The organism is Stenotrophomonas sp. Ps181, from assembly GCF_025697425.1.
GTDB classification, from domain to species: Bacteria; Pseudomonadota; Gammaproteobacteria; order Xanthomonadales; family Xanthomonadaceae; genus Stenotrophomonas; species Stenotrophomonas sepilia.
Genome location: NZ_JAHWBI010000001.1, coordinates 1 through 455250, shown reverse-complemented (window position 1 = coordinate 455250; position 455250 = coordinate 1). Strand labels below are relative to the sequence as shown.

At 67.0% G+C, this 455250-nt stretch carries 413 protein-coding genes, 4 tRNA genes, 1 other RNA gene and 2 pseudogenes (1 of these 420 only partly in view); 216 read left to right on the top strand and 204 right to left on the bottom strand.

Annotation, left to right across the window (positions count from 1 at the left end; translation table 11 throughout):
* The 7 genes from asnB to map (KXV01_RS02070) form a co-directional block, all read right to left on the bottom strand.
* A protein-coding gene (gene asnB, locus KXV01_RS02100; RefSeq protein WP_111096472.1) for an asparagine synthase B crosses the window boundary here: on the bottom strand, positions 1-1373 show its 5' portion. 319 nt of this gene lie to the left of the window's left edge; the window shows 1373 of its 1692 coding nt (coding positions 1-1373); it begins with the start codon at positions 1371-1373; its stop codon lies beyond the left edge, outside the window.
* A gap of 537 nt (positions 1374-1910) precedes the next feature.
* Complete coding sequence (gene dapE, locus KXV01_RS02095) at positions 1911-3038, bottom strand: succinyl-diaminopimelate desuccinylase (RefSeq protein WP_111096471.1); 1128 nt, start codon at positions 3036-3038, stop codon at positions 1911-1913.
* Positions 3035-3406: an arsenate reductase gene (locus KXV01_RS02090; protein WP_181452403.1), complete on the bottom strand. Its 372-nt coding sequence runs from the start codon at positions 3404-3406 to the stop codon at positions 3035-3037. Before KXV01_RS02090 ends, dapE begins: the two co-directional genes overlap by 4 nt.
* A gap of 31 nt (positions 3407-3437) precedes the next feature.
* The gene (locus KXV01_RS02085) at positions 3438-4304 is read right to left on the bottom strand and encodes a hypothetical protein (RefSeq protein WP_111096470.1); all 867 of its coding nucleotides are present in this window, start codon (positions 4302-4304) and stop codon (positions 3438-3440) included.
* 2 nt (positions 4305-4306) lie between these two features.
* The gene (dapD, locus tag KXV01_RS02080; protein ID WP_111096469.1) at positions 4307-5386 is read right to left on the bottom strand and encodes a 2,3,4,5-tetrahydropyridine-2,6-dicarboxylate N-succinyltransferase; all 1080 of its coding nucleotides are present in this window, start codon (positions 5384-5386) and stop codon (positions 4307-4309) included.
* Positions 5386-8013, bottom strand: coding sequence for a [protein-PII] uridylyltransferase (locus KXV01_RS02075; RefSeq protein WP_111096468.1), 2628 nt, complete (start codon positions 8011-8013; stop codon positions 5386-5388). The genes dapD and KXV01_RS02075 overlap by 1 nt, the downstream gene beginning before the upstream one ends.
* A 2-nt stretch (positions 8014-8015) precedes the next feature.
* Positions 8016-8801, bottom strand: coding sequence for a type I methionyl aminopeptidase (gene map, locus KXV01_RS02070; protein WP_032955117.1), 786 nt, complete (start codon positions 8799-8801; stop codon positions 8016-8018).
* A 230-nt stretch (positions 8802-9031) separates the two neighbouring features.
* Between map (KXV01_RS02070) and KXV01_RS02065 the strand changes: the two genes are divergently transcribed.
* The 16 genes from KXV01_RS02065 (at position 9032) to bamA (ending at position 26827) form a co-directional block, all read left to right on the top strand.
* Positions 9032-9562 carry a spore coat U domain-containing protein gene (locus tag KXV01_RS02065; protein WP_049438435.1) on the top strand — a complete coding sequence of 177 codons (531 nt, stop codon included), beginning with the start codon at positions 9032-9034 and terminating at the stop codon, positions 9560-9562.
* A complete protein-coding gene (locus tag KXV01_RS02060) occupies positions 9562-10311 on the top strand; it encodes a molecular chaperone (protein ID WP_099488595.1) in 750 nt (249 codons plus the stop codon). The genes KXV01_RS02065 and KXV01_RS02060 overlap by 1 nt, the downstream gene beginning before the upstream one ends.
* Before the next feature lie 7 nt (positions 10312-10318).
* Positions 10319-12691: a fimbria/pilus outer membrane usher protein gene (locus tag KXV01_RS02055; RefSeq protein WP_111096467.1), complete on the top strand. Its 2373-nt coding sequence runs from the start codon at positions 10319-10321 to the stop codon at positions 12689-12691.
* Positions 12688-13725, top strand: a complete 1038-nt coding sequence (locus tag KXV01_RS02050; protein WP_100477807.1) for a spore coat U domain-containing protein — start codon at positions 12688-12690, stop codon at positions 13723-13725. Before KXV01_RS02055 ends, KXV01_RS02050 begins: the two co-directional genes overlap by 4 nt.
* A 152-nt stretch (positions 13726-13877) precedes the next feature.
* On the top strand, positions 13878-14096 hold the full coding sequence (locus KXV01_RS02045; RefSeq protein ID WP_099495069.1) for a hypothetical protein: 219 nt from the start codon (positions 13878-13880) through the stop codon (positions 14094-14096).
* A complete protein-coding gene (locus KXV01_RS02040; RefSeq protein ID WP_099495070.1) occupies positions 14096-14794 on the top strand; it encodes a molecular chaperone in 699 nt (232 codons plus the stop codon). Before KXV01_RS02045 ends, KXV01_RS02040 begins: the two co-directional genes overlap by 1 nt.
* Before the next feature lie 219 nt (positions 14795-15013).
* Positions 15014-15820: a 30S ribosomal protein S2 gene (rpsB, locus tag KXV01_RS02035; protein WP_005408748.1), complete on the top strand. Its 807-nt coding sequence runs from the start codon at positions 15014-15016 to the stop codon at positions 15818-15820.
* Positions 15821-15945: 125 nt separating this feature from the next.
* Complete coding sequence (gene tsf / locus KXV01_RS02030) at positions 15946-16821, top strand: translation elongation factor Ts (protein WP_005415856.1); 876 nt, start codon at positions 15946-15948, stop codon at positions 16819-16821.
* A 259-nt stretch (positions 16822-17080) separates the two neighbouring features.
* Positions 17081-18619: a GGDEF domain-containing protein gene (locus KXV01_RS02025; RefSeq protein ID WP_049412142.1), complete on the top strand. Its 1539-nt coding sequence runs from the start codon at positions 17081-17083 to the stop codon at positions 18617-18619.
* Positions 18620-18739: 120 nt separating this feature from the next.
* Positions 18740-19468 (top strand): UMP kinase, encoded by a 729-nt coding sequence (pyrH, locus tag KXV01_RS02020; RefSeq protein WP_014646500.1) that lies wholly within the window; start codon positions 18740-18742, stop codon positions 19466-19468.
* A 96-nt stretch (positions 19469-19564) separates the two neighbouring features.
* Positions 19565-20119, top strand: a complete 555-nt coding sequence (gene frr / locus KXV01_RS02015; protein ID WP_005415853.1) for a ribosome recycling factor — start codon at positions 19565-19567, stop codon at positions 20117-20119.
* Positions 20120-20124: 5 nt separating this feature from the next.
* Positions 20125-20892, top strand: coding sequence for a polyprenyl diphosphate synthase (uppS, locus tag KXV01_RS02010; protein ID WP_099495071.1), 768 nt, complete (start codon positions 20125-20127; stop codon positions 20890-20892).
* Positions 20889-21725 carry a phosphatidate cytidylyltransferase gene (locus tag KXV01_RS02005; protein WP_049412136.1) on the top strand — a complete coding sequence of 279 codons (837 nt, stop codon included), beginning with the start codon at positions 20889-20891 and terminating at the stop codon, positions 21723-21725. The genes uppS and KXV01_RS02005 overlap by 4 nt, the downstream gene beginning before the upstream one ends.
* Positions 21726-21727: 2 nt before the next feature.
* Complete coding sequence (locus KXV01_RS02000; RefSeq protein ID WP_099495072.1) at positions 21728-22918, top strand: 1-deoxy-D-xylulose-5-phosphate reductoisomerase; 1191 nt, start codon at positions 21728-21730, stop codon at positions 22916-22918.
* Between the two features lie 55 nt (positions 22919-22973).
* Positions 22974-24332: an RIP metalloprotease RseP gene (gene rseP / locus KXV01_RS01995; RefSeq protein WP_049438428.1), complete on the top strand. Its 1359-nt coding sequence runs from the start codon at positions 22974-22976 to the stop codon at positions 24330-24332.
* A gap of 74 nt (positions 24333-24406) precedes the next feature.
* Positions 24407-26827: an outer membrane protein assembly factor BamA gene (gene bamA / locus KXV01_RS01990; RefSeq protein WP_099495073.1), complete on the top strand. Its 2421-nt coding sequence runs from the start codon at positions 24407-24409 to the stop codon at positions 26825-26827.
* A gap of 174 nt (positions 26828-27001) precedes the next feature.
* Here the strand turns inward: bamA and KXV01_RS01985 are convergent, their stop codons facing one another.
* Both KXV01_RS01985 and KXV01_RS01980 read right to left on the bottom strand, forming a co-directional pair.
* On the bottom strand, positions 27002-27544 hold the full coding sequence (locus KXV01_RS01985) for a hypothetical protein (RefSeq protein ID WP_099495074.1): 543 nt from the start codon (positions 27542-27544) through the stop codon (positions 27002-27004).
* A gap of 238 nt (positions 27545-27782) precedes the next feature.
* Positions 27783-28097 (bottom strand): hypothetical protein, encoded by a 315-nt coding sequence (locus tag KXV01_RS01980; RefSeq protein WP_099495075.1) that lies wholly within the window; start codon positions 28095-28097, stop codon positions 27783-27785.
* Positions 28098-28528: 431 nt separating this feature from the next.
* On the opposite strand from KXV01_RS01980, the gene lpxD reads away from it, so the two are divergent.
* The 8 genes and pseudogenes from lpxD to KXV01_RS01940 all read left to right on the top strand — a co-directional run bounded on the left by lpxD (position 28529) and on the right by KXV01_RS01940 (position 38552).
* Positions 28529-29551 carry a UDP-3-O-(3-hydroxymyristoyl)glucosamine N-acyltransferase gene (gene lpxD, locus KXV01_RS01975; protein ID WP_099495076.1) on the top strand — a complete coding sequence of 341 codons (1023 nt, stop codon included), beginning with the start codon at positions 28529-28531 and terminating at the stop codon, positions 29549-29551.
* Positions 29548-30006, top strand: coding sequence for a 3-hydroxyacyl-ACP dehydratase FabZ (gene fabZ, locus KXV01_RS01970; RefSeq protein ID WP_005415845.1), 459 nt, complete (start codon positions 29548-29550; stop codon positions 30004-30006). The genes lpxD and fabZ overlap by 4 nt, the downstream gene beginning before the upstream one ends.
* Before the next feature lie 16 nt (positions 30007-30022).
* Entirely contained in the window at positions 30023-30814 is a 792-nt protein-coding gene (lpxA, locus tag KXV01_RS01965; protein WP_049416723.1) for an acyl-ACP--UDP-N-acetylglucosamine O-acyltransferase, read from the top strand.
* Between the two features lie 92 nt (positions 30815-30906).
* Positions 30907-32070 (top strand): annotated as a pseudogene (gene lpxB, locus KXV01_RS01960) (lipid-A-disaccharide synthase); the annotation flags it as partial.
* Positions 32067-32726 (top strand): ribonuclease HII, encoded by a 660-nt coding sequence (locus KXV01_RS01955; protein ID WP_049416727.1) that lies wholly within the window; start codon positions 32067-32069, stop codon positions 32724-32726. The pseudogene lpxB and the gene KXV01_RS01955, both read left to right, overlap by 4 nt.
* Before the next feature lie 237 nt (positions 32727-32963).
* Positions 32964-36554 carry a DNA polymerase III subunit alpha gene (gene dnaE, locus KXV01_RS01950; RefSeq protein WP_099495078.1) on the top strand — a complete coding sequence of 1197 codons (3591 nt, stop codon included), beginning with the start codon at positions 32964-32966 and terminating at the stop codon, positions 36552-36554.
* A gap of 55 nt (positions 36555-36609) precedes the next feature.
* Positions 36610-37479 carry a hypothetical protein gene (locus KXV01_RS01945; protein WP_099495079.1) on the top strand — a complete coding sequence of 290 codons (870 nt, stop codon included), beginning with the start codon at positions 36610-36612 and terminating at the stop codon, positions 37477-37479.
* 113 nt (positions 37480-37592) lie between these two features.
* Positions 37593-38552 (top strand): acetyl-CoA carboxylase carboxyltransferase subunit alpha, encoded by a 960-nt coding sequence (locus KXV01_RS01940; protein ID WP_049416733.1) that lies wholly within the window; start codon positions 37593-37595, stop codon positions 38550-38552.
* A 139-nt stretch (positions 38553-38691) separates the two neighbouring features.
* Here the strand turns inward: KXV01_RS01940 and KXV01_RS01935 are convergent, their stop codons facing one another.
* The gene (locus KXV01_RS01935) at positions 38692-39147 is read right to left on the bottom strand and encodes a CopD family protein (protein ID WP_049416734.1); all 456 of its coding nucleotides are present in this window, start codon (positions 39145-39147) and stop codon (positions 38692-38694) included.
* 187 nt (positions 39148-39334) lie between these two features.
* Here KXV01_RS01935 and KXV01_RS01930 point away from each other — a divergent pair, with 187 nt between their 5' ends.
* Both KXV01_RS01930 and phaZ read left to right on the top strand, forming a co-directional pair.
* Complete coding sequence (locus tag KXV01_RS01930; RefSeq protein ID WP_049440893.1) at positions 39335-39925, top strand: class I SAM-dependent methyltransferase; 591 nt, start codon at positions 39335-39337, stop codon at positions 39923-39925.
* A gap of 93 nt (positions 39926-40018) precedes the next feature.
* On the top strand, positions 40019-41326 hold the full coding sequence (gene phaZ / locus KXV01_RS01925; protein ID WP_049416738.1) for a polyhydroxyalkanoate depolymerase: 1308 nt from the start codon (positions 40019-40021) through the stop codon (positions 41324-41326).
* A 110-nt stretch (positions 41327-41436) separates the two neighbouring features.
* Here phaZ and KXV01_RS01920 read toward each other — a convergent pair whose 3' ends face one another.
* Together KXV01_RS01920 and KXV01_RS01915 are read right to left on the bottom strand one after the other, a co-directional pair.
* A complete protein-coding gene (locus tag KXV01_RS01920) occupies positions 41437-42426 on the bottom strand; it encodes a sensor domain-containing protein (RefSeq protein WP_099486699.1) in 990 nt (329 codons plus the stop codon).
* Positions 42423-42788, bottom strand: coding sequence for a PadR family transcriptional regulator (locus KXV01_RS01915; RefSeq protein WP_004150914.1), 366 nt, complete (start codon positions 42786-42788; stop codon positions 42423-42425). The genes KXV01_RS01920 and KXV01_RS01915 overlap by 4 nt, the downstream gene beginning before the upstream one ends.
* Before the next feature lie 136 nt (positions 42789-42924).
* Between KXV01_RS01915 and KXV01_RS01910 the strand changes: the two genes are divergently transcribed.
* On the top strand, positions 42925-43827 hold the full coding sequence (locus tag KXV01_RS01910) for a peptidylprolyl isomerase (RefSeq protein ID WP_263467483.1): 903 nt from the start codon (positions 42925-42927) through the stop codon (positions 43825-43827).
* A gap of 606 nt (positions 43828-44433) precedes the next feature.
* On the opposite strand, the gene KXV01_RS01905 is transcribed toward KXV01_RS01910, so the two are convergent.
* A complete protein-coding gene (locus KXV01_RS01905) occupies positions 44434-45306 on the bottom strand; it encodes a DMT family transporter (RefSeq protein ID WP_049417251.1) in 873 nt (290 codons plus the stop codon).
* A gap of 115 nt (positions 45307-45421) precedes the next feature.
* On the opposite strand from KXV01_RS01905, the gene KXV01_RS01900 reads away from it, so the two are divergent.
* Complete coding sequence (locus KXV01_RS01900; protein ID WP_099486702.1) at positions 45422-46366, top strand: LysR substrate-binding domain-containing protein; 945 nt, start codon at positions 45422-45424, stop codon at positions 46364-46366.
* A gap of 68 nt (positions 46367-46434) precedes the next feature.
* Positions 46435-46728: a hypothetical protein gene (locus tag KXV01_RS01895; protein ID WP_005415831.1), complete on the top strand. Its 294-nt coding sequence runs from the start codon at positions 46435-46437 to the stop codon at positions 46726-46728.
* Between the two features lie 31 nt (positions 46729-46759).
* On the opposite strand, the gene KXV01_RS01890 is transcribed toward KXV01_RS01895, so the two are convergent.
* Together KXV01_RS01890 and KXV01_RS01885 are read right to left on the bottom strand one after the other, a co-directional pair.
* A complete protein-coding gene (locus KXV01_RS01890; RefSeq protein ID WP_049417291.1) occupies positions 46760-47539 on the bottom strand; it encodes a DUF4349 domain-containing protein in 780 nt (259 codons plus the stop codon).
* A gap of 32 nt (positions 47540-47571) precedes the next feature.
* On the bottom strand, positions 47572-47928 hold the full coding sequence (locus KXV01_RS01885; protein WP_049417256.1) for a GFA family protein: 357 nt from the start codon (positions 47926-47928) through the stop codon (positions 47572-47574).
* A 112-nt stretch (positions 47929-48040) separates the two neighbouring features.
* Between KXV01_RS01885 and KXV01_RS01880 the strand changes: the two genes are divergently transcribed.
* Positions 48041-49849 (top strand): DUF885 domain-containing protein, encoded by a 1809-nt coding sequence (locus tag KXV01_RS01880; RefSeq protein WP_099486704.1) that lies wholly within the window; start codon positions 48041-48043, stop codon positions 49847-49849.
* Between the two features lie 86 nt (positions 49850-49935).
* Here KXV01_RS01880 and KXV01_RS01875 read toward each other — a convergent pair whose 3' ends face one another.
* The 4 genes from KXV01_RS01875 to KXV01_RS01860 all read right to left on the bottom strand — a co-directional run bounded on the left by KXV01_RS01875 (position 49936) and on the right by KXV01_RS01860 (position 55453).
* A complete protein-coding gene (locus KXV01_RS01875; protein ID WP_049441420.1) occupies positions 49936-50370 on the bottom strand; it encodes a hypothetical protein in 435 nt (144 codons plus the stop codon).
* Between the two features lie 152 nt (positions 50371-50522).
* Positions 50523-51782: a bifunctional glucose-1-phosphatase/inositol phosphatase gene (agp, locus tag KXV01_RS01870; protein WP_263467482.1), complete on the bottom strand. Its 1260-nt coding sequence runs from the start codon at positions 51780-51782 to the stop codon at positions 50523-50525.
* Positions 51783-51902: 120 nt separating this feature from the next.
* Positions 51903-53735, bottom strand: coding sequence for a multidrug efflux ABC transporter SmrA (smrA, locus tag KXV01_RS01865; RefSeq protein WP_111096461.1), 1833 nt, complete (start codon positions 53733-53735; stop codon positions 51903-51905).
* A gap of 155 nt (positions 53736-53890) precedes the next feature.
* The gene (locus tag KXV01_RS01860; protein ID WP_111096460.1) at positions 53891-55453 is read right to left on the bottom strand and encodes a serine hydrolase; all 1563 of its coding nucleotides are present in this window, start codon (positions 55451-55453) and stop codon (positions 53891-53893) included.
* 110 nt (positions 55454-55563) lie between these two features.
* Here KXV01_RS01860 and KXV01_RS01855 point away from each other — a divergent pair, with 110 nt between their 5' ends.
* Both KXV01_RS01855 and KXV01_RS01850 read left to right on the top strand, forming a co-directional pair.
* Entirely contained in the window at positions 55564-56007 is a 444-nt protein-coding gene (locus KXV01_RS01855) for a VOC family protein (protein ID WP_263467481.1), read from the top strand.
* Positions 56004-56876, top strand: coding sequence for a DUF72 domain-containing protein (locus KXV01_RS01850; RefSeq protein ID WP_049417275.1), 873 nt, complete (start codon positions 56004-56006; stop codon positions 56874-56876). The genes KXV01_RS01855 and KXV01_RS01850 overlap by 4 nt, the downstream gene beginning before the upstream one ends.
* Here KXV01_RS01850 and KXV01_RS01845 read toward each other — a convergent pair.
* Positions 56797-57411 carry a Pr6Pr family membrane protein gene (locus KXV01_RS01845; protein WP_049441404.1) on the bottom strand — a complete coding sequence of 205 codons (615 nt, stop codon included), beginning with the start codon at positions 57409-57411 and terminating at the stop codon, positions 56797-56799. The two genes, KXV01_RS01850 and KXV01_RS01845, sit on opposite strands and share 80 nt — an antisense overlap.
* 79 nt (positions 57412-57490) lie before the next feature.
* Between KXV01_RS01845 and KXV01_RS01840 the strand changes: the two genes are divergently transcribed.
* Positions 57491-58438: a DMT family transporter gene (locus KXV01_RS01840; protein WP_111096458.1), complete on the top strand. Its 948-nt coding sequence runs from the start codon at positions 57491-57493 to the stop codon at positions 58436-58438.
* Positions 58439-58468: 30 nt separating this feature from the next.
* Here KXV01_RS01840 and KXV01_RS01835 read toward each other — a convergent pair whose 3' ends face one another.
* The 6 genes from KXV01_RS01835 to KXV01_RS01810 all read right to left on the bottom strand — a co-directional run bounded on the left by KXV01_RS01835 (position 58469) and on the right by KXV01_RS01810 (position 68036).
* On the bottom strand, positions 58469-59629 hold the full coding sequence (locus KXV01_RS01835; protein ID WP_100477791.1) for an AAA family ATPase: 1161 nt from the start codon (positions 59627-59629) through the stop codon (positions 58469-58471).
* A gap of 117 nt (positions 59630-59746) precedes the next feature.
* The gene (locus tag KXV01_RS01830) at positions 59747-60817 is read right to left on the bottom strand and encodes a sensor domain-containing diguanylate cyclase (protein ID WP_263467480.1); all 1071 of its coding nucleotides are present in this window, start codon (positions 60815-60817) and stop codon (positions 59747-59749) included.
* Positions 60818-60951: 134 nt separating this feature from the next.
* Positions 60952-61674, bottom strand: a complete 723-nt coding sequence (locus KXV01_RS01825; RefSeq protein WP_019659152.1) for a pseudouridine synthase — start codon at positions 61672-61674, stop codon at positions 60952-60954.
* A 34-nt stretch (positions 61675-61708) separates the two neighbouring features.
* Positions 61709-63373 carry a GGDEF domain-containing protein gene (locus KXV01_RS01820; RefSeq protein WP_263467479.1) on the bottom strand — a complete coding sequence of 555 codons (1665 nt, stop codon included), beginning with the start codon at positions 63371-63373 and terminating at the stop codon, positions 61709-61711.
* 109 nt (positions 63374-63482) lie between these two features.
* Positions 63483-65906, bottom strand: a complete 2424-nt coding sequence (locus KXV01_RS01815) for an EAL domain-containing protein (protein ID WP_111096456.1) — start codon at positions 65904-65906, stop codon at positions 63483-63485.
* Between the two features lie 219 nt (positions 65907-66125).
* Positions 66126-68036, bottom strand: a complete 1911-nt coding sequence (locus tag KXV01_RS01810) for a DEAD/DEAH box helicase (RefSeq protein ID WP_099495089.1) — start codon at positions 68034-68036, stop codon at positions 66126-66128.
* 268 nt (positions 68037-68304) lie between these two features.
* On the opposite strand from KXV01_RS01810, the gene KXV01_RS01805 reads away from it, so the two are divergent.
* A complete protein-coding gene (locus tag KXV01_RS01805) occupies positions 68305-68526 on the top strand; it encodes an RNA-binding S4 domain-containing protein (protein WP_014036469.1) in 222 nt (73 codons plus the stop codon).
* 11 nt (positions 68527-68537) lie between these two features.
* Here KXV01_RS01805 and ubiM read toward each other — a convergent pair whose 3' ends face one another.
* The 4 genes from ubiM to KXV01_RS01785 all read right to left on the bottom strand — a co-directional run bounded on the left by ubiM (position 68538) and on the right by KXV01_RS01785 (position 71965).
* A complete protein-coding gene (gene ubiM / locus KXV01_RS01800) occupies positions 68538-69716 on the bottom strand; it encodes a 5-demethoxyubiquinol-8 5-hydroxylase UbiM (RefSeq protein WP_099495090.1) in 1179 nt (392 codons plus the stop codon).
* Between the two features lie 79 nt (positions 69717-69795).
* The gene (locus KXV01_RS01795; protein WP_049441386.1) at positions 69796-70185 is read right to left on the bottom strand and encodes an MAPEG family protein; all 390 of its coding nucleotides are present in this window, start codon (positions 70183-70185) and stop codon (positions 69796-69798) included.
* An 11-nt stretch (positions 70186-70196) separates the two neighbouring features.
* Positions 70197-70742 carry a DUF4019 domain-containing protein gene (locus KXV01_RS01790; protein WP_099495091.1) on the bottom strand — a complete coding sequence of 182 codons (546 nt, stop codon included), beginning with the start codon at positions 70740-70742 and terminating at the stop codon, positions 70197-70199.
* 59 nt (positions 70743-70801) lie between these two features.
* Complete coding sequence (locus KXV01_RS01785; RefSeq protein ID WP_049441382.1) at positions 70802-71965, bottom strand: hypothetical protein; 1164 nt, start codon at positions 71963-71965, stop codon at positions 70802-70804.
* A 403-nt stretch (positions 71966-72368) separates the two neighbouring features.
* On the opposite strand from KXV01_RS01785, the gene KXV01_RS01780 reads away from it, so the two are divergent.
* The 3 genes from KXV01_RS01780 to KXV01_RS01770 all read left to right on the top strand — a co-directional run bounded on the left by KXV01_RS01780 (position 72369) and on the right by KXV01_RS01770 (position 76011).
* A complete protein-coding gene (locus tag KXV01_RS01780; protein ID WP_099495092.1) occupies positions 72369-73847 on the top strand; it encodes a DNA-3-methyladenine glycosylase 2 in 1479 nt (492 codons plus the stop codon).
* Positions 73844-74335, top strand: coding sequence for a methylated-DNA--[protein]-cysteine S-methyltransferase (locus KXV01_RS01775; RefSeq protein ID WP_021202265.1), 492 nt, complete (start codon positions 73844-73846; stop codon positions 74333-74335). Before KXV01_RS01780 ends, KXV01_RS01775 begins: the two co-directional genes overlap by 4 nt.
* 425 nt (positions 74336-74760) lie before the next feature.
* On the top strand, positions 74761-76011 hold the full coding sequence (locus KXV01_RS01770; protein ID WP_099495093.1) for an ectonucleotide pyrophosphatase/phosphodiesterase: 1251 nt from the start codon (positions 74761-74763) through the stop codon (positions 76009-76011).
* A gap of 101 nt (positions 76012-76112) precedes the next feature.
* Here the strand turns inward: KXV01_RS01770 and KXV01_RS01765 are convergent, their stop codons facing one another.
* Together KXV01_RS01765 and KXV01_RS01760 are read right to left on the bottom strand one after the other, a co-directional pair.
* Positions 76113-76292 (bottom strand): 30S ribosomal protein THX, encoded by a 180-nt coding sequence (locus KXV01_RS01765; RefSeq protein ID WP_004150462.1) that lies wholly within the window; start codon positions 76290-76292, stop codon positions 76113-76115.
* A gap of 110 nt (positions 76293-76402) precedes the next feature.
* Positions 76403-76816 (bottom strand): MerC domain-containing protein, encoded by a 414-nt coding sequence (locus KXV01_RS01760; protein ID WP_005415804.1) that lies wholly within the window; start codon positions 76814-76816, stop codon positions 76403-76405.
* A 136-nt stretch (positions 76817-76952) separates the two neighbouring features.
* Between KXV01_RS01760 and KXV01_RS01755 the strand changes: the two genes are divergently transcribed.
* The 4 genes from KXV01_RS01755 to KXV01_RS01740 all read left to right on the top strand — a co-directional run bounded on the left by KXV01_RS01755 (position 76953) and on the right by KXV01_RS01740 (position 82819).
* Complete coding sequence (locus KXV01_RS01755; RefSeq protein ID WP_099495094.1) at positions 76953-79160, top strand: TonB-dependent receptor; 2208 nt, start codon at positions 76953-76955, stop codon at positions 79158-79160.
* A gap of 254 nt (positions 79161-79414) precedes the next feature.
* Positions 79415-79981, top strand: coding sequence for a TetR/AcrR family transcriptional regulator (locus tag KXV01_RS01750; protein WP_019659167.1), 567 nt, complete (start codon positions 79415-79417; stop codon positions 79979-79981).
* Positions 79981-81654 carry an MFS transporter gene (locus KXV01_RS01745; protein ID WP_049413555.1) on the top strand — a complete coding sequence of 558 codons (1674 nt, stop codon included), beginning with the start codon at positions 79981-79983 and terminating at the stop codon, positions 81652-81654. The genes KXV01_RS01750 and KXV01_RS01745 overlap by 1 nt, the downstream gene beginning before the upstream one ends.
* 10 nt (positions 81655-81664) lie before the next feature.
* A complete protein-coding gene (locus KXV01_RS01740; RefSeq protein ID WP_099495095.1) occupies positions 81665-82819 on the top strand; it encodes an HlyD family secretion protein in 1155 nt (384 codons plus the stop codon).
* A 95-nt stretch (positions 82820-82914) separates the two neighbouring features.
* Here the strand turns inward: KXV01_RS01740 and KXV01_RS01735 are convergent, their stop codons facing one another.
* The 7 genes from KXV01_RS01735 to creB all read right to left on the bottom strand — a co-directional run bounded on the left by KXV01_RS01735 (position 82915) and on the right by creB (position 90759).
* On the bottom strand, positions 82915-83406 hold the full coding sequence (locus KXV01_RS01735; RefSeq protein ID WP_005415799.1) for a Fur family transcriptional regulator: 492 nt from the start codon (positions 83404-83406) through the stop codon (positions 82915-82917).
* Positions 83407-83440: 34 nt separating this feature from the next.
* Positions 83441-84844 (bottom strand): glutamate--tRNA ligase, encoded by a 1404-nt coding sequence (gene gltX, locus KXV01_RS01730; protein ID WP_263467478.1) that lies wholly within the window; start codon positions 84842-84844, stop codon positions 83441-83443.
* A 154-nt stretch (positions 84845-84998) separates the two neighbouring features.
* Positions 84999-86591, bottom strand: coding sequence for a M20/M25/M40 family metallo-hydrolase (locus tag KXV01_RS01725; RefSeq protein ID WP_049413549.1), 1593 nt, complete (start codon positions 86589-86591; stop codon positions 84999-85001).
* Positions 86592-86747: 156 nt separating this feature from the next.
* A complete protein-coding gene (locus tag KXV01_RS01720) occupies positions 86748-87158 on the bottom strand; it encodes a hypothetical protein (protein ID WP_012479575.1) in 411 nt (136 codons plus the stop codon).
* 10 nt (positions 87159-87168) lie between these two features.
* The gene (creD, locus tag KXV01_RS01715; RefSeq protein ID WP_049413546.1) at positions 87169-88488 is read right to left on the bottom strand and encodes a cell envelope integrity protein CreD; all 1320 of its coding nucleotides are present in this window, start codon (positions 88486-88488) and stop codon (positions 87169-87171) included.
* A gap of 81 nt (positions 88489-88569) precedes the next feature.
* A complete protein-coding gene (gene creC, locus KXV01_RS01710; protein WP_099495097.1) occupies positions 88570-90030 on the bottom strand; it encodes a two-component system sensor histidine kinase CreC in 1461 nt (486 codons plus the stop codon).
* A 3-nt stretch (positions 90031-90033) separates the two neighbouring features.
* A complete protein-coding gene (gene creB, locus KXV01_RS01705; RefSeq protein WP_080352990.1) occupies positions 90034-90759 on the bottom strand; it encodes a two-component system response regulator CreB in 726 nt (241 codons plus the stop codon).
* A 35-nt stretch (positions 90760-90794) separates the two neighbouring features.
* Between creB and rlmJ the strand changes: the two genes are divergently transcribed.
* The 4 genes from rlmJ to KXV01_RS01685 all read left to right on the top strand — a co-directional run bounded on the left by rlmJ (position 90795) and on the right by KXV01_RS01685 (position 96569).
* Positions 90795-91652, top strand: a complete 858-nt coding sequence (gene rlmJ / locus KXV01_RS01700) for a 23S rRNA (adenine(2030)-N(6))-methyltransferase RlmJ (protein ID WP_049411136.1) — start codon at positions 90795-90797, stop codon at positions 91650-91652.
* A 95-nt stretch (positions 91653-91747) separates the two neighbouring features.
* A complete protein-coding gene (locus tag KXV01_RS01695; protein WP_004150340.1) occupies positions 91748-92293 on the top strand; it encodes a GNAT family N-acetyltransferase in 546 nt (181 codons plus the stop codon).
* Between the two features lie 149 nt (positions 92294-92442).
* On the top strand, positions 92443-95907 hold the full coding sequence (gene mfd, locus KXV01_RS01690; RefSeq protein WP_263467477.1) for a transcription-repair coupling factor: 3465 nt from the start codon (positions 92443-92445) through the stop codon (positions 95905-95907).
* 44 nt (positions 95908-95951) lie between these two features.
* On the top strand, positions 95952-96569 hold the full coding sequence (locus KXV01_RS01685; protein ID WP_049411129.1) for an HD domain-containing phosphohydrolase: 618 nt from the start codon (positions 95952-95954) through the stop codon (positions 96567-96569).
* A 68-nt stretch (positions 96570-96637) separates the two neighbouring features.
* Here the strand turns inward: KXV01_RS01685 and KXV01_RS01680 are convergent, their stop codons facing one another.
* Positions 96638-98731, bottom strand: a complete 2094-nt coding sequence (locus KXV01_RS01680) for a M13 family metallopeptidase (RefSeq protein ID WP_099494561.1) — start codon at positions 98729-98731, stop codon at positions 96638-96640.
* Between the two features lie 138 nt (positions 98732-98869).
* Between KXV01_RS01680 and KXV01_RS01675 the strand changes: the two genes are divergently transcribed.
* On the top strand, positions 98870-99331 hold the full coding sequence (locus KXV01_RS01675) for a hypothetical protein (protein WP_099494562.1): 462 nt from the start codon (positions 98870-98872) through the stop codon (positions 99329-99331).
* A gap of 110 nt (positions 99332-99441) precedes the next feature.
* On the opposite strand, the gene gpmA is transcribed toward KXV01_RS01675, so the two are convergent.
* On the bottom strand, positions 99442-100191 hold the full coding sequence (gene gpmA / locus KXV01_RS01670; protein ID WP_099494563.1) for a 2,3-diphosphoglycerate-dependent phosphoglycerate mutase: 750 nt from the start codon (positions 100189-100191) through the stop codon (positions 99442-99444).
* 93 nt (positions 100192-100284) lie between these two features.
* Between gpmA and nfi the strand changes: the two genes are divergently transcribed.
* Entirely contained in the window at positions 100285-100959 is a 675-nt protein-coding gene (gene nfi / locus KXV01_RS01665) for a deoxyribonuclease V (protein WP_014646440.1), read from the top strand.
* A 38-nt stretch (positions 100960-100997) separates the two neighbouring features.
* Here the strand turns inward: nfi and KXV01_RS01660 are convergent, their stop codons facing one another.
* Together KXV01_RS01660 and KXV01_RS01655 are read right to left on the bottom strand one after the other, a co-directional pair.
* Entirely contained in the window at positions 100998-101978 is a 981-nt protein-coding gene (locus tag KXV01_RS01660) for a cation diffusion facilitator family transporter (RefSeq protein ID WP_099494564.1), read from the bottom strand.
* Positions 101979-102118: 140 nt separating this feature from the next.
* Positions 102119-104368, bottom strand: coding sequence for a TonB-dependent siderophore receptor (locus KXV01_RS01655; protein ID WP_099591087.1), 2250 nt, complete (start codon positions 104366-104368; stop codon positions 102119-102121).
* A 285-nt stretch (positions 104369-104653) separates the two neighbouring features.
* Here KXV01_RS01655 and KXV01_RS01650 point away from each other — a divergent pair, with 285 nt between their 5' ends.
* On the top strand, positions 104654-106069 hold the full coding sequence (locus tag KXV01_RS01650) for a diguanylate cyclase (protein ID WP_099494565.1): 1416 nt from the start codon (positions 104654-104656) through the stop codon (positions 106067-106069).
* Positions 106070-106164: 95 nt separating this feature from the next.
* Here the strand turns inward: KXV01_RS01650 and KXV01_RS01645 are convergent, their stop codons facing one another.
* Entirely contained in the window at positions 106165-107445 is a 1281-nt protein-coding gene (locus tag KXV01_RS01645; protein WP_111096412.1) for an MFS transporter, read from the bottom strand.
* Positions 107446-107460: 15 nt separating this feature from the next.
* On the opposite strand from KXV01_RS01645, the gene KXV01_RS01640 reads away from it, so the two are divergent.
* The 15 genes from KXV01_RS01640 to map (KXV01_RS01570) all read left to right on the top strand — a co-directional run bounded on the left by KXV01_RS01640 (position 107461) and on the right by map (KXV01_RS01570) (position 120097).
* A complete protein-coding gene (locus tag KXV01_RS01640) occupies positions 107461-107910 on the top strand; it encodes a helix-turn-helix domain-containing protein (RefSeq protein WP_099494806.1) in 450 nt (149 codons plus the stop codon).
* 73 nt (positions 107911-107983) lie between these two features.
* The gene (locus KXV01_RS01635) at positions 107984-109111 is read left to right on the top strand and encodes a metallophosphoesterase (RefSeq protein ID WP_099494805.1); all 1128 of its coding nucleotides are present in this window, start codon (positions 107984-107986) and stop codon (positions 109109-109111) included.
* 133 nt (positions 109112-109244) lie between these two features.
* Positions 109245-109928 (top strand): response regulator, encoded by a 684-nt coding sequence (locus tag KXV01_RS01630; protein ID WP_008265770.1) that lies wholly within the window; start codon positions 109245-109247, stop codon positions 109926-109928.
* Positions 109925-111304: a sensor histidine kinase gene (locus KXV01_RS01625; protein ID WP_099494804.1), complete on the top strand. Its 1380-nt coding sequence runs from the start codon at positions 109925-109927 to the stop codon at positions 111302-111304. Before KXV01_RS01630 ends, KXV01_RS01625 begins: the two co-directional genes overlap by 4 nt.
* Before the next feature lie 80 nt (positions 111305-111384).
* The gene (locus KXV01_RS01620; protein WP_049414105.1) at positions 111385-112221 is read left to right on the top strand and encodes an alpha/beta fold hydrolase; all 837 of its coding nucleotides are present in this window, start codon (positions 111385-111387) and stop codon (positions 112219-112221) included.
* A gap of 1 nt (position 112222) precedes the next feature.
* A complete protein-coding gene (locus KXV01_RS01615) occupies positions 112223-112582 on the top strand; it encodes an EamA family transporter (RefSeq protein WP_049414108.1) in 360 nt (119 codons plus the stop codon).
* Positions 112579-112977: a DMT family transporter gene (locus KXV01_RS01610; RefSeq protein ID WP_049414110.1), complete on the top strand. Its 399-nt coding sequence runs from the start codon at positions 112579-112581 to the stop codon at positions 112975-112977. Before KXV01_RS01615 ends, KXV01_RS01610 begins: the two co-directional genes overlap by 4 nt.
* Positions 112978-112987: 10 nt before the next feature.
* Complete coding sequence (locus tag KXV01_RS01605; protein WP_099494803.1) at positions 112988-114190, top strand: DegT/DnrJ/EryC1/StrS family aminotransferase; 1203 nt, start codon at positions 112988-112990, stop codon at positions 114188-114190.
* Between the two features lie 173 nt (positions 114191-114363).
* Positions 114364-115080: an MtnX-like HAD-IB family phosphatase gene (locus KXV01_RS01600; protein ID WP_099494802.1), complete on the top strand. Its 717-nt coding sequence runs from the start codon at positions 114364-114366 to the stop codon at positions 115078-115080.
* A 64-nt stretch (positions 115081-115144) separates the two neighbouring features.
* A complete protein-coding gene (locus tag KXV01_RS01595; RefSeq protein WP_049414116.1) occupies positions 115145-116545 on the top strand; it encodes an aminotransferase class III-fold pyridoxal phosphate-dependent enzyme in 1401 nt (466 codons plus the stop codon).
* Between the two features lie 28 nt (positions 116546-116573).
* The gene (locus KXV01_RS01590; protein WP_099494801.1) at positions 116574-117638 is read left to right on the top strand and encodes a GNAT family N-acetyltransferase; all 1065 of its coding nucleotides are present in this window, start codon (positions 116574-116576) and stop codon (positions 117636-117638) included.
* Between the two features lie 3 nt (positions 117639-117641).
* The gene (locus KXV01_RS01585; protein WP_099494800.1) at positions 117642-118526 is read left to right on the top strand and encodes a hypothetical protein; all 885 of its coding nucleotides are present in this window, start codon (positions 117642-117644) and stop codon (positions 118524-118526) included.
* Between the two features lie 140 nt (positions 118527-118666).
* Entirely contained in the window at positions 118667-119026 is a 360-nt protein-coding gene (locus KXV01_RS01580) for a VOC family protein (RefSeq protein ID WP_099494799.1), read from the top strand.
* Between the two features lie 68 nt (positions 119027-119094).
* The gene (locus KXV01_RS01575; RefSeq protein ID WP_006425741.1) at positions 119095-119307 is read left to right on the top strand and encodes a ParD-like family protein; all 213 of its coding nucleotides are present in this window, start codon (positions 119095-119097) and stop codon (positions 119305-119307) included.
* 7 nt (positions 119308-119314) lie between these two features.
* Positions 119315-120097, top strand: a complete 783-nt coding sequence (map, locus tag KXV01_RS01570; RefSeq protein WP_049414149.1) for a type I methionyl aminopeptidase — start codon at positions 119315-119317, stop codon at positions 120095-120097.
* Here map (KXV01_RS01570) and KXV01_RS01565 read toward each other — a convergent pair.
* Positions 120094-120708, bottom strand: coding sequence for a LysE/ArgO family amino acid transporter (locus KXV01_RS01565; protein ID WP_099494798.1), 615 nt, complete (start codon positions 120706-120708; stop codon positions 120094-120096). The two genes, map (KXV01_RS01570) and KXV01_RS01565, sit on opposite strands and share 4 nt — an antisense overlap.
* A 106-nt stretch (positions 120709-120814) precedes the next feature.
* On the opposite strand from KXV01_RS01565, the gene KXV01_RS01560 reads away from it, so the two are divergent.
* The 5 genes from KXV01_RS01560 (at position 120815) to KXV01_RS01540 (ending at position 126495) form a co-directional block, all read left to right on the top strand.
* Complete coding sequence (locus KXV01_RS01560; protein ID WP_099494797.1) at positions 120815-121708, top strand: LysR family transcriptional regulator ArgP; 894 nt, start codon at positions 120815-120817, stop codon at positions 121706-121708.
* Positions 121709-121786: 78 nt separating this feature from the next.
* Positions 121787-123193, top strand: coding sequence for a TolC family protein (locus KXV01_RS01555; protein ID WP_111096413.1), 1407 nt, complete (start codon positions 121787-121789; stop codon positions 123191-123193).
* The gene (locus KXV01_RS01550; protein WP_099494795.1) at positions 123186-124199 is read left to right on the top strand and encodes an efflux RND transporter periplasmic adaptor subunit; all 1014 of its coding nucleotides are present in this window, start codon (positions 123186-123188) and stop codon (positions 124197-124199) included. Before KXV01_RS01555 ends, KXV01_RS01550 begins: the two co-directional genes overlap by 8 nt.
* On the top strand, positions 124184-125371 hold the full coding sequence (locus KXV01_RS01545; protein WP_099494794.1) for an ABC transporter permease: 1188 nt from the start codon (positions 124184-124186) through the stop codon (positions 125369-125371). Before KXV01_RS01550 ends, KXV01_RS01545 begins: the two co-directional genes overlap by 16 nt.
* A complete protein-coding gene (locus KXV01_RS01540) occupies positions 125368-126495 on the top strand; it encodes an ABC transporter permease (RefSeq protein ID WP_100477764.1) in 1128 nt (375 codons plus the stop codon). Before KXV01_RS01545 ends, KXV01_RS01540 begins: the two co-directional genes overlap by 4 nt.
* A gap of 44 nt (positions 126496-126539) precedes the next feature.
* Here the strand turns inward: KXV01_RS01540 and KXV01_RS01535 are convergent, their stop codons facing one another.
* The 11 genes from KXV01_RS01535 to KXV01_RS01485 form a co-directional block, all read right to left on the bottom strand.
* Positions 126540-128150, bottom strand: coding sequence for a hypothetical protein (locus KXV01_RS01535; protein WP_181452405.1), 1611 nt, complete (start codon positions 128148-128150; stop codon positions 126540-126542).
* Positions 128059-128427 (bottom strand): glycine zipper 2TM domain-containing protein, encoded by a 369-nt coding sequence (locus tag KXV01_RS01530; RefSeq protein ID WP_005415760.1) that lies wholly within the window; start codon positions 128425-128427, stop codon positions 128059-128061. Before KXV01_RS01530 ends, KXV01_RS01535 begins: the two co-directional genes overlap by 92 nt.
* 166 nt (positions 128428-128593) lie before the next feature.
* On the bottom strand, positions 128594-130816 hold the full coding sequence (locus tag KXV01_RS01525; RefSeq protein WP_099494793.1) for a methyl-accepting chemotaxis protein: 2223 nt from the start codon (positions 130814-130816) through the stop codon (positions 128594-128596).
* A gap of 71 nt (positions 130817-130887) precedes the next feature.
* Entirely contained in the window at positions 130888-131427 is a 540-nt protein-coding gene (locus KXV01_RS01520; protein ID WP_240458956.1) for a hypothetical protein, read from the bottom strand.
* Positions 131427-132134 (bottom strand): hypothetical protein, encoded by a 708-nt coding sequence (locus tag KXV01_RS01515; protein WP_240458955.1) that lies wholly within the window; start codon positions 132132-132134, stop codon positions 131427-131429. The genes KXV01_RS01520 and KXV01_RS01515 overlap by 1 nt, the downstream gene beginning before the upstream one ends.
* Positions 132135-132525: 391 nt before the next feature.
* On the bottom strand, positions 132526-132753 hold the full coding sequence (locus tag KXV01_RS01510; protein ID WP_143566454.1) for a hypothetical protein: 228 nt from the start codon (positions 132751-132753) through the stop codon (positions 132526-132528).
* Positions 132754-132756: 3 nt separating this feature from the next.
* A complete protein-coding gene (locus KXV01_RS01505) occupies positions 132757-133101 on the bottom strand; it encodes a hypothetical protein (protein WP_143566546.1) in 345 nt (114 codons plus the stop codon).
* 871 nt (positions 133102-133972) lie between these two features.
* The gene (locus KXV01_RS01500) at positions 133973-137953 is read right to left on the bottom strand and encodes a hemagglutinin repeat-containing protein (protein ID WP_258390895.1); all 3981 of its coding nucleotides are present in this window, start codon (positions 137951-137953) and stop codon (positions 133973-133975) included.
* An 89-nt stretch (positions 137954-138042) separates the two neighbouring features.
* Entirely contained in the window at positions 138043-138666 is a 624-nt protein-coding gene (locus KXV01_RS01495) for a hypothetical protein (RefSeq protein ID WP_146256728.1), read from the bottom strand.
* A 2-nt stretch (positions 138667-138668) separates the two neighbouring features.
* The gene (locus KXV01_RS01490; RefSeq protein WP_258390893.1) at positions 138669-150101 is read right to left on the bottom strand and encodes a hemagglutinin repeat-containing protein; all 11433 of its coding nucleotides are present in this window, start codon (positions 150099-150101) and stop codon (positions 138669-138671) included.
* A 21-nt stretch (positions 150102-150122) separates the two neighbouring features.
* Positions 150123-151877 (bottom strand): ShlB/FhaC/HecB family hemolysin secretion/activation protein, encoded by a 1755-nt coding sequence (locus KXV01_RS01485; RefSeq protein ID WP_111096415.1) that lies wholly within the window; start codon positions 151875-151877, stop codon positions 150123-150125.
* A 371-nt stretch (positions 151878-152248) separates the two neighbouring features.
* On the opposite strand from KXV01_RS01485, the gene KXV01_RS01480 reads away from it, so the two are divergent.
* The 4 genes from KXV01_RS01480 (at position 152249) to KXV01_RS01465 (ending at position 157910) form a co-directional block, all read left to right on the top strand.
* Entirely contained in the window at positions 152249-152641 is a 393-nt protein-coding gene (locus KXV01_RS01480; RefSeq protein ID WP_099487012.1) for a barstar family protein, read from the top strand.
* A 134-nt stretch (positions 152642-152775) separates the two neighbouring features.
* On the top strand, positions 152776-155367 hold the full coding sequence (gene mutS, locus KXV01_RS01475; protein ID WP_049438672.1) for a DNA mismatch repair protein MutS: 2592 nt from the start codon (positions 152776-152778) through the stop codon (positions 155365-155367).
* 324 nt (positions 155368-155691) lie between these two features.
* On the top strand, positions 155692-157203 hold the full coding sequence (locus KXV01_RS01470) for a catalase (RefSeq protein WP_162838148.1): 1512 nt from the start codon (positions 155692-155694) through the stop codon (positions 157201-157203).
* 104 nt (positions 157204-157307) lie between these two features.
* Entirely contained in the window at positions 157308-157910 is a 603-nt protein-coding gene (locus tag KXV01_RS01465) for a DUF937 domain-containing protein (protein ID WP_099494786.1), read from the top strand.
* Positions 157911-157948: 38 nt separating this feature from the next.
* Here the strand turns inward: KXV01_RS01465 and KXV01_RS01460 are convergent, their stop codons facing one another.
* Positions 157949-158356: an RNA-binding S4 domain-containing protein gene (locus tag KXV01_RS01460; protein ID WP_049417354.1), complete on the bottom strand. Its 408-nt coding sequence runs from the start codon at positions 158354-158356 to the stop codon at positions 157949-157951.
* Positions 158357-158365: 9 nt separating this feature from the next.
* Complete coding sequence (locus KXV01_RS01455) at positions 158366-158605, bottom strand: hypothetical protein (protein WP_005412658.1); 240 nt, start codon at positions 158603-158605, stop codon at positions 158366-158368.
* A 62-nt stretch (positions 158606-158667) separates the two neighbouring features.
* Between KXV01_RS01455 and KXV01_RS01450 the strand changes: the two genes are divergently transcribed.
* A complete protein-coding gene (locus tag KXV01_RS01450) occupies positions 158668-160128 on the top strand; it encodes an MATE family efflux transporter (RefSeq protein ID WP_099494785.1) in 1461 nt (486 codons plus the stop codon).
* 117 nt (positions 160129-160245) lie between these two features.
* On the opposite strand, the gene KXV01_RS01445 is transcribed toward KXV01_RS01450, so the two are convergent.
* The 11 genes from KXV01_RS01445 to ffh all read right to left on the bottom strand — a co-directional run bounded on the left by KXV01_RS01445 (position 160246) and on the right by ffh (position 168087).
* Positions 160246-160653: a DUF1801 domain-containing protein gene (locus KXV01_RS01445; protein ID WP_099494784.1), complete on the bottom strand. Its 408-nt coding sequence runs from the start codon at positions 160651-160653 to the stop codon at positions 160246-160248.
* A 38-nt stretch (positions 160654-160691) separates the two neighbouring features.
* Positions 160692-161126: a DUF1801 domain-containing protein gene (locus KXV01_RS01440; RefSeq protein WP_099494783.1), complete on the bottom strand. Its 435-nt coding sequence runs from the start codon at positions 161124-161126 to the stop codon at positions 160692-160694.
* A 78-nt stretch (positions 161127-161204) separates the two neighbouring features.
* A complete protein-coding gene (locus KXV01_RS01435) occupies positions 161205-161585 on the bottom strand; it encodes a DUF6404 family protein (protein WP_049417408.1) in 381 nt (126 codons plus the stop codon).
* Between the two features lie 82 nt (positions 161586-161667).
* Positions 161668-162069 carry a 50S ribosomal protein L19 gene (gene rplS, locus KXV01_RS01430; RefSeq protein WP_005415736.1) on the bottom strand — a complete coding sequence of 134 codons (402 nt, stop codon included), beginning with the start codon at positions 162067-162069 and terminating at the stop codon, positions 161668-161670.
* Between the two features lie 154 nt (positions 162070-162223).
* Positions 162224-162982, bottom strand: a complete 759-nt coding sequence (gene trmD, locus KXV01_RS01425) for a tRNA (guanosine(37)-N1)-methyltransferase TrmD (RefSeq protein ID WP_099494807.1) — start codon at positions 162980-162982, stop codon at positions 162224-162226.
* 8 nt (positions 162983-162990) lie between these two features.
* On the bottom strand, positions 162991-163503 hold the full coding sequence (gene rimM / locus KXV01_RS01420; RefSeq protein WP_099494782.1) for a ribosome maturation factor RimM: 513 nt from the start codon (positions 163501-163503) through the stop codon (positions 162991-162993).
* 44 nt (positions 163504-163547) lie between these two features.
* Entirely contained in the window at positions 163548-163808 is a 261-nt protein-coding gene (gene rpsP / locus KXV01_RS01415; protein ID WP_005415733.1) for a 30S ribosomal protein S16, read from the bottom strand.
* Between the two features lie 185 nt (positions 163809-163993).
* Positions 163994-164596 (bottom strand): suppressor of fused domain protein, encoded by a 603-nt coding sequence (locus KXV01_RS01410; RefSeq protein WP_099494781.1) that lies wholly within the window; start codon positions 164594-164596, stop codon positions 163994-163996.
* A gap of 127 nt (positions 164597-164723) precedes the next feature.
* A complete protein-coding gene (locus KXV01_RS01405; protein ID WP_099494780.1) occupies positions 164724-165506 on the bottom strand; it encodes an aminotransferase class IV family protein in 783 nt (260 codons plus the stop codon).
* The gene (locus KXV01_RS01400; protein ID WP_262223711.1) at positions 165503-166579 is read right to left on the bottom strand and encodes a nitronate monooxygenase; all 1077 of its coding nucleotides are present in this window, start codon (positions 166577-166579) and stop codon (positions 165503-165505) included. The genes KXV01_RS01405 and KXV01_RS01400 overlap by 4 nt, the downstream gene beginning before the upstream one ends.
* A 131-nt stretch (positions 166580-166710) precedes the next feature.
* Positions 166711-168087: a signal recognition particle protein gene (gene ffh / locus KXV01_RS01395; RefSeq protein ID WP_014036403.1), complete on the bottom strand. Its 1377-nt coding sequence runs from the start codon at positions 168085-168087 to the stop codon at positions 166711-166713.
* Positions 168088-168209: 122 nt separating this feature from the next.
* Here ffh and ccsA point away from each other — a divergent pair, with 122 nt between their 5' ends.
* Complete coding sequence (gene ccsA, locus KXV01_RS01390) at positions 168210-169004, top strand: cytochrome c biogenesis protein CcsA (RefSeq protein ID WP_049417340.1); 795 nt, start codon at positions 168210-168212, stop codon at positions 169002-169004.
* Positions 169005-169102: 98 nt separating this feature from the next.
* Here ccsA and KXV01_RS01385 read toward each other — a convergent pair whose 3' ends face one another.
* The 4 genes from KXV01_RS01385 to radA form a co-directional block, all read right to left on the bottom strand.
* On the bottom strand, positions 169103-169567 hold the full coding sequence (locus KXV01_RS01385) for a hypothetical protein (protein ID WP_099494778.1): 465 nt from the start codon (positions 169565-169567) through the stop codon (positions 169103-169105).
* Between the two features lie 92 nt (positions 169568-169659).
* Positions 169660-171966, bottom strand: a complete 2307-nt coding sequence (locus tag KXV01_RS01380; protein WP_049417337.1) for a tetratricopeptide repeat protein — start codon at positions 171964-171966, stop codon at positions 169660-169662.
* A 49-nt stretch (positions 171967-172015) separates the two neighbouring features.
* On the bottom strand, positions 172016-173872 hold the full coding sequence (locus tag KXV01_RS01375) for an ATP-binding protein (protein WP_099494777.1): 1857 nt from the start codon (positions 173870-173872) through the stop codon (positions 172016-172018).
* A gap of 112 nt (positions 173873-173984) precedes the next feature.
* Complete coding sequence (gene radA / locus KXV01_RS01370; RefSeq protein ID WP_049417334.1) at positions 173985-175361, bottom strand: DNA repair protein RadA; 1377 nt, start codon at positions 175359-175361, stop codon at positions 173985-173987.
* A gap of 150 nt (positions 175362-175511) precedes the next feature.
* On the opposite strand from radA, the gene KXV01_RS01365 reads away from it, so the two are divergent.
* Positions 175512-177569 (top strand): bifunctional diguanylate cyclase/phosphodiesterase, encoded by a 2058-nt coding sequence (locus KXV01_RS01365; RefSeq protein WP_099494776.1) that lies wholly within the window; start codon positions 175512-175514, stop codon positions 177567-177569.
* Between the two features lie 157 nt (positions 177570-177726).
* On the opposite strand, the gene cyoD is transcribed toward KXV01_RS01365, so the two are convergent.
* From cyoD to cyoA, 4 genes are read right to left on the bottom strand one after another with little or no spacing between them, the layout of a single operon-like run.
* Entirely contained in the window at positions 177727-178068 is a 342-nt protein-coding gene (gene cyoD, locus KXV01_RS01360) for a cytochrome o ubiquinol oxidase subunit IV (protein ID WP_099494775.1), read from the bottom strand.
* Complete coding sequence (cyoC, locus tag KXV01_RS01355; protein WP_005408583.1) at positions 178068-178706, bottom strand: cytochrome o ubiquinol oxidase subunit III; 639 nt, start codon at positions 178704-178706, stop codon at positions 178068-178070. Before cyoC ends, cyoD begins: the two co-directional genes overlap by 1 nt.
* The gene (cyoB, locus tag KXV01_RS01350) at positions 178703-180700 is read right to left on the bottom strand and encodes a cytochrome o ubiquinol oxidase subunit I (protein ID WP_099487037.1); all 1998 of its coding nucleotides are present in this window, start codon (positions 180698-180700) and stop codon (positions 178703-178705) included. The genes cyoC and cyoB overlap by 4 nt, the downstream gene beginning before the upstream one ends.
* Before the next feature lie 2 nt (positions 180701-180702).
* Positions 180703-181743, bottom strand: a complete 1041-nt coding sequence (gene cyoA, locus KXV01_RS01345) for a ubiquinol oxidase subunit II (protein ID WP_005415723.1) — start codon at positions 181741-181743, stop codon at positions 180703-180705.
* A 353-nt stretch (positions 181744-182096) separates the two neighbouring features.
* On the opposite strand from cyoA, the gene KXV01_RS01340 reads away from it, so the two are divergent.
* Positions 182097-182732, top strand: a complete 636-nt coding sequence (locus tag KXV01_RS01340) for a GyrI-like domain-containing protein (protein WP_111096418.1) — start codon at positions 182097-182099, stop codon at positions 182730-182732.
* Positions 182733-182745: 13 nt separating this feature from the next.
* Positions 182746-183078 carry a hypothetical protein gene (locus KXV01_RS01335; RefSeq protein ID WP_099494773.1) on the top strand — a complete coding sequence of 111 codons (333 nt, stop codon included), beginning with the start codon at positions 182746-182748 and terminating at the stop codon, positions 183076-183078.
* Positions 183079-183539: 461 nt separating this feature from the next.
* Here KXV01_RS01335 and KXV01_RS01330 read toward each other — a convergent pair whose 3' ends face one another.
* The 7 genes from KXV01_RS01330 to KXV01_RS01300 form a co-directional block, all read right to left on the bottom strand.
* Positions 183540-184385, bottom strand: a complete 846-nt coding sequence (locus KXV01_RS01330; protein WP_258390896.1) for an RHS repeat-associated core domain-containing protein — start codon at positions 184383-184385, stop codon at positions 183540-183542.
* 356 nt (positions 184386-184741) lie between these two features.
* Positions 184742-184817 (bottom strand) — tRNA-Thr (locus tag KXV01_RS01325).
* A 296-nt stretch (positions 184818-185113) separates the two neighbouring features.
* Positions 185114-185455, bottom strand: coding sequence for a hypothetical protein (locus KXV01_RS01320; protein ID WP_099494772.1), 342 nt, complete (start codon positions 185453-185455; stop codon positions 185114-185116).
* A 733-nt stretch (positions 185456-186188) separates the two neighbouring features.
* Positions 186189-186725, bottom strand: coding sequence for a hypothetical protein (locus KXV01_RS01315; RefSeq protein WP_143566367.1), 537 nt, complete (start codon positions 186723-186725; stop codon positions 186189-186191).
* Complete coding sequence (locus KXV01_RS01310; RefSeq protein WP_099487044.1) at positions 186726-187496, bottom strand: hypothetical protein; 771 nt, start codon at positions 187494-187496, stop codon at positions 186726-186728.
* Positions 187497-187702: 206 nt separating this feature from the next.
* A complete protein-coding gene (locus KXV01_RS01305) occupies positions 187703-188707 on the bottom strand; it encodes a 2-hydroxyacid dehydrogenase (RefSeq protein WP_263467476.1) in 1005 nt (334 codons plus the stop codon).
* 97 nt (positions 188708-188804) lie between these two features.
* Positions 188805-191678 (bottom strand): autotransporter domain-containing protein, encoded by a 2874-nt coding sequence (locus tag KXV01_RS01300; RefSeq protein WP_111096419.1) that lies wholly within the window; start codon positions 191676-191678, stop codon positions 188805-188807.
* 233 nt (positions 191679-191911) lie between these two features.
* Between KXV01_RS01300 and KXV01_RS01295 the strand changes: the two genes are divergently transcribed.
* Genes KXV01_RS01295 through KXV01_RS01275 form a run of 5 tightly spaced genes read left to right on the top strand, consistent with a single transcriptional unit; the run spans position 191912 to position 197919 of the window.
* A complete protein-coding gene (locus KXV01_RS01295; protein ID WP_080352916.1) occupies positions 191912-192439 on the top strand; it encodes a sigma-70 family RNA polymerase sigma factor in 528 nt (175 codons plus the stop codon).
* On the top strand, positions 192436-193404 hold the full coding sequence (locus KXV01_RS01290) for a FecR domain-containing protein (protein ID WP_263467475.1): 969 nt from the start codon (positions 192436-192438) through the stop codon (positions 193402-193404). Before KXV01_RS01295 ends, KXV01_RS01290 begins: the two co-directional genes overlap by 4 nt.
* A gap of 11 nt (positions 193405-193415) precedes the next feature.
* On the top strand, positions 193416-196214 hold the full coding sequence (locus KXV01_RS01285) for a TonB-dependent receptor (protein ID WP_111096421.1): 2799 nt from the start codon (positions 193416-193418) through the stop codon (positions 196212-196214).
* 44 nt (positions 196215-196258) lie between these two features.
* Positions 196259-197215: a hypothetical protein gene (locus tag KXV01_RS01280; RefSeq protein ID WP_053498523.1), complete on the top strand. Its 957-nt coding sequence runs from the start codon at positions 196259-196261 to the stop codon at positions 197213-197215.
* Entirely contained in the window at positions 197212-197919 is a 708-nt protein-coding gene (locus tag KXV01_RS01275; RefSeq protein WP_049439174.1) for a hypothetical protein, read from the top strand. Before KXV01_RS01280 ends, KXV01_RS01275 begins: the two co-directional genes overlap by 4 nt.
* A 91-nt stretch (positions 197920-198010) precedes the next feature.
* Here the strand turns inward: KXV01_RS01275 and KXV01_RS01270 are convergent.
* The 7 genes and pseudogenes from KXV01_RS01270 to murJ all read right to left on the bottom strand — a co-directional run.
* A pseudogene (locus KXV01_RS01270) lies at positions 198011-198253 on the bottom strand (lysoplasmalogenase family protein); the annotation flags it as partial.
* Entirely contained in the window at positions 198250-200133 is a 1884-nt protein-coding gene (locus tag KXV01_RS01265) for a M61 family metallopeptidase (protein WP_049413759.1), read from the bottom strand. The pseudogene KXV01_RS01270 and the gene KXV01_RS01265, both read right to left, overlap by 4 nt.
* A gap of 144 nt (positions 200134-200277) precedes the next feature.
* Positions 200278-201228, bottom strand: a complete 951-nt coding sequence (gene ispH / locus KXV01_RS01260; protein WP_049439172.1) for a 4-hydroxy-3-methylbut-2-enyl diphosphate reductase — start codon at positions 201226-201228, stop codon at positions 200278-200280.
* 27 nt (positions 201229-201255) lie between these two features.
* Positions 201256-201780 (bottom strand): signal peptidase II, encoded by a 525-nt coding sequence (gene lspA, locus KXV01_RS01255; RefSeq protein WP_049413756.1) that lies wholly within the window; start codon positions 201778-201780, stop codon positions 201256-201258.
* Complete coding sequence (ileS, locus tag KXV01_RS01250; protein WP_100477742.1) at positions 201780-204611, bottom strand: isoleucine--tRNA ligase; 2832 nt, start codon at positions 204609-204611, stop codon at positions 201780-201782. Before ileS ends, lspA begins: the two co-directional genes overlap by 1 nt.
* On the bottom strand, positions 204608-205555 hold the full coding sequence (locus KXV01_RS01245) for a bifunctional riboflavin kinase/FAD synthetase (RefSeq protein ID WP_100477741.1): 948 nt from the start codon (positions 205553-205555) through the stop codon (positions 204608-204610). Before KXV01_RS01245 ends, ileS begins: the two co-directional genes overlap by 4 nt.
* A gap of 75 nt (positions 205556-205630) precedes the next feature.
* A complete protein-coding gene (gene murJ, locus KXV01_RS01240) occupies positions 205631-207235 on the bottom strand; it encodes a murein biosynthesis integral membrane protein MurJ (protein WP_100477740.1) in 1605 nt (534 codons plus the stop codon).
* 117 nt (positions 207236-207352) lie between these two features.
* Between murJ and rpsT the strand changes: the two genes are divergently transcribed.
* Positions 207353-207622: a 30S ribosomal protein S20 gene (gene rpsT, locus KXV01_RS01235; protein ID WP_005408560.1), complete on the top strand. Its 270-nt coding sequence runs from the start codon at positions 207353-207355 to the stop codon at positions 207620-207622.
* Between the two features lie 199 nt (positions 207623-207821).
* On the opposite strand, the gene cgtA is transcribed toward rpsT, so the two are convergent.
* The 3 genes from cgtA to rplU form a co-directional block, all read right to left on the bottom strand.
* On the bottom strand, positions 207822-208865 hold the full coding sequence (gene cgtA / locus KXV01_RS01230) for an Obg family GTPase CgtA (protein WP_263467474.1): 1044 nt from the start codon (positions 208863-208865) through the stop codon (positions 207822-207824).
* A 177-nt stretch (positions 208866-209042) separates the two neighbouring features.
* Positions 209043-209306 carry a 50S ribosomal protein L27 gene (rpmA, locus tag KXV01_RS01225; RefSeq protein ID WP_005415704.1) on the bottom strand — a complete coding sequence of 88 codons (264 nt, stop codon included), beginning with the start codon at positions 209304-209306 and terminating at the stop codon, positions 209043-209045.
* Between the two features lie 18 nt (positions 209307-209324).
* Positions 209325-209633 (bottom strand): 50S ribosomal protein L21, encoded by a 309-nt coding sequence (gene rplU, locus KXV01_RS01220; protein ID WP_005408557.1) that lies wholly within the window; start codon positions 209631-209633, stop codon positions 209325-209327.
* 339 nt (positions 209634-209972) lie between these two features.
* Here rplU and uvrA point away from each other — a divergent pair, with 339 nt between their 5' ends.
* From uvrA to KXV01_RS01205, 3 genes are all read left to right on the top strand, one after another.
* Positions 209973-212966 carry an excinuclease ABC subunit UvrA gene (uvrA, locus tag KXV01_RS01215; protein ID WP_049413748.1) on the top strand — a complete coding sequence of 998 codons (2994 nt, stop codon included), beginning with the start codon at positions 209973-209975 and terminating at the stop codon, positions 212964-212966.
* Positions 212966-213373, top strand: coding sequence for a thioesterase family protein (locus tag KXV01_RS01210; RefSeq protein ID WP_111096423.1), 408 nt, complete (start codon positions 212966-212968; stop codon positions 213371-213373). The genes uvrA and KXV01_RS01210 overlap by 1 nt, the downstream gene beginning before the upstream one ends.
* A 90-nt stretch (positions 213374-213463) precedes the next feature.
* Positions 213464-214189 (top strand): enolase, encoded by a 726-nt coding sequence (locus tag KXV01_RS01205; RefSeq protein WP_111096424.1) that lies wholly within the window; start codon positions 213464-213466, stop codon positions 214187-214189.
* Between the two features lie 73 nt (positions 214190-214262).
* Here the strand turns inward: KXV01_RS01205 and KXV01_RS01200 are convergent, their stop codons facing one another.
* Complete coding sequence (locus KXV01_RS01200) at positions 214263-214715, bottom strand: copper chaperone PCu(A)C (protein ID WP_099494761.1); 453 nt, start codon at positions 214713-214715, stop codon at positions 214263-214265.
* A 34-nt stretch (positions 214716-214749) separates the two neighbouring features.
* Here KXV01_RS01200 and KXV01_RS01195 point away from each other — a divergent pair, with 34 nt between their 5' ends.
* The 4 genes from KXV01_RS01195 (at position 214750) to KXV01_RS01180 (ending at position 218499) form a co-directional block, all read left to right on the top strand.
* Positions 214750-215526, top strand: coding sequence for an enoyl-CoA hydratase/isomerase family protein (locus KXV01_RS01195; RefSeq protein ID WP_049439166.1), 777 nt, complete (start codon positions 214750-214752; stop codon positions 215524-215526).
* A 141-nt stretch (positions 215527-215667) separates the two neighbouring features.
* The gene (tesB, locus tag KXV01_RS01190; RefSeq protein ID WP_005412623.1) at positions 215668-216576 is read left to right on the top strand and encodes an acyl-CoA thioesterase II; all 909 of its coding nucleotides are present in this window, start codon (positions 215668-215670) and stop codon (positions 216574-216576) included.
* Positions 216577-216579: 3 nt separating this feature from the next.
* Positions 216580-217074 (top strand): pathogenicity-like protein, encoded by a 495-nt coding sequence (locus KXV01_RS01185; RefSeq protein ID WP_262256798.1) that lies wholly within the window; start codon positions 216580-216582, stop codon positions 217072-217074.
* Positions 217075-217281: 207 nt separating this feature from the next.
* Positions 217282-218499: an RNA polymerase sigma factor gene (locus KXV01_RS01180; protein ID WP_099495266.1), complete on the top strand. Its 1218-nt coding sequence runs from the start codon at positions 217282-217284 to the stop codon at positions 218497-218499.
* A gap of 51 nt (positions 218500-218550) precedes the next feature.
* Here KXV01_RS01180 and KXV01_RS01175 read toward each other — a convergent pair whose 3' ends face one another.
* Positions 218551-219111: an EF-hand domain-containing protein gene (locus KXV01_RS01175; RefSeq protein ID WP_049411750.1), complete on the bottom strand. Its 561-nt coding sequence runs from the start codon at positions 219109-219111 to the stop codon at positions 218551-218553.
* Positions 219112-219266: 155 nt separating this feature from the next.
* On the opposite strand from KXV01_RS01175, the gene KXV01_RS01170 reads away from it, so the two are divergent.
* Both KXV01_RS01170 and KXV01_RS01165 read left to right on the top strand, forming a co-directional pair.
* The gene (locus KXV01_RS01170; protein ID WP_049439048.1) at positions 219267-220022 is read left to right on the top strand and encodes an arginyltransferase; all 756 of its coding nucleotides are present in this window, start codon (positions 219267-219269) and stop codon (positions 220020-220022) included.
* 37 nt (positions 220023-220059) lie between these two features.
* Positions 220060-221268, top strand: coding sequence for an endonuclease/exonuclease/phosphatase family protein (locus tag KXV01_RS01165; RefSeq protein ID WP_263467473.1), 1209 nt, complete (start codon positions 220060-220062; stop codon positions 221266-221268).
* Positions 221269-221359: 91 nt separating this feature from the next.
* On the opposite strand, the gene KXV01_RS01160 is transcribed toward KXV01_RS01165, so the two are convergent.
* Entirely contained in the window at positions 221360-221770 is a 411-nt protein-coding gene (locus KXV01_RS01160; protein WP_263467472.1) for an antitoxin YezG family protein, read from the bottom strand.
* A 379-nt stretch (positions 221771-222149) separates the two neighbouring features.
* Entirely contained in the window at positions 222150-223337 is a 1188-nt protein-coding gene (gene purT, locus KXV01_RS01155; RefSeq protein WP_099495263.1) for a formate-dependent phosphoribosylglycinamide formyltransferase, read from the bottom strand.
* A gap of 137 nt (positions 223338-223474) precedes the next feature.
* On the opposite strand from purT, the gene KXV01_RS01150 reads away from it, so the two are divergent.
* From KXV01_RS01150 to KXV01_RS01130, 5 genes are read left to right on the top strand one after another with little or no spacing between them, the layout of a single operon-like run.
* The gene (locus KXV01_RS01150) at positions 223475-224356 is read left to right on the top strand and encodes an SPFH domain-containing protein (RefSeq protein WP_164282885.1); all 882 of its coding nucleotides are present in this window, start codon (positions 223475-223477) and stop codon (positions 224354-224356) included.
* 45 nt (positions 224357-224401) lie between these two features.
* Entirely contained in the window at positions 224402-224581 is a 180-nt protein-coding gene (locus KXV01_RS01145) for a hypothetical protein (protein ID WP_049414918.1), read from the top strand.
* Positions 224578-224757: a DUF4177 domain-containing protein gene (locus KXV01_RS01140; protein ID WP_049414924.1), complete on the top strand. Its 180-nt coding sequence runs from the start codon at positions 224578-224580 to the stop codon at positions 224755-224757. The genes KXV01_RS01145 and KXV01_RS01140 overlap by 4 nt, the downstream gene beginning before the upstream one ends.
* A gap of 3 nt (positions 224758-224760) precedes the next feature.
* The gene (locus KXV01_RS01135; RefSeq protein ID WP_164282886.1) at positions 224761-225354 is read left to right on the top strand and encodes a PH domain-containing protein; all 594 of its coding nucleotides are present in this window, start codon (positions 224761-224763) and stop codon (positions 225352-225354) included.
* Positions 225355-225363: 9 nt separating this feature from the next.
* Positions 225364-226173: a M15 family metallopeptidase gene (locus KXV01_RS01130; protein WP_164282888.1), complete on the top strand. Its 810-nt coding sequence runs from the start codon at positions 225364-225366 to the stop codon at positions 226171-226173.
* A 395-nt stretch (positions 226174-226568) separates the two neighbouring features.
* Here KXV01_RS01130 and KXV01_RS01125 read toward each other — a convergent pair whose 3' ends face one another.
* The 4 genes from KXV01_RS01125 to KXV01_RS01110 form a co-directional block, all read right to left on the bottom strand.
* Complete coding sequence (locus KXV01_RS01125; protein ID WP_019659313.1) at positions 226569-226940, bottom strand: DUF423 domain-containing protein; 372 nt, start codon at positions 226938-226940, stop codon at positions 226569-226571.
* 104 nt (positions 226941-227044) lie between these two features.
* Complete coding sequence (locus KXV01_RS01120; RefSeq protein ID WP_005415686.1) at positions 227045-228118, bottom strand: SRPBCC family protein; 1074 nt, start codon at positions 228116-228118, stop codon at positions 227045-227047.
* Between the two features lie 235 nt (positions 228119-228353).
* Positions 228354-228995: a response regulator transcription factor gene (locus tag KXV01_RS01115; protein WP_006424175.1), complete on the bottom strand. Its 642-nt coding sequence runs from the start codon at positions 228993-228995 to the stop codon at positions 228354-228356.
* The gene (locus tag KXV01_RS01110) at positions 228995-230191 is read right to left on the bottom strand and encodes a sensor histidine kinase (RefSeq protein ID WP_049413252.1); all 1197 of its coding nucleotides are present in this window, start codon (positions 230189-230191) and stop codon (positions 228995-228997) included. Before KXV01_RS01110 ends, KXV01_RS01115 begins: the two co-directional genes overlap by 1 nt.
* A 151-nt stretch (positions 230192-230342) precedes the next feature.
* Here KXV01_RS01110 and KXV01_RS01105 point away from each other — a divergent pair, with 151 nt between their 5' ends.
* From KXV01_RS01105 to KXV01_RS01085, 5 genes are read left to right on the top strand one after another with little or no spacing between them, the layout of a single operon-like run.
* Positions 230343-230939, top strand: a complete 597-nt coding sequence (locus tag KXV01_RS01105) for a GNAT family N-acetyltransferase (RefSeq protein WP_005415684.1) — start codon at positions 230343-230345, stop codon at positions 230937-230939.
* Positions 230885-231730, top strand: coding sequence for a septum site-determining protein MinC (gene minC, locus KXV01_RS01100; RefSeq protein WP_049413254.1), 846 nt, complete (start codon positions 230885-230887; stop codon positions 231728-231730). The genes KXV01_RS01105 and minC overlap by 55 nt, the downstream gene beginning before the upstream one ends.
* Positions 231731-231765: 35 nt before the next feature.
* Positions 231766-232575, top strand: a complete 810-nt coding sequence (gene minD / locus KXV01_RS01095; RefSeq protein ID WP_006424120.1) for a septum site-determining protein MinD — start codon at positions 231766-231768, stop codon at positions 232573-232575.
* A gap of 2 nt (positions 232576-232577) precedes the next feature.
* On the top strand, positions 232578-232838 hold the full coding sequence (gene minE, locus KXV01_RS01090; RefSeq protein ID WP_005408532.1) for a cell division topological specificity factor MinE: 261 nt from the start codon (positions 232578-232580) through the stop codon (positions 232836-232838).
* 46 nt (positions 232839-232884) lie between these two features.
* Positions 232885-233364, top strand: coding sequence for a hypothetical protein (locus tag KXV01_RS01085; protein ID WP_099495258.1), 480 nt, complete (start codon positions 232885-232887; stop codon positions 233362-233364).
* Between the two features lie 226 nt (positions 233365-233590).
* Here the strand turns inward: KXV01_RS01085 and KXV01_RS01080 are convergent, their stop codons facing one another.
* The 3 genes from KXV01_RS01080 to KXV01_RS01070 all read right to left on the bottom strand — a co-directional run bounded on the left by KXV01_RS01080 (position 233591) and on the right by KXV01_RS01070 (position 239227).
* Complete coding sequence (locus KXV01_RS01080; protein ID WP_099495269.1) at positions 233591-234835, bottom strand: DUF819 family protein; 1245 nt, start codon at positions 234833-234835, stop codon at positions 233591-233593.
* A gap of 140 nt (positions 234836-234975) precedes the next feature.
* Entirely contained in the window at positions 234976-237054 is a 2079-nt protein-coding gene (locus tag KXV01_RS01075) for a S9 family peptidase (RefSeq protein WP_099495257.1), read from the bottom strand.
* A 208-nt stretch (positions 237055-237262) separates the two neighbouring features.
* Positions 237263-239227 (bottom strand): oligopeptide transporter, OPT family, encoded by a 1965-nt coding sequence (locus KXV01_RS01070; RefSeq protein ID WP_069139069.1) that lies wholly within the window; start codon positions 239225-239227, stop codon positions 237263-237265.
* 199 nt (positions 239228-239426) lie between these two features.
* Here KXV01_RS01070 and KXV01_RS01065 point away from each other — a divergent pair, with 199 nt between their 5' ends.
* Entirely contained in the window at positions 239427-240575 is a 1149-nt protein-coding gene (locus KXV01_RS01065; RefSeq protein WP_099495256.1) for a heparan-alpha-glucosaminide N-acetyltransferase domain-containing protein, read from the top strand.
* A 79-nt stretch (positions 240576-240654) separates the two neighbouring features.
* Positions 240655-242409 (top strand): oligopeptide:H+ symporter, encoded by a 1755-nt coding sequence (locus tag KXV01_RS01060; protein ID WP_099495255.1) that lies wholly within the window; start codon positions 240655-240657, stop codon positions 242407-242409.
* A gap of 56 nt (positions 242410-242465) precedes the next feature.
* Here KXV01_RS01060 and KXV01_RS01055 read toward each other — a convergent pair whose 3' ends face one another.
* Both KXV01_RS01055 and KXV01_RS01050 read right to left on the bottom strand, forming a co-directional pair.
* Positions 242466-244454: a prolyl oligopeptidase family serine peptidase gene (locus tag KXV01_RS01055; protein ID WP_049438601.1), complete on the bottom strand. Its 1989-nt coding sequence runs from the start codon at positions 244452-244454 to the stop codon at positions 242466-242468.
* Between the two features lie 162 nt (positions 244455-244616).
* Positions 244617-245252, bottom strand: a complete 636-nt coding sequence (locus KXV01_RS01050; RefSeq protein WP_049438600.1) for a LysE family transporter — start codon at positions 245250-245252, stop codon at positions 244617-244619.
* A 138-nt stretch (positions 245253-245390) separates the two neighbouring features.
* On the opposite strand from KXV01_RS01050, the gene KXV01_RS01045 reads away from it, so the two are divergent.
* The 15 genes from KXV01_RS01045 to KXV01_RS00975 all read left to right on the top strand — a co-directional run bounded on the left by KXV01_RS01045 (position 245391) and on the right by KXV01_RS00975 (position 261195).
* The gene (locus KXV01_RS01045) at positions 245391-246296 is read left to right on the top strand and encodes a LysR family transcriptional regulator ArgP (RefSeq protein WP_049416399.1); all 906 of its coding nucleotides are present in this window, start codon (positions 245391-245393) and stop codon (positions 246294-246296) included.
* A gap of 158 nt (positions 246297-246454) precedes the next feature.
* Positions 246455-246889, top strand: coding sequence for a hypothetical protein (locus KXV01_RS01040; protein WP_099495254.1), 435 nt, complete (start codon positions 246455-246457; stop codon positions 246887-246889).
* 198 nt (positions 246890-247087) lie between these two features.
* The gene (locus KXV01_RS01035) at positions 247088-247672 is read left to right on the top strand and encodes a hypothetical protein (protein ID WP_049416396.1); all 585 of its coding nucleotides are present in this window, start codon (positions 247088-247090) and stop codon (positions 247670-247672) included.
* A gap of 184 nt (positions 247673-247856) precedes the next feature.
* Positions 247857-248303 (top strand): GNAT family N-acetyltransferase, encoded by a 447-nt coding sequence (locus KXV01_RS01030; protein ID WP_099495253.1) that lies wholly within the window; start codon positions 247857-247859, stop codon positions 248301-248303.
* Positions 248304-248494: 191 nt separating this feature from the next.
* Complete coding sequence (gene mqo / locus KXV01_RS01025) at positions 248495-250183, top strand: malate dehydrogenase (quinone) (protein ID WP_099495252.1); 1689 nt, start codon at positions 248495-248497, stop codon at positions 250181-250183.
* A 357-nt stretch (positions 250184-250540) separates the two neighbouring features.
* Positions 250541-252748 (top strand): TonB-dependent siderophore receptor, encoded by a 2208-nt coding sequence (locus KXV01_RS01020; protein WP_099495251.1) that lies wholly within the window; start codon positions 250541-250543, stop codon positions 252746-252748.
* 157 nt (positions 252749-252905) lie between these two features.
* The gene (gene mdcA / locus KXV01_RS01015; RefSeq protein WP_049414211.1) at positions 252906-254549 is read left to right on the top strand and encodes a malonate decarboxylase subunit alpha; all 1644 of its coding nucleotides are present in this window, start codon (positions 252906-252908) and stop codon (positions 254547-254549) included.
* 10 nt (positions 254550-254559) lie between these two features.
* The gene (gene mdcC / locus KXV01_RS01010) at positions 254560-254880 is read left to right on the top strand and encodes a malonate decarboxylase acyl carrier protein (RefSeq protein WP_049438596.1); all 321 of its coding nucleotides are present in this window, start codon (positions 254560-254562) and stop codon (positions 254878-254880) included.
* Positions 254877-255785, top strand: coding sequence for a biotin-independent malonate decarboxylase subunit beta (locus KXV01_RS01005; protein ID WP_111096430.1), 909 nt, complete (start codon positions 254877-254879; stop codon positions 255783-255785). The genes mdcC and KXV01_RS01005 overlap by 4 nt, the downstream gene beginning before the upstream one ends.
* A gap of 2 nt (positions 255786-255787) precedes the next feature.
* Positions 255788-256492 carry a biotin-independent malonate decarboxylase subunit gamma gene (gene mdcE, locus KXV01_RS01000; RefSeq protein WP_099486878.1) on the top strand — a complete coding sequence of 235 codons (705 nt, stop codon included), beginning with the start codon at positions 255788-255790 and terminating at the stop codon, positions 256490-256492.
* Positions 256485-257126: a malonate decarboxylase holo-[acyl-carrier-protein] synthase gene (mdcG, locus tag KXV01_RS00995; RefSeq protein ID WP_111096431.1), complete on the top strand. Its 642-nt coding sequence runs from the start codon at positions 256485-256487 to the stop codon at positions 257124-257126. Before mdcE ends, mdcG begins: the two co-directional genes overlap by 8 nt.
* Positions 257123-257980 (top strand): triphosphoribosyl-dephospho-CoA synthase MdcB, encoded by an 858-nt coding sequence (mdcB, locus tag KXV01_RS00990; RefSeq protein ID WP_049438592.1) that lies wholly within the window; start codon positions 257123-257125, stop codon positions 257978-257980. The genes mdcG and mdcB overlap by 4 nt, the downstream gene beginning before the upstream one ends.
* Entirely contained in the window at positions 257977-258897 is a 921-nt protein-coding gene (mdcH, locus tag KXV01_RS00985; protein WP_111096432.1) for a malonate decarboxylase subunit epsilon, read from the top strand. Before mdcB ends, mdcH begins: the two co-directional genes overlap by 4 nt.
* 105 nt (positions 258898-259002) lie before the next feature.
* Complete coding sequence (locus KXV01_RS00980; RefSeq protein ID WP_111096433.1) at positions 259003-260370, top strand: SLC13 family permease; 1368 nt, start codon at positions 259003-259005, stop codon at positions 260368-260370.
* Positions 260371-260475: 105 nt separating this feature from the next.
* Complete coding sequence (locus KXV01_RS00975) at positions 260476-261195, top strand: GntR family transcriptional regulator (RefSeq protein ID WP_049414197.1); 720 nt, start codon at positions 260476-260478, stop codon at positions 261193-261195.
* A gap of 92 nt (positions 261196-261287) precedes the next feature.
* Here KXV01_RS00975 and KXV01_RS00970 read toward each other — a convergent pair whose 3' ends face one another.
* On the bottom strand, positions 261288-261620 hold the full coding sequence (locus KXV01_RS00970) for a hypothetical protein (RefSeq protein ID WP_100477718.1): 333 nt from the start codon (positions 261618-261620) through the stop codon (positions 261288-261290).
* Positions 261621-261772: 152 nt separating this feature from the next.
* On the opposite strand from KXV01_RS00970, the gene KXV01_RS00965 reads away from it, so the two are divergent.
* Positions 261773-262720 (top strand): nucleoside hydrolase, encoded by a 948-nt coding sequence (locus KXV01_RS00965; protein WP_049414213.1) that lies wholly within the window; start codon positions 261773-261775, stop codon positions 262718-262720.
* Between the two features lie 4 nt (positions 262721-262724).
* Here KXV01_RS00965 and KXV01_RS00960 read toward each other — a convergent pair whose 3' ends face one another.
* From KXV01_RS00960 to KXV01_RS00940, 5 genes are all read right to left on the bottom strand, one after another.
* The gene (locus KXV01_RS00960) at positions 262725-263984 is read right to left on the bottom strand and encodes an MFS transporter (RefSeq protein WP_111096434.1); all 1260 of its coding nucleotides are present in this window, start codon (positions 263982-263984) and stop codon (positions 262725-262727) included.
* 184 nt (positions 263985-264168) lie between these two features.
* Complete coding sequence (locus KXV01_RS00955; protein ID WP_111096435.1) at positions 264169-265482, bottom strand: HAMP domain-containing sensor histidine kinase; 1314 nt, start codon at positions 265480-265482, stop codon at positions 264169-264171.
* A complete protein-coding gene (locus KXV01_RS00950) occupies positions 265479-266219 on the bottom strand; it encodes a response regulator (protein ID WP_005415664.1) in 741 nt (246 codons plus the stop codon). The genes KXV01_RS00955 and KXV01_RS00950 overlap by 4 nt, the downstream gene beginning before the upstream one ends.
* 57 nt (positions 266220-266276) lie before the next feature.
* Positions 266277-266822 (bottom strand): redoxin family protein, encoded by a 546-nt coding sequence (locus KXV01_RS00945; RefSeq protein WP_049438585.1) that lies wholly within the window; start codon positions 266820-266822, stop codon positions 266277-266279.
* A gap of 3 nt (positions 266823-266825) precedes the next feature.
* A complete protein-coding gene (locus KXV01_RS00940; RefSeq protein ID WP_049416535.1) occupies positions 266826-267620 on the bottom strand; it encodes an alpha/beta hydrolase in 795 nt (264 codons plus the stop codon).
* Positions 267621-267958: 338 nt separating this feature from the next.
* Here KXV01_RS00940 and KXV01_RS00935 point away from each other — a divergent pair, with 338 nt between their 5' ends.
* From KXV01_RS00935 to KXV01_RS00915, 5 genes are all read left to right on the top strand, one after another.
* Positions 267959-268603: a DoxX family protein gene (locus KXV01_RS00935; protein ID WP_049416534.1), complete on the top strand. Its 645-nt coding sequence runs from the start codon at positions 267959-267961 to the stop codon at positions 268601-268603.
* A 100-nt stretch (positions 268604-268703) separates the two neighbouring features.
* Entirely contained in the window at positions 268704-269180 is a 477-nt protein-coding gene (locus KXV01_RS00930; protein ID WP_263467471.1) for an EF-hand domain-containing protein, read from the top strand.
* 56 nt (positions 269181-269236) lie between these two features.
* The gene (locus KXV01_RS00925; RefSeq protein WP_099495241.1) at positions 269237-270082 is read left to right on the top strand and encodes a DUF692 domain-containing protein; all 846 of its coding nucleotides are present in this window, start codon (positions 269237-269239) and stop codon (positions 270080-270082) included.
* Positions 270075-270809 carry a putative DNA-binding domain-containing protein gene (locus KXV01_RS00920; RefSeq protein ID WP_099495240.1) on the top strand — a complete coding sequence of 245 codons (735 nt, stop codon included), beginning with the start codon at positions 270075-270077 and terminating at the stop codon, positions 270807-270809. Before KXV01_RS00925 ends, KXV01_RS00920 begins: the two co-directional genes overlap by 8 nt.
* A gap of 83 nt (positions 270810-270892) precedes the next feature.
* Positions 270893-271549 (top strand): ferric reductase-like transmembrane domain-containing protein, encoded by a 657-nt coding sequence (locus tag KXV01_RS00915; protein ID WP_099495239.1) that lies wholly within the window; start codon positions 270893-270895, stop codon positions 271547-271549.
* Between the two features lie 117 nt (positions 271550-271666).
* Here the strand turns inward: KXV01_RS00915 and KXV01_RS00910 are convergent, their stop codons facing one another.
* The 6 genes from KXV01_RS00910 to KXV01_RS00885 form a co-directional block, all read right to left on the bottom strand.
* Complete coding sequence (locus KXV01_RS00910; RefSeq protein ID WP_099486820.1) at positions 271667-272803, bottom strand: metallophosphoesterase; 1137 nt, start codon at positions 272801-272803, stop codon at positions 271667-271669.
* A gap of 120 nt (positions 272804-272923) precedes the next feature.
* The gene (locus KXV01_RS00905) at positions 272924-274465 is read right to left on the bottom strand and encodes a TerC family protein (RefSeq protein WP_099495238.1); all 1542 of its coding nucleotides are present in this window, start codon (positions 274463-274465) and stop codon (positions 272924-272926) included.
* Positions 274466-274508: 43 nt separating this feature from the next.
* Entirely contained in the window at positions 274509-274733 is a 225-nt protein-coding gene (locus KXV01_RS00900) for a helix-turn-helix transcriptional regulator (protein ID WP_049416521.1), read from the bottom strand.
* A complete protein-coding gene (locus KXV01_RS00895) occupies positions 274733-275200 on the bottom strand; it encodes a DUF2975 domain-containing protein (protein WP_099486882.1) in 468 nt (155 codons plus the stop codon). The genes KXV01_RS00900 and KXV01_RS00895 overlap by 1 nt, the downstream gene beginning before the upstream one ends.
* 203 nt (positions 275201-275403) lie before the next feature.
* Positions 275404-275985, bottom strand: a complete 582-nt coding sequence (locus tag KXV01_RS00890) for a hypothetical protein (RefSeq protein ID WP_099495237.1) — start codon at positions 275983-275985, stop codon at positions 275404-275406.
* Positions 275986-276080: 95 nt separating this feature from the next.
* A complete protein-coding gene (locus KXV01_RS00885; RefSeq protein ID WP_099495236.1) occupies positions 276081-276512 on the bottom strand; it encodes a pyridoxamine 5'-phosphate oxidase family protein in 432 nt (143 codons plus the stop codon).
* A 380-nt stretch (positions 276513-276892) separates the two neighbouring features.
* On the opposite strand from KXV01_RS00885, the gene KXV01_RS00880 reads away from it, so the two are divergent.
* Both KXV01_RS00880 and KXV01_RS00875 read left to right on the top strand, forming a co-directional pair.
* Positions 276893-277231 (top strand): hypothetical protein, encoded by a 339-nt coding sequence (locus KXV01_RS00880; protein ID WP_258390894.1) that lies wholly within the window; start codon positions 276893-276895, stop codon positions 277229-277231.
* 35 nt (positions 277232-277266) lie between these two features.
* The gene (locus KXV01_RS00875; RefSeq protein ID WP_049438577.1) at positions 277267-277773 is read left to right on the top strand and encodes a PaaI family thioesterase; all 507 of its coding nucleotides are present in this window, start codon (positions 277267-277269) and stop codon (positions 277771-277773) included.
* Between the two features lie 9 nt (positions 277774-277782).
* Here the strand turns inward: KXV01_RS00875 and KXV01_RS00870 are convergent, their stop codons facing one another.
* From KXV01_RS00870 to KXV01_RS00855, 4 genes are all read right to left on the bottom strand, one after another.
* A complete protein-coding gene (locus tag KXV01_RS00870) occupies positions 277783-279525 on the bottom strand; it encodes a GGDEF domain-containing protein (RefSeq protein WP_099486884.1) in 1743 nt (580 codons plus the stop codon).
* A 162-nt stretch (positions 279526-279687) separates the two neighbouring features.
* Positions 279688-280713, bottom strand: a complete 1026-nt coding sequence (locus KXV01_RS00865) for an AI-2E family transporter (RefSeq protein ID WP_072168658.1) — start codon at positions 280711-280713, stop codon at positions 279688-279690.
* Positions 280714-280829: 116 nt separating this feature from the next.
* Positions 280830-281882: a sensor domain-containing diguanylate cyclase gene (locus KXV01_RS00860; RefSeq protein ID WP_099495234.1), complete on the bottom strand. Its 1053-nt coding sequence runs from the start codon at positions 281880-281882 to the stop codon at positions 280830-280832.
* 148 nt (positions 281883-282030) lie between these two features.
* Positions 282031-283035, bottom strand: coding sequence for a LacI family DNA-binding transcriptional regulator (locus tag KXV01_RS00855; protein ID WP_049438606.1), 1005 nt, complete (start codon positions 283033-283035; stop codon positions 282031-282033).
* A gap of 95 nt (positions 283036-283130) precedes the next feature.
* Here KXV01_RS00855 and KXV01_RS00850 point away from each other — a divergent pair, with 95 nt between their 5' ends.
* From KXV01_RS00850 to KXV01_RS00830, 5 genes are read left to right on the top strand one after another with little or no spacing between them, the layout of a single operon-like run.
* On the top strand, positions 283131-284183 hold the full coding sequence (locus KXV01_RS00850) for a sugar phosphate isomerase/epimerase family protein (protein ID WP_099495233.1): 1053 nt from the start codon (positions 283131-283133) through the stop codon (positions 284181-284183).
* Between the two features lie 27 nt (positions 284184-284210).
* On the top strand, positions 284211-285428 hold the full coding sequence (locus KXV01_RS00845) for a nucleoside permease (RefSeq protein ID WP_049416508.1): 1218 nt from the start codon (positions 284211-284213) through the stop codon (positions 285426-285428).
* 12 nt (positions 285429-285440) lie between these two features.
* The gene (locus tag KXV01_RS00840; RefSeq protein WP_100477699.1) at positions 285441-286565 is read left to right on the top strand and encodes a Gfo/Idh/MocA family oxidoreductase; all 1125 of its coding nucleotides are present in this window, start codon (positions 285441-285443) and stop codon (positions 286563-286565) included.
* Positions 286566-286584: 19 nt separating this feature from the next.
* A complete protein-coding gene (locus tag KXV01_RS00835) occupies positions 286585-287451 on the top strand; it encodes a sugar phosphate isomerase/epimerase (RefSeq protein ID WP_049416503.1) in 867 nt (288 codons plus the stop codon).
* An 18-nt stretch (positions 287452-287469) separates the two neighbouring features.
* Positions 287470-287766 carry a cytochrome c gene (locus KXV01_RS00830; RefSeq protein WP_099486834.1) on the top strand — a complete coding sequence of 99 codons (297 nt, stop codon included), beginning with the start codon at positions 287470-287472 and terminating at the stop codon, positions 287764-287766.
* Between the two features lie 10 nt (positions 287767-287776).
* Here the strand turns inward: KXV01_RS00830 and KXV01_RS00825 are convergent, their stop codons facing one another.
* From KXV01_RS00825 to KXV01_RS00805, 5 genes are all read right to left on the bottom strand, one after another.
* Entirely contained in the window at positions 287777-288535 is a 759-nt protein-coding gene (locus tag KXV01_RS00825) for a DUF1080 domain-containing protein (RefSeq protein ID WP_263467470.1), read from the bottom strand.
* Positions 288535-289110 carry a gluconate 2-dehydrogenase subunit 3 family protein gene (locus tag KXV01_RS00820; RefSeq protein ID WP_049416500.1) on the bottom strand — a complete coding sequence of 192 codons (576 nt, stop codon included), beginning with the start codon at positions 289108-289110 and terminating at the stop codon, positions 288535-288537. Before KXV01_RS00820 ends, KXV01_RS00825 begins: the two co-directional genes overlap by 1 nt.
* A complete protein-coding gene (locus KXV01_RS00815) occupies positions 289110-290795 on the bottom strand; it encodes a GMC family oxidoreductase (protein WP_099495230.1) in 1686 nt (561 codons plus the stop codon). The genes KXV01_RS00820 and KXV01_RS00815 overlap by 1 nt, the downstream gene beginning before the upstream one ends.
* A 27-nt stretch (positions 290796-290822) precedes the next feature.
* The gene (locus tag KXV01_RS00810) at positions 290823-291725 is read right to left on the bottom strand and encodes a TIM barrel protein (RefSeq protein WP_263467469.1); all 903 of its coding nucleotides are present in this window, start codon (positions 291723-291725) and stop codon (positions 290823-290825) included.
* 201 nt (positions 291726-291926) lie between these two features.
* On the bottom strand, positions 291927-292511 hold the full coding sequence (locus KXV01_RS00805; protein WP_164282925.1) for a single-stranded DNA-binding protein: 585 nt from the start codon (positions 292509-292511) through the stop codon (positions 291927-291929).
* A 290-nt stretch (positions 292512-292801) separates the two neighbouring features.
* Here KXV01_RS00805 and KXV01_RS00800 point away from each other — a divergent pair, with 290 nt between their 5' ends.
* Positions 292802-293833, top strand: a complete 1032-nt coding sequence (locus tag KXV01_RS00800) for a LacI family DNA-binding transcriptional regulator (RefSeq protein ID WP_164282927.1) — start codon at positions 292802-292804, stop codon at positions 293831-293833.
* 111 nt (positions 293834-293944) lie between these two features.
* Here the strand turns inward: KXV01_RS00800 and KXV01_RS00795 are convergent, their stop codons facing one another.
* From KXV01_RS00795 to KXV01_RS00775, 5 genes are all read right to left on the bottom strand, one after another.
* The gene (locus KXV01_RS00795) at positions 293945-294262 is read right to left on the bottom strand and encodes a hypothetical protein (protein ID WP_164282929.1); all 318 of its coding nucleotides are present in this window, start codon (positions 294260-294262) and stop codon (positions 293945-293947) included.
* Between the two features lie 141 nt (positions 294263-294403).
* Positions 294404-294790, bottom strand: a complete 387-nt coding sequence (locus tag KXV01_RS00790) for an SseB family protein (protein WP_049440217.1) — start codon at positions 294788-294790, stop codon at positions 294404-294406.
* Positions 294791-294911: 121 nt separating this feature from the next.
* Positions 294912-296627, bottom strand: a complete 1716-nt coding sequence (locus tag KXV01_RS00785; protein ID WP_263467468.1) for an alpha-amylase family glycosyl hydrolase — start codon at positions 296625-296627, stop codon at positions 294912-294914.
* Complete coding sequence (locus KXV01_RS00780) at positions 296627-298114, bottom strand: MFS transporter (RefSeq protein WP_049440221.1); 1488 nt, start codon at positions 298112-298114, stop codon at positions 296627-296629. Before KXV01_RS00780 ends, KXV01_RS00785 begins: the two co-directional genes overlap by 1 nt.
* The gene (locus KXV01_RS00775) at positions 298111-300300 is read right to left on the bottom strand and encodes a Six-hairpin glycosidase-like protein (protein ID WP_099495224.1); all 2190 of its coding nucleotides are present in this window, start codon (positions 300298-300300) and stop codon (positions 298111-298113) included. The genes KXV01_RS00780 and KXV01_RS00775 overlap by 4 nt, the downstream gene beginning before the upstream one ends.
* A gap of 237 nt (positions 300301-300537) precedes the next feature.
* Here KXV01_RS00775 and KXV01_RS00770 point away from each other — a divergent pair, with 237 nt between their 5' ends.
* Both KXV01_RS00770 and KXV01_RS00765 read left to right on the top strand, forming a co-directional pair.
* Positions 300538-302589, top strand: a complete 2052-nt coding sequence (locus KXV01_RS00770) for a glycoside hydrolase family 97 protein (protein WP_049411632.1) — start codon at positions 300538-300540, stop codon at positions 302587-302589.
* A gap of 250 nt (positions 302590-302839) precedes the next feature.
* Entirely contained in the window at positions 302840-305596 is a 2757-nt protein-coding gene (locus KXV01_RS00765; RefSeq protein ID WP_049411634.1) for a TonB-dependent receptor, read from the top strand.
* Positions 305597-305833: 237 nt separating this feature from the next.
* Here KXV01_RS00765 and KXV01_RS00760 read toward each other — a convergent pair whose 3' ends face one another.
* Positions 305834-307447, bottom strand: coding sequence for an alpha-glucosidase family protein (locus KXV01_RS00760; RefSeq protein WP_099495223.1), 1614 nt, complete (start codon positions 307445-307447; stop codon positions 305834-305836).
* 214 nt (positions 307448-307661) lie between these two features.
* On the opposite strand from KXV01_RS00760, the gene KXV01_RS00755 reads away from it, so the two are divergent.
* A complete protein-coding gene (locus tag KXV01_RS00755) occupies positions 307662-308660 on the top strand; it encodes a polyprenyl synthetase family protein (protein ID WP_005408451.1) in 999 nt (332 codons plus the stop codon).
* Between the two features lie 209 nt (positions 308661-308869).
* Here the strand turns inward: KXV01_RS00755 and KXV01_RS00750 are convergent, their stop codons facing one another.
* Positions 308870-309661, bottom strand: a complete 792-nt coding sequence (locus KXV01_RS00750; protein ID WP_111096436.1) for a dienelactone hydrolase family protein — start codon at positions 309659-309661, stop codon at positions 308870-308872.
* Positions 309662-309794: 133 nt separating this feature from the next.
* Between KXV01_RS00750 and KXV01_RS00745 the strand changes: the two genes are divergently transcribed.
* Positions 309795-310388 (top strand): SMI1/KNR4 family protein, encoded by a 594-nt coding sequence (locus KXV01_RS00745; protein ID WP_049411643.1) that lies wholly within the window; start codon positions 309795-309797, stop codon positions 310386-310388.
* An 87-nt stretch (positions 310389-310475) separates the two neighbouring features.
* Here KXV01_RS00745 and KXV01_RS00740 read toward each other — a convergent pair whose 3' ends face one another.
* The 4 genes from KXV01_RS00740 to KXV01_RS00725 form a co-directional block, all read right to left on the bottom strand.
* The gene (locus KXV01_RS00740; RefSeq protein WP_111096437.1) at positions 310476-311009 is read right to left on the bottom strand and encodes a hypothetical protein; all 534 of its coding nucleotides are present in this window, start codon (positions 311007-311009) and stop codon (positions 310476-310478) included.
* 106 nt (positions 311010-311115) lie between these two features.
* Positions 311116-312525 (bottom strand): UDP-N-acetylmuramoyl-L-alanine--D-glutamate ligase, encoded by a 1410-nt coding sequence (gene murD, locus KXV01_RS00735; protein WP_263467467.1) that lies wholly within the window; start codon positions 312523-312525, stop codon positions 311116-311118.
* Positions 312506-313858: a UDP-N-acetyl-alpha-D-muramoyl-L-alanyl-L-glutamate epimerase gene (murL, locus tag KXV01_RS00730; protein ID WP_111096439.1), complete on the bottom strand. Its 1353-nt coding sequence runs from the start codon at positions 313856-313858 to the stop codon at positions 312506-312508. Before murL ends, murD begins: the two co-directional genes overlap by 20 nt.
* Before the next feature lie 76 nt (positions 313859-313934).
* Complete coding sequence (locus KXV01_RS00725; RefSeq protein ID WP_049440238.1) at positions 313935-316529, bottom strand: bifunctional aspartate kinase/diaminopimelate decarboxylase; 2595 nt, start codon at positions 316527-316529, stop codon at positions 313935-313937.
* A gap of 75 nt (positions 316530-316604) precedes the next feature.
* Here KXV01_RS00725 and KXV01_RS00720 point away from each other — a divergent pair, with 75 nt between their 5' ends.
* Together KXV01_RS00720 and KXV01_RS00715 are read left to right on the top strand one after the other, a co-directional pair.
* On the top strand, positions 316605-317480 hold the full coding sequence (locus tag KXV01_RS00720; RefSeq protein ID WP_099495217.1) for a PhzF family phenazine biosynthesis protein: 876 nt from the start codon (positions 316605-316607) through the stop codon (positions 317478-317480).
* Between the two features lie 108 nt (positions 317481-317588).
* Entirely contained in the window at positions 317589-318467 is an 879-nt protein-coding gene (locus KXV01_RS00715; RefSeq protein WP_100477684.1) for a PhzF family phenazine biosynthesis protein, read from the top strand.
* Positions 318468-318652: 185 nt separating this feature from the next.
* On the opposite strand, the gene KXV01_RS00710 is transcribed toward KXV01_RS00715, so the two are convergent.
* Positions 318653-319084, bottom strand: a complete 432-nt coding sequence (locus KXV01_RS00710) for an OsmC family protein (protein ID WP_100477683.1) — start codon at positions 319082-319084, stop codon at positions 318653-318655.
* A 373-nt stretch (positions 319085-319457) separates the two neighbouring features.
* Here KXV01_RS00710 and KXV01_RS00705 point away from each other — a divergent pair, with 373 nt between their 5' ends.
* From KXV01_RS00705 to KXV01_RS00690, 4 genes are all read left to right on the top strand, one after another.
* Positions 319458-319856 carry an HU family DNA-binding protein gene (locus tag KXV01_RS00705; RefSeq protein WP_005408442.1) on the top strand — a complete coding sequence of 133 codons (399 nt, stop codon included), beginning with the start codon at positions 319458-319460 and terminating at the stop codon, positions 319854-319856.
* Positions 319857-320150: 294 nt separating this feature from the next.
* Positions 320151-320459 carry a DUF3861 family protein gene (locus tag KXV01_RS00700; RefSeq protein ID WP_263467466.1) on the top strand — a complete coding sequence of 103 codons (309 nt, stop codon included), beginning with the start codon at positions 320151-320153 and terminating at the stop codon, positions 320457-320459.
* A gap of 56 nt (positions 320460-320515) precedes the next feature.
* A complete protein-coding gene (locus KXV01_RS00695) occupies positions 320516-321055 on the top strand; it encodes a hypothetical protein (protein ID WP_099495216.1) in 540 nt (179 codons plus the stop codon).
* 80 nt (positions 321056-321135) lie between these two features.
* On the top strand, positions 321136-321732 hold the full coding sequence (locus tag KXV01_RS00690) for a DUF1439 domain-containing protein (RefSeq protein ID WP_049440246.1): 597 nt from the start codon (positions 321136-321138) through the stop codon (positions 321730-321732).
* Between the two features lie 72 nt (positions 321733-321804).
* Here the strand turns inward: KXV01_RS00690 and KXV01_RS00685 are convergent, their stop codons facing one another.
* Complete coding sequence (locus tag KXV01_RS00685) at positions 321805-322347, bottom strand: type 1 glutamine amidotransferase domain-containing protein (protein WP_099495215.1); 543 nt, start codon at positions 322345-322347, stop codon at positions 321805-321807.
* Between the two features lie 121 nt (positions 322348-322468).
* On the bottom strand, positions 322469-322936 hold the full coding sequence (locus KXV01_RS00680) for an SET domain-containing protein-lysine N-methyltransferase (RefSeq protein ID WP_012479369.1): 468 nt from the start codon (positions 322934-322936) through the stop codon (positions 322469-322471).
* Positions 322937-323146: 210 nt separating this feature from the next.
* Here KXV01_RS00680 and KXV01_RS00675 point away from each other — a divergent pair, with 210 nt between their 5' ends.
* The 5 genes from KXV01_RS00675 to KXV01_RS00655 all read left to right on the top strand — a co-directional run bounded on the left by KXV01_RS00675 (position 323147) and on the right by KXV01_RS00655 (position 328449).
* Positions 323147-323602: an SUF system Fe-S cluster assembly regulator gene (locus tag KXV01_RS00675; RefSeq protein WP_049414161.1), complete on the top strand. Its 456-nt coding sequence runs from the start codon at positions 323147-323149 to the stop codon at positions 323600-323602.
* Positions 323603-323619: 17 nt separating this feature from the next.
* Positions 323620-325095, top strand: a complete 1476-nt coding sequence (gene sufB, locus KXV01_RS00670; RefSeq protein ID WP_263467449.1) for a Fe-S cluster assembly protein SufB — start codon at positions 323620-323622, stop codon at positions 325093-325095.
* A 74-nt stretch (positions 325096-325169) separates the two neighbouring features.
* A complete protein-coding gene (sufC, locus tag KXV01_RS00665; protein ID WP_263467447.1) occupies positions 325170-325934 on the top strand; it encodes a Fe-S cluster assembly ATPase SufC in 765 nt (254 codons plus the stop codon).
* Positions 325934-327196, top strand: a complete 1263-nt coding sequence (gene sufD, locus KXV01_RS00660) for a Fe-S cluster assembly protein SufD (protein WP_134708972.1) — start codon at positions 325934-325936, stop codon at positions 327194-327196. Before sufC ends, sufD begins: the two co-directional genes overlap by 1 nt.
* Positions 327193-328449, top strand: a complete 1257-nt coding sequence (locus KXV01_RS00655; protein ID WP_049414166.1) for a cysteine desulfurase — start codon at positions 327193-327195, stop codon at positions 328447-328449. The genes sufD and KXV01_RS00655 overlap by 4 nt, the downstream gene beginning before the upstream one ends.
* A gap of 63 nt (positions 328450-328512) precedes the next feature.
* On the opposite strand, the gene KXV01_RS00650 is transcribed toward KXV01_RS00655, so the two are convergent.
* Entirely contained in the window at positions 328513-328953 is a 441-nt protein-coding gene (locus tag KXV01_RS00650) for a hypothetical protein (RefSeq protein ID WP_143566445.1), read from the bottom strand.
* Positions 328954-329115: 162 nt separating this feature from the next.
* Here KXV01_RS00650 and KXV01_RS00645 point away from each other — a divergent pair, with 162 nt between their 5' ends.
* The 13 genes from KXV01_RS00645 to KXV01_RS00585 all read left to right on the top strand — a co-directional run bounded on the left by KXV01_RS00645 (position 329116) and on the right by KXV01_RS00585 (position 342482).
* Entirely contained in the window at positions 329116-329655 is a 540-nt protein-coding gene (locus KXV01_RS00645; protein WP_164282961.1) for a GNAT family N-acetyltransferase, read from the top strand.
* The gene (locus KXV01_RS00640; RefSeq protein ID WP_049413175.1) at positions 329652-329984 is read left to right on the top strand and encodes a non-heme iron oxygenase ferredoxin subunit; all 333 of its coding nucleotides are present in this window, start codon (positions 329652-329654) and stop codon (positions 329982-329984) included. Before KXV01_RS00645 ends, KXV01_RS00640 begins: the two co-directional genes overlap by 4 nt.
* A 174-nt stretch (positions 329985-330158) precedes the next feature.
* Positions 330159-330563 carry a hypothetical protein gene (locus KXV01_RS00635; RefSeq protein WP_049413176.1) on the top strand — a complete coding sequence of 135 codons (405 nt, stop codon included), beginning with the start codon at positions 330159-330161 and terminating at the stop codon, positions 330561-330563.
* Positions 330564-330711: 148 nt separating this feature from the next.
* Positions 330712-333003, top strand: coding sequence for a TonB-dependent receptor (locus KXV01_RS00630; protein ID WP_049413178.1), 2292 nt, complete (start codon positions 330712-330714; stop codon positions 333001-333003).
* 68 nt (positions 333004-333071) lie between these two features.
* A complete protein-coding gene (locus KXV01_RS00625; protein ID WP_111096446.1) occupies positions 333072-333791 on the top strand; it encodes a tetratricopeptide repeat protein in 720 nt (239 codons plus the stop codon).
* Positions 333792-333801: 10 nt separating this feature from the next.
* Positions 333802-334479: a Fe2+-dependent dioxygenase gene (locus tag KXV01_RS00620; protein WP_111096447.1), complete on the top strand. Its 678-nt coding sequence runs from the start codon at positions 333802-333804 to the stop codon at positions 334477-334479.
* A gap of 164 nt (positions 334480-334643) precedes the next feature.
* On the top strand, positions 334644-335045 hold the full coding sequence (locus tag KXV01_RS00615) for a hypothetical protein (RefSeq protein WP_099495210.1): 402 nt from the start codon (positions 334644-334646) through the stop codon (positions 335043-335045).
* Positions 335046-335190: 145 nt separating this feature from the next.
* A complete protein-coding gene (locus KXV01_RS00610; protein ID WP_263467437.1) occupies positions 335191-337611 on the top strand; it encodes a TonB-dependent receptor in 2421 nt (806 codons plus the stop codon).
* A gap of 166 nt (positions 337612-337777) precedes the next feature.
* Entirely contained in the window at positions 337778-338416 is a 639-nt protein-coding gene (locus KXV01_RS00605; RefSeq protein ID WP_099495208.1) for a PepSY-associated TM helix domain-containing protein, read from the top strand.
* Between the two features lie 40 nt (positions 338417-338456).
* The gene (locus tag KXV01_RS00600; RefSeq protein WP_263467435.1) at positions 338457-338975 is read left to right on the top strand and encodes a DUF2271 domain-containing protein; all 519 of its coding nucleotides are present in this window, start codon (positions 338457-338459) and stop codon (positions 338973-338975) included.
* A 75-nt stretch (positions 338976-339050) separates the two neighbouring features.
* A complete protein-coding gene (locus tag KXV01_RS00595; RefSeq protein ID WP_099486860.1) occupies positions 339051-339854 on the top strand; it encodes a DUF4198 domain-containing protein in 804 nt (267 codons plus the stop codon).
* A gap of 55 nt (positions 339855-339909) precedes the next feature.
* A complete protein-coding gene (locus tag KXV01_RS00590; protein WP_164282965.1) occupies positions 339910-340881 on the top strand; it encodes an FAD:protein FMN transferase in 972 nt (323 codons plus the stop codon).
* Positions 340878-342482, top strand: coding sequence for a sulfite reductase subunit alpha (locus tag KXV01_RS00585; protein ID WP_263467433.1), 1605 nt, complete (start codon positions 340878-340880; stop codon positions 342480-342482). The genes KXV01_RS00590 and KXV01_RS00585 overlap by 4 nt, the downstream gene beginning before the upstream one ends.
* Here KXV01_RS00585 and KXV01_RS00580 read toward each other — a convergent pair.
* The 4 genes from KXV01_RS00580 to KXV01_RS00565 form a co-directional block, all read right to left on the bottom strand.
* Entirely contained in the window at positions 342444-343085 is a 642-nt protein-coding gene (locus KXV01_RS00580) for a HutD family protein (RefSeq protein WP_263467431.1), read from the bottom strand. The two genes, KXV01_RS00585 and KXV01_RS00580, sit on opposite strands and share 39 nt — an antisense overlap.
* A 34-nt stretch (positions 343086-343119) precedes the next feature.
* The gene (locus KXV01_RS00575) at positions 343120-343845 is read right to left on the bottom strand and encodes a murein L,D-transpeptidase catalytic domain family protein (RefSeq protein WP_049440264.1); all 726 of its coding nucleotides are present in this window, start codon (positions 343843-343845) and stop codon (positions 343120-343122) included.
* 17 nt (positions 343846-343862) lie between these two features.
* Entirely contained in the window at positions 343863-344948 is a 1086-nt protein-coding gene (locus tag KXV01_RS00570; RefSeq protein ID WP_049413199.1) for a L,D-transpeptidase, read from the bottom strand.
* A 352-nt stretch (positions 344949-345300) separates the two neighbouring features.
* Positions 345301-345627, bottom strand: a complete 327-nt coding sequence (locus KXV01_RS00565) for a helix-hairpin-helix domain-containing protein (RefSeq protein ID WP_032953992.1) — start codon at positions 345625-345627, stop codon at positions 345301-345303.
* A 201-nt stretch (positions 345628-345828) separates the two neighbouring features.
* On the opposite strand from KXV01_RS00565, the gene KXV01_RS00560 reads away from it, so the two are divergent.
* The 4 genes from KXV01_RS00560 to murU all read left to right on the top strand — a co-directional run bounded on the left by KXV01_RS00560 (position 345829) and on the right by murU (position 349458).
* On the top strand, positions 345829-347322 hold the full coding sequence (locus KXV01_RS00560; protein WP_069139004.1) for a M20 family metallopeptidase: 1494 nt from the start codon (positions 345829-345831) through the stop codon (positions 347320-347322).
* Between the two features lie 69 nt (positions 347323-347391).
* Positions 347392-347661 carry a GlsB/YeaQ/YmgE family stress response membrane protein gene (locus tag KXV01_RS00555; protein WP_005415577.1) on the top strand — a complete coding sequence of 90 codons (270 nt, stop codon included), beginning with the start codon at positions 347392-347394 and terminating at the stop codon, positions 347659-347661.
* Positions 347662-347725: 64 nt separating this feature from the next.
* On the top strand, positions 347726-348751 hold the full coding sequence (locus tag KXV01_RS00550) for a phosphotransferase (RefSeq protein ID WP_111096453.1): 1026 nt from the start codon (positions 347726-347728) through the stop codon (positions 348749-348751).
* The gene (gene murU, locus KXV01_RS00545; protein ID WP_049413204.1) at positions 348748-349458 is read left to right on the top strand and encodes an N-acetylmuramate alpha-1-phosphate uridylyltransferase MurU; all 711 of its coding nucleotides are present in this window, start codon (positions 348748-348750) and stop codon (positions 349456-349458) included. Before KXV01_RS00550 ends, murU begins: the two co-directional genes overlap by 4 nt.
* A gap of 510 nt (positions 349459-349968) precedes the next feature.
* On the opposite strand, the gene hda is transcribed toward murU, so the two are convergent.
* Genes hda through KXV01_RS00530 form a run of 3 tightly spaced genes read right to left on the bottom strand, consistent with a single transcriptional unit; the run spans position 349969 to position 352981 of the window.
* On the bottom strand, positions 349969-350676 hold the full coding sequence (gene hda / locus KXV01_RS00540) for a DnaA regulatory inactivator Hda (RefSeq protein WP_049415140.1): 708 nt from the start codon (positions 350674-350676) through the stop codon (positions 349969-349971).
* Positions 350676-351845, bottom strand: a complete 1170-nt coding sequence (locus tag KXV01_RS00535; RefSeq protein ID WP_049415142.1) for an AI-2E family transporter — start codon at positions 351843-351845, stop codon at positions 350676-350678. The genes hda and KXV01_RS00535 overlap by 1 nt, the downstream gene beginning before the upstream one ends.
* On the bottom strand, positions 351842-352981 hold the full coding sequence (locus tag KXV01_RS00530; protein WP_263467409.1) for a DUF2066 domain-containing protein: 1140 nt from the start codon (positions 352979-352981) through the stop codon (positions 351842-351844). Before KXV01_RS00530 ends, KXV01_RS00535 begins: the two co-directional genes overlap by 4 nt.
* A 99-nt stretch (positions 352982-353080) precedes the next feature.
* On the opposite strand from KXV01_RS00530, the gene purM reads away from it, so the two are divergent.
* The 7 genes from purM to KXV01_RS00495 all read left to right on the top strand — a co-directional run bounded on the left by purM (position 353081) and on the right by KXV01_RS00495 (position 358001).
* Positions 353081-354139 carry a phosphoribosylformylglycinamidine cyclo-ligase gene (gene purM / locus KXV01_RS00525; RefSeq protein ID WP_049415145.1) on the top strand — a complete coding sequence of 353 codons (1059 nt, stop codon included), beginning with the start codon at positions 353081-353083 and terminating at the stop codon, positions 354137-354139.
* A gap of 21 nt (positions 354140-354160) precedes the next feature.
* On the top strand, positions 354161-354649 hold the full coding sequence (locus KXV01_RS00520) for a hypothetical protein (RefSeq protein WP_049415148.1): 489 nt from the start codon (positions 354161-354163) through the stop codon (positions 354647-354649).
* Positions 354646-355068 (top strand): hypothetical protein, encoded by a 423-nt coding sequence (locus KXV01_RS00515; protein ID WP_049415149.1) that lies wholly within the window; start codon positions 354646-354648, stop codon positions 355066-355068. The genes KXV01_RS00520 and KXV01_RS00515 overlap by 4 nt, the downstream gene beginning before the upstream one ends.
* A 38-nt stretch (positions 355069-355106) precedes the next feature.
* Positions 355107-355769, top strand: a complete 663-nt coding sequence (locus tag KXV01_RS00510) for a DUF2238 domain-containing protein (protein WP_049415152.1) — start codon at positions 355107-355109, stop codon at positions 355767-355769.
* Positions 355766-356425 carry a phosphoribosylglycinamide formyltransferase gene (gene purN / locus KXV01_RS00505; protein ID WP_049415155.1) on the top strand — a complete coding sequence of 220 codons (660 nt, stop codon included), beginning with the start codon at positions 355766-355768 and terminating at the stop codon, positions 356423-356425. Before KXV01_RS00510 ends, purN begins: the two co-directional genes overlap by 4 nt.
* Before the next feature lie 68 nt (positions 356426-356493).
* A complete protein-coding gene (locus tag KXV01_RS00500) occupies positions 356494-357315 on the top strand; it encodes a DUF3108 domain-containing protein (RefSeq protein ID WP_049415157.1) in 822 nt (273 codons plus the stop codon).
* A 2-nt stretch (positions 357316-357317) separates the two neighbouring features.
* On the top strand, positions 357318-358001 hold the full coding sequence (locus tag KXV01_RS00495) for a DUF3108 domain-containing protein (protein WP_099486876.1): 684 nt from the start codon (positions 357318-357320) through the stop codon (positions 357999-358001).
* A 122-nt stretch (positions 358002-358123) separates the two neighbouring features.
* Here KXV01_RS00495 and KXV01_RS00490 read toward each other — a convergent pair whose 3' ends face one another.
* From KXV01_RS00490 to KXV01_RS00480, 3 genes are read right to left on the bottom strand one after another with little or no spacing between them, the layout of a single operon-like run.
* Positions 358124-358441 (bottom strand): hypothetical protein, encoded by a 318-nt coding sequence (locus KXV01_RS00490; protein ID WP_032957609.1) that lies wholly within the window; start codon positions 358439-358441, stop codon positions 358124-358126.
* Positions 358438-359709 carry a UDP-N-acetylglucosamine 1-carboxyvinyltransferase gene (gene murA, locus KXV01_RS00485; protein WP_049415159.1) on the bottom strand — a complete coding sequence of 424 codons (1272 nt, stop codon included), beginning with the start codon at positions 359707-359709 and terminating at the stop codon, positions 358438-358440. The genes KXV01_RS00490 and murA overlap by 4 nt, the downstream gene beginning before the upstream one ends.
* 21 nt (positions 359710-359730) lie before the next feature.
* Positions 359731-359961: a BolA family protein gene (locus tag KXV01_RS00480; protein ID WP_005408396.1), complete on the bottom strand. Its 231-nt coding sequence runs from the start codon at positions 359959-359961 to the stop codon at positions 359731-359733.
* 54 nt (positions 359962-360015) lie between these two features.
* Here KXV01_RS00480 and KXV01_RS00475 point away from each other — a divergent pair, with 54 nt between their 5' ends.
* From KXV01_RS00475 to KXV01_RS00400, 16 genes are all read left to right on the top strand, one after another.
* Positions 360016-361017: a KpsF/GutQ family sugar-phosphate isomerase gene (locus KXV01_RS00475; protein ID WP_099495101.1), complete on the top strand. Its 1002-nt coding sequence runs from the start codon at positions 360016-360018 to the stop codon at positions 361015-361017.
* A 66-nt stretch (positions 361018-361083) separates the two neighbouring features.
* A complete protein-coding gene (locus KXV01_RS00470) occupies positions 361084-361632 on the top strand; it encodes an HAD hydrolase family protein (protein ID WP_049415164.1) in 549 nt (182 codons plus the stop codon).
* Positions 361629-362204, top strand: a complete 576-nt coding sequence (lptC, locus tag KXV01_RS00465; protein WP_111096978.1) for an LPS export ABC transporter periplasmic protein LptC — start codon at positions 361629-361631, stop codon at positions 362202-362204. The genes KXV01_RS00470 and lptC overlap by 4 nt, the downstream gene beginning before the upstream one ends.
* 101 nt (positions 362205-362305) lie before the next feature.
* Positions 362306-362872, top strand: coding sequence for a lipopolysaccharide transport periplasmic protein LptA (gene lptA / locus KXV01_RS00460; protein ID WP_049415168.1), 567 nt, complete (start codon positions 362306-362308; stop codon positions 362870-362872).
* On the top strand, positions 362872-363591 hold the full coding sequence (lptB, locus tag KXV01_RS00455) for an LPS export ABC transporter ATP-binding protein (RefSeq protein ID WP_005415558.1): 720 nt from the start codon (positions 362872-362874) through the stop codon (positions 363589-363591). Before lptA ends, lptB begins: the two co-directional genes overlap by 1 nt.
* A gap of 40 nt (positions 363592-363631) precedes the next feature.
* Positions 363632-365053, top strand: a complete 1422-nt coding sequence (locus tag KXV01_RS00450; protein WP_111096979.1) for an RNA polymerase factor sigma-54 — start codon at positions 363632-363634, stop codon at positions 365051-365053.
* Between the two features lie 58 nt (positions 365054-365111).
* Positions 365112-365429 carry a ribosome-associated translation inhibitor RaiA gene (raiA, locus tag KXV01_RS00445; protein WP_005415556.1) on the top strand — a complete coding sequence of 106 codons (318 nt, stop codon included), beginning with the start codon at positions 365112-365114 and terminating at the stop codon, positions 365427-365429.
* A 21-nt stretch (positions 365430-365450) separates the two neighbouring features.
* Complete coding sequence (locus KXV01_RS00440; RefSeq protein WP_061479789.1) at positions 365451-365903, top strand: PTS sugar transporter subunit IIA; 453 nt, start codon at positions 365451-365453, stop codon at positions 365901-365903.
* On the top strand, positions 365900-366850 hold the full coding sequence (gene hprK, locus KXV01_RS00435; RefSeq protein WP_005408388.1) for an HPr(Ser) kinase/phosphatase: 951 nt from the start codon (positions 365900-365902) through the stop codon (positions 366848-366850). The genes KXV01_RS00440 and hprK overlap by 4 nt, the downstream gene beginning before the upstream one ends.
* 27 nt (positions 366851-366877) lie before the next feature.
* Complete coding sequence (gene rapZ / locus KXV01_RS00430; RefSeq protein WP_049415178.1) at positions 366878-367762, top strand: RNase adapter RapZ; 885 nt, start codon at positions 366878-366880, stop codon at positions 367760-367762.
* A 412-nt stretch (positions 367763-368174) separates the two neighbouring features.
* Positions 368175-368567, top strand: a complete 393-nt coding sequence (locus KXV01_RS00425; RefSeq protein WP_263467360.1) for a PTS fructose IIA subunit family protein — start codon at positions 368175-368177, stop codon at positions 368565-368567.
* Complete coding sequence (locus KXV01_RS00420) at positions 368560-368829, top strand: HPr family phosphocarrier protein (RefSeq protein WP_111096556.1); 270 nt, start codon at positions 368560-368562, stop codon at positions 368827-368829. The genes KXV01_RS00425 and KXV01_RS00420 overlap by 8 nt, the downstream gene beginning before the upstream one ends.
* 2 nt (positions 368830-368831) lie before the next feature.
* Positions 368832-370601 carry a phosphoenolpyruvate--protein phosphotransferase gene (gene ptsP / locus KXV01_RS00415; RefSeq protein ID WP_049410628.1) on the top strand — a complete coding sequence of 590 codons (1770 nt, stop codon included), beginning with the start codon at positions 368832-368834 and terminating at the stop codon, positions 370599-370601.
* Positions 370602-370795: 194 nt separating this feature from the next.
* Positions 370796-372157 carry a magnesium transporter gene (mgtE, locus tag KXV01_RS00410; RefSeq protein ID WP_049410631.1) on the top strand — a complete coding sequence of 454 codons (1362 nt, stop codon included), beginning with the start codon at positions 370796-370798 and terminating at the stop codon, positions 372155-372157.
* Between the two features lie 105 nt (positions 372158-372262).
* Positions 372263-372529: a hypothetical protein gene (locus tag KXV01_RS00405; protein WP_049438626.1), complete on the top strand. Its 267-nt coding sequence runs from the start codon at positions 372263-372265 to the stop codon at positions 372527-372529.
* A 71-nt stretch (positions 372530-372600) separates the two neighbouring features.
* Entirely contained in the window at positions 372601-373398 is a 798-nt protein-coding gene (locus KXV01_RS00400; protein ID WP_164283030.1) for a prolyl oligopeptidase family serine peptidase, read from the top strand.
* Positions 373399-373622: 224 nt separating this feature from the next.
* Here the strand turns inward: KXV01_RS00400 and KXV01_RS00395 are convergent, their stop codons facing one another.
* From KXV01_RS00395 to KXV01_RS00385, 3 genes are read right to left on the bottom strand one after another with little or no spacing between them, the layout of a single operon-like run.
* Entirely contained in the window at positions 373623-374573 is a 951-nt protein-coding gene (locus KXV01_RS00395) for an aspartate carbamoyltransferase catalytic subunit (RefSeq protein WP_049410639.1), read from the bottom strand.
* 16 nt (positions 374574-374589) lie between these two features.
* Entirely contained in the window at positions 374590-375084 is a 495-nt protein-coding gene (ruvX, locus tag KXV01_RS00390; protein ID WP_049410643.1) for a Holliday junction resolvase RuvX, read from the bottom strand.
* On the bottom strand, positions 375077-375643 hold the full coding sequence (locus KXV01_RS00385) for a YqgE/AlgH family protein (protein WP_049410646.1): 567 nt from the start codon (positions 375641-375643) through the stop codon (positions 375077-375079). The genes ruvX and KXV01_RS00385 overlap by 8 nt, the downstream gene beginning before the upstream one ends.
* 92 nt (positions 375644-375735) lie before the next feature.
* Between KXV01_RS00385 and KXV01_RS00380 the strand changes: the two genes are divergently transcribed.
* Positions 375736-377547 (top strand): DUF4153 domain-containing protein, encoded by a 1812-nt coding sequence (locus KXV01_RS00380; protein ID WP_263467354.1) that lies wholly within the window; start codon positions 375736-375738, stop codon positions 377545-377547.
* Complete coding sequence (locus KXV01_RS00375) at positions 377544-378089, top strand: DNA-3-methyladenine glycosylase I (protein WP_049410652.1); 546 nt, start codon at positions 377544-377546, stop codon at positions 378087-378089. The genes KXV01_RS00380 and KXV01_RS00375 overlap by 4 nt, the downstream gene beginning before the upstream one ends.
* 60 nt (positions 378090-378149) lie before the next feature.
* On the opposite strand, the gene KXV01_RS00370 is transcribed toward KXV01_RS00375, so the two are convergent.
* Positions 378150-378857, bottom strand: a complete 708-nt coding sequence (locus KXV01_RS00370; protein ID WP_164283038.1) for a YitT family protein — start codon at positions 378855-378857, stop codon at positions 378150-378152.
* 111 nt (positions 378858-378968) lie between these two features.
* Positions 378969-379181 (bottom strand): DUF4287 domain-containing protein, encoded by a 213-nt coding sequence (locus KXV01_RS00365; RefSeq protein WP_014646220.1) that lies wholly within the window; start codon positions 379179-379181, stop codon positions 378969-378971.
* A gap of 484 nt (positions 379182-379665) precedes the next feature.
* Here KXV01_RS00365 and KXV01_RS00360 point away from each other — a divergent pair, with 484 nt between their 5' ends.
* Positions 379666-380562, top strand: coding sequence for a LysR family transcriptional regulator (locus tag KXV01_RS00360; RefSeq protein ID WP_049411042.1), 897 nt, complete (start codon positions 379666-379668; stop codon positions 380560-380562).
* A gap of 62 nt (positions 380563-380624) precedes the next feature.
* Here the strand turns inward: KXV01_RS00360 and KXV01_RS00355 are convergent, their stop codons facing one another.
* The 4 genes from KXV01_RS00355 to KXV01_RS00340 form a co-directional block, all read right to left on the bottom strand.
* Positions 380625-381608 (bottom strand): aldo/keto reductase, encoded by a 984-nt coding sequence (locus tag KXV01_RS00355; RefSeq protein ID WP_049411038.1) that lies wholly within the window; start codon positions 381606-381608, stop codon positions 380625-380627.
* Positions 381609-381719: 111 nt separating this feature from the next.
* Positions 381720-382448 (bottom strand): hypothetical protein, encoded by a 729-nt coding sequence (locus tag KXV01_RS00350; protein WP_049441132.1) that lies wholly within the window; start codon positions 382446-382448, stop codon positions 381720-381722.
* Between the two features lie 35 nt (positions 382449-382483).
* Complete coding sequence (locus tag KXV01_RS00345) at positions 382484-383626, bottom strand: PilT/PilU family type 4a pilus ATPase (RefSeq protein ID WP_005415539.1); 1143 nt, start codon at positions 383624-383626, stop codon at positions 382484-382486.
* 98 nt (positions 383627-383724) lie between these two features.
* Positions 383725-384762 carry a type IV pilus twitching motility protein PilT gene (locus KXV01_RS00340; protein ID WP_004147099.1) on the bottom strand — a complete coding sequence of 346 codons (1038 nt, stop codon included), beginning with the start codon at positions 384760-384762 and terminating at the stop codon, positions 383725-383727.
* Between the two features lie 87 nt (positions 384763-384849).
* Between KXV01_RS00340 and KXV01_RS00335 the strand changes: the two genes are divergently transcribed.
* Together KXV01_RS00335 and proC are read left to right on the top strand one after the other, a co-directional pair.
* Positions 384850-385527, top strand: a complete 678-nt coding sequence (locus tag KXV01_RS00335; RefSeq protein ID WP_049411034.1) for a YggS family pyridoxal phosphate-dependent enzyme — start codon at positions 384850-384852, stop codon at positions 385525-385527.
* A gap of 18 nt (positions 385528-385545) precedes the next feature.
* Positions 385546-386367: a pyrroline-5-carboxylate reductase gene (proC, locus tag KXV01_RS00330; protein WP_049441126.1), complete on the top strand. Its 822-nt coding sequence runs from the start codon at positions 385546-385548 to the stop codon at positions 386365-386367.
* 60 nt (positions 386368-386427) lie between these two features.
* On the opposite strand, the gene KXV01_RS00325 is transcribed toward proC, so the two are convergent.
* A complete protein-coding gene (locus tag KXV01_RS00325; RefSeq protein WP_049441123.1) occupies positions 386428-387303 on the bottom strand; it encodes a LysR family transcriptional regulator in 876 nt (291 codons plus the stop codon).
* Between the two features lie 98 nt (positions 387304-387401).
* On the opposite strand from KXV01_RS00325, the gene KXV01_RS00320 reads away from it, so the two are divergent.
* Positions 387402-388004, top strand: coding sequence for a short chain dehydrogenase (locus KXV01_RS00320; RefSeq protein WP_049411023.1), 603 nt, complete (start codon positions 387402-387404; stop codon positions 388002-388004).
* Positions 388005-388070: 66 nt separating this feature from the next.
* On the opposite strand, the gene soxR is transcribed toward KXV01_RS00320, so the two are convergent.
* Positions 388071-388505 (bottom strand): redox-sensitive transcriptional activator SoxR, encoded by a 435-nt coding sequence (gene soxR / locus KXV01_RS00315; RefSeq protein WP_005415534.1) that lies wholly within the window; start codon positions 388503-388505, stop codon positions 388071-388073.
* Between the two features lie 29 nt (positions 388506-388534).
* Here soxR and KXV01_RS00310 point away from each other — a divergent pair, with 29 nt between their 5' ends.
* On the top strand, positions 388535-389956 hold the full coding sequence (locus tag KXV01_RS00310; protein WP_099494696.1) for an MFS transporter: 1422 nt from the start codon (positions 388535-388537) through the stop codon (positions 389954-389956).
* A gap of 87 nt (positions 389957-390043) precedes the next feature.
* Here the strand turns inward: KXV01_RS00310 and KXV01_RS00305 are convergent, their stop codons facing one another.
* Positions 390044-392065: an alpha/beta hydrolase gene (locus tag KXV01_RS00305; RefSeq protein WP_049417092.1), complete on the bottom strand. Its 2022-nt coding sequence runs from the start codon at positions 392063-392065 to the stop codon at positions 390044-390046.
* Positions 392065-393039: a DUF4105 domain-containing protein gene (locus KXV01_RS00300; protein ID WP_080354765.1), complete on the bottom strand. Its 975-nt coding sequence runs from the start codon at positions 393037-393039 to the stop codon at positions 392065-392067. Before KXV01_RS00300 ends, KXV01_RS00305 begins: the two co-directional genes overlap by 1 nt.
* A gap of 170 nt (positions 393040-393209) precedes the next feature.
* Between KXV01_RS00300 and KXV01_RS00295 the strand changes: the two genes are divergently transcribed.
* Complete coding sequence (locus tag KXV01_RS00295; RefSeq protein WP_005415530.1) at positions 393210-393614, top strand: GFA family protein; 405 nt, start codon at positions 393210-393212, stop codon at positions 393612-393614.
* 280 nt (positions 393615-393894) lie between these two features.
* Here KXV01_RS00295 and KXV01_RS00290 read toward each other — a convergent pair whose 3' ends face one another.
* The gene (locus tag KXV01_RS00290) at positions 393895-395412 is read right to left on the bottom strand and encodes an MFS transporter (protein WP_099591100.1); all 1518 of its coding nucleotides are present in this window, start codon (positions 395410-395412) and stop codon (positions 393895-393897) included.
* 106 nt (positions 395413-395518) lie between these two features.
* Between KXV01_RS00290 and KXV01_RS00285 the strand changes: the two genes are divergently transcribed.
* Positions 395519-396442: a LysR substrate-binding domain-containing protein gene (locus KXV01_RS00285; protein ID WP_111096565.1), complete on the top strand. Its 924-nt coding sequence runs from the start codon at positions 395519-395521 to the stop codon at positions 396440-396442.
* 49 nt (positions 396443-396491) lie between these two features.
* Here the strand turns inward: KXV01_RS00285 and KXV01_RS00280 are convergent, their stop codons facing one another.
* Positions 396492-397355: a DMT family transporter gene (locus tag KXV01_RS00280; protein WP_099494694.1), complete on the bottom strand. Its 864-nt coding sequence runs from the start codon at positions 397353-397355 to the stop codon at positions 396492-396494.
* Positions 397356-397487: 132 nt separating this feature from the next.
* Between KXV01_RS00280 and KXV01_RS00275 the strand changes: the two genes are divergently transcribed.
* On the top strand, positions 397488-398867 hold the full coding sequence (locus tag KXV01_RS00275) for a PLP-dependent aminotransferase family protein (protein WP_099494693.1): 1380 nt from the start codon (positions 397488-397490) through the stop codon (positions 398865-398867).
* Here the strand turns inward: KXV01_RS00275 and KXV01_RS00270 are convergent.
* A complete protein-coding gene (locus tag KXV01_RS00270) occupies positions 398806-399750 on the bottom strand; it encodes a LysR substrate-binding domain-containing protein (RefSeq protein ID WP_049417088.1) in 945 nt (314 codons plus the stop codon). The genes KXV01_RS00275 and KXV01_RS00270 overlap by 62 nt on opposite strands.
* A 180-nt stretch (positions 399751-399930) precedes the next feature.
* On the opposite strand from KXV01_RS00270, the gene KXV01_RS00265 reads away from it, so the two are divergent.
* Positions 399931-400563 carry a glutathione S-transferase family protein gene (locus KXV01_RS00265; protein ID WP_263467320.1) on the top strand — a complete coding sequence of 211 codons (633 nt, stop codon included), beginning with the start codon at positions 399931-399933 and terminating at the stop codon, positions 400561-400563.
* 86 nt (positions 400564-400649) lie between these two features.
* Entirely contained in the window at positions 400650-401324 is a 675-nt protein-coding gene (locus KXV01_RS00260; RefSeq protein WP_099494691.1) for a class I SAM-dependent methyltransferase, read from the top strand.
* Between the two features lie 3 nt (positions 401325-401327).
* On the opposite strand, the gene smqnr is transcribed toward KXV01_RS00260, so the two are convergent.
* Positions 401328-401975, bottom strand: a complete 648-nt coding sequence (gene smqnr / locus KXV01_RS00255; protein WP_049417085.1) for a SmQnr family pentapeptide repeat protein — start codon at positions 401973-401975, stop codon at positions 401328-401330.
* Positions 401976-402133: 158 nt separating this feature from the next.
* Here smqnr and KXV01_RS00250 point away from each other — a divergent pair, with 158 nt between their 5' ends.
* On the top strand, positions 402134-402910 hold the full coding sequence (locus KXV01_RS00250; protein ID WP_099494690.1) for a DeoR/GlpR family DNA-binding transcription regulator: 777 nt from the start codon (positions 402134-402136) through the stop codon (positions 402908-402910).
* 11 nt (positions 402911-402921) lie between these two features.
* A complete protein-coding gene (locus KXV01_RS00245) occupies positions 402922-404055 on the top strand; it encodes an MFS transporter (protein WP_263467317.1) in 1134 nt (377 codons plus the stop codon).
* A 9-nt stretch (positions 404056-404064) separates the two neighbouring features.
* On the opposite strand, the gene KXV01_RS00240 is transcribed toward KXV01_RS00245, so the two are convergent.
* The 4 genes from KXV01_RS00240 to KXV01_RS00225 all read right to left on the bottom strand — a co-directional run bounded on the left by KXV01_RS00240 (position 404065) and on the right by KXV01_RS00225 (position 408817).
* Positions 404065-405570, bottom strand: a complete 1506-nt coding sequence (locus tag KXV01_RS00240; protein WP_099494688.1) for a PepSY domain-containing protein — start codon at positions 405568-405570, stop codon at positions 404065-404067.
* Between the two features lie 11 nt (positions 405571-405581).
* Entirely contained in the window at positions 405582-407720 is a 2139-nt protein-coding gene (locus KXV01_RS00235; RefSeq protein ID WP_099494687.1) for a TonB-dependent receptor, read from the bottom strand.
* 129 nt (positions 407721-407849) lie between these two features.
* Entirely contained in the window at positions 407850-408245 is a 396-nt protein-coding gene (locus KXV01_RS00230) for a DUF2946 family protein (protein ID WP_099494686.1), read from the bottom strand.
* 191 nt (positions 408246-408436) lie between these two features.
* Positions 408437-408817: a tautomerase family protein gene (locus KXV01_RS00225; RefSeq protein ID WP_019659488.1), complete on the bottom strand. Its 381-nt coding sequence runs from the start codon at positions 408815-408817 to the stop codon at positions 408437-408439.
* Between the two features lie 566 nt (positions 408818-409383).
* Here KXV01_RS00225 and KXV01_RS00220 point away from each other — a divergent pair.
* Positions 409384-409791 (top strand): hypothetical protein, encoded by a 408-nt coding sequence (locus KXV01_RS00220; RefSeq protein WP_099494685.1) that lies wholly within the window; start codon positions 409384-409386, stop codon positions 409789-409791.
* Between the two features lie 52 nt (positions 409792-409843).
* Positions 409844-410407, top strand: a complete 564-nt coding sequence (locus KXV01_RS00215) for a hypothetical protein (protein WP_005415515.1) — start codon at positions 409844-409846, stop codon at positions 410405-410407.
* A gap of 86 nt (positions 410408-410493) precedes the next feature.
* Here the strand turns inward: KXV01_RS00215 and KXV01_RS00210 are convergent.
* From KXV01_RS00210 to KXV01_RS00145, 14 genes are all read right to left on the bottom strand, one after another.
* Positions 410494-410568 (bottom strand) — tRNA-Val (locus KXV01_RS00210).
* A gap of 133 nt (positions 410569-410701) precedes the next feature.
* Positions 410702-411055 (bottom strand): PilZ domain-containing protein, encoded by a 354-nt coding sequence (locus KXV01_RS00205; RefSeq protein ID WP_005412452.1) that lies wholly within the window; start codon positions 411053-411055, stop codon positions 410702-410704.
* The gene (locus tag KXV01_RS00200) at positions 411052-412008 is read right to left on the bottom strand and encodes a DNA polymerase III subunit delta' (protein WP_099494684.1); all 957 of its coding nucleotides are present in this window, start codon (positions 412006-412008) and stop codon (positions 411052-411054) included. The genes KXV01_RS00205 and KXV01_RS00200 overlap by 4 nt, the downstream gene beginning before the upstream one ends.
* Positions 412005-412670, bottom strand: coding sequence for a dTMP kinase (tmk, locus tag KXV01_RS00195; RefSeq protein WP_263467310.1), 666 nt, complete (start codon positions 412668-412670; stop codon positions 412005-412007). Before tmk ends, KXV01_RS00200 begins: the two co-directional genes overlap by 4 nt.
* Positions 412667-413728, bottom strand: a complete 1062-nt coding sequence (gene mltG, locus KXV01_RS00190; RefSeq protein ID WP_049417073.1) for an endolytic transglycosylase MltG — start codon at positions 413726-413728, stop codon at positions 412667-412669. Before mltG ends, tmk begins: the two co-directional genes overlap by 4 nt.
* A 198-nt stretch (positions 413729-413926) precedes the next feature.
* On the bottom strand, positions 413927-415291 hold the full coding sequence (locus KXV01_RS00185) for an aminodeoxychorismate synthase component I (protein WP_111191836.1): 1365 nt from the start codon (positions 415289-415291) through the stop codon (positions 413927-413929).
* A gap of 92 nt (positions 415292-415383) precedes the next feature.
* On the bottom strand, positions 415384-416646 hold the full coding sequence (gene fabF / locus KXV01_RS00180; protein WP_263467309.1) for a beta-ketoacyl-ACP synthase II: 1263 nt from the start codon (positions 416644-416646) through the stop codon (positions 415384-415386).
* Between the two features lie 142 nt (positions 416647-416788).
* The gene (gene acpP, locus KXV01_RS00175; RefSeq protein WP_005415509.1) at positions 416789-417028 is read right to left on the bottom strand and encodes an acyl carrier protein; all 240 of its coding nucleotides are present in this window, start codon (positions 417026-417028) and stop codon (positions 416789-416791) included.
* 152 nt (positions 417029-417180) lie between these two features.
* Positions 417181-417924, bottom strand: coding sequence for a 3-oxoacyl-ACP reductase FabG (gene fabG / locus KXV01_RS00170; RefSeq protein WP_049440536.1), 744 nt, complete (start codon positions 417922-417924; stop codon positions 417181-417183).
* Positions 417925-418005: 81 nt separating this feature from the next.
* Complete coding sequence (gene fabD / locus KXV01_RS00165; protein ID WP_005415507.1) at positions 418006-418950, bottom strand: ACP S-malonyltransferase; 945 nt, start codon at positions 418948-418950, stop codon at positions 418006-418008.
* 147 nt (positions 418951-419097) lie between these two features.
* On the bottom strand, positions 419098-419880 hold the full coding sequence (locus tag KXV01_RS00160; RefSeq protein WP_049417070.1) for a hypothetical protein: 783 nt from the start codon (positions 419878-419880) through the stop codon (positions 419098-419100).
* 76 nt (positions 419881-419956) lie between these two features.
* Positions 419957-420934 carry a beta-ketoacyl-ACP synthase III gene (locus tag KXV01_RS00155; protein ID WP_005415505.1) on the bottom strand — a complete coding sequence of 326 codons (978 nt, stop codon included), beginning with the start codon at positions 420932-420934 and terminating at the stop codon, positions 419957-419959.
* 91 nt (positions 420935-421025) lie between these two features.
* Entirely contained in the window at positions 421026-421220 is a 195-nt protein-coding gene (gene rpmF, locus KXV01_RS00150; protein WP_005408308.1) for a 50S ribosomal protein L32, read from the bottom strand.
* A 107-nt stretch (positions 421221-421327) separates the two neighbouring features.
* On the bottom strand, positions 421328-421837 hold the full coding sequence (locus KXV01_RS00145; protein WP_049404889.1) for a YceD family protein: 510 nt from the start codon (positions 421835-421837) through the stop codon (positions 421328-421330).
* A gap of 113 nt (positions 421838-421950) precedes the next feature.
* Between KXV01_RS00145 and KXV01_RS00140 the strand changes: the two genes are divergently transcribed.
* The gene (locus KXV01_RS00140; protein ID WP_049440539.1) at positions 421951-422520 is read left to right on the top strand and encodes a Maf family nucleotide pyrophosphatase; all 570 of its coding nucleotides are present in this window, start codon (positions 421951-421953) and stop codon (positions 422518-422520) included.
* A gap of 102 nt (positions 422521-422622) precedes the next feature.
* Here KXV01_RS00140 and KXV01_RS00135 read toward each other — a convergent pair whose 3' ends face one another.
* Positions 422623-424458 (bottom strand): glycosyltransferase family 39 protein, encoded by a 1836-nt coding sequence (locus tag KXV01_RS00135; RefSeq protein ID WP_111191834.1) that lies wholly within the window; start codon positions 424456-424458, stop codon positions 422623-422625.
* A 42-nt stretch (positions 424459-424500) separates the two neighbouring features.
* Between KXV01_RS00135 and KXV01_RS00130 the strand changes: the two genes are divergently transcribed.
* The 4 genes from KXV01_RS00130 to KXV01_RS00115 are packed head-to-tail and all read left to right on the top strand — an operon-like array spanning position 424501 to position 428867.
* Positions 424501-425454, top strand: coding sequence for an AAA family ATPase (locus KXV01_RS00130; RefSeq protein ID WP_049417066.1), 954 nt, complete (start codon positions 424501-424503; stop codon positions 425452-425454).
* 23 nt (positions 425455-425477) lie between these two features.
* The gene (locus KXV01_RS00125; protein ID WP_049417065.1) at positions 425478-426401 is read left to right on the top strand and encodes a DUF58 domain-containing protein; all 924 of its coding nucleotides are present in this window, start codon (positions 425478-425480) and stop codon (positions 426399-426401) included.
* Entirely contained in the window at positions 426394-428343 is a 1950-nt protein-coding gene (locus KXV01_RS00120; RefSeq protein ID WP_263467270.1) for a DUF3488 and transglutaminase-like domain-containing protein, read from the top strand. The genes KXV01_RS00125 and KXV01_RS00120 overlap by 8 nt, the downstream gene beginning before the upstream one ends.
* Positions 428340-428867 carry a Slp family lipoprotein gene (locus KXV01_RS00115; RefSeq protein WP_049417063.1) on the top strand — a complete coding sequence of 176 codons (528 nt, stop codon included), beginning with the start codon at positions 428340-428342 and terminating at the stop codon, positions 428865-428867. Before KXV01_RS00120 ends, KXV01_RS00115 begins: the two co-directional genes overlap by 4 nt.
* A 76-nt stretch (positions 428868-428943) precedes the next feature.
* On the opposite strand, the gene KXV01_RS00110 is transcribed toward KXV01_RS00115, so the two are convergent.
* From KXV01_RS00110 to dnaX, 4 genes are all read right to left on the bottom strand, one after another.
* Positions 428944-429303 carry a histidine triad nucleotide-binding protein gene (locus tag KXV01_RS00110; protein WP_005415497.1) on the bottom strand — a complete coding sequence of 120 codons (360 nt, stop codon included), beginning with the start codon at positions 429301-429303 and terminating at the stop codon, positions 428944-428946.
* A gap of 67 nt (positions 429304-429370) precedes the next feature.
* Entirely contained in the window at positions 429371-429970 is a 600-nt protein-coding gene (gene recR, locus KXV01_RS00105; RefSeq protein ID WP_005415496.1) for a recombination mediator RecR, read from the bottom strand.
* A gap of 112 nt (positions 429971-430082) precedes the next feature.
* A complete protein-coding gene (locus KXV01_RS00100; protein ID WP_019659509.1) occupies positions 430083-430403 on the bottom strand; it encodes a YbaB/EbfC family nucleoid-associated protein in 321 nt (106 codons plus the stop codon).
* Between the two features lie 6 nt (positions 430404-430409).
* Entirely contained in the window at positions 430410-432431 is a 2022-nt protein-coding gene (gene dnaX, locus KXV01_RS00095; RefSeq protein ID WP_263467254.1) for a DNA polymerase III subunit gamma/tau, read from the bottom strand.
* A 143-nt stretch (positions 432432-432574) separates the two neighbouring features.
* Here dnaX and KXV01_RS00090 point away from each other — a divergent pair.
* A tRNA-Ser gene (locus KXV01_RS00090) sits at positions 432575-432667 on the top strand.
* A 331-nt stretch (positions 432668-432998) separates the two neighbouring features.
* Here the strand turns inward: KXV01_RS00090 and KXV01_RS00085 are convergent.
* Positions 432999-433409: a DUF3592 domain-containing protein gene (locus KXV01_RS00085; RefSeq protein ID WP_275043300.1), complete on the bottom strand. Its 411-nt coding sequence runs from the start codon at positions 433407-433409 to the stop codon at positions 432999-433001.
* A gap of 314 nt (positions 433410-433723) precedes the next feature.
* Between KXV01_RS00085 and KXV01_RS00080 the strand changes: the two genes are divergently transcribed.
* Positions 433724-434167 carry a GNAT family N-acetyltransferase gene (locus tag KXV01_RS00080; RefSeq protein WP_263467253.1) on the top strand — a complete coding sequence of 148 codons (444 nt, stop codon included), beginning with the start codon at positions 433724-433726 and terminating at the stop codon, positions 434165-434167.
* A gap of 55 nt (positions 434168-434222) precedes the next feature.
* Here the strand turns inward: KXV01_RS00080 and KXV01_RS00075 are convergent, their stop codons facing one another.
* The gene (locus KXV01_RS00075) at positions 434223-445112 is read right to left on the bottom strand and encodes an autotransporter-associated beta strand repeat-containing protein (protein WP_263467251.1); all 10890 of its coding nucleotides are present in this window, start codon (positions 445110-445112) and stop codon (positions 434223-434225) included.
* A 358-nt stretch (positions 445113-445470) separates the two neighbouring features.
* Positions 445471-445788: a quaternary ammonium compound efflux SMR transporter SugE gene (sugE, locus tag KXV01_RS00070; RefSeq protein WP_049415223.1), complete on the bottom strand. Its 318-nt coding sequence runs from the start codon at positions 445786-445788 to the stop codon at positions 445471-445473.
* Between the two features lie 300 nt (positions 445789-446088).
* On the opposite strand from sugE, the gene ffs reads away from it, so the two are divergent.
* An RNA gene (ffs, locus tag KXV01_RS00065) (signal recognition particle sRNA small type) lies at positions 446089-446185 on the top strand.
* Positions 446186-446335: 150 nt separating this feature from the next.
* Here ffs and KXV01_RS00060 read toward each other — a convergent pair.
* Positions 446336-447103, bottom strand: coding sequence for an MBL fold metallo-hydrolase (locus tag KXV01_RS00060; RefSeq protein WP_049415221.1), 768 nt, complete (start codon positions 447101-447103; stop codon positions 446336-446338).
* On the bottom strand, positions 447103-447852 hold the full coding sequence (locus KXV01_RS00055; RefSeq protein WP_111097286.1) for a 3-deoxy-D-manno-octulosonic acid kinase: 750 nt from the start codon (positions 447850-447852) through the stop codon (positions 447103-447105). Before KXV01_RS00055 ends, KXV01_RS00060 begins: the two co-directional genes overlap by 1 nt.
* Positions 447853-447872: 20 nt before the next feature.
* Here KXV01_RS00055 and KXV01_RS00050 point away from each other — a divergent pair, with 20 nt between their 5' ends.
* A complete protein-coding gene (locus tag KXV01_RS00050) occupies positions 447873-448919 on the top strand; it encodes a glycosyltransferase family 9 protein (protein ID WP_049415216.1) in 1047 nt (348 codons plus the stop codon).
* A gap of 18 nt (positions 448920-448937) precedes the next feature.
* Here the strand turns inward: KXV01_RS00050 and KXV01_RS00045 are convergent, their stop codons facing one another.
* Both KXV01_RS00045 and KXV01_RS00040 read right to left on the bottom strand, forming a co-directional pair.
* Positions 448938-449342: a DUF6165 family protein gene (locus KXV01_RS00045; RefSeq protein WP_049415212.1), complete on the bottom strand. Its 405-nt coding sequence runs from the start codon at positions 449340-449342 to the stop codon at positions 448938-448940.
* 508 nt (positions 449343-449850) lie between these two features.
* Positions 449851-449941, bottom strand: a tRNA-Ser gene (locus tag KXV01_RS00040).
* A gap of 165 nt (positions 449942-450106) precedes the next feature.
* Here KXV01_RS00040 and KXV01_RS00035 point away from each other — a divergent pair.
* A complete protein-coding gene (locus tag KXV01_RS00035; protein WP_049439538.1) occupies positions 450107-450811 on the top strand; it encodes a PP2C family serine/threonine-protein phosphatase in 705 nt (234 codons plus the stop codon).
* A gap of 69 nt (positions 450812-450880) precedes the next feature.
* Here the strand turns inward: KXV01_RS00035 and dnaQ are convergent, their stop codons facing one another.
* The 3 genes from dnaQ to KXV01_RS00020 are packed head-to-tail and all read right to left on the bottom strand — an operon-like array spanning position 450881 to position 452726.
* Positions 450881-451612, bottom strand: coding sequence for a DNA polymerase III subunit epsilon (gene dnaQ, locus KXV01_RS00030; RefSeq protein ID WP_049415209.1), 732 nt, complete (start codon positions 451610-451612; stop codon positions 450881-450883).
* A gap of 4 nt (positions 451613-451616) precedes the next feature.
* A complete protein-coding gene (gene rnhA / locus KXV01_RS00025; protein WP_005408275.1) occupies positions 451617-452069 on the bottom strand; it encodes a ribonuclease HI in 453 nt (150 codons plus the stop codon).
* 12 nt (positions 452070-452081) lie between these two features.
* Positions 452082-452726 carry a methyltransferase domain-containing protein gene (locus KXV01_RS00020; protein ID WP_111191730.1) on the bottom strand — a complete coding sequence of 215 codons (645 nt, stop codon included), beginning with the start codon at positions 452724-452726 and terminating at the stop codon, positions 452082-452084.
* Between the two features lie 11 nt (positions 452727-452737).
* Between KXV01_RS00020 and gloB the strand changes: the two genes are divergently transcribed.
* Together gloB and KXV01_RS00010 are read left to right on the top strand one after the other, a co-directional pair.
* Positions 452738-453502, top strand: a complete 765-nt coding sequence (gloB, locus tag KXV01_RS00015) for a hydroxyacylglutathione hydrolase (RefSeq protein ID WP_263467223.1) — start codon at positions 452738-452740, stop codon at positions 453500-453502.
* Positions 453499-454701 carry a lytic transglycosylase domain-containing protein gene (locus KXV01_RS00010; RefSeq protein ID WP_099494658.1) on the top strand — a complete coding sequence of 401 codons (1203 nt, stop codon included), beginning with the start codon at positions 453499-453501 and terminating at the stop codon, positions 454699-454701. The genes gloB and KXV01_RS00010 overlap by 4 nt, the downstream gene beginning before the upstream one ends.
* A gap of 46 nt (positions 454702-454747) precedes the next feature.
* Here the strand turns inward: KXV01_RS00010 and KXV01_RS00005 are convergent.
* Positions 454748-455250: transposase (locus KXV01_RS00005; RefSeq protein WP_263467220.1), on the bottom strand; the 503-nt coding region annotated here is incomplete at its 5' end.

Below are 455250 nucleotides of genomic sequence, written 5' to 3'. Positions count from 1 at the left end.
TTCTGCCGCCACAGGATGCTGTCCGGCAGGTAGCCTTCGAACGCCTCGCGCAGCACCGCCTTCTCGATGCGGCGGCCACCAACGCCCGCACCGACCATCTTGTGCGCGGCGTCGAAGCGCATCGCCACATCGAGGAATTCGCGATCCAGGAACGGCACCCGCGGCTCCACGCCCCAGGCCATCATCGACTTGTTGGCGCGCAGGCAGTCGTAGTTGTGCAGCGCGTCGAGCTTGCGTACCAGCTCGTCGTGGAATTCACGCGCATCCGGCGCCTTGTGGAAATACAGGTAGCCACCAAAGATCTCGTCGCTGCCCTCGCCGGAGAGCACCATTTTCACGCCCATCGCCTTGATCCGCCGCGCCAGCAGGAACATCGGCGTCGATGCGCGGATGGTGGTGACGTCGTAGGTCTCGATGTGGCGGATCACCTCCGGCAGCGCATCGAGGCCTTCCTCGAACGTGTACTCGAAGCCGTGATGCACGGTGCCCAGCGCTTCGGCGGCGATTGCAGCGGCGGCCAGATCGGGAGAGCCCTTCAAGCCGATCGCGAACGAGTGCAGGCGCGGCCACCAGGCTTCGGTCTGCCCCCCATCCTCGATGCGACGACGTGCATAGCGCGCGGCCACCGCCGCCACCAGCGACGAGTCCAGGCCACCGGACAGCAGCACGCCGTACGGCACATCGCTCATCAGCTGGCGTTCCACCGCATGCTCGAATGCCTGGCGCAGCTCGGCCAGATCGGCCTGGCGGCCGTGCACGTCCGCGTAGTCGCGCCACGGCTGCTGGTAGTAGCGCACCAGCTCACCACTGGCACTGTCGAAATAGTGGCCCGGCGGGAACTGCGCAACGTCGGCACAGGTATCGACCAGCGCCTTCATTTCCGAGGCCACTCGCAGACGCCCCTGGGCATCGTGGCCCCAGTACAGCGGCACCACGCCCACCGGGTCGCGCGCCACCAGGACACGACCGGCACCACGGTCCCACAGCGCGAACGCGAAGATGCCATTGAGCTGCTCCAGCCACTGCGCCGGCGAAGCGCCCTGGCGGTACAGCGCGTTGATCACTTCACAGTCCGAACCGGTCTGGAAGTCATAGGCGGTGGTCAGTGCGGCCTTCAGTTGCTGGTGGTTGTAGATCTCGCCGTTGACCGCCAGCGCCAGCTGGCCGTCGGCCGACAGCAGCGGTTGCGAGCCGCCGGCCGGGTCGACGATGGCCAGCCGCTCGTGGACCAGCAGCGCACCTTCGTCAAGATACACGCCGCTCCAGTCCGGGCCGCGGTGGCGCTGGCGCTGCGACAGTTCCAGCGCATGGCGGCGCAGGGCCGGGAGATCGTCACCGGCCTGCAGGCCGAAGATTCCGAAGATCGAACACATGGGGGAGCTCCTGTTGGGGGAATTTCACGGGTGGGAGGGTGTTCGACCGGCCATCCAGGCCCGGGTGGGGCTGCGCCCGGGCACAAAAAAACCCGCATCGACCGATGCGGGTTTTCTGGTGTCCGGGCGTGTGGTGCTGTCTATCTACCCAGGGCGCAGTCCCGCATCGGCCGCGCACGATTATTCGCGCGCAGATTATTGCGGTTGTTGTTATTGACGGCGGTGGCCAGGCGGATCGACATGGCATCGACCCTACCCCGGTTTCCGGCGCGGCGCAACAGTTGCGTCGGCAACCGAGGCACCGGGCACTGGTTGCCCTGCCCTGCCTGGGCCTGGCGGCCTACCAGACCCTCACCCGCCTTCGGCCCTGCCAGCGGCGGCCGGCTTGTTCGCCAGGCCCCCAGGCGCAGCGCTTCTACATGGCCGCGCCAAGCTACTGGGAAAAGGCGATCATGCCGCCGTTACTCATTTTTCGGACCAGGGCCCGGCTGCAGTCCTGCGGAAGGTGTGCCGACCGACGATCGGCATCCACCATCCTCACACCAGCAGCCGCTCCACCAGCCGCTGATACAGCCCGGGCAGCGCTTCCAGTTCGTCCACGCGCACGTTCTCGTCCACCTGGTGGATGCTGGCGTTGACCGGCCCCACTTCGATGCACTGCGCGCCCAATGGCGCGATGAAGCGGGCATCGGACGTGCCGCCGCCGGTGCTTTCCTCCGGTGCACGGCCGATGTGCTCGGCCAGCACCGCACGCGCAGTGGCGCGCAGCGTGCCTTCCGGGGTGTAGAACGGTTCGCCGCTGCGATGCCACTTCAGCGTGTACTGCAGGGCATGCCGATCCAGCAGCGCGGTGATCTCCGCTTCCAGTTTCGGCGAATCCCAGTGCGGGTTGTAGCGGATGTTGAAATCCACTTCGAGCTCGCCGGGAATCACATTGTTGGCGCCAGTACCGGCATGGATGTTGGAGACCTGCAGGCTGGTCGGCGGGAAACTCTCGTAGCCGTCATCCCAGCGCCGTGCGCTCAGCTCGGCCAGGGCGGGCGCCGCCTGGTGGATCGGGTTGCGTGCCTTCTCCGGGTACGCCACATGGCCCTGTACGCCCTGCACCCGCAACTTGGCCGACAGGCTGCCACGACGACCCACGCGCAGCAGGTCACCGAGCGTCGCGGTCGACGACGGCTCGCCGGTGATGCACCAGTCGATGCGTTGGCCGCGCTCGGCGAACAGCCGTGCGACGTGGCGCACGCCATCGATGGCATCGCCCTCCTCGTCGCTGGTCAGCAGCACCGCCAGCGTGCCGGGGTGATCGGGATGCGCGGCAACGAACTGCTCGGCCGCCACCACGAACGCCGCCACGCTGCCCTTCATGTCGGCGGTGCCGCGACCATACAGCACGCCATCACGGATCGTCGGCGTGAACGGATCGCTGGTCCAGGCCTCGCGCGGCCCCGTCGGCACCACGTCGGTATGGCCCAGCAGCACCAGTACCGGCGCGCCTTGGCCGTGAGTCGCCCACAGGTTGTCGACCTCGCCCAGCCGCAGGTGGTCACACTGGAACCCGGCCTGGTTCAGGCGTGCCGCCAGCAGTGCCTGGCAGCCGACATCGTCCGGCGTCACCGAGGGCCGTGCGATCAGCTCGCAGGTCAGGTCGAGGACCGCGCTCACGCGTCACCCATCCCGAAGCGGGCCTTGAAGCTGTTGTCACTGAAACCCTGGCTGACCGTGCCGTCGGCGGTGACCACCAGCGGGCGCTTGATCAGCTGCGGGTACTCGCGCAGCAGCAGCTTCCATTCGGCCTCGGAATCTGCGGCCTTGCGGTTGTCCGGCAGCTGCCGCCAGGTAGTGGAGGACCTGTTGACCATCGCGGCCAGGCCACCCAGCTGCTCAGCCCACGCCAGCAGTGTTTCCGGGCTCGGCTTGTTGTCGCGGTAGTCGACGAAGGTGTACGGCACGCCGAAGCGGTCCAGCCACCTGGTCGCCTTCTTGCAGGTATCGCAGTTCTTCAAACCGTAGACAGTGGTGCTCATGGCCATCTGTGATGCTGGAAAACAGAGGCCCAGAATCTCACAACAGGCGCTCGGACACGACCCGGAACGGCACCCTTGGCAGCCGGAAGGCCAGCCCCTCGTGCAGCGCCACGTCCATCGCCTGCAGGCGCTGGCACTGCAGCTCGCCTTCCAGCTGCAGCGGCTGCAGGCTGTCGACACCCACCGGCAGCGCGATGCGGGTGCTGGCCCAGCGCCGGTCACAGGTGCGCGCAATGGCCTCATCCTGGCAGGTCAGGAAGCGCAGCAGGGCCTGACGGCCACCGATGCCCTCCCGCCACGCCTCATCCTCCCAGCCCGCAGCGGCCCGCCACTGCAGGTGCAGGGCAGGCGCACTCCCCTGCCCGCCTTCGATCAGGGTGTACCCATCGCCATCGGCGCGCACCACGTGCTCGAAGCGCACGGACAGGTGGGGCTGCATGGCATCGCTGAAAGCGCGCGCGCCGGCGACGAAGGCCAGCTGGTCCATCACGTTGCGATCGAACAGCACCACCGGGGTTCCGCCCGGATCATCGTCACGGCGCAGGTACCAGCGCCAGTTGCTCTGCTGCGGCGACGGCATCAGTGCGCGCAGCGGCCCGGCCAGCGCCGGCCCAAAATGGCCGTGGCGATAGCTGAGGAGGGTGTACGGCGTGCGCCCGGCGTGCACCACGAAGTGATGGCCTGGTGGCGGCAGCGGGGCATGGCGCACATCGACCCACCAGCTCGCGTAGACCACGTCGCGCACGTCGCTGACCAGCACCGGCATCGGCCAGCGCCGCGACAGTGCCCGGCGCAACCGGGTCCAGCGCGGAGCGTGCAGCAGGCGCGGCAGCATCCGTCCGAACGCGTTGTCGGACGGATGCCGGTAGATCGCGGACTGCGCCAGGTCCTCCGGCGCACTCACCTTCAGTCGGCCAGGCCGCGCAGCAGGTCGTTGACGCTGGTCTTGCTGCGGGTCCTGGCATCAACCTGCTTGACGATCACCGCGCAGTACAGCGAGTGGGTGCCGTCCTTGCTCGGCAGCGAACCGGACACCACCACGCTGTACGGCGGGATATAGCCGTAGCTGATCTCGCCGGTGGCGCGGTTGTAGATGCGGGTGCTCTGGCTGAGGAACACGCCCATGCCGATCACGCTGTGGTGGCCGACCACCACGCCTTCCACCACTTCCGAACGCGCGCCGATGAAGCAGTGGTCCTCGATGATGGTCGGGCTGGCCTGCAGCGGCTCCAGCACGCCGCCGATGCCGGCGCCACCGGACAGGTGGCAGTGCTGGCCGATCTGCGCGCAGGAACCGACGGTGGCCCAGGTGTCGACCATGGTGCCTTCGCCGACGTAGGCGCCGATGTTGGTGAAGCTCGGCATCAGCACTACGTCCTTGCCGAAGTACGTGCCGCGGCGGGCGATCGCACCGGGCACCACGCGCACGCCGCCACGGCGGAACTTCGCTTCGTCATAGCCGGCGAAGCGCGATTCAACCTTGTCCCAGAACGGTGCCGGTCGTGCATCGACCACCGCCATGTCGTTGACGCGGAAATACAGCAGCACGGCCTTCTTCAGCCACTCGTTGACCTTCCAGCCGCCCTGGCCGTCCGGCTCGGCGACGCGGAATTCACCGCTCTCGAGACCGTCGATCACGCGGTTGACCAGCGGCCGGGTCGAGCCTTCCAGCTCATGCAGGGTCAACGTGGCGCGGCGCTCGAAGGCGCTCTCGATGCCGAACTTGAGTTCTTCCACGCCGGGTGCCGACGGCTTGCGCAGCGACTTGCGGGCGATGGTTTCGGCGCGGACGGCTTCGGCGCTCCTGGCCGGCGCCGGCTTCTTCACAGCACGCTTGACCGCAGCCGTTCTCTTCGCCGGGGCCTTCACCGCAGCGGCCTTCTTCGGCGCAGTGGCCTTCTTTGCGGCCGGTGCGGCTGCAGCAGGTTTCCGGGCCGCTGCGCTCTTGGGGGTCGCGGCGGTCTTCTTGGCGGGCTTGGTGGCCATCAGGCGGGGTCTCCGGCGTTTCGATCAGGGTCCAGGCAGGCCAGCATTGCGTCATGCAGCTGCTGCCGGGCAGGTTCAGTCAGGGGGAGGTCGTGTTCGTCACTGATCACGAAGGTGTCTTCGGCGCGCTCGCCGAACGTGGCAATGCGCGCATCATGCACGCGCAGGCCCTGGTTGCGCAGCACGAACGCCACATCGGCCAGCAGGCCGGGACGGTCGGGAGCGACCAGGGCAAAACGGGTTGCGCCCGGTTCATCGCGGAACTCGATGCGCGGGGCGAAGCGGAAGTGCCGCAGTTGCCGCGGTACCACACGGCGCGACGGCCGCAGGCGCGACAGGTCACCACTGAGTGCCTCGCGCAGCGCCGCCTCCAGGTTGGCACTGCTGCCATCGGCAAACGTGTCGGCCGGGTTCACTTCGAAGGTATCGAAGATGGTATCGGCCGGACCGTCCAGCACGCGTGCGCGGTGAATGCCATAGCCCTTGCGGTCAAGGGTCATCACGATCGCGGCGAACAGGCCGTCGCGGTCGGGCGAGTGCACGAACACTTCCAGCGCCGGGTCATCGACACTGATCCGGCGCACCTTCACCAGCGCCTGGCCCTGCTTCACCGGTACCAGCGCGGCTGCCTGCCAGGCCAGCTGCTCGGGGCGCAGACGAATGAAGCCCTCATCCGGCATCACCGCGAACTGGCGATCGATGGTGGCGTCGTCGTAACCCTGCTCGCGCACCAGTGCGCGCACGCTGTCACGTGCCTCGGCCACGCGTTCGGCGGCCGGTACCGGATGCTCCAGCCCCTCGCGCAGCGCGCGCCGGGTGGCGAAGTACAGGTCGGCCAGCAGGCGGTCCTTCCAGGCATTCCACAGCTTCGGGCTGGTGCCGGCGATGTCGGCACAGGTCAGCAGGTACAGGTAGTCCAGGCGGTCGCGGCTGCCGACCAGGGTGGCGAAGCGATGGATCACCACCGGATCGGCGATGTCTTGCTTCTGCGCGGTCACCGACATGCGCAGGTGCTGTTCGACCAGCCAGGCGACCAGCTCGGTATCGGTGCCACTGAGCGCATGCGCTTGGCAGAACGCACGCGCGTCCACCGCACCCAGCTCGGAGTGGTCACCGCCGCGGCCCTTGGCGATGTCATGGAACAGGCCGGCCAGCAGCAGCAGTTCCGGCTTGCGCAGGCGTGGCCAGACTTCGTGCGCGATCGAGAAGCGTTCGTCGGCACGGCTGCTGGCGAACTGGCCGATGTTGCGCAGGACCATCAGCGTGTGCTGGTCGACCGTATAGACATGGAACAGGTCGAACTGCATGCGCCCGCTGACCTGGGCAAACGCGGGGATCCACTGGCCAAGCACGCCCAGCCGCGCCATGCGCGAAAGCGTGTCGACCGGGCGCTGGCCACGCAGCAGGGCAAGGAAGTGCTCGCGTGCGTCGGCGTCGGCCTGGTCATAGGCCGGCAGCAGCGGCAGCGACTCGGCCAGTGCACGCGCGGTCAGCGAGTGCAGGCCGCGCACCTGCGGGTTGTTGGCCCAGCTGGAAAACAGCGCGAACACTTGGCCGATGTCGCCCTGCGGCCAGTCGGCCTCGTTGGCGGCCAGGTAGCCACGGCGCAGGGAGAAGCCCACGGTCAGCGGTTCCGGCTGGGCCTCGCCATCGAACTGTTCCTCGAAGCGCTGCAGCAGGCGGTCGCTGATCCGGCGCACCACCAGCGCGGCGCGGTAGAAGCCCTGCATCATTTTTTCGACACCGAGATTCTCGGCATCGTCTTCGAAGCCCAGGCGCGCGGCCAGGGTCTTCTGGTAATCGAAACGCAGGCGCTCTTCCGGGCGGCGCGCGACCAGGTGCAGGCCGAAGCGCAGCCGCGCCAGCACTGCACGCTCGCGCTTCAGCGCGGCCGCTTCGTCGGCACCAAGGTGGCCCAGGCCGACCAGCGCTTCCAGGTCGCGTACGCCGAAGGCGCGCAGCGCCATCCAACCCAGCGTGTTGAGATCGCGCAGGCCGCCGGGACCATCCTTGAGATCCGGCTCCAGGTTGTCGGCAGTGTCGCCGAAGCGCTGGTGACGGTTGCGCAGCTCTTCCAGCTTGGCCAGGAAGAAGGCACGCGCCGGCCACAGCTCACGGTCGTCGATGGCCTCGCGCAGCGCACGGCGCGCTGCATCATCAGCCAGGATCGGACGCGCCTCGATCAGCGCGGTCAGCACGGTCTGGTCAGCCGCCGCCTCGCGGCACTGCAATGCAGAACGCACCGCATGGCTGACCGCCAATCCGCAGTCCCACAGCAGCGCGAACAGGCGTGCCAATGCCGCTTCATGCGCCCGTTGTGCGGGCGGGTCGCCGAACACCAGCAGGTCGATGTCAGAACGCGGAAACAGTTCACCCCGGCCATAGCCACCGACCGCGAACAGCGACAGGTCGCTGTCGGCCGGCAGGCAACGCTGCCAGGCCAGGCGGATCAGATGGTCGGCCGCGCGCGCCCGCAGCGCCAGCAGGCGCTCGATGTTGTCGCCCTGGTCGAAGCGGCGATACAGGCGCGCGTCGGCCTGCTGCAGCGCCTGGCGCGCGGCAGCAGCCCAGTCCGGGTCGTTGAGCGACGCGGCCGGCGTGTCCAGCAGCGAACTCGCCGGCAGCATCGTCAGGAAACCTGCGACTCGCCCGGCGACAGGGTCAGCACGTCCACGCCGGTCTCGGTGACCGCGACCATGTGCTCCCACTGCGCCGACAGCTTGCGGTCCTTGGTCACCACGGTCCAGCCATCCGGCAGCACCTTGTTGTAGCGGGTGCCCTCGTTGATCATCGGTTCGATGGTGAAGGTCATGCCGGGCTGCAGCACCAGGCCCTGGCCCGGGCGGCCGTAATGCACCACCTGCGGCTCATCGTGGTAGACCTTGCCGATGCCATGGCCGCAGTACTCGCGCACCACGCTGAAACGCTCGCCTTCGGCATAGCTCTGGATGGCATGGCCGATGTCGCCCAGGGTGGCGCCCGGGCGCACCGCGCGGATGCCGCGCCACATGGCTTCGTACGTCGTTTCCACCAGGCGGCGGGCCATCACCGACGGGGTGCCGACGAAGTACATGCGGCTGGTGTCGCCGTGCCAGCCGTCCTTGATGACGGTGACGTCGATGTTGATGATGTCGCCATCCTTGAGCACCTTCCCTTCGCTGGGGATGCCGTGGCAGATGACGTTGTTGACCGAGGTGCACACGGTCTTGGGGAAGCCGCGGTAGCCGACGTTGGCCGGAATGGCGCCCTGCACGTTCACGATGTGGTCGTGGCAGATGCGGTCCAGTTCCTCGGTGGTGACACCGGGCTTGACGTGGGGGGTGACGATGTCGAGCACTTCGCTGGCCAGGCGGCCGGCGATGCGCATCATCTCGATTTCCTGCGGGGTTTTCAGATTCACGCTCATGGCACCCATTATCGCCGATCCGGCCGCAATCTGAACGAACGCCACCCAACTGCCGATCCGGGGCATGCACGGTTCCGGCAAGGAAAGTGAAAGCGTGATGGCCTCCACTCTTGCGCCTGCCTATTTATCACGGATTACAGACACTTACGCCTCCTAAGCTGGACCCACTGTCGTCAAAGCGGCGCCGAACGTGCCGTCTTCGCCTTGTTCAACGGACCTTCGGGTCAGGGAGGTTGTCCATGCGATCCCCAGTTCGATCACCGCTGGCATGGGCCGTGGCCGGGCTCCTGCTGTCCGGCCCGGCGCTGGCCGCCGACACCACCACCTTCAACGTCACCCTGGTGGTCACCAAGGCCTGCACCATAACGGCGGCGGCCGCCACCAACGTGGACTTCGGCACCGCGGCATCAACCACCACCACGCCCACCCTGGGCCAGGGCACGGTGACCGCCCAGTGCTCGGCACTGACCCCGTACACGATCTCGCTGAATGCGGGCGCCAATGCCAGCACCGCCAATGACGTCACCACCCGGCGGATGAAGAACACCAATGCGGCGGTGACCGCCAACAACTATGTCGGCTACCAGCTCTACCAGGATGCCGCACATACCCTGGTCTGGGGTGCCACGACCGGCACCAACACCCAGGCCGGCATCGGCACCGGCCTGGCCGTGCCCTACATCGTCTACGGCCAGATCCTGAACCTGAGCACCAACAACCCGGCCGCCGGTAACTACCTGGATACGGTTACCGCCACGATCACCTATTGATGGAGCACGCCCGCATGGCCGGATCCCGCCCGTGGCGCGCCACCGGCGTGGCGCTGCTCGCCCTGTACCTGCTCGCCATCGCGGCCGCCGGCGCCACCAGCCTGCAGGTGGCCCCGACCAGCCTGCAGCTGGAAGCCCGCCAGCGTGCCGGCGAATTGTGGCTGACCAACAGCGGCACCTCGCCGGTGAAGCTGCAGGTACGCGTGTTCCGCTGGGTGCAGCAGGACGGCCAGGAACAGCTGCTGCCCACCGATGCGTTGATGGCCACCCCGCCGATGCAGGAACTGGCCGCCGGACAGCAGCAGCTGGTGCGGGTCATGCGTCCGGACAAGGAACCGCCAGCGGCACAGCAACATTACCGCCTGATCGTTGACGAGGTGCCCGACCTGGCCATCCGCGCGGGTGGCATGCAGTTCGTCCTGCGCTATTCGATCCCGGTGTTCGTGCAGCCCTCGGCCGGCACGCTGGCGCCGCAGTTGCAGGCCCGGCTGGTAAAGCTGGCGGACGGCCGCAACGGCGTCGAAGTAGCCAATTCGGGCAACAGTTACGCTCAGATCGCCGATCTCGCGCTGGGCAGCGCCACGCGCCCACGCATCGTCCATCCCGGGCTGCTGGGCTACGTATTGCCCGGCCAGGTGATGCGCTGGCCGATCGAACGCACGGCGATCGACCGCGACAACGACCAGATCACGGCCAAGCTCAATGGCGAGTCGGAACAGACGCCACTGTCGCCCCCACCGGCTCGCTGAGGCGTTGATGGGCGCGCTGTTGGCGGCCCTGGCTCCCGCGGCGACCGAGGCCGCCGATGTGTCCGGCGTGGCCACGGCTGCTGATGTATCCGGCGTGTCGGCCGATGCGATCCTGCCACCCCCCACCCCACTGACCGCCAGCCAGACGCTGTACCTGGATGTGTCGCTCAACAGCACGCCGCGCGGCCTGCTGCCGTTCACCGAGAACCGGGGCCGGCTACAGGCCAGCCCCGAAGTGCTGCGCCAGCTCGGCTTCAACGCCAGCGGCGATGCACCGGTCTACCTGGACCAGATCAGCGGTGCGGTGGTGCGCTACGACGCCCACATGCAGACCCTGGCGCTGGACGTGCCGCTGGACCAGCTGACACTGCCGACCACGGTGCTAAGCCGGCCGCAGGTGCGCGCCCCCGCCGGCAGCGCCTCGCCCGGCGTGCTGCTGAACTACGACGTCTACGGCAGCCGGGTGGACACGCTCGGCAACCTCAGCCTGAGCTCGAAGCTGCGCGTATTCGGTATCGGCAATGGCACTTTCGAGAATACCGCCATCAGCCGCCGCTACCAGCAACCCGGCGACCGCCATTGGCGCGGCGAGAGCGTGCGCCTGGACACACGCTGGAGCCTGGATTTCCCCGATAGCGCAACGACCCTGGAGATCGGCGATTTCTACAGCGGGTTCGTCGACTGGACCCGCCCCGTGCGCCTGGGTGGCCTGCAGATCGGCCGCAACTATGGCCTGCAGCCCTACCGCGTGCTGACGCCCACGCCGAGCTTCCTCGGCCAGGCCGTGGTGCCTTCCACGGTCGAGTTGTATGTCGATGGCCTGCGCCAGTACAGCGGGCAGGTGCCGGTCGGTCCCTTCCAGCTCGCAGCACAGCCCGGCATCAGCGGCACCGGCAACGCGCAGGTGGTGGTGACCGACGCATTCGGCCGCATGCAGACGCTGGACTTCAGCTTCTACGGCACCCAGCAGCTGCTGGCCAAGGGCCTGTCGGACTGGTCGGTCGGCGTCGGCCACCTGCGACGGGATTTCGGCGAGCGCTCCTTCGCCTATGACGATCGTACGGTGGCCAGCGCCAGCTGGCGCGGCGGCGTCACCGACACGTTCACCGGCGAGGCGCATGCCGAAGGCGGCGGCGGCCTGGCCCAGGGCGGCATTGGCGGCTGGTGGCTGCTCGGCGCCGCCGGCGTGTTCAATGCCGCCTATGCGCACAGTGACTACCACGGCCTGCAGGGTGGGCAATGGGCGCTGGGCTACAGCTGGAACAACCGTCGCTTCAACGTCAATCTGCGCAGCGTGCGCAGCCACGGCGACTACCGCGACCTTGGCGCGCTGCAGGGCAACCTGCCACCAAGCATCAGCGAGCAGGCCACGGTCGGCCTGGACCTGCTGCGGCTGGGCACGCTCAGCGCCAGCTATCTGCGCCTGCGCTACCCCGACGGAGACGACAACCGCTATGCCAGCCTGTTCTGGTCGCGCACCTGGAGCCAACGCTGGTCGGCCTACCTGTCGGTGAACCAGAACCTGGACCGCAGCGATGACCGCGGCATCTACCTGTCGATGACTGCCAGCCTGGGCAACAATCGCCAGGCCAGCCTCTCCAGCCAGCGCAATGGCGACAGCCAGAGCTGGGTCGCGGACGTGACCCAGCCGGTGCCCGGCGATGGCAGTGCCGGCGGCGTCGGCTGGCGCGCGCAGCTGCGCCACGGCGAGGACGGCAACGGCGGCCTGGCCGAGGTCGGCATCCTCAACGATGTCGGCCGCTATTCATTCGGCGCCTCGCGCCAGGGCGGGCTCAACTATGCCTACGCCAGTGCCAGCGGCAGCCTGGTGTGGATGGGCGGGCACGCCTTCGCCACGCGCGAGGTATCCGATGCGTTCGCGGTGATCAGCACCAATGGCGTCGCCGGGGTCCCGGTGCGGCTGGAGAACCGGCTGATCGGTGTCACCGACGATCGCGGCCTGCTGCTGGTCAGTCCGCTGCTGTCCTGGCAGCGCAACCGGGTCTCGATCGACACCCTGGACCTGCCCGAAGACATGCGTGCCGACCGCATCGAGGACTGGGTCACGCCGCGCCAGCGCGCGGGTAGCCGCGTGACCTTCCTGTTGCGTTCGCGGTCGTCACTGAGCCTGACCCTGCTGGCGATGAACGGCCAGCCTCTGGAGGTGGGCAGCGAGGTGCAGCTGCCTGACGGTCGCCAGGCCACGGTCGGCTACGACGGCCTGCTCTATCTGGAAGATGTCGCCGCCGGCAGCGTGCTGTACGTCACCACCAGCCATGGCCCGTGCCGGGTGAAGGTACCGGACCTGCCCAAGGTGGTGGCGTCCGGCGCGCGGCCGAAGCCGGCGCCGCAGCAGTGCATCCCGGAGGTGGCGCCATGAGGGTGCTGCTGCTCATCCTGCTGCTGTGGGCCGGCCTGCTGGCAGCGGCGCCAGCCGGTGCCACAGCGGTCTGCACGGCGGTCGCCAATCCGACCCTGCCGTTCGGCAACATCAACAGCAATGCACCCGGCCCGAGCACGGCCAACCTCAACATCACGGTGACCTGCACCACCGCCGCGCTGAGCCTGCTGGCCACCACCGGCGTGCGCGTCTGCGTGGGCATCGGCGCAGGCAGTGGCGGCGGCAGCAGTTCCACGTTCCGCACGATGGCCACCTCCACCAGCGACACGATGAATTTCCAGCTGTACAACAACGCCAGCTTCGGCCAGGTCACTGGCCTGGTCCCGCGCGGCACGCCGCCAGCGCAGGAGCTGACCATGAGCTACAACGTACCGCTGCTGACCGGCGGCAGTGGTGCGCAGACTGTGCAGCTGTTCGGTCAGATTCCGGCCAACCAGGTCCTCGCCTCCGGCGCGTACAGCAGCACTTTCAGCGGTGCCAGCGTGGTGCTGACCTGGGCCTGGAACGAGGTGCTGGCCGGTAGCGCCACCGTCCCCGCCACCTGCAACGGCGGTGCCACCGGTACCAACAGCGCGAGTGCGGCCTTCAGTTTCACCGCTACCGCCAACGTGCTGCCGCAATGCGGCAGCTACGTCACCACCAACATGAATTTCGGCAACGTCACCGGCGGCATCCCGGCCAACATCGACCAGACCGCCACCCTGACCCTGACCTGCCTGAAGAACACCGCCTTCCAGGTCGGCCTGAACAACGGCCAGAACAATCCTGCCGCCACCACCACCCGGCGCATGGCCACCACCATCGGCAACAGCACCTACTACCTGCCCTACGAGCTGTACCGGGATCCGGCACGAAGCCAGCGCTGGGGCAACACCCTGGCGGTCGACACGGCCAGCAGCACCGGCACCGGCAGCGCGCAGCAGCTGACCATCTATGGCCGGGTGCCGCCGGTCACCGGCCAACCCCCGGCCGGCACCTACAACGACCTGGTGACGGTGACGATCACCTACTGACCAGCGTGCCGACCAACGGTCGGCACCCACCGGACGAAGGCCGTGCCGAGCGCCGGCTCGGCGCTACAGTTGCGGCGCATCCAGCCGATACCGCGCAGCAAGTCTTTCAGCACGGTGGATGGCAGGTGGTTCGCACATTCCTGATCGGGGCGATGCTGGTCGCCAGCGCGCCGGCCCGCGCCGAACCGCGCAGCAGCACGCTGCAGATCCGGCTGACCGTGGTCGAATCCTGCAGCGACGATGCCGGCGCTCCCCCTTGCGCGGCGCCACACCAGCGCAGTGACGCCCCCAAGGTGCCGCCCCAGATCCGCGACCTCGCACCTCCGGCGACAGACGACAGCGCAATGCCCTCCGTGACCCTCATCTACTGATGCGCGCGCTGCTGATCCTGCTTGGACTGCTGCTGGCGCAGCCGTCGGCGGCGCTGGAGCTGTTGCCGACCACCCTGCAGCTACCCGCCGAAGGCGGCCGCGCCGAACTGTGGCTGCGGAATCCGGGGCCCGGCCGCTGGCAGGGCCAGGTGCAGGTGCTGGCGTGGGATCAGCAGCTGGACGCCGAACGACTGCACCCCAGCGACCACATCCGGGTCAGCCCGGCGCGGCTGGACCTGGCCCCCGGCAGCACCCAGCGCGTCTGGCTGCTGCCAGGCGGTCCGGCAGCATCGGCGGGTGAACAGGCCTATCGGATCGTACTGGCGCCGGCCTTGCCGGGATTGCCGCGCTATTCGCTGCCGCTGTTCCGCGGCCCAGCGGCGCCAGCGCCGAATGCCCGGCTGCAGGGCTGCGTCGAGGCACATGGGCCTCGGGCCATGCTGCGACTCAGCAATTCCGGTACGCTGCATGGCCGTCTGCACGATCTGCGATTCATAGCGGCCGACGGCCAATCGTCGCTGCTGGTGGCCGGGCTGGCCGGCTATATCCTCGCAGGCCATGAACGCCGCTGGCCCCTGCCTGCCCGCCCCGATGATTATGTCGGCGGCCACTTCCAGGCCCGCCTGCAGGACGGCCGCGAGGTCGATCTGGCCGCATCTGACCCTGCCATTGCAGCGGACGCCCCCAGCGGGCTATAATCGACCGGATTCCTGCCGCCTGCGTGCGCGGGAGCCCGTTCACACCGGACGTCACCGGTGAATCCACACCTGCTGCCCCCATCCGTGCCGGGGTGCTCCGCAAGGAGTTCGGCCACGGAGGCAACAGGGAAGCCCAACCCCGGAACCGATCGCGCTTCCACGCGTCCCGCATACCTATCCCGCGGGCGGAATCGCTGGTTCCATATCAGGAGTATTGCAATGCCCCAGGTCACCATGCGTCAGATGCTGGAAGCCGGCGTCCACTTCGGCCACCAGACCCGCTACTGGAACCCGAAGATGGCTCCGTACATCTTCGGCGCCCGCGGCAAGATCCACATCATCAACCTGGAAAAGACCGTCCCGCTGTTCAACGATGCGATGAACTTCATCTCGTCGGTTGCCCAGAAGCGCGGCACCGTCCTGTTCCTGGGCACCAAGCGCAGCGCCCGCGAAACCATCAAGGAAGAAGCCGAGCGTTGCGGCATGCCGTTCATGAACCAGCGTTGGCTGGGCGGCACCCTGACCAACTTCCGTACCGTCAAGCAGTCGGTTGCCCGCCTGAAGGAACTGGAAGCCGGTGAAACCGACGGCACCTTCGAGAAGCTGGTCAAGCACGAAGTGCTGGGCCTGCGTCGCGAGCGCGACAAGCTGGAAGCCTCGCTGGGCGGTATCAAGGACATGAACCGTCTGCCGGACGCCATCTTCGTGATCGACATCGGCCACGAAGACATCGCGATCAAGGAAGCCAAGAAGCTGGGCATTCCGGTCATCGCCGTGGTCGACACCAACTACAACCCGGAACTGGTGGACTACGCCATCCCGGGCAACGACGACGCCATCCGCGCTGTGCAGCTGTACGCCCGCGCCGCTGCCGACGCCGTGCTGGAAGGCAAGGCGGCTGCCCCGCACGCCGCTTCGGTGCGCGAGGAAGAGTTCGCGGAAGCCGCTGCTGAAGGCGAAGAGAAGCCGGCCCGCCGCGCTCCGGCCAAGAAGGCTGCCAAGAAGGGCGACGACGCCCAGGCCTGATCCAGGCCCCGGGTGGACGCCCGGCGTCCACCCTCCCTGCACGCAGCCATCGGCGCGTGACAGGACCGTGTCACACGGGCCGGCCACCATGCCGGCCCAACCCCTTTCTTTCGTGAGGTAATCCCGTGGAAATCACTGCTTCCCTGGTCAAGGAACTGCGCGAGCGCACCGGCGCCGGCATGATGGAATGCAAGAAGGCGCTTACCGAAGCCAACGGCGACATCAACGCCGCTGCTGAAGCCATGCGCAAGTCCGGCGCTGCCAAGGCCGACAAGAAGGCTGACCGCGTGGCCGCCGAAGGCCGTCTGGGCCTGGCCCAGGACGGCGGCAAGGCCGTGCTTGTCGAAGTCAACTCGGAAACCGACTTCGTCGCCAACGATGACAACTTCAAGTCCTTCGTCAACGCCGTCGCCGCCGCTGCCCTGGCATCGGGCGCCACCGACGTCGAAGCCGTGAAGGCCGCCACGCTGGCCGACGGCCGCACCGTTGAAGAAGCCCGCGCCACCGCCGTGCAGACCCTGGGTGAGAACATCCAGATCCGCCGCATGGTCAAGGTCGACACCACCGGCAACATCGGTGCGTACGTCCACACCAACGGCAAGGTCGGCGTGCTGGTCGACCTGATCGGCGGCGACGTCGAGCTGGCCCGTGGCCTGGCGATGCACGTGGCCGCGCTGAAGCCGCCGCACAACAAGGCTGCGGACGTTCCGGCCGAGTTCGTCGAAAAGGAAAAGGAAATCGAGCTGGCCAAGATGACCGAGAAGGACAAGGCCAAGCCGGCCGACATCCTGGAAAAGATCATCAGCGGCAAGATCAACAAGATCGTCAGCGACGTGACCCTGTACGGCCAGACCTACGTGCTGGGCGACACCACCGTCGAGCAGGTGGTCAAGGCCGCTGGCGCGGACGTGGCAGGCTTCAAGCTGCTGATCGTCGGCGAAGGCATCGAGAAGGTGGTGGAAGACTACGCCGCCGAAGTTGCCAAGGCGATGCAGGTCTGATTCCAGCCTTCCGGCTGTGAAGCGACCAGAAGGAGCCGCGGGAAACCGCGGCTCTTTTTTTATGCATGGGCCCAGGGATTAACCCATGGCCCATCGGTGGGTGCGCACCGTTGGTGCGCACAACCGGCACCTTTGCGTTGCGCTCGAATCAAGCCGATACTCAGTCGCAGGGAATCCTCAGTCACCTAGCAGGAACGAAAATCGCGGACTGTGATGCATTCCTAGGTATTCTTGCCCCAATGGAATTGAACGACCCGACATGCCTCCCGAGCTGACAGCTGCCCTGGCGCTCTGCCGCAACCTGCCCTCGCCACCCGGTATTGCCCTGCGCATCATCGAACTGGCCCAGGACCCGGAAGCGGACATCGCCACCGCCGCCGACATCATCGCCATCGACATGGCGCTGAGCGCTCGCATGCTGCGCATCGCCAATTCACCGCTGTATGCCAGCCGCCGCCGCATCGAGAACCTCGGCCAGGCGCTGACCATGCTGGGCCTGAACGCCACGATCAGCCTCGCCCTCGGCTTCACCGTCACCCAGGGCCTGACCGGCGGCACCGGCGCCGACCACGACCTGCGCCAGCGCGCGTGGAAGCGCAGCATCCTCAGCGCCCTGGCTGCCAGCCAGCTGGGCCAGGCGCGCGGCCTGCGCCGGCTGGAGGAACTGATGCTGGCCGGCCTGCTGCAGGACCTGGGCGTACTGTGCCTGGCCCAGGCCGAGTCGGAGCGCTACCTGCCGCTGCTGCGCGAGGCACGCGACAACATCGACCTGGTCGCCCGCGAACGCGAGGAACTGGGCTGCAGCCATGCCGAGGTCGGCGCGTGGGTGGCCGAGCAATGGGGCCTGCCACGTTACCTGGTGGAGAGCATCAGCCACAGCGAGGACGAGGACGCCGCCGAATCGCCGTTCCAGGCCTGCGTGCAGCTGTCCGGCGCGGTGGCCGACATCTGGCTGGACAGCGACGCCGATGCCGCGCGCGAGCACGCCCTGCAGCAGGTGCACGACCGCCTGGAGCTGGACAGCGCGCGCTTCGACCAGGTGCTGGCGCGCATCAGCGAGGCCCTGCCCGACATCGCCAGCCTGTTTGATGCCGGCCTCAATTCTCCGGCGCGGGTGCGCGAGCTGATCGATCACGCGCAGGAACTGGCCACGCTGCGCAACCTGCGCGAACTGCAGGATGCCGACCAGGCGCGCCGCCGTGCCGACGAATTCGAGGCGCGCGCCAAGCGCCTGGCCGACCAGGCCCATCGTGATGCATTGACCGGCGTGCTCAACCGCCGCCAGCTGGAAGCGGTGCTGGAGCAGGAATTCCTGCGTGCCGGCCGCCAGGGCTGGCCACTGTCGGTGGCCTTCATCGACCTGGACGACTTCAAGAAGATCAACGACGCCCACGGTCACCTGACAGGCGACGAGGTGCTGCGCGCCTTCGCCGGCAAGCTGCAGGGCCAGCTGCGCAGCAGCGACACCGTGGCCCGCTTCGGCGGCGAGGAGTTTGTCGCACTGCTGCCCAACACCAGCGAAAGCGTGGCCCTGGACGTGATCCGCCGGGTGCTGGCCAACATCGTCGCCACGCCGATGGCCGAGCTGGAGGGTGGTCCGCTGTTCGTCACCTTCTCCGCCGGCGTGGCCACCCAGGGCGGCTACGAGCGCTTCGCCGACGTCCAGGACCTGCTGCGCGCCGCCGACGACGTGCTGTACCGCTCCAAGAACCTGGGCCGCAACCGGGTGATCGCCCGCTCGCCGGGGGCACTGGGCCATGACGAGCTGTCGGCCACGGCCAGCGCCGAACTGGGCTGAACGGGACGCCCCGGCCGACCGGGCGAACCACCGGATTCTGCGCCGCAGTGCACAAAACACTTTGGCACAACGCCGCATGCGCGTAGAATCGCCCGCGATTTCCACGCACCCGAGGTCCTCATGTCCAAGCTCGCCTATCGCCGCATCCTTCTGAAACTGTCCGGGGAGGCGCTGATGGGAGACGAGGACTACGGCATCGACCCGAAGGTCATCAATCGCCTGGCCCGCGAGGTCATCGAAGCCCAGCAGGCCGGCGCCGAAGTGGCGCTGGTGATCGGCGGTGGCAACATCTTCCGCGGCGCCGGCCTGGCCGCCGGCGGCATGGACCGCGTCACCGGCGACCAGATGGGCATGCTGGCCACGGTCATCAACGCCCTGGCCATGCAGGACGCCCTCGAGAAGCTGGGTGCCAAGGCCCGGGTGATGAGCGCGATCAAGATCAACGACGTGTGCGAGGACTACATCCGCCGCCGCGCCATCCGCCACCTGGAAAAGGGCCGTCTGGTGATCTTCGCTGCCGGCGTCGGCAGCCCGTTCTTCACCACCGACTCCGGCGCCGCCCTGCGCGCGATCGAGATCGGCGCCGACCTGCTGCTGAAGGCCACCAAGGTCGATGGCGTGTACGACAAGGACCCGAACAAGCACAGCGATGCGGTCCGCTTCGACAGCCTGAGCTACGACGAAGTGATCCGCCGCGGCCTGGAAGTGATGGACACGGCGGCCTTCGCTCTAGCCCGCGACAGCGACCTGCCGATGCGCGTGTTCGACATGGGCCAGCCGGGCGAACTGCTGAAGATCCTCAACGGCGCGAACATCGGCACCCTGGTCCAGGGCCGCGACCCGGCCTGAGCCTGAGCGCAAAGCGACAACCGGGCCGATTCAGGCCCGGCAGCGTCCCGTATTCGCCTATAATCGCCCGATTCCAGATACATCCAGGACCGGGCGATGCTCAACGACATCAAGAACAACGCGCAGACGCGCATGGCCAAGAGCATTGACGCTCTGAAGCACACCCTCACCTCCATCCGGACCGGCCGTGCCACCCCGGCCCTGCTGGACCGCGTGACGGTCAGCGCCTATGGCAACGCCAGCACCCCGCTGAACCAGGTCGCGTCGATCTCCAACGCCGACGCGCACTCGCTGCTGGTCACCCCGTTCGACAAAGGCATGATCAAGGAGATCGAAAAGGGTCTCTACAACGCCGAGTTCACTCCGAACACGCTGGGCACCGCGATCCGCATCAACATGCCGCCGCCGACCGAAGAGCGCCGCAAGGAGCTGGTCAAGCAGGTGCAGAAGGAAGGGGAAGGCGCCAAGATCGCGATCCGCAACATCCGTCAGGACGCGAACAAGGAAATCGCCAAGCTGGTCAAGGACAAGGCGATCAGCGAAGACGAGAAGAAGCGCGGCGAAGACGACATCCAGAAGCTGACCGACGCCAACATCAAGGACGTCGACAAGGTCGTTGCCGACAAGGAAAAAGAACTGCTGTCGGTCTGAAGTCGATGCCTTCAGTCCCGCCTCCGTTGCCTGCCTCCCTGCCCCGCCACATTGCCATCATCATGGATGGCAATGGGCGTTGGGCACAGCAGCGCCGTCGCCCCCGCGTGATCGGCCACCGTGCCGGCGCGCGCGCGGTCAACCGCACCATCGAGCGCTGCCTTGAACTGGGCATTCCGGCGCTGACCCTGTTCGCCTTCTCCAGCGAGAACTGGGGCCGGCCGCAGGAGGAAGTGGACGCGCTGATGAAGCTGTTCCTCGGTGCACTCGACCGCGAAGTGGACGAGCTGCACCGGCGTGGCGTGCGCGTGCGCTTCATCGGCGAACGCGAGCGCTTCGGCGCCGGGCTGGTCAGCCGCATGCAGCTGGCCGAGCAGCGCACCGCCGACAACACCACCCTGACCCTGTCGATCGCCGCCAGCTACGGTGGCCGCCAGGACATCGCCCGCGCCGCGCGCGCCCTGGCCGTCGAAGTGGCGGCCGGTCGCCTTCTGCCCGAGCAGATCGATGAATCGCTGCTGGGCAGCCGGGTGGCCCTGGCCGACCTGCCGCCGCCGGACCTGTTCATCCGCACCGGCGGCGACACCCGCATCAGCAACTTCCTGCTGTGGCAGCTCGCCTATACCGAACTGTGGTTCACCGAGGCCCTGTGGCCGGACTTCGACGCCGGGCAGCTGCAGCAGGCGCTCGACGCCTATGCCGGTCGCGAGCGTCGTTTCGGCCTGACCAGCGCCCAGATTGCCGCACTGGCCACCGAGACTTCCAGCCCATGACCAAGACCCGAGTCCTTGCCGCGCTGATCATGGCGCCGCTAGCCATTGCGGCGATCCTGCTGCTGCCCACGCAATGGCTGGCCGCCGCCGCCGCCGCCGTGCTGCTGATCGGCCTGTGGGAATGGCTGAAGCTGGCCGGTATCGAGGACACCCTGGCGCGCACCGTGCTGCTGGTGCTGAACCTGCTGCTGATGGTGCTGCTGGTCTGGGCCGATGGCAGCACCCTGGTCCTGTTCCAGATAACCACGCTGGCCGGCGTTGCCTGGTGGCTGGCCGCACTGGTCTGGTTGCGTTTCTTCACCTTCGGTGCTCAGCCGTCGGCACCCTCGCGGATCCTGAAGATGCTGGCAGGTACCCTGGCCATCGTGCCGGCGTGGGCCGCGCTGGTGCTGATCCATGCCGGCGGCGATCCGCCGGGCCAGCAGGGCCACCTGTGGCTGCTGGCTGCGCTGGCGCTGGTGTGGGCGGCCGACTCGGGCGCCTATTTCGCTGGCCGCCATTTCGGCAAGCACAAGCTGGCGCCGCGGATCAGCCCCAACAAGACCTGGGAAGGCCTGTTCGGCGGCCTGCTGGCCGGTGTCGCCGTGGCCCTCGGCCTGGGCTGGCTGGCTGGCATCGATGCCGCACACCTGCCCGGCCTGTTGATCACCGCAGTGGTGGCGGTGTTCGCCTCGGTCCTGGGCGACCTGTTCGAGAGCCTGATCAAGCGCCATGCCGGCGCCAAGGACTCGGGCCACCTGATCCCGGGCCACGGTGGCGTGCTCGACCGGGTCGACGGCGTCCTCGCCGCCGTGCCGGTGTTCGCGCTGGGCAAGGAAATCTTCGGGTTCTGACCATGAATGCTGCTGCAGACCTGCGCCGGGTCGCCGTGTTCGGCGCTACCGGCTCGATCGGCGCCTCCACACTGGACGTGATCGCCCGCCACCCGCACCGCTACCAGGCCACGGTGCTCGCTGCCGGTCGCCAGGTGCAGGCGCTGCTGGCGCTGTGCCGCCAGCACAAACCCGCGCACGCGGTGATCGCCGACGCATCGCTGTTCGCCGAGCTGCGTGACGGCCTGCGCGAGGCCGGACTGGCCACCGAGGCCCATGCCGGCCAGGCCGCGCTGGACCAGCTGGCCGCCAGCGATGCCTGCGATACCGTGGTCGCGGCCATCGTCGGCGCGGCCGGCCTGTCCTCGACCCTGGCTGCCGCCGCCGCCGGCAAGCGCATCCTGCTGGCCAACAAGGAATCGCTGGTGCTGGCCGGCGAACTGCTGACCCGGACGGCCGAACGTGCCGGTGCCGAAATCATCCCGATCGACAGCGAGCACAGCGCGATCTTCCAGTGCCTGCGCTCGCGCGATGCCAGTGTCGACGGCGCCGGCGTGCGCCGGATCCTGCTGACCGCCTCCGGCGGCCCGTTCCGTGGCCGCAGCCGCGCCGAGCTGGCCCAGGTCACCCCGGCCCAGGCCGTTGCCCACCCCAAGTGGTCGATGGGGCCGAAGATCTCGGTCGATTCGGCGACGTTGATGAACAAGGGCCTGGAGGTCATCGAGGCCCACCACCTGTTCGGCGTGCCCGGCCAGCGCATCGAGGTGCTGGTGCACCCGCAGAGCCTGGTCCATTCGCTGGTCGAGTTCGTCGACGGCTCGACCCTGGCCCAGATGGGCCTGCCGGACATGCGCACCACCCTGGCCGTCGGCCTCGGCTGGCCGCAGCGCATCGAATCGGGCGTGGCCGGGCTGGACCTGCTGGCCCAGGGCCGCCTGGATTTCGAGGCCCCGGATACCGACGCCTTCCCCTGCCTGGCCTTGGCCTGGCAGGCCATGCAGGCCGGCGGCACCGCGCCGGCGGTGCTTAACGCCGCCAACGAAGAGGCGGTTTCAGCGTTTCTTCAGGGCCGGATCGGTTTCCTGACGATCCCGGCGCTGGTTGCTAACGCTCTTTCAACACTGCCGTCCCAGCCAGCCGATACACTGGAGGTCCTGTTGTCCGCCGACCAGCGGGCACGCCAGCTCACCCTGAACGCCATCGACGCCGCCTGAACGACCGCCTCGCCCAGCATGACGCCGCCGCCCCTGCCCGCCACTGTGTGCCTGCATGACTGACTTCATCGGATCGGTCTGGTGGATGATCGTCAGCCTCGGGCTGCTGGTCACCTTCCACGAATTCGGGCATTACTGGGTCGGGCGCCTGTGCGGGGTCAAGATCCTGCGTTTCTCGGTCGGCTTCGGGCGGCCGCTGTGGTCGCGCCGCGACAGGCACGGCACCGAGTTCGCCATCGCCGCCATCCCGCTGGGCGGTTACGTGAAGTTCCTCGACGAACGCGAGGTCGAAGTGCACCCGCACGAGCGCGGCCAGGCTTTCAACCACAAGACGGTCTGGCAGCGCATCGCGATCGTTGCCGCCGGCCCGATCGCCAATCTGCTGCTGTGCATCCTGCTGCTGTGGGCGATGTTCGTGATCGGCAAGCAGGATTACTCGCCCACCATCGGCCGTGTCAGCGGCATCGCCGCCAGTGCCGGGCTGGCCAGCGGCGACCGCGTGCTGCGCGTGGACGACCGCCAGGTGGTCACCCTCGGCGAGGCCAGCATGGCGCTGACCGCAGCCGCGATGGACCGCCGCGACGTGAAGCTGGAAGTGCTGGATACGGCCGACCAGGTACGCACGCGCACCCTGCCGCTGTCGCAGCTGCCGGTGGGTTTCGATGAGCGGCGGGTGCCGATCCTGGCTGGCCTGCACTGGCAATCGTGGCTGCAGCCGGCGCAAGTCGAGTCGCTGACTGCGGACTCCGTGGTGGCAGGGCAACTGCAGCCAGGCGACCTGATCGTGGCCATCGATGGCCAGCGCATCGACAGCGTCGACCAGGTGATCGGCGAGATCCAGGCCCTGGGCCGTGCCGGCGGGCCGGGAATGATCGAGGTCCTGCGTGGCGGCGAGCGCCTGGCGCTGGAAGTCACCCCGCGCCAGGGCAAGGACGGCAAGGGCAATCCGGTCTGGCAGATCGGCGTCGGCTTCCCCACCAGCTACAGCCCCGCCTATGACACCCTGCTGCGCTATGGCCCGCTGGATGCGGTGACCGTGGCGGTGCGCGAGACCGGCCGCCTGGCCGCCGACTCGCTGGGCATGATGGGCCGCATCGTGACCGGCAAGGCCTCGCTGCAGAACGTTTCCGGGCCGGTCACCATCGCCCGCGTGGCCAATGTCTCGGCCAAGCGCGGCCTCGACTGGTTCCTGCAGTTCCTTGCCCTGCTGTCGCTCAGCCTGTGCATCATCAACCTGCTGCCGATCCCGATCTTGGACGGCGGCCACCTGCTGTATTACCTTATCGAGTTGGTCAAGGGCAGCCCGCTGAGCGAGCGTGCCATCGCCGCCGGCCAATACATCGGCCTGGCGTTGCTGGCCGGGCTGATGGGGTTGGCGTTCTACAACGACATCCTCGGCCTGGTCCCGCGATGAACTTTTCCACGTTGTTGCCGTCTACAGCGTCGGCATCCCGCACCAATGAAATCGACCTTCCTACCGGACGTGACATGACGCGACTCCCCAATCGCCGCCTGCTGGCCCTCGCCCTCGCCGCCGTCACCGGCGCTCCCGCCCTGGCCCAGGCAGCCGAGCCCTTCACTGTCAGCGACATCCGCGTCGATGGCCTGCAGCGCATCAGCTCGGGCACGGTGTTCACCTACCTGCCGGTGGAACGCGGCGAGACGATCACCGACAACAAGGTCGGCGAGACGATCCGCGCCCTGTACAAGACCGGCTTCTTCGAAGACGTGCAGCTGGACCGCCAGGGCACGATCCTGGTGGTGACCGTCAAGGAACGCCCGGCGATCAACAAGCTGACCGTGACCGGCAACAAGGACATCAAGTCCGACCAGCTGCTCAAGGGCCTGTCCGACATCGGCCTGACCGAGGGCGGCACCTTCGATCGCCTGAGCCTGGACCGCGTGACCCAGGAACTGCGCCGCCAGTACAACGACCGTGGCAAGTACAACGTCGACATCACCCCGACGGTGAGCCCGCTGGACCGCAACCGCGTGGACATCGCCATCGCCATCAAGGAAGGCAAGGCCGCCAAGATCCGCCACGTCAACCTGGTCGGCACCGAAAAGTTCGAGAGCAAGGACATCCTGGAGACCTGGGAGTCCAAGGAGCACAACTGGGCGTCGTGGTACCGCCGTGACGACCAGTACTCCAAGGAAAAGCTGTCCGGCGACCTGGAAAAGCTCAATTCCTGGTACCTGGATCGCGGCTACGTCGATTTCAGCATCGATTCCACCCAGGTCTCGATCAGCCCCGACAAGCGCGACATGTTCCTGACCGCGGGCGTGACCGAGGGCGCGCAGTACAAGATCTCCGAGATCAAGGTCAGCGGCGACACCATCCTCCCGCAGGAGGACGTCGAGCGCATGGTGATCCAGAAGTCCGGCGACACGTTCTCGCGTGCCCTGCTGGAATTCAGCTCGGACACCATCACCAATTCGCTGTCCAATATCGGCTACGCGTTCGCCAAGGTGAACCCGATCCCGACCACCAACCGCGCTGAACAGACCGTCGCCATCAACATGCAGGTCGTGCCCGGCCCGCGCGTGTCGGTGCGCCGCATCCTGTTCCGTGGCAATACCCGCACCTCCGATGAGGTGATGCGCCGCGAAATGCGCCAGTTCGAGAACAGCTGGTACTCGCAGGCCGCGATCGACCGCTCCAAGATCCGCCTGCAGCGCCTCGGCTACTTCGAATCGGTGGAAGTGGAAACCCCGGCCGTCAGCGGCAGCAACGACCAGGTCGACGTCGTCTACAACGTCAAGGAAACCACCTCGGGCAGCTTCGTGTTCGGCCTGGGCTACTCGCAGTCCTACGGCATGACCACGTCGGTGCAGCTGTCGCAGAACAACTTCCTCGGCGGCGGCAACCGCGTGTCGGTCGAAGCCTCGCGCAGCAGCTACCTGCAGCGTTACGGCTTCAGCTACACCAACCCGTACTTCACCGATGACGGCGTCTCGCTGGGCTACAACCTGTCCTGGCGCGAACTGGACTACTCCGACTTCAACACCGCGCAGTACAACAGCACCAACGGTGCCGCGCAGGTGGTGTTCGGCGTGCCGCTGACCGAGACCGATACCGTCTCGCTGATGTTCGGCATCGACAGCAACCAGATCACCACCTATCCGGGCTCCACGCCCGAGTCGATCATCGACTACATCAACGCCATCGGCACCAAGACGTTCCACGCGTGGCGCACCGAACTGGGCTGGGCCCGCGATTCGCGCAACGATTACTTCATGCCGACCCGGGGTACCTACCAGCGCATCGGCCTGGAAACCACCCTGCCTGGCTCGACCGTCGAGTACTTCAAGCTGAACTACCAGATCAGCAAGTATTGGCCGATCATGCCCTCGCTGGTGATCAACACCCGTGCGGAAATTGGCTACGGCGACAGCTACGGCAAGGATTACACCCGCGACCTCTGCTACACCGCGCCGACCGAGGCCAATCCGAACCCGACGCAGACTGTCGACTGCAACCCGAGCTCCTCGGATTACGTGAAGACGGTGACCGCCTCGGGCCTGCCGTTCTACGAGAACTTCTACGCCGGCGGCACCAACTCGGTGCGCGGCTTCGAAGACAACACCTTGGGCCCACGCGAGGCAACCCGCGGCTATCCGGATGGCCAGCCGCTGGGTGGCTCGCTGAAAACCGTCGGTTCGGTCGAAGCCTACTTCCCGCGCCTGTTCGACAGCCCGTCGGCGCGTGTCTCGGCCTTCGTCGACTTCGGCAACGTCTACACCGGCGTGGACAACTTCAAGGCCAACGAGCTGCGCGTGTCGACCGGTGTCGCCCTGCTGTGGCGCGCCCCGGTCGGCCCGATCTCGATCAGCTATGCCTTCCCGCTGAAGAAGGAAGACGGCGACAAGATCGAGCGGCTGCAATTCACGTTCGGTGGCCAGTTCTGAGGAACTCTGTTCCTCAGAACTGACCCACCTCCGGTGAATTGCCCGCGCATTTCACCTATCCCCGGCGCCGTTGGCGCGCCCCCCCTTAAAAGAAGGGGGGCTCTCCACCAGACGGATTACGAAAACGCCGGGCATTGCCCGGCGTTTTTTTGGATCTGCAAGGACAAATTTGCGCTACAGGAAAACGTAGCCAAGGACGCCCCCGGTCCCGCCGGCGCCTTCGCATGCCACATCGCGGCTATCGAAATGGCGGATTTTGCCCTGCCAAATGAGGCCGCATCGATACAGGGGAACAGAGCCGGGAACCTGGACCGTGGAGATGTATCCAATGTGCCAATCACCCGGCAACACCACGCCCCCCGTCGCCGCCTCACAGTCGGGATCCGCCGATGTGAAATAGTTCCAGGAATGGGGCCCGACGCAATTGCGGATCAGGACGCTGTTCTCAAACGGTGCGGCCGAAATGAAACCGAGCGTCCCCTCGTACTGGTAACCGATATCCTCCCAGTTATCAGGCCAGTAGAAATGCGTAACATGGGTATTCGTTTTCGGGCGATGAATGCGAAAAATCTCCCGCAGTACTACCCCTGGGGGTAGCGCCATCGCCGATACTTCGGGCGCCACATCTGCATCTTCGGCAGGCACTGCAAATGAAGGGTCCGCCGAAACCATTCCAGCACACAGCAGCAACGCAAGCCCCGTAACCTTTCTGCTCATACAGACTCCATCCAATGGTCGCAGGCACCTTTCCTGCCATTCGATGCTACCAACGCGATTTTGACGCGACGAATTTAACGGTCAATTTCGTGTTTTTCTCAATGTGAAAACGACAAGATGCTGCAACGTCCAAGTCCCGTGGTGCATTAGGGCTGTTCAGCACAGGGCTCGGGAAAGCGCCGGGCTATGCCCGGCTTTCTTGCTTCTATCCGTAGCGTCGAGCTTGCTGGACGGCTAATCAAAGCTTCTTTCGTGCGGCGACCGGGATGAGATCGGTGGTCGCCACGCGGGTCATCGACGCCATCGCCTCCAACAGCATGTCCGGGTCAGTGGACGTGATAAGGGTCAACAGGATGCCGCTCGGGGCGCCGGGCGCGTTCACGCCCCATGCTCGGGTGTGCGTGCCATCGCGGTTCGGCCCGGAGGCTTCCACCCCGTTGACCTGCAGCGGTGCAGGCACGCTCTTCAACAGGCGCTGGAACTCGGCCACGGACGCATCCAGCAGAGCCTCGCGGGCGAACACCGCGCGCAGGCCATCCCCGGCCTGCGCCACGCATGGTTACCACCGCCCAAGGGATGGCCCCGGCCTTTCCCATGAGGAGGCGCTTTGCGGTTTCGTCAGCCCGCGGTGCCAGGCCGTTGCCTTCCATGAACTGCTCGACCTTGCGCGCATCCCCAAAGGCGGCCAGGCAGTTGTTGGTCAACAAGCCACCGAAATCGGCGGCGGCGCCGGGAGGGGCGTCAGCGGCTCGGACAGGACCGGGCCGGGCCGCAAACAGCCAGCGCAGCCAGAACGGCTGCCGAACACAGTAGATCTCGCATGAAAAGTCCCTTTTCCGCGGCCCACGCAGGCTGCGCGGGTATCCAGGGGATGCAGCCACCCTAGCCCACGTGGCGCCGCATTGAGCAACTCCGGGGGCCCGTGCCGGTCGGCCGCAGATCCCCCCGCATGACCGGACTGGCTCCACACGTTAAACTCCCGCCGTGAATACTCCCACCTACACCGCCCAGCAACTCGCCGAGCAGTTCGGCCTGCAGGTCCATGGCGACCCCGCCACCGCCATCCATGGCGTGGCCACCCTCGCCCATGCCGGTCCTGGCCAGCTGACCTTCCTTGCCAACCCGCGCTACCGCGCCCAGCTGGCCGACAGCCAGGCCTCGCTGGTGGTGCTGCGTGCCGACGACGCCGAGTCCGCTCCCGGCGCCGCGCTCGTCGCCAAGGACCCGTACACCACCTTCGCCAAGATCGCCGCGCTGTTCGACATCGCGCCGACCCGCCCGCCGGGCATTCACCCCAGCGCGGTGATCGACCCCAGCGCCAAGGTTGCGGCCAGCGCCCATATCGGTCCGTTCGTCTCTGTCGGCGCGCGCAGCGTCGTCGGCGAGAACTGCATCATCGGCGCCGGCAGCGTGATCGGCGAGGACTGCAGCCTGGATTCCGGCTGTGAGCTGATCGCACGGGTCACCCTGGTCACCCGGGTCAGGCTGGGCAAGCGCGTGCGCGTGCATCCCGGTGCCGTGCTCGGCGCCGACGGCTTCGGCCTGGCGATGGACGCCGGCAAGTGGATCAAGGTGCCGCAGCTCGGCGGCGTCCGCATCGGCGATGACTGCGAGATCGGCGCCAACACCTGCGTCGACCGTGGTGCGCTGGAAGACACCGTGCTGGACGAAGACGTGCGCCTGGACAACCTGGTACAGATCGCGCACAACGTGCAGATCGGCGCGCACTCGGCCATTGCCGGCTGCACCGGCATCGCCGGCAGCGCCAAGATCGGCCGCTACTGCCTGCTCGGCGGCCACGTTGGCGTGGTCGGCCACCTCGAGATCTGCGACAAGGTCGTGATCACCGGCAAGTCGGTGGTCCGCAACTCCATCCATGAGCCGGGCGAGTATTCGTCCGGCACCCCATTGACCGACAACCGCACGTGGCGCAAGAACGCCGCGCGCTTCAAGCAGCTGGACGCATTGGCTCGCCGCGTTCTGGCTGCTGGCAAGGAGAAAGAATGAACGATTCGCTGCAGCTTCCGATCGACGTCTGCCAGATCCAGGAACTGCTTCCACATCGCTACCCGTTCCTGCTGGTGGATCGGGTGCTTGAACTCGACGTCGAGGCCAAGCGGATCCTGGCGCAGAAGAACGTCAGCATCAACGAGCCGTTCTTCCAGGGCCACTTCCCGGGCCGCCCGATCATGCCCGGCGTGCTGATCATCGAAGCGCTGGCGCAGGCCGGCGGCGTCATGACGCAGCTGACGCTCGGCCGCGACGCGCAGTCCAAGCTGTTCTACATGGTCAAGGTGGAAAACGCCCGCTTCAACAAGCAGGTCGTCCCCGGCGACGTGCTGATGCTGGACGTGCAGATGAAGCGCCTGATCCGCAACATGGGCTGGTACTACGGCGAAGCCAAGGTCAACGGCGAAGTCGTCGCGTCGGCCGAGGTCATGTGTGCCGGCGCCAAGGGCTGATCCACTGGAGGCAGCAATGACTGACAACGCACCGCGGATCCACCCCACCGCCGTCATCGACCCGGCTGCTCGCCTGGCCGACGATGTCCAGGTGGGCGCCTTCACCCTGATTGGCCCCGATGTTGAAATCGGTGCCGGCACCGTGGTGGGCCCCCATTGCAGCATCCACGGCCCGACCCGGATCGGCCGCGACAACCGCTTCGTCGGCCATGCCGCGATCGGTGGCGAGCCGCAGGACAAGAAGTTCGCCGGCGAGCGCACCGAACTGGTGATCGGCGACCGCAACGTGTTCCGCGAGTTCGTCACGCTCAACCGCGGCACCGGCGGCGGCGGTGGCATCACCACCATCGGCAACGACAACTGGATGCTGGCCTACACGCACGTGGCACACGACTGTCATGTCGGCAACTTCTGCGTGTTCTCCAACAACACCACCCTGGCCGGCCACGTGACCGTGGGCGACTACGTGATCATCAGCGGCTTCGCCGGTGCCCACCAGTTCTGCCGCATCGGCGCGCACGCCTTCCTCGGCATGGGCGCACTGACCAATGGCGACGTTCCGCCGTTCACCATGGTCGGCACCGATTCGCTGGGCCGCCCGCGCGGCATCAACAGCGAAGGCCTGAAGCGCCGCGGCTTCGACGCCGAGCGCATTTCGGCCATCAAGCGTGCCTACCGCACGCTGTACGTCGCGGGCCTGCCGCTGGCAGAGGCCAAGGTGCAGCTGACCGAACAGGCGCGTGACAGCGACGACGTGAAGGCGATGCTGGACTTCATCGAGCACGCCGAGAGGCCCCTGCTGCGATGAGCAGCTCGACCGGCCAGGCGCCGGCCGGCGCCGCGGTGATCCCGCTGGCCTCGATGGCCGGCAGTGTTCCCGCGCAGCGGGTGCTCAGCGAGCGCCCGTTGCGGATCGCGCTGGTGGCCGGCGAAGCCTCCGGCGACCTGCTCGGTGCGGGCCTGGTGCGTGAACTGAAGGCGCGCTTCCCGAATGCCGAGTTCGCCGGTATCGGTGGCGACGCCATGCGCAGCGCCGGCTGCCAGACCTGGCACGATGCCAGCGAGCTGGCGGTGATGGGCCTGACCGAAGTGCTGCGCCACCTGCCACGCCTGCTCAAGCTGCGCTCGGCGTTCCGCCAGCGTGCGCTGGAATGGCAGCCGGACGTATTCATCGGCATCGACGCCCCAGACTTCAACCTGGGCATCGAGCGCTGGCTGAAACAGCGTGGCGTGCGCACCGTGCATTACGTCAGCCCGTCGGTCTGGGCCTGGCGCGAAAAGCGCGCGGAGAAGATCGGCAGCAGCGCCGACCTGGTGCTGTGCCTGTTCCCGATGGAGCCGCCGATCTATGCCAGGCACGGCATCGACGCGCGCTTCGTCGGCCACCCGATGGCCGATGACATTCCGCTGCAGGGCAACCGCGAGGAAGCACGCGCCGCGCTCGGCCTGCCGGCCTCGGCCAAGGTGCTGGCGGTGTTGCCGGGCAGCCGCCTCGGCGAGATCTCGCGCCTGGGCGAACCGTTCTTCGAAGCCGCCTGGCAGGTCTCTGAACGCATTCCGGGCCTGCATGTGGTGGTGCCTGCCGCCAACCCGGCCTGCAGGCAGCTGATCGAGGAACAGCTGTCGCGCTCGGCGCTGCCGGTGGCCTACTCGCATGTGCTGGACGGCCAGGCGCGCAACGCGATGATCGCCGCCGACGTGGTGGTGCTGGCCTCCGGTACCGCGACCCTGGAGGCCATGCTGGTGAAGCGGCCGATGGTGGTCGGATACCGTGTCAACGAACTGACCTATCGACTGGTGAAGGCGCTTGGCCTGATCAAGGTCGACCGCTTCGCCCTGCCCAACATCCTGGCCGGGCAGGACCTGGCACCGGAACTGATGCAGCACGACTGCACGCCGGACAGGCTGGCCGCGGCCATCCAGCAGTGGTTCGACCACCCGCAGCGGGTGAGCGACCTGCAGGACACTTACGTGCGCCTGCACGAACGCCTGCGACGCAACGCCTCGGCGCGTGCCGCCGATGCCGTCGGCGAGCTGCTGATGCGCGACCAGGCCCAGGCATGAGCCGCCGTCACGCCGCCGCAGCCAGCCTGACCCTGTTCGACGGCGTGGCCGTGGTCGAGCCGGAGCGTCTTGTGGCCGGCGTCGACGAGGCCGGCCGCGGCCCGCTGGCCGGGCCGGTGGCGGTGGCGGCGGTGGTGTTCGACCCGGCGCGGCCACGGATCAACGGCCTGGACGACTCCAAGCAGCTCACCGCGGCCCGCCGCGAGCAGCTGCATGACCGCATCATCGAGCGCGCCCTGGCCTGGCACGTGGTGCTGGTGGACGTGGACACCATCGACCGCCTGAACATCTACCAGGCCACCCTGCAGGGCATGCGTGACGTCGTTGCAGCGGTCGCCCATGTGGCCGGCTTCGCCCGCATCGATGGCAATGTGGTGCCCAAGGGCCTGGTGCTGCCGGCGCAGGCGCTGGTCGGCGGCGATGGCATCGACCGCGCAATCATGGCCGCATCGATCCTGGCCAAGGTCTCGCGCGACCGCTACATGCAGGATGTGCATGCCCGCCACCCGCAATACGGCTTCGAGCAGCACAAGGGCTACGGCACTCCGGCCCACCTGGCCGCCCTGCGCGAGCACGGCCCCTGCGTGGAGCATCGGCGCAGCTTCGCACCGGTGCGTGAGTGCCTGGACCTGGCGCAGGCGGCGGCCATCGCCTGAGCCAGCTGGAGTTGTAGGGCCGAGCCCATGCTCGGCTGCTGTGGACAGCCGGGCATGGGCTCGGCGCTACAGAAGGCGGCCTCCCGCACGCCTGAATCCGGCGCCACGCCGTGCCCCTGTCAAGCCTTGTGGCAACCCCCTGCCCTCGCTACCCTGACCGGGCATTCCAGCGCTTCCCGACCCCGGCGACGAACCTCCGTCAGCACCCGGGGCCCGCGCGCTCCAACCTGGTCCGGCATGTCCAACTCCCGCTTCGTACATCTCCACGTCCACACCGAGTTCTCGCTGGCGGACTCCACCATCCGTGTGCCGGCCAAGCCGGACCAGGCGGACCCGAAGAAGGCCAAGCAGGCCAACCTGCTGTCGCGCTCGGTGGAGCTCGGCCTGCCCGCACTGGCGGTGACCGACCTCAACAACCTGTTCGCCCTGGTCAAGTTCTACAAGGCCGCCGAAGGCGTCGGCATCAAGCCGATCGCCGGTGCCGACGTGCTGATCGCAGAGGAAGGCCAGGACCCGTGGCGGATGACCCTGCTGTGCCGCGACCGCGAGGGCTACCTGAGCCTGTCGCGGCTGCTGACCCGCGCCTGGATGGAAGGCCATCGCCCGGAAGGTGGCGTGGCCATCCACCCGGACTGGCTGAAGGCCGGCAATGCCAACCTGTTCGCGCTGGCCGGCCGGCAGAGCCTGGCCGGGCGCCTGGCACTGGACGGCAAGCATGAACTGGCCGAGCAGCAGCTGGCCGACTGGCAGCGCGTATTCGGCGATGGCCTGCACCTGGAGCTGACCCGTACCGGCCGCGAGGGCGAGGAAACCTTCAACCAGTTCGCGCTGATGGCCGCTGGCCAGCGCGGCCTGCCGGTGGTCGCCAGCAATGACGTGCGCTTCCTGTCGCCGTCGGATTTCAGCGCGCACGAAGCGCGCGTGTGCATTTCCACCGGCCGCGTGCTGGACGATCCCAAGCGTCCGCGCGAGTACAGCGACCAGCAGTACCTGAAGTCGGCCGAGGAGATGTGCGCGCTGTTCGCCGACATCCCCGATGCGATCGACAACACGCTGGCGCTGGCCGAGCGCTGCAACATCGAGATGCGGCTGGGCACCTACTTCCTGCCCAACTACCCGGTGCCCGACGACGAGACCCTGGACACCTGGATCCAGAAGATGTCGCGCGCCGGCCTGGAAGAGCGCCTGGAGAAGAATCCGCTGGCGCCGGGCAAGACCCGTGAGGAGTACTTCGAGCGCCTGGAGTTCGAGCTCGACACCATCATCAAGATGGGCTTCCCCGGCTACTTCCTGATCGTGGCCGACTTCATCCAGTGGGGCAAGAACCAGGGCATCCCGATCGGTCCCGGCCGCGGCTCGGGTGCCGGCTCGCTGGTGGCGTGGGCGCTGAAGATCACCGATCTGGACCCGCTGCCGTACAACCTGCTGTTCGAGCGATTCCTGAACCCGGAACGCGTGTCGATGCCCGACTTCGACATCGACTTCTGCATGGACCGCCGCGACGAGGTGATCGACTACGTTGCGCGCAAGTACGGGCGCGAGCGCGTCAGCCAGATCATCACCTACGGCACCATGGCCGCCAAGGCGGTGGTGCGCGACTCCGGCCGCGTGCTCGGGTTCCCGTATGGCCTGGTCGACGGTGTTTCCAAGCTGATTCCCAACATCCTGGGCATCCACCTGAAGGATGCGCTGGGCAAGGGCAAGGAAGGCCCCAGCTCGGAAATGGCCTCGGCCGAACTGATCCAGCGCTATGAAACCGAGGACGATGTCCGCGACCTGATCGACCTGGCGCTGCAGCTGGAAGACCTGACCCGCAACGCCGGCAAGCACGCCGGTGGCGTGGTGATCGGGCCCGAACCGTTGAGCGAGTTCTGCCCGCTGTACGCCGAACACGACGAGAATGGCCTCGGCAAGAACCCGGTCACCCAGTTCGACAAGAACGACGTGGAAGAAGTCGGCCTGGTCAAGTTCGACTTCCTCGGCCTGCGCACGCTGACCATCATCGACTGGGCAGTGAAGGCGATCAACAAGCGCCACGAACGCGCGGGCATTCCGCCGGTCGACATTGCCGCGATCCCGCTCGACGATGCGCCCACCTACAAGGACATCTTCGCCAACGGCAACACCGGCGCAGTGTTCCAGTTCGAATCCTCGGGCATGCGCCGCCTGCTGAAGGACGCGCGCCCCGACCGTTTCGAAGACCTGATCGCGCTGGTGTCGCTGTACCGCCCCGGCCCGATGGACCTGATTCCCTCGTTCAACGCGCGCAAGCACGGCCAGGAAGAAATCATCTATCCCGATCCGCGCACCGAAGCGATCCTGAAGGACACCTACGGCATCATGGTGTACCAGGAGCAGGTGATGCAGATGGCGCAGATCGTCGGCGGCTACTCGCTGGGCGGCGCCGACCTGCTGCGCCGCGCGATGGGCAAGAAGGTGCCGGCGGAAATGGCCAAGCACCGCGAGATCTTCCGCGAAGGTGCAGCCAAGGGCGGCGTCGATGGCCCGAAGGCCGACGAAATCTTCGACCTGATGGAGAAGTTCGCCGGCTATGGCTTCAACAAGTCGCACGCCGCTGCGTATGCGCTGGTCAGCTACCAGACCGCGTGGCTGAAGCGGCATTACCCGGCCGAATTCATGGCGGCCACGCTGTCCTCGGACCTGGACAATACCGACAAGGTGGTCGGCTTCCTCGACGAGGTGCGCAACCTCGGCCTGACCGTGCTGCCGCCGAAGGTGAACCAGTCGGCCTTCATGTTCGAAGCGGTCACGCCGGACACGATCCAGTACGGCCTGGGCGCGATCAAGGGTGTCGGCCAGGGCGCCTGCGAAGCGGTGGTCGAGGAACGACTGAAGGGCGGGCCATTCAAGGATCTGCTGGACTTCTGCACCCGCGTCGGCTCGGCCAAGCTCAACCGGCGCACGCTGGAAGCGATGATCAACTGTGGCGCGCTCGATGAGCTCGGCCGCAACCGTGCTTCGCTGATGCTGCAGCTGCCGGAAGTGATCAAGGCCACCGACCAGATGGCACGCGAGCGTGCGTCCGGGCAGAATTCGCTGTTTGGCGGGCCCGATCCGAGCACCGTTTCGATCCAGCTGGACCTGCCCGAAGCCGAAGAATGGCCGCTGCTTCAGCGCCTCAACGGCGAGCGCGATACGCTGGGCTTCTATCTCAGCGGCCACCCATTCGATCCCTGGCGCGACGATGTGCGCGATCTGGTAGGCAACGACCTGGGTTCGGTGGAGAAAATCTGGAGCGCAAACAGCGGTGGCGGCGGTGGCGGCGAGAAGCGCTGGCGCCCGGAAGTGCAGACCGTGCTGGCCGGCCAGGTGGTCGGCGTGCGCCGCAAGGGCGAAAGCCAGATCTTCATCCAGCTGGAGGACGGTCGCGGCCGCGTGGAGTGCAGCGCGTTCTCCGATGCGATGGCCGAGTTCGGCCACCTGATGACCAAGGACCGCATCCTGGTGGTCAAGGGCGGCCTGCGCGAGGACGAATTCAACGGCGGCTACGCGCTGCGCATCCGCCAGTGCTGGGACTTCGACGAAGTCTGCGCCAACTACGCCACGCGGCTGTCATTGCGCCTGGACCTGCGCCAGCAGCGCCCGGTCTGGGAGCGCATCAACGCCCTGCTCGACCGCCATCGCCCGGGGCGCACGCCGCTGCGCCTGGACCTGCTGCTGAAGGGCCCGCACGGCGGTGTCGCCGGCATGCTGGATGTATCCGGGCAGAGCGCAGTACGCATCGATTCCAAGCTGATGGAGGCGCTGCGCGCCGACCCGGCCGTACGCACGCTGAAGGTGCGCTACAGCCCGCCGTGGGCCAGCTGAGGCTGGCTGCTTCGTGTTCCTGTTTTCCCGTTCCAGACATCAAGGACGATTGCCGATGAAGACCCTGCTGTTCCCGTTCGTTGCCGCACTGGCACTGGCCGCCTGCTCGCCGTCGAAGATCGAGTTCCAGATCGACAACCCGACCGACACGCCGCTGGCGCTGAGCATCGACGGCCAGGACCTGCCGGTGGCCGCGCACGGCTCGCGCCCGATCTCGCTTGCCGTTGGCGAGCATCGCCTGCATACCGACACGCTCGGTGACGTGCGCTTCATCGTCTACGTCGACGGTCGTGGCGGCCTGATCAACCCGACCCTGAGCGAATACGTGATCGCACGCGAGGTCTACGTCACCGACGAGAGCAAGCTGAAGAACTTCGGCACCGGCAAGGCCGGCATCGAGCTGGGCGGCGTCGACTTCGAGGGTCCCTTCGAGAAGCGCCATGACCTGTTCATCGACAAGACCTGGACCTACGGCGTGCGCGAACCGTTCCCGAAGGAAAAGGTGGTCGCCCACGTCGATTCCAGTGGTGGCCAGATCGTCGCCAAGGTGTTCACGGCACCGGATTTCATCGCCTACGTCGAGGAAGGCATGGGCGAGCCGGGCGCGTTCAAGCGCGAACAGCCGGCCGGCTACGTGGCCCCGGCATACAGGCTTGAACCGGCACCGGCCAGCCTGCCGGCGCTGGCGCCGGCGTTCGAGGCGCATACCGCGCCGCTGCGCGAGGTCTACGCGCAGTGGCTGAAGGCCACCACCGCCGATGAACAGAAGGCCCTGCGCAAGCAGGACTTCGCTGCGCAGATGGCCTTCACCTCGGCCACTGCCACCCTGGGCAGCGGCCTGGGCCGGGACGCCAACGAGGCCTACAACGACTTCGTTTCCCAGCGCAGCCAGTTGATGGGCCGCAGCGCCCTGGTGGTGCCCTGAGCTGACTGGCGCCGCCTGCCCGGCTGCGCTACCGTCGCCTTCCAGACGAAGGCGTACGGGTGGTTTGCACGCATTCGGCTAGAATTGCCCCCTTCTTTACACGACGGCTTCCGATGAATCCGAACTACCTCGACTTCGAGCAACCCATCGCCGACCTGGAAGCCAAGATCCAGGAACTGCGCAACGCCAGTGCCGGGCCGGCGGTCAATGTCGAGGCGGAAGTGCACGCGCTGCAGGACAAGCTGCGCATGCGCACCGCGCAGATCTTCCGCAACCTGACCTCGTGGCAGGTGCTGCAGCTGGCCCGCCACCCGTCGCGCCCGTACACCGCCGACTACATCCGCATCATCTGCGATGAGTTCCAGGAGCTGGCCGGTGACCGTGCCTTCGCCGACGACAAGGCGATCATGGGCGGCCTGGCCCGCATCAACGGCCGCGCGGTGATGGTGATCGGCCACCAGAAGGGCCGAGACACCAAGGAAAAGATCAAGCGCAACTTCGGCATGCCCAAGCCGGAGGGTTACCGCAAGGCGCTGCGGCTGATGAAGATGGCCGAGCGCTTCGGCCTGCCGGTGCTGACCCTGATCGACACCGCTGGTGCTTGGCCGGGTATCGACGCCGAATCGCGCGGCCAGTCCGAAGCGATCGCGCGCAACCTGATCGAGATGGCCGAGCTGAAGGTGCCGATCATCTGCACCGTGATCGGTGAAGGCGGCTCCGGCGGCGCGCTGGCGCTGGGCGTGGGCGACCGCACCGTAATGCTGGAATACGCGGTGTACTCGACCATCACCCCGGAAGGCTGCGCCTCGATCCTGTGGAAGGACGCGGGCAAGGCCAAGGAAGCGGCCGAACAACTGGGCCTGACCGCCCCGCGCCTGAAGAGCCTGGGCCTGGTCGACAAGGTCGTGCGCGAGCCGACCGGTGGCGCCCACCGCAACCCGACGCAGATGGCCAAGCGCCTGAAGGCCGTGCTGCTGAACGAGCTGGACGCGCTGGAGAAGCTCTCCACCGAACAGCTGCTGGAGCAGCGCTACGCGCGCCTGCGCAGTTACGGCACGTACGAAGCGGCGTGATCCGGTAGTGCCGGCCGCTGGCCGGCAACACGCAGGTGGTTGCAGAAATGAAAGAGCCGGGCATTTGCCCGGCTCTTTCGTTTCCGCCCTGGCCGCATCCACGCATGGCGTGGATCTACCGGGTGCAGATGACCCCGCCTCAGAACGGCTTGGCCAGCACCAGCCACACGATCGGGATGAACGCCAGCAGCGGGATCTCGTTGATCCACCGCAGCGCGCGCGACGACGGCAGCGCCCTGCCCTTGGCCACGCCCTTCAACAGACGGCCGATCCAGCTGAAATACACCAGCAGCACCACCACCAGGCCCAGCTTGGCGTGCAGCCAGCCAGCGCCGCCCGGCGCGACCATGGTCGGAAAATCCGGGATGATCTTGTAGCCCAGCCACAGCACCAGGCCCAGCACAAAGGCCAGGCCGAACATCGAGTGGCCGAAACGGTACAGGCGCAGGCCCATCAGCTGCAGGCGCTCGGTCACGGCCGGCTGGCCTGCGGTCTCGGCCAGGTTGACCAGGATGCGCGGCAGGTAGAACACCGTGGCCATCCACGCCACCACGAACACGATGTGGAAGGTCTTGACCCAGTAGTAGCTCTGCATGCGCTCGCTCCGGCGGCTGGCGTGGATGGGCGCCTATTGTCGCAGTAGAGCCACCCCATGGGTGGCTGCCGCGTCCAATCGCCGCATCAGGACAGCCACGCAAGGCGTGGCTCTACTGCGGGTCCGCCACACCCGGGGGCGCAACACCGTACGATAGGCGCCGTTTTCCCCGATCGCGCACCGCCCCATGGACAAGACCTACGACGCCGCCTACTTCCAACGCTGGTACCGCCGCGCCGACATCGGCGGCAGCGCCCGGCTGGCGCGCAAGGTGGCCCTGGCCGTGGCCAGCGCCGAGTACTACCTGGAACGACCGATCCGCAGTGTGCTGGACATCGGCTGCGGCGAAGGCGCCTGGCGCGCGCCGCTGCTGAAGCTGCGTCCGAAGGTCGAATACCTGGGCTTCGACAGCAGCGAGTACGCTGTGCGCCGCTACGGCCGCACCCGCAACCTGCACCTGGCCCGCTTCGGCGACTTCGCCTGGCTGCGGCCCTGCGCCCCGGTCGACCTGCTGGTGTGTTCGGACGTGATGCACTACGTGCCCGACCGCGAGCTGCGCGCCGGCCTGGCCGGCGTGGCCGAGCTGACCGGCGGCGTGGCCTTCCTGGAGACCTTCGCCGCCGAGGACGCGTTCGAGGGCGACCACGACGGCTTCCAGGCCCGCCCGGCACGCTGGTATCGGCGGACGTTGGCCCGGCACGGCCTGCAGCCCGTAGGGTCGCACTGCTGGCTCGGTCCCGCCCTGGCAGGCGATGCCGCCGCGCTGGAACGGATGTGAATCCGGATTCATTATTTTCAGCCAACTTAACCTGCGGGACACCCGGATGGGATATGCTGCGCGGCAACATATGACCATACATATTCGGTCGTCATGCTCTATCAACTGCACGAACTGACCCGCAACCTGCTCGCTCCCTGGGTGCACCAGGCCCAGGCCAACGCCAGATTCTTCGCCAACCCGGGCCACTGGTGGTCGCAGATGCCCGGCGCCGATCGCCTGGCGGCGGTCAATGAGCTGTTCCACCGCATCGGCAAGGATTACGAGAAGCCCGAGTGGGGCATCAACGAAATCGACGTCGACGGCGAGCGCGTGCCGATCGTCGTGCACGAGGAAGTGAACAAGCCGTTCTGCAAGCTGCTGCGCTTCAAGCGCCACAGCAATGAAGCCGACCAGCTGCACACCATGCTCAACCAGCCCTTCGTGCTGGTGGTGGCGCCGCTGTCCGGCCACCACGCCACGCTGCTGCGCGATACCGTGCGCACGCTGCTGCGCGACCACCGCGTGTACGTGACTGACTGGATCGACGCACGCATGGTGCCGGCCAGCGAAGGCGAGTTCGGCCTGGACGATTACATCGCCTACATCCAGGAGTTCATCCGCCATCTGGGCGTCGAACGCCTGCACGTGGTCAGCGTGTGCCAGCCGACGGTACCGGTGCTGGCCGCGGTTTCGCTGATGGCCAGCCGTGGCGAATCGACGCCCCGCACGCTGGTGATGATGGGCGGCCCGATCGATGCGCGCTGCAGCCCGACCGCAGTGAACAACCTGGCCACGCAGAACCCGCTGTCGTGGTTCGAGAACAACGTCATCCACACCGTGCCGGCCAGTTACCCCGGCGCCGGCCGCCGCGTGTATCCCGGCTTCCTGCAACACGCCGGCTTCCTGTCGATGAACCCGAGCCGCCACTTCAGCTCGCACTGGGATTTCTACACCGATCTGGTCAAGGGCGACCTGGAAGACGCCGACGCGCATCGTCGCTTCTACGACGAGTACAACGCGGTGCTGGACATGCCGGCCAAGTACTACCTCGATACCATCCGCGTGGTGTTCCAGGACTTCCTGCTGCCGCGTGGCGAGTGGGTGGTCAACGGCGAGAAGGTCGATCCGTCGGCGATCCGCGATACCGCGCTGCTGAGCATCGAAGGCGAGCTGGACGACATCGCCGGCCTCGGCCAGACCGAGGCGGCGCAGGCGCTGTGCACCGGCATTGCTGCTGACCGCCGCGAGCATTTCATCGTCGAAGGTGCGGGCCACTACGGCATCTTCAGTGGCCGTCGCTGGCGCGAGGTGGTGTATCCGAAGGTGCGCGACTTCTTCGCCGCGCATGCCGAAGCACCGGCGGCGAAGGCCACGAAGAAGAAGAGCAACGTCACCCCGTTGCGGCGCAAGGCGGGGTAACTCCCCGCCGTGGGGTCGGATCCCTTTCCAACGGAAAGGGCTCTGACCCAGCATGATGGGATCCGGGGTCAGAGCCCTGTTCTGCGAACAGGGATCCGACCCCTCGCCTGTTACAACCGCACCAGCAGGTTCTTGGCAATCAGCCCATGCAGCTTGCCGATGCCGCGTGCCAGGTGCATCGTCAGCACCAGCAGCAGTGCGCCCGCCGCAGCAACCGCGATCGCCACCAGCGGCGAGGCGGCCATCGGCAGCACGTTCACGCCATCGACGTAGACACCCGGAATGTCACCGCTGAACAGCGCGGCCACCGGCGCCCAGATCAACCCCAGTGACAGCGACAGCAGCGTCACCGCGATGGTGAAGTAGACCACGCCCAGCGGCAGCATCAGCACGAAGTACAGCAGGGTCAGCCAGGTACGGCCATCGGTGAACATGTCGCCGATGCGCTGCAGCCAGGTGCGGCTACGGTCGGTGTAGCGCGGACGGCGCGGCATGCGCTCGCCCAGCAACGCTTCCACCAGCCGCCCTTCCAGCAGCGCCAGCCCGCGCACCGAGCCGAAGAACAGCACGGTCAGCGGAATGCCGATGATCAGGATCAGCAGGCCCAGCGACAATGACAGGCCGGTCACCACCCAGGTGAAGAAGAAGATGCCGGTGGCCAGCGACAGCAGCATGTAGAACAGCGCACCGTAGGTGTGCGGATCGGCCACCACGCCGAAGAAGCGCGCCAGCAGCGAACGCGGCACCGGCACAGGCGGCGGCGAGGCCGGCTCGACGCCACTGGCTTCGGCCGCCGCACGCAGCACCGGCGCGGTATCCGCACGCGGCGTACGCAGCGCGCGGTTCACCGTTACCTCAGTCTCGCGGTAGATCTCGGCCACCTCGTCCGGCGCACCGTAGCTGCCGGCGACGTCGGCGATCACCTCGGCCTCGCTGCGGCCGGGCTGCGCCGCCAGCTCCGAGCGCAGGTATTCCTCGGCGTCGTACAGCGCGTCCTGCACCATCGCCGGATCGGCACCTTCCAGCGCCGCGCGCAGCTGCGCCAGGTACTGCGGGATGGTGGTGGGCAGGGCGCGGCCTGCCAGGCTCGGGTCGTTCATTGCGGTACCCCCTCCAACACGGAATCGACGGAATCGCGGGTGGCCTGCCAGGCCTGGCGCCACTGCGCCAACACCTCGCGGCCACGTTCATTGATGCGGTAGTAGCGTCGCGGCGGCCCGCTGCTGGACGGCTCCACATGGCTTTCCAGCAGCCCGGCGCCCTCCAGGTTGCGCAGCACCGGGTACAGCGCGCTCTGCTTGCCGCTCAGCACGCCCTCGCCCACCCGCTCCAGCTCCTTGGCAATGAGGTAGCCGTACAGCGGCTCCCCGGCCCGGGCCAGCACCGCCAGCAGGGCCAGCGACACCGTTCCGGCGCTGAGCTCCTTCTGGAACTTCTTCAGGTGGACGTCATCCTCGGACATGACCGGCCCTCCACTACGTTGAAGTCCACAGTAGTGCGAAGTTCGGTATAGCGAATGTGTCGTTAGTCACTCTGCCGGTTGGCGCGGCTGCGCGGCTCACGCAGAATCGAAGCCTTGTTCATGTTCCGGGGTTCCCATGCCGCACCGTCGTCGCCTTGCCCTGACCGCCCTCGCCCTGGCCTGCCTGCTGCCCGCCCTGGCCAGCGCAGCCACGCCCTACCGCAGCCCGCAGCAGATCCTCGACGCCTCGGCGGCCAGCGACTGGCGCACCCCGGACCCGGCCAACCTGCTGTACATGGACCTGCCAGCCGGGCGCGTGATCATCGAACTGGCGCCGCAGTTCGCCCCCCGCCATGTCGCCAACATCCAGACCTTCGCCCACGAGCACTTCTGGGACGGCACCAGCATCTACCGCTCGCAGGACAACTTCGTGGTGCAGTTCGGCGATGCCGACGCCGATGACGCGGCCAAGGCCAGGCCGTTCGGCAGCGCCGCGCGCAAGCTGCCGGCCGAGTTCGAACGCGCCAGCGCCGGCCTGAAGGTCAGCGTGCTGCCGGATCGCGATGGCTGGGCCGCGCAGACCGGTTTCGTCGACGGCTTCCCGGTCGGCCAGGACCCGCAGGCCGGCAAGGCCTGGCTGGCGCACTGCTACGGCATGCTCGGTGCCGGCCGCAGCAACGAGGAAGACAGCAGCATCGGCGCCGAACTGTACGTGGTGACCGGTCAGTCGCCGCGCCAGCTGGACCGCAACATCACTCTGGTCGGTCGCGTGTTGAAGGGCATGGAGATGCTCAGCGCAACGCCGCGCGGACCGGCGCCGATGGGCTTCTACACCGACCCGAAGCTGCGTACGCCGATCGTGTCGATCCGCCGTGCCAGCGACGTGCCGGTGGCCGAGCGCACGCCGATCCAGGTGCTGCGCACCGATTCGAAGACCTTCGCCGATACGGTGGAGGCGCGGCGCAATCGCGTGGATGATTTCTACAAGCGCCCGGCGGGGCATATCGACCTCTGCAATATTCCGGTGCCGGTGCGGTAGGAGCCTGGCTTCCTGCGCGTTGCGCGTGCTGAAGGTACTTCGCTGTTCATGGGCGTTACTTTTCTTTGTGCGCAAAGAAAAGTAACCAAAAGAAACGCTCCGCCGGTCGCGAGCCGGTGCTGCGCACCGGTACCCTCCGCTCCTCGGCCCGTCGAGGGACGGCGCGGGAACTCGCTGCGCTCAGACACCCGCGCCTCTTCGCCCTCGCCGGACCTGCGGTGCTCGGCTCGCTCAAGGCGGATCCAAGATCAAAGGCAGAAGCGCTCGCTTCGCTCGCCGGGCCCGGCCCGGCACTACCAAGCATCGTCGTGCAGCTGTGGCTCTTGACCTTGGGTCCGCCTTGAGCGAGCCGAGCATCGCAGGGGAATCAGGGGCGAAGAGGTGCCAATGTCTTGTAGAGCCGACTGTTAGTCGGCTGACCTCTGCACACCGTCCCCTGATTCACCGAGAAGCGCAGGGGACCGACGTGCGAAGCACGGCGGCTCGCGGCTCGGCGGCGTGTTTCTTTGGTTACTTTCTTTGCACGAGCAAAGAAAGTGACACCTCTCCGCAGGCGCGGAAAAGACCTGCCGGGCAGCGCCCGGCACTACCAGCGCTTCGGCACCCTCAGCCCTTCTGGCTTACCGCCACGCTACCCAGAATCAACACACCCGCAATCAACATCTGCACAGTCACCGCCTCACCCAGGAACAACCACGCGAAGGCCGCGCCGAACAGCGGAATCAGGTAGGTCACCGTCGACGCCCGCGACGGGCCGATACGACCGATCAGGCGATAGAACATCAGGAACGCCAGGCCGGTACAGGCCACGCCCAATGCGATCGCTGCGCCCCAGGCCTTCAGTGGAATCGCCGCCTGCGGCCAGTGGGTCACCGCCATCGGCAGCATCCACAGCGAGGCACACGACAGCGTTGCAGCAGCGGCCGCGGCCGACGGCAGGCCGGTCATGTGCCGCTTTACCAGGTTCACGCCCAGGCCGTACAGCAGCGAGGCCGCCGCACCGGCCAGCACTGCAGTGCCGATGCTCAGGCCCGACACCTTGGCGGTGGCCAGCACCACCACGCCGGCGAAGCCGACCAGCAGCGCCCCGGCGCGGCGCATGCCGATCTTCTCGCCGAAGAACAGGAACGCGATCAGCGCGGCGAACAGCACCGTCATCGCATTGCAGATCGCACCGATCGCGGCCGGCGCCTGCTCGGCGGCATAGGCAAACAGCACGAACGGCAGCGCCGAATTGATCAGGCCGATCGGCGCCAGCCACAGCCACCGGCGCGGCGGGAACTGCGCGCGGGCGTGCCACAGGAACGGCAGCAGCACCAGCGCGCCCAGCACCAGCCGCACCTCGACCAGCGCGAATGGGCCGAACGACGGCACCGCCACCCGCATGAACAGGAACGAGCAGCCCCAGATGGCGCCCAGCAGGGTCAATTCCAGCGGCGTGCGCCAGTCGCGCTCGGCCGCCTGTGGGATCGCATTCATGCCCTGCCTCCGTCCATCGTCTGTTCCTCGCCAAGGCAGACAGGATCAGACGCAGACGCCCGCCGCACAAGCGCGTAGTATCGCTGCCAGCCACAAATATGGTTTGAGGCTCGACATGCAGCTACGCCCTTCCCTGCTCCCCGCACTGGCGGTGTTCGCGGTCGCCGCACGGCACCAGAATTTCGCCCAGGCCGCGCAGGAGCTGCACCTGACCGCCAGCGCGGTCAGTCACCACGTGCGCCGCCTGGAAGAAGTGCTGGAAACCCGGCTGTTCCTGCGCCACGCCCGCGGCGTGCGCCTGACCGCCGAGGGCCGGCAACTGGCCGACGCCGCCAGCGCCGCCTTCACCGATGTCGCGGCGGTCGCCCATCACCTGCAACCGGATGCCGACAGCGTGCCGTTGCGGATCACCACGCTGCGCTCGCTCTCATACTGCTGGCTGCTGCCGCGACTGCCACGCTTCACCCAGGCCTATCCACACATCCGCATCGAGCTGCACACCGGCAGCGGCCTGGATCGCTACGACGACAACGGACCGGAAGTCGGCATCCGCTACGGGCTGGGCCAATGGCCGGGCCTGCGTGCACAGCACCTGATGGATGACTACCTGTTCCCGGTGGCCTCACCGGCGCTGGCCGGGGTCGAAGCACTGGTTGATCCGGCGCGCATCGCCGACCTGCCGCTGCTGACCGACCTGTCGCCGCAGGGCTGGCGTGACTGGTTCCGCCACGCCGGCGTGCGCCCGCCGTCGCCGCTGCCGCCGATGCACACCTTCGCCGACAGCACCGACGCGATGCGTGCAGCGGTGTATGGCATGGGCGCGGTGCTGGCGCGCACCCACATCGCCCAGCCCTACCTGCAGCGCTACGAGGTGGTGCGCCTGCCCGGCCCGGCATTGAAGGCACGCTATGCCTACCACGTGGTGCACGCAGAAGGGCAACCGCCGAGCCCGGCCGCGCGCCTGTTCATCGACTGGTTGCTGGAACAGGCGCAGGACGAACGCACGCCGATCCCGGCATTGCCGGAAAGCCTGCTCGGCCGCCCGGCCACGCTTGCCTGACTTCGCCCTCACCCGTTCTTTGCCCGATGCTGGCTAGGCTGCTTGCACCTCCACAACGTACCTACGCCATGGCCATGCTGCGACTGCGCATCACCGGAACCGAAGACGACGCCCGTGCCATCAGCGACCTGCTGCTCGGCCTGGACGGCATCGAACATGTCGAGGAAACCGACGACCTGATGCCGCACATGGACGACGACGATTCCAGTTCGGCCGGGCTGTCCGATGACATCGGCCCGGGCATCCACGAGCTGGAAGTGGAAGTCGGCAATGAAAGCACTGCGCAGAAGGTACGCGACGCCGTGCAGGAGCTGGCGCTGGAGCTGGATGTGTTCGTCGAGTACGAGACCGACGAGGGCTGACGCCGGCTCCCTGCCGGCATCAGCCGTCACCTCAGCGGGTGGGCGGCAGCGTGCGACGGCGGCGACGCCACCACGCCCGCACACCCCAGGCCACGACCAGAGCCAGCACGCCCACCGGCAGCAGGGCCGCCACCGCGCGGATCAGGAACGCGATGCTGCTGCCGAGGATGCCGCCCGATTCGCTCAGCGCCTCGCCAATCTCGCTCCGGCTGCGCTGGCCAGAGGTGGTCTCGAAGTGCAGCGTCACCAGCTGGGTATCGATGCGACGACGCTGCTGCGCGGCGTCCTTGTTGGCCTGCTCAACGCCGGCCTCGATCTCCGACAGGCGCGTGGTGATCGCCATCAGGTCTTCGATCTTCAGGTCCTTGCGGTCCTGGTAGGACAGCAGGCGGGCGTGCTCCTTCTCCAGCCGCGCCTTGGTCAGCGCCGTGTCTGCCACGGCCTGTGCCAGATCCTCGGCGCGGGTGGTGCGCGACTGCAGCGTTCCGCCCTCACCGGCCATCGCGATCAGCGGCTCGGCGCCCTTCGGCGCGATGCGCACCTTGACCTCACCGCTGGGTTGCTCGCCACTGCGCTGGTCGACCTGCAATACCGCGCAGTCGCCGAACTTCGCGCTCTGGCAGGCTTGGGCGATCTGCTGGATGCGCGGCGCGATCTTTGCCGCCTCCAGCTGCACCTGCACGTCATGTTCATAGGCGAGGAACGCACCTTCTGGCGACGCGACGGCCGCTTCGGCGGCCGGGGCGCCCGCATCGGCGGCCATGTCGCCCTGCTTGGCGCAGCCCGCCAATGCCAGCAGCACCACCGGCATCGCCAGGCTGCGCGTCCAGGCGCGCGCGCCGGTCACAGTGCGGCTCCGTTGTAAGACGTGACCGAAAGACCGGCCAGATCGACCTGCGGCACGCAGCGCACGTTCACCGCCACCATCGGTGTGCCGGTACGCGGGTCGACCGCTTCGCTGTAGGGGGCGACGCCACATTCGCGGCAGTGGTGATGGTCGATATGCGCCTTGTTGAAGTGGTAGGTGGCCACGTCAGCCGGATCGGTGGTCAGCTGGAACGCCGCACGCGGGGCGAACCACAGCAGGCTGCCGCGACGGCGGCACATCGAACAGTTGCAGTCGATGACGTCGCTGATCGGCGCCTCGGCCTGTACGGTGAATGCGATCCTGCCGCAATGGCAGCTTCCCTGGTATTCCATGTCCTGCGCTCCTTTGGAGGGTCCTTGAATCCGCCCATGGTAATCCTATGGCACGGGGACAAAGCAGCAACGGAGCCCTATGCTCAGGGTTTGACCCCGTACAGGAATGCCGATGCGCCCGCATCTTCTTGCCCTCGCCCTGGTCGCTGCGCTGGCCGGTTGCCAGCCTGCCGACGCCCCGACCAACGCTTCCACCCCGGCCGCCAGCCAGCAGGCCGGTGATGCGGCGGTCGATGCCGCCTTCGCCGATCTGTCCAAGCGCGCCCTGGACACCTGGATGCAGCTGTCGCCGGTCAGCGCCACCCAGATCGGTGACCACCGCTACGACAGCGAACTGGACGACCTGAGCGCCGCCGGCCAGCAGAAGACCGTGGCCGCCTACAAGGCGCTGCTGGGCGAACTGGACAAGATCGAGGTGGCCAAGCTGGGCCGCGAGAACCAGGTGGACGCGGCGATCCTGCGCAACCAGCTGCAGTCGGAAATCTGGAACGCCGAAGTGCTTCAGTCCGGCAAGTGGGACCCGCAGCTGTACAACGGCATCGCCGGCAGCGCGATCTATGGCCTGATGGCCCGCGAGTTCGCGCCGCTGCCGGAACGCCTGAAGTCGGCGACCGCGCGCATGGAAAAGCTGCCGGCGATCTTCGCCCAGGCACGCGAGAACCTGGATCCGGCGCGCGTTCCGAAGATCCATGCCGAGACGGTGGCCAAGCAGAACAAGGGCATCCTCAGCATCGTCGATACCTTCATCACCCCGCACATCGGCGAACTGCCGCAGGCCGACCAGCAGCGCCTGCAGGCGGCCATCGACGGCCTGAAGAAGGCGGTGGACGAGCAGCAGACCTGGCTGGACAAGACCCTGGTGCCGAACGCCAAGGGCGACTTCCGCATCGGTGCGGAAAAGTACGACCAGAAGCTGAAGTTCGCGCTCAGCTCCTCGCTGTCGCGCCAGGAGATCGGTGACCGTGCGCGCGCCGAACTCAAGCGTGTGCGCGAGGACATGTACGGCATCGCGCAGACCGTGCTGAAGGACAAGCCGGGTGCGCCGGAGATGCCGGCCCAGCCGACCGACGAGCAGCAGCAGAAGGCCATTGAAGCTGCGCTGGAGCTGGCCTACGCCGACAAGCCGGCACGCGACAAGGTGGTCGACGATGCCAAGGCCGCACTGGAGCAGTCCACCGCGTTCGTGCGCGAGCACGATCTGATGACCCTGCCCGACGCGCCGGTGGACATCATCCTGATGCCGGAATTCCAGCGTGGCGTGGCCGTGGCCTACTGCGATTCGCCGGGTCCGCTGGACAAGAACCTGAAGACCTTCTACGCCGTGTCGCCGATTCCGGACGACTGGAACGACAAGCAGGTCGACTCGTTCCTGCGTGAATACAACTCGCGCATGATCCACCTGCTGAGCATCCACGAAGGCACCCCGGGCCATTACCTGGAAGGCTGGCACTCGGCCAAGTTCCCCTCCACCCTGCGTGCGGTGCTGCGTTCAGGCCTGTTCGCCGAAGGCTGGGCGGTCTACACCGAGCGCATGATGCAGGAGCAGGGTTACCTCAACAACGACCCGCTGTTCCACCTGGTGCAGCTGAAGTTCTACCTGCGCACGATCTCCAACGCGATCCTCGACCAGGGCGTGCACGTGGACAACTGGGATCGCGAGAAGGCGATGCACCTGATGACCCACGACGCGTTCCAGCAGGAAAGCGAAGCGGCCGGCAAGTGGGTGCGCGCGCAGCTGACCTCGGCGCAGCTGCCGACCTACTTCGTCGGTGCGCAGGAACACTTCGACACCCGCAAGGCGGTGCAGGAGAAGCTGGGCGACAAGTTCAACCTGAAGGCGTACCACGACCAGGTACTGTCCTACGGCGCACCGCCGGTGCGTTTCGCACGCCAGCTGATGCTGGACCAGCCGATCGAGTGATCGGGACGGTGTAAGTTGGAAACGGAACGGCCCGGGCAAACCCGGGCCGTTTCTGCAGGCCGCCCCGAAATGACGAAACGGAGAACTCAGACGACCACTGCTGAGTAGACTCGAGCGGCGAGATCATGCGCGACGCCCATATTGACCAGTGCAAAATCAGACTCGTCTTCCCCACCGGTCTTTTTGACAATCTCCTGCAACTGGTACCTGCGCTCATACGAGGCCAGCACATCGCCAACGTCACCCTTCGAACGGGCAGCACAGACGATCACCTTGCATCCTGCCTGTGCAAGTTGGTCGATCAGACCATCCACGGTTCCGGAAACATCACCGCGGTTGAAAATTCCGATCTTGCATCCGTTGATCTGAACCATTGCACTGAAGTCGAGCTTGTGGCCAATAGCCTCAAACGAAATCAATCGCGTGGCAGAGTGCGCAGCCAGCAGTCGGTAAAACATGAGAAGCGTCGAGCTCTTTCCCGAGTTGCTGGCGCCACGAAGCGCGATCAGCTGTTTTTTCATTTTCCAAGTCCATTTTCAGGGTTGAAGTAATGCTGCCGGAACCTGGCAGCGAGCACACACATCATGCCGCCGAGTTGCACCGGATTCAGCGGCATTGAATGGCGGCAATCCAAGTGTCGGCACCCGTCTTGGTTCACGGGACTCTGCGGTCTTCAGACACCATCGACAGCCCTTTTGCCATCTCCGCTGAAAGCCCTCACTTTAGCTCCAAGTAGTTGCCTAAACTGCGCTTCAGTGCACCCAGTCTTCGCACACCCTTGCGGCACCAGCGTCGCCCGTACCGGCGGCTGCATTTCACTCAGTGGCACCGCGTCACGCAACTGCTCCTTGGTGGGATAGACATATACCAGCCGGTAGTGCGCCCTCCCGCTGTGCCCACGCCAGCGTTCGAACTGCAGCAGGCCACCGATCGGTGTCTTCTCGTACTGCCCCGGCAGGCTGTAGTCGCTGATTCCCAACGCCGCCAGCACGGAACCGATGTTGGAATCGTGACCGACCAGCAGGGTCACCTTCGGCGACGCCGGGTCGTCGAACAACGCATTCACTCTTGTCAGTAGCGGAGCGGCCACATCACGCGCCACCTCGGGCGTTCCGAACAGGATGTCCTGGTAGCGGTTGCGGATCTGCGCCAGCGCCTGCCATTGCGCCTCGGTGGTCAACCGGCCCCAGCCTTCGCGGGGGATGCCACTGCCCTGGTAGTGCTCCATCAACAAGGCATCGACCAGCCCGCTGGCCAGCGCCAGTGATCCGGACGCGCGTGGTTCCTTGCCCGGTTCCGTACTGAAGGTGGTATCGGCCAGCGCCAGATGGCAGTTGCCGTGCCCCTTGCATGCCGCCGACTGCGGATAGCGGGTGATCTCCTCCACCACGGACAAAGCCGGTGCCAGGTCCACCGCGGCCAGCGCTCGCTGCATTGACTCCAGCGCGCGCGTGCGGAATGCCGCGTCGTCGCGGCGGATCACCGGATCGAACAACGGATCCATCGAGCCCAGCGGCATGCGCTGTTCGACCGAAACATGGCAGCCCGGGAAAGCACCGGCAACGAAGAACTGCGCGGTAGCCTGGGTACGCTGCAGGCTGTTGGCATGGGCGTGGAAGTCAGCCTGCTGCGGGCAACCCGACGCCGGCAACAATTGCGCCTGGCGCAGCCACTGGCCGATGTAGCGCCCCATGTAGGCCTCCAGCACGCCGCCCTTGGTGGTCAGCTCGCCTGCGCCTACGTCCCAGCCTGGCCAGCGCTCCGGAGTGGCATTGGCCAGCGCGCCGGCGCCCACCACCGGCGCGCGCAGGTTGTGACGGCTGAGCAGGACGACCTGCTCGAGCTGGTCGTCCGCAACGGGTGCGGCCATCGCCGTCGCAGTGCTCATGCCCAGCACGAGCGCCAACAGCAGAGAGCGTAGGGGGCGGATCATGCAGGTCTCCAGAAGCACGTCGGGGTCAGAGCCCTTTCCTGCGGAAAGGAATCCGACCCCAAGGGATACTTGGCTGGGGGCGGACCCATCTCGCAGAGAGCGCTCTGCCCCCGAAAGCAATCATTGATCGGCAGCAACAAATCCCCCTGTCTGACGCGCCCACAAGCGCGCGTACAGACCACCGGCGGCGATCAGTTCGGCATGGCTGCCGGTCTCGACGATGCGGCCCTGGTCCATCACCACCAGCCGGTCCATGCGCGCGATGGTCGACAGCCGGTGCGCGATCGCGATCACCGTCTTGCCGCCCATCAGCTCATCCAGGCTGTCCTGGATCGCCGCTTCCACTTCCGAGTCCAGCGCCGAGGTCGCTTCGTCGAGCACCAGGATCGGCGCGTCCTTCAGCAGCACGCGGGCAATGGCGATGCGCTGGCGCTGGCCACCGGACAGCTTCACGCCGCGCTCGCCGACATGCGCGTCGTAGCCACGACGTCCCTGCCCGTCCACCAGCGTGTCGATGAAGGCCTCAGCACGCGCCTTGGCTACGGCAGCACGCAGCTGCTCCTCGGTCGCATCGGGGCGGCCGTACAGCAGGTTGTCGCGGATCGAGCGATGCAGCAGCGAGGTGTCCTGGGTGACCACGCCGATCTGCTGGCGCAGGCTTTCCTGGGTAACGTGGGCAATGTCCTGACCATCGATCAGGATGCGGCCGCTTTCCAGGTCGTACAGGCGCAGCAGCACGTTGACCAGGGTCGACTTGCCGGCGCCGGAGGGGCCGACCAGGCCGATCTTCTCACCCGGCTTCACCACCAGGTCGAGGCCTGCGATCACGCCACCCTTCTTGCCGTAGTGGAAGTGGATGTCCTGGAAATGCACGCCGCCACGGGTCACCTGCAACGGCACTGCATCCTCGCGGTCCTGCACGGTCAGCGGCTGGGCGATGGTGGTGATGCCATCCTGCACCGTGCCGATGTCCTCGAAGATGCCGTTGATGGTCCACATGATCCAGCCGGACATGTTGTGGATGCGGATCACCAGGCCGGTCGCCAGCGTTATCGCACCGACGGTGATGTGCCCGCCATTCCACAGCCACAGCGCCAGCCCACAGGTACCGGCGATCAGGAAACCGTTGACGATGGCGATGGTCAGGTCCATGCCGGTGGTCACCCGGGTCTGCGCGCGGTGCTTGACCGCCAGTTCCTGGATCGACTCGGCCACGTAGGCCTGCTCGCGCCCGCCATGGGCGAACAGCTTCAGCGTGGGAATGTTGGTGTAGCCGTCGACGATGCGGCCCATCGCCTTGGAGCGCGCTTCGGACGCAATCCAGGCCCGTTCCTTCGCGCGCGGCACGAAGTAGACCATGATCACCGCATAGGCCAGCAGCCACAGGACCAGTGGCACCATCAACCGCCAGTCCGCCTGCGCGAACAGGTACAGCGCCGTGCCGGTATAGACCACGATGTACCAGAGCGAATCGACCATCTGCACCGCTGACTCGCGCAGCGAGGTACCGGTCTGCATGACCCGGTTGGCGACGCTGCCGGCGAAGTCGTTCTGGAAGAAGCTCAGGCTCTGCCGCACCACGTAGTTGTGCATCAGCCAGCGCGAGCGGTTGCTCAGGCCGGGCACGATGGCCTGGTTGACCAGCAGGTTGTGCAGGCCCACCAGGATCGGCCGCGCGATGACCGTGATGAACAGCATCCAGCCCAGTTCATTGGCATGGCGCTTGAAGAAATCGGCACCGGGCTGCTCGGCGACCATGTCGACGATGCGGCCCAGGTAATCGAACATGGCCACTTCCACCAGCGCCAGCAGCAGGCCGGCGATCAGGGTCGCCAGCAGCACCGGCCAGACCGGGCGCAGGTAGTGCAGGTAGAACGGCAGCACCTTGCGCGGCGGCATGCGCCCGTCCACGGGCGGGAACACCGGGATCAGGGATTCAAACCAACGGAACATCGCATTCCCTCGCCTTCAATAGCGGGCGGAGTATCCCACGCCGGATGTGTACGCCGGCCGACGATGCCGCGGCGCCGGTAGTGCCGGCCGCTGGCCGGCAACCTCGCGACGTTTCCACGGATCATGAGGTTGCCGGCCAGCGGCCGGCACGACCCTCATTCTTTGACCGGGGTGAACAGCAGGTCCTGGAAATCGAAACTGAAATCGGTCAGGTCGGAAATCGGCTGCATGCGCACCTCGCGCACCTTGCCATCCGGGTCCAGGCTGAAGTTCACGAACGCATCGGCGTTGAGCGAACGGTCGTCCCAGCGCACGATGAAGGTGTCATGCTGCCAGTGCTCCAGGCGCCCGCTCAGCTGCGCGGTCTTCGCAAAGCGCAGGCGCAGGCCCTTGCCTTCGGCGCTGATCTGCATGTCGCCATACCAGCGGTCACGGAAGCTGCCGGTGTAGCCGGCCAGCGCCAGCGATGGCCGGCTGCCCTTGTCGCGTGCGCTCTGGTGCTTGGCCCAGGCCTCGTCGGCCTTGTCCTGGCCCTTGGCCACGGCCTTGGCATAGGCGTCCACCCAATCGTGCTTTTCTCCGCCCAGGTAAGCGTCAAGCACGCTCAGGGTGATCGCATTGAACGCGGCGCCCACTTCCTGGTTGGTCAGCACCACCACGCCCAGCTTCTCGCCCGGCACCAGGGTCAACCGCGAGACCATGCCCGGCCAGCCACCGGTATGCCAGACCAGCTTCTGACCACGGTAGTCGCTCAGGCTCCAGCCTTCGCCATAGCCGGCGAAGTTGGCCCGCGCCGGTGCCAGCTCCGGCACGCTCGGTGCCGGGATCGACTGCGGGGTGATCATCCGCCACATCTGCTGCTGGCTCTTCTCGCTGAACAACGGCGTGCCGTCGGCCAGCTTGCCTTCGGCCAGCTGCACCTGCATCCAGCGCGCCATGTCGTGCGCGCTGGAATAGATGCCGCCGGCGCCGGCATTGTTCGACCAGGTCAGTGGTGCGACGGTGCGCAGGTCCTTGAAATCGTACTTGGCGTGGCCGACCGCCGCCTTGTCACCTGGCTTCAGGTGGTCGGCGTTGTAGCGCGTGCCAGCCATCCCCACCTTGTCGAAGATGCGCGTCTGCAGGAACTGCTGGTAGCTCATGCCGGACACGCGCTCGATCACCTGTTGGGCGACCGCGTACAGGATGTTGTCGTACGCATAGCTCTCGCGGAAGCCGCCCTTCAGCGGCACCCTGCCCAGTCGCTCCACGACTTCGGCGTTGCTGTAGGAGGTGGCCGGCCAGAACAGCAGGTCACCGGCGCCCAGGCTCAGCCCGCTGCGATGCGACAGCAGGTCGCGGATCGTCATCTGCCCGGTCACAAACGGATCGGACATGCGGAACGACGGCAGGTGGTCGATCACCCTGTCATCCATCTTCAGCTTGCCGTCCTCGGCCAGCAGGTTCAGCGAGGTGGCGGTGAACGCCTTGGTATTGGAAGCGATGGCAAACAGGGTGTCGGCCTGCACCGGCTCCGGCTTGCCCTGCTCGCGCACGCCCCAGCCACGTTCCAGCACCACCTGGCCATCCTTGACCACGGCCACGGCGATGCCGGGCACGTCGAACTGCGTGCGCACGCGCTCGACGGTCGCATCCAGGTCCTGCAGCTGCTGCGGGGTCGCCGCATTGGCCATGGTCGTGCACGCCAGCAGCACGGCTCCTCCGATCCAGGTTTTCATCCAGCACCATCTCCGAACAGGGGTAGCGGCCATGTGCAGGCCGTCACCGGGGTTTCGCAGGATGGTAACGGTCGCCGATGCACCCTGCCCCGTGCCATAGGAGGGGTGTCATGGGCGGGAACGGCCAACCAAGCAACGGCTCCACCATCATTCCGTGCCTGCGCTACCGCGACGCGCTGGCCGCCATCGACTGGCTGCAGCGGGCCTTCGGCTTCCATGCCCAGGCCGTGTATGCCGATGGCGATACGGTCTTCCATGCGCAGCTGACCTTCGGCAACGGCATGATCATGCTCGGTTCGACCAACAACCAGAGCGCGTGGAGCGAACACGCGGTTCTGCCCGGAGAAGTCGGCGGCCGCCAGACCCAGAGTGCCTGCGTGATCGTCACCGATGTCGATGCGCACCATGCGCGGGCCAAGGCGGCTGGAGCGCGCATCGTCATCGACATTGCCGACCAGGACTACGGTGGCCGCGGCTACGCCTGTGCCGATCCTGAAGGCTACCTGTGGTGGTTCGGCAGCTACGACCCCTGGCGCGAGGACCACAGCCAGTGACCGCTGCCGGCCGGATGGCGATCCGCTGCGGTATCGGCGGCTGGGTGTTTCCCGAGTGGCGCGGCGGCATGTTCTATCCGGTGGGACTGCCGCAGCGCGAGGAACTGGCCCATGCCAGCCGCGCCCTGCGCTGCATCGAGATCAACGGCACCTTCTACCGCACGCCGACTGCGGCCCAGTGCGCGCAGTGGGCCGCGCAGACGCCGGAAGGCTTCCGTTTCTCGATGAAGGCGCCACGCTACCTGGTGCAGCGCCGCGACCTGTCCAGCACCGTGGAAGCGGCCACGCCGTTCCTGCAGGCGGGACTTGCACTCGGTGACCGGCTCGGCCCGCTGCTGTGGCAGTTCGATCCGCACCATCCGGCCGACGCCGATGCATTGGAAGCGCTGATGGCGCAGCTGCCGAAGCAGCTCGAGGGCGTGCCGTTGCAGCACGCTCTGGAAGTGCGCAACGCCAAGGCACATGGACCGGCTCTGGTCGCCGCCGCGCGCCGCCACGGCGTGGCACTGGTGATCGAGGACAGCGACGAGGCGCCATTGCATGGCGATGTCAGTGCTGGCTTCGTCTACGCGCGGATCAAGCGCAGCCAGGCCCGCTTGAACGAGGGCCTGCCTGCGTCCGTCCAGCAGCGCTGGGCCGAACGCGCACGACGCTGGTCACGCGGCGGGCCGGTGGACGACCTGCCCTGCCTGGCCGGGCCCGCCCCGGAGACCCCGCGCGAGGTCTACCTGCTGTGCATCGGTGCCGGCAAGGCCCGCAATCCGGCGGCAGCGATGGCCCTGCAGCGCCTCATCGACGGCGCCAGCGGTCCAGCCCCCACAGCAGGGTCCAGCCCACCACGAACACGCCCGCAACGCGCAGCACGTTGAGCAGGAAGGCCGCCAGGCCCAGGCGTTGCAGTTCGAGGAATGGATACGGCGCCTGTCCGGTCATTGCAGCGACCAGCATCGCCCAGCCGAGGTAGACCAGTGGTACCAGCAGCACGCCGCCCAGCGCGTGCCAGCGCAGCGCCCCATGCGGCAGCAGCCACCACCACCCGAGCAGGTACAGCGCCGGCACAGCGTAGTGCAGGCCGGCATCGACCCACCATTGCAGCCCGGTGGGCTGCCACAGCCCCTGCAACGCCAGCACGTAGATGCACGCGGTCACCCCGATGCACAACCCGATCACCGCGGCGACAGTGGTGTTCAGCACACCCGCACGGATCAGCCTGACGCATCCCAGGCACACCGCCAGGTTGCTGAGAATCGTGAAGTAACCAACGAAGCGCAGCGTCGCCATGCCGACCCCGGCAGCCGCCCCGGGGCCGCGTAGCAACAACAGGTATTGCAGCAGCAGCGAGGTGGCGGCCACCAGTGCAGTCAGGGCTGCCCATGCACGCAGGGCGGAGCGGTTGGCAGCCATTGCAGGGTTCCCTTGGGGGGTTTCCGCGAGCATGCCACAGTCATCGCCGACAGCCGCGCGATTGCCTCACAATAGGCCGATGAGCACACCCGATACCCGCAAAGCGCTTTGGCAGATCCATTTCTGTGTCCTGCTGTGGGGCATCACGGCCATCCTCGGCAAGCTGATCACCCTGCCCGCACTGCCGCTGGTGTGGTGGCGCATGCTGCTGGTGACGGCGATGCTGGCCCTGCTGCCGCGGGTCTGGCGCGGGTTGCGCACCCTGCCCCCTCGGCTGGTCGCCGGCTACGCCGGCATCGGCGGGCTGGTCGCCCTGCACTGGCTGACGTTCTACGGCGCGGTGAAGCTGGCCAATGCCTCGGTGGCTGCCACCTGCATCGCACTGGCACCGGTGTTCACCTCGATCATTGAGCCGTGGGTGGCCAAGCGGCCGTTCCAGCTGCGTGAGCTGGCGTTCGGCCTGGCGGTGCTGCCGGGTGTTGCGCTGGTGGTCGGTGGCGTGCCCGATGGCATGCGCCTGGGTGTGTTGATCGGCGCGATCTCGGCGCTGCTGGTGGCGGTGTTCGGTTCGCTCAACAAGCGCATGGTCAGCCATGCCGATCCGCTTACGGTCACCGCGCTGGAGTTGGGTGCCGGCGCACTCACCCTGACCCTGCTGGCGCCGCTGATGCCCTACCTGCTGCCGGCGCTGGCCAGCCCGCTGTGGGTGGTCCCGAATCTGCACGACGGGATCCTGCTGCTGGTGCTGGCCGGGTTCTGCACGCTGCTGCCGTTCGCCCTGGCCCTGGTCGCGCTGCGCCACCTGAGTGCCTACACGGTGCAGCTGGTGACCAACCTGGAGCCGGTCTATGCGGTGGTACTGGCGGTGGTGCTGCTGCGCGAGCAGCACGAGGTCACCCCGTGGTTCTACCTGGGCGTGGCGATCATCGTCGGCGCGGTGTTCCTGCATCCGCTGCTGAACCGCCGCAAGCCGGTGCAGCATCCGGAAATCCTTGGCACGGCCGAAGCGCGCAACATCGCCGATTGAGTGCATCCACGCATGGCGTGGATGGCCGCATCAACGCTGCGGCCAATGCCAGGCCGGCGCATCCAGCAGGCCCTGCCCGCTCAACAGCGTGCGGCCCTGTTCCTTGTACAGATGCAGCGAATGGCACCCTGGCGCCTGTTCCAGCGCCGCGATCAGCCGGCTGGCGTGCGACACCACCCATACCTGGCTGCGCGCACTGGCTGCGATGATCAGCCGCGCCAGCGCCGGCAGCAGGTCCGGATGCAGGCTGGTCTCCGGTTCGTTGAGCACCATCAGCGGCGGTGGGCGTGGCGTGTGCAGCGCCGCCGCCAGCAGCAGGAAGCGCAGCGTGCCGTCGGAGAGCTCGGCCATCGACAATGGCCGCAGCAGCCCGGGTTGGTGAAAGCGCAGCGCCAGGCGTCCATCCAGCTCCTCGAAACCGACCGTGGCACCCGGGAACGCGTCATCGACGCTGCGTGCCAACGCAACCGGGTCACCGATCTCGAGGATGGTCACCCAGGCCGCCGCCAGGTCCCGGCCATCGTGATGCAGCACCGGCGTGCGCGTGGCCATCGCCGGTTGCCGCGCCGGGGCATCGCCATCGCTGCGGAAATGGTCGTAGAAGCGCCAGCGACGGATGTACTCACGCAGCGTGATCGTTTCGGGCATGCGCTGCGGATCGCCGACCTGGGTGAACAGGCTGTCGAACAGCGACAACCGGTCATCCACCAGATCCCAACCGCGCGCATGGCGCTGCCGCACCATCGCCCCGCGACGATCGACCAGCAGGTTGGCGCTGCGCAGGAACGGCCCCGCCCAGATCGCCTCGGCCTTGATCTGCGGATCCAGCGCAAACGCCGAACGGCTCGGCGGCGGGTAGCCGAGATCGATGGCATAGCCCAATTCTTCGGTAGTGAAGCCCAGCTTCAGCCCCACCGACGCCTGCCGGAGCCCGCCCTGCAGCGGAATCCCGCCAGCCGCAACCCTGCGATCGATGGATTCGGGACCTGCCCACAGCGCCGAACCCAGCCCTCCTTCGCGGGCCAGCACCGCCGCGACGCCACCCTGAGCAGTCTCGGCCAGCAGGCGCAGCGCGCGATACAGACTGGACTTGCCACTGCCGTTGTCACCTGTCACCACATTCAACCGCTGCAGCGGCAGTACCAGCCCATGCAGCGAGCGATAGTGGGCGATGGCCAGGGTCTGCAACATGGTCGGCGTCCGGGAAAGCAGGGCGTCATGCTGCCCGCTTTTGATCGCAGGAGTTGCGACGCGATGTGAATCGGGAAGAGCATCCACGCATGGCGTGGATCTACCGGGCGGGGCGCTTCAGCCCGCCACTTCCACCCGGTTGCGGCCATTGCCCTTGGCCCGGTACAGCGCCTTGTCGGCACGTGCCAGCGTCTCATCCACGCTTTCACCGGGCTGGTGCTGGGCGATGCCGATACTGATCGTGACCGGGAAGCCCAGTGGCAGGTCGGCCACGGCCAGGCGCAGGAACTCGCACTGAAGTTCGGCGGTGCGCAGGTCGGTTGCGGGCATCACTGCCACGAACTCCTCGCCGCCATAACGCGCCGCCATGCCACGGCCGGCAAAGTGCGAACGCAGCAGTGCGCCCAGTTCGGCCAGCACGTGGTCGCCGGTAGCGTGGCCCTGGAAGTCGTTGATGTGCTTGAAATGATCGATGTCCAGCAGCGCGACGCAGGCCTCAGCGGGCTGATCCCCGGTCGCCGCCACGGCCTCGTCCAGCGCCGCTGCCATCGCGCGGCGGTTCGGCAGGCCGGTCAGCGCATCGGTGCGGCTCTGCTCGGCCAGGTCGGCGTTCTGCGCCAGCAGCACGTCGTGGTACTCCGACAGCAGGCGCTCGTAATCATCGCGTTCCAGCATGTGGTTCTGGATGTCCAGCGCGAAACGGCGCAATTCCATCACCAGCATCACCTGCCGCGACAGTGCGGCCAGCGCCTCGGCCTTGTCGCTGGCCAGGTGCTGCGGCTGTGCGTCGAACACGCACAGCGTACCCAGCGGCAAGCCGTCGGAGCTGATCAGCGGCGCGCCGGCATAGAAGCGGATGTGCGGATCGCCGACCACCACCGGATTGTCGTGGAAGCGCACATCCTGCAGCGCATCCTCGACCACCATGATCTGCTGCGGCTGCAGGATGGCATGGCCACACATCGATTCGCTGCGCAGGTTTTCCGCCGCATCGATGCCCTGGATCGACTTGAACCATTGCCGTTCGACATCGATCAGGGTCACCGCCGCCATCGAGGTGCCGCAGACCGCCTTGGCGATCACCCCCAGGTCGTCGAAGGATTTTTCACGCTCCGAATCGAGGATGCGGTAGCGATACAGCGCCTCGAGCCGAAGGGCTTCGTTGGCGGGCTTGTCGGGCTTGATCATGCAACGTCACGTTCCGGCAGGTCACCGCGAAGTCTAGCGGATGCCGGTGCGCAATCCGCATGGCGGGTCGTGCCGGCCGTTGGCCGGCATCCCGGATACATCGCGCGCCCAATGCAGCCGGCCAGCGGCCGGCACTACCAGTCCAGCTGCTTCGGCAGCAGGCCCTGCAGCTCCTGCTCGGTCAGGTTGCGCCACTGGCCCGGCTTCAGCGCGCCAATCTTGATGTTGTCGATGCGCACGCGGCGCAGCTGGGTCACGCGATAGCCGAACTCGGCGGCCATCAGGCGGATCTGCCGGTTCAGGCCCTGCTGCAGGGTGATGCGGAAACCGAACTTGGCGATGCGCGAGGTTTTGCACGGCAGCGTCATCTGGTCGTGGATGCGCACGCCCCGGGCCATGCCGCGCAGGAACTCATCGGTGACCGGCTTGTTGACCGCCACCAGATACTCCTTCTGGTGGCCGTTCTCGGCACGCAGGATCTGGTTGACGATGTCGCCGTTGCTGGTCATCAGGATCAGGCCTTCGGAGTCCTTGTCGAGGCGGCCGATCGGGAAGATGCGCTGTTCATGGCCGACGAAGTCGACGATGTTGCCCTTGACCGACGTCTCGGTGGTGCAGGTGACGCCGACCGGCTTGTTCAGCGCGATGTAGACGTGGCGGCGGGCGCCGGGCTTGCGGGCCACGCGCGCGCGCAGCGGCTGGCCGTCCACCAGCACCTGGTCTTCCTCGCCCACCACCGCGCCGGTGCCGGCCGGATGGCCGTTGACGGTGACCCGGCGGGCGGCGATCAGGCGATCGGCCTCGCGGCGGGAGCAGAAGCCGGTGTCGGCGATGTGTTTGTTGAGTCGGGTGGTCATCGCCCTATTATCCGGCATCGCCGCCCGCCGCGCTTCATGCCAGGCCGGGGGGATCGAGTTCTTCGCCGTCGAACACCCGGTTGCGGCCGGCACGCTTGGCCACGTACATGGCATGGTCGGCCCGGCGCAGCAGCGCGGCGAGATCGTCCTCGCCCGGCCGCCACTGCGCCAGGCCGATGCTGGCGGTGACCTCCAGGCCGGGCACCTGCAGCGCCCCGGCCGCTTCCGTGATGTGCTGGCGCAGGCGATCCAGGCGCGCCGACGCCGCCTCCCGCGGCATGCCCGGCATCAGCAGCAGGAACTCTTCGCCACCCATCCGCACCACCTGGTCCTGGCTGCGTACCGCGGCACGCAATGCGCGTGCCACCGCCACCAGCACCTGGTCCCCCACGGCGTGGCCATGGCGGTCATTGATGTCCTTGAACAGATCGATATCGAGGAAGCCGATCACCAGCGGGCCACGCTCGCGGTCAACCCGCTCAAGGTGGCGGGCCAGCTGCTGCAGGCCGGCACGGCGGTTGGGCAGGCCGGTCAGGCCATCGGTCTCGGCCAGCTGGCGCAGTTCATCGCGCTGCTGGCGCAGGCGGCCCAGCCGCTGGTTCAGTGCGTAGGCTGCCATCATCAGCAGCCAGGTCACCGCCAGCTGCAGGGCCTCCACGCGGTATTCCAGCAACCACGCCGCGCGGCAGGCGTCGGCCAGGATCAACACCAGCATCGGCGCCAGCGCCGCCAGCCCCGCCTGCGCCCAGCGGTCACCGCGCAGCCGCGCCCACACCCCGACCATCAACGCCAGGCCACAGCCCAGCAGATAGGACACCTGCAGGCCCTGCGCCACCCAGGCCAGGCTGTCCCATGGCAGCCAGGGCACCAGTGCAGCCAACACCAGCAATCCCCAAAGCGCCAGCAGCTGGAACGGACGCGAACGCGGCAACAGGCGATCACCGCCATTCAGCCGCCACAGCGCCGGCAGCACCAGGGCCTGCGTGGCCGCAGTCAACGCCAGCAGCCACCAGGCACCGCGCTCGCCCACCGGCAGCCAGGGTTCCGGATAGCCGCTGAGGCCACCGAGGATGGCCTGCCACAGCACCAGTACGGTGGTACCGGCGATGTAGACCAGGGAACTGCGGTCGCGGGTGGTGAGGAAGGCCATCAGTGCCGACAACGCCAGTGCGATCGCCACGGCGATGCAGGCCGCGCGCACCAGCAGGCGGGCGGTATCGTTCTGCTGCACGGGACTGGGCGCACCCAGCCGAAGGGTGGGTACCCAGCGCGCCTTCAACGGCGTCTGCCACGACACCAGGAAGGGATCGTGACTGCCCGCTGGCGGCACCGCCACCAGCCCGACGCCCGCGCGGAAGCGTGAGTCTCGGGTACGGGCATCGTGCATGTTGCCGCAGATCTCGCGATCGCCATACTGCACGCGGACTTCGCCAGCGAACACATTGAACACGTCCAGGGCCTGCGGTTGCCCCGACCAGCCGCCCGGCGGCGCAGGCACCTGCACCTGCTGCCGGTGACCGGCCAGCATGCCCGGCGTGCATGCGCGATGTGGAGTGGGTTCATCGGTGGCTGCGCCGACCAGCAGGTAATCGCGGCCGGCTTCGGCGGCGGCGGCCCACAGTGGCCACGGCGTTGCCAACCACACCAGCAGCACGACCAGCACCGCCCCTGTTCCGTACTGCCACTGCCTGCCGCCCACGCCACGTCCTGTTCCTGCTTACGCCCGCGCCCACTGCGCGTCGCCCCTGGCGCGCATTATCGCAGCCGCGGCTGCAACGCATGTGTAGACCAAAGTCGCCGCAGAGCATTCAGCCTGCGGCGGGAGGACCTTTCACGGCCACCAGGCGCACCGGCCGCAGGTCGGCCAGGGTCATCCGTTCCAGTGGCTGCGGTCGCTCGACCGCATAGCCCTGCAGGCCCTGCACCCCAAGCCGGGTCAGCGCGGCGGCGACTTCGGCGGTCTCCACCCATTCGGCCACCACCTCCATCTGCAGCTCGCGCCCCAGTTCACTGATCGCGCGCACGGTGGCGTGGCTGACCGGATCGGTATCCATGTCGCGCACGAAGGCCCCGTCGATCTTCAGGATGTCGGCCGGCAGCTGGCGCAGGTAGCCGAACGAGGACAGCCCGGAGCCGAAATCGTCCAGCGCCATCCGGCAGCCGCGCGCCTTCACCGCATCGATGAACGCGCGCGCCTGGCTGAGGTTGCTGATCGCGGCGGTCTCGGTGATCTCGAAGCACAGCTTGGAGGCCAGCGCGCGATTGCGCTCCAGCAGGTCGCAGACGAAGGCGAGGAAGCCGGGCTCGGCGATCGACTGCGCCGACACGTTGACGTTGCACAGTCCCAGCTGCCGCACATGCGCCGGGCATACCTGCAGGTGCCGGAACAGCAGGCCGAGCACGTGCCGGTCCAGCGCCACGGCCATGCCATAGCGCTCCACCGCCGGCATGAACTGGCCCGGCAGGTGCAGGCTGCCATCGCTGCCGCGCATGCGCACCAGCACCTCGTAGTGCAGGTAGCTGGGATCGCCGACGCGTGCGATACGCTGCGCGTACAGCACCATGCGGTTCTCGGCCATGGCCAGGCTGACGCCCTGCAGCCGCTCGGCTTCCCGGCGCCGTTCCTCCAGCGCCATGCGGTTCTCGTTGAAGCAGTGCACGCGGTTGCGCCCGGCCTGCTTGGCCGCATAGCAGGCACTGTCGGCGGCGCTCATCAACCAGTTCACATCCGGTGCATCGGCGCTGACCTCGACCACGCCGATGCTGCAGCTCAACTGCGGGCTGCCCTCGCTCACCGGGAACGTCGCCTGCCCCAGATTGCGGATCACCCGCTGCAGCACGCGCTTGGCCTCGTCCTGCCCGGCATGGGCGAGGAACACCGCGAACTCGTCCGCACCCAGCCGGCCCACCCAGTCACCATCGCGCACCGCCGCCACCAGGTAATCGGCGAAGCTGCGCAACATCTGGTCGCCGGCGGCATGGCCGAAGCTGTCATTGACCAGCTTGAAATGGTCCAGGTTGATGTAGCACAGCGCGTGCGTGCCACCTTCGCTGCGCACCTGCAGCAGCGCGCGTTCCAGCAGGCGTTCGATCTCGCGCCGGTTGATCAGGCCGGTCAGCGGGTCGTGGCTGGCGTGGTGCTCGATCTCGCGCGCCAGTGCATGGTTCTGGCTCACGTCTTCGATGATCGCGAACACCGACAGGCCGCCGCCGGCGCTGCGCACACCGGTGCCGCTCCAGCGGCCCCAGACCAGGCTGCCATCACGACGGCGGAAGCGCAGTTCGCTCGGGCGCAGCTGGCGGTCCCAATCGATGCGCCCCACCCCGTCAATGACCAGCTCGCCGTCCATCAGCAGGTCAGCCAGCGACAGCTGCAGCAGCACGTCGCGGCGATGATCGAGGATGTCGGCCATCGCCTGGTTGGCCTCGATCACCTTGCCTTCGGTATCGAGCTTGAGCATACCGACGTTGGCCTGGTAGAACGCTGCGCGGAAGCGGCTCTCGTGTTCGGTCAGGTCCTCGCCGACGCGGCGCGCCAGGGCCACCGCCATCAGGCTGATCGCCAGCACCGACAGGCCCGCGACCATCAACGTGGCCAGCCTCACCAGCGTCGCCATCCGCAGTAGCGCCTGCGAGAACGCCTGGCTCTGCACCTGCATCCGGCGGTCGAGATCACGCAGTTGCTGCAGGTACTGGTCACGCGTGGCCGCCGGCAAGGGGCCACCCTCGTGCCGCCGCTGCAACTCATCGACCAGGCGCTGCAGCGCCATCAGGTCCCCGTCGGTCTGCCGCCATAACGCGGTCGCTTCGCGGAAGGCACCGATATCGCGCGCGTAGCGGAACGAAAACACCAGGCGCGGAATGTCGGCGTGCGCGTTGCCCCCCTGCAGGAAGCCCTGCCGGGCCTTCTCTTCGTCAGGCTCCGCCTGTTCCAGCGCCAACCGCGCCTGCAGATCGCCCAACGGCACCTGCAGAGCCCGGCGTGCGTCGTCCAGATCCTGGCCATTGCCGCGCGCCAGGTAGCGGCTGAGCGCGGCGGTCGTATCCTGCTGACCACGCGACCAGTATCCCTGGCCGGCGATCCAGGCGGTGGAGGCCGCCTGCAGTTCCTGGATCAACGCCGACAGTGCGACCAGTCCGATCGCCATGCCGGTCAACAACGCGAATCGCAGTCCCAGCCCCCGGGTCATCGGCACCCGCCGGCTCTTTTGGTCCGTGCCACTCCTACCCATCCCGGATCCCCCCGAATGTGCCGCGGTGACAACCTCCTTTGGAACCGGCCCAGCCTATGACCGGCAATGTGTTGACCATGCGAAAAAGGGGACGGAGGGGATTAAGTCGTTTTCGGCATAAGCGCATGGCCTGCCATATACGACTTAATCCCCTCCGTCCCCTTTTTCCTGTACGCCAGCCCGGGGGCTGGCGTTGCTCTGGACGGCTGCGGGTGCGGCTTAGAAGCTGCGCGGGCCGCGCGGCTTGAAGCCATCACGACGTGGCGGGCGGCTGTCGCGGTCACCGCCGCGGTCGCCCCCATGGCCACCCGGACCACCCGGGCCGCCACGACGCGGGCCACCCGGGCCGCCCGGACCACGCTTGTCGAAGCGCGGCTTGAACGGGCGCGGGGCCGGGTTGGTGTCTTCACCCGGAGCCAGCGCACGCATCTGCAGCTGCTGGCCGGACACCCACACCTTCTGCAGGTGCGACAGCACGTCCGGCGGCATCTGTGCCGGCAGGTCCAGCAGCGAGAAGTCGTCGTGGATGTCGATGCGGCCGATGAAACGGCTTTCCAGGCCGGCTTCGTTGGCGATGGCGCCGACGATGTTGGCCGGCTTCACGCCATGCTGGTGACCGACCGAAATACGGTAGGTCTCCATGCCCTGCTCCGGTGCACCACGCGGCGGAACCTCACGGCGCGGACGCTGCTCGAAACCACCTTCGGCGTCGTCACGGCGCGGGCCACGCTCGAAGCGCGGACCCCGCTCGTTGCGGTCGAAGCGCTCGCGCGGCGCGCGCTCTTCACGCGGGGCACGCACCGGCGGCTGCAGCAGGAACGGGGTATCGCCCTGCAGCATCCTGGCCAGCGCGGCGGCGATCTCGATGGCCGGCACGTTCTGCTCGTTCTCGAAGCGCTCCAGCAGCTGGCGGTAGAAGTCCAGGCCGCCGGCGCCGAGGGTTTCGCTGATGCGCGAGGTGAACTTGTTGATGCGGGTGTCGTTGACCGCTTCCACGCTCGGCAGCTGCATCTCTTCGATCGGCTGGCGGGTGGCGCGCTCGATCTGGCGCAGCATACCCTTCTCGCGCGGGGTGGCGAACAGGATCGCCTCGCCGCTGCGGCCGGCACGACCGGTACGGCCGATGCGGTGCACGTAGCTTTCGGTGTCGTACGGGATGTCGTAGTTCAGCACGTGGCTGATGCGCTCCACGTCCAGGCCGCGCGCGGCCACGTCGGTGGCGACCAGGATGTCCAGCTTGCCTTCCTTCAGCATGGCGATGGTGCGCTCGCGCTGGGCCTGCTGCATGTCACCGTTGATGGCGGCAGCGGCCAGGCCACGCGCCTGCAGCTTGCTGGCCAGTTCTTCGGTGCCGGCCTTGGTGCGCGCGAAGATGATCATCGCGTCGAACGGCTCGACTTCCAGGATGCGGGTCAGCGCGTCCAGCTTGTGCATGCCGCTCACCCACCAGTAGCGCTGGCGGATGTTGGCCGAGGTGGTGGTCTTGGCCGCGATGGTCACTTCCACCGGGTCCTGCAGGTAGGTCTGAGCGATGCGGCGGATCTGCGGCGGCATGGTCGCCGAGAACAGGGCCACCTGGCGCTGCTCCGGCAGCTTCTTCAGCACGGCTTCGACATCGTCGATGAAGCCCATGCGCAGCATTTCATCGGCTTCGTCCAGCACCAGGGTCTTCAGCTCGGACAGGTCCAGGGTGCTGCGGTCCAGGTGATCGATCACGCGGCCGGGAGTACCGACCACGATGTGCACGCCACGGCGCAGGGCCGACAGCTGCTGGCCGTACGGCTGGCCGCCGTACACCGGCAGCACGCGGAAACCCGGGATCTTCGACGAATAGGACTGGAACGCCTCGGCAACCTGGATGGCCAGTTCGCGGGTCGGCGCCAGGATCAGGGCCTGGGGCTTGATCTGCTGCAGGTCGATGTTGGACAGTACCGGCAGTGCGAACGCAGCGGTCTTGCCGGTACCGGTCTGGGCCTGGCCCAGCACGTCGCGGCCTTCCAGCATCGCCGGGATGGTGGCGGCCTGGATCGGCGACGGGGTTTCGTAGCCGATGGCGGTGACCGCCTGCATCACGGGCTCGGACAGGCCGAGCTGCGCGAACTGCAGCGGCGCTTGGGAATCTTGGGACATGGGGAACTCCGAAGGCACTGCCGTCTTCCTGGCAGTGCGATAAAAAGGGTGATGGTCCGCGCTTTGGGCGCCCTTCTTATCGCGTGCCCTGGCGCTGCTCGGTCGGAGGAGATTTCACTCGCTCAGAGCGGAATGATACCGCATTGATCCTGAACGAGGCGTACAGCTTTCCATGCGCGTGCCGTCGTGCCCCGTGCTGGCGCACAATACGTGCCCGCTCCCCGGCCCGGCCGCTGGCCTGCGCCCTCTTTCCAGGACCCCTCGCTCCATGCAGATTCTCGAATTCGACCTCGACGGCGACTACGTCGAACTCAAGCAGCTGCTGAAGCTAGCCGACCTGGTCACCAGCGGCGGCGAGGCCAAGATGGTCATCAGCGAGGGCCAGGTGCGGGTCGACGGTGAGGTCGAACTGCGCAAGGCCTGCAAGATCCGCGCAGGCCAGGTGGTCGAGTTCGCCGACAGCCAGATCCGCGTGCTGGCCGCTGGCTGATCCGAGAATGTTCAGGCTACGCGCTGGGTCAGGTGCGAGGCAATCAGCTGCCTGAACGGTGCCACGGCCTGCGCCACGCGCAGGCCCGCGGCCCGCAGCAGGCGTGCCGGGCGACGATCGTCGGTGTACAGGCTGGCGATCGCGTTGGTGGCCTCGTACAGCGGCCGAGACGCAAACCGATGACCGCGTTGGTAGCTGGCCAGCATGCCGGCGGCGGCGATGTCGGCACCGCGCCGCTGCTGCGCGACGATGCCCTGTGCCAGCCGCTGCGCACTGGCCAGTCCCAGGTTGAAGCCATGCGCGGTGACCGGATGCATGCCCACCGCCGCATCGCCGATCAGCGCCGAACGCTCGCCGACGAAGCGGTGCGCGTACACCCCCACCAGCGGATACGCCTGCGGCGTGGCCACCGGCTGCATGCGGCCCAGGCGATGCTCGAAGCAGGCACTGATGGCCTCGCCGAAAGCCACCTCGTCCATCGCCAGCAATTCTTCGATCTGCCGCGGCGGCAGCGTGATCACCGCCGATGCCTGGCCCTCGTTGAGCGGCAGCAGCGCCATGGTGCGGCCGTAGCCGAACCATTCCCAGGCCGTGTGGCGATGGTCGCGCTCGACCTGCATGCGGCATACCAGCATCGACTTGCCGAAGTCGCGCATCTGCGCACCGATGCCGAGCATGCGGCGGGTGGCGGAGAAGCGGCTGTCAGCCGCGACCAGCAGGCGCGCGTGCAGTTGACTGCCGTCATCGAGTCTGACCACGTGGCCCTGCGCATCGGCCTGCACGCCCAGCACCTTGCGCCCATCGAACAGCTCCAGCCCATCCTGGCCCTGCACGGCATCCCAGGCGGCGCGGCGGATCAGATGGTTGGGCACCAGCCAGCCCAGCGGCTGACCATCGGCCTGGCTGCTGGCAAAGGTCAGCGCGAACGGCGAGCCGCCGTTCATCACCCTGGCATCGCGCAGCTCGGCGACTTCGGCCTGCGGCAGGCGCTGCCACAGCCCCAGTTGCTCCATGCTCTGCCGCGAGGCATGGGTCAACGCGATCTCGCGGCCATCAAAGGCGGCGTCGGCCAGGGCCTGGCGCGGCTGAACTTCGACCAGCCCGACCTGCAGGCCACTGCCGGCCAGCGCACGCGCGAAGCACAGGCCCGCCGGTCCGGCGCCGACCACCACCACGTCCATCCTGCGCATGCGCGCCTCCTGCCGTTGATTCAGTCCGGGCCAGCATAGCGCCGCGCGCATGACTGGCCTTGATCTGGATCAGGCCCGGCTACAGCAGTGCGAACACCAGCGCCAGGATCGACAGCAGCGATACGAGCCAGACCAGGCTGCGCACGTAGGGCACGCCTGCGGCATACAGCGGCAGGTAGACCACGCGCGCCCAGAAGTAGGCCTGCGCAGCCAGCGCCGTGGTGTCGTTGCTGCGCCCGGCCACGACCACTGCGATCGCGGCGGCGGCAAAGAACGGGAAGGTTTCCAGGAAGTTGGCCTGCGCACGCTGCAGGCGACCGGCCAGCGCGCTGAGCGGCTTTGCATCGCCATCCCGTGCCGAGGCATTCCACTTCATCCCGCGCTCGCGGGTGACCACGGTGGAGGTGGCGAAGATGTAGACGAAGCCCAGCACGATCGACCAGGCCAGCATTGTCAGCTCAGTTGCCATCGTTCATCTCCTCAGGGTGCCGACGCGCGCAGGCTGTAACCGGCCAGGCGCCAGACCTGGTCTTCGTCGAAGCGGAACGAGACCAGCTCGCGCACCGGCTGCGCGCTGTTGGCGAAACGGGTCGGGAAGCTGACGTTGATGTACAGCCCTTCCGGCACTGCGGCGCCAGGGCTGTACTTGACCCGGGTGATGGTCGGCTGGCCACGCCCGGCCAGCGCACCCAGGCGCGTACGCTCGGCGGCCAACTGGCTGACGAAGGTGGCCTTCGGCACCGCACGGCGCGCGACCGCCGAAGCGCCATCCCACAATTCTTCGGCGCGGTTGGCATCGACCAGCTGCGCCGCCTTCAACGCAGCCGCGCCCATTTCCGCGTCCTGTTTCTGCACCTGGGCCTGCTGTGCAGCGGTCAACGCCTGGATACCGGCAGTGGCGGGCTTCGCGGCCGCCGGCGATGCCGGGGCCGGGCGTGCCGGAGCCGGTGCAGGCGTGGCCGGCGCAGGCGCCTGCGCCAATGCAGTCAGGGGCAGCAGGGACAGCAGCAGGAGCACGCGCTTCATGGACACCGCCGGTTCTCGAGGAAAGGACCGCAGTCTACGCCAGCGCGGTGAGCGGTTCGTCAGCGCGCGGGGGCGTTGCCTTCCACCGCCGCCGCATCGGCCTGCGCGGCCGGGGTGCCGGTCTCTGCCGGCGCCTGTTCGGCCACCGGCGGCGGCTCCGGCGGCGCTGGTGGCAGCGTCGCCACATCGATCTCCGACAGCGGGCTTTCGTCGGGGCACACCGCGTCCGGGAAGCCGAAGCGCTGCTTCAACGCCTGGCCACAGCTGTTGATCGACTCCATGTCGGCGCCTTCGCGCTTGCACTGCTGGTCGAAGGCGACCAGGAAGGCGTCCTTGCGCTGCACGAAATCGTCGCCGCAGGCACGCATCTGCTTGATCCGTTCCAGATCGTCCTGCACCGCATTGGTGCCATCCAGGCCGTACTGGCGCAGTTCGTCCGGGGTCAGCAGGCGCAGGCTGCGGTTGGGCACGGTCATCATCAGATCGGCCACACCGACCGCCACGCCGTTGCGTTGCAGGTAGTCCTTCACATTGTCGTAGACCTCGTGCAGCTCGCGGTTGAGCTCGGCGCGCGAGGTGGCCTTGGAACTGATGCGCATCATGCGGTGGATGCCGACCTTGCCCGACAGCAGGCGGTTGTCGCCGGCGGCCAGCACGAACACGCAGGCGCTGTGGCAGATCGAGCCTTCGCGGACCCAGATGGTCCAGCCCGACTCACCGATGCTGTCGCCGGCCACGATCGCCGACTCCACCTGCCCGCCGCTGGAATCCAGGTCAAGGATGCGCTTGTGGATCTTCTGCTGGTCGGCCACCACCGCCAGACGCCACATCATCTCGGCGAAGCCCGGATTGATCTTGCCGGCGTAGCGCACGCGCATCAGGCCACGCTCGGCGCACGGCGCCAGGGCCTGGGTGATCTGCTCGCGCTGCAGGCCTTCCAGTTCGACACCGTCGCCGGCATCGCCCGCATATTCCGTGCTGCAGCTGACCCAGGCACGTCCGTTCTCCAGCTGCGCCTGCGGCCACGGCCGATCCTCCCGGCTGCGCGGCGGCGCCGGCGGCGGCGGTGCGTCAGCCGCATTGATCGACACCATGTTCTCGCCATCGCTGGACGGCGCCCGCGACGCCTTGTCGGCGGCAGTCACGTTGCCCGTATTTTCCAGCTGGCTGCAGCCCGCCAGGGCCAGGCACAACAGGGGCAACCAGCGGAATTTGGCGGACATCGGGCAACCGGATTTCAAGAGAACAAGGGCCACAGTCTACCCGTCCAGCGCGCGCATTCAGCGCGTGGCACTGAACCCCTTCTGACCCTTGGAAAAAGCGTGTCGACCAAGGTCGACACCCACCAACAGCAGCGCAGAACGCCCGCAAGACAGGTCGCAGGAACCTCTCGAAGGCGGGGTGGGTCCGGTTGCAGGGGCGTGAGCGCCATGGATGGCGCGACCGAGCTTACATGGACGTACTTGCAGCGTCCCCTGCAACCGGACCCACCCCGCCCTCCCCCAGGAAGCCCGCTGTTGTTGCTCTGGCCTCGGCGGGTGCAGGGCGCAGCCCTGCCCAACCCCCTTCAGTATCCATGTCCGAATGTGGCGAGTATCGCCGTCGCCAGAGGCCTAGACTGGCGCCATGGACTCCCCCCTCGCCCTCGACACCGCCGCCTGCGACCGCGCCCGCCTGGCCCGCGACGCACGCTTCGACGGCGTGTTCTTCACTGCCGTGCGCAGCACCGGCATCTATTGCCGCCCGGTGTGCCCGGCACCGCCGCCGAAGCCGCGCAACATCACCTACTTCCCGACTGCCGCGGCCGCCGCGGCGGCCGGTTACCGTCCCTGCCTGCGCTGCCGCCCGGAATTGGCACCGCAGGCGCAGCAGGCACTGGCCGGACAGACCGTGCAGCGCGCACTGGCGCTGATCCAGGGAGGCTTCCTGCAGGAGCAGCCGGTGGCCGATCTTGCAACGAAGCTCGGCCTCAGCGCGCGCCAACTGCAGCGCCTGTTCGTCGAACATCTCGGCGCGACGCCCGGGCAGATCCACGCAACCCATCGCCTGTTGCTGGCCAAACAGTTGCTGACCGAAACCACGCTGGCGGTGACCGACGTCGCGCTGGCTGCCGGCTACAACAGCCTGCGCCGCTTCAATACCGCGTTCCTGCAGGGCTGTGGGATGGCGCCGACCGCCCTGCGCCGCCAGCATCAACCGTTGGCTGCAGATGATGGCGGCCTGGTGCTGCGCCTGGGCTACCGTCCGCCACTGGACTTCCCACGCATGCTTGCGTTCCTGCGCAAACGCAGCCTGCCCGGCATCGAACTGATCGGCGAAGACAGCTACCAGCGCGTACTGGGCACGCCGGAGCGCCCCACCCTGCTGCGCGTCACCGCCGATTCGAAGCGGCCGGAACTGCGCCTGCAACTGGGCGCGGTGGATCCGCGCCTGATCCCCGACATCGTGCGCCGCGTGCGTCGGGTGTTTGATCTGGATGCCGACCTGCAACAGGTGCACGCCGCACTTGGTGAGGAACCCTTGCTGGCGCGCGGCATCGCCGAGCGCCCGGGGCTGCGCGTGCCCGGCGGCTGGGATGGTTTCGAAGTGGGCGTGCGCGCCGTGCTCGGCCAGCAGGTTACTGTTGCCGCCGCCACCACCTTCGCGCGGCGGCTGGTCGATGCCTATGGCGCACACCTGCCGGGCATGCCATCGGAATTCGATCGCCAGTTCCCCGCGCCCGAGGTACTGGCCGAGGCGCCGCTGGAATCGATCGGCCTGCCGCGCAGCCGCGCCGCTACCGTGCGCGCACTGGCCGCCGCCTGCGCCAGCGGCCAGCTCGACTTCGGGCCCGGCCAGGCCTTGGAGGAATTCGTTGCGCGCTGCGTGGCACTGCCCGGCATCGGCCCCTGGACCGCGCAGTACATCGCCCTGCGCGGGCTCGGCCAGCCCGATGCCTTCCCCGCCGGCGACCTGGTGCTGCAACAGGTGCTCGGCCACGCCCAGGGCCAGCGCCTGAGCGAACGTGCGACCGAAGCGCGCTCGCAACCATGGCGCCCCTGGCGCGCCTACGCCGTGCTGCACCTGTGGCACCTGTCCGGCACGTTCGTTGGAGAACCGACATGACCCTGTTGTTCGATCGTTTCGACAGCCCGATCGGCGTATTGACCATCGCCGGTGATGAGCGTGGCCTGTCACATGTGCTTTTCCCCGAGAACCGCCATCCGGCACGCGGGCGCGATGACTGGCACTACGCACCGGATGCGCTGCCGGAAGCGCGCGAACAGCTGCTGCAGTTCCTGCACGGCGAGCGCAGCAGCTTCGACCTTGTGCTGGCACCACGAGGCACGCCTTTCCAGCTGCGCGTGTGGCAGGCGCTGGCGTTGATTCCGTTCGGCCAGACCTGGAGCTATCTGCAGTTGGCGCAGCACCTGGGCCAGCCCAGCGCGACCCGCGCGGTGGGCGCGGCCAATGGCCGCAATCCATTGCCGATCATCCTGCCCTGCCACCGCGTGATCGGCAGCAACGGTGCGCTGACCGGCTTCGGTGGCGGCCTGGAAACCAAGGCGGCGCTGCTGCGGCTGGAACAACGCCAGGCCCCGCTGTTCGCCTGAGAGGGCCGGCCGGGCTGCGCCCGGCACCCGCAGAGGCAACCGCAACGGCCGAAGCAACAGCAGCATTCCGAAGCATGGCGTGGTGGGTCCGGCTGCGGGGGACGCCGTCAACCCGTCCTTGGGGGCTTGGCCGCGGCATCCATGCCGCGGACACCCCCGCAACCGGACCCACCCCGCCTTCGACAGATTCCTGAGATCTGTCGGGACGGCGCACTGCGCAACTGTTGGTAGGTGTCGACCTCGGTCGACACGGTAGACCCACGCCATGGGTGGATGGAAGCATCAGGAATTATGTCTGGAGAAAGCCCCCTTCCTGTTGAATGGGGCGCGCCGACTGGCGCGGGGATGAGGAAAAATGCGCGGACACGGCGCGCAATAGTGCGCCGTGTCTTGGGCCGGTAATTGCACCGGCTTATCATGCACGGATGACTTCCGTACGCCTGACCTGCGCGCTGGCGCTGCTGCTGCCATTGGCCGCCTGCACCACTGCGCCCGCCCCTTCCGCCTCCGTTCCCACACCCGTCGCTGCGGCTGCGCCGCCCAAGCTGCTGCTGATCTCCATCGACGGCCTGCGTGCCGACGCGCTGGACCGCGGCCTGACCCCGAACCTGCAGCGACTGATCGACGGCGGCGTGCGCGCACGCTGGATGACCCCGTCCTATCCGTCACTGACCTTCCCCAACCACTACACCCTCGTCACCGGCCTGCGTCCAGACCACCACGGCATCGTCAACAACAGCATGGACGATGAAGCCTTGGGCCGGTTCGAGCTGAGCAACCGCAAGGCGGTTACCACCAGCGGCTGGTGGGGTGGCGAACCGATCTGGGTCAGTGCCGAGAACGCTGGCGTACGTTCGGCCACCACGGCGTGGCCGGGCAGTGAGTCTGAAATCCGCGGCGTGCGCCCCAGCAAGTGGCGCGTGTACGACGGCAAGGAACCGCTGGAGCAGCGGGCCAGCATCGTGCTCGACTGGCTGGCGCAGACCGATGCTGATGCACCGCGCCTCACCACGCTGTACATGGAACACGTGGACAAGGCCGGCCACCACTACGGCCCCGGGTCGAAGCAGTACGCCGACGCCATCGTGCGCGCCGACCAGATCGTCGGCCAGGTGCTCGACGGGCTGCAGCAGCGCGATCTGGCCAAGACCACCAACGTGATCGTCGTGTCCGACCACGGCATGGCCAGCGTCGCCGACGGCAACGTGATCGCCACCGAGTCGATGGCCGACCCGGCCATTGCACGCAATATCAGCCAAGGCCAGTCGGTGGGTTTTGCGCCGGTCGCCGGCCGCGAAGCGGAAGCCGAACGCGCCCTGCTCGGACGCCACGCGCACTACGAATGCTGGAAGAAGGAGAACCTGCCGGCACGCTGGCACTACGGCACGCATCCGCGGGTTCCGGCCATCGTCTGTGTCATGGATGAAGGCTGGGATGCCCTGCACCAGGAGAAGATCGCCAAGCGTGCAAAGCAGGATCGAGGTTCGCATGGCTACGACAACGCACTGCCTTCCATGCGCGCAGTGTTCGTGGCCGGCGGCCCGTCGTTCCGCCAGGGCCTGGTGATCGATGGCTTCGACAACGTCGATGTCTATCCGCTGCTGGCCCACCTGCTGCAGGTACCGGCCGCGCCGAACGACGGCAATCCGGAAACGCTGAAGAAGACACTGCGCTGATGCGGTTGTAGAGCCGAACCCACGCTCGGCTCACCGGACAGGCATAAAAAAAACGCGGCGCCAGGCGCCGCGTTTTTCTTTGGACCGGTCGTTCGACCGGATCAGGCCTTGGCGACGGCCTTCTTCGCCACAGCCTTCTTCGCCGGAGCCTTGGCCACGGTCTTCTTGGCAACCGGGGCGGCGGCGCCTACGGCGACCTTGCTCGCGGTATGCGAACGGGCGTTGCCGTAGCTGGCGTTGTAGCGCTTGCCCTTGGCGGTCTTGCGGTCACCCTTACCCATGTCTTCAACTCCTCAAGTGTGAAATCTGGTTACCCCGTACTGACACGGGTTCGGCGGGGCCGCCTTGCTGGGCGCCCCCGCGCACGATCGAAAATCCTATCACGGAGCGCCTAGTGCGCGCAGCTGGCGTCGTGTACGTGGCCGTGGTTCAGGCGCAGGTTGACCAGATGGGCAACGCCCACCAGCAGGCCACCGATGGTCATCACCACCGCATGCGGCACGGCATTGTGATGCAGCGGCTCGTACAGCACGCCGGCCCACAGCGCGACCAGGCCGGGGATCAGGAAGCCCAGCGCACGCAGCGCGCCATGGCGGCGGTAACCCCAGACCAGGCTGAACAGCCCAAGCAGGGTCACGAACAGCACCAGCGCCTGTTCAACGCCGTCGCTCAGCCAGAACGACAGGCCCAGCGAGGGCGCTGCCGCCAGCAGCACCGGGATGACTGCGCAATGCACCGCGCACAGCATCGAACCGGTGGCACCAAAACGGTCGAGCAGGTGGCGCAGGCGTGAGGACAAGGACATGACTTCCAGCAGGGTCGGCGAATCGTTATGGAATAATATAACATCCCTTCCCGACCCGCACGCTTTCCCCTTCCCCCGTCCCATCGACGGGATTCGTGCGCCCAGCGATTGATACAGTGTAACAAAGGACCCATCCATGCCCGCCCACACCGCACGGCTCAAGCCGCATTCCCTGGCTCTGGCCCTCGCCGCCCTGCTGCCGTCCGTCGCCTTTGCAGCCGGTCAGGACACCGCCCATCGTGACCGCCACCTGACCGAACTGTCCTCGGTGCAGGTCACCGCGTCGCCGCTGCAGGGCGATGCCGAATCCCTTGCGCGCCCGGTGGAGGTGCTGGCCGGTGAGCGCCTGGACGAGCAGAAGGCCGGCACCCTCGGCGATACCGTGGCCAAGCTGCCCGGCGTGCAGAGCACCTTCTTCGGCCCCGGCGTCGGCCGCCCGATCATCCGTGGCCAGGAAGGCCCGCGCGTGGCCGTGCTGTCCAACGGCATGGGCAACATGGATGCCTCTACCGTCAGTGCCGACCACGCCACCAGCATCGAGCCGTTCCTGGCCGACCAGATCGAAGTACTGAAGGGCCCGGCCACGCTGCTGTTCGGCAGCGGTGCCATCGGTGGTGCGGTCAACGTGGTCGATGGCCGCATCGCGCGCGAACTGCCGGAGCGCCCGCTCAGCGGCCGCGCCGAACTGCGCGGCAATTCGGTGAACAACGAGCGCAGCGGCATGTTCCGCCTCGACGGCGTCAGCGGCAACGTCGTGCTCCATGTGGATGGCCTGGTGCGCAATGGCGACGACTACCGTATCCCCGGCTACGCGGTGATCGACAGCCTGGAAGACCACCACGACGACCATGACCACGACCACGCGGGCGAGGAAGGGGAAGAGCCGCGTCGCGGCCGCCTCGACAACAGTTCCATCCGCACCCGCGCCGGCGGCGTCGGCGCAACGTGGCTGGGCGACGGTGGTTACTTCGGTGTGTCGGCCAGCACTTACCGCACCAACTACGGCATCCCCAACGGCGCGCACGTGCACGCTGATGGCGACGATCACGGCCATGACCACGGCCACGACCATGGGGATGAAGAGGAAGGCGGCGACGAGCACGACGTGCGCATCGACATGGTGCAGAACCGCTTCGAGACCAAGGCCGGCATCTACAACCCGGCCTCGTTCCTGAAGAACATCAACGCACGCGTGGCCTACACCGACTACGAGCACGTGGAGCTGGAGGCCGGCACGCCCTCCACCCGCTTCACCAACCGTGGCATCGAAGCGCGCCTGGAAGCGGTGCAGCAGCAGATCGGTGGCTGGGACGGTGCCTTCGGCCTGCAGTTCGGCAACAGTGATTTCGGCGCCAAGGGTGAAGAGGCGTTCGTACCGGATACGGGTACGAAGAACATCGGCCTGTTCGTACTGCAGGAAAAGCAGTTCGGCCCGTTCAAGCTGGAACTGGGCGGCCGCCACGACCAGGTCAAGCTGGACCCCACCGGTGATTACCGTCGCCGCACGTTCGGCGCCACCAACCTGTCGGCTGCCGGCATCTGGAAGCTCAACGACGCGGTCGACCTGCGCATCGGCGTGGACAGCTCCGAGCGTGCACCGACCAACGAGGAGCTGTATGCCGCCGGCGCGCACATCGCCACCCGCTCGCTGGAAATCGGCGACGCCAACCTGAAGACCGAGCGCGGCCAGCGCGTGGAACTGGGCATCCACACCCACAGCGAGCGCCTGGACTTCTCCGCGTCCGTCTACCAGACCAAGTTCAAGGACTTCATCTACCTGGCCGACACCGGCGTTACCGAGGGCCTGCCAGTTCGTGCGTGGACCCAGCAGGACGCGGTGTTCCGCGGTGCCGAGGCCGAAGCGCTGGTGCACCTGTTCGAGGGCGGCGCCGGCGACTGGGACCTGCGCCTGTTCGGTGACTACGTGAAAGCCAAGCTGGATGGCAGCGGCAGCCGCAACCTCGACATCGCCGTGCCGCACGGCGACCACAACCACAATTACAGCGTGGAACTGGCCAACACCGGCTACCTGCCGCGCATCGCCCCGGCCCGCGTCGGCGCCGACCTGCGCTGGTCGAAGGACGGCTGGCGCGCCTCGGTCGGTGCGGTGCGCTACAGCCGCCAGAAGGACGTGGCGCAGAACGAGGAGCCGAGCGATGGCTACACCCTGGTCGACGCCCACCTGGCCTACCGTTGGGACCGCAACGCCAGCAACAGCTACGAGGTGTTCCTGGATGGCAGCAACCTGACCAACCGCGAAGTGCGTCCGCATACCTCGCTGCTGCGCGACTACTCGCCGCTGCCGGGCCGTGGCGTCGCATTCGGCATCCGCGCGTTCTTCTGATCGATGTAGGGGGCGGATCCCTTTCCGCGGGAAAGGGCTCTGCCCCCACTCGCCCTTCAACGCATGGCGGGACCGCACCACGAATACCATTCTCTCTCCCGGGGGGCCGTCTGGCCCCCCGTTCCTTTATGCGTGAGCGAGGTCGCGGCGCCCTCGCTCACACACCCGTCACAAAGATGTGCGTACCACAACAAGCGGACAATCCCGTCACCCAATGTCTCGCCAATCGGACACTTCTGTCCGAGAATAATTCCATGACTGCCCAACGTGCCGATGCCGCTGCCCGCCGTGCCCTCATCCTCGACGCCGCCGATCATGTCTTCGGCCAACATGGCGTCACCGCCCCACTGGACCTGGTGGTCGAACGCGCCCAGGTGGGCCGCGCCACCCTGTACCGCAACTTCCCCGACCGCACCGCGCTGATCCAGGCGCTGCTGCAGCGCACGGTCGACCGCATCCGGCGCCAGGTCGAACAGCTCGGCGACCGCGACGACGCCCTGTTCGAGGTGTTCGAGGGCATGGCCCAGCGCATCATCGATTCGCCGGCACTGGCCGACTACTGGCGTGCGGTTGATTCGGACGTGCCGTCCATGCGCGCCGCGCGCGAGACCGTGCGCGACCTGCTGGAGGAACCGATCGCGCGCGCCAAGGCGGCCGGGCTGTGCCGTGCCGACCTGGAAAAGACGGATATTTCACTGATCTCGGGCATGCTGGGTGCGGCCCTGCGCGGCAAGACCCGCGACGAGCGCGCCCAGTTGGCCGGCCGCGCCCTGCAGCTGCTGCGTGGGGGTCTCCAGGGAGCTGCCAGCGAGGCCCGTTGATGGTCCAGCCGTATCTGAAGCCGGTTCCGGATTGGGAGGAGCATGAGAAGCCGACCATGCCCGGCTCGGCGTCGATGCCCTGGCACCCGCCATACCGGCGCGCGGCCTATGCGCTGGTATCGCTGCTGGTGGCGATCACCGGCGGCCTCGGCAATGCGCTGGTTACCGCCAACCTGCCGTTCCTGCAGGGCCAGCTGGCGCTGACCCCGACCCAGGGCAGCTGGCTGGTAGCGGCCTATGCGATGGTGAATGTCACCGCCAACCTGCTGGCCTTCAAGTTCCGCCAGCAATACGGCATCCGCCTGTTCGCCGAAATCGGGCTGGGCCTGTACGCGGCGTTGGCGGTCCTGCACCTGTTCGTCGGCAGCTTCGAGACCACGATGCTGACTCGTGCCGCCAGCGGCTTCGCCGGCGCGGCCTGTTCGACCTTGGGCACGCTGTACATGCTGCAGGCCCTGCCCCGCCGCTTTACCGGCAACCTGCTGGTGGTCGGCGTCGGCCTTTCGCAGCTGGCGGTGCCGATCGCCTGGATCGTTTCACCAGGCCTGGTCGATACCGGCCAGTGGCACCAGCTGTATTCGTTCGAGGCCGGCCTGGCGTTGTGCGCCTTCGCCGCGGTGGTGGTGCTGAAACTGCCGCCCGGCATCCAGGTGAAGGCCTTCGAGCCGCTGGATTTCCTTACCTTCGCGTTGTTGGCGCCGGCGGTTGCGCTGCTGGTGATCGTACTGGCGCAGGGCTACACCCGTTGGTGGCTCAACACGCCGTGGCTGGGCTGGGCGCTGATCGCCTCGATCGTGCTGTCCACCACCGCCTTCATCATCGAACACTACCGGCGCAATCCGCTGCTGCAGATCCGCTGGCTGTCGACGCTGCCGGTATTGCATTTCATCGTCGGCGCCTTCCTGATCCGCTTCCTGACCACCGAGCAGTCCTACGGCGTGGTCAACCTGATGCGCACGCTGGGCATGGGGCCGGACCAGATGCGCCCGCTGTTCGTAGTGATCCTGGCCGGGGTGATCGTCGGCATCGCCGGCGCCTCGCTGACCTTCGGCCCGAAGCGCCTGATCGCCCAGCTGCTGATGGCGATCCTGCTGCTGGGCGCTGCCGCATTCTTCGACCAGCACCGCACCAGCCTGGACCGGCCGCACGACTTCTACGCCAGCCAGTTCCTGGCCTCGGTCGGTGCCGGCATGTTCATGGGGCCCCTGATCATGCTTGGCATCTCTGCTGCGCTGAAACAGGGCGTGGACCACATGATCACCTTCCTGGTGACGCTGTCGATCACGCAGACACTGGGTGGGCTGGCCGGCTCGGCGGTGCTGGGCACCTTCCAGCTGCATCGCGAGCAGCTGTATTCCAGCGCGCTGACCAGCCAGCTCGATCCGGCCGATCCGGTGGTCGCGCAACGGTTGCGCCTCCAGCAGCAGCTGTACGCTGCGCAGATCACCGACCCGGTGCTGCGCAGTGCGCAGGGCAGCGCGCAGCTGGCGCAGACCACGCGCCGCGAAGCCAATGTGCGCGGCTTCAATGATGTGTTCACCCTTAGCGGTTGGCTGGCGATCGGTTTCCTGTGCTGGTTGCTGCTGCTGTCGCTGCGCACCGCCGTGCTCAAGCAATGGCGCAAGCGCCACCCCACTTCACCCGTTGTGGCCACCCCGGCCGCGCATCGCTGAGTCCTCCACCATGCCCCCCGTTCCGCCCCGACCCGACGACGCCGACAACGTCACCCCGCCGCCGCCCACCGACGCGGCGCCCGCGTCCACGCCGGTAGAACCCGCGGTCGCGCCGAAGTACCTCAAGCCCAGCGCGCGCAGCGTGGTGGTGATGGTGGTGGTGGCCCTGCTGGGCATTGCGCTGATCCTGCGTGCCTGGCACCTGTGGCCGTTCACCAGCAGCGTGATGGTGACCGACAACGCCTATGTGCGCGGCCAGATCACCGTGATGGCGCCGCAGGTCAACGGCTATGTGACCGAGGTGCTGGTGAAGGACTTCCAGCACGTGAAGGAAGGCGAGCCGCTGCTGCGCATCGATGACCGCATCTATGCGCAGCGTGTCGCCCAGGCGCAGGCGACGCTGGACAGTGCGCGCGCGGCGCTGGCCAATTCCGACCAGTCGCAGGCACAGAACCGTGCGCAGATCGCCTCGGCGCGCGCCACGCTCTCGGCCGGCCAGGCCGAACTGCAGCGCGCGCGCAACGAGCTGAAGCGCTACGAGGAACTGGCCGCGCAGCAGTTGGTGTCGATCAATGACCGCGACAAGTTCCGCACCAGCCAAGCCTCGGCACAGGCCAGCGTGCAGCAGTCGCAGGCGCAGATCCGCATCGCCGAGGAAACACTGGTGTCGACCCAGGTCGCGCGCAAGAGCCTGGAGGCCCAGGTGGAAAGCGCACAGGCGCAGCTGGAGCTGGCCCGCATCGACCTGGCCAACACGGTGATCCACGCACCGCGCGACGGCCAGATCAGTGAGGCCAGCGTGCGCGTGGGCCAGTATGTCGCCGCCGGTTCGCAGCTGCTGTTCCTGGTTCCTGACACACTGTGGGTGGTGGCCAACTACAAGGAAGGCCAGACCTGGGGCATGGCGATCGGCCAGCCGGCGACGTTCTCGGTGGACGCGTTCCAGGGCCAGGTGCTGAGGGGCCGCGTACAGGAGATCGCGCCCGCCACCGGATCGGAGTTCAGCGTGTTGCGCCCGGACAATGCCAGCGGCAACTTCACCAAGGTGGTGCAGCGGCTGCCGGTGCGGATATCGATCGATGAAGGCCAGAAGCTGGCCGCGCAGCTGCGGCCCGGCATGTCGGTGATCGTGCGGGTGGATACCGCAGGCAAACCGAAGGACTAGCCCTTGTCATGAAACGGGGTCAGATCCCTTTTGCCAATGGCAAAGGGATCTGACCCCACTCAGGATGCCGGCCAGCGGCCGGCACTACCATTGCATTACCCCGCGCAGCGCGCGCAGAGACCGTGCACTTCCAGGGTCTGTGCCTGCGGCTGGAAGCCCAGTTCCTTGGCCCGCTTCTCCAGCTGGCTGACGATCTCGCGGTCTTCCAGCTCCACTGCGCTGTGGCAGCTGTTGCAGATCAGGAACGGCACCGAATGCGCAGCGCTGCTTGGATGATGGCAGGCCACGAAGGCATTCACCGACTCCAGCTTGTGCACGAAGCCATTGGCCATCAGGAAGTCCAGCGCGCGGTACACGGTGGGCGGGGCATCAGCGCCCACGCCCTTGCCGTTGCGCACCCATTCCAGCAGCTCGTAGGCCTTGACCGGCTTGCCGGCCTCGGCGATCAGCTTCAGCACGTTGGCGCGGATCGGGGTCAGGCGCAGCCCGCGTTCGCGCGAGACACGCTCGACCACCGCCACGAAATCCGATGCGTCGTGGACGTGGTGGTGCGGGGCGGTACAGGCAGTGGCGGTCTTGGCGGGCATGCGTGTTCTCCGGTTCGGGCCTGGCAAGGATGCCTCAGGCCGTTGCTACCTTGGTGATGGCCACATCAATGCGTTTCAAGGCCTGCTCGCGGCCGGCCAGGTAAACGGTATGGGAAATGTCAGGGCTGACCTGGGTGCCGGTGATGGCCACGCGCAGCGGCTGGGCGACCTTGCCCATGCCGATTTCCAGCGCTGCGGCCGTGTCGTGCAGGGCGACGCCCACCGACTCGGCGGTCCATTCCGGCAGCGCGGCCAGCAGCTCGCGGGCCTTGCCCAGCGCCACCTCGGCACCGGCCTTGAAGTGCTTGGCCACCGCCGCTTCATCGTATTCGGTCAGCGGCTGGTACCAGACCACGGCCTTCTCGGCCATTTCCTTCAGGGTCTGCACGCGTTCACGCAGGGCGATCACCACATCCTCCGGAGCCGGGCCGGCGGCCACGTCCAGCCCCAGCTTCTGCAGCTGGTAGACCAGGTGCGGCACGATCGAGGCCACCTCCTCGGTCTTCAGGAAGTGCTGGTTGACCCAGCCCAGCTTGGCCATGTCCAGGCGCGAGGCCTTGGAATTGCAGTCCTTCACGTCGAACAGATCGATCAGTTCCTGGCGGCTGAACAGCTCCTGGTCACCATGCGACCAGCCCAGGCGGGCCAGGTAGCTCAGCAGTGCGTCCGGCAGGTAGCCGGCGTCCTTGTACTGCATCACGTCAGCCGCACCGGTGCGCTTGGACAGCTTGGCGCCCTGCTCGTCCAGGATCATCGGCATGTGGCCGAACTTCGGCACCGGCGCGCCGATGCCTTCATACAGGTTGATCTGGCGCGGGGTGTTGTTGATGTGGTCGTCGCCGCGGATGACCTCGGTGATGCCCATGTCCCAGTCGTCCACCACCACCGCGAAGTTGTAGGTGGGGTAGCCGTCCGGGCGGAAGATGACCATGTCATCCAGCTCGCTGTTGGCGATCTCGATGCGGCCCTTGATCAGGTCATCGAACACCACCGTGCCTTCCAGCGGGTTCTTGAAGCGGATGACGCGGTTCGGGTCGTCCCGGTAGGGCAGGCCCAGATCGCGCGCAGCGCCGTTGTAGCGCGGCTTTTCCTGCCTGGCCATGGCGGCCTCGCGCATGGCATCCAGCTCCTCGCGGGTCTCGTAGGCGTAGTACGCCTTGCCCTCGGCGATCAGCTGCTCGGCCACTTCCTGGTAACGGGCGACGCGGTCGGTCTGGTAGATCGGGCCCTCGTCGTAGTCCAGGCCCAGCCACTCCATCGCCTCCAGGATGGCGTCGGTTGCGCCCTGGGTGCTGCGTTCGCGGTCGGTGTCCTCGATGCGCAGCACGAACTCGCCGCCGCGGTGACGGGCCTCCAGCCAGCAGTACAGCGCGGTGCGGGCACCACCGATGTGCAGGTAGCCAGTGGGACTGGGGGCGAAGCGGGTGCGGCAGGTCATGGACGGCTCGAGGAACGGGAATCCCCCGATTTTACCAGCCCACCGCCCCCGACGGAAAAAGGGGACGGAGGGGATTAAGTCGCGATTGCCCAGCCGTTGGGTGCTGCAACCGGGAAGCGGAGGGGAGATACGACTTAATCCCCTCCGTCCCCTTTTACGGTTCTACCTTTCGCGGGAAGGACGGCTCGCGCATTGCGGCGTTGTAGGCGAACGAAGCGACGATGGCGGCGGCCTGCTTCAGGTCTTCCGGTTCGGCGTGGTCCCAGGTGTCCAGGTGGCTGTGGTGGACGTTGGTGAAGTAGTCCAGCCGGTCCTGGATGAACTGGAAACCCGGCAGGCCGATGCGATCGAAGCTGATGTGGTCGGTACTGCCGGTGTTGCGGGTGGCCACGGTGGTGGCGCCCACGTCATGGAACGGCGCCAGCCAGGCTTCGAAGATCGGCATCGCCGCCAGGTTTTCCTGCGCGTAGATGCCACGGAAGCGGCCCGAGCCGTTGTCCATGTTGAAGTAGACCTGGAACTTGCTGTAGTCGCGGGTCTTCTGCAGTGCACCGGTCGGCTCGCGCAGCGACGCCGGCAGCGCTTTCTGGGCCGGATCGGTCGGCTCCGGGAACTTGCCGAAGTGCTTGGCCACATAGGCCTGCGAGCCGATCAGGCCCTGCTCCTCGCCGCTCCACAGCGCCACGCGGATGGTGCGCCTGGGCTTGGCGCCGGTAGCCTTGAGGATGCGCATCGCCTCCATCATCACCGCCACGCCGGCGGCGTTGTCGGCCGCACCGGTGCCGCTGTGCCACGAATCCAGGTGGGCACCGATCATCACCACTTCATCGGGCTTGCTGCTGCCGCGGATCTCGGCCAGCGTGTTGTAGCCGGGCTGGTCGGCCTCGTCGGTGAAGCGCGCCGCTACATCCACGCGCAGGCGCACCGTCTGCTTGGCCTGAAGCGCGCGCACCAGCGGATTGAAGTGTTCGCTGATCATCGCCAGTTCCGGGATGCCCACCGGCTCACCGGCCTTGCGCGAACCGCCGCCGGCAACGCGGATGATGCCGTTGTCCCAGCTGCTGATGCTGATCGAGGCCAGCGCGCCCTCTTCGACGAAGAACGCATTGACCTTGGCCGCCAGCTGCTGGCGCTCCTGGTACTCCTTGACCCGCTTGGCGCGCTCGGCGGTAGCGTCCTTGTCCTTGGGCAGGGTGAACTCCTGCAGGCCCTCGAGCGAGGTCGCGTCATGGCGGTGCGAATCGGGCTCGGTGCCCCGCTTGTATTCGCGTGCCTCGCCCAGCAGGAGGATCTTGCCACGCAGCTTGCCGCGGTACTTCTCGATGTCTTCGGGCTTCTTGATGTCAACCTGCACCAGCTCGCCTTCGACCGGGCCCTTCGTACCGGGGGTCCAGGCCTTGGGCAGCGCATGCAGCGGCTGCACGCGGTCACCCAGCATTTCCACGCTCGCCGAGGTGAATTCCCAGCCACGGCCGAAATCATCGAAGGCCTCGTCGTGGACGTTGTCCAGCTTCCATTCGTTGAACTTGCCGCGGGTCCACGCATTGGCGCGGCCCATCGCCGGCGAATTGCTCAGGCGCGGGCCGATGCGCTCGGTGAGATAGCTGAAGGTGTCCATCACCTGCGAACGGTGGAACGCCTCCTGACGGATGCGGCTGACCATGTCCAGGTCCACCGTCTCGCGCTGCTGTGCCGCTGCATTGCCACCCATCGCCAGCGCTACGGCCAGCACGCCCCACTTCAACACGTCGCACCCCTGCCCTTCGGCTCGATCATCAACCCATCGAGTCTAGCCAGCCGGGGCGCGGCGATACCGTCCCATCGGTCATGGACGGCGCGGAAGCGTGCGAACCAAGGGTTCGCACCTACAGGAGAAGGGTGGGGTCGTACCCGCAAAGCCGAATCACCCGCTCCATCCCAACCACAACTGCGCCCGCTCCGGCAGCAACAGCAACCAGTGCCGCCGGTCGATGCTGCTGCAGCCGTACACCGCCGCGTGTGCCGGCCAGTCATCCGGAAGGCCGCCGATGCCGATCTCGGCCAATGCCTCCGCGCCGGCCTTCCATGGCCGATAGCGCGGCACCCGGCCGGCCACCGCGCCGCGTCCCTGCCGCGCACCCTGCAGCCAACGCAATCCCTGCCCCTGCAATCCTTCGCAGGTCACCGCCGCCAGCTGGAAGCGGACCAGGCCGGGGGCGATCCGTGCCCCCGGCAGGGCCGCCAGCACGCCATGTGCCTGCAGCAGTGCGTCCACTTCCAGCAGGGCCGGAATGCCCTGCCGTGCCCGTTGCCGCAATCCCTGGCGCCAGCCCATGGCGTGCTCCTTACTTCAGGTCCGCGCCGAGCGCGTACCAGTCGACCCGGCGGGTTACCCACATCGCCAGCGCCAGGATCACGAACAGCAGCAGCGACCCCATCAGCAGTGCGTTGTTCTCCGACACCAGCAGGCCATACAGCGCGCCGTACAGCACGGTCAGCAGGGCCGCGAAGCCGAGGCCGCGCTTCCAATGGCCCAGCACGTTGGCCAGGTACACCGCCTGCAGGCCGATGCAGGCCACCGCCGAGACCAGGTAGGCCTTCCAGAACGCGATGTGTTCGGACAGGCTGATCAGCAGCAGGAAGAAGATCGCCAGCGCCAGGCCGACCATCAGGTACTGCAGCGGGTGGATGCGCAGCGACTTGATCAGCTCGAACAGGATGAAGCCGACGAAGGTCAGCAGCACGAACAGCACGCCGTACTTGGACGCACGGTCGGCCTGGGTGTAGGTATCGACCGGATCGACCAGCGACACCGTCACCGCCTGCGAGTCGACCGAACCTTCATTGCGCAGCTGTCGCTGTGCGTCGGAGGCCAGCGAGGACACCGCCCAGCGCGCGTCGAATCCCTGCGCATCAACGCGCCGCTCGTTGGGCAGGAACGCACCGCTGAACGACGGATGCGGCCAGCTCGAACGCAGCGCGATGTGGGTGTCATCGCCCACCGGCACCACCGACAGCATGCGGCTGCCATCCAGGCGCAGCTCCAGTTCAACGGTGCTGGCCGCCAGCGTGCCGCCCTGATCCGCAGCGAAACCGGCCACCGGCGCATGCAGGCCACGGCCGACTTCGCTTGCCACGCCGACGCCCGGCAGCAGGCGCAGCTGCTTGCCATCCACGCGCAGGTTCGGTGTACCGACCAGGCCGCGCACATCGGAAATTCCCACCGCCACATACGGCTGGCCATACGTGCGCCCTGCCTTCACCGGATAGTCGTCAGCGGCGAAGCTCGCCTTCATCTGGCCGTTCCAGCTGTACACCGGCACCTTGAACAGGCCGACTTCGCGCTGGCTCGGCAGCATCTCGCCGCCCACCTCCAGCGACGCTGGCATCTGCAGCCAGTGCCCCTCGGTGACCTGCACCTCGGTCTTCTTGACGCCCAGCGGGTCAACCAGTTCAACCTGCTTGCGTTCCACCCACGGCACCACCCGCACCGGGCCCACCAGCTGCTGCGTGCCGGCACGGCTGTCGGCCACCCGCGCAAAGGCCTCGTCGCGGTACTGGCTGCGTTCGGTGATCACCCCGCGGATCATCATCAGCGGCACCAGCAGCAACAGGATCAGCCCGCCGACAATGGCGAACCGCAGCAGCATCTTCAGGGATTTCATGGTCCATCCTCGTTGGAGAGGGCTGCAGGATGGACCGCTGCGGTGAGCAGGGTTTGTGGCGAATTTGAAGCGAGTGTGAAGTCAGCGGCGCGGCCGCTGGCCCGCTGCGCCCAACGGCAGCCACAGGCTGGCCACCGTGCCACCGCTATCGCGGGCGTCGAGGCTGGCGCGTCCGTCATGCAGGCGAGCCACTTCCTGCACGAACGGCAGGCCCAGGCCGGAACTGCGCCGGCCGCTGCCGGGACGCGCCAGTGAATAGAAGCGTTCGAACACCCGTTCGCGCGCGTAGTCGGGAATGCCGGCACCGCGATCCGCTACCTGCAGGCGCACGCCCTGCCCGTCCACCTCGGCCTGCAGTGCGATCTCCGCGCCGGACGGCGAAAAGGCAATGGCGTTGTCGATCAGGTTGTGCAACGCCTGCCGCAGCAGATAGGCATCACCCTGCACGCGGAGGTCGGGCACGCTGCCGATGCGCACCTCTACGCCGGCCGCCTGCGCACGCACCTGCGCCGCCGCCGCCGCATCGGCCAGCAAGGTTGGCAGCGCGATCGGATCGCGGGTCTGCAGCCAGCCGTGCTGTTCCACTTCGGCCAGCGCCAGCAGCTTGTCGATCGTCTCGGTCAGCCGCTCCTGTTGATCAACGATGCTGCGTGCAAAATGCACGCGGTCGGCCTCCGGCAGCGGCTCCTGCAGCAGCTCGGCGGCACCGCGGATCGCCGCCAACGGACTCTTCATTTCATGCGTCAGCGACTGCACGTACTGCTCGACGTAGGCCTTGCCCTCCAGCTTGCGGCGCATCGTTTCCAGTGCCTGCCCCAGGTCGCCGATCTCGTCGCGGCGCCGCCGCGGCGGTGGCACCGGTTCGCCGGCGCTGACCGCGCGTGCATAGCGGCTGAGCTGGCCAAGGCCCGTGGTGAGCCACATCGTCACCAGCACGCCGACCAGCGCCGACAATCCGATCAGCCAGGCACCGCGCTCGATGATGGCGCGCTGGCTGGCCGCAATGAACGGATCGATGCTGCGGTTGGGCTGGGCCAGGCTGAGCACGCCGATCAGGGTGCGGCCATCGGCCGGGTCGTATACCGGCGCCGCCACATGCATCACCGTATCGCCTTCTTCGCCTGGCACTTCCGGGCTGGAGCGGGCGCCGTACTCGCCACGCAGGGTGCGGTAGACATCGTTCCAGCGCGAATTGTCACGCCCCAGGTCGCGGCCCAGCGAGTCGTAGATGACGATGCCCTTGGCATCGGTGATGGTCACCCGGTAGTCCAGTGAGCGCTTGGGAAAGCGCCAGACCATCGCCTTCAGGTCACGCTGCCGCGCCTTGGCCAGGTTGCGGGTGAAGCTGCCGCTGCGGATGGTGCCGTCCTTGACATCGGCCGCCGCCATCTCGGCCAGCACGTTGGCGGCATCGACCAGGGTCGATTCCATCGCCTGGCGCACACCCGGCTTCACTTCATTGACGAACACGCGCATCACGAAGAACGCGGCGATGCCGGTGATCAGGAAGAAGCCGAGGAACAGCTTCAGGACCAGGCGCATCGGCTAGACCTCCAGCGCGTAGCCAAGGCCACGGTGGGTGCGGATCGGATCGTCGCTGGCACCGGCTGCGCGCAGCTTGGCGCGCAACGTCTTTACATGGGTGTCGACGGTACGGTCGGCACTGTCGGCGCTGCTGTCCCAGCCGCGATCCATCAACTGGGCGCGACTGAGAATGGCGCCCGGCCGCTGCAGCAGCGCTTCCAGCAACGCGTACTCGTAGCGGGTCAGGTCCAGCGCGTGGCCGCGGAAGCGGATGCGCCGGCCTTCGCGGTCGATGGCGAAGGCGCCATGTTCCTGCCAGCCCGCATCGGCGCCGGGGGCTGCCACGACCGGTGCCGCGCGACGCAGGCGCGCACGCACCCGCGCCACCAGCTCACGCGGCGAGAACGGCTTGGTCATGTAATCGTCGGCGCCCAGTTCCAGGCCCAGCACGCGGTCCACTTCATCGTTGCGGGCGGTCAGGAAGATCACCGGCAGCTGGGCCGCCGGCCCGGGCTGCGCGCGCAGCCGCCGGCACACCTCGAAACCGCCCAGGTCGGGCAGGCCCACGTCCAGCACCACCACGTCGATATCCCCGGCCTGCAGGCGTTGCAGGGCCTCGCCACCGAGCAGGCAGTGGCTGGCGGCATAGCCCTCGCTGCGAAGCGCATAAAGCACGGTTTCGGCGATGGCGGCTTCGTCCTCGACGACCAGGACATGGGCAACAGGAGCTGTCATGGCGCGCAGCATAGCCGCTGCGGCCGCCGCCCCGTACACTGCCGCCCATGAACTATCGCCACGCCTTCCATGCCGGCAACCACGCCGATGTGCTCAAGCACATCGTGCAGCTGGCCCTGATCGACAGCTTCAAGCGCAAGGACAGCCCGTTCTTCGTGCTCGATACCCACGGCGGTGCCGGCCGCTACCTGCTGGCCAGCGAAGAGAGCCGCAAGACCCTCGAGGCCGAGTCCGGGATCATGCGGCTGATGGCCCAGCCCAGGCTGCCGGAGGTGGTCGAGCGTTACCTGAAGGCAGTGCAGGCCGACAATCCGGTGGGCGCGCTGACCAACTACCCGGGCTCGCCGCTGCTGAGCGCACAGGCCATGCGCGCACAGGACCGCATGGCGGTCTGTGAGCTGCAGGAAGCCGAAGCGGCCGCGTTGAAGGCCCTGTTTGCCCATGACAGCCGCGTCGACGTGCGCCCCGGAGATGGCTACGCCCTGCTGCGCTCGCTGCTGCCACCCAGGTTCAACGGCAGCAAGATCGGCCGAGGCCTGGTGCTGATCGACCCGCCGTACGAGGCCCAGGACGCCGAATACCAGAACATCCTGGCCGCCCTGGCCGAGACCCTGGCACGCTGGCCGCAGGCCACCTGTGCGGTCTGGTTCCCGATCAAGCAGCGCCGCACCATCCTGCACTTCCTGCGCAAGGCCACCGCCCTGCCGGTGAAATCGGCGATGACGATCGAGTTCCTGGTGCGCCCGGACGACTCGCCGCTGCGCCTCAACGGCAGCGGCATGCTGCTGCTCAACCCGCCGTGGCAGTTCGACCGCGTGGTTGGTCCGGCCCTGCCGGCGCTGCGCCAGCACCTGGGCGAACCCGGGGCCAGCACCCGCCTGGACTGGCTCAAAGCCCCCGAATAACGGCCTTCACGAGGCTGTACCGCCGTGAGCCTTTCGTTCACGGAACGCAGCCCCGGTGATGCCACAATCGATGGACCACCAAGGAATCACCCGGTATGGCCACTCGCAACCGCATGCCGCCCTGGCATGAGATCTTCAAGGCTCCCAGCGGCCACGAGCTGCTGATCCGCCCCATCCGCCCGGAAGATGGCGCACCGCTGCAAGCGGCATTCAGCCTGTTCGGGCCGGAAGAAATCCGTGATCGTTTCCTGCAGGCGGTGACCGAGCTTTCGCCGGAAACCACCCAGCGCCTGACCCACCCGAATCCGAAGACCGAGATCACCCTGGTCGCAGCCGAATCGCTGCCCGCTGGCGAAGCGGTGGTCGGCGCGGTCGCCCGGGCGTCGATCATCCCCGGCACCCGTGAAGCCGAGTACGCGATCCTGATCAGCCGCTTCCTGATCGGCCAGGGCCTGGGACGGCAGCTGATGCGCAAGCTGGTGAAATGGGGCCGTGGCAAGTACCTGGACCGCCTGTACGGCGACGTTGCCGCCGAGAACGAACCGATGAAGCAGCTGGCCGCGTCGCTGGGCTTCAAGCCGGTGCCGCACCCGACCGGAGCCGAAGGCCTGGTGCGGATGGTGCTGGAGCTGGACAACTGACGGATGCGCCGGGCCCTGCCCGGCCACGTCTCCCGGTAGTGCCGGCCGCTGGCCGGCATTCCGCTCCCCCAACGGCGCCTGAGGCTGCCGGCAACCGGCCGGCACGACGCACCGGAGCCGGATCGGGCTTCTGCTAAAATCCGGGGTCCATGTCGCGTACCTCATACCCCGCCCCGCCGCTGCCGCGCGCCGGCCAGCTCCGCGCCTGGTGGCGCGCCCCCGCCTCGCCCACCGCACTGGCCTGGTACCTGGCCCAGGCAGCGCGCGTGCACGACGCACCGCTGCTGGTGATCGCCCGTGACAACCACGGCGCCAACCAGCTCGAAGCCGACCTGCAGACCCTGCTTGGCGGCGATCCAGGCCTGCCGGTGATCGCCTTCCCGGACTGGGAAACCCTGCCCTACGACCGCTTCAGCCCGCATCCGGACATCATCTCGCAGCGCCTGGCTGCCCTGCACCGCCTGCCGACGCTGAAGCGCGGCCTGGTGATCGTGCCGGTGCAGACGCTGCTGCAGCAGCTGGCCCCGCGCAGCTACGTGATCGGTGGCAGCTTCGACCTGAAGGTCGGCCAGCGCCTGGATCTGGAAGCCGAGAAGCGCCGCCTGGAAAGCGCCGGCTACCGCAACGTGCCGCAGGTGATGGACCCGGGTGACTTCGCCGTGCGCGGCGGCCTGCTCGACGTGTTCCCGATGGGCGCCGACGAGCCGCTGCGGGTGGAGCTGCTGGACGAGGACATCGATTCGATCCGTGCCTTCGATCCGGAAAGCCAGCGTTCGCTGGACAAGGTCGAGGCCGTGCACATGCTGCCGGGCCGCGAAGTGCCCATGGACGAGGCCAGCATCGCCCGCGTGCTGGCCACGCTGCGCGAGCGCTTCGATGTCGATACCCGGCGCAGTGCGCTGTACCAGGACCTGAAATCCGGGCTGGCCCCGGCCGGCGTCGAGTACTACCTGCCGCTGTTCTTCGAGCGCACCGCAACCCTGTTCGACTACCTGCCCGACGGCAGCCTGCCGGTGGTCTGCGCCGGTGCCGGCGAAGCCGCCGAGGCGTTCTGGGCGCAGACCGGCGAGCGTTATGAGCAGCGCCGCCACGATGTGGAACGGCCGCTGCTGCCGCCGTCGGCGCTGTACCTGTCACCGGAACTGCTGCGCGAGCGCCTGAACGATGCCCCGCGCATCGAGGTATGGGCCGCCGACCACGCACGCATCGCCGACGCGCACGCGCTGGGCGACCAGCCGCTGCCACCGCTGCCGGTGGCGGCGCGCGATGCGCCGGCCGGCGAGGCGCTGAAATCCTTCCTCGGCCATTACCCGGGCCGGGTGCTGATCGCGGCCGATTCGCCCGGCCGCCGCGAGGCGCTGCTGGAAGTGCTGCAGGCCGCCGAGCTGAAGCCGCCGGTGGTGGCCGACCTGCCCAGCTTCCTCGCCGACGATGCGCGCTTCGCGATCGCGGTGGCGCCGCTGGAGGATGGCTTCGCGCTGGACGATCCGCGCATCGCGGTGCTGACCGAGCGCCAGCTGTTCCCCGAGCGCGCCGGCAGCACCCGCCGCACGCGCCGTGCCGGCCGTGAGCCGGAAGCGATCATCCGCGACCTCGGTGAGCTAACCGAGGGCGCGCCGATCGTGCACGAGGATCATGGCGTCGGCCGCTACCGTGGCCTGATCGCGATGGACGTCGGCGGCATGCCCGGCGAGTTCCTCGACATCGAATATGCCAAGGGCGACCGCCTGTATGTACCGGTCGCCCAGCTGCACCTGATCAGCCGCTACTCCGGTGCATCGGCGGAAACCGCACCGCTGCATTCGCTCGGTGGCGAGCAGTGGAGCAAGGCCAAGCGCAAGGCCGCCGAGAAGGTGCGCGACGTGGCCGCCGAACTGCTGGAGATCCAGGCCCGCCGCCAGGCGCGTGCCGGCCTGGCACTGCAGGTCGACCGCGCGATGTACGAGCCGTTCGCCGCCGGTTTCCCGTTCGAGGAAACCCCCGACCAGCTGGCTGCGATCGATGCCACCCTGCGCGACCTGGCCAGCAGCCAGCCGATGGACCGCGTGGTCTGCGGCGACGTCGGCTTCGGCAAGACCGAGGTGGCGGTGCGCGCTGCATTTGCTGCGGCCAGTGCCGGCAAGCAGGTGGCGGTGCTGGTGCCGACCACGCTGCTGGCCGAGCAGCATTACCGCAATTTCCGCGACCGTTTCGCCGACTACCCGCTGAAGGTCGAAGTGCTGTCGCGCTTCAAGACCAGCAAGGAAATCAAGGCAGAACTGGAGAAGGTGGCCGCTGGCACCATCGACGTCATCGTCGGCACCCATCGCCTGCTGCAGCCGGACGTGAAGTTCAAGGACCTGGGCATGGTCATCGTCGACGAGGAGCAGCGATTCGGCGTGCGCCAGAAGGAGGCGCTGAAGGCGCTGCGCGCCAATGTGCACCTGCTGACCCTGACCGCCACGCCGATCCCGCGCACCTTGAACATGGCCATGGCCGGCCTGCGCGACCTGTCGATCATCGCCACGCCTCCGCCGAACCGGCTGGCGGTGCAGACCTTCATCACCCAGTGGGACGACGCGCTGCTGCGCGAAGCCTTCCAGCGCGAACTGGCGCGCGGTGGCCAGCTGTACTTCCTGCACAACGACGTGGAGAGCATCGGCCGCATGCAGCGCGAGCTGTCCGAGCTGGTGCCGGAGGCACGCATCGGCATCGCCCACGGGCAGATGCCCGAGCGCGAACTGGAAAAGGTGATGCTGGATTTCCAGAAGCAGCGCTTCAACGTGCTGCTGTCGACCACGATCATCGAATCGGGCATCGACATCCCCAACGCCAACACCATCATCATCAACCGTGCCGACCGTTTCGGCCTGGCCCAGCTGCACCAGCTGCGTGGCCGCGTGGGCCGTTCGCACCACCGTGCCTACGCCTACCTGATCACCCCCGACCGTCGCGCGATCACCCCCGACGCCGAGAAGCGCCTGGAAGCGATCGCCTCGATGGACGAGCTGGGCGCCGGCTTCACCCTGGCCACGCACGATCTGGAAATCCGCGGCGCCGGTGAACTGCTTGGCGAGGACCAGAGCGGGCAGATGGCCGAGGTCGGCTTCAGCCTGTATACCGAGCTGCTGGAACGCGCGGTACGCAGCATCAAGCAGGGCAAGCTGCCCGACCTGGATGCCGGTGAGGAAGTGCGCGGCGCCGAAGTCGAGCTGCATGTGCCGGCGCTGATCCCGGAAGACTACCTGCCGGACGTGCACACCCGCCTGACCCTGTACAAGCGCATCTCCAGCGCGCGCGACAGCGATGCACTGCGCGAACTGCAGGTGGAGATGATCGACCGCTTCGGCCTGCTGCCGGATGCAGCCAAGCACCTGTTCGCCATCGCCGAGCTGAAGCTGAAAGCCAATACGCTGGGCATCCGCAAGCTCGACCTGGGCGAGAACGGCGGCCGCATCGTGTTCGAGTCCAAGCCGAACATCGATCCGATGGCGGTGATCCAGCTGATCCAGAAACAACCGAACCTCTATGCCATGGAAGGGCCCGACAAGCTGCGCATCAAGCACCCGCTGCCGTTGCCGGAAGACCGCTTCAATGCGGCCCGCGCCCTTCTGACCACCCTCGCCCCGGGTTGATCGCCCCCGAACACCCCGCACCGGTCCCCACCCGGTGCGGGCGGATGACCATGTTTCCTGACGCCGTACCCGCCCCCGACCTGCTGCACGCGCAGGCCTGCCTGATCGATGCCCTCGCGATGTCGCTGCAGATGCGCGACGCCTACACCCGCCACCACTGCGACCGCGTTGGCCTGCTCGCGCAGCGCCTGGCCACGCACTGCGATCTTGATGACGATGCCCGTGCGCAGATCGGCCTGGCCGCGCGCTTCCATGACATCGGCAAGATCGGCATACCCGATGACGTGCTGCTGGCACCACGCCGGCATACCGATGAGGAGCGCGCGATCATGCGCGAGCATCCGGTACGCGGCGAACACATCTTCCTGGCCACCGGTCGCAGCGACGCCTCGCCGGTGGCGCGGCTGATCCGCGCCCATCACGAGGCCTTCGATGGCAGCGGCTACCCCGATGGGCTGCGCGGCGAATCCATCCCGCTGGGTGCGCGCATCGTCACCATCGCCGATGCCTACGATGCGATGACCAGCGTGCGCCCGTATCGCAATGCGATGGAGCACGAGGCCGCATTGCGGATCATCGACGAGCAGGCCGGCGGGCTGGTGGACCCGTACGTGCTGCAACGCTTCCATCGCATGCTGGAGCGGGAACCAGAACTGGCCTGAGATCGGCCGGGCAAACGAAAGGCCCGGCGTTCGCCGGGCCTTTCGCTTCACGCATCACGGGTGATCAATTACCAGATCACCACACGCTTGTCGTCGGCGCGCACCATCGCATCACCCGCCTTGCACTGGAATGCAGCGGCGAACGACGGCATGTTCGACGGCGCACCGTTGGCACGGAAGTTGGCCGGCGCGTGCGGATCGGTGTTCAGGCGCACGCGCAGCTCGCCATCGGTGAAGTTGCGGCGCCACACGGTGGCCCAGTTCATGAAGAAGCGCTGGTCCTGGCTGTGGCCATCGACGTCGACATTGGCCTTCGGGTCTTCCTTCAGCGCCATCTGCAGCGCGTCATAGGCCACGGTCAGCCCCCCCAGGTCGCCGATGTTCTCGCCCAGGGTCAACTTGCCCTTCACGTTCACGCCCGGCACCGCTTCATAGCCGTCGAACTGCGCGACCAGCTGGTCGGTACGCCCGGTGAAGGCCTTGCGGTCGGCGTCGGTCCACCAGTTGTCGAAGTTGCCGTTGGCGGCGAACTGGCTGCCGGAGTCGTCGTAGCCGTGCATCATCTCGTGGCCGATGACCGCGCCGATGCCGCCGTAGTTCAGCGCCGGATCGGCCTTGGCGTCGAAGAACGGCGCCTGCAGGATCGCCGCCGGGAACACGATCTCGTTCTTGGTGGCGTTGTAGTAGGCATTGACGGTCTGCGGGGTCATGCCCCACTCGGTCTTGTCCACCGGCTTGCCGATCTTGTCCAGCATGTAGCGGTAGTTGAACGCGCGTGCTGCCTGCATGTTGCCCAGGTAGCTGTCGCCGTTGGTCTGCAAGCCCGACCAGTCACGCCACTTGTCCGGGTAGCCGATCTTCGGGGTGAAGCTGGCCCACTTTTCCAGTGCCTTCTTCTTCGTTTCCTCGCCCATCCACGGCAGCTGCTCCAGGCGCGCCTTCAGTGCCTGCGACAGGTTCTCCACCAGGTGCTGCATGGCCACCTTCGACTCGGCCGGGAACACGGCGTCGACGTACAGCTGGCCCAGGGCTTCGCCCATGCCGCCGTTGACCGACTCCAGCACGCGCTTCCAGCGCGGCTGCATTTCCTTCTGGCCACGCAGGGTGGTGCCGTAGAAATCGAAGTTGGCCTTCTCGAACTGGCTGCTCAGGTACGGCGAGGCATCGTCGATGGTGTGGAAGCGCAGGTAGGCCTGCCAGGTGCTGGCCGGCACATCGGCGAGCATCTTGTCCATTTCACCGAAGAAGCCCGGCTGCGCCAGCGAGAACTTCTGTGCGGCCGGCACCTTCAGGGTGTCGAACAGCGCGGTCCAGCTGAAGTTCGGGGTCAGCTTGTCGGCATCTGCGGCGCTGAGCGGGTTGTAGCGCTTGGCCGGGTCACGCATTTCGATGCGCGACATCGAGGCCTTGGCCAGGCGGGTTTCGAAGGCCATCACGGCCTTGGCCTGCTCGGCGGCCTGCGCCGCGTCCACACCGGACAGGGTCAGCACCTGTGCAATGTAGGCCACGTAGGCGTCGCGGATCTTGGCCTGCGCGTCGTCGAAGTAGTAGCCCTTCTCCGGCAGGCCCAGGCCGCCCTGGCCGACGTAGGCGATGACGTTGGCCGAATCCTTGTAGTCGGCATTGGCGAACAGCGAGAACAGCACGCCCTTGCCCTCGGCCTGGCTGTCGCGCAGGTACTGGGTGATGGCAGCGGTGTCGTTCAGTGCAGTGATCTTGTCCAGCTGCGGCTGCAGCGGCGCCAGGCCGGCGGCTTCGATCTTGGCCTCGTCGTTGCCGGTCTTCCAGATGTCACCGATCTTGGCTTCCACTGAGCCGGCCTTGGCCTGGCTGGCGGCGGCCTGCTGCACCAGCGCGTGCTGCACTTCCAGCGAGCGCTCGCGCAGGATCTCGAAGCTGCCCCAGGTGGTCTGGTCGCCCGGCACCGGGTTGGCCTTCAGCCACTTGCTGTTGACGAAACCATTGAGGTCGGTACAGGCCGAAATGGCCGGATCCAGGTCGGCGCTGTTGAGCGAGATCAGCGGCGTCTTGATCTGCGACAGGTCGAAGGCCGGCTTGGCGTCGGCACTGGCCGCCGGCGCGGTTTCGTTCTTGCCACAGGCGGCCAGCGAGGCAGCGATGGCGATGGTCAGGCCCAGCGGGACCAGATTGCGGACGTTCATGAGGCTCTCCTGCGGGTAATTTCACAGGGTAGCCGGGCACGCCCACGGCAGGGACCGGCCAAAGGTCACGAGCCCGTGGAGTCGCCAACCAACTGCACGCCGGTATTCTTATCTTCCCGATCACCGGATATCGCGCCCATGGACGACGCTGCGCTGCTACTGGCCCTCGACAGCTGCGAGTATCTATTCCTGACGGGTATTGGCGAACCGGAGGCCAACTGTCTGCGGCTGGTCATCGAAGAGGGACAGGTGACAGGAGAGCCCCGCCCAGTGGACTTCGGCAATGGACGTTCGATCGAGGGCGTGCGCGCGATAGAGATAACTTCCCATTCGCAGCGGTTCGAGCTGGTTTGGAACGCCTACATCAGCTACGCCGTGCACAACGAGTCCTACCAGAGCTGGGACGACTCCGAAGCCTGGAGCGGCAACCTCTTCCGCCGTTACAGCCGTTCGAAGTTCCTCGATTATCTGGACCATGCCACCTTCGCCGATGTCAGTTACCCGGGCCCATTCACGCACTATCAGGTGATATGCCAGGACCACGTCATCGACATTGCCGCGTTGCAGCCGCCCAAGGTGCGCCGCATGGATCCCTCGTAGCTGGCTGATGCAGCCCCCATGGGTTGGCTCTACCGGGTTGCGACAGCGCCGGCCGAGCGTGGGCTCGGCTCTACAAAAGCGAAGGCCGGCTTGCGCCGGCCTTCTGCTTCTTATTTCGCCTTGCCCTGGTTGGCTACTGCTTCAGCGGCCTTGCGCGCCGCTTCCGGGTCGCCCAGGTAGCGGAACGACTGCACGGTCAGGTCATCGTTCAGTTCGAACAGCAGCGGGATGCCGGTCGGGATGTTCAGCTCGAGGATCTCCTCGCGCGAGACATTGTTGAGGTACTTGTACAGCGCGCGCAGCGAGTTGCCGTGGGCGGTGACCAGCACGGTCTTGCCGTCCTTCAGCTGCGGCGCGATGGCGTCGTGCCAGTACGGCAGCACGCGGTCCAGGGTGGTGGCCAGCGACTCGGTGCCCGGCAGCGCGTTGCGGTCCAGACCGGCGTAGCGGCGGTCATGGATCGGGTGGCCCGGATCTTCCAGGTCCATCGGCGGCGGCGGGATGTCGTACGAACGACGCCAGACCTTGACCTGCTCTTCGCCGTGCTTGGCCGCGGTCTCGGCCTTGTCCAGCCCCTGCAGGCCGCCGTAGTGGCGCTCGTTGAGGCGCCAGGACTTGGTCACCGGCAGCCAGTCCTGCTCCAGCTCGGCCAGCGCACCCTGCAGGGTGTGGATGGCACGCTTGAGCACGGAGGTGTGGGCGACGTCGAACTGCAGGCCTTCCTCGCGCATCAGGCGACCGGCGGCGGCCGCTTCCCGGCGCCCCTGCTCGGTCAGGTCGACATCGACCCAGCCGGTGAAGCGGTTGTCCAGGTTCCACTGGCTCTGGCCATGGCGCAACAGTACGAGTTTACGGGTCACTGCAGGGTCTCCAACGCGAGGAAAGGCAGGCCGCCATTGTAGCCCGGCCGCCGCTCACCGGGCCGTGGCGCCGCCCGTGCGATGCTGTGACCGATGAATACGGTGATCGATCCCGGATGTTGGGAAGGCAGCGTCTCCGCGGCACGCGCGCAGCAGCTCCAGCTGGCCGGCCGCGTGGAGCGCCAGGACCGCCTGCCACGCGACGTCCGTTGGCTGGCCGGGCTGGATGTTGGCTTTGAAGACGACGGCGCCATCACCCGCGCCGCGGCGGTACTGCTGGACGTGGAGACGCTGAAGCCCGTGGCGCAGGAGATCGCGCGCATCCCCACGGTGATGCCCTACATCCCCGGTCTGCTCAGCTTCCGCGAGCTGCCGGCACTGCTGGCCGCGCTGGCGCTGCTGCCGCGCACGCCGGACCTGGTGTTCGTCGATGGCCATGGCATCAGCCATCCGCGCCGGCTGGGCGTGGCCGCGCATCTGGGCGTGGTCACCGACCTGCCCAGCATCGGCGTGGCCAAGTCAAAGCTGGTGGGCCGGTTCGTCGAACCGGGCGCCGAGGCCGGTGCACATGCGCCGCTGCAGGATGGCGACGAACAACTGGGCTGGGTGCTGCGCAGCAAGGTGCGCTGCAAGCCGCTGTTCGTGGCCGGCGGCCATCGGGTCAGTGCCGATACCGCGCTGGACTGGGTGCAGCGCACGCTGCGCGGTTACCGGCTGCCGGAACCGACCCGGCTGGCGGATCGGCTGGCCTCGCGACGGGACGAATGACCGCACCGGGCATTCCCCGGTGCGGCTTTCATTTTCATTCAATGATGCACGTGGCCGCGATGGCCCTGCGCGTCCTCACCGTGGTCGTGGCCTTCATGGCCCTGCTGCGCGCCGCCCTTGGCCGACGCCGGTCCAGCGCAGGCTTCACCACAGTGGTCCGCTTCAATCTGCAGCGTCACGTGCTCGATGCCGAAGTCATCGTGCAGGCGCCCGCCCAGCTCACGGCGCAGCGCATCGGCGTCGGTGCCGTCGCGCATCACGATGTGCGCGGTCAGCGCCGGCGTGCTGGAGGCCAGCGCCCACACATGCAGGTCATGCACGTCCAGCACCGCAGCATGACCGGACAGGCTGTCGCGCACCCTGGCCACATCCATGCCCTTGGGCACGCCTTCCAGCAGCACGTTGATCGCCTCACGCATCAGCACGTAGGTACGCGGCAGCACCCACAGGCCGATCAGCACGGCCAGGATCGGGTCGATCGGTTTCCATCCGGTCCACTTGATCAACAATGCGCCCGCAATCACTGCCACCGAGCCGAGCATGTCGGCCCATACTTCCAGGTAGGCGCCCTTCACGTTGAGGCTCTCGCCACTGCCCGCCTGCAGCAGGCGCATCGAGATCAGGTTGATGACCAGGCCCGCAGCCGCGATCACCAGCATGCCGGAGGAGGCGATCTCCTGCGGCTGGCGGAAACGGCCGACCGCCTCCCACAGGATGTAGGCGGCGACCACGAACAGCATGGCACCGTTGATCATCGCGCCCAACGCTTCCAGCCGTGCATAGCCGTAGGTGCGGCGCGCATCCGGCGGGCGCCGGCTCAACCGTACCGCGACCAGCGCGATCATCAGCGCCAGCGCATCGGTGGCCATGTGTGCGGCGTCGGACAGCAGCGCCAGGCTGTTGGTCCAGAACGCGCCCACCACTTCGACGACGAGGAAGGTGGTGGTCAGGCCGAGTGCCCACCACAAGGGCTTCTCGTGGCGGATCTGGGACGGCAGGTGATCGTGGTCGTGGCCCATGGCAACAGCTCCTTTGCGATGCGGTGCAGGCTACGCGGTGCCGGCGGGGGAGACTATTACGCTGTTTATAACATTGCAGGCCACACGAGCCCTCGCCGGGCATGGCCCGGCGAGGGCCGCAGACCGACGACCGCCTGCGGTCAGAAGCCGAAGCGCAGGCTGGCCCAGTACGCGCGGCCCGGCTCGTTGTAGGTCGCCGCCCCGGCATCACTGCTGTTGGCCTCGCGGAACAGGCGCTTGTCGGCCAGGTTGTTCACGCCGAAGCCGAAGCTGACCGTCTCGGTCACCTTGTAGCGCGCGCTCACGCCCCAGATGTTGTACGCGCCACGATCCTGCAGCGCGATCGATGCATCGCAGCTGCCGGTGCAGCGCGGGTCGTTGTTGATGTTGGTCGTGGCCGGTTCCTGCTTGCCGTAGAAGGTGCCGGTCAGCAACACGGACAGCCTGTCGGTGGCCTGCCAGTCCAGCATGGTGTTGATCGTGTACTTCGGAATCACCGACAGCGGCTGGTGCGTGGTCTTGTTCTCGTTTTCCACCATGTAGGTGAAGTTGTTGCTCCACTTCAGGCGGTTGCCCTGCTCGCCCACCAGCGGGATCACCAGGTTGCCTTCCAGCCCCTGCACGATCGCCTTCGGCGCGTTCTCCCAGCGGAAGATGCGGCCCTTGGTGTCGGCGGTCAGCCCGATCTGGGTGTAGCCGGCCTGGATCTTGTCCTTGTAATCGTTGTGGAAGTAGGTCAACGACGCCTGCCAGCCGCTCTGCGGTGCCCACTCGATGCCCAGTTCCTTGTTCAGGCTGGTTTCCGCCTTCAGGTCCGCGTTGCCGCGCATGTAGCAACCGGCACCCAGGCTCGGCAGTGCATTCGGGCAGCCGTTGCCACGGGTGTAGTACAGATAGTCCGGATTGGACTGGTACAGGTTTGGCGCCTTGAACGCGCGGGCAATGCCGCCCTTCACCACCCAGTCGCTGCTGATGCGGAACTGCGCGTTGAGGCTGGGGCTGGTGTTGTTGCCGAACTGGCTGTGGTGGTCGAAGCGCAGGCCCGGGGTGACGATCCAGCGCTCGCCCAGGTAGATGTTGTCCTCCACGAACACCGCCGTGGTCTGCGCATCGGCCTTGCCGCGCGCACGATCGGCCGACAGCCCCGGGATGCCACCGCCGCTGCTGCTGGACTGGCTCATCGAGTACGGGTCGGTCAGGCGGCTGTCCAGGTATTCAAAGCCCAGCGTCCAGATGTTCTCGGCGCCGCCCAGCGTGGTCGGGAAGCTCACTTCGCCATCCAGCTGGTAGTTGCGCAGCCGCGAGGTCGACCAGTCGGTGCCGTTGAAGCTGCCTTCCGGGCCACCGGCCAGGCCTTCATTGATGCGCGAGTTGTTGACCGCTTCCACCGCGGCGGTCACCCGCGAGGTCACGTCGCCCCAGCGGCCGCGATGGGTGATCGCGCCGGTGTTGCGGTACATCCGGTTGGTTTCCGCTTCGCCTTCGGCCAGCGCCGCCAGGTCAACGCCGGTCGAGGTACCGGTAGTGCTGACCGCGCGGTCACCGGCGTAGATGTTGCCCTGGCGGCTGGTGCCGGCTTCGAACTCCACCACCTGGTCGGCGGTGATGTCCCAGCGCAGCAACGCGTTGACGTCGCGGTTCTTGACACCCTCGCGACCAGCCGGCGGCACCGCGTTCGGGTTGGTGGCGTACTGGCGGTTGAGGTCCAGTGAGTCGGCGTCGGTCCTGTTGAGGTTGCCGTACAGGCGGAACGACAGGGTATCGGTCATCGGCCCGCTCAGCTGCAGGCCGACGCGCTCGCTGCCGCCTTCGGCGCTGTGCTCGGGCACCAGGCCATACAGGTCGACCGCTCCGGTCAGGTCGCCGGTCGGGCGCTTGGTGATGATGTTGACCACGCCGCCGGAAGCACCGGAGCCATAGCGTGCCGCCGCAGGGCCGCGCAGCACTTCGATGCGCTCGATCATTTCCGCCGGCACCCAGTTGGTATCACCGCGGGTATTGCGCTCACCGCTGCGGCCCATGCGCACGGCATCGCGCGCACCGATGCGCTTGCCATCGACCAGGATCAGGGTGTTTTCCGGGCCCATGCCACGCAGGTCGATCTGGCGGTTGTTGCCGTACTGGCCCGAGGCGCTGTTGCCGGTGAGGTTGACGCCCGGCATGGTCCGCAGCAGTTCGGCGATGTCGTTGGCCGGTGGGCGCCTGGCGATGTCCTCGGCGGTGATGGTCGAGGTACCCAATGCCTGGCGGGCAATCTGCGAAGCGGTGACATGCACGGTATCGATATCGGTAGCGTCTGTTTCCGCATGGGCGGCCATGGCACTGCCGGCCAGCAGGGCGGCAACGGCGAGCGCCAGCGGGCGCGGCGAGAGGACAACGGCAGGAGACATGATCTGGACCTTCTGGCAGGGCAACGGGGCCTCTGGCAAAGGGCTTGAGGCAACGACGAGGGGAGGCGGAGCGTCGCTGCAGTCGCCTGCGGCCCGATCCGTGCGCGCATTCTCCCACCAATGCGAGTGATTCTCAAATGCGTTCGCTCATTGCTACCGCAGGCGTGATGTGCCCTGCGTGCCGAACGACCCTGCATCGCGCTTAAACTGGCCGGCTTACCCACCATCAACCGCACGCCACCGCGGCCGATACCCGTGGTTTGCCGTATGCAGTCAGAGATCGACGTGGAACCACCCCAACTGGACGATGCCAGCCAGCCGCTGGCCGAGGCCTGGCAGCACTGCCTGCAACAGGCCGGCCCTGCCGCCACCGCGCTGCTGCACGCCGCCGTAACCGATGCCCCGCCGGCGCTGGCCCGTCGCTTCTACGAAGTGCTGTTGCAGGACGGGCGTGCACGCCGCTTCCTGTCCCACGACCAGGTCAAGCAACGCCTGCAACCGGCCATGCAGCGCTGGCTGGTGCAGTTGCTGACCACCGATGCCGACGGCATTGCCGCCACCGTCGCCTCGCAACGGGTGATCGGCGATGTGCACGCCCGGGTCGGCATTCCGGTCGACCTGGTCACCCGCGGCGCGCGCGTACTCAAGCACGAGCTGTTCGTTCGCCTGCGCGACGACGCGCCCGACAGCGCCACCGCGTTCGCCGCCATCGATTGCCTCAGCGCGATCATGGACATCGCCATGGAAGGCATGACCCTGGCCTACACCCATGCACGCGAGCGCTCCACCCGTGCCGATGCTGCCTACCGGTTGTTCTCGCTGGTGCAGAATGTCGGTACTGAACGCGAGCGCCAGCGCGCCCTGCTGCTGGACTGGGAAAACGCGCTGCTGTACGCACTGGCCGGCCACGTGCAGGGCAGCGACAGTGCCAGCCTGGCCAGTTCCGAGTTCGGCCTGTGGTTCACCCACAAGGGCATCCCCAGCTTCGGCGAGAGCAGCGAGACCCAGCAGGTCGGGCAGTTGATGGCGCGTATCGATGATCGACTGCAACAGGCCGCCACCGACACCCCGGCGCAGCGACTGGCGGTGCTGCCGGCCATCCGCGAGGACCTGGCCGCCATCCGTACCCTGATGACGCTGCTGTTCGAGCGCATCGGCGAACTGGATGCCGGCAGCGATGCCCTGACCAACCTGCTCAACCGCCGCTTCCTGCCTACCGTGCTGCGCAGGGAGATCGAGCTGGCCACGCGCAACCGCACGCCGTTCTCGCTGCTGCTGCTCGACCTGGATCACTTCAAGGCGATCAACGATGGTCACGGCCACGACGCCGGCGACCGCGCGTTGCAGCACGTCGCCGGCCTGCTCGGCCAGCTGACCCGCGGCAGCGACTACCTGTTCCGCTACGGCGGCGAGGAGTTCGTGGTGGTGCTGGTTGCCGCCAGCGAGTCACAGGCCTCGGTGATTGCCGAGAGCCTGCGCCGGCAGATCGCGCAGTCGCCGGTTGTGCTGGCCAATGGCCAGGTGCTGGAACTGACTGCCAGCATCGGCGTGGCCGGCCATGATGGCCACCCGGACTACGAACGGTTGATGGCACGTGCCGACGCGGCGATGTACGAGGCCAAGCGCAGCGGCCGCAACCGCGTGGTAGTGGCCAGCGCGGACCTGCAGGAAGCCCCGGGACGGCGTGCACTGCAGCGATGACGACAGGACAGGTAGAGTCGACCGCTGGTCGACTATCGCGCGCAGCGCGGGATTTTTCGCACGCGGGGCGAAGAGCAGTCGACTGACAGTCGACTCTACCGACAGTCGACTCTACCGGTTCGCGGCCCAGCCGAGGCGTTGAACACCACCACCCGCCATGCTGCCCACCACAGCAGCGCCAGCAACGCGATGCCCGCCCCCAGCAGGCACACAGCGGGCCAGCCATGCCGGGCCTGCACCCAGGGCCCCGCTGCCGCACCCGCCCCACTGCCAACTGCATAGAACAGCATGTACAACGCCACCAGGCGCCCATGCTGCCCTTCCTGCGCACGCAGCAGCAGCGCCTGGTTCGATACGTGCAGTGCCTGCCCACCGAGGTCGAGCACGATCACGCCCAGCAGCAGCAACGACAGCGACTGCGGCAGGCCCAGCAGCGGCCACCACGCGACCAGCATCAGCAGCAGCGCGCCAAGACTGACCCGATCGGCAAGACCGCGGTCCATCCAGTGCCCGACCCGCGACGCCATCAATGCACCTGCCACCCCGGCCAGGCCGAGCGCACCGATGGCCGCAGTGGACCACTGCAGCGGTGGCGCCGACAGCGGCAAGGGGGCCGCCGCCCAGAACACGTTGAGTCCGGCAAACAGCAGCAACGCCAGCGGACCGCGCTCGCGCAGCGTTCGATCCCGGCGCAGCATGCCCAGCATCGAGCCCAGCAACTCGCGCCAGCGTGGAGGAACCGATGGCGCCGGCACTGCGGGCAGGCGCCGCCACAGCAGTACGGCCAGGACCGCCATCAGCGCTGCCGACAGCAGATAGACCGCTTGCCAGCCGGCAATGGCCGCCACCGTGCCGGACAGCACGCGCGCGAGCAGCAGCCCGATGAACACCCCACCCTGCACCACCCCCACCACGCGCCCGCGCTGCGCGGCCGGAGCCATCGCTGCCGTATAGGCGATCAAGCCCTGGGTCAGCGCGGTGCCCAACAGCCCGGCCAGCAGCATGCCAGACAACAGCCAACCGGCCGTGCGTGCCGCTGCCAGCCACAGCAGGGCCGCCACCAGTGCCGCCAACTGCAGCCGCAGCAGGCGCCGCCGGTCACCGCGATCGGCCAGCGGCAGCAACCCGAGCAATGCAAGCACGCTGCCGGCCTGGGTGGCAGCCAGCACCGCGCCGGCCATGGCCCGGTCCAGCGCAAAGGCGCGTGCAAGCTGATCCAGCAGCGGCTGCGCGTAGTAGACGTTGGCGACGCTGGCGCCGGCGGCAACCGCAAGCAGGACCAGCAGCGGGCGGGGAAGCGATGTGGCACCCATTATGTAGTTGCAATTTGAAACTTGATGCAGGCTATCGTCATTGGTTTTAAACTGCAACCGCATTAGGAGATAGCCAGCATGCACGCCGACAGTCCCTGTCCTGTAGCCCGCAGCGCCGACCTGCTCGGTGATCGCTGGGCACTGCTGGTGATCCGCGATGCCTTCGACGGCGTCAGCCGCTTCGGCGACTTCCAGCGCAGCCTTGGCGCCGCCCGCAACATCCTCAGCGATCGCCTGCGCAGGCTGGTCGAGGCCGGCGTCCTGCAACTGCAACCGGCCTCAGACGGCTCGGCCTATCAGGAATACGTGCTCACCGCCGCGGGACAGGCGCTGTTCCCGGTGCTGGTCGCGCTGCGCCAATGGGGTGAACGCCATCGCTTCGGTGCAGGCGAAGCTCATTCGCAGCTGATCGAATCCAGCACGCGGCGACCGCTGCCGTACATGCAGCCGCGCGGGCGCGACGGTCGGCCGCTGCAGGCCGCCGCCACCCGTGTGCGCAAGCTCAGGGACGACGGGCACAGCGCCTGACCCGCCCATTCGCGCACACCGCGCCCCGGGCGCGCCGGTTAGCATCGGATGTTTCCGCCGCCGGACACCGACGATGTCGCGCTATCGCCCTTCCCTGATGACCGCCCTGCTGCTGCCGTTGCTGGCCTGCAGCGCCGGAACCACGCAGGCCCGCGAGGCTGCCGCGCCCGCCGACCACGTGCAGGCCGATGGCCCCTATGTGTTCCGCCAGGGCGACCAGCTGCAGGCCCGATGGATCTGCGCCGACAAGGTCGAATCGCGCACGCTTGCCGCCGGGGCAACAGGGACCGATATCGCACCGCGCTGCGGCTACGAACACACCGTGCATGTGGCTGCGCCGAATGCAGCCTCGGTCTCGGTGCTGCCGGCCACACCCCGCATCGTCGCGCTGTCCGACATCCACGGCCAGTACGGGTTGCTGGTGCGCCTGCTGCGTGCCCACCACGTGATCGACGCGGAGGATCGCTGGGCGCTGGGCAAGGACACGCTGGTCATCGCCGGCGACGTGTTCGACCGCGGCCCGCAGGTGACCGAGGCGTTCTGGCTGCTCTACGGCCTGCAGCAGCAGGCGGCCGCCGCCGGTGGCGCCGTGCACTTCGTGCTCGGCAACCACGAAACCATGGTGCTGTACGACGACCTGCGCTACGTCAACCCCAAGTACCTGCGCAGCGCCCAGCTGCTGGGCCGCAGCTACCCGCAGCTGTATGGCGCCGACTCGGTGATCGGGCAGTGGCTGCGCACCCGCCCGGTGCTGCTGAAGATCGGCGATACCCTGTTCCTGCACGGCGGCATCTCGCCCGAGGCGGTGCAGCTGGCGCTGGACCCGGCACGCACCAATGCGGCCTATCAGGCCTCTCTGGGCCTGCCCAAGGCCGAAGTGAAGGCCGACCCGGCCACCGCACCGCTGTATGACGGCAAGACCAGCCCGATCTGGTACCGCGGCTATTTCGATGGCCGCCTCGACACCGCGGGTGTGCAGGCCGTGCTCGACCGCCTGCAGCTCAAGCGTATCGTGGTCGGCCATACCTCGATGCCACACGTCAGCAGCTTCCACGGCGACCGCGTGATCGCCATCGACAGCAGCATCAAGAACGGCGAGAACGGCGAACTGCTGTTCATCGAGGATGGCAAGCTCAGCCGTGGCCTGCTGGATGGCTCCCGGGTGCCGCTGGCGCTGGGTGAGCCGGGGCTGCAGGACTGAATGGAGGGACAGCGTGACGGCGCCGGGAGGTGCCGGCGCGCTCCACCTTCACCCGGTTTGCGGCTACCCTTCGGCAGCCGAGAGGCCCACCCCGCCCAGCCGGTGGGCCTGACCGTTACAGGAGCCCCCGCGCATGCGCGTTCTGATTGCTGAAGACGACCCGGACATCGCCTCGGGCCTGTGCGCCTCGCTGCGCCGGCAGGGGCACGTGGTCGACCACGTCGACAACGGTGCGCACGCCGATGCAGCACTGGGCTCGACACAGTACGCACTGCTGGTGCTGGACCTGGGGCTGCCGCAACTGGATGGCCGCGACGTGCTGCAACGACTGCGCCAGCGCGGCGATGGCCTGGCGGTGCTGGTGGTGACCGCGCGTGACGGCCTGGCCGAGCGGGTGCGCGTGCTCGACCTCGGTGCCGACGACTACCTGGTCAAGCCGTTCGCACTGGACGAATTCGAAGCCCGCGTGCGTGCACAGCTGCGGCGGGTCACCAGCAATGGCAATCCGGACCTGCGCATCGGCCGCTTGCGCCTGGACCTGGCCGGGCACCGCGTATGGATCGACGACCAATCACTTGAACTGACCGCACGCGAGTTCGGGCTGCTGTCGGCGCTGGCGGTGCGTGCAGAGCGCATCGTGTCACGCGCGCAGCTGGTGGAAGCGCTGTGCGACTGGGGCCAGGACCTGACCGACAACGGCCTGGACATCGCCCTGCACCGCCTGCGCCGCAAGCTGCAGCCGGGCGGCATGGGCATCCGCACCGTGCGTGGGCTGGGCTACATGCTGGAAGACGCACAGGACGACAGCGCCCCGTGATCAGCGGCCCCCCCAGCCTGCGACGGCGCCTGCTCGCCTTCCTGGCGTTGCCGATGCTTGGCCTGCTCACCTTCAATACGATCCTGGCCTATTACGTTGCGCTGGACTATTCCAACCGCATCCACGACCGCAACCTGATCGACGACACGCACTCGTTCGCACAGATGCTGAGCACCATGCCGGTGACCAGCGACCTGTCTCCGCAGGCGCGCTTCCTGATCGAGTACGAGCCCGACGGCCATCGCTATTTCAACGTGGACAGCAGCCGCCAGGGGACACTCAGCGGCAATGCGGATTTCAGTGCCTACGCGCCTTCGCAGGAATGCACCGGCGTGGACCCCACCCTGTACGATGGCATTCTCAACGGCCAGCCGGTGCGCATGGCCACCGTCTGCACGCGTGCGATGAACGATCCGCAGGACCAGCTGGCGGTGACGGTGGCCGAAAGCATGGCCGAACGACGCCAGCGCGCGCGCGAGATCCTGATGATCATCATCCCGCTGATGACCATGCTGGCGCTGGGCACCGCCGCGTTGGTCTGGTTCGGGGTGACCCATGGCCTGCGCATCCTGACCCCGCTGAGGACCCGCCTGGCGCAGCGCCGCGGCGAACTGGCACCGATCTCCGATGCCGACGTGCCCGAAGAGATCCAGCCGCTGATCAGCACCATCGACGATCTGTTCGCGCGCCAGGCGGAAATGATCACCCTGCAGAACCGTTTCATCGCCGACGCCGCGCACCAGCTGCGTTCGCCGTTGGCCGGCATGGCCCTGCACGTGGACCAGGCACTGGCGCATGGCGACCCGGACACGGTGCGCGAGGCACTGCAGCACATCCGCCGGCTCAACCAGCGCACCGCGCGGGTCAGCACCCAGCTGCTGGCGCTGAGCCGGGCCCAGACCGTGCCGGAGACGGTGGAGGCACTGGACCTGTGCGAACGGGTGCCGCAGTGGGTCGGTACACGCGTACCTGAAGCGATCCGCGATGGCATCGATCTGGGTTACTGCGGCAGCCCCCAGCCGCTGCGCGTGCTCGGCAACGGTGCCCAGCTGCAGGAAGCACTGGACAACCTGATCGACAATGCGCTGCGCTATGCCGGCCGCGATGCGACCGTCACCGTCGGCGTGCACGCGCTGGATGACAATGACGTCGAACTGTACGTGGAGGACAACGGGCCCGGCGTACCCGAGGACGTGATGCCGCGGCTGGGCGAGCGCTTCTTCCGCGCCCCCGGCACCATCGCCAGCGGCACCGGCCTGGGCCTGGCCATCGCCCACGAGGCGGTGGAGCACTTCGGCGGGCGCCTGAGCTTCCTCAACCGCCCCGGCGGCGGGCTCAAGGTCGCCATCACGCTGCCGCTGCTGAAGGGCCCCTGACCCGGACCGGGGCGCTGAAAGGCTGGCGAAAATCGCGGTTGCGATCCTGACCCTCCCCACTGCCGTCCCGGAGCCGCCAGGTGACCGAATCGCACGACTTCTTCCTCCCCGGTGGCCCGCAGGGCGTGCTGCTGGTCCACGGCCTGACCGGTACCCCGGCGGAAATGCGCATGCTCGGCAAGGGCCTGAACAACGCCGGCTTCACCGTACACGGCGTGCAGCTGCCCGGCCATTGCGGCACCGTCGATGACCTGCTGGCGACCACCTGGGAACAGTGGTACCAAGGCGTCGAAGATGCGGCGGCAAGCCTGCGCGGCAAGGTCGACCAGTTGTTCGCCGGGGGCCTGTCGATGGGCGCGGTGCTGGCGCTGGCGCTGGCCGCACGCCGCCCCGAGTGGGTATCCGGCGTCGGTGTGTATGGCGCCACCTTCCGCTACGACGGCTGGAACATTCCCGCCGTCGCCCGCCTGTCGTTCCTGCTGCCGTGGTTCAAGCGCTTCAACATCGGCCGCGACCGCATGTTCATGGAAGAACCGCCGTACGGCCTGCGCGACGAGCGCCTGCGTGCGCAGGTCAGCGCCGCCATGCTGTCCGGCGACAGCGCGGCGGCCGGCCTTCCGGGCAATCCCTGGCACGCGCTGGCCGAGATGCGTGCGCTGAGCAACTGGACCCGCCGCCACCTGCACCAGGTCACCGCCCCGTGCCTGGTGATGCACGCCCGCGAAGACGACGTGGCCAGCATGGGCAATGCCGAACTGGTGATGTCGCGGGTCAGTGGCCCGAAGGAACTGGTGGTACTGGAGGACAGCTACCACATGATCACGATCGACCGCGAACGCCGCGAGGTGATCCGCCGCAGCGCGCGCTTCTTCACCGGGATCGGTGAACGCAGCGGCGTCCTCAAGGCGGTGGCCTGAGATGGGGGCACTCGCCACGCTGCTGTGGCTGGCCAATGTCGTGCTCGATACCGGTGGCCAGCTCGCCTTCAAGGCCGCCGCCAGTGACCCGCAGGAGGGCGAGGGACTGCAGCGCTGGAAGCACATGCTCGGCCGCCCCTGGCTGTGGATCGGCATCGCCTGCTACGTGCTTGAGTTCGTCGCCTGGATCGCCTTCCTGTCACTGGTTCCGCTGTCCAAGGGCGTGCTGCTGGGCTCGATCAACATCGTGGCGCTGATGATCGCCGGCCGCATCCTGTTCCGCGAGAAGCTCACGCCATTGCGGGTGACCGGGATGCTGCTGGTCACAGCAGGCGTGGCGGTGGTGGGGGCCGGCTCGTGAGGCGCCTGTACGTGATCGGTTTTCCGCTGCTGATGGCCTTCGATACGCTGGCCCAGCTGTGCTTCAAGTACGCCGGCGATGCTGCGCTGCCGGTCGAGGCCAACACCGCCTGGCTGCTGCGCGTGCTGTCGCAACCCTGGGTGTACGGCGCCATCCTCGGCTACGTTGGTGCGTTCTTCACCTGGATGAGCCTGCTGCGGCATGCGCCGATCGGCCCGGCGTTCGCGGCCTCGCACCTGGAGGTCATCAGCGTACTGCTGCTCTCGGCGTGGCTGCTGAAAGAGCCTCTCACCCTGCACCACCTTGTCGGTGCGGTCCTGATCGTGGCCGGCATCGTCTGCCTCGGCCGCGCGGAAGCGGACGACCCGCACAGTCCCACCGAAAACGCCTCGTGAGCGCGTTGCGATGAGCCTGTTCGCGCGCGAACTGCCACCGACCGCCGGCCTGCCGATGCAGGCCAGCGACTTCCTTCCCGGTGGCGGTGACCTGCGCGGGATCCTGGCCAACCAGCTGGGCACACCGCCGCTGCAGCTGACCTGTTCCGGCACGCACGCGCTGCTGATCGCCCTGCGCACCCTGCGCAAGCGCGCGCCCAGGCGCGACACGGTGATCATGCCGGCCTACACCTGCCCGCTGGTGCCGATCGCGGTGCACAGCCTCGGCCTGCGCGTGCAGCTGTGCGATACCCGGCGCGGCCACTTCGACTTCGATCCCGGCCCGCTCAAACGGTTGGCCGATGCGCGTACGTTGGCCATCCTGCCGACCCACCTCGGCGGTCGCATCGCCGATGTCGAGCGGGCCTGCGACATCGCCCGCGGCGCCGGCGCCTGGGTCATCGAAGATGCCGCACAGGCGCTGGGCGCACGGGTGGGCAACAGCAGTGTCGGCCTGCGTGGCGATATCGGATTCTTCAGCCTCGCTGCCGGGAAGGGGCTGAGCCTGCACGAAGGCGGCCTGCTGGTCAGCCGCGATGACGAACTGCGCGCCGAACTGGCCGAGCATGCCGCCGAACATGTGCGCTTCAACCTGCGCTGGGAGCTGCTTCGCAGTGTGCAGCTGCTTGGCCTCGCCGCCTGCTATCGCCCCTCGCTGCTGTCGCTGGTGTACGGCAATCCGCTGCGCAGCGCACTGCAGCGTGGCGATCTGGAAGACGCGGTCGGTGACACTTTCCCGCTGGACATACCGCAGCACCGGGTCAGCCGATGGCGGCAGAACATCGGTGCCCATGCTGCACGGCGGCTGCCGGCGTTCCTGCAGGCCGGGCGCCTGCGCGCACTGCAGCTGCGCGTGCAGCTGGCACAACTGCCGGCGGTGGAGGTGGTCGATGGCCTGGCCGGTAGCGGCGGCACCTGGCCGATGCTGATGCTGCTGCTGCCCAGCCAGCGCGCGCGTGACGCCGCACTGGACACACTGTGGCCGCGCGGCCTCGGCGCCAGCCGCATGTTCATCCATGCCCTGCCCGACTACGCCTACCTGCGTGGCATCGTGCCGCAGGAGGACGTGCCCAATGCACGTGACTTCGCCGCACGCATGCTGACCCTTGGCAACAGCGCCTGGCAGACCCGTGAAGAGACGGCCGAAATACTGCAGGTCCTGGCCCGCGCCTGACCTGCACATGCATGCGTGGCCTGCGCTCCGCGCATTCATCCATGCACCTTCCTGAACGCTTTCCCAGCCCGTCAAAAGAGCCTTTCAACAGGAAAGGAACGAGAAAGGCGGCCTGCCTACATTGGGCCTACCCGGCAACGTGCCGGACGCCTTTCTCATCGACGGAACTGCCCATGCACTGGAGCATCCTGTGTGACTTCGACGGCACCATCAGCCTCGAAGATGTCATCGACTCGCTGCTGGAGAAGTACGGCCAGCCGGGCTGGCAGGACCTGGAAGACCAGTGGAAGGCAGGAAAGATCGGCTCGCGTGAATGCATGCAGGGCCAGGTGCGGCTGCTGGCACTGGATCCGGCCACGCTGGATGCGCACCTGGACCAGGTGCAGATCGATCCAGGCTTCGTCGCCTTCGTCGCTCGCGCCGAGCAGCTGGGCCTGCCACTGCGCATCGTCAGCGACGGCCTGGACTATGCGATCCATCGCATCCTCGCCAACCATGGCCTGTCGCAGCTGCCGGTGGTGGCCAACCACCTGCGCTGGTGCGGCGACCATTGGGAGCTGGAATCGCCCTACCAGGCCGAAGGCTGCCGCAGCGGCACCTGCAAGTGCACCTGCGCCGCGCAGGCACGTGCCAACGAAGCACCGCGCGTGCTGATGATCGGAGACGGCAGTTCGGATTTCTGCGTATCCGAAGACGCCGACTTCGTGTTCGCCAAGCGCCGCCTGATCACCCATTGCACCCATGCCGGCATCGACCATGCCGCCATCGACACCTTCCACGATGCAATCGCACTGCTGCCGCACTTGCTCGATGGCAGCCTGCTGCAGCCACGTCGCCTCGACGCCCGCCCGCAGCCCGCCGCACTGCCCCTGCTGCTGGCCACCGCCTGAGCACTCCCTTCCAGGCGCGCTCCCCTGTTACCCCTTTCGAACGTCCTTCACGGAACCGAACTGCATGAACATTTTTGACAAGAACGCCGACGCCGCTGCCTCCGATGCGCAGCTGCTGGCCGACGAAGCCCGCTATAGCTCCTTCGGCGACACCGTCCACTACGTCGACCCGCCGAAGATCTTCCAGCGCGGCGAAGGCAGCTACATGTTCGACGGCGCGGGCGTGCCCTACCTCGACCTGCAGATGTGGTACTCGGCCTGCAACTTCGGCTACAGCAACAAGCGCCTGAACGACGCCCTGAAAGACCAGATCGACACCCTGCCGCAGGTCGCCAGCCAGTACCTGCACCCGACCCGCGTGCAGCTGGCCAAGACCATTGCCGTGGACATGCACGAGAAGTTCGGCCTCGACGGCCGCGTGCACTTCAACGTCGGCGGCGCACAGGCCATCGAGGATTCGCTGAAGATCGTGCGCAACGCGCGCGGCGGCAAGAGCCTGATGTTCGCCTTCGAAGGCGGCTACCACGGGCGCACCCTGGGTGCCTCGTCGATCACCTCCAGCTACCGCTACCGCCGCCGCTACGGCCACTTCGGCGAGCGCGCGATGTTCATCCCGTTCCCGTACCCCTTCCGCCGCCCGAAGGGCATGACCCCGGACGAGTATTCCGACCACTGCGTGTGGCAGTTCGAACGCCTGTTCGAGAGCGAATACAACGGCGTGTGGGATCCCAAGGTCGGCCAGGCCGAGTACGCCGCGTTCTACGTCGAACCCATCCAGGGCACCGGTGGCTATGTCATCCCGCCGCGCAACTTCTTCACCGGCCTCAAGCGCGTGCTGGACAAGTACGGCATCCTGATGGTCGTCGATGAAATCCAGATGGGCTTCTGGCGCACCGGCAAGCTGTGGTCGATCGAGCACTTCGGCGTGACCCCGGACGTGCTGGTGTTCGGCAAGGCGCTGACCAACGGCCTGAACCCGCTGTCGGGCCTGTGGGCGCGCGAAGAGCTGATCAACCCGACCGTGTTCCCGCCGGGTTCCACCCACTCCACCTTCAATTCCAACCCACTGGGCACCCGCCTGGGCCTGGAAGTGCTGAAGCTGGGCAAGGAAATGGATTACGAGCGCACCGTGCCGGAAAAGGGCGCGTACTTCCTCGACGGCCTGCGCGGCCTGCAGAAGCGCCACCCGGAAATCGGCGACGTCGACGGCCTGGGCCTGGCGCTGCGTGCGGAAATCTGCCAGGCCGACGGCTACACCCCGAACAAGGAGCTGCTGGACCGCATGGTCGACATCGGCCTGGCCGGTGGCCTGCTGCACGACGGCAAGCGCATGGGGCTCGTGCTCGACGTGGGCGGCTGGTACAAGAACGTGATCACCTTCGCGCCGTCGCTGGACATCAGCTACGAAGAGATCGACCTGGCGATCACCCTGCTTGACCAGGCGCTGACCAAGGCCAAGGGCTGAGGTCGATGCGCAGCCGGTTCCCGTGCCGATGGAGATGACGTCACGTGCATCCAGCACCGCGCTGGAACCGGCCGCGCTGCTGGAGGGCTTCCTGGCCCACCCGCCGCTCGGTTTCGAGGCAGGCCGCCTTCCCAGCGGCCTGCCGACCTTCCGTGCACCACTCGACCTGACCACCACGATGGACGACGCGCTGCGCAGCAAGCTGCTCGGCCTGCCGCTGTCGCGCCTGTGGCGGCCGTGGATCACCTGGAAGACGCGCTTCGTCGGTGCCACCAGCACCGAGTACACCCCGCTGCCGGCACACGTCGCGCCGGAGGCGCTGGCCGAGGACGTGACGCGTCACGCGATCGGTGATACCCGGCTGCTGGTGGTGAAGGACCTGGCAATCGATTCACCGCTGCTGGACGACGCCGCCAACGCACACAGCGGCGCCTTCCTGCAGGGGCTGCTGGCACGCGGCTTCGTCGAACTGGAAGGCATGCCGCTGGCCTGGGTGGCGATCGATTTCGATTCGCTCGAGGACTATCTCGGCCGCCTTTCATCCTCGCGCCGCAAGAACATCCGTCGCAAGTTGCGTTCGCGCGATGACCTGCAGATCGACTGCATCGCCACCGGCAACCCGGCCCTGGCCGACCCGCAACTGCAGGCCGAACTGTACGCGCTGTACCTGGACGTATACGCGCAGAGCGCGGTGCATTTCGACCAGCTCGACCTGCCCTATTTCCAGTACCTGCTGGCCGACAGCCAGGGCCAGGGACGGATGTTCCTGTACCGCCACCAGGGCCGGCTGATCGGCTGGAACCTGTGCTACATCCACGCCGGAAAGCTGGTGGACAAGTACATCGGCCTGGCCTACCCGCAATCACGCGAGCACAACCTGTACGCGGTCAGCTGGATGCACAACCTCGAGTACGCGCTGCAGCACGGCCTGAGCCACTACGTGGCCGGCTGGACCGACTCGCGGATCAAGGCCGAGCTGGGCGCCCGCTTCACCTCCACCCGGCACGCGATCCACGCCCGCTCCCCGCTGCTGCGCGCTGCCCTGCGCAAGCTGGCCCCGTACCTGCAGGGCGAACCTGATGGAGGCGGTTGAACGATGCCATTGCGTTCCCCGCTGATCCTGGACCTGGACGGTGGCGTGCTGCCGCTGCCACAGGCGCAGACCCTGGCCCTGCCGCAGTGGCACGATCCGCTGCGCTTCGCCTGCAGCGATGCCACCCTCGACCGTTTCGCCGCTGAAGTGCTGGCACCGCTTCCGGCCCAGCTCGGAACGGTCATGCTCGGCAGTGGCGACTTCCACCACCTGAGCCTGCCACTGCTGCGCCGCATGCGCGGGCATGCCCCGTTCCAGCTGGTGGTGCTGGACAACCATCCGGACAACATGCGTTTCCCGCTCGGCATGCACTGCGGCTCGTGGGTGAACGCCGCCAGCAAGCTGCCGCAGATCTCGCACATCCATGTGCTCGGCATCACTTCCAGCGACATCGGCCTCGGTCATGCCTGGGAGAACCACTGGCGACCGCTGATGGGTGGACGCCTGACGTACTGGTGCATGGACGTGGACGTGGGCTGGGGCCATCGCGTCGGCATCGGCCACGCCTTTCGGCGATTCGAGCATCCCGAGGCGCTGGTCGCCGCGTTCGCCGCCGAGCAGGCCACGTCCCCGCAGCCGACCTACCTGTCGATCGACAAGGATGTATTCGCCGAGGACGTTGCGCGCAGCAACTGGGACCAGGGCCGCTTCCAGCTGGAACACGCACTGGTGGTTATCGAAGCACTGCGCGCCGGTGGCCTGGTCGGCAGTGACATCACCGGCGAAGTCTCGCTGGCCAACTACCAGAGCCGCTTCAAGCGCTGGCTGTCGTCGCTGGATGGCCAACCCGACATCAGCGCCGAGGACCTGCCGGTCTGGCAGGCACGGCACCAACAGGTGAACCGCGAGCTGCTGGCAGCCATGGCCGCCGTGCCGACGGCCGGTTGACTGCCTCGATCGTGCCGCCGCGGGCCGGCGTGGCTTCGGTAGTGCCGGCCGCTGGCCGGCAACCTCATCGTTCCCAGGCTCGCCGGGATGCCGGCCAGCGGCCGGCACTACACTGGGCTCCCGCCCCAGGAGCCCGCGCCATGCCCCAGACCGTCATCCCGCAACTGCGCATGCGCCACGCCGACACCACCCTGCCGTTCTACGTGCAGGGGCTGGGTTTCGTGGTCGACTGGGAACACCGCTTCGAGTCCGGCTTCCCGCTGTTCGCCCAGCTCACCCGCGATGGCCAGACGATCTTCCTCACCGAGCACAGCGGTGACTGCGAGGTCGGCGGCGCGGTGTACTTCATCGTCGACGACGTCGACAGCCTGTACCGCGCCTTCAGCGCCGCCAACGTGCCGATCGAGCAGCCACCGCATGACACCGACTGGGGCAGCCGCGAAATGCTGCTGCGCGACCCCGACGGCAACCGCCTGCGCTTTGCCACCCACGTGGACTGAACGATGCGGGCTTGAGGTGGATATACGGAACATATATGCTTCGTATATCCATTCCACCAGGACCGCCGATGGGCATCGTCAACATCGATGACACCCTGCACGACCAGCTGCGCCGTGCCTGCACCGTCTCCAGCCGTTCGATCAACGCCCAGGCCAATTTCTGGATCCGGGTTGGCATGCTGTGCGAAATGAACCCCACGCTGAGCTTCCAGGACATCGTCGCCAGCGAACTGCGCGCGGCTGGCGTGCAGCCACAGGCGCTGGCACCCGGGCGGGCCTGACGTGGCGGTGATCAAGCAGCCGCACGAAATCGCGCTGATGGCCGAATCCGGGCGCCTGCTGGCGCAGGTGTTCGCCGCGCTTGACCCGTTGCCGCTGCAGGGCCGCAGCACGATGGAGATCAACGACTTCGTCGAGCGCATGATCGTCGATGAGCTGCAGGCGCGGCCGGCCAGCAAGGGCCAGTACGGCTTCCCGTATGTGCTCAACACCTCGATCGACAACGTGGTCTGCCACGGCGTACCCAGCACCACCGACGTGCTGCGCAATGGCCAGATCGTCAACCTCGACATCACCCTGGAGAAGAACGGCTACATCGCCGACTCCAGCACCACCTACCTGGTCGGTGAGGTCGACTACGCCGCGCGCAGGCTGGTGCAGACCGCCTACCAGGCGATGTGGAAAGGCATCGCTGCGGTGCGCCCCGGCGCGCGCCTGGGCGATATCGGCCACGCCATCGCCCGCCACGCGCGCAGCCACGGCTACAGCGTGGTGAAGGAATACTGCGGCCATGGCATCGGCCAGGAAATGCACGAAGAACCGCAGATCCTGCACTACGGCCATCCCAACACCGGCAGGGTGCTGGAAGAAGGCATGGTGTTCACCATCGAGCCGATGCTCAACCAGGGCAAGCCGGCCATCCGCCAGCAGCCGGACGAATGGCCGGTCTACACCCGCGACGGCAAGCTGTCGGCGCAGTTCGAGCACACGGTGGCGGTCACCCGCAACGGTGTGCGCGTACTGACCCTGCGCCCCGGCGAAGCGCCACTGTGCGCGGTGGACGCGGCCTAGAGCGGACGCAACAGCAACAGTGTCGCCAGGCAGAACATGAAGACCGCCACGGCGGCATCCAGCACCCGCCAGGCACCTGGCCTGCGGAACACCGGCTGCAACAATCGCGCGCCATAGCCCAGCGTGCAGAACCAGGCCACGCTGGCCACGCAGGCCCCGGCGGCGAAGGCCCAGCGCAGATCGCCCGGGTAGCGCGTGGACAGGCTGCCCAGCAGCACCACGGTATCCAGGTAGACGTGCGGATTGAGCAGGGTGAAGGCCAGGCAGGTCAGCAGCACCTGGCGCGCACTGCCGGCCTGCGCCTCGGCGGCGGCCAGTACGCTACCACCGCGCCATGCGCGCAGCCCGGCCCGCAGGCCATACCAGAGCAGGAATGCCGCGCCACCGAAGCGCAGCACCTGCAGCAGCAGCGGCCACTGCAGCACCAGCGCGCCCATGCCACCGACGCCGGCCAGGATCAACGCGATGTCCGCGCCGGCGCAGGCCAGCACCACCCTGCCCACATGCCGCTGCTGCAGGCCCTGGCGCAGCACGAAGGCATTCTGCGCGCCGATGGCGATGATCAGGCCGGCACCTGCGAACAGGCCGGCGGCGGTAGCGGCGATCCACATCAGGACAGGCCAGGCAGCGAGGGGACGCGCAGGGTGCGGCCGCCGCGCCTGTTTAGACAATCTGATTTTTCTTTATCCTGTGCAGGAAAACTGAAGAGGCACCGGCATGGATCTGGTACATCCACAACTGGCCGCGTTTGCCGCGGTGCTGGAAGAAGGCAGCTTCGAGGCCGCGGCACGCCGCCTGTCGATCAGCCCATCAGCACTGTCGCAACGGATCAAGGCGCTGGAAGACCGGCTCGGGCAGGTCCTGGTGGTGCGCCAGGCACCCTGCCGACCAACCGCCGCGGGGGAAGCGCTGCTGCGCCGGGTACGCCCGATGCAGGCACTGGAAGCCGAGGCGCTGGCCGAGCTGCTACCCGAGCGTGGCGACGACGCTGCGCGTACGCCCATCCCTCTGGCGGTCAACGACGACTCGCTTGACACCTGGTTCGTCCCAGCCATCGCCGACCTGCACCAGCGCCATGGCTACCTGTTCGACCTGCGCATGGACGACCAGGACCACACCCTGCAGCTGCTGCGCGATGGCAGCGTGCTCGGCGCAGTGACCGCCGAAAGCCAGCCGGTGAAGGGCTGCAACGTGCACCCGCTCGGCGCCATGCGTTACCACGCGATCGCTTCGCCCGGCTTCGCCCGCCAGTACTTCAGCGATGGCATGCAGGCCGCAGCCCTGGCGCGCGCACCGATGCTGGTGTTCAACCGCAAGGATGAACTGCAATGGCGCTTCGTACGGCGCCTGACCCGCGCGCGCCTGCAGCCGCCGCTACACTACCTGCCCTCTTCCACCGGTTTCGTCGAAGCCGCCGCGTGCGGACTCGGTTGGGGCATGGCCCCGGAAACCCTGGTCGCGCCCGCCGTGCGCGCCGGCCGCGTGGTGGTACTGGAACCCCGCCGCTGGCTGGACGTGCCGCTGTACTGGCAACATGCCGCCGTGCGCTCAAGCACGTTGCAGCACATCACCCAGGCGCTGCGCACTGCGGCCAGCGGCACCCTTCGTTGAGGACGATCCGATGACCGCAGACCCGGGCTTCACGCCACGCGCACTACCGTTTGTGCACTTCTTTACCACTGGGACGGCATGGGCGTGATCGGCCGACGTACAAGGATGCACCGCGCGAAGGCCGCGCTGGCGCTGGTGCTGGCGACCTTCCTGCCAATCGCTGCGTCCGCGCAGAACAGCAACGACGCCCCCGCATTGGACTGGGAACAGGCACGCCAACGCCTGGAGCAGGTCTCCGATGCGCTGGCCGCCGCTGATGCAGCGGTACGCAACAAGCGGGACCTGCAGGACGCCACCCGACTGCTGCGCCTGCCGGAAATCACCGGCGAAGTACGCAGGCTGCAGTTCCAGAAGACCCTCACCCTGCCACTGGGTTCGCTGGCGCCTGTCGCCGAGGCCTTTGGCATCGACTCGCCGCTGTCGTTCACCGAACGCGACTGGCGCACCCGCCCAGTGGTCACCGCGGTGCTGCCGCTGTACACCGGCGGCGTGATTCCGGCCGCGCAACGTGCCGCCAGCGCCGCCCACGAACAGGCCAGCGCCGAGCGCGAGGTACAGCGCCAATCATTGACCGTGCAGCTGGCCCAGGCCTACTTCGGCCAGCGCCTGGCCGAGCAGGCGGTGGACGTGCGCCGCGACGTACGCGACGGCCTCAACCGCCACCTGTCCGACGCAGAGAAGCTGGAACGCGAGGGCTTCGCCACCCGCGCCCAGCGCCTGCAGGCCACCGTGGCCCGCGACAAGGCCGAGCGCGAATACCAGAAGACGGTGAATGATCTGGCTACGCTGAAGGCCGCACTGGCCACGCTGCTGCGCAGTGGCGGCGAGGTGCAGCCGGTGTCGCCGCTGTTCGTGCAGCGCGTGCCGCTGGAACCGGTGGCCAGCTTCGAGCGCACCGCGCAGGCACGGCAACCGCAGATCGCGCGCCTGCGGGCGATGGTGGCGCAGGCCGAACAGGGCGTGCGCGTGCAGCAGGCCAAGCTGAAGCCACAGATCTTCGCGTTCGGCCAGTATGACTTCCGCCGCCGCGACGAAATGCTGACCGATCCGGACTGGGCGTTCGGCATCGGCCTGAAGTACACCTTCCTGTCGCCGAACTCGCGGCCGGCGCAGATCAGCGCGGCACGTGCGCAGCAGGAGCAGGCCGAAGCCGGCCTGCGCGAGGCCGAGAACCAGGTCGCACTGGGCGTGCGCAAGGCCTGGAACGAACTGGAAACCGCGCGCCAGCAGTTCGTGCTGCTCGACAGCAGCATCGCCCAGGCACAGGAAAACCTGCGCCTGCAGGAACTGGCGTTCCGCGAAGGCCAGGCCACCTCGCTGGATGTGATCGACGCGCGGCTCGGCCTGGGCGGTGCCCGTGTCGAGCGCGCACAGGCCGCCTACCAATACGACATTGCGCTGGCACAGTTGCTGGAGATCAGTGGACAGATGGACCGTTTCGAAGAATTCCGGCGGCGTGCGGACGAGGTGATCGACCATGAGTGATGTGCTGCACGACGATGCGACGACGCCCCCCGGCAAGCGACGGCTGGGACCGATCCTGCTGGTGGTCCTGCTGGTCGCGGTGGTGCTGGGCCTGTGGCTGGCCTGGCGCAGCCCGGCCGACCAGATCCAGGGCATGGCCGATGCGGACACGATCAACGTGGCCGCCAAGATCACCGCGCGCGTGGCCGAGCTGAAGGTGCGCGAGGGCGATCGCGTGCAGCCCGGGCAGGTGCTGTTCCTGCTCGACAGCCCCGAAGTGGCTGCCAAGGAACAGCAGGCGCACGGCGCATTGGCGGCTGCGCAGGCGGTGGCCGACAAGGCCGACGAAGGCGCGCGCAGCGAAGACATCCGCGCCGCCGAAGCGAACTGGAAGCGGGCCGAAGCCGGCGCGACGCTGGCCGAAGCCACCTACCGGCGCGTGCAGAACCTGTTCAACGAAGGGGTGATGACCCGGCAGAAGCGCGATGAAGCGCACGCCCAGGCCACCAGTTCGCGCGAACTGGCCCGCGCCGCCCGCGCGCAGTACGACATGGCATTGGCCGGCGCCCGCGAGCAGGACAAGCGCGCCGCGCAGGGCCAGGTGCAGCAGGCGCAGGGCGCGGTGGCCGAAGTCAACGCGGCGCGTGCCGAAGTGGAGGGACGCGCGCCGGTGGCGGGCGAGATCAACAAGCGCATGGCCGACCCGGGCGAGCTGGTGCCAGCCGGCTATCCCGTGTTCACCCTGGTCGACATCGACCGCATGTGGGTGGCGATGAACCTGCGCGAATCGCAGATGCAGGGCCTGAAGGTCGGCAGCAGGCTGCAGGGCAGCGTGCCGGCGCTGGGCCTGGATGGCGAGTTCGAGGTCTACTTCATCAATCCGGCCGGTGACTATGCAACCTGGCGTACCACCCGCCAGTCGTCCGGCTATGACGTCCGCAGCTTCGAGGTGCGGGTGCGCCCAGTACGCCGCATCGAGGGCTTCCGCCCCGGCATGAGCGTGCTGTTCGCATGGCCCCAGCACTGAGCCCGGACCGCAACGGCTTCGCCGCTTCGTGGCGGCGCGAGCTGCAGTCGCTGCGCGGCACCCGTGCCGACCTGCTGCTGGTGACCCTGCTGCCACTGCTGATGCTGGTAGTGATGGCATGGATGTTCACGCCGTCAGTGATGCGCGACATCCCGATTGCTGTGGTCGACCTTGACCACAGCAGTGACAGCCGCCTGCTGCTGCGCATGCTCGACGCCAGTCCCGGCGTACGCGTCGCCAGCCAGCCAGCGGACCTGGAGGAGGCACGTTCGCAGCTGCGCAGCCTGGACGTGTTCGCCATCGTGCTGGTGCCGCGCGATGTCACCCGGCAGGCGTTGCGTGGACGCCAGGGCACGGTGTTCGCCTATTACAACGCCACCTACATGACCACCGGCCAGTCGGCGGCGCGCGACATCGGCGACGCGGTTTCCGCATGGAACGCGCGCCTGCTGCGCGAGCGCATCGGCCTGCAGGTCGGCCCGGGCAAGCTGCGCGCGGCGCCGATCGCGGTGCAGTCGGACATCCTCTACAACCCGGCGCGCAGCTACGAATTGTTCCTGCTGCCACTGATCTTCCCGGCGGTGCTGTCACTGGTACTGGCACTTGCCGTGGCCGGCAGCCTCGGCCGCGAGATCCGCGATGGCACCCTGCCCGCCTGGCTGGCTCGAACGCCGTGGTCGGCGATTGCCGGCAAGGTCGCGCCGTACCTCCTGCTGTTCTCGCTGTATGGCGCGCTCGGCATCGGCTATCTGGCCTGGCTGCGCGGAGATGGTGTGGCCGGCAGCGTGCTTCTGCTGCTGATCGCACAACCCCTGTTCTACCTGGCCACGGCCGCCTACGCGCTGTTCTTCGTCGGCGTCACCCGCGACATGGGCACCGCATTGTCGGCGGTCGGTCTGAGCATCGGCACCGCACTGGCGTTCTCCAGCGCTACCTTCCCAGTGCTGGACGGGCCGTTGTTTACCCGCGTCTGGCACCAGCTGCTGCCATTGAGCGCCTACATCAAGCTGCAGACCCAGCAGCAGTTCATCGGCTCGCCGCTGCAGGTTTCGGCATGGCCACTGGCTACGCTGCTATTGATGACGGTGGTGGCCGGTGGCATCGGCGGCCTGCGCCTGATCGCCTTTGCACGCACGCCTGCCGCCGCACAATCCGCAGGGGCTGACGCATGAGCGTACTCTGGCGCAGCCTGCGGCAGACCCTGATGGCGGTGCTGTGCGACCGCTACGCGATCGTGGTGATGGTCGGTGCGGTGATCCTGTACTCGTTCTTCTATCCAGCCGCCTACCGGCACCAGGTGGCCGGCAACCTGCCGGTGCTGGTGGTGGACGAAGACCACAGCGCGACCAGCCGCGAGCTGCTGCGCAAGCTCGACGCACTGCGCGTTGCGCGCGTGGTCGGGCAACCGGCGGACGTCGACAGCGCACGCCGGCAGTTGGAAGCCGGCCATGCCGAGGGGATCGTCGTGATCCCGGCCAACCTGGAGCGCGACATCCTGCGCGGCCATCCGGCCAGGCTGGTATTGCTTGGCAACGGTGCCTACCTGGGCCGCGCCAGCTGGGTGCTGGGCAGCGTAGCTGATGCGCTGGGTGCGTTCGGGCGTGATGCCGTGGTCGGCCAGGCCGCCTTCATGGGTGCGCCGCAGGCACCGCCGGTCACCCTGGTGCAGCGCCCGCTGTACAACACGCAGGAAGGCTATGGCAGCGCCATCGTGCCCGGCGTGGCCGAGCTGATCGTGCACCAGACGCTGTTGATGGGCATCGGTGTTCTGCTCGGCGGCCGCCGCCTCGCACTGGGCCGGCGCCTGCGCTTCGACCTGCCGACGCTGGCCGGCATGGCGTTGGGCTTCGGCCTGATCGGCCTGTTCGGCCTGTTCTGGTACGCCGGTTTCACTGCCTGGGTGCAGGACTATCCGCGCGGCGGCAACCCGATGGGCCAGCTGCTGGGCGGCACCTTGTTCATCGCCGCCACCGTGGCCTTCGGCCTGTTCGTCGGCAGCTTCTTCCGCACCCGCGAGCGCGCCTTCCAGTACATCATCGCCACCTCGATCCCGCTGTTCTTCCTGGCCAACCTGTCATGGCCGGCGGTGATGACGCCGCAACCGCTGGTCTGGCTGGCACAGCTGCTGCCGACCACCTCGGGCATCAACCTGATGGTGCGCCTGAACCAGATGGACGCCCGCCTGGCCGACGTCAGCCACGAACTGATCACCCTCACCGTCCTGCTGCTGCTCTACGGCAGCCTCGCCACCTGGCGCCTCCTCGCCAAAAAGGGGACGGAGGGAATCAAGTCGTAAGCGGCCGGTTCAAGCGGCGCGGCATGGCCGTTTTGATCCATCGTTCATGGATCCGGGGCATACCAGAACGGGATGCGGAACGCGCGCCGCCGTCCGGCCCCCCGCTCGCCGCCTGCAGCATTCCACACCAGTTCCAGGTCATGGCGTCCGGGTGCGAGCCCCCGGGTAGGCAGGTACCCCACCAGGCCGCGCATATCCAGGTCACGCCGCTCCATGGGCACGAAGCCCTGCAGGTCGACCGGGGTGCCGTCCAGCTTGACCTGCCAGAGCCGGGAAAGGCACTCCACTGCGGCATTGGCGGCCTGTTGCCCGGTGGCCTCATTGCGCGCGTCCGGAAGTGCGGTGCAATGCTGGCGCGCCAGCGGATTGTCGCGTTGCGGGCGATGCGGAATGAACAAACGAAGCTGCGCACCGCTGATCGTGTCCGACGGGATCATCGGGTACGGCAGCAGCTGGTCATGCGCCGAACGCATCGATTCGTAATGCGCACTCAGCATGCCGTGCTCAACCGCCGCTTCCGTGACGATCTGGTAACGGTTGAACAGCGAGAACTTCAACGACGCCATCACCTGCACGGCCGCCAGCAGCATCGCCACCAGCACCGCGAACAGGTAGGCCGCCATGAACGAGCGCGAGCGCAGGTTGCTCTGCATGGTCAGCTGCATGGTCTGCATCAGGCGCAACAGCGGAACCCGTTGCAGTGCCGCCAGCATGCCCTGCAGCAGTTGCTGCGGTCGCTCATGGGGCTGCCCGCGCGCCTGCCGCCGTGCCACGATCTTTTCCAGGATCCCGGGGGTAACAGCCAGCGCCAACATTGCGGCCAGCACGGTGCACAGGGCGAGCATGGCGACATGATCGGCGCCACCGGACAGCGCGCCGATCACCATCGACACACCGAGCGTCAGAACGGCCAGCACCAGCGTGCCCGCCAATGTCTGTACGGCAAGCAGGGTGGTCGAGAACAGCATCGTCGCCAGCCGGTCGGCACGTTCGATGCTGCCATCAAGGCCTCCGTCCCGGGCCTGCAGGAAGGCGCGCGTGACCGCCCCCATTCTTGGCAGGCGCCCCCAGTCAATGCCATCGGGGAAATGCGACCTGAGGCCGATCAGCCCGATCCAGTAGCCGCGCACCGTGAGGTGGATGATCAAGGCCACTGCCAGCACATAGCACATGCCGACACTGATGCTGAAACCGAACCAGAGCATCTGGAAGTACATGCCTTCGGTGTGCAGGCTGCTGCGCGCCCAGGCGTCGAACAGATAACCCGGCACGGCCAGCAGTGCGAACGCCAGCAGGCCCGAAATGAAGAGCTCGAGTTCATCGGTGCGATCACGCACCCGATGGGGATGGGCAATCGCTTCCGGTATCGGGTCATGCCTGGCGAGCGGTGCCGCTTGGGGAGCTGGAGCCGATTCGTTCACTGGACGTTCATCCGTTGAGTCGGCGCAGTATAGGCACGACGCCGGAGTCAGCGATACAGGTCCGGAACGATGAACGCCGGCGCGGGGCCGGCGTTCGAGTACTGCACTGTGGAAGGGCTGGACAGGGCGGGACGGCAACCGATCAACGATAGACACGCTCGCAACGGCGCTCGACCACGCGGTCGCCGTTCTTCTGCTGGCTGTTGCCCTGGATCTGGCGACCGGCCGCGCCACCGGCCACAGCACCGGCCACGGTAGCGAGCTTCTTGCCATTGCCGCCGCCCACCTGGTTGCCCAGTAGGCCGCCGATCACTGCGCCCGTGGCCGTACCCGCAATGCGGTTCGGATCGCGCGAGTTGCGCTGCACTTCCACGTTCTTGCAGACCACGCGGCTGCCGTCGTTGAACTTGCGTCCCTCATCGCGCGGGCCATACGTCTGCGCGCCGGCCACCGACGAAGCCGCCAGCAGGGTGCCCAGCACAAGCAATCGGGTCGAGGTCTTCATGGCCATCTCCTGAGTTCCGGTATGGCGCAAGTCTCCTCCTGCGGTCGGCAACCGGAAGTGAAATGCGCGTGTCCGCCACCTCATCGGCCATCGCGCGTTCAGGAAGAAAATCCGCGCCCATCACGATCAGCCATCGTGATGGGCGCCGTCTCCCTACTGGCGCGCCACGCCCCTAGAACTCTTCCCAACCACCGGCATTGGCGGCCAGCGTCGGCTCGATGCGCGGCGACAGTGCCGCCGGCCTGCGCACCGGAGTGACCGTCGCGGCCACCGCAGCCAGGGCCGGACGCACGGCTGCAGCCGCGGTTGCCGCACCGGTGCGGAACACCGAAACCGCCTCGGCCAGCAGGTTGGCCTGCTCCGCCATGGACCGTGCCGCCGCGCTGGCTTCTTCCACCAGCGCCGCATTCTGCTGCGTGGTTTCGTCCATCTGCACCACCGCCTGGTTGACCTGTTCGATGCCCGAGCTCTGCTCCTGCGACGCGGCAGAGATCTCGGCCATGATGTCGGTCACGCGCTGCACCGACGCCACGATCTCGCCCATCGTAGTGCCTGCCTGGCGGACCAGCGCCGATCCATCGGCGACCTTGCCGACCGAATCCTCGATCAGGCCCTTGATCTCCTTGGCCGCACCGGCCGAGCGCTGTGCCAGCGTGCGCACCTCACTGGCCACCACCGCAAAGCCCCTGCCCTGCTCGCCAGCACGCGCAGCCTCCACCGCCGCATTCAAGGCCAGGATGTTGGTCTGGAAGGCGATACCGTCGATGACGCTGATGATCTCGGCGATCTTCTTCGACGAGGCTTCGATGGCCGACATCGTGGTGACCACCTGTCCGACCACCTCGCCGCCCTCTGACGCGACACTGTGCGCGCCGATGGCGAGCTGGTTGGCCTGCCGTGCGTGCTCGGCGTTCTGCTTCACGGTGGAGGTCAGTTCCTCCATCGACGCAGCCGTCTCTTCCAGGTTCGCTGCCTGCTGCTCGGTGCGCCGCGACAGATCGGTGTTGCCCGAGGCGATCTCGCCTGCCGCCAGGTTGATGCTGGATGCGCTGGACTGGATGCGGCCGACAATCTGCTTGAGCTGATCGACGGTGGCATTGCAGTCATCGCGCATGCGGGCGAACACCCCGTGGAAGTCACCCTGCATGCGTACGGTGAGGTCACCGCGGGAGATCGCCTGCAGCAGGGTCGACACCTGTACCAGGTTCTGGTCGGTGGTCTGCATCAAGCGATTGAGCCCGGCCACCATGTCGCGGAAATCGTAGGCGAAGCGATCTTCATCGCCGCGCAGGCTGAAGTCGCCCGCCGCCGCGGCCGTCGCCAGCCGGCGGATCTCGCCGTTGATCGCCGAAAGGCTGGTCTTGGTCTCGTCCATTGCCTGGGTGATCGCCGCCTTCTCGCCCGGCAGCGGATCCATGTCCACCGACAGGTCGCCCTGGGCGTAGTGCTTCATCACTTCGATCAGCCGGTTCTGCACCTGCACATGCGAGCCGACCAGCGCATTCGTCTCGTGCACCATGCGCCCGTAGTCGCCGGGGAAGGCACTCTCGTCCATGCGATAGCTGAGGCTGCCTGCATCGTGCTGACGGGCCAACTCGCCCTGCGCCGCCATCACCGACTGCAACTGCGCCTGCATGCGCTGCATCGACCTGAGCAGCTGCGTCACCTCATCGTTGCCGGACGCGTCGATGCTGTTGTCCAGCCGCCCGTTGGCGATGCCGTCGGCCAGCTTCACCGCACCTTCCAGCGGGCGGGTCAGGCTGCGGGTGATGGCCCACGCGGCCAGCGAGCCCAGTATCAGGCTCAGCACACCGAACACGATCGACAGCGTGCCGGTCCAGGACTCGGTTGAACGGTATTCCTCGCGACTGCGCGCGGTCAGTGTCTCCTGATGCCGCAGCAGGGTCGAGATCGTCTCGTTCCACGCGGTAGCCAGGCCGTGCTCGGCGAGCAGTTCCTTGGCCGCACCGTCAAAATCCCCGGCCTTCATGCGCTCGTGCAGATGCTGGGTGGAGGCGTCGGTGGCCTTGCGTGCCGCGTCGATCTTCGCGACCAGGGTATCGCCGGTGGCGTCGCGCGGAATCTTGATGTAATTGGCCCAGATACCGTCGTAGGTCTGCGACAGTTCCTGCGCCTTCTGATAATCCTTGTCGAAATCCTCGCCGCGCTTGATCACCATCAGCCGGCGATGCATCAGCACCGCGTTGTTGGTATCCAGCATCTCGTTCAACAGCCGCATCTTCACCATGTTGACGTCCACCACTTTCGAGAACTGGGCGGACTTCAGATGGTTTCCGTACAGCGCCAGGCCGACGATGGCCACGATGAACAGCAGCAGCAGACCAAACCCGGCACCCAGCCGGGATCCCACTCGGAGGTTGCGTAAGGCGAGCATCTCAATTCCCTTGATCATGGCCGTACGATCGATGGCGGCGCGGGCAGGGGAAACTTTATGGGGCGATATTATTATATCGATCCAAAACTCTGGAACTGTGCAGACAGGTGTGAAATCAGACGACCCACGGACGTGTTATATCCATAAGGTATATCGCCACTGATAGTCAGAATGAGATCGGGCCGGGGCCTGCCGCTCCGGTATCCAGCATTACGGTGCAGCAGGCCCCGGAAGGACCAGATCCTTCCCGAGCCTTGCCGCATAGACGCTCTCGAACTGGAACGAGAGCACAAACCGGAACCCCACATCGCGGCGTAGCGCTTGATGAAGCGGCAGATTTCCTCCCAGGCACTTTCAAACCCGCTCGCGCGGAAATGAAACGAGCCCAGCAGCCCCACCTGCCACTCGGCTTCAATCCCTTCCGCTGCGAGTGCCTCCGGCGGGTCGACGATGCCGAACCCGAAGCCGGTGTTGGACGCTGGAAGATATCCACGCAAACCGTCAGTACAGTCAGTACCGTCGGAGTACTCGGCCTGGATCGAGTCCAGAGCGCGCAGCACGGCATCCAGATCGGCACCGGCTTCGACCTCGAGAAACAGCGAAATGCTCATTACCTGCGCAAGCCGATGAGGGTATGCCTGTTGAAGAACTGCATCTTTCCCTCGATCGTGAAGTCCGTGCGCCTGATCTCGCCCAGCATCATCTCGCGCTGCGCCTCGCTCAACGTGCACGGCTCCAGAACATTGGCCTCCAGCACTCGCCCCGGGGACGCCAGCCGCAGCTCGACAATGCAGGCATTGCCCTCAATGGGAACACCTGCTGGCCACGCCGTCATTGCGATCGCACGCATTTGCTCCTGGTACGCCACCCGCTCTGCTTCCTCTATTCGCGGGTCCGGCAGATCCGGCGGGTTCGCCGCCACGTGCACAGCAGACTGCGTGGGCGTTGGCTCTGATATCGAACCAACGATCAGTTTGATCAGGGTGTTCTGTGAGGCCGTTACCGCCAAGGCGATCACCAGAGCGGTGTAGCTGACACCACCAGCCTTCTGCAGCTCAAGGTGCCGCCGATGTGCCCCGCGATGCTCGGCATCAACCTTGCGGACAATCCTTCGGCAATGCGACAGGTACAGCGGATTCGCCAGGATTCCTGCAAGTACGCGAACACCACGAAAGAGAGCGAGGACAACCATGGCAGCCCCAGCAGCGCGAAGGTGGTCATCAGTAACGGCGAAAGGATGAACCAGATTGTGCCCCACGCATGCATGCGCCGGAAGAAGAACCAGAGTGACGAGAACAGGAACGCCGGCCAGTTCCATCGCCTTGGCGCCCTGCCGCTTGCTTCGTACAGCCTCCAGTGGTGGAGATAGGTGGAGAACCTGTCTCCTACCACGATCGCCAGTGCATCCTTCTCGCTCAGCCCATCGGAGGCTGTATCTGTGCGCTGTACTGCTTCACCGACAGTGCTGCCGAAGGCGGGTCAATCCTTACTCTCATTATCTTTTATCCGAACTCGCCACGAGATCACTCAAGACCGATTCCCACGTAGCATCCCGGCCATTGAGGTGCCGCTGTCTGCATTCAAGGGCGGCTTTTCACAGACTCAATGCAACGACCAGAAACACCCTCAAGCCACAACGCAGATTGCAGTCACGATCTGCTCCGGCTCATCCTCGAGCGGCAGGAACTGTCTCTGTAGCCCCGGAAGGTCTAGCGGACCGTTTTGCAGTTCGTAACGATTGATATAAAACGCATTTCTCCAGCCACTCGTACTGCAGTAAATCCACCAGCATATGCAGCAGTCGCGATGTTGACGACGGTTATAAATCGAGCATCAAATGCACCGAAACCGACTGCAAGCACCCCATCCACTCCGACATCACCGCGCGCATCATCAAAGCTCAAATAGCCTCCAATCAAAAACCGGAAGGAATTCACTCATCATCTCCGACAAATCCCCATACCCTCCAATGCGGCGGCCACCCTCTCGACATCACCATTAAAATGATCCCGATCATCACCCTGCAGCAACGCAGCGCCCGCCCTAACCCCACCCCCCGCATAGCAATCCATAAATCCAACTACGAACTCATCCGCATCTTTATATTTTGACAGAACCCCCCGCTCCATAATGACCGCAAGAACGGCAGTCACCGCAAACACAACCTCATCGGGATCATGTTGGAGCTTAAGCTCGAGAGAGCTATACGCAAAATACAATGACTGAAACACATCATACCCAAGCACCTCCAAGCCCTCAGCAACATCGGCCTTTATGGAATTCAAATAATCCAGGTAACCCCACCTTCTCACACTCATTTCCCAGTAGATATATTCAACTGAATTTCCGGATACCGCTCACCAAACCGCATTATCACACCTGAGCAGCTTGCGCACGCCTTTAACTCCGAAAACAAGTCAATTCGCTCTGTTGCCGCTCTTTTCTCACCCAAAGTCCGGGCAACGTCATCAAGGACCTTGAACTCACCATCGACGTCTCTCCGGACTTGCCACCTCACGCAGCCCGCTCGGACTCCATGAGTGCGATTTCCGGCCTGCCAAGCCAGTTGCTCTCAACAGAATTCTTGGCAATCCCCACATTCAACGCGACCCCAGCCAGACCCAGCCCTGAAGCACCCGATAATATTCTGGCGATGACACAGGCACAGCGAGCTCGCCAGCAATGCGTAAGCAGACGGCTCACCAGCGATGGCAACAGCGCCAGCCACGGCTCCCGCATTAACGATGCTGCCATCATCAGCAGGGCCGCAGTCTGGATTAGCCATTTCCCGGCTCATTCCGGCACAGCATTGAGCGAACGTACTCAGCCGATCCCGGAGCTCTTTCTATATACTTGAGACATGCCATACCCAGGTATCTACTAAACTCTTCATCACTAACAATTACAACGTCCGGGTCGTACTTGAGCCCATATGAAAATTCCACCCCAGAAAAATGATCATCCACGTCGAAGCTATTGTTATCCGGAAATCTACAATCAACATCATCGGTACCAAAACCCCAGCCCCTTGATAGACACTCGAGCATCTGAATAAACATTCCCGACGAATAAATCCAATCAAAGTAGGCAAAAACCACCCAATCAGAATCTCTCTTATCCATCCAAGATCCAAACAACTGATCACTCATAACAGCCTCACTTAGGGTGGAAATTTTTAACTACACCAGCATCATCGATGTACACAACGAAAGAGACGCCTCCCGCATTGGACTCATATATCCTCTTCCCCGCAGCAACAGCGTCCTTGTAACCCTTCGCAGCAGCCTCCTGGCCGAGCGCCAAAACCTTCCTATCTGACATTATAGCCGGATCATAAACCGTCTTCGTCTGGACTTTATTTTTATAGCCCACAATTACTTTCCCAGTAGGATCCAATGCCGGCACCTGATAGGAAATAACGGAAACACCCGGAACATCCGTGGAAACCTCGCTTACGATTTTCACGCCACGAGCCGCAGCCTCCGACCTGAATTCCACTGAATTGTGCGCCCCAGAAATTCCGTTCTTCTGAGAATAACCATCTGGACGAGAAATATGCGCATCAATATCGACCTTGAATGATATGCCGTCCGGATAATTAACACCCCCCAAGTGAGCAATACTTCCATCCCCAACAATGTTATCTGGCAGCAAATGCGGCGGCAACGAGCCATCCGGCTCCAATTTTACCGAGCGCGCCACTCGAGCTCGTTCGAGCGCCTCCGAGGCAGCGGCCTCCAATGCGGTGGTCTTAGCCCCCTTTGCAAGGAACGCCTCAGGCCCTAACAAAGAGGTTCCGATATCAACAGTGAGCTTTCCGCCAACGTTCGCTGCTTGGTCGACATCCTCAAAGTTCCACGAGTTTCGTCCACCAGCTAAGTAGTAGGCCAACCCCGCAGTCTTCTCCATGTACTCATTGATGGCCTGGCTTATCGCGTTGTTGCGTTTTTGGGAGAAGGCCTGCAAGCCAAGCTTGTCCATCTCCTTGTAATCCGAGACCAAACCCAGCAGAACACCGATCTGGTTCATGCTTGCAGCACCCGCTACCAGGTCTCTTCCCCCAGTCCAGAGCCCATTTACAAAGGCAGCACCAGCGACTGCTCGATTCGTCGACGACAGCCAGTCAGCTTCCGCACCGTAGCCTGCACCACGCAATAGATCGACAGTGTTCGAACCACACTCACCGACCAGCGAACAGTACACCTTCCTTTGCAGATCTTCGGTAGAAGAGTGAATGGCAATTTCTTCAAGGTTGACCCCAGAACCGGCATTCTTGCTCGCAGCGATGAGCTTATCGGCGTTCTCCGCCATCCACGCGTCGTACTCCCCCTTATATATAGGAGAGTTATGCGATTCCAACGCAATCTTCGCAAGTGATCGCTGCTCACTGCACGCGATAGACCCTGGCACTTGGCACGCCATCAACAACTTGTAATCGCGCTCCGCGGAGAGCCGCTCGAAGTTCTCTTTGATATCGCAATCCTTGCCAGAGTCGGAACACATCAGAGTCGCCTGAAGGTACTCCATCCGCTCGTCGTGATTCAGGTAGTTGTTCTCAACGGAATTTTTCGCGACAGCCATGCCCAATGTCGCGCCAGAAATTCCTGCACCGGAAAGTCCTCCCGCCATTGCGCCGACTGCTTGCCCGAGCACCCTTACCTGCTCCGCCTGCTCAGGTGACAATTCGCCCCCATTCTGTTTGGCGTAGTAGTCACCCAGGAACTTCGCCGCGAGCTCACCACCACCGGCCGCCAACGCCCCACTTCCCGCCTTGCCACCATTGGCCTCAGCCAGCAGCGCGCCCAGCAGCGCGTGCGACAGCATCTGCATGGCCTCGCTAGGCACAGCACTCTGCTTGTTCGGGTCAAACGTCTTGCCGATCAGTTCAGCCGCATACGGCGCCAGCGCATTGGAACCCAGCTGACCCAGTCCCTGTCCTCCAACACCACCGACCAACGCGCTGGTCACTGCGCCGAGCGCGCGACCATAGACACCATCAGGGGCCCACTTCTGCTGGGTCACCAGCGCATTCGGGTAGGATGCATCGAACGCGACCAGGCGCTTGAACTGCTCCTCGGGAAGAAGCGCATCGAACGCCCGTCTCTCTTCGGGACTCATCGGCTCCCGATACTTGTCCGTGATCTTTTTCGCATCCGCACTGCCAATATCCCAGGCAATCTGCTGGCTGGTGGCCATCACCGTCCCGGCCGCAGCCGCCATCGCCTGCTGGTCTGCCAGCAACTTGCTCGCATCCGGCAATGCATCCAGCGCACGATGCGCTCCACTGGCATCGGTGTTGATGCCCAGCTCAGCCGCCGACGTCTGCTTGCCACCGATGGTGATGTTGCCCTCGGTCAAGGTGGCAAGGGTGGAGCTGCTGTCGCTGCCCGTTTCCATCATCGGCAGGCCCGGACCACCTCGCGGTGCGGCCGTTCCCGGCTTGGGCGCCCAGCCATCCATCTGCCCGCCCGCACCACCACTGATGCTGCCGGAGCTGGCTGCGTAGTCCATGTGGTTCTGCAGGTCAGTGAACGTCAGCGAGTCCGCAGTCAGTTCACTGTTGCCCGCATTAGTGCTGGCAATCGCCCCGCCCACCAGGTTCACGTGGCCGGCATCGACGTGGTAGCCGCCATTGCCGGCAAACAGGCCGCTCTGCTGGCCGACACCCTGATAGCTGCCGCTGGCCTTGCCTGCGCTGGCATACCCGTCGGCATTCCACGCGGTACCGAACGACACCTGCACGCGGCCGCCCACCTGGCTGTTCCTGGACATGCTCTCGGCAATGTCCTGCAGCGATTCGATGGTCAGCGTGCCGCCGGTTTTGACGTCGATGCGGTCAGCCGTGGCGGTCGCGCCGCGCAACGTGGTGTCACCCTCGGCCTTCATCGAGATGTTCTTGCCGGTCAGCGTGGTGTTCTGCCACGTGCTGCTCTCGGCATTGGCCTTGCTGCTGCCAACGCTCGCTTCGGCGTACACATACACGCCGGTCTGCGCGCCTACAGAGACCCCCACGCCGACTTCGGCGCCGGCATTGCTGCTCTTGCTGCGGTCGGCCACATGCGCCTTGCCTGCTTCCAGCAGAATGTCGCCGGCCGAATCCAGGCTGAGGGTGTTGCCTGCACTCAGATTGCCCTGCACCACATGGATGTCGCCCTGGGTGCTGGTGAGGTTGACGTTGCCGCCGCCCTGGATGGTGGAACCACGCGACACGCTGCTGCTGCCATCGGCACTGCTGTTGGCGGTCTTGAAGCCGATGCCTGCTTCAGCACGGAACAGTTCGCCGCTACCGCCACGGCCGGACAGCGCCGAGATCGCACTGGCTGCCTGGTAGGCGTTGGCGCCCGCCGCCATGCCCTGCATCTTCTGCAGGCGATCATCGGACTGACGTGCCGCGTCCACGTTGTTGATCAGGTCGATCAACGGCGACTTCACCCGCGCGAACACGCCGATCTTCAGGTCCTTGTCGCTCTGCGAGTAGTGGCCGCTTTCGTCGGCGGTCAAAAGCTCGATCTCGGCGGCGGTGATGTTCACGTCCTTGGCCGCCACCACGTTGCTGGCCGTCTGCGTGTACTTGCCCCCGGCGGTCAGGTTCACGCTGCCACCCAGACTGCCGATGCTGCTGGCCACCTGTGACACCTGCGCGCTGTCGTCCTGGTGCTGTTCGCGGTGCCAGCCGGAGAACTTCTCGGTATCCGATATCTGTACCGAGCCGATCGCCTTGCTGTCCGACGTATTGGCGTTGCTGACCGTATCCTGCCCGCTGCGCACCAGCAGATCACCGGCGGCACGGATACTGACGTCCTTCTCGGCGGCGATGTTGGCCGCTGTCAGGCTGATGTTGCCTTCGGTGGTGGCCATGCGCACGCCGCCGCCGACCGACAGCTGCGTGCCAGTGATGGTGTCACTGCTACCGCTGCCCTGGCTCTGCGCGTTGTTGGTACCAAACGGTAGGCCGCTGGTGTTGTTGGCAAAGCCCCAGCCCTTGCCGCGGCTGCTGCTATCGCTGCGCTCGGTGTTGTGGGCCACGTCGAACACGATGTCCTGGGTGGCCAGCAGCACGGCGTTGCCCTCGGCAGACATCTGCGTGCCCTGGCTGAGGATTGAGCCGCTATCAGCGACCCATTCGGCGCGGTTGATCAGACCTTATGCCTGGGTTATGCCGCAGGCGCCCATTAGCACACTCTTGGGCTGCGAGCGTGCACCGAAATGAACACATGCACCACCACTTACTGATTAGAAACTAGAAACTGCGACTCAGTCAGTGCGCACCGCCCCCCCATGCGCCAGAATTCAAAGTATGGACCAAAATCCACATCCAACTTAAACAGAGAACTACCAATGTACCACGCCAGATAATAATCGGCAGCCAAGCCATAAAGCGCCTCGAGCAGCGCATACACCTGGTCGGATTCAGATATTCTACTCCCCCTAACAGAGTCACCAATTCCGTCAAACAGCCAATATTGAGGAATATCCATGCGAAGCACGGAATCCAGATGCCCCCCGGCAACAAAAACTACCTCCGCACGCCTGCAAATTTCTTCAATTTCGACCTCACCGATCCTCCTACATATTTCCTCCTGGCCTTTTAACCACTCACCCCCAAGCCTAACAATTTCCTCCCTAGACGCAGAGAAACGTGGAAGCAGGTACAACGAACCATCCAATCTACCGGAAGAAATAACCTTAACCGCGCGCTCATGCAAATCTGCCGACGACGAGAAATAGCTAAATATCTTTCGAAGATCACAATCGCCCGAATGCTCCTTCAACAAACCCAAAAAATGAGACTTATCGAACACAGCAAGCCCTTCACAAAACGCGCACCAATCAGACAAAAGCGTACTCACATCTACATCCCTCCAGATTTTGGAAGCGGCGGAAGCAGGTCAGGATCAATCTTCCACCGATCCCTCAGAATTATAATACTCGAATTGAATTCTTCGAGCGACCTACTTTCGTCAATTATCCGCCCCAGCTCATTATGGAAGGCTCCAGAACCGTTACCACCATGACCACCCAGCTTTCCATCAGCAGGATTGGTCCATTTCAGCTCCTCTGTTCTGGTTCTGAACCTCTTGATCTCCTCCATCGAAACACCCCATTTTTTGAAATCAGGGGCTCTACAGACCATGCACCATTCGTGCAGCCCGCCAGGTTGGCGTATGCGGGATTCTATAGCGTCTCGAACGCCCTTATTTCCCCAAAGGACTTCCAATTCCGTCGAAGAAAGCTGATCGAACCAACGATTGAATTCTCCATTTCGAACACTGGGAACTTTCCCATTGGGAAGCAGCTGCTCCAGCGATCGAGCAGGAGCCTCCGACGCTGCAGCGCCCCGTTTCAAGGCCTTGTCGGCAGCCGCAAAAATCTCATCCGATCGGCGCCCAGCCTCCCTCGTGACAGACCCTGCGATCTCCACGCCCACTTCGCTAACGATCTTCCCTCCAGGCATACGTACCGGAATCAAGAACGTTGCGGCGGTAATTGCAGCGCCGTTGCCATCTCCTCGGGATAGGCTGGCAATCAGGCTGCCTGCTGCCCCAACATCACCACTGAAATTTTCAAGCATCATCTGGCCGTCACGACCGCGCCCAACCGTACCTCTCAGGTTATTCAGATCAAAAAAGGTGTAGTTCAGATCATCTCTGGAGACACCAGCAGCGAGCAAGGAGTTAAAGACCTGCCGGTACAGCGCGTCGTCCTTGAGCAGCTCGTTCCCATAGAGATTGAAATTGTTGTACTCGACCTCCGTCGCGCCGAACCCGTACTTCCCCCCCATGGTGCTAAGGAACGCTGTGGCTGCGTCATCCACGTTCTCCTCACCAATCAATTTGTTGACTCTTGCATCAACGCGTGAGGCCCCCTCAACTATCAGCCTACGGCGAGCTTCTTCTTCACTTATTCCTTCCTGTTCGGCAAATTTTGCCGCGTGAGTGTTGATCCACACCACTTCATCAGGATGCAACTGACGGTTGAACCGATCTCCCAGCAACGCGACCGCTGCACCATCACTGCCACCTATCACGCCCCCCAAGGCAGCGCTGGCGATCTCAATCAAACTGTTGAACTCAACACTGCGCGGATCCAATCCCTGCCCCGTAAGGAACCTGATCATCGCGTCCTTGGCCAGCTCGGAACCGGCTGCGCCAGCTGCATCGCCACCAATATCTCCACCGCTCAATGCCGCCACCGCTGCGCCGGTCAGGCCGTGCAACAACACTTTGTTGCGTCCGCCCTCACCCCACTGCTCAATCCGCCGAAGCGCATCGGCCTCGGCCTCGGCATCGCCATTGGCACGGGCCACTTCGAGGTCTGCATTTGCCTGGGCAGTCTTATTTGCGGCCAGGTTGCCGATCACTTCAAAGCCGATGGCACCCAGCATCTGGGTCAGTTCCTGCCTCTCCTGCACCTTTCTCTCGTCAAAGATCGGCGCAAAGCCATTGGCGTTGTCCAATCCCGTCACGCCACGCTGCAAACCTGCTAGTACGGAATCGTCACCGTTGCGGATCTCGACTGTTCCATCTGCCAACCCACTGCGAGTTGTGGAACTCTTGCTGCCCCCTGTCGGCAGACCGGGCACCAGTGACGGATCGAACGAGAAGCCATCCGAGGGATTGCCACCGCCGCTTGTACCGCCACTGATGGACGCAGAGAGGAACTCGGCACGATTCTTCAGCTCCTCGAACGACAGGCTGCCCGTAGACAGCTGATTCTTGGACGGATCGGCAGTACTGCCGATCACAGCACCAGCGAGGTGGGTATTGCCGCCCACCTGCAGCGAGAATCCACCGCTACCCGCCGCGATTCCTGTCTGCTCGCGAACACTGCGATAGTCACTGTCGATCATGCTGGCACTACCGCTGGCGCTGCCCTCAAAGCCGTAGCCGATGGTCGCCTCGCCCTTCGCAGCCAGCTGTTCGGTCTTGTAGCGGTCTGTGTCCTGCTCGCTGCGCAAAGTCAGATCGCCAGTTACACGTCCGACCACCTGGTCGGCCAGGAGCTGTGCGCCTTGCAAGGTGGTATTGCCGCCACTGGTGAAGGTCAGCCTGTCGCCGGCCTGGATGATGCTCTCGTTGTGGAGGGTGCCCTCGCCGTCCGCCTTGCCGCGCGCAGCGTTCGCGCCCACGTAGACACCGATGGCGGCACCTCCACCACTGCTGCCACTGATGGCAACGCCCACCTCCCCGCCCAGCGACTGGTTTCGGCTCTCCTGAGAATAGCGATCTTCACTGCTACGGATGACCAGGTCATTCGCTGCGGCCAGATCGACATTGCCGCCGGAAATCTGGCTGCCGACAATCGTCAGGTCGCCGCCGGTCGCAGCAACAACAACGTCTCCCTCGCTCTTCAGCAGGCTGCCCCGGTGCGTTGCCTGCTCCATTACGGTCTCAGAGCGGGACCGCTGGCTGCCAACCGTCACTCTGACATTCAAGCCGGCACCGCCCTCACCGTTGCCCGAGTGCTGGCCAACCGCTTCAGCGACGGCTATCGCTCCTTGAGCGGCTTTGTACGCATAAAGTGCTTTCAGACGATCATCTTCGACTTCATCTGCTCTCTTGGCGGTCGCATAGACCGCCCTTGCGCTCTGCACCGTATCAACGCTGGCACCGCCCAACGCGACGTTCAGACCGGACTGGCGGAAGTAGCTGTTGTTGGTGTATGTCGTTTGTTGCTCGGCAGCATCAATGAGCACGTCTTTGCCAATCATCGTGATGCCCGTCTTGGACAGCACATCCGATCCCCCCAGGTGCAAGGTCTGCCCGGCAGAGAGCGTCACGCTCCCTAGCGCGCTGCCAATGAGACTTCCTTCGGCGAGTGTTTCAGTCAACGAGTTACTGTTCCCGTTGCTACGGCTCCCAAACGTCACGCCGAAGCTGCCGTTCATGCCGCCCAGAAGGCCAGATTTCTTGCGATCTCTGCTGTGTTGTTCGGAATGAATTGATTCAGCAGCCAGAATGCTGAGATTTCCCTTAGCTGCCATCAGAACGTCGGCGGTCGCCGCTACCTTGGCCCCCTCAACAGTAATGCCCCGGCCGGCTCCAATGATTACCTTCTCTCCCGAGAGCGTGGTACCCATTGCCAGGACGTCCTGCGTGGCGTCATGCGTTGCGGTCCGTGTACTTGATGTGAGCCCGCGCTTCTTGATCTGAGTGTCTTTCTCCCAGGTATGCGATTCCTGAGCGGCGAGGATATTGACATCACGCTCTGCGCCAATGCTGATCGCGCCTTGGTCACTTCGCACGCCTGCCGCAATCAACGTCACATCGCGACCAGCCGAGAACGCGATGTCATCCCCCGCCTGCAACTGGCTTCCACGAACTGTTTCATCGCTCTGACTGACCTGCAGCGAGCTGCGCTTGCCCGCGTTCGCAAAATCCCGGCTCTCGCTGTCCACCAGCGCCTGGCTGTTGATGTCCCCACCGGCCTGCAATGCCAGACCGCCCGCCGCTTTGATCTGCGCGGCGGCCAGGTTGATGTCCTTGCCAGCGGCCAGCACCACATCGCCAGCGCCCTGCACCGAGCTGGCAGCATGTGTTGTCCTGCTGCTGCGTTGGTGGTTGCGTTCATCGAAGGTGGCGTCGCGGCGCTCCTCCAGCGCAATCGCGCCAACATCCAGAGTGCCGCCTGCGGCCAGCTGGGTCAGGCCGTCGGCGCCGGCGTTGCGGATCTGTGCGGCCTGCAGGCTGATGTCACCGCCGGCTACCACCGACAGCATGCCGTCGCCACTGGGGTTGGTTACGTACAGGCCAGCAACCCGATCGATGCGGTTGGTCTCGTACTGGTAGGTGCCACCGCCCTGCGGTGTCTCCACCGTGGAGGCCACCGTGACATTGCCCGCAGCCTTGACCGACAGCGCATCGGTGGCCGTCACGGCGGCACCCACAACACGGATGTCCTTGTCCGACGACAGCCCGACGTACTGGCCGGAAATGCTGCCGCCCAGATGCTCGATGTTGCCGGCATCGATGGTCACCAGCTTGCGCCCGGCGATGTTGCCGGTGTTGACCAGGCCATTGCCCAGTTTGATATCGACATTGGCGCCGGCCAGCAGTGCACCGTTGCCGTCGAGGTCGCCCGGGCGCAGGCGCAGGTAGACCTGCGGCACCAGCGCGGTGGTGGTGCTGCCATCGGCCAGGGTGACGGTCTGCTCGACCAGCCAGACGATGTCACTGGTCAGCTGTGCCATCTGCGCTTCGGTCAGCGCCACGCCGGGGCGAAGGCCCCATTCGCTGGCGACCGTGGCACCGGCCTCCAGCAGCGCGCGGTACTGCGCCTCGTCACTGACGTAGCCGTCGAGGAAGCGGCGACCGGTCAGCTGGCCGATCTGCTCGCGCACCAGCTTCTGCTCGTAGTACCCATCACCCAGCCGCTTCTGCACGGTATCGGGCGAGTAGCCCATCTGGCCCAGCAGGTGGTCCGAGCTCAGCCAGGTCTTGTGGTCGGTGAAGCGCGGATCGGTCTCGACCAGATAGTGGCCGCCGTTGGGATTGACGTTGAACAGGCTGGCGCTCGGCGCGCGCGTGTCCGGTGCACCCATCGCGATGCGATCCGGCGATCCTCCACTGGCTGCGACCACGCGCGGCCCGAATGTACCGGTGTTGCCACTCACGCCGCCGACGCTGCTCCCTTGCTGGGTACTGGCACCATCGGCCGCCTGTGCCAGCGCGCGTTCGGCACCGGTGCCGGTGGATTGGCCCGGCCCCTGCGCACCGCCATGACCCGGCCGATCCGGCAGCGCCGTGGGCCCCTGCACGTTGAGGTTGGCCATGGCCGAACCGTTCTGCACGTTCGGCGCGTTTCGCCCCTGGTTGAGGTTGCTCAGGTCACCGACGTCGATGCTCAACGAGCCGCCGCTGACAATGCTGCCGCCAATCTTACCGGTCACCTCGGAAATAGCCGGAGCACTCCAGGTCATCACATCCCCGCCGAACGTGTGGCTGACGTTGGAGAACTGGTGCGTGCGATACAGCGTGGCCGCCAGGTTCTCCACCTTTGCCGCGCCGGTCAGGCCGATGATGTCCAGATCGCCGCCGGCGGCAATGCTGCCGTAGTGGTTGCGCAGGTCATCGCTGCGGATGCGCATCGCACCGCCTGACCGGATGACCGCATCGGCACCGACGTTCGGCTGCAACACATCTTCGGTCACGGTGCGCGTGGCCAGGCGATACTGCTCGTTGGCACTGGTGGAGTTGCCGCCCGCAAACTGTGGGCTGGTCAGAATGCGGTCGGGATCGTAGTCCTTGTAGGTCCACAACTGCACGCAGTTGGTCGTACAGGTGCCATACGCTGACGAGTAGGTGAGTTTGTCATCGACGTAGCGGAATGCCGGCGAATCGGGATGCAGGGTGGCCAGCTCGGCAAACGGATCGTCGGCACCAGCGGCAACCTGGTCCGGATTGACCTGGTTGTCCTGGCGGCCGACGTAGTAAATCACCACCGTGCCGTCCTGCACGTTCAGCCGCGCACGCTCACCCAGCGCGGCATACAGCCCACCGCGCCCGAAGAAGTAGGCACTGGTCTGCGCGGTCAGTCGTACCACCGCACGGTGCACGGTGAAGCCATCCGGCGTGATGTGCGGCGTGTCTTCCAGGATATCGGTCGGGTTGAGGTAGTACACCTCGTGCGCCGAATAGTGACTGGTGCTGCGAATGTCCTCGGTGCCATTCTTGCCGTTGCGCCACCAGGCGGGTCGATCCATGCGCACCGGAGCGTTCACGGTGGTGGTCTGTGTGATGACCACGTTCTCGCGGATGTTGTTGACCACCTGCGCATCGATGGACAGGTTGCCGGTGACATCGATGACCGAGCTGATGTTGTCGATCCGCCCGGCAATGCCGCTGGCGATGCGATCGGCACTCAGCGTGCCGCCGATGGCCGCATCACCGCCGCTGTAGATCAGGCCCTTGCCGGTGTTCTGCAGCTCGCGCACGCCCAGGTCCAGGCGCTCGCGTGCAGCCACGGTGCCGACGCGGGTGGCACCAGCGGCCTCTTCGGCGCGGTTCTTCAGCACGCCGGTGGAGATCGCCACGCGATCACCGTAGATGCGCCCGGTGCCAAGATTGTCGATTTCGCTGGCCTCCAGGTGGGTCAGCGCGCCATCGATCAGGCCGCGGTTGGTCAGCTGGCCACGGGCGTTGAGGTGGGTCGTGCCCTGGCTGGAGATCTCACCCGAGGCCGCATTGGTGATGTTCTGGGCGTTGAGGTCGAGGTTGCCACCGCGCACCACGCCCTGGTTGTCGAGGTCGCCGGACAGGTTCAGCGACAGCGTGCCGTTGGCGATCCATTCGCCACGATGGCGCATGCCCTGCTGCAGGGTGAGGCCGAGGTCCCGCTGCGCATGCACCTGGCCGTCTTCGCTAAGCGCACGTGCCACCAGCGTCTGGCTGCCATCGGCACGCAGCAGGCCACCGCTGTTGGCGACGTTGTCCGCCTGGCTGTCCAGGTTGCCGCCGGTGCTGATCACGCCGCCGGTGTTCTGCAGCTGGCCGTTGATCTGCAGCCGCGCACCGCCATCGGTGACGACCTGGCCCTGGCTGTTGTCCAGCCACTGTGCACCGAACTGCAGCTGGCCCGCCTGCAGGCCACGCGTGCCGTCGCCGCCACGGGTGTTGCGGTTGTCCACGCTGGCGGCCGTGAGGGTCAGCAGCTGGCCGGCCGCGATCGCGCCGGCGGCGTTGTCCAGGTGCCCGTCCAGGGTCAGGTCGAGGTTGCGCCCGGCCTGCACGCGACCACTGGCATTGGCCAGGCTCGCCGCCTGCAGCGACAGATTCGCGGCGCTGGCAAGTGTTCCACCGGAACTGTTGTCGACGCGGGCCAGCAGCAAGCGCGCATCGCCTTGTGCATTGACTGCGCCGCCACGGTTGTCCAGCACACCGCCTTCCAGCTGCAGCTTCCCGGCCGCCAGCAGCCCACCGCTGCCGGCCGTGAAACGGTTGTCGATGTCCTGCCCGGCCGTGTTGATGGTCAGGTCGGCCGCCGACTGCACGCGACCGCCCTGATTGTCCAGAGCGCCACTGCGCACACTCAGCGCGCCCTTCTGCGTACCCAGCGTGCCGGCGCGGTTGTCCAGCCGCTGGCCGCGGGTATCGATGTCCAGCTGGCCACCCAGCAGCGTGCCCCGCTGGTTGTCCAGGCCGTTACCCTGCAGCTGCAGCCGTTCGGCGGCCTGCATCGCGCCGTCACTGTTGTCCACGCCTGCCGCCGTGGTCACCGCCAGGTCCTGGCCAGCGACCAGGGTGCCGTGGCGGTTGTCGAGACTGCCGGCATCCAGGGTCAACGTGCCGGCGCTGGACAGCAGGCCCTGCTCGCCATTGTCGAGACGACCGTCAACGCCCAGCACCAGCGCGCTGCCGCCCGCGTGCACTGTGCCGCCCTGGTTACCAAGGCTGGCCGCGGTGACTGTGCCGGCACCGCCGAGCAGGATGCGGCCCTTCTGGTTGTCCAGCGCCTGGCCGATCGCCAGCGTGGAGTGACCCGCGCCTGCACCCTGCAGCGTGCCCTGTGCATTGATCAGCTGCTGCGCGGTGAGATCCAGCACGCCATTGCCCGCCAGCGTGCCACCACGATTGTCCAGCACACCCTGTACGCGCAGGCGCAGCGCGTCTTCACCGGTTGCGGTGAGCGTGCCACCGGCGGTGGTCAGGGTATCGGCGCTGATGTCGACGCGGCGCGCCGAGGTGGTTGCCGCGGTCAGATCGAGGTTGGCGCCATCCAGCGCGAAGCTGCCATTGCTGAGCACGCTGCCGCCGTTGCCCAGCAGGGTCTTCGCCGAGACCTGCAGCTGGCCGCTGCCCGCGTGCTGGATCCTGCCTGCACGGTTGTCCAGCGCCTGTGCCAGCAGGGCCAGGTCGCCATTGCTGGCCAGCGTGCCACCGGCATTGCCCAGCGTCGTGGCCTTGATGCGACTGGCGCCTTCGCCGCTGGCGATGATGCGGCCACCGGCGTTGTCGAGCGTAGTGGCCTCAAGGTCGAGGCGATCGGCGCCCAGTGTCGCGTCACGATGGTCCACGTCGCCAGCACGCAGGGTCAGCGTGGCCGAGGAGACCAGCGTGCCCTTGCTGCCGTCCAGGCGGCCGGTGGTGATGTCCAGGCCCTGGTTGCCGGCCTGGCGGATGCTGCCGCCACTGTTGTCCAGCCGTGCGGAAGTGACCGTCAGGCGGTTGGCATTGCTGGCGATCGTGCCTTCGTCATTGTCCAGCGCAGCGACGATCTGCAGCGTGCTGTCAGCCGTTCCGGCACCGCTGAGCATGCCCTTGCGGTTGATCAGTTCACCGGCCTGTACATCCAGTGCGCCGTTGCCGGCGATCGTGCCGCCGCTGTTGTCCAATGCCTGCGCCACACGCACTAGCAGCGCCTCGCTGCCAGTCGCACTGAGGCTGCCTCCGGCATTGTCCAGGCGCTGCGCATCGATGGCGATGCGCTCGGCCTGGGTAACGCTGCCGGCGCCGAGCACCAGCTCGCCCCCTTCCAGCGTCAGCGACGACTGGCTGAGGATCCGGCCCGCCGCGCCCTGCAGGCTGTCGGCCCGGATCTGCAAGGTGCCGCTGCCCGCGTGTTCGATCGCGCCGCCGCGGTTGTCCAGGCGCGCTGCCTGCAGCTGCACATCACCGGTACCGGCCAGGCGGCCGCCGTTGCTGTTGTCCAAGCGCTCTCGGGCCTGCACCTGCAGCGCGCCACTGCCTGCCGCCAGCACCTTGCCGCCCTGGTTGACCAGGCTGCCAACCTGCAGCTGCACCTGGCCATTGCCGGAGATGCCGCCGCCGCTGTTGTCCAGCGTGTCGCGCACCGCCAGGGACACGCCCTGCGTACCGGCCGACTGCAGCGTGCCCTTCTGGTTGTCGATGCGACCGGCGTCGATGCGCAGGCCGCCGTTGCCGACGATCTGGCCGCCCTGATTGTCGAGCGCATCGCGCACGTCCAGCGCCAGCGCCGAGACACCCTGCGAAACGATCTGGCCCTGGCGGTTGCGCAGTGCCCCGGCGTGGATCTGCACACTCTGCGCCGATGTCGTACCGCCACTCACGTCCAGCTCGCCGCCGGACAGCACCAGCGCGCCGTTGCTGAGCAGGCGCCCTTCGCTGCCACGCAACGTATCGGCCTGCACGCTCAGGGTGCCGGTGCCAGCCTGCTGAACCAGGCCGTTGCTGTTGTCCAGCGTGGTCGCGACCAGTGCCAGATCGCCGTTGCCGGCCAGCGTACCGCGGGCACGGTTGTCCAGCGTCGTGGCCTTCACCGAACTGGCCCCGCTACCCAGCGACAGCAGGCTGCCGCCCCGGTTGTCCAGCGTCGCGGCCAGGATGTCGAACCCGGCCGCACTGAGCGAACCGCTGCGCAGATCGGCGTTGCCGGCCGACCATTGCAGGCGGCCCAGGGTACTCAGTCGCCCGCCGCTGCCGGCCCAGTCGCCCGTAACCAACGCGAGACCATCGCCACCGGCATGTTCGATGCGGCCACCGGCATTGCCGACCTGGCCTGCGCGCAAGGCCAGCTGCGTGGCATTGGTGGCCAGCAGACCACCGTCGTTGTTGAACAGTCCCTGCACCGTCCACGACGATGCCGCTTTGCCGGCGTGCCGCAGTTCACCACCGCGGTTGTCGAGCGACTGCGCATCCAACCACAGGTCGCCGGCCACGCTCAGCGCACCCTTCTGGTTCGACAACAGGCCCACCTGCAACGCGGCATCGCCATGCACCTGCAGCATGCCGCCGTCATTGCGCAGCTCACCCCCGGCCTGCAGCGCGCTCACTCCCAGGCGACCGCCGCTGTTGTCGAGACCGTTGCGTGCGACCAGTGACACCGTGCCGCCGTTGCTGATGCTGCCGCCGTCGTTGTCCAGCGTACCGGCGATGGCGATCAGGCCCTCGGCCAAGGGCAGCTCCGGCGACGTCGGCGTACCCGCCGAGCCGCCATTGCCGCCTCCGGTTCCCGGCGTTCCCGGCGTGCCGGTTCCTGGTATTCCACCGCCATTGCCGGGCGACGCGCCGCTGCCAGCGCTGCTCCCGTTACCACCTGACGCCACGGCATCCAGTGCGCCCAACAGGCCATTGCTACGGTTGCTGGCTGCGTCGGCCTTGACCGCCAGCGCTTGTGCGCCGGTCTGTTCAATGGCGCCGCCATGGTTGCGCAACCCCTGCGCCTCCACCTGCAGGCGCTGTGCATTGAGCGTGCCGCCGCTGTTGTCCAGCGTGCCACCGGCGGTGATCGCAACTTCGCGCGTGGCCGCGATGGTGCCGCCATTGGCAAGGTCGCCACTGGCCTGCACGCGCACGTTCTGCCGCGACTGCAGGGCGCCGGTGTTTTCCAGGCGGCCATCCACCGTCACTACCAGCTCGCCGGCCTGCGCGCCGATGCTGCCGGCATTGCGCACGCCCACGCCGTGCTCGTTGCCCACCAGCCAGATCTTGTTGGCGAACATGCCGCCCAGTGCGCCAACGTCCAGCGCGAAGGTCGGTGCCTCGCCGCTGGCTGCGGTCGCACTGGCCTGGCTGTGGTCGGCACTGACCACGTTGTTGCCCAGCGTCGCCTGCAGCTGGTTGGCCCAGATGCCGGCGTTGACCTGCAACGAACGGGTGATCAGGTCGGTGTAATCGGCACGGCTGGTGTCCAGGCCATCGCCATCGATCTGGATCGCGCCGCCGGTGACGCGGTAGCCCTCCAGTGCGCCGCCCCCCGTGAACATCGGCGTGCCGGTGGTCAGGGTCACCCGGCTGGCATTGAGGAAGCCGCCGCCGTTGACCTGGATGCCGGCCGGGTTGGCAATGATCACTTCGGCGCGCTGCCCGGCCACTTCCACATAGCCGTTGAGCCGGCTGGCCGGACCATTCACTTCATTGAGGATCACCCGTGCACTGCCGGTGGCGAGCCACGGGTTGCCCTGCACCCAGCCGCCCAGCTGCGTCTGCACCTGGCCGCGGGCGTTGTTGAGGATGACGCCATCGCGGCCCACGTCGAACTGCGAATAGCGGTTGCGCGACACGCCCGCCGCCGACGGCGTGGTGATGTTCACCATCGGCACGCCATTGGGTGCCGTCACCATCGTCGGCCGTTCACGGCCCGGCGCATTCGGATCGGAAATGATGCGCGCGTCGGACTGCGCCAGTGCAGGTGTTACCAGGCTGACCCAGCCCAGTGAGCACATCAGCGCGAAACCCAGCGGCGACAGCGCAGCGCTCTGCCGGCCCGGCACATGGCCGACCAGGCCACCGCCGCCCTTCACCAGCTCCGACGCCACCTGCCAGACGCGCAGCGCGCGGTTGAAAACCAGACGATAGATAGTGTTCATGTCACGTGTCCTTGTGGCAGATCAGTAGCGCCAGGCCAGGCTGAAGCCGAATGTCGTGTAGTCGGTGGGGAAATGGGCGGGTTTGCGCAGCGCCGAACCGACGAAGCCATCCCAGGAAAGCTGCTGCCAGCCGCCGCGCAGGCCCAGTGCCATGCCGGCCAGGTCATGGCCGGACTGCCACTGCGCGGATGGGCCGCCGATGCGGCCGTAGTCGGCAGCCACGTAGAACTCCTGGCCGCCCCCGATACCGAGCGAAAGATCGTTGCGCAGCGACCAGCCACGCTCGCCGCTGAGCGAACTTTCACCGTCGAAACCGCGCACGGTATAGCGGCCACCGATGGCGAAGCGGTCCTGCGGCGAGAGTGGCGTGCGGTTCCACTGCGCCCGCCATGCGGCGGTGTAGCGCAGGCGTTGCCGGCCCAGCGGGAACGGCACGCTGAACTGCGCGTCGGCGGTGATCAGCTTCATCCGCGAGGTGCCTTCCAGCGGCAACGTCGGGTCCCACAATTGCGCCATCTCTTCCGGCGAACGCAGTGCGTGGAAGGCGCCCGTGCCACGCCGGTAGGCCACACTGGCATCGAGCGTGGCAGTGCCGATGAACTGCTTGTGGGTCAGGCCCAGTTCCCAGCCGGCGGTGCGGCGGCGCTGCACTTCGATCTCGGTATCGTCGATGTAGTTCTTCGACTCGCGCTGCCAGCCGCGTGCGTAGGCACTGAACTTGACCTTGGCATTGCGCAGCAGCAGCCGGTCCACCCGCGCCTCGGCGTTGCGGCTGCGGCCACTGTAGTCGTAGCGTTCAAAAGCACCGACCACGTTCTGGCTGTAGTCGTAGGCGCTGGCAGTAGCACCGAACAGCCAGTAGCCGTAGGGCACGTCGTAGTGCGCGGTCCAGCTGTCGGTGTCCTTGCCGCGGCCGTTGAACACGCCGCGGCCAGCACTGACGTAGAACAGCTCGTTCAGGCCCAGCGGATTGTCCAGCGACAGCGTCGCGTTGGCCTGCAGCTTCCCGGTCCCGCGGCTGCCGGCATCGTCCAGGGTGACGCTGGCGCGTACCGGTGAACGCTGCGTCCAGTCGATCTGCAGGTCGCTCTGGCCGGGCGCCGCGCCCTCGCCGTCGGCCGGCGCGATCTTGATGTCGGCGCTGACGGTGGGCACGCGCTGCAGGTTCTCCAGGCCCTGCTCGATGTCACGCAGGTTGAGCAGGCCGCCACTGCGGATCGGCAATGCATTGGCGAGGGCCGGATGCCGTCCCTGCGGATCGGAGAACACGGCCTCGCGGAACCGGCCCGGCACCACCGACAACGCCAGCGTGCCCTGGTTGAGGTCCTGCGGTGCCGACAGCACGCGCGTGGTGACATAGCCACGGGCGATGATCGCGTTCTGCACACGCTTCATCACCACGTTGATGCCCTCGGTTCCCAGGCAACGGCCAGTGGCCGGATCGTCCGCCGGGTCGGCCGCCGCCAGTGCCCAGCCGAAGCGCTGGCTGTCTTCGCCTTCCAGCACGATGCGATCGATGCGTACGCACGGGTGCTCCTGCGCCGGCAGGCGGTCGCCCTCCTTCTGCGCGTCCCGCTCCAGGCGGACGTCGGGGCGTTGTTCCTGCTGCTCGCGCAGCACGCGTTCGCGCTCCTGCTGCCGCAGCAGTTCCTGCGCGGCGGGATCACCGGCCTGCTGGGCGGTCGCCGGCCATGCGGCAACGGCGAGCATCAACGACCAACCACGATGGAGCCTCGGCCCCGGGTGCTTCTTCCCTGTTTCCACTCTACGTTCCATTCGAAATCGTCCTGCCAGCGCCCGCGGTGCCAGCCGCGGTGCTGCAGGAACGTGAACCGAGGCTGCGCCACCATGGACAGCCACGGCATCGCGCGACAGGCGCAATGCCGGAGTACAGATCGGCCGGCGCGGGAGTTTCTGAAGGATGAATTTCCGGAGGGCGCACGTCAGCCCTGTGCAAAGGCTCGCGGCAAAGCGCTGGCAGGTTGCGGAACGAGCGTTCGCCTCGTGCCTGCAAAGCGGCGCATGCTGCTGCACGACAGCCGTGCAGCGAAGTGCAGCCGCGAAGTATGCGGTGCACGGCCCACGCCCGCAAAGCGATTCCGTTCAGCCGCACACGCCCTGCGCGCGGGTCACGCTACAGTCGGCGCATGACCATCGTCCTACAGATTGAAGGCGCCGCCATCGATGACATCGCCAGCCTGTACGCGGAGATCAACCGCGTGTTCATGGCTGGCGAGGCGTGGCAGCTCGGGCCGAGCCTGGACGCGCTGGACGACCTGCTGCATGGCAGTTATGGCGCGTTGGCCGGGCAGGCGCAGGCCACGCTGATCTGGCGCGATATCGCCCACAGCCGCGCGGCCCTGGGCATGGACACCACCCGCCAATGGCTGCAGGCAAAGCTGGACACACCGGGCAGTTTCAATACGCAGGCCATTGCCCGCCAGCTGCAGGCCCTGCAACAGGGCGAGGGACCGACCTACTTCGAAATCGTCATGCACATCTTTGGCAGCCATCGGCAGATCACCCTGATCCCGGCCTGACCCCCTTTCCGTGCCGTACCGGCCTGCCATCGGTGGCCGCAACCCTGCGCCCCAGCAGTTACCATGGACGGCCCTGTACCCGCTCCGCTGCCGCCGCCCTCCGGCGCGGCCGGATGCCCTGATCCACGAGTCCCATGTCCAAAGACAAGTCCGCCGAACACACCCCGCTGATGAAGCAGTTCTTCGCAGCCAAGTCCGAGTACCCGGATCTGCTGCTGTTCTTCCGCATGGGCGATTTCTACGAGCTGTTCTACGACGATGCGCGCAAGGCCGCGCGCCTGCTCGACATCACCCTGACCCAGCGTGGCAGCTCCGGTGGCGCGCCGATCCCGATGGCCGGTGTCCCGGTGCACGCCTACGAGGGCTACCTGGCACGGCTGGTGGCGCTGGGCGAGTCGGTGGCGATCTGCGAGCAGATCGGCGATCCGGCGCTGGCCAAGGGCCTGGTCGAACGCAAGGTGGTGCGCATCGTCACCCCCGGCACCGTCACCGACGAAGCGCTGCTGGACGAGCGCCGTGACACCCTGCTGATGGCGCTGTCGCGCACGAAGCAGGGCTACGGCCTGGCCTGGGCCGACCTGGCCGGTGGCCGCTTCCTGGTCAACGAAGTGGAGACCGACGACGCACTGGAAGCCGAACTGGCCCGCCTGGAGCCGGCCGAGCTGCTGGTGCCCGACGAAGAGAACTGGCCGGAATTCCTGCGCCAGCGCACCGGCGTGCGCCGTCGCGCCCCCTGGCTGTTCGACGCCGACAGCGGCCGCCGCCAGCTGCTGGCCTTCTTCAAGCTGCACGACCTGAGCGGCTTCGGCATCGATGACAAGCCGCGCGCGACCGCTGCCGCAGGTGCCCTGCTTGGCTATGTCGAGGAGACCCAGAAGCAGCGCCTGCCGCACCTGACCTCGATCGCGATGGAAACCGCTGGCGAGGCGATCGCGATGAACGCCGCCACCCGTCGCCACCTGGAACTGGACACGCGCGTCGACGGCGATACCCGCAATACCCTGCTGGGCGTGCTCGACAGCACGGTGACGCCGATGGGCGGCCGCCTGCTGCGGCGCTGGCTGCACCGCCCGCTGCGCCTGCGCGAGGTCCTGGTACAGCGTCACCATGCGGTGGAAACCCTGATCGACCGCGGCAGCGACGCCGATATCCGCGAACAGTTCCGGCGCCTGGGCGACCTGGAACGCATCCTCACCCGCGTCGCGCTGCGCTCGGCGCGCCCGCGCGATTTCTCCACGCTGCGTGACGGCCTGGGCCTGCTGCCGGCCGTGCGCGAGGTGCTGGCGCCGCTGGATTCGCCGCGCCTGCAGGCCCTGCACGCCGCGCTGGGCGAACACGATGCGTGCGCGCAGCTGCTGGCCAGTGCCATCGCCGAGATGCCACCGCTGAAACTGAGCGACGGCGGCGTGCTGGCTGACGGCTTCGATGAAGAGCTGGACGAGCTGCGCCGCCTGTCCACCCATGCCGACCAGTTCCTGGTGGACCTGGAACAGCGCGAACGCGAAAGCAGCGGCATTCCCACCCTGAAGGTGGGCTACAACCGCGTGCACGGCTACTACATCGAGATCAGCAAGGGCCAGTCCGACCGTGCGCCGGTGCACTACACCCGCCGCCAGACACTGACCAATGCCGAGCGCTACATCACCGAAGAACTGAAGGCGTTCGAAGACAAGGTGCTGTCCGCGCGCGACCGTTCGCTGTCGCGCGAGAAGTACCTGTACGAGCAGCTGCTGGATACCCTCGGCGAACAGCTGGAACCGTTGAAGCAGTGCGCCGCTGCGCTGAGCGAACTGGACGTGCTGGCCGCCTTCGCCGAGCGCGCGCAGGCGCTGGACTGGTCGCGCCCGGAACTGGAAACGGCACCGTGCCTGAAGATCGAGCGCGGCCGCCACCCGGTGGTCGAGGCGGTGCGCGAGCAGCCGTTCGAACCGAATGACCTGGACCTGCATCCGGACCGTCGCATGCTGGTCATCACCGGCCCGAACATGGGCGGTAAATCGACCTACATGCGGCAGAACGCGCTGATCGTGCTGCTGGCCCACATCGGCAGCTTCGTGCCGGCCAGCCGTGCGGTGATCGGCCCGATCGACCGCATCCTGACCCGCATCGGCGCCGGTGACGACCTTGCGCGCGGGCAGTCGACCTTCATGGTCGAGATGGCCGAGACCAGCTACATCCTGCATCACGCCACCGCCCATTCGCTGGTGCTGATGGACGAGATCGGCCGCGGCACCTCCACCTACGATGGCCTGGCGCTGGCCGACGCGGTGGCTCGTCACCTTGCCTACCAGAACCGCTGCTACACGCTGTTCGCCACCCACTATTTCGAGCTGACCGCGCTGGCCGACGAACAACACGAGGGCGGCCGCAGCGGCATCGCCAACGTGCACCTGGATGCGGTCGAGCACGGCGAGGCGCTGGTGTTCATGCACGCGGTCAAGGATGGTCCGGCCAACCGCAGTTTCGGCCTGCAGGTGGCTGCACTGGCCGGCCTGCCGCGCGCCACCGTGGCACAGGCACGCCGTCGCCTGGCCGAGCTGGAGCAGCGCGGCGGTGAAAGCCATGCCGCCGAACTGGCGCCACAGGCACTGGATGCGCCGCAGCAGTTCGGGCTGTTCGCCGCGCCATCCAACAAGGCACAGGAAGCGCTGGCGGCCATCGACCCCGATGAGCTGACCCCGAAGCAGGCACTGGAAGCGTTGTACCGGCTGAAGGCGCTGCTCTAGCCCTGCCGCGCCCGGCCCCGGCCTCCCGCCACGGCGCGGGCGGCTGTCCGAAAGGCCCTGTAAATCCGATTCTTCGTTTCAATTGACAGAAACTATCAGCCTGAACGGATCATTCGATTATTCATTTCATCTGGCCGTAGCTAAAGTCGAGTGAAGATGTTCCACCCCCGTCTTCACCCGCAGGAGCCAGCCATGAGCCAGTCCGATAACAACAGTCCCAAGTGCCCGTATCACACCGCTCCGTCGCCGGCAGAAGGCGCCCAGCAGCAGCGTGAACTGAGCACCACGCCGAAGCAGAAGCACGGCGACGATCCGGTCACGCCGATGACCACGGCCTTCGGCGCACCGGTGGTGGACAACCAGAACAGCAGGACCGCTGGCCCGCGCGGCCCGCTGCTGATGGAAGACGTGTGGCTGCTGGAAAAGTTGGCCAACCTCAACCGCGAGATCATTCCCGAGCGCCGCATGCACGCCAAGGGCTCGGGCGCGTTCGGTACCTTCACCGTCACCCACGACATCACCCGGTACACGCGCGCCAAGCTGTTCGAGAAGGTCGGCAAGCAGACCGAGATGTTCGCCCGCTTCACCACGGTGGCCGGCGAGCGTGGCGCCGCCGACGCCGAGCGTGACATCCGCGGCTTCGCCCTGAAGTTCTACACCGAAGAAGGCAACTGGGACCTGGTCGGCAACAACACGCCGGTGTTCTTCCTGCGCGACCCGCGCAAGTTCGCCGACCTCAACAAGGCAGTCAAGCGCGACCCGCATACCAACCTGCGCAGCGCACGCAACAACTGGGACTTCTGGACGCTGCTGCCCGAAGCCCTGCTGCAGGTGACCGTGGTGATGAGCGACCGCGGCATTCCGCGCAGCTTCCGCCACATGCACGGTTTCGGCTCGCACACCTACAGCTTCACCAACGCCGACAGCGAGCGCTTCTGGGTGAAGTTCCACTTCGTCAGCCAGCAGGGCATCGAATCGCTGACCGACGCGCAGGCGCAGATCCTGGTCGGCCATGACCGCGAAAGCCACGGCCGCGACCTGTTCGCCGCGATCGAGAAGGGCGACTTCCCGAAGTGGAAGCTGTTCATCCAGGTCATGCCCGAGCTGGAGGCGGAAACCTACCGCATCCATCCGTTCGACCTGACCAAGGTATGGCCGAAGAGCGACTACCCGCTGATCGAAGTCGGCCAGTTCGAGCTGAACCGCAACCCGGTCAACTGGTACCAGGACGTGGAGCAGTCGGCGTTCGCACCGAGCAACCTGGTGCCGGGCATCGGCCCGTCGCCGGACAAGATGCTGCAGGCACGCCTGTTCGCCTATTCCGATGCGCAGCGTTATCGCCTGGGCGTGAACCACCACCAGATTCCGGTCAACGCCGCACGCTGCCCGGTGCATAGCAACCACCGCGATGGTGCGATGCGCGTGGATGGCAACTACGGCGGCCTGCCGCATTACGAACCGAACAGCTACGGCCAGTGGCAGGAACAGCCGCAGTACCGCGAACCGCCGATGAAGATCCGCGGCGACGCCGACTTCTGGAACTTCCGTGAGGACGACGCCGACTACTTCAGCCAGCCCGGCGCCCTGTTCCGCAGCTACAACCAGGCACAGAAGGACCGCCTGTTCGCCAACACCGCCCGCGCCCTGGGGGATGCACCGGACTTCATCAAGCAGCGCCACATCGACAACTGCAGCAAGGCCGACCCGGCCTACGGTGCCGGCGTCGCCGCGGCGCTGAAGGCGCTGGCCAGCCAGCCGTCGGATCCGTTCAAGGCGGCGCAGCCGGAGGCGGACTTCCCCACCGCGACCCCGGGCGCGGAAGACATCGAGCTCTGATCGCCCCCGTGTACGGCACGCCGCCTCCCTGTGAGGCGGCGTCGCCGTTTTAACGGTCCGCATCGTACCTTCGGCACGCCCCACCCCAACCAAGGATTCCGCAGATGAGCCTGACCGATGAACTTCTCGCCAAACTGCAGGGCGCTCCGCTGCAGCAGGTGTCGCAGCAGCTTGGCATCAGCGATACCCAGGCCTCCGGGGCAATCAGTGCCGCACTGCCGGTGCTGATGGGCGCGCTGGGCAACAACGCCTCGCAGCCACAGGGCGCACAGGCGCTGCTCGGCGCCCTGCAGAACAACCACAGCGGCCTGGACCTGGGCAGCGTGCTCGGCTCGGTACTGGGCGGCGGTGGCGGTGGTGCCGCCAGCGATGGCGCTGGCATCCTCGGCCACATCTTCGGCGGCAGCCAGCAGAAGGTCGAAACCGGGCTGGCCCAGGCGACCCAGCTGGACAGCAGCCGCACCAGCCAGCTGCTGCAGATCCTCGCACCGATCGTGATGGCCTTCCTCGCCCAGCGTCTCGGTGGCGGCCAGGCCGACGCCGGCTCGCTCAGCCAGGCGCTCGGCCAGGAAAAGCAGCAGGTGCAGCAGCAGGGCGGCATCGCCGGTGGCCTGCTCGGCAGCCTGCTGGACCAGGACGGTGACGGCCAGCTCGGCGTGGGCGATCTGCTGAAGATCGGCGGCAGCCTGCTCGGCGGCAAGCGCTGAGGTCTGCGGGCGCCGGACCCGGTCCGGCGCCGCATCATTTACAGCGCGTCGATATCGCCCAGCGCGCGGATCAACCGGCGTGCGCGCTTGTCCGGCTTGTGCTCCGGCGGCTGGAACCCATCGCGCGCGGCGATGCGCAGCGCACGCTGTTCGGCACGACGCGCCTTGGAGGCCTCGCTCTCGGCATACAGCTGCTGCGCCGTCGCTGCGGGCCCGCGCTGATCGCTCAGGCCGAGCACCTGGACCTCGAAATGCTCTTCACCACGGTCGACCTGAAGCTGCTCGCCCACGCGCACCGCGCGTGAGGATTTCGGACGCTGCCCGGCAACGCTGACCTTGCCGGTCTCGATCGCCTGCTTGGCCAGGCTGCGGGTCTTGAAGAAACGGGCCGCCCACAGCCAGATGTCCAGGCGGACACTGGGCGACAGCGGGGAAAGCTCGGTCATCGGCAGGGACTACTCCGTTCGCTTGTTCAGGGGACGCGGGTTGTCGGGGTCGGTGCGGCAGCCGCTGCCGCCGATCAACGTGGGTACGCCAGCAGACAGATCCTGGCGCTGGCTGCCGACCAGGCACTCGGGGCGGTCGGTCGGCCGCACCTGGGTATCGCCCAGCCGGTCACCCGTCGAACATGCGGCCAGCGCGGCGCCGATCAAGGCCAGCGCCAGCCTCCGCTTCACCTGCAGTCGTTGATGCATTGCCACATCCCGCAAACCGGCTTGGTGCTAGTGTGCGCCTCCCGGGATTGGATCACCACTCCATGGCCAAAGCGCCGCTTGACCTGACCTCCGGCCCGATCGGGCGCAATCTCCTGTTGTTCTCCCTGCCGATCCTGGCGGGCAACATCGCGCAGTCGCTGAACGGTTCGGTGAACGCGGTCTGGGTCGGGCGCTTCCTGGGCGAGGCGGCACTGACCGCCACCGCGAACGCCAACAACATCATGTTCTTCCTGATCGGCTCGGTGTTCGGTTTCGGCATGGCCTCCACCATCCTGATCGGCCAGGCGATCGGCGCGCGCGACATCGCGCAGGCGCGTCGCGTGGTCGGCACCAGTGCCACCTTCTTCATCGGCCTGTCGGTGATCATCGCCCTCGCCGGCTGGTTCATGGCCCATCCGCTGCTGGCGGCGATGGGCACGCCGGCCGCTTCGCTGCCATTGGCCGAGGCCTACCTGCAGATCATCTTCCTGGCGATGCCGACGCTTTACGCGTTCGCCTTCCTCACCGCCGCGCTGCGCGGCGCCGGTGATTCGCGCACGCCATTCCGTTTCCTGATGGTGTCGGTGGCACTGGACATCGTGCTGAACCCGGTACTGATCTTCGGCATGGGGCCGTTCCCCGCGCTGGGTATCGCCGGCTCGGCGTGGGCCACGCTGGTCGCACAGACGCTGTCGCTGGCCGGCCTGCTGCTGTACATGCGGCACAAGCGCCATACCCTGTGGCTGGGCCGCGCCGACATGCGCCTGTTCAAGCTCGACATGACCATCCTCAAGGCGCTGGTGGTCAAGGGCGTACCGATGGGCCTGCAGATGGTGCTGATCTCGCTGTCGGTGATCCTGCTGATGACCATGGTCAACCAGTACGGGACCGACACCGGCGCGGGCTACGGTGCCGCCCTGCAACTGTGGAACTACCTGCAGATGCCAGCGATGGCGATCGGTGCAGCGTGCTCTTCGATGGCCGCACAGAACGTGGGTGCGCAGCGCTGGGATCGCGTGCGCGGCACCGCGCGCCAGGGCGTGCTGTTCAACTTCCTGCTGACCGGCGCGTTGATCCTGCCGCTGGTGGTGTTCGATCGCCAGCTGCTGGCCCTGTTCCTGCCACCGGCGAGCCAGGCGCTGGAGATCGCGCGCCACCTCAACCACGTAGTGATCGGCTCGTTCCTGTTCTTCGGCGTCAGCTTCGTGATCTCCGGCGTGGTGCGCTCGACGGGTGCGGTGATTCCGCCGCTGCTGATCCTGGCCGGCTCGCTGTGGGGCGTGCGCGTGCCGTTCGCCGAACTGCTGCAGCCGTACTGGGGCGCCGATGCGATCTGGTGGAGCTTCCCGGTCAGCTCGCTGGTGTCGATGCTGCTGTCGCTGGCGTACTACCGCTGGGGTGGCTGGCGCAAGGCGAAGATGATGGGCAAGCCCTCGCATGCCGAAGAACTGGCGACGCCGTCGGAGATTCCGGCCTGTCCGCCGTCGCCGGTGGCCGACCCGGATGCCGCGCCGCTGCGGTAGTGCCGGCCGCTGGCCGGCAACCTCACGGACCAACCCATGACACGGTAGTGCCGGCCGCTGGCCGGCAACCTCACACCTCTCCAGCAGCATCGCGCAACAGCCGGCCAGCGGCCGGCTCTACCGCTTCTTCTTGCCCGCGTTGAACGTCGCCGCCGCGCGCAGCAGCGCCTTGAACGCAGCGGCATCCGGCATCGCGCCTTCGTGGATGTCGATCGCACGCCGCGTATTGCCCTCGAGGCTGGCGTTGAACAGGCCTTTGGGATCGGCCAGCGCCGCACCGTTGGCGAAGGTCAGTTTCACCGCCTGCTTGTAGGTCTCGCCGGTGCACAGGATGCCGTTGTGCTCCCACACCGGCGTACCCCGCCATTTCCAGGTTTCCTGCACGTCGGGCAGCGCTTCATGGATCAACGCACGCACGCGTGCCAGTGTTTCACCGCGCCAGTCTGCCAGCTCGGCGATGCGTGCATCGATCAGTTTGGCCGCCGGTGTTCCGGCATCGGCCGGGTTGGGGGCATGCGTGGCCATCAGGAGTTCTCGTCGGGAAAGGAATGAGAAGGTCGGGGTTACATGCGCTCGCCGGGCAACGCGGCGGCCTGGCGCACCCAGTCGAGGAACTGCGCCTCATCCCGCAGGCCGTCCTGCGGGATGTGCAGGTAACGCGTATCGGCGCTCCTGGACGGCTCGGGCGGCACTGGCACCAGTGCCGTGCCGCGGAAGAACGCCACCTTGATGTAGCGGGCGAAGCAATGGAAGCTGAGAAACCACCCTTCGCCCGGCGCAACCGCATACATCGGCGAGTTCCACTTCACCGCCTTGTGCACGCCAGGTACGGCCTGCTCGATCAATGCATCCAGTCGCGCGCCGATCGGACGTTTCCAGTCCGGCATGGCGGCGATGTATGCCTGCACCGGAGCATCGCCCTCGCCCTTGGCGATCTGCGGGTTGCCACCGGACAGCAGCGTGGGCGCAGTGGAAGGTGCGGTTCGCTCGGCAGGCATCGCACGATACGTCCATCGGGATGAAGCTGCAGCCTAGCGCAGGCCCGCCGGGTGGTCACGGCGCAGTGCGCCATCGGCTCAGTCCGCCTGCCGTGCGCGGAACCGGCGCCAGTCCGGCAGCTTGCGGTGGCGTCGCAGCGAGCGCATCAGCGCTGCCATCACGATGCCGAACAGCGCGCCAGCCAACAGACCGGCCACCAGCAACAGCGCCAGCGGGCGCTCGCTGCCCTGCCACAGCATCAGCCACATCAGCGCGGTCCAGAACAGCCCGAACAGCAGGCCCTGCACCAGCGCATTGGTACCAAAACCAGCCAGGATCGGTGGTGGCAGCGCGATGCCCGCGCGCCACAGCAGGCGGTGCAGCAACGGCGCCGACTGCACGCGCGCCAGCCCCTTGCCGTCGAGAAAGCGCAGCGCCGACTGGATCACGGCGGGATAGCGCGGGTTGATGTCGTTCATCAGCTGATCGTGGCCGATGCGATGCCGGAAACGCAAACGGCCACCCGAAGGTGGCCGTCGCGGCAACAACCGAAGTTGTTTATCAGGCCTTGTCGGCCAGACGGGCAGCCTTGGCGGCAGCAGCGGCAGCCAGGTCTTCCTTGATGCGGGCAGCCTTGCCTTCCAGGCCACGCAGGTAGTACAGCTTGCCGGCGCGGACCTTACCACGACGCTTCACTTCGACCGAGTCGATGATGGCGCTGTGGGTCTGGAAAACGCGCTCGACGCCATAGCCGTGCGAGATCTTGCGGACGGTGAACGAGGAGTTCAGGCCGGCGTTCTTGGTGGCGATGACGACGCCTTCGTAGGCCTGCACGCGCTCGCGGCTGCCTTCCTTCACCTTCACGTTGACGACAACGGTGTCGCCCTGGCTGAACTTCGGCAGTTCACGGGTGATCTGGGCGGATTCGAATTCCGCGACGATGGACTTGTTCAGCTTGCTCATGGGTTACACCGATTCTTGTTCGGGTGGGCGTGTCGTATCGACAACGTGGGCTCATGCAGTCACCGGACTGTGCTGCACGTTTGTTTTGGGTACTGCGCGCGCCAACCGGGGCTGGCGGGAATTGGCCATGATAGCCGATAAAGCCAGCCCTGCGCTAGGGGCTGGCCTTGGATTTCTGCGCCTGGCGGCCCTGCTCCAGCAGTTTGCGGTCGGCCTTGCCCAGTCCCTGTTCATCCAGCAGGTCCGGGCGCCGCTGGGCGGTCCGGAGCAGCGATTGCTGGCGGCGCCAGGCGGCGATGGCCGCGTGGTTGCCCGAGCGCAGCACCTCCGGCACGTCACCCAGCGGATGCTGGGCCGGCTGGCTGTAATGCGGGCAGTCGAGCAGGCCGAGGTCGCCCTCGAAGCTGTCCTGCGCCGCCGATTCGGCGTCGTTCAGGGCACCGTCCTGCAGGCGGGCCACAGCGTCGATGATCACCGCCGCGCCCAGTTCACCCCCGGACAGCACGTAGTCGCCGAGGGAGATCTCCTCGTCGACATTGGCCTCCAGGAAACGCTCGTCGATGCCCTCGTAGCGGCCGCAGAGCAGGACCACGCGCGGCAGCGCCGCCAGTTCCCGCACCTTGGCCTGGGTCAGCGGCGCCCCCTGCGGGCTGAGGTAGATCACCCGCGCTGGGGTCGGATCGGCCTCACGGATCGCCTGCAGGCAGGCCTGCAGCGGCTCGATCAGCATCACCATGCCCGGGCCACCACCGAACGGACGGTCGTCCACCCGGCGGTAGTTGCCTTCGGCGTAGTCACGGGGGTTCCAGCCATGCAGGCTGAACAGTCCCTTCTCCTGCGCACGCCCGACCACGCCCAGTCCAGCGGACTGGGCGAGGAACTCGGGAAACAGGGTGATGACGTCGAAACGCATGCTCACACTCAGAACTCGGGGTCCCAGTCGACCACGATCAGGTTGGCCTCGAAATCGACCGATTTGACGAAGTCCGGCTGCACGAACGGAATCATCCGCTCGCGGTCACCGTGGACCACCACCACATCGTTGGCGCCGGTGCTGAACAGATGCGAGACCTGGCCCAGGGCAACGCCCTCGGTGGTCTTCACGTCCAGGCCTTCCAGGTCCACCCAGTAGTATTCATCGGGCTTCGGCGGCGGCAACGCGCTGCGGGCCACGTAGATCTCGGTGCCGCGCATCGCTTCGACCACATCGCGATCCTCGACCCCGGGAAAACGGGCCACCAGGTGCTTGCCGCTGTCGCGGCCGCGTACACCTTCAACCGTGGTTTCCACGCCGGACGGGCTGCGCACGATCCACGGCTGGTAACGGAAAATGGCGGATCGTGGCTCGGTCCAGGACTCGAGCTTGATCTCGCCGCGCACACCAAAAGCGCCGACAACCCTGCCCAGCAGGATACGGCGCTCGATATCTTTCATCTGCTTCAACCAAGAGGGCCACGCCGAAGCGTGGCCCGTCAGGATCAGGCCGCAGCGGCCTGGGACTTGGTCGCTTCCTTGATCAGGTTGCGGACCTTGTCGGTCGGCTGGGCGCCGTTCTTGACCCAATGGTCAACGCGGGCCAGGTCCAGCTCGATGCGCTTCTCGGCGCCCTGGGCGACCGGGTTGTAGAAGCCAACGCGCTCGATGTTGCGGCCGTCGCGCGCGCTGCGCACGTCGGTGACGATGATGTGGTAGAACGGACGCTTCTTGGCGCCGCCGCGGGTCAGTCGAATCTTGACCATGGTGTTTTTCCTATTGCCCAGTCGCCAGGATGGCGAGGTAAGCGGGCGATTATAGCGGCAGATCGCGGCCGGGCCAACCCCGGCTTTATCCATCTTCACGGTAGCGCAGGGCTATGCCTCGCCACTTTCGTTCAGCAAAGTGATCGACCCCCGACCACCCCTCCAAGATTCCCGGGACGATAGCGTCAGAGCACTCCAGTTACCGGCGCCCGATTCATGTCCAGCACATCTACCTCGTGCCGCTGCAGCAGGTCGTCAAATGCGTCGCCGCCAATCCGCTCGACAAGTTGCCGCTCGGATTCGTGGATGGCGATGCACTGCAGCCAGTTGATGGCCACCGACGGGAACTGCAGCCCCGGGAACCTGCCGTCATTCCAGAAGAAGGGCGGCACCAGATAGACGTGCGGCATCCGGGTCGACGGGAAGTAGTCCTGCAGGATGTCGGGAATCACGCTACCAGGCTGCACCGCCGCACGATCGCGCATGATCGCGAAAGCCGTCGAGGCGACGACGTTGTCCCAATGCAGCGCGTCCTGTTCTGCACACGCACACAGCTCGACGCGCGTTTCCAGTTCGTGCCCCTCCGCATGACGTAACACAGAATCCGATAGGCCGATGGACGAGATGGACTTCAGCCCTGCTTCCGGAGAGCTGAACGTCGTGAGGATATCGACCGAACGTAGGCGATGATCATCGTGAAAGGCCTGGACCTTGGGCCGCCCCTCAGCGCCCATGACCTTGATTGCGTGCATCGCTACCGCGCGATGCTGCTCGGTGACCGTACCCATATCTGATTGGAACTCCTGAGTGTTGTTCGCTGCGGACGCATTCGCCGGGCATGGCCCGGCGCTACCGGCTGCAACGCTTCAAGGTAGCGTCCGGCTATGCCCAGCGATCGGCAACCACGCGCCTCGTTCAGGAAAGCGGCTGCCACGCCACCGCCGCCAGCACCGCCCTGCCGTGTTCAGCCAGCGCCTGCGAGCCGGGCAGGATATGCCCGTCAATGGCCTCCAGCGCCCACAGGCCGCTGGCGTTGCAGGCGAAAGCGGCCTTCACACTGCCCAGCTCAGCCAGCGCCAACGGCCGCGTCAACTGCGCATCGGGCCAATGCCGCTTCAGCAGCGCTTCGGCGGTACCGCGCAGGGCCGGCGCCTGTGGCCAGAGCAGCCGCTCACCATCGTGCACGGCCAGATTCCAGGTGCTGCCTTCACTCACGTCGCCATCGGCGGTGACGAACAGCACATCGTCGAATCCTTGCGCCATCGCCGCGCGACGCTCGGCGAACAGGCTGAAGGTGCCCACATGCTTGATCTGCGGCATCCCGCGCTGCCAGGCCACGCTGCGCACACGCTTGGAGGCGGTCAGCGTCACCGGCGCGGACACCGCCACCAGCACGTCCACCGGCACCGCCGCCAGCGGATTGCGGAAATCGAAGCGGCGCGAGTACACGGTCACCCGCAGCGAGGCATCGGCCTGCCCTGACTGCTGCAATGCCTGCGCCATCCATGCCTGCACCTGCACCGTGTCCAGTTCGCTGCCGAACAGTTCGCGCGTCGCCTGTGACAGCCGCGCCAGATGCAGGTCCAAGCCCTGCACGGCGTGATCGCGCACCTGCAGCGAAGTGAAGTGGCCATAGTTCACCAGCGCCGGCAGCAGGTCTTCCACCTGTGCCGGCAGGCCGTTGCAGGTCAGCGTCATCGCAGCAATGCCTGCGCCTGCTCCCACATGCCGCGCAGCACGTCGGCGGCCGGCTGCGCCGGCGCCATCCACGCCGACTGCCCGGCCCAGGCCTGCATCGCCGCCAGACGATTTTCCTGCGCCGCCTGCCTGCGCATCGGGGCTGTCAGGCCGCGCTGCACCGGGTACGGACGCGGCGCAGGCGCCCCATCTGCGGCGGCGGCGCGCACATACGCGGTGGCCAGGCCACGGCCCAGGCGACCACTGAAGGCGCGGGTCGGCCAGGTATCTTCCGGTTCGCTGGCGGCCAGCCCATCGGCCCACGCCGAAGCGATCGCCGCTTCCGGCGTGCGCAGGAAGGCGGTGCCGATCTGGACGGCGCTTGCCCCCAGGGTGAGTGCGGCAGCAATGCCACGACCATCGGCGATGCCACCGGCAGCGATCACCGGAATCTGCAGGTGATCGGCCAGGCGCGGCAACAGCGCGAACAGCCCGACCAGCTGGCGCTCGGCCATCGCCGGATCGAACGCGCCGCGGTGGCCACCGGCCTCGGCGCCCTGTGCCACCACCGCATCGGCACCAGCGTCCTGTGCCGCGCGCGCTTCGGACAAAGTGGTGGCACAGGCGATCCAGGCGATGCCGGCGTCCTTCAGCTGCTGCACGTGATGCGGCAACAGCACGCCCATGATGGTCGACGCCACCGCAGGACGCGCCGCCAGCAGCGCGGCGAACTGTTCTTCGAAGTCGGCGGGCGTGGCGTCGGCGGCGCTGGCCGGCACGTCCGGGCCCCACTGCGCGAGGAAAGCGCGGCTGGCGGCCTCGGCGGCCACATCACGGGTCGGCGCAGGATCGGGCACCCACAGGTTCACCTGGGCCGGGCCGGTCGAAGCGGCGCGGAATTCGTCCATCCAGCGACCGATATCGGCCGAAGAGGACAACACCGCGCCCATCGCGCCCATGCTGCCGGCGTTGGCCAGCGCGGCCGACAACGGCACCGGACAGGCACCGGCCATCGGTGCCAGCAGGATCGGAACGGATACGCCAAAGCGCCGGCAGAACGCCTCGGCGCGGGAAGTGACAGCGGAACTCTGCATGACGGCCCATCGTTTCGGACAGGCCCCCATGGTGCGCGCAGGACGGGGGTAGAGTCGAGCTTGCTCGACTGCACCGCGCTCGACGCTACGCAGGCCGCGCCGACCACAGCGCGCGCCCACGCATCAACGCATCAACGGAACGGCATGCCGCGGCCGCCCATGGCGCCCATCATGCCCTTCATGCTGCGCAACATGCCCTTCATGCCACCGCCGGCCATCTTGCTCATCATCTTTTCCATCTGCATGTACTGCTTCATCAGCTTGTTGACGTCGGCCGGCGTCACGCCCGAGCCCTTGGCGATGCGCGCGCGGCGCGAGCCGTTGAGCAGGTTCGGATTGCGCCGTTCCTTCTTGGTCATCGAGCCGATGATGGCGATCATGCGCGGCACTTCCTTGCCCTGGCTGACCTGCTGCTTCAGATGGTCGGGGATGTTGCCCAGGCCCGGCAGCTTGTCCATCAGGCCGCCGATGCCGCCCATGTTCTGCATCTGCTCGAGCTGGTCACGCATGTCGTTCAGGTCGAACTTCTTGCCCTTGGCGACCTTCTCGGCCAGCTTGGCGGCCTTGTCCTTGTCGACCTGCTGCTCGACCTGCTCGACCAGCGACAGCACGTCGCCCATGTCGAGGATGCGGCTGGCGATACGGTCCGGGTGGAACACGTCCAGGCCTTCCGGCTTTTCGCTGACGCCGACAAACTTGATCGGCTTGCCGGTGATGTAGCGCACGCTCAGTGCGGCACCGCCACGGGCGTCACCGTCGGTCTTGGTCAGCACCACGCCAGTCAGCGGCAGGGCGTCGCCGAAGGCCTTGGCGGTATTGGCCGCGTCCTGGCCGGTCATGGCGTCGACCACGAACAGGGTTTCGGCCGGGTTCACCGCCGCGTGCAGGGCCTTGATCTCGGCCATCATCGCTTCGTCGATGGCCAGGCGGCCGGCGGTATCGACCAGCAGCACGTCGACGAACGACTTGCGTGCATCGTCGATGGCGGCGCGGACGATGGCCTCCGGCTTCTGGTCGGCGCTGGACGGGAAGAACAGCACGCCCACCTGCTCGGCCAGGGTCTTCAGCTGCTCGATCGCGGCCGGACGGTAGACGTCGGCCGAGACCACCATCACCTTCTTCTTGCGTTTTTCCTTCAGGTGCTTGGCCAGCTTGCCCACCGTGGTGGTCTTGCCGGCGCCCTGCAGGCCCGCCATCAGGATGATGGCCGGAGCAGGCACATTGAGGTTCAGGTCGCTGGCCTCGGCACCCATCACCGCAGTCAGCTCGTCGCGCACGACCTTGATCAGCGCCTGGCCCGGGGTCAGCGACTTCAGCACTTCCTGGCCGACCGCGCGCACCTTGATGCGCTCGATCAGGGCCTGCACCACCGGCAGCGCGACGTCGGCTTCGAGCAGCGCGATGCGCACTTCGCGGGTCGCCTCGCGGATGTTCTCCTCGGTCAGGCGGCCGCGGCCACGCAGGCGCTCGATGGTGCCGGAAAGGCGCTGGGTCAGGGACTCGAACATGCGGCGCAACCTGTCTGAAAGCGGGGGACAATAAGGCACACAGTATAACGGGTCCGGCTGTCTCCCCGGACTGCGGCCACGGGGCCGTCGCCAGCATCACGGGGGTATGCGAAACTGCAACGATGACAATCGTTCTCATCGCCGTCCTGCTCTACCTGGCTGCCAGTGCCCTGCTGGTGCGCGCGCTTGGCCGCGATGAGACGACCGGCTCACCCATCTGGCTGTGGCCGGCCCTGCCCGCCATGCTGCTGCACGGCGGCTACCACGTGATGGTGGCGATGCGCACCGACGGCGGGCCGGACATGCACTTCTTCGCCGCACTGTCGCTGGTCGGCCTGGGCATGGCCTGGCTGACTTCGCTGGTCGGCGCGCGCGGGCGGATGTCGGCGCTGGGCGTGGTGGTGTTCCCGCTGGCCGCCGTGCTGCTGCTGGCCTACCACGGTTACGGCCACGAACCGAGCAAGGTGCTGGGCTGGCGCCTGGCCAGCCACGCCTGGCTGGCCCTGCTGGCGTACGCCACGCTGAGCATCGCCGCGCTGCTGGCGATCATGCTGTGGCTGCAGGAACGCGCACTGCGCCGCCGCGAGTTCCGCCCTTGGCTGCGCGCGCTGCCGCCGCTGGCCGACCTGGAATCACTGCTGTTCCGGGTGATCACGGTCGGCTTCGCGCTGCTGACCCTGACCCTGGTCACCGGCGTGCTGTTCGTCGACGACCTGCTGGCGCAGAAGCTGGTGCACAAGACCGTGCTGAGCGTGCTGTCGTGGATCGTGTTCGGCGTGCTGCTGATCGGCCGCCGGCGCTACGGCTGGCGCGGCATGAAGGCGGTGCACTGGACGCTGGCGGCGATGCTGTTGCTGCTGCTGGCCTTCTTCGGCAGCCAGTTCGTGATCGAACTGGTGTTCGGGCATTCGCGATAAAGGCGTGCCGACCAACGGTCGGCACCCACCGTAACGGCCCGGTAGTGCCGGCCGCTGGCCGGCAACTGAACCGCACCATGCGCGGACGCTGCCGCCGATCAGGGAATCGACTGCGCCAGGATCGTCCGCACCGAGCGACCGCTGTTGGTGAGGATGTCATCGACCTGCCAGCACCCCTGCCCCTGGCGCACCATCGGCAGGCGGGTCAGGTAGGCCTTCTTCCACACCGAATAGCGCATCTCGACCTGGCCGGCGGAGGCCGAAGCCTCCTTCCAGCTGTAGCGCACCGGGGTTTCGATGTCACCGTCCTGCGCATCCAGCCATGGGTCGGAATCGATCGTGCAAATGCCCTCTTCGCGCTGCTGGCACGCGCGCTCTCCACGCAGTGCCTTGCCGAAGGCAGGGCTGACCAGCGCCGGTGGTGGCTCCAGCAGATCGCCATCGCCCGTTGTTGCCTCGTAGAAGGCGCGGGCAATGGCCATGGGTTCTGCACAGGCCGGTGCGGCCTGCACGGTGGGGGCCAGCAGCACCCCGGCGATCACCAACATCCCTGTCTTTCGCACGTATTTTTCCCTGAGGTGGTGCCGGCCGCTGGCCGGCAATACAGGATATCCCGGTGCTGCCGGCCAGCGGCCGGCACTACCCGATATCCGGCCTACAACCCGTAACGCTCGATCACGTCCAGATGCGGCTGGCGATCCTGGTCACAGGCTTCAGCCAGGCGCAGCCAGCAATGCGGATGCGGCCACGTCGCGGTGTGCTGCTGCAGGAAGCGGTGCAGCGCCAGCGGCGCATGGTCCTGCGGCTGGGCGACGGTGAACAGCAGGCCGGGCAGCGTACCCTCTTCCACATCGGGGTCGGTGACGGTGTAGTCCGGGCGGCTGTGCGACCACACTTTCCAACCCTGTGCTTCGGCCGCCTCGACGAAGGCATTCCAGGCCTCTTCGCCCGGGTGCGCGCCATCGATCATCCAGCTGCGGGCGAAGCCGCCGCGCTCCAGCACATGCACCTGCGCATAGGTCGGGATGAAATGCTCGCGTGCTTCCTCCTCCTCGGGTGCCGGATGCACCAGCGCGGCATCGAACACCACCCAGTCGCCCACCTGCTGGGCGCGGTTGGACGGCGCGTTCTCGACGATGCGCGCGGTCACCGGACCGCTGCGACGGGCGTAGTACTCCATCGGCTCGCCGTTTTCTTCACTGCGGATGATCACCCAGCCCCACGGCTCTTCGACCACGCCGTCCTGGCTGGACAATTCCATGCCAAGCGCCGCCGCCGAGCGGCGCACGGCGTCCCAGTCGCGCGCCGCGCTGGCTGCACTCATGTGGTCCCAATGCGCGGCGTTGGGCTCCTCCAGCAGCTCCACCAGCTGTGCATAACAGGCCTGGGCCTCGCTGAAACGGCCGGTTTCCATGTACATGCGCGCCAGCGTGCCGCGCGCGCCGTGCGAACCCGGAGACAGCTCCAGAAGCGATCGGGCCGCCTGCTCCAGCGCAGGCCAGTCGGACACGCGGCGTGCACGCTGCACCTCGCACCAGTGCGCGAACACCGGCACGCTGCCGCGATAGAGATCGGCCAGCTGGCGCAGTCCGTCGTCGTCGCCCTGTTCGGCCAGCCAGCGCATCAGCGTGTAGGCCGCGGGGCCATCGTGCTGCGCATGGCCGCGTACGAACCGCCACAGCAGCGACCGCGCCTCGGCCTGCGCGCCGCAGGCATTCAGTGCCGAGGCGGCCATGTCGGCCAGCGCCTCGTCGTCGGGCAGCCCGGCATGCGCCTGCAGCAACCACTGCGCTTCGCGCTCGGGATCGCGCGACTGGTTCTGCTCGCCCTGCGCGTCCAGCCATGCCAGCAGCTCGCCCGCCGGCACCGGCAGTGGCGCGACGTCCGGCAATGCCTCGATGCGCGCGGCCAGGCCGGCCACCAAGGCCGCGGCACCACGGTCCTGGCGCAGTTGCGCCAGATGGGTACGCGCCAGCTCCAGCTGGCGCAGCGCCACCCAGCGCGCACCGCGCTGCAGGGCGAGTTCCAGGCTCAGCGCCGCGACTTCGATCAGCAGGCGGTGCGAACCGACCCGTGCGAAGTGCTCGATGATGGTGTTGAAGCGCGTGCCCAGATCCCACGTGTTTCGCGCGGGATCACGCTGGCACAGTGCTGCGGCGGTGTTTGCCCACAGCCGCCAGTAGTTCGGGGTCAGCTCGCTCCACGGCACCAGCTGCTGCAGCGCCTCTTCGTCGCGGCCCAGCTGGGCCAGCGCCCAGGCCTTGGACAAGCGACGCGGCACCGTGCAGTTGGCCGGTTCGTACTCCCCGGAGGCTGCCACCTCGGCCTCGCGCTTCTCGATCAGCGCCAGTGCCTCGTCGGCGCGGCCGACAGCGAGCAGGATCTTGATCTGCATCTCGGGGAAGCTGTCGAACACTTCCTTGCCACAGGCTTCCACGGCATCGGCCTGCACCTGCAGGTAATCCAGCGCCTCCTGGCCACGGCCATCATCGAGCAGTGCATCGGCCTTCTCGCAGCTCAGGCACTGGAAACAGGCCCAGCTCGGATCGATGCGGCCCAGCGTTTCGTCGCACACCTCGATGCGCTCGGGCACCCAGCCCGGGCCATCGATGTTGCCGTAGCAGGCCGCCAGGTCCTGGGTCACGCAGATCGACTGCGGGCACTCCAGCGTGTCCTCGCGATGTGCCCGTTCAAACAGCGCTACGGCTTCGCCGAGTGCGCTCTCGCCTTCCACGCGGTTGCCGACGCGGTTGCGCAGCGCCCAGTGGCCGACATAGACGTCGACCCACGGGTTGTCCAGCGCCTTGCCCAGCGCACGCGCCTCGGGCAGCAGCGCATCGACGCGGTCGATCTGCAGTTCACTGACCTCGTCGGCGAGACGGTTCAGCAGGTGCGCGTTCTGCGCCTGGCCGGCCTGGCGCAGGTCACCCTGCAGCTTTTCGACCCAGTTCCAGATGTCCATGGGGGTAATTGCTCCTGTCTAGCGAAGGCTGGATGAGAAGGTGCGGTGCTCAGCGCAGCATCTGCTGCAGGGCGCCGGCGATGTCGGTGAAGGCGCCGTTGAGATCCGGGCCGGGCGTAGCGTTCGTGCGTGCCAGCGGGCGGCCCTGCGCGGCGACGATGATTTTCAGCGAGCGCAGCAGGCGCGCCGCAGCCTCGGCCTGTGGGTGGCCCTCGCGCTGGGCGCGCAGCAGTGCCTGCACCGCCGGGTTGTCGAGATTGAGATACAGCCGCGACGGTGCGCGCGATTCGATGCGCGCGGTGAACTGGCGCGCCAGGCGCAGCGCGGCCATCGAGACGCGCTTGTCGTTCTCGTCGTCTTCCAGCCGCTGCTTCAGCTCGGCCTCGCGGTCGGGCACCACCACCACCGGCAGCGCCTCCGGGCTGAAACGCGCGGGCAGCAGCTGCTCGCCGTCGCCCAGTTGTTCGCGCAGCCACGCCAGCTGCGCCTCGTCGAGGCTGTCATCACTGCGGAACAGTGCGCGGTTGCCCTGTTCGGTACCCAGCTCGACCAGGCGCAGGCCCTTGGCCTGCGCCCAGCGCCGCAGGAACGGCACCACCGCATAGCGATGGCCATGCGCGACCGGTACGCCCATCGCGCGGAACAGCATCTCTTCAAAGCCACCGCCGTTGTCGAGGATGACATGCACGGCACCACGCGCCGGCAGCGCACTGGCCGGCAGGTCGCCCTGCGAAGTCGGCACGCGCACGTGCTCCAGCAACAGGTCGAACAGGCGCTCATCGCACAGCGACGCACCCAGCAGGGCCTCGTTGTGGCGGGTCAGCACGCGCCGCCAGGCTTCCGGTTGCTGCTTCGCAACGTCGGCCAGGCCGTCGATCAGCGCCTCCAGCAGTGCATGCTGCACCGCGCGGTACTGGTCATCGCGCTGCAGGTCTTCGCGGCTGGCGGTGGGCGTCAACCGCGAGGATTCGATCACCCCGCCGATGAAACCGGCCCACGGCGGCAGCAGGTCGCGCGCGTCGTCATCCAGCAGCATGCCGCGCACGAACACCGACAGGTTGCGGTTGTCGCTGGTGCCATAGGTGGCGCCGTCCTGGACCCACAACAGGCCGGTGGCATCGCTGTTGCCATCGGCACGCAACGGCACGGTGACGATCGGCTCGAAATCATGCTCGAACCGCGCCGCGAACTGCAGCGCCTGGCGGCGGGCCTGCACCGGATGCATGGCGACATCCCCCTGGCCGCGCCACGGTGGCGGCTCGGGATTGATCGCCTCGGTCGCAGCACCAATGAAGATCGGCTCGGACAGCAGCGCGCAGTAGCGGCCCAGCACCTCGTGCAGGCGCGCCTCGTTGGCCAGCGGCAGGAAATCAGGATGCAGCTCCAGCTCCACCTCGGTGCCGACCGCACGTGCCGGCACTTCGCTGACGGTGTACTGCTCGGCGTTGCTGGATACGTACAGATGGCCCAGGTCCGGGGTCTGGTACGAGGTGGTGCGCACGCTGACCCGGCGCGCCAGCACGAAGGCCGACAGGAAGCCGAGGCCGAACATGCCGATCAGGCCCTCATCGTCCTCGCCGCCCTGGCGCAGGCCACGGGTATAGCCGACGCCGACGGTGGCCAGGTAATCGTGGATCTCCTGGCGGGTCAGGCCGGCACCGGTATCGGTGATGCGCAGCACGCCGGCACCGGCATCAACCTGCACCGAAATGCGCGAAGGCACGTCAACGCCGGGCTGCTCGATGCGGCGGCGGATGATCGAGTCATGCGCGTTCTGCACCAGCTCACGCAGCGCCACCACCGGGGTGGAATACAGGTGCTTGCCCAGCACCGTCATCAGTCCATTGAGATCGACCCCGGCACGACGGATCTCGGCGTTGGGGGCGGTGAGTGCGGTGTCCTGCATGTAATCGTTTACTCCTGGGCACGGAAAGACGCCAGAGGGCGTCTTCGTCGAGCGGGAAAAACTAGCACAAGGAAGCTGACCGTTGCCGTGATTGACGTTTGTAGAGACGGCATCACGCCGCGTCGATGGCCTCGGACAGGCGCTCCACCGCGATCACCTCCATGCCTTTCACCGAACCGCTCTTGGGCGCATTGGCCTTGGGCACGATGGCGCGCTTGAAGCCATGGGTGGCGGCCTCGCGCAGGCGGTCCTCGCCGTTGGGCACCGGGCGGATCTCGCCGGACAGGCCCACCTCGCCGAAGGCGATGGTCTTCTCCGCCAGCGGCCGGTCCTGCAGCGACGACAGCACCGCCAGCAGCACCGGCAGATCGGCGGCGGTCTCCTGCACGCGGATGCCACCGACCACATTGACGAACACGTCCTGGTCGCCGACCAGTACGCCGCCATGGCGATGCAGCACCGCCAGCAGCATCGCCAGGCGGTTCTGCTCCAGGCCGACCGCGACACGGCGCGGGTTCGACAGCGGTGATGCATCGACCAGCGCCTGCACCTCCACCAGCAGCGGCCGCGTGCCCTCGCGGGTGACCATCACGCAGCTGCCCGGCTGATGGGTGCTGCCGCCGGAGAGGAAGATCGCCGAGGGGTTGGAGACTTCCTTCAGGCCCTTGTCGCCCATCGCGAACACGCCCAGCTCGTTGACCGCACCGAAGCGGTTCTTGAACGCGCGCAACAGGCGGAAGCGGCTGCCGCTCTCGCCCTCGAAGTACAGCACCGCGTCCACCATGTGTTCCAGCACGCGCGGGCCGGCGATGCCGCCCTCCTTGGTCACATGGCCGACCAGGAACACGGCAGTGCCGGTTTCCTTGGCAAAGCGCACCAGCCGCGCCGCGCTCTCGCGCACCTGGCTGACCGAACCGGGCGCGGCGGTCAGGCTCTCCGTCCACAGGGTCTGCACCGAGTCGGCCACGATCAGCCGCGGGCCGGCCCTGGACGCATGCTGCAGGATCGACTCGACCCCGGTCTCGGCCAGTGCATTGACCCCATCCAGCGGCAGTTCCAGGCGGTGCGCGCGGCCGGCGACCTGCGCCAGCGACTCTTCACCGGTGACGTAGAGCACCGGCAGTTCGGCCGCCATCTTCGCCACCGCCTGCAGCAGCAGCGTCGACTTGCCGATGCCCGGGTCGCCGCCCACCAGCACCACCGCGCCTTCGACCAGGCCACCACCCAGCACGCGGTCGAACTCGCCGATGCCGGTCGTGACCCGCCGGTGCTCGGTCTGCTCCACGTCTTTCAGCGCGGTGATCTTCGGCGGATCGATCTTGCCGGCCCAGCCCGCCCGCCGCGAAGCCGGTGCCTTGGCAGCCGCCGCGCTCTCCAGCACGATTTCCGACAGCGAGTTCCAGGCGTTGCACTCGGTGCACTGGCCCTGCCATTTGCTGAATTCGGCGCCGCATTCATTGCAGACGTAGGCGGTGCGGGCTTTGGCCATCGGATGATTTCCAGCAACGGGAACAGGCGTGGCAGGATAGCCGAGCCGGGTCGCAGCTGCTGCGACCGCTCAAGTCCTGCCCACCCGCGCCGATAGGGGTCGCGGGCGTGCGCCTTGCGGGCGCTCCCTTCCTCCCCCACTGGATTCAACATGACTGGCAGTTACAGTCAGAGCCTGGTCACCATCTCCCTGCTGGTGGCCATTCTTGCTTCGTACACGGCGCTGGACATGGCCGGCCGCCTGGCCACCGCCGAGGGCCGCGTGGCCCGCTGGTGGCTGGCCGGCGGCGCGGCGGCCATGGGCCTGGGCATCTGGTCGATGCACTTCATCGGCATGCTCGCCTTCGACCTGCCGATCCCGGTGGGCTATGACCTCGGCATCACCCTGTACTCGCTGGCGGTCTCGATCGGTGTGTCCGCCTATGCGCTGTGGCTGGTATCGCGCCCCAGCCTGCCATGGCGCCGGCTGCTGGCCGGGGCCGTGCTGATGGGCCTGGGCATCGCCACCATGCACTACCTGGGCATGGCTGCGATGCGCATGCAGCCCGGTATCGACTACCACCCGGGCTGGTTTGCCGCCTCCATCGCGGTGGCCATCGGCGCCGCTGGCGCCGCCCTGTGGATCGCCTTCCGCCTGCGCGCCGAGCAGCGCCACACCCTCCTCCTGCGCGCGCTCGCATCGCTGGTGATGGGCCTGGCCATCGTCGGCATGCATTACACCGGCATGGCCGCGGCGCGCTTCCCCGAAGGCAGCATCTGTGGCGCCGTTGGCAGTGGCGGCATCGACACGCGCTGGCTGGCGGTGCTGGTGATCGTCACCACCGTGGCCACGCTGGGCATCGCCCTGGTGGCCTCGCTGTTCGACCGGCAGATGCGCGTGCGCACCGGGCTGCTGGCCGATTCGCTGGCGCACGCCAACGACAAGCTGATCCAGGCGGCACTGCACGACCCGTTGACCCAGCTGCCCAACCGCATGCTGCTGCAGGACCGCATCGAGCAGGCCATCGAGAAGGCGCGGCGCCGCAATCATGCGGTGGCGGTGATGTTCTGCGACCTGGATGGCTTCAAGGCGGTCAATGATGCCTATGGCCACCAGCTTGGCGACCGGCTGCTGGTGGCGGTGGCGCAGCGCATCGGCGGCCTGCTGCGGCCGCAGGACACGTTCGCCCGCCTCGGCGGCGACGAGTTCGTGATCGTGCTGGCCATCGATATTCCCGACGATGCGGTGGTGGTAGCCGAGCGCATCATTGCCGCCGCCGGTGAGCCGTTCACGCTGGATGCGGCCGAACTGCAGGTCAGCGCCAGCCTGGGCATCGCCCTGTACCCGGACGACGCCAGCAATGAGCGCGAACTGATGGCGCACGCCGATGCGGCGATGTACCACACCAAGGAAACCGGGCGGAACGGCTATACCTTCTTCACTCCCTCGATGCAGCTCAGTGCCAATCGCCAGCTGCGCCTGCTGCAGGACCTGCGCAAGGCCATCGCCCGCAACGAACTGATCCTGCATTACCAGCCCAAATTTCCGGCCGCGGGCGCACCGGCCACCGGCGCCGAGGCGCTGCTGCGCTGGCAGCACCCGGAGCTGGGGCTGCTGGCGCCGGATGTGTTCATTCCGATCGCCGAACGCAGCGGCCTGATCCTGCCGATCGGTGACTGGGTACTGGACCAGGCCTGCGCGCAGCTGCGGGCATGGCACGATGCCGGGCACGCGGAATGGACAATGGCGGTGAACCTGTCGCCGCTGCAGTTCGCCTCGCCGGCACTGCTGCACAGCGTGCGCGAGGTGCTGGAGCGGCACCGGATCGAACCGGCACGGCTGACCCTGGAGATCACCGAGACCACGGCGATGAAGGACGTCGATGCCAGCTTGGCGATCCTCAGCGACCTGACCGCCATGGGCGTGCACATCGCCATCGATGATTTCGGTACCGGCTATTCCAGCCTGCTGTACCTCAAGCGGATGCCGGCCACCGAACTGAAGATCGACCGTGCGTTCGTGCACGACCTGGAGCGCAATGACGAGGACGCCGCCATCGTCTCGTCGATCATCGCGCTGGGCCGCACCCTGCAGCTGCAGGTGGTGGCCGAAGGCGTGGAGACCCAGGCGCAGCGCGAGTACCTGAGCGAGCTCGGCTGCGACCAGCTGCAGGGCTACCATCTGGGCCGGCCGATGGAGGCCGAAGAGTTCCTGCGCCGCGTAGGGTGAGGCGCGCGGCTCATCCACGCACGAGGTGGAACCACGGGTAGAGCCGGCCGCTGGCCGGCTTCCCGCGATTGCCGGCCAGCGGCCGGCACCACCGGACAACGGGAAACAGAAAGGCCGCCCGAGGGCGGCCTTTCTGCGTGGCAACGTCGCGAGGACGTCAGTGCATCATGTGCACGTTCATGTTGTGCATGACCCACAGGGTGCCGATCACGATGATGCCGATCACCACGACGGTGAAGGCCGCAGCGTTGACGTTCCAGCGGCTTTCCGAAGAGCGGTCCAGGTGCAGGAAGAACACCAGGTGGACCAGCATCTGCAGTACCGCGGCGACCGCGATCACCACACCGTTGACGGTGCGCGAGAAATCGCCCGACATCACCATCCAGAACGGGATGACGGTCAGCACCACCGCCAGCACGAAGCCGATCAGGTACGACTTCACGCTGCCGTGGCTTTCGCCGCCGGTGCCGTGGTCGTGTGCATGGTTGTCATGTGCCATTACAGCGCTCCATTGAGGTAGACGACGGAGAACACGCCGATCCAGATCAGGTCCAGGAAGTGCCAGAACAGGCTCAGGCACGCCATGCGGGTCTTGTTGGTCGGGGTCAGGCCGTACTTCTTCAGCTGCACGAACATCACCAGCAGCCACAACAGGCCGGCGCTGACGTGCAGGCCGTGGGTACCGACCAGGGCGAAGAACGCCGACAGGAAGGCACTGCGGTCCGGACCGTAGCCCTGATGGATCAGGTGCTGGAACTCCCACACTTCCATGCACATGAAGCCGAAGCCCAGCAGCCAGGTGATGCCCAGCCACAGGTACATCTGGCCCATCTGCTTGCGGTGCATGGCAATCATGCCCAGGCCGAAGGTCAGCGACGAGGTCAGCAGCAGCGCGGTTTCCCACGCCACGAACGGCAGCTCGAACAGGTCCTTCGCGGTAGGACCGCCATCGGTACCGCCTGCCAGCACCACGTAGGTGGCGAACAGCGAGGCGAAGATGAGGCAGTCGCTCATCAGGTACACCCAGAAACCGAAGACGGTGTTGCCGCCGGTGTCGTGGTGCTCGTGGTCGTCATGGCCATGGGCCGCCGCGTGTGCGGCGTGCCCGTGGCTCAGGGTCGAGGTATTGGTGCTCATGCCTTCAGCTCCGACTTCACCAGGCCCTGGGCTTCCAGGTGCTTGCGGTGTGCGTTCTCGATGCGTTCCACCTCGGCGGCCGGGACCCAGTAGTCCACGTCCTGGTCGAAGGTGCGGTAGATGAACGTGGCGATCATGCCGACGAAGCCGACGATGGCCAGCCACCAGATGTGCCAGATCATCGCGAAGCCGAACACCAGGCTGAAGGCACCGATGACAACGCCCGTGCCGGTGTTGCGCGGCATGTGGATGTCGGTGTACTTGGCCGGCTTCGGCCAGGCTTCACCCCGCTGCTTGCGCTCCCAGAAATCGTCCAGCTCGGTGACGTCCGGCAGCGTCGCGAAGTTGTAGAAGGCCGGCGGCGAGGAGGTTTCCCACTCCAGCGTACGGGCATCCCACGGGTCGCCGGTCAGGTCGACGGTCTTCTTGCGGTCGCGGATCGACACGGCCACCTGGATGATCTGGCACAGGATGCCGGCGCCGACGATGAACGCGCCGCAGGCGGCAACCAGCAGCAGCGGCTCGTAGGCCGGGTTGACGGTGCTCTGCAGGCGGCGGGTCATGCCCATGAAGCCCAGCACGTACATCGGCATGAAGGTCACGTAGAAGCCGATGAACCAGCACCAGAACGCGCACTTGCCCCAGAACTCGTTGAGGCGGAAGCCAAACATCTTCGGCCACCAGTAGGTGATGCCGGCGAACATGCCGAACACCACGCCGCCGATGATGACGTTGTGGAAGTGGGCGATCAGGAACAGGCTGTTGTGCAGCACGAAGTCGATGGCCGGGATCGCCAGCATCACGCCGGTCATGCCGCCGATGACGAAGGTGACCATGAAGCCGATCGTCCACAGCACCGGGGTGGTGAAGTGCACGCGACCGCGGAACATGGTGAACAACCAGTTGAAGATCTTCACGCCGGTCGGAATCGAGATGATCATCGTCGTGATGCCGAAGAAGGCATTGACGTTGGCACCCGAACCCATGGTGAAGAAGTGGTGCAGCCACACGATGAACGACAGCACGCCGATGCAGGCGGTGGCGTAGACCATGCCCTTGTAGCCGAACAGCGCCTTGCGCGAGAAGGTCGCGATGACTTCGGAGAACACACCGAACGCCGGCAGGACCAGGATGTACACCTCCGGGTGACCCCAGATCCAGATCAGGTTGATGTACAGCATGGCGTTGCCGCCACCGTCATTGGTGAAGAAGTGCGTACCCAGGTAACGGTCCAGGGTCAGCAGCACCAGGGTGATGGTCAGCACCGGGAAGGCCGCGACGATCAGCACGTTGGTCACCAGGGCGGTCCAGGTGAACACCGGCATCTGCATCAGCTTCATGCTCGGGGTGCGCATCTTGAGGATGGTGATGAAGAAGTTGATACCACTGAGCGTGGTACCCAAACCCGCCACCTGTAGGCCCCAGATGTAATAGTCCATGCCGACGCTTGGACTGTATTCGATGCCCGACAACGGCGGGAACGCCAGCCAGCCGGTGGCAGCGAACTCACCGATCCACAGCGACAGCATGATCAGCACCGCGCCCGCCACGAACAGCCAGAAGCTGAGCGAGTTGACGAACGGGAACGCAACGTCACGCGCACCGATCTGCAGCGGCACGGCCAGGTTCATCAGGCCGGTGATCAGCGGCATCGCCACGAAGAAGATCATGATCACGCCGTGGGCGGTGAAGATCTGGTCGTAGTGGTGCGGCGGCAGGTAACCCTCGGAACCACCGACGGCGATGGCCTGCTGGGTACGCATCATGATGGCGTCGGAGAAACCGCGCAGCAGCATGACGAAGGCGACGATGAGGTACATCACGCCGATCTTCTTGTGATCCACCGAAGTGAACCACTCCTTCCACAGATAGCCCCACAGCTTGAACTTGGTGATCAGGGCGACGACGCCCAGGCCACCAAGAACCGCGCCGACCAGGGTGGTCAGCACGATCGGATCGTGGGGGATCGACTCAAGAGAGAGTTTTCCCAACATGTTCATTCTCCCGAACCCGCGTGGCCGGCATGGCCTGCGTGTTCGTGTTCGGTGGCATCCAGGTTTTCACCCGATTCCTTGGAATCATGCGCGTCACTCGGGGCGTGGCCCTCGTGCGCTTCATGGGTGGCGGCATCGGCAGCGGCGGCACCGGCATGCGAGTGCTTCATGCCGTAATGCTTGTTGTCGCCCATGTGCTTGGCGATGACCCAGTCGAACAGGCCTTCTTCGGTCTTGCCGAAGTAAGTGACCGGATACCACTCGGCGTTGCGTGCTTCACCCAGGGCCTTGAACGAGGCCTTGTCCAGGGTCTGCTCGCCGGCGCGGACCTGGTCCAGCCACTGGCGGTATTCGGCATCGGTGACCGAGTAGGCGGTGAAGTGCATCTTGGCGAAGCCCGCGCCGCTGTAGTGCGAGGACATGCCCGGGAATTCACCGGTCTCGTTGGCGATCAGGTGGAGCTTGGTCTCCATCGCAGCCATCGAGTAGATCATGCTGCCCAGGTGCGGGATGAAGAATGCATTCATCACCGAATCGGACGTGATCTTGAAGTTCAGCGGCGTGTTGACCGGGAACTTGATTTCGTTGACGACCGCCACCTTCTCTTCCGGATAGATGAACAGCCACTTCCAGTCCAGCGAGATCGCCTCGATGGTGACCGGCTTGACGTCCGAATCCAGCGGACGGTACGGGTCCAGTGCGTGCGACGAGCGCCAGGTCAGGACCGCCAGCACCAGCACGATCATGCACGGGATCGACCACACCACCACCTCGATCGCCGTCGAGTGGGACCACTTCGGCTCGTAGCGGGCCTTGGTGTTGGAGGCGCGATACTTCCACGCGAACGTCAGGGTCATGATGATGACCGGGATGACGACCAGCAGCATGAGCACGGTGGCCGTGATCAGCAGGGTCTTCTCATCCTGGCCGATCTGGCCCTTCGGACTGAGGATGGCCACCGCATCGCAGCCGGTGAGCATCACCAGCAACGACAGCAGCAGGCCCGGGCGCAACCAGCGCCCAAGGGTTTTCAACGGAATCATCGGTCGATCCAATTGCGAGGGAATGCCGTTCCCCGTCCCTGCCTGTTCCGGCCAAAGCCGGTCCCACCGGTCCGGAAGACAGGCAGGGAGGTGGGGTCGAGTCAGCCTTTCAATTTTAGGCCGTCACCCACCATTTAAGAAAGACATTGACAATGATCGAGCGCAGGAAAGGCCCGATTCTGGCTGCGACACGTTGTCGCACCGCGCAGGCGCGGCGGGCAGAACAGCCGGGGGCGGCATCCTAGCATCGGGCGGTGGCCGGCGCTTCGCCCTCGTTCGGCAAAGTCATCTGAACCTGTTCAGGCGTGCTGGCGGGTGCCTGGCGTGGGATGCTCGGCGCAGGAGGAAGGCCCGTGGACAAGATCGACTTCAAGAAGCGCGACCGGGCGCTCTATCAACCACCCGCCGGCAAGTTCGTACGGGTCGATGTACCGCCCCTGCCCTACGTGATGGTCGATGGTCGCGGCGCCCCGAACACCGCCCCCGACTACCTGCAGGCCGTGCAGTGGCTGTATTCGGTGAGCTATGCACTGAAGTTCGCGCTGAAGGCCGAAGGGCGCGACTACGTGGTGCCACCGCTGGAAGCGCTTTGGAGCGCCGAGGACCCGGCCAGCTTCGTCGCACGGCGCAAGGATGAGTGGGCCTGGACCGTAATGATCCGCACACCCGAGGGCATCGGCCCTGCGCAGTGGCAAGCGGCGATCAGCAAGGCGCGCGCGAAGCTGGGAGAGGCTCCGCCCAGCCTTCGCCATGAACTCCTTGCCGAGGGCCCCAGCCTGCAGACCTTGCACGTGGGCGCCTACGACGACGAAGGCCCCATCCTGGCGCAGCTGCATGACGAAGTGATGCCCGCATTGGGATACACCTTTGCCGGGCCCCATCATGAGATCTACCTCAGCGACCCACGCAGGACCGAGGCGGCGCGGTTGAAGACCGTGCTGCGGCAGCCGGTGCGGCCGATCGGGCCTGATGAGGATTCCCGCAGATGACACAAGGAATGCCATGCGCCTGATCAACCGACTGCTGCACTGGACCACCCTGCCCGCCGGGCGCCGCCTGATGGCCGTGCTGGGTGCTGCGCTGGTGATCGTGCTGGCCTGCAATCCGGCGCTGTCGCCGTTGCTGCCGGTCGTGGATGCGCTGGGGCTGGATGTACTGATGCTGTTGTTGGGTGCACAGGTGGTGGCGGTACTGCCTTGGGTGCGGGAGCGGGCCGCGCGCGGGGCCAGAGTGCTTGCACGCCTGCTGATCGGTGCATTGGCGGGAGCTGCAGGTGGTTATCTCCGGCAGCTGGTGTGGTGGCTGGCGAAGGATGCGGGGATGGCGCGGCGTTGATAGCGTCGCGCGGCTAATCGGCCAAACAAAAAAGCCCCGACCAAAGGCCGGGGCTTTTTTACAACTGGTGCCGGAAACAGGAGTCGAACCTACATTTCATCTCAGTCCCGGGTCTGTCGGTCCAGCGATATTTCCGGTTCCGACCATCCTGTCCAGACTCTCCTCAAATACCTCACCATCTTCAATGTAGAGCTGGACTTCGTAGTCGGATGATAGCCGGATGTCCAGTACCCATACTTGCGGCGCGCCGGCAAGCGCATCGCACAGATCACCCGTAGACACCTCTAACGGCCTGTTCACCATCCGCTCTCGAAGATGACCCAAGGTCGCTTTTGACTCCGCTCCCGAAGGGACATCCAAATGCGATAGCAGCCAAATATCATTCGTGCTGAAGTTATCTCTTAACGCCTCAACTACCCTGTCTCCCGTGATTGGGAAGTCCCAAGCGTTTACCGTCATGACTATCCGCCTCCGTTAAGCGGCCGCGCGGGTCCGCGTGAAGGAGTGCCCCCGGTAGCACTCGGCTCATAAGGATGTTCGTGCGGGTTCGTATGACTGCCCGGCCGGCCGTGGTCAGTAAAATCAATAGTCTTTACCGGCCTCCCGTGACCGTCGAATTCTCTCGCCTGGTCGTACTTTCCATTTCTACCATCTCGCTGCCCCAGTTGCGTATGCGGGCCAGCCGCATCCGGTTCTGGCGCAGGCTCACCATTGGGCTTCGTGGGTAGTGGTCGGTCGGGGAAACGATTGGGTATTGGCTGCCCGTCTCGCCCCCGCCGAACTGTATCCCGACCTGCGGGACGTTCAGTGGGTCTCGAAGTTGGCCTTCCACTTGGCCCGCTCTCGCGATTCCCCCCGGATGTATCCTCACTGCGCTGGATGTTTCCACCAGGATTGGGAACCGGGATGGGAAGGAGGCAAGGAGCCGGCACCGGGATCGCTTGCCGCCCATCAGGATCAGTGAACTTGTACGGATTCCCGTTGGCATACCTGTACCGATTGAACTGCCCAACCGGTTTCAGATACGCCGTCACCGGATCCACTGACAGGAACACCCCCAACTGGGGATCCATATACAGCTGCCGCATGTAGCTCAGCCCGGTGGCCGAGTCGCTCACCTGCCCGGTATAGCCAGGCCCGTCCGTGACCTGTCCGCCAACGACAGGCCCATAAGGCTCGTAGTCATAGCGCTTGATCACGTTGCCATTGGCATCGCTCTCGGCAACAACCCAACCGAGGGCATCGGTATGGATGTACGTGACCGTCGTCTGGGCAATTGCGGCTGGCGACAAGCCAACGCCGATCATCGGAACGCAGCACAGCCAGGCGCCGAATGCCCCCAGCTTCCAAAATCGATCTTCCAATCCCTTGAAGCGGGTAAACACACCGCCTGCGGTTCCCCGAACCTGCGCATCCTTCCAATCCCTGAAAGAGCCTTGAAGCAAGGCTCGGTATTCATGGCACAGGAATGACCGGCTGCGGTTGCCAGGTCAGGAACAGGGCGCGGCGCTAAGCACCTGCGAAGCCGGCGGGCGAGTAGGCCGCGAGGCTCGGAAATTGGGGGCTGCCAGCCATGGGCTGGCACTACGGGTCGCCGGCCAGCGGCCGGCACTACCGGAGCACAAAAAAAGCCCCGACCAGGGCCGGGGCTTTCCATCAAACATGGTGCCGGAAACAGGAGTCGAACCTGCGACCTACGCATTACGAATGCGCCGCTCTACCAACTGAGCTATTCCGGCTTAGCTGGCTATTCTAGTGGCTGTCAGGCGCCAAGGTCAATTGCCTTGAGGGCACAGCCAAGACGATCTGCTACACCCTCGGGATTTCCGCTGCGAGCGGGTCGTCTGCCGCATCCTCCTCAATTCTTCAGCTGGCGCGGTGTCACATCGGGCGTGTTCCAGAAGTACCTGAGCATTGGCGCGACGGGAGTCTTCTAGGGCAGACAGCAGCCAGGCAGCACCATGCTCTTCCAACCCATCGCTCTACCTTTAACAGATCTTGGCCGCCCTCTCACATCCACTTGCTTTCCCCCCATCTACTGGATCCTGAACGCGCATCCATCCTTGCCCACGACAACGACCAATGTCTGACGAGCACCGGCAGCAACATAAACATCCCCGCCGCAATGGATCTCCTCCGACTGAGGTGATCGCCGATACACAACTTCCGCCGCCGAATCCGTGACAACGTCCAGACTGCCAGACGCCTTCTCACCCGCCGGCAACTGGTCGATGCCAAACATGCTTCCTCCGGCCTGCAATCTGACCTGATAGATCGCCTCACCAGATTCATTGCCCAAACTTACCCCGAGACCCGGTGGCGAACTGCAGCCAATGAGGGACAACAGCTCCGCCCCCAGCAAGATCGAACCTCTCATTTTCCCCACTCCTCTACGTCGGTGCTGAGCGACCCGTCTCCAACTCCTGCGCGCACGCCCGCCACCGCTGACCACGCTCCGCAACCGGCGACATTGCAGCGACGCACTGGTAGTCCCAGTGCCCCGGCCAGCGGCCGCGAGCAGGAATCGACCCGACGGGCTGCAGCGCAGATCCGGTTCAGCGATCAGCTGCTCCCGCCGGGCCAGCGCTCCCTTTTCATTGGTGGTTAACCCGGCGCGGCCCGCGCGCTCAGCGCGGCCGCCAACACCGACTAAGCTGCCGGAATCCGATTGGGCCTTGGAGCACCGCCCCCAGGCCGAATTGGAAGAAGCACTGGAGCTCATCGCCGAGCTTGTCGGCGCCGTACCCGACAAGGGGTACGGTGGGGCGCGGCGGCGAACTCTTACCCGTCGATTACCCACTTTGTTGGCGTGGGTGACAAGCCGGCTCTACGGTAAGTGCGCCCTCATGTCACCAAGAGGCCCCCTGATGGTGTACTCGCCCAAGGGAATCATTACCTTGGAAGGGCTCGAACCTGGTCATCAGCGCATGATCTATCTGGAGCGCTGCCCTCGGGTGACACGAAGAACCTTGAAGGACCGGGTCGTACTCCTGACTTGCACGATATCTGCTTGCCGACCAAGGCTATCCGGCAGGCTCGCTTAATAAGCTGTGCCAACCCACTAGCGGGTTATCAATTTACGCAGGGATAGGGGGCGCTGCTCCGACTCGCTATACGGCGTTCAATATTTCTGACAAGGCCAAGATCGTCTTCCTTCTCTTTTCTTCGATCGGAGATATCAACTTAGCATGCATATCATCTGTCTTTAGCACTTCAAAAATGGCCGCGATATTGGAGTGCCGTTCAATAAAGGGGATCAACCACTCGTCGCAAGCAGCCACTATTTCAGATGCGACCCGACCAACGTCGTCATGGGATGAAACGATCCATCGCCGTTGCCCTTCTTCAGTCAAATTGCCAAGCTCGCACCCGATGGTTGCAGAGTTCTTTCGATCTTTATCAGTTATCAATCTGTCGCTCTTATCTTGGATCATGTCTTGCACAGCATCGATTCGGATTGCCGCACTGACCACAACATCAAAGTCGACTTGCGCATGACGCACAAAAGCAAGATGAATAGATGCCCATCCGAAGGATCTAGCCAGACGGAACGACTGGCCTACCGGCCTTGAGCCGAAGCCGCGTTTATTGAGCAAGGATCCAACTTCAGCAAGAAGTTCCTTCTCAAGAGCAATGAGATTATTCATTTATTGGGATACCTCCGGGTCTTCGACCCGGCTTGCCATCAGCAACACCCGCACCATTCCGAAGCTCGAACCACCGAAGTCCATCGGCCCGACCCAACGCTCGATTCCCACGTCGAAGAAGTACCGGTTGCCCTCGCCATCCACCCCAAGAAATCCCTCACCTGGATAGCCGTTGGCGGTGGCTGGGAGGCAGGAGAAACGGAGATTACCCCGCGTTCCCCAGTTGTAGATGGCGCCATCGGTCGGCCGCGGATTGACCGTGCCGGCTGCGCCGATGTAGAGGAGCTCCTGGTCGGAACCACCGGGGATGTGTGCCTTGTTGCCGGTCCAAACCTCGTACAGATTCGCGATGGTCGGAACCTTCGGGTAGAAGGGCTGAGCACAGCGTTGCGTCGCCCCGTTGCCCCCGATGTTCCATTTGTTTGTGGCTTCGAACGTCCCGTCGATGAAGGGGACATCGATGTCCCAGCTACCGAATCCGCCCAGTGGCTGGCGGTCCTTGAATGAGCCTATCGACAAGCGGCGCTGCAGCCGCACCGGCAAGGCAGAGTTGCCAGGGAGTTCAACGTCGGTAACCACGAACTCGGTCGCACCGGAGCTTGGATTGATCTTCTCGCCGAACAGTTCCGATGTCAGCGGCGAGAGCATCTCACCTGTCCGGATCCGCTTGTTGTATTCGGTATGCGGGGTCAACGGGCTGCTAGCGACAGCCGACCAGGCCATACCCGCCAATACAGTCGCCAACATCCCCCGCAACGGCCAATTGCGCATGGAACATCCCTCTTTCCAGATGCGTCGGCAAACGGGCTACGCACGTCCGCCGACCTGTCCTGGCGTCATGTTCCGGCCAACCTGCAACTGCGCCGTCCATTGCGCCCCCCTACGATTCAGAGAGGCGCAAGCCCCCCTTCACCCCAGCTTCATATGATATTCATCCAAAGTAAAGGCCCTACCCGTCTACAAGTGCGCCGCGACGCCTACTCATCCCCCACCCGGTTCGTACACGCCCGCCCCTCGGCGAAATCCCGCAGGTTCCCCAGCGTGATCGCCGAGATCTCCTGCAGCGCCTCTACGGTGAAGAAGCCCTGGTGGCCGGTCACCAGCACGTTGGGGAAGGTCATCAGGCGCTGGAAGGCCTCGTCGTCGATCATCTCGCCGGACAGGTCCTGGAAGAACAGCGCGCTTTCCTGCTCGTAGACGTCGATGGCCAGATGACCCAGCCGCCGCGACTTCAGCGCGCGGATCACCGCATGGGTATCCACCAGCCCGCCGCGCGAGGTGTTGACCAGCATCGCGCCGGTCTTCATCCGCGCCAGCGATGCGTCGTTGATCAGGTGCTGGGTATCGGGCGTCAGCGGGCAATGCAGCGACACGATATCGGCGCGCGCCAGCAGCTCCTCCAGTCCAACCCCTTCGCCCACGGCGGCGAAGGCCGGCGATGGGTACGGGTCGTACCCCAGCACGGTGCAGCCCATGCCGTGGAAGACGCGCGCGGTGGCCAGGCCGATCTTGCCGGTGCCGACGATGCCGACCGTGCGCCCATGCAGGGTGCGCCCGAGCAGGCCATCGAGCATGAAGTTGCCCTCGCGCACGCGGTTGTAGGCGCGATGGGTCTGCCGGTTGAGCGTCATCACCAGCGCCAGCGCGTGCTCGGCCACGGCTTCGGGGGAATAGGCCGGCACCCGTGCGACGAACAGGTCCAGCGCTTTCGCGGCGGCCAGGTCCACATTGTTGAAGCCGGCGCAGCGCAGCAGGATGGCGCGTACGCCCAGCGCATGCAACGCGTGCAGTACCGGCGCGTCGAGGCGGTCATTGACGAACACGCATACCGCGGCGCAGTCCTGTGCCAACGCAGCGGTATGCACGTCCAGCGCGGCATCGAAGTACACGAATGCAAAGCCCTGCCCGGCTGCATCGCGCTGGTTGGCCTCGTCGAGGAAACGACGATCGTAGGGGCGGGCACTGAAAACGGCGATCTGCATGAACGGGCCTGGCGGGAGTTCCCTGCCGACCATACCGCAGCACCTGCCCTGATGGGATGGCCCCGGCGATACGGATATCGCCGGGGCCAGGTACCCCTTAGAACCGGTAGCCCAGGCCCAGCATCACGCCGTTGTGGATCTGGCCATCGCGGCGCTCGCCCACGTAGTCGGCCATGATCGACAGGCGTTCGCTGGCACGGCTGGTCACGCCCAGGTTCCAGGCCAGCACCTGCTCGCCCACGGCCTGGCTGCTGGCACCGAACAGCAGGTCCGGAGCTGCGGCGAAGCCGGTGCTGTAGCGGGCCTGGGTGTCACCCAGTTCCTTCTGCCAGACCACGCGCGCGCGCGGGGTGATGCGCTCGCCGTTGTTGCCTTCGAAGGTCTTGAACAGCTGCAGGCCGGCACCCACACGAACGCTCTCCAGGCTGCCGCTGCGGCCCACCAGCGCACCGGCGCCCTGCCCTTCATTGAAACGGGTGGCCGAGGTCCGTGCGTAGTCCACCACCGGCAACAGCGGCTGGATCACCAGACCCTTTCCAGTGGTGAAGGAGAACGCATGCTCCACCCGTGCCGAGATGGCATCGTTGCTGTACTTCGCGCGCAGAGGCTGCTGCAGCCCATCAATGCCGCCGACACTGCGGCGGGTGTCATGCCGCAGGTCGGTGTAGCGCACGGCTGCCGACAGGTAGCCCCGCGAATAGGTCGCGTCCAGATAGCCCCCCACGTCCAGCGCGCGCACGTCACCGCTGAAGCCGGAGCCATCGCTGGCCTTGGTCGACATGTCGGCCGCGGCCACGCTCACGCCGAGGGTCACGCGGTCATCGGCGACGCGGGTATCGGCACCGATCAGGATGCCGCCGACATTGTGGCTCAGGCCGGCCACGCCGCCGTCGGCATCGATGCGGCCATGGCTGGCGAAACCGCGCGCCCACAGGCCACGGCTGCCACTCGCCGTGCGGCTGTCGCCAGCACCCTCGCCGGCCGGCTCGACCAGATGCATGGCCAACTGGTTGAACAGGCTGCCGTGGCGCATGCCCGGCTGCGACGAGACCGACTGCGCAGCCTGCGAAGCCAACCCGTCTGCATCACCACCACTGCGCATCGCTGCCTGGTGCTGCTGCACGACGTTGCCGATGCTGCCGATCAGTGCATTGTCGGCCAGTCGCAGGCTGGCGTGCGCGTCACCGCGCAGGGCGCCGGCCTGCTGTGCGATCACATCACGGTCAGCGAACTGCAGCGCACCCAGCAGCGACTTCAGGCCGCTGTCCTGGCGGTCCGATGCAGCGGCCAGCGCGCGCCCCAGGCCGTCACCGGAGGTGCCGTTGGTGAACAGGCCCAGCTGGTCGAAGCCTGGATTGGCGGTCAGCCACAGGCCGTCGGCGGTCTGGTTGACGTTGAAGCTGAGCAGCGAATTGTGGCGCGGGCGGAACACTTCACCGGCAGCGATGCTGGCGCTGTAGCCGGTGTCGCCCAGTCGCACGGCATCCTGGAAGCCCCCCTGGTAGATCGGTCCTTCCACCAGGTCGCGACGGTAGGTGCCGGCATAGAAGCCCTGGGCGACGTTCAACGCCAGGTGTGCGCCCTGCGCGATCACCAGCGCGCCCTCCTCGGAGCCGCCATCGTAGAAGCTGCCGACGCGCAGGCGGCCACTGCCGGTACCACCCGTTTCGGTAACGTCGAACAGCACCTGCCCGCCGGGCATGATGTTGACGTAGCCGTGGGTCACCAGATCACCGCCACGCGGCATCAGCGTGCCGAACACACGCAGGCGGTTGAAGCCGTCTTCGCGGTAGGACGGGCCGGTGCCATCCAGCAACGCATCGCTGTCGGTGCCGACCGATGCGATGTCGCCATGGCCAACCACCACGCTGCCCGGCATCACCCGCAGCTCGGGGGTACGCAGCGCGCCGCCCTCCAGCGCGATGGTGCCGTTGTCGACCAGCATGAAATCGGCGCCGGTGGTTTCGGCGGTGCGCCAGGTGGCGCCGTTGCTGACACGGATCACGCCCGCCGAACTTGCCAGGGTGGACGCATCCAGATCGGCCAGCCGCAACTGGCCGCGCAGCTCATCCTGGAGGTCGGGATCGGCGAGCATCTGTTGCAGCGACGGCGTGCCGATGCCGTTCGGCCCCCGCGTGGAGACGTTGTACAGGCTCACCGCGTAGTTGATGTAGGTGCTGGCCCAGTCGGTGTTCCAGCGCGCGAAATCGTCGTCGACGAAGGCCTGCAGCTGGCGCGCGGTGCGCAGGTAGCCCGGGTTGATGTCGCCGCTGACGTTGCTGGTGACACGGAGGGTGTCGCCCGGATCGCGATAGCCTGCCGTGTTGATGATGTTGTTGCCGCGGATGTCCTGGCCCGGGAACGTCTCCAGCTTGCTGCCGCTGCCATCCGGGTCGAAGGTGACCGACGTACCCGTGGTGCGCGCCGGGTCGCGGAATACCAGCAGGCCATTGGGCTGCACCACCTCATACATGGCCTTGTGCAGCAGGCCCGCATCCATGCCGCCACCGTAATTGCCGGTGTAGATCTGGGTCATGCGCGGCGATGGCGCGTAGGTGATCCTGCCGCCGCTGCTGGCGGCATGGATCTGCACCGAATCGACCAGCGGCAGATCGCCGCCGAGGTAACGGTTGACGCCACCGGACTGCATGATCGAGCAGGACGAGATGCAGTGGCCGGACACGATGGTGTCCAGCCCCTGGGTGCGGATCACGGCCTGCAGCCACTCGCCGGCGATCAGCGCGCCGCCATTGGATGTGCGCAGCACGACTTCGCGGATCGGACGGCCTTCAGCCTGCGCCTTGGCCAGCAGTGCGGGCAGCGCCACCACGTCGGCGACGGTGACGCCGCCGCTGAGGAAGACGCGATCGTCCCGCACGTGATAATTCATTGCCATGACGTCATCAACCGCCGCCATGGCGGTGACGCCCATCAACCCGGCCAGGGCCAGGCTCAACTTCGAATGCTTCATGTGTTCTCTCTCCACCCGCAACACACGGGTCAGGAGTTCAACGTCCGGGCGGCGAAAACTCCCCCAGCGCACCAGCCCCCGAAACATGAATGCATTCACAATGGAATCAGGGGCCATGCGCACTCTTCCCCATCCGGTCATCGTCGCGTAAAACTCGAAGACGCACCCGCCACCGACGCCCGAGGCCAGCCCTGTCCACCCCCTCTCCGATCCATCGCGCGCCGGACCTGTCCGTGCCGACGGACGCGTTCATTGCGTTCGTGCGGGAGGAACGCGCGCCGTTGTGCGCTTTCCTGCGCACGCGCGGCGTTGGGCCGGAGGATGCCGAGGACATCGCGCAGGACTGCATGGAGCGGCTGATCCGCTATCGCGCGCACAGTGCCGACGAGCTGCGGTTGCTGCTGTATCGTATCGCCCGCAACCGCCTGGCAGACCGCGGCCGCTCGTCGCAGTCGCGGCCACACCTGTCCCTCGCCGAACACGATGGCGGCGACGAGCCCTCCAGCACGTCGCCCGATCCATTGCGCCAGGCCGAGTCCGGTCAGATGCTGTCCCTGCTGCGGCAGGCCCTGTTCAAGCTGCCCGAGCGCGCGCGCGAGGTGTACCTGCTCAACCGGATCACCGGCATGAGCTATACGCAGATCGCGCGGCACTGTGGAATCACCGCCAAGACCGTGGAAAAACATATCGCCCGCGCCCTGCAGGGCCTGCGCCAGGAACTCGGATCGGATCCGCTGCACAACGACAGGGACAACGGATGAGTCACGCCAGACCCAGGGAAGACACCCTGCTGTTTGAACGCGCCAGCGCCTGGGTGGCGCGGCTGGAGGCGCCGGACTGCACGCCGGGCGAGCGAGAGAGGTTCGAGGACTGGCTGGCCGAGGACCCGGCCCATGTCAGCGCCTGGATCCAGGCCGAGACCCTGTTCCAGCGGGGCGAAGAACTGGCCACCGACCCGTGGCTGCGCACCGCCGCGGCACGTGCGGCACGGCCGGCGCAGCGTCGCTGGCTGCCGGCCTTGGCCGCCGCCGCGGGCGTCTGCCTGGCCATCGGGATCGGCTGGATGGTCGCCGTAGACGGCAACCCCACGCCGCTGCGCTATGCCAACGATTCCCACCAGCCCCGGCAGCAGACGCTGGCCGATGGCAGCGTGGCCACGCTGGATGCGGGCACCACGCTGCACGCCCGATTCGGTTGGCGCCATCGCAACCTGGTGCTGGAACGTGGCCGCCTGCAGCTGCAGGTCGCACCGTCGAGCAAGGCGCTGCAGCTGCGCGCCGGCGACAGCACCATCCGCGACATCGGCACCACCTTCCAGGTGGAGCGCCTGAACGACGGCCTGGTCGAAGTCGCACTGCTGGAAGGTGCGGTGGAAGTCAGCAATGGGGGGACCCGGCACACCCTGGCACCCGGCCAGCAGCTGCAGGTGCTGCCCTCGGGCCGCTTCCAGCCCGGCCCGGCGCTGTCATCCAACGCCGCTGCCGAAGGCTGGCTGCAGGGACAGCTGGTGTTCGATGCCACGCCCCTGTCGATCGTGGTCGAGCGCATGAACCGCTACGGCCGCACGCCGCTGGTGATCGCCGATCCTGAGATCGCCAGCCTGGCCGTGAGCGGTACCTTCCGCGCCGGCGATGCGCAGGAACTGCTGTCGGCACTGCAACTGGGCTGGTCGGTGGCTGGCCAGACCCGACCGGATGGCGCGCTGGAACTGCGCCGCACGTACTGAGGAGGCCTGCAGTGAAGGCAGTACCGGGCGCGCTGCGGGAGGGGGTGCTCCGCACCCTGTTCTGCTTCGCGCTGAGCATCGCCGCGCAGCCCTCTGCCGATGCCGCCGAACAGGCCGGCACCCTGGAGGTCCATGTGGGTTCAGGCCCGCTCGCACCTGCCCTGCAGCAATGGGCGCGCCAGAGTGGCATCGCCCTGCTGTTCGATGCGCGTGAACTGGACGGCCTGCGCACGGCCGGCACCCATGGCCATAGCGATGCGGCCGCAGCCCTGAAGGAACTGGTCGCCGGCATGCCGGTGACCATCCTGCGCACGCCTGCCGGCGGATTCGTCGTCCGCCGCACCCGGCCGGCACCGCCATCGCCACCGCCGGTCGCGGCGCGCGCGATGCCCGCGGCACCGTCGCCGGGCAGGATGCCCGAGACGCCGCCGCAGGTGGAGCTGGCGCCGATCCATGTCACCGGCAGCCGGCTGCCGCGCACCTCTGTGCAGACCACGCTGCCGGTGACCATCATCGACCGCGATGACATCCTGCGCAGCGGCTACGGCAGCCTGTTCGACCTGCTGCGGCACTTGCCGGGCATGAACGGCCACCCGGCGATGAGCACCTCGCGCAGTGGCGATTCGCAGTACCTGCCGGTGGGTGCGGCCACCACCACCAGCCTGGACGGCATGGGCCCGCGTGCGACCTTGTTCCTGGTCAATGGCCGGCGCCTGCCACGCTATCCGATGGTGTCGCTGGAACAGGGCGGGCTGACCGACCTGGGGGGCATCCCGCTCAGCTTCGTCGAGCGCATCGAACTGGTGCGTGGCGGTGCGTCGGCCATCTATGGTGCCGACGCGATGTCCGGCGTGGTCAACATCATCCTGCGTGACCAGGCCGATGGCCCTGAAGCCATGCTGCAGACCGGCCTGAGCGGGCGCGGCGACGCCGGCCAGTATCGCCTGCAGGCGGCCACCGGCGGCGTGCGCGACGGAGGGGACCGCTGGTTCGCTGGCGTCGACCTGCACCGCATCGACCACGTGGCCGGCGATCGCCGCGAATGGCATGCGGAAACCTCGCAGTACCTGATCGGTGCGTTCCGCGATGGGCGCTACTGGCCGGCAAAGCGCTGCGAAGGGCCATTGAAACGGCGCGATGGTGCCTGCTGGTTCGACAGCGCACGCCCGCGTTCGCTGCAACCGGCCTCGGACACCGCCTCGGCCTACCTGCGCTATCGGCATGAGCGCGGCGAAGGTCGCTATGCCTACGCCGAGGCGCGAGCCAGCCACAACCGGCAGCGCTTCGACCTCGGCCCGACCGCCGTAGCCATCGGACTTTATGGGTTCACCTTCAACAGCGTGCTGCGCGAAGCCGGCAACGTGCGTCCGCATGTACGTGCCACCGATGCCGACGTCACCTTCGGCATCGGCCGCGACCAGGGCCGCCGCAGCTGGGATGCCGGCATCAGCGCGCAGCGCAGCGATGTCACCCTCACCACGTCGGGTACGGTGCGTGCCGAACCGCTGCTGCGCGCGGCGGAGACGCTGGATTTCCTGCCCGGCTTCACCTCGTTGCCGGCAGAGACCGCCGCGCAGTTGTTCCCGTCGATCCGCAACCGCGGGCGCACCGAGCAGTGGCAGGGCTGGTGGGGCATGCAGCGCGAGTTGATGCCATTGGCCGGCGGTGCTGCACAAGTGGCCACCGGCATCGACCTGCGCCAGGAACGCTGGACGTCGCATCCCGACGCGCTGCTGAGCCAGGGCGACCTGGCACTGGGCCTGCCGCAGGAACAACGCCACCTGTCACGCCGCAGTGGCGGTGCCTACGCCGAACTCGGCCTGCCATTGGCGCGCACGCTGCGCATGGACCTGGCGGCACGCTGGGACCGCGATGGCGATTACCAGGCTTTCTCGCCACGCGTAGGCGTACGCTGGAGCCCGACACCGCAGTGGTCATTCCTGCTTGCCACCGGGCGCGGCTACCGGGCCCCCAGCCTGTTCGAGCAACGGAGGCCGCCGGGCTATTTCGGCGCGATCGAACTGCCCGCCTCCAGCGCGCTGCCCGACTGCGCGCAGAGCAGCGGCAACGGACGCTGCAGCGTAACCGTGGACGTGGTGGAGAACGATGCGCTGAAAGCGGAGCGGTCGCGCAGCCATTCCCTGGGTGCGACCTGGACACCGACCGATGCGTTTTCGCTGTCGCTGACCCACAACATCGTCGAGCTGCGCAATGAAATCCTGGCCCTGCAACCGGCCGACGCAGTGTGGAACTCAAGCACGTGGGAGCTGGACGAGGATGGACGCCTGTACAACCTGCGCCTGTCGTTCGACAACATCGGGCGCACCACGTCGCGCAACCTTGTTCTGCGCGGGGAGTACCACATCGACACCCGCAGCACCGGCCAGTGGCTGTTCTCCGTCGATGCACTGAAACAGCAGGAACTGCGCCGCGAGCGTGGCCACGAAGCGACGGTGGACCTGCGTGGCCATGTCACGCCAGCGATGGCCGCCGTGCTCAATGTGCAGTGGCAGAACAGCAACTGGGACATCGCCCTGCGCGGCAACCAGGTGGGACGCACGCGTGCCTGGCTGCCCGGTGCGGAATGCCCGGAGGAACAGCGCGAGCAGAACCATTGCATGAATCCGCGGCAGCTGCGCTGGAACCTGCATCTGGCAAGGCGGCTGGGGCCGCGCGTGGTCGCCGCGCTGGACGTGCACAACGTGCTCGACACGCAACCGGTGAACTACCTGGTCGGCAATGGCGGCCAGATGCCGGGGCTGGACGATCCACTCGGCCGCTACTTCCTGCTGACCCTGCAGATCCGCTGAGCGTAGTACCCTACGCGCCCTGTTCCATCGGTCCCCACCACCCCATGAAGGCCTATCTCTGGTTCTGGGGCGCGTTCCTGCTGTTCTTCGCGTTGCCCTTCCCCTGCATCCTCTACTTCGGCACGTCGTGGCCGGTGCCACTGGCCGACCGCAGCGCGCCATGGCTGGCCCTGCTGCTGCTCGCGCTGTCGCTGATCCTGTGGCTGGCCCTGCTGCTCGCCTTCCTGCACTACCTGCTGCTTGGCCCGCCGCGTGCCCTGCACCGCGTGCGCTCGATCCTGGCCGACGGTGAAGCGCGCGACGCATTGATCGAACAGGCCGAGCAGACCGGCGTGCACGTGCGCGGCTTCGCGCAGTGGAAGCTGCAGCTGGGCTTCCAGAACCTGTCCGGCACGCCCATCAACGAACAGATGCTGGTGGTGGACAGCAAGCCGCAACTGCAGCGTTTCGTGGCCGGCAAGCGTATCGAGGTACGCCTGAGCCGCGAACCGGGCGCGTTCCCCAACGTGGTGCTGGAGGGCGCCCAGCCCGAACTGGATGTCGCCAGCCTCTGGCGCCGCGGCGCCGGCGCGGTCATCGGCATCGTCGTGGTTGCCAGCGCCTACGTGCTCGCCTATCGGCTGCAGAGCGAGGGCCTGGGCTGGACGTTCCTGTCCTTCGGCCACCCACTGCTGGTGTGCCCGCTGGTGTTGTGCGGCTACGCCCTGGGCCTGCGCGTCCTGGGGCGCCTGCTGCAGGCCGATGCACGCGGAGACGCGCTGAAGTACCGCGGCATCGGCGTGGATGCGAAGGTGCTGAAGCTGCGCCAGACCGGCACCTACCTCAACGAGCAGCCGCAGGTGGAGTTCCAGCTGGAGTACATCGACCGCGAAGGTGGCGTACAGCAGGTGAGCGTGCGTCGCTTCATCCCGTTGATCGAGCTGGCCAACCTTCCGCGCGAGCAGGTCACGCTGCTGTACGACCCGGAAGATCGCGGCAACGTTCGCCTGGAGGGTGTATGAAGCAGCCCCCCTCGACGCGACTGGTATTTTCGATGGTGCTGCTGTTGCTGGCCGGCGTCGCCGTTGCCGGCGGGGCACTGCAGACCCTTGCCGAAACGATGGGCCATTCGGTGCAGGATGACCGCGCAACCACGCCGAACACCGCGCCTCCACCGCGCGAGAGGCCTGCTTCGCTCGCACCGATTCCCGAACCGCGGTCGATGCCGGTTCCCGAACGCAGCAACCGCTTGTTCGATGCGGACTACCTGCTGGCCGCCCGCCAGGCACTGGAACAGATGCCAGCCCTGGCCGGGCACCGGTTGACGGTGTTCCACAGCATCCACTTCTACGACGACGGCCGCATCAATCTGGACCTGGTCGATCCGCAGCAGCCGACTCACGTCGACAGCTACCACTTCGAACGCGGCCAGTGGCGCAAGGGCGATCCGGTCGATCCGCAGCGCTTCGCGCCCACCATCACCCTGCGCCGCAGCAGCACGGCGCTGGCCAACATCGATTTCGAGGCGGTGCCACGCGTCGCCCAGGCGCTCCAGGCGCAGCGCAACGCGTTGATGGCCACGCCGGGTGACGTCGGCCACGTCTATGTGATCGTGCGCAAGGGCGGCAAGCTGGTGTGGCTGCCGGACGAGGTCGCCGGCGATCGCCAGTCCGCCCGCCTCTCGTTCGACGCACAGGGCCGTTCCGGCAAGGCGAACCGACGATAGTCAACGCAAAAAGGGGACGGAGGGGATTAAGTCGCAGACCGCACCAAGGCACATACGACTTAATCCCCTCCGTCCCCTTTTTCTATTTCAACGCGTCCATCGGCAGCATCAGCGCGATGTCACCCACGCACGACAGCAGCATGCCGGCCAGCACCGCGCGCCGGTAGGACGGCTGCGCAGGATCACGCACCCGCCAGGCAATGGCCGCGATCAGCAACGTGGTCGCCGGCTTCGCCAGCCAATGCAGCCAGCGCCCGTCACCGGGCAGGAACGCGCCGATGATGGCGAGGATTGCCATCGACAGGATCACACCGTCGCCGGCGCGCTGTTTCATCGCCGCTTCCACAGCTCCGCCAGGCGGTCAGGCTTGCCGGCAATGCGCTCCAGCACCGGATACTGCAGGCCACCGTGGTAGTCGATGTTCATCGTGTCGATCCGATCGAACTGCTTCACCAGCAGCACGATCGGCGCCTTGTCCTTGGCCGCCGTCGCCACCGCGTCCTTCAAGCGCTGGCTGCTGTACTCGCGGCCGCCGACCGCGATCACCCTCATGCCGGGCGCCAGGCCGGCGTTGAACGCCGGGCTGTCCCAGATCACGTCGCCAACCGTACCGTTGTCGAGCACCGTCGCACCCAGCGAGTACGCCAGCAATGCGGCCTTGGCGCGCTTCTCCTGCGCCTTGTAGGCGTCGTTCGGGGTATCGCGGTAGACCAGCTTCCAGCCCGCCAGCTCCAGCCCCCCGGTCAACGCGCCGTGGCCGTCCAGGCGCCCGCGCAGGAACGTCGCCCAGTCGTAGGGCGCGATGCCGTTCAAGGTCGCCACCACGTCCTCGAAGGTATAGGGATTGACGTCCCAGTCACCGTTGCCGACGCCGAAGAACGCACGCGCGAAGTCATCCAGGCTGCGCCGGTTGCCGCTCAGTTCGCGCAGCTTGCCTTCCACTTCCAGCCACAGCATCTGGCCGCCGGAGTAGTAGTCTTCGCTCATCTGGTAGTTGCGGTACGGCAACGTGCGGCGCTGGGCGATGGTCGGGTCGTTGGTGGTGTCCTGCAACGGCCGCCACGCCAGGCCTGGGCGACCACGGTCATAGGTCGCGGCCACGTTGGCCAGCATGTCGCGTGCCTGCGCGACCGACCACAGCCCCGAGCGCGCCGCCAGCACCTGCCCCCAGAACTGGGTCTGGCCTTCGTACACCCACAGCAGGCTGTCGCCCATCGGCGTGTTGAAGTTGGCGGTGGCAAGATCCGCGCCGCGACGGTACTTGCCGTTCCAGGAATGGGTGTACTCATGCGGCAGCAGATCGCGCATCCAAGCGTTGCTGTCCCACTCGGTGAAGTAACCCGGTTCGGCGCTGTTCTCGCTGGAACGGTGGTGCTCCAGGCCGATGCCACCAAGACGGTCGGTCAACGCCAGCAGGAATTCATAGTGGTTGTAGTGACGCGCACCGTAGAGCTTGTCGGCCTGCTGCACCAGCGCGCGGTGCAGGGTGATCTGTGCCTCGCTCGGCTTCAGCGACTTGGCTTCGTCGGCAAACACATTGAGGTGCACCGGCACCTTCGCGCCCGGATCGAGATCGATGCGCTGGTAATGCTCGCCGGCAAACAGCGGCGAATCGACCAGGTGGTCATAGGAGATCGGCTTGAACACCACGGTGTCGCCGTCGTGGCGTGCGGTTTCCAGCGCAGTGGCGAACGACCAGCCCTTGGGCAGGGTCACGCTGGCCTGCGTCTGCAGCTGCCGTGCATCGATGCCGGCCGGATACAGCGAGTTGGCATTCCACTGCAGGTTGAGCATCTCCGGGGTCATCACCACACGCCCCTGGCTGCCACCCTGCGAGGACAGGAAATCGAAGTGGGCGACGATCTCGCTGACGCCCTCGGGCACGTCCACCTTGAACGCATAGACGTTGTACTGGTCGCGCTGCCAGGCCAGCGGCTTGCCGTTGGCGGTGATACGCAGGCCGGCCAGTTTGTCGATCGGGCCAGTGGGTGAATGGTTGCCGGGAATCCACTGCGGGTACAGCAGGGTCATCGGGCCGGGCTTGGCCGGCACGGTGGCAGTCACCTTGAAGATGCGCCGGGCCAGGTCACGCGCGTCTACATCGATGCGCAGCAGTCCTGGGGCTGCGGCATCACCCGATGGCGAGGCCTGCGCCAGCGCGGGCGTGGCGGCCAGCGCGAACAGCAACGACATCGCCAGGGCTCGGGTCTTCATCGGCAACTTCCAGCAGCGGAGAATCCTCCGATGCTAGGCCTGTGCGGTGCCCTGCCCCATGGCCAAAGGTCATGGGCGGTGCGCCCAGCAGTGCATGCCAAAGGTGTGCGAACCAAGGTTCGCACCCACCAGCGCCAGGCCCGGTCAGTCAACCAACCGCAGACGCAGTTCCTTCGGCAGCGCGAACACCATCGATTCCGGTTCGCCTTCCAGCTCGCCCACGCCGGTGGCACCCAGCTCGGCCAGGCGCGCCAGCACGCCATCGACCAGTACCTGCGGTGCCGAGGCGCCGGCGGTCACGCCGATGTGCTGCTTGCCCGCCACCCAAGCCGGGTCGATCTCGTGCGCACCGTCGATCAGGTACGACTCCACGCCTTCGCGGCGGGCCAGTTCGCTCAGACGGTTGGAATTGGAGCTGTTCGGCGAGCCGACCACAAGCACCAAGTCGCAGCGCTTGGCCAGGTCGCGCACAGCGTCCTGGCGGTTCTGCGTGGCATAGCAGATGTCGTCGTTCTTCGGCCCCTGCATCGCCGGGAAACGCTCGCGCAGCGCATCGATGATGCCGCGCGTATCGTCCACCGACAGCGTGGTCTGGGTGGTGTAGGCGAAGTTTTCCGGCTGGTTGATCTGCAGCGTCGCGACCTGCTCGACATCCTCGACCAGGTAGATCTGGCCGGTACCGGCTTCGCGGTTCCACTGGCCCATGGTGCCTTCCACTTCCGGGTGACCGGCATGGCCGATCAGCACCACGTCACGGCCGGCACGGCAGTGGCGCGCGACTTCGAAGTGGACCTTGGTCACCAGCGGGCAGGTGGCATCGAACACCTTCAGGCCACGGCGCTCGGCTTCCTGGCGCACGGCCTGCGAGACGCCATGTGCGCTGAAGATCACCGTGTTGTTGTCCGGAACCTCGTCGAGTTCTTCGACGAAGATCGCGCCGCGCTGCTTCAGGTCGTCGACCACGAAGCGGTTGTGCACCACTTCATGGCGGACGTAGATGGGCGCGCCCAGCGTTTCGATCGCGCGCTTGACGATCTCGATCGCACGATCGACACCGGCACAGAAACCACGCGGGTTGGCGAGCAGCACATCCATCAGTTCAATCTCCCGGCAGCGGCCGGCTTACGGTTTCGGGTTGGCATTATCCGCCTTTTTGGCGGACTTGCCGTCGAACAGGCCAAACAGGGCGATGCCGATGGCACCCACCACGATGGCCGAATCGGCGATGTTGAACGAGGGCCAGGTGTAGCTGCCCACGTACCACTGGATGAAATCGACCACGTGGCCGTGCACCTGGCGGTCGATCACATTGCCGATGGCGCCACCGATGATCAGTGCATACGGCACCGCGGCCTTCCAGTTGCCACGGGCGGTGCCGCGCAGCCACCAGGCCATCAGCCCGCTGATGGCGATCGCCAGTGCAGTGAAGAAGTACTTCTGCCAGCCACCGGCGTCGCTCAGGAAACTGAATGCCGCGCCGGTGTTGTAGGTGCGGTACCAGTTCCAGAAGCCGTCGATGACCACCACCGGCTGGAACTCCGGCAGGCTCGACAGCACCCAGGCCTTGGACCACTGGTCCAGGCCGATGACGGCCGCCGACAGCAGCAGCCAGACCAGGGCGTTCGGATGCGGACGGGGCGCGGCCATCAGAACCAGCTCCGCACTTCGCCGGCGCCGGTCACGTTGCTCACGCAGCGGCCGCACAGTTCCGGGTGGTCGGCGTTGCTGCCGACGTCGGCGCGGTGGTGCCAGCAGCGCACGCACTTGGCCTTGCTGGTCGGCTGGGCGCTGACGAACACCTCGTCGGTGGTCGCCGGGCGCACCTGCACGTCGCCACTGATGAACAGGAAACGCAGTTCATCGGCCAGCGGCTGCCAGCGCGCGGCCTGCTCCTCGCTGGCGGCGATGGTGATCTCCGCTTCCAGCGCGGCACCGATCGCACCGTTGGCACGCATCGGTTCGAGCACCTTGGCCACCTGTTCGCGCACGGCCAGCAGCTGGTCGAAGTCGGCGGCGTTGAGCTGGGCATCAGCCGGCAGCGGCGCCAGGCCGTCGTACCAGGTGGTGAACAGCACGTGGCCGGCGCGTTCGCCCGGCAGGTAGCCCCACAGCTCGTCGGCAGTGAAGGTCAGGATCGGCGCCACCCAGCGGGTGAACGCCTCGGCAATGTGGTACATCGCGCTCTGCGCCGAACGGCGACCGTGTGAATCGGTCGGCATCGTGTACAGGCGGTCCTTGGTCACGTCCAGGTACAGCGAGCCCAGGTCCACGCTGCAGAAGTTCAGCAGCAGCTGCACGATCTCGGCCATGTTGTAGCCGTCGTAGGCTGCCTTGATCTTCTCCTGCAGCTCCCACGCGCGATGCACGATCCAGCGGTCCAGCGCGACCATCTGCTCGAGCGGCTGCAGGTGCAGCGCCGGGTCGAAACCGTCCAGGTTGCCGAGCAGGAAGCGCGCGGTGTTGCGCAGGCGGCGGTAGGCGTCGGCGTTGCGCTTGAGGATCTCCTGCGACAGCGACATCTCGTTGCTGTAGTCGGCCGAGGCGATCCACAGGCGCAGGATGTCCGCGCCCAGCTTGTTCATGATGTCCTGCGGCTCGATGCCGTTGCCCAGCGACTTGGACATCTTGCGGCCATGCTCGTCCACGGTGAAACCATGGGTGAGGCACTGCTTGTACGGGGCGCGCTTGTCGATCGCCACGCCGGTCAGCAGCGAGGACTGGAACCAGCCACGATGCTGGTCGGAGCCTTCCAGGTACAGGTCGGCCGGCTTGCCGAAACCACGCGCGGCGAGCACGCCTTCATGGGTCACCCCCGAGTCGAACCAGACGTCGAGGATGTCGGTGACCTTCTCGTAGTCGGCCGCTTCGGCGCCGAGCAGCTCGGCGGCGTCCAGCGAGTACCACACATCGATGCCCTCGGCTTCGACGCGGTCGGCAACCTGCTGCATCAGCTCCACCGAGCGCGGGTGGATCTCGCCGGTCTGGCGATGGGTGAACAGTGCGATCGGCACGCCCCAGGTGCGCTGGCGCGAGATGGTCCAGTCCGGGCGACCGTCGACCATGCTCTGGATGCGCGCCTTGCCCCAGGTCGGGAACCAGCCGACAGTGTCGATCGCGGCCAGCGCATCGCTGCGCAGGTTGGCCTTGTCCATCGAGATGAACCACTGCGGGGTGGCGCGGAACACCACTGGCGTCTTGTGGCGCCAGCAGTGCGGGTAGCTGTGGCGGATCGGGTGGAACGCCAGCAGCGAACCGTTGTCGCGCAGCACGCCGACGATGGCCTCCTGCGCCTTCCACAGGTGCTGGCCGGCCAGCACCACCTCGCCGGCCGGCGGGGTCGATTCCAGGTACACGCCACGGCCGTCGATCGGGGTCACCTGCCCGGCGTTGTACTTGTCCAGCAGGCCGTACTTCTGGCTGACCACGAAGTCTTCCTGGCCGTGACCAGGGGCGGTGTGCACCGCACCGGTACCGTCCTCATCGGAGACGTGGTCGCCGTTGAGCACCAGGATCTCGCGGTCCGGGTAGAACGGGTGCGCCAGCAGCTGGTTCTCCAGCGCCGCGCCGGTGGTTTCACCGTGCAGCACCACGTTCTCGACGCCATAGCGCTGCAGCGCGCGCTCTGCCAGCGCGGCGGCCAGTACCAGCCAACGGCGCTTGCCGTTGTGGGCCGGGCCCTCGGCCAGCACGTAGTTGATCTCCGCACCCAGCGACACCGCCAGCGAGGCCGGCAGCGTCCACGGCGTGGTGGTCCAGATCGGCACCGCCACTTCCACGTCGGCCGGCACGCTCACGCCGAACGCCTGGCCGATGGCCTGCGCGTCACGCGCGGCGTAGGCGACGTCGATCGCCGGCGATTCCTTTTCCTGGTACTCGATCTCGGCCTCGGCCAGCGCCGAGCCACAGTCGAAGCACCAGTACACCGGCTTGGCGCCACGCACCAGGTGTCCGTTGGCCACGACCTTGGACAGCGCACGGATCTCGTTGGCTTCGAAGTCGAAGCTCAGGGTCTTGTACGGGTTGTCCCAGTCACCGGTCACGCCCAGGCGCTTGAAGTCCACGCGCTGGATGTTGATCTGCTCTTCGGCGAACTCGCGGCACTTCTGGCGGAATTCGACGGCGTCGAGCTTGGTGCCGACCTTGCCCCACTTCTTCTCGACCGCGATCTCGATCGGCAGGCCATGGCAGTCCCAGCCCGGCACATAGGGCGCATCGAAGCCGGCCAGGTAGCGCGACTTGACGATGATGTCCTTCAGGATCTTGTTGACCGCGTGGCCCAGGTGGATGCGGCCGTTGGCGTATGGCGGGCCGTCATGCAGCACGAACAGCGGACGGCCGGCGGCGTTGTCGCGCAGCTGCTGGTAGAGCCCCTGCGCTTCCCACCGCGCCAGAATGCCCGGCTCGCGCTTGGGCAGGTCGCCGCGCATCGGGAATTCGGTGGCTGGCAGGTTCAGGGTGGTCTTGTAGTCCTGGCTCACGCAGTAGCTCGCAATCTATGTTCGGAAAGGATGGCGCGCGCCTGTTCGGCGTCGCGGTGCATCTGGTCGGTCAGCGCCGCCAGATCATTGAATTTCTCTTCGTCGCGCAGCTTGGTGACGAACTCCACGTCGATGTGGCGACCGTACAGATCGCCCTGGAAATCGAACAGGTGGGCTTCCAGCAGCGGCTCCACGCCCTCCACCGTCGGCCGGGTGCCGAAGCTGGACACCGACGGCCACGGCTGGTCGAACACACCATGCACCCAGGTTGCGTAGATGCCCGACAGCGCCGGGGTCTTCGGGAAGCGCAGGTTGGCGGTGGGGAAGCCCAGCGTACGGCCAAGCTGGCGACCGCGCACCACCCGGCCGCTGATCGCGTAGGGGCGGCCGAGCAGGTCGTTGGCGCGGGCAAAATCGCCGTCCTGCAGTAGCTGGCGGATGCGGGTGCTGGAAATGCGCTCGCCATGCAGGTCGACCGCTTCGATCTCGCCGGCGCTGAAGCCCAGCTCGGCGCCCATCTGCTGCAGAAGGGCCAGATCGCCGCGGCGGCGGTTGCCGAAGCAGAACTCCGGCCCGATCCACACCTCGCGCGCGCTCAGGCGCTGCACCAGCAACTGGTGCACGAAGGCCTCGGCCGGCATCGCCGCCATCGCCGCGTCGAAACGCAGCAGACCGATCGCATCGACGCCGAGCTCGCGCAGGATCTCGACCTTGCTGCGCGCCAGGGTCAGCCGCGGCGGCGGCGTGCCCTGGGAAAAGAATTCACGCGGCAGCGGCTCGAACGCCACGGCCACTGCGGCCACGCCCAAGGCGCGCGCGCGGGCGACCGCGTGGCGGACCAGCGCACGATGGCCCAGGTGGAGGCCGTCGAATGCACCGATACAGACCACGCTTCCGTTGGGGAACAGCTCCCCGCCCTCGACGCTTCTGAACAGCCTGCTCATCAACTCTCGTTCCGGCCCGACCGGGGCCGCCGCTTCAATGGTGTAACCCTGAAGTATAGCCGTCACTGGCCGCGATCAATGCCCACGCAGGTCGCGTGGGCGGAAGCCCATCGCCAGCATGGCCACTGCGTAGGTCGCGCCGCCGCCGCCGACCAGCAACGCCAGGGCACCGATCCGCTCCCACACGTTCATCGCCGGGAAGCCCGGCAGCCAGTGCAGCAGGGCCAGCAGCACGCCAACCATCGCCGCGCAGGCCAACAGCAGGCGCAGCAGATAGCCGCCCCAGCCCGGCCGGCGCTGGTAGACGTCGGTCTTGCCGAGCCAGTACCAGAGCAGGCCCAGGTTCAGGTAACTGGACAGCGCGCTGGCGATGCCCAGTGCCAGGTGCAGGCCCGGCTGCTTGCCGATGGCCGCCATCACGCCCTGCGCCTTCAGCTCGTCGGGCACCATCACCTGGTACAGCACGGCCAGCAGGGCGAAGTTGAACACCATGTTGGCCACCAGTGCCGCCACACCGGCGCGCACCGGGGTCTTGGTGTCCTGGCGGGCGTAGAAGGCCGGCAGCACCACCTTCAGCAGGGCGAATGCCGGAAGGCCGAAGCTCAGGCCGTACACCGACAGCGCGGTCATGCGGGTGTCGAAGGCGCTGAACTGGCCGTGCTGGAAGATGGTCGCGATCAGCGGCTCGGCCAGCAGCAGCAGGCCCAGCATGGCCGGCACCGAGATCAGCAGGGTCATGCGCAGGCCCCAGTCCAGCGAGCGCGAGAAGCCTTCGCGGTCGGTGCTGACGTGGTGACGGGCCAGCGCCGGCAGGATCACCGTGCCCAGCGCCACGCCGAACACGCCCAGCGGCAGCTCGAGGAAGCGGTCGGCCAGCGACAGCCAGGACTGCGAGCCATCGGTCAGCTTGGCCGCGATGACGGTGTCCAGCAGCAGGTTGATCTGCGCCACCGAGGAGCCGAACAGGGTCGGCACCATCAGCGTCATCACCTTGCGCACGCCCGGATGGCGCCAGCCCCAGCGCGGCAGGGTCAGCAGGTTGATGCCCTTCAGCGAGGGCAGCTGGAACAGCAGCTGCAGGATGCCGGCCGCCAGCACCGCCCAGCCCAGCGCCAGGATCTGCTTTTCCGGCGTGCCGCCCAGCCGCGGCGCCAGCCATAGCGCGCCGGCGATCATGCACAGGTTGAGAATGACCGGGGTCAGCGCTGGCATCGCGAAGCGCTGGAAGCTGTTCAGCGCACCGCCGGCCAGTGCGGTCAGCGAGACGAACAGCAGGAACGGGAAGGTCAGGCGGAACAGGTCGACCAGCAGGCCCTGCTTGACCGGGTCGGTATCAACGCCACTGGAGAAGACCGAGGCCAGCTGCGGCGCGAAGATCAGGGCCAGTGCGGTGACCAGCATCAGCACCCCGCCCAGGGTGCCGGCGGTGCGGGCCATCAGTTCGCGCAGCTCGGCATGGCTGCGGGTTTCCTTCACTTCCGTGAACACCGGCACGAAAGCGGTGGCAAAAGACCCTTCGGCGAACAACCGGCGCAGGAAATTGGGTACCCTGAAGGCGACCCAGAAAGCATCAGTGATGGCGTTGGTGCCGAACGTGGTGGTCACCACGAAGTCCCGGACAAGTCCGAGAACGCGCGAGACCATGGTCATGCTGCTGAACGACAGCAGGCCCCGCAACAACTTGGGTGAACTCACTCAGCGTCCCTCTTGACAATCGACTTGACGTGCATTTCTTACGCCATCATACTAGCTAGCTTGCTGTTCCCATAACACCGATTTTTTCAGGAAACCACCACCGTGGCCAATATCAAGTCCGCCAAGAAGCGCGCCAAGCAGACCGTCGTGCGCAACGCGCGCAACGTGGCTCAGCGCTCGATGCTGCGCACCGCTGTCAAGAAAGTGATCAAGGCGCTGGACGCCAACGATGCCGCCGGCGCCGAAGCCGCCTTCGCCGTTGCCCAGCCGATCCTGGATCGCTTCAGCGCGCGTGGCCTGATCCACAAGAACAAGGCTGCTCGCCACAAGAGCCGCCTGAACGACCGCATCAAGGCCCTCAAGGCCGCCTGATCCGGCGTTGCCGCCCTGCCCTCCGGGGTTGGGCTGCAGACAAAAGCCCGGCCTCGGCCGGGTTTTTTGTTGCCTGCGATCCGGTAGTGCCGGCCGCTGGCCGGCGGTTCACCGGATTGCCGGCCAGCGGCCGGCACTACCAAGCAAAAACCCGGCCGAAGCCGGGTTTTTATCAACGCCAGTCGACCAGCGGTCGACTCTACTGCGCGTCGCGGGCTTCCTGCTCTTCTTCCTTCTGGCGATCGAAGAAGGCCATGATCCGGCTCATGATCGGGAAGGTGCCCTCGCGACCCAGTGCGGAGACCAGGAACCACGGCTCCTTCCAGCCCAACTCGGCAACGATCTGCTCGGCCGCGGCCTGCGCCTCGTCTTCGAACATCAGGTCAGCCTTGTTCAGCACCAGCCAGCGCGGCTTTTTAAGCAGTTCCGGATCGTGCTTCTCCAGCTCGCGCTCGATCGCACGCACCTGCTCCACCGGCGAGATGCCGTCCACGCCACCTTCCATCGGCGAGATGTCCACCAGGTGCAGCAGCAGGCGGGTGCGCTGCAGGTGGCGCAGGAACTGCGCGCCCAGGCCGGCACCATCGGCCGCGCCTTCGATCAGGCCCGGAATGTCGGCGATCACGAAGCTGCGGTAGTTCTCCACCTTCACCACGCCCAGGTTCGGGTACAGCGTGGTGAACGGGTAATCAGCCACCTTCGGCGTCGCCGCCGAAACGGCGCGGATCAGGGTGCTCTTGCCGGCGTTGGGGAAGCCCAGCAGGCCGACATCGGCCAGCAGCTTCAGCTCCAGCTTCAGCGTGCGCTCCTCGCCCGGCAACGCCTGGCGCGGCGAGCGGTTGGTCGAGCTCTTGAAGTGCATGTTGCCCAGGCCGCCACGACCGCCCTTGGCCACCAGCAGGCGATCGCCGTGCTGGGTCAGGTCGCCGATGACTTCATCGGTGGCCACGTTGATCACCACGGTACCGACCGGCACGGTGATGGTCAGGTCTTCGCCACCCTTGCCATAGGCCTGGCGGCCCATGCCGTTCTCGCCGCGCTGCGCCTTGAAGATGCGGTCATGGCGGAAGTCGACCAGGGTGTTCAGGTTTTCATCGGCGCGGATATACACGCTGCCGCCCGCACCGCCGTCGCCGCCGTCCGGGCCGCCGAGCGGAATGAACTTCTCGCGACGGAAGCCAATGCAGCCGTTGCCGCCGTTGCCGGCGAACACTTCGATTTCTGCTTCGTCTACCAGTTTCATTGTTTCGATGCCTGCGATGGGCGTGGCCTGCCGGCCGCCGCCTTGAATGTTATGCCTGCCGATGGCCGGCAGCCCGGCCTGGCCGGTCTTGCGTCCACTCTAACGAAAAGCCCCGCCGAAGCGGGGCTCTTCATGCAGCACTCCCATGCCGGGGCACGGGTGCCGGCGATGCCTGGATCAGGCGTCGGCCGAGACGATGCTGACGGTGCGACGCTTCTTGGCGCCCTTGACCGAGAACTCCACCTTGCCGTCCACGAGGGCGAACAGGGTGTGGTCACGGCCCAGGCCAACGCCCGAACCCGGGTGGAACTGGGTGCCGCGCTGACGCACGATGATGTTGCCGGCTTCGATGGCCTGGCCGCCGAAGATCTTGACGCCCAGGTACTTCGGGTTGGAGTCGCGACCGTTGCGCGAGGAGCCTACGCCCTTTTTATGTGCCATGACTGCTTCTCCTGATGCTTAGCCGGCGATGCCGGTGATCTCGATTTCGGTGTAGTACTGACGGTGACCCTGACGCTTCATGTGGTGCTTGCGGCGACGGAACTTGATGATCCGGACCTTGTCAGCACGACCCTGGGACAGGACCTTGGCGGTGACGGCAGCGCCCTTCAGCGCATCGCCCAGCTTCACGCCGTCGCTGTCACCCAGCATCAGGATGTTGTCAAACTTGATCTCGCTGCCGACTTCGACTTCGAGCTTTTCAATGCGGAGCTTTTCGCCCTGCGCCACGCGGTATTGCTTACCGCCGGTGACCAGTACTGCGTACATGACCAGGCCTTCCTCTGTAGTTATTGTGGTCTGAGCTGCCGCCATCGAGGGCGGACAGGAGCGGGATTGTACGCAGATCATCGGGCGCGGGTCAAGTCAACCCCTGGACGGCCTGGAGGCCGGGCCCTGCCGGGCCGCGCCATGCCCGGCTGAACGGGCCGGGGTCCAGGCAGCCGAGCATGGCTCGGCTCTACACAAAGCTGTCGGCCTGTCTCACAAGGTGAGACACCGGGCTGGCATTGTGGCCCATTGCCCCCATCTGGTCACCTCGGTAGGCTGACCGATTGCCGTTCCCTGCTGGCCCGGCACCCAGCCAACGCCCCCACAACCGGATCCCCCATGGCGATGGATTTCATCCGCATCCGCGGCGCGCGGACGCACAACCTGAAGAACCTCGACCTCGACCTGCCCCGCGACAAGCTGATCGTGATCACCGGCCTGTCCGGCTCGGGCAAGTCCTCGCTGGCGTTCGACACCATCTATGCAGAAGGCCAGCGCCGCTACGTCGAGTCGCTGTCGGCCTATGCGCGCCAGTTCCTGAGCGTGATGGAAAAGCCGGACCTGGACCACATCGAAGGCCTGTCCCCGGCGATCTCGATCGAGCAGAAGTCGACCTCGCACAACCCGCGCTCGACGGTCGGCACGATCACCGAGATCTACGACTACCTGCGCCTGCTGTACGCCCGCGTCGGCACCCCGCGCTGCCCGGACCACGGCTATCCCCTGGAAGCGCAGACGGTCAGCCAGATGGTCGACCAGGTGCTGACCCTGGACCCGGAACAGCGCTACATGCTGTTGGCCCCGGTCATCCGCGACCGCAAGGGCGAGCATGCGCAGGTATTCGACCAGCTGCGTGCGCAGGGTTTCGTGCGCGTGCGCGTGGACGGCGAGCTGCATGAAATCGATGCGGTGCCGCCACTGGCGCTGCGCCAGAAGCACACCATCGAGGCGGTGATCGACCGCTTCCGCCCGCGCGAGGACATCAAGCAGCGCCTGGCCGAGAGCTTCGAGACCGCGCTGAAGCTGGGCGACGGCATGGCCTCGGTACAGAGCCTGGACAACACGGAATCCGCGCCGACCCTGTTCTCCTCCAAATACTCCTGCCCGGTCTGCGATTACTCGCTGCCGGAACTGGAGCCGCGCCTGTTCTCGTTCAACGCACCGATGGGCGCCTGCCCCGGCTGCGATGGCCTGGGCATGGCCGAGTTCTTCGATCCTTCGCGCGTGGTGGTGCACCCCGAGCTGTCGCTGGCCGCCGGCGCGGTGCGCGGCTGGGACCGCCGCAATGCCTACTACTTCCAGCTGATCGCCTCGCTGGCCAAGCACTACCGGTTCGACGTCGACGCGGCCTGGAACTCGCTGCCGGACAAGGTGCAGCAGGCCGTGCTGTACGGCAGCGGCGACGAAGCAATCACCTTCACCTACTTCACCGAAGCCGGTGGCCGCACCCAGCGCAAGCATCGCTTCGAGGGCATCATTCCCAACCTCGAGCGCCGCTACAAGGAAACCGAATCGCCGGCGGTGCGCGAAGAGCTGTCCAAGTACATCAGCGAACAGCCCTGCCCGGAATGCCATGGCGCGCGCCTGAACAAGGCCGCACGCAATGTGTTCGTGGCCGACCGCCCGCTGCCGGAGCTGGTGGTGCTGCCGATCGACGAGGCGCTGAAGTTCTTCAGCGAGCTGAGCCTGCCGGGCTGGCGTGGCGAGATTGCCGCGAAGATCGTCAAGGAAATCGGCGAACGCCTCGGCTTCCTCGTCGATGTCGGCCTGGATTACCTGACCCTGGAACGCAAGGCCGACACGCTGTCCGGTGGCGAGGCGCAGCGCATCCGCCTGGCCAGCCAGATCGGCGCCGGCCTGGTCGGCGTGATGTACGTGCTCGACGAACCGTCGATCGGCCTGCACCAGCGCGACAACGAACGCCTGCTGGGCACCCTCACCCGCCTGCGCGACCTCGGCAACACGGTGATCGTGGTCGAGCATGACGAGGACGCGATCCGCCTGGCCGACTACGTGCTGGACATCGGCCCGGGCGCGGGCGTGCATGGCGGCGAGATCGTCGGCCAGGGCACCCTGCAGGACATCCTGGAGGCACCGCGCTCGCTGACCGGCCAGTACCTGTCGGGCAAGCGCGCGATCGAGATCCCGGCGCGCCGGCACAAGCCGAACCCGAAGATGACCCTGCACCTGCGTGGGGCCAGCGGCAACAACCTCAAGGGCGTGGACCTGGCGATTCCGTCGGGCCTGCTGACCTGCGTGACCGGTGTGTCCGGCTCCGGCAAGTCGACCCTGATCAACGACACCCTGTTCTCGCTGGCCGCCAACGAGATCAACGGTTCCTCGCACCCGATCGCCCCGTACAGGGAGATCGATGGCCTGGACCTGTTCGACAAGGTGGTGGACATCGACCAGTCGCCGATCGGCCGCACCCCGCGTTCGAACCCGGCCACCTACACCGGCCTGTTCACTCCCCTGCGCGAACTGTTCGCACAGGTGCCGGAAGCGCGCGCGCGCGGCTACTCACCGGGCCGCTTCAGCTTCAACGTGCGCGGTGGCCGCTGCGAGGCCTGCCAGGGCGATGGCCTGATCAAGGTCGAGATGCACTTCCTGCCGGACGTATACGTGCCGTGCGATGTCTGTCACGGCAAGCGCTACAACCGCGAGACGCTGGAGATCCTGTACAAGGGCTTCAACATCAACGACGTGCTGGAAATGACCGTCGAGGATGCGCTGAAGCTGTTCGAGCCGGTGCCGTCGATCGCACGCAAGCTGGAAACACTGGTCGACGTCGGCCTGAGCTACATCAAGCTGGGCCAGAGCGCGACCACGCTGTCCGGTGGTGAAGCACAGCGCGTGAAGCTGTCCAAGGAGCTGTCGCGCCGCGATACCGGCCGCACCCTGTACATCCTCGACGAGCCGACCACCGGCCTGCACTTCCACGACATCGAAGCGCTGCTGGGCGTGCTGCACAAGCTGCGCGACGAAGGCAACACGGTGGTGGTGATCGAGCACAACCTGGACGTGATCAAGACCGCCGACTGGATCGTCGACCTGGGCCCGGAGGGTGGCCACCGCGGCGGCACCATCCTGGTCACCGGCACGCCGGAAGACGTGGCGGCCTGCCCGCAGTCGTACACCGGCCAGTTCCTGGCCCGCATGCTGCCGTCCACCAGCGCGCGCCCCGAGCAGCCGGCCGCCGTGGCCAACAAGCCCGATGCGCGTCCGCCGCGCAAGGTGAAGCCCGAGAAGCCGGCCAAGGTGGCGAAGAAGGCCGTGGCCGCCAAGAGCACCGGCAAGGCCAGCAAGAGCACGACGAAGAAGAAGGACGCCTGATGAGCAGCGAACCCAAGATCCTGGCCCGCATCCCGATCAGCGTGCGCTGGCGTGACATGGACAGCATGGGCCACGTCAACAACGCCAAGTACATTTCCTACCTGGAGGAAGCGCGCGTGCGCTGGATGCTGGGCGTGGACGGCGTGTCGATGACCGACCGCATCGCCCCGGTGGTGGCCGCGACCAACGTCAACTACCGGCTGCCGATCGTGTGGCCCAACGACATCGTGGTCGAATTGTTCGTCGAGCGCCTGGGCAACAGCAGCGTGACCATCGGCCACCGCATCGTCGACCAGCAGGACGACTCGAAGCTGTATTCCGACGGCAACGTGGTGGTGGTCTGGATGGATACGCAGACCGGCGGGAGCGCGCCGCTGCCGGAGGCGATCCGCAGCGCTTCCACCTGAAGGTAGTGCCGGCCGCTGGCCGGCAACCTCCAGACGCTTCGCGCATGCCGGCCAGCGGCCGGCACTACCGATCCGATTCAAAGGACTGAGATGATCCACCAGACTGAACTGAGCGACCTGCTGCCCGGCATGGTCCCCTTCCCCACCGACGTCTTCCCCGCCGACCAGACGTGGCTCGGCAAGCACCTGCTGCCGCTGCTGAAGATCGACCTCGGTGTGCTGCGCCCGGAACTGGCCGGCCAGGTGGCGACGATGCTGTGCCCGATCGAGCCGTACGAAGGCTGCATCGGCGAAACCACCGAAGTACACCACAACGATTTCACCGGCACCAACTGGATCGCCTTCGAGCTGACCACCGGCAACCAGATGCGCTTCCTCGGCAACGAGGGCTATTTCATCGGCGACGCAGTACAGGACAAGGACGCGCAGGAACACATTGCGCAGATGCGCGACAGCTACGCCAAGGCCCGCCACTACCACGCCACGCATGGCCGCCTCGCCTGCTACTCGCGCTACGGCAAGGGTGAGGCCAGCGAGCGCGATTATCTGGATACGCTGGGGGGACAGATTTCCTGTGGCAACTGGATCGAAACGGCCGATATTCCGGCCGCCTTCACCCTGGAATTCACCGACGCCGCCAACGACCGGCATGCTCCAGATGATGCCGAAATGGCGATCATCCGCCGCAATGGCCACAAGTTCTTCGCCGTCGCCGAAGTCGCTGGCTACAACTGGTGCGCCACCGGCGCCGACGCGATCGTGATGCTGTATGAGCCGGTGAGCCGCACGGTACTGTTCTCGTACGACTGGTCGTAAGACCCTGCGGCAGTGCCGGCCGCTGGCCGGCATTTCCTGTTTTTGCCGGCCAGCGGCCGGCACTACCATCCCGCTACGGCGCGGCCTTGCGCACGGTCAACGTCGCGCTCGCTTCGCCACCGCCTTCCAGCTGCAGCCGCAACGGCAGCGCCTGCCCTTCCTTCAGCGCGCCCTTGCCCTGCATCAGCATCAGGTGCAGGCCACCGGGCTTGAGCTCGGCGCGCGCGCCCGGCGCCAGCGGCATGCGCTCGATCGCACGCATGCGGCTGACCCCATCGACAATCGTGGTCTCGTGCAGCGACACGTCGCCGAAACTACTGCTGGTCGCGCCGGTGATCACCACCGCCCTGCTGCAGCCGTTGTGGATCACGCCATAGCCGGCAGTCATCGGCATCGCCGGATTCGGTGGCAGCCGCGCCCAGCCCTGCTCCACCGTGACGCAGCGTGATTCCGCAGCCGAAGCCGAAGCCGATGCTGCGGCCGCACACAGCACCCACAGTACGCCAACGAATGGTTTGGTTATCATCGCCCAGGTTCCTTCTTCGCAACGAGACCGCAGCATGACGACGCTCATCGAGGTGATCAACCACGGCCCCATCCGCGAACTGCGCCTGGCGCGGCCGCCGGTCAATGCACTGGACACCGACCTGTGCCGGCAGTTGATCCATGCCATCGAGCTGGCCATGGCCGAAGATGCGCACGGCATCGTGCTGTCGGGCAGCGAGCGCGTCTTCACCGGCGGCATGGACGTGCCGCACCTGCTCTCGCATGGCGATGACAAGCACAAGCTGCTGGATACCTGGAACGCCTTCTTTGGCGCCGTGCGCACGCTGGCCGAGAGCCGCATTCCGGTGGTCGCGGCGATCACCGGCCACGCCCCGGCCGGCGGTTGCGTGCTGGCGCTGTGCTGCGATTACCGGGTGATGGCGCGCAGCGCCGATCCGTCGCGGCCGTATGCCATCGGCCTGAACGAAGTCCAGGTCGGCCTGATCGCACCGGAGGGCATCCAGCGCCTGCTGCGCCGTGCGGTGGGCGTGCACCGTGCCGGCGTGCTGCTGACCACCGGCGCGCTGGTGCCGGCCGAACAGGCGCTGCAGATCGGCCTGGTCGATGAGCTGGCCGAGGGTGACCAGGTGGTGGCACGCGCCGTGGCCTGGCTGCAGAACCTGCTCAAGCAGCCTCGGCAGCCGATGCTGCTGACCCGCGCCATCGCCCGCGCCGACCTGCACGAAGCGCTTCACCCGGACCTGATCCAGCTCGACCGCTTCGTCGAAGCCTGGTTCGCCCCGGATGCGCAGAACGCCCTGCAGGCGCTGGTCGCCCGGCTGGGCAAGTAAACGGTAGTGCCGGCCGCTGGCCGGCATCCGCCCCCCCCAAGAGGATCATGAGGTTGCCGGCCAGCGGCCGGCACTACCGAAGATGGGGCAGCCGCCCTGACCGGTATAATCAGGCCCTCTTTCACTGCTGTGGCCGCCCCCTTGAACGACACGCCCGAACCCGTCGTCTCCGAGCTGATCGACCTGCTCACGCTGGAGCGGCTGGAGGACAACCTGTTCCGCGGGCAGAGCCGCGACATCGGCACCAAGTACGTGTTCGGTGGGCAGGTGCTGGGCCAGGCACTGGCTGCGGCGCAGGCCACGGTCGACAATGGCCGCCACGTGCACTCGCTGCACGCCTACTTCCTGCGCGCCGGCAACATCGACCACCCGATCGTCTACGACGTGGACCGCACCCGCGACGGCGGCAGCTTCTCGGTGCGACGGGTCACCGCGATCCAGCACGGCAAGGTGATCTTCTTCTGCGCGGCCTCGTTCCAGCAGGCCGAGACCGGCGCCGAGCACCAGCACAAGATGCCCGAAGTGCCGCAGCCGGAAGACATTGAACCGAACCGGCCGCTGCCGGCCGAAGTGCTGGAACGCCTGCCGATCAAGGTGCAGCGCTGGCTGTCGCGTGGCGGCCCGTTCGAGTTCCGCCATGTCTATCCACGCGACGAACTGAACCCGCCCAAGCGCCCGCCCTACCACCAGGTGTGGCTGCGCCTGAGCGAGCCGGTCGGCGATGCCCCGGAGCTGCACCAGGCGCTGCTGGCCTATGCCTCCGACTTCCACCTGCTGGGCACGGCAACCTTCCCGCACGGCATCAGCTATTACCACCCGCACGTACAGATGGCCTCGCTCGACCACGCAATCTGGTTCCATCGCCCGTTCCGCGCCGACGACTGGCTGCTGTACTCGCTGGACAGCCCCAGCGCGCAGGATTCGCGCGGCCTGGCCCGCGGCCAGTTCTTCACCCGCAACGGCGTGCTGGTGGCCAGCACCGCGCAGGAAGGCCTGATCCGCGTGGTTCCCGACCAGGCTGCGGCCGCCGCCGTGCCGGCCAAGGAGTAACCCATGCGCCAGATCTTCAGCAGCCAGCGCGTGGAAACCGTCGAAGGCGTGGCCGAGCTACTGCGCGGGCATGGCATCGACGTCAAGGTGACCAACGGGCGCTCGTACAAGACCCGCCGCCGCGGCCAGTTCAGTTATACCGACCTGGGCAATGCCAACGCCTACCCGGCGGTGTGGATCGTGCGTGCCGACGACCAGCCGCGCGCGCGCGAAATCCTGCGCGAGGCGCGCCTGCTCGACACCACCCGCCGCGACCACCCCACCGCCGAATTCGCCTTCCGCGACGCGCCGGAATCGGGCAGCGGCGGCCGCAGCTGGGCCTGGCGCATCCGCATCGCCCTGCTGGTGGTGATCGCTGGGGTGGCGCTGGTGATCGGCCTGCGCCATCGCGGCGCCCCGGCGCCCGCCCCGCAGGCCCAGCTGCAGCAGGCGCAACCGGCCCCGCAGGCAGCGCCGGAAGAGGAAGAAGTCCGGGTCCGCATCCAGCCATCGAAATAACCCACGGGTCGGCCGGCCGCTGCCCGGCAACCGCAAAAAGGGGACGGAGGGGATTAAGTCGTTTGTGGCACAAACGACTTAATCCCCTCCGTCCCCTTTTTTGTCATGAGGTTGCCGGCCGGGGGCCGGCACGACCGTGCAGAAAGCCGGTCACACTTCGCGCGCGGCCCCGTCATGGGACACAATCCCAGCAGGAGAGCCGCCGCCATGACGACGTTCGCCGCATCGATCGACCAGACCCTGGAACGCGAACTGCCCGCCGCCGCCAGCGGTTGCCAGCACGCCTACGGCCGCATCGTGCTGGCCTGCCAGAACACGGTCACCGCCATCGCGCTGGCCATCACCCGCGACCGCCAGGCCAGCGAGGACATTGCCCAGGAAGCCTTTGTGAAGGGCTGGCAGCAGCTGCACCAGCTGCGCAGCGCGACCAGCTTCCTGCCCTGGCTGCGGCAGATCACCCGCAACCTGGCCCGCGACTGGCTGCGCGCCCAGCGCGGGCGCCCGCTGACTGGCGAGGCGGCCGAGGTGGCGATGGGCATGGCCGCCGACCCCGCCCCGGGTGCTGCCGACCGCCTGCAGCGGGTGGAAGAGGAGATCGCCGCCGAGGAGATCATCTCTGCCCTGCCCGCAGACAGCCGCGAAGTGCTGCTGCTGTACTACCGAGAGGGCCAGCGCTCGCAACAGGTGGCCGACCTGCTCGGGCTCAGCGACGCGGCGGTGCGCAAGCGCCTGTCGCGCGCCCGCGCGCTGGTGCGCGACGGCCTGCTGCAGCGCTTCGGTGAGTTCGCGCGCAGCAGCGCACCCAGTGCCGCGTTCGCTACGGCGGTGGTTTCGATGGTACTGGTGGCCGCGCCCGGCACGGCCAGCGCAGCGATCCTGCTCGGCACCGGTGTCGGCGTGGGCGGCAGCAAGCTGGGCCTGGGCGGCGTCAGTGCCGCAGGCGGGGCAGCCATGGGTTCACTGACGGCCGCCGCCAGCCAGCTGCACCTGATTCCCGCCAGCGACTGGGCCACCGTTGCCGGTGGCGTCGTCGGCGGCATCATCGGCAGCTATCTGGGTGGCCGCTTCCTGCTGCGCTTCGCAGACACCCAGCAGGAACGAACAGCAGTGCGACGCTTCGTGCACCTCAATACGTTTACCGCGATGGTCGTCTGCACCAGCCTGCTGATCTCGCTGATGCTGCAGGTGCCAATCTGGCTGCAACTTGCGATTCTCGTCATCGGCCTGGGTACGGTGAACTACCAGTGCCTGGTGCCGCTGCAGCGCGTGATGGCACCCATGATCGCGCGCGATTCAGCGCGGCGCGGCCGCAGCGGAACCAACTGGAAATACGAATCCGTGTACGGGCGCACCGGCATCATCGGGGCGAACGTATTCGTGATCGGCCTGGTGGTATATGCGCTGATGCGCAACGGAAACGTGTAACGGACAACGCCGGCAGTCTGCCGGCGTTGTCGTCATTCACTGCATTGAACCTCAGCGCTGCGGCTTCGGCGCGCCGCCGTCGCGCGGACCGCCTTGGCGCGGGCCGCCGTGCATCGGGCCCTTGGCCGCGTCGAACTCGGCCTTGCTCAGCTGGCCATCCTTGTTGGTGTCGGCGGCAGCAAACCAGGCATCACGATGCTGCTTCATGCGCAGCTCGCGGTCGGCCTTGTCCAGGTAACCGTCCCTGTTGAGGTCGAGCTGGTCGAAGCGCGCAGCCAGGCGCGGATCGGCCTTGGCCTCGTCGCGGCTGATGCGGCCGTCCTTGTTCACGTCCAGCTTGGCCCAGCGCTCACCGCCGTGGCCACGGCGGCCATGCTGCCAGCGCGGCATCTCATCGCGCGAAAGCTTGCCGTCCTTGTTCCTGTCCAGTTCGTCGAACTTCGCGGCCAGGCGCGGGTTGGCGGCGGCCTCGCTGCGATCGATGACGCCGTCACCGTTGGTGTCCAGCTTGGCCGGGTGCTGTGCCGGCGCGGTCGGGGTGTCGGCCGCCAGCGCGATGCCGGAGGCGGAAGTGCCGAGCAGCAGGGCCAGCAGCAGGGGGGTACGGATCATGGGGTCACTCCTGGGAATGGGTTTGCGTCGGGGTGATCACTTCACCCTCGGGGGACAACAACGCCCGGGCGCGACATCGGTTGACGCTGCTGCCAGATCCGTTCATCCGGCGGACAGTCGCCGCCACTGCGACGGGCTGGGGCTATGCTGTGCCCATGGCACTACACGGCGATAGAGACGACGAACTGCGGCTTTTCCAGACCGGCGAGCACCCCTGCGGGTACTGGTCCGACCGGGTGGCGCGCGACCTGGTGCTGGACCCGAACGACCGCCGCCTCGGTGCGCTCTATCCGCTGGCACTGAGCTGGGGCTTCCGCCGCAGCGGCGACCTGGTCTACCGGCCCCATTGCGCGCACTGCCAGGCCTGCGTGGCGGTGCGCATCCCGGTGGCCCGCTTCGCTCCGGACCGCAGCCAGCGCCGCTGCGCCGCCCGCAATGCCGACCTGGAGGTACGGATCACCGCCGCCACCGCCCGCGACGACCTGTTCGCGCTGTATCACCGCTACCTCACCCACCGCCACGCCAATGGCGGCATGGACGACCACGGCCCGCACGAATTCGAGCAGTTCCTGATCGGCAGTTGGTCGCACACCCGCTTCATGGAGATGCGCCTGCCCGGCCACGACGGCCAGCCCAGCCAGTTGCTGGGGGTGGCGGTGACCGACGTCACCGAGCATGGCCTGTCGGCGGTCTACACGTTCTTCGACCCGGACCACGCCGCGCGCGGGCTGGGTACCTTCGCAATCCTCCAACAGATCGAGTGGGCGCGCCGCGAGGGGCTGCCGCACGTGTACCTGGGCTACTGGATCCGGGGGCACCAGAAGATGGACTACAAGCGCCGCTTCCATCCCCTTGAGGCCTACGACGGCCGCCGCTGGCACGATTTCGACAACGAACTGGACGGGCGCTGACAAACCGCTGACACCGGGCCGGGTGCAGAATAGGGGCATGAACGCCAAACCCTTGATCCTCGCCCTGGCCCTGCTCTGCGGCGCCACCGCCCCCGCCTTTGCCACGTCCCCCGCGATGACTGAGAAGCCGTCCACTGCGCTGCGCCTGGCCACCTACAACACCTCGCTGTACTCCGACGACACCGGTGGCCTGATCAAGGAACTGGAGGGCGACAGCGAGCACGCACGCAAGATCGCCGCCGTGCTGCAGCAGGTGCGCCCGGACCTGGTGCTGCTGAACGAATTTGATTTCGACGATGCCCATCGCGCCGCCGACCTGTTCCAGAAGCGCTACCTGGAAGTCGCCCAGCCCGGCGGCGGCAAGCCGCTGCACTTTGCCTACCGTTACCTGGCGCCGGTCAATACCGGTGTGCCCAGCGGCCTGGACCTGGACAACAACGGCGTGGTCGGCGGCGAAGGCCGCAGCCGTGGCAATGACGCGTGGGGCTACGGCCTGCACCCGGGCCAGTACGGCATGCTGGTGCTGTCGCGCTACCCGATCGATGAAACCAAGGTGCGCAGCTTCCAGCTGCTGAAGTGGAGTGCGATGCCCGGTGCCATTCGCCCGGTCGATCCGCGTACCGGCCAGAGCTTCTACAACGACCACGTGTGGTCTCAGCTGCGCCTGTCCTCGAAGTCGCATTGGGACGTGCCGGTGAAGACGCCGGGCGGCGTGGTCCACGCGCTGGTCTCGCATCCGACGCCGCCGGTGTTCGACGGTCCGGAAAAGCGCAACGCGGCGCGCAACCACGACGAACTGCGCCTGTGGCAGGAATATCTGTCCAAGGGTGAGAAGCCGTGGCTGTGCGACGACAAGGGCCAGTGCGGCGGCCTGGCACAGGACGCGCGCTTCGTGATCCTCGGCGATCTGAACAACGACCCGGTTGATGGCGATGGCCGCCATGAAGCAATCGTCGAGCTGATCGAGAACACGCGCGTGCTGCGCTACCCCACCCCGCGCAGCGTCGGCGGCGAGCAGACCAGCCTGGCCTATGCGGCCAAGGGCATCGAACGCAAGGGCGCACCGTTCCACGCCACCGGCGATTTCGGCCCGAAGTCCGGCACCATGCGCCTGGACTACGTGCTGCCCTCGACCGGTTTCGAGTACGTGGGCAGCGGCGTCTTCTGGCCAGCCAATGAGAGCCCGGAAGCGAAGATCGCCGACGGCAGCGACCACCACCTGGTGTGGGTGGACGTGAAGCCGTAACCGGCGCAGCCGCCGGGCATCGCCCGGCGCCACCGGTTGCTGAAGATGTTGTAGAGCCGAGCCCATGCTCGGCTACTGCAACCAACCAAGCTTAGTAGCTCTGCCAGTCAATCTGAGCGTCAGCCCCGAGATAGCGGTCCTGCCAAGCCTGCTCCCGACCCAGGGAATCGATGAACTCATCCTCGGAAAGCTGCTCATATCCGAGCTCGATTTCCATCTTGTTCTCTGGATCCAGATGAAACGTCAAACTCGTCCAGAGTGCATGGTGCCATTGCGCAAAGAGCTGATGCATCTCCAGAAGCGCTGCTTCCGCATCCTCTGGAATTTCTAGATAGCCGTATGAGCCTGACGGCCTGCGGTAGAACGCCCAACCCGACCAGGCATTCTTGATGATCTCGAAGTTCAGCCAGATCCCGCATTGGTCGGTAGGCACGGCATCAATCAGTGATTGGCCAATTCGGTGATACAAGGCAGGTAGCGTTGATGTAAGCCGCTCGTCCAAGCCTTCTCCTGAGGTGTCTTTGGCATTCATCCGTCAGAAGATAAAACACGCAGGATTTTGACGCTCAACCAGATGTCGCTTTCAGCTCGCAATTGCGGCCTAGCGCTCTACGTCTTTGCAGCAACCCTCTAAGGGCAGCATCTGGCGCTCAATAGCCCCAGTAGGCCGTCGCGCATGACTGAAGATGTGAATCCATTGTCGGGCTGAAAGCGTCACATGGAAAAGCAGCCGAGCGTGGGCTCGGCTCTACAGAAGACTTACACAGTTCATGGCAAGCCGTCGGGTGCAGCCTGGCGCTACCGCACAGAAATCTGTACCGACCAACGGTCGGTACCCACCGGGTTTCGGTAGGCGACGACCGTTGGTCGTCGCTCCTTTTTTACGGGCGCAGCTCGACGCCGATGACTTCGGCGGCATCACGCGCGATGGCGCGTGCTTCTTCGACGGTTTCCGCGCGCGCCAGGGTCACGCCGACGCGGCGGTGGCCATGCACGCTCGGCTTGCCGAACAGGCGCACGGCAGTATCCGGCACCTGCAGCGCGGCGGCGACATTGTTGAAGTACGGCACGCCCTCGCCGTGTGCCAACAGCGCACACGACGCCGACGGGCCGCTCTGGCGGATCACCGGAATCGGCAGGCCGAGGATCGCGCGCGCGTGCAGCGCGAACTCGCTCAGTTCCTGCGAAACCAGGGTCACCAGGCCGGTATCGTGCGGGCGCGGCGACACTTCGCTGAACCACACCTCGTCGCCCTTCACGAACAGCTCGACGCCGAACAGGCCCCAGCCGCCGAGGTCGTCGGTGATCGCGCGCGAAATCTCTTCGGCACGCGCCAGTGCCGCGCTCGACATCGGCTGCGGCTGCCAGCTTTCGCGGTAATCGCCATCCTTCTGCAGGTGGCCGATCGGCGCGCAGAACGAGGTGCCGCCGGCATGGCGCACGGTCAGCAGGGTGATCTCGTAATCGAAATCGATGAAGCCCTCGACGATGCAGCGACCGGCACCGGCGCGGCCACCGGTCTGCGCGTAGTCCCAGGCCGGGGCGATGTCCGCTTCGCTGCGCAGGGTGCTCTGGCCCTTGCCGGAGGACGACATCACCGGCTTGACTACGCACGGCAGGCCGATGGCGGCCACGGCAGCACGGTACTCGGCCTCGGTATCGACGAAGCGGTACGGCGAGGTCGGCAGGCCCAGGGTTTCGGCGGCCAGGCGGCGGATGCCTTCGCGATCCATGGTCAGGCGTGCGGCGCGCGCAGTCGGGATCACCCGCAGGCCCTGCTCCTGCTCCAGCTGGACCAGGGTCTCGGTGTGGATGGCCTCGATCTCCGGCACCACCAGGTGCGGCTGCTCCTGCGCGATCAGCGCGCGCAGCGCCATCGCATCGAGCATGTCGATCACGTGCGAGCGGTGCGCGACCTGCATGGCCGGGGCATCGGCATAGCGGTCGGCGGCAATCACCTCTACGCCCAGCCGCTGCAGCTCGATGGCCACCTCCTTGCCGAGTTCGCCCGAGCCCAGCAGCAGCACGCGGGTGGCGGAGGGGGACAGCGGGGTTCCAAGCTTGGCCATGGCGGTTCCAGCAGCGATGTGAAGGCGGGTGGGCATTCTAGCTGCCCGCGCACCCTGGCCATGGCATCCGACGAACGGTCGTCGAGAAGTGATATCACTTTGATATCTTAAATTCGAACCCTCAAGGACGTACCGCCATGAAAGAGAAGTCGCTCGCCTCCCTCAACGGCCTCGGCACGCTGGCCGGTGCCCTGCTCGTCGCCCTCGCCGGCGCTGCCCTGTTCGTACTGGGCGTGGCCGCCAAGGCCAGCACCGGCTCGCCCAACCTGCTGCTTATGCTGCTGGGTGCGCTGCTGGGGGGCCTGGGCGTGTTCATCCTGGCCGGCCTGTACACCATCCAGCCCAACCAGGCGGCGGTGCTGAGCCTGTTCGGCAAGTACGTCGGCACCGTCAAGGACAACGGCCTGCGCTGGAACAACCCCTTCTATGCCAAGCGCCGGGTCAGCCAGCGCGTGCGCAACTTCGAGAGCGGCAAGCTGAAGGTCAACGAGCTGGACGGCAGCCCGATCGAGATCGCCGCGGTCATCGTCTGGCAGGTGGTCGATGCCTCCGAGGCCGTCTACAACGTGGACGACTACGAGAGCTTCGTGCACATCCAGTCCGAATCGGCGTTGCGCGCGATGGCTACCAGCTATCCCTACGACCAGCACGAGGAGGGCCAGCTGGCCCTGCGCAGCCACGCCAGCGAGATTTCCCAGCACCTGAAGAACGAGCTGGCCGAGCGTCTGGCCGACGCCGGCGTGCAGGTGATCGATGCACGCATCAGCCACCTCGCCTACGCCGCCGAAATCGCCCAGGCGATGCTGCAGCGGCAGCAGGCCAACGCAGTGATCGCCGCACGTACGCGCATCGTGGCCGGTGCGGTCGGCATGGTTGAAATGGCCCTGGCCGAACTGCAGAAGAACGGCGTGGTGCAGCTGGATGAGGAACGCAAGGCGCACATGGTCAGCAACCTGCTGACCGTGCTGTGCTCGGACCGCGGCACCCAGCCGATCGTCAACGCCGGTTCGCTGTACTGAACCACCCTCGCGACGGGGCGCCCCACCGCCCCGCCAGGAGCTCGCATGAGTGAGAAGAAAGCCTACCCGCTGCGCATCAATGCCGACGTCCTGGCCGCCGCGCAGCGCTGGGCTGACGACGAGCTGCGCAGCCTCAACGCGCAGATCGAGTACGTGCTGCGCGACGCCCTGCGCAAGGCAGGCCGCCTGCCGAAACCTGCGCCATCGCCGGAGGACAAGGAATGAGCAAGCGTTGGAGCTACCAGACGATCGAGGTCAAGACGTCCATGATGGGCCTGCTCAAGGCCGAGGACATCCAGAGCGAACTGAGCCGCCAGGGCCAACTGGGCTGGGAGCTGGTCAACATCATCATCCCCGCACCGATGTGCCCGGCGATGCTGGTGTTCAAGAAGGAGGCCTGAGCCATGGGCGCCAGCGATCCGAAACAGTACAAGGTGACCGAGAGCTCGCCGTTGCGCGTGCTGTGGATCGTGCTGTCCCTGCTCGCCGCCTTCGTGGCCTGCCTGTATGCGCAGCTGTACAAGGCGCCGGCCAGTACCCCCTGGATCGAAGTAACGCTGTCGCCGCCCTGGTTCCGGATGGGCGGCAGCGCCGCCTGGAGCCTGCTGCTGATCGCCGCGCTCGGCGTCGGTCTGGGCGCGGCGTTCTTCCGCCGCCGGGTGGAACTGGCCGACGGCGTGCTGGACGTTCGCTCGACGATGTACCGCCGCCGCGTTCCGGTGGCGCAGTTGCGGCTGGACCAGGCCGAGGTGGTCGACCTGCAGCGTGACCCCCGCTATGGCATCCGCTTCAAGACCAACGGCTATGCAATGCCGGGCTTCTATTCCGGCCACTTTCGCCTGCAGGGCGGCGGCAGGGGTTTCGCCCTGGTCACCGACCGCATGCGCGTTCTCGCCCTGCCGGTCAACGACGGCAGCACCCTGCTGCTCAGCCTGGACCGGCCACAGGTGCTGCTGGACGCACTGCGCAAGGTGGCCGCGCCGGCGCCACGGCAGTAAGCTGCGCCGATGCAACGACGCCCGCCCCTGCTGATCAATACCGAAGCCATCGAGTTGTGGCCGGCCGGCCTGCTGCGTGCACGCAGCAACCTGGATGCACGCCTGTTGTCGCAGGCGCGCTGGGTGCTGCGGCGCAAGCACGATGGCCGCTACCTGGCCGCGGTGACATCGCATGGCGTGCATTCGCTGGTGCCGCACCTGCCGCGCGAGCCCGGGGTCGAGGACGCACTGGCGCTGCTGGATGCAACGACGGCACGTCCGTTCGGCGCTGCACTGCAGGAACAGTGGCTGCCGCTGGCCGGGCTGCAGCAGCGCCTGCGGCAGCTCGGCCTGGATGCGCAGCGCTATGCCGACGACAGTGGCCTGCCGCTGGAACCGGAACCGTGCCTGCTGCACTTCGCTGGCCGCGACCGCTTCGGCCGCCCGTTGTGGCTGCGCCGTGGCGCCGCGCAGGGCTGGCGACGGATGCGCCTGCACGCCGCGCAGGATGGCATCGCACTGGATGCAATCTCCGGCTTCCGCAGCCATGCCTACCAGTTGGGCATCTTCGAACGGAAGCTGGCACGCGGGCTGAGCGTGACGGAGATCCTGAAGGTGAATGCCGCGCCGGGGTTCAGTGAACACCACAGCGGCCACGCGCTGGACATCGGCACGCCGGGCGATGCCCCGGCCGAGGAATCATTTGAAGCCACCGACGCGTTCGCCTGGCTGCAGGCCCATGCCGCTGGGCACGGCTTCCGGTTGAGCTACCCGCGTGACAACCCGCACGGCATCGTCTACGAACCCTGGCACTGGTGCTGGAGACCGGCCAACGGCTGAGCCCCTCCGTGGCGGTTGGAAGGCGAAATCCATGGGGCTGTCCGGGCGGATTCCGCGCGCGCCCACCACGAGATGGAACAAGAAGGCAAAGACAGAAGCCGGTCGCTTCGCTCGAAGCCTCTATAAGGGATCAGCGCGCGGCTGTTGGGTCCGCCTTCAAGCGAGCCGAGCACCGCAGGTCCGGCGAGGGCGAAGAGGTGCGGGTGTCTGAGCGCAGCGAGTTCCCGCACCGCCCCTCGACGGGCCGAGGAGCGCAGGGGACCGGTGCACAGCACCGGCTCGCGGCCGGCGGCGCGTTTCTTTTGGTTACTTTTCTTTTCGCGCGAAAAGAAAAGTAACGCCCATGAACCATCACGATCGCATCGGCATGGATCGGAGCGACAGCCCTGCGACCGTCACCGCCTCAACGCATTGATCGCCAGCAATACCCACCCGGCCATCATGCTGGTGCCACCGATCGGCGCCATCCGCGTCGGCCACTGCCACAACGCCCCACCCACCAGGCTGCCGGAAAACAGCAGGACACCCAGCAGCAGTACGTACAGCGCCAGGTGTGCGATCGCCCCCTGCGCGCGCGGCCCAAGCGCCACCAGCACCGCGCCATGCGCGAACGCATACAGCGCCGCCATGTTCAGATGCTGCTGCGCCAACGGGTCGGCCACGCCATGCGATGCATAGGCAGACAGGCCGATCGAGGCGGCGGCCAACAGCGCTCCCAGGCAGGCCAGCAGGGATGGCTTACGTGCGCGACGTTCCAGATTGAACATGAGGGCTCCTTGCGCAGCGCCCCTTGCCGGGCGCCGGATGAAAAAAAACGCGCCGCAATGAGCGGCGCGTTTTCGTGTCCAACACTACATGGGTCAGCCGGGGATTACTTGACGGCCCAGTAGATGTCGTAGGTACCTTCCGGGGTGAACGACTTGTCGATGCCGTCCTTCCAGGTTTCGTACGGACGGTCGATGACTTCGTTGCCCGAGGTCACGGCCCAGGCACGCAGGCCGTTGCGCGCCACGTCCAGACCCGCCATGTGGCCGGTGTAGGCCGCATGCGCCGAACGGTGCGGAGCAACGTGCACGTACTTGACCGGAGCGCCGCCGTCGATCTTGACGGTCAGCTCGTCGGCAGCAGCACCTTCAGCACCCTTCTTCTTCACCGGCTGGGCGATGTCGAAGGCGTACTTCTCCTGGCCGAAGTCGGTGGTGATGATGCGGAACGGACCGGCAGCTTCAAGGCCATTGGCCTCCATCACGCGCTTGATCCACTCCTGGTTGTCCTTGATGGACTTGGTGATGGTGTCCTGACCGCGGTCCACGTTGCCGGCGTTGACCACCAGCAGGTTCTCGGCCGGCACTTCAACGATGGCCAGGTCGGTCAGCGGGGCTTCCGGCGTGCGGTAGTCCACGTTCGGCACGGTGGCGAGCATGTTGGCCATGCGCGACAGACCCATCTTGATGTCGTCGCCGATCTGGCGGCTGACATACAGGCCGGCGTAACGGCCGAACAGGTCGAAGCCGTACTTCACCGAGTAGTCCTGGGTGATCTTGACGTTGCGACCGCCCTTGCCGGTCGGCTCCAGGTTGAAGGTGGTGACCTTGTCGTGACCCTTGGTGGCGTCCTCGATGGCGATCACAACACGCTTGTTCTCTTCGGCTTCGGTGATCTTCCAGGAACCGGTACCCAGGTCCTTGGAGGTGAAGTCGAGGGTGGCACCGACACCCGAGGCCGGGCCGGACAGCTTCAGGTCAACGGCGGGATCGCGCAGTACCAGCGGGTTCCAGTCCTTGAAGCGGCGCAGGCTGCTGACCGTGTCGTACACGATCGTCATCTTGCGGTTGGTCTCGATGCTTTCGGTGATGTGACGCTCGCCCGGCAGACATACGCCAATGATGACGAACAGGCCAGCCACGATCCCCAAGGCGATCAGGAACTCGATAATACGGGTCATTCAGAGAGTCTCCGGGGCCGATCCCACGGCCGGGTTGATTGAAGCGAAGCGCCAATCCTAGCAGGCTTCGCGGGCATTGTTTATCGGGATTGGCGCACCGGTTTCCCTGCCGGCTGCGTATTTGTATGGACAAAGGATTCGAAGGGTAACGCATACCGCTACCCGGCAAGTAGGGGGCAACCTTGGCGAAACCCCCCGACTACGACCCAAGTCCTTGTACTTGAAAGATTTTTTCTCAGACCAGCTGGAGTTCGAACGCCTTCAATACGGCACGCGTACGGTCGCGCACACCCAGCTTGGAAAGGATGTTGGACACGTGGTTCTTGATGGTGCCCTCGGCGACGCCCAGCGAATTGGCGATCTCCTTGTTGGAGAAGCCACTGGCCATCAGCCGCAGGATCTCGGTCTCGCGGTCGGTCAGCGGGTCCGGGCGGTCGAGGCTGACGAATTCATTGCGCATGTGCTCCAGGCCGGACAGCAGGCGCTGGGTGACCGCCGGCTGCACCAGCGATCCCCCGTCGGCCACGGTGCGGATGGCACCGACCAGCTGTGCCAGGGTGACGTCCTTGAGCAGGTAGCCCTTGGCACCGGCCTTGAGCCCGGCCAGCACCAGCTGGTCGTCGTCGAAGGTGGTGAGGATGATGGTCGGCGGCAGCTGTTCCTGCCGCGACAGCACCTGCAGGGCCTCCAGCCCCGACATCACCGGCATGCGCATGTCCATCAGCACCACGTCGGGGCGTACCTGGGGAATCAGCTCGACCGCCTGCCGGCCGTCGCCGGCCTCGGCCACCACCTCGATGCCGTCGTCGAGCGCCAGCAGGGAGCGGATTCCCTGCCGCACCAGGGTTTGGTCGTCGACCAGGCAGACGCGAATCATCAACGCACTCCTTCAGGAACCTTGGTAAGGGCCGCCACCAGCACCGTTGCCGGCACCGTCGCCCGCAGCCGGAAACCCTCACCGGGGCGGGTTTCGATCTGCAGCTGGCCACCACATTGTTGCAGGCGCTCGCGCATGCCGCGCAAGCCATTGCCCACATTGACCATATCCGCACCGACGCCGTCGTCGCGGGCCTCGACCACCACCCGGTCGGGGGCTTCACGGTACACCTTGATCCACAGGTGGCGGGCACTGGCATGGCGCACCGCATTGGTGATGATCTCCTGGGTGCAGCGCAGCAGTACGTGGGCCCGCTGCGGGTCCTCCACGTTCAGCGGATCCTCGATCTCCAGCTGGATGTCCAGCGAGGGCACGTTCTCGGTCAGCGGGCGCAGCGCTGCGGCCAGATCGATCGCGCCGGTCTCGCGCAGCTGGCTCACCACCTCGCGCACGTTGCCCAGCAGCAGCTTGGCCAGCGCGTGCGAGCGCTTCACGTGATCCAGGGCCTGGCCCTCGGCCAGGTGCCCGGCGACCTCCAGGTTCAGGGTCAGCGCGGTCAGCTGGTGGCCCAGCAGGTCATGCAGTTCGCGTGAAATGCGGGTGCGCTCGTTGACCCGCGCGCTCTCGGCCAGCAGGGCGCGGGTGGCGCGCAGCTCTGAATTGAGCCGGCGCTGCTCGTCGCGGGCCTCGGTCTGCTGACGCGCAACCAGGCTGGTCACGAAGATGAACATGGAGAAGCCGCCGTACAGCAGCGACTGCATCACCGCTTCGAACAGCGGGAAGCGCAGCAGCAGGTAATAGACCGGAGCCACGGCCAGCTGGCTGACCAGCAGCCACAGCACCCCCAGCCGTACCGACAGCATCCACGGAATGACCCCCGCGGCCACCATCATCAGGATGCTGCCCAGGCCCGACCCGCTGAGGAAGCTGACCGCCAGCGCCGAGACCGTCAGCAACAGCAGCAGGCCGCGGTCCAGCCAGCTGGTGTGGCTGTCGCTGCGCAGGATGCGGGTCAACCAGTAGTAGGCCGTGCCGAAGGACAGGTAGGCGACGAACAGCAGGATCGCCCAGCCGCCCATGTCAGCACGGCTGTGCAGGTTCTCGAACTGCGAGTACGCCAGCGGCAGGCCGACCATGACCCAGGTGAACAGGCCGGCCAGGCGGAGGACGCGGGTATGGCTGAGGACTCCCAACATGCCAGCACTCTACGGGCCCGGCCTGCGTCGCGCACTCCCACGGAAGTCATGCCTCTGCGGTCGCCTGTTCATGCCGCAGCCCACCCCGGGCATGCAATAATCGTGCGCAGGGTCCCTTGATGGACCAACCGCGTTACCCCACGGAGTCACAATGTCGATTGTCATCCGCGACGTGCGCGAGCACGAGCTCGATTCCGTCCTGGCTTTGAACAACAATGCTGGCCTGGCCATCCTTCCCCTGGATGCGGCCCGCCTGCGCCTGTTCTATGAAACCGCTGAATACTTCCGCGTCGCCGAGCGCGACGGCAACCTGGCCGGCTTCCTGATCGGCTTTGGCAGCGACAGCCAGCACGACAGCAGCAATTTCGCCTGGTTCAAGCAGCAGCTGGACACCCCGTTCTTCTATATCGACCGCATCGTGGTCGCCAGCCGCCGTCGTGGCGGCGGCGTCGGCCGTGCGTTCTATGCCGACGCACAGAGCTTCGCCGAGCTGCGCTACCCGCAGATGACCTGCGAAGTCTTCCTCGACCATGGCGCCGATGCCGCCCTGCTCTTCCACGGCAGCTTCGGCTTCCGCGAGCTGGGCCAGAACACGATGCCGCAGGTCGATGTGCGCGCCAGCATGCTGGCCAAGGAACTGTGCAGCTACCCCTGGGTCAAGGAGACCTACGGCGGCAAGCTGCCGGATGTGGCATGGACACGCGCACGGCAGCTGCCGGCGCAGGCACAGCGGCCGACGGGGACCTGAGCGTGGCGGTGAATTTCGATTACGAACAGGCCGGTGAACTGAAGATCGGCCAGGTGGGCATCGCCAACCTGCGCATCCGTACCCTTGATGTCGAACGCCTCGTGCAGGAAATGCGCGAGCGCGTGACCCGCGCCCCGAAGCTGTTCGGCCGCGCCGCAGTGATCCTCGACTTCGGCGGCCTGAGCCAGGTGCCGGATGTGGCCACCGCGCAGGCGCTGGTCGATGGCCTGCGCAGCGCCGGCGTGCTGCCGGTGGCGCTGGCCTATGGCACCAGCGCGATCGACCTGCTCTCGCAGCAGCTCGGCCTGCCGTTGCTGGCCAAGTTCCGCGCGCAGTACGAGCGTGCCGAGGCCGAGCCGGCCCCGCCACCGCCCGCACCGGAGCCGCGCCGCGCAGCCCGTGCCGAACCGAAGCCGGCCCCGGCAACGCCGGTGGCCAAGGTGGCCGACGCGGCTGCACCAAAGCCGGGCCGCATGCAGCTGGGCAACGTCCGTTCGGGCCAGCAGCTGTACGCGGAAAACTGCGACCTGACCGTGATGGCCACCGTCGGCGCCGGCGCCGAGGTCATCGCCGATGGCAGCATCCATATCTACGGGACCCTGCGCGGCCGCGCGCTGGCAGGGGCCCAGGGCAACACTGCGGCACGTATTTTCTGCCGTGATTTCCATGCGGAACTGGTCGCCATTGCAGGCCACTACAAGGTACTGGACGATGTCCCGGACAACCTGCGCGGCAAGGCCGTGCAGGTGTGGCTGGAACAGGACCAGATCAAGATCGCTGCGCTGGACTGACGCAGCCCCCAAACAGAATCATCAGGAGAAGTCCTTTGGCTGAAATCATCGTAGTCACCTCCGGCAAGGGCGGCGTCGGCAAGACCACTTCCAGCGCGAGCCTGGCCTGCGGCCTGGCGCGGCGCGGCAAGAAGGTGGCGGTGATCGACTTCGACGTCGGCCTGCGCAACCTTGACCTGATCATGGGCTGCGAACGCCGCGTGGTGTATGACTTCGTCAACGTCGTGCACGGCGAAGCCACCCTCAAGCAGGCCCTGATCAAGGACAAGCGCTTCGACAACCTGTACGTGCTGGCCGCCTCGCAGACCCGCGACAAGGACGCGCTGACCCAGGAAGGCGTGGGCAAGGTCCTGAAGGACCTGGCTGCCGACGGCTTCGACTACATCATCTGCGACTCCCCGGCCGGCATCGAGAAGGGCGCCTTCCTGGCGATGTACTTCGCCGACCGCGCGGTGGTGGTGGTGAACCCGGAAGTGTCGTCGGTGCGCGACTCCGACCGCATCATCGGCCTGCTCGACTCGAAGACCCACAAGGCCGAGTCCGGGCAGGACGTGCCGGCCTTCCTGCTGCTGACCCGCTACACCCCGGTGCGCGTGGAAAGCGGCGAGATGCTGAGCATCGCCGACGTCGAGGAAGTGCTCGGCCTGAAGGCGATCGGCGTGATTCCGGAATCGGGCGACGTGCTCAACGCCTCCAACAAGGGCGAGCCGGTCATCCTGGATGTCGAATCCGCTGCCGGCCAGGCCTATGAAGACGCCGTCGCGCGCATCCTCGGCGAAGAACGCCCGATGCGCTTCACCAACGTCGAGAAGAAGGGCTTCTTCAGCAAGCTGTTCGGAGGGTAAGCATGGGCCTGTTTGATTTCCTCAAAGCGAAGAAGACCACCGCCGAAACCGCCAAGAACCGCCTGCAGATCATCATCGCGCAGGAACGCAGCCACCGTGGTGGCCCGGACTACCTGCCGCTGCTGCAGCGCGAGCTGCTGGAAGTGATCAAGAAGTACGTGAACATCGACGTCGATGCGGTGAAGGTCGACCTGGTAAAGGATGGCCAGCACGACGTGCTGGACATTTCCGTGGCGCTGCCCGAAGGCCCGGACAAACCCTGATCCCCTGCCCCGCCCGTGCCTGCATGGGCGGGGCTGCCTGACCCGCATGACCGATACGACAACCGCCGTGGACATCACCTGCGTGGGCGACATCGCCTTCGCCGACGCGCAGCGCCTGCTCGCCGCGCATGGCCTTCGGCTGCACCACGTGGCGCCCGGCGAACCGATTCCCGGCAGTTACTGGGGCGAGCCAGAGGCCGGCATCATCGCCAGCAACGTATACGTGCGCGATGACACGCCCGTGCACTCGATGCTGCATGAGGCCTGCCACCTGATCGTACTGCCGCCGGAGCGGCGTGCGCAGGTGCACACCGATGCCACCGACTCGGTGGCCGAGGAAGACGCGACCTGCTACCTGCAGATCGTGCTGGCCGGGCAGCTGCCCGGTGTCGGCAGCCAGCGGCTGATGGCCGACATGGATGCGTGGGGGTATACGTATCGGCTGGGATCTACGAAAGCGTGGTTCGAGCAGGATGCCGAAGACGCGAAGGCGTGGCTGGTCGAACGCGGCTTGCCGGTGGCGTAAAGCCGCGCGCGCGGTTGGCCACGGGCGCGTGGCGACGCGCCGGACCTTGCGGCGCCCCTCTTTTCACTCGGCGCGGTTTGAACAGGACGCCGAAGACGCGAAGGCGTGGTTGATCGAACGCGGATTGCCGGTCGCGTAACGCATCGGTAGTGCCGGCCGCTGGCCGGCAACCAGGTGATGCTTCACGGGTTCATGAGGTTGCCGGCCAGCAGCCGGCACTCCCCCATCAGCCCTGCCCGGCCAGCGTCCGCAAGGTGATGCCGACGATGTAGGCCAGGTACGTGCCGGTGGCATAGCCCATCGTCCCCAGCAGCACGCCGACCGGCGCCAGGGCAGGATGGAACGCCGCGGCCACCACCGGCGCCGAGGCTGGGCCACCGATGTTCGACTGCGAACCGATGGCGAAATAGAAGAACGGCACCTTCAGCAGCTTGCCCAGGCACCACAGCAGCACGATGTGCACGCTGATCCAGATGATGCCCAGCAGGAACAGCCACGGGCGATCCAGCAGCGCCAGCAGATCCATCTGCATGCCGATGCAGGCGATCAGGAAGTACAGCAGCAGCGAGCCCAGGCGCGATGCGCCCGCGCCTTCCAGGTTGCGCGCACGGGTGAAACTGAGGCTGAGGCCGAGCGTGGTCGACAGCACCACCACCCACACGAACGGCGCGTCCAGGCTGAACTGCGCAGCCCAGCTGACATTCGCCTTGAACCACGCCGCCAGCGGTGCGCCAATGGCGTGAGCCAGGCCGACACCGCCGAAGGCCACCGCCACGATCAGCATCAGGTCGGTGAGGCTGGGAATGCGCTCGTGTTCGGCCTGGAAGCGCGCGATGCGCTCCTTCAGCTCATCGATGGCCGAGGTATCGGCGCCACTGCGAGCGTCGATCTTCGCCGCGCGCCCGGCCAGGAAGATCAACGCGGCCATCCATACGTAGCCGACCCCCACGTCGACCACCGCGAACTGTCCGAAGGTGGTCGCATTGACGTCGAACACTTCACGCATCGCCAGCATGTTGGCGCCGCCACCGATCCAGCTGCCTGCCAGCGCGGCCATGCCGGCCCAGGTGTCGCCGGCCACGGTTTCCGGATGCACGGCACGCATCAGCAGGAACGCCACCACCGCACCGAGCATGATGCTGGCCGAGGCACCCAGGTACATCAGCACCAGCTTCGGGCCGAGCCGCAGGATGCCCTTGATGTCGACCGCAAGGGTCAGCAGGATCAGCGCCGCCGGCAGCAGGATGTCGCGCGCGATCGGGTTGTAGAGCCGGGTGTTCTGCCCGTCGATCAGGCCCACAGTGTTGTAGATGCCGGGAATCAGGTAACACAGCAGCAGTGCCGGCACGAAGGTGTAGAAGCGCTTCCACAGGCCGTGCTCCCGCGAGGCGGTCCAGAACACGGCGCCAAGGGTGGCGGCGATCAAACCGAAGACGACGATGTCGTTCTGGATCAGGGCAGTCGAAGGCATGCAGGCGCTCTGGTAGAGCCGGCCGCTGGCCGGCTGCTGTTGGCGGCAGATCAGGAAGGTGTGCCGACCAACGGTCGGCACCCACCGGTAAAGCAGATGGTGAAACAAAAGCGCCGCCCCGAAGGGCGGCGCTGCAATCATCAATTGCCGATGTGCTGCTTCAGCCAGGCATTGACGGTGTCATGCCACAGGATGCTGTTGTTCGGCTTCAGCACCCAGTGGTTTTCATCCGGGAAATACAGGAACTTCGATTCGATGCCCTGGCGCTGGGCGGCGGTGAACGCGGCCAGGCCCTGCTCGACCGGAATGCGGAAATCCTGCTGGCCGTGGATGACCAGGATCGGCTTCTTCCAGTCCGCCACGTGGTTGACCGGATTGAACTTCTCGTAGTTGGCGGCCTTCTGGTACGGCGTGCCGCCCTGCTCCCACTCAGTGAACCACAGTTCTTCGGTGGCGTAGCCCATCATGCGCTGGTCGAACACGCCGTCGTGGTTGACCAGGCACTTGAACGGGCCGTTCCAGTTGCCGGCGATCCAGTTGACCATGAAGCCGCCGTAGCTGGCGCCCAGCGCGCAGGCCTTGTCACCGTTGAGGAAGGCGTACTTCTTCAGCGCCGCATCCCAGCCCTTCTGCAGGTCTTCCAGCGGGCGGTCGCCCCAGTGCTGGCTGATCGCATCGGTGAATGCCTGGCCATAGCCGGTGGAGCCGTGGAAGTCGATCATCACCACCGCGTAGCCCTGGCCCGCGTAGGTCTGCGGGTTCCAGCGATAGCTCCAGCCATTGCCGAAGCTGCCCTGCGGGCCGCCGTGGATCAGGAACGCCACCGGGTAGGACTTGCCTTCCTGGTAGTTGTGCGGCTTGACCACGTAGCCGTGCACGGTGTCGTTGTTCCAGCCCTTGAACTCGAACTGCTCGTAGTCGCCGAAGGACACGTCCTTCAGCACCTCGCCTGCGGCCGGGGTCAGCGCGCGCAGTTCGCCGATGGCTTCGCCCGTGGCCGGCAGCAGGCCAACCAGCACCTGGTCGTTGCTCTTCAGGCTGTTGCGGGTGATCGCCACGCTGTTGCCGGCCACGTCGACTGCGGTCACGCTGCCGTCGCCGATCAGCTTGGTGGCCTTGCCGCTGGCCACGTCGATCTGGAACAGCGGGTGTTCGCCGAGGTCATCGGCAGTGGTGTAGATGCTGGCGCCGTCGGCGGACAGGGTGATGCCACCGGCCGAACGATCCCACTGCGGGGCAATCTCGCGGGTCTTGCCGCTGGCAACGTCCATCGCCATCAGGCCGAAGCGGTCGGCCTCGAAGCCCGGGCGCTTCATCGCGCGGTAGAACAGCGTCTTGCCGTCGGCACTGAACACCGGGCCGGCATCCCAGGCCGGGTTGGAGGCGGTCAGGTTGACCGGCGCCTGCTTGCCGGCAGCGTCGAAGCGGTACAGGTCGAAGTTGGTCGACCACGGCTCCTGCTTGCCGGCCACGCGGATGCTGGCCACCACGCTGGCGCCGTCCGGCGACCAAACGAAGTCGTCATTGCCGCCGAACGGCTTGGACGGCGCATCACCAACGATGGTCGCGCTCAGCGCCGAAGCGCCCTTGACCGCGCCGGCCTTGGCTGCCGGCAGCGGAGCGACGAACAGGGTGTTGCGGCGACCGTCGTTCCAGGTATCCCAATGGCGCACGAACAGCGAATCGAAGACCTTGCCGCTGGCCTTGGCGCCGGCCACGTCCTTGAGCTTCTTCTCGGTGCAGGCCAGGTCCGAGGCGCAGGCCTGGAACACGCCGGCGCTGAACAACACGCGGTCGTCCTGCGGCGACACACGGTAGCTGTCCACGTCGACCGGGAAGTCGGTCAGCTGGCGCGGGGTGCCGCCGCTGATCGGCTGCGCGTACAGCTGCTGGCTGCCGTTCCTGGCACTGAGGAAATACACGGTCTGGCCATCGGCCGACAGCGAAGCGGAATTGACGTTCCAGCCGGCCGGGGTGATCTGCTTCGGCGGCGCTGCGTCGCGGGTGCGCAGGTTGCGCGCGTACAGCGCGGTGGAGGCTTTCAGATTGGCATCCACGCTGCGCTTGGCGAACACCACGGTGCCGCCGTCTGCGGTCAGTACCGGCGCGGAGACGCGGTCCATGGCGACCATGTCGCGGACTTCCAGGCCACGGGCAGCGGCGACGCTGGGCAGGGCGGCCAGCAGGCTCAATGGCAGCAGGGCATGACGCAGTTTCATCGGGGTCTCCGCAGGACGGCAAAAAACCGATGGTAGGCCCGCATGGCCGGGGCTGCCAAGGCCATCGGTCATGGCTGCAGGCGGGCAATCGCCAGAAACAGCAAACCCCGCCGAAGCGGGGTTTTGCGGTAGTGCCGGCCGCTGGCCGGCAACCAGGGGTATCACGGGATTGCGGGATTGCCGGCCAGCGGCCGGCACTACCCGCCTTTTACGCCTTGGCGTACTTGCCGGTGCGGTAGATCAGCCAGCCGACCAAGAACAGCACGGCCAGGCCGATCCACTGTGCACCCGGCAGGTGGAACGGCACCGCCAGCACGTCGGCACGGCTGCTGACCACGATCGGAATCGCGATGGCGATGCCCATCAGTGCCTCACCGGTGATCAGGCCGGCGGCAAACAGCACGCCCGGCTTGTGCACGCGGTCGCGGCCTTCTTCGTCATCGGCGCGCACCTTGTGGAAGCGCTCGACCAGATGGGCGATCAGGCCGCCGAGGAAGATCGGCACCATCAGTTCCAGCGGCAGGTAGATGCCGATGGCGGCAGCCAGCACCGGCACGCGGAAGCGCGCGTTGCGCGACTTCAGCCAGCTGTCGAAGGCGATGATGACGGCACCGACCACAGCACCGATGCCGATGAAGGTCCACGGCAGTTCACCACCGAACAGGCCCTTGGCCACCGAGGCCATCAGGTTGGCCTGCGGCGCAGCCAGCGCGTTCGGGTGCAGCTCGGACTTCACGCCGATGCCGTAGGCAGTGGCCAGCAGGTTCAGTACCGGGGCCATGATCAGCGCGCACGAGAACGCACCGATGCCCAGCATCAGCTGCTGCTTCCACGGGGTGGCACCGACGATGTAACCGGCCTTGAGGTCCTGCAGGTTGTCACCACCGACCGCAGCGGCACAGCACACCACCGCACCGATCATGATCGCGGCCACCGCACCCAGCGGCGCACCGCCGGCACCGACCGGCTTGAGGCCGTCAGCGCCCAGCAGCACGACCAGCACGGCCGAGGCGAACAGGATGGTGGAGATGGTGATGCCCGAGACCGGGTTGTTGGACGAACCGATCAGGCCGGCCAGGTAGGCCGAGACCGAGACGAACAGGAAGCCGGCGACGATCATGATGAGGGTCATCGGGATCGACACGTGCCACTGGCCGACGATGGCCTGATACAGGGCCAGCAGCGGCAGCACGAACGCCACCAGGGCGACCAGCATCCACTTCATCGGCAGGTCGCGCTCGGTATGCGCCAGCACCGGGCCGCCACTCTTGCGGGCCGCGGCAAAGCCGCTCTTGACGCCGTTGAGCAGCGACTTGCGCAGCGAGATCAGGGTCCAGATGCCACCGATCAGCATCGCACCAACGCCCAAGTAGCGCATCTTCGCGCCCCAGATGGCGAACGCGGCCTCGGTGGAGGAAGCTGCGGCGACCGACGCGGCCAGCGCCGGATCGGTGTTCATGAAGAATGCCTGGTAGATCGGAATGGCGATGTGCCAGGTCAGGATCGAACCGGACACCACCACGATGCCGACGTTGAGGCCGACGATGTAGCCCACGCCCAGCAGCGCCGGCGACAGGTTGGTGCCGATGAAGGCGGTGACCTTGGAGCTGCCGACATAGGCCGAGGTGGCCCAGGCGTCCGGGATCAGGCGCATGCCGCTTTCCGCAGCCAGCTTGACGAAGGCGCCGATCACCGCCGACAGGCCGAGGATCTTCAGGCCCGGACCCGGGTTCTCACCGGCCTTGAGCACTTCCGCCGCCGCCTTGCCTTCCGGGAACGGCAGCGGGTCTTCAACGATCATCGAACGGCGCAGCGGCACCGAGAACAGCACGCCCAGCAGGCCGCCCAGGCCGGCGATGCCCAGCACCCACCAGTACTTGAAGTCCGGCCAGTAGCCCATGATCACCAGCGCCGGGATGGTGAAGATCACACCGGCGGCGATCGACGAGCCGGCCGAGGCGCCGGTCTGCACGATGTTGTTCTCGAGGATGGAACCACCGCCCAGCAGGCGCAGCACGCCCATGGAAATCACCGCGGCGGGAATGGCGGTGGCGATGGTCAGGCCTGCGAACAGGCCGAGGTAGGCGTTGGCGGCCGACAGCACCACCGCCAGCACGATGGCCAGGGCCACTGCGCGGAAGGTGAGCTGCTTGGGCGCAGCGTCGTGGTTCATGGAAGCCCCTGCTGGCAAAAAATCCCTGCCACGCTAGCGTTCAGGGCAGATCAAGTCCAGCGTGCCAAAGGATGGGGCAGCCGCCACAGCGCAATGAGGCTGTGCGTGAAGCCGGAATCGGCAGACACGGCAAAGTCCGGCTGGGATCACCTCAATTGATATGTTATATCTTAATACTACCCTGTAGCTTCCGCATCGCATGCCCCCTTCCCCCTCCTCTCGCCTGGCCTCCATCGACCAGCTGCGCGGCACCGTCATGCTGTTGATGCTGCTGGACCACGTGCGCGAGACCTTCTTCCTGCAGCATCAGGTGAGCGACCCGATGGACGCAGCGACGGTCTCCCCCGCCCTGTTCGCGTGCCGACTGCTGGCCCACCTGTGCGCGCCCGTGTTCGTCCTGTTGACCGGCCTGTCGGCCTGGCTGTACGGCCAGCGCCAGGCGGATCCGCGCCGGGCCACGGCCGCCTTCCTGCTCAAGCGCGGGCTGTTCCTGGTGGTGCTGGAACTGACCCTGGTGAACTTCGCCTGGACCTTCCAGCTGCCGCCGGACACGCTGTACCTGCAGGTGATCTGGGCCATCGGGCTGAGCATGATCGCGCTGGCCGGGCTGCTTTGGCTGCCACGCCCGGCGCTGCCGGTGCTGGCAATCGCGGTGGTGGCCGGGCACAACCTGTTCGACGGCGTGCGGGTGCAAGGCAATGGCCTGCTGGCGGTGCTGTGGAAAGTGCTGCACCAGCGCGACTGGATCGAGGCCGGCGCGCTGCGCCTGCGCACCTCCTATCCGGTGCTGCCGTGGATCGGGGTGATCGCACTGGGTTATCTGATGGGGTCCTGGTTCGCCCGCGAGCGCGCACCGGAGCAGCGCCAGCGCTGGCTGCTGTGGATAGGCTTCGGCGCGCTGGCCCTGTTCGCATTGCTGCGGTTCGCCAACCAGTATGGGGATGCTCCCTGGTCGTACCAGACCACTACGCTGCGCACGTGGCTGAGCATCTTCAACGTCACCAAATACCCGCCGTCGCTGCAGTTCCTGCTGCTGACCCTCGGCGCTGGCCTGGTGCTGCTGCGCCTTTACGAATGGCCACCACTTGCGCGCGCGCTACGCCCACTGGCCGATATCGGCGCCGCACCGATGTTCTTCTACCTGCTGCACCTGTATGTGCTGAAGGGGCTGTACCTGGCAGCGCTGGCGGCCTGGGGGCCGACCCATGGCGGGTTGTATGCCCTGGATTCGGTCAGCGGCCTGCTGCTGGTGGCCTGTGTACTGGCAGTGGTGCTGTATCCGCCGACGCGGGCCTTCGCGCGGTTCAAAGCGCGAAGGCGCGATCTTCCGTGGTTGCGATACCTGTGATCGCCCAGGCCAGTCCGGCAATCCACGCATGGCGTGGACCTACTGAAAGCGGATCAGGCCACAGGCCTATAATTCCGCGATGAATTCCACCGCTATCGCTTCCGACGACTTCCTGGGCCATCCCAAGGGCGTCTACGTCTGCTTCTTCACCGAAATGTGGGAGCGCTTCTCCTTCTACGGCATGAAGGCGCTGCTGCTGCTGTACCTGACCAAGTACCACCTGTTCGGCGACAAGGCCGGCCTGGACCTGCTCGGCGCCTACGGCGGCCTGGTGTACTGCATCCCGGTGTTCGGCGGCATGCTGGCCGACCGCTGGCTGGGCATGCGCCGGGCGGTGCTGTTCGGCGGCATCCTGCTGGTGCTGGGCCACCTCGGCATGGCCTTCGAGGGCCACGCCGCGTACCGGGTGAATGGCGAAGTGGTGCGCGACACCTCCGCACTCGCAGTGACCTACCTGTCGCTGGCGCTGATCATCATGGGTGTCGGCTTCCTGAAGCCGAACATCTCCACCATCGTCGGCAAGCTGTACGCCAAGGACGACCCGCGTCGCGACTCGGGCTTCTCGCTGTTCTACGCCGGCATCAACCTGGGCGCGCTGTTCTCGTCGCTGGTGTGCGGCTTCCTCGGCGAGGCCTACGGCTGGAAGTACGGGTTCGGCGCCGCCGGTATCGGCATGCTGGCCGGCCTGGCGATGTTCCTGTGGGGCCAGAAGTACCTGCAGGGCCACGCCGAACCACCGCAACCGGCCGCGCTGAAGCAGAAGGTGCTGGGCCTGCCACGCGAATGGCTCATCTATCTGTGCGCGGTGCTCGGTGTGCTGCCGGTGGCGTGGCTGATGTGGGCCGCGGGCAACGGCGCGTTCGCGCTGGGCGGTGAAATCAGCCTGGCGCTGATGCTGATGCTGGTGGTGCTGGGCGGCGTGCTGGTCTGGTTCGCCTGGTTCACCGGCACGAAATGCACGCCGGTGCAGCGCCAGCAGATGATCGCGCTGATGGTGCTGATCTTCATGGCACTGGTGTTCTTCACGATGTACGAGCAGTCCTACGGCTCGTGGGTGACCTTCACCGACCGCCTGCTGACCAAGGACATCGTGCCCTCGCTGGTGATCACCGGCGGCACGCCGCTGCCGTGGTCCATCCTCTCGCTGCTGCTGGCACCGCTGGGCTTCGTGGTCAGCGCGCGCCTGTCGGAACGGCGCCCGGGTTCGGCCGCACCGCGCGCGTTCTTCGCCGCCATTGTCGTGCTGATGCTGGTGCTGCTGGTGCGCGACTGCCTGGTGATCCCGCAGACCGCAGGTTCGCTCACCTACCTCGGCGGCCTGTTCCTGGTGCTGCTGGCACCGGCCTTCGCCGCGCTGTGGACCTGGTTGGACCGCCGCGGCTGGGAACCGGGCAAGCCGGTCAAGTCGGCCTGGGGCCTGGTGATCGGCGCGCTGTCGTTCGTGCCGCTGGCACTGGCGGCGCAGCAGGTGGGCGCCACCGGCGAGATGGCCAGCGTGTGGTGGCTGGTGCTGGCCTACTTCCTGCTGGCCAGCGGCGAGATGTGCCTGTCGCCGGTCGGCCTGTCGGCGGTGACCCAGCTGGCCGTGCCGCGGGTGATGAGCCTGATGATGGGCACCTGGTTCCTGGCCACCGCGTTCTCGGAAACGCTGGCGGCGCTGTTCGGCAAGCTGGCCGCGATCGAGGTGCCGGAAGGCGAATCGCTGGACATGGTGGCTGCCGCCGGCGCCTATGCGCACCTGTTCTGGCTGCTGATGTGGATCGGCCTTGGTTGCGCACTGGCGGCCTTCATCGCCGCACCGCTGCTGAAGAAGATGATGCACGGGGTGAAGTAAACCCCGCGCCTGCGGAAAACCAGGGCGGCGGAATGGTCATCCACCGCCCTGTCAGCTCAGGGCGCCTTGTCCTTGCCGGTCGCGGGCGCGGCCGTCGCGGTCTTGCCACCCAGGCTGCGCGCCAGGAAGGCCAGCAACTTGTCGTAGTACTCGCTGCGATGGGCCTCGGTGTAGAAGCCGTGGCCTTCAGTCTTGTAGTACAGGCTTTCCACCGGCGTGCCGGCGCGCTTGAGCGCCGCTTCCATGCGCTCGGTGTGCTGGATCGGCGCGCGCTTGTCTTCGCCACCGGCGGCCAGGAACACCGGCACCTTGATCCGTTCGGCCAGGTTCACCGGCGACACCGCGCCCAGCTTGGCCGGGTCACCCAGCCATTCGCGCAGGTAGGTGACGCCTGAGCCACGGTCCTGGATGTCGCCACGGGTGTACATCATCGGCAGATCGTAGACACCCACATAGCCGGCCGCGCACTGGTACAACCCCGGTTCGCGGGCGGCCCCCATCATCGCCGAGTAGGCCCCGTAGCTGGCGCCGTAAATACAGATGCGACGGCCGTCGGCGATGCCTTCGCTGATTGCCCAGCGGGTGGCATCGGTGACATCGTCCTGCATCGCTGCGCCCCACTGCTGCGCACCGGCCTGGGTGTGGGCCCGGCCGTAGTTGCCCGAACCACGGAAGTTGACCTGCAGCACGGCATAACCGGCTGCGGCCAGCATCTGCGTTTCGCGGTCGTACTGGCCGGAATCGAAGATGTCGAACGGGCCGCCATGCGGCATCACCACCATCGGCAGGTTGCGCCCGTCGCTGCCGGCCGGCAGGGTCAGGAAGCCATGCAGCGGCAGCCCGTCGCGCGCCTTCAGTGCAATCGGCTTCACGCTGGCACTACGGTCCACATCGATCCAGTCGCTGCGGCTGATCAGGTGATCGGCCTTGCGCGCCACCGTGTCGTACACGTAGAAATCGCCCGGGTTCGAGCCCGACCAGGTTTCCACCAGCACGACACGGCCATCGCGGGTGCTGGAGGTAATGTAGACGGGCCCTCCGAAGGCGGCTTCCAGGCTGCGGTACAGGCGCGCCTCCGGCGACTTCTCGTCGAAGAATCGGGTACGCGGCGTATCGCCCAGATACAGCGCGCCCACCGGCACGTGGGTGCCGGGCCGATGGATGATGCGATACGGATTGACCACCTCGTCGCGCAGCAGCGTGGCACGCTCGCCGGTCTGCGGATTCCAGCTGACGATCGCATCCGGACCCTGGGCCTGCTCGACGTTGAGGTAGGCCAGGCTGTCATCGGCCGAGAAGCCGAGGGCGGTTTCGATGCGCTTGCTGACCGCCTCGTCGTTGATCAGCTTCCAGGTGTCGCCGCTGCGTTCGCGGAAATACAGCTTGTTGATGTTGTCGCTGCCCGAGCCGTGCACGAAGCGGACCTCGCCGGCGCCATCGGTGGTGAATTCGCCGCGCCGTACCGGCGAAGATGCCACCCGCGCACGGCGGCCGGTGGTCACATCCATGCGATCGACGCGGGTGAACGGATCCTCGGCCAGCGGCCATACGGTCACCAGCACGTTGCGCTCGTCGCCCGGCAGGTCGTCGGCCAGGAAGGCGGCCACTGCTTCGACTTTCTTCGGCTGGATGCGGGTCCCCGGGCCCTTGCTTTCGACGCGATAGCCGACCAGCAGCTCGCCACGGTTGCCGTTGGCGTCGATGGCATAGAGTTCGCCGGTGGGGTTGGGTTGGTCGAGCGAGCCCCACTTCTGGGCCAGGCCGATCAACAGGCGCTCGTTGCTGACCCAGTCGAATTCCTGCGCGTGGTTGCGGCTGGGTGGCCAGAAACTGCCGACCAGCTGCTTGTCCTTCAACCGCAGGATCGCGATCGCGGTGCTGTCTTCCTTCGGCACCGTTGCCGCCACGTACTCGCCCCCCGGCGAGATCTTGATATCGGTGAAGGTCTCCCGGCGCAGGTACTGCGCCAGGTCCACCGCCCCCGCGCTGCCTGCGGCAACGCCCCCGATGACGGCCAGTGCGGCCGCCAGAATGGTCTTGTGCATCCTTCCCCTGCTCCTGTGGACACCTTGTCCTGGTGGCCGATTCTAGGCAGGCCCGAGCGTTTGACGCCAGAGCCGGAAAAGACGACGGCACCGTTGCCGGTGCCGTCGTTGCCACTACCTTGGAGAGAGAGTCAGGACGTGGGTTCGGGGGCGTGCGCCGGGTCAGTGGACCCCGCGCACCGCCAACGTGAGGGCCAGGATGCTGAGGATCACGGCGATGGTGCCGTCGAGCACGCGCCAGGTGCTGGGCTTGGTGAACAGCGGTGCCAGCATGCGTGCTCCCAGGCCCTGCGCGGTCAGCCACAGGCAGCTGGCCGTGACCACGCCAGCAGCGAAGGCCATGCGGGCGTTGCCGAAGTTCTCGGCGATCGAGCCGATCACCATCATGTCCAGCCAGAAGTGCGGATTGATCAGCGAGAAGCCGACCGCGGCCATCAGCACCGCGCGACGGCTGCCGTCGTCGCTGTCGGCCTCGCCCATGCCACCGCCCCCGGCGATTGCACGTCGTGCCGACTTCATCGCATACCAGGCCAGGAACGCGACACCGGTCCACAGCACGGCGCTGGTCAGCCACGGCAGCGCCGAGGTGAGCGTGCGCAGGCCGGCCACGCTGGCGAAGATGAAGATGGCATCGATGGCCGCGCAGGTGGCGACCACCGGCACGATGTGCTTGCGCAGGATGCCCTGGCGCAGAATGAAGGCGCTCTGGGCGCCGACCACGGCGAACAGGCCGATGCCGGTGGCTGCACCAGAGAACCAGGCACCGAGGCCGGTGCTGGCGGAGATGACCGAGAACATGGGATTCACTGCCTTGTATTGCTTGGGGGGACGGTGCCTCGCGAAGGCGGACAGCACCGGAACGGGCGCCATTGTCGCGCCGCAACATGGAAAAGACGAGCTAAACTTCCTAAACCAACATTAGCGGAGCTTAATTCGATGCGCATCGATCATGCCCAGCTGCGCGCCCTGGCCGCGGTGATCCGCGAAGGCAGCTTCGACCGCGCCGCACAGTCGCTGAATGTCACGCCCTCGGCCATCTCGCAGCGGGTCAAGGCACTGGAGGACCGGATCGGCCGCCTGCTGGTCAAGCGCGGCACCCCGGCCACCGCCACCGCCGAGGGGCAGCTGCTGGTGCAGCTGGCCGAGCAGACCGCCCTGCTCGAACACGATGCGCTGCACCGGATGGGCCTGGCCGATGAGGACCTGCCCCAGGCCAGCATCCCGGTGGCGGTGAACCACGACAGCCTGGAAACCTGGTTTCCGCAGGCCGCCTACCAGTTCGCGCAGACCACCGGCACCACCCTGGACCTGCGTGTGGAAGACCAGGACCACACCGTGGAGCTGCTGCGCCAGGGTACGGTGCTGGGCGCAGTGACCACGCTGGACGAGCCGGTGCAGGGCTGCCAGATCCATGCGCTGGGCAGCATCCGCTATGCAGCGACCTGCACGCCGGAGTTCCGCGAACGCCACTTTGCCAAGGGCGTGACCGCGCAGGCGCTGGCGCAGGCACCGGTGCTGGTGTTCAACCGCAAGGACGAAATGCAGTCGCGCTTCGCCCGGCGCATGGCCGGCGACGACCTGCCCAGCACCGCACCGACCTGGTGGATTCCCTCCACCCGGGCCTTCGTGCAGGCCAACCTCGGCGGCATGGGCTGGACCATGAATCCCCTGCCGCTGGTCAAGCGCCACCTGGACGCCGGGCGACTGGTCTACGTACGGCAGCGCGCGTGGGAAGACGTACCGCTGTACTGGCAGCACTGGAAGGGCGACGTGCAGACCATGGCCCTGCTGACCCGTGCGGTACTGGACGCGTCCTCGGCGCTGATCCGGCGCAAGCGCTGAGTTGGCTTCTCAGGGGCTGTAGATCTTGGTTGACAGGCGCTTTCGGCTCACGGGGTCAAAATCCGAGACGATCGCGACACCAGATAGCGCACTTGCCAGCCGACAGGTGCACTTTTTTTACGTAGGCTGGAAGGCTTGTCATCTGTGAGTCAAACCGAATGGAACTTCCTGACGAAATCTATGAGCAGGTCACTGACCTCTCAGAGCAGGGAAACGTCCTCATGGATGCCAATGACCATGCTGGCGCGACTCGGTGCTGGCTGCAGGCTTTAGAAGCGTTGCCAGCTCCTGCCAAGGATTGGGAGGCCTACACTTGGCTCTGTGCTTCACTTGGAGACGCGAGCTTTCTTTCCGGTGACGTAGTGGCCGCCCTGGAGTACTTCATGGATGCATTGAATGGTCCGGACGGGCATGCCAATCCCTTCATTCTGTATCGCGCTGGCCAATGCAACGAACTTCTGGGGCAGCGGGATCGGGCCCTTGAATACCTGCTCAGGGCGTATGCACTGGACGGCGAGGACATATTCGACGCTGACGATGAAGGCGGGAAGTATCTTGCCCTGCTGCGACAGCAGGGCCTCACTCCGCCCTGATACCACCAAGCCAGCCAAGCGCTGAGAATACCGCGCCTGGTCGCCAGGACGTGGCCAGTCCTCAGCCATGGACGAATCAGGACGAGAGCGACTTAATCCCCTCCGTCCCTTTTTTCTCCGCTCTTCTGTGCGTGACCGGGGTCCGTTCCTGGGCGCCCGGTTGTGCCAGCATCGCAGCACCCGACACGGAGCACCGCGATGCAGACCGATCCGCTGTTCCTGCACATCCGGGTGGTGATGGGCATCATCCTCGGCCTGTCGATCACCACCGTGCTCAAGGGCCTGGCGCAGATCATCGAGCATCCGCAGCGCCGCGGCTGCTCGGCCCTGCACCTGGGCTGGGTGGCGTGGACGCTGATATCGCTGGTGACCTTCTGGTGGTGGGAGTTCCGCCTCATCGAGGTGCACCGCTGGACGTTTGAAACCTACCTGTTCGTGATCGTGTACTGCGCGACCTGGTTCCTGCTGTGCGCGCTGCTGTTTCCCGACGACCTGCGTGAATACGGCAGCTACGGGAACTATCTCATGCAGCGCCGGCGCTGGATCTTCAGCGTGATGGCTGCACTGACCCTGCTCGACCTGGTCGATACCGCCATCAAGGGCAGCAGCCGCTGGAAGCTGCTGGGGGCCGCGTACCCGTTGCATGCCGTGTTGATGCTGGCGGTGGCGGTGCTCGGCTGGCGACTGCGCAGCCAACGCACACAGCTGCGCCTGGTGCTGGCAACGCTGGCTTACCAGATCGGCTACTTCGCCGTGGAGTACTTCACCGTCGGCAGTGACTGACCGGGGTGCAAGCACCTGCTGAAAGCCTTTCACTGCCACGCCGCCGGGCGACATCGGCATCAGCGGCACCGGTCCCCCCTATCCCTGCTGCTGCGGGGCCTCCATCCAATCTCCATCAACCCTACACATCGATTCCATGCGCCATGCAGATACTGAGCGGCCGATCACCGCAAGGATGCCCTGCATGCCTGTATTCGTCCGCGACGCCCGCCCCGAAGATGCCGCCGCCTGCATCGACCTGCGCGGGCGCACCCGCGAGAACGCCTTCAGCGCGGCCCAGCTTGCGGAACGGGGCATCACGGTGGACAGCTGGGCGGCCGGCATCGCCCAGGGCGATTCGATCGGCCGCGTCGCCTGGGACGGCGAGCGCATGGCCGGCTACTGCTTCGCCGACCGCGACAGCGGCGAGGTGCTGGTGCTGGCCCTGCTGCCGGACTACGAGGGCCGCGGCATCGGCCGCCAGCTGCTGCAGGACGTGGTCAGCCTGACCCGCGATGCCGGCCACCAGCGGCTGTTCCTGGCCTGCTCGGCCGACCCGCGTTCGCGCTCGCATGGCTTCTACCGCCGCCTGGGCTGGCGCCCGACCGGCGGGGTCGATGAGGCCGGCGACGAGATCCTTGAGCTGGTCTGATCCCACCGCCGCCGGACGTCGCCTGCCACCCATGTGACAGCGCCGCGAAACGTCGGATGCTGCGTTGCAGCAAAAAAGGACCGGATCCGGTTAGAATGGCGGATGGATGCTGCAAGGCGTTGTTTCTTCACGCCCTTTCCCTGCCCCACGCGCATCCTGACCCCTTCCCCTCCGCCAACGATCCCGCCCCCATGAAGAAATTTGGCAAGGCTCTTCTCGCCCTGCTCGTGCTGCTGTTGCTGGCCGCCGCGCTGTTCCTGTACTGGCCGCTGACCCAGCGCTCGGTGCCCGCCGCCAGCAACGACAAGCCCGTCGACGTTGTGCTGGTCGGCGCCGGCATCATGAGCATCACCCTGGCCACCTACCTGCAGGAACTGCAGCCGGACTGGAACATCCAGGTCTACGAACGCCTCGACGGCGTCGCCGGTGAAAGCTCCGACGGCTGGAACAACGCCGGCACCGGCCATTCGGCCTTCGCCGAACTGAACTACACCCCGGAACTGCCCGATGGCAGCATCGAGACCAAGCGCGCGGTCGGCATCGCCGAATCGTTCGAGGTCTCGCGCCAGTTCTGGTCGCACCAGGTCAAGGAAGGCCGCCTCAGCCGGCCCAGCGACTTCATCAACCCGACGCCGCACATGAGCTTCGTCTGGGGCGATGACAACATCGCCTACCTGCACAAGCGCCAGCAGGCGCTGGTGAAGAACCCGCTGTTCTACGGCATGCAGTACTCTGAAGATCCGGCGCAGATCAAGCAGTGGGCCCCGCTGCTGATGGAAGGCCGTGACCCGAAGCAGAAGGTTGCCGCGACCTGGATGCCGCTCGGTACCGACGTCAACTTCGGTGTGATCACCCGCCAGCTGACCGCCGGCCTGCAGCGCAACCCGAACTTCAGCCTGCACCTGAACCATGAAGTGACCGCGCTGCGGCAGAACGCCGACAAGAGCTGGAACGTCACGGTGAAGGATCTCAAGGCCGGCACCGAAACCACCACCCACACCCGCTTCGTCTTCATCGGTGCCGGTGGCGCCGCGCTGAAGCTGCTGCAGATGTCGGGCATTCCGGAATCGAAGGACTATGCCGGCTTCCCGGTCGGTGGCCAGTTCCTCGCCTTCCAGGGCCAGGACGTGACCTCGCGCCATGGCGTGAAAGCCTACGGCATGGCCGAGACCGGTTCGCCGCCGATGTCGGTGCCGCACCTGGATGCGCGCAAGCTGGACGGCAAGCCGGTGGTCCTGTTCGGGCCGTTTGCGCTGTACAGCACCAAGTTCCTCAAGCACGGCTCGTGGTGGGACCTGTATTCCTCGGTGACCCACAACAACGTTGGCCCGATGCTGGAAGTGGGCAAGGACAACCTGGACCTGGTGCAGTACCTGATGGGCCAGGCGCGCCTGAACGATGCCGACCGCCAGGCCGAGCTGGTCAAGTACTTCCCCAATGCCAAGCCGGGCGACTGGAAGCTGGTGACCGCCGGCCAGCGCGTGCAGATCATCAAGCGTGACCCGCTGAAGGGCCCGGTGCTGCAGTTCGGCACCGAGATCGTGACCGACAAGGACCACACCCTCGCCGCCCTGCTCGGCGCCTCGCCGGGTGCGTCGACCTCGCCGCCGATCATGCTGGACCTGATGGCCAAGGCCTTCCCGGAGCAGATGAAGGCCGGCTGGGAAACCCGCCTGCGCGAGATCGTGCCATCGTACGGGCGCAAGCTCAACGACAGCCCGGCGCTGGTGAACGAGATCCGTACGCTGACCAGCCAGACCCTGCAGTTGCCGTACCTGGAGGTGCCGGTGGATGCGAACGCGGCATCGCCCGCGGCGGCCACGGTGCCGGCACAGACCAAGGAAAAGCGCAACGCCAATGAGGAACTGCAGGCGCTGTAAGCCCGCACGTTCCTTTCGATGCAAACGGACGGCCACCTTCGGGTGGCCGTTCGCGTTTGTGCGGTGACAGGTCGGATCCCTCCCGCACGTGAGGGCTCTGACCTGCGCCTGGGCACCGGGGTGGAGCCAGGGCCCATTGCCTCCGTCAACGGGATCCGACCCCGGCCCAGCCGCTGCCATGCGCCTGGAAGCCCTTCCTCAGTGACACGAATTGTAATGTTGTTAAGAATTATTTACATTTGCACCCCGCGCAGTGACCGCGCGCCTTAGCAGCCGGACCTGACCGTGCCCGAAGCCGCCGCCCGGGTGCCGGACGACTGTTGCCGCCCTTCCCCGCCTCCACGCTCCGAGCCGCCCATGTCCCCGAATTTCCCCAATCGCCAGCCCCGCCGCGCGCTGCTGCCGGCCGCCCTGCTTTCGTCGCTGACCGTGCTGGGCGCGCCCAGCGCGTTCGCCGCCGCCGAAGGCGCCGCCGACGCCAAGACCCTTGATCGGGTCAGCGTGCGTGCCGAGCAGTCCGCTCCGCCGGCCAGCACTACGCGCCTGCCGATCACCCTGCAGGAAACCCCGCAGTCCGCCACCGCCATCAGCCTGCAGCGCCTGCAGGACGAATCACTGTTCAGCATCAACGATGTGATGCGCAACGTGACCGGCGTCAGCGTGTCCTTCTATGACACGCAGCGTCCGCTGTACTACGCGCGTGGCTTCGCCATCACCGACTTCCAGGTCGACGGCATCCCCACCTACAGCGGGTCCACCAACCAGGAATACGACACCGCCTTCTACGACCGCATCGAAGTGATCCGCGGCGCCAACGGCCTGCTCAGTGGCGCTGGCGTGCCGTCGGCCACGGTCAACCTGCTGCGCAAGCGCCCCGGCAAGGAATTCGACGCGTCATTCGCGGTCAGCGCCGGCAGCTGGGACTTCCGCCGCATGGAAGCCGACGTGACCGCGCCGCTGACCGATGATGGCCGTTTCCGCAGCCGCGTGGTCGCCGCCTACACCGACCGCGGGCTGTACTACGACCGTTACGACGAGAACAAGATGGCCGGCATGGCGGTGCTTGAAGGCGATGTCACCGACAGCACCACGGTCACCGTCGGCTACCAGACCCAGGACAACAACCCGACCGGTTCGACCTGGGGCACCGTGCCGTTCTTCGACAACCAGGGCAATTTCGCCCATCTGCCGCGCTCGACCAACCTGTCGCCGAAGTGGAGCTACTGGAAGCGCGAGAGCAACACCGCCTTCGCCAACCTGGAACAGCGTTTCGGCGACAACTGGCTGTTGAAGATCAACACGGCCTACACCCGCGGCAACGTGCAGAACGTGCGCCTGTACGGCACCGGCAACCCGGACCCGGTGACCGGATCGGGCATCTACCTGCGTGCCGCCGCCGGTGATTCGAAAGACACCCGCCGCAATGTCGATGCTTACCTGACCGGCAGCTTCCCGCTGTTCGGCCGCGACCACGACCTCACGGTCGGCGCCCAGTGGTCGGATCTGGAAGGGACCACGAACACCGTGGCGCTGAACTTCCCCGGCGACTGGGCAACGTGTGTCAGCGCCACGGGTGCACGCGAGCGCTGCTACTACATCCCCAACGTGTACTCCTGGAACGGCGACATTTCCGAGGTGACCTACACCCGCACCGGCGCACGCCGTGTAGCGAAGACCACGCAGAGCGGCGTCTATCTGGCCACCCGCCTGCACCTGGCCGATCCGCTGTCGCTGATCGCCGGTGCACGCCTGAGCCGGTGGGAAACCCTCACCCGCTCCTACAACGCCGCCGGCGCCTATACCGGCACCAGCGGTGCGTACAAGGTGAGCGATGAAGTCACTCCGTACGTGGGCCTGGTCTACGAGATCACCCCGAACGTGTCGGCCTATGCCAGCTACACCGAGATCTTCAATCCACAGAACTACAAGGACCGCAACGAAAACCTGCTGGCGCCGGTGCAGGGCTCGAACCTGGAAGCGGGCATCAAGACGCAGTGGTTCGATGGCCGCCTGACCGCAAATGCCGCTGTGTTCGAGGCCAAGCAGGACAACTATGCTGTGCGTGACATGGGTGTGCCGGAGGGTTCGCTCAGCGACGGCACCTCGGCCTACATCGGCGTCAACGGTACCAAGGCGCGTGGCTGGGAGATGGACATCAACGGCGAGATCCTGCCGGGCTGGACGGTCAATGCCGGCTACACCCACGTCAAGGTCACCCGCGCCGCCACCGACCTGCTGTACGCCAACCCGCCCAAGGATCTGCTGCAGCTCAACACCCAGCTGCAGCTGCGCGGTGCGCTGGAACGCCTGAGCGTTGGCGGTGGCCTGCAGTGGCAAAGCAAGGTGCAGGGCTACAACATCGCCTACCCGCTGGGCGGCACAGTGACGGTGAACCAGCCGGCGTACATGCTGGTGCAATTCAATGCCAACTACCGCATCAGCGACAGCTGGACCGCAACGCTGAGCGTGCGCAACGCGCTGGACAAGACTTACTGGGCCAACCTGGACTACAACAACTACGGCGAGCCGCGCTTCGTGTCCGCCAGCCTGCGCTGGAAGTTCTGAGGCACCTGCGAACCGGTGGGTGCCGACCGTTGGTCGGCACACCCCACACCCTGAATGGGCCCGCCTCCGCGCGGGCCCTTCTTTTTTGCTGCACTGCAGGTTGTACCCACTTCGTAATTATGCCGTAATTATCCCAACACCCGTCGGAAGCCGGTCAATGAACCCGAGCTGGGATACGTTGGAACGCAGTCGCCAGGCCCGCCTGGAACGTGCCGCGCCGTGGGCCCGGGGACGCGAGGTCGCCACCAGCGACGTCGGCAAGTTGCTGCACGCAGTGCTGGAGCCAGGCGACAAGGTCTGCCTGGAGGGCAACAACCAGAAGCAGGCCGATTTCCTCGCCCAGGCGCTGGCCGACCTCGACCCCGCCCGCGTGCATGATCTGCACATGGTGCAGTCGGTCCTCTCACTGCCCTCGCACCTGGACGTGTTCGAGCGTGGCATCGCCTCGAAACTGGATTTCTCGTTCTCCGGCCCGCAATCGGTGCGACTGGCCAACCTGGTAGCCGAAGGGCGCATCCAGATCGGTGCCATCCACACCTACCTGGAATTGTTTGGCCGCTACTTCATCGACCTGACCCCGCGCGTGGCCCTGGTGGCCGCACAGGCCGCAGATCGGCACGGCAACCTCTATACCGGCCCGAACACCGAAGACACGCCGGTGATCGTCGAGGCCACCGCCTTCGGTGGCGGCATCGTCATCGCCCAGGTCAACGAGATCGTCGACAGCCTCCCCCGCGTCGATATTCCTGCGGACTGGGTCAACTTCGTGGTGCAGGCGCCGAAGCCGAACCATATCGAGCCGCTGTTCACCCGCGACCCGGCGCAGATCTCCGAGATCCAGGTGCTGATGGCGATGATGGCCATCAAGGGCATCTACGCCGAGTACGGCGTGAATCGTTTGAATCACGGCATCGGCTTCGATACCGCCGCCATCGAACTGCTGCTCCCCACCTACGCCGAATCGCTCGGGCTGAAGGGAAAGATCTGCCAGCACTGGGCGTTGAACCCCCACCCGGCACTGATTCCGGCGATCGAATCGGGCTTCGTCAGATCGGTGCATTCGTTCGGTTCGGAACTGGGCATGGAGAAGTACATCGCCGCGCGAGGCGATGTGTTCTTCACCGGCGCCGATGGCTCGATGCGTTCCAACCGCGCGTTCTCGCAGACCGCCGGCCTGTATGCCTGCGACATGTTCATCGGTTCCACACTGCAGATCGACCTTCAGGGCAACAGCTCCACCGCCACCCGCGACCGCATCGCAGGCTTCGGTGGCGCGCCGAACATGGGTTCCGATGCACGTGGCCGGCGCCATGCCAGCGACGCCTGGATCAAGGCCGGCCAACAGGCCGCGCGCCCGGGCGAGATGCCGCGCGGGCGCAAGCTGGTGGTGCAGATGGTGGAAACCTTCCGCGAGCACATGGCGCCGGCCTTCGTCGATCGCCTTGATGCCTGGGACCTGGCCGAACGCGCGAACATGCCGCTGCCGCCGGTAATGATCTACGGCGACGACGTCAGCCATGTGCTGACCGAGGAAGGCATTGCCAACCTACTGCTGTGCCGCACCCCTGAGGAGCGCGAACAGGCGATCCGTGGCGTGGCCGGCTATACCGCCGTGGGCCTGGGCCGCGACCGCGCGATGGTGGAAAACCTGCGCGACCGCGGCGTGATCCGCCGTCCCGATGACCTTGGCATCTCCGTGCGCGATGCCAGCCGTGACCTGCTGGCGGCGCGTTCGGTGAAGGACCTGGTGCGCTGGTCCGGCGGTCTGTACGACCCGCCCAAGCGCTTCCGCAACTGGTAAGGGGCTGAGCATGGAAACCCTCGACTATCGATTCGAAGGACACACTGCGGTGCAGTTCCCGCGCGAAGCGGTGCTGGTCGGCGTGCTGGCCTCGGGCAACCTGGAGATCCTGCTGGAACCCGCTGCGCTGGAAGGCGCGATGACGGTGCGCATCATCACCGCCGCGAAGGGCTTCGGCAGCGTGTGGCAAGCGGTGATCAACGACTTCGCACAGCGTCATCCGCTGCGCGATGTGCGCGTCTCGATCAACGACGCCGGTGCGACCCCGGCCGTGGTCAGCCTGCGCCTGGACCAGGCCGTGGAAACCCTGCTGGCCGGAGGCGCGCCATGAACCACGTACAGCGCCACAGCTACTACGAGGCCGATGCGCGCGAGCGCATCGCCGGGCTGGTCGACGCCGGCTCGTTCCACGAGTTCCTCGGCCCGGCGCGACGGATGATGAGTCCGCACCTGGCCCAGCTCGACCAGCCGGCCGCGTTCGACGATGGCATCGTCGTCGGCGAGGCCAGGCTGCAGGGCAAACACGTGCTGCTGGCCGCACAACAGGGTGAATTCATGGGCGGAGGCGTGGGCGAAGTACATGGCGCCAAGCTGACCGGGCTGCTGCGCCGTGCGGCGCACACCCGCCCTGACGGCGTGCTGCTCCTGCTCGATACCGGCGGTGTGCGGCTGCACGAAGCCAATGCTGGGCTCATCGCCATTTCCGAGATCATGCGCGCCACTCTGGACGCGCGTGCAGCGGGCGTGCCGGTGATCGCGCTGATCGGCAGCGGCAACGGCGCCTTCGGTGGCATGGGCATCGTTGCTCGTTGCTGCGGCATGGTGATCATGTCCGAGGAAGGCCGGCTGTCGCTGTCCGGGCCAGAGGTGATCGAAACCGTACGCGGCGTGGAAGAGTTCGATTCCCGCGACCGCGCACTGGTCTGGCGCGTAACGGGAGGCAAGCACCGCTACCTGATCGACCAGGCACAGGTGCTGGTGCCCGATGCCATCGACGCGTTCGCGCAAGCGGCATTCAATGCGCTGCAGCCGGATACCAGCAGTACCGATCCGGATACTGCACTGGCCGCGCTGCAGCAACGCCATCTGGCATTGAAGGCGCGCGTGCAGGCCTGGAGCGATTGCCGCGATGGCCTGGAAATCTGGGCGCGGCTGGGCATTTCCCACCCCGAACGCCTGCCACTGCTCGACACCGATGAATTCCTCATCGCCACCGCCGACCGGAGCCTGCCATGAGCATGCCGTTGCAGACACTGCTCGATGCCCTGTTTCCGCATGGGCATGCCGTTGCGGTGAACGATTCGGTGCTGACCGGCAGCGCCACCACCGACGACGGCGACGTGACCGTGATCGGCACCGCCGACAAGCTCGAGGTGGGCGTGGACCATGCACTGGCACTGGCCGAAACGGTGCTGGCCAGCACCGCCGCGCATCCGCAGCAACCGATCGTGATGCTGGTCGACACCGCCGGCCAGCGCCTGGCACGCCGCGACGAACTGCTCGGCATCAACGGCTGTTTCGCGCACCTGGCGCAGACGCTGGATCTCGCGCGTCGACGTGGCGCGCGACTGGTCACGCTGGTCTACGGTGAATCCGTCAGTGGCGGCTTCCTCTCGTTCGGGCTGATGGCCGACCACATCCACGCCCTGCCGGATGCGCAGGTGCGGGTGATGGACCTGCGCGCGATGGCCCGGGTGACCAAGCAGCCGCTGGATAGACTGCAGGCGCTGAGCCAGACCTCACCGGTGTTCGCACCGGGCGTGGAGAACTACGTGGCGATGGGTGCGGTGGAATCGCTGTGGGAGGGCGATCTTGCCCAGCACCTTCTGCAGGCCCTGCGCACGCCCGCCGATGGCGACCGCCGCGCCCTGCGCGGAGCCGAACGTGGCGGGCGCATGCTGGCCGCACGCGTGGCTGAAGCGGTGAGCCAGGGCGATGCCTGAGCGGCTGCCCCGCCATACGCTGGTCTGGCTGTCAGCGCACGCCGGCTGGCAGGCGGACATCGCCGCGCATGAGTCGCGCCTGGCCGACTGGTTTGCGCAGGGCCGCCCGGCCATCGTCGCGCGGCGTTCCGCCGACGATGCCGATCCACGCCTGCGTCTCGGCGTGCCGCTGCCGCCCGCCGAGGGCAAACTGCGCCTGGCCCTGCGCGTGCCAGCACGCGATGTGCTGCGCACCACGCCGCCGCCGGCACTTCAGACGGTGCTGAAAGGCGACATTCCACAGGACTGGCGGCGGCCCCTTGAAGTGCTGCAGAACATCGCTGAGGCGCGCGTATTCGGTGCCTTCGCGTGGCAGCACCTTACTGGCCTGCGCTATGTGCACGCGCGCTCGGACGTCGATCTGCTGTGGCCGATCGACACCACCGCGCAGGCCGATGCCCTGGCTGCACGGCTACAGGCATGGGAAGCCGAACACGACCGGCGGGTCGATGGCGAGCTGTGCCTGGGCCGCGACGCCGCCGTGAACTGGCGGGAGTACGCCGGACGCAGCCGCGAGGTACTGGTCAAGCGCCTCGATGGTGCCGCACTGGAACTCCGCGATGCGTTGTTCGCCTCCGCCGGGGTGAGCGCATGAACGCCGTCGTGCGATCGGCAGTCAGGCCGGCAGCTGCCGTGGACAGCGCGCGTCTGGGGCGCCTCGCCGTCGCCAGCCTGCATGCGGAGCTGGCGCTGGCACCCAAGCCCGGACTGGTCACACCATTCGACAGCGGCAGCCATCACGACATGGACGCCGGCACGTTCCTGCGCAGCCTGTTCGCACTGCGCCACTACTTCACCGCCGTGGCCCGCCTCGGTGCAGCCGGGACGGACTTCGACGCCTTGCGCCGGTGTGGCATCGCCGCCGAGATCGCGATGCTGCGCGCGACCGCCGGCGTCAATACCCATCGTGGCGCGGTCTTCAGTCTCGGCCTCCTGGTGGCGGCCGCCGCGGCCTGTCGCTCCCGCTTGGGCCATGCCGCCACGGGCGAGCAGGTCTGCCAGGAAGTGTGCCGCTGGTCTGCCGAGCTCGCCGACGCACCCCTGGATGCCAACAGCCCTGGCCAGCGCGCGCGTGCACGGCACGGCGTGCAGGGTGTGCGCGAACAAGCGGCCGCCGGCTATCCGCTGCTGCGCGAAGTGGGACTGCCTGCCCTGCGCCACGCAGTGGCCAACGGACTGCCGCGCGAGGCCGCGATGTGCCAGGCCCTGATGCAGCTGGTCGCATGCGTGGATGACCTCAACCTGCTGCACCGTGGCGGCGCCGACGGCTTGCGCTGGGCACAGCGACAGGCGCATGGTTTCCTCGACGGCGGCGGTGCGTTCGTGCCCGGCTGGCAGGCACGCCTGCACGGCATCGGTGAGCGCTTCGTCGCGCGCCGCCTGAGTCCCGGTGGCAGTGCCGACCTGTTGGCCTGTGCCTGGTTCCTGCTACAGCAGGAGGACGCATGAGCCTTGCCCTGCTCTGCTCCGGCCAAGGTGCGCAGCATGCGGCGATGTTCGACCGCGTGCGCGATCTTCCGGCCGCACGCCATACCCTTGATGTTGCCAGCACGGTACTCGGCCGCGATGTGTTTTCCGCCGCTGCGGCCGACGACCGTTTCGACAATGCGCAGGCGCAACCACTGCTGTGCGCGGCCACTCTGGCGCAGTGGCAGGGGCTGCGCGACAACGTGCCAACGCCGACGCTGGTCGCCGGCTACAGCATCGGCGAGTTGGCCGCGCATGCCATCGCCGGCAGCTTCGATGCGACCACCTGCCTTGCCCTGGCTGCGCAGCGCGCGCAGTTGATGGACGGCGCCAGCCCCGCCGATGCAGGCCTGCAGGCCGTGCTCGGCCTGGAACGCCATGTACTGCAGCCGCTGTGCGATCTGCACGGTGCGCACATGGCCATCGCCAACGGGCAGGACCATTTCATCGTGGGCGGCACGCACGCCTCGTTGCTGCGGCTGGCCGATGCAGCGCAGGCGCAGGGTGCGGACATCCGTCCGCTGCCGGTGCACGTGCCTGCACACACACCGTTGCTGGCGGCAGCGGTAGCACCGTTTGCTGCCGCACTCGATGCCTCGCCACTGCAGGCCCCACGCCTGCCGCTGCTGGCCGGCATCGATGCGCGACCGGTGCGGGATCGCGCAATGGCGGTCCACACGCTGTCGGCGCAGCTGGCGCAGACCATCGAATGGGCGCAGGTGATGCGCCAGGCCTTCGAGCGCGGCGCGCGGGCTTTCCTGCAGCTGGGCCCGGGCAACGCGCTGGCGCGCATGGTCGCACCGGCCTATCCGTGCTGCGAAGTGCGCGCGGTGGAAGAGTTCCAGAGCCTGGAAGGCGCCGCGGCGTGGGTCCGCAGTGCGCTGGAGCGGCTGCAGTAACGGGTTCGAGCAGTACGTATCACGCATCACGCAGTACGTCGCCTTACCCCGGGGATGGCGGGTCTCCATCCGCGCTGTACGTGAGTCACGTGTCTGGGAGGGCGCATGAGTCCACAAATCGCAACGATCATCGGTCTGGTGATCATGTTCATCGTCGCCACGGCGATGCCGATCAACATGGGCGCGGTCGCCTTCGCGTTGGCCTTCATCATCGGTGGGCTGTGGGTCGACATGGGCGGCAAGGAGGTCCTGGCAGGCTTTCCCGGCGATCTGTTCCTGACCCTGGTCGGCATCACCTACCTGTTCGCCATCGCGCAGAAGAACGGCACCATCGACCTGCTGGTGCACTGGGCTGTAAAAGCCGTGCGCGGCCATATCGTGGCCATCCCGTGGGTGATGTTCGTGATCACCGCGGTGCTGACCGCCTTCGGCGCGCTGGGCCCGGCGGCGGTCGCGATCATCGGCCCGGTCGCGCTGCGCTTTGCCAAGCAGTACAACATCAACCCACTGATGATGGGCCTGCTGGTCATCCATGGCGCACAGGCGGGCGGCTTCTCGCCGATCAGCGTGTACGGCAGCATCACCAATGGCGTAGTGCAGAAGGCCGGGCTGGAAGTGACCGAGATGGCGGTGTTCCTGACCAGCCTGGGCTTCAACTTCATGATGGCGACGATCTGCTTCTTCGCCTTCGGTGGCATCGCCCTGCTGCGTCGCGGCTCGATCACCGCGGCAGGAACGATCGGCAATGCCGAACCGGCGATGGCCGGTGGCCCGCAGGCGTCGTCGCGCCAATTCGCGATCGAAGGCCATGGCGCGCTGGTCGCAGCAGGTGGCGGCACGCTCAGCAATGATCCGGCGGCACTGGATGCGGTGGGCCTGACCCGCGAGCGCCTGTTCACCCTGATCGGCCTGCTCGGCCTGGGCGTGGCCGCGCTGATCTACAACCTCAACGTCGGTCTGGTCTCGATCACCGTGGCTGTCGCGCTGGCACTGCTGTCGCCACAAAGCCAGAAGGGTGCGGTCGATGGCATCAGCTGGTCCACCGTGCTGCTGATCTGTGGCGTGGTGACCTACATCGGCGTACTGGAACATGCCGGCGCGGTGGACTTCATCGGCAATGGTGTGTCCGACATCGGCATCCCGCTGCTGGGTGCACTGCTGGTCTGCTACGTGGGTGGCATCGTCTCTGCATTCGCCTCGTCGGCCGCAGTGCTGGGCGCCACGATTCCGCTGGCGGTACCGTTCCTGATGCAGGGTCACCTCAGCGCCGCCGGCGTGATCTGCGCGCTGGCGGTGTCGTCCACCATCGTCGATGTCAGCCCGTTCTCCACCAATGGCGCACTGGTGGTGGCCTCGGCAGCGAAGGAAGAGCGCGAAACCCTGTTCCGCCGCTTTCTGGTCTACAGCGGTCTTGTGGTGGCGCTTGGACCGCTGCTGGCCTGGCTGGTATTCGTGGTGCCCGGCTGGATGTAACCACCCAGCGGTAGTGCCGGCCGCTGGACGGCAATCTCATGAAGCCATCCAGCGATCACGGGTTGCCGGCCAGCGGCCGGCACTACCTGGCGGTACACTTCCTCCATGGCCATTGCCCCTGCCCCGCGATCACCGAAGAAGCGCGCGCCTCTGTATGAAGAGGTGGCCGACCACGTGCGCGAGCGCATCTACGACTACCGGCTGCCGCCGGGCGAGTGGATCGACGAGCCCGCGCTGTGCGAAGAACTGGGCATCAGCCGCACGCCGCTGCGCGAGGCGTTGAAGCTGCTGGCCGCCGAAGGCCTGGTACAGATCGACGCAGGTCGTGGCAGCCGGGTCACCCGGTTGACGCTGGAAGACCTCAACCAGCTGTTCCCGGTAATGGCCATGTTGGAAGGCCGTTGCGCACACGAGGCGGTCAGGCACATCGATGATGCCGGCGTGCAGCAGCTGGAAGACCTGCATGCGGCGATGGAAACCGCGGCGGCCGAGGGCAACATTGCCGAGTACTACCGCAACAACTACCTGATCCACGAAACCGTGCAGCATTACGCGGGCAATCCGTGGCTGATCCGCATCACCCACGACCTGCACCGCATCCTGAAGATGCATCGCGGCCGCCAGCTGCTGACTCCAGGCCGCACCGCGCAGTCGCTGGCCGAACACCGCGAGTTGATGGAGTGCTTCCGCCGCCGCGACGCGCAGGCTGCCGAACGCACCATGGAACGCCATCTGCTCAGCCAGGGCCAGGCCCTGGCCGCCTATGTGGCAGCGGGCGGGCTGTTGAACGTGCCGGCGCCCTTGCCGACCGAAGGCGGCGGTTGAGCGGATGAGGGTGTCGGCCAGCGGCCGGCACTACCCAGCCGAGGTCACGCCCTGGTAGTGCCGACCGCCGGCCGGCATCCTGGAACATCTCGTCAATCGCCACCACCGCAGCTGCCACCGTCACCGCTGCCACCGTCGCTGCTGCAGTCGGAGCTGCTGTGGCTGTGATGGCTGTAGCTGTCGCCGGAATGGCCGCCCGGATGGTCGTAGCCACCGCCGAAACTGTTGTCGCCCCGGATCCCGGAGCCATCGGCCGTGGCCACCGCCATGCACAGGATGGCGCCGACCAGCGGCAGCAGCCAGACCAGCAGCAACTGCACCGTCCGGCCACCCGCCGACAGCCCATCACGCCTGACGATCACCACGGTGGCCACCACGTTCAGGCCCAGCACCAGCAGGACCAGCAGAAGGGCAACGATCAGCATTCGGCGACTCCATGCCTGGACTGGGGGCATTATGGCCTGCCACCCCGGCAATGGCCCTGCCTGTCATGAAGATGGGACAATGTGGGGGCGCGCCGGCCTGCCCCGTGGCCGCCGGCGCCCCCCGCACCACACGGAAGAAGAAGAACAACAACATGCTGAAAGTCATTTTCGATACCGACCCGGGCGTCGACGACGCCCTGGCCCTGCTGTACCTGCACAAGCACGCCCAGATCGACCTGATCGGTGTCACCACCACCTTCGGCAATGCCTCGGTGGAGTCGACCACGCACAATGCGCTGTACCTGAAGCAGGCCTGGGGCTTTGCCGCCCCGGTCGCGCGCGGCGCCGGTGGCCCGCTGCAGCCGGAAGCCACCCCCGAAGCCTGGCCGGTCCACATCCATGGCCACAACGGCCTGGGCAACCACCCGGTGCCGGCCGAACTGGACGTGGCCGCCGACACGCGCCCCGCCCACCAGCTGATCATCGACCTGGTCCGCGCCCATCCGGGCGAAGTGACCCTGGTCGCGGTCGGCCGCATGACCAACCTGGCTCTTGCCCTGCAGCAGGCCCCGGACATCGCCGGCCTGGTGCGCGGCGTGGTGATCATGGGCGGCGCCTTCCACGTCAACGGCAACATCACCCCGGCCGCCGAGGCCAATATCTGGGGCGATGCCGAAGCGGCCGACGTGGTGTTCACCGCCAGCTGGCCGGTCACCGCGATCGGCCTGGACGTGACCACCCGCGTGGAAATGGACCGTGACGGCCTGGATAAGCTGGCCGCCATCGGCGGTGCCGACGCCGAGCTGGTCCGTGCGCTGTCGCAGGATTACGTGGACTTCTACCTGCAGGCCGGCCACAAGGGCATGGTCGTGCACGACTGCTGCGCGTGCATCGCGCTGACCCGCCCTGAGCTGTTCCAGTTCGAGCGCGCCAGCGTGCGCGTGGCCACCGACGGCGTTGCCCGCGGCATGACCATTCCCAAGCCGGAAGGCCTGGCCTTCGGCCCGAGCGTGTGGGACGGCCACGTGGTGCAGTCGATTGCCATCGGCGTGGATGCGGCTGCGGTACTGGCCGACATCGAGCAGACCCTGAAGGTCTGACCGGCTAGCGCCTGGCCCTGCCCGGGACCGTCTCGGGCAGGGTCCACAGCACCGGCAGCACCAGCACCGCCACCAGCGCGATCATCGCGCCCGGCGCCGCCGCCCAGCCGCTGCGTTCCACCCACCATTGCGCCAGCCACGGCGTCGCACCGCCGAACACCGCCGTGGCCATGGTTACCCCCAGTGCGAGCCCGCTGACCCGGCCTTCGCCGGGGAACTGCTCTGCCGTGGCCGGCGCCGCCACCGCGCTTACACCGCCGGCCACGCAAGCCAGCAGCACCGCAGCCAGCACGATGCCCAGCGCCGTCGCCTGTGCCATCCACGCAAACAGGGACAGCGGCAACAGCGCTGCCAGCACGGTCAGGCCCAACAACACCGGCCGTCGTCCAACGCGGTCCGACAATGCGCCACACAGGGGCGTGATCGCGATCACTGCCACCGCCGCGATCGTCGACAGCCACAGTGCGTCACCCTCATTGTGGCCCTGCGCGTGCAGGAATGCAGGCACATAGGTGATGCCCACGTAGTAGGTGATCGATCCCAGCGCCGAGATCGCGAAGGTGCGTGCCACCGCCAACGGATGCCGCTGCAGCACATGCCGCAGCGGTGTGGCGGGAATGCTGCCTTCGCGGCGCTGGCGCTCGAACTCCGGCGACTCGTGCATGCCCGAACGCGCAATCAGGATCACCAGCGCAAGCGCAGCGCCGACGAGGAACGGAATCCGCCAGCCCCAGCTGTCCAGCTCCGCGGTGGGCAGCAGCGCGACGGTAAGTGCAGAGATCGCCACCGCCAGCAGTGCGCCCACCTCACTGGCGGCCGAGGCCAGCGAGGTCACCAGGCCGCGTCGCCGCGCCGGTGCGCTTTCCAGCAGGTACGCCACCACACCGGTGTATTCACCGCCCACCGAGAACGCCATCACGCAGCGCAGTACCAGCAGCAGTACGCCCGCCGTGGTGCCTGCCGAGGCCGCAGTCGGCAGCAGCGCAGTGGCCAGCATCGCCGCTGCCATCAACGCCATCGACGCCAGCAGCATCCAGCGCCGGCCCAGGCGGTCGCCCAGGTGGCCGAAGCACAGCGCGCCCAGCGGACGCATCAGGTAGGACACCGCGAAACCGGCCAAGGTGACCAGCAACGCCTGCTCGCCACCGCCGAAGAACACCCGCGACAGCACCGTGGCGAAGTACAGGTACAGGGTGAAGTCGTACCACTCCACCACCGTGGACAGGCCCGCCACCCACATCGAGCGCTGCCGCGCCGCGGTCATTGCGTATTCGCCTTCAACAGCCTCTATCCCGGTTGGGCAGGTTCCGCGCAGCGTGGCATGGACCGGGTGAAATGCCGGTCATCGGCTGTCGGCTGCCTGCATGCACTGGGTTTCAAGACCGGCGAAGCGCTCACCGCCAAGGCCGAAGCAGAAGCATCCTTGCTGGAACACAAGGCCGGGCAACTCAGCCCGGCAGCTGCAGTTCCGCCCGCAGCCCGCCACCCTCGCGGTTGTGCAACCTCAGCGAACCACCCAGCGACTGCGCCAGCTGCACCGCGATGGCCAATCCCAGGCCGGTGCCCCCGGTATCACGATTGCGCGAGCTTTCCAGCCGGTGGAACGGCGCCAGCACTGCCTGCAGCTGGTTCTCGGGAATGCCGGGGCCACGGTCGGAAATGCTGATCCACACCCTTCCGGCCTTATCGCGGCCCGCCTCGATCTCGGCGGCGCCGGCGTAGCGCAATGCGTTGTCGACAAGATTGCCGACCACGCGGCGCAGCGGCTGCGGCCAGGTCTGCACGACCAGTCCAGCGGGCGCACCGCCAGTGACCGGCTTGCCCATGTCCTCGTAGTCGCCGACCACACTGGCGAGGAACGCGCCCAGGTCCATCGACACCGGCGCGCCAGCGGCAACGTGGCTGCTGCGCGCATAGGCCACGCCCTCACGCACCAGGTGCCCAAGGTGATCGAGGTCGGCCAGCAGGCGCTGCTGGGTGCTGTCTTCGGGCAGGGTCTCCACCCGCAGCTTCATGCGCGTGATGGGGGTCTGCAGGTCATGGGAGATCGCGGCCAGGATCTGCAGGCGTTCACTGACATGGCCACGAATGCGTGCCTGCAGTGCATTGAGTGCGGCCGCCGCGCCGCCCACTTCGGCGGGGCCATCTTCAGGCAGTGCGGGCCCGTCCTTGCCCGGCTGCAGATGCTCCACCGCATGCGACAGCTGTTGCAGCGGGCGCAGGGCCAGACGCACCGCCAGCCACGCGCACACCAGCAGCAGCGCCAGCTGCACCAGCAGCACGGCGGGCAGCCAACGTGCCAGCGGCAGGCCCGACGGAGTGACTTCAATGGTCAAGGGTGTGCCGTCGTGCAGGCGCAGTTCTACCTCGAACCGCTCCGGCAGGCGAGCCACCTGGCGCGCCTGCAACGGATAGCGGTGCTGCAGGCTGTCGTCGATGATCGCCGTGACCTGGCGTGCACGATCGGTCTGCAGCCCTGGTCCGGCCGCGGCCGGGCGCAGCAGATAACGGTAGGTGCGCCGCTCCAGCCGCGGCACCCAGGCCTCACGCTGCTCCGCAGGCAGGTGTTCCAGCAGCGCGACACTCACCGCCACATCCTCGTCGAGGTTGCGCAGCATCATGCTGCGGGTGGACTGGTAGCGTTCGAAAAAGAGCAGGCCGAAGGACAGTGCGTGGGCCAGGGCCAGTCCGCCCAGCAGCACCAGCAGCAGACGCGCCGACAGCGTGCGCGGCCAGCGTGGACGGCGTGCGGCGGTGTTCATTCGTCCGGCCCCAGCAACTGCACCGGTACGCTGAACACATACCCTTCGCTGCGCACGGTCTTGATGTAGGTCGGCTCGCGCGCGTCGTCACCCAGGCGCTGGCGCACGCGGCTCACCAGCAGGTCGATAGAGCGATCGAACAGTTCGGCATCGCGGCCCTGGGTGAGGCTGAGCAGCTGGTCGCGGCTGAGCACCCGATTGGCGTGGTCGAGGAACACGCGCAACAGGCGGAACTCGGCGCCGCTGAGCGGATATGCGGTGTCCTGTGCGTCCAGCAGGTGGCGGGCGGTGGTATCCAGGCGCCACTCGCCGAAGGCCAACTGGCGGCCAGCTTCGCTTACCTGCAGATTCGGCGGCAGCATCTGCGTGCGACGGATCACCGCATTGATGCGTGCCAGCAGCTCGCGCGAAGAAAAGGGCTTGGTCACGTAGTCGTCGGCGCCCATTTCCAGGCCGATGATGCGGTCGGTCTCGTCGTCGCGCGCGGTCAGCAGCACCACCGGTACCGCCCGATGCTTGCCGGCGCGCAGGTTGCGGCACAGGCTCAGGCCGTCCTCGCCCGGCATCATCACGTCCAGCACCACCAGATCCACGGCATGGGTATCCATCAGCGCGCGCATCGCGCGGCCACCGTCGGCCTGGCTCACGCGCAGGCCGTTGCGCTGCAGGTAGTCGGCCAGCATCTGGCGGATCTCGCTGTCATCGTCGACGACCAGGATGTGCGGTACATGGTTCATTGCGTTCTCGATGAAGACGGAGCTCAGGGCCGCGCGGCGCGGCCATGGTAGCGCGGCTCAGGGGCTGGCCAGCAGGCGCTGGATCTCGCTTTCGGTACGTGCGTAGTCGCCCTCGCCGTAATGGCGGTAGACCACCCGCCCCTGCCGGTCCAGCAGGTACAGTGCGGGCCAGAAGCGGTTGCCCCAGGCGTTCCAGATCCGGTACTGGTTGTCCTGCACCACCGGCCAGGTGATGTCCAACCGTGCGATGGCCTTGCGCACGTTGCCGGGCAGCCCTTCATGGGCGAACTCCGGCGTATGCACGCCGATCACCCTCAGGCCCTGCGGCGCGTAGCGTGCATGCCACTGGTGGACATACGGCGCCACGTTGAGGCAGTTGCTGCAGGTATAGGTCCAGAACTCGACCAGCACGACCTGCCCCCGCAACTGCTTCAGTGTGAGCGGCGAGCTGTTGTGCCAGGGCCCGCCACCGTCGAACCCGGCGGCGGGAAGGGCCTGTGCCGACTGCGCACCGGCCTCCGGGCTGGACCAGGCCAGCAACAACGCTGCTCCGCCCAGCAGGCCCAGCAGCAACGGCAGTGCGTACCCTCGCAGGGCGGCCATCGTTCAGCCCCCCTGCTCGGCCAGCGGCAGTTCCGCCGGCTTCACCCCCGCCGCTTCCAGGATGCTGTCGGCCACCTGCGCCGGATGCGAAAGCAGCGACACATGGCTGCTGCCGATCGATTGCAGCTGTGCACCGATGCGACGTGCGGTCGCGGCCTGCAGCTGTGGCGACAGCATGCGGTCATCACGACTGAGCACGTACCAGCTCGGCTTGCTGCGCCACGCCGCAACGTTCACCACCTCGCCCAGCGCGCTGGCCTTCAACGGGACCTGCGTGCTGTACAGCAGTGCGGCCGACTTTTTCATCACGTCCGGCGCGAAGTCCTGGGCGATGGCATCGGCCGGCAACGTCAGGTAGCCATCCCTCTCCTGCAGCCGGGCCAGGCCCGGCCCGACCGGGAAGCCTTCGCCCTGTTGCGCTGAAGACTGCCCTGCATCCGGTGCGAAGGCCGCCACGTACACCAGCGCCTGCACCTTCGGGTCATTGCCCGCTTCAGTGATGACCGTGCCACCCCAGCTGTGGCCGACCAGCACCACCTTGCCGGGCGCGGCGGCAATCGCGCGGCGGGTGGCGGCCACATCGTCGGCCAACGAGGTGAGCGGGTTCTGCACCGCCACCGCCGGCACCTTCCAGTCTTGCAGCGTGGTGATGACCTTGCTCCAGCTGGAGCCATCGGCAAACGCGCCGTGCACCAGGATGACGGTGGGCGGTGCAGCGATATCGGCCTGGGCAGCGAAGGCGGGGGCGGCAGCGCTGGCCAGGGCGAGAGCGGCGGCAAGCAAGGAGATACGGATCATGGGTGGCACTCCGGTGTTGGGAGTGGCCATTTCCGCCTGCCGGTGTATCGGCGCTGTTTCTCCGTAGCGCGGAGTTGTACCGGACTGTAGGGCGCAGGCGGGTTTCTACAGTGGGATACATTCGCGCGCCGGGCCAGGCCGGCCGCTACCGGCTGGATATCGTTCCCCGCGCGCGCGCAACGCCCCGATGTGCATCCACGCATCGTCTTTGTATCCGACTGTACGAAACCCCGGTCGCGGCCACAGTCGCTGACAAAACCCCGGGCAACGGCACACGTTGCCGATACCTGCACCGCCTGGAATGGCCTCCATCGACCACTGGCCCGCAGGACACCACCATGATCAGCACCGCCTCTTCCGTGTATACCCCCCGCCTGGACGCCGTCGGCCGCTGGCTCTCGCCACTGGCGCTGCGCACGCTGCTGGCCTGGGAGTTCTTTGAGTCCGGCCGCGAGAAGCTGGGCGGCCAGAACTGGTTCGCCGACCTGGAAGGCCGCTTCCCGTTCCCGTTCTCCACCCTGCCCGCATCGTTGAACTGGCAGCTGGCCACCTGGCTGGAACTGGTGGGTGCGGTGATGCTGCTGCTCGGCCTGGCCACGCGCTCGGTGGCCTACGTCTTCTGGGTGTTGACGGTGGTCGCCATCGCCGCCGTGCACTGGCCCGACCAGTGGAACGGCCTGGGTGAACTCTGGCAGGGCTATGCGATCACCGACCAGGGCTACGGCAACTTCAAGCTGCCGCTGCTGTTCCTGGCCATGCTGCTGCCATTGATCCTCAACGGCGGTGGCGCGCTCAGCGTGGACCGGCTGCTGGCCGGCCCACAGCATGCCCCCGTCGGCAGTGACGGCCTGGGCTGGGGCGTCAGCCTGATCGCCCTGTTGCTGCCGGTTGCCGCGCTGTTGCCCGGCATCGGCTTCGGCGGCGCCCTGCTTGGTGGCGTGCTGCTGCTGGGCTACGTGCTGCGCCGTCGTCGCACCGCCTGACCTGCTTCGCCCCATCCCGCGCTTCTTCCTTTCGTTTCCGTCGCCTTCAGGCGGCGTCCATCCCGCACGCCTGGCGTGCCATTCCCAAGGAGTCACCACCATGTCCGCCTCGACCAAGAACACCCCCTCCTCCCGCCTGCCGCGCATGGGTGCCATCGGCATCGCCCTGGCCGGTGGCCTGCTGCTGGCCGGCCAGGCCGCAGCGATCCAACCGCTGGCGATCAGCGCCGTAGCCATGAGCGCCGCCGCCGAAGGCAAGTGCGGCGAAGGCAAGTGCGGGGCCAACAAGGCCACCGCCGGCAAGCCCGCCGGCAAGGCCAAGGTGGCCGAAGGCCAGTGTGGTGAAGGCAAGTGCGGCGACGCCTCGTTTGCCCGCACCGACCGTGACCACGACGGCAAGGTCTCGCGTGCCGAGTTCAACGCCGTGGCCGCCAAGCGTGCTGCCGAGTTCGACCGCATCGACACCGACCACGACGGTTACATCAGCGAGCAGGAAGCGCACGACTACCTGCGCAGCGTCTACACCGCCAACGGCAAGCCGATGCCGAAGGGCCTGTTCTCCCGCGTTACCGATTGATCGACGTCCAACCGGCGCCGCCTTCAAGGCGGCGCCCTTTCTCTGGAGCATCCGCCATGTCCCTGCCCCTGCCCTTCAATGCCGCCGGCCTTGGCCTGCGCCGTGGCCTGATCGACGAACTGCTGGCAATGCCGGCCGGTGCCATCGACTTCCTCGAAGTCTCCCCTGACAACTGGATCGGCGTCGGCGGTGCACACGGCGCCGCACTGCGCCAGCTCAGCGAGCGCCATCCCCTGACCTGCCACGGCCTGTCGCTGTCGCTGGGAGGTCCTGATCCGCTGGACCGCACCCTGCTGGCACAGACCCGTGCCTTCCTCGACCTGCACCAGGTGCAGCTGTACAGCGAACACCTGAGCTACTGCGCTGCCGGCGGCCATGTCTACGACCTGCTGCCGCTGCCGTTCACCACCGAGGCTGTACACCATGTCGCCGGTCGCATCGCCCGGGCACAGGACATGCTGGGCCGACGCATCGCCGTGGAGAACATCTCCTACTACGCCGTTGCCGGCGCGGACATGAGCGAGATCGACTTCATCAACGCCGTGCTCGCCGAAGCCGACTGCGACCTGCTTCTGGACGTCAACAACGTTTTCGTCAACGCCTGCAACAACGGTTACGACGCCTTCGAATTCCTGGCCCGCGTGCCGTCCCACCGTGTCGCCTCGCTGCATGTGGCCGGCCATTTCGATGAAGACGATGGCTTCAAGATCGATACCCACGGTGCCCCGGTGAAAGGCGTGGTCTGGGCGCTGTTGCGCGAGGCCTATGCGCGGGTCGGCGTGCGCCCCACGCTGCTCGAACGCGACTTCAACTTCCCGCCGCTGGCGGAGTTGCTGACCGAGGTTGCGCAGATCCGCCAAGCGCAGGTCGAGGCACGTTCACCCGAGGTGGCCCATGGCTGAGTCGCTGGCTACGCTGCAACGGCGCTGGGCCGATCATGTGCGCGACCCAGCAATGGCCGCACCCGACGGCGTCGAGGCGGCCAGGCTGGCGGTTTACCGCCGCCTGTGCATCGACAGCCTGGACACTCTGCTGGCCGGCAGCCTGCCGCGCCTGCAACAGCAGTTGGGCACGCCACGCTGGCGTGACACAGTGGAGCACTACTACGCCCGCCACGCCTGCCAGACCCCGTTGTTCCCACAGATCGCCGGCGAGTTCGCGGCCTGGCTGGCAGTGCAGGACACGCTGGCACTCCCGGCCTGGGCAGCGGAACTGGCGCACTACGAGAGCACGCAGCAGTCGCTGCACATTGAAGCGCGTGACGCCGGGCGGTCGCTGCACCGCGTTCCCGGGGGCAGCGATGTGCTGGCGGTTTCGCCGCTGGTGCGGGTGCTGGGCTACCAGTGGCCGGTGCACGAGGACGAGGCCCTGGAGCCGGTGCTGAGCGCAGCTCCCACGCTGCTGGTGATCCGGCGCCGCGCCGATTTCAGCCTGCAGGTCGAGCAACCGTCACCGCTGGCCTACGCGCTGCTATCGGTCTTCGGTGACGACGGCGCGCCGGTGGATGAGGCACTGCTGGTGCTGTCCGAAACACATGGCATGGCAACGGACGCATTGCGCGTGGCCTGCGTGCCCGTTCTGGGCGAGCTGTGCGCGGCGGGCGTGCTGGTTGCATTGCCTGCTTTCTGAGGTTGCCGGCCAGCGGCCGGCACTACCCGTTCCTTGACCGGCCAGCGGCCGGTGCTACCCATCCCCTACTTCGAGGTCTGATCATGGCCGTTTCCAATCCCCCTCTGCTGCACGGCTGGCGCCTGTTCGTGGCCATCGCCGTGGTCCTGATCGCATTCGCGCTGGCGGCCTTCGCCCTGTATCCCGATGCAGCCGAAGGCAGCCGTGCGGCGATCCGGGTCACTGCACGCACATCGTTCCTGCTGTTCCTGGCGGCGTTCACCGCATCGTCGTTCGCCAGCCTTCTGCCCGGCCCGTTCACCCGGTTCCTGCTGCGCGAACGGCGCACCGTCGGTTTGTCCTTCGCGTTCTCGCACCTGCTGCATGCCATCGCCATCATCAGTTTCGGCATCCTCAACCCGGCGTTCTGGCCAGCACGATCCGCGCTGGCCAACCTTCCGGGCACGGTGGGCTACATCGCCATCCTGGCGCTGGCCATCACCTCGCATCGGGGGATCGCCCGGCGCATGGGCCCCACCGCCTGGCGTCGCCTGCACCTGACCGGCATGTGGATCATCGCGGCGGTGTTCACCTACTCGTACTTCAAGCGCGTGCCGGGCAACTTCTGGTATGCGGTGCCGTCGGCACTGCTGTTCACCGCCTTCGTGGTGCGCTGGATCGCCAAGCGGGCGCAGGCGCTGCGCCGAAGTGCGCATGCGCGGCCACCGCTGCGGAGTTCTCAAGGAGGCGGTTACTTGTAGAGCCGAGCCCATGCTCGGCTGCCTCTGGTTCAGCCGAGCATGGGCTCGGCTCTACAGAGGGATCCCAGCACGATAGGCAGCCAATTCTCGGCGGAAAGGGATCTGCCCCACTTCAGGTCACGGCGCGCGGCGCAATGTTACCAGGGTGATCTCCGAAGGCACGCCGATGCGTGCCGGGAAACCGGCCCAGAGGCCCGCACCATTGCTCACGTACAGCGTCATCCCATCCACGTCGTAGCGGCCGGACACGAAGCCACCATTGGCCCGCTTCACCAGTTGGTCCATGCCGATGATCTGCCCGCCGTGGGTATGGCCGGACAGCTGCAGTTTGACGCCGCGCGCCGCTGCCGCACGTGCATTGCGCGGGCGGTGATCGAGCAGGATCACGGGCGCAGCGGGATCGGCGCCGGCCAAGGCGGCGTCCAGATCCGGCAGCGGCAGGCCGTAGCGTGCGGCCACCGGATCGGTGACCCCGGCAATGGTCAGCGCCGCGTCGCCACGGCGTACCTGCATGTGGCTGTTCTCCAGCACCTGCATGTGCAGCGCGCGGAACGCCTGCATCCACGCTTGGTACTGCGCGTAGTACTCGTGGTTGCCGGTGATGGCGACGACGCCGTCCGGCGCCCGCAGGTCCGCGAGTGGACGCGCGTCGTCACGGCGGGCCTCGACACTGCCGTCGATCAGGTCGCCGGTGATCACGATCAGGTCCGGCGTCAGTGCGTTGCTCTCATCCACCACCTTGCGCACCCAGTCGCCGGTCAGCAGGCGACTGGCATGGATGTCGGTCAGCTGCAGCACGCGATAGCCGTCGAACGCAGCGGGCAGCCCGGCGATGCTCACCTCGATCTGCCGGGGCTTGGGCACCGCCATGCCCTGGCTGACGCCATACCCACTGACCAGCAGGGCCAGCACGCCGGCCGCCGGCCGCAAGCGCCGCGTGCGCAATGCGGCTACCGCACGTGGCCAGCGCAGCAGGCGGGACGCGAGCAGGCCCACATCCATCGCCAGCATCAGCAACGCCAACAGCAACACCGCCGTGGAGCCGGTGGCCAGCGTGGCGATGGCCAGTTTCGGAATTTCCGGCGACGCCATGGTGCCCCAGAAGGCGGCGACGATACGCAGCTGCACGGCTACGCCCACCAGCAGCAGCGACAGCACGACCTTCAGCCAAGTGGGCATGCGCTGTGGCCAGAACAGGCGCCAGGCCACATACAGGCCCATCAACAAACCGATCGTACTCAGCACTGCAACCATCCTGGAAAGAAAGCGGGCCGCCATGGTGACCGCTGCGGGCGGTGTTGTGTAGCGCCGAGCCCATGCTTGGCATTTCAACCTGCAGCCGAGCATGGGCTCGGCGCTACAACAACAGGTGCGTCAAGCCATTCCGTCGAGGCGCTGCACCCGCAGGCGGGCGATACGGCGTTTTTCCATCGCCAGCACGGTGATCCGGAAACCGGCCACTTCCACGCTGTCGCCCACGTCGGGCAGGCGCCCCAGCTGGTCCAGCACCAGGCCGGAAATGGTCATGTAATCGGCGCTGCGCGGCAGATCCACGCCAGTCATCCGCTGCAGGTCATCGAGAGTCAGCGCGCCATCGGCCTCCCATTCGTCCTCGCCCTGCGCCACCGCGCCGTAGCGTTCGTCCTGGGTGTCGGCCAGGTCGCCGGCAATGGCCGCCAGCAGGTCATTGGCGGTCACCAGGCCTTCCACGCTGCCGTACTCGTCCACGGCCACCGCCAGCGGCACCGGATGCTGGCGGATCAGCTCCAGCGCCTGCAGCGCACTGGCACTGGACAGTACGTACTGCGGCGCGCGCAGGTTGCCTTCCAGCTGTAGTGGCTTGCCCTGCAGCAGGTCGGCCAGCAGGTCGCGGCTCTGCACCACGCCACGCAGGCTGTCCAGGTCACCCTCACCCACCAGCAGGCGGGTATGCGGCGATGCCACCAGGCGCGCCACCACATCCTCGTGGCCACGGGCCAGGTCGATCCACTGCACGTCGGCGCGCACGGTCATCACGCTGGACACCGGGCGATCGGCCAGGCCCAGCACGCTGCGGATCATCTCGTGCTCGGCCGGCTGCAGCCGCTCCTCGTCTGCATGTTCTTCCTCGCCGTGGCCATCGACGTGGCCGTTGGCCGGGCGTGCCCCCAGCATGCGCAGAACGGCGTCGGCGGTGCGCTGGCGGAACGGCTGGCGGCGCTCGTTGCGCTCACGGTTGAAACGCACCCACTGGTTGAAGGCTTCCACCAGGATCGAGAACGCGATGGCCGCGTACAGATAGCCCTTCGGGATCTTGTAGCCCAGGCCTTCGGCCACCAGGCTGAAGCCGATCATCAGCAGGAAGCCCAGGCACAGCACCACCACTGTCGGGTGCTTGTTGACGAAGCGGGTGAGCGGCTTGCTGGCCAGCAGCATCAGCGCCATGGCGATGGTCACCGCGGCGTACATCACGCCCAGGTTGTCGACCATGCCGACGGCGGTGATCACCGAATCCAGCGAGAACACCGCGTCGAGCACCACGATCTGCGCCACGACCATGGCGAAACTGGCGTAGACCTTCTTGCCATCGTCGTGGTGCTCGCGGCCTTCCAGCCGTTCGTGCAGCTCCATGGTGCCCTTGAACAGCAGGAACAGGCCACCGCCCAGCAGGATCAGGTCACGCCCGGAAAAGCTGTGCTCGAACAGCGTAAGCAGCGGCTCGGTCAGTTTCATGATCCAGGCCAGCGCCGCCAGCAGCACCAGCCGCATCAGCAGCGCCAGTGCCAGGCCGATCACCCGCGCGCGGTCGCGCTGGTGTGGGGGAAGCTTGTCGGCCAGGATCGCGATGAACACCAGGTTGTCGATGCCGAGCACGATCTCAAGCACGACCAGGGTTGCAAGGCCCATCCATATCGAGGGGTCAGCCAACCATTCCATTTCAGGTCCGTTTCGTCAGTAGGTAAGGGAGAAGAACAAACACTCAGTCTGCGTCCTGCGCGCGCGACGGGTCGTGCCCGAGCAGGTCGCCAGGCGTGCACTGCAGCTCGCGGCAGATCGCATCGAGCGTGGAAAAGCGGATGGCGCGCGCCTTGCCGGTCTTCAGGATCGACAGGTTGGCCAGGGTGATGTCGATGCGCCCGGCCAGCTCGGACAGGGTCATGCCCCGTTCCTGCAGCACGCGGTCCAGGGTGATGATGATTGCCATCAGATGACACCGTCGAGGTCATCGCGCATCGCCGCCCCCACGGCGAAGACGCGTGCCAGCACGAACAGCATCAGCACCGCCACCAGCCCGGTGATCGACATGCCGCCGCCCACCTCCATCCAGGTGAAGTCGGGGCCCATCCAGGCCGCGTAGGCGCCGATCAGGATAGACAGCAGCTCCATCGCCAGCATCAGCCACGCCATCCGTTGCAGGCGCTGCGCATTGGCGTGGGTGAACGGCCTTTCGCGCGCCGCCGATTTCAGCAACCGCAGCAGATGGCGCAGGAACAGCAGGCACAGCACCAGCAGCGCGACGATCGCAGCCAGCCCCAGGCAGAAGTGCAGGAACAGAGCGTTGCCGTGTGCAGCAGCGGCAGCGGCATCGTGGACGTTGTCGAGCAGCCAGCGGCGGTCGTGGGCGACCAGCGGCACCGCCAGCAGTGCGGCCAGGATGCCCAGCCAGCACATCGCCCGGACGGCCTGGACGGCGGCCTGGGCCAGGGTGAACAAGCCTCGCGCGGGCCTGGCGCGGGCGGGACGAGCGGTCAAGCGGCCTCCGGCATTGGGGCGGCCTCGCCGCCCCGGGTGGGTTTATCGATAAACGATATATCACAACCTGCGTGAAAGGCTGAATCGCAGGCAGGGGCGGTCTGCGCGGCGCGGGGCCAGCGTTACCGGCTGGGTGCAGCCTGCTCCAGCATCGCTTCGCCCGGCGTCACCGAGGCCATCGCCTGCACGCCGGCCTCGGCTGCCTGCCGCGTGACCAGCCGGAAACGCACCTGCAGCTTGGCCTGCCCCGGCGTGGCCCAGCCGTACTGGATCGCCACCTGGTCCGCCGACAGCGGCCCACGGCCTGGCAGCGAGCGCGCCTGCAACGGCTTCGGCGCCGCCTGCACCAACCGGGCAAAGCCCTTCTGCACGACCGCCGCGTCGGCCTTTTCGGCGTAGACCGTGCACGTGCCATCGTCAGCCCAGCTGACCGCATAGCGGCCGCTGGCCAGCGGCACCATCCAGGCCACGCCCGACTGCCCCTGCAGCAACGTTGCCGCCTCGGCAGGCTGCAGCGGTGACAGCCCGTTTGATTCCATCAACGACTGCAACCGCGCCGGCGCGCCGATGTGCTGCATGCAGGCGGTATCGAACAACTCACTGAAAGGGTCCTGCGCCTGTGCGCTGGCCTTGGGTGCACGCGCAGGCTGCGCCGCCGCCAGGGCAGGCAGCAGGGCCAGGATCAGCCAGGAGGCAGGGCGCATTGGAACTCCACGGTACGGAACGCAGCGGGGAGGATGGCAAAGCCCGGGCGTGGCGTGCAACGGCCGCGTTGCCGCCGGCCCCCCCCGCGCCGGGATCAGGCTGTGATTTCGCCCTCGTCCTCGCCATCCCAGTAGTGGATGCGGCTGGCGCGCACATGGATCAGTACCAGTCCCGGTGTATCCACTCCCTGTTCGAACCACCGTTCCAGGTCCTTCACCCAGTGCTCGCGCATCGTGGCCCGATCGCGCACCAGCGCCGCCCTTCCCTGCACGTGCACGAACAGCGGCGGCTTGCCCAGCAGCGACTTGCTGCCGGAGAAACCCAGCGCGACGCTGGGGTCAGCCTCGATCTCGCGCACCATGTCGGTGTCTTCCATGGTGAAGAACCAGCTGTCACCGTCATAGTCCACGTCACCGTTGTTGCTCATCGGGCGACCGGCAATTTCTCCACCGGCGTGGGTCTGAAGCATCGTGAAATCGATGTCGGCCATTTTCTTGGCAAGTTCTGGGAGGGTGAGCTGGGTCACGGCGCGGTCCTTGATCGGAGGGACGCCCAGCGTCTGCGCAGAGCGGTGACCGGAAAGTGGATGAGCGCTTGCGGCCTCTTCACGGGAAACGAGATAGGGCGCGTGGTCTGTGTGTGACGTACTCCACACCACCACACCCACGTTAAAAGCAGATGGAGGAACGCCCCTGCGAAGCACCACAGCCGGCTAACAGGGGGGTGTCCGAGAATCGCGCAACCCCGTGGCATGACCGGCATGGCAGGCGGCGTGCACGCGGCGACTCCTCTGCAACCGCATGGCCTCCACATGGATCTGTTCGCCTGGCTCGCGTTCGGCTGCTACCTGTTGGCGTTCTTCATTGTCTCCCTGTTTGCTGGGCCTATCTGAAACGTTCCGACTTCATGCCCTACCACGCGCAGGCCGTGGGCATGTCGTGGGCGGAGATCGAACCGCGCATGCAGGTGCTGCTGATGGCACTCATCCGCGTAGTCGGCGCTGGGTGGATCGCACTGGCCGGCGCCGGCGTGATGCTGGCCTGGCTGATCTTCTTCGGCGGACACTTCGCGCTGCCGCAACTGCTGGCCTTCCAGTTGTTCTGCCTGGTCGCCACCGTGCCGCCGGTACTGGTCGCTTCCGGCGTGCGGCGACGCACCGGTGCACGCACACCCGTCCCCGCTGGCGCCATGGTGGCGCTGCTGTCGGTCATCGGATTCGTGCTGGCCCTGTTGGCACTGTCCTGATGCGTGCTCCCTCCTCTCCCTCCATCGAGGCTCCCATGAATCCCGAATCGATCTTCTACAGCGTGGTCAACGGTGATCTGCCGCCCTCCCAGGCGGGCACCCTGCTCGGCTGGCGATTCGTCGACTACGACGATGCGCTGCGCCGCATCCATGTCGAGTTCGACGCCGGGCCGATGCTGACCAACCCGATGGGCAACGTGCAGGGAGGCTTCCTGTCGGCGATGCTGGATGACTGCATGGGGCCGGCGATCTACGCCACACTGCCCGCCAACCGCATCGCGGTCACGGTGGAATCCAAGACCAGTTTCGTCAGTCCGGCGCGGCCCGGGCGGATCATCGGCTGGGGCGAGGTCGAGCACAGCAAGGGCAGCATCGCCTTCACCCGTGGCTGGCTGACCGACCCGGGCGGCAAGGTACTGGCTACCGCCAGCGCTACCTTCCGGGTGGGTGCGCTGCGCTGGCGCGGGCTCTCGGTGCCGCGTCCCATCGCGCGCCGGATGATCGCGCGCACGCTGCGGCGCGTGCATGCGCGCGTCGGCTGATGCGTGTGCTCAACGTGCGTTGCGGCCGCCGCCGGCCACCCGCACGCGGTCGCGGCCCTGCGCCTTGGCCTGGTACATCGCCGCGTCGGCGGCACGCAGCAGGGTGCGCCAGCCCAGCGCATCGGTGCCCCCCTCGGCGACGCCGAAGCTGGCAGTGACCCGCAGCACGTTGCCTCCGGCCAGTGCGATGTCCAGCTGCCGCATGGCCACGCGCAGCGACTCGGCCAACTGGCGGCCGCCGGCCAGATCGCCGTCTGCCAGCAGCACCAGGAATTCCTCGCCACCGTAGCGGGCGATGCTGTCGCTGCGGCGCAGGTGGCGCTGCAGCAGCTGTGCCACCTGCACCAGCACCTGGTCGCCAGCAGCATGCCCATGGCCGTCGTTGATGGCCTTGAAGCGATCGACGTCAAGCAGGATCACCACCGCGCTGTTGCCACCGTCGGCATGGCGCTGCTGCACCCTCTGGTCCAGCGCGCGCCGGTTCAACAACCCGGTCAGTTCATCGGTGCCGGCCAGCTGGCGCAGCTCGCTGGTCAATGCCGAGCGCTCGCGCGACTTCTCGCGCAGCACTTCGATGGCATCGAACAGGCGCTGCATCTCGGCCAGCGGGTGGGTCACATGCTGCTCCGGGCCGGGGGCTTCCGAGGCGATCTGGATGACCTGCTTCTGCGCCTGCAGCAGCGGCCGCAGGATCTGCAGATGGGCAATGCGCAGCGCCACGCCCAGCACCACCAGCGTGCCCAGCACTGTCGCCACCAGCACCACCAGGCGCGTCGCTTCGCGGTTGCGGGTGCGCTCGAAACGGGCGATGGACACGCTCAGGTAACCATCACGCAGCGCTTCCAGCGACCGCAGGGTCGGTACGTAGCGCGTGGTGAACTCGGCGGCGGTCCACGGCGGCGGCACGCCACGCCGTCCATCTTCGATCAGCTGTTCGATCATCGGTAGCGATTCGCCGAAGAACTGGCGGCGTGCCATGTCCCAATGCCAGGACAGCGTCGGATCGCTGCGGAACACGGCTTCATGGCTGCCTGCCAGCCGCCACAGTTCCAGCAGGCGTCCTTCGGTCTGCAATGCAGCCCGCACCTGTTCGTCACGCCAGGCCCCCGGTACCGCCACCGGCGCCATCACGTTCGAGGCCAGGCGGCCGCCATGCTCGCGCAGGTCGATCAGCACCTGGCCCTGCATCGCCGGGATCGCCGCTTCGCGGTCGGCACTGACCAGCACGCTGATCTGCGCCGAGGTCAACACGTGCAGGCGATCGACCACGGCGAACATGCTGCTGATCGCGCGCTCCACGTCTTCCACCCGGCGCGCGTCGTGCGGCTGTGCCGCCACCTGGTCCACCGCGGCCCGCGCCAACTGCAGGCGACGTTGCACGTCGGCCAGCAGCCCATGCTCGTCGACCACGCCCGGATCGGCCTTGAACACGGCGTCCAGTTGCAGCAGGGCAGTGTCGACCCGCTTGCGCGCAACCGCCAGCTGCGCGGCCAGCCGGGCCTGTTCGGCCGCATCGGCCGTATTGGCTCCCAGCAGGCTGTTGGCGGGGCCGCGCTCGGCCGACACCCGGTTGGCCAGGTCGAAGGTCTGCCGCAGCTGGCGCAGGCTGGCCAGGTTGTCCTCGGCGGCGGTGAAGCGCAGCGTGCCCTGCACCAGTGCGATGGCCATCAGCGGCAGCGTACAGAGTACGAACAGCCCGGCCAGGATCCAGACCCAGGTCCGCAATCCGATGGGCGACGCCTTGCGGGCCATGCACATTTCCCCTGTCGTGCGGAACACTGTAGCGGCCGCCTGCACAGGCGCCAAGCCGCTAATGGGCCAGCCGTGGCCGTGGGTATATCGTGCCCGCCGCGAACGCACCGGCAAGGTCGTGCGAACGCTGGAACCGGGGCGAACACATCATGCCCCGCCGCGTCAGATCCAGCGCTGGTCGACCAGTTCGCGCTTCACGTAGGCATAGAACACCGGCGCGGCGACCAGGCCCGGCAGGCCGAAGGCCGCCTCCATCACCAGCATTGCCAGCAGCAGCTCCCAGGCCCGCGCCTGGATTTCACCACCGACGATGCGTGCGTTGAGGAAGTACTCCAGCTTGTGGATCACGATCAGGTAAAGCAGCGCCGCCACCGCCACGTAGAACGAGACCGACAGTGCGACGATGGTGATGATCGTGTTGGAGATGATGTTGCCCACCACCGGCAGCAGGCCGGCCAGGAAAGTGATCAGCACCAGGGTCTTGGACAGCGGCAGGTGCACGCCGAACAACGGCAGCACGCCCAGCAGGAAGATCGCGGTGAACACGGTGTTGAGCAGCGAGATCTTCACCTGCGCGAACACCACCTGGCGGAACGCGGTGGCCAGGCGGCTGGTGCGCCCGATCAGCTCCTGCGCCAGCGGGCCCATCTTCGGCAGCGGCAGTTCGTCATACAGCGCGATCATGGCGCCGAGCACCATGCCGATCAGCACGCGCACACCGACCTGTACCACCGAGGTACCGGCCACGCCCAGCTGGCGCTGATGCTCGGCGGCCCAGTCGTTCAGCGCCGCGCGCAGTGCCGGCATGTCCTCGGGAATGTAGGGTTGCAGCAGCGCCGGCACCTGGTGCCGCGAGGTGTTGAGAATCTCCATCAGGCGCGCCAGCAATGCATCCGGGCCGCCGGTCTCGTTGCGGAAGAACGAGGCCACGCCGATCCCGGCCAGTACCAGCGCGCTGATGATGATCGCCGACAGCACGATCACTGCGATCGCCCGTGCGCGTCCCGGCGGCAGCCTGCCTTCCACGGTGGAGGCCAGCAGGTGGGTCAGCTGGAACACCAGCAGGCCGGACAGAAGGGTGACCACCAGGCCTAGTTTCAGCGCCAGCCACATGCCCAGCAGCATCATCAGCCACGCCGCGATCCTTGGAATGGGGGGCTTGGGCTGGGCAACGAGAGCGTCTTGCATGGGAGCGCGTCCGGGCGGGGTGGCCCATGGTAGAGGATTGGCGTGCTGATTCCGCGTGCAGGATGAATGGGCATTTCATCCTCGGCCGGCAGCAGCCGTGCCGTCCCCACGCGCGCTCACTCGCCGTAGCTGGCGGTGTTCTTGCCCTGGCGCTTGGCGTGGTACAGCGCGCGGTCGGCCAGTGCCAACCAGTCCTCGACACTGCCGCCACGCGGCGTGGCCGCAATGCCGATACTGACGCTGAATTCCACACCCGGCGTGGCCTGCCGCGCGGCCTCGAGCAGGTGCAGGCGCACCCGCTCGGCCACGTGCATCGCATCCACAGGCGCGCAGTCGCGCAGCAGCACCACGAACTCATCGCCCCCCAGCCGCGCGGGCGTATCACCGGGCCGGGCAACGGTGCGCAATGTCGCCGCGATATGCCGCAGCACCTCGTCACCGGCGCGGTGGCCATGCGAGTCATTGATGCGCTTGAAGTCGTCCACATCGAGCATCAGCAGGCAGGCAAGGCCGCCCTGGCCCTGGGCCCGGTCCAGCGCCTGCTGCGCACGCAGGATCAGGAAACCACGGTTGGCCAGCTCGACCAGCGGATCCATCCGGCTGAGCCGCTGCAGCTGGCGGTTCTGCGATTTGACCCGGCGCGCCAGCTGCCAGCTGAGAATGCTCAGGCCGATGCCATACACGAACAGGAACGGGACACTCAGCACGATCGTGCGCTGCGAAGTGACCGGCTGGTAAGGGAAGCCGAGCGTCCACCAGGTCAGAGCGAAGCCCAGCAGCAGGGCCAGCGTGGCACGCATCGCCAGGCGAACGCCACCGGCAGCGATCTTGTCGGCCACCAGCAGTGCGGTGAACAGTGCACTGGGCACCGCGCTCAACGCCATGAAGGCGATCCAGCCACCGCCGAAAAAGGAGTCGGCCACCATGCAGCGGAACTGGACGAGCGCGGGCTGGGCGGAGCGCTGGGTCAGCATCAATGCCAGCGCAGGCCACGCCAACGCGTTGAGCAGCAGCAGGGCCCATGCCAGCGGCCCATCGTGGCGTTCGAGGATGATCGAAGCGATGGGGATTGCCCCCAGTCCATTGCCGACGAAACGCATCCAGCCGATGCGACGTGCCGCGCCAATGCCTTCGACCGCGCCTTCCGCCGAATCGGTGAAGAATGGCATTGCCCCCCCCTGCGCGATCGCACCTGCTGCTACGGCCCTTGCCGGGCTGCCTGCGATGAGTCTGACAGCTTTGCGTCAATTCGGGATCAAGGTCGTGGCACGGCGCGCGGGCCGGCCGCCCTGCTCCGGCTGCCCTGCCTCGCCTCCGCTACCGCCTGGGCACCGCCGTCGAACCGCGCAGCATGAAGCTGAACTCCAGCGTCTGCTGAAGCGGTACATCGACCTGTTCGATGATGGCGAGCAGCAGGTTGACCGCGCGCTCGCCGATTTCACGCATCGGCTGCCGGACGGTCGTCAGCGGCGGGGTGAGGTAACGCGAAGAGGCCAGGTCGTCGAAGCCGACGATGGAGAGCTCGTCCGGAATGCGGATACCCCGGTCGCGGCAGGCCGCCAGTGCCCCCAGTGCCATCTGGTCGCTGAAGCAGAACACCGCGGTCGGCACGGGCGTGCCGTCCAGCAGCGCAATCACCGCCGCATGCCCGGACTCAACGGAAAAGTCCCCCGGCACGATGCTCAGCTGGCGCAGGCGACCCCGCGCCTTGCCGGCGGCCCGGACCCCTTCCAACCGCTGCTGGTGCAGGGGGTTGTCAGGTGGCCCGCCGACCACGGCGATCCGTTCGTGCCCCAGGCCGTACAGGTGCTCCATCACCGCGCGTGCGGCGGCCGCGTTGTCGATGTGGACGCTGGGGATGCCCAGTGCGGGGTCGAACTCGCATCCATTGACCACCGGCGCAGCTGCGCCGCGCTGCTCGACGATCTCGCGCGCGGTCGGTGGCAGGCGATGGCCCAGCACGATCATGCCGTCCGCCTCGTTGCGCCGGAGCATCTGTGCGTAGCGCTCCTCACGATCGGGTTGATGCTGGGTATCGCCCAGCAGAACCGCGTAGCCGACCGCCTGCGCGGCCTCCTCCGCACCCTGCAGGATCTGTGCGAAGAACGGATTGGCGATGTCCGGGACGGTGACCAGGATCTTGCCGCTGCGCTGGGTCTTGAGCGTGCGCGCCACCGTGTTGGGCACATAGCCCAATGCGGCGGCGGCCTGCTCGATGCGCGCACGGGTGGCCGGCAGCACCTTGTCCGGCCGGGAAAGCGCCCGTGACACCGTGCCTGCGGAGACGCCGACGTGCCTGGCGATGTCGTAGATGGTGGCGATGGCGTTAGTTCTCCTGTCCGCTGTGCAGTGCACAACAGGTCCTGCGTGCGCCCCTGCTAGGATAATGCAATCGATTGCATCGAGGGCGAATCACGTTGAAGACGCTCAAGGGTCCAGCGCTGTTCCTGGCGCAGTTCATCGGCGACACGGCTCCTTTTGATCGGCTGGACACGCTGGCCGGATGGGCCGCGGGTCTGGGCTATTCTGGCGTACAAGTCCCCACCTCCGCGCCCCACCTGTTCGACCTGGCCGAGGCGGCACGCAGCCAGGCGTACTGCGACGATGTTGCCGGCATGCTGGCCGGGCACGGCCTGCAGATCACCGAACTGTCAACCCACCTGCAGGGGCAGCTGGTCGCGGTCCATCCCGCCTACGACAGCCTGTTCGACGGATTCGCACCCATAGACGTGCGCGGCAACCCGCCGGCGCGCCAGGCCTGGGCCGTGGAGCAGCTGCGGCTCGCTGCGCAGGCCAGCCAGCGCCTGGGGCTGACCGCGCACGCCACGTTCTCCGGTGCGCTGGCCTGGCCCTACTTCTATCCGTGGCCGCAGCGCCCGCCGGGACTGGTGGAAGAAGCCTTCGCCGAACTCGGCCGTCGCTGGCGCCCGATCCTGGATGCGTTCGATGCCTGCGGCGTGGACCTGTGCTTCGAACTCCACCCCGGCGAGGACCTGCACGACGGCGCGACCTTCGAACGCTTCCTCGATGTGGTGGATCACCACCCGCGCGCGAAAATCCTGTACGACCCCAGCCACCTGCTGCTGCAGCAGATGGACTACCTCGGTTTCATCGACCGCTACCACGCCCGCATCGGCATCTTCCACGTCAAGGACGCGGAGTATCGCTCCAGCGCGCGCAGTGGCGTGTACGCGGGCTACCAGGACTGGATCGATCGTCCGGGCCGTTTCCGTTCACTGGGCGACGGCCAGATCGACTTCAAGGCGATCTTCTCGAAGTTCGCCCAGTACGACTTCCCGGGCTGGGCGGTACTGGAATGGGAGTGCTGCCTGAAGCACCCCGAGGACGGCGCGCGCGAGGGTGCCGCCTTCATCCGCGATCACATCATCCATGTGACCGAACGCGCCTTCGACGACTTTGCCGGGAGCGACACGGACGCTGGATCACTGCGCCGCATGCTGGGAATCTGAGCCAAGACCGCCCCGGGAGGGCAAGCCATGACGCACGCCATGTCGCGCCTGGGCGCGATGATGTTTCTGCAGTTCTTCATCTGGGGGGCGTGGTTCGTCACCCTGGGCACCTACCTGGTACAGGGCCCGCTGCAGGCCAGCGCAAGCCAGGTGGCAACGGCGTTTCTCAGCCAGTCCATCGGTGCCATCGTGGCGCCGTTCCTGGTCGGCCTGATCGCAGACCGCTATTTCGCGGCACAGCGCATCCTGGCGGTACTGCACCTGGCCGGCGCGGTGCTGATGTGGCTGGCGTCCACCGCCACCAGCTTCAGCGTGTTTTCCGCGTGCGTCATGGGCTACATGCTGCTGTTCATGCCGACGCTGGCACTGGCCAACAGCGTCGCCATGCGGCACATGCAATCGCCGGAGAAGCAGTTCCCGCTGGTGCGCGTGGCCGGCAGCGTCGGCTGGATCGTCGCAGGGGTGCTGATCGGCTGGCTGGGCTGGGAACAGGCGCATCGGCTTGAACTGACCTTCCGGATGGCGGCGGCGGCATCGCTGGTGCTGGGCCTGTATGCGTTCACCCTGCCGCACACGCCGCCACTGGCACAGCAGCGCGATGCCGGGCTGGGGCAGATCCTGGGGCTGGATTCGTTGCGGCTGCTGAAGTCGCGTGCCTACCTGGTGTTCTTCCTGGCCTCCATCGCCATCTGCATCCCGTTGTCGTTCTACTACAACTTCACCAATCCGTATCTCAACGACCTGGGCGTGCAGGGCGCCGCCGGCCTGCAGTCGCTGGGCCAGGTGTCCGAAGTGCTGCTGATGCTCGCCATGCCATTCCTGTTCGTGCGGCTGGGGGTGAAGACCATGCTGGCGGTCGGCATGGCCGCCTGGGTGGTGCGCTACGCCCTGTTCGCCTTCGGTGATGCGGGCAGCGGCTTCCCGCTGCTGGTGATCGGCATCGTGCTGCACGGCATCTGCTACGACTTCTTCTTCGTCACCGGCCAGATCTACACCGATGCACATGCCGGCCCTGCCGCGCGCAGCAGCGCACAGGGGTTCATCACCCTGGCCACCTATGGCGTGGGCATGTTGATCGGCACCTTCCTGTCCGGTGCGGTGGTGGAGCACTTCACCACTGCAGCGGGCCCGGACTGGCAGCAGATCTGGTTGTTCCCTGCCGGCGTCGCACTGGTGGTGCTGATCGCCTTCCTGCTGCTGTTCCGCGACCGCCCGGTAGCGGCGGCGGCGTCGTCCACACCCTGAGGAGACCAGCCGATGCCCCCGCTTGGAATCGCCATCGTTGGTACCGGCATGATCGGCGCGGTGCATCGCCGCGCAGCACTGCTGGCTGGCGCCGAGGTGCGCGGCGTGGCCGCCTCGTCGCCGCAGCGCGCGCGCGAGGTGGCGCACGTGTGGAATGTCCCGCGCGCCTATCGCGATATCGAGGACGTCGTCGCTGATCCCCAGGTACAGGTCGTGCACATCTGCACGCCCAACCACCTGCACCGCGCGATGGCGCAGGCCGCACTGGAAGCCGGCAAGCACGTGATCTGCGAGAAACCGTTGGCGACGACGCTGGACGACGCGCAGGCGCTGGCGGCGCTGGCCGCCTCGACCGGATTGGTCGCCACCGTCCCCTTCGTCTACCGCTACCACCCGGTGGTCCGCGAGGCGCGTGCGCGCATCGCGCAGGGCGACCTGGGGCCGCTGCACCTGATCCATGGCAGCTACCTGCAGGACTGGCTGCTGGACCCGGCCAGCAACAACTGGCGGGTTGACCCGGCACTGGGCGGCACATCGCGCGTGTTCGCCGACATCGGGTCGCACTGGTGCGACCTGGTTGAATGGGTCAGCGGCGAGTGCTTCGCCGAAGTGAACGCGGCGTTTGCCACGGTGATCGCCGAGCGCAGCGCAACCACTTCCCAGAGTTTCAGCACGCCGGCGACAGACGGCGCAAAGCAAGCGGTCGAGAGCGAGGACGTAGCCGCAGCGATGTTCAGGACCGGCGCGGGCACGCTGGCGTCATTGACGGTCAGCCAGGTCTCGGCCGGACGCCACAACCGGCTCTGGTTCGAGATCGACGGCGCCAACGCCAGCGTGGCGTTCAACCAGGAGGATGCCGAGCGGCTGTGGATCGGCCTGCCCGAGCAGCGCGAGGAAATCTTCGTGCGCGGCCCGGGCGCCGGCAGTGCCGAACAACGCCGGTTGTCGCCGCTGCCAGCGGGACACGCGCAAGGCTACGGCCAATGCTTCGAAGCGTTCGTGGCCGACACCTATCGCGCCATTGACGGCGAGCGGCCGCAGGGCCTGCCCACCTTCGAAGACGGCCTGCGCTCGGCGCAGATCGTTGATCGTGTCATTGCATCGGCCAGGTCACGCACCTGGACCGCCATCGGTTGAATCCCGGGAGGATCTGTTGATGAACATCCCTGTCCGTAGAACTGCAACCCTCGTCCTGCTGCTGCTCGCAGTCCTGCCCGCCTTCGCAGGAAACACAGCCGGTGCGCAGAAGCCCATCGCCGTGCAGATGTACACGCTGCGCAACGCCGGCCCGCTCGACCAACAGCTGAAGATCGTCCACGACGCGGGCGTGCGTGCGGTGGAGACTGTCGGTACGCAGAATGCAAGCGCTGCGGAACTGAAACAGTTGCTGGACCGTTACTCGATCAAAGCGGTTTCGTCGCACGTTCAGCTGGCCGAGCTGCGCGACAACCTGGATGCCGTGGTGGCCTTCAACCGCTCGATTGGCAACAGCACGCTGGTGGTGCCCTACCTGGACCAGAAGGATCGTCCGCGCGATGCCGCCGGCTGGACCGCATTGGGCCGGGAGCTGGGCCGGATTGCCAGGCAGGTGCGCGGCAAGGGCATGCAGCTGGCCTACCACAACCACGACTTCGAGCTGGTCGACTTCAATGGCAGGACCGGACTGGAGCTGCTGTTCGCCGCCGCCGGCCCCGAACTGCAGACCGAACTGGACCTGGCCTGGGTCGCGCGCGCGGGACTGGACCCGGTAGTGATGCTGGGTAAGTTCCGCGGCCACGTATTTGCGGTACACGCCAAGGACAATGCGCCCAAGGGCCAGGCCGAAGACGAAGGTGGATTCGCTGCAGTCGGCCAGGGCGTGCTGGACTGGAACGCGATCCTGCCGGCCGCCGCCACCGCTGGCGTGCAGTGGTACATCGTGGAACACGACCAGCCACGCGACCCGGCCAAGGTCATCCAGGCCGGCGCGGACTACCTGCGTGGGCACCTGACCACCAACCTGCCCACCCGTGCCCACCGCTGACGCATCAAGGAGCCCCACATGAAAATGATCCTGGCAGTGGCCGTGGCCCTGGGCGGCATGAACGTTGCGACGGCAGCGTGGGCCAAGGACGACCCGGCCGCCGGCGCGAAACTCTACGCCCAGCACTGCACCGCCTGCCACGGTGCTGAACGCACCGGTGTACCGCCGACGTTCCCGGCGCTCACCGATGTCGGCAAGCGGCTGCAGCCCGCCCAGGTCAAGGACAAGATCAGGAAGGGCGGCGGCCTGATGCCGCCCTTCCCGCAGCTGTCACAGCAGGAGATCGATGACATCGCCAGCTACCTGGCAAAGTAGCGGGTGGGCGCTACAGCTCGCGCACCCAGATATTGCGGTAGCTGACCTTGGAGTCATGTTCCTGCAGATACAGCGGCGCGCACCCATGCGGTGCGTACGAAGGCGCACCGATGTATTCGGTCTTGCCTGCCAGCACGGTATCGTCCTGTACCAGCACGCCGTTATGCAGCACGGTGATCCGCGCGGGCGACGTCAGGCCGCCGCCCGGCGAGAAGCGCGGGGCCTTCCAGATGATGTCGTAGGCCTGCCACTGGCCCGGTGCGCGCGAGGCGTTCACCCGTGGCATGGCCTGCTTGTAGATCGAACCCGCCTGGCCATTGGCGTAGGTCGGGTTGTTGTAGCTGTCGAGTACCTGCAACTCATAGAGTCCCTGCAGGAAGATCCCGCTGTTGCCCCGGTTCTGGCCGTCGAAGCCCTTCGTTTCGGTGGGCGTACGCCATTCGACATGCAGCTGGACATCGCAGAAGGGTTGCCGGGTACGGATGCCCTTGCTGCCCGGAACGACCGTCATGGCGCCTCCGGCAACCTTCCAGGGCACGCGGCCACCCCGCTCCGACTCCCACGCGGAGACATCCTTGCCATCGAACAGCACGATCGCATCGGACGGTGCCTTGCCGGGCGGCGTTGCCACGGTCGCGGGCACAGGGGCCCACACTTCGGTCTTCTTCGGGTCAAGCACAGCGTCGGCACTGTCCTGTGCGAACGCCGATGCAGCGGCCAGCAGGCCGGCGGTGATCAACGCAGGGCGGATCATCAGGGTGGTGTCCATCAGCTGGTCCCCCACGCGGGCGTACCGGGGACATAGGCGAGGTCACCGTCGTAGCGCCCCGGCACGGCGACGTACTGCAGCACCCCGGTCGCACCGACCCTGGAGGTGAAGAAGCCGAAGATGGCCAGCTGCTTGATCATCGTGAAGTAATGCGGCATGGCTTCGCCCTCTTCGGGCGTTCCGGTCTCGGTCACGTCCGCATTGCGCGCCTTGGCCTCGGCATCCAGTGTACGCAGCAACCCGGTGCGCGCCTCCGGCGTGAGCGACACGAAGCGGCCACCGGCGCGCTTGTCGATGTCCGCCAGCCCGGCGCGGAACACCGCCTGCTGCCTGGCGGTGTAGCAGTCGCTGACGAAGGTTGCCATGAACAGACCGGCGCCCGCGTCTTTCGCCCCGGGTGTCCGGGTCCGCGGCAGGATGGTCTCGGCGATCTCGTCCAGCGTGCCGATATCGGCATCGGAGAACGCGGCCATCGCCCCGGCCGCTGGCGCTTTGCCATGCACCAGCGCAGGCAGGCCGACCATGGCCGCACCGGTGGCGGCGACGATCATCTTCAGCAGTTCGCGGCGATCCATCACAGGTTCCCCGCTTTCAGTTCGCGTACCGCGTGGTCGGCCGCGCGCGCGGTCAGCGCCATGTAGGTCAGCGACGGATTCACGCAGGCGCTGGAGGTCATGCAGGCACCGTCGGTGACGTACACATTGGGGGCATCCCAGACCTGGTTGTGTGCGTTCAATACCGAGCTCTTCCGGTCACGTCCCATACGCGCAGTCCCCATCTCATGGATGCCCTTGCCCGGGGCGTAGTCGTTGTCGTGCATCTTCACGTCCTTGACCCCGGCCGCCTCCAGCATCTCGGCGGCGTCAGCAGCCATGTCCTTGCGCATCGCCAGTTCGTTGGCACGCATGGACACGTCCATCGCCAGCACCGGCAGCCCCCACTTGTCCTTGCGCGCCCGGTCCAGACGGATCGCGTTGTCGTGGTGCGGCAGCATTTCGCCGAACCCGGTCATGCCGATGCGCCAGTCACCCGGCACGGTCAGGGCCTCCTTCAGATCCGCACCGATGTTCAGCTCGGCGATCTCGCGCGACCAGCCGGTGCGGCTGGCACCGCCCTGGTAGCCGAACCCGCGCAGGTAGCCGCGCTTGTCGGCGGCCACGTTGCGGAACCGCGGAATGTAGAAGCCGCAGGGACGACGACCGAAGTAGTACTTGTCTTCGTAGCCCTCGACCCGGCCCGAAGCGCCCGCACCGAAATGGTGGTCCATCACGTTGTGCCCGAGCTCACCCGACGAAGAGCCCAGCCCCCCGTCCCAGACGTCGGTCGCCGAATTCATCAGCAGCCAGGTCGAGTTGAAGGACGATGCATTGAGGAAGATGACCTTGGCCGTGTACTGGTAGGTCTGGCCGGTTTCGGCGTCGATGACCTCCACGCCGCGCGCACGCTTGCGGTCCTTGTCGTAGAGCACTTCCTTGACGATCGAGAACGGCCGCAAGGTCAGGTTGCCGGTCTTCATCGCCGCCGGCAGCGTCGCCGACTGGGTCGAGAAGTAGGCACCGAAGGGACAACCCAGAATGCACTTGTTGCGATACTGGCAGTTGACGCGCCCCTGCTCGGGCATCGGCTGGGTGATGTTGGCGGTGCGCGAGTGGATCATGTGGCGGGTGCCGCCAAAGGCCTTCTTGATCCGCGCGGCCACATCCTTCTCGACGATGTTCAACGGGATCGGCGGCAGGAACTCGCCGTCCGGCAACACGTCCAGTCCCTCGCGCGTGCCGGCGATGCCGGCGAACTTCTCCACGTGGTCGTACCATGGCGCGATGTCGGCGTAGCGGATCGGCCAGTCGGTGGCGATGCCGTCCTTGAGATTCGCCTCGAAGTCCAGGTCGGAGAAGCGATAGCTCTGCCGGCCCCACAACAACGAGCGGCCACCGACGTGGTAGCCGCGGAACCAGTCGAAACGCTTGGTTTCGATGTAGGGTGAGTCCTGCTCGTTGGCCCACATTCCTTCCAGGTTCTCGGCCAGGCCGTAGTCGCGCATCAGCACCGGAAAAGCGGCCTTCATCGCCTGCGTCGGACGGTTGCGATGCGGGAAGTCCCACGCTTCCTTCATCGCATTGACATAGTCCTTGACGTGCTCGATGTTGCGCCCGCGTTCCAGCATCAGGACCTTCAGGCCCTTCTCGGTCAGCTCCTTCGCTGCCCAGCCGCCACTGATTCCCGAGCCAACAACAATGGCGTCGTAGTGATTATCTGCCATGGGTCTCTCACCTGGGTGGATATCGTTTCAGACGTCGCAGAGGCGGATCGCCTCGCGCAATGAAGCAACGGGATCGGGCGCGGCAGGCATGAACTCCTGCGCCAGATACCCCTTGAAACCGGTGTCGCGGATCGCGCGGCAGATGGCCGGATAGTTCAGCTCCTGCCGGTCTCCGATCTCGTTCCGGCCGGGCACGCCTGCGGTGTGGTAATGCTTGAAGCAGGCGTGGTGTTTGCCGATGGTGGCGATGATGTCGCCTTCCATGATCTGCATGTGATAGATGTCGTAGAGCAGGCCGAAATTGTCCGAGCCCAGCCGCTGGCACAGCTCTACGCCCCAGGCCGAGTGGTCGCACAGGTAGTCGCGATGATCGACCCTGGAGTTGAGCAGCTCCATCACCAGCACCACGCTGCGCTTCTCGGCATGCCCGAGGATGCGCTTGAGGCCGGCTTCGGCATTGGCCAAGCCGTCGTGGGGGTCCATGCCATTGCGGTTGCCGGAGAAGCAGATGAGATTTCGGTAACCGGCATCGGCCACCAGATCGATGTGCCGCGTGTAGCGCTCTACCAGCTGGTCGTGGAACTCGCGGCCGGCAAAGCCCTTGGTCAGGCCCAGCTCCGCGCCATTGCACATCGAGCTGTACACGCCATGGGCCTTCAGCGTGGGCCAGTCTTCCGGGCCGACCAGGTCGATGGCGGCGAAGCCGATGTCCTTCACCGTCGTGCAGAGCTGGGCGACCGACAGCTGCGGGAAGGTCCAACGGGCGACGGAGTGCTTCAGGTTTCCTTTGAGTGGCGCAGCGGCGAACGCAGGCAACGCTTCCGCGGTCGTCACGGCCCCCAGGCCAATGCTGCCGGCAACTGCGAGGCGCAGCGCATCGCGCCGCGTGATCCCCGTCGCCGGGGCCGGTCTGATCGAATGGATGGACATCCATCTGCCGGCCTCCCAACCGGTATCAAACGCAACGATTCACAGCAATGCAATCGATTGCACCATAGGGGAGGAAATTGGATGCTTGCAAGTTGCGGTGCACGAAAATTGATGCTGCGGGGCACAACTCCGCAGGAATCGCGGACAAAGAAAAGCCCCGCATGTGCGGGGCTTTCTTTTCTGCTGCAGGCGAGCGTCCGATCAGAACGGAATATCGTCGTCAGCGAAGTCGTCCATCGGCGGCGCCTGCTGCGGCTGCGGGCGCTGGTTGCCGCCCTGGTTGCCGTAGCCGCCACCCTGGTTGCCGCCCTGGTTGCCGCCCTGGTTGCCATAGCCACCGCCCTGGCCACCACGCTGGCCGCCGCCACCGCCGCCGTACTCCTGGCGCGGTGCCTGCTGGCGCTGCGGACGATCGCCGCCGTAGTTGCCGCCACCACCGCCGCCGCCTTCACCGCGGCCGCCCAGCATCTGCATTTCATCGGCGATGATGTCGGTGGAGTACTTCTCCACCCCGTCCTGGCCGGTGTACTTGTCGTAGCGCAGGCTGCCTTCGACGTAGACCGAGCTGCCCTTGCGCAGGTACTCGCCGGCGATCTCGCCGAGCTTGCCGAAGAACACCACGCGGTGCCATTCGGTGCGCTCCTGCTGGTTGCCATCCTTGTCCTTGCGGACGCTGGTGGTGGCCAGGCTGATGCGGGTGATCGCCATGCCGCCCTGGGTGTACTTCACGTCCGGGTCGTTGCCGAGATTGCCGACCAGGATGACTTTATTGATGCCGCGCGCCATAGGTACCTTCGTCCGTTGTCCAGGGGCAGACCGCCAGTGATAGCACAGCCCCGGGCGGGGTGCAGTACGCTGGGCCGCCCCTGGTGAAATTTGGGGGAATGCGAGAACGACGCATCTTACCATTGCCGCCGCCATCCGCCCGGTCAGGAGACCCCGACCGCACCGAAGGATCAGGCTGATTTCCTTGTCCGGCAATGACTTACCTGCGCCCCGACCGACGTTCAGAGGGGCATTCGCGTCTGCGCATGGCATCATGCCCGGCACCTTCCACCTGCCCGCTCCGCCCGCACATGACGATCAAAGGCAAAGCCACCTCCCTCGACATCGCCCACCTGGCCGGGGTCTCCCAGCCGACCGTGTCGCGGGCCCTGCGTGGCAGTCCGATGGTCAACGCCGAGACCCGCGAGCGCATCCTGCGCATCGCCCGCGAGCTGAACTACAAGGTCGACAAGAACGCCTCCAGCCTGCGCCTGCGCAATGCCGGCACGCTGGCCCTGCTGTTCTTCGAGGACCCGACCAACGACGATTCGCTGATCAACCCGTTCTTCCATTCGATGCTGGGCTCGATCACCCGCGCCTGCGCCCTGCACGGGCAGGACCTGCTGGTGTCGTTCCAGCAGCTGTCCACCGACTGGCAGGCGGATTACGAAGACAGCAACAAGGCCGACGGCATCATCCTGCTCGGTTATGGCGACTACCACGAATCGCGCGACCGCCTGCAGCGGCTGGTTGAACAGGGCACGCACTTCGTGCGTTGGGGCGCCGCACTGCCCGGCCAGCCCGGTGTCTCGATCGGCAGCGACAACTTCCAGGGCGGGCATGACATCACCGCCCACCTGTTGCAGCAGGGCTGCCGCCGCATCGCCTTCCTCGGCCATGCCTCCAGCCATTACCCCGAATTCCAGGAGCGCTACCGCGGCCATGTCGCGGCGCTGCAGGACCACGGTCTGGCCGCCGAACCGGTGCTGCAGCACGATGCGATCACCACTGAGGCCTCCGGCCAGGAAGCCTGCCAGGCGCTGCTGGCGCGCGGTGAACCGATCGATGCGATCTGCGCCGCCAGCGACCTGATCGCCATCGGTGCGATGCGCGCCCTGCGCGAGGCCGGGCTGCGCGTACCGCAGGACGTGGCGGTCACCGGCTTCGACGACATCCCGCTGGCGGCTTCGGTGTCCCCGGCGCTGACCACCGTACAGCAGGACACCAAGCAGGCCGGGCAGCTGCTGGTGGAACGCCTGCTGGCGCTGATCGGCCGGCAGCCGGTGGACAGCCAGAGCATCCCGGTGAAGCTGGTGGTGCGGGAATCGTCGCTGCGCGGGTAGGCGCCGCTGGGCCGGCATCGCTCTTGGCCTCGCCCGCGTTGTTTGGCTTGGTCGTACCCTGGTGCCAGTGCCGAGCCGTGCTCGGCAAACTACCGCGACAGCCGCGAAGGTTCAGCGTGCCCCGGCCTTCGGCCCCAGCAATGCCAACAGCACATAGACCACGATCGAAGCGACGGTACCGAGCGCCGCCGGCAACCCGAATGCCCACGCCGAACGGAGCTGCTGGCGCGCCCACTGGGCCAGATGCCAAGCCGCGCCCAGGTTGATCAGCCAGGCAATGACGAATGCCGGCCACTGCACCATGCCCACCGCGCGCAGCAGGGGCACGGACACCAGCGCGGCGACGATGGCTGCGATCAGGAAGATCAGTGCGGAGCAGGAATGGCGTGATCGTGCCGGTGAGCCGGCAGGTAATTCCCTCAATTCCATGGCAGAGCCTCGATCCTGGTGTCATCCAAAGGGGATCACGTACGGCACCCGAAGGGAAGCGTTCTGTAGCTTCGAGCCGTGCTCGACCGATCCGGCATTGCGCGAACGGCAGCCGAGCATGGGCTCGGCTCTACAGGACAATCAGCCCTGCGCGAAGTCCTTCAGGATCTCGCCGACGCCGCTGGACGAGATCTCGAAGCCCAGCGCGGTGCCCGGATTGATCACCACGCCGTAGCCACCGGGCACGCGGCGCAGCACGTCCAGCATCCGCCAGCGGATCTGGTGTTCGGCCTGCTGGCTGTAGATACCCACGCGCGATGGATCGGTGAACACGGCCACGTGCAGGGTGCCCTGCTTGTCGAACAGCAGCGGGTCGAAGCCGCTGCCGTCGGGGGTCACCAGGCTGCCGGTCAGCAGGACCACGTCGGAGGCGACGAAGGCCTCCATGAAGGCGCGGATCGGCACCGCCCCGTCCATCGCCGCCTTCAGCAGGGTTTCGATCGGGGTCTGCGGGGCGAGGTCGGTCATGGCGATACGGCGGGGCGTGAGGGGTGCCTATTGTGCCGGATGTGGTCCCCCCGGTAGTGCCGGCCGCTGGCCGGCACCTGAAGGGACCATGGATTCACGAGTTGCCGGCCAGCGGCCGGCACTACCGCCCCAGACGCACGTCCCGCGCCTTCTGGTCGGCCATCGCCTTGTCCAGTTCGGCCTGCAGTGCCGGCTGCTGCACGGGCGCATCCAGTACGTAGACCTTCACCCCATGCGCTGGCACGTCAGCCTTCAGCTGGCGCTTGACCTGCACCGTGCCGCCACCCAGCGCGTCACGCCAGGTGCCGGCTTGCAGGTAGCGATCCACCTCGAAGGTGCGCGCCACATCGCCCTTGTTCAGCAGCACCAGCACGGTCTGCGCCACCTCGCCCTGTTGCAGCACGCGGAAGAACACCGCCTCGTCGCCCTGCAGGCGCTCGTTCACCTGCAGGCCGCGCTGCAGCGCCGGGGTGGCTGCGCGCAGCCTGGCGATGCGCTGCAGCGGCGCGAAGATCGGGCTCTGCGGCGCAGCGTCCACACGCGGCTGGCCGAAGTAGGCACGATTGCCGGCATGCTCGGCGCGACCACGCATGAAGCCGGTTTCCGAGCCGTAGTAGATCACCGGAATGCCGCGCGCGGTGAACAGCCAGTTGTGCGCGTCGATGAAGCCGTTGTCGCTGGCCTGCAGACGCGGCATGTCGTGGTTGTCGTAGAAGCTCATCAGCTCGTACGGATTGGCATACGGGCCACCGCTCAGGTGCAGCGGCTCGGCCAGGGTCTCGAAGCCCTTGCCGGCGGTGCCGAAGGTCTGTTCCAGTGCACCGCGCAGCGGGAAATCGAGCACGCTGACATTGGCATTGGCCGGCCAGGTATGCTCGGCGATGGTCGCCGCGTTGTAGTCGAAGGCTTCGCCGAACATGAACATGTCCGGGTGCTCGGCGCGGATGCGCTTGACGAATTCATGCCACCACGGGTGCGGCAGCCAGCCGATGGTGTCGATGCGCAGCGCGTCCACGCCCTGCGCGGTCCACTGCAGGTAGGCGCCGACCAGGTAATCCATCACCGCCGGATTGTCCTGGTTGAAGTCGGACAGTTCGGCCAGGTTGCCGTCGAAGATCGAACCGTCCTTGCTGTCGACCGGACCGATGTTGTTGTAGAACGCGTGCAGCGGATTGTGCTTCGGATCCAGCTTCTGCGGCGGTAGGTTCTGGTGGTCGGCAATCAGCGTTCCGTCCTTGTCGAAGATCTGGCCGAACTGCGGCTGCCGCGTCGGCATGGTCCAGGCCGGCGAGCCGTGGTTGCCGACGATATCCAGCACCACCTTCAAGCCGGCGCCGTGCAGGCCCTTGGTCAGCCCGGCGAAGTCCAGGTCCCTGCTGGGCAGGTGCTCATCGAGCTTGTAGAAATTGATGCCCCAGTAGCCGTGGTAGCCGGTCTTGCCGCGATCGGTCAGCGTGCTGGTGCAGCTGATCGGCTTGCTGCCGGTAAAGGCCTGGTCCGGGTTGTCGACGATCGGCGTGATCCACACCGCGCCGAAACCCAGGTTGCGGATGTACTGCGCATTGTCGAGCACGCCGCGGAAGTCGCCGCCGAGGTAGCCGATGTTGCCGTCCACCCTGTCCGGGCACGGCACCGGAATATCGAAGGTGCGATGCGTGCCGCCCTGGTCGCGGTGATCGTTGGACGGATCGCCGTTGACGAAGCGGTCGGTGACCACGAAGTACACCGCATCGCTGGCGAATGGCTCGGTGGTGCCGACGTAGTCCGGGCGCGGCGTGGCCACGGCCTGGCCGGCGAACAGGGCAAGGGAAACAGCAACAGCCAGGACACCACGCATCACACCACCTCCGGACGGGACGGAACCCGCAGCACGCACAGGCCGGCGACGAACAGGCTGCAGCCGCCCAGCACCAGCACCTGCATCGGCTGGCCACCCAGCCATGCGCGCAGGGCAAAGCCGAGCGCACTGGCCGCCACCAGCTGCGGGATCACGATGAAGAAATTGAAGATGCCCATGTACACGCCCATCTTCGACGCCGGCACGCTGTCGGACAGCAGTGCATACGGCAGCGAGAGAATCGATGCCCAGGCGAAGCCGACGCCGACCATCGACAGCAGCAGCCAGTGCGGGTCGCGGATGAACATCAGCGAGACCAGGCCGGCAGCGCCCAGCCACAGGTTGACCAGGTGGCTCCAGCGCAGGCCGATCGCACGCACCATCGGCGGAATCAGCACCGCCGCCAGCGCAGCGAAGCCGTTGTAGGCGCCAAACAGCACGCCCACCCAGTTGGCACCTTCGTTGTAGGCCGCCGACTGTGGATCGGTCGAACCGAAGTGGGCACCGGCGACCGCAGCAGTGGTGTAGATCCACATGGCGAAAAGCGCGAACCACGAGAAGAACTGCACCCACGCCAGGCGGCGCATGGTCACCGGCATCGCGCGCAGGTCGCCGACGATGGCGGCCAGCATGTGCGTGGCCGGCAACGCGCGCGCGGCCGCCAGCAGCAGGCCGTAGCCGGCGCACAGGCCTGCCAGCACGTACAGCATCCTGTCGCCTTGTCGCCAAGTGATCAGCAGCGCCAACAGCACACCCAGCCCTAGCCACAGGGTGACCCGCGTCCATGGAGCCGGGCCGTTGATCACCGCTCCCGCATGATGCGCCGGCGGCTCGGCATCATCGAAGGCAGCCAGTTCTGCTGGTGAATATTCTCGGGTGCTGAGCACCGTCCAGGTGATCGCCGCCAGCAGCACCACCGCGCCGAAGTAGAACGCATAGCGCACGGTGTCCGGCACCTCACCTGCGGCGGCCGTATTGGCGACCCCGAAGTGGGCCAGGATGAACGGCAGGAAGCTGGCGACGATGGCGCCCACGCCGATGAAGAAGCTCTGCATCGCGTAGCCGGCCGGACGCTGGCGTGGCGCCAGCTGATCGCCGACAAAGGCACGGAAAGGCTCCATCGATACGTTGATCGAGGCATCGAGCACCCACAGCGTGCCGGCCGCGATCCACAGCGTCGGCGAATTCGGCATCACCAGCAGGGCCAGCGTGGTCAGCACCGCACCGATCATGAAGAACGGACGGCGCCGCCCCCAGCGCGTCCAGGTGCGATCGGACAGGTAACCGATCACCGGCTGCACCAGCAGGCCGGTCAGCGGCGCGGCGATCCACAGCCCCGGTACCGCGTCGATGTCCGCGCCCAGCGTCTCGAAAATGCGGCTGGCGTTGGCATTCTGCAGGGCGAAGCCGAACTGGATCCCGAGAAAACCGAAACACATGTTCCAGATCTGCCAGAACGACAGCTGGGGTTTGGCGGGGCGATTCATCGTGCGCCCTCTACGGCCACGGGCGCCACCGTCAGCGCCTGCACCTGCGCCTGGTTGAGCACGCCGTCGCGCCCGCCCTTGCCCCCGGTGTAGTGCGCGAAGTGCCGCAGCGCGCTCATGTTGAAGCCTTCCTCAAGCGCGACCGTGCATCGGCCCTTGGGCACCGTAAATGCCGCCGAGGTCGAGTGCTGCACGGTCACGCTGTGCGGCAGGGTGACCGCATGCCGCTGCAACGGCTGGCCCGGACACTGCAGCACCAGCTGCTTCACCGCGGCGGTCACGCCCGTGTTGATCGGCCCATTCGGGTTGCTGTACTGCAGGCGCAGGCGCACCTGCCCCGCCTTGGCCGAGGTGAACTGCCAGCGCTCGGCACCCTTCAGTCGCTGCTGCGGACCGACGCAGACCATCGGGCTGTGCAGCGATTCCAATGCACCATCGCGCCGGGTCAGGCTGAGGCAATGCTGCAGGCCGTCATCGACGATGCGTGCCACGCCCTGGGTGATCGCGGTCACCGCCCGGCCGTCCTGCCACAGCACCTGGCCTTCAGCCACCGGTACCGACCAACCTCTGCCGCTGCGTCGCGCCTGCGGCGCGGGCGGGGTTGCCGGCGCGCGCGCATTGGCATCGACCGTGCTGGCGGGCGACGTGCGCGACGGCGCGGCCACCAGCTGCACGGTGGTGGCGGTACCACGCGTCTTTACCTCGCCCGCCACCAGCAGGCCATCACCCACCTGCTTCGGCCGCTCCAGCACATAGCGCTTGCCATCGGCCTCCAGGGAGATGCGGCGCCGCTTGCCGAACAGTTCGGGGACCAGCGCCGCTGGCAGCTTGGGCTGCACGCGGCCATCATCCTGCAGGCCGAACACGCCCTCGACCACCATCGACAGATACCCAGCCACCGACCACAGCTGGCGCTCCGAATTGACCACCGGCCCGCTGAGCGCGCCTTCCTCGACATGCACGGCCTGGCTGACCAGCTCGTAGTTCTCCATGTTGGAGCCGGCCAGCGCGGCACCCTGCATCAGCGAGCGGATCTCGGCGGCAATGCGCGGCGCATCGTCCAGCTGCCGCGCCGCACGCAGCGAGTAGGCACTGACGAACGGCCAGATTGCCCGGTTGTGATAGATCGGCTGTTGTGCTTCCTGCGGCCAGGCCACCGGGCTGCCGGCCGGGCCCATCGGATACGCCGCCAGCGCACGCCGCGCGCGCTCGGGCGGCAGCACCTCGGCGAGGATGCCCAGCGAGAGGCCGAGCAGATCGACCTTGGCGTACGGCACCGGGTGCGCGGCTTCGCCGATGTAGCTCATGTACTGGCCGATATCCTCGCGCCAGAAGCGCGCATCGATCTGCTGCGCCAATGCATCGGCCCAGGCCTTGTAGTCGGTCGCGCGGGCATCGCCGTGCTGCCCGGCCAGGCGTTCGGCCAGGCGCAGTGCCTGGTAGTGCAGCACGTTGGTGGACAGTGCGTAGGAATCACCGATGAAACGCACATCCTCGCGGGTCCAGTCTGGATAGGTCTGCTCGCGCCAGTCCAGGAAGGAGGTCTCGCCGCGGTACAGGCCCATCTGCGCGTCGAACACCATCGCGCGGTCCTGCGCCAGCGTGCCCTGCAGCGCCTGCCAGACCTGGTCGGCAAACGCGCGATCCTCCAGCAGGTGACGTGCTGCCAGGAACCACACCACGCGGTCGCTGCTGATCGGCCAGCTGCCGCCGGAACCGGTGTCCTGCGCAACGAACAGGCCGGACGTATGGCCATCGCGGGCCGCCGACAGCTTGAACTGCAGCGACTGCCGGGTGCGCTGCGGATCCAGCCGCGCCAGCGCCAGATCGGCGGCGAAGCTGACATCGCGCGTCCACACGTAAGGCCAGCGCGCACCGGTCTGGAAGCACTCGCAGGGCACCGGCCGGCCTTCGTCGAAGGCGGGATCACGGATGGCATCCACGCGGTCCTGGTCCATTTCCTGCTGGGCCAGCGCGAACAGGGCGTCGAACATCACGCTGCCGGTCTGGCTGCGCATCGGCATCGGCGCGATGCGCACCTCACCTTTCGGCGCATGCAGCACGAAGCTGCCCTCGGCAGCGGCTTCGGCGCGCGCATGGCGGCCGTCGAATTGCAGGTCGGCCGCCTGCGCGGTCGTCCCCAGCGCTGCCCCCAGGGCAGCGGTCAGGCAAATGATCTTCAGCATCGAAGCGGCGGACCGGCTTGCGCCCGTCGACCTCCCTCCCTCTCTGCACGCGTTGTAGGTCCGCACCGTCGTTGCCGGCGGGCGGGCGCGGCCCCTCCCTCAAGGTGCCCTGGCCCCATGGTAGACGCGGGGCTGTCGGCTGCGTCCAGTTGCATACGTATTCATGGCATCGCGCGGTAGCGCACCCGCCGCGCTGGCTTATGGTCCGGGTCTGCCAACGGCGCCTTGGGAGGGGAATTGCCGATGTCACCCACTGCTGTACGCGCGCTATTCGCGCACATGCTCGGTCTGGCCCTGATCGGATGGGCCACGCTGGTACAGGCCGCGCCTCAGGTGGCCAGCGTCGAATCGCCGGGCAAGGTATTGAAGGTCAGTCTGCTGCTGGATGGCGGCACGGCCCGCTACCGGGTCGAGCGCCTGGGCGACACCGTGGTGGAGGATTCGAAGCTCGGCTTCGCCCTGCGCGACGGTCGCCTGGACCGCGATTTCACCCTGCTGGGCCAGCAGCGGCACAGCGTGGATGACACCTGGGAGCAGCCTTGGGGAGAGCGCCGGCTCACCCGCAACCACTTCAACGAGCTGACCGTGCAGCTGGCCGAAACCACCGGCAGCAAGCGGCGGCTGGATGTGGTGTTCCGCGTCTACGATGATGGCCTTGGCTTCCGCTATGTGTTCCCTGAACAACCGAACCTGCGCGAGGCCATCATCGATGACGAACTGACCGAGTTCGCCATCGCGCCCGAATCAACCGCCTGGTGGATTCCCGCCGGCGAGCCGATCCACTACGAATACCTGTACCAGCGCACGCCGCTGCGCGAAGTGCCGCTGGTGCATACGCCGATGACCCTGCGCAGCCGCGACGGCCTGCACGTGGCGATCCACGAAGCGGCGCTGGTGGACTATGCCGGCATGTGGCTGCGCCGGACCGAGGGACAACGCCTGCGCGCGCAGCTTTCGCCCTCGGCCGAAGGCTGGAAGGTACGCCGCACCCTGCCCTTCGCCACGCCCTGGCGCACGCTGCAGATTGCCGACCGCGCCGGTGGCCTGGTCGAATCGGACCTGATCCTCAATCTCAACGAACCCAATGCGCTGGGTGATGTGAGCTGGGTGAAGCCGGCCAAGTACCTGGGCGTGTGGTGGTCGATGCACCTGGACAACGAGAGCTGGGCGACCGGGCCGAAGCACGCGGCCACCACCGCCAAGACGAAAAAAGTCATCGACTTCGCCGCCGCGCACGGCTTCCGTGGCGTGCTGGTGGAAGGCTGGAACCCGGGCTGGGACGGCATGTGGGTGGGCAATGGCTACGACTTCGATTTCACCCGTGCCACGCCCGATTTCGACATTGAGGCGCTGTCCGCGTACGGCCTGAAAAAGGGCGTGCACCTGATCGGCCATCATGAAACCGGCTGCGCCATCGAGCACTACGAGGACCAGCTGGGTGCCGCGCTGGACCTGTATGCACGGCTGGGCGTGGACCAGTTCAAGACCGGCTATGTGTGCGACGACGGCCAGGTCGATCGTCGCAATCCGGCAGGGGGACCGCTGTGGCGCGAGTGGCACGACGGGCAGTTCATGGCACGCCACCATCTGAAGGTGGTGCAGGAGGCCGCGCGCCGGCACCTGTCGGTCAACCCGCATGAGCCGATCAAGGACACCGGCCTGCGCCGCACCTATCCCAACTGGATCTCGCGCGAAGGCGCACGCGGCATGGAGTACAACGCCTGGGGCCAGCCGCCGAACCCGCCGGAGCATGAGGTCAACCTGGTGTTCACCCGCATGCTGGCCGGGCCGATGGACTACACCCCCGGCATCCTCAGCCTGAAGGGCCGCCACGGCCAGGCCATCCCCAGCACGCTGGCGCGGCAGCTGGCGCTGTATGTGGTGCTCTACAGCCCGATCCAGATGGCCGCCGACCTGCCCGAGCACTACCTGCAGCATCGCGAGGCGTTCCGCTTCATCGAGGACGTGGCGGTGGACTGGGAGCAGAGCCGCGTGCTCGATGGCGAAGTGGGCGACTACGTGACGATCGTGCGCCGCGACCGCAACAGCCGCGACTGGTTCCTCGGCAGCATCACCGATGAACACGGACGTGTGCTGCCGGTCTCGCTGGGCTTCCTGGAGCCGGGCGTGCGCTATCGCGCCGAGATCTACCGTGATGGTGAAGGCGCTGATTTCCGCAGCAACCCGTTCGGGTTCGTTCGCGAAACCCGCGAAGTGACCAGCGCCGATGCACTGACGCTGGTGCTGGCACCAGGCGGTGGCCAGGCCATTCGCTTCACACCGCTTTGAACGCACGGGTAGTGCCGGCCGCTGGCCGGCAACCCGCAGATCGTGATGCCGGCCAGCGGCCGGCACTACCGCAAGCAGTACCTGAAAGCGATTACATCCCTGTAGACGCCATTGAATACGTATGCAGGGTGATTCCCGCGAAGAATGCGCTGCCTACCATAGCGGCGACGACAGCGGCCACCGCGTCGCACGTTCACGGCCCCGCCGGAACGCTCACAAATCGATCTGCAACATTGCCTGGGAGGGGAAAATGTTGAACCACAAGCGCAGCGCGCTGAGCATCGCGCTGGCCGTTGTCCTGGCGCCGACACTGGCGTCGGCACAGTCCACGCAGAACACCACCACACCGGCCGGCACCGCCGCCACCAACCTCGATACGGTGCAGGTCACCGGCATCCGCCGCGGCATCGAGAGCGCGATCGCGGTCAAGCAGGACGCCACCTCGGTGGTGGAAGCAATCTCCGCCGAAGACATCGGCAAGCTGCCCGACGTCAGCATCGCCGAGTCCATCTCGCGCCTGCCTGGCCTTGCCGCACAGCGCGTCGCCGGACGTGCGCAGGTGATCAGCGTGCGCGGCCTGTCGCCGGACTTCGCCACTACACTGCTCAATGGCCGCGAAGTGGTCAGCACCGGCGACAACCGCGGCGTCGAGTTCGACCAGTACCCGTCCGAGCTGGTCAACGGCGTGACCGTGTACAAGACCCCGGATGCGGCGCTGGTCGGCCAGGGCCTGTCGGGCACCATCGACATGCAGACCGCGCGCCCGCTCAGCTTCGGCGAGCGCGTGATCGCGGTCAGTGGCCGCTACCAGAAGAGCTCGCTGGGCCGCGCCGCCAACACCGATCCGTACGGCAACCGCTTCAGCGCCAGCTACATCGACCAGTTCCTGGACAAGACCCTGGGCATCGCCATCGGCTATGCGCACAGCGACATGCCGATCCAGGAGAACCAGGTCGGCCTGTACGAGCCGTGGACCACCGAGCACACCGACAAGGGCGACCGCCCGGGCGTGGGCGCCGGCACCTACTTCTCCGATGGCATCAAGGCGCTGCGCCGCACCGGCAACAACAAGCGCGACGGCGTGATGGCCACGATCCAGTTCCGGCCCAACAACAGCTGGACCAGCACCTTCGATGCGTTCCACACCGAAGCCGAGCAGATCGATACCGCCAACCAGTTCGAGCTGAACCTCAGCAACTACAACGGCAACTACACCCCGGGCCTGCTGGTCAGCAACCCGCAGGTCAACGCCAATGGCTCGTTCACCGGCGGCACCGCCAGCGGCGTGTATCCGCTGGTGCGCGGCATGTACAACAAGCGCAAGGACAAGATCGACGCGTTCGGCTGGAACAACGAGTTCAACTTCAGCGGCGTCAAGCTGGTCGCCGACCTGAACTACTCCAAGGCCACGCGCGATGAGCTGAACCTGGAAAACAACCTGCAGCTGACCCCGATGCCGCAGCTGGATACGGTCGGCGTGTCGATCCGCCAGGACGGCTTCTCGCAGATCAGCCCGGGGCTGAACTACTCCAACCCCGACGCTCTGTTCCTGACCAACACCATCTACGGTTCCGGCTACGGCAAGGTGCCGCAGGTGGAAGACCGCCTGAAGGGTGGCAAGCTGGCAGCCACCATCGCCCTGCCCGATGCCGTCGCGTCGTGGGCGCCGGACATCGACATCGGCGTGAACTATGCCGACCGCCGCAAGGTGAAGACCCAGTCCGAAGGCAACATCCTGCTGGGTGCGCAGGGCGACGCCAACATCGCCTCGGACCTGCAGTACCGCCCGGTCAACCTGGGCTTCGCCGGCCTCGGCACCATCCCGGCCTGGAACGTGCCCGCCGCGGTGGGGCGCTACATGACCTTCAACCCGGTCGACAACCTGGACTACCTGATCCCCAAGTCGTGGACGGTACAGGAGAAGATCACCACCGCCTGGGCGCGCCTGAACATCAACGCCGACATCGGTGAAGTCGGCGTGCGCGGCAACATCGGCGTGCAGATGCAGCACACCGACCAGAGCTCGGATTCGCGGTACTGGGACAGCTCGCAGTCGGCCGGCAACAACGTGCAGCCGTACTCCAATGGCCGCACCTACAATGACTGGCTGCCGAGCCTGAACCTGGCCTTCCTGTTCCCGCATCAGCAGACGCTGCGTTTTGCCGCCGCCAAGCAGGTTGCGCGGCCGCGCGTGGACCAGATGCGTGCCGGCCTGGAGTTCGGCGTGGACACCGGCACCGGGCGCCCCGGCGGCAGCGGCGGCAATCCGCTGCTGGACCCGTGGCGTGCCACCGCGCTGGACCTGTCCTACGAGAAGTACTTCGGCGAGAAGGCCTACGTGGCCGCCGCGATCTTCTACAAGGACCTGAAGAGCTACGTCTACACCCAGTCGGTCGACAACTACGACTTCACCGCGCTGCTGGGCAGCTACGTGCCGCCGCCGGGAATGACGGCACCGGTGCTGACCACCGGCACCTTCTCCGCCCCGCAGAACGGCAAGGGCGGCACGCTGAAGGGCCTGGAACTGACCGCCTCGTTCCCGCTGGAGATGCTGACCGACAGCCTGCGTGGCTTCGGCGTGCAGGCCAGCGCGACCTTCAACAAGAGCGACATCACCATCCTGGACCCGGAAAGCGCGTCCAGCGTGGGCAGCGACCCGATCAGCCTGCCCGGCCTGTCCAAGCGCGTGTACAACTTCACGGCCTATTACGAGCGCAGCGGCTTTGAAGCACGCGTCAGCCAGCGCCGGCGTTCGGACTTCATCGGCGAGATCGGCAACTTCAACGGCAACCGCAGCCTGCGCTACGTTGTCGGCGAGAACGTGACCGACGCGCAGATCAGCTACACCTTCAGCGACAGCAGCACCCTGCGCGGTCTCACCCTGCTGCTGCAGGGCAGCAACCTGACCAACGAGCCGTACCGCACCTACGCCGGCAGCAAGGACCGCCCGCTGGAGTACATCGAGTGGGGCCGCACCTACATGCTGGGCGTGAACTACAAGTTCTGAGGTAGCGCCGGGTCCTGCCCGGCAGCCCGGACCCGGTAGCGCCGGCCGCTGGCCGGCAACACAAAGGGAGCAGGACCGGAAACCCGCTGCGCAGGCAGCGGGTTTTCTTTTGCGCGGATGCCGGCACGTCCGTAGATCCGCGCCATGCGTGGATGCCGTTCTCTGGAATCCCGCCCACAAAAAAGGGACGGGGCGCTTCGGCCCCGTCCCCGCAAGTACCGCCACCGGAGAAAACGGTCAGCTGCGTCGGGCGCAATACACCGCGCGCGGCGGCAGCTGGAGTTCGTTGCCCTGCACCGTGCCCGCATCCGGGCCCGGTACCGCCACCTGCTGCCAGTTGCCCAGCGGCAGCGGATGGGTCACCGCCTCGGCCGACAGGTTGAAGGCCAGCAGGAGGGTTTCATCTGCAAGCATACGCTCGAACAGCAGCACAGGCTCGGCGCTTTCAAGGAATCTGATGCTGCCATGCAGAAGCGCCGGCTGGGTATGCCGCCAGGCCAGGAACGCGCGGAACGCCGCCAGCACCGAGTGCGGGTCGCGTTCCTGCACGGCCACCGCCGCCGCGCGGTGCTCGGCCGGGATCGGCAGCCAGGGCTGGCCGGTGGTGAAGCCGGCCAGCGGTGCATCGGTCCATGGCAGCGGCGTACGGCAGCCGTCGCGGCCCTTGAAGTTCGGCCAGAAGGTGATGCCATACGGGTCCTGCAGGGCCTCGAACGGCACCTCGGCCTCGGCCAGGCCCAGCTCCTCGCCCTGGTACAGGCAGACCGAGCCGCGCAGCGAGCACAGCATCGCCACCAGCATCCGCGCCAGGCGCGGATCGGCCGGGTGACCGCCCCAGCGGCTGACCGCCCGCTCCACGTCGTGATTGGACACCGCCCAGCACGGCCAGCCTTCGGTCATCGCCGCTTCCAGCCGCGAGACCGTGTCGCGGATGTAGGCCGCGCTGTAGTCATCCACCAGCAGCTCGAAGCTGTAACCCATGTGCAGGCGGCCATCGCGGGTGTACTCGGCGGTGGTCGCCAGCGAATCCTCCGAAGAGATCTCGCCCAGGCTGACCGCCCCCGGATACTCATCCAGCAGCGCGCGCAGGCGCTCCAGGAACGGCAGGTTCTCTGGCTGGGTGTTGTTGTAGTAGTGGTACTGGTAAGCGTACGGGTTGTCCGGGCTGAAGCCGCGCCCCACCCGCTTCTCCGCCGGCTTGGGCGGGTTGTCGCGCAGCTGTGCGTCGTGGAAGCAGAAGTTGATCGCATCCAGGCGGAAGCCATCCACGCCGCGATCGAGCCAGAAGCGCACATTGTCCAGGGTGGCCTGCTGCACGTCCGGGTGATGGAAGTTCAGGTCCGGCTGGTCGACCAGGAAGTTGTGCAGGTAGTACTGCTCGCGGCGCGGCTCCCACTGCCAGGCACAGCCGCCGAACAGCGACAGCCAGTTGTTGGGCGGGGTGCCGTCCTCGCGCGGGTCGGCCCAGACGTACCAGTCCGCCTTCGGATTGCTGCGGTCCTGGCGGCTCTCACGGAACCAGGCGTGCTCGATCGAGGTATGGCTCAGCACCTGGTCGATCATCACCTTCAGGCCCAGGCCGTGGGCCTTGGCCAACAGGCGGTCGAAGTCGTCCAGGCTGCCGAACAGCGGGTCGACGTCGCGGTAGTCGGCGATGTCGTAGCCGAAGTCGGCCATGGGGGACTTGAAGAACGGCGAGATCCAGATCGCATCCACGCCCAGTGCAGCGATGTGGTCCAGGCGCTCGATGATGCCCGGCAGGTCGCCCACGCCATCGCCGTTGGCATCGAGGAAACTGCGCGGGTAGATCTGGTAGATGACGGCTCCGCGCCACCATGGATAGTGCGACATCGACAGCCCCCCTCCGGGCATGCGGGACCCGCCGGCAGCGGGCCGAAATCCTGTTCCGGCAAGCTTAGCGGTGGCCTCGCGGGCATGGCGCAACCTGCATACGTATTCACGCGAAGGGCCGCGCAGGCCGGGCCGGAATTGCCGCTCGGGCCCGTTTGCGCCCGAATTCACGGCCAGCGCCTATAATCGGTGGTGAGCCTGAAAGCCTGATCGCATGACCATCACCGAAGACACCCGTCCCGCCCTGGGCCTGCCCCAGATCCAGTCGCTTGCCGCGGCCGACATGGCCGCCGTCGACGCCCTGATCCGGCGCCGGCTGTCCTCGGACGTCGTGCTGATCAACCAGATCGCCGACCACATCATTTCCGCCGGCGGCAAGCGCCTGCGTCCGATGCTGGTGATGCTGGCCGGCCATGCGGTCGGCCAGGCCGGCCCGGAGCACCACCAGCTGGCGGCGATCATCGAGTTCATCCACACCTCTACCCTGCTGCACGACGACGTGGTGGACGAGTCCAGCCTGCGACGTGGCCGCAGCACCGCCAACGCGCTGTGGGGCAACGCGCCCAGCGTGCTGGTGGGCGACTTCCTGTACTCGCGCAGCTTCCAGCTGATGGTCGAGCTGGAGCGCATGCCGGTGATGCAGATCCTGGCCGATGCCACCAACCGCATCGCCGAGGGCGAAGTGCTGCAGCTGCTGCACGTGCACAATCCGGATACCGACGAAGCCGCCTACCTGCGCGTGATCGAGCGCAAGACTGCGGTGCTGTTCGCCGCCGGCACCCGCCTGGGCGCGCTGGCCAGCGGCGTGGATGAAGCGACCCAGCAGGCCCTGTTCGACTACGGCATGCACCTGGGCTACGCATTCCAGATCGCCGACGACGTGCTGGACTACTCGGCCAACGCCGAGGAGCTGGGCAAGAACCTGGGCGACGACCTCGCCGAGGGCAAGGCCACGCTGCCGCTGATCCACGCGATGGCCCACTCCGACGACGCGACCCGCGAACGCCTGCGCACCATCGTGCAGGACGGCGACGCCTCGGCGATGCCGGAAGTGCTGGCCGCGATCCGGGCTACCGGCGGCCTGGAGTACAGCCGCGCGCGTGCGGAAGAATATGCCGAAGCCGCCGAGCGCGCGCTCGATGGCCTGGGCGACAACGATGCCGTGGCCGCCCTGCGTGGTCTGGCGCGTTACGCGGTGCAGCGCTCGCATTGACCGGTAGTGCCGACCGTTGGTCGGCACTGAAACGGTCGCATTGACCGCATCTGGTAGTGCCGGCCGCTGGCCGGCATTGAAGCATCGGTAGGTGCCGACCGTTGGTCGGCACTGAAGCATCGGTAGTGCCGGCCGCTGTCCGGCATTCCCGATGACATCCGCAGCATCATGAGGTTGCCGGCCAGCGGCCGGCACTACCACTGCACGAATCAACGTTTCTCGAAGCGCTCCTCGAAGAACTCATCCAGTGCCTTCCACGCGCGCTTGGCCGCCCGCTCGTTGTACTGGCACCCCGGCGGGCTGCTGGCGTCGCGCTCGGCAAAGCAGTGCACCGCCCCGCTGTAGTTGGTGAACTCCCAATCGACCTTGGCCGCATCCATTTCCTTCTGGAACGCGGCGATGTCCTCGGCGGTCACGCTCTTGTCATCGGCCCCGTTGAGCACCAGCACGGACGGATGGGCGCCACCGGCCTGCGCCGGCAGCGGCGAACCCAACCCACCATGCAGGCTGACCACACCCGCCAACGGCGCGCCCGCGCGGGCCAGTTCCAGCACCGTGGTACCACCGAAGCAGAAGCCCACCGCACCGATCCGGCCGGCATCCAGCGGCACCTTCCCGGCCTGCGCCTTGAGCACGTTCACCGCTTCCAGCGCACGCGCGCGCAGCAGCGGCCGATCGTTGCGCAGCTTGGTCGCCACCGGCCCGGCCTCGGCATCGGTCTTCGGCCGCACACCCTTTCCGTAGACATCGGCCACCAGCACCACGTAATCATCGCCGGCCAGCTGTTTGGCCTTCTCGATGGCCGACTCGTTCACGCCTTTCCAGTTGGGCACCATCACCAGGCCAGGTCGCTGGTCATGCTCGCCATCGTCATAGACCAGCACGCCACTGAAGGTCGTGCCCTGGTGTTTCCACTCCACCGGCTGCGTCTTCATCGCCGCCCACGCTGGCATCGCCGCCAGCCCCAGCATCATCGCCACACCGCATCGCCAACGATTCATGCGCCTGCTCCGCAAGAAAAAGGGGACGGAGGGGATTAAGCCGTATTCGCCCCTCCCGCGTCGCATTCTGCATTGGCGGCGTGACGCAGGTGTGGTTGGATACGACTTAATCCCCTCCGTCCCCTTTTTTCGCATGAATCTTGTTGATCGCTTTCTGTCTGGCCTGATCCCGCGTTTGCCTGCCGAGGATGCCCCGCAGTGGGTCCACGTGCAGGGCGCCAGCGCTGAAGACCTGCAGCGCCTGCGTGTGCAGTGGCCGCAGGTGCCGGACAGCCTGGTGGAACTCCTATCGCGCGTGGATGGCACCCACTACCGGGAGTACCCCGGCGGCAAGGTCTGCGTACTGATGCTCGGCTCGGACGTGGAGGGCGGTGGCTACCCGTACTACCTGCGATCGGTCGCGCAGATCTTCGAGGACCAGCAGCGGTGGGACGACAGCATCCGTTCCATCTACGAAGAGTGGCTGGATGAGGAACCGGAGATTCTCGGCGAGGGCATCGACGCGGATCTGCCGATGAACCGCCGGCTGTGTTTCTCGCACTGCATGAACAACGGTGGCACGTCGATGCTGTACCTGGATTTCGATCCCGCGCCAGGCGGCACCGTCGGCCAGGTGGTGCGCTACCTGCACGATCCGGACAGCTATGCGGTCATTGCGCGGAGCTTCGATGTGTATCTGCAGCAGCTGATCGATGGCGATTACGCGTTCATCGATGAAGACGAATGAAGGCAGCCGAGCGTGGGCTCGGCTCTACAGTAGAGCCACGCCATGCGTGGATGAATTTCTCCGCAGGTTGCCGGCCAGCGGCCGGCACTACCCGCGCTCGATCCAATGCAACGTGCCCGGCATGAGCGCCAGCAGGTCCGCTGCGGCCAGCTGATTCCGCGGCCAGTGGCGTTCCGGCGGCTTCGGCTGCCGGGCACCTACCGAACCGTCGTAGTCGCGCACCAGCAGGCCGATGCGCGCGGCTCCGGCCTGCAACAGCGCGTCGATACGCTGCAACCACTGGCCGGCATCGTCCAGCGCTTCATCGCGGCGTGCCTGCTGATCCTGTTCATGCCGCGCCTGCTGCTCGGCCAGCGCGCGGGCGATCTTGGCTTCGCTCCAACCCTTCTTCCGCCAGCGCCCGGCATCGCCCTTCCACTCCCGCTCGGCCCGCGACGAGGCCAGCGCGGTACCGCAATCGCAGTGCGCGGCGCTCAGCCACGGCTGCCAGCCGGGCCCGACGGCCGCCTGCAGGCTGGGCGAATCCTGCGCGAACAGGCTCCGGCCGCTGCGCTGCATGATCGCGGCGGCATCGACCTGCGCAAACGACGCAGGAAGGAACAAGGTGATGAAGGTGCACATGCGGCTATCCGGGTCCGTCCGGGGGATGCGCCCCATGGTAACTCGCCGGGATCAGAGCCCTTTCCTGAGGAAAGGGATCCGACCCCGATCCGGCGGATCAGGCGGATCAGGCGATGCCCAACCCCGGAATCGCGCTGATGCTGTCCGGATCGAATCCGGCCAGTTCGGCGAAATGGCGGCCACGCGCCACGTAATCGCGGTAGGCCCCGAAGCTTGGCGCACCCGGCGACAGCAGCACCACCCCGCCCTGCGCGCCCAGCGCCGTGCGCGCCAGTGCCATCGCCTCGGGCAGATCAGCGGCGGCGTGCAGGCCGAAGCGACCGGCGTCGGCCAGCGGCTGCAGCATCGTGTGGATGCGCGGGCCGTTGCTGCCCATGGTCACGATCTCCACCGGCGGCACATCGTGCGCCATGTGCTGCATGAAATCGCTCCAGTCCAGGCCACGGTCGTGCCCGCCTACCAGCAGCGCAATGCGCTGGCCAGCGAAGCACTCCAGCGCTGCCAGGCTGGCGTGCGGCGTGGTGCTGATCGAATCGTTGATGTAGGTCAGGCCATCGGCCAGGCCAATCCGCTGCAGGCGGTTCGGCAGCGGGCGGAACTCCTGCACCGCCGGTGCCAGCGCCACGGCGTCAAGGCCCAGTGCTTCCAGTGCGGCCAGCACCGCGCACAGGTTGCCGCGGTTGTGGCGGCCCGGCAGCGGCGTGTTGCGGGTATCGAACACGGCCTGCTCACCGCGGTGCACGACATCGCCGCGCATGTGCCAGCCCTGCGGCTGGTTGAACCAGACCACCTCACTCTCGGGCAGCGACAGCGCGGCCAGGTGCGGATCGGCGGCATTGAGCACGGCAATGCGCGGCGCGGCTTCCGTCACCAGCCGCAGCTTGTCCTCGATGTAACGCTGTCCGCTGCCGTGCCAGTCCAGGTGTTCCGGGAACAGGTTCAGCACCACTGCCACCTGCGGGCGGGCGCCACTGCGCGCCACTTCACCGGTCTGGTAGCTGGACAGCTCGACGGCCCAGTACTCGGGCGCCGGCTGCGGGTCCAGCACTTCCAGCAGCGGCAGGCCGATGTTGCCGACCAGTCCGGTGCAATGCCCGGCGGCCCGCAGCAGGTGCGCGACCAGCGCGGTGGTGGTGCTCTTGCCCTTGGTGCCGGTCACGCACACGGTGTCGTGCACGATGCCATCAGCACCTGCATGCTCGGCAAACCACAGCGCAGTGCCACCGATGAAGGTGGTGCCCTGCTCCACTGCTTGCAGCGCGATCGGCTGGTAGGGACTGATGCCGGGCGATTTGATCACCACGTCGAACGCCGCCAGCGCCTCGGCCGACGGCTCACCACGAACGTCCAGCGCGCCCTGCGTTTCCGCACGCGCGGCCTCGACTTCGGCCGCCGGGCAGAACAGGCTCAGCGGCAGCGTGGGCAGTCGCTCACGCAGCACCGCAAACGCGGCGCGGCCCTCACGGCCCCAGCCCCACAGCGCGACGCGCTTTCCTTCAAGCTTCGAAATCTTCACGCACCCGTTCCCACAGCGCAGCCGGAACGCGGTGCTCGCCCTGCAGCTGCAGCAGCGGTGCCAGTTCCAGTTCGGCGGCATCCAGCTGCGGCTGGATCTCGTTGCAGAAGCGCTTCACCAGCACGTCTTCCTTCCATTCCGGGCGCTGCGCCAGGGTCGCCATCGCCGCACGCGATTCGCGGCCTTCGCCCACGCACTCGAACGGCTTGTGGTCCTGGAATTCCAGCAGCGCGTCGAAGCCAGCAGCCTGTTCGGCATCGTCCAGCAGGTTGCGGCCGAAGATGCGCACAAGGCGCGTCTTGGGCATGAACGGGGCCAGCGCCAGGAACACGAAATGGCACTTCGGGCAGACGCCGCACCAGCGGTTCACCGGGCGCTCGCCAAGAATGTGAAAATTGCGGTTGCAGCTGGAGAAGTGCGCGTCGTAGAAATCGGTCTTGGCGAACTGGCGGGCCACCGCCAGCTCGGACATCGGGCGCAGCAGCGAGTAGTACTGCAGGTCCGCCGCCACGTACTTCTGCACATGGCTGCCGAACGCCTGCTCGCAGGCCCAGCCCTTGGACCACTGGTGATTCACTTCGCCGGTGCCCGGAATCTGGCTGCCGTAGCTGGCCGAACGCTCGTTGGAGAACACGACCTGGTCCACGCCGTGCAGCAATGCGGCCAGCACCATGATTGCCGAGTTCACCACCGTCACCGGGATATGCCCGTTCCAGGCGCCCTGGCGGTTCAGCTCGAACAGTTCCGGTGCCAGCGTGCGGCCCAGGTTCAAGGTCGGCAGGCCAGTGCGCTCGGCGCACGCACGGATCAGCTGCGAGCCGCCGATCCAGGTCACCGTCTCGTCCACGCCGGCACGGCGCAGCGCTTCGATGCTGACCAGCGAATCCTTGCCGCCGCCGATGGCCACCAGCGCGTGCGGCTGCAGGCCCAGCGCCGGCGCCTGCACGGCCTCGCCCTGCACCGGCAACCGGAAGCGGCCACGCAGGTTCAGGCCGTTGCGGTAGGCGAATTCGCCCAGGCCGTTGAGGTAAATGGTCTCCACCAGCGCGGCGGTATCGGCATCGATGCTGTAGCTGTCGATGCTGACCGTATCCGGTACGCCGGCCTTGTAGTAGCTGACGCCGGCGATCAGGTGCAGCAGCTGCAGCGCGCGCTGCACCGCTGCCGCACGCGCCGGGTCCAGCACGAACGGGGCACCGGGCACGGTGATGGTTTCCACCATCTCCGGGCCGTCGTCGAAGGCGTAGACCAGCCGGGCCACGCCGGTATCCGCTGCGAAGTCGCAGCGGACGAAGCGGAAGCGGGAAACCTGGTGTTTGTCGAAAGCAGTCATGGTGTATCCGGTCAGGCACGGGCCCGCGTGAGGGCGCGGGGCGTGTCGGTGGGCGGGTGCAGGGCGCGCGCGGTGGTCATTCGATCACGTCTTCGCGCGGCAGCATCCGCTGGTTGTAGGTGTTGGCCATCACATAGCCGTAGGCACCGGCATCTGCGATCAGCATCACGTCGTCCGGCGCGGTCGACACCGGCAGCTTGCGGCGCTTGCCGAACACATCGCTGGATTCGCAGATCGGGCCGACCACATCGAACGCCGCTTCGGCATAACCGCCCTGGCGGCTGAGGTTCTCGATGTCATGCCAGGCGTCGTACAGCGCCGGGCGCATCAGTGCGTTCATGCCGGCGTCCAGGCCGACACGGCGCACGCCGTCCTTTTCCACCACCTGGGTGGCATGGGTCAGCAGCACGCCCGATTCGGCCACCAGGTAGCGGCCCGGCTCGATCGCCAGGCGGAATGCCGGGTGCAGTGCCTTTACCTCGGCCAGGCCCTCGGCCCAGGCGTCCAGGTCGAAGGGTTCGTCTTCGTCGCTGTACGGAATCGGCAGGCCGCCACCGATATCGATGGTCTGCACGCTGCCGATGCGGCGGGCGAAACCGGCCAGCTCATCGCACATCAGGCGCCAGTGCTGCGCGGTTTCCACGCCGCTGCCCAGGTGCGCATGCAGGCCCACCACGCGGCTGCCCAGTTCGGTGGCCGCGCGCACGAACTCGTCGACGCGGGCGATCGGCAGGCCGAACTTGGACTCCTTGCCACCAGTACGGACCTTGGCGTGGTGGCCCTCACCCCGGCCCAGATCGACACGCAGCCACAGCTCGCGGTTGCGGAACAGGTCCGGCCAGCGCTGCAGCGCTTCCACGTTGTCGACGGTCACGGTCACGCCCAGCGCGAACGCCGCCTCGTACTCGCTGCGCGGGCAGAAGCTGGGGGTGAACAGCACGCGCTTGGGCGACAGTTCCGGCAGGTGCTGGAACACATGCCTCAGCTCGCCATGCGACACGCACTCCAGGCCGAAGCCCTCCGCTTCCAGCAGCTGCAGGATGGCCGGGTGGCTGTTGGCCTTGATCGCGTAGTAGCGCTGGTCGATCGGCTTGATTGCGGCCAGTGCACGGGCGCGGGCGCGCACCGTCGGCAGGTGGTAGACGTAGCGCGGCGTACCGGCATCGGCCAGCTGCAGCAGGTGCGCACGCTGGCCGCGCCACCACGGCGTGCCGCGCGGGCGCACGGTGCCGGCAATCTCGCGCCAGCGCGGGCCGAACACTTCGGTCTCTTCCACCGGCATCGCGCCGCTGTCGATCAGCTCGGCGTGCAGGATCGGCAGCAGGCCATCGGCATCGGCCTCGTCGATGACGAAGGTCAGGTTCAGGTCGTTGGACGACTGCGAGATCATGTGCACGCGCTCACGGCCGAAGGTGGCCCACACGTCCGACAGCTTGTGCAGCAGCGACCGCATGCCACGGCCCACCAGGGTGATCGCCGCGCACGGCACGATCACCTTCACCTTGCAGATCTGCGACAGGTCGGCCGACAGCGCGGCCAGCACATCGGTGTTGACCAGGTTCTCGGACGGGTCCAGCGACACCGTGACGTTGGTCTCGGCCGAACCGATCAGGTCCACCGACAGGCCGTGCTTCTTGAACAGGTTGAACACATCGGCCAGGAAGCCGACCTGCTGCCACATCCCGATGCCTTCCATCGACACCAGCACGATGCCATTGCGGCGGCTGATCGCCTTCACCCCCGGCACCGGTGCGGCGCTGCCATCGATGCTGGTGCCCGGCAGTTCCGGGCGCTCTGTATCGAGGATGGCCATCGGCACGCCGGCATCGCGGCACGGCTTGATCGAGCGCGGGTGAAGCACCTTGGCGCCGGTGGTGGCGATTTCCTGGGCTTCGTAATAGTCCAGGCGGGTCAGCAGGCGCGCGTCCGGCACGTCCTTCGGATTGGCGCTGAACATGCCCGGCACATCGGTCCAGATCTCCACCCGGCTGGCGCCGAGCAGCGCACCGAAGTACGCCGCCGAGGTATCCGAGCCACCACGGCCGAGGATGGCGGTACCGCCATCGGCATGCCGCGAAATGAAGCCCTGGGTGATCAACAGGCGGGTCGGCTGCGCGCGGAAGCGCTGCATCCACTCCGCGTCGGCGCGCCACTGGCAGTTCACCGACAGCCGCTGCGACCAGTCGCTCTGGTTCGGCTGCGGCGGCATCGCGTCCAGCCACTGGCGGGCATCCATCCAGCCCATGTCCAGGCCCGAGGCGCGCAGATAGGCCGCACCCAACGTGGAGGACAACAGCTCGCCCTGGCCCAGCACTTCGGCCTGCCAATCCAGCGGACGGGTGGCCGCCCGCGCATCGTCGAGCAGGCCCTGCAGCGCCGCCAGCCGTTCGGCCAGCACCTCGCGGCCCAGGCCGAGTTCGGCCAGGAAGCCCTCATGGCGCTCGACAAGCGCTGCCACGCGATCACCGCTGTCCGGCGCGCCGTCGGCAATCGCGGTCAGTTCGTTGGTGACCCCGGACAGCGCCGATACCACCACCAGCACGCGCGATCCGGTCTCTTCCGCGCGTTTTTTCGCCAGCTTCCCGATCGTGTCCCAGCGGTGACGACGCGACACCGAGGTGCCGCCGAACTTCAGTACGATCCAACGATCGACAAGGGGGGAAGCTGACATGGATTGGCTATGTAGAATGTGGGGAGGCCGCCCTCGGGGGCGGAACCTTTGATTCTAAGCGCAATATCCCCGTAGATGGCCCTCCTTCGTTACCTGCAGCTCGATGTCTTCGCCCCCCGCCCCGGAACCGGCAATCCACTGGGCGCCATCCTGGACGCCGACGCGCTCTCCAGCAGCCAGATGCAGGCCCTGGCTGCCTGGCTGAACCTGTCCGAGACGGTGTTCTTCCTGCGCCCCACCGCGCCCGGCGCCGATTACCACATCCGCATCTTCACCCCGACCCGCGAGCTGGCGTTTGCCGGCCACCCCAGCGTCGGCGCCGCCTGGGCGGCGGTGACCTGCGGCCTGGCCCAACCGCGCGACGGCGCCCTGCTGCAGCAATGCGCGGCAGGGTTGCTGCCAGTACGGGTGAGCGGCCCGGCCGGGGCACTGGAGATCCAGCTGGCCAGCCCGCCGGCACGGCAACTGGACACGGAGGCAGGCGGAGCGCCCGCCGCGCTGTTGGCGCTCGCTGCCGACGGGCAGGTGCCGGAACTCTGGGACAACGGCGCACGCTGGTGGCTGCTGCCACTGCGCGATGCCGACGCCGTGCGCAGCCTGCTGCCGGACATGGCCGCGCTGGCCGACTGGAGCCTTGCCACCGATGCCACCGGCGTGGCGGTGTTCGCCGACGAAGCCGGCGCCGGCCATGCCCGCGTGGTGCGCGCGTTCTGCCCCGCCGATGCCCCCAGCGTGCCCGAGGACCCGGTCACCGGCAGCGCCAATGCGTTGATCGGCGCCTGGCTGACGCAGCACGGCGCCCTGTCCGGCGGCGGGGGCCGCTTTGTGGCCAGCCAGGGCCGCGAAGTCGGTCGCGATGGTCGCGTGCAGGTACAGGTCGATGCGCAGGGCACGGTGTGGATCGGCGGCCAGGTGCAGCCGGTCATCGACGGCCATATCCGTTGGCTGTAGAGCCGAGCCCACGCTCGGCTGCGGCCCACCACACGGCAGCCGAGCGTAGGCTCGGCGCTACAGCGGCGGGTTAAGCTGCGCGCCACCCGATCCTGGAGTTTCGCCCCGATGACCACCCGCCGCTTCCTGCAGCTGGATGTGTTCTCCCCGCGCGCCGGCGCTGGCAACCCGCTGGCCGTGGTACTCGATGCCGACGGCCTGGACACCGCCAGCATGCAGGCCATCGCACGCTGGACGCGCCTGCCCGAGACCACCTTCGTGTTCCCGCCCCAGGCCGCCGGTGCCAGCTACCGGCTGCGCATGTTCAGCCCGCAGAAGGAAGTGCCGTTCGCCGGCCACCCCAGCGTCGGCACGGCGCATGCGGTGCTGCAGGCAGGCCTGGCCACACCGATCGACGGCGTGCTGGTGCAGGACGGCATTGCCGGTGTCCTGCCGCTGCGCGTCAGCGGTGAGGGCGCGCAGCGGCGCATCGCCATCCGCACACCGCGCGCGCAGTTGGCGGAGACCGCTGAAGCCACCGATCCGCGCCTGCTGGCAGCACTGAAGGACTGGCCACTGGGCTCGCTGCCGCCGGCGCGCATGCAGGGCGGACGCAGCTGGTGGGTGGTACAGGTGGCCGATGAAGCAGCACTGCGCACCCTGCGCCCGGACTGGGACGCGGTGGCTGCGCTGGCCGAGTCCACCGACAGCATGGGCGTGTTCGCCTATGCCTTCAGCGATGGCAGTGAGGGATTCGATCTGGCCGTGCGCGCTTTCGTCGGCAATGGTCGGCGCTTCGAAGACGCCGCCTCGGGGGCCGCCAATGCAGTGCTGGCCGCGTGGCTGGACCTGCGCGACGCGCTGCCACGTGGCCGTGCACCGTTCGAAGTCAGCCAGGGCCGCGAAGTCGGCCACGATGCGCGCCTGACCCTGCGGGTCGACGAGGACGGCGAGGTCTGGTCGGGCGGCCAGGTGCAGACCGTCATCACCGGCACCCTTGATTGGTGATCGCGCTGGCGGGTGGTAGAGCCGAAGGCAGCGGCAGGAGCCGCTGCCAACGTCGGACGCGACGGCCCGGAGGGTGGCGGCCAGGAAGGCCGCCATAATGCTGGCCGGCTGCTGCATGGACCTCGGCATGCTGCATGGACCTCGGCATCATGCGGTTGCCGGCCAGCGGCCGGCACTACCTTGGCTCAGCCCAGCTCGGCTTCCAGGCTGATCGGCACCGCGCTCAGCGCCTTGGATACCGGGCAGTTCTGCTTGGCGTCATCGGCAATGGCGCGGAACTGCGCCGCGTCGATGCCAGGCACCACCGCCTTCACCTTCAGGCGGATCTGCGACAGCTGCGGACCGCCTTCCAGCGACAGGTCGACCTTGGCTTCGGTGTCCAGCGAGGTCGGGGTGAAGCCCGCTTCGCCGAGCTTGGCCGACAGCGCCATGGTGAAACAACCCGCGTGCGCGGCGGCAATCAGCTCTTCCGGATTGGTCCCCTTTTCGTCGCCGAAGCGGCTGTTGAAACCGTAGCGGGTCTTGTCCAGCAGCCCACTCTGCGGCGTGTTCAACTGCCCCTTGCCCGTCTTCAGATCGCCTTCCCAGTGCGCGGTGGCGTGTCGCGAGATTCCCATTGTGCTGCTCCTGCGTGGCGGTGATGAATGGCTACCCTCGCACGCCACGCGTTAGCCCTGCGTCGCTCCGCCGCACGCCGGACGTCGCCCCCCGAGCCCGGCGCGTGGACACTTCCTCGCCAGCCCGGAACGCATTTTCCTCTTGTTTTCAGTGGTTTCGCGCATTCCACCAATCGGCGGGCGCCGGCGATCGAACACGCTGGCGTGCCCCCATCCCCCATTGCCGACCATGTACTGAATCGGCCTGGATATGAAAAAACATGCACTTTCCGCGCTTCGGGCTATTGGCGGCGCCCAAGAGTTGCCCTACATTGCGCTTGCCGACGGGGTTCGGCGCCGACCAAACAACCAACCGTTCACGGAACAGGAAACCATGGCAAAGACCGCTAAGAAGGCTGCCCCGAAGAAGGCAGTGAAGAAAGTCGCGACGAAGGCAGCCGCCAAGCCGGCCGCTCCGAAGCCGATCAAGGAAGTGCTGACCAAGTCCGGCCTGGTTGCACACATCGCTGAAGCCTCCGGCGTCGTCGCCAAGGACGTCCGCGCTGTGCTGGCCTCGCTGGAAAGCGCCGTCGCCTCCTCGGTGCACAAGAAGGGCGCTGGCTCCTTCACCCTGCCGGGCCTGCTGAAGATCACCACCGTCAATGTGCCGGCCAAGCCGAAGCGCAAGGGCATCAACCCGTTCACCAAGGAAGAGCAGTGGTTCGCCGCCAAGCCGGCCACCACCAAGCTGAAGGTGCGTCCGCTGAAGAAGCTGAAGGACGCTGCGCTGTAAGCGCGCGCCCCAACGTGGATTCCGACGGGACGGCTCTGGCCGTCCCGTTTTTTTTTGCGTGCCCGGCGGTGGATCCACGCCATGCGTGGATGCGTCGCGCTGCGGCAATCCGCAACACAGCGTTGCCGCCTCCCCGGGAATGCCCGTACAGGCCCGTCACCACGGGCCGAGCGCGGCCTGGGCAGGTGCTGGAACGTACCGGGTGGAACACTGCGTGCAGCGCCGGCCGTCGCCTCAGGCCGTGGCCTTGCCTATGGTGGGCACATCCTCCACAGCTACGGCGAGCACACCCTCATGGCCAGCCCCTCCACCCGCTACCGGATCTCGGTGACCCCCATCGAAAAGGACGGGCTGCAGTGCACAGGGCGCTGCACCATCGAACTGGAGCATCGCGCCAGCCGCGACCTGATGCGCCTGCTGGAGGCGGCCCCGCGTACCGCCGGTATCAGCGGCGACGAGCGTGCGACCCTGGTGATCGCCACCCAGCTGCTGCGCGATATCGTGCAGCGCCATGCCGAGACCGGCGGCCACGCACTGGCGGCCATCGCCGGCCAGGTCCTGCCAGCGCTGGACGCTCTGGATCAGCTGCGCTCCTCCCGCTGATCCCGGCGCAATCGCTACACTGCCGCCCTCCAGGTTGCCTCGGGGAGGAGGCAGACATGCGCAGGATCCTGTTGCTGATCGCACCCCTGGTGCTGCTGGGCTGTTCACGCCCGGCAGCACAGACGACCGGCGACATCGCGGCAGCGTCCGCCCCCGTCGCTGCCACCGCAGCGGCGGACACCCGCACCGGCCCCGATCCCGCAGCAGTGCAGGCAAGTGAAATGCCGGTGCTGTCTGCTGTCGCCGACGATGCCGAGCCGCCATCGACGATGCTCAACCGCTACGTAGCGGCGTTGCTCAACCGCGACCGCGCCGCCAGCGATGCCGCCTGGACGATCCCGCCCAGCGACCCGCGGCATGCGGACGACGCCGCGCTGCGGCAGCTGCAGGACCTGCGTACCCTGCGCCTGCAAAGCGATCCCCCGGTCGCCCGCGATGATCGGCAGCCACCGCAGCTGCTTGAAGTGCCGGTGCAGATCCGCGCAGTCACCGCCAACGGTACGTTCCGCTTCGGTGGCTGGTACCGCGTGCAACCCAGCAGCGACGGCAGCGCCTGGCAGATCCAGTCGGCGCAACTGCGTCCAATGCTGGACTGAACGTTACAGCCGCATGCACGCGCGATTCAGCCTGCACCGCTACTCTTTGATCCATCCATTCCCTGCCATCGGTCACCGCCATGCGCCTGCGTTCCCTGATGACCCGCCTCGCTGCCTCCACCGTACTGATCGCCGCTGCGATCGGCGCGCAGGCGGCTCCCTCCATTTCCGGCCGCGAACTGTCGGTGGGTGCCAGCGACGTCCAGCAGTACCTCGATGGCAGCTTCCCGCGCACCCAGGACGCCCTTGGCGGCCTGATCTCCCTGACCATGAGCCATCCTCAGCTGAGCCTTCCGGCCGGCGAGCGCTTGAACCTGGGCATGGACGTGGCATTGGCCACCGCCGGCGGCAACCCGGCCAGGCTGGGTACGGTGAAGCTCAGCAGCGGCCTGCGCTACGACGCGCAGACCCAGGGCTTCCACCTGCAGCAGCCCAGCGTGGACGACTTCACCCCGGCCAACGAGGGCGGCCGCCTCGACTCACGCACCCGTGGCCTGCTCAATGCCTGGCTGAGCGACTACGCCCAGCGCGAACCGATCTACAAGCTGGACCCGGCCGTGGCCGGGGTGCTCGGCGCGCTGCAGGTGCAGGCGGCACAGGTGAAGAACGGCAAGCTGGTGGTCACCTTCAACCAGAACCTGGGCAACCTGGTGCCGGCAGGCCTGCTGGGCAAATAAGGGAGTGCCGGCCAGCGGCCGGCACGCTTGTCACTTGTGTGCCGGCCAGCGGCCGGCACTACCGGCAAGGCATCACGCGGCAAGTGCCTTGACCACCGCCTCGCTGAAGGCGGGAATGTCATCCGGCTTGCGGCTAGTGATTACGTTGCCGTCGACCACGACCTCGGCATCGCGCCAGTTCGCACCTGCGTTGGCCAGGTCCTGCTGAAGGGAGGGCCAGGAGGTCAGCTGGCGGCCATCTGCCAGCCCGCTGTTGATCAGCAGCCATGGGCCATGGCAGATCGCCGCGACGGGCTTGCCGGCTTCATCCACTGAGCGGATGAAGCTGAGTACCGCGTCGTCGGTGCGCAGTGTGTCCGGATTGATGACGCCTCCGGGCAGCACCAGGGCATCAAAGCCCGCCGGATCCGCCTCGTCCAGCGGAATGTCGACCGCGACGGCGTCGCCCCAGTTCTTCTCCTTCCAGCCCTTGATGGTCGCTTCCTTTGCGGGCGACACCACGCTGACGCGCGCGCCTTCCGCTTCCAGCAGCCGTTTGGGCTCGGTCAATTCGGACTGTTCAAAGCCGTGGGTCGCGAGGATTGCGATCTGCTTGCCCTTCAATCGCTCTGCCATGGGTGCACTCCAGTTGGGGAGTGCACAGCGTGGACGAACGGCCCTTGCACGGCGGTGACCCTGCCGTGCACGGCAGGTGGAGAGGACCCCTGCCGGCCAGCGGCCGGCACTACCGGAAGGATCAGCGCTTGGGCTGCAGCATGGTGCCGGTGCACTTGGGCGAGCCGCAGCGGCATTCCCAGATCTTCTTCAACTTGGCGGTGTGACGCTCGGCCAGGGTGATGCCGTAGTTGTAGGTCAGCTCCTCGCCAGCCTTGATATCGCGCAGCGCCTCGATGAACACCTTGTCGCCGCGGCTGTCGCCGTCCTCATCTTCCTCGATCACCGCCTCGCAGTTCGGGTCGCAGCTGTGGTTGATCCAGCGCGCGTCGTTGCCCTTGTAGTTGGCATCGATCACCCAGTCGTCATTGAGGGTGAACAGGAAGGTATGGCCGCTTTCGACATCGCCGCTGTCATCGGCATCAACGTCGCCGTGGCTGCGCAGCAGGCCCTTGTACTGGATCACGCGCTCGCCCTGCTTGATCGGGGCGACGGCGAACACGCCATTGCCATGGATGGCGGACTTGCGGGCTTGGATCTTCTTCGGCATCGGCACGGGCTGTTTGCAGCGAATGGAACAGGGATTCTCGCCCATTCCGGGTGATTGCGAAAATCACCCGGTTGGCGCAGCATGGCGCCCCGGCAGCGCCCGCCGGCAGAGCCTGCCAGCCCGGCCCCAGCGCCGGCTGAATGCCCGGGTTGGATGGTGGCGAATAAAAGCGTACAATTTCAGTCCGCTTTAAGAACCACTCGCATCCCCATGTTGCGCGTCACCAAGCTCACCGATTACGCCACTGTCGTGCTGACCGTGCTCGCCGCCCGTCCGGGCGAGGTGCTCAGTGCCACCGAACTGGCCGAATTCACCGGCCTGGAGCCGCCCACCGTCAGCAAGGTACTCAAGCCGCTGGCCCAGGCCGGCCTGGTCGAAGGCCTGCGCGGCGTCCGTGGCGGCTACCGGCTGACCCGCCCGGCCATCGAGATCTCGCTGTTCGAAGTGGTCGAAGCGATGGAAGGGCCGCTGGCCCTGACCGAATGCAGCCACGACCACCACCAGTGCGGCATGGCCCCCAAGTGCGGCGCGCGCAGCAGCTGGCGGTTGATCAACGACGTGGTCTCCGAGGCCCTGCGCGACGTCAGTCTTGCGCAGATCCTGCCCCCCCTTCCCCTTGCCGATGACGAACAGCGGCGCACCATCGCTGTCGACGTCGTCTCCTGATCCACAGGCAGCCCCCCATGGCCACCGAAACCATCGAAAACGTCGCCCACGGCGACACCCCCAACCGCGAGATCCACGAGCAGCTCGGCCGCAAGTATTCGGCTGGCTTCATCACCGAGATCGAGTCGGACTCCCTGCCGCCGGGCCTGGACGAGGACACCATCCGTGCCCTGTCGGCCAAGAAGGACGAGCCGGAGTGGATGACGCAGTGGCGCCTGGACGCCTACCGCCACTTCCTGACCATGCCGATGCCGGACTGGGCCAAGCTGGAGATCGCCCCGATCGACCTGCAGGCGCTCAGCTACTACTCCGCGCCGAAGGGCCCGAAGTACGCCTCGCTGGACGACGTGCCGAAGGAACTGCTCGACACCTACGACAAGCTGGGCGTGCCGTTGCACGAGCGCGCCAAGCTGGCCGGCGTGGCGGTGGACGCGGTGTTCGACTCGGTCTCCGTCGGTACCACCTTCCGCAAGGAACTGGCCGAGAAGGGCATCATCTTCTGCTCGATGTCCGAGGCCATCAAGGAACACCCGGAGCTGGTGCGCCAGTACCTGGGCACCGTGGTGCCGGTGGGTGACAACTACTTCGCCGCGCTCAACTCGGCGGTGTTCTCCGATGGCAGCTTCGTGTTCATTCCCAGGGGCGTGCGCTGCCCGATGGAACTGAGCACCTACTTCCGCATCAACGCCGGCCACACCGGCCAGTTCGAGCGCACCCTGATCGTGTGCGAGGACAAGGCCTACGTCTCCTACCTGGAAGGCTGCACCGCGCCGATGCGCGATGAGAACCAGCTGCACGCTGCGGTGGTCGAACTGGTGGCACTGGAAGACGCGGAGATCAAGTACTCCACGGTGCAGAACTGGTACCCGGGCGACGAGAACGGCGTCGGCGGCATCTACAACTTCGTCACCAAGCGTGCCGAATGCCGCGGCGCGCGCAGCAAGGTCACCTGGACCCAGGTCGAGACCGGCTCGGCGATCACCTGGAAGTACCCCTCGTGCGTGCTGCTGGGCGACGATTCGGTCGGTGAGTTCCACTCGGTCGCGCTGACCCATCACCGCCAGCAGGCCGACACCGGCACCAAGATGATCCACGTCGGCAAGCGCACCAAGAGCAAGATCGTCAGCAAGGGCATCAGCGCCGGCCGCGGCCAGAACACCTATCGCGGCCTGGTGCGTGTGGACCGCAACGCCGACGGCGCGCGCAACTACACCCAGTGCGATTCGCTGCTGATCGGCAAGCAGTGCGGCGCCCACACCTTCCCCTACATCGAGGTGAAGAACCCGGGCGCCACCGTCGAGCACGAGGCCACCACCTCGAAGATTTCCGACGACCAGCTGTTCTACTGTCGCGCCCGTGGCATCAGCCAGGAAGACGCGGTGTCGATGATCGTCGACGGCTTCTGCAAGCAGGTGTTCCGCGAACTGCCGATGGAGTTCGCAGTGGAAGCCAAGAAGCTGCTGGAAGTCTCGCTGGAAGGTTCGGTGGGCTGACCGCCCGCCCCTGCCCCTCGCAAACGCATTCTCTTTACCGGCGGGCCCTGGCCCGCCCCACGGAAACCCCCACCATGCTGAAGATCGACAATCTCCACGCCCGCATCGGCGACAAGGAAATCCTCAAGGGCCTCTCGCTGGACGTGAAGCCCGGCCAGGTGCACGCCATCATGGGCCCGAACGGCGCCGGCAAGTCCACCCTGGGCAATGTCCTGGCCGGCCGCGACGGCTACGAAGTGACCGAAGGCAGCGTGCAGTTCGACGGCGTCGACCTGCTGGAGCAGGACCCGGAAGCACGTGCCGCCGCCGGCCTGTTCCTGGCGTTCCAGTACCCGGTGGAGATCCCGGGCGTGAACAACACCTACTTCCTGCGCGCGGCACTGAACGCCCAGCACAAGGCGCGCGGCGAGGACGAACTCGACTCCATGCAGTTCCTCAAGCTGGTGCGCCAGAAGCTGGCCGTGCTGCACCTGAAGGACGAACTGCTGCATCGTGGCGTCAACGAAGGCTTCTCCGGTGGCGAGAAGAAGCGCAACGAGATCTTCCAGCTGGCCGTGCTGGAACCGAAGCTGGCGATCCTCGACGAGACCGATTCGGGCCTGGACATCGACGCGCTGAAGAGCGTGGCCGACGGTGTCAATGCGCTGCGCGCCGCCGACCGTTCGTTCCTGGTCATCACCCATTACCAGCGCCTGCTGGACTACATCAAGCCGGACGTGGTGCACGTGCTGGCCGATGGCCGCATCGTCAAGAGCGGCGGCCCCGAACTGGCGCTGGAACTGGAAGCGCACGGCTATGATTTCCTGAAGGACCGGGTCGTGCCCGAGGCGGCGGTCTGATGAGCGCCCTGCTCGACTCCATGGCCCAGGCCTTCTGCGGCAGCGATGCGCGCCGCGAAGTGCTGGATGCGGCCCTGCGCGACGGCCTGCCGGCCGCCCGCAATGAAGCCTGGAAGTACACCTCGCTGCGCCAGCTGGAACGCCGTGCGTTCGCTGCGGCACCGCTGCAGGGCCCGGCGCTGGACGCCGCGCTGCTGGACGACATCCCGGCACCGCGCCTGGTGTTCGTCAACGGCCGCCTGGATGCCGCGCTGAGCGACGTGCAGGCCCTGCCGGCCGGCGTGCAGCTGCAGCCGCTGTCGGCCGCACTGGCCTCCGGCGAAGACGCCGTGCGTTTCCTTGGCCGCCGCTACGAGCGCAGCGAGGAGATCTTCGCCCGCCTCAACGCCGCGCTGGCCGATGAAGGCGTGGTGCTGCGCGTGGATGAAGGCGTGCAGATCGAAGCGCCGCTGCAGCTGGTGTTCGCCAGTGTGGCCGGCGAGACCGACCTGGCCTGGCATCACCGCCACCTGATCGAACTGCGTGCCGGCGCCAGCCTCGGCGTGGTCGAGCACCGCTTCAGCGTGGGTGACTCCGCCCACCTGGACAACACCGTGCTGCATGCCCACGTCGCCCGCGATGCCGTGCTCAAGCACGCCCGCGTGCAGGCCGGCAGCGCGCGCCAGACCAGCTTCCTGCGCACCGACGCCGTGCTGGCCCGCGACGCGCAGTACCACCGCGTCGACCTGGAACTGGGCGCCGCGCTCAGCCGCCATGAACTGAACGTGCGACTGGAAGGCGACAACGCCCAGCTGACCGCCAACGGCGTGCTGCTCGGCAATGGCCGCCGCCACGTCGAAACCCGCCTCGGCATCGACCACATCGCCCGCGATACCGCCTGCGAACTGCTGTGGCGCGGCGTTGCCGCCAACCGCAGCCGCGTGGTGTTCCATGGTGGCATCCAGATCCGCGAAGGTGCCGATGGCACCGACGCGAACCTGTCCAACAAGAACCTGCTGCTGTCGGCCGACGCCGAGATCGACACCCAGCCGACGCTGGTGATCGACGCCGATGAAGTGAAGGCGGCGCACGGCGCGACCGTTGGCCAGCTCGATGCCAATGCGCTGTTCTACCTGCGCTCGCGCGGCCTGCCGCAGGCCCAGGCGCAGGCGCTGCTGAGCGCTGCGTTCTGCCATGAACCGCTGAAGATCCTGCCGGACGCGCTGCGTGCGCAGCTGGCACGCCGCCTGGACAAGGCCTTGGCCGAGGCGGGTGTGGCATGAACCTGTCCACGCCGCGCCCGATCGAAGAACGCACCGGCGCCCCCGACTGGGACCGCGTCCGCCTCGACTTCCCGCTGCTGATGCGCGAAGTACACGGCAAGCCGCTGGTCTATTTCGACAATGCCAACACCGGCCAGAAGCCGGTGCAGGTGATCGGCGCGGTGGACGAGTTCTACCGCCGTTACAACGCCAACGTCAGCCGCGCGGTGCATGCACTGGGCAGCGAAGCCACCGATGCCTACGAAGGTGCGCGCAACACACTGGCGCGCTTCCTCAACGTGCGCCCCAGCGACCTGGTGCTGTGCAGCGGCACCACCTTCGCCATCAACCTGGTGGCGTATTCGTGGGCGCTGCCGCGGCTGAAGGCCGGCGACGTGATCCTGGTGTCACGCATGGAGCACCACGCCAACATCGTGCCGTGGCAGCTGGTCGCGCAGCGTACCGGTGCCACCATCCGCGTGGCCGAGATCACGCCTGACGGCGCGCTGGACCTGGATGCGCTGCGCGCGGCGATGACCCCCGAGGTCAAGCTGCTGGCGGTCACCCACGTTTCCAATGTGCTCGGCACGGTCAACCCGGTGCGCGAGATCTGCCGTGAAGCGCGCAAGCGCGGCATCATCACCGTGGTCGATGGCTCGCAGGCGGTGCCGCACCGCAAGGTCGACGTGGCCGCGATCGGCTGCGACTTCTACGCCATCACCGGCCACAAGATGTGTGGCCCGACCGGTACCGGCGCGCTGTGGGCCCGTCGCGAGCACCTGGACGCGATGCCACCGTTCCTCGGCGGCGGCGAGATGATCAAGGAAGTCAGCTTCGACGGCACCGTGTTCAACGACGCCCCGCACAAGTTCGAAGCCGGCACCCCGAACATCGCCGGTTTCATCGGCCTGGGCGTGGCCGCCGACTACCTGCAGCAGCTTGGCCAGGACAACGTGGAAGCGCGCGAAGCCGAACTGCTGGCGCACTTCACCGAAGAGCTGCGCCGCGTCGATGGCCTGCGCATCATCGGCCAGGCACCGGAGAAGGCCGCCGTGGTCTCGTTCCTGATCGATGGCGCGCATGCCCACGACCTGGCCACCCTGCTCGACCTGGAAGGCGTGGCCGTGCGATCGGGCCAGCACTGCGCACACCCGCTGCTGCAGTACTTCGGCGTCGCCGCCACCTGCCGTGCCTCGCTGGCGTTCTACAACACGCATGCCGAGATCGAGCGCTTCATGGCCGCGCTTACCAAGGTGCGCAAACTGTTGGGGTAACCCCGGAAGACCGGGGTCAGATCCCTTTCGCGATGCGAAAGGGCTCTGACCCCAACTACCCGATCACTCCTGCAGCCGCCGCACCGACGACACACATAGTTCGGCAGGCCACTGGCCAAGATGCCCCTTGCCGCTCACCGCATCCGGTCGCGCCGCCGACACGATCCCGGTCATTTCAAAAGCCTGCTCCGTCGGCAACGTCACCGGCGCGATTCCCTCCACCCAGATGCCGTCTGCCGCCCACGGGCCACGTACCGGGGGTCCCGGATGCAGCGCCGACATTTCCCAGCCTTCGACGTAGGCACCCCGCACCCTGACCAGGCGGCCCTGGTAGCGGACAGGGTGCGCACGCAGTTCCTCCAGGGCGACAGGAAGCGCACGTGCCGGGTTGAACCCGGGGCAGGCAAAACTGTTGAAGGAAACGTTCCTGCCCACGACGGAGGCATCCGTGCACGCGAGCAGGATCGACATCACCACGATCATGCCGAGCGTAGCGACCTTCATGGCGCCCCCGTCTCCGCCTTGCCAATCCATTCCTGCCTCCTGCGGGAAAGCGATGAACGCCGAGCATAGCCGGTGCTCCGGGGCAGAACTCCTCCGCGTTGCGAAAGGGATCTGCCTCCTCCCCCCATTTGCGCCCGCCCACACCCCACCTAGAATGGGCCCATGAGCACCCTGACCTTCCGCGCCGCCACGCCGGCCGACATCCCCGCCCTGATCGCCCTCGTCACCTCGGCCTACCGGGGCGACGCCAGCCGCGTGGGCTGGACCACCGAAGCCGACCTGCTGGATGGCGCCCGCATCGACGCCGAAGGCATCCAGTCCGACCTGGACCGCCCGCGCTCCACCATCCTGCTGGCCGAGCGCGATGGCCTTCTTGTCGCCTGCGCCCACGTTGCCGATGTCGACGGCAAGGGCTACTTCGGCATGTTCTCGGTCGATCCGGCGCAGCAGGGCGGCGGCGTCGGCAAGCAGCTGATGGACGCCGCCGAAGCCCACGCCGCACGCGAATGGAACGTGCCGGTGATGCAGATGACGGTGATCGACGTACGCGACGAACTGATCGCCTTCTACGAGCGTCGTGGCTACCAGCGGACCGGCATCAAGAAACCCTTCCCGTATGGCGACAAACGCTTCGGCATCCCCAAGCGCGACGACCTGCGCTTCGAGATCCTGGAAAAACCGCTGGCCGGAGCGGCCGCGTGAGCGATACCTGGACCTTCGTGTGCGCCAGCAACGAGCTGCTGCCCGGTGAAATGAAGAGCGTGTTCGACGAGGTGACCGGCACCCCGATCGTGGTGTTCAACCTCGACGGCGAGCTGTACGCGCTGGAAGACCAGTGCACGCACGAGGAATTCGAGCTGTCCTCTGGCGAATTCAACACCGCCGAAGGCAGCGTGGAGTGCGTACTGCACGGTGCGCGCTTCGACGTGCGCGATGGCCGCGCCCTGTGCGCCCCGGCCTACACGCCGGTACCCAGGTTCCCGGTGAAGCGCGAACACGACGCCGTCTGGACGCGCGACGACCGCGATTGAGGCTGCGCCCCGACCTGGGGTATCCACCCATGGGCTGGATCTGCGGGAGGCCGGCAAGGGCCTTCCGAGGGCGTTCCCCGGCAGCCCCGACGTCCCGCAACATCTCGTACATGCGAATCATTATCGTTGATGTTATTCTACGTAACATCTTCGTAACGACTCCGCCCTCGCGCCATGGCTTCGCCCGCGCCCACTGCCACGTTGTGCCAGCTCGCCCGCCAGGGGTGGCCGCTGGCCGTGGCCGTGCTGCTGACGCTGCTGCTGGGCTGGTCGGCGCTGCACGAAGGACGCAGCAACGACCCGACTGCCCAAGGGTGGCAGGCACATGCCGAAGGGTTGCGTCAGGTCATGCCATTGCCGGCGCCGTCGGCAGACGAATGCCCGCAACATGCTGCACCTGCACCGGAGCCGCCGCTTGAGGGTGAGGGCAACACGCCCTGCACCGGACTGGCACCCCTGCGCGCGCCCCTGGTCGCACATGTTCCGCTATGGCGCTCCGACGCCCTGCGCCGGCAACTGCACGATCCCGCACTGCGATTGAACCCCGGCCACGCGCCGCCCGCACCGCACGCCGGCTGAGGCGCCCTGCGGCCGTTGCCGTGCGCCTGAAGTCGTTCACCGCATCGCCGGGCATCGGCCCGGTTCTACAGAAAAGCTCTCTACGTGTCGTCGCGCTGTCTGCGCTTCGGCCTTCGCCGTTTCCCGATCCACGCCACTACCCATAGCCATGACCCACATCACGTCCCGCAAACACGCCCCGCGCGTATCCCTGCTCGCCACCGCCACCCTGGCCGCTGGCTTCGCGCCGCTGGCCGCGCAGGCTGCCGACAGCGCCGATGCCGCATCCAGCAAGGCCACCGACCTGGACAAGGTGCAGGTGCGCGGCAGCTGGTTCAATCCGTCCTCGCCGAAGTTCACCGCCGAACTGCTGGACACCCCCAAGTCGGTGTCGATCGTCTCGGAGAAGCTGATCGCCGAAACCGGTGCGACCAACCTGCAGGATGCGCTGCGCATGGTGCCGGGCATCACCTTCGGTGCCGGCGAAGGCGGCAACCCGACCGGCGACCGCCCCTTCATCCGTGGCTTCGATTCGCAGAGCAACGTCTTCGTCGACGGCCTGCGCGACGTCGGCTCGCAGACCCGCGAAATCTTCGACCTGGAGCAGGTGGAAGTGGTCAAGGGCCCGAGCTCGGCCTACGGTGGCCGTGATTCCGGTGGTGGCAGCCTGAACCTGGTGAGCAAGACGCCGAAGCTGAAGAACGAGACCAGCGCCAGCATGGGCATCGGTACCGACAGCTACGCACGCGGCACCGTGGACGCCAACTACGTGCTGGGCGATGGCATCGCCGCGCGCCTGAACCTGATGAAGCACGAATCGGACATCGCTGGCCGCGACGCCGCCAATGTCAGCCGCTGGGGCATCGCACCGTCGATCGCATTCGGCCTGAACGGCCCGGCGCAGCTGATCGCCAGCCACTACCACATGCAGAGCGATGACCTGCCGGACGCCGGCGGCTTCCCCTATGGCAACCCGAACGGTGCGCCGGCCTCGAAGTGGGTCGATGGCCGCCCGATGGTGCCGGACCGCAACAACTACTACGGCCTGGTCGACCGTGACTTCCAGCGCACCCGCGCCGACATCAGCACCCTCGATGCCAGCTACGATTTCGGCGGTCACAAGCTGCGCAACATCGCGCGCCTGGGCAACACCAGCAACGATTACCTGTGGACCCAGCCGGACGACAGCCAGGGCAACCCGAACAACTACGGCACCCTGTGGCGCCGTACCAACAGTCGTGCCGTCGACGTCAAGAGCTTCGCCGACCAGCTGGGCCTGACCGGTGCCTTCCAGACCGGCGCGCTCAAGCACAGCTACAGCGCTGGCGTGGAATACAGCGACGAGAAGATGACCCGCGGCAGCTACCTGATGACGCCGGGCACCAGCAACCCGCTCACCGGCAACAGCAAGTGCCCGACCACCGGCGCGGCCACCGGTTACAACTGCACCGATTTCGCCCATCCGGATCCGCGCGATCCGTGGGCGGCCACGCATTCGGTGTACCGCAGCGACAAGGCACTGGACGTCGAGCAGCGCACCAGGACCACCTCGGCCTACGTGTTCGACACCATCGAGCTCAATGAGCAGTGGATGATCAACCTCGGCCTGCGCTACGACGACTTCCGCACCACCCTGACCACTCCGGTGGCGGGCAAGGCACCGACCCGCGTGCGCAACAGCAACGACTTCCTGAACTACCAGGCCGGTGTGGTGTTCAAGCCGGCCGCCAACGGCAGCATCTACCTGTCGTGGGGCACCTCCTCGACCCCGCCCGGCATGGACGGTGGTGACGGTTCGGACGGCCTGAGCGCCGCCGTGGCCGACCTCAAGCCGCAGGACACGAAGAACCTCGAACTGGGCACCAAGTGGGACCTGTTCGACCAGCGCCTGAACCTGACCGCAGCGATCTTCCACACCGTGATGAACAACGCACGCGTGACGGTCGACAACGGCACCAGCCAGAACGCCGGCAAGAAGGAAATCAACGGCTTCGAACTGGGCTTCACCGGCCAGCTGACCGACGCCTGGAGCCTGTACGGCGGCTACACCTACCTGGACTCGGAACTGAAGGACAACGGCTTCGTCTGTGGCGCACCGGTGGGCCGCACCTGCCCGTCCAACGTGTACGTGCCGTCGCCTTACAACGGCAACGTGTTCCCGAACACTGCCAAGCACAGCGCCAACCTGTGGACCACCTACCGCTTCCCGATCGGCCTGACCCTCGGCGCCGGCGCGTTCTACTCGGACAAGCAGTACGGTGATGTCGCCAACACCAAGTGGATCCCGAGCTACACCCGCTTCGACGCGATGGCCAGCTACGCGATCCAGGACAACATCAGCCTGCAGCTCAACGTGCAGAACCTGACCGACAAGACCTACTTCACCAAGGCCTATGCCTCGCACTACGCGAGCATCGCCCCGGGTCGCTCGGCCACCCTGGCACTGAACGTGAAGTTCTGATGTAGCTTCGCTCCACCACGGCGGCAGGCGCTCCTGCCGCCGTTTTTGTTTCCGGCGATACTCACCCCATGGTTACCCGCACTCCCATCGACAGCGACGCCCTGGCCGAGCTGCTGCAGCACGATCCGCAGGCCGCGTTCGCACGCGTGCGCGACGCCGCGCAGGCCGGACAGGTCGAGGCACAACTGCTGCTCGCGCAGATGCTCATGGAAGGCAAAGGCACCGCACAGGACGCCTCGGCCGCGCTGCTCTGGTACGAAACCGCCGCCAACAACGGCGCGCCGATGGCGATGAACATGCTCGGCCGCTGCCATGAGCTGGGCCAGGGCACCACGGCCAACCCGGCACTGGCGGCGGTGTGGTACCGGCGTGCGGCCGACACCGGGCTGGACTGGGGCCTGTACAACCTGGCCAACCTGCTGGCCACCGGCCGCGGCGTGACCCAGGACCGCGCGCAGGCACTGGCCCTGTACACCCGTGCCGCGCACCTGGGCCATGCCAAATCGATGAACCTGCTGGCCCGCCACCTCGAGGACGGGCTGGATACCGCACCCGATCCGCAGGCGGCGCTGGCCTGGTACCAGCGCGCGGCCGAGGCCGGTGATTTCCGCGGCCAGGCCAACTATGCCTCGATCCTGCTGCAGGCCGGCCAGGTCGAGCAGGCCGTGCACTGGCTGCAGCTTGCACTGGCGCACGGCAGCCCGGCGTTCATGGCGCACATCGTGCCGGAGCTGGCCGCATCGCCGCATCCACAGGTGCGCGCCCTGGTCGCGCCACCGTCGCTCTGAGGAGTTCCGCATGCTGCTGCACATCCCCGATGTTCTCAGCGCCGACCAGGTGGCCGACTTCCGCCGCCGCCTCGATGCTGCCGACTGGACCGATGGCCGCGAAACCGTCGGCCATCTGGGCGCGCAGGCCAAGCACAACCAGCAGCTGCCCGAGGCGTCGCCGCTGCGCCGCGAGCTGGGCGAGATCATCCTCGTCGCGCTGGCCCGGCATCCGCTGTTCTTCAGCGCCGCGCTGCCACTGAAGTACCTGCCACCGCGCTTCAACCGCTACAGCGGCGGCGGCACCTACGGCTTCCATGTCGATGGCGCCGTGATGAACCTGGCCAACGGCGAACAGCTGCGTTCGGACATCTCCTGCACCCTGTTCCTGTCGGCACCGGATGAGTACGAGGGCGGCGAACTGATCATCAGCGACACCTACGGCGAGCACGAAGTGAAGCTGCCGGCCGGCGACCTGATCGTCTACCCGTCCAGCAGCCTGCATCAAGTGCGCCCCGTCACCCGCGGCGCGCGCGTGGCGTCGTTCTTCTGGGTGCAGAGCATGGTCCGCGACGATGTGCAGCGCCGCCTGCTGTGGGAAATGGATGGCTCGATCGAGCGCCTGCGGCAGACCGGCGGCGACGCCGAGGCGATCCTGCAGCTGACCGGCGTGTACCACAACCTGCTGCGGCGCTGGAGCGAAGTCTGAGCCCCATTCGGCAAGCCTGAGTCGGTTTGGCAATCATTCTCATTTGCAACAGCTAACAGCTCTCATTACAATCACGCCCCGTTGATGCCGGCCGCTGCCGGCAGACCCCTGGGGACCTCTGCTTGCTGCGCCCGTTTCGCCCTCGCCCACTCATCCATCGCAAGATGGGCGCCGCCATGCGCGGCCAGCGTCCTGCGCTGGCCAGCCTGCTGGCGTGGGTGGCGATGCTGGCCTTGCTGCTGGGCACCCTGCCACTGCTGCCACACGGGCAGGCAGGAATGGCCGTGCAGATGCCGCTGGAAGAGCGCGGTGGCGAAGCCCCCCTGCAGGAAGAGGCGCCGGCCAAGCTGCGCCGCGGTGCCTCCACTCCGGTGAAAGCGACTGAGAACGCACACCCGCCGCTGCTGCTGGCCAGCCAATGGCTGCGCACTGAACTCGACCTCGTACCCGCCACGCCGGCCATGACCGGCGTGCGCCCGGACTGGCCGCTGGCCACTCCAGACACGCCCTGGGCCGATGCGCCCGGGCGTCGCCAGCAACGCGGCCAGGCGCCGCCGCTCGCCTGATCCACGGCCCGACGTGACCGCCTGCGTGGTCACGCCTGTACGCCGCTGCCTGCTTCATCCCTGCCGCCCCTGACCGGGCCTTCCGCGCCTGCCGCGCCCTTCGCGCACGGCATCGCGCCACCCTGCATCCTTCGAGGTAACTGCCATGGCCCAGCGCCATCGTGTCCGTTCGTCCCTGTCCCGTACCCTGCTGACCAGCGCCGTGCTGGCCGCCATGACCGCCCCTGCCTTCGCCCACGGTGACGCTTCCGGCGCGCCACAGACGCTGGACAAGGTGGTGGTCACCGCCTCCGGCTTCGAGCAGAAGGTGGTCGATGCACCGGCCAGCATCAGCGTGGTCAGCCGCGAGGAACTCAGCAAGCGCCCCTACACCAACCTGGTCGACGCGCTGCGCGACGTCGAAGGCATCGACGTCGGCCTGGAGGCCACCGACAAGAACGGTCGCGCCACCATCTCCATGCGCGGCCTGCCGTCCGAATACACCCTGGTACTGATCGATGGCCGTCGCCAGAGCAATGTCGGCCAGCTGTACCCGAACAACTTCGGTGGCGGCCAGTTCGCCTACCTGCCGCCGCTGGATGCAATCGAACGCATCGAAGTCGTGCGCGGCCCGATGTCCACCCTGTACGGCTCGGATGCAATGGGCGGCGTCATCAACATCATCACCCGCCGCAACCAGGACCGCTGGCAGGGTGCGCTCACCCAGGGCTTCAGCGTGCAGCAGGACGATCAGTTCGGCGATGCACGCACCACCGACCTGTACCTCAGCGGCCCGCTGCTGAAGGACCGCCTCAGCCTGGCGGTGCGCGGCAGCTACTACGATGCCAAGGCATCGAACCCGGAGTGGGACGCACTGACCCTGCCCGACGGCAGCCTGTGGGAGCGCAGCATCGGCTTCGGCGGTGGTGGCAAGTCGGTGGCCAATACCAACTGGAACACCGGCGTACGCCTGGACTTCCGCGTCAACGACGATCACGAACTGTGGCTGGACTACGACGTGTCGCGGCAGAAGTACGACAACCGCGAAGGCCAGACCGGCACGCTGGACAGCCTGGCCAGCCTCTGGCGCGTCGGCAATGCGGTCATCCCCAACCCGAACGGCAGCGGCATCGTCACCCGCCGCGTGGTGCAGCCGCGCGTGGGCTACACCGCCTACCAGCGCTATGAGCGCGACCAGCTGTCGCTGACCCACCAGGGCCGCTACAGCTTCGGCACCTGGCAGACCTCGCTGACCCACAGCAAGAGCAGCAACCTGGGCCGTTCGCTGCCGCTGACCCTGGAAGAGCGCGCCAACCTGCAGACGCTGTGGAATGACGTCTGCCGCCGCACCGGTGCTGCCAACCATTGTGCGGCCGGCCGAGGCAACGCCCTGGCCGCCCTCAACCCGAGCGAGATCGCACGCCTGCAGGCGTTCCTGCCGCGCCCGCTGCGCACCATGGAACTGGAAGGCTACGTGCTGGACACGATGCTCGACCTGGACTTCGGCGCGCACACGCTGACCGTGGGTGGCCAGTACAACGACACCGACATGATCGACGGCGTGTTCGGCATGGATGGCGCCGGTTATCGCAGCAACACCAGGCAGAAACACCGCATGTGGGCCCTGTTCGCCGAAGACAACTGGGCGCTGACTGACACCCTCACCGCCACCTTCGGCCTGCGCTACGACGACCACAACGTGTTCGGCAGCCACGTCAGCCCGCGTGGCTACCTGGTGTGGAACGCCAGCGATGCCTGGACCTTCAAGGGCGGCGTCAGCACCGGCTACAAGACCCCGCGACCGGACCAGCTGTTCCCGGGCATCACCGGCTTCGGTGGTCAGGGCGTGCTGCCACTGGTCGGTTCGCCGAATCTCAAGCCTGAAACCAGCACCAACTACGAGCTGGCCGCCTACTACGAAGGCCAACGCTGGGGCTTCAACGTCACCGGCTTCTTCAATAAGTTCGAAGACAAGATCGCCAGCGGTGGCACCTTCCCGAACTGCGAAGTGGCCCGCGCCGGCAGCGGCTACTGCGTGGACATCGGCCCGGGCTGGGCCGCACTGGGCTACAGCACCTTCACCCAGAGCGTGAACATCGACAAGGCTGAAACGCGGGGTGCCGAACTGGCCGCCCACGTCGACCTGCTCGATACCCTGCAGCTGCGCGGCAACTACACCTGGACCAGGAGCGAGCAGACCAGTGGCGCACAGAAGGGGCTGCCGATCAGCGGCACCATGCCGGCAAAACACATGGCCAACGCCAGCCTCAACTGGCAGGTCAACGAAGCGGTCAGCCTGTCGCTGATCGGCGAGGGCCGCTACGACCGCTACCGCGACACGCTGCTGGACGCCAACGGCGCCAGCCACACCCGCTACTACGAGGACTACACGATCTTCCATCTCGGTGGCAGCTGGAAGGCCACGCCCTGGCTGACGGTGAACGCACGGGTCAACAACCTGTTCGACAAGGATTTCGTCTCGCAGTCGTGCCTGTTGATCAGCCAGAGCGAGTTCAACTGCGTGGACGACTATGCGACCAAGGACCAGCGCCGCAGCTACTGGATTTCGCTGAACGCGAAGTTCTGACCGCCGCGTCCTGCTCCTGCTTCACGCATGGCGTGGATCCACCGATCGGTAGTGCCGGCCGCTGGCCGGCAACCCGAAACAACTCCGGGATACAGAACGACACGCAATTGCGAGCTATTCTCATCAATGATGTAATGGGCAGTCCCCGTCCGCCTCGAACCGTGCCGTGAGCCGTCCTGCCTCTTCCACCGTGGCGCAGCAACAGAACCGTGGCTTCTGGCTGCGGACGCTGCACCAGTGGCACTGGATCAGCTCGGCGGTGTGCCTGATCGGCATGCTGCTGTTCGCGGTGACCGGCCTGACTCTCAACCATGCCGCGAAGATCGAGGCCAAACCCCAGGTGCAGAACCAGCATCTGGAACTGCCGGCCGATCTGCTTGGACAGCTCGGCACGCGCGAAGACGGCAACGCGCCGATTCCGCGCCCGGCCCGGCAATGGCTGGACACGCAGTTGGGCATCGCCATCGGTGGACGTCCGGCCGAGTGGTCGGCCGAGGAGATCTACCTGTCGCTGCCACGCCCCGGTGGCGACGCCTGGCTGAGCATCGACCGCGAGACCGGCGCGGTGGAGTACGAATCGACTTCGCGCGGCGTGGTCTCCTACCTCAACGACCTGCACAAGGGCCGCAACGCAGGCCCGGCATGGGGCTGGTTCCTGGACCTGTTCGCCGTGGCCTGCCTGGTGTTCTGCATCACCGGCCTGTTCCTGCTGCACCTGCATGCGCGGCAGCGGCGCATGACCTGGCCGCTGGTCGGCCTCGGCCTGATGATCCCGCTGTTGATCGCCCTGCTGCTGATCCACTGACTTCCACCGTGAATTCCATCCGTTCCTCCGGAGCCGCCCCATGCGCGTCACCCTGACCATCGCCCTCAGCGGCCTGCTGGCCACCTCGCCGGCCTATGCCGCCACCCTCGACATCAACGTCGAAGTGCCCAAGCTCAACGTGGCCGAATACCACCGCCCGTATGTGGCGGTGTGGCTGGAAGGCGCCGACCAGAAGGTCGCGGCCAACCTGTCGGTCTGGTACCAGCAGACCAGCAACAGCGAAGGCCACGGCACCAAGTGGCTGCCCGACCTGCGCCAGTGGTGGCGCAAGAGCGGCCGCACCCTGCAGGTGCCGGTGGACGGCGTGACCGGCCCGACCCGCCCGGCCGGCAAGCAGGCGCTGTCGTTCAACGACAGGCAGCCGGCACTGAAGCAGCTGGCCCCCGGCAACTACACCCTGGTGGTCGAAGCAGTGCGCGAAGTCGGCGGCCGTGAACTGCTGAAGATCCCCTTTACCTGGCCGGCCACCGCCGCGCAGAACGGCAAGGCGCAGGGCGCCACCGAACTGGGCCAGGTCACCCTGTCCGTCAAACCCTGAAAAGGGGACGGAGGGGATTAAGTCGTAATCCCCTTCTCCTTGCCGCATCACCCCGCATCCACTGGAGTCCTCCGCATGAAGCGCACGCTCGTCCTCGCCGCCGCCCTGGCCGCTGCCCTTCCCTTCTCCGCCCTGGCCCACAAGGCCTGGCTGCTGCCCTCGCAGACCGTGATCGCCGGCAATGCACCGTGGATCACCGTCGACGGTGCGGTCTCCAACGACCTGTTCTACTTCAACCACGTGCCGCTGCGCCTGGAATCGCTGGTGATCACCGCGCCGGACGGCAGCACCGTGCAGCCGCAGAACGCAGCGACCGGCAAGTACCGCAGCGTGTTCGACATCGAACTGAAGCAGCCCGGCACCTACCGCATCGCCTCGGTCAATGACGGCCTGTTCGCCACCTACGAGCAGAACGGCGAGCGCAAGCGCTGGCGTGGCAGCGTGGCAACCCTCGGCGAACTGCCCAAGGACGCGAAGAAGCTCGAACTGAGCCAGTCGGTGGGCCGCGTGGAGACCTTCGTCACCAACGGTGCGCCGAACGACACCGCGCTGAAGCCGACCAACCGCGGCATCGAGCTGATCGCCGTCGGCCACCCGAACGACCTGTTCGCCGGCGAGGAATCGACCTTCCGCGTGCTGGTCGATGGCAAGCCGACCGCCGGCCTGGAGTTCGAGATCGTGCGTGGCGCCACCCGCTACCGCAACGCACAGGACGAGCTGAAGGTCACCAGCGATGCCAAGGGCGAGATCAAGGTGACCTGGCCGGAAGCCGGCATGTACTGGCTGGAAACCGGCACCGAAGACAACAGGACCTCGGTGAAGCAGGCCGCCAAGCGCCGCCTGAGCTACGTCGCCACGCTGGAAGTGCTGCCGCAGTAATAGACGTGGACCGCGATGCCGGGCACGTCCCGGCATCGCGCCCGCAACACCCGCCATGACCGATTCCCTGTACGACATCGCCCGCCTCGGTGGCACCACCATGGGCACCACCTGGAGCGTGTCGCTGGTTGCGCCGCGCCAGCGCGACCTGCATCCGCTGCATGCCGGCATCCAGGCGCGCCTGGACGAGGTGGTCGCGCAGATGAGTACCTGGGAGCGCGGTTCGGATCTGAGCCGCTACAACCGCGCCGACACTGGCCAATGGTGTGTACTGCCCGCCGAAACGCGCCACGTTCTGGCCTGCGCACAGGCCATCGCTGCCGCCAGTGACGGCGCCTTTGATCCCACCCTCGGTCCGCTGGTTGCGCTGTGGGGCTTCGGTGCACACGCCGGCGAGCGCCGCCAACCCGATGCCACCACCGTACAGGCCACGCGCGAGCGCTGCGGTTGGCAGCGCTTGCAGTGGCAGGGCGATGCGCTGCTGCAACCGGGTGGGCTGGAACTGGATCTCTCTGCGATCGCCAAGGGCTTCGGCGTCGATCACGTCGCCGCGTGGCTGCGCGGACAAGGCATCGCTGCCGCGCTGATCGAGGTCGGTGGCGAACTGGCCGGCTATGGCCGGAAACCGGATGGCCAGCCGTGGCGCGTGCTGGTGGAATCGGCGCCGGAAGAGGATGCGCAGACCGATACTCCGCCACGGGTGCTGGTACTGGAGGGCAAGGCGGTGGCCACCTCCGGCGATCGCTGGCACCAGTACCGGGTCGATGGCGAGGCCTACAGCCACAGTCTCGATCCACGTACCGGCACGCCGGTGCGCCAGGTCGCCGCAGCGGTCACCGTGGTGGCCGGCGATGCGATGCACGCCGATGCCTGGGCCACCGCGCTGACCGTCCTCGGTCGCGAACAGGGCATGGCACTGGCCGAGCGCGAAGGCCTGGCGGCGCGCTACCTGCAGCGCGCTGCAGGCGGCCCGCACGAGTTCCTCAGCAGCGCCTTCCAGCGTCTTCTCGACGAGCAGGGCGCATGAGCGGACGCCGGTCACGCGCATGGCTCGGCAACGGCTTGGTCCTGCTTCTGCTGGCGTTGATCGGTTGGGCGTTGCTGCGCCTGCATCTCGGCGAAGCGTGGTGGCACGGCGCGCCGCCAGCGCGGCAGTCGCAGATCGCCATCATCGCCACCGCGCTGTACGCGCTGACCTGCGCAGCCCTGTGGTGGCGCACTCGTCCGCGCGATGATGCGGCGTCCGCCGATACCGCACCGCTCCTGCTGGTCTGGTCCAGCCAGACCGGCTTTGCCCGCGAACTGGCCGAACGCAGTGCCGAGGCCCTGCGTGGTGCCGGCGTGCCGGTGCGTGTGCGCGGACTGCACGAGGTAGATGCAGCGTTGCTGGCCGACAGCCAGCGCGCGCTGTTCATTGCCAGCACCACCGGCGAAGGCGATCCGCCCGACCACGCCCTACCGTTCCTGCGCGGGGTGATGGCCACGCCGCCTCCGTTGCAGCACCTGCACTACGGCGTGCTCGCACTGGGCGACCGCAGCTACGGCCACTTCTGCGGATTCGGCCACCAGCTTGACCAATGGCTGCGCCAGCACGGCGCGCATCCGCTGTTCGATGCGATCGAGGTCGACAACGCCGATCCGGCAGCGCTTCGTCATTGGCAACAGCTGCTGGGACAACTCGGCGGCGGCGCCAGTGAACTGCCCGACTGGAGCCCGGCCGAACACCAGCCGTGGACGCTGCTGCAGCGCGAACATCTGAACCCGGGCAGCCCTGGCGGTCCAGTGTATTGGTTGCGCCTGCGGCCACCGGCCGGCGCAGATGTGCAGTGGCAGGCCGGCGACATCGCCGAGATCGGCCCGCAGCATGCGTCGCACACCGTGCGTGCCTGGCTGGACGCACAGCGCTTCGATGCGGACAGGGTGCTGGACGACGGGCAGACGTTGCTGGCACGCGTCGCGCGCTCGCACCTGCCTTCATTGGTTCCCCCGGGTGATCTGCCCGCGCTGCTGGCAACCCTGCAGCCGCTGCCGCATCGCGAGTACTCCATCGCCTCAGTGATGGCCGACGGCGCGGTGGAGCTGCTGCTGCGTCGCCAGCTTCGCGCCGATGGAACACCCGGCATCGGCAGCGGCTGGCTGTGCGACCACGCCGCACTTGGCGAACCGGTGCAGCTGCGCCTGCGCCGCAACGACAATTTCCACGGCGTCGCCGCCGAGGTACCGCTGCTGCTGATCGGCAACGGTACCGGCATCGCCGGCCTGCGCGCACACCTGCACGAACGCGTACGCAGTGGCGCGCGCCGTACCTGGCTGCTGTTCGGTGAGCGCACCGCCGCGCATGACTTCCATTTCGGCGAAGAGCTGCAGGCAATGCTGGCCGACGGCACGCTGGCGCGGCTGGATGCAGTGTTCAGCCGCGATGGCGGTGTGCATCGCTATGTGCAGGACCGCCTGATGGCCGAAGCAGCAACACTGCGGCAGTGGGTCGATGAAGGCGCGACGATCCTGGTTTGCGGCAGCCTGCAGGGCATGGCCCCGGCGGTGGATGCGGTGATCGAGCAGGTGCTGGGGACTGCGGACAAGGAAGCGCTACTGCTGGCCGGTCGTTACCGGCGCGATGTGTATTGAGGTCGCCGCACTGACCCGTATCACCAACAACTCGCCCCCGCCCTGCAAAGCGTGCCGCTGCCGTTCACCCGCTGACAACCACGCGGTATCGCCGGCCTGCAGCGGCGGCAGGCCACTGTCGGCACCGAACGCCGCCTGACCGGCCAACAGATGCAACGCCCAGGCCACGCCCGGCTCGCAGAAGAAGAACATCGAGCCCACCAGCGGCCGATGCAGCAGTTCGGCCTGCAGCAGATCGCGCTTCCACATCAGGTTGAAATCGTGGGTGGTGCCATCCACCAGTTCGCCGTGCAGCCTTTCCTCACCCGCAAAGCGCACCCGCCCATGCGGTGGCAACACTTCCGCCGCGCGGCCACCCTCGAATCGCAGGCGCACGCCATTGCCCTGCAGCAGCACCAGCTCGCGTTCCACGCCGGGGAACGCGGAAAACGCGGCGTCCTGTTCGATCTCGGCCACCGACAGGCGCAATGCCCAGTCATCGCCTTGTGCCGGCAGGCGCAGGATCTCGCGCGTCCAGCCCAGGCCGTTGCGCCAGCGTTCGCGGCGGTAGTCCAGGCAGGAGATGACCTGGCTCGGAGTGTGCAGCAGGGAGTCGACGTTCATCGGCGCATTGCATCACGCCGCGCGCCATCGTGCATCACCGCGTGGCCAGCGTACCCTGGCCGCCGCACCCGCCGGCCAGCAGCTGCGAGTGTTTCAACCAGTCCTGGTCGGGGTAATAGGCGAACACCATCGTGCCGCCACGCAACGCATCGATCAGTGGCTTGGCCACCGACAGGCGCACCGCCGGACAGCCCAGGCTGCGGCCCAGCCGCCCCTGCAGCTGCGCGGTGGCCGGGTTCACATACGGCGCGCCGTGGATGACGATCGCGCGTTCGCGCGCGCGGTCATTGAAGCCCGGTTCCAGCCCGGCCAGGCGCAGCGAATACCCGTTGCCGCCCATGTAGGTCTCCTGTGCGGTGAACGCGCCGAGGCTGGACATGAAACTGCCATCGCGGTTGGAGAAGTGCTCGGTGCGGTTCTCGCCGCTGTTGCGGCCATGCGCCACCCATTCCTCGAACAGCAGGCGCTGGTGGGCCAGGTCGAACACCCACAGGCGCGGCTCGGTGGATGGCCGCGAGTAGTCGATCACGCTGAGCCGTTCACCGTTGACGCCCAGCTCCGGCCGCTGCAGCGCGCAACGCATGGCGCGCGCCGCCAGCTGCAACACGTGGCGGTCGGCCTTGGGCGCACTGCGCGACAGCAGGGCAGCCAGATCATCGGCGCTGGTGGCAAGGGCGGGCGTCTGTGCCAGCGCCGGGGCGCTGGCCGAGGTCGCCAGCAGGCCGAACGCGGCCAGCCGGCACAGGCGGGATTCAGTCATGGGCACAACGAGGGGACTCAGTTGCCCTTGAGGGTGGACCCTGGCGGCTCGGATTCCAAGACCGGCTGCATTCCGGATTCAGCCGGGCTTGGGCGGACCGCCGGCAGCGAGGTCACCAGCAGGGTCGTGCCCGGCACCAGCACCTGGTACAGCTGGCGGGCGAAATCGGCCGGCAGCGCCATCGGCAGCGAGGGCGTGGCCAGCAGGTCCGGCGTGGCCTGGGCGCGGTCCTGGCCCAGCAACGGGTAGGCCGTCCACCGGTGCAGGCGCTGGTTCGCGTCCAGCGGGCTGGGCGTATCGCTGAAACCCTGCCCCATCACGAACAGGGTAGTGCCCTGGAAGGCCGGCAGCGCGTCCGCCTTCAGCGGCGACTCGCCGATCATCACGCCATCGCGCAGCACGTACAGGCGCTGGTCGTGCAGGCTGACCAGGATGCCGACCTGCCCGGCCGGCGCCGCGCTGTCGTTCCACCAGGCCTGTGCCGGCGCCCCCCCCTCCGTCTCCGGCAGGGCCTGGCCGCGTGCGTTGACCGGTGCCAGCACCGACGGATAGGCCAGGGTCATCGGCGAGCTCTTGGCATCGGCCACCACGACGGTATCGCCGCGCTGGGTTTCGCTGAACAGCTTCTGCGCGAAGGCCTGCGGCAGGCGTACGCAGCCGTGCGAGGCCGGGTGCCCGGGCAGACTGCCGCCATGCAGGGCGATGCCGTCCCAGGTCAGGCGCTGCATGTACGGCATCGGCGCGCTGTTGTAGAGGTTGGACTTGTGGTCCTTGTCCTTCTGCAGGATGGTGAACACGCCGGTCGGTGTCTCGTGCCCGGCCTTGCCCGAGCTGATCGTGGTCAGGCCGATGGCAATGCCGTTGCGGTACACGTAGGCCCGCTGCTCATCGAGGCTGACCACCAGCACGATCGGGCCGGTCGGCGAGATTTCCGGATGCCACAGGTATTCGCCCGGTTTCAGGTCGGTCGGCCCGCGCACCTCGGCGGTGCCGGCAGTGGCAGCTGCGGGCTTGGCAGCCGGTGTCGGCGCAGCGGCATGGGCCAGCAGCGGCAGGGCCAGTGCAAGGGCGAGCATCAGGGTCGTGGGGCGGTGCGGAAGCATCCAGCGGGGGTCCTTTCCATGCGGAGCCGCCACCGTACACCATCGGCCCGTGGTGGCCGCGGCAAAACCTGGCGCCGGAAATGAAACTGCCCGGCGACACAGCCATGTGTCGTACCGGGCAATCGTTACGTCCTTGTCGGCCTGCTGCCGCCCCCTCGCATCCTGCGCTGTGGGGGAAGCGTTGCGTCCTGCACGCGGCCGCGTCTGTCCTGTTTGTATCTCAGCCCCTTCCACAGGTCTGTGATGCCACCATCCTGGTGATTGGTGCCGCATCCTGCGGCGGTCGGTGGTCACGGCCTTCCTGTCCGCGACCGGTGAACCAGCCTCCTGCCGGTTCCGACGATTCCTGCTGTCAGCGCCTGGGTACGGTCCGCACCGGTACCGATCCGGGTACCGGATCCGCCGGCAACAACCTGTTGCCTACGGTGATCCGCTGTCGATTCCGTTCGACGATTGCTTTCCCTATCCCCTTCACCTGCGCCAGGTCCTCGACGCGATGAAACGGGCCGTGTCTGCGCCGGTGCTCGACGATCGCCTCGGCCTTGGCGGCTCCGACCATCGTCAATCCCTGCTGCAGCGCCTGGGCATCGGCGCGGTTGATGTCGATCGGTTCGGCGGCATGCGCCCCAGCGATCCCCACTACCAGCACCAGTGCCCTCAACACGACACTCCAAGGCACGACGTCTATCTCCCTGTGATTCTGGCCGCCCCGACCGGCAATCCCGTCGGCAGGAACAGTGTCCGTCACCACATGTGCACAGCCTATCGGTTTCCCGGATTTCCGTAAGCCAGCCAAATACCCGACGTGATGTAGGAAAAACCCTACCCGCGGCACAGGCGTAGAATGGCGCGATCACAGCCCATGCAACCGGAGTATCAGATGGACAGCGCCAAGCTCGGCCAATTCGTCAATGACAAGTGGGACAGCGAAATCGTCCCGCAGTTGGTCGACTACATCCGCATTCCCAACAAGTCGCCGATGTTCGACGCCAATTGGGTGCAGAACGGCTACATGGAACAGGCGGTCACGCTGATGGAGAACTGGGCCAGGGCCCAGCAGCTGCCCGGCCTGAAGGTTGAAGTGGTGCGCCTGGAAGGCCGTACCCCGCTGATCTTCCTGGAAATTCCGGCTACCGGCGCCGAAACCGGCGACGACACCATCCTGCTCTACGGCCACCTGGACAAGCAGCCGGAAATGACCGGCTGGGACGACGACCTCGGCCCGTGGACCCCGGTCCTGCGCGGCGACAAGCTGTATGGCCGCGGCGGTGCGGACGACGGCTACGCCATCTTCGGCTCGCTGGCCGCGGTGCTGGCGCTGCAGGCCCAGGGCCTGCCGCACGCCCGCTGCGTGGTGCTGATCGAGGCCTGCGAAGAGTCCGGCAGCTACGACCTGCCGGCGTACGTCGACCACCTAGCCGAGCGCATCGGCAAGCCGTCGCTGGTGGTCTGCCTGGATTCGGGCTGCGCCAACTACGACCAGCTGTGGTGCACCACCTCGCTGCGCGGCCTGACCGGCGGCAACTTCACCGTGAAGGTGCTCAACGAAGGCGTGCATTCCGGCGATGCCTCCGGCGTTGTGCCGTCCAGCTTCCGCCTGCTGCGCCAGCTGCTGTCGCGCATCGAGGACCAGGACACCGGCCGTATCCTGATCGACGGCATGAACGTCGAAATCCCGGCCGAACGCCTGGAACAGGCCAAGCGCGCGGCCGAAGTGGTCGATACCGAGATCTTCGAGAAGTTCCCGATGGTCGACGGCCTGCGTCCGATGAACGAGGACCTGACCGAACTGGTGCTCAACCGCACCTGGCGCCCGGCCCTGTCGGTCACCGGCGTGGGCGGCATGCCGCCGCTGGAATCGGCCGGCAACGTGCTGCGCCCGCAGACCTCGGTGAAGCTGTCGCTGCGCCTGCCGCCGACTGCCGATGGCAAGACCTGCGGCGAACTGCTGAAGGAAGCGCTGCTGCGCGATCCGCCGAACGGCGCGCAGGTCACCCTGGACCTGGAAAAAGCCTCCACCGGCTGGAACGCCCCGGCGATGGCGCCGTGGCTGACCCAGGCCATCGACGACGCCAGCCAGGCCTTCTTCGGCAAGCCGGCGATGTACATGGGCGAAGGCGGCTCGATCCCGTTCATGGGCATGCTGGGCGAGAAGTTCCCGGGCGCGCAGTTCATGATCACCGGCGTGCTCGGCCCGCACTCCAATGCGCATGGCCCGAACGAATTCCTGCACATCCCGATGGGCAAGAAGGTCACCGCCTGTGTGTCCAAGGTGATCAGCGAGCACTACGCCGCCAGCCTGCGCGGCGAGACCAGCGGCTCGCCGGTGGCTGCCGACAGCGGCACCCGCCACGGCGACCACGGCTGCTGCTGATCCGGCACTCGTGACGGACGCAGCCTGGCCTTGCTAGGCTGCGTCCACACTCAAGCGGAATCCGCGCGCATGAATGGTCTGTTCGGCAGCAGCAGCTGGCTGTACATCCTGCTGGTCGGCTTCTTCGTCGGCCTGCTCGGGCGTTTCTTCATGCCCGGCAACAACCGCATGGGCTGCCTGCTGACCATCGTGCTGGGCATCCTTGGTGCCCTGCTGGCCGGTTGGTTCGGCCAGTACATGGGCTGGTACGCCCCCGGCGAACCGGCCGGTTTTCTCGGCGCGGTGGTGGGCGCGGTGGCCGTGCTGGCCGTCCTGCGCCTGTTCAGCGGTCGCCGCTGACGCCGTTCCCCCTTCCCTTCCTGTTGCCGACGTTGGCGCGCCCGGCGCGCCCGGATATGCCCGCATGACCGAACCCGCCTCCGATCCCCAGCGCAGCGCGCAGCGCCTGCAGTGGGCCCGTACCCAGCTCGATGATGCCAACGCGGTGGTCGAACGCGCTTCGGTTGACGCCGGCATGCGCAGCTACTGGCGCACCACCAGCACGCGCGGCAGCCACATCGTGATGGACGCCCCGCCGGGGCTGGAAGATCCGCGGCCGTGGCTGCGCATGCGCGGCCTGCTGCACGACAACGGCCTGCGCGTGCCCGCACTGTTGGCGCAGGACCTGGAGGCCGGCTTCCTGCTGCTGGAAGATCTCGGCGGCCCGACCCTGGCCAGGATCCTCGATGAGCGCAATGCCGATGAATGGTTTGGCCGCTCGATCGAACAGCTGCTGCGCCTGCAGGCGATTGCGGTGCCAGCCGACTTCGGCCAGTTCGGCGAGGCGCTGCTGCAACGCGATGCCGGGCTGTTCGACGATTGGTTCCTGCAGCGGCACCTGAACCTGGAACTTGACTGCGGTGAGCTCGAGGGGCTGCAGCGGGTGCATCGCCGGTTGATGGACAACGCGCTGGGCCAGGCCCAGCTGATGACCCATCGCGATTACATGCCGCGCAACCTGATGCCGGTCGACGACGGCCCCGCGGTGCTGGATTTCCAGGACCTGGTGCGTGGCCCGATCGCCTACGACGCGGTGAGCCTGTTCAAGGACGCGTTCCTGAGTTGGCCGCTGCAGCGCGTTGACGAGTGGCTGACGCAGTACCACGAACGCGCGCGCGCCGCCGGCCTGCCGGTGCCCGACCGCGCCACCTTCCTGCGCGATGCCGACTGGATGGGCATCCAGCGCCACGTCAAGATCCTCGGCCTGTTCTGCCGCCTGCGCTACCGCGACAACAAGGGCCATTACCTGGACGACGCACCGCGCTTCATCGGCTATCTGGATGAAGTGCTGCCTCGCTATCGCGAGCTGGCCCCCCTGCAGCAGCTGCTGGAAAACCGCATCAAGCCGGCGCTGGCCGAACTGGGCGCACCGATGCGCGTGGCCCGATGAAGGCGCTGGTCTTTGCCGCCGGGCTTGGCGAGCGCATGCGCCCGCTGACCCTGCACACACCCAAGCCGCTGCTGGAAGTGGCCGGCAAGCCACTGATTGTCTGGCACCTGGAACGCCTGGCGGCGCTCGGCGTGCGCGAGGTAGTGGTCAACACCGCGTGGCTGGCCGAGCAGTTCCCGGCGACCCTGGGTGATGGCAGCCAGTGGGGCCTGCGCCTGCATTTCCTTTACGAAGGGCAGACCCCGCTGGAAACCGGCGGCGGCATCCTCAACGCACTGCCGGTGCTGGGCGATGCCCCGTTCCTGGTGGTGAACGGCGATATCTGGACCGATTTCGATTTCGCCACACTGCCGCGCGAGCCGCAGGGCCAGGCACACCTGGTGCTGGTCGACAATCCGGTTCAGCATCCGAACGGTGACTATCGGCTGGACGCACAGGGCCTGCTGCACCACGACCGCGCGGGGCCGTGCCTGACCTATGCCGGCATCGGCGTGTACCGTCCTTCGATCGTGGCCGACTGGCGCGCGGTGATCGGCGATGCGCCGGGCAGCGAGCGGCTGCCGCCGAGGTTCTCGGTGGTGCCGCTGCAGAAGCACTTCATGGCGCAGGGGTTGATGACCGGGCAGCACCATCGTGGGCGTTGGACCGATGTAGGGACCGTGGATCGCCTGCGCGCGCTGGATGCGGAGTTGGCGGCGAACGGCTGAGCCCCTCGTGGCTGGTCGCTCAAATCAAAAGCCGTGCTTGGCCGGGCGGGGTGGATTCGCGGGGGACGCCGTGAACCCGTCCCTGGGGGCTTGGCCGCGGCATCCATGCCGCGGACACCCCCGCGAACCCACCCCGCCCGGCCTCTGACAGTTTCCGTGCGCGTCCAGCCACGGAAGAAAGAAAGAAAAGCAAAAGCGGGTCGCTTCGCTGCGCTTGCTCTGGTGTCGACCAAGGTCGACACCCACCAACAGCAGTCAGCAGTCAGCAGTGCAGTACGCAGTCCCGGCAGATCGCGGGAACCTGTCGAAGGCGGGTGGATCCGGTTGCGGGGGCGTGAGCGCCATGGATGGCGCGATCGGGCTACATGGACGTACTTGCGCCGTCTCCCGCAACCTGAGCCACCGCGCCTCCCCTCAGGAAGCCAGCTTTTGACGTTGCTGTTGAAGTTGCCGGCCAGCGGCCGGCACTACCGCGGGTGCAGGGCGCAGCCCTGCAAACAAACCCCACTCTCAGTAACGAGGCCGGCCTTCTTCCAGCACCTGGCGCAGGAATGGCACGGTGATCCGCCGCTTCGCCGCCAGCGACTCCCGGTCCAGCCAGTCCAGCAGGGTGATCAATCCACCCAGCTCACGGCCGGTATGCGACAGCAGCCATTCGATGGCCGCTTCGTCGATGGCCAGGCCACGTCGCAGTGCACGCTCGCGCAGCACCGCAGCACGACCCTCCTCATCCAGCGGCTGCAGCAGCACGCGCACGCACTGGCCCAGGCGCGAACGCAGGTCCGGCAGCACCAGGCCCAGCGCTTCCGGCGCCTTCTGCGCCGTGTACAGCACGGTCACGCCTGCGGCGCGCGCGCGGTTGTGGAAATCGAACAGCGCGATCTCGTCCTCGCGGTTGCCGGCAACCTCGTCCAGGCCGTCCAGCGCCACCAGTTCGCGCGCCTCCAGCCCATCCAGCGCCGCACGCACGCGGCCGGCCGCGCTGGCCAGCGGCACATAGGTCGGCAGGCGCCCGGCCTGCTCGGCGCTGGAGCACATCGCCAGCGCCTGGTGGGTCTTGCCGGTGCCCGCCGCACCTTCCAGGTAGACCCAGTCGTGGCTGGCGCCAACCGCGATCGCGCGCAGCTGCGCCAGCGCGCCATCCGGCGCGCCGATGAAGGTCTCCAGGCGCTGGTCCCGCGGGTAATGCAGGGCCAGCGGCAGTTGCGGCACACCCATCACTTCAGGTCGGGGCCCTTGTCGTTCGGAACGATGATATGGGGGGCGTCCACTACGCCATCAAGCACGATCGCCGGCTTCTCGCCCACGTACAGCTCGCTCTGGCGGTAGCGCTGATGCGCATAGCGCAGCAGAACATTGGTCACCGCCGCCACCGGCAGCGCCAGCAGCATGCCGAGGAAGCCGAACAGCTGGCCGCCGGCCATCACCGCAAAGATCACTGCCACCGGGTGCAGGCCGATCTTGTCGCCGACGATACGCGGGGTCAGTACGTAGCTTTCCAGCAGCTGGCCCACGGTGAACACCACGCCGACCAGGATCAGCAGCTTCAGGTCGAAGCCCTGCGCCTGCACCAGCGCGGCGATCACCGCCATCAGCACGCCGGTGGTCGCGCCCAGGTACGGGATGAAGCTGATCAGGCCGGCAATCAGGCCGATCAGCAGGCCCAGCTTGAGGCCGACCAGCGACAGGCCGCCGGCATAGATCACGCCCAATGCCAGCATCACCAGGAACTGTCCGCGGATGAACGCGCCCAGCACCTCGTTGGACTCACGCGCCAACGCGCTGATGGTGCCGATCTGGTTGCGCGGAATCACCGACGCCACCCGCTCGACCAGCTTGTCCCAGTCGCGCAGGAAGTAGAACGCCAGGATCGGCAGCAGCAGGATGTTGACCACCCAGGTCACCATCGCAAAGCCCGAACGCGAGACGTAGCCCATGAAGGTGGTGGCGACGCCGCCGGCCTGCTGCCAGTGGCTGCGCACCCATTCGATCAGGCGGTCCGGATCCAGCCACTGCATCACTTCCAGGCCGGTCTTCTGCTCGAACCAGGGGATCCCCTTCTCCATCAGCCACGCCTGTGCCTGCGGCGCGACCGCAATCAGGGTGGTGATCTGGCGCTCGATCATCGGCACCAGCACCAGCAGCAGCGCCACGATCACCAGCACCATCGCCGCGAACACCAGCACCACGCCGGTCATGCGCGAACGGCCGGTGGCCTCGATGCGGTCCACCAGCGGATCGCCCAGCCACGCCAGCGCCAGCGCCAGCACGAACGGGGTCAGGATCGGCGCCAGCAGCCACACCACCCAGCCGACCAGGCCGGCGAACAGGATGTACTTCAGGCGGCGCAGGAACTGCGCGATTTCGGCTTCCGGGGTCAGGGTCATCGCAAGCGGTACTCGTTGCTGACCGGCGCGGCCACCGGGGCACCGGTAGTGTCATCGATCGGGGCCGGCAGGGCCGGCAGCGTCGCGCTGGGCACCAGCACGCCGTTGTCGCCCAGCATGCGGTTGAAGCCGGCCAGGCCGGTGGTCATCTCCAGGCTCAGCTCCAGCTGGCCGGCCGAAGCGTGCAGCGGGGTGACGTTGCGCACCACCGGCACCTCGCGCAGGCCGGCGGCAAGGCGCAGGTAGTCGTCGGCACTGTTGATGCCGGTGACCACCACGCGGTAGGTCCCGGCCTGGCCGACGGCGGCACCCGCCTTGGCATAGCGCTTGACCAGCGCGTCGGCGGCGCCATCGGCACCGGCGGCGATCGCGCGCATGGCGTTGGCGTCCTTGCTGGTCCACTTGTTCAGCTCACGGCCGTTGTCGACGAACACCCAGTCCGCCTGCCAGCCGCCGTTGGCGCGGTAGAGCTTGCCGATCAGCTGCATCGGCGGCGAGTAGCGCGAAGACGCACGGGCCACGGCGGCGCTGTCCTGGCGCCAGATGGCACCGGCCAATGCCTGTTCGGCGGCACCGCCGCTGGGCAGTCCGAGCTTGTAACCCCGCTCGATGGCGCGGTTCAGCAGCGGGCGGGCGGCGTTGGCCTGCTGCACGCTGACCAGGCGCGGGCCACTGCCGTCGTCGACGGCCAACCACACAACCGGCTTCGGCCGCGGCTGCGGCCACAGCGGCAGGCCCAGCGCCGAGACCAGCGAGTCGACATCATCCTCGCGGAAGCGGGCCACCAGCAGGGTCCTGAAGCTCGGCGCGCCACTGGCGCCCACGCTCTGGTCCTGCTTGTAGTCGTAGCTGGCCACGTAGTCCTTGGCGTTGCGCAGCGCCTGCACCACGCCGGGGCGGGACATCACGTTGCGGTCGCCGGACAGTTTGCCCAGCACCACGCTCAGGGCACGGGCCAGGGCGCCGTTGCGATCGGCTTCGGCCTGGCTGTTGACGGGCACTTCGGCCTCGTACGCACCCGAGGCAGTGGCAACATCTCCCTCGGTGCGCAGGCCGCTCTGGGCCATCGTGGCCACCGGCAGGCTCAGTGCAAGGAGCAGGGTCAGAATCAGGCTGCGGCGCATCAGGACATCCATTGGCTCGACGAATCCGGGGGAATTGTTGCCCGAATACGGCCTTTGCGCCAATGCGGCCTGTTAAAATCGCCCGTTCAACCCCTGCCAGCGCCGACGCCCGTGACCAACACCCCGTCTTCCGCCCCCTCCCCCCTTACCTACCGTGACGCGGGTGTCGACATCGACGCCGGCAACGCGCTGGTCGAGCGGATCAAGCCCCTGGTCAAGCGCAGCTTCCGCCCGGAAGTGATGGGCGGCCTGGGCGGCTTCGGCGCCCTGTTCGACCTGTCCAACAAGTACCGCGAGCCGGTGCTGGTGTCGGGTACCGACGGCGTGGGCACCAAGCTGAAGCTGGCCCACCAGCTGAACCGCCACGATACGATCGGCATCGACCTGGTCGCGATGTGCGTGAACGACGTGCTGGTGCAGGGCGCCGAGCCGCTGTTCTTCCTGGACTACTTCGCCACCGGCAAGCTGGACATCGACACCGCCGCGGCGGTGGTGGGCGGCATCGCCAACGGCTGCACCGAGGCCGGCTGCGCGCTGATCGGCGGTGAAACCGCTGAAATGCCCGACATGTATGCCCCGGGCGAGTACGACCTGGCCGGCTTCACGGTCGCTGCGGTCGAGAAGAGCGAGCTGAAGGACGGCGCCAGCGTGGCCGCCGGCGACGTGCTGATCGGCATCGCCTCGTCCGGCCCGCACTCCAACGGCTACTCGCTGGTACGCCGCATCTACGACCGCGCCGGCCGCCCGGCCGACCTGGAGCTGGAAGGCGGGGTGAAGCTGGTCGATGCGCTGATGGCACCGACCCGCCTGTACGTGAAGCCGATCCTCTCGCTGCTGAAGTCGCACGGCGACGCCGTCCACGGCATGGCCCACATCACCGGTGGCGGCCTGACCGAGAACATCATCCGCGTGGTGCCCGACGGCCTCGGCCTGGACATCCAGGCCTCGTCCTGGACCCTGCCGCCGGTGTTCCAGTGGCTGCAGAAGGAAGGCGCGGTGGCCGACAGCGAGATGTGGCGCACCTTCAACTGCGGCATCGGCTTCGTGCTGATCGTGGCAGCGGACCAGGTCGCTGCCGTGTCCGAGGCGGTCCAGGCCCAGGGCCTGGACCACTGGACCATCGGCCAGGTGGTCACCGCCGAAGGCGACGAGCGCGTCCGCATCGGCTGAACCCGACCCCGAGGAGCCCGTATGGACGCAACGCCCCCGTTGGCACCGGCCCCGGTACCGCCGCCGTTGGCGGCCGTGCCGGTCTTCAGCAAGCAGGACGCTGACCACCTGCGCGCACTGTCCATCGCGCACTACGTGTTCGGCGGCCTGATCGCGCTGCTCTCGCTGTTTTTCATTCTGTACATCGTGCTCGGCATCAGTGCGCTGAGCGGCCATCTGCCGATGAACTCCGGGGGCCAGCCCTCGTCGCCGGCCGAACAGCGCCTGTTCGGCTGGGTGTTCACGGTCCTGGGGACCGTGTTCGTCGCCGGTGGCCTGGGCATGGCCGCATTCGTCATCCAGGCCGGACGCTGCCTGGCCCAGCGTCGTCGCCACCTGCTGTGCCTGATCGTGGCCGGCCTGCTCTGCCTGTGCGCGCCGCTGGGCACCGTTCTGGGGGTATTCACCCTGGTTACGCTGCTGCGCCCGCAGGTCAAGGCCGCCTTCGATGCAAGTGGTGCAACGACATGACGACACCCGGCGCACCACCGCCGCTACCGCAGCAGACCTTGGCGCAGCTGCAGCTGGCCAGCCACCTGCAGACGCTGAAGGTGCTGTTCTACGCGCTGGCGGTTTTCCACTGGATGGCCGCGCTGGCGTTCCTCGGTTTCATCGGCCTGGTCGCCAGCTCGCGCGGGCTGGGCGATGGCGCAGTACTGGCCACGGTCTACGGGGTCGTTTCGCTGTTGGCGGCCGCGCTTGGCGTCGTACAGCTGCACACCGCACGCCTGCTGTCGCGCCGCACCGGGCTGGCCTGGTGCCAGCGCGCGGCCTGGCTGGCGGTACTGGCTGGCCCGCTGGGCATGGCCCTGACCGCCTATGCCTGGGTGTTCCTGTCCAAGCCTGACATGGCCGCACTGTTCGACCGCGGCGACCATCTCAGCGTCTGAGCTTGCCGGCAGACGCCCCCTTCCCTGATCGACTCCCCATGTCCGCGCCTGCCCACTGCACGACCACCTCGCCTACCGCTTCCCGTTTCACGGGCCCCAAGAAGCTGGCCTTCGCCGCCGTGCTGGCGGTGTTTGCGATCAGCTGGATCCACCCGCTGTGGCCCACCGAGCAGGCCCTGCACAGCACCCTGACCGTGATCGGGCTGGCCGCACTGCTATGGGTCGACCGCCGGGGTGGCTGGCTGGGCAATGGCGCCTTCATCGCGATCTGTGGATTCATCGCACTGCATTGCGTGGGCGCGCGCTGGCTGTACTCCAACGTGCCCTACGACGCCTGGGCACAGGCGCTGACCGGCTGGTCGCCGAATGCGGCGTTTGGCTGGCAGCGTAATCATTTCGACCGGCTTATCCACTTCCTGTTCGGCGTCTGCTTCACGCCTGCGCTGCTGCAGCTGGCACGCCATGCCTGGCCGGCGCTGCGCCGCGGCCAGGCTTTCACCCTGGCGGTGATGGCAGTGATGTGCGCCAGCCTGGTCTACGAGTGGTTCGAGTGGGCCATCGCGCTGGCCCTTTCGCCGGACGCCGCCGAGGCCTACAACGGGCAGCAGGGCGACATGTGGGACGCGCATGCCGACATGCTGCTGGCGACCGTGGGCAGTCTGCTGAGCTGGCCGTTGATCCGCCGGCGTGCCCCGCAATGACCGCGCCCAGCCGCATCGCCGTGCTCGCCTCTGGGCGCGGCAGCAACCTGCAGGCCATCCTCGATGCCATCGCGGCCGGGCGCCTGCGCGCCGAGGTCGTCGGCGTGTTCTCCGACCGCCCAGCCGCCGCCGCGCTGCAACGGGTCGGCGCCAGCCTGCGCTGGGCACATGCGCCGAAGGAATTCGAGGACCGTGCCGCCTACGAGCAGGCCCTGGGCGATGCACTGGCTGCGGTCGCGCCGGATTTGATCGTCTGCGCCGGCTACATGCGCATTCTCGGCGCCGCCTTCGTGCAGCGCTTCAATGGCCGCCTGGTCAACATCCACCCCTCCCTGCTGCCACTGCACAAGGGGTTGGATACGCATGCGCGGGCTTTGGACGCCGGCGATGTCGAGCACGGGGCCAGCGTGCATCTGGTCGTGCCCGAACTGGATGCAGGCGCCGTGCTGGCCCAGGCGCGGGTGCCGGTCATGCCCGGCGATGACGCCGACAGCCTGGCCGCGCGTGTGCTGGAGGTGGAGCATCCCCTGCTGATCGCCACCCTCCAGCTGCTGTGCGGCGGCCGCCTGACTGAACGGGAGGGGCAGCCGCACCTGGACGGTCACCCCCTGTTTAGCCCACTGGCCCTAGATTCCGCCGGGAACCTGAACCGGTAACGCCCACGCACACGCCCCGCTGACTGCGGGGCTGGCATCCTGCCCCCCTCCTGCAGCTCCTGCCCTCCATGAAGACCACGACCCTGCTGTCCACTTCATTGCTGCTGTCGCTTGTCGTGCTTCCCGGTGTGGGTTGGGGCCAGGTGCAAGCGCCTGCGGCCCCTGCGCAGCCGGCGCCCATAGTACAGCCGCCTGCGGAACCGGCCGTGCCGATGCCCCCGGCGCTGGCCTGGGAGCCGCCGCCGCTGCAGCCGTTCACCGCGACTTACCAGGCCTTCTACAAAGGCAAGGAGGCCGGCGACGCCAGCATGCAGGTCACCCACAGCGGCGGCAACCAGTGGCGGGTGGACATGCAGGTGGTCGGCCGCCGCGGCTTTGCCAGCGTGCTGGGCCTGAACATCGAACAGAGCACGGTGTTCGAAGAGCGCAGCGGGGTCTACGCGCCGCTCAGCCAGAGCACGGTGCGCAAGGGCCTGTTCCTGGGCAAGAAAGCGGTCGGCACGTACAACTGGCAGGCCGGCACCGCGCAGTGGAGCGGCGACGTCAAGAAGGAACGTGCGCAACCGATCCCGCTGCAGCCGGGCGACCAGAGCGCGCTGCTGATCAATCTGGCGATCATGCGTGATGCCCGCCCGGGCGCCACCATGCACTATCGCTACGTGGACATGGGCAAGGTCCGCCAGCACGACTACCAGGCCGCGCCGCAGACCGAGAATGTCGAGGTCGGAGACCTGTCCTACAACGCGCTGCGGGTGTACCGGACCAACGGCGGCAACAATGAAACCATCCTCTGGATCGCCAACGGTGTCCCCACCCCGGTGCGCATCCTGCAACGCGAAGACGGCGAAGACCGCGTCGATCTGCGCCTGATCGAATACCAAGGAGTCTGAGCATGAGCACCCTGACCCGCCCCCTCACCTGGATCGCTGCAGCCGCACTGTCGGTGGCCAGCCTGCCGGCCATGGCCCTGCAGCCATTCAAGGCCGATTACCTGGCCAGCTACATGGGCATGCAGGCCAATGGCAGCATGACGCTGAGCAGCGAGGGAGCCAACAAGTGGCGCTACACGCTGCAGGTGAAGAACCAGCTGGCCGACCTGAGCCAGAGCACCGTGTTCGAAGAGGTGCGCGGCCAGCTGCGCCCGCTCAGCAGCCAGGACCGTTCGGCACTGCTGGTGAAGAAGCGCAATGTGCAGGCCAACTACAACTGGAGCAGCAACCAGGCCACCTGGACCGGCGACATCAAGCCGGACCGTGCGGGCCCCATCGCGTTGAAGACGGGCGACATGGACGCGCTGCTGATCAACCTGGCAATCGCCCGCGACCTGGCCGCCGGCAAGCCGCTGACCTATCGCATGGTCGACGAAGGCCGCATCAAGAACATGACCTACCGTGTGGTCGGCAAGGAATCGATCACCGTGGGCGGCAAGAGCTACGAGGCCACCAAGGTCTCGCGTGCCGACGGCAACAAGGAGCTGATCGCGTGGATCGTGCCGGAATTCCCGGTGCCGGCGCGCATGCTGCAGCGTGAGAGCGGCCGCGATGCGCTGGACCTGACCATCAAGGCGATGAACTGACGGGCAAACCGGTAGTGCCGGCCGCTGGCCGGCATCTGTGCGGTGCTCCACGAGGTTGACGGGGTTGCCGGCCAGCGGCCGGCACTACCAAAAGAAAACGCCCGCTTCCGCGGGCGTTGTTCTTACTTCTTTTCCTCGGCCGCGGCCGGCTTGAACTCGGTGCGGCAGTCCACGCGGATCTGCTCGCCGGTGCTGCGCCAGACGAAGGTGCGGCAATGGCGGTTGCCGTCCTGGCTGTCGTTCACCGCGACCGCGTAGAACGATTCGATGATCTCGTCACGCGAGACCGTGCCGTCGCCGTTCCAGTCCATGTCCTTCTGCTCGATGCCCTGGGTGATGGCGATGTTGGCGTACCAGGCATAGCCCAGCCACGCCAGCACGATCAGCACCAGGGCCAGCAGCGCCTTGCGGCGCGGGCTGAACTTGCCGCGCAGGATCATGGCACGCGCCGGATGGTGGCGCCGAGCGAAGACAGCTTCTCTTCGATGTTCTCGTAGCCACGATCAAGGTGATAGATGCGGTCGATGGTGGTCTCGCCGCTGGCCATCAGGCCGGCCAGGATCAGCGAGGCCGAGGCACGCAGGTCGGTGGCCATTACCGGCGCACCGCTCAAGGTCTCGCTGCCACGCACGATGGCGGTGTGGCCTTCGACCTGGATGTCCGCGCCCAGGCGCAGCAGTTCGTTGACGTGCATGAAACGGTTCTCGAAGATCGTTTCGTTGATCACGCCGACGCCGTCGGCCACGCAGTTGAGCGCCATGAACTGCGCCTGCATGTCGGTCGGAAATGCGGGGTACGGCGCGGTGGTCAGGTTGACCGCCTTCGGTCGCTTGCCCTGCATGTCCAGGGTGATGGTGTCTTCGGTGGTCTCGATCTTCGCGCCGGCCTCGACCAGCTTGGACAGCACCGCGTCCATGGTGTTCGGGCGCGCACGGTTGACCGTGACCTTGCCGCCGGTCATCGCCGCAGCGACCAGGAAGGTACCGGTCTCGATGCGGTCGGGCAGCACTTCGTGGCGGCCGCCGGACAGACGCTCGACGCCTTCGATGACCAGGCGGGCAGTGCCCAGGCCTTCGATCTTCGCGCCCAGCGCGATCAGGCAATGCGCCAGATCGGTCACTTCCGGTTCCATCGCGCAGTTGTCGAGGACGGTGGTGCCTTCGGCCAGCACCGCGCCCATCAGCACGTTCTCGGTGCCGGTGACACTGACCATGTCGAAGGTGAAATGGCCGCCCTTAAGCCGCTTGGCGCTGGCCTTGATGAAGCCGTTCTCGACCACGATCTCGGCACCCAGCGCCTGCAGGCCCTTGATGTGCTGGTCGACCGGACGCGAACCGATCGCGCAGCCGCCGGGCAGCGACACTTCCGCCGCGCCGAAGCGGGCCAGCAGCGGGCCCAGCACCAGGATCGAGGCGCGCATGGTCTTGACCAGCTCGTACGGCGCAACGTGCTGGTTGACCGAACGCGGGTCGACCACGATCGCACTGCCACGCGACAGCGTGCCCTGGTCGATGGTGACCTTGGCACCCAGCTCGCCCAGCAGCTTCACCGTGGTGACCACGTCGTGCAGGTGCGGCACATTGGTGATCTCCACCGGCTCATCGGCCAGCAGGGTCGCGCAGAGGATGGGGAGGACGGCGTTCTTGGCGCCGGAGATGCTCACTTCACCGTGCAGCGCAGCGCCGCCGGTCACAACGATCTTGGCCATGTATTCGGGATCTTCTGCGGTTCAGCCGGCTTCGGCCGGGGTCACGGTTTTCAGCGCCAGCGCGTGGATCGCGCCGCCCATCAGGTCGCCCAGCGTGGCATAGACCATGCGGTGGCGGGCCAGCGGCATCTTGCCGGCGAAGGCCTCGCAGACCACGGTCGCTTCGAAATGCACGCCATCATCGCCCTGCACATCGGCGCGGGCGCCAGGCAGGCCGGTTTCGATCAGATTGCGGATGGTGTCGGCGTCCAACGGGCTTTCCTAATAAAATGTGCCTCCATTCTACTTCCGCTGCGTGGCGTCCGCATGGCCGAATCCCTGTTGCCCCCCCGTTCCGTCGCCCCTGCCGGCCTGGTCGCCAGTGGCCGCCGCGTGTTCGAGATCGAGCGGCAGGCGCTGGATGCCGTGGCCGACCGCCTGGGCGAGGCCTTCCAGCAGGCCTGCGAGGCGATCCTGGCCAGCCGCGGCCGGGTGGTCGCCACCGGCATGGGCAAGTCCGGCCACATTGCCCGCAAGATCGCCGCCACCCTGGCCTCCACCGGCACACCGGCGTTCTACGTGCATCCCGGCGAAGCCGGCCACGGCGACCTGGGCATGATCACCGAGGCCGACGTGGTGCTGGCCCTGTCCTATTCGGGCGAGTCCGATGAGGTGCTGATGCTGTTGCCGGTGCTCAAGCGCCAGGGCAACCTGCTGATCTCCATGACCGGCCGCCCGCAGTCGAGCCTGGCCACCGCCGCCGACATCCACCTGGATGTGAGCGTGCCGGCCGAGGCCTGCCCGCTGGCGCTGGCGCCGACCTCCAGCACCACCGCCTCGCTGGCGATGGGCGATGCGCTGGCCGTAGCCTTGCTTGACGCACGCGGCTTCACCGCCGACGACTTTGCCCGCTCGCACCCGGCCGGCAGCCTCGGCCGTCGCTTGCTGCTGCACATCACCGATGTCATGCATACCGGCGAGGACCTGCCCAGCGTGAACGCCGATGCCAGCCTCAGCGAGGCGCTGGTGGAAATGAGCCGCAAGCGGCTCGGCATGACCGCCGTGGTCGACGCCGATGGCGTGCTGATCGGCCTGTTCACCGACGGCGACCTGCGCCGGGCGCTGGACAGCGCGCTGGACGTGCGCACCGCGAAGATCGCCGACGTGATGACCCGCAACCCGCGCACCATCGGTGCCGACCAGCTGGCCGTAGAGGCGGCGCGGCAGATGGAGACCCAGAAAATCAACGGCCTGATCGTGGTCGATGGCCAGGGCCGTGCGGTCGGCGCCCTGAACATTCATGACCTGTTGCGGGCCCGGGTGGTTTAACCGACAGTCCGTAGACCCCATTCAGTCTGTAATGCCCCACCCGCCCCCACCGAGCCTGATCGCCTGATGCCCTGGTCCCCGCTGCCCGCGTTCCCCGCCCACCTGCACGCCGCTGCGGCCCGCGTCCGCCTGGCCTGCTTCGACGTGGACGGTACCCTCACCGACGGTCGGCTGTACTACGACAAGGACGGCAACGAGAGCAAGGCGTACTTCGTGCAGGACGGTCTGGGCCTGAAACTGCTGCAGCAGCACGGCATCCACCCCGTGCTGATCACCGCGCGCAACAGCCAGTCCGCGCTCAAGCGCGGCGCCGACCTCGGCATCGACACCCAGATCGCCGTGGGCGACAAGCTGGCCAGCGTGCAGGCGCTGTGCGCACAGCATGGCATCGGCCTGGAGCAGGTGGCCTTCATGGGCGACGACCTGCCGGACCTGGCACCGCTGGGCGCGGTCGGCCTGGCGGTGGCGCCAGCCAACGCCCACCCGTGGATCGCCGAGCGCGTGCACTGGCAGACCCGCGCCGATGGCGGGCGTGGCGCCGCCCGTGAACTGTGCGACATCCTGCTGGCCGCCCAGGGCCATGTGGACGCGGTCCTGGCGAGGTTCGGCGCATGAACCTGCCCACCCTGAACTGGCGCACCGTGCTCGGCATCGGCCTGCTGCTGGCGGCCCTGCTCAGCAGCTGGGCGGCCCTGCGCAACCGCGACAAGGGCACGGCCACTGCCGGCCAGGACGCCGGCGTGGACTACATCCTGCACGACTTCCAGATCGTCGCGCTGGATGAGCAGGGCAAGGAATCGACCACCCTGCGCGCACCGCGGCTGGAACGCCAGCGCGGCGACCAGACCATCAACATCGCCACCCCGCTGTTCGAGATGCCGGACAAGGATGGCAAGCACTGGACCCTGCACGCCGAGACCGGCTGGCTCAGTGCCAAGGGCGACGAGATGAAGCTGCGCGGCAATGTCGCCGGCGACAGTCCGGCCGATCCGGGCGTGGTGCCGACCACTTTCCGCACCGACCACCTGGACGTGTTCCCGAAGGAGAACCGCGCCCGCACCGATGCGCGGGTCACCATGACCCGCCCCGGCATGGAACAGTCCGGCGTCGGCTTCGAGGTGGATTCGAAGAACAACACGTATCATTTCCTCAGCCAGTCCAAGGGCCGTTACACGCCCCGACGCTGATTCCGCCACCCTCCTGCGACGTCCCCGGACCGGCGCAAGGAAGGCGGCCCACCCACCCGCCGCCGGTTTCCCGGACGGCCCCACCGGTAGAACGGACCCCGATGAAGATCCCCTTTGCAGCCGTACTCGCGCTCGGTCTCCTGGTTCCCAGCGCCGCCTTTGCCAAGTCCACCGATCGCAACGAGAACATGAACATCGAGTCCGGCGCCCAGTCGGGCGTGCTTACCGGCGATGGCAAGACCGTGCTCTCGCAGGGTGTGACCGTCACCCAGGGCACGCTGGACATCCGCGCGTCCGAAGCGGAGATCTACCTGAAGGACGGCGAGGCCGTGCGTGCGGTGTTCTCCGGCAAGCAGGCCACGATGAAGCAGCAGCTTGACGACGGCACCTGGATGGACGCGGTGGCTGATCGCATCGACTACGACATCAAGACCGAGATCATCACCCTGACCGGCAACTACAAGGTCACCAGCGCGCGCGGCACCAATGCCGGCCAGCGCATGGTCTACAACACCCGCAGTGGCGAGATGAATTCCGGTGGCGATGGCAGCCGCGTGCGCACCGTCATTCCGCCGAAGAACAAGAACGCGGCGGCGCAGCCGGCCGCCGCACCCAAGGCAGCGGCTCCGGCCAGCACACCGGCCAAGCCGGCGGGGAGCAAGAAGTAATGCTCGTCGCCAAGGGCCTGCGCAAGCGCTACAAGCAGCGCGAAGTCGTCAAGGATTTCGGGCTGACCCTCGACGCCGGTGAAGTGGTCGGCCTGCTCGGCCCCAACGGTGCCGGCAAGACCACCTGCTTCTACATGATCGTCGGCCTGGTCGCCGCCGATGCAGGCAGCATCGTGCTCGACGGCAAGGACATCACCAGCGACCCGATGTACACCCGTGCCAAGCAGGGCGTGGGCTACCTGCCGCAGGAACCGTCGGTGTTCCGCAAGCTGACCGTGGCCGACAACCTCCGCCTGGTGCTTGAACTGCGCGAAGACCTGGATTCGGCCGGCCGCGAGCGCGAATTGAACAGCCTGCTCGACGAGCTGCAGCTGGGCCATGTCGCCGACCAGCTCGGTGCCAGCCTGTCCGGTGGCGAACGTCGTCGCTGCGAGATCGCCCGCGCACTGGCCGCGCAGCCGCGACTGATCCTGCTCGACGAACCGTTTGCCGGTGTCGACCCGATCTCGGTGGGCGAAATCCAGCGCATCGTCACCCATCTCAAGCAGCGTGGCATCGGCGTGCTGATCACCGACCACAACGTGCGCGAGACCTTGGGAATCTGCGACCGCGCGTATATCCTCGCCGAGGGCACCGTGCTGGCCCAGGGCTCGCCGGAGGCGATCCTGGACAACGCTGACGTACGTCGCGTCTACCTTGGGGATTCCTTCAAGCTGTGACCGCAGGTGCTGGGTCCCTTTCCTTCCGTTCGGCACAGGCATGAAGACTCGGCTGCAGACATCGTTGGGACAGCAGCTGGTGCTCACCCCCCAGCTTCAGCAGGCGATCAAGCTGCTGCAGATGTCCACGACCGAGCTGGAGCTTGAAATCGCCCAGGCCGTGGAAAGCAATCCGCTGCTGGACTGGGCCGACGGCAACGACAGCAGTGTCGCCAATGAAGGCGGCGACAACACGGACGCCGAGACGGCGGCCGAACGCACCGACAATGGCGACGACTGGGCACCGGCCGAGCTCGACTGGAGCGCCGCCGGCAGTGGCGGCAGCTTCGACGATGATGATGACGCCGGCAGCGCCGCCGAGCGCGTGGCCGAAACCGAGACGCTGGCCGACCACCTGCTGTGGCAGCTGCACCTGTCGCATCTTTCCATGCATGACCGCAGCATCGGCGCTGCGCTGATCGATGCGTTGGACGACGACGGTTACCTGCGCGAACCGCTGGCCACCATCGCCGAAACCCTGCTGCCGTCGGTCCATGCCGATGAGGATGAAATCCTTGCGGTGCTGCATCGCATCCAGCGCTTCGACCCGGTCGGCGTTGCCGCGCGCACGCTCGGCGAATGCCTGCAGCTGCAGCTGGATGTGTTGCCTGGTGACACCGCGGGCCTGGCGCTGGCGCGGCAGATTGCCGCAGGCCCGCTGGAACGGCTGCCACGCAGTGGTGTCGCCGGTCTGGCCCATGAACTGAAACAGCCGCTGGACGAGGTCGAGACAGCGGTCGCCCTGCTGCGCTCGCTGGACCCGCGTCCAGGGACTCAGATCGCGCCGCTTTCGCAGGATACCTATGTGGTACCCGACGTGGTGGTGTGGCGGCAGAACGGCATCTGGCGCGCGGCGCTGGCCGCCCATGCCGGGCCGAAGGTGGTGATCCACCGTGGCTACGAACAGCTGATCCGCCGCTGTGGCGAGGCCGACGCCGGCTACCTGCGTGGCCAGCTGCAGGAGGCGCGCTGGCTGCTGAAGGGCCTGCAGCAGCGCGGTGAAACCCTGCTGCGGGTGGTGCGCAGCCTGATCCATCAGCAGGCCGGTTTCCTCGAGTTCGGCGAACAGGCGCTGCGTCCGCTGACCCTGCGCGAGATCGCCGCCGAACTGGGCCTGCACGAGTCGACGGTGTCGCGCGCGATCGCCCGCAAGCATGTGCGCACGCCGCGCGGCACGCTGCCGCTGCGTGCCTTCTTCGCCTCGGGCATCGATACCGAAGGCGGTGGCGAGGCGTCCAGCACCGCCATCCAGGCGATGATCCGGCGCCTGATCGACGACGAAAACCCGCGCAAGCCGCTTTCTGACGCCAAGCTGGCTGACCTGCTCAAATCGTCGGGAATTCCAGTAGCGCGACGCACCGTGGCGAAGTATCGTGAAGCCATGAACATCTCCGCCTCGCACGAAAGGGTCAGAATCGCTTGACGCGCCGCCGCGCCCGGCGGAGAGGTTCATTGGCACATCCGAACACAGGAGAAACCCGATGCGCATCGAAACGTTTGGCAAAGACGTCGAAGTCACCCCGGCCCTGCAGTCCTATGTGGAGGAGAAGCTGGCCCGGATCGGAAAGCACTTCGACCAGCACTGCGAAGCGCGGGTGACCCTCAAGCTGCAGAAGACCGAACACCACGTCGACGCCAGCCTCAACATCCCCGGGCAGACCCTGCACGCCGAGGCCGGCGGCCAGACCATGTATGCCGCGATCGACCTGCTTGCGGACAAGCTTGACCGCCTGGTCATCAAGCACAAGGAGAAAAAACAGCAGCACGCACCGCTGCCGGTGGGCGACAATGGTGGCTGATCGCCACCGTTCCCCGCAGACATGCCCCTGACTGACCTCCTGGCGGCCGTGCAGACCCAGCTCTGCGCGGCCACCGACCGTGACAGCGTCCTGCAGGCCGCCGCCGGGTTGCTGGCCTGCCGCCAGGCCAATGCCGAACAGATCTATCTGAACCTGTGCCAGCGCGAAGCCCTGGGCAGCACCGCGATCGGCCACGGTATCGCTATCCCCCACGGCCGCGCGCCGACCCTGGACCGCCCCCGTGGCGCCCTGCTGCGTCTGGCGGCCCCGGTCGACTTCGGCGGCGATGAGCCGGTGGACCTGGTGTTCGCGATGGCCGTCCCGGCCCACTACACCCACCAGCACCTGATGCTGCTGTCCGAGCTGGCCGAGCTGTTTTCCGCGCCGGATATCCGCCAGGCCCTGCGTGAGGCCGGCGATGCCCGGGCCCTGCGCGAGGCGCTGGACATGACCCCACCTGCGAGCGCCGCATGAATACCAGCATCACCGCCCGTGAACTGTTCGAACAGCAGCGCGAGCGGCTGGGGCTGCGCTGGGCCGCAGGCAAATCCGGTGAGAAGCGCGAGCTGGAGGCCGGCAATACCGTTTCGCGGCGCCCCTCGCTGGCCGGCTACCTCAACGCCATCTATCCCAACAAGGTGCAGATCCTGGGCACCGAGGAACTGTCCTGGCTGGATGCGCTGGAACCGCGCCAGCGTTGGGAGACCATCGAAAAGATCATGCAGTCGCACCCGCTTGCACTGGTGTTGACCCGCAACCAGGCCTGCCCGGAAGACCTGCGCGCCGCCGCCGATGAATCCGGCACGCCGCTGTGGCTGTCGCCCAAGCGCGGCCACGAACTGCTCAACCACCTGTCCTACCATCTGGCGCGCACGCTTGCGCCGAGGGTGATCCTGCACGGCGTGTTCATGGAGATCTATTCCATTGGCGTGCTGATCACCGGCGAGGCCGGGTCGGGCAAGAGCGAGCTGGCACTGGAACTGCTCAGCCGTGGTCACCGCCTGGTCGCCGACGACGCCCCCGAGTTCACCCAGATCGCCCCGGATGTGCTCGACGGCACCTGCCCCGAACTGCTGCAGGACCTGCTGGAAGTGCGCGGTCTGGGCGTGCTGAACGTGCGCGAGATGTTCGGCGACACGGCTGTAAAGAAGAACAAGTACCTTCGGCTGATCGTCCACCTGACCAAGCCGATGACCGAGCCCACGCCGCATGGCTACGAGCGCCTGACCGGCGACTCGGGCACCCGCCATGTGCTGGACCTGGACGTTCCGCTGATCACCCTGCCGGTGATGCCTGGCCGCAACCTGGCCGTGCTGACCGAAGCCGCCACCCGCCTGCACATCCTGCGCACCAAGGGCATTGACCCGGCGGCCATGTTCATTGCCCGCCACAGCAATCTGCTGGAACGGCGAACACCCTGATCCCACTGCCCCTCGAAGAGCCTGTCCATGAGCACCGCAATCCCCACCGCCCCGACCCTGATCATCGTCAGCGGCCTGTCCGGCTCGGGTAAATCCGTCGCCCTGAAGACCTTCGAGGACCAGGACTACTACTGCTCGGACAACCTGCCGATCCACCTGCTGCCGGACTTCGTGCGCAGCCTGCTGGCCAACCACGACGGCAGCGCACCGCGCCGCTTGGCCGTAGGCATCGATGTCCGCGGCCAGGCCGACCTGAGCCAGCTGGGCGACTGGCGGCAGCTGGCCACCGACGCCGGCGTGGAAGTGAAGGTACTGTTCTTCGAGGCCAGCGACGAAACGGTGCTCAAGCGCTACGCCGACACCCGTCGTCGCCATCCGCTGAGCCAGCTGGGCCTGTCGCTGCCCGAAGCGATCGCCCGCGAGCGCGAGCTGACCGCGCCGCTGCGGCGTGAGGCCGACGCGGTGATCGATACCAGCACCCTCAACGTGCACCAGCTGCGGCGGCGGATCATCACCGAGTTCGCGATGGACCATGCCACCGGCCTGTCGCTGCTGTTCGAATCATTCGCCTACAAGCGCGGCGTACCGGCCGAGGCGGACTTCGTGTTCGATGCGCGGGTGCTGCCCAATCCACACTGGGACCCGGACCTGCGCGCGCTGAGCGGCCGCGAGCCGGGCGTGCGCGACTATCTGGAAGCACAGCCGGACGTGCAGCGTTACCTGGCCCAGCTGATGGATTTCCTCGATACGTGGCTGCCGAAACTGGGGGATGGCACCCGCAGCTACGTGACCGTGGCGTTCGGCTGCACCGGCGGCAAGCACCGCTCGGTGTTCCTGGCCGAGCGCATGGCCCGGCACACCCGCGAGAGGGGCTGGCAGGACGTGGCCACCTACCACCGCGAACAGGATTGAGGGGGGTCGGCCGGGCTGCGCCCGGCACCCGCCGGTAGTGCCGGCCGCTGGCCGGCAACAGCAACAGCAAAAGCGGCAGTCCGTGGGATGGCGGGGCGGTGTGGGCAGGCAGGACACGCCGTGAACCCCTCCTTGGGGGCTCGATGGCGCCATCCATGGCGCCAACGGTCCTGCCTGCCCACACCGCCCCGCCTCTGACAGATTCCGTGTGCTGTTGGTGGGTGTCGACCTTGGTCGACACGGTAGATCCACGCCATGCGTGGATGAATCGCTTTCAGGCATCGAAAAACGGATGGCGTAGGATCTCTTTTTCAACGAAAAAGGGCTCGCCAGCGAGCAACACTGAATACGGGACACAGTACCCCTCATCTGCTGCTATCGCCGATTCACCTTGACCTGTTAACGTGCGGTAATGACCTGTGGCATTCTCCTCGTAACACATCCCGGGGTCGGGACCGCCCTGCTTGACGTGGCGACCCGGCTCCTGCGGCAGTTGCCGCTGAAAACCGAAGCTTTCGAAGTACCGTTCGACGCAGACCTGGACGCCCTGCTCCCGCTCGCCTCGACCGCTTTGCGGCGGGTCGACGGAGGTCACGGCGTGCTGATCCTGACCGACCTGTACGGCGCCAGCCCCGCCAACCTTGCCGGGCAGCTGGCCCGGCTGGGGACCCCGGTTCGCCGGGTATCGGCGCTGAGCCTGCCGATGTTGCTGCGGGTGATGAATTATCCGGAACAGGGACTGGATCAACTGCCCGCCACAGCCGCGGCGGGTACCCGTAATGGAGCGATAGTCGACGATGCTTGAACGAGAACTCACCGTCAGCAACCGCCTGGGCCTGCATGCCCGGGCCACCGCCAAGCTGGTGCAGACCCTGGCGCCGTTCCGCTGCAACGTGACCATGGCCGCCAAGGGCCGTGAGATCAACGCCAAGAGCATCATGGGCGTGATGCTGCTGGCCGCCGGCCAGGGCACCCCGGTCACCGTGCGCATCAACGGCGAGGACGAAGCCGCCGCGATGGAAGCGGTGGTCGCACTGTTCGAACGCCGCTTCGACGAGGACAGCTGAGCGTGCCGCGCGCACGCGCCGGCCAGGTCCCTTCCGGCCAACGGCCGGTACAGCTGCTGGCCGGCCACGGCGCCGCGCGTGGAACGGCGATGGGCCGGGCACGCGTGCGACTGCCGCATGCGCTGGAGGTGGCCGAGCAGCGCGTGGCCGCCCACCAGGTCGAGGCCGAACTGGCGCGCCTGCACCGGGCGCTGGATGCCGCGCGTACGGAAATGCACGAACTGCGCCAGCGCCTGCATGGCGCCCTGAACCAGGAAGTGGGCGAGTTCCTCGACCTGCACGCGCTGCTGCTGGACGACCCCGAGCTGCTGTACGGCCTGGACGAGCTGATCCGCAGCGGCCCGTACAGCGCCGGCTATGCCTTGCGCCTGCAGCGCGACCGCCTGGCCAAGGTCTTCGATGGCATGGACGATGCCTACCTGAAGAGCCGCATGGACGATCTCGACCATGTGATCGGGCGCATCCACGCCTTCCTGCAACCCGAACGGCCGTCGGCGGTGAAAGGCCTGGCCGGCGAGATCCTGGTCTGCGACAACATCGCGCCCTCCGAGTTGGCGCAGCTGCAGGCACAGGGCGTGGTCGGCATCGTCACGGCCGCCGGCAGCGCGCTGTCGCACAGCGCGATCCTGGCGCGCAGCCTGCACCTGCCCCTGATCGTCAACGTGCCGCAGCTGCTCAGCCGCATCGCCGATGGCGACGTGCTGATCATCGATGGCGCCGACGGCAGCATCACCGTCAACCCGCAGGCCGACAACCTGCGGGACTACCGCGTCCGGCTGAAGGAGCACGCGCGCGAGCAGCGCGAGCTCGGCCGCCTGCGCAGCAAGCCCAGCCGTACCCGCGACCAGGTCGACATTGCCCTGCTGGCCAATGCCGAATCGCTGGAAGACGTGACCCAGGCGCATGCACTGGGCGCGCAGGGGCTCGGCCTGTACCGCACCGAATTCCTGTTCCTGCAGCGCAATGAGCTGCCGGACGAAGAAGAGCAGTTCCAGACCTACCGCGATGCCGCGCTGGGCATGAGCGGGCGGCCGGTCACCATACGCACGCTGGACCTGGGCGCGGACAAGGCCGACCGTACCGGCCTGACCCTGAGCAACGAAGAGAACCCTGCACTCGGCCTGCGCGGAGTGCGCCTTTCGCTGGCACGGCCGAAGGTGGCCGACACCCAGCTGCGCGCGATCCTGCGCGCGTCTGCGTACGGCAAGCTGCGCGTACTGGTGCCGATGGTCAGCACCCGCGAGGAGCTGCTGGCCGTGCGCCGGCGCATGCTCAAACTGACCGAACAGCTGCGCGGCGAAGGCCACATGGTGTCCGACCACGTACCGCTGGGCGCGATGATCGAAGTCCCCGCCGCTGCGCTGGCGCTGGAGAGCTTCATCGACCTGGTCGATTTCCTGTCGATCGGCACCAACGATCTGGTGCAGTACCTGCTGGCTGCCGACCGCAACAACGAGGCGCTGGGCGAACTGTATTCGCCACTGCATCCCGCCGTGCTGCGGCTGCTGCAGATGGTGATCGAGACCGGCGCGCGCCACCGCGTCCCGGTGGCGGTCTGCGGCGAGATGGCCGGTGATGCCCGGATGACCCCGCTGCTGCTGGCGCTGGGCCTGAGCGAGTTCAGCCTGCACCCCGGTACGTTGCTGGAGGTACGCCGCGCGATACGCGACGCTGACCTGGGCGCACTGCGCGCCCGTGCACCGAAACTGCTGGCCGCGCGCGACCGCCGCGCCATCGAGCGCTGGCTGGCGCTGGTGGCCGAAACGGCCTGACAGCCGAGGGTAGTGCGGGTCGCTGGCCGGCAATCTCATGGACTTCGATGGGGACGATTGCCGGCCGGTGGCCGGCGCTACCACCGCCCCTCGGCTATGCGTTGAAACATCCCCTTGCGATAATGACGCGCTGAACACCCCTGTTGCCGCATCCTTGCCGGGATCGCGGCTTTTCTTATCCCGCGGGAGCTGCGATGGCTGAAGCTGTACGCCACGACAAGACTGCGCGCCAACTGCGGATGCTGTCCGATGCACTGGACAGCGGCCGGCTGGGCCCGGTACGTCGCCTGGTCAACACCCTGGCCCCGGCCGAGATCGGCAACCTGCTTGAATCGCTGCCGCCGGGCAAGCGCGAGGTGGTGTGGGGCCTGGTCGATCCTGAAGACGACGGCGAGGTGCTGGTCCACGTCGGCGAGGACGTGCGCGAGAGCCTGCTCGCGGACATGGACCCGGACGAGATCATCGCCGCGGTCGAAGACCTGGACATCGACGATCTGGCCGACCTGGTCGAAGACCTGCCGGATACGGTCATCGATGAAGTCCTCAAGTCGATGGACCGCGAGAACCGCGAGCGGCTGGAACAGGTGCTGTCCTATCCCGAGGACAGCGCCGGCCGCCTGATGAACCCGGACGTGGTGACCGTGCGCGCCGACGTCAACGTCGACGTGGTGCTGCGCTACCTGCGCCTGCGCGGCGAACTGCCGGACCACACCGACCACCTGTTCGTGGTCAGCCGGCGGCACCAGTATCTCGGCCGGGTGTCGCTGGCGGCGCTGGTGACCCACGAGGACACCACCCCGATCAACCGCCTGATCGACGACGAGCAGCCGGCCATCGACGTCGGCGAGAGCGACCAGGAAGTGGCACGGCAGTTCTCCGACCATGACTGGATCTCCGCACCGGTGGTGGACGAGAACAACATCCTCGTTGGCCGCATCACCATCGATGACGTGGTCGACATCATCCGCGGCCAGGCCGAGCACCAGGCGCTGGGCGCCGCCGGCCTGGACGAGGACGAGGACCTGTTCAGCCCGGTCTGGCGCGCCATGCGCCGCCGCCTGATGTGGCTGTCGATCAACCTGTGCACGGCCTTCCTGGCCTCCAGCGTGGTCGGCCACTTCGAGGGCACGATCGACAAGCTGGTGGCGCTGGCGGTGCTGATGCCGATCGTGGCCGGCCTGGGCGGCAATGCCGGTACCCAGGTGCTGGCGCTGATGGTGCGCGGCCTGGCGTTGGGCCAGGTGGGCGCTTCCAACGCGCGCACGCTGCTGTGGAAGGAAGTGCGGGTGGCCGCGCTCAACGGCCTGCTGCTCGGCTCGATACTGGGGCTGATCGTGCTGGTCTGGTTCCACTCGCCCGGGCTGTCGGCGGTGATCGCCATCGCGCTGACCTGCAACCTGCTGTTCGCTGCACTGGCCGGCGTACTGGTGCCGCTGACCCTGAAACGCTTCGGCTTCGACCCGGCGCTGGCCAGCGGCATCTTCCTGACTGCCGTGACCGACTCGATGGGCTTCTTCACCTTCCTCGGCCTGGCCACGCTGGTGCTGCTGCACTGATCCCTGCCGGGCCGGATCCCCGCAACGCGGAGCTCCGACCCACGCCAAAACCCAGGGTCGGATCCCCGCTGCGCGGGACTCTGGCCCGATTCCAACTGGACCCTCATGGCCACCACGATCGAAGACTATTTCCAACCCGGCTGGCGCGACCAGCAGCACACCTGCCCGGCCTGCGAATGGAAGGGCAGTTCGCGCGCCATGGAGATGGAACTGGACGAGGACGCGACCGAGTACGCCTGCCCGGTCTGCGAAAACCCGTTGCTGGTGGTGCTGCACCCGGACATGGCGCAGGTGCAGGCTGCGGCGGCGGCAGGCAATGCCGAAGCGCAGGAACAACTGGACATCATTGCCAGCTTCCCGCGCACGCAGTGATGCGGCGCAAGATGCCGCGTTGACCTGCGGCGGACTAGGATGCGGCTGAACCCACCGCTCCTGGAACGTCGATGGTCCGTACGATGATGCGCTGGCTGCCAGTGCTGGCGATCCTGATGATGGCCGGGTGTGCCTCGCACCCGGACAGCGCACGTGGCCGCTTCGAATCGCGTGCGGTGAAAGTGGATGGCCGTACCGCCTATTACCAGGTGTTCATTCCGGCAACCGCGGCGCGCACGCCTGGCGCGCTGCCGGTGGTGCTGTTCCTGCATGGATCCGGCGAGCGTGGCGGCGACGGCGTCAAGCAGACCCATGCGGGGCTGGGGCCGCACCTGCGCAGGCACGCGGCCGACTTCCCCGCGTTGGCCGTATTCCCGCAGGTGCCGGGCCGCCAGGAATGGAGCGGGCGCAACAACCGCGTTGCGCTGGCCGCCCTGGACGCCACCATCGCCGAGTTCGGTGCCGATCCCTCGCGGCAGTACCTGACCGGGATGTCGATGGGCGGTTATGGCAGCTGGAACATCGCGCTGGATGACCCCGGGCGCTTCGCCGCGATCGTGCCGGTATGCGGCGCGGTGCTGGCGCCGCGCGCGGTGCGCCCGACCCTGTTCGTCGAACGGGTGGCCCACGAAGCCGATCCGTATGCGGCCATCGCCCAGCGCCTGAGAGGCACGCCGATCTGGATCTTCCACGGTGCGCTGGATGACGTGGTGCCGCCGGATGACGACCGCCGGCTGCACGCCGCATTCCAAAGCGCCGCTGCACGCGACGTGCGCTACACCGAATACCCGGAAGGCAACCACAATGCCTGGGATGCCACCTACGCGGACCCTGCAATGTGGGCGTGGCTGTTCGCGCAGAAGCGATGAACCGCAGCTTCTGCTGGGAAGGATGCAGGATTGCCCGATCCGGGAATGGCGGCCAAGGCGTAGGCGTGCGCGGTTCATGGGCCCAAGCGTGCGCCTGCCGGTATCGCTCTTCTATCGGGCAACCACGTCAGTACAGGTAGGCCCGGAACCATTCAATGGCCAGGCCCCCACTTCACCGCACTGATGGTTCAGTGCCGACCAACGGTCGGCACCCACCAAAGTGGTCAGCCCAGCAAGGTTTCCAGCACGGCCATGCGCACGGCGACGCCGTTGGCGACCTGGCGCAGCACCCACGATTGCGGGCCATCGGCCACGTCGTCGGTCACTTCCACGCCGCGGTTGATCGGGCCCGGGTGCAGTACCGCAGCGTCCTTGCCGGCACGCGCCAGGCGCTCGCGGGTCAGGCCGTACTGCGCGTGGTACTGCTCCAGCGACGGCACCAGGCCTTCTTCCATGCGCTCGCGCTGCAGGCGCAGCATCATCAGCGCGTCGACGCCTTCCAGCATCGCGTCGAAATCATCGCCGACCACGCAGCCCTTCAGGGTCTCGTCATCCGGCAGCAGCGACTGCGGGCCGCACACGCGGATCTCGCCCACGCCCAGCGTGCGCAGCGCATGCAGGTCGGTGCGGGCCACGCGCGAGTGCTTCACGTCGCCGACGATCACCACTTTGAGCTTCGAGAAATCCGGGCCCTTGGCCTGGCGCAGGGTCAGCATGTCGAGCAGGCCCTGGGTCGGGTGCGAGCTGCGGCCGTCGCCGGCATTGATCAGCGCGGTGCCCTCGCCCGCGGCGTCGGCCAGCGCGGCCACGGCGCCGTCATCGGGGTGGCGCACCACGAAGCCGCGCACGCCCATCGCTTCCAGGTTGCGCAGCGTGTCGCAGGCGGTTTCGCCCTTGCGCGTGGACGAGGTCGAGGCATCGAAGTTCAGCACATCGGCCCCGAGGCGCTGCGCGGCCAGCTGGAACGAGCTGCGGGTGCGCGTGGACGGCTCGAAGAACAGCGTGCACACCGCCGAACCGGCCAGCACGTGGCGCTTGTTGCCAACTCGGCCGACCGCGGCATCGCGGATCTGCCCTGCGCGGTCGAGCAACTGCAGCAGGGTTTCGCGCGGCAGGCCCTCCAGGGTCAGCAGGTGGCGCAGGCGTCCGGAGGCATCGATTTGCTGGGCAGTCATGGCGGGAGTCGTGCAGTCAGGGGATGGGGGTGGCGTCGTCGGGGGACGACAGCCAGCGGTCGATGATCACCGCCGCGGCGACGGCATCGAGCGCGGCCGCATCACGGCGGCGCTTGCGCCCTTCGGCGCGCTCGACGGCGAAACGGCGGGCCGCCTCGACCGAGCTGGAACGCTCGTCGATCATCACCACCGGCAGCTTGAAGCGTTCCCGCAGCTGGCGGGCAAAGCCCTGCGCACGCTTGCGGTTGGGCTGGTCCTGGCCATCCAGGGTCAGCGGGTCGCCGACCACCAGGCCGTCGGGCTTCCATTCCTTGAGCAGGCGTTCGATCGCGGTCCAGTCCGGGCCGTTGCCGTGCACATCGACCACGGCCACCGCGCGCGCGTGCGCGGCGAAGGCACTACCGATGGCCACGCCGATCCGTCGCGAGCCGACATCAAAACCCAGCACCGTGCCGTCGCGACGGATGGCCGGGGCAGCAGGAACCGGGGCGGGCGTGATGGGCTCAGACATGGCCGCTGTAGTCGGTCAGCCGGAACAGGTCCACGCCGATGCGCGAAGCCGCCCCCTGCCAGCGCTGCTCCAGCGGCAGCTGGAACACCAGCTCGGCATCGGCCGGCACGGTCAGCCAGCTGTTCTCGGACAGCTCGCTTTCCAGCTGCCCTGCGCCCCAACCGGCACAGCCGAGGGTGACCACGGCATTGGCCGGGCCTTCGCCACGCGCCATCGCTTCGAGGATGTCGCGCGAGGTGGTCAGGTACAGGCCGTGGCCCACGGTCAGGCTGGAATCCCACGCGCGCGCGTCGTCATGGATGACGAAGCCGCGCTCGGGATGCACCGGGCCGCCATTGAGCACCATGCGCGCCTGCAGGTCGCCATCACCGGTGGTGATGTCCATCTGCGCGAGCACTTCACCCAGCGTGTATTCGGAGGGCTGGTTGACCAGCACGCCCATCGCCCCGTTCTCGTCGTGCTGGCAGATCAGCGCGACGCTGCGGGCAAAGGTCGCGTCGAGCAGCGACGGCAGCGCGACGAGCAGGTGATCGGCAAGGGAGGTCGGCATTACAGGCATGGGCCCATTCTACCTGCTGGGGGCGGGATGGTCGCGCGATGGCGCCGAACCGCGATGGGCTAGGATGGTGCTTTGCCACGGAAGGTCATTAGATGCAGTCTTCATCGCCCCTGACCCTGCCGGCACGCAGCGCCATCGTCCTGCTTGCCCTGCTGCAGGGCCTGATGCTGTATGCCGCGCAGGAGCTGTCCGACGCGTGGCCGTTCCGCGATATCGGCTGGCGCTATTGCTGGTACGCCTGGGTGCTGGCCGTTCCGAGCGCGGTGGCGCTGAGCCTGGTCGAGCTGGGCCAGCGCCGACTGTGGCTGCAGGCCGTGCTCGGCTCGGCGGTGGTGCTGGCGCTGGCCGCCTGGATCGGCTGGAACCTCAATGGCGAGACCGCACTGGAGTCGGGCACGCTGCAGTTTCCGTTGACCCTGGGCATGGCCGTGGCGGTGTTCGTGGCCCTGCCCTGGTGGCAGTTCCAGCTGCAGCATGGGCACTGGCGCGCCAGCTACCCCGAGTTGTTCGAGCGCGCCTGGCAGAACGGTTTGACCCTGGCCCTGGCGGCGCTGTTCACCGGGCTGACCTGGCTGCTGCTGTGGCTGTGGGCAGCGCTGTTCCAACTGCTGGACGTGAATGTCTTCCGCGACCTGTTCCGGCAGGACGCTTTCATCGCACTGGCCACTGGCAGCCTGGCCGGGTTCGGCGTGCTGATCGGGCGCACCCAGCACCGCGCGATCCAGATCACCCGCCAGGTGCTGTTCGCGATCTGCCGTGGGCTGCTGCCGCTGCTGTCGTTCATCGCCGTATTGTTCGTGCTGAGCCTGCCGCTTACCGGGCTGGAACCGCTGTGGAAGACCCGTTCCGCCGCCAGCCTGCTGGTGGTGGTGTCACTGCTGCTGGTGACGTTTACCAATGCGGTCTACCAGCAGGAGGAAGACAGTGTTCCCTACCCTCTGGTGCTGCGCAGGCTGGTCGAAGCCAGCCTGCTGACGCTGCCGGTTTACGCCGTGCTGGCACTGTATGCATTGGGCCTGCGCGTGGCGCAGTACGGCTGGACCCTGGATCGCTTCTGGGCGGTACTCGTCGCATTGGCCACGGTCGGCTATGCCGTGGGCTACGCGCTGGCCGTGCTGCGCCGGCAGCGCCGCTGGCTGCAGATGCTGGAGCCGGTCAACCGCTGGATGTGCTGGGTGGTGCTGGCACTGGCACTGCTGGGCAACTCGCCCCTGCTGGACCCGGTGCGGCTGACCCTGTCCAGCCAACTGGCGCGGCTGCGCGCGGACCCGCCGGCGATCACCAGCAGCGACGTCAACGTGCTGCGCTTCGATCTGGGGCGCCGTGGCGTGCAGGCGCTGCGCGAACTGCAGCGCGATCCGGCCATCACCGCCGATGCCAACGCGCCACAGGTGATCGCTGCAGCCCTGGCACGTACCTCACGCTGGGACGACGGCCACCGCCTCGACAAGGGGCCGCAGGACGTCGCCGCCCTGCAGCGCGCGCTGAAGCTGGCCAAGGGATCCAGTTCGCCACCGGACGACTGGTGGAAAGCTCTGGCCACCCGATCGATCAATGGCGAATCCTGCGCCCAGAGCGAGCGCGACTGCCTGATCGTGCATCGCGACCTGGACGGCGATGGTACCGGCGAGGTGCTGCTGTGCGAGCTGAACACCCACCGTGGACCGGACTGCGTGCTGTACGCACGTGGCAAGGATTCCCAGTGGCGCCGCGCCGGTGCGCTGTTCGGCACCGTCAGCGGCCAGGCCGAGACGATCAACCACGCCCTGCGTGACGGCAAACTCACTCTCGTGCCGCCCCGCTGGCCGATGCTGTCCATCGGCGGGCACCCTGCGGTGGCCATCGATCCCGAATCCGAATCCGAATCAGAATCCGAATCCGAATCCAGCGAGCCTTCCCCATGAGCGGCTACTGCCTCATCGCCCCGGGCCATCCGGTGCACGACTACTACCACGCCAACGAGTACGGCTTCCCGCAGCGTGACGAGCGCGAGCTGTTCGAGCGGCTGGTACTGGAAATCAACCAGGCCGGGCTGAGCTGGGAAACGATCCTGAAGAAGCGCGACGGCTTCCGCGCAGCCTATGACGGCTTCGATGTGGACCGCGTGGCCGCGTATGCCGAGCAGGACATCGAGCGCCTGCTGTCGGACGCGGGCATCATCCGCAACCGGCTGAAGGTGCTGGCGGCGATCCACAACGCGCAGGTGATCCAGCAGCTGCGGGCCAGCCATGGCAGCTTCGCGGCGTGGCTGGATGCACACCACCCGCGCAGCAAGGCCGACTGGGTGAAGCTGTTCAAGAAGACGTTCCGCTTCACCGGCGGCGAGATCACCGGCGAATTCCTGATGAGCCTGGGCTACCTGCCCGGTGCGCACGCCGAGGATTGCCCGGTGCATGCGCGGCTGCTGACGCTGTCGCCGCCGTGGTTGCAGGCCGCCGCCCGCTGATGGATCTCCGCGCGTGGGTGCCGGTAGTGCCGGCCGCTGGCCGGCAACCCCGTTGAACGGTCACACGCCCATGTAGCGGCCAGGGCGGTGGTTGAACATCAGCACGAGGCTGAGCACCACCGCGCCGATGGCCGAGTACAGCACCTTCGACGGCGACAACACGAAGAACGCGGCCACCATCAGGCAGGCATCGTAGGACATCTGCACCTTGCCCGCGCTCCAGCCACGGGTGCGCTGCAGGTACACCGCCAGGATGCCGATGCCGCCGAGACTGGCACGATGGCGGATGAAGAACAGGATGCCCAGGCCGGACAACGCGCCACCGACGATCGCCGAATACAGCGGGTTGATGTGCGAGAAGTCGATCCAGCGCGGCAGCAGGTCGGTCAGCACGCCACAGGCGGTAACCGCGGCGAAGGTCTTCAGGGTGAATTCCCAGCCCATGCGCCGCAGCGCCACCCAGTAGAACGGCAGGTTGACCAGCACGAACACCAGGCCGAAGTTCCAGCCCATCGCGTAGTGCAGCAGGAAGGCCATGCCCGCCATGCCGCCGATCATCAGCCCGCCCTTGGCGAAGATGGCCAGGCCCAGCGAGGCCACCATCGTGGCCAGCACCATGCCCTGCACGTCCTCGGCGATCGAGTGACGCAGCGCTTGGTCGTCGGCGGTGGTGCCGGCGCTGTCGGGCGGCGGGGTCAGCGGACCGGCGGTGACCAGGTGGCCGTCAGCGTCGTCGCACGGCGCGGGGCCATGGGAGGGAAGGGACATACGGGTGGGGAACAGCAGGTGGGGAGCGGTATTAGACACGATCTGCATGACAGTTGCAGATGAAATCGTTCAGCTGAATTCGCCCGCCCCATGCCCCCTGCCCGCCGCTGCTCAGCCCTTGCCGGCCAGATGGTGCGCCACCAGCGCGTTGGCATGGCCATGGCCCAGCCCATGCTCACTTTTCAGGAAGCTGACCAGTTCCATGTGCTTGAGGCCCTTCTTTCCCGCCAGCAGCCCGAACCAGTGGGCCACCGGCTGCCCGTAGGTCTTTTCGATGGAGGGGAAATACGAGGCCGGGCCTTTGGGCTTGGTGTCAGTGCTCATGTGCAGCTCCCGTTGAAGTCATCATTCGACGAACCACAGACGCAGAAATCGACACACCCACACGTCCGACCCAGTGCCGACCAACGGTCGGCACTCACCAGAGCAGAATGCCGTTCCAACAGCTCGCGGGAAACTGTCGAAGGCGGGGTGGGTCCGGTTGAAGGGGCGTGAGCGTCATGGGCCCAAGGCATGCCTCGGGCGGGTTGGGCAGGACGCCCAACCCCGGTCCTGCCGTGTGCCCAGGACAGCGCACACGAACAAGCGCGACCGAGCTTCATGGGTGAGGGCGCTTTGCTTGCGAAGCACTGCTTCGCAACCGCCCGAACGCACAGCCGCCAGCGGCTGGACCGGGCCCCGGAGGGGGACTGGCGGCGTCCCCCTCAACCGGATCCACCCCGCCCTCCCACGGAATGCACGCATTTGACGTTGACGTTGCCTTGGCTTGAAGCAGGTGCCGGGCGCAGCCCGGCCGTATCATCCCCTCATGCCCCGCGAAAACCTCAACGACCTGCAGGCCTTCGTCCACGTTGCCCGCGAAGGCAGCTTCACCAAGGCTGCCGCCCAGCTGGGCGTTTCCCAGTCCGCGCTGAGCCATGCCATGCGCGGCCTGGAGCAGCGCCTGGGCGTGCGCCTGCTGACCCGCACCACCCGCAGCGTCTCGACCACCGAAGCCGGTGCCCGCCTGCTCGATACCCTGGGCCCGCGCCTGGCCGAGATCGAGGACGGGCTGGCCGCGCTGGCCGAGTACCGTGAACGCCCGGCCGGCACCATCCGCATCAATGCCACCGGCCACGCCGCCGAGTACATCGCCTGGCCCAGGCTGGCGCCGCTGCTGCAGCGGTACCCGGATTTGAAGGTGGAACTGGCGGCCGACTACGGGTTGGCCGACATCGTGGCCGAGCGCTACGACATCGGCATCCGCCTGGGCGAGCGGCTGGCGCGCGACATGATCGCCGTACCGATCAGCCCGCCGCTGCGCATGCGCGTGGTCGGGGCGCCCAGCTACTTCCGCCAGCACCTGGTGCCGCGGCACCCGGACGACCTGGCCGGGCACAACTGCGTGACCCTGCGCCTGCCCACGCATGGTGGGCTGATGCCGTGGGATTTCGGCCAGGACGGCAATGAACTGAGCGTGCGCGTGAGCGGCCAGTGGACGTTCAACACCATGGGCATGACCCGCGCCGCTGCGCTGGCAGGCAGCGGATTGGCCTGGCTGCCGGAAGACCAGGTACAGCCGATGCTGGACGATGGCCGGCTGCAATCAGTGCTGGACGACTGGTGCCCGCACTTCGATGGCTACTACGCGTACTACCCTTCGCGCCGCCACGTGACCGTGGCGATGCGAACGGTGCTTGATGCGCTGCGCGGGCCGATGGGGTGAGGGTCAAGGCGTGCGGACCAGCGGTCCGCACCCACCACCAGCGGTCCGCACTCACCGGCCGGTCAGCCCTTGGCCTGTGCCGCACGCTGCGGGTTGTAGCGCTCGCCAACGATCGACACTTCGTCCAGCGCCTGCGCGATGCGTTGCAGTTCTTCCGGCGCCAGCTGCAGGTCGGCCGCGCCCAGGTTTTCTTCCAGGCGATGAACCTTGGTGGTGCCCGGAATCGGCACGATCCACGGTGCCTGCGCGAGCAGCCAGGCCAGTGCGACCTGCGCAGGCGTCGCACCGCGCGCTGCCGCAATCGTGCTGATGCGATCCACCAGCGCCTGGTTGGCGCGGCGCGCCTCCACTTCGAAACGCGGCACGCTGTTGCGGAAGTCGTTGGCGTCGAAGGTGGTATCGGCGTTGATCGCACCGGTCAGGAAGCCGCGGCCCAGCGGGCTGAACGGCACGAAGCCGATGCCCAGCTCCTGCAGCGTCGGCAGCAGTTCACGCTCCGGTTCGCGCCACCACAGCGAGTACTCGCTCTGCACGGCGGTGACCGGCTGCACCGCATGCGCGCGACGCACGGTGGCAGCACTGGCCTCGGACAGGCCGAAGTGGCCGACCTTGCCCTCGGCGATCAGGTCGCGCACGGTGCCGGCCACATCCTCGATCGGCACGTTCGGGTCGACGCGGTGCTGGTAGAACAGATCGATATGGTCGGTACGCAGGCGCTTGAGGCTGGCTTCGGCCACGGCACGGATGTTCTCCGGGCGGCTGTCCAGGCCGGCATCGGTGCGCGCGTCCTTGAAACCAAACTTGGTGGCGATCACCAGCCTATCGCGGTAGGGCGCCAAGGCCTGGCCGAGCAGGTCTTCGTTGGTGTACGGGCCGTACACTTCGGCGGTATCGAAGAAGGTCACGCCGCGCTCGACGGCAGCGTGCAGCAGGGCGATGCCCTGGCTCGGTTCGACCGGCTGGCCGTAGGCATGGGTCAGGCCCATGCAACCCAGGCCCAGGGCGGAAACCTTCAGGCCGCTGCGGCCGAGTTCACGTGTCTGCATCGTCGTACTCCAGAGGGGGAGTGCTGACGATACGCCTGCAGCGGCGATGGATTGAGCCGGTTGGACGGCAGTCGGTCATGACTGGAATTCATCAATCGCCTGTGGTGCCCGTCACTCCATGCCCTGCAGGGTGTCAGTGCAACCCGCCAGTTCCACCATCATCCTGCCGGTGTTGCGGAACGCCGGATCCCGCGGCACCCATCGTGCGAACCAACGTTGCTCGCCGTCCACCACGGACTCGAACATCCACGATGAGCCGTCAAGCCCAGCGCTCGAATCTTCGCCCTGCAACAGCGCAAACGCGGCGGCGATGGCGTTCCATTCCTGCGCACTCAGCGCGCGCGGTGGAGCGCACGTGCCACCCTTGATGACGGTGGCTGGGCTTCCGGGTAACGATCCGGAAATCTCGAAATCGCGCGCACTGCGCCCGACGATCCACGCGTGGCCCGCTGCATTGCGCTGCGCGCGAATGAGCACGCCCGGGAAGAATGCAGGATCCCAGACGAAGCGATATGCCTGTGCCGGTACGCTGCCACAGCGGAACGACGGCTCCGGCAAGCCATCGAGATCCCGCAACCGGGCATCATAGATCGTCCTCGCTGACCCGGTGAAATCGATGAACGGCGGCAGGTCGCCGCCGTGCTTCGTCGCAGGCGGTGGCAGCAGATACCAGGCATGCGCCTGTGGATCGTCGCAGCCCGCGGCCGCGGCTGCCGGTTCGGGGGTACGGGCACAACCGGCCTGCAGCAGCACGGCGATGGCCAGTATCACGCTCGTAGTCACACGCATGCAGGCCTCCCTGGCAGGTTCACGCGGGCGTGCATCCGGCGCCGCGGCCATCCCGGAGCAGCGGGCGCCCGCAGGCGCCCGTCCGGTCAACGGATCTCCGAGATCTCCACGCCATCCAGTCCCTGCGACAGGGTGCGCGCGTCGCCGCCCTGGCTGAGCTTGATGCGCAGGCGCACCTCGTTCTGCGAATCGGCGTAGCGCAGCGCGTCCTCGTAGCTGATCTCGCCGGCCTGGTAGAGCTCGAACAGGCTCTGGTCGAAGGTCTTCATGCCCAGCTGGACCGAGTCCTTCATCACTTCCTTCAGCTTGTGGATCTCGCCGTCGCGGATGTAGTCCTGCACCAGCGGCGTGCCCAGCAGGATCTCCATCGCCACCTTGCGCGAGCGGCCATCGGGCGACGGCACCAGCTGCTGCGCGACCACCCCCTTGAGGTTCAGCGACAGGTCCATCAACAGCTGGTTGCGGCGGTCTTCCGGGAAGAAGTTGACGATGCGGTCCATCGCCTGGTTGGCATTGTTGGCATGCAGCGTGGCCAGCACCAGGTGGCCGGTTTCGGCGAACGCGATGGCGTGGTCCATGCCTTCGCGGGTACGCACCTCGCCGATCATGATCACGTCCGGCGCCTGGCGCAGGGTGTTCTTCAGCGCGGCTTCCCAGCTGTCGGTATCGATGCCGACCTCGCGCTGGGTGATGATGCAGCCCTCGTGCTTGTGCACGAATTCGATCGGGTCTTCGATGGTGATGATGTGCCCGGTCGAGTTCTGGTTGCGGTAACCGATCATCGCCGCCAGCGAAGTCGATTTACCGGTACCGGTGGCACCGACGAACAGGATGATGCCGCGCTTGGTCATCGCCAGCGTCTTGATGATCGGCGGCAGGCTCAGCTCTTCCACGGTCGGAATGCGCGTCTCGATGCGACGCAGCACCATGCCGACCTGGTTGCGCTGGTAGAAGCAGCTCACGCGGAAACGGCCGACACCGGACAGGCCGATGGCGAAGTTGCATTCGTGGGTCTTTTCGAATTCCTCGCGCTGTGCCGGGGTCATCACGTTGAGGACCAGGTCGCGGCTCTGCTGCGGCGTCAGTGGCGTCTGCGTGATCGGCGAGATCTTGCCGTTGACCTTCATCGCCGGTGGCATACCCGCAGTGATGAACAGGTCCGAGGCGCGCTGGTGCGCCATCAGCTTGAGGAACGAAGTGAAATCGATGGTGGTCGCGGTGGTGTTCACGGCGGGCTCCCGGAAAGCGGTTTACCAGGTAACGGTCGGTGGAGGAAACAACACGGAGCGGCCGCGCCATTGCGCGCGCCGCCCGTCGCTGTCCCGCCTTACTCGAACAGGCGCTTGTCCTTGGCGTACTCGCGGGCCTGGTTGCGGGTGATCAGGCTGCGCTTGACCAGGTCCTGCAGGTGCTGGTCCAGGGTCATCATGCCGTACTGCTGGCCGGTCTGGATGGCCGAGTACATCTGCGCCACCTTGTCCTCGCGGATCAGGTTGCGGATGGCCGGGGTGCCGACCATGATTTCCCACGCCGCGGTACGGCCGCCGCCGACCTTCTTCAGCAGTGCCTGCGAGATCACCGCACGCAGGGACTCGGACAGCATCGAACGCACCATCGGCTTTTCGCCCGCCGGGAACACGTCGATGATGCGGTCGATGGTCTTGGCCGCCGAACTGGTGTGCAGGGTGCCGAACACCAGGTGGCCGGTTTCCGCGGCGGTCAGTGCCAGGCGGATGGTTTCCAGGTCGCGGAGTTCGCCCACCAGGATGATGTCCGGGTCCTCACGCAGTGCCGAGCGCAGTGCTTCGTTGAAGCCATGCGTGTCACGGTGCACTTCGCGCTGGTTGATCAGGCACTTCTGCGAGGTGTGCACGAATTCGATCGGATCCTCGACGGTGAGGATGTGGCCGTATTCGTTCTTGTTGATGTAGTCGATCATCGCCGCCAGCGTGGTCGACTTGCCCGAGCCGGTCGGGCCGGTCACCAGGATCAGGCCCTGCGGTTGCTGGATCACCTCGCGGAACAGCGGCGGGCAGGCCAGGTCTTCGAGGGTGAGCACCTCGGACGGAATGGTACGGAACACCGCACCGGCGCCGCGGTTCTGGTTGAACGCGTTCACACGGAAGCGCGCCAGCGACGGGATCTCGAAGGAGAAGTCCACTTCGAGGAATTCCTCGTAATCGCGGCGCTGCTTGTCGGACATGATGTCGTACACCAGCGCGTGGACCTGCTTGTGGTCCAGGGCCGGGATGTTGATCCGGCGAACGTCGCCGTCCACGCGGATCATCGGCGGCAGGCCTGCGGACAGGTGCAGGTCGGACGCTTTGTTCTTTACGGAAAACGCCAGCAGTTCGGCGATATCCATGAGCGGCTACTCCCCAATAACGGCTTCGACTGGAAGGATCTTTCCCCGGGCGGCAGTATAGCCTCCTGATTCAACGGAACGCGTTACGTGGCCACTCCCCTGCCCCAGATCCTGAGCAACCTGCATGCCGCCGCCGAGGCGGCCGGCCGGCCCGATCCGCGCCTGCTGGCGGTTTCCAAGACCCAACCGGCCGAGGCCGTGGCCGCGCTGGCCGCACAGGGCCAGCAGGCCTTCGGCGAAAACTATGTGCAGGAAGCGCTGGCCAAGATGCAGGCGCTGCAGCACCTGGCGCTGGAGTGGCACCTGATCGGCCACCTGCAGTCGAACAAGGCCGATGCCGTGGCCACCCACTTCGACTGGGTGCAGAGCGTGGACCGGCCCAAGCTGGTAACGGCGCTGGCGCGCCATCGCCCGGCCGCGCGCGGCCCGCTGAATGTGCTGATCCAGGTCAACATCGACGATGAATCCAGCAAGCACGGCTGTGCACCGGAGGATGTCGAGGGGCTGGCCGCTGCGATTGCCGCCGAGCCCTCGCTGTGCCTGCGTGGCCTGATGGCGATTCCTGCGCCGTGGCCCGAGGTGGAGCGCCGTCGGGATGCGTTCGTGCGCATGCGCACGCTTTTTCAGTCGCTGGCCGCCCAGCACGCGCAGGTCGACACGCTGTCGATGGGCATGAGCAGCGACTACGCCGACGCCATCGCCGAGGGCGCCACCCTGGTGCGCATCGGCACCGCCCTGTTCGGCGCGCGTGCGCGCCCAGCCTGATTTTCCAAGGAGACGTCCATGGCAGCTGATTCCATCACCTTCATCGGCGGCGGCAACATGGCGCGCAGCCTGATCGCCGGCCTGATCCGCCAGGGCGTGCCGGCCGCGCATATCCATGTGGCCGAACCGGTTGCAGCGCTGCGCGAGTCGCTGGCTGCCGACTTCGGCGTGCAGGTGCACGACAACGCCACCGATGCCGCCGCACAGGGCAGCACCTGGCTGCTGGCGGTGAAGCCGCAGGTGCTGCGTGAGGTCTGCCAGTCGCTGCAGGCACTGGCCCAGGCAAACCGGCCGCTGGTGGTGTCGATCGCTGCCGGCATCACCAGCGCACAACTGGAGCGCTGGCTGGGTGGCAACCTGCCGGTGGTGCGTGCGATGCCCAATACCCCCGCCCTGCTCGGCGCCGGCGTGACCGGCCTGTATGCCACGCCCTCGGTGGATCCACAGCAGCACGCGCAGGCCGAACAGGTGCTGGCCAGTGCCGGGCGCACGGTGTGGATCGAACGCGAGGCGCTGATGGATTCGGTCACTGCCGTGTCCGGCAGCGGGCCGGCCTACGTGTTCCTGCTGGCCGAAGCGATGGAAGCGGCGGGTATCGCCCAGGGCCTGCCGGCCGACGCCGCGCGCACGCTGGTGGTGCAGACCCTGCTGGGCGCCTCGCGCATGCTGGATGAGGCCGGTGAGAGCCCGACCGAGCTTCGCCGTCGCGTGACGTCACCCAATGGCACTACCCAGGCCGCGATCGAGAGCTTCCAGGCCGGAGGTTTCGAAGCGCTGGTGGACACCGCACTGCGCGCCGCGCAGGTGCGTGGACAGGAATTGTCTGCGGCGAATGATTGATCCCGATGTGTGCCGACCAACGGTCGGCACCTGCCGATCATCCACGCATGGCGCGGATGCTCATTGCCCCAACGTGGTCATGACGAAATCCACGAAGCACTGCAACCGCGGGCGCGGGCGGCGGTCGGGCAGGTAGATCAGGTGCATCGGCCGCGGTTCGGGCAGGTAGTCGCGCAGCAGCGGCTTCAACCGCCCCGCTGCGATCTCCGCCGCCAGCAGTGCGGTGGGCTGCAGTACCACCCCGGCCCCGGCCACCGCGGCTTCACGCAATGCGAAGCCATCATTGCTGCTCAGCCGTGCCTCCCAGTCGACGTGTTCGCCGTTGGCCAACTGCCAGCCATGCCCGCCGCGCCAGGCCAGGTGGCTCAGGCAGTCGTGCCCTTGCAGGTCATCCGGTGTTCGCGGCGTGCCGCGCCTGCGCAGGTAAGACGGCGCCGCGCACAGGCTCATCGCATACGGCGGCAGCGGTCGCGCCACCACCTCCTGCGATGGCAACGGCCCGACCCGGATCGCCGCGTCGAAACCATCCTCGATCAGGTCCACGCGGCGGTTGCTCAGGTCCAGTTCGATATTCAACTGCGGCTGCGCGCGCAGCAGGCCGGCCAGCTGCGGCGCCAGCACACAGCTGCCCCAGGTGGTGGGCGCGCTGACCCGCAACAGGCCACGCGGCTGTACCTGCAGGCCGGCCACATCGGCCTCGGCCTGCTGCACCTGCTCCAGCACCTGCCGGCACCCGGCCAGGTAGGCGCTGCCGGCTTCGGTCAAGCGCTGGCGGCGGGTGTTCCGTTGCAGCAAGGCGGTACCCAGATGTGCTTCCAACTGCTGGATGTACTTGCCCACCATCACCGCCGACACCTGCAGCTGTTCGGCGGCGCCGGCGAAGCTGCCGCGCTCGGCTACCGCCACGAAGGCCCGCATGCAGCGAAGGGTATCCATTACTAATCCAGGGTTAGGAATCTGCGAATCATACGCCGCTTACCTAACTCCACTGTGACGGCGCAGACTGCGCTCACTCCCACACGCAAGGAACGGCCATGAAGATCCTCCTCGTCGGTGCCAGCGGCACGCTCGGCCAGGCAGTCGCCCGCCAGCTCGGCCAACAGCATCGGATTCTCGCCGCCGGCCGCAGCAGCGGCGAACTGCGCGTGGACCTGACCGATGACGCCAGCGTCGCCGAACTGTTTGCGCGTACAGGCCCGGTAGATGCGGTGATCTCGACTGCAGGCAAACTGCATTTCGGCCCGCTGCAGGACATGACGCCCGAACAGTTCACTATCGGCCTGCAGGACAAACTGCTTGGCCAGGTGCGCTTGGCCTTGGCCGCGCAGCACCACCTCAGTGCGGGCGGCTCGATCACCCTGACCAGCGGCATCGTCAGCGCGCAGCCGATCCGCGACGGCGTCAACGCCACCGCAGTGAATGCCGCACTGGAAGGCTTCGTGCGCGCCGCCGCCCTGGAGCTGCTCCCGCGCGGCCTGCGCATCAACGTGGTCAGCCCGAACGTACTGATCGAATCGATGGCGGCCTACGGCCCCTACTTCCCGGGCTTCGAAGCGGTAAGCGCACAACGCGCCGCACTGGCGTTCCAGCGTGCAGTGGAAGGCATCCAGAGCGGCGAGACGATCACGGTCTGGTAAGAAAAAGGGGACGGAGGGGATTAAGTCGTTTGTGCACTTGCGACTTAATCCCCTCCGTCCCCTTTTTCATTCCCAGCGCATCGGACCGTCGCCGCGTTCGCCGAGAACGTCGCCAGGATTGGCCAGGCGGCAATGCTGCAGTGACAGGCAGCCACAGCCGATGCAGCCGGTCAGTTCATCGCGCAGCAGCTGCAACATGTGGATGCGCTCTTCCAGCTCGGTGCGCCAGCGCGCAGACAGCTTGGCCCAGTCAGCCTTGGTCGGTGCACGGCCTTCAGGCAGGCTCTCGAAGGCGCGGCCGACCGCTTCCAGTGGCATGCCCACCCGCTGCGCAACGCGGATCACTGCCAGCCGGCGCAGCACGTCGCGGCTGTAACGGCGTTGGTTGCCCGAGGTGCGCAGGCTGCTGATCAGGCCCTTGCGCTCGTAGAAATGCAGTGCGGAAACGGCCACGCCACTGCGCTGGGAGACCTCGCCAACGCTGAGTTCCTGGGATGCCATTGCTTGACCTCAACTACAGTTGAGGTGGCATGCTGCTATCTTCGCCGCCCGTTGACAAGCGCGGCCCGCCCCTGACCGGTATGACCCCGACCCTCTCTCCCGCCGACACCCGCCTGCCGGCTGACACATCGATCCTGTCCGCGCGCTACCGCGCCACCACCCTCGGCATGGTTGCGCTGGTCGCGCTGCACGCCTTCGAAGCATTGGCCGTCGCGGCCGCGATGCCCACGGTGGCCGAAGCACTCAGTGGCCTGCGCCTGTATGCGCTTGCGTTCGGCGGCACACTGGCCACCAGCGTGATCGGCATGACCCTGGCCGGACGCTGGGCCGACCGCCAGGGCCCGGCACGGCCGCTGTGGTACGGCCTGGCCTGCTTCGTGCTGGGCCTGCTGCTGGCCGGCTTCGCCGTGCGCATGGGCATGCTGGTGGCCGGGCGCCTGCTGCAGGGCCTGGGTGCGGGCGCGATTTCGGTCTCGCTGTACGTGATGGTCGGCCGCAGCTACCCCGAGCACCTGCGGCCGAAGGTGTTCGCGGCATTCTCGGCGGGCTGGGTGGTGCCCTCGATGGTCGGCCCGGCGCTGAGCGGCCTGATCGTCCAGCATCCCGGCTGGCGCTGGGTGTTCCTGGCGGTGCCGCTGCTGGCAGTCCCTGCTGCCCTGTTGCTGCGGCCTGCGCTGGCGCGCATGCAGCCCTCCGCCGACAGCAGCAACGACGAGGGGCGCGGCAACGTCGTGCGCTGGGCCAGTGGTGCATCGCTGGCGGCGCTGCTGCTGTACTTCGGCGGGCAGCAGCACGGTCCGACCGCCCTGCTCTGCATCGGCGTGGCGATGCTGGCGCTGCTGCTATGCGTGCATCGCCTGCTGCCGGCCGGGACGCTGATCCTGCGCAGGGGCCTGCCCAGCGTGATCGCACTGCGCGGCATCGCCGCTGCCGCATTCTTCGCCTGCGAAGCCTACCTGCCGCTGCTGCTGCAGCGCGAACGCGGGCTCCCGCCCAGCTGGGCCGGCGCGGTGCTCAGCCTCGGCGCACTCGGTTGGTTCGCCGGCTCCTGGCTGCAGGGTCACCAGCAGCGCGGCTGGTCACGCCAGCAGCTGCTGCGCGTCGGCACGGCGATGATGACGGTCGGCATCGCCGCAACGCTTGCGGTGTTGTTCAATGCAGTGCCATTGCCGGTGGCTCTGGTGGGCTGGACGGTCACCGGTTTCGGCATGGGCATGATCTACGCCAGCCTCTCGGTACTCACGCTTTCGCTGTCAGCAGCGCATGAGCAGGGTGCCAACACGTCGGCCCTGCAGCTGAGCGAGGCCCTGTCGGTGACCACCGCATTGGCGGTCTCCGGTGCGTTGTTCGCGCTGTTCGTGGAAAGCGCGCCGCACACCGGCTACCTGCTGTGCCTGGCGATCACCTTCGGCCTGGCGATGCTGGCCGCGGTGATCGCGCGACGGGTGTAGCGCCGCCGAATTTCGGTAGTGCCGGCCGCTGGCCGGCACCATCACGGGATTCCCGCGTGCGCGGAGAGTGCCGGCCAGCGACCAGGACTACCGGGTCCCCGTGCCCACGTCATCGATATCCCGGTGCAGGATGCGCCGCACTTCCAGCACCGCCTGCGGGGTCTCCTGCACGCTGTGGCCGGAAATGATGACCTTCTCCGACTGTGCACCCGGCAGGTGCGCACTCCAGTACGGCACCAGTCCGTCATCGGACTTTTCCACCGGCAGCTCCGGCTTGCGCTGGGCGATGATCGAGTGGTACTTCAGGCCCGCTTCGATCGGCAGCTGCGCTGCGGCCTTCACGAACGGATCGCTGGCCTTGAGGTTGTCGATGCTGTTGGGAATCTTCGGCTTGGCGGTGCCGTCGACCTGCTGCTCGGCCTGCGCCAGCGCCATGAACACGTCCTCGAACTTGCCGAGGATGGTCAGCGGCAGGCGCACCAGCCGGCCCAGCAGGCGCCCGACCTTGTTGCCGGCGATGTCCGTGCCCTGGTGCGGCGCGGCGATGAAGATCGCACGCTCCACGTTCGGCTGTGCCTTGAAATGCAGCAACGGCCCCAGCTTGTTCTGGACGCGCTTCAGACGCTCGCCCTTCAGGTCATAGTTGGCCAGCAGGTCGTTCCACAGCACGTCACCGGAATCGCTCACCAGCAGCCGCGCGAGCACGCCGCCCATGCTGTGGCCGATGTAGACCATGTCCTTCGATGCACGCGTGCTGCCATTGGGATCGAAGTGCTTGAGGGTGTCGTTGAACGCGTTGGCGATCTCGTAGCGGTTCAGCGCGATCGGTGCGTTGGTCGGGTAATAGACCTGCCACACCTGGAACTGCTGGCGCAGTTCGGGGTCGCCCATGATCTCGTTGGCCAGGTTCACCCAGGCTTCCGGGCTGCTGGCCAGGCCGTGCAGCATGAAGATGATGCGGCGGTTCGGGTCCCACGGCTGCATCAGGTAGATGTGTGGCTCGCCGATGCCCTCGCTCATGCCGAACAGGGTGCGCAGTGACTGCCGGGCGAAGCCGCTCTGGGCAAGCCACAGGCCGTAGGCCGCGGTGAAATTGCCGGCCAGCGGCACCTGCTCGCCGTGCAGGGTGATGCGCTCGGTGGCTTCCGGCGAATAGGCATCCAGTTCAACCCGGCGCGTCCGCATCACATCGTCCAGGCTGCTGCCTTCGAAACGCAGCAACGCGGTGACGTTGATCGAGGACATCTCGCTGAACTCGGGCACCGAATCGTCATGACGGTGGCGACGGCCGCGGCGCTCGTCACCGCCATCATCCGCTGCCGTTTCGGCCTTCGGGCCATCCGCTGCGATCACCGGTGCGACCAGCTTCGGCGGGTCCATCACCATCACCAGCTCGGCACCGAAGCCATCGCGGCGATAGGTACTGCGCAGGCCGACGAAGCTGACCGTGCCGGCCGGCACCAGCTGCGCGGGAATGCTCTTCAGGTTCAGCTGCTGGTAGTTGGAAGCCAGCGACCAGCTGCCGACCGAGATCGGCTTCGTGTAGTCCTCGCCCGCCAACGCAGCGGCGCGCGCGCGGACGAACAGCACCACCGCCGCCTTCTCGGCCGCGTAGTTGTAGTAGTCACGCACCTGCGTCTGCCGGTCTTCGAAGGCGCGATCCGATGGTGAGCGGCCGCTGTAGAACAGGTAGGCATAGGCGTAGCGCGCGGCTTCCAGCCAGGCGTCCAGCGCTGCGTCGCTCATCGGCGGATCACCGGCTGCGGTCTTCTTCGGCGTCAGCGCCAGCGCGGCCTTCACCCACAGTTCGGACAGCGCCGACAGCCGCTGCTCGACATTGAGATCGTCGGTCATCAGCAGCGTGCTGCGGCAGACCAGGAAGTCCTTCTCGCACTGCGATTCGTCCAGGCCTGCCGCGCTGAGCGTCTCTCGCGCGGCGGGGCTGAGCTTGCCGGTATTGAGCACGTCGGCACGCTTGTTGACCAGCGAATCGCTGGACTTGACCTGCTTGACGGTGACCATCGCGCAGCCACTGCTGCCCAGCAGCAGGAAGGCGGCGAACAACACCGGCAGCGCACGCTGCCAGCGGATCAGGAGGAGTCGAGTCATTACTGCGGGTCCTGCTCGGTGCCAGGTACGCCCTGGCGGATCACGGTGGAGAAGTGTTCGCCGCTGCCCAGGTCCAACGCACGCTGGGTGATGCGGCCCTTGTCGTGCAGCTCGGCGTACGGCACACCCGGGGTCAACGCACCCACCTCCTGTGCGTACTCGGCCAGGTAGCCGGACAGCAGCAGGCGGTAGTCCAGCGGCAGGCGCGGCGCGATGTGGCGGGCCAGGTCGAAGACGATGGTGGTGCAGTTGCTGGTGAGCGTGTTGTAGAAGCCCGGCTTCGCATCCAGTTCGCGTGCCTGTGCGATGTACGCGGCAAACAGCTCCTTCAGCTGCGCACGGTCCATGCCATGCAGGCGGTACAGGTAGACGTCCTCACCGCGCGCATTGGTGCGGGTGCGGATGATGTCGGTCTCCTCCGCGGCCACCAGGGTCATCTCGAACTTGCGGAAGAAGCCGCCCAGTGCCGAGAACGATTCGCCGCGTTCCTTGCGGATCTCGAGCGAGAACACCACGTGGCGCCCATCCTCGAAGCCAAACGAGATGAGGGTGTGGGCGATCGCCGGGCCCATCCAGTACGACAGCACCAGGTCGGCCGAGCGCAACTGGTCCAGGTCGTACGCGCGGCGCACCCAGTGCGCGTCGTAGTCGGTTTCGCTGCGCCAGGTGAAATCACGCACGTTGTCGAGCACCACGTGGCGGCCGTCGAAGGACACCACATGCAGGCGCTGGGCCACGTCATCGGCCCATACGCGGTCCTGGCGCGGGGTCAGCAGCAGCCACCACAAGCCAGCCAGCGCCAGTGAAGCGCCGAACGCCAGGCCCAGGCGACGGCTGCTGCGGCCACGCGCGACCCGCCACGACGCCCACAGCGCAACCAGCAGCCACAGCGCCGCAACGCCATTGGCCAGCCAGCCCGGCCCCGGCACCTGATAGGCCAGCAGCCCGGTCACCCACAACGCCGCCAGCGCCATGGCACTTCCTGTCATCCAACGTCCTGCGGCTCTCACTGGCATCCTGTCGCGGTCCCGAAGCCGCATAGTTAGCCACAAGCGGGTTCACCGTGGCATCTACGGCCCGTTCAGGCACGCCGGCGCACCGTCTCCGGCGGCCGCACGGCCAGATGAATCACACAGGAGCAATGATGGGCATCACTTCCGTGGCCGGCGTTCCGGTCCAACCCCGGCACCGCGCAACCTGCCACTGCGGCACGGTCGAGCTGCTGCTGGACCTGCCGGACGGCATCGTCGATCCCCGCCGCTGCGACTGCTCGATGTGCCGGCGCCGGGGTGCCATCGCCGCCAGTGTCCCCCGCCAGGGCCTGCAGGTGGTGCGCGGGCAGCATCACCTGCAGAAGTACCAGTTCAACACCCATGTGGCCGAGCACTACTTCTGCGGCGTGTGCGGCATCTACACCCATCACCGGCGCCGCTCCAACCCCGACCAGTACGGCTACAACGTGGCCTGCCTGGAGGGCATTGATCCGTTCGCGCTGGGGGTCATTCCGGTCAGCGACGGGGTCAACCATCCGTCAGACCGCACCGGCTAGTGGCGCGTGCGCCGCGGCGGCGTGGCGACCTTCTGCCAGGGCGCCATGCCGCTGCGCCCCGCCCGCGCGGGTCGTTTCAGCCATGGCCGGCGCGGCGGTGCCTGCGGCGCATCCGCGGCCGGGGGAGGAAGCGGTCGACGGCCAGGCCAGAGATGATCGAGCAGCCACATGGCGGGTCTCCGTGGGGGGACGGGGACGATCAACATTAGACCCGGGTGGGCATGGGCGGCGTGAGCGGAAGACGACAACGGGATGACGGCGAAGGCGGGCGATGAGCCTGCTACGCAGTACGCCCGACCAACGCGTCTTTATGTTGCCGCAGCAACAGGCGCAACACGGCGGCACAGGCGGCGGTCAGCAGCGCCAGTACCCGCAGCAGTGTTGCCAGCGCCTCACCACTGGCGTGCTGCAGCTGCATGCGGCTCATCGCCGGTAGCAGTGCCTGCGCCTGTTCCCGCGCCCCCGTGGCCAGATAGGCACCGGCACGCGCCAGCGATGCCGGCGACGCGCCCTGCAGCTGATGGCCGATCAGCAGCGCAAGCAAGGCAGTGACTGCGGCCAATGCGATGCCTTCACCGGCCACCCGCACGGTTCCGAAGATGCCAGCGGCCATGCCCGCACGCTGTACCGGCACCACGCTGACCGACAGCCCATCCATCAAGCCCCACGGCAAGGCCGTTCCTGCGCCGATCAGCATCAGCAACGGCACCCACTGCGACGGCGACGGATGCGATGCGTGGCGCGACAACAGGTACAGACCAGAGGCACAGGCCAGCAGGCCCAGCGTGCACAGCCGCGCACTTCCAACGCGCTCCGCCCAGCGCGCGGCCAGCATCGGCAGCACCAGCATCGGCGCGGACAGGGCCAGCATCTGCAGCCCCACCAGGGTCGCGCTCTGTCCGTGCACACCCAGCAGCTGCAGAGGCAGTACCACCAGCAGCACCACATAGCCGAAGCAGGTTGCGACCGGCAGCAGCTGGACACCGAGGAACGCCGGTTGCGAGAACAGCGAGAGGTCCAGCAACGGTGAGCGGTGCAGCCGTTCGATGCAGACGAATACCCCGCCCAGCATCAGCGTCGCCAACAGCGCCAGTTGCACGCGCACGGTATGCAGGCCGAACTCGCCCAGCCACAGCAGGGCCAGGGTCAACGCTGCCAGCATCAGGCTGAAGCCCAGCATGCCGCCGACATCCAGCCGCCCGCGTTCACCATGGCTTTCGGGCAACACACGCGCGCTCAGTACGAAGGCGGCCAATGTCAGCACGCCGCCGACGGCGAACACACTGCGCCATCCCAATGCCTGCAGCAGCAGACCCGCAAGCAGCGGCCCCAGCGCCAACCCTGCACCGAATGTGGCGCCCAGCAGAGCGAAGACACGGCCACGCATCGGCCCCTGCCAGGCATGCGCGAGCGCAGCCGTGCCCGATGCCAACGCCGCTGCGGCGGCAACGCCCTGCAACCCACGCGCCAGATCCAGCGAGGGCAGCGTGGGAGCAAGGCAGACGGCGGTCGTGGCAATGGTGAAGCCTGCTGTGCCCAGCAGGAACAACCGCCGCCGGCCATAGCGGTCGGCCAGGCCACCGGCAGCGAGCAGCAGGCTGCCGAAGGTGAGCATGAAGGCGTTGGTCACCCAGGCCAGCACGCTCGGCGACGACGCTACGGAACTGGCCAGCGCGGGCACCGCGACCGCACCGGCCGAGAAGGACAACGGCAACGCCAGTGCGGCCAGGCAGACGGCAAGCAGGGTCCAGCGCTGCTGCGTCTTAACAGGTACAGGGAGCATCGAAACCGGGGCCATACGGGCCTCCATCCATCAGGGGCATTGATGATGGACACGCCGCTATTCCTGAAAAACAGGCTCGATGGACGTTGATTACGGCCAGATGTTCCGCAATCATCCCCACATGGACTCCATTTCTGCCCTGCTCGCCTTCGTCCGCACCGCGGAGGCCGGCAGCATCGTGGGTGCTGCGCGTGTACTTGGCCTGTCCGCGTCGGCGGTCGGCAAGCGCATCGCCCGTCTTGAACAGGACCTGGGCACCCGGTTGTTCCAACGCACCACCCGCCGCGTGCATCTCACCGACGAAGGCGAACTACTGCTGCAGCGCTGCCGGCGTGCACTGGACGAGCTTTCCGAAGCACAGGCGGACCTGGCGCAGCGACAGCACGCCCCCAGCGGGCTGCTGCGCATCGGCCTGCCCACCATCGGCTACCGCTTCCTGTTGCCGGTGCTGCCCGGCTTCCAGCAACGCTATCCGCAGGTGCAGCTGGAACTGGACTTCAACGACCGCATCGTCGATGTGGTCAGCGAAGGCCTGGATGCAGTGATACGCAGTGGCGAACTGGCCGATTCCAGCCTGACCGCACGGCGGCTGGGTGGTTTTCGTTTCATTCTCTGTGCGGCGCCGGGCTATCTGCAGATGCATGGAACGCCCGGCGATGTGGGCGACCTGCGCATGCATACCGCGCTGCGCTTCCGTTACCCCACCACGGGAAAGCTGCATCCCTGGCAGCTGCCGGGCATCGAAGGCGATGCCGGAGCGCGCCTTCCCACGGCGATGACCTGCAACAACATGGAGGCCGTGCTGGCCGCTGCGATCGGTTGCATGGGCCTGGCCTGGATGCCTGACTTCCTCGCAGACGACGCGCTGGCCGATGGCCGCCTGCAACGGGTACTGCCCGCGCTGCCGACGCACCAGGGGCAGTTCTCGCTGCTATGGCCCGGTGGGCGCCATCCCAGCGCACGCCTGCGGGTGTTCATCGACTATGCCGTTGCGCATCTTTTCCGCGGCTCCCCAGAAAAGGGGACGGAGGGGATTAAGTCGTAATCGGGTCTGCCATGCCTGAAACGACTTAATCCCCTCCGTCCCCTTTTTCCTAGCGGCTGAAGCGGCGCGCGCCGGCGACGCAGATCACCGCGACCAGAGTCACCAGCACCATGCTGAGGCTGACCGATTCGTGCAGCAGCAGCGCGGCCAGGGCCAGGCCGAAGAACGGCTGCAGCAGCTGCAGCTGGCCGACGGCAGCGATGCCGCCCTGCGCCAGCCCGCGGTACCAGAACAGGAAGCCGATCAGCATGCTGAACACCGCCACGTAGCCCAGCGCCCACCACGCCGAGGCACCGACCGCCGTGAACGAGGCCGGGCGCATCAGCACCGTCAGTGGCAGCATCACCGGCAACGCCAGCAGCAGTGCCCAGCTGATCACCTGCCAGCCGCCCAGATGACGGGCGAGCCGGCCGCCTTCCGCGTAGCCCAGCCCGCACACCACGATGGCCGCCAGCATCAGCAGGTCGGCCTGCAAGGACGCCTCGATGCCGTTGCGCACTGCATAGCCGACCACGCAGGCGCTGCCCAGCAACGAAAACAACCAGAACGCCGGGCGCGGCCGATCACCACCGCGCAGCACGCCGAACACGGCGGTGCTCAGCGGCAGCAAGCCGAGGAACACGATGGTGTGTGCCGATGACGCATGGCGCAGGGCGAGCGCGGTCAGCAACGGGAAGCCGACCACCACGCCAAGGCTGACCACCGCCAAGCCGGGCACGTCGCTGCGCCGCGGCCACGGTTGGCGCAACAGCAGCAACAGGCCGAGGCCGAGTACGGCGGCGATGGTGGCGCGCGCGGCGGTGACGAACCCGGCATCCAGCTGCAGCACCGCCAGGCGAGTAGCCGGCAACGAGCCCGCGAAAATCACTACGCCAATGAAGCCATTGATCCAACCACTCGCCGACCGTTCCACGCCTGTACTCCTGGGGTGCCGGACGGTGCCCGGCGGGATTTCCATGGAAGCACCTGCGCCCCCATCGCCCCAGCTACAATCCAGTACAGTCGCAAAGAACTGTACTGCCTACACTTCCAACACACTTTCACCGTGTCACGCCCGCTTACCCGCATCGAATCGGTGATCCAGGCCGTCCGCAACCGCATCACCGCGCGGGTGGATGGCCCCGGCTCCCGCCTGCCTTCGGTGCGCGCGCAGGCGGCAGCGATGGGCGTGTCGGTCTCCACCGTGGTCGAGGCCTACGAACGCCTCGCTGCCGAAGGGTTGATCAGCGCGCGGGCCGGTTCCGGCTTTTACGTCAATGGGCCGGCCGCACCGCTGGCACTGGCCGAGATGGAACCCCGGCTTGACCGCGCGGTGGACCCGCTGTGGGTGTCGCGGCAGTCGCTGGAAACCCCGCCGGGCCACCTCAAGCCGGGGTGCGGCTGGTTGCCCAGTGACTGGCTGTATCACGATGGCATGCGCCGCGGCCTGCGTCGGCTGGCGCGTGCCGATGCAGTGCACCTGGTCGACTACGCCGGCCCACTCGGGCTGCCCGCATTGCGCCAGCTGCTGCAACGGCGCAGCGCCACGCTGGGCATCGATGCACCGATGGAGCAGATCCTGCTAACCGAATCCGGGACACACGCGGTCGACCTGATCTGCCGTTTCCTACTCAAGCCCGGTGACTGCGTGCTGGTCGATGACCCGAGCTACTTCAATTACCACGCGCTGCTCAAGGCACACCAGGTGCAGGCAGTGGGCGTGCCGTACACGCCCAACGGCCCGGACCTTGAGGCGTTCGAACGCGCATTGCAGGACCATTCGCCGCGGCTGTACATCACCAATTCCGGATTGCACAACCCGACCGGCGCGGTGCTTTCCGCGAGCACCGCACATCGCCTGCTGGGCCTGGCCGAACGCAGCGAACTGATCATCATCGAGGATGACATCTTCGCCGACTTCGAACTGCAGCCGGCACCGCGGCTGGCCGCGCTCGATGGACTGTCACGGGTGATCCACGTCGGCAGTTTCTCCAAGACGCTGTCGGCAGCCTCGCGCTGCGGCTACATCGCTGCACGCCATGACTGGATCGAAGCGCTGACCGACCTGAAGCTGGCGACCAGCTTCGGCGGTGGCCATCTGGCTGCGCAGCTGATGCACGTCGCGCTGACCGACAGCGGCTACCGACGCCACATGCACTCGGTGCGTTCGCGTTTGGCCGATGCGCGCCGGCACACGCTGCGCAGGCTGCACACGCTGGGCATCACGCCGTGGCTGCAACCGGAAGCGGGCCTGTTCCTGTGGTGCCAGCTGCCCGATGGCCGCGACGCCGCCGCGCTGGCGCGGCAGTGCCTGCGCGAGGGCATCGTGCTGGCACCGGGCAACGCGTTCAGCCAGTCGCAGCGCGCGGCCGACTATCTGCGCTTCAACGTTTCGCAGTGCCAGGACCCGAGGATCTGGCAGGTGCTGGCACGCGCGCTGCGTTGAGCTGGTAATGCGCGACCAGCGCATCCACCACCACGCGCACGCCCGGCAACTGTCCACGACGATGCGGCAGCAGCACGCTGGTGGTCACTTCGCCGGCATGCCACGCCGGCAGGACCTGCTGCAGGCGGCCGGCCGCAATCGCTGCGGCACACAGGCTGTGCGGCAACACAGTGATGCCAAGGCCCGCTTCGGCCGCCGCGACCAGAAGCTGCGACTCATTGCCGACCAGCGCCACCTGCGGTTCCACCTGCACGGTGCGCGCATCGGTGCCGTGCAGTGTCCAGCGCGTTGCGTGGCGCGCCGTCAGCAGGCCGGCATGCGCGCGTAGCTGCTCGGGCGTATCCACTGCTGGCGCGGCTGCCAGATAGCCAGGGGACGCCACCAGCACGATACGTTCGCTACCGAGCATGCGTTGCACCAAACCGGAATCCGGCAGCGGACCGAAGTGGCTGCGCAAGGCGATGTCGATGCCCTCCTGCGCCAGATCGATGAAACGATCACTCACTTCAACTTCGATGCGCAGCCGCGGATAGCGGCGGGCCAACGCGGGCAGGCACGCGGCGAGCTCGCCCTGCACCACCGGAATCGAAGCGCTGATGCGCACGGTGCCACTCGGTTCGGCCTGGCGGTCACGGACAATGGCCTCGGCGGACTCCACTTCGGACAACGCCGCGCGTGCGCGATCGAAGAACGCCTGGCCGACTTCGGTCAGCGCGAAGCGCCGCGAACTGCGTTGCAGCAGCCGTACCCCGAGGTGTTCTTCCAGCAGCGCCACGCGCTTGCTCAACGTCGAGCGGGGCAGGCCCAGATGGCGTCCGCCTGCTGCAAAACCGCCCTGCTCCACTGCGGCCACGAACAGGGCCAGATCGTTGAGGTTGAGCATGCACAACGTCCACAGGTGTGGACTTCAGGATGCCATTCGAACAGCTTCCGGGGCAATGTCCACGCAGGCACGCTTTCCTCACCCGCCGCATCGCGGCTTGAACCGGAAACCTGCCATGACCCCGATCCTCTTCTACGGCGTGCCCTCGGGCTGCTCGTTCGGCTCCATCGTCGCGCTGGAATGGCTGGCCAGCCGTATCACCTGTGCCGTATCGACATGCCCGGCCAGGTGCAGGGCGAAGACTATCGCCGCCTCAATCCACTGGGCGAAACCCCCACGCTGCGGACCGCGCAGGGCGAACTGCTCAGCGAGAGCCTGGCCATCCTCAACCACCTTGCCGCCAAGGGCGTTACGCAGGGGCTGGGCTTCGCACAGGGCACCTCCGGCTTCGACCGCCTCAACCACCGGCTGGCCTATCTCAACACCAGCTTCTTCGGTGCCTACGCCCCGCTCTGGCACGCGCTAGAACACGCCGAGGGCGATGACGGCAAGGCGCTGCGTGCCTATGGCACCACCAAGGTGCGCCAGGCCCATCAGGCGCTGGAGCAGATGCTCAGCACCGGCCCGTGGCTGCTGGGCGAGCAGCGCAGCTTCGCCGACGCCTACTTCGCCGGCATCGCGCGCTGGAACGATTACCACCAGGTGGTCGATCGCCGCGAGTTCCCCAGGGTGCAGCAGCTGTTCCAGCGCTTGCAGGACGACGCCGGCGTGCAGTTCGCTCACGCCATCGAAGCACAGCGGCCGGCTACCAGCAGCGGTGGCTTCCTCGGCGAGGTGCGGCTGGAAGACGTGCTTGAGGCCGCGGCGGCCTGAGCCCTGCCCTGCCTGTGCGGCAGCGGCGCGCAATGCCCCTTGCGCGCCGCGCTACAGTGGTCTGTCCCCGTCGAAGGAATCCGCACATGTCCACGTTCTCCGACCCGCAGGCGGTGGCCCGCTATGCCGAAGCACCGCTGCGCCAGGTGCCCGGTTTCCTCGCGTTGCAGCAGATGAGCCGCCTGCTGCTGGCCGAACGCGTTCCCGCACAGGGCCGCGTGCTGGTACTCGGTGCCGGTGGCGGGCTTGAGCTGAAGGCCTTCGCCGAGGCACAGCCGGGCTGGCAGTTGCTCGGCGTGGATCCGGCCGCACCGATGCTGGCCCTGGCCGAACAGACACTGGGTCCGCTGAAGTCGCGCGTGCAGCTGCTGGAAGGCTACATCGACGATGCGCCCGATCTGCGCTTCGACGGTGCCAGCTGCCTGTTGACCCTGCACTTCCTCGACGCCGCGCAGCGCCTGCACACGCTCCGCGAGCTGCACAGGCGCCTGCAGCCCGGCGCGCCGCTGGTGGTGGCGCACCACAGCGTGCCGCAGGATCCGGCCGGCAAGCTGCGCTGGTTGCAGCGCTACGCCGCGTTCGCCGAAGCCTCGGGGGTTGCCCACGCCGATGCACAGCGCGCGATCGACGCCATTGCCGAGCGGTTGCCGCTGCTGGCCCCCGAACAGGAGGTCGCGCTGATGCAGGAGGCGGGCTTCGATGGCGTGGAGCTGTTCTACGCAGGCTTCAGCTTCAGGGGCTGGGTGGCGTACGCCGGGTGATGCCTACGGCACCACCGTGATGCCGATGCGCTGCATCAACAGCGCCACCTGCTGCACGTCCAGCGTGGCGCCACGCAGGTTGGTGCTGCGCAGGTCCAGCTCGCCCAGCTCGGAGTTGGTCAGGTCGCAGTCGGTGAAGTTGGCGCTGTTCCAGTCGATGCCCTCGAACTGGCCACCGGACAGGTCCGAGCCCGCGAAGCTGGCGCCGCTCACGTTCGCACCGTCCCAGCGGTTTTCCCACAGTTCGCATTTCTCCAACGTGACCCGCGAGAAATTGGCATAGCGCAGGTTCGACTTCTTGATGAACGCGCTGCAGAACCAGCTCCGCGTGGTGATCTGGTTCATGAAGCTGGCGCTGCTGAAATCCGCGCCCTGCACGCGGCACTCGCTGATTTCCAGGCCCAGTGCCTTGATGAAATTGAAGTGGCACATGCTGATGTCGCAGCTGCGGAAGCTCGCTTCCTTCAGCGTGGCGCCGTTGAAGCGGCAGCCGGCGCGGCTGTCGGCATCGTAGAAGCTGCAGTTGATGAACTCGGTAGCGGTCAGGTCCGCGCCGGAAAAATCGCATTCGTGGAACTGCTGGTCGACCACTTTCTGGCCGGTGTACTGGTCCGCGCCGATGCGCAGCTTGCGGTGAACGGTGGGGGACATCAGGGATTCCATGCCAGGTGCCCCGCCATCTTGCCGGGTCGCGAGGACGATCCATAGACGTGGGCGCGGGAGGATTCACCGGCAGTCCAGCCGCCCTGTGCCCCCAACAGCGTATGCACGTTGTTGCATGTTAATGCACGAACGTGCAGACTTGCAGCATGAGCTCCGATCCCAGCCCCCTGCCCGCCCAGCGCACCCGACAGATCCTGGAGGAACTGCGCCAGCAGGGCCGCGTGGTCGCCGCCGAACTGGCGCGCCGCTATGCCGTCTCTGAAGATTCGATCCGCCGTGACCTGCGCGAGCTGGCTGCACAGGGCCTGTGCCAGCGTGTCTACGGCGGCGCCGTGCTGCCGCCGCCCAAGGAACGCCCGCTGCGCGAGCGCCTGACCCGCGACCGCGGCGACAAGGCCGAGCTGGCCGCCCGCGTCTGCGCATTGCTGCAACCCGGCCAGGTGGTGCTGCTTGATGCCGGTTCGACCAACCTGGCCATCGCCCAGCAATTGCCGCTCGAACTCGGGCTGACAGTGATCACCAATGCCCCGCAGATCGCCACCGCCGCCAGCATGCTTGAAGGCACCTCGGTGCAGCTGATCGGCGGCCGCCTGGCCAGCGGTGGCGGTGCGGTCGGTGCCGAAGCCTTGGCCCAGGTGCAGCGCCTGCGCGCCGACGTATACCTGCCCGGCCCCTGCGCGGTGGACGGCGACACCGGCGTGTGGGCAATGGATGCGGAAGAAGCCTCGCTGAAGCGCGCGATGGTCGCGTGCAGCAGCCGTGTCATCGTCGCCGCCACCACTGAAAAGCTCGGTGCCCGCGGCCACTGGCAGATCGCCAGCCTCGACGAGATCGACGACCTGGTGCTGACCACCACCGCGCCCCCCGCATTGGCGGCACGCTTCCGCGCCGCCGGCATCGCGGTGCACCCCACTCCGCCCTGACCGTACCGCTCATGTCCCTTGCCAACCGCGCGCGTGCCGAACAGCACGCGACCCGCGCTGCGTTCTTCATTCCCGGCTTCGCCACCGCACTGTGGGCCACACTGGTACCGTTCGCCAAGGCGCGCACCGGGATCAACGACGCCACGCTGGGGCTGGTGCTGCTCTGCCTCGGTGCCGGTTCGCTGATGGCGATGCCGTTGTCCGGCGTGCTCGCCGCGCGCCTCGGTTGCCGCCGGGTGATGGTGGCCAGCAGCCTGCTGATCTGCCTGACCGTGCCCGGCCTGGCGCTGGCCGGCTCAGCGTGGACGCTGGGCCTGTTGTTGTTCGTGTTCGGTGCTGCGGTGGGCGCGATGGACTGCACGATGAACGTGCAGGCCGTCATCGTCGAGCGCGAAGCACGGCGGGTGATGATGTCCGGCTTCCATGCCTTCTTCAGCATCGGCGGCTTCCTCGGCGCGGCCACCATGACCGTGCTGCTGTCCGCACAGTTGCCGCCCTTGGCATCCGTGCTGATCGGCGTCGGCGCCATGCTGCTGGTGATGCTGCTGTCAGCGGCGTACTGGCACAGCGAACGCATGCCGCATGACACGCCGATGCTGGCCCTGCCGCATGGCATCGTGCTGCTCATCGGCGTGCTGGCGTTCGTCGCCTTCCTCGGCGAAGGCGCAATACTGGACTGGAGCGCAGTGTTCCTCAGTGACGTGCGTCGCGTCGATGCCAGCCTGGCCGGCGTCGGCTACGTGACCTTCACCCTGACCATGACCGTCGCGCGCCTGTTCGGCGATGCACTGGTGGCGCGCGTGGGCCGCCAACGCGCGATCGTGTTCGGGGCCCTGCTCGCCGCTGCGGGCGTGCTGGTGCTGACCCTGGTCACGCCGTGGCAGGCATCACTGCTCGGCTATGTACTGGTCGGACTCGGCTGCGCCAACATCGCGCCGGCGCTGTTCTCGCTGGCTGGCCACCAGACCCGCATGCCCGGCGCGCTGGCCATCACCGCCGTTTCCACGCTGGGCTTTGCCGGCATTCTCGCCGGGCCGGCGCTGATCGGCTTCGCCGCAAACCATTTCGGCCTGATCGCCGCGTTCATCGGCGTGGCCACGGCCTTGTTGCTGGTGGCCGTGTCCACGCGCTGGCTGCGGGTGTAGCCAAAGGCATCAACGCCGCCTGCGGCGCAGCTTCATCCGCAAGCGCCGATAGCCGATCACCGTCGCCGTGGCACACAGCGCGGTGCCAGCAGCGCTCAGCAGCAGCAACACCGCCAACCGGACACCTTCCTGGCGCAGCATCGCCGGCAGATCCCAGCTGTGCAGGAAGGAGAACAACCAGCGCCCCACCCGCTCGCGATGCCCCATCGTCAGCAACGGATCGCCGGTCGCCAGATCGAGATAGACGCGCGTCGCCTCGGCATCACCGAAGTCCACCACAGCCACCGGGAAGCGGCGCACTGCTGCGCCACTCATGGCCTCGGGCGCACGCGGGTAGAAGTACGCATCCGCTGCCTGCAGCACCACGAAAACCTGCATGGGCGCATCTGACAGCGCGCGCGCCTTCTGCTGCAGCCATGCGGTCGGCAGCAAGCGCGCGACTTGCAGATCTCCATTGCTGCCGGACATGATGCGGGTCTCGCCTCGCCCGTCCAGCAGTACCGCGAACAGCTCACCACCGATGCGTCGCCACTGGATCTCCACCGGCTGGAAGCGCGTGGCTTCGGCCACTGCCAGAAGCTCGTCAGGATCACCCAGCGCACCGTCCACCGCCACCGCGCCGCCCCGATAGCGTCCGCTGTCGATCGCCTCGCGCGTGCTGCTGAAGACGCCCAATGGATTCATCGACATCAGGCCGCTGAAAATCCAGGTGAACACGAAGGCCGCAGCACACAATCCGATCAGATGGTGCCAGCGCATCCACGGCTCGACGTACGGCGTCTTCGCACCGGAACGATAGTGCCCACGGAAACGCCAGCGCCACACACCCACCACGATGCCGCTGATCGCCGCCAGCGTGCACAGTGCGGACAGCACGATCACCCCCCACGTCCACACCGGGTCCACCGACTGCATGCGCAGGACGTACAACCAGTGCAGCCAGGCGCCCACGTAGTTCCAGCGCTGCTGCACATGCGGCGCGTCCAGCACGACTTCACCGGTGCGCGAGGACACATACAGGTCGCCCGGTTGCTCACCGCCCACCTCCACCCGGTACATTGGCCGATGCGCATCCAGAGCGCGCGAATGCGTCCAGCGATCCTCGTCCACGCGCGTTGCGCCGACGAAGGCCTGGCCGCCCGCGAACTGTGCAGCGGATGCTTCGGCACGCTGTGCCGACACCGGCAGCAGGGCCTGGCCGGTCACGGCAGACCAGGCGCCCACGTTGCTGCCACTGCGCACCACATACGCTGGCTCGCCACGCAGCGTGGTCAGCGCCACGGCCTCCGGCTCGGCCTGCACGGCGGCTGGCAGTACCGACAGCCCCTGCAGGTCGCGGGCCTCACCGAGCACCGGCAACGCCGCCAGCCGCTCACCGGGTGTCAGCTTCGGGTAGCCGATGAACAGCATCACCATGCCGCTGACAAACCACAGCAGCATCAGCAGGCATCCGCCGATGCCCAGCCAGCGGTGCACCAGGTAGGTCCAGCGCTTGGCGGTGGATCGCAGCGTCATCGTCAGCGCCCTCAGAAGCGATGGTCGACGGTGAGTTCGACGCGCCGGTCCGCACCCAGCAACCACTGCGTGCTGGTGTAGTACGCGGTGGCGTAGTACCCCTTGTCGAACACGTTGAACAATCGCGCGGACAGCCGCGTGCGCGGTGCCGCCTGCCAGGTCAGCGCAAAGTCAGTGGTGCTGAAGCCGGGAAGTTCCAGTGTGTTGGCATTGTCAGCGTAACGCTTGCCGACATAGCGGATGCCCGCCGCTGCGCTCCAGTCCGGCAGGAACTGCCAGCTCAACCATGCATTGGCCAAGCGCTCGGCCACATTCGGCGGCACGTTGCCATCTCGCGACACCAGCACCGCCGGCGAACCGGTGGTTTCCAGGAAGTCCTCGAACTCAGCCTTCAGCACCGTCGCGTTGGCATCCAGCGACCAGCGCGGCGCGAAGTTCCAGTTCAACGACGCTTCAATACCGCGCGAGGTCTGCGCGCCCACCTGCACCCGGCGATCCGGCAGCAGCGGATCACGGCTGAGCAGCCCGGTCTTGCGGATGCGGTACGCCGCCAGCGTCCACTCGCCGCCATCGAAGGCCTGCTTCAGGCCCACTTCGATCTGCCGCCCCTTGGCCAGATCGAATACACCATTGGCCGGGCTGATCATCAGCAGTCCACTGACCGGGTCCGCCGCCTGCGAGTACTGCGCATACAGGCTCAGCGTCGGCTGCAGCGCGAATACCGTACCCGCACGCCAGCCGGTGCTGCTGTAGGTCTTTGAGAACGCATTCTGGCCGCTGATCAGATCGGTGCGATCGATGCGCGCGCGGTCGTGGCGCAGCCCACCCAGCACCGACCAGCGCTCGCTCAGCGCCACCCGGTCCTCCATGAACAGCGCGTACTGCTCGGCACGGTTGCGGTAGCGCGGCAGGTTCGGCGCATCGCTGGCGAACTGGCCCGGGACAGGATCGAACGGATCGACCGAGCCCGAGCTGCCGGCATAGGTATTGTTGGTGTGCTTGAAGTGCGCGCGGTTGGCATCCAGGCCCACCGCGAAGGCGTTCGCCCAACTGCCCACATGGCCCTGCACGCGCAGCGTCGAGGTCAGACCGGTCTGGTCCTGGTTGTGGGTGATCTCGGTATTGCCCGAGCGATCGATCAGGCCGGTAGCGCGGTTGTAGACATAGGCCTCGGCATTGCGCCAATCGCGCTGGCTGTCGATCTGATAAACCCGCGTGCGCCATTCAACGTTCGCGTTCGGCGTCCACAGCGCATCGAGCTGGGTCCAGCGGTCGCGGAAGCGGATCTCGCTGTCGTCCACGTTGTAGTTGCGGTGGCGCAGCGCCTCCAGCTGGCGGCCCTCGACCAGCGGCGTGCCGAAGTAGCGCATCGGTTGCTGGTAGCCCTGCGCATGGGTGAGCGTCAGCTGCAGGTCCGGGCGGGCCTGCCACAGCAATGCGCCGGAGAAGGTGGCGTCATTGTTGCGGCCACGGTCAACCCAGCCACCGCTGTAGTTGCCGCTCACATCAACCCGGTAGGCCAGCTCGGGCGTCAGCGCGCCACCACTGCCGAAGCCCAGCCGCGCGGTGTCCTCGCTGCCCACGGTCATGCTGATCTCGTTCTCGATGGCGCCGCGCGTGGGCTTCTTCGGCACGATGTTGATCACGCCGCCGATCGCACCGTCGCCATGGATCACTGAGGCCGGGCCGCGCAGCACTTCGATGCGCTCGATCGACCAGGTATCGAACGGGAAGGTGATGCCCACGCCGCCGTACTGGCGCAGCCCGTCGTACAGCCGCATCACCGAAGCACCGTCGGTGAAGCCGCGGCTGGACAGCGCACTCAGGCCATTGCCCGGGTGCGGCATCGCACTGATCGCACCCGCCCGGCTGATCGCATCGTTGAGGTTGCTGTCGCCGCGCTGCTCCAGTTGCTCGCGCGAGATCACCGCCAGGCTGGCCGGTGTCTGCAGCACGCTCAGGCCCAACGCAGAGCCGGCGCTGGCGGCGGAGGACAGCTCGCCGCTGCGGGTATCGACCACCCGCACGGTCTCCAGCGTGGTCGGGGGTGCCGCGTCAGCAGCAACGGCAGAAGTGGAGTGCAGGACCAGCGCGCACACGACAGGCAGCGTCGCCCGGCGCAAGCGTGCGGGGTTGGGGTTCGTTTTCATTTTTTCACGGCATGCAAGGCCACCCCGCAATGGCAGGGCAGCAATCAGAAACGGACAGACACGCGCGTGCGGGCACCGGCCGTGGCCGGCAACCTCATGGAAGAACGTTCAGTGCAACGCGCGTGCGGCTCAGGCGGCCATCAAGGCCGGCGGCCCACGCGCTCCCAATGTGCCGCTGATCCGTTGCGGCAACGTCTGCACCGCACCGCGCAACGCGCGGCACACCGGTGCCATCGGCGCCAACAGCAGCACGGCCGCCACCAGCAGGGTGATCAGCCGCGCAGCGATCAGGCAGTAATCGCAGTCCACGCCCATCTCATGATCGGCGTGTGGATCGGCGGGCGGCTTCTTTGCGGCCTCGCCGTGCGGCATCGCCATCGCGTGATGGTCGTGGTGCCCTTCCATCGCGTGCAGCGCATGCTCTGCGTGCATTGCGTGGTCCATGGCTGCCACCGGCGCAGCGGCAGCCACGTGACCATGCGCCAGCCAGCGGCTCACCAGCGGGGCGAGCAGCACCAGCAGCATGGCAAGCCATGCCAGGGCCTGGAACCGGCGGTGGAGAGCAGAACGGCGCACGCCGCCATTCTACGGGGCCATGGCCAACCTTGGACCCCGTTCAGGGTTTGCCCCCTGCGACACGGTGACGCAGGACTGTCCTCCCCCGCGCACGCCCTCCATTCAGTAGATCCACGCCATGCGTGGATGCTTTTCGCCCATCAACTCACGTACTGGGCCACACCATTACCAAACGACCAATTTTCCCGCTTCACTTCCACCAGATTGATGAACACGTCTTCGCGGCGGATGCCCACCGCCGCATGCAGGCCGTCGGCGATGCCCAGGTACAACGCCTTCTTCTGCTCCAGCGTGCGCCCTTCGTTCCAGGTGATCTGGATGCAGATGAAGTCGTCGGTACGGTCCACGCCCAGGTAGCCCGGGTCGTAGATCAGCGTGCCGGGCGCGTGTTCCTGGAAGATCTGGAAGCGATCGTTTTCCGGCACACCCACCGCGCGCATGGCCTGGTAGATGGTTTCGCCGACGCGTTGCAGGTAGTCGGCGGATTTACCTTTGCGAAGGTCGATGCGGGCGAGCGGCATGGTGGCACTCCAGAGTGGATGGGCACGGCAACGGACTGAGACTACGCCTGCCCGGGGCGGCGGGACAACGCTGGGATGGAGCCCTCTGGCTCCATGCGTGGCATGGTCCCGCCTCCGCCGCGCGGGGTGACGCGATTGCCGTGGTGGCTCCGCTGTGGAGTCGTCTCGTGCATGGTCGGAAGGTGCGGCGATGTGCGCCATCAGTGATGGGCCGCACTACTCGCGGGTGCTGGACGGCACACATCGGGAAACATCTGGCCTGCCTAGGGACAGTTGAGAATTTTCCTTACAGACCGATGTGATTGTCCGGCTTGAAGATCGCCGCGCCGAGGCAAGACGCCTTGGCCGGGATTGGCGTCTCGAATAAACGAACAAGCTACTGGAAGTTGCGATCTTGATCGCAGCAAAGAGAATGCACCGACTGCCTTCCATGGCGGGCGGTGCGTGGGGATCGGAAGATCCGCCAGGCTTTTTCTCCCAGTGAGCTTTCGTGCCTTGGTACGCCAACCCGCACCGTCCGCCACCTTCGCTTCGGAAGGTGGCTTCACGCCAGTGAGGGTTTCGCCATGACCAACTGCACCGCCATCCATCCCCGCCTGCACGCCTTGATCGGCGACGTCGCCGCCGATGTGCCCGAAGACCTCGCACGCGAGATCGAGTGCGCACTGAACGAACAGAACCTGCCGGCGCAGTCGGCCACGTTCTTCGCCCGTCTCAGTGCGATCAACCATGCTGACGGCGATGACGGACAGCCGTGCATCAGCCTCACCCTCGGCGCCAGCAATCACGCTTCGTTGCGCCGCTCGCTATCTGGGCTCGGCGCGTTGCTCGATCTGCTGCAGGCCGCCGACCATGCGCGCAACGAAGCCGGTCCTAACGAGCAGTTGGGCGCCTTCCATATCGACGGACTGATCTTGGCCGCACGACAGCTGGTGCGCGAGGCGCATCATTGCCTCTTCAGCGGCGATGCCTGACCGGCCCGGATGTGCTGCCGCTACAATCGCGCAGGGAGCGCAGGAGACCGCAATGGACGCCGAACACCTGGAGTACTTCAAGGCCGCACTGGAAGGCCGCGCAACCGTGGGCTGGAACGTCTGGTTCGCGGCCAACCAGCACGCGCTGGCACAACAGCTGAGCCGCCCTGCACTGCTGCGCTTGAAGTTCAGCACACTGGATGAAGCCGAACGCCTGCTGGCCGAAGCCGGCATCGTGCCCCGCAGCACAGCGGGCAAGCGCTACGAAATGTACTGCGCGCAGTTCTCGCCGGACGTGGTGGACGCGAACGGTCGCCCGCTACCGGCCCTCTGGCGCGCGGCGCACGGCGGTGCCATCGGCCTGCTGGCCGATGGCGAGCAGGAGGCCGGCCAGGCGAAGCTGCTTGCGGAATTCCGCCGGGTCCGCAAGCGCGGGCTGCAGCAGGCCCATGAATGGTTGGCCGATCTGTGCTTTGAAGGCGAGATGGAGCTGACCAGCGGCAATGCCGAGGTGGGCCGTAGCCTGCTGGCGGTGGTGGTGCAGGCCGGCAGCGGCCACGACCTGTTGGATGCCACGGCGATGATCGCGCGCGAGCTGCTGGAGCGGCACGGCTGAAACGATGTGCGTTTCCGGCTGATCCTGCCGGATGACAGGCAACAAAAAAAGCCTCCATTGCTGGAGGCTTCTTTCGTTCTGCAATATGGTGGGCGGTACAGGGATCGAACCTGTGACCCTTGCCGTGTGAAGGCAATGCTCTACCGCTGAGCTAACCGCCCGGTGTGTTGCTGAGCCGCTCATTATAGGGGCTTTTCAGAGGCCGTCAACAGTTTTTCACATTCGTGTTCACGGGGGTTTTCGGGCAACGGCAGTCGAGCATGGCTCGACTCTACAGGGCCGCGCGGCGCGGCCTCACATCGTATGGGTCGGTTTGTCCGAACCGGTCAGGCCGGCCAGCAGGGTCTCGATCTTGTGGCGCACGCCCTCGCCTTCGGCACCGTCGGCCAGCTGCACGCCGATGCCGGCGGTGCGGTTGCCCTGTGCGCCGGCCGGGGTCACCCAGATCACCTTGCCGGCCACCGGCAGGCGCTCGCTGGAATCGGGCAGGGTCAGCAACAGGAACACCTCGTCGCCCAGGAAGTAGCGCTTGGGCGTGGGCACGAAGATGCCGCCATTCTTCACGAACGGCATGTACGCGCTGTACAGCGCGGCTTTGTCCTTCACAGCCAGGGACAGGATGCCCTGGCGGGCGTTGCTGGCACTCATCGATTTCCCCTTGCGGCAGGCCGCTCGTTCACCTTGTTCCAGGCCAGCAGCAACTCGACCACCGCAAGGTCTGCACGCACCGTGGTGCGCAGCAGGTCGCGGGTGCGGTTGGCCGCATCGAACCAGGCTGCAAGCTTGTGCAATCGCTCCGGCGTGGTCAAGGCATCGGTGCTGGCCTGGGCCAGCGCCAGGTCGGCGGCAAAGCGCAGGCGCAATGCCGCGTTTTCATCGCCGCACCACTTCTGCGCCAGTTCCACCGCACCGGTCTTGCCGGCAGCCAGCTGTTCCAGCTCACGGCCTACTTCTCGGCGCAGGCTCAGGCCATCTTCGCGCAGCCAGTTGTCGGCCTGGCCGGGATGGCCGCGCGCGGCGTCCAGCGCTTCGCGCGCCAACGCCTCGCTATGGCCCTGCTGCTGCAGCCAGGCCAGTGCCTCGTGCTGCGGCGGCAGCTTGAACTCCAGGCGCTGGCAGCGGCTGCGGATGGTCTGTGGCAAGCGTGCCGGGTCGCTGCTGATCAGCCACAGGTAGCGGCCGGGCTGCGGCTCTTCCAGCGTCTTCAGCAGTGCGTTGGCCGCCGAGCGGTTGATCGCATCGGCCGGATCGACGATCACTACCTGCGCCACGCCGTACTGCGGGGTCAGCGCCAGCTTGTCGGTGATCTCGCGCACCTGCTCGATGACGATCTCGGTACGCAGCTTGTCGCCGCTCTTGTTCGGAATGAAGCTGACCAGCTGCAGGTCCGGGTGTGTGCCCGCTGCGATCAGCTGGCGCGTACGCGTTGCGTGGGCTGCATCGCCCTGCGCCAGCACATGGTCGGCCAGCGCCAGCGCGACCTCGTGCTTGCCCAGCCCGGCCGGGCCGCAGATCAGCAGGCCATGACCGAGGCGACCGGCGTCGAGCGCGGCAACCGTCTGATCGAACGCGCGCTGCTGCCACGGTGAAAAGGTACTCATGCGCCCTCCCCGTCCTGCAGCCAGCGCTCGACACGCGCGACCACGTCGGCGGCCACGCGCGCCTGCTCCTGGCCCGCATCAATCAACGCAAAGCGCTGCGGGTCCTGCTGCGTACGGCCGCGGAACACTTCGCGCACGCGCTGGAAGAAATCGTCCTGCTCGCTCTCGATGCGGTCCGGCCACAGGTCACGGCCGTTGGCGCGCGCGCGGCCGACGGCCACGTCCACGTCCAGCAGCAGGGTCAGGCCCGGCAGCAGGCCGACCGCGCGGCGCTCCAGGTCGGCGATCCACTGCGGGTCGAGGCCACGGCCACCGCCCTGGTAGGCATAGCTGGAATCGGTGAAACGATCGCTCAGCACATAGGCGCCGCGCTGCAGTGCTGGCTGGATCACCTGGCGTACGTGCTGCGCGCGCGCGGCGAATACCAGCAGCAGCTCGGCTTCGGCGCTGAGCGGTTCGGCGGCGATTTCGGCATCGGGTTTCAGCACCAGGCCGCGGATGCGCTCGGCCAGTGGCGTGCCGCCCGGTTCACGGGTCAGCACCACCTCGTGGCCGTGGCTGCGCAGGCACTCACGGATGGCATTGATGGCGGTGGTCTTGCCCGCGCCCTCGCCGCCTTCCAGGCTGACGAAACGCGGGTGGCGAAGCAGCGCGGGACTCATTGCGCCTGGGTCTCCTGGGTACGTTGCTGTCGCAGCTGCTGCAGGTAGCGGGCTACGGCGGCGTTGTGCTGGTCCAGGCTGGGCGAGAACACGTGCGCGCCGCTGCCATCGCCGACGGCGACGAAGTACAGCGCGTCGCCCGGCGCCGGCTGTGCGGCGGCCATCAGCGCGTCACGGCTGGGCATGGCGATCGGGGTCGGGGTCAGGCCAGCGCGGGTATAGGTGTTGTACGGCGTATCGGTAGTCAGGTCGCGACGGCGGATGTTGCCGTCGTACGCAGCACCGAGGCCGTAGATCACGGTCGGGTCGGTCTGCAGGCGCATGCCGATCTTCAGGCGGCGCATGAACACGCCGGCGATCTGCGGGCGTTCGCTGGCCAGCGCGGTTTCCTTCTCGATGATCGAGGCCAGCGTCAGCAGTTCGTAGGGCGTGTTGATCGGCAGGTCCGGCGCGCGGCTTTCCCAGGCTTCGTCCAGCGCCTTTTCCATTGCGGCGTGGGCGCGCTTGAGCACGTCCAGATCACTGTCCCCGCGCTGGTAAACGTAGGTCTCCGGCAGGAAGCGGCCTTCCGGATGCTGGCCACCGAAGCCGAGGCGCTGCATCAACGCGGCGTCATCCAGGGTATCGGTGGTGTGCAGCAGCGGCTCGGCGCGCTTGAGCGCGGCACGCAGCTGGCGGATGTTCCAGCCCTCGACAATGGTGACGCGGTGCTGCAGCACCTTGCCGGCGCGCATGCGCAGCAGCAGCTCGCGCGGGGTCAGCTCGCCACTGAGCGCGTACTCGCCCACTTTCAACTTGCCGGCCGCATCGAGCTGGCGCGCCAGCAGCTGCCACTGGGTGTCCTGGCCCTCGTCCACGCCGGCCTCGCGCAGCTTGCGCAGCACGCTGTTCATGCCATCGCCGCTGGCGATGACCACGCTCTCGGCGGTCGGGGTGATCGGGGCATCGGCGAAGCGGGTCTGCTGGTAGAAGAACCACGCGCCCGCGCCGGCCACGACGGCGGCCAGCACCACCACCAGCGTTACCACGAACAGACACCCGCGCTTGGCTCCCGCCATGGACTACCTCTGAACTCGATTCCGTCGTGCAGGATACCGTGCCGGTGGTGTGGGGTCATGACCAGAGCCACACACCCAGTGCCGACCAACGGTCGGCACCCACCGGAACAACGGCACCCGCCGGTACCGGTAGTGCCGGCCGCTGGCCGGCAATCGCGCGGATCGTGGATGAATGAGGTTGCCGGCCAGCGGCCGGCACTACCCCTGCTGGCCCAGCGCGCGCAGCAGGCCGCGGGCCTTGGCGCGGGTCTCGTCCAGTTCCTTGTCCGGGTCCGAATCGACCACGATGCCGGCGCCGGTGCGGAAGCTCACCTCGTGGCCATCCACCTCGGCGGTGCGGATCAGGATGTTCAGGTCCAGGTCGCCATCGCGGTTCAGCCAGCCGAACGCGCCGGTGTAGGCACCCCGCGGCACCTGCTCCAGTTCGCTGATGATCTGCATGCAGCGCACCTTGGGGCAGCCGGTGATGGTGCCACCAGGGAACGTGGCGGCAATCACCTCGCCGGGCGTGACCTCCGGGCGCAGGTGGCCGCTGACGTTGCTGACGATGTGGTGCACATGCGCGTAGCTCTCCACGGTCATCAGCTCATCCACCACCACGGTGCCGGGCAGGCAGATACGGCCCAGATCGTTGCGCTCCAGGTCGATCAGCATCACGTGCTCGGCACGCTCCTTCGGGTGGCCGACCAGCTCCTGGATGCGCGCGGCATCATCGTCGCCTTCAAAACGCGGACGCGTGCCGGCAATCGGCCGGGTCTGCGCGTGGCCGGCATGCACCGACACCAGCCGTTCCGGCGAGGAACTGACCACGTGGCGGCCGTGCGCGCTGAACAGGCCGGCAAACGGCGCCGGGTTGGCACGGCGCAGCTGCGCGTACAGCGCCTGCGGGCTGACCGGCGCAGCGAACTGCGCGCTCCAGCGCCGCGACAGGTTCACCTGGAACACATCGCCGGCGCGCAGGTACTCGATCACCCGGCGCACGCCGTCGGTGAAGCGCTGCGGCGCATCCTCGCCCACCGACTGCGGCGGCTGCCAGCCGTGCCCGGCCTCCGGCAGTGCCTGCGACGCCAAGGTCACCAGCGCCTCCAGCAGGGCCTGCTCACCGGCTTCGGCGATGACGAAGCTGGCGTCGTTCTGGTGGTCGTGCAGCAGCGCGGCCGGGCAGCGCAGCGCCAGCGCGGTCGGGCGGCCGTCCTCGCGCGCACGCGTTGGCAGCACCGGTTCGATCTGGCTGGCCACTTCGTAGTCCAGCATCAACGCCCAGCCGCCACGGAACGGCAGGCTGTGGCTGCCGTCGTGCGGCAGGCGTTCGTGCTGCCAGGCGCGATCCAGCGCCTGCAGGAACGTGCCGGGCTGCACGGCACCCTGCAGGTCGCGCACCTGGCCATCGGCGTCCAGACGCAGGCCCTCGCCCTGCGCGGCCAGCAGCAGGCTCCAGCGGCCCTGGGCGGTGCCCGAGGCGGTGGATTCCATCAGCAGCGGGAAGCGCGCCGGGTCGTGCTGCTGCAGGGCCAGCAGATCGATCGGGTGCGGCAGCGGGTGGATCAGCGGTGCGTGGGTCATGGCGGCCAGTTCGGGGGATCAGATGCACGGAAGCCGCCTTGCGGCGGCTCCGTAGAACGCGGCGTCGAGCATGGCCCGACGCTACAACTCGGTCAGACGCGCTTGAAGATCAGCGTGCCGTTGGTGCCGCCGAAGCCGAAGCCATTGGACATCACCACGCCGACCTTGGCCTGGCGTGCTTCGTTGGGCACGTAGTCCAGGTCGCAGCCTTCGCCCGGCTGCTGCAGGTTGATGGTCGGCGGAATGACGTTGTCCTGCAGCGCCATCACCGAGAAGATCGCTTCCACGCCGCCGGCCGCGCCCAGCAGGTGGCCGGTCATCGACTTGGTGGAGCTGACCATCATCTTGTAGGCGTGGTCGCCGAAGGCGGTCTTCATCGCCATGGTCTCGCCCAGGTCGCCCAGCGGCGTGGAGGTGCCGTGCGCGTTGAGGTAACCGACCTGCTCCGGGCTCACGCCGGCGTCCTTCATGGCCATCACCATGCAGCGTGCGGCGCCTTCGCCGTTCTCGCTCGGGGCGGTCATGTGATACGCGTCGGAGCTGGCGCCGAAGCCGGCCAGTTCACAGTAGATCTTCGCACCACGGGCCTTGGCGTGCTCGTACTCTTCCAGGATCAGGATGCCGGCGCCGTCACCCAGCACGAAGCCGTCACGCTCCTTGTCCCACGGGCGCGAGGCCTGTTCCGGTGCGTCGTTGCGGGTGCTCATCGCCTTCATCGCGCAGAAGCCACCCAGTGCCGTCGGCGACGAACCACGCTCGGCGCCACCGGCCACCATCACGTCGGCATCGCCGTACTGGATCATGCGCATCGCGGTACCGATCGAATGGTTCGAGGTCGCGCACGCCGACACCGCCGAGAACGACGGGCCCTTCAGGCCGGTGATGATGCTCAGCTGGCCCGGCAGCATGTTGATGATGGTCTTGGGCACGTAGAAGGGCGAGATCTTCTTGCCCTCGTGGAACTCGATGGTCTGCTCTTCGATACCGAGCAGGCCGCCGATGCCGGCGCCGACAATGGCGCCGATGCGCTCGGCATTGGCGTCGGTGATCTCCAGGCCCGAGTCGTGCAGGGCCATGAACGAGGCACCGAGGCCGTAATGGATGAACGGGTCCATCTTCTTGGCATCCTTGCCGCTGACCCGGAATTTGCCGAACAGTTCGTTGTCGGCGGTGATGTCAAAGCCCTTGACCTCACCTGCAATCTTGGTGGTGAACCGGTCCAGGTAGGCATCGGCAACGTTGGTCAGCGGACCGATGCCCGAACGACCGTGGGTGATGCCTTCCCAGCTGCTGGCCAGATCATTGCCCAACGGCGAGACGATACCCAGGCCGGTTACGACGACGCGACGCTTCATTGCTGATTCTCCTGACCCGAAGGTTCAATCGGGTAACACGGTTTGCTTCGGTGTGATGCTCAAACACACGGGGCCGCAACTGCGGCCCCATGGGGTGCGGTGCGCGGCGAGCGGAGACCCGCGCGCGCACTGCCGTCTGACATCAGGCCTTGACGTGGGCCTTGATGTAGTCGATGGCGGCCTGCACGGTGCTGATCTTCTCGGCTTCTTCGTCCGGGATCTCGCACTCGAATTCTTCTTCCAGGGCCATCACCAGCTCGACGGTGTCCAGCGAGTCAGCGCCCAGGTCATCGACGAACGATGCGCTGTTGGTGACTTCTTCTTCCTTGACGCCAAGCTGTTCGACGACGATTTTCTTGACGCGTTCTTCGATGGTGCTCATGGGATCTCGCTCCAGATGGAGTTGTGGTTCAAAAGTGGTCGCCATCAAGGGCGATGGCCGTGGGATAGTGTAGTGGAAACCGGCGCGGCCTTGCATTGCAGCAAAAACCTCCGCAGATCAACCACTTGCGGCGCAATCCCTGCGCCCCTTGCTTACGGCATGTACATGCCGCCGTTCACATGGAGGGTTTCGCCGGTGATGTAACCGGCAGCCGGGCTGGCCAGGAACGCCACCGCATGGGCGATGTCCTCCGGCGAACCCAGGCGTTCGAGGGCGATGTCGTTGATCAGCGCGGTACGCGCTTCTTCCGGCAACGCCTTGGTCATGTCGGTGTCGATGAAGCCGGGTGCGACAACATTGACGGTGACACCGCGCGAACCGATTTCCTTGGCCAGCGACTTGCTGAAGCCGATGATGCCGGCCTTGGCCGCGGCGTAGTTGGCCTGGCCGGCATTGCCGGTCACGCCCACCACCGATGCGATGTTGATGATGCGGCCCTTGCGCGCCTTCATCATGCCGCGCATCACCGCCTTGCTGGTACGGAACACGCTGGTCAGGTTGGTGTCGATGATCGACGCCCAGTCCTCCTCCTTCATGCGCATCAGCAGGTTGTCGCGGGTGATGCCGGCATTGTTGACCAGGATCGAGATCGGGCCGAATTCCTTGGCGATGCCATCGAGCACGCTGTCCAGCGCAGCGGCGTCAGTGACGTTCAGCGCGCGGCCGTGACCGCCGTGGGCGGCCAGGCGCTCACCGATCGCGGCGGCGCCGGATTCGGTGGTGGCGGTGCCGATGACGGTGGCGCCCTGGGCGGCCAGCAGATCGGCGATGGCGGCGCCAATGCCACGGCTGGCACCGGTGACCAGTGCGATTTCACCCTGCAGGGGCTTGCTCATGATGTTTTCCTCAGACGGGAGCGGCCGCCGCACCGTGCCGCTTGCAGCGGCCACCGGTACGGCCGGCAGGAACAGGGAAGGTCAGGCCGACCATGCCTCGCGGGCGGCTTCGAAGTCGCCCGGCGTGGCCAGCGGACGGCCGTCGATGGCCTTGTCGATGCGCTTGACCAGGCCGGTCAGCACCTTGCCTGGGCCGCACTCGGCGATCTGGGTGATGCCGCGGGCGGCCAGCGCCTGCACGCACCCGGTCCACTGCACCGGCTGGTACAGCTGCTGGACCAGCGCGGTGCGGATGGCGTCCACGCCGTCGTGCACCTGGGCATCGACGTTCTGCACCACCGGCAGCTGCGGCGCCTGCCAGGACAGGCCGGCCATCACTTCGGCCAGGCGGTTGGCGGCTTCGCGCATCAACGGGGTGTGCGAGGGCACGCTGACGGCCAGCTTGACCGCCTTGCGCACGCCCTTCTCGGCCAGCAGCGCCAGCGCACGGTCGACCGCATCGGCGTCGCCACCGATCACGATCTGGCCCGGCGAATTGAAGTTGGCCGGCACCACTACCTGGCTGCCTGCGGCTTCGGCACAGACATCCAGCACCAGCTGGTCTTCGGCACCGAGCACGGCGGCCATGGCACCGACACCGGCCGGCGCCGCTTCCTGCATCAGCTGGCCACGCAGGCGCACCAGGTGCGCACCGTCATGCAGGCTCAGCGCGCCGGCGGCAACCAGGGCGGTGTACTCGCCCAGGCTGTGGCCGGACAGCACCGACGGGCGCGGACCGCCCACGGCGTTCCAGGCGCGCCACACACCGATGCTCGCGGCAAGCAGAGCCGGCTGGGTGTATTCGGTACGGTTGAGCATTTCCTCCGGGCCGCCCTGGGACAGCGCCCACAGGTCGACGCCGGCACCATCGGATGCCTCGGTGAAGGCTTCACGCACCTGCGGGTGCAGTTCGGCCAGCTCGGCCACCATGCCCACAGACTGCGAGCCCTGGCCGGGGAAGACAAAAGCGAGGGTGGATACGGTCACGCGGTCATCCGCTTGTTGCAATCGAAGCGGGCCATGATAAGGGGGAATCCGCTGTGTCGTCTGTACGTGCGCGTATGCAGGCGTATGGAGCAATGACAGGGTCAGATCCCTTTTCCACGGGAAATGGGATCCGACCCCGGCCGACGATCAGCAGAACAGCTGCAGGACGTCCAGATCGCCGTCGGCGAGGAAATCCACGCACAGGCCCACCAGCATCAGCACGCCAGCAGTGCTGGCACCGTGGGTGATGAAGATCGAATGGGCCAGCGCGCGCGCTGAGCGGCCCAGCTTCATGCAGACCCTGGCCAGGCTGCGCAGGCGGCCACTGACCGCATGCACGTGCTCGCGCACCGGCGCCTGGACCCCGCCCATCGCCTCGGCCATCATCGCCTGCAGATGTTCGGGGCGGTCAGCGTAGTACTTGGCCACGCCATAGCCGAACATCAGCCAGTCGCGGGCCTGCGCTTCGGACAGGTCCATCACTTCCAGCGGATCTTCCTCGAAATCGATGAAGCCGACCTGCTGCCCATCCCAGGTGAGATTGCGCGGCAACGGCTGGCCGAAATAGGCGCCGCGCGCATGCGCTTGGGCAATGGCCTGCATTGCCGCCATCACCAGCCGATCACGACCGGCTTCGTCGGCTTCGCGCAGGCAGGTATTGAACGAACTTCCGTTGTCGCCGATCACCAGCGCGGCATGGCCGGTGCCCAGCACGTCCGGTACGTTCACGCCTTGCGCCTGCAGCTCTGCAAGGCGGCGGGCCTCGGTTTCGCGCGCGGCGTCGCCACCACGGTGCGGCGGCGGGCGCAGGGCATCGAGATGGAAACGGCGCGCAACAAAATTGAGCAGGCCCAGGGCCAGTGCTCGGCTTCCCTTGCCGTACTGCTTCAGCCAGGCACGTTGCCCTTCGATGACGATGGGCTCAACCATGACAGGTCCTCCTTAAACGCGTTACGGCCCCGGAGGGCCGCAACGACAAGACTTCACGTTGTCGTAACTTGCACTATCAATAGCGCAGCAGGGCCGAACCCCACGTGAAGCCGCCGCCGAAGGCCTCCAGCAGCAGCAGCTGGCCGCGCTCGACCCTGCCCGACCGCACGGCGGCATCCAGCGCCAGCGGCACTGAACCGGACGAGGTGTTGCCGTGCTTGTCGACGGTCACCACAACCTGGTCCATCGACATGTCCAGGCGCTTGGCGGTGGCTTCGATGATGCGCAGGTTGGCCTGGTGCGGGATCAGCCAATCCAGGTCGGACTTGTCCAGGCCGTTGGCGGCCAGGGTCTCGTCCACGACCGAGTCCAGCGCCTTGACGGCGTACTTGAACACGTCGTTGCCCTTCATGTTGATGGTGCCGCCACCATTGGCGCCATCCTTGAACCCGGTCGAAACGCCGACCGGGTTCCACAACAGCTCCTTCTTGCTGCCATCGGCATGCAGGTGAGTGCTGAGGATGCCGGTTTCTTCGTCGGCCTTGAGCACGACGGCGCCGGCGCCATCACCGAACAGCACGCAGGTGGTGCGATCGTTCCAGTCGACCATGCGGGTCAACGTTTCGGTGCCGATCACCAGCACGTGCTTGCAGTCGCCGGAGCGGATGAACTTGTCGGCCACGCCCAGCGCGAACACGAAGCCGGAACAGGCTGCGTTGACGTCGAAGGCGGGGCACCCGGCCACACCGAGCTTGGCCTGGATCAGGCACGCGGTGGACGGGAAAATAAGGTCAGGAGTGGTCGTGCCGACCACGATCATGTCGAGCTGCGAGGCATCGATGCCTGCGGCTTCAAGCGCGCGCAGGGCGGCGTTGTAGCCAAGGTCGCTGGTGGTTTCGCCTTCGGCCGCGATGTGCCGTTCACGAATTCCGGTGCGCGACTGGATCCACTCATCCGAGGTTTCGACCATTTTTTCCAGGTCGGCGTTGGTCAGGACTTTCTCCGGCAAATAGCTACCGGTGCCCGCGATCCTCGAATAGATCCGCTTGCTCATCATGTTTCCTGTTGCGCGGGCCGCCGATCACCGGCACGCCCGGGAAAGAAGGCAAAGGCCGCTGCCCGGAAGCAGCGGCCTTCCCGGCACATCAATCTTCTTCGACGGCCGAGGTCTTGGTCTGGATGACCTTCTTGCCGCGGTAGAAACCATCGGCAGTGATGTGGTGACGCAGGTGCACTTCGCCGGTGGTCGGGTCGGTCGACAGCTGCTTGGCGCTCAGGGCGTCATGCGAACGGCGCTGGCCGCGGCGGGACGGGGTAACACGGGATTTCTGCACAGCCATGGGATTGCTCCAAACTCGGTTCGTTTTGCTTCGTCGTATCGTCGCGCAGGACGCCAGCGCCCAGCACACTTTCGCTTTCGCCGCAGCCGCCGACGACAATCCGGCTGCTATTGTTTCTTCAGAGCTGCCAACGCCGCAAACGGGTTGGCCTTCTTCGTTTCTTCTTCGCTCGGTGCCCAGTCCTTGTCGACTGCCTCACCGTCGGGTGACAGCGGCACCACAGGCACCGCCAGCACCAACTCGTCCTCGACCAGGTCCAGCGGACGCAGCTGGCCGTCTTCCGGCACCAGCAACGCCTCGTATTCCTCCGGCAGGGACGATTCCTCGTCCTCGTCGCGGATCAGGCCAAGCCTCTGGGTCACCTTCACCGGCAACAGGAATCGCTGCATGCTGCGCTGACAGGTCAGCGGCAACGCGGTGTCGATGGTCAGTTCCACATAGGATACCCGCAAGACGTCGTCGCGACCGAATTCAAGCGAGTAGACACACTCGCCGTCGGTATCTGCGACCAACCCCTGCAGGCGGGTCAATTCAGCCAGGGAGACCTGACCGTCGAAGCGCCTTCGCGCTACAACCATCCGCCAGGCATCCAGCGTTTCGGGCACGTTCGCGGACATAAGCCGCTGAATACTAAGGATCGCACCGCCCGCTGTCAAATGCCCGCCATACAGGACTTGCTGCTGGCGTTGCCGGCGGGCCAGACTGCCGCACCCTGCCCCGGTATTCTCGCATGTCACTGGTCCTGGCCTCCACCTCCCGCTACCGTCGCGAACTGCTGCAACGGCTGGGCCTGCCCTTCGACTGCGCACGCCCGGAGGTGGATGAAACGCCGTTGAACGGCGAGGGTCCGCTGGCCCTGGCCACGCGCCTGGCCGCCGCCAAGGCGGCCGATGTCGCCACGCGGCATCCGGGTGCCTGGGTGATCGGCTCGGACCAGGTCGCCGACCTGAACGGCCAGCCGCTGGGCAAGCCGGGCACGGTCGAGGCGGCCTGTGCGCAGCTGGTGGCGATGTCCGGGCAGACGGTACGCTTTCACACGGCAATCAGTCTCAGGCGGGATGGAGAATCCCTGGCCGCCCTGGATCTGACCGAAGTGCACTTCCGCGCGCTGGACTCGCAGGAGATCGCCCGCTACGTCGCCGTCGAGCAGCCGCTGGACTGCGCCGGCAGCTTCAAGTGCGAGGGCCTGGGCATCAGCCTGTTCGAGGCGATCGACAACCGCGACCCGACCGCGCTGGTCGGCCTGCCACTGATCGCGCTGTGCGGCCTGCTGCGCAGGGCTGGATTCGCGGTGCCGTGAACGGTAGAGCCGAGCCCATGCTCGGCTGCTTTTTTCGAGGCCGCCTGCCATCTGAAGCAGAAGCAGCGGAGCATCGGCTCGGCTCTACAGGACCAGAGGACCTCAACGAACCTCGAACGGCTGCTCCTGCCACGCCTCCACGCTGCCATCGCGCCCGTGCAGGCGCAGGCCGAGCCAGTGCCGGCCCGGCGCCAGCGTGGTGCTGTCCAGCGACGCGTCGAAGCCCACCGCCGGATGCTGCGGATCGGTACTGCCCGGCCAGGCGGGGCGAACGTCGAACACGCGCCCATAACGCGCGTCACCGATCGGGCGGCCATCAACCAGCACTTCAACCCGCGCCAGCCCGACCCCATCCTTGAATGCCCACCCCTTGATGGCGAGCGTTCCGGAGACCTTTTCACCGTTGGACGGCGCATCCAGCCAAGCCATCGCGGGCGTTACGCAGGGCCCCTGTGCACGCTTGGCCGGCAGCCGGAACAGCAGGAACCGCTGGAAGCCATGATCGCTGCTGACCACGCGCGGCGCCGGCAGCGGCCCCACCTGCTCGCAGATGGCATGATAGCGCGCCAGCAGATCGCGGTAGCGCTGGTCACTGGGTGACAACACCAGCAGCATCGGCATACTGCGCGGGCCTTCGTGCAGCAGGTCCCACTGCGCCAGCTGTGCGGTGCGCCCATGCTTGTCGTTGAGCGGATGTGGCAACACCTCGATATCACCGTTGCCCAGCTGGAAGCCCAGTTCGGCACCAACCTTGAAGTTGCCCGCCAGCACACGCGTACCCGGTGGCATCTGCCGCAGTTCGTCACGCACCGCCACGGCCAGTGGCTGCCAGCCGGCAAAGTTGCGCGGGTAGTACTTGCTGCCGGCCATCTGCTCGCGCAGTGCCGGCGTGGACGCCATCAGGTAGTAGCCGAACGCCAGCACCGTACCTGCAGCAGCCAGCCACCAGCCGGTACGGCGCAGCCAGCGCGGCCAACCGTTGAGGACCACCGGCACGGCCACCAGCAACGCCAGGTAGCCTGGCAGCGGCCAGTGGAAACTGATCCGCTCGACATCGGTGAAGAAGCCCAGCAGGAAGATGCCCAGCGTCGACACCCCGCCCACCAGGCCGAAATAGCGCCACTGCACCCGCGCCCCACCGCCACTGCGGGTACCCGCGAGGGCGACCTTCCACATCGCGATGCACAGGATCGGCGTCACCAGCATCGGCTGGATCACCAGGAACCACAGCCCCTCCCACTCGAACGCCCACGGGTGGCGCTCGACCACCTGGAACTTCAGGCCGGCATCGTGGTTGTCGGCATTCCACGCCAGCAACGGCAGCCAGGCCAGCACACCCACCGCCAGCGCCACCCATACGCGCGGGTCGGCCAGCATGCGACGGCCCTGCGGCAACGCCAGCAGCGCAATGAAGCCGACACCGATGACACCAATGAAACGGTAGTGGCTGAGCGCACCGATCAGCAGGCCCAGCGCCAGCTTCATCGCCGAGGACGCATCCACGCTGTGCAGCAGGCGTGCACCTGCGTGCAGGCAGATCACCGCCGCCAGCGCCATCGGCACGTCCGGCACGGCCAGCAGGCCCAGCGTGGCCGACAACGGCATCAGCAGGGTCAGGCTGCCCGCCTGCCAACCGGCCACGTTGCCGAACCAGCGCGTGGCGATGCGCACCACCAGCATCGGCAGCAGCGCGCCGATGGCCAGGAACGGCAGGCGCAATGCGAGTACGTGATGGCCACCGATCTCCACGCCCAGGCGTGCCAGCCAGGCGGTCAGCCCAGGCAGGTCGGAATAGGCAGCGGCCAGATGCTGGCCTTCCTGCCAATAGAACGCCTCATCGACGAACAGCGGCAGGCGCGCAGCCACCACCAGCTTGGCCGCTGTGACCAGCGTCCACAACCAGAGAAATATCGTCCGCGCGCGCTGTTCGCCTTGCATTGCTCTATGGATAATCGAATGGATTCCAGACCTGAGACGATCATGCCAGCCTCGTCCCCCAATCCCAGCATGCTAACCGATCAACTGCGCCAGGCCCTGCGGGAGGCACAGGATCAGGTGAACGCACTGGTGCTGGGCAAGGTGCCGGAAGTCAGGCTGGCCTTTGTCGCCCTGCTTTCCGGCGGCCACCTGCTCATCGAGGATCTGCCCGGGCTGGGCAAGACCACGTTGGCGCACGCATTGGCCAGCAGCCTCGGCCTCAGCTTCCAGCGCGTGCAGTTCACCTCCGACCTGTTGCCGGCGGATGTACTTGGCGTTTCGGTGTACGAGGCCGGCAGCCGCCAGTTCCAGTTCCATCCCGGCCCGGTGTTCACCCACGTGCTGCTGGCCGATGAGATCAACCGCGCACCGCCGCGCACGCAGAGCGCGTTGCTGGAGGCGATGGCCGAGCAGCAGGTCACGCTGGATGGACAGACACATCCACTGCCCGACCCGTTCTTCGTCATCGCCACGCAGAACCCGGTCGACCTGTCCGGCACCTTCCCGTTGCCGGATTCGCAGCTGGATCGTTTCCTGCTGCGGCTGGCGATGGGCTACCCCAGCGCGCAGGCCGAGCGCGAGCTGCTGCGCGGCAGTGATCGCCGCGACCTGATCGCACGCGCGGTGCCAAAGCTGGACGACACCCAGGTGCGTGCCTTGCGTGAAGCGGTTGGCCAGGTGCATGCCAGCGACGCGTTGATCGACTACGTGCAGGCGCTGCTGACCCGCAGCCGACACCATGCCGGCGTGCGCGTAGGCCTGTCACCGCGCGCGGGACTGGCCCTGCTGCGTGCCGCCAGGGCACACGCGCTGCTGCTCGGCCGCGGGCATGTGGTGCCCGAAGACGTGCAGACGCTGTTCGTGGCGGTGGCCGGCCACCGCCTGGTGGCCGAAGCCGAATCCAGCTCCGGGCCGGCGCTGGCGCGGGCGATCCTGCAGACCGTCGCGGTGGACTGAAGGTGGCCACACGCTGGGCACGCATGCAGCTGCTGGCACGTCCCCGCAGGCCCGAAGCCCTGCCGCAGCGACTGGACCGCCATCGCATCTACGTACTACCGACCCGCTTCGGCCTGTTCGTCGCCACCCTGCTGTCGGCGATGCTGCTGGGTGCATTGAACTACAACAACAACCCAGCCCTGCTGCTGGCGCTGCTGCTGGCCGCGGCAGCGATCGCCAGCGCCATCGCCGCGCACCTGCAACTGTCCGGCATACAGATCGACGCGGTCTCCGCCGAACCGGTACCGGCCGGGCATCCCCTGCGCCTGCGCGTGGACCTTTCGTTGCGCGACCCGCGCGCGCGCCTTGGGCTGCACCTGCAGCTGGGCGCAAGCGAGGCCTGGGTTGCACTGCCTGCACACGGTCGCGGCGAAGTGGAGCTGGATGTTCCCAGCGAGCGCCGCGGCTGGCTGGAACTGCCCCGCATCCGCCTGTCGAGCACGCAGCCGCTGGGACTGGTGCGGGCATGGTCGTGGGTGTGGCCGGAGCAGCCGCTGCTGGTCTACCCGCTGGCCGAGGCACTGGCACCGCCGCTTCCGGAACGTGGCAACGACCCACTGCACACCCGCGCCCATGCCAGTGGCGATGAGCTGCACCAGTTGCGCCCCTATCGTGCCGGCGATGCCCCGCGCAGCATTGCCTGGAAACACTCGGCGCGCCGCGACAGCCTGCTGGTACGCGAGTACGAGAAGCCGATCGGCATCGAAGTGGTGCTGGACTGGCGCACGCTGGCACCGCTGGGCCATGAAGCGCGCATCGCGCGCCTGGCACGCTGGGTCGACATGGCCGAGCGCGAAGGCCGTCGCTATACGCTGCTGCTTCCGGCCCATCCGCCGTTGGGGCCCGGCCAGGGCGCCAGCCACCACCACCTGTGCCTGCGCGCACTGGCATTGATGCCCCATGACTGAGCCTGCCGTCCTGCTCGACCGCAATGCCCGCACCTGGACCCTGGCCAGCGCAGCGCTGGCGCTGCTGCCACTGCTGCTGCAGCTGCCGCCGGTGCTTGCCAGCGTGATCGCGATCGCCGCGGTGCTGACCGCTGCGCTTTCGTGGCGGCGGGTGCTGCCGATGCCGGTTCGCCTGTTGCTGGTGCTGGCCATGCTTGCCACCATCGTCTGGCAGATGGGCATGGTGCGGCCGGGCCGCGATACCGGCTGCGCATTGCTGGCGGCGATGCTGGCGATCAAGTCCAGCGAACTGCGCAACCTGCGTGATGCGCGCAGCCTGCTGGGCTTCGCGTTGTTCTCGCCGTTCGCGGCCTTCCTGCTCGACCAGGGGCCGCTGACCACCGGGCTGGCAGCGCTGGCCGCAGTTGCCGCACTGCTGGCCCTGCAACGCCTGGCCCTGGACGAGGGCCACAACCCTCGCCTGCCGCTGCGCGGACAACTGCGTGGTGTCGGCCGCCTGCTGGGGATCGGCCTGCCACTCGCGCTGGCCTGCTTCTGGCTGTTCCCGCGCTTGTCCACGCCGCTGTGGGGCGTACCCGAGCGAGCGGTGGGCACACCGGGCCTGGCTGACAGCATGGCGCCGGACCAGTGGCTGGACCTGATGGCCGACGACACCCCCGCGTTGCGCGTGCAGTTTTTCGGCGCGGTGCCCGAACCTGCGCAGCGCTATTGGCGCGGCCCGGTGCTGACGTCGTTCGACGGCCACCGCTGGAGCCGCGATCGCGCGACGGCCGGGCGCCCCGCACCGGTGGTCGAAACCACCGCACAGGGCTGGGACTACCAGATCGACTACGAGCCCACCGACCGTCGCCTGCTGGTGGCACTGGACCTGCCCAGCCGCGCACCGGAGGGCAGCAGCTTCGATGCCGACATGAGCCTGCGCAGCGACCGCACGCTGTCCGCGCTCAGCCGCTGGCGGTTGCATTCGGCGCCGCCGCAACGGTTCGACACCGATCTGTCGCCGTACCTGCGCCGCGCCGCGCTGCAGCTTCCGCCCGGCTTCAATCCGCGCACCGCCCAGCTCGCGCGGCAATGGCGGCAGGAGGCCGGCAGCGATGACGAGGCCATCGTCCGCCGTGCGCTGCAATGGATCACCCGCGACTTCTCCTACACGCTGGATACACCGGTGGCGGGGCGCGATCCGGTCGACGATTTCCTGTTCAACTACAAGGCCGGCTTCTGCCAGCACTTCAGCTCGGCCTTCGTGGTGCTGATGCGCAACGCCGGCATTCCGGCCCGGGTGGTGACCGGCTTCGCAGGCGGTACCCGTAACCGCATCGGCGACTACTGGGTGGTGCGTCGCATGGATGCCCACGCCTGGGCCGAAGTCTGGCTGCCGCAACGCGGCTGGGTGCGGGTCGACCCGACTGCCGCCGTGGCACCCGAACGCATCCTGGACACCCTGGACGACCGCCTGCAGGCCGGCACCGATACCCCGCTGCAACAGCGCTGGCTGCAACTGGGGCAGATGGGTGACTGGCTGCGCCGCGGCTGGAACGACCTGGTGCTGTCCTTCGATGCACGCCGCCAGCAGCAACTGCTCAAGCCGTTCGGGCTGGATGACCTCGGGCCGGCGCAGCTGGTGACCGGATTCGTGGTCGCCGCCCTGCTGGCACTGGCGTGGATGGCCTGGCTGCTGGCCCGCGGCGAGCGCGAGCGCGACCCGCTGCTGCGCGCCTGGCACCGGCTCGGGCGGCGGTATGCGCGCCTCGGCCTGGCCCGCGAACCGCACGAAACCGCACAGGACTGGGCACAGCGGGTTCACCGGCAGCGCCCCGACCCGACCCTGCTCGCGCTCAGCCAGCGTTTCGCCGACGCGCGCTACGCTGGAACTTGCACCGACCTCGCTTCATTATTGCGGGACCTGCGCAGGCATCGCCCGACTTCCGGAGCCTCCCCATGAACACCAAGTTCCTCCTCACCGCTGTGGCCACGCTGGCCCTGTCGGCCTGCGCCACGGCCCCCAAGCCGCTGCAGGGACAGTTCAGCCTGGTTTCCCCGCGCGACTCGGTCGCCACCCAGCAGGTCGGCACGCCGGTCCGATGGGGCGGCCGCATCATCGAGACCAAGCCCGGCCAGGGCGAGACCTGCTTCCAGATGATCTCGCGCCCGCTCAACGCCAGTGGCCGCCCGAACACCACCTCGTCCGACGCCAGCGACGGCCGCTTCATTGCCTGCCGCGCCGGTTTCTACGACCCGGCCGTGTTTGAACCCGGCCGTGACGTGACCTTCATCGGCAAGATCGACGGCTACCAGAACACGCGCATCGGGGACTACGACTACCGCCTGCCGAAGCTGTCGGCCGATGTGATCTACCTGTGGCCGGAACAGCGCCAGGTCGATGTGGTGCCCTACCCCTATGGCCCGTGGGGCCCGGGTCCGTGGGGCCCGTACTGGGGTGGCTACGGCCGTTGGGGCTGGTGGTGATCGCCACCCACCCTGCATGATCGGAAAAGGCCGCCTTCGGGCGGCCTTTTTCATCCACGCATGCGTGGACAGGGCCTCAACGCCCCGGCGTACCGAAATGCCCCAGCGGCGCGCCGGCCAGCAGGTGCATGTGGATGTGGAACACGGTCTGCCCAGCGTGCTCGCGGCAGTTCATCACGATGCGGTAGCCGTCCTGCGCGAAACCCTCGCGGCGCGCGTATTCGGCAGCGGCCAGGGCCAGCTTGCCGACCAGGTGCGCCTGCGACGGCTGCAGGTCGTCCAGGGTCGGGATGATCTCGTTCTTCGGAATGAACAGTACGTGCACCGGCGCCTGCGGTGCGATGTCCTTGAAGCCCAGCACCTCGTCGTCCTCATAGACGATGGTGGCCGGGATCTCGCGACGGATGATCTTGCTGAAGAGGGTTTCGTTGCTCATGGTCGGCCTCGGCGGGAGTGTCTTCCGCATTGTAGGCCGGCCGCGCCGGGCGATGCCCGGGTGGTGCTCAATCGCGGAATTCGCTGCGCGTCCCGAACGCGTGCGACAGCGTGCCGCGGTCAACGTATTCAAGCTCGCCGCCAAGCGGCAGGCCCTGTGCCAGCCGGCTGGGCTGCACCTTGCGCGCGCGCGCCAGCTGCGCAAGGTAATGCGCGGTGGCTTCGCCTTCGACGGTGGCACTGGTGGCGATGATCAGCTCCTGTACCTCACCTTCGGCCAGCCGCTGCTCCAGCTGCTCCAGGCCCAGCTCGCGCGGGCCGACGCCATCGAGCGGCGACAGCCTGCCCTGCAGCACGAAGTAGACACCGCGAAAACCCGTCGCGTTCTCGATCGCGAGACGATCGGCCGGCGATTCGACCACGCACAGCTGGCTGCGCTCGCGGCTGCTGTTGGCGCAGGTCGGGCACAGCTCGGTCTCGCTGAAGTCGCGGCACTGCGCGCAGTGGCCGATACGCTCCACCGCCAAGGCCAGCGTTTCGGCCAGGCGCTGGCCGCCTTCGCGCTCGCGCTCGAGCAGGTGGTAGGCCATGCGCTGCGCCGTCTTCTGGCCTACACCAGGCAGCACCCGCAGCGCGTCGATCAGTTGTTCAAGCAGGGGTGCGGACACGGCGGCATGCTTTCATTGCGTCGAGCAAGCTCGACAGCTACGTGTAGAGTCGAGCCCTGCTCGACTGAGGGTTGCAGCGGGCGCCTGCAGCGACAGGCGCCCCGCCAAAAAATCAGAACGGCAGCTTCATGCCCGGCGGCAGCTGCATGCCGGCGGTGGCCGAACCCATCTTCGACTTCGACTCGGCATCGATCTTGTTCGAGGCATCGTTGAAGGCGGCGGCGATCAGGTCTTCCAGCATCTCCGGGTCGCTGGTCAGCGACGGGTCGATGCGCACCTTGCGGCATTCCTTGGCGCCGGTCAGGGTCACGCTGACCATGCCGCCGCCGGCACTGCCGGTCACTTCGATCCTGGCGATTTCTTCCTGGGCCTTCTGCAGGTTTTCCTGCATCTTCTGGGCCTGCTGCATCAGTTGGGCGATATTGCCGCGCATAGTGTCTTACTCGTCAAAAGAACGGATGGAATCGGAAACAACCCGGGCACCGTGCTGTTGGATCAGCACCTGCACTTCCGGGTCATCCATGAAAACGGCCTCTGCCACCTGCTGCCGCTCGCCACGCTGGCGGTCGGCACGCTGATGCAGGGTCTCGGCCGGAACGTGTTCGGTTTCCACGGTCTCGACCACGATCTTCGGCGCCTGGCCAAGGGCCTTCTGCAGCATCTCGCCCAGGGCAGCCAGCGCGCGCTCCGAGCGCAGGTACTCAAATCCGGGCGAAAGGCCCAGTTTCAAGGTCCCGTGCTGGCAGCTGATGAAGGCGGCGTTGGCAGCCAGCTGCCGCGAGGGGCCGCTGAGGCCGCTGTTGGCGACCAGGTCCAGCCAGTCTTCGGCAGTGGCCAGCTCGCTGACACCTTCCTGCGGCGCGGCGTCACGCGTCGGAGCCGGTTCGGCCGGCGCAATGGCAATACCTTCGGCGCGGAACGAACGCTCCGGCGGCGCAGGCTCGCCTGGATCCGCGGCAGGAGCCGGCGGTTCATGCCAGGGCGCGACCATGGCGGCATCCGGGCCGGCCATCTCGGCCGCCAGGGCCCCATCCCGCGCCTCGGCTTCGTCGGTGGCCCACGGCGGCAGGTCATCGCTTGCCTCTGCAGCGATGGCAGACGCCGGCGCCTCGGCCTTCACCGGCGGCGGTGACACGGGCTCTTCCACCGGAACCGGCTCGGGTTCAGGCGTCGGCTCCGGCTCCGGTTGCGGTGCCGGCTCGGGTTCGGGTTCAGGTTCGCGCGGTGCAGCCGCCGGAGCGGCCGCCTGCGCCGCCGCGGCCGGCGTCGCTTCATGGCTTCCGGCATCGGCGCCACCACCGGCAGCGTTGCCACCCGGCGTGCCACCCACCGCACCGTCGACGGCCTTCGGCACCGGCGGTACCGCTGCGGCCGGACGGAACGCCAGCATGCGCAGCACCGCCATCTCAAAGCCCGCGCGCGGGCTCGGTGCCAGTGGCAGGTCGCGACGGCCATTCAAGGCCATCTGGTACCAGAGCTGCACCACTTCCGGGCGCAGGCGCTCGGCGAATGCCGCCACATCCAGGCCTTCCGCGACGGCGGCGCCCGGCACCAGCTGCTGCACCTGGATGCGATGCAGGCCTTCGGCCAGCGCTTCCAGCACGCCACTCCAGTCCGGCGAGAATTCGGCCAGCGCGGCCACCACCTGCAGCAGGCGCGGGCCATCGCCCTCGGCCAGCGCGTCGAGCATCGCCGCCACCTGGGTGCGATCCACAGTGCCCAGCATGGTGCGCACCACATCCTCGCGCAGCGCGCCGCCCGCATAGGCGATCGCCTGGTCCAGCAGTGACAGGCCGTCACGCAGGCTGCCGTCAGCGGCCTTGGCCAGCTGCACGATGGCGCTGCCGTCGGCCTCGATCTCTTCCGCCGCCAGGATGCGGGTCATCTGGCCCTGGATCTGGTCTTCGTCCAGGCGCTTGAGATTGAACTGCAGGCAGCGGCTGAGCACGGTGACCGGCAGCTTCTGCGGATCGGTGGTGGCCAGCAGGAACTTCACGTGCTCCGGCGGCTCTTCCAGCGTCTTCAGCAGTGCGTTGAACGCCGCCTTGGACAGCATGTGCACTTCGTCGATCAGGTAGACCTTGTACTTGCCGCGCGAGGGCATGTACTGCGCGTTCTCGATCACCTCGCGCACGTCGTCCACGCCGGTGTTGGACGCGGCATCGATTTCCAGCAGGTCGATGTAGCGGCCGGCGTCGATGTCCAGGCAGGCGGCACACTGGCCGCACGGGTCGGCGCTGGTGCCCTGCTCGCAGTTGAGCGACTTGGCGAAGATGCGCGCGATGGTGGTCTTGCCCACGCCACGGGTACCGGTGAACAGGAACGCATGGTGGACCCGGCCGCTGTCCAGCGCATTGCTGAGCGCACGGACCACATGCTCCTGGCCCACCAGCTCGGCAAAACGCTTCGGACGCCACTTGCGGGCAAGGACGAGATAGGACATCAGGCCACCGTTTTCCATCGGATGTTCCATTGTGCCATGCCTGTCCAGCCCCTTCGCCAACAATGCCCCCGGACGCGTCCCTGATCTGGGCGCTTGTGTCCGGCCGCGCCGCCCGCTAGAATCTGCGCCCCTGCTGAGGCGTTTGCCGATGGCAGGGATCCGGAGAGGTGTCCGAGTGGTTGAAGGAGCACGCCTGGAAAGTGTGTAAGCGTCTAAACCGCGCTTCGGGGGTTCGAATCCCCCTCTCTCCGCCAGACAAACGCAAAAGGGCCGCCCACAGGGTGGCCCTTTTGCGTTTGCCTGGCGGATGGGATGGGTGGTGAGAAGCCCCGCCGGGGTTCGACGGTTCTGCAGGAGCAGAACCGGACAGCCGCAGGCTGGTCCCGGGGCGCAACGCGCATCGGGATCGGGTGCAGGGATGCACCGACAATCCCCTCTCTCCGCCAGATAGATGAAGAAGCCGCCCAGTGGGCGGCTTTTTCATTTGGCTGTCGGGAATCGCCGCAGGTACTACCGGACTGAACGGGCCTGCCGTCGTGGCCGGTCCAACGGCCCGCCCGCCGACGGCGCGCGATCCGCCGCGGGTCATCTGCGCCGGAGCAGTCCCCGCACGCAGGCGCCGACGAACACCAGCCCCAGCAGCACCCACACGACCGTCATTCCCCACAGCGCACCGAACGTATCCAGGACCGGCTCCAGCCGCGGTTGCGCCGGGTCGTACAGCACGCGTACCGGTTGCCCCGGCTCATAGCCGAAAATCATGCCGCCCTGCGGGTACGAGACGCGTTGGCCGGTCGCGGTGGTGAACGCGACCTGCGGATGCGATCCGCCGGCGTTCAGGCGCTCGACCTGGCCATCAACGGCCTGCGCGACCTCTAGGAACTCGAAGCGATGCGTCACCTCGAAGGCGGCCATGGCAAGGATCAACAGACCCACCGCGCCAAACAGCAGACCGCGCATGAGCTGGGCAGGCCGGAGAAAAGAAGGGTCGGGCATCGCTGGGCAGCTCCGTTGCAGGCGGGAAGACGAATGGGGCCGGCGGATCCTGCCGCGCGGTCAGTCCCACATGTGGAAAGCATAGCCCAGAAGCCACCGCGCCCCACTGCACGCCATCGCGACCGGATGCGCCTCGCCATTACCCGCCACCGACGCACCCGCCTGGTACAGGCGCCTGCATTCCGCACGGTCATTCGAGTGGGGAAGAAGTCACCTGTAAAGGATCGGCATCGCTCCATGTACCCTTGAACGCTTCGCCCCCTCCCAACGTCTGGACGGTTGAAATGCAGCCGGGCAACTCCATGGCGTTTCCCATGAATCTCCGCCTCTACCGCCCCGCCGATGCCAGCGCCTGCCTGTCGATTTTCGACAGCAACGTACCCAACTACTTCGCGCCCGAAGAGCGCAGCGACTTCGAACGCTTCCTGCACGAGCAGGCCACGGACTGTGCATTCCAGGTGATCGAGCGCGATGGCAGCGTCGTGGCCTGTGGCGGCCTCTCGCGCCGTGGCGACGGCAGCGCCGGCTTCTGCTGGGGCATGGTGCAGCGCGCGCTGCACCGGCACGGCCTGGGCCGCGAACTGGCACTCGCACGCCTGCGCCAGGCCGAAGCGGATCCCTCGATCAAGCGCATCACGCTCAGCACCAGCCAGCACACCCAGGGCTTCTATGCTGGCCTGGGCTTCCAGGTGACGCGGATCGTGTCCAATGGCCACGGCGCCGGGATCGACGCCGTGGAGATGGAGCGGAGGGTCTAGCCCTCCGCCCGCCCTGGATCCACGCGAGCCTGGATCCAACGTCGCCGCGCTTTCCTCAGAAGCCCACGCGCAGGTTGATCTGCCCGCCCACATCGCGGCGGCCGTCGCCATGCTGGCCCTGTACGAACATCGACAGCTGGCTGTTGCGGCCAAGGCCGACCGCTACACCGAGCTGGCTGACCAGCGCATTGCGTGCCATCACCGCACTGTAGACATCGAAGGCATTGCCGCCCAACGCGAAGCGGTTGCGGCTGGCCACATCGGTGTCACCCGAGGCGTGCTGCCAGCCGAGGCCGACGGTCAGCTGCGCCGGGAAGCGCTCGCCGCTGCCCACGTCCCAACGGCCGCGCACGCCCACGGTGCTGACATTAAGCGTGTCCTTGCCGCCTTCCAGCACCAGTGCCGCGCTGCCGCCCTGCTCCACCGCACGATCGCTGTCGACCCAGTGCTTGGTGAACTGCACATAGGGCTGCAGCTGGGTCCTGCCGTGGGTCCATGTCCAGCTGCCTTCCATCTGGGCGATGGTCACATCGGAATCCTGGCGGCTGTACAGGGTCTGGCCCAACAACGGCACTTCACGCGTGGTGCGCGTGCGGTAGTCACCGCGCGACACGCTGCCAGCCACCGCGAAGCCGTTGTTCCACTGTCCCTGTGCATACAGGCCGAACGTGTTGCCACGCAGGCGGGCCCGCGAGCTGCGATCATACAGCCGCGTATCCAGCCGTTCGTTGCCGGCCGCTGCACCCAGCACCACATGCTCGCCCAGCTGCCAGTCGACACCGGCCATCAGCGCATTGCGATTGGCGCGGATCTCATCGCCATTGCCGTCGCCATCCTGCCTGAACACCTTGCCGCTGCCGGCCAGCCAGGCCGAAGCGCGCTCGCCCCGCACGGTCGGCAGTTCGCTGCCCAAGCGCTGGCGGATGCCCTCCTCCAGGTAGTTGTCATACAGCAGCACTGCGCGGCTGGCCGCATGCACTTCACCGGAGAGCTGGTCGAACGCGCTGCGCGCAGTGCCGGCGTCATACATCAGCACCGTGTTGTACAGGCCCAGGGCCGCGCCACTCTGCGGCAGGCTGTCCAGCGCCGCGGCGGTGTTGTACTGGTTGCGCGTGTTGGCCACGGTGGTGAACGCTGCGGTCTGCGCCACGTCGATCTGCAGGTTCGCCGTGTTCGCGGTATACACCGGAGTGATGGTCAGGAAGGCCGACGGCGAAGTCGCCGACGCGAACTGCCCACTCACGCCACCGCCCGCATTGACCACCGTGTACTGCTGGCCCTGCTGGTAGCTGGTGCTCGGCGAAATGGTATTCACCCGCACGGTGCTGCCGCCCACATTCGCGCTGCCGTTGACCTGCACCGTGTCGCTGCCGGTGGCGCCCAGGTCGATGCCCAGCGTGCTGCCCGGTGACAGGTTCAGATTGCCGCCCACCGTGAGCGTGCCGGTGCCGTTGCCTGCGCCACTGCCGTTGCCCGGGCCGTTGCCCGGCGACAGCACGCCACCGCTGGATACGGTCACGCCACCGCCGGTACCGCCGATGGTGCCGGTGCCGGAGAGCGTGGTGCCACTGCCGATGGTCCACTGGCCGCCGATGTTGCCGGTGACGTTCAGGCCACCGCCGGTGACCTGGCCCGTGCCGCTGAAGCCAGCACTGTTGCCGCCCAGATTCAGGCTGCCCGGGCCGGCCTGCACGATGCTGCCGCCACCACTGATACTGCCGCCGAGCGTGGTGGTGCCACCGGTGTTGATGACCAGGCCACCGTTGTTGGTGATGTTGCCGGTGATTGAGCCGCTGGCCCCACCGTTGCCGACCTGCACGGTGCCGCCGGCATTGATGGTGGTACCACCGGTGTAGGTGTTGTTGCCGGTCAGGACCACGGTGCCGGCACCTGCCTGGGTCAGGCCACCACTGCCGCTGATGGTGCCGCCCACCGTGGTGTTGCCGCCGACGTTGAACACCAGGCTGCCGTTGTTGCTGACATTACCGGTGATCGCTCCGCTGGCGCCCCCATTGCCGACCTGCAGCGTGCCGCCGGTGTTGATGGCGGTGCCGCCGGTATAGGTGTTGTTGCCGGCCAGGATCACGGTACCGGTGCCGGCCTGGGTCAGGGCGCCGCTACCGCTGATGGCGCCGCCGACGGTGGTGGTGCCGCCCACGTTGAACACCAGGCTGCCGTTGTTGACGACGCTGCCGCCGATGGCGCCGGTCGCACCGCCATTGCCTACCTGCAGCGTGCCACCGGTGTTGATGGTGGTCGGGCCGGTATAGGTGTTGTTGCCGGTCAGGGTCAGCGTGCCGCTGCCGGCCTGGGTGAGGCCTCCACTGCCGCTGATGGTGCCGCCCAGCGTGGTGTTGCCCGCCACGCTGGACAGCAGCGTGCCGTTGTTGGTGACATCACCGACGATTGAGCCCGTTGCCCCGCCATTGCCCAGCTGCAGCGTACTGCCGGCGTTGATGGTCGTGCCGCCGGTATAGGTGTTGGTCCCGGTCAGCAGCAGCGTACCGCTGCCGGCCTGGGTGAGGCTGCCGCTGCCACTGATGGTGCCGCCCAGCGCGGTGTTGCCGGCCACGTTGGAAATCAGCGCGCCATTGTTGGTGATGTCGCCAGCGATGGCGCCGGTCGCGCCGCCGTTGCCCATCTGCAGCGTGCCGCCGGTATTGATGGTGGTCCCACCGGTGTAGGTGTTGTTGCCCACCAGGGTCAGCACACCGCTGCCCGCCTGGGTCAGGCCACCACTGCCGCTGATCGCACCGCCGACCGTGGTGTTGCCCGCAACGTCGAACACCAGGCTGCCGTTGTTGGCAACGTTGCCGGTGATCGCGCCGGTCGCACCGCCATTGCCCACCTGCAGCGTGCCGCCGGCATTGATGGTGGTGCCGCCGGTATAGGTGTTGTTGCCGGTCAGGGTCAGCGTGCCGCTGCCGGCCTGGGTCAGGCCGCCACTGCCGCTGATGGTGCCACCGAGCGTGGTGTTGCCGGCCACGTTGGATACCAGCGCACCGTTGTTGGTGATGTCGCCGACGATCGCGCCGGTCGCACCGCCGTTGCCGATCTGCAATGTGCCACCGGCATTGATCGTGGTTCCACCGGTGTAGCTGTTGTTGCCGGTCAGCACCAGCGTGCCACTGCCGGCCTGGGTCAAGCCGCCGCTGCCGCTGACCACCGCGCCCACGGTGGCCGTCGTACCCAGGTTGTAGACCAGGCTGCCGTTGTTGGTGATGTCGCCCAGCACCGAACCGGTGCTGCCGCCGTTGCCGATCTGCAGCGTACTGCCACCGTTGATGGTGGTGCCTCCGGTATAGGTGTTGTCGCCACTGAGGATCAGCGTGCCGGTACCGCTCTGCACCAGGCCGCCGGTACCACTGAGCACGCCGGCGAAGGTCGTGCTGCCGTTGTTGCCGCCGGTGGTCAGGGTTGCACCGCCCAGCACCACGCTGGAACCGGTCACGCCAGCGAGGCCTCCGATGCTCTGGCTGCCACCGGCGCTGATATCCAGGGTACTGGCACCGGCCAGGTTGACCGTGCTGGCACCGGACAGGCTGCCGCCGGCTGCCACCGCCAGCGTCCCACTGTTGATGGTGGTGGTGCCGGTATAGCTGCTGGCACCGCCCAGGGTGACCGTCGCCGCGCCATCCTTCAGCAGGCCACCGGCACCGCTGATCGGGCCGTTCAAGGTCAGTGCGTTGCTGCCGCCCAGAGTCAGCGTGCCGCTGGCCAGCTGCACGGTGTTGGCCAGCGTCAGCGCGCTGGTGCCATCCAGGCTGGCGTTGCCGCCTACGGTCAGCGCACCGGTTCCCAGCGAACCGTCGTTGCCCAGTAGCAGGCCACCGGCATTGAGGGTCACGCCGCCCGTGAAGACGTTGACGCCAGTCAAGCCCTGGATGCCTGCGCCGTTCTTTACCAGCCCCCCTGCCCCTCCGATGGTGCCGGCGAACGTGGTATTGCCCACGCCATTGAGGGTCAGCGTGCTGCCACCCAACGCCACTGAAGAGCCTGCCACGCCTGCCAGCGAACCGATCGCCTGCGCGCCCCCCGCACTGATGTCGAAGGTGGTACCGGCGTTGGCCAGGTTCACCGCACCCGTCGCAGCGAGGCTGCCACCGGCGCCGATCGCCAGCGTCCCGGCGTTGATGGTGGTGCCACCGGTGAAGGTGTTGGTGCCGGTCAACGTCTGGGTACCGGAGCCTTCCTTGATCAGCCCACCGGAGCCGGCCACCGAGCCACTGAACGTGCCATTGGTGGCGTCTCCGATCGTCAGCGTGTTGGCGCCCAGGTTCACCGTGCCGTTGCCGATCAGGGTACCGAACTGCTGCGTGCCGCTGCCTGCCGACAGATCGAAGGTCGCCCCCGAGGCCAGGTTGACGATGCCACTGGCGTGCAGGCTCGCGCCCGCGCCCAGTGCCAGCGTACCGGCGTTGATGTTGGTGCCACCGGTGTAGCTGTTGGTGCCGTTCAAGGTCAGCGTCGCGGCACCCTCCTTGGTCAGGCTGCCGGTACCACTCAGGTTGCCGTTGAGGGTGAGGTTGTTGCTGCCCAGGACGGTCAACGCGTTGTTGAGGATGAAGTTGTTGCCGAGGATGACCGCAGTGTTCGAATCGAGCGTCGCAGCGCCTCCGACCGTCACCGTACCGGTGCCCAGCGCAGCATTGTTGCCGACCACCAGGCCACCGGCGTTGAGCGCCACGCCACCGCTGAAGGTGTTGGCACCATTGAGCGTCTGCACGCCCGCACCGTTCTTGATCAGGCCGCCACTGCCGCCGATCACACCGCTGAAGGTGCTGTCCACGGTGCCGCCCAGGGTCAGCGTGCTGCCGCCCAGCGCCACCGTGCTGCCTGCAACGCCGGCCAGCGAACCGATGGCCTGGTTACCCGCGGAGATGTCGAGCGTGCCCGCACCGGCCAGGTTCACCGCGCCGGTTGCGGCGAGGCTGCCACCGGCACCGATCGCCAGTGTGCCGCTGTTGATGGTGGTACCCCCGGTGTAGGTGTTGGCACCGCTCAGGGTTACGGTGGCCGCACCGTCCTTGATCAGCCCGCCCGTGCCGGAAATCACGCCCCCCAGCGTCAGCGCCTGGCTGCCGAGCAGATCGAGGTTGGCACCCGCTGCCAGCCCGATGTTGTTGGCAAGGCTGACGCCGGTCGTTGCATCCAGCGTTGCGTCGCTTCCGACCGTCAACGCGCCGCTGCCGAGCGCAGCGCTGTTGCCGACCACCAGGCCACCGCCGTTCAGTGCAACGCCACCACTGAACAGATTGGTGCCACCCAACGTGAGGATGCCGGCGCCATTCTTGACCAGGCCACCGGTGCCGGAAATCGTGCCATCGAAGAGGCTGTTGCCCACACCACCGAGTGTCAGCGTCTGTGCCCCCAGGCTCACCGTCGAGCCGGCCACACCGTTCAACGAACCGATGGTCTGGTTGGCACCTGCGGTGGAGATGTCGAAGCCGGTGCCCGCAGCGCTCAGCGTCACCGCGCCGGTCGCGGCCAGGCTGCCGCCCGGACCGATCGCCAGCGTGCCAGCGTTGATGAAGGTGCCGCCGGTGTAGGTGTTGGCACCGGTCAGCGTTTCGATGCCCGCGCCCACCTTGGTCAGGCCACCGGTGCCTGTGATCGAGCCACTGAAGGTGCCATCGGTGGCGCCGCCGACCTCGATCGAGTTGGCGCCGAGGTTCACCGTACCATTGCCGACCAGCGTGCCGAACTGCTGCGTGCCGCTGCCGGCAGACAGATCCAGCGTGGCACCCGTGGCGAGGTTCACGGTACCGCTCGCCGCCAGGCTGGCACCGGCCCCCAGCGCCAGCGTGCCGGCGTTGATGTTGGTGCCACCGGTATAGGTGTTGGCGCCGTTCAAGGTCAGCGTCGCGCTGCCGTTCTTGGTCAGGCTGCCGGCCCCGGACAGGACGCCGTTGAGCGTCAGTGCATTGGTCCCGAGCACGGTCAGCCCGGCGTTGAGCGCGATGTTGTTGGCCAGCGTTGCCAGGCCGGTGGTATCCAGCGTGGCGGCACCACCAACGGTCAATGCGCCGGTGCCCAACGCCGCATCATTGCCAAGCACCAGTCCGCCCGCGTTGAGCGTTACGCCGCCGCCAAACGTGTTGGCACCGGACAGCGTCTGTACGCCCGCGCCTGCTTTGATCAGACTGCCGCCGCCACTGATCACGCCATCGAACGCGGCGTTGCCGGCCGTACCGAAGGTGAGCGAATTGCCGCCCAGCGCCAGGGTGCTGCCACCCGCACCGTTGAGCGCGCCGATGGTCTGGCTGCTGCCGGCACCGGAAATATCAAAGCCAGCGCCTGCACCCAACGTGACATCACCCGCTGCAGCAAGGCTGCCGCCCGTGCCCAGCGCCAGCGTGCCGGCGTTGATCGTGGTCCCGCCGGTGTAGGTGTTGGCACCGGACAGCGTCAGCGTGGTGGCACCATTCTTGACCAGGCTGCCATTGCCGCCGACCACGCCCGACAGCGTCAGCGCATTGCTGCCGGGCAACGTCAGTACGACGCCCGAGCCCAGCGTGACCGCATTGCCCAGTGCCACCGCGGCGCTCGCATCAAGCGTGGTACTGGCATTCACCGCCAGCGCGCCGGTACCGAGCGCATCATTCGCGCCGACCACCAGGCCTCCCCCGTTCAAGGTCAGGCCGCCACTGAAGGTATTGGTGTTGTCGAGGGTCAGCAGGCCCGCACCATTCTTGATCAGGCTGCCATTGCCTGCCACCACGCCACCGAGGGTGAGGTCGTTGCTGCCACCCAGCGTCAGCTGCGTAGCGGCACCGAAGTTCACTGCATTGGCCAGGTTCAGCGCCACGGTGCTGTCCAGCGTGGTCGTGCCACCAATGCCCAGTGCACCGGTACCGAGTGCGCTGGCGTTGCCGAGAATCAGGCCACCGTCGTTGAGTGCAAGGCCACCACTGAAAGTATTGGCACCGGACAGCGTCTGCACGCCGGCACCGGTCTTGATCAGGCCGCCGGTACCATCGATCACGCCGGCAAAGCTGCCATTGCTGGCGCCGCCAAAGGTGAGCGACTGCGCGCCCAGCACCAGCTGGCTGCCTGCCACGCCATTCAGCGCGCCGATGGTCTGCGCCGCACCGGCTGCGGAGATGTCCAGCGTCGCACCGGCACCGGCAAGATCCACCGCACCGGCCGCGGCAAGACTGCCGCCCGCCCCCAGCGCCAGCGTGCCGGCGTTGATGGTGGTGCCACCGGTGTAGACGTTGGCGCCGGACAGGGTGAGGCGGGCCGCGCCGTCCTTGATCAGCCCACCGGCACCGAATACCGGACCGGTGAGGGTCAGGTCATTGCTGCCCAGCACGGAGAGATTCGCACCGGCGGCCAGGCCGATGAGGTTGCCTACGGTGAGTGCAGACGTTGCATCCAGCGACGCGTTACCGCCCACGTCCAGCTGGCCGGTACCCAGTGCCTGCGCATTGCCCAGCTGCAGCAGGCCCGCGTTGAGGCCGACGCCCCCGCTGAAGGTGTTGGGTCCATTCAACGCCAGCGTGGCCGTACCATTCTTGACCAGGCTGCCAGTGCCACTGATGAGACCGCCCAGTGACACGTCCTGGCTGCCCAGCAGATCCAGCGCCGCGCCTGCCCCGAGGTTGACGTTGTTGGCGAGGTTCAGCGCGACCGAACTGTCCAGCGTGGCAGTGGCGCCCACCGACAGTGCACCGGTGCCCAGTGCGCCGGCGTTCCCCAGGAACACGCCGCCGCCGTTGACGGTGAGCCCACCACCGAAGCTGTTGGCGCCGTTGAGGGTCAACGTGCTGGCACCGTTCTTCACCAGCCTGCCGGTACCGGACACCACGCCACCCAGCGTGATCGCCTGCGAGCCCGGCAACGACAGCGCCGCACCGGCGCCCAGGTCAACGTTGTTGGTCAGGCTCAACGCGGCGCTGCCATCGAGCGTGACGTTGCCGCCGATGCCCAGTACTCCGGTACCGAGCGCGCCGCTGTTGCCCAGCAGCAGGCTGCCGGCGTTTGCGTTCAGTCCACCGCTGAAGGTGTTGGCGCCGTTCAAGGTCAGTGTCGACGCGCCATTCTTGACCAGGCTGCCGGCGCCAGTGATGTTGCCGCCCAGGGTCAGGTTCTGGCTGCCCGGCAGGGTCAGTGCCGCGCTGAGGTTGATCGCATTGCCCAGGTTCAGCGCCGCAGTGGCGTCCAGCGAGCCGTTGCCACTGACCGTCAGCGCACCGCTTCCGAGCGCACCGGCGTTGCCCAGCACCAGGCCACCGGCCGCAAGATTCACCCCACCGCTGAAGGTACTGGCACCGGTCAGCGTCTGCACGCCAGTACCCTGCTTGATCAGCCCACCGGTGCCGCCGATCACACCGGCGAAGGTCTGGTTGGTGGCATCACCGAAGGTGAGCGTGCTGCTGCCCAGCGCCAGGGTGCTGCCCGCCACACCGGACAATGCACCGATGGTCTGGTTGCCACCCAGCGAGATATCCAGTGCGCTGCCAGCGCCGGCCAGGCTGACCGCGCCGGTCGCCGCCAGGCTGCCACCACTGGCCAATGCCACCGTTCCGGCATTTACTGCCAGCCCACCCGTGAACGTATTCGCGCCGCCCAACGTCAGCGTGGCAGCGCCGTTCTTGACCAGGCTGCCGCTCCCACCAATGACACCCCCCAGCGTCAGCGCATTCGAGCCCAGCACATTGAGCGAACCACCGGCGCCAAGCGTGATGCCATTGCCCACGGTGAGCGCGGCGCTGGCGTCGAGCGATACCGCACCGCCGACGTTCAGTGCCCCGGTTCCCAGTGCACCGCCGTTGCCCAGCACCAGGCTGCCCGCGTTGAGTGCCAGACCACCGTCGAACGTATTGGCGCCGTTGAGGGTCAGTGACGATGCACCATCCTTGATCAAGCCGCCAGCGCCACTGATCACCCCGTTGAAGGTGAGCGCCTGCCCGCCAAGCAGATTCAGGCTGGCACCCGATCCGAGGCTGACCGCATTGGTCAGCGCCAGCGCCGTGGTGCCGTCGAAGGTGGTGTTGCCGCCGACAGAGAGCGTACCGCTGCCCAGCGCGGCGGCATTGCCCAGCAACAAGCCACCGGCGTTGAGCGCAACACCGCCCGTGAGGCTGTTGACGCCCGACAGGGTCTGCACACCGGTGCCGAGCTTGATCAGGCCGCCGGTGCCTGCTGCGAACGTGCCGCTGTAGCTGGTATCGCCCAGCCCGCCCAGGGTCAGGGTGTGGCTGCCGAGGTTGACCGAACCGCCAAGCCCGGCCAGCGAGCCGATGGTCTGGTCGGCCGCCGCCGAAAGATCCAGGCTGGTGCCGACGCCCAGCGTGATCGCGCCTGTGGGCGACAGGCTGCCGCCCGCGCCCAAGGCCAACGCGCCCCCGGCCAGGTTGAAGCTGCCGCTCAGCAAATTGGCACCGTTCAGGGTCAGCGTGCCCGCACCGTTCTTGGTCACGTTGCCGGCACCGGAAATCGAACCACTCAATGTCAGCGCATTGCTGCCCAGCAGGTTCAGCGAGCCCCCACCATTGACCACCAGGTTGTTGCCCAGGTTGAAGCCCGCCGTCGTATCCAGCGAGGCGCTGCCACCGACGGTCAGGTTGCCGCTGCCGAGTGCACCGGCATTGCCCAGCAGCAGGCCGCCGGCATTGAGGTTGACGCCACCGGAGAACAGGTTTGCGCCGCCGAGAGTAACGATGCCGGTGTTGTTGACCGTCAGCCCGCCTGCGCCTGAAAGCACGCCATTCAGGCCGAACGCATTGGTCCCGGCCAGGGACAGATTGCCGCCGAGGTTGAACGCATTGGCCAGATTCAGACCGGCCGTGGAGGAGGCGATGGCACCGCCGTTGGCCGTGAACAGCCCTGTGCCGAATGAACCGGCGTTGTTGAAATTGACCAGGCCATCATTGAGCGTCGTCGGGCCGGATCCGCCCCATGCGCCCTGCAGGTTCCAGGTACCGCTGTTGACGGTGAGCCTCTGGAAGTTGAGGTACTGGTTCCAGCCCAGTGTGGTCACCGGTCCACCGGTGCCCGCCCCCGGACCGCTGACGACGTTCTGCAACACCAGCGTGTTGTTGGCCGCACCACTGCCGGTACCGGCGTCGACCGATCCCGCAGCCGCAACCTTCACCCCGGTAACACCGGTAATCACGCCGGCAAGAGCGCCGCCGCCACCGGTCACAACGCTGGAACCCGACACTGCGGTGAAGGTGTTGCCGCCGGTTGAATCACCCAGGTGAACGCTGCCACTGACCGCCCCCGCATTGAGGAACGTATTACCGCCAGAAGCGCCCAGGCCGACACGCCCGTCGATGGTGCCGGTGTTGGTCACATTGGCTGCCCCACCACCGTAGGTCACCACCGTAGTCGCGTCGGAAACGCTGCCTGCGCCGATCAACGACGTGCTGATCAGGCCGGCGTTGTTGATGGTGGTGGTGCCGTTGACATTCTGTGCCACCAGCGCCTGTCCACCGAAGCCCAGCAGCGTTGCGATGTTGACGACACCCTTGATCTGTCCGCTGGCGTTGTTGTTGACGACGATCGCGCTGTTGTTGGCAGAAGCATTGCCGATGACCAGGCCGGGCGAGGCGAGGACGATCGAGCTCGGATCGATCGTGCCATTGTTGTTGACCGTCACGTTGTCGCCGGTCAGCGTTGCTGCGTTGCCTCCACCTACGATCGGCGGCGTACGCAGCAATGCACCCGCAGCGATGTTCAGCGTGAGGCCGTTGGTCGCGTTGGAGTAGTTGTTGATGTTGGTGGTGCTGTCGCAGTTCACGGTCGTGGTGCCCGTGCACGCTGCGAATGCCGATCCGCTGGCCAGTGTGGCGGCCAATGCCGCCGCCAGCTGGTGCGCCCGCAATCGCGGCACCCGTCCTGCGCTGACCGCGCTTCCGCCGGGATTCCGGGTGACCTCCGAAGCAACCTGCATTACCCCAAGGGCGCGATTGAAAACCAGACGGTAAATGCGGTTCATCGGCAAATCTCCATGAAAAGACCGGATGGCACAGCTGGCAGGTTTTTTGGAGACAATGCGGGCCGCCCCTGCTCCCGATACGGGAACAAGGCCTGAAGGCATTAACTCCTGAAAATCTTCACATCTTCACGTGATCGCACCCCGGGACAGGTACGTCAGCATGTCCATCAAGACGAAAACTCCCCGATTTCGCCCGACGAATGGCGGCACTGTGCGACCCGCCGTGCCAGCGGCATGTGAATCGCGCGCGTTATTTTCATGACGCACGTCAAATAAAAGGGGCCGGCAGAATGGTTTTGCCGAAAATGCATATCGCTATATGTGGCGGGGAATCCATCCCCGCCATGAGTAAATAAATTCAGCTACTGGAGAGTTTCATCAGCACCAGACCGGAAACAATCAGCACCGCTGCACCGATCCGCATCGGGCTGACCTGCTCACCCAGGAACACGATGCCGACCGCGAACGCGCCGACTGCGCCGATGCCGGTCCAGATCGTATAGGCGGTGCCGAGCGGCAGGCTGCGCATGGCCACCGCCAGCAGCCAGAAGCTGGCGATCATGCCGATGATCGTGACCACGGTGGGGGTAAGCCGGGTGAAGCCTTCGGACTGCTTCATGGACACGGCCCAGACGATTTCCAGCAGGCCGGCAAACAACAGATAGATCCAGGCCATGACGGCCCTCCTCTTGGTAGGGCCAGGCCGTCCTGGTCATTGGTTCCCGATGTGGGGGAGGTCGTTCCTCCTGGCCGGCATTCTAGCAACGGGGGTGGGTGCCGGCCGCTGCCGGCGGCGACGGGTTACAGCCGATTCAGTGCGTGAAGCTGGCATCGACGCACCCGCCTGCGCTAGAATGAGCGCCTGCCATCGGCCAGCCGATGTGCAGTCCGGCTGTGGTCTCCGGCGCATCGCGCGCTGCTTCCCCTGATCCGTGAACTGGCCGCCCACCGGGCGGCCAACGTCTCTATGGTGGCCCCGTCGGCCCCTCGCGACGCTAGGTCGAAAACCCCGCCAGGGCCGGAAGGCAGCAACGGTATCGATCGACGCGGGCGCCGAGGTCAGCCGGCGGGGCCACCGCCTTTTCCGGCGACGCCCGCGCCTCTGCTAGATGCCAACCTTGGTTGGCGCCCTTTGCCGGGCATGGCCCCGCGCTACTGCAGCGCGCGCTCCAGCGCCTCCAGTCCAGCGGCCAGCGCCGTATCGGCGGGCTGGCCGGTTCCGCTCACGGCGGATCCTGCGCCAGTACGTGCGGCGCGGTCGGGTCAGCCAGCGGCACGCACTGCCCCGGCTGCGCCACGCGGTGCCCGCGCGCGGCCAGCGCCTGGCCATCGGCCACGCTGGCGTAGTGGTAGAGCATCATCCGCGCCTGCAGTTCGATGCTGTACTCACGCTCCAGGTCGTCCACACCCGTGTGTGACGGGTTGCCGTGCAGGCCGCAGTCGTGGGCGATCAGTTCGTTGTCGTTGGCGTAGCGCGCCAGCATCTCCGGAATCGGCCGGGTATCGCCGCTCCAGGTCAGCGCGCCCTGCAGGCGCAGGCCATACGCCGTCTCCGGCCAGTGATGGCGCACCGGAAACACCTCCAGGCGCACCCCCTCATGCCAGAACGCCTCGCCCACCACGATCAGGTGGAAGGCATCCCAGAAATTCGCACCGCCCTCGGCCAGCACGTTCGGATAGTCAGCAATGCGCTTGTGCAGCAGCGGCACCACCGTGGCAGGCACGTACAGGCGCACCTTGCCGCGTCGGTGCGCATTGAAGAAAGTGTCCACGAACAGGCGCTCGAAGCCGGCCACATGGTCCAGGTGCACATGGGTGACGAACAGCGCCTGCGGCATGAGCCCGTAGTGAGCCTTGAACGCGGTGAGGCCTTCACCGCCGCAATCGATGGTCAGCCACGGGCGACCACCGCGCTCGATCACCGACATCGGCGATCCCAGCTCGACCGCCGACGCATTGCCGACGCCGAGGAAACGCAACGACCAGTCCATCAGGTGCCCCGGTTCCAGGCCATGTCATAGGCGCGGCGCAGCCGCGCGTAGTCCTTCTGCACGTCTTCCACGCTGCGCTCGCCGCGCAGCTTGATCAGCGAGCGCAGCAACCGCTTGAGGTTGCGTTCGCGCCAGGCGGTGGCCGGGATGCGGATCACCCCACGGTCGAAATCGATCAGCCAGCCATGGCCACTGCCATCGAACAGGATGTTGTGCGCGTTGAGGTCGGCATGGTCCAGGCCGGCACGGTGGAAACGGGCGATCAGGCGCCCGGTCTCCTCCCAGGGCGCGCCGCGACCCGCAACCAGTGCGCGGTCGGCCAGCGAGCGCACGCCCTCGATCCGTTCCATCAGGATCGCCGCCCGGTAGCGCAGGCCCTCGCGCATGTAGAACGCGGCGATCGGCCGTGGCACCGGCAGCTTCTTCTCGCGCAGCGCGCGCATCAGCCGGAATTCGGCGAAGCTGCGGGTCCGGTCCGAGCCGCGCCAGAGGTACTGGTCGTGGCTGATCCGGGCCGCCAGGCCGCCGCGCAGGTAGTGGCGCAGCACGCTGGCACCGAACGGCGCATCGACGAACCAGGCGCTGCCGCGGCCGCCCTCGCCCACCGGGCGGGCCTTGCTGCCCCAGTGCTGGGGCGAGAACAGGCCAATATCGGCTTGCCGCAGCCGCTCGCGGTCGAACAGAATGGCCCCGATGCCGCGACCCTCGCGGCATGGCGTCAGCGCTTCATTGGCGTCGAATGCGACCATTTCATTGAGTCTAACAACACATGGCATCAGCGTCCTCCTCCTTGTGCCTCCTGCGCCTGTCCGCACTGGGCGACGTCACCCACGTGGTGCCCCTGGTGCGCACCCTGCAGGCCGCACGCCCGGACACGCCGATCCACTGGATCATCGACAAAGCCGGCCACAAGCTGCTCGACGGGCTGCCCGGCGTCACCTTCCATGCCTACGACAAGAAGAGCGGCATGGCCGGGGTCAAGGAACTGCGCAGGCAACTGCCACCGGGGCGCTTTGAAGCGCTGTTGCAGATGCAGGTCGCGTTCCGCGCCAACCTGCTGTCGGCCTTCATTCCGGCCGAGCGCCGCATCGGATACGACCGCAGCCGCTCCAAGGACCTGCACGGGCTCTTCATCAACGAGCGCATTCCCGATCGCCCCGGCATCCACGTGCTGGATGCCATCGGCAGCTTCTGCGAACCGCTGGGCCTGCGCCAGACCGAGGTCAGCTGGGATCTGGCGGTGCCGCCGTCCGCCCATGAGTGGGCAGCAGCGCAGTGGCAGGACGATGGCCGCCCGGTGCTGATGATCTCGCCCTGCTCCAGCCACGTGCGGCGCAACTGGTATGCGGACCGCTATGCAGCGGTGGCCAACCACGCCGCACAGCGCGGTTGGCGGGTGGTGCTGTGCGGTGGCCGCAGCGAGCTGGAGCGCAGCATGGCCGACGCCATCCAGGCGCAGCTGCAGACGCCGGCACTGGACCTGGTCGGCAAGGACACGCTCAAGCAGCTGCCCGCCCTGCTGGCCCGCGCCAACCTAGTGATGACCCCGGACTCGGGCCCGATGCACATCGCCAACGCAATGGGCACCAAGGTGCTGGGGCTGCATGCGGCCAGCAACCCGGACCGCAGTGGCCCGTACTCGGACCGCCGCTACTGCGTGGACCGCTACGACGATGCGGCACGCAAGTACCTGGCCAAGCAGGCCACCGATCTGAAGTGGGGCACCAAGATCGAGTTCGACGATGTAATGGAACTGATCACCGTAGAAGACGGTATCGCCGCCTTCGAACGCTACGTCGCCGACCACCTGGGGTGAGCGGCGGCCTGCCCGGGATCACGTGCGCTGCGCGTAATCCTGATAGGACTTCTCTTCCACGTACGCCGAACCCAGCGCCAGGTTGATCGCCTTCTTGATGCGCGCGCGCTCGTCGTTGCGCAGGTAGACACTGCGCGCCAGGTCGATGAAGCCCTGGTCGAACGCCTGCGCCTTCTCCTTCAGGCGGATGTCGTCCTCGATGTCCCACAGTTGCTCGTTGACCGCCTTCAGTTCGGCACGCAGCCTGGCGACATCCTTCACCGCCGCCGGGTGCGCCATCCAGGTCTGCTCCAGCGCCGACAGCTCCCTGCGCACATTGGCCAGCTTGCCCTCGTCGCTGATGCGCTCGGACTTGATCTGCAGAATCGAGATCTTGTCCAGCAGCTCGCCGAACGAAACGGGGACGAGGATTTCAGCGGTCATCGGGAAAGCTCCAGCAAGTGATGCGTGCAGTTTAACCCGCGACTGGCGATGGGACAGGTAGAGCCGCCACGCGTGGATGGTCCAGCCCGGCAGCAAGTGCATCCACGCATGGCGTGGATTCACGGAGGCAATCTGGTGGAACAAGCCCCTCTGTTGAGGGGCTGCCCCGACCGGGGCGGGGAGAGGCCGGCGAAGGGAGGGGCCCACGCGTTGCACAGCAACGTGTGGGGCGACGCGCGCAAAGCGCATCGTGTCCCGCGCCGGATCAGGACATGGTCACTGCGCCGCAAATCCCGATGTGCATCCATCCATGGCGTGGATTCACGGAGGCATCTGGTGGAACAAGCCCCTCTGTTGAGGGGCTGCCCCGACAGGGGCGGGGAGAGGCCGGCGAAGGGAGGGGCCCACGCGTTGCACAGCAACGTGTGGGGCGACGCGCGCAAAGCGCGTCGCGTCCCGCGCCAGATAAAGAAAAAGGGCTGCCGAACGGCAGCCCTTTTTCTTTATCTGGCGGAGAGGGGGGGATTCGAACCCCCGAGGCGCTATAAACGCCTGCCTGATTTCGAGTCAGGTACATTCAACCACTCTGCCACCTCTCCGGGTGGTCCCCGGCGGACCGGGGACGCGCATCATACGAGGAAGTGAGGCCGGCGACAAGTCATTCCGGTCAATGAAGTGAAGATTTCCTGAGTGCATGCCTTGCCGGATGCCTGCGGCCCCCCGATGATGCCTGTCTCCCCAGCAATACCCTGCCCCCGCACCCCATGATCGAATTCGGACACCTCACCCACCCCGGCATGCGCCGCGAGCTCAACGAGGACACCTACTACGGTGACAGCGAGCTGGCCCTGTGGCTGGTGGCCGATGGCATGGGCGGCCACGCCTGCGGCGAAGTGGCCAGCGCGCTGGCGCGCGAGACGATCGTGCGCGAGATCCGCCGCGGCGCGCCGCTGGCGCAGGCCATCCGCACCGCCGATGAAGAAATCATCCGCGCCTCGCGCCGGCGCAACGACACCCTGCCGATGGGCACCACCGTGGTTGCAGCACGCGTGCAGGGCAATCGCTATGAAGTGGCATGGGTCGGCGACAGCCGTGCGTATCTGTGGCGCGATGGTCAGCTGGCGCAGCTCAGCCAGGACCACAGCGTGGTGCAGGAGCTGGTCGCGCAGGGCAACCTGACTGCCGAGCAGGCACGCGCGCATCCGCATCGCAACGTGGTCACCCAGGCGCTGGGCGTGACCGACCCTGCGCATCTGAACGTAGCCACCACCAGCGGTGAGCTGCGCCCAGGCATGCAACTGCTGCTGTGCAGTGACGGCCTGACCGAGGAAGTGGACGACCGCAGCATCGCCCGCACCCTCGCCTTCGACGATGCCAGCGCGCAGGAATGCGTGGACACACTGGTCGCGGCCGCGCTCGACGGCGGAGGCCGCGACAACATCAGCGTGATCCTGGTGCGCTGCCATTAAGCGGTAGATCCACGCCATGCGTGGATACGGTACTGCCGGCCAGCGGCCGGCAGTACCCCATGCCAGGCATTACGCGCTGGCGGGCTCTTCCACCTTCGGGCCATCCCACAAGGCGTAGCCGGCCTTCTTGCGCAGTCGTTCCAGACGCGCGCTGTGCGCTTCCAGCTCAGACGGGGTGGCCACCACGCGTGGGCGCGGCAGCAGTTTGCTGGTATCGAAGGCCTGCAGCGCGGCACCGGCGCCACCGCCGTCATCGTCGCCCAGGCCGAAGCCGATCTCTTCCTGGCCCGAGGTCAGCGCGATGTAGACGTCGCCCAGGATCTGCGCATCGAGCAGGCCGCCGTGCAGCGCACGGTGCGAGTTGTCCACGCCCAGGCGCTTGCACAGCGCATCCAGCGAATTGCGCTGGCCCGGGAAGCGCTCGCGCGCCATCACCAGGGTATCGATCACCGTGCAGCGATCGGTGATCTTCCCGTACTGCGGGCCCAGCAACGACAGTTCGTTGTCGAGGAAGCCCAGGTCGAACGCCGCGTTGTGGATGATCAGCTCGGCGCCATCGATGAAAGCCAGGAATTCATCGGCGATCTGCGCGAAGTCCGGCTTGTCAGCCAGGAACTCCAGGGTCAGGCCGGTGACTTCCTGCGCGCCCTGTTCGAACTCGCAGTCCGGCTTGATGTACTGGTGGTAGTTGTTGCCGGTCGGGCGGCGCTTGAACAGCTCCACGCAGCCGATTTCGACGATGCGGTTGCCCTTCTTCCACTCCAGGCCGGTGGTTTCGGTATCGAGGATGATCTGACGCATGGGCTCAGTTTACCGGGCTGGCGTCGCGGATCTGGATGGCCGCGTTGCGGGCCAGGGTATCCACCCGCTCATTGTCCGGATCGCCGGAGTGGCCCTTCACCCAGCGCCAGTCGATCTGGTGCCGCAGCGTGGCCGCATGCAGGCGCTCCCACAGCTCGCGGTTCTTCACCGGGTCACCGCCGGCGGTCTTCCAGTTCTTGCGGATCCAGCCGGGCATCCATTGGGTCAGGCCCTGCCGCACGTACTGCGAATCGGTGTAGAGCACGATGTTGCACGGCTCGGTCAGCGTTTCCAGACCGGAAATGGCCGCCATCAGCTCCATCCGGTTGTTGGTGGTGTGCGCTTCGCCGCCGCTCAGTTCACGCTCGTGGCCCTTGTAGCGCAGCAGTGCAGCCCAGCCGCCGGGGCCGGGATTGCCGAGGCAGGAACCGTCGGTGTGGATTTCAATGGTTTTCAATACAACTCCAGATCAGGTAGCAACGGTGCCGTGCCAACGCACCGGCAACGGTTTCGGCCCGGGCAGGGCCAGCGTTCGCTTTTCAGCATGGAACAGGCAGGCCGCGCGCAGTGGCGACCAACCGCCCGCGCGACGGCTGCCGGCGCCGCGCCAGAGCGGGCCGAGGAAACGCATATCGTCGCACTCCAGCCCGTGGCGGCCGAGCAGCAGGCGGATCCGCTGCGGCGTGCGCACCACCAGCCCGTGCTGGCGCCAGTGCGTGCGGTAAGGGCTGAACGGGTTGAGGCTGCTCAGCCACAGGTGGCCGCCCGGCATCAGTACGCGCTCGCACTCGTCGAGCAACCGATCAGCGTCGGCTGCGGTGACATGCTGCAGCACGACCGCATTGACGCTTTCATTGGCCAGCGGCAGCGGCAGCGCACAGCGGGTGTCGCCGGCATAGCCCTGTCCCTGCCGGAACAGGCGCAGGCCGCGCCCGCCCAGCTGCGCATCGCCCAGCCAAGCCGCACTCGGCGCGATCCACAGCCAGGGCTGCACCGGCAGCAACGACAGCTGCGGCAGCAGCAGTTGCCGCTCCAGAACGCGCAGGGCTTCCGCCGGTTCGCTGTCGAACCACGGGGTTTGGCTCGCTTGACGGGTGCTCTGCAGCGCGGGCATGGTCCAATTCTATGCGACTGACTGCCCTGCCCGCATTTGCGGACAACTACATCTGGACCTTGATCGACGACGACGGCGCCGCCGTGGTCGTCGATCCCGGCGATGCCGCGCCGGTGCTTTCGCTCGCCGATCAGGGCCTGCGCGTGGACACGATCCTGCTCACCCATCATCACGATGACCACATCGGTGGCGTGCCCGTGCTGCAAGCACGTTTTCCCGGAGTCCGGGTGATCGCGCCCGTCGAGGAGCGCATCCCCACGGCAACCGAACGGGTCGGCGAAGGTGAACGCGTTCAGGCACTGGGCCGGACGTTCCACGTACTATCCGTGCCCGGGCATACCCGCAGCCACATCGCGTTTCACACTGCTGAACATCTTTTCAGCGGAGATTCGTTGTTCAGCCTGGGCTGTGGACGCCTGTTCGAAGGTACGCCGTCCCAGCTGCTGGCATCGATGCGCAAGCTGGGTACCTTGCCCGCGCAACTGCAGCTTTGTTGCGCTCATGAGTACACCGTGTCAAATGCCGTCTTCGCGCGGCATGTCGACCCCGCCAACGCTGCCCTGTGGCAGCGCCAAGAGGAGGCTTTGGCCATGCGCCGCGATGACCGTTCCACCCTGCCGGTAACCCTGGCCAACGAATTCGACTGCAATCCGTTCCTGCGTGTGCACACTGCGCCGATCCGCGCGTCGGTGTCGGCACACCTGGGCCGTGACGTCGTTGACGACGTCGACGTGATGGCCGGTCTCCGGCACTGGAAAGACGGCTTCCGCGCATGATGCGCCGAAGTCTGCCGCTGGCCCTGGGCCTGGTCCTGGGGCTGGCCGGAACCGCCGGCGCCCAGTCGCTGGGCGCTGGCATCGGCCAGAACCTGACCGCCGCCGCGGCCCTGCCACTGGATCCGGCCGCGTTGCCGGCCGCGTCGGTCCGCAACGGCCAGGAGATCTTCTCCAGCTTCCGCGACGGCCTGGCCGAGCCCACCTGCAATGCCGAGGCCACCAGCCCGCGCTGGCAGAAGCAGTTCGCCCACGCCCCGTCGCGCCTGGCCAACCAGGATGACGATGCGCTGGTGCTGTTCGGCTATGTGGTCGAAGAGCTGCGCAAGGCCAACCTGCCCACCGAGTTCGCGCTGATTCCTTTCGTGGAAAGCGGCTACCGGCCCAATGCCCGCAACGGCAGCGGCCCGACCGGCCTGTGGCAGTTCATCGCCACCACCGCGCGCAATCACCGCGTGCCCATGGCCAACGGCTACGACGGCCGCCTGTCGGCGGTCGATTCCACCCAGGCCGCAGTGCGCTACCTGAAGACCCTGCACGGCATGTTCGGCGGTGACTGGCGCCTGGCCACCATGGCCTACAACGCCGGCGAGTACCGCGTGCTGCAATCCATGCGCAAGGCCGGCATGAACGCGCAGAACGCCAAGCCCTCGGCGCTGCCCGGCCTGTCGCCGGTCACCCATGCCTACGTCGAGAAGCTGCATGCCCTGGCCTGCGTGCTGGAAGACGTGGAAGACCAGCCAGGTGTCATGGCCTCGCTGGACCGCACCGTGCCGGTGCTGAAGGACCACACCCTGCCCGCCGGCACCAGCGTCCAGCAGTGGGCCGCACAGCGCGCCCTGGACCCGGCCCGGATCGCCCGCCTCAACCCCGCCCTGGCGGGCGGTGGCCGCGTCTCGTCCGGCACCACCCGCGTGCTGGCGCCGGTCTCGGCCGCCAACACGACCGTGGCGGACAGCGCCACCGCGCTGGTGGCCAGTAGCGTACCTGTCGCCGCCGCCTCGCCAACGCCGCAGGCCGCCAAGACCGTGGCCGCGATCGCCGATCGTCCGCGCAGCCGTCGCCACACCGTGCGTGATGGTGAATCGGCCTGGACCATCGCCCGCCGCTATGGCATGCCGGTCAAGGCACTTCTGTCGCTGAACGGCCTGAGCGGCAGCAGCGTGCTGAAGCCGGGTGCGGTGCTGCGCGTCGAAGACTGACGCACAGGCCAGGCCCTCCTGGAGAGCCGAGATCCTATGTTCGTGGTCAAGCCTGCTGGAAGCAGGTTTGACCCACTTTCAGCATGGCCGGGTCAAAGTCCCGGCCGCTCTTGAAGACGCCCCAAGCGATCCTGGCCAGCTTTCTGGCGAGAATGTTGAAGCTGGCAGTACTGCTGTGGCCGCGTTCGCGGATGGCGTTGTAGAGCGGTTTGCCATTTTTGGAGCGCGTCAGCCCCATGGCCGCCATGTAAAGGATCTGGCGCAAGCTGGCGTTGCCACGCTTGGACAGGCGCCGCCTGCCGATGCGGGCGCCGGATTCGTTGGGACGCGGATCCAGGCCCGTACAGGCGATCCAGGCGTCCGAGCTGGTCAAGGGCCATCGTGTGATGTGATGGGTGACGAAGGCCGCTACCGTCGGCCCAACCCCCGGAATGGTCATGATCCGCCGATACAGGTCGCGCTGTTCGCCACTGCGGCACAGTTGCTGAATCTGTTGGTCGAGCAGGGCAATGGCCTCTTTCAGACCATCGAAGATGCGCCCAAAGATGG

Coding starts and splice junctions, on each gene's coding strand:
- KXV01_RS02090 (WP_181452403.1), bottom strand. CDS start 3,406: ATGGCCATGAGCACCACTGTCTACGGTTTGAAGAACTGCGATACCTGC.
- dapD (WP_111096469.1), bottom strand. CDS start 5,386: ATGGCCACCAAGCCCGCCAAGAAGACCGCCGCGACCCCCAAGAGCGCA.
- KXV01_RS02075 (WP_111096468.1), bottom strand. CDS start 8,013: ATGCTGCCGGCGAGTTCGCTGCTGGACACGCCGGCCGCGTCGCTCAAC.
- map (WP_032955117.1), bottom strand. CDS start 8,801: ATGGGTGCCATGAGCGTGAATCTGAAAACCCCGCAGGAAATCGAGATG.
- KXV01_RS02065 (WP_049438435.1), top strand. CDS start 9,032: ATGCGATCCCCAGTTCGATCACCGCTGGCATGGGCCGTGGCCGGGCTC.
- KXV01_RS02060 (WP_099488595.1), top strand. CDS start 9,562: ATGGAGCACGCCCGCATGGCCGGATCCCGCCCGTGGCGCGCCACCGGC.
- KXV01_RS02055 (WP_111096467.1), top strand. CDS start 10,319: ATGGGCGCGCTGTTGGCGGCCCTGGCTCCCGCGGCGACCGAGGCCGCC.
- KXV01_RS02050 (WP_100477807.1), top strand. CDS start 12,688: ATGAGGGTGCTGCTGCTCATCCTGCTGCTGTGGGCCGGCCTGCTGGCA.
- KXV01_RS02045 (WP_099495069.1), top strand. CDS start 13,878: ATGCTGGTCGCCAGCGCGCCGGCCCGCGCCGAACCGCGCAGCAGCACG.
- KXV01_RS02040 (WP_099495070.1), top strand. CDS start 14,096: ATGCGCGCGCTGCTGATCCTGCTTGGACTGCTGCTGGCGCAGCCGTCG.
- rpsB (WP_005408748.1), top strand. CDS start 15,014: ATGCCCCAGGTCACCATGCGTCAGATGCTGGAAGCCGGCGTCCACTTC.
- KXV01_RS02025 (WP_049412142.1), top strand. CDS start 17,081: ATGCCTCCCGAGCTGACAGCTGCCCTGGCGCTCTGCCGCAACCTGCCC.
- pyrH (WP_014646500.1), top strand. CDS start 18,740: ATGTCCAAGCTCGCCTATCGCCGCATCCTTCTGAAACTGTCCGGGGAG.
- frr (WP_005415853.1), top strand. CDS start 19,565: ATGCTCAACGACATCAAGAACAACGCGCAGACGCGCATGGCCAAGAGC.
- uppS (WP_099495071.1), top strand. CDS start 20,125: ATGCCTTCAGTCCCGCCTCCGTTGCCTGCCTCCCTGCCCCGCCACATT.
- KXV01_RS02005 (WP_049412136.1), top strand. CDS start 20,889: ATGACCAAGACCCGAGTCCTTGCCGCGCTGATCATGGCGCCGCTAGCC.
- KXV01_RS02000 (WP_099495072.1), top strand. CDS start 21,728: ATGAATGCTGCTGCAGACCTGCGCCGGGTCGCCGTGTTCGGCGCTACC.
- rseP (WP_049438428.1), top strand. CDS start 22,974: ATGACTGACTTCATCGGATCGGTCTGGTGGATGATCGTCAGCCTCGGG.
- bamA (WP_099495073.1), top strand. CDS start 24,407: ATGACGCGACTCCCCAATCGCCGCCTGCTGGCCCTCGCCCTCGCCGCC.
- KXV01_RS01985 (WP_099495074.1), bottom strand. CDS start 27,544: ATGAGCAGAAAGGTTACGGGGCTTGCGTTGCTGCTGTGTGCTGGAATG.
- fabZ (WP_005415845.1), top strand. CDS start 29,548: ATGAACGATTCGCTGCAGCTTCCGATCGACGTCTGCCAGATCCAGGAA.
- lpxA (WP_049416723.1), top strand. CDS start 30,023: ATGACTGACAACGCACCGCGGATCCACCCCACCGCCGTCATCGACCCG.
- KXV01_RS01955 (WP_049416727.1), top strand. CDS start 32,067: ATGAGCCGCCGTCACGCCGCCGCAGCCAGCCTGACCCTGTTCGACGGC.
- dnaE (WP_099495078.1), top strand. CDS start 32,964: ATGTCCAACTCCCGCTTCGTACATCTCCACGTCCACACCGAGTTCTCG.
- KXV01_RS01945 (WP_099495079.1), top strand. CDS start 36,610: ATGAAGACCCTGCTGTTCCCGTTCGTTGCCGCACTGGCACTGGCCGCC.
- KXV01_RS01940 (WP_049416733.1), top strand. CDS start 37,593: ATGAATCCGAACTACCTCGACTTCGAGCAACCCATCGCCGACCTGGAA.
- KXV01_RS01935 (WP_049416734.1), bottom strand. CDS start 39,147: ATGCAGAGCTACTACTGGGTCAAGACCTTCCACATCGTGTTCGTGGTG.
- KXV01_RS01930 (WP_049440893.1), top strand. CDS start 39,335: ATGGACAAGACCTACGACGCCGCCTACTTCCAACGCTGGTACCGCCGC.
- phaZ (WP_049416738.1), top strand. CDS start 40,019: ATGCTCTATCAACTGCACGAACTGACCCGCAACCTGCTCGCTCCCTGG.
- KXV01_RS01920 (WP_099486699.1), bottom strand. CDS start 42,426: ATGAACGACCCGAGCCTGGCAGGCCGCGCCCTGCCCACCACCATCCCG.
- KXV01_RS01915 (WP_004150914.1), bottom strand. CDS start 42,788: ATGTCCGAGGATGACGTCCACCTGAAGAAGTTCCAGAAGGAGCTCAGC.
- KXV01_RS01910 (WP_263467483.1), top strand. CDS start 42,925: ATGCCGCACCGTCGTCGCCTTGCCCTGACCGCCCTCGCCCTGGCCTGC.
- KXV01_RS01905 (WP_049417251.1), bottom strand. CDS start 45,306: ATGAATGCGATCCCACAGGCGGCCGAGCGCGACTGGCGCACGCCGCTG.
- KXV01_RS01900 (WP_099486702.1), top strand. CDS start 45,422: ATGCAGCTACGCCCTTCCCTGCTCCCCGCACTGGCGGTGTTCGCGGTC.
- KXV01_RS01895 (WP_005415831.1), top strand. CDS start 46,435: ATGGCCATGCTGCGACTGCGCATCACCGGAACCGAAGACGACGCCCGT.
- KXV01_RS01890 (WP_049417291.1), bottom strand. CDS start 47,539: ATGCCGGTGGTGCTGCTGGCATTGGCGGGCTGCGCCAAGCAGGGCGAC.
- KXV01_RS01885 (WP_049417256.1), bottom strand. CDS start 47,928: ATGGAATACCAGGGAAGCTGCCATTGCGGCAGGATCGCATTCACCGTA.
- KXV01_RS01880 (WP_099486704.1), top strand. CDS start 48,041: ATGCGCCCGCATCTTCTTGCCCTCGCCCTGGTCGCTGCGCTGGCCGGT.
- KXV01_RS01875 (WP_049441420.1), bottom strand. CDS start 50,370: ATGAAAAAACAGCTGATCGCGCTTCGTGGCGCCAGCAACTCGGGAAAG.
- agp (WP_263467482.1), bottom strand. CDS start 51,782: ATGATCCGCCCCCTACGCTCTCTGCTGTTGGCGCTCGTGCTGGGCATG.
- smrA (WP_111096461.1), bottom strand. CDS start 53,735: ATGTTCCGTTGGTTTGAATCCCTGATCCCGGTGTTCCCGCCCGTGGAC.
- KXV01_RS01860 (WP_111096460.1), bottom strand. CDS start 55,453: ATGAAAACCTGGATCGGAGGAGCCGTGCTGCTGGCGTGCACGACCATG.
- KXV01_RS01855 (WP_263467481.1), top strand. CDS start 55,564: ATGGGCGGGAACGGCCAACCAAGCAACGGCTCCACCATCATTCCGTGC.
- KXV01_RS01845 (WP_049441404.1), bottom strand. CDS start 57,411: ATGGCTGCCAACCGCTCCGCCCTGCGTGCATGGGCAGCCCTGACTGCA.
- KXV01_RS01840 (WP_111096458.1), top strand. CDS start 57,491: ATGAGCACACCCGATACCCGCAAAGCGCTTTGGCAGATCCATTTCTGT.
- KXV01_RS01835 (WP_100477791.1), bottom strand. CDS start 59,629: ATGTTGCAGACCCTGGCCATCGCCCACTATCGCTCGCTGCATGGGCTG.
- KXV01_RS01830 (WP_263467480.1), bottom strand. CDS start 60,817: ATGATCAAGCCCGACAAGCCCGCCAACGAAGCCCTTCGGCTCGAGGCG.
- KXV01_RS01825 (WP_019659152.1), bottom strand. CDS start 61,674: ATGACCACCCGACTCAACAAACACATCGCCGACACCGGCTTCTGCTCC.
- KXV01_RS01815 (WP_111096456.1), bottom strand. CDS start 65,906: ATGGGTAGGAGTGGCACGGACCAAAAGAGCCGGCGGGTGCCGATGACC.
- KXV01_RS01810 (WP_099495089.1), bottom strand. CDS start 68,036: ATGTCCCAAGATTCCCAAGCGCCGCTGCAGTTCGCGCAGCTCGGCCTG.
- KXV01_RS01805 (WP_014036469.1), top strand. CDS start 68,305: ATGCAGATTCTCGAATTCGACCTCGACGGCGACTACGTCGAACTCAAG.
- ubiM (WP_099495090.1), bottom strand. CDS start 69,716: ATGCGCAGGATGGACGTGGTGGTGGTCGGCGCCGGACCGGCGGGCCTG.
- KXV01_RS01795 (WP_049441386.1), bottom strand. CDS start 70,185: ATGGCAACTGAGCTGACAATGCTGGCCTGGTCGATCGTGCTGGGCTTC.
- KXV01_RS01790 (WP_099495091.1), bottom strand. CDS start 70,742: ATGAAGCGCGTGCTCCTGCTGCTGTCCCTGCTGCCCCTGACTGCATTG.
- KXV01_RS01785 (WP_049441382.1), bottom strand. CDS start 71,965: ATGTCCGCCAAATTCCGCTGGTTGCCCCTGTTGTGCCTGGCCCTGGCG.
- KXV01_RS01780 (WP_099495092.1), top strand. CDS start 72,369: ATGGACTCCCCCCTCGCCCTCGACACCGCCGCCTGCGACCGCGCCCGC.
- KXV01_RS01775 (WP_021202265.1), top strand. CDS start 73,844: ATGACCCTGTTGTTCGATCGTTTCGACAGCCCGATCGGCGTATTGACC.
- KXV01_RS01770 (WP_099495093.1), top strand. CDS start 74,761: ATGACTTCCGTACGCCTGACCTGCGCGCTGGCGCTGCTGCTGCCATTG.
- KXV01_RS01765 (WP_004150462.1), bottom strand. CDS start 76,292: ATGGGTAAGGGTGACCGCAAGACCGCCAAGGGCAAGCGCTACAACGCC.
- KXV01_RS01760 (WP_005415804.1), bottom strand. CDS start 76,816: ATGTCCTTGTCCTCACGCCTGCGCCACCTGCTCGACCGTTTTGGTGCC.
- KXV01_RS01755 (WP_099495094.1), top strand. CDS start 76,953: ATGCCCGCCCACACCGCACGGCTCAAGCCGCATTCCCTGGCTCTGGCC.
- KXV01_RS01750 (WP_019659167.1), top strand. CDS start 79,415: ATGACTGCCCAACGTGCCGATGCCGCTGCCCGCCGTGCCCTCATCCTC.
- KXV01_RS01745 (WP_049413555.1), top strand. CDS start 79,981: ATGGTCCAGCCGTATCTGAAGCCGGTTCCGGATTGGGAGGAGCATGAG.
- KXV01_RS01740 (WP_099495095.1), top strand. CDS start 81,665: ATGCCCCCCGTTCCGCCCCGACCCGACGACGCCGACAACGTCACCCCG.
- KXV01_RS01735 (WP_005415799.1), bottom strand. CDS start 83,406: ATGCCCGCCAAGACCGCCACTGCCTGTACCGCCCCGCACCACCACGTC.
- gltX (WP_263467478.1), bottom strand. CDS start 84,844: ATGACCTGCCGCACCCGCTTCGCCCCCAGTCCCACTGGCTACCTGCAC.
- KXV01_RS01720 (WP_012479575.1), bottom strand. CDS start 87,158: ATGGGCTGGCGCCAGGGATTGCGGCAACGGGCACGGCAGGGCATTCCG.
- creD (WP_049413546.1), bottom strand. CDS start 88,488: ATGAAATCCCTGAAGATGCTGCTGCGGTTCGCCATTGTCGGCGGGCTG.
- creC (WP_099495097.1), bottom strand. CDS start 90,030: ATGCGCCTGGTCCTGAAGCTGTTCCTCGGCTTCTTCCTGATCACCGGC.
- creB (WP_080352990.1), bottom strand. CDS start 90,759: ATGCTGCGCGCCATGACAGCTCCTGTTGCCCATGTCCTGGTCGTCGAG.
- rlmJ (WP_049411136.1), top strand. CDS start 90,795: ATGAACTATCGCCACGCCTTCCATGCCGGCAACCACGCCGATGTGCTC.
- KXV01_RS01695 (WP_004150340.1), top strand. CDS start 91,748: ATGGCCACTCGCAACCGCATGCCGCCCTGGCATGAGATCTTCAAGGCT.
- mfd (WP_263467477.1), top strand. CDS start 92,443: ATGTCGCGTACCTCATACCCCGCCCCGCCGCTGCCGCGCGCCGGCCAG.
- KXV01_RS01685 (WP_049411129.1), top strand. CDS start 95,952: ATGACCATGTTTCCTGACGCCGTACCCGCCCCCGACCTGCTGCACGCG.
- KXV01_RS01680 (WP_099494561.1), bottom strand. CDS start 98,731: ATGAACGTCCGCAATCTGGTCCCGCTGGGCCTGACCATCGCCATCGCT.
- KXV01_RS01675 (WP_099494562.1), top strand. CDS start 98,870: ATGGACGACGCTGCGCTGCTACTGGCCCTCGACAGCTGCGAGTATCTA.
- nfi (WP_014646440.1), top strand. CDS start 100,285: ATGAATACGGTGATCGATCCCGGATGTTGGGAAGGCAGCGTCTCCGCG.
- KXV01_RS01660 (WP_099494564.1), bottom strand. CDS start 101,978: ATGGGCCACGACCACGATCACCTGCCGTCCCAGATCCGCCACGAGAAG.
- KXV01_RS01655 (WP_099591087.1), bottom strand. CDS start 104,368: ATGTCTCCTGCCGTTGTCCTCTCGCCGCGCCCGCTGGCGCTCGCCGTT.
- KXV01_RS01645 (WP_111096412.1), bottom strand. CDS start 107,445: ATGCGGTTGCAGTTTAAAACCAATGACGATAGCCTGCATCAAGTTTCA.
- KXV01_RS01640 (WP_099494806.1), top strand. CDS start 107,461: ATGCACGCCGACAGTCCCTGTCCTGTAGCCCGCAGCGCCGACCTGCTC.
- KXV01_RS01635 (WP_099494805.1), top strand. CDS start 107,984: ATGTCGCGCTATCGCCCTTCCCTGATGACCGCCCTGCTGCTGCCGTTG.
- KXV01_RS01630 (WP_008265770.1), top strand. CDS start 109,245: ATGCGCGTTCTGATTGCTGAAGACGACCCGGACATCGCCTCGGGCCTG.
- KXV01_RS01615 (WP_049414108.1), top strand. CDS start 112,223: ATGGGGGCACTCGCCACGCTGCTGTGGCTGGCCAATGTCGTGCTCGAT.
- KXV01_RS01605 (WP_099494803.1), top strand. CDS start 112,988: ATGAGCCTGTTCGCGCGCGAACTGCCACCGACCGCCGGCCTGCCGATG.
- KXV01_RS01600 (WP_099494802.1), top strand. CDS start 114,364: ATGCACTGGAGCATCCTGTGTGACTTCGACGGCACCATCAGCCTCGAA.
- KXV01_RS01595 (WP_049414116.1), top strand. CDS start 115,145: ATGAACATTTTTGACAAGAACGCCGACGCCGCTGCCTCCGATGCGCAG.
- KXV01_RS01590 (WP_099494801.1), top strand. CDS start 116,574: ATGGAGATGACGTCACGTGCATCCAGCACCGCGCTGGAACCGGCCGCG.
- KXV01_RS01585 (WP_099494800.1), top strand. CDS start 117,642: ATGCCATTGCGTTCCCCGCTGATCCTGGACCTGGACGGTGGCGTGCTG.
- KXV01_RS01580 (WP_099494799.1), top strand. CDS start 118,667: ATGCCCCAGACCGTCATCCCGCAACTGCGCATGCGCCACGCCGACACC.
- KXV01_RS01575 (WP_006425741.1), top strand. CDS start 119,095: ATGGGCATCGTCAACATCGATGACACCCTGCACGACCAGCTGCGCCGT.
- KXV01_RS01565 (WP_099494798.1), bottom strand. CDS start 120,708: ATGTGGATCGCCGCTACCGCCGCCGGCCTGTTCGCAGGTGCCGGCCTG.
- KXV01_RS01560 (WP_099494797.1), top strand. CDS start 120,815: ATGGATCTGGTACATCCACAACTGGCCGCGTTTGCCGCGGTGCTGGAA.
- KXV01_RS01555 (WP_111096413.1), top strand. CDS start 121,787: ATGGGCGTGATCGGCCGACGTACAAGGATGCACCGCGCGAAGGCCGCG.
- KXV01_RS01550 (WP_099494795.1), top strand. CDS start 123,186: ATGAGTGATGTGCTGCACGACGATGCGACGACGCCCCCCGGCAAGCGA.
- KXV01_RS01545 (WP_099494794.1), top strand. CDS start 124,184: ATGGCCCCAGCACTGAGCCCGGACCGCAACGGCTTCGCCGCTTCGTGG.
- KXV01_RS01540 (WP_100477764.1), top strand. CDS start 125,368: ATGAGCGTACTCTGGCGCAGCCTGCGGCAGACCCTGATGGCGGTGCTG.
- KXV01_RS01530 (WP_005415760.1), bottom strand. CDS start 128,427: ATGGCCATGAAGACCTCGACCCGATTGCTTGTGCTGGGCACCCTGCTG.
- KXV01_RS01525 (WP_099494793.1), bottom strand. CDS start 130,816: ATGCTCGCCTTACGCAACCTCCGAGTGGGATCCCGGCTGGGTGCCGGG.
- KXV01_RS01520 (WP_240458956.1), bottom strand. CDS start 131,427: ATGAGCATTTCGCTGTTTCTCGAGGTCGAAGCCGGTGCCGATCTGGAT.
- KXV01_RS01515 (WP_240458955.1), bottom strand. CDS start 132,134: ATGGAACTGGCCGGCGTTCCTGTTCTCGTCACTCTGGTTCTTCTTCCG.
- KXV01_RS01490 (WP_258390893.1), bottom strand. CDS start 150,101: ATGAACACTATCTATCGTCTGGTTTTCAACCGCGCGCTGCGCGTCTGG.
- KXV01_RS01485 (WP_111096415.1), bottom strand. CDS start 151,877: ATGGAACGTAGAGTGGAAACAGGGAAGAAGCACCCGGGGCCGAGGCTC.
- KXV01_RS01480 (WP_099487012.1), top strand. CDS start 152,249: ATGACCATCGTCCTACAGATTGAAGGCGCCGCCATCGATGACATCGCC.
- mutS (WP_049438672.1), top strand. CDS start 152,776: ATGTCCAAAGACAAGTCCGCCGAACACACCCCGCTGATGAAGCAGTTC.
- KXV01_RS01470 (WP_162838148.1), top strand. CDS start 155,692: ATGACCACGGCCTTCGGCGCACCGGTGGTGGACAACCAGAACAGCAGG.
- KXV01_RS01465 (WP_099494786.1), top strand. CDS start 157,308: ATGAGCCTGACCGATGAACTTCTCGCCAAACTGCAGGGCGCTCCGCTG.
- KXV01_RS01460 (WP_049417354.1), bottom strand. CDS start 158,356: ATGACCGAGCTTTCCCCGCTGTCGCCCAGTGTCCGCCTGGACATCTGG.
- KXV01_RS01455 (WP_005412658.1), bottom strand. CDS start 158,605: ATGCATCAACGACTGCAGGTGAAGCGGAGGCTGGCGCTGGCCTTGATC.
- KXV01_RS01450 (WP_099494785.1), top strand. CDS start 158,668: ATGGCCAAAGCGCCGCTTGACCTGACCTCCGGCCCGATCGGGCGCAAT.
- KXV01_RS01445 (WP_099494784.1), bottom strand. CDS start 160,653: ATGGCCACGCATGCCCCCAACCCGGCCGATGCCGGAACACCGGCGGCC.
- KXV01_RS01440 (WP_099494783.1), bottom strand. CDS start 161,126: ATGCCTGCCGAGCGAACCGCACCTTCCACTGCGCCCACGCTGCTGTCC.
- KXV01_RS01435 (WP_049417408.1), bottom strand. CDS start 161,585: ATGAACGACATCAACCCGCGCTATCCCGCCGTGATCCAGTCGGCGCTG.
- rplS (WP_005415736.1), bottom strand. CDS start 162,069: ATGAGCAAGCTGAACAAGTCCATCGTCGCGGAATTCGAATCCGCCCAG.
- trmD (WP_099494807.1), bottom strand. CDS start 162,982: ATGCGTTTCGACGTCATCACCCTGTTTCCCGAGTTCCTCGCCCAGTCC.
- rimM (WP_099494782.1), bottom strand. CDS start 163,503: ATGAAAGATATCGAGCGCCGTATCCTGCTGGGCAGGGTTGTCGGCGCT.
- rpsP (WP_005415733.1), bottom strand. CDS start 163,808: ATGGTCAAGATTCGACTGACCCGCGGCGGCGCCAAGAAGCGTCCGTTC.
- KXV01_RS01410 (WP_099494781.1), bottom strand. CDS start 164,596: ATGGGTACGGTCACCGAGCAGCATCGCGCGGTAGCGATGCACGCAATC.
- KXV01_RS01405 (WP_099494780.1), bottom strand. CDS start 165,506: ATGACGCTGACCTGCAACGGCCTGCCGGCACAGGTGGAAGACCTGCTG.
- KXV01_RS01400 (WP_262223711.1), bottom strand. CDS start 166,579: ATGCAGAGTTCCGCTGTCACTTCCCGCGCCGAGGCGTTCTGCCGGCGC.
- ffh (WP_014036403.1), bottom strand. CDS start 168,087: ATGTTCGAGTCCCTGACCCAGCGCCTTTCCGGCACCATCGAGCGCCTG.
- ccsA (WP_049417340.1), top strand. CDS start 168,210: ATGACAATCGTTCTCATCGCCGTCCTGCTCTACCTGGCTGCCAGTGCC.
- KXV01_RS01380 (WP_049417337.1), bottom strand. CDS start 171,966: ATGGACATCTGGAACTGGGTCGAAAAGCTGCAGGGTGACCTGCGCCAG.
- KXV01_RS01375 (WP_099494777.1), bottom strand. CDS start 173,872: ATGCAGGACACCGCACTCACCGCCCCCAACGCCGAGATCCGTCGTGCC.
- radA (WP_049417334.1), bottom strand. CDS start 175,361: ATGGCCAAAGCCCGCACCGCCTACGTCTGCAATGAATGCGGCGCCGAA.
- KXV01_RS01365 (WP_099494776.1), top strand. CDS start 175,512: ATGACTGGCAGTTACAGTCAGAGCCTGGTCACCATCTCCCTGCTGGTG.
- cyoD (WP_099494775.1), bottom strand. CDS start 178,068: ATGGCACATGACAACCATGCACACGACCACGGCACCGGCGGCGAAAGC.
- cyoC (WP_005408583.1), bottom strand. CDS start 178,706: ATGAGCACCAATACCTCGACCCTGAGCCACGGGCACGCCGCACACGCG.
- cyoB (WP_099487037.1), bottom strand. CDS start 180,700: ATGTTGGGAAAACTCTCTCTTGAGTCGATCCCCCACGATCCGATCGTG.
- cyoA (WP_005415723.1), bottom strand. CDS start 181,743: ATGATTCCGTTGAAAACCCTTGGGCGCTGGTTGCGCCCGGGCCTGCTG.
- KXV01_RS01335 (WP_099494773.1), top strand. CDS start 182,746: ATGCGCCTGATCAACCGACTGCTGCACTGGACCACCCTGCCCGCCGGG.
- KXV01_RS01330 (WP_258390896.1), bottom strand. CDS start 184,385: ATGATCGGCGTTGGCTTGTCGCCAGCCGCAATTGCCCAGACGACGGTC.
- KXV01_RS01320 (WP_099494772.1), bottom strand. CDS start 185,455: ATGAGAGGTTCGATCTTGCTGGGGGCGGAGCTGTTGTCCCTCATTGGC.
- KXV01_RS01315 (WP_143566367.1), bottom strand. CDS start 186,725: ATGAATAATCTCATTGCTCTTGAGAAGGAACTTCTTGCTGAAGTTGGA.
- KXV01_RS01310 (WP_099487044.1), bottom strand. CDS start 187,496: ATGCGCAATTGGCCGTTGCGGGGGATGTTGGCGACTGTATTGGCGGGT.
- KXV01_RS01305 (WP_263467476.1), bottom strand. CDS start 188,707: ATGCAGATCGCCGTTTTCAGTGCCCGCCCCTACGATCGTCGTTTCCTC.
- KXV01_RS01300 (WP_111096419.1), bottom strand. CDS start 191,678: ATGAAGCATTCGAAGTTGAGCCTGGCCCTGGCCGGGTTGATGGGCGTC.
- KXV01_RS01290 (WP_263467475.1), top strand. CDS start 192,436: ATGAGTCACGCCAGACCCAGGGAAGACACCCTGCTGTTTGAACGCGCC.
- KXV01_RS01280 (WP_053498523.1), top strand. CDS start 196,259: ATGAAGGCCTATCTCTGGTTCTGGGGCGCGTTCCTGCTGTTCTTCGCG.
- KXV01_RS01275 (WP_049439174.1), top strand. CDS start 197,212: ATGAAGCAGCCCCCCTCGACGCGACTGGTATTTTCGATGGTGCTGCTG.
- KXV01_RS01265 (WP_049413759.1), bottom strand. CDS start 200,133: ATGAAGACCCGAGCCCTGGCGATGTCGTTGCTGTTCGCGCTGGCCGCC.
- ispH (WP_049439172.1), bottom strand. CDS start 201,228: ATGGATGTGCTGCTCGCCAACCCGCGTGGTTTCTGTGCCGGTGTCGAT.
- lspA (WP_049413756.1), bottom strand. CDS start 201,780: ATGGCCGCGCCCCGTCCGCATCCGAACGCCCTGGTCTGGCTGCTGCTG.
- KXV01_RS01245 (WP_100477741.1), bottom strand. CDS start 205,555: ATGAGCAGGCTGTTCAGAAGCGTCGAGGGCGGGGAGCTGTTCCCCAAC.
- cgtA (WP_263467474.1), bottom strand. CDS start 208,865: ATGAAACTGGTAGACGAAGCAGAAATCGAAGTGTTCGCCGGCAACGGC.
- rpmA (WP_005415704.1), bottom strand. CDS start 209,306: ATGGCACATAAAAAGGGCGTAGGCTCCTCGCGCAACGGTCGCGACTCC.
- rplU (WP_005408557.1), bottom strand. CDS start 209,633: ATGTACGCAGTACTGGTCACCGGCGGTAAGCAATACCGCGTGGCGCAG.
- uvrA (WP_049413748.1), top strand. CDS start 209,973: ATGGCGATGGATTTCATCCGCATCCGCGGCGCGCGGACGCACAACCTG.
- KXV01_RS01210 (WP_111096423.1), top strand. CDS start 212,966: ATGAGCAGCGAACCCAAGATCCTGGCCCGCATCCCGATCAGCGTGCGC.
- KXV01_RS01205 (WP_111096424.1), top strand. CDS start 213,464: ATGATCCACCAGACTGAACTGAGCGACCTGCTGCCCGGCATGGTCCCC.
- KXV01_RS01200 (WP_099494761.1), bottom strand. CDS start 214,715: ATGATAACCAAACCATTCGTTGGCGTACTGTGGGTGCTGTGTGCGGCC.
- KXV01_RS01195 (WP_049439166.1), top strand. CDS start 214,750: ATGACGACGCTCATCGAGGTGATCAACCACGGCCCCATCCGCGAACTG.
- KXV01_RS01185 (WP_262256798.1), top strand. CDS start 216,580: ATGCGCCAGATCTTCAGCAGCCAGCGCGTGGAAACCGTCGAAGGCGTG.
- KXV01_RS01180 (WP_099495266.1), top strand. CDS start 217,282: ATGACGACGTTCGCCGCATCGATCGACCAGACCCTGGAACGCGAACTG.
- KXV01_RS01175 (WP_049411750.1), bottom strand. CDS start 219,111: ATGATCCGTACCCCCCTGCTGCTGGCCCTGCTGCTCGGCACTTCCGCC.
- KXV01_RS01170 (WP_049439048.1), top strand. CDS start 219,267: ATGGCACTACACGGCGATAGAGACGACGAACTGCGGCTTTTCCAGACC.
- KXV01_RS01165 (WP_263467473.1), top strand. CDS start 220,060: ATGAACGCCAAACCCTTGATCCTCGCCCTGGCCCTGCTCTGCGGCGCC.
- purT (WP_099495263.1), bottom strand. CDS start 223,337: ATGGCCAAGCTTGGAACCCCGCTGTCCCCCTCCGCCACCCGCGTGCTG.
- KXV01_RS01150 (WP_164282885.1), top strand. CDS start 223,475: ATGAAAGAGAAGTCGCTCGCCTCCCTCAACGGCCTCGGCACGCTGGCC.
- KXV01_RS01145 (WP_049414918.1), top strand. CDS start 224,402: ATGAGTGAGAAGAAAGCCTACCCGCTGCGCATCAATGCCGACGTCCTG.
- KXV01_RS01140 (WP_049414924.1), top strand. CDS start 224,578: ATGAGCAAGCGTTGGAGCTACCAGACGATCGAGGTCAAGACGTCCATG.
- KXV01_RS01135 (WP_164282886.1), top strand. CDS start 224,761: ATGGGCGCCAGCGATCCGAAACAGTACAAGGTGACCGAGAGCTCGCCG.
- KXV01_RS01130 (WP_164282888.1), top strand. CDS start 225,364: ATGCAACGACGCCCGCCCCTGCTGATCAATACCGAAGCCATCGAGTTG.
- KXV01_RS01125 (WP_019659313.1), bottom strand. CDS start 226,940: ATGTTCAATCTGGAACGTCGCGCACGTAAGCCATCCCTGCTGGCCTGC.
- KXV01_RS01120 (WP_005415686.1), bottom strand. CDS start 228,118: ATGACCCGTATTATCGAGTTCCTGATCGCCTTGGGGATCGTGGCTGGC.
- KXV01_RS01115 (WP_006424175.1), bottom strand. CDS start 228,995: ATGATTCGCGTCTGCCTGGTCGACGACCAAACCCTGGTGCGGCAGGGA.
- KXV01_RS01110 (WP_049413252.1), bottom strand. CDS start 230,191: ATGTTGGGAGTCCTCAGCCATACCCGCGTCCTCCGCCTGGCCGGCCTG.
- KXV01_RS01105 (WP_005415684.1), top strand. CDS start 230,343: ATGTCGATTGTCATCCGCGACGTGCGCGAGCACGAGCTCGATTCCGTC.
- minC (WP_049413254.1), top strand. CDS start 230,885: ATGGACACGCGCACGGCAGCTGCCGGCGCAGGCACAGCGGCCGACGGG.
- minE (WP_005408532.1), top strand. CDS start 232,578: ATGGGCCTGTTTGATTTCCTCAAAGCGAAGAAGACCACCGCCGAAACC.
- KXV01_RS01085 (WP_099495258.1), top strand. CDS start 232,885: ATGACCGATACGACAACCGCCGTGGACATCACCTGCGTGGGCGACATC.
- KXV01_RS01080 (WP_099495269.1), bottom strand. CDS start 234,835: ATGCCTTCGACTGCCCTGATCCAGAACGACATCGTCGTCTTCGGTTTG.
- KXV01_RS01075 (WP_099495257.1), bottom strand. CDS start 237,054: ATGAAACTGCGTCATGCCCTGCTGCCATTGAGCCTGCTGGCCGCCCTG.
- KXV01_RS01070 (WP_069139069.1), bottom strand. CDS start 239,227: ATGAACCACGACGCTGCGCCCAAGCAGCTCACCTTCCGCGCAGTGGCC.
- KXV01_RS01065 (WP_099495256.1), top strand. CDS start 239,427: ATGCCCCCTTCCCCCTCCTCTCGCCTGGCCTCCATCGACCAGCTGCGC.
- KXV01_RS01060 (WP_099495255.1), top strand. CDS start 240,655: ATGAATTCCACCGCTATCGCTTCCGACGACTTCCTGGGCCATCCCAAG.
- KXV01_RS01055 (WP_049438601.1), bottom strand. CDS start 244,454: ATGCACAAGACCATTCTGGCGGCCGCACTGGCCGTCATCGGGGGCGTT.
- KXV01_RS01050 (WP_049438600.1), bottom strand. CDS start 245,252: ATGTTCTCGGTCATCTCCGCCAGCACCGGCCTCGGTGCCTGGTTCTCT.
- KXV01_RS01045 (WP_049416399.1), top strand. CDS start 245,391: ATGCGCATCGATCATGCCCAGCTGCGCGCCCTGGCCGCGGTGATCCGC.
- KXV01_RS01040 (WP_099495254.1), top strand. CDS start 246,455: ATGGAACTTCCTGACGAAATCTATGAGCAGGTCACTGACCTCTCAGAG.
- KXV01_RS01035 (WP_049416396.1), top strand. CDS start 247,088: ATGCAGACCGATCCGCTGTTCCTGCACATCCGGGTGGTGATGGGCATC.
- KXV01_RS01030 (WP_099495253.1), top strand. CDS start 247,857: ATGCCTGTATTCGTCCGCGACGCCCGCCCCGAAGATGCCGCCGCCTGC.
- mqo (WP_099495252.1), top strand. CDS start 248,495: ATGAAGAAATTTGGCAAGGCTCTTCTCGCCCTGCTCGTGCTGCTGTTG.
- KXV01_RS01020 (WP_099495251.1), top strand. CDS start 250,541: ATGTCCCCGAATTTCCCCAATCGCCAGCCCCGCCGCGCGCTGCTGCCG.
- mdcA (WP_049414211.1), top strand. CDS start 252,906: ATGAACCCGAGCTGGGATACGTTGGAACGCAGTCGCCAGGCCCGCCTG.
- mdcC (WP_049438596.1), top strand. CDS start 254,560: ATGGAAACCCTCGACTATCGATTCGAAGGACACACTGCGGTGCAGTTC.
- KXV01_RS01005 (WP_111096430.1), top strand. CDS start 254,877: ATGAACCACGTACAGCGCCACAGCTACTACGAGGCCGATGCGCGCGAG.
- mdcE (WP_099486878.1), top strand. CDS start 255,788: ATGCCGTTGCAGACACTGCTCGATGCCCTGTTTCCGCATGGGCATGCC.
- mdcG (WP_111096431.1), top strand. CDS start 256,485: ATGCCTGAGCGGCTGCCCCGCCATACGCTGGTCTGGCTGTCAGCGCAC.
- mdcB (WP_049438592.1), top strand. CDS start 257,123: ATGAACGCCGTCGTGCGATCGGCAGTCAGGCCGGCAGCTGCCGTGGAC.
- mdcH (WP_111096432.1), top strand. CDS start 257,977: ATGAGCCTTGCCCTGCTCTGCTCCGGCCAAGGTGCGCAGCATGCGGCG.
- KXV01_RS00980 (WP_111096433.1), top strand. CDS start 259,003: ATGAGTCCACAAATCGCAACGATCATCGGTCTGGTGATCATGTTCATC.
- KXV01_RS00975 (WP_049414197.1), top strand. CDS start 260,476: ATGGCCATTGCCCCTGCCCCGCGATCACCGAAGAAGCGCGCGCCTCTG.
- KXV01_RS00970 (WP_100477718.1), bottom strand. CDS start 261,620: ATGCTGATCGTTGCCCTTCTGCTGGTCCTGCTGGTGCTGGGCCTGAAC.
- KXV01_RS00965 (WP_049414213.1), top strand. CDS start 261,773: ATGCTGAAAGTCATTTTCGATACCGACCCGGGCGTCGACGACGCCCTG.
- KXV01_RS00960 (WP_111096434.1), bottom strand. CDS start 263,984: ATGACCGCGGCGCGGCAGCGCTCGATGTGGGTGGCGGGCCTGTCCACG.
- KXV01_RS00955 (WP_111096435.1), bottom strand. CDS start 265,482: ATGAACACCGCCGCACGCCGTCCACGCTGGCCGCGCACGCTGTCGGCG.
- KXV01_RS00950 (WP_005415664.1), bottom strand. CDS start 266,219: ATGAACCATGTACCGCACATCCTGGTCGTCGACGATGACAGCGAGATC.
- KXV01_RS00945 (WP_049438585.1), bottom strand. CDS start 266,822: ATGGCCGCCCTGCGAGGGTACGCACTGCCGTTGCTGCTGGGCCTGCTG.
- KXV01_RS00940 (WP_049416535.1), bottom strand. CDS start 267,620: ATGATCCGTATCTCCTTGCTTGCCGCCGCTCTCGCCCTGGCCAGCGCT.
- KXV01_RS00935 (WP_049416534.1), top strand. CDS start 267,959: ATGATCAGCACCGCCTCTTCCGTGTATACCCCCCGCCTGGACGCCGTC.
- KXV01_RS00930 (WP_263467471.1), top strand. CDS start 268,704: ATGTCCGCCTCGACCAAGAACACCCCCTCCTCCCGCCTGCCGCGCATG.
- KXV01_RS00925 (WP_099495241.1), top strand. CDS start 269,237: ATGTCCCTGCCCCTGCCCTTCAATGCCGCCGGCCTTGGCCTGCGCCGT.
- KXV01_RS00920 (WP_099495240.1), top strand. CDS start 270,075: ATGGCTGAGTCGCTGGCTACGCTGCAACGGCGCTGGGCCGATCATGTG.
- KXV01_RS00915 (WP_099495239.1), top strand. CDS start 270,893: ATGGCCGTTTCCAATCCCCCTCTGCTGCACGGCTGGCGCCTGTTCGTG.
- KXV01_RS00910 (WP_099486820.1), bottom strand. CDS start 272,803: ATGGTTGCAGTGCTGAGTACGATCGGTTTGTTGATGGGCCTGTATGTG.
- KXV01_RS00905 (WP_099495238.1), bottom strand. CDS start 274,465: ATGGAATGGTTGGCTGACCCCTCGATATGGATGGGCCTTGCAACCCTG.
- KXV01_RS00900 (WP_049416521.1), bottom strand. CDS start 274,733: ATGGCAATCATCATCACCCTGGACCGCGTGCTGCAGGAACGGGGCATG.
- KXV01_RS00895 (WP_099486882.1), bottom strand. CDS start 275,200: ATGTGCTGGCTGGGCATCCTGGCCGCACTGCTGGCGGTGCCGCTGGTC.
- KXV01_RS00890 (WP_099495237.1), bottom strand. CDS start 275,985: ATGCGCCCTGCCTCCTGGCTGATCCTGGCCCTGCTGCCTGCCCTGGCG.
- KXV01_RS00880 (WP_258390894.1), top strand. CDS start 276,893: ATGCCCTACCACGCGCAGGCCGTGGGCATGTCGTGGGCGGAGATCGAA.
- KXV01_RS00875 (WP_049438577.1), top strand. CDS start 277,267: ATGAATCCCGAATCGATCTTCTACAGCGTGGTCAACGGTGATCTGCCG.
- KXV01_RS00870 (WP_099486884.1), bottom strand. CDS start 279,525: ATGGCCCGCAAGGCGTCGCCCATCGGATTGCGGACCTGGGTCTGGATC.
- KXV01_RS00865 (WP_072168658.1), bottom strand. CDS start 280,713: ATGCAAGACGCTCTCGTTGCCCAGCCCAAGCCCCCCATTCCAAGGATC.
- KXV01_RS00860 (WP_099495234.1), bottom strand. CDS start 281,882: ATGCCATTCTTCACCGATTCGGCGGAAGGCGCGGTCGAAGGCATTGGC.
- KXV01_RS00845 (WP_049416508.1), top strand. CDS start 284,211: ATGACGCACGCCATGTCGCGCCTGGGCGCGATGATGTTTCTGCAGTTC.
- KXV01_RS00840 (WP_100477699.1), top strand. CDS start 285,441: ATGCCCCCGCTTGGAATCGCCATCGTTGGTACCGGCATGATCGGCGCG.
- KXV01_RS00835 (WP_049416503.1), top strand. CDS start 286,585: ATGAACATCCCTGTCCGTAGAACTGCAACCCTCGTCCTGCTGCTGCTC.
- KXV01_RS00830 (WP_099486834.1), top strand. CDS start 287,470: ATGAAAATGATCCTGGCAGTGGCCGTGGCCCTGGGCGGCATGAACGTT.
- KXV01_RS00825 (WP_263467470.1), bottom strand. CDS start 288,535: ATGGACACCACCCTGATGATCCGCCCTGCGTTGATCACCGCCGGCCTG.
- KXV01_RS00820 (WP_049416500.1), bottom strand. CDS start 289,110: ATGGATCGCCGCGAACTGCTGAAGATGATCGTCGCCGCCACCGGTGCG.
- KXV01_RS00815 (WP_099495230.1), bottom strand. CDS start 290,795: ATGGCAGATAATCACTACGACGCCATTGTTGTTGGCTCGGGAATCAGT.
- KXV01_RS00810 (WP_263467469.1), bottom strand. CDS start 291,725: ATGTCCATCCATTCGATCAGACCGGCCCCGGCGACGGGGATCACGCGG.
- KXV01_RS00805 (WP_164282925.1), bottom strand. CDS start 292,511: ATGGCGCGCGGCATCAATAAAGTCATCCTGGTCGGCAATCTCGGCAAC.
- KXV01_RS00800 (WP_164282927.1), top strand. CDS start 292,802: ATGACGATCAAAGGCAAAGCCACCTCCCTCGACATCGCCCACCTGGCC.
- KXV01_RS00795 (WP_164282929.1), bottom strand. CDS start 294,262: ATGGAATTGAGGGAATTACCTGCCGGCTCACCGGCACGATCACGCCAT.
- KXV01_RS00790 (WP_049440217.1), bottom strand. CDS start 294,790: ATGACCGACCTCGCCCCGCAGACCCCGATCGAAACCCTGCTGAAGGCG.
- KXV01_RS00785 (WP_263467468.1), bottom strand. CDS start 296,627: ATGCGTGGTGTCCTGGCTGTTGCTGTTTCCCTTGCCCTGTTCGCCGGC.
- KXV01_RS00780 (WP_049440221.1), bottom strand. CDS start 298,114: ATGAATCGCCCCGCCAAACCCCAGCTGTCGTTCTGGCAGATCTGGAAC.
- KXV01_RS00775 (WP_099495224.1), bottom strand. CDS start 300,300: ATGCTGAAGATCATTTGCCTGACCGCTGCCCTGGGGGCAGCGCTGGGG.
- KXV01_RS00765 (WP_049411634.1), top strand. CDS start 302,840: ATGTTGAACCACAAGCGCAGCGCGCTGAGCATCGCGCTGGCCGTTGTC.
- KXV01_RS00760 (WP_099495223.1), bottom strand. CDS start 307,447: ATGTCGCACTATCCATGGTGGCGCGGAGCCGTCATCTACCAGATCTAC.
- KXV01_RS00755 (WP_005408451.1), top strand. CDS start 307,662: ATGACCATCACCGAAGACACCCGTCCCGCCCTGGGCCTGCCCCAGATC.
- KXV01_RS00750 (WP_111096436.1), bottom strand. CDS start 309,661: ATGAATCGTTGGCGATGCGGTGTGGCGATGATGCTGGGGCTGGCGGCG.
- KXV01_RS00745 (WP_049411643.1), top strand. CDS start 309,795: ATGAATCTTGTTGATCGCTTTCTGTCTGGCCTGATCCCGCGTTTGCCT.
- KXV01_RS00740 (WP_111096437.1), bottom strand. CDS start 311,009: ATGTGCACCTTCATCACCTTGTTCCTTCCTGCGTCGTTTGCGCAGGTC.
- murL (WP_111096439.1), bottom strand. CDS start 313,858: ATGACTGCTTTCGACAAACACCAGGTTTCCCGCTTCCGCTTCGTCCGC.
- KXV01_RS00725 (WP_049440238.1), bottom strand. CDS start 316,529: ATGTCAGCTTCCCCCCTTGTCGATCGTTGGATCGTACTGAAGTTCGGC.
- KXV01_RS00720 (WP_099495217.1), top strand. CDS start 316,605: ATGGCCCTCCTTCGTTACCTGCAGCTCGATGTCTTCGCCCCCCGCCCC.
- KXV01_RS00715 (WP_100477684.1), top strand. CDS start 317,589: ATGACCACCCGCCGCTTCCTGCAGCTGGATGTGTTCTCCCCGCGCGCC.
- KXV01_RS00710 (WP_100477683.1), bottom strand. CDS start 319,084: ATGGGAATCTCGCGACACGCCACCGCGCACTGGGAAGGCGATCTGAAG.
- KXV01_RS00705 (WP_005408442.1), top strand. CDS start 319,458: ATGGCAAAGACCGCTAAGAAGGCTGCCCCGAAGAAGGCAGTGAAGAAA.
- KXV01_RS00700 (WP_263467466.1), top strand. CDS start 320,151: ATGGCCAGCCCCTCCACCCGCTACCGGATCTCGGTGACCCCCATCGAA.
- KXV01_RS00695 (WP_099495216.1), top strand. CDS start 320,516: ATGCGCAGGATCCTGTTGCTGATCGCACCCCTGGTGCTGCTGGGCTGT.
- KXV01_RS00690 (WP_049440246.1), top strand. CDS start 321,136: ATGCGCCTGCGTTCCCTGATGACCCGCCTCGCTGCCTCCACCGTACTG.
- KXV01_RS00685 (WP_099495215.1), bottom strand. CDS start 322,347: ATGGCAGAGCGATTGAAGGGCAAGCAGATCGCAATCCTCGCGACCCAC.
- KXV01_RS00680 (WP_012479369.1), bottom strand. CDS start 322,936: ATGCCGAAGAAGATCCAAGCCCGCAAGTCCGCCATCCATGGCAATGGC.
- KXV01_RS00675 (WP_049414161.1), top strand. CDS start 323,147: ATGTTGCGCGTCACCAAGCTCACCGATTACGCCACTGTCGTGCTGACC.
- sufB (WP_263467449.1), top strand. CDS start 323,620: ATGGCCACCGAAACCATCGAAAACGTCGCCCACGGCGACACCCCCAAC.
- sufC (WP_263467447.1), top strand. CDS start 325,170: ATGCTGAAGATCGACAATCTCCACGCCCGCATCGGCGACAAGGAAATC.
- sufD (WP_134708972.1), top strand. CDS start 325,934: ATGAGCGCCCTGCTCGACTCCATGGCCCAGGCCTTCTGCGGCAGCGAT.
- KXV01_RS00655 (WP_049414166.1), top strand. CDS start 327,193: ATGAACCTGTCCACGCCGCGCCCGATCGAAGAACGCACCGGCGCCCCC.
- KXV01_RS00650 (WP_143566445.1), bottom strand. CDS start 328,953: ATGAAGGTCGCTACGCTCGGCATGATCGTGGTGATGTCGATCCTGCTC.
- KXV01_RS00645 (WP_164282961.1), top strand. CDS start 329,116: ATGAGCACCCTGACCTTCCGCGCCGCCACGCCGGCCGACATCCCCGCC.
- KXV01_RS00635 (WP_049413176.1), top strand. CDS start 330,159: ATGGCTTCGCCCGCGCCCACTGCCACGTTGTGCCAGCTCGCCCGCCAG.
- KXV01_RS00630 (WP_049413178.1), top strand. CDS start 330,712: ATGACCCACATCACGTCCCGCAAACACGCCCCGCGCGTATCCCTGCTC.
- KXV01_RS00625 (WP_111096446.1), top strand. CDS start 333,072: ATGGTTACCCGCACTCCCATCGACAGCGACGCCCTGGCCGAGCTGCTG.
- KXV01_RS00620 (WP_111096447.1), top strand. CDS start 333,802: ATGCTGCTGCACATCCCCGATGTTCTCAGCGCCGACCAGGTGGCCGAC.
- KXV01_RS00615 (WP_099495210.1), top strand. CDS start 334,644: ATGGGCGCCGCCATGCGCGGCCAGCGTCCTGCGCTGGCCAGCCTGCTG.
- KXV01_RS00610 (WP_263467437.1), top strand. CDS start 335,191: ATGGCCCAGCGCCATCGTGTCCGTTCGTCCCTGTCCCGTACCCTGCTG.
- KXV01_RS00600 (WP_263467435.1), top strand. CDS start 338,457: ATGCGCGTCACCCTGACCATCGCCCTCAGCGGCCTGCTGGCCACCTCG.
- KXV01_RS00595 (WP_099486860.1), top strand. CDS start 339,051: ATGAAGCGCACGCTCGTCCTCGCCGCCGCCCTGGCCGCTGCCCTTCCC.
- KXV01_RS00590 (WP_164282965.1), top strand. CDS start 339,910: ATGACCGATTCCCTGTACGACATCGCCCGCCTCGGTGGCACCACCATG.
- KXV01_RS00585 (WP_263467433.1), top strand. CDS start 340,878: ATGAGCGGACGCCGGTCACGCGCATGGCTCGGCAACGGCTTGGTCCTG.
- KXV01_RS00580 (WP_263467431.1), bottom strand. CDS start 343,085: ATGAACGTCGACTCCCTGCTGCACACTCCGAGCCAGGTCATCTCCTGC.
- KXV01_RS00575 (WP_049440264.1), bottom strand. CDS start 343,845: ATGACTGAATCCCGCCTGTGCCGGCTGGCCGCGTTCGGCCTGCTGGCG.
- KXV01_RS00570 (WP_049413199.1), bottom strand. CDS start 344,948: ATGCTTCCGCACCGCCCCACGACCCTGATGCTCGCCCTTGCACTGGCC.
- KXV01_RS00560 (WP_069139004.1), top strand. CDS start 345,829: ATGGACAGCGCCAAGCTCGGCCAATTCGTCAATGACAAGTGGGACAGC.
- KXV01_RS00555 (WP_005415577.1), top strand. CDS start 347,392: ATGAATGGTCTGTTCGGCAGCAGCAGCTGGCTGTACATCCTGCTGGTC.
- KXV01_RS00550 (WP_111096453.1), top strand. CDS start 347,726: ATGACCGAACCCGCCTCCGATCCCCAGCGCAGCGCGCAGCGCCTGCAG.
- murU (WP_049413204.1), top strand. CDS start 348,748: ATGAAGGCGCTGGTCTTTGCCGCCGGGCTTGGCGAGCGCATGCGCCCG.
- hda (WP_049415140.1), bottom strand. CDS start 350,676: ATGGGTGTGCCGCAACTGCCGCTGGCCCTGCATTACCCGCGGGACCAG.
- KXV01_RS00535 (WP_049415142.1), bottom strand. CDS start 351,845: ATGACCCTGACCCCGGAAGCCGAAATCGCGCAGTTCCTGCGCCGCCTG.
- KXV01_RS00530 (WP_263467409.1), bottom strand. CDS start 352,981: ATGGATGTCCTGATGCGCCGCAGCCTGATTCTGACCCTGCTCCTTGCA.
- KXV01_RS00520 (WP_049415148.1), top strand. CDS start 354,161: ATGGACGCAACGCCCCCGTTGGCACCGGCCCCGGTACCGCCGCCGTTG.
- KXV01_RS00515 (WP_049415149.1), top strand. CDS start 354,646: ATGACGACACCCGGCGCACCACCGCCGCTACCGCAGCAGACCTTGGCG.
- KXV01_RS00510 (WP_049415152.1), top strand. CDS start 355,107: ATGTCCGCGCCTGCCCACTGCACGACCACCTCGCCTACCGCTTCCCGT.
- purN (WP_049415155.1), top strand. CDS start 355,766: ATGACCGCGCCCAGCCGCATCGCCGTGCTCGCCTCTGGGCGCGGCAGC.
- KXV01_RS00500 (WP_049415157.1), top strand. CDS start 356,494: ATGAAGACCACGACCCTGCTGTCCACTTCATTGCTGCTGTCGCTTGTC.
- KXV01_RS00495 (WP_099486876.1), top strand. CDS start 357,318: ATGAGCACCCTGACCCGCCCCCTCACCTGGATCGCTGCAGCCGCACTG.
- KXV01_RS00490 (WP_032957609.1), bottom strand. CDS start 358,441: ATGATCCTGCGCGGCAAGTTCAGCCCGCGCCGCAAGGCGCTGCTGGCC.
- murA (WP_049415159.1), bottom strand. CDS start 359,709: ATGGCCAAGATCGTTGTGACCGGCGGCGCTGCGCTGCACGGTGAAGTG.
- KXV01_RS00475 (WP_099495101.1), top strand. CDS start 360,016: ATGGCCGAATCCCTGTTGCCCCCCCGTTCCGTCGCCCCTGCCGGCCTG.
- KXV01_RS00470 (WP_049415164.1), top strand. CDS start 361,084: ATGCCCTGGTCCCCGCTGCCCGCGTTCCCCGCCCACCTGCACGCCGCT.
- lptC (WP_111096978.1), top strand. CDS start 361,629: ATGAACCTGCCCACCCTGAACTGGCGCACCGTGCTCGGCATCGGCCTG.
- lptA (WP_049415168.1), top strand. CDS start 362,306: ATGAAGATCCCCTTTGCAGCCGTACTCGCGCTCGGTCTCCTGGTTCCC.
- lptB (WP_005415558.1), top strand. CDS start 362,872: ATGCTCGTCGCCAAGGGCCTGCGCAAGCGCTACAAGCAGCGCGAAGTC.
- KXV01_RS00450 (WP_111096979.1), top strand. CDS start 363,632: ATGAAGACTCGGCTGCAGACATCGTTGGGACAGCAGCTGGTGCTCACC.
- raiA (WP_005415556.1), top strand. CDS start 365,112: ATGCGCATCGAAACGTTTGGCAAAGACGTCGAAGTCACCCCGGCCCTG.
- KXV01_RS00440 (WP_061479789.1), top strand. CDS start 365,451: ATGCCCCTGACTGACCTCCTGGCGGCCGTGCAGACCCAGCTCTGCGCG.
- hprK (WP_005408388.1), top strand. CDS start 365,900: ATGAATACCAGCATCACCGCCCGTGAACTGTTCGAACAGCAGCGCGAG.
- rapZ (WP_049415178.1), top strand. CDS start 366,878: ATGAGCACCGCAATCCCCACCGCCCCGACCCTGATCATCGTCAGCGGC.
- KXV01_RS00425 (WP_263467360.1), top strand. CDS start 368,175: ATGACCTGTGGCATTCTCCTCGTAACACATCCCGGGGTCGGGACCGCC.
- KXV01_RS00420 (WP_111096556.1), top strand. CDS start 368,560: ATGCTTGAACGAGAACTCACCGTCAGCAACCGCCTGGGCCTGCATGCC.
- mgtE (WP_049410631.1), top strand. CDS start 370,796: ATGGCTGAAGCTGTACGCCACGACAAGACTGCGCGCCAACTGCGGATG.
- KXV01_RS00405 (WP_049438626.1), top strand. CDS start 372,263: ATGGCCACCACGATCGAAGACTATTTCCAACCCGGCTGGCGCGACCAG.
- KXV01_RS00400 (WP_164283030.1), top strand. CDS start 372,601: ATGGTCCGTACGATGATGCGCTGGCTGCCAGTGCTGGCGATCCTGATG.
- KXV01_RS00395 (WP_049410639.1), bottom strand. CDS start 374,573: ATGACTGCCCAGCAAATCGATGCCTCCGGACGCCTGCGCCACCTGCTG.
- ruvX (WP_049410643.1), bottom strand. CDS start 375,084: ATGTCTGAGCCCATCACGCCCGCCCCGGTTCCTGCTGCCCCGGCCATC.
- KXV01_RS00385 (WP_049410646.1), bottom strand. CDS start 375,643: ATGCCTGTAATGCCGACCTCCCTTGCCGATCACCTGCTCGTCGCGCTG.
- KXV01_RS00380 (WP_263467354.1), top strand. CDS start 375,736: ATGCAGTCTTCATCGCCCCTGACCCTGCCGGCACGCAGCGCCATCGTC.
- KXV01_RS00375 (WP_049410652.1), top strand. CDS start 377,544: ATGAGCGGCTACTGCCTCATCGCCCCGGGCCATCCGGTGCACGACTAC.
- KXV01_RS00370 (WP_164283038.1), bottom strand. CDS start 378,857: ATGTCCCTTCCCTCCCATGGCCCCGCGCCGTGCGACGACGCTGACGGC.
- KXV01_RS00365 (WP_014646220.1), bottom strand. CDS start 379,181: ATGAGCACTGACACCAAGCCCAAAGGCCCGGCCTCGTATTTCCCCTCC.
- KXV01_RS00360 (WP_049411042.1), top strand. CDS start 379,666: ATGCCCCGCGAAAACCTCAACGACCTGCAGGCCTTCGTCCACGTTGCC.
- KXV01_RS00355 (WP_049411038.1), bottom strand. CDS start 381,608: ATGCAGACACGTGAACTCGGCCGCAGCGGCCTGAAGGTTTCCGCCCTG.
- KXV01_RS00350 (WP_049441132.1), bottom strand. CDS start 382,448: ATGGCCGCGGCGCCGGATGCACGCCCGCGTGAACCTGCCAGGGAGGCC.
- KXV01_RS00340 (WP_004147099.1), bottom strand. CDS start 384,762: ATGGATATCGCCGAACTGCTGGCGTTTTCCGTAAAGAACAAAGCGTCC.
- proC (WP_049441126.1), top strand. CDS start 385,546: ATGGCAGCTGATTCCATCACCTTCATCGGCGGCGGCAACATGGCGCGC.
- KXV01_RS00325 (WP_049441123.1), bottom strand. CDS start 387,303: ATGGATACCCTTCGCTGCATGCGGGCCTTCGTGGCGGTAGCCGAGCGC.
- KXV01_RS00320 (WP_049411023.1), top strand. CDS start 387,402: ATGAAGATCCTCCTCGTCGGTGCCAGCGGCACGCTCGGCCAGGCAGTC.
- soxR (WP_005415534.1), bottom strand. CDS start 388,505: ATGGCATCCCAGGAACTCAGCGTTGGCGAGGTCTCCCAGCGCAGTGGC.
- KXV01_RS00310 (WP_099494696.1), top strand. CDS start 388,535: ATGCTGCTATCTTCGCCGCCCGTTGACAAGCGCGGCCCGCCCCTGACC.
- KXV01_RS00305 (WP_049417092.1), bottom strand. CDS start 392,065: ATGACTCGACTCCTCCTGATCCGCTGGCAGCGTGCGCTGCCGGTGTTG.
- KXV01_RS00300 (WP_080354765.1), bottom strand. CDS start 393,039: ATGGCGCTGGCGGCGTTGTGGGTGACCGGGCTGCTGGCCTATCAGGTG.
- KXV01_RS00295 (WP_005415530.1), top strand. CDS start 393,210: ATGGGCATCACTTCCGTGGCCGGCGTTCCGGTCCAACCCCGGCACCGC.
- KXV01_RS00290 (WP_099591100.1), bottom strand. CDS start 395,412: ATGGCCCCGGTTTCGATGCTCCCTGTACCTGTTAAGACGCAGCAGCGC.
- KXV01_RS00285 (WP_111096565.1), top strand. CDS start 395,519: ATGGACTCCATTTCTGCCCTGCTCGCCTTCGTCCGCACCGCGGAGGCC.
- KXV01_RS00270 (WP_049417088.1), bottom strand. CDS start 399,750: ATGCTCAACCTCAACGATCTGGCCCTGTTCGTGGCCGCAGTGGAGCAG.
- KXV01_RS00265 (WP_263467320.1), top strand. CDS start 399,931: ATGGCTGGCCAGCCGTATCACCTGTGCCGTATCGACATGCCCGGCCAG.
- KXV01_RS00260 (WP_099494691.1), top strand. CDS start 400,650: ATGTCCACGTTCTCCGACCCGCAGGCGGTGGCCCGCTATGCCGAAGCA.
- smqnr (WP_049417085.1), bottom strand. CDS start 401,975: ATGTCCCCCACCGTTCACCGCAAGCTGCGCATCGGCGCGGACCAGTAC.
- KXV01_RS00250 (WP_099494690.1), top strand. CDS start 402,134: ATGAGCTCCGATCCCAGCCCCCTGCCCGCCCAGCGCACCCGACAGATC.
- KXV01_RS00245 (WP_263467317.1), top strand. CDS start 402,922: ATGTCCCTTGCCAACCGCGCGCGTGCCGAACAGCACGCGACCCGCGCT.
- KXV01_RS00240 (WP_099494688.1), bottom strand. CDS start 405,570: ATGACGCTGCGATCCACCGCCAAGCGCTGGACCTACCTGGTGCACCGC.
- KXV01_RS00235 (WP_099494687.1), bottom strand. CDS start 407,720: ATGAAAACGAACCCCAACCCCGCACGCTTGCGCCGGGCGACGCTGCCT.
- KXV01_RS00230 (WP_099494686.1), bottom strand. CDS start 408,245: ATGCTGCTGGTGCTGCTCGCCCCGCTGGTGAGCCGCTGGCTGGCGCAT.
- KXV01_RS00225 (WP_019659488.1), bottom strand. CDS start 408,817: ATGCCGCTCGCCCGCATCGACCTTCGCAAAGGTAAATCCGCCGACTAC.
- KXV01_RS00220 (WP_099494685.1), top strand. CDS start 409,384: ATGACCAACTGCACCGCCATCCATCCCCGCCTGCACGCCTTGATCGGC.
- KXV01_RS00215 (WP_005415515.1), top strand. CDS start 409,844: ATGGACGCCGAACACCTGGAGTACTTCAAGGCCGCACTGGAAGGCCGC.
- KXV01_RS00205 (WP_005412452.1), bottom strand. CDS start 411,055: ATGAGTGCCAGCAACGCCCGCCAGGGCATCCTGTCCCTGGCTGTGAAG.
- KXV01_RS00200 (WP_099494684.1), bottom strand. CDS start 412,008: ATGAGTACCTTTTCACCGTGGCAGCAGCGCGCGTTCGATCAGACGGTT.
- tmk (WP_263467310.1), bottom strand. CDS start 412,670: ATGAGTCCCGCGCTGCTTCGCCACCCGCGTTTCGTCAGCCTGGAAGGC.
- mltG (WP_049417073.1), bottom strand. CDS start 413,728: ATGGCGGGAGCCAAGCGCGGGTGTCTGTTCGTGGTAACGCTGGTGGTG.
- KXV01_RS00185 (WP_111191836.1), bottom strand. CDS start 415,291: ATGACCCACGCACCGCTGATCCACCCGCTGCCGCACCCGATCGATCTG.
- fabF (WP_263467309.1), bottom strand. CDS start 416,646: ATGAAGCGTCGCGTCGTCGTAACCGGCCTGGGTATCGTCTCGCCGTTG.
- acpP (WP_005415509.1), bottom strand. CDS start 417,028: ATGAGCACCATCGAAGAACGCGTCAAGAAAATCGTCGTCGAACAGCTT.
- fabG (WP_049440536.1), bottom strand. CDS start 417,924: ATGAGCAAGCCCCTGCAGGGTGAAATCGCACTGGTCACCGGTGCCAGC.
- KXV01_RS00160 (WP_049417070.1), bottom strand. CDS start 419,880: ATGGTTGAGCCCATCGTCATCGAAGGGCAACGTGCCTGGCTGAAGCAG.
- KXV01_RS00155 (WP_005415505.1), bottom strand. CDS start 420,934: ATGAGCAAGCGGATCTATTCGAGGATCGCGGGCACCGGTAGCTATTTG.
- rpmF (WP_005408308.1), bottom strand. CDS start 421,220: ATGGCTGTGCAGAAATCCCGTGTTACCCCGTCCCGCCGCGGCCAGCGC.
- KXV01_RS00145 (WP_049404889.1), bottom strand. CDS start 421,837: ATGTCCGCGAACGTGCCCGAAACGCTGGATGCCTGGCGGATGGTTGTA.
- KXV01_RS00140 (WP_049440539.1), top strand. CDS start 421,951: ATGTCACTGGTCCTGGCCTCCACCTCCCGCTACCGTCGCGAACTGCTG.
- KXV01_RS00135 (WP_111191834.1), bottom strand. CDS start 424,458: ATGCAAGGCGAACAGCGCGCGCGGACGATATTTCTCTGGTTGTGGACG.
- KXV01_RS00130 (WP_049417066.1), top strand. CDS start 424,501: ATGCCAGCCTCGTCCCCCAATCCCAGCATGCTAACCGATCAACTGCGC.
- KXV01_RS00125 (WP_049417065.1), top strand. CDS start 425,478: ATGCAGCTGCTGGCACGTCCCCGCAGGCCCGAAGCCCTGCCGCAGCGA.
- KXV01_RS00120 (WP_263467270.1), top strand. CDS start 426,394: ATGACTGAGCCTGCCGTCCTGCTCGACCGCAATGCCCGCACCTGGACC.
- KXV01_RS00115 (WP_049417063.1), top strand. CDS start 428,340: ATGAACACCAAGTTCCTCCTCACCGCTGTGGCCACGCTGGCCCTGTCG.
- KXV01_RS00110 (WP_005415497.1), bottom strand. CDS start 429,303: ATGAGCAACGAAACCCTCTTCAGCAAGATCATCCGTCGCGAGATCCCG.
- KXV01_RS00100 (WP_019659509.1), bottom strand. CDS start 430,403: ATGCGCGGCAATATCGCCCAACTGATGCAGCAGGCCCAGAAGATGCAG.
- dnaX (WP_263467254.1), bottom strand. CDS start 432,431: ATGGAAAACGGTGGCCTGATGTCCTATCTCGTCCTTGCCCGCAAGTGG.
- KXV01_RS00085 (WP_275043300.1), bottom strand. CDS start 433,409: ATGCCCGACCCTTCTTTTCTCCGGCCTGCCCAGCTCATGCGCGGTCTG.
- KXV01_RS00080 (WP_263467253.1), top strand. CDS start 433,724: ATGAATCTCCGCCTCTACCGCCCCGCCGATGCCAGCGCCTGCCTGTCG.
- KXV01_RS00075 (WP_263467251.1), bottom strand. CDS start 445,112: ATGAACCGCATTTACCGTCTGGTTTTCAATCGCGCCCTTGGGGTAATG.
- sugE (WP_049415223.1), bottom strand. CDS start 445,788: ATGGCCTGGATCTATCTGTTGTTTGCCGGCCTGCTGGAAATCGTCTGG.
- KXV01_RS00060 (WP_049415221.1), bottom strand. CDS start 447,103: ATGGACTGGTCGTTGCGTTTCCTCGGCGTCGGCAATGCGTCGGCGGTC.
- KXV01_RS00055 (WP_111097286.1), bottom strand. CDS start 447,852: ATGGTCGCATTCGACGCCAATGAAGCGCTGACGCCATGCCGCGAGGGT.
- KXV01_RS00050 (WP_049415216.1), top strand. CDS start 447,873: ATGGCATCAGCGTCCTCCTCCTTGTGCCTCCTGCGCCTGTCCGCACTG.
- KXV01_RS00045 (WP_049415212.1), bottom strand. CDS start 449,342: ATGACCGCTGAAATCCTCGTCCCCGTTTCGTTCGGCGAGCTGCTGGAC.
- KXV01_RS00035 (WP_049439538.1), top strand. CDS start 450,107: ATGATCGAATTCGGACACCTCACCCACCCCGGCATGCGCCGCGAGCTC.
- dnaQ (WP_049415209.1), bottom strand. CDS start 451,612: ATGCGTCAGATCATCCTCGATACCGAAACCACCGGCCTGGAGTGGAAG.
- KXV01_RS00020 (WP_111191730.1), bottom strand. CDS start 452,726: ATGCCCGCGCTGCAGAGCACCCGTCAAGCGAGCCAAACCCCGTGGTTC.
- gloB (WP_263467223.1), top strand. CDS start 452,738: ATGCGACTGACTGCCCTGCCCGCATTTGCGGACAACTACATCTGGACC.
- KXV01_RS00010 (WP_099494658.1), top strand. CDS start 453,499: ATGATGCGCCGAAGTCTGCCGCTGGCCCTGGGCCTGGTCCTGGGGCTG.